Below are 400581 nucleotides of genomic sequence, written 5' to 3'. Positions count from 1 at the left end.
GAGATCTTGCGCGGATCCTTGTCGATGCACGTCACCACGTGACCGAAGTCCGCAAAGCACGCCCCGGACACCAGGCCCACATAGCCCGTGCCAATCATCGCTACGCGCATGTCATCCCCTGCTCAACAAGAGCCCCGCCCAGCCGGCGGCACAAAAACATCGAGTGATTTTAATTCGACATTCCTTGTCGAAGCGCAATCACGAACTGATGACTATTCAAAAGAAATTTTTATGTGGCCAAAGTTTGCACTTCACGACGACATCGCCACGAAAAATCGCGATCGACCGTCCGGGATCGGAATTCCCGACAAACTTGACCATAAGGCGCGTTAATCAACCTGATGACAAAAAGAGCACGGTTCGGGCAAGAATTATACTTACCTTGACCGTAGAGGCGACGTTCTATGCGGAAAATGCCGCCCGGCTTATCAAACACGCATTCGAACCGCCCACGGAACATGCTTAACAGGCCCGCCCCATGAGCTCCCTCGCCGCCTATCTGCGCGACCTGAAACGCTCGCGGTTCTTCCTTCCCGGGGTCGGCGTGGGCGCGCTTCTGGGCTTTGGCCTGTCGGCCGCCTGGTTCCAGACCACCCTGCCGCAGTGGCGGCCGACCGGCAGCGCCGCCGCCCGCACCGCCGTGAAGCTCGAGACCGCGCCCGGCGCGCCCCTCGTCCTGAAGCGCGGCGCCGTCATCGTCTGCGAGGGCGACAGCCTGACCTACGGCTTCAAGCGCTGGGGAGAATCGATTCCCGGCATCAACGGCTCGCCCTCGCCGCGCAGCCCCACGCCCTACCCGGAGACCCTGCGCGGCCTGCTGGGCGGCCAGGTGACGGTGGTCAATCACGGCAAGCCCGGCGACCAGACGCTGGACGGCCTGACCCGCTGGGCCCGCGCGCCGACCGGCGACCTGACCATCATCATGTACGGGGCCAACGACGCCAAGGTGCGCGGCAAGCCCGGCGCCCTGGACGTCAAGGTCTATGCCAGCCTGCTTGAGGCCCTGGTGCGCCGGCGGCTCGACGACGGCGGCCAGGTCATCGTGCTGCTGCCCCCGCCGGCCTCGGCCCGCGACACGCAAGCAAGGCTCGACCCGTTCCGCGAGGCCGCCGTCCAGGTGGCCGCCCGCACCGGGGTCAAGGCCGTGGACGCCGCGCAGGCCCTGACCGGGATCGGCGCGCCGCTGCAATATGACGGCCTGCACCTCAGCGACCAGGCCAACCTGGCCATCGCCCGCGCCCTGGCCGCGCAGATCCGCGTCGAATAGCCCCGCCCGCCGGCCGGCGATGCATCCTGAGGATGCTTGCGCGGGGAAAGGCGCGGACCCAGTCTCGCATGGCGAAGCTGGACGTTTTGCGATGGATGCCCTGCCGACGCCGCTTCACGCGACCGACGGCGCCGCCCGCCTGCAAAGGCTGAACCGGCGGTTGGAAAGGCTGCGCGAACTGGCCGAGATCCAGGCCCTGCTGGCGGGCGCCGAGGTGGACGGCGAAGCCTTCATGCAGATCGTCGTCGACCGCGTGCAGCACCTGCTGGGCGGCCACGGCGCGGTCGTCGAACTGGTCGACGGCGAGGACATGGTCTACCGCGCCGTCAGCGCCGGCTCCGAGGCGCACCTTGGCCTGCGCATCCCGCGCGCCGGCAGCTTGTCGGGCCTGTGCGTCGAGCAGGCCCGCATCCTGGTCTGCGAGGACAGCGAGCACGACGAACGGGTCGATCGCGAGGCCTGCCGCAAGGTGGGCCTGCGCTCGATGCTGTGCGCGCCGCTGTTCGACGGCGACCACGCCATCGGCGTGCTCAAGGCCATGGCCGGCCAGACCCGCGCCTTCGGCTACGAGGACGTCGAGCTGCTGCGCCACATGAGCCAGACCCTTGGCGCGGCGATCGCCAAGCGCGCCAGCTTCGGCGCCCTGCGCCGGTTGCTGCAGGAGCGCACCGCCGCCTTCGAGCGCGTGGAGCGGCGCAATCACAGGCTGGCCCTCCTGACCGAGCAGCTGCGCGAGGCCAAGGCCGAGGCCGAAGCCGCCAACCGCGCCAAGTCCGACTTCCTGGCGGCCATGAGCCACGAACTGCGCACGCCGCTGAACGGCCTGGTGGGTTTCGCCGAGATGCTGGCCCGCGACGACCTGGCGCCGGAGCAGCGAGGCGCCTATCGCGACTTCGTCCACGACGCCGCCCGCTCGCTGCTGACCATCGTCGACGACATCCTCGACCTGTCGCGGGTGGAGGCCGGCAAGCTCGACCTTCACGCCGGCGAGGTCGACCCCGCCCGCCTGGTGGAAAGCTGCGTGGCCATGGTCCGCCCGCAGGCGCAGGCCAAGGGGCTGGCGGTGACCACCAGGATCGCGGACGGGGCCGAGCGCCGCATCGCCGGCGACGCCAACCGCCTGCGCCAGGTGCTGCTGAACCTCCTGAACAACGCCGTGAAGTTCACCGGCGCCGGCGGCGTGACGGTGACGCTGGAGCCGGTGGGCCCGCCAGAGGCGCCGGCCTTGCGCTTCCTGGTCGCCGACACCGGCATGGGCGTGGCCGACGAAGCCCGCGAGCGACTGTTCCAGGCCTTCGGCCAGGCCGACGCCTCGATCCATCCGCGCTATGGCGGCGCCGGCCTTGGCCTGGCGATCTGCAAGCGGCTGGTCGAGGCCATGGGCGGGACGATCGGCTTCGACAGCGTCGAGGGCGAGGGCTCGACCTTCCGGTTCGAGATCCCCGCGACGTCCGCCGATCCCGAGAGCGCGCCCGAGCACGCGGCGGCCGAGACCCCTCCCCTACGCGTCCTGGTGGTCGACGACAGCCGGGTGAACCGCGCCCTGGCCGAGGCCGTGCTGGGCTCGGCCGGACACCTGGTGACCGGCGTCGGCGACGGCCCCTCCGGCGTGGCGGCCGTTCGCGACGGGGCCTTCGACGTCGTGCTGATGGACGTGCGCATGCCGGGCATGGACGGCCTTGCGGCCACGCGCGCGATCCGCGCCCTGCCCCCACCGGCCGGCGCCGTGCCGATCCTGGCCCTGACCGCCAACGCCCTGCCCTCGGAGATCGCCGCCTGCCTCGCCGCCGGCATGGACGGCCACGTGGCCAAGCCCATCGACATCGCCGCCCTGCTGGCGAAGGTCAGCGCGGCGGCGACGGGCTCTCGAAAGCAGACAGGCTAGGCGCCCACTAAGGGTGGGGAACTGACATAAAATCCCTCTCTCATGGAGAGAGGGAGGGGCCCGCGCCGCAAGGCGTGGGAGGGTGAGTGGGTAGCGAAGCCCTTGGGAAATCTCGGCTCTGTTGCGGGCGATGCGCCGGCACGCCGGTTGAGGGTGTAACCACTCACCCTCCCATCGCTACGCGATGGGCCCCTCCCTCTCTCTAAGAGAGAGGGATTCCGGACGACGGCGAGACTGCCAGAAGCCTAAGAGCCCCCTCAGTCCCCGATGAAGCGATACCCCACGCCCGGCTCGGTCAGCAGGATCTTGGGATGGGCCGGATCGGCTTCCAGCTTCTGGCGCAACTGGCCGACGAACACCCGCAGGTACTGGGTGTCGTGCATGTGGGCGGGGCCCCAGACCGAGGTCAGCAGCTCCTTGTGGGTCAGCACCTTGCCGCGCCCCATGGCCAGCCTTGCCAGCACCTCGTATTCGCGCGGCGAGACCTTCACCACCGCCCCGTCGCGGGTGACCAGGCGCTTTTCGAGATCCAGCTCCACCGCCCCGGCCCGGATCGGCCCGACCGGCGCCTGGGTGGCCGCCTTCTGGCGCAGCGCCACGCGAAGGCGCGCCAGCAGCTCGCCGACCCCGAACGGCTTTTCGACATAGTCGTTGGCGCCCCGGTCCAGGGCCTCGATCTTCTCGATCTCGCGGTCGCGGGCCGACAGGATTAGGATCGGGCCGTCATAGAAGGCGCGGGCCTTCTCCAGCACCTCCTTGCCGTCCATGTCGGGCAGACCAAGGTCGAGGACGACGGCGTCGGGCGACCACAGAGCGATGCCGCGTAGGCCCTCCTGGCCGCCGTCGGCGCGCAGCGGGTCGTAGCCGGCCGCGTCGAGCGCGGGGCCGAGGAACCGGTGGATCTGCGGCTCGTCGTCGATGACCAGGATGCGGGGGCGAAGCGCGCTCATGGACGGCTCATAGCAGATGGTGGGGCGTGGCGACGCCCTTGGGCAGGCTGATCAGCATCCGCGTGCCCTTGCCGTCGTGGATCGGGCTGGCGGCGGCGATGCGGCCGCCCATGGCCTCGACGAACCCCTTGGCGATGGCGAGACCCAGCCCGACGCCCTGGCTGGCGTTCGGCGAGCGGTCGCTGGGGTCCTGCAGGCGGCGGAACTTCTCGAACACGCGCTCCAGGTCGGCCGGTGGAATGCCCCGCCCCTCGTCCTCGATGCTGATGACCACATGGGCGCGGTCCTCGTAGGCGGCGACCTCGATGCGCGCGCCAGCCGGACTATAGGCGATGGCGTTCTCCAGGATGTTGACCGCCACCTGCTCCAGCAGGTTCGGATCGGCCTGGACGAGGCTCAGGGTTTCGGGAAAGTCGCGCACCAGCACACGGCCCTCCAGGCGACGCGCCACCCGATCGGCGGCGGCCGCCAGCACGTCGCGGGCGTCGATCCAGTCGGTGCGCAGCTTCAGGCCGCCGCCCTCGATGCGGGTCATGTCCAGCAGGTTGGCGACGTAGCCGTTCAGGCGCTCGGCCTCTTCCTTGATCCCCAGGGCGAGATCGGCGCGCCCCGGCGGCGACAGCTTGTCGCCATAGTCGATCAGGGTGGTGGCCGCGCCCAGCACCGTGGTCAGCGGCGTGCGCAGGTCGTGGCTGATGGAGTTCAGCAGGGCGTTGCGGAAGCGGTCGGAGCGGCGCAGGGCCTCGGCCTCGACCGCGCCCGCGGCCAGTTCGGCGCGTTGCAGGGCCACCGCGCCCTGGTCGAGCAGGGCCAGCAGCAGCCGCTCCTCGTCCGATCCCGAGGCCAGGGCGCCGGCCTCGATCCCGGCCACGCCGGCGCGGGCGCCCAGCCCCTCCAGCGGCCAGAAGGTCCAGGCGGCCTGCGGCAGGGTGCCGGTGCCGGCCCCGGCCGGCTCGCCCTTCTCCCAGGCCCAGCGGGCGGCGGCCATGGGTCCGGTTCCGAGATCGACGAGGTCCGGCGCGCCGGCCGCCGGCGCCAGCTCTCCGTCGACCGGCAGGAACACTACCGCCCGCGCGCCGGAAGCGGCGGCGGCCTGCTCGGCCAGGGCCTGGGCGACGGCGGTCTTGCCCGAGGCGGCCGACAGGGTGCGGCTGGCGGCCAGCAGGCTGGTCACGCTGGCCGCCCGACGCTGCGAGCCCAGGGCCTGGTCGCGCACGCGGCCCGCAAGCCCGCCGGTGGCCAGGGCCACGGCCCAGAACACGATCAGGGTCAGCACGTCGGTGGGCGAGCCGATGGCCAGGCTGTAGCGCGGCGCCAGGAAGAAGTAGTTGTAGACGACAAAGGCAGCCGTCGCCGCCGCCAGGGCCGGGCGCAGGCCGTGCATCACCCCCGCCGCCAGCACGGCGGCCAGGTAGATCATCCCCAGTTCCACCCGGTCGAAGGCGGTGTCCAGCGCCCAGGCCACCAGGCTGGCGGCCGCCACGAAGCCGCCGCCGGTGAGGTAGGCTGGCCAGTCGAAGCGTCGCGGCTTGGGCGCGGACGGCTCGGAAGCCCCCTCCCCGCCGGCGCCGGCGCCGGTGACCACGTGGATCGCCTGACCCCGGGCCTCGCGCAGCAGCGCCGCCGCCAGCGAGCGGCCGGTCAGCTCGCGCCAGCGGGAATCCTTCGATTTGCCGATGACGATCTGGGTGACGTTGTTGCGCCGGGCCCAGGCCATGACCGTGGCCACCACGTCGGTCCCGGTCAGCACGACGGTCGAGCCGCCCAGCTGCTCGGCCAGCTTCAGGGCCTCGCGGGTGCGGGCGGCGGCGGCCTCGGGCGGCGGCGGACGGTCGGGCCGCTCGACGTGGGCCACGGTCCACGGCGCGTCCATCATCATGTCCGACAGCCGCCGGCCGGCGCGCACCAGGCCCGCGGCCATGCCGTCGCCGCCGGCCAGCACCAGGATCCGCTCGCCCGCCGCCCACGGCCCCTCGACGCCCTTCTCGCGCATGGCCGCGACCAACTGGTCGTCGACCGTCTGGGCCGCCCGCCGCAAGGCCAGCTCGCGCAGGGCGGTCAGGTTCTCGACCTTGAAGAAGTTCTCCGAGGCCAGGCGGGCTGTCTCGGGCACATAGACCTTGCCCGCCGCCATGCGCTCGCGCAGTTCGTCGGGGGTGATGTCGATCAGTTCGATGTCGTCGGCCCGGGCGAGCGCGCTGTCGGGCACCGTCTCGCGCTGGCGGGCGCCGGTGATGCGTAGGACGACGTCGACCAGGCTTTCCAGGTGCTGGACGTTCAGCGTGGTCCAGACATCGATGCCCGCCGCCAGGATCTCCTCGACGTCCTGCCAGCGCTTGGGATGGCGCGAGCCGGGCGCGTTGGAGTGGGCGTACTCGTCGACCAGCAGCAGTTTCGGCCGCCGCTCCAGCGCCGCGTCGAGGTCGAACTCCAGATAGCTGCGGCCCCGGTTCTCGACCGGGCGGCGCGGCAGCACGTCCAGGCCGCGCAGCAGGCTCTCGGTCTCGCGGCGGCCGTGGGTCTCGACCACGCCGACCAGCACGTCCAGGCCTTCCGCCTTGCGGCGGCGGGCGGCGCGCAGCATCTCGTAGGTCTTGCCCACGCCCGGCGCCATGCCCAGGAACACCTTGAGGCGCCCCCGGCGGGCCTTGTTGGCGGCCGCCAGAAGCGCCTCGGGGTCGGGGCGGCCCCTCTCGGGGTATGCGGAGGGGTCGCCCGCCAACGGCTAGCCGACCATCGGGAAGCGTGCGTCGAGCGCCCGGTTGACGTCCAGCACATTGACCCGCGGCTGGCCGATGAAGCCCAGCAGCGGCGGTTTCACGGCCGCGTCGATCATGGCCAGCACCTCGCCGCGCGGCGCGTTGCGGGCGGTCGCGATGCGTCCGGCCTGCAGGCGGGCATAGGCCGGCGAGATGTCCGGATCCAGGCCCGAGCCGGACGTCGTGACCGCGTCGGCCGGAATGACCGCGCCGGGAAACTCCGCCCTCAGGGCGTCGGCGTCGGTCTTCTCGCGCTCGATCAGCTTGTCGTTCAGCGGGCCCATGTTCGAGCCGCTGGAGGCCGAAGCGTCATAGCCGTTCCCCGCCGCCGACGGACGGCCGTGCAGGTAGCCCGGCTTGGCGAAGACCTGGCCGATCAGCGCCGAGCCGACGACCTGGCCGTGGGCGTCGCGGACCAGCGAGCCGTTGGCCTGCGCCGGAAACGCGGCCTGGGCCACGCCGGTGATGGCCAGCGGATAGGCCAGGCCCAGGAGGATGGTGAAGAGGCCCATCGAAACGAGGGCCGGGCGAAGGTGCGAGATCATGACCTTCCAGCTCCTTTCCTAGAACCGCTTCGAGACGCCGACGTACAGTTGCGCGTCGGGAGTGTCGCGGTTCAATCCGAAATTGGCGCCGGCGTCCAGTTGCAGGGTCGGCGCGACGAGATAGGCGGCGGCGACGTCGGCCGAGACCTGGGTCACCGTGTCGGCGGGGTCGAAGTTCGTGCTGGTCCACAGCTCGCCGATCAGGCTGAGCTTGTCGGTGACCGGGCGGGCCAGGTTGACGACATTGGTCACCGCCGCGTGGCGGCCGTCGCCGTCGGCGTCGAGCAGCAGGTCCACCTGAGGCCCGAAGGTCAGGGTGGCGCCCGAAAGCGCGATGCTGATCGGCACGGCCACGCCGCCCTCCACCTCGTCATTGCCCAGGCCCTTGGCCGCCGTCGGGATCTTCACGTAGGGCAGCAGGGCGACGCTGACCTTGTCGCCGGAATGGACGCGGGTCTTGTACCGGATCCACACGTCGCCGACGCCGTCGGTCTTGTCGTCGACGCCCGGTCCCTTCACGCGGGCCTGAAGGTAGGGCGTCCAGGTCACCTGCAGGTCGCTGCTGTCGGTCAGGCCGTACTTCAGCGTCGTGGCGGCGACGGCGGTCGTCTCGGCCTTGACGCCCGAGGCCTTCACCTGGGTCCAGTTCACCCCGTCGGCCTCGACCTGCCAGGCGCCCTTGGGGACCGAGCAGGTGCTGTTGGCCTTGGTCGGGCGGTCGGTGCAGATCGGGGCCTCGTCCGCCCAGGCGGCGGTGGCGGCGAGGGTCGAGGCGGTGATCACGAGAAACGCGAACTTGCGCATTGGAATTCTTCGTCTTTCAGGAAGAGAGAAATCACTGGCCGCCGAGATTGGCCGCCAGGCAGACGATCCCGATCGCCACGAGGCCGAAGACCAGGTCCCTGAGGATCGAGCCTGGGGCGATCGGGCGTTTCATCAGGCCAGCCCCAGGGCGGAGACGGCCATGTCGATGAGCTTGATGCCGACGAAGGGGGCGACGAGGCCGCCGACGCCGTAGATCAGGAGGTTGCGCGACAAGAGCTTGCCGGCGCCGATGGCGCGGTACTTCACGCCCTTCAGGGCCAGCGGGATCAGGGCCACGATCACCAGGGCGTTGAAGATCACCGCCGATAGGATCGCGCTTTGCGGGCTCGCCAGCTTCATGATGTTCAGCCCGCCCAGGGCCGGCAGGGCGACCACGAACATCGCCGGGATGATGGCGAAATACTTGGCCACGTCGTTGGCGATCGAGAAGGTGGTCAGCGCGCCGCGGGTGATCAGCATCTGCTTGCCGACCTCGACGATCTCGATGACCTTGGTCGGGTCGCTGTCGAGATCGACCATGTTGCCGGCCTCGCGGGCGGCCTGGGCGCCGGTCTGCATGGCCACGCCGACGTCGGCTTGAGCCAGGGCCGGAGCGTCGTTAGCGCCGTCGCCGCACATGGCCACCAGCCGTCCCTTGGCCTGCTCGGCCCGGATCAGGCGCAGCTTGTCCTCCGGAGTGGCCTCGGCCAGGAAGTCGTCGACGCCGGCTTCCGAAGCGATGGCCGCGGCGGTCACGGGGTTGTCGCCGGTGATCATCACCGTGCGCAGGCCCATGCGGCGCAGGTCGGCGAAGCGGGCCTTAACGCCGGGCTTGACCACGTCCTTCAGGTGGATGACGCCGACCAGGGCGCCGTCCTCGCTTACCGCCAGCGGCGTGCCGCCCGAGCGGGCGATGCGGTCAACGGCGGCCATCACCTCGGCCGGGATGCGCTTGGGATCGATGGCCAGGCTGCGATAGACCGCGTCCACCGCGCCCTTGCGCCACGAGCGGCCGTCGACATCCAGGCCCGACTGGCGCGTCGTGGCGCTGAAAGGGATGGCGGTCGCGCCGGCCGGCGCCTCCAGGGCCAGGCCCTGCTGGCGGCCCAGCTCGACGATCGAGCGGCCTTCCGGCGTCTCGTCGGCCAGCGAGGCCATGACGGCCGCGCGCAGGGCGGCGTCCGGACGCACGCCGGGGGTGGCGATGACTTCCGTCGCCATGCGGTTGCCGAAGGTGATGGTGCCGGTCTTGTCGAGCAGCAGGGTGTCGACGTCGCCTGCCGCTTCCACGGCCCGACCCGAAGTGGCCAGGACGTTGACCTTCAGCAGGCGGTCCATGCCGGCGATGCCGACCGCCGAGAGCAGGCCGCCAATCGTCGTCGGAATGAGCGTGATGAACAGCGCGCCCAGCACCAGCGGGTCGAGCACGACGCCCGAGAACTTGCCCAGGCCCAGCAGGGTGACCACCGCGATCAGGAAGATCAGGGTCAGGCCGGCCAGCAGCACGGCGAGCGCGATTTCGTTGGGCGTCTTGCGGCGGTCGGCGCCCTCGACCATGGCGATCATGCGGTCGAGGAAGGTCGAGCCCGGCGCGGCCGTGACCCGCACCTTGATCCAGTCGGAGACCACGGTGGTGCCGCCGGTCACCGCCGAGCGGTCGCCGCCGCTTTCGCGGATCACCGGCGCGCTTTCGCCGGTGATGGCGGCCTCGTTGACGCTGGCCATGCCCTCGACGATCTCGCCGTCGGTGGGGACCACGTCGCCGGCCTCGACCAGTACGAGCTCGCCGGGAACCAGCTTGTGGGCCGGGGTCGGGATGATCGTGCCGGCCTGCTCGTCGATGATCAGCTTGGCCTTGGTGGTGACGCGGGCGGCCCGCAGGCTGTCGGCGGCGGCCTTGCCGCGGCCCTCGGCCACGCTCTCGGCCAGGTTGGCGAAGAGCACGGTGGCCCAGAGCCACAGCGAGACCTGTACGGCGAAGCCGGCCGACTGCTGGGCGGCGATGGCCGCGACGGCCGAGACCGTCGACAGCAGCGCCACGATCCAGGTCGCGAAGATCACCGGATTGCCGGTCAGCTTGCGCGGGTCGAGCTTGAGGAAGGCGTCCTTGGCCGCGCGGGCCAGGATCGGGGCGGAGAGGCCGCCGGCGAGGCTGGGGGCTTTGCGCCGCCCGCCCTCGCCCGCCTCGATGTCATAGGTTGTCATGGAAGTGCGCTTTCAGTCAGCGTTGGGCGACGAAGGCGAGCGCCTGGAAGTGCTCGACGATCGGTCCCAGCGCCAGAGCGGGGAAGAACTGCAGGCCGCCGAGGATCAGGATCACCCCGATCAGCAGGCCGACGAAGAGACCGCCGTGGGTCGGCATGGCGCCGGCCGTGGGGGCGAGCTTGGGCTTGGCCGCCAGGGCGCCGGCGATGGCCAGCACCGCGACGATGGGGGCAAAGCGCCCGAACATCATCGCCAGGCCCAGGGTGGTGTTCCACCAGGGGGCGTTGGCCGTCAGGCCGCCGAAGGCCGAGCCGTTGTTGGCCGTGGTCGAGACGTAGGCGTAGAGGATCTCAGACAGGCCGTGGGGACCTGCGTGCATCAGTCCTTTCAGCGCCTCGGGCAGGATCGCGGCCAGGGCGGCGAAGCCCAGCATGAACAGCGGGATCACCAGCACGGCCAGCATCGAGAACTGGATCTCGCGGGCCTCGATCTTCTTGCCCAGATACTCGGGCGTACGCCCCACCATCAGGCCGGCGACGAACACCGCCAAGAGGGCCATGACGACCATGATGGCGACGCCCGAGCCGATGCCGCCGGGCAGGATCTCGCCCAGCTGCATCAGGAACATGGTGATGCCGCCGCCAAGGGGCATCAGGCTGGAATGCATGCCGTTGACCGAGCCGTTGGAGGCGCCGGTGGTCATGGCCGCCCAGGCGGCGGTCGAGGGAGCGCCGAAGCGGACCTCCTTGCCTTCCATGTTCACCGAGGCGTCGACATGGGCCGCGACCTGGGCCGGAGGGGCCTGGGTTTCGGTGACGTAGATGCCCGCCGCGCCGGCGCTCAGCAGCACCGCGGCGGCGATGACCAGGGCGCGCACGTCCTTTTTCGCCAGCACGCTGCGGCCGAAGGCGAAGAAGGCCGCCCAGCCCAGCACGTTGATCGACACCGCCGTGATCAGGTTGGTCAGCGGCGTGGGGTTCTCGAACGGGTGGGCCGAATTGACGTTGAAGATGCCGCCGCCGTTGATGCCCAGCTGCTTGACGGCCAGCTGGCTGGCGGTGGCGAAGAGGGAAATCTTCTGCTCGCCGCCCTCGAGGGTGTGGGCGGTGACGCCGGCGGCCAGGGTCTGGGGCACGCCCAGGGCCGCGAGCACGAGGGCGACGACCACGCAAAGCGGCAGCAGCACCCACAGCGTCGTGCGGATCACGTCGCTCCAGAAGTTGCCGACGTCCTGGCCCTTGTTGGCGATGAAGCCCCGCGCCAGGGCCGCGGCGATCGCCGCGCCGGTGGCGGCCGAGACGAAGTTCTGCACCGTCAGCACCAGCATCTGGCTGAGCGTCGACATGGTGGTCTCGCCGCCATAGCTCTGCCAGTTGGTGTTGGTCACGAAGCTGACGGCGGTATTGAACGCCAGGTGCGGCGACAGCCCCGAAAAGCCTTGCGGGTTCAGAGGCAGCACGCCCTGCAGGCGCAGCACGCCATAGACCAGGAAGAAGCCCACGGCGTTGAAGGCCAGCAGCGCGCCGGCATAGCCGATCCAGCTCTGGCCCTTGCGCGGGTCGATGCCGCCGGCGGCGTAGAAGAGCCGCTCGACCGGGGCCAGCACCGGGTCGAGCCAGGTGCGCTCGCCGTTCCAGACGCGCGACATGTAGACGCCCAGCGGCCAGCCGATGCCGACCGCCAGGCCAAGCGTCAGGGCGATCTCCGCCCATCCTTGCCAGTTCATTTGAGGTTATCCGAGGATCGTCAGAACCGGTCCGGCCGCATCAGGGCCGTGACCATGTAGGCCGCGACGACGATCGCCCCGGCCCCCCAAAGCGCGTTCACGAACAGGGTCATGCGCGCCTCAATGCGACGGCGAACAGGCCAAAGAGCACGAACAGCCCTCCGCCCAGCGCCAGGAATGCGATGTCAGCCATGTCGGCCTCCTTCCAGGTTGGCGCGGAAGGGACCACGAAGCCGCGTAAGGGCTCCATTCGGGAGATGTATGGGCGGCATAAGGGCCGCATAAAGATCGTGGATGGGCCAGCGATGCTGCAATGCAGCGAGAGACTAGACGCCCATCACCACCATCAAGCTTCACCGCTAACTGAGCCGCCAGCCTTGTGAACAAGGCGCTTTCGTGACGACGCGGAGGCTTTGCGAGGATTATCGCCGCGCCGAAACTTTGTCCTTGTTTGCAGCGCAAAATCGCGAAACGGTGGAAGCCTTCGCACCTCGAACGCGTTCTTGGGTCATGTCGCCGCTGTTTCCCACCTTGATCATCCTGGGCCTGCTGGCGCTGCTGGCCTGGCCCAGCATCGAACCCCGCCTGCGCCGCCGCCTGCGCGGCCGCGGCAAGCGTCGTGGGTATTTCCGGGACTGAACCGGTCCTTCCGGACAAGAAAAAAGCCCGCTGCTCCGAGAGCCGCGGGCTTTTCCTTTTGTTCGCCGCGACCGACCTCAGGTCGTCGGCGTCGCCGCGATCGGCAGCTGGATCGACGCGTCGGCGTCGATATAGGCCGGGACGCGCTGGCCAGCTTTGATCTCCACGTCCTTGCCGTGCTTGATCAGGCCCAGCGGACCGAACAGGACGGTGAGGGTGACGGTCGTGCCGTAGCGCGCATCGCCTTCCGCGCCCTTCTGGCCGCGCAGCTTGATCTTGGCCGGACCGGCCCGCAGGTATTCCAGGCGAATGTTCAACTCGCCCGGCTTGCCCATCATCCCCTTCTTCTTGGCGTGGGTGACTTCGCCCGCGCCCTTCAGGCCGGCCGGCAGCACCGTGCCGTCAGGCAGGGTGACGGCCTCGGCCAGGCTGATGGTGAAGCGGTCGCCCGTCTTGGCGGTCTCCGACGACAAGCCGTCTTCGACCTGAATGGCCAGTTCGGTGCCTTCCGGCGCGACCACGGTCTTGGTCACAGCCGCCGCGGCGGCTTCGGCCTCGGGCGTGGCCGTCTGGGCCTGGACCGCCGGAGCGGCAAGCATCATCGCCGCCACGACGGCGGACATCCTCATGAGTTTCAAATCGATTCCCCCCGCGGGAGCCTCCCGCAGGTGGAGCTATACCGCCAAACTCGCGCCCGTAAACAGCGTTCTTCGAGCGACGTTCAGCCCTACGACTCCAGCTCGATGTCCCAGTAGAGATAGTCGAGCCAGCTGGCGTGCAGGTGCCCGGGCGGGAACTTGCGGCCGCGGTCCTGGAGCTCGTGCATCGAGGGCCGGCGGGCGGTGTGGAAGGGGTGCATGCCCGCCTCGCGCGGGGTGCGCCCGCCCTTGGTCAGGTTGCAGGGCGCGCAGGCGGTGACGATGTTCTCCCACGTCGTGCGGCCGCCGCGCGAGCGTGGAATCACATGGTCGAAGGTCAATTCGTCGGGCGAGCCGCAGTATTGGCAGCTGAAGCTGTCACGCAGGAACAGGTTGAAGCGGGTGAAGGCCGGCGGCCGCTCCTGCGGCACGTACTGCTTCAGCGACACCACGCTGGGCAGCTTCATCTCGAAGGATGGCGAATGCACCACGTGGTCGTAGGTCGAGACGACGTCGACGCGGTCGAGAAACACCGCCTTAATCACCTCCTGCCACGGCCAGAGGGACAGCGGATAATAGCTCAAGGGCCGATAGTCGGCGTTGAGCACGAGCGCCGGCATGCCGGACGGGGGTCGGGTCAGCACCTGCATGAGGGCCTCCCGCTCACGGGACCGACAAGGTCCCCATGGGGCTGGTACGCGGTCGGACTGAAGACGGGCCTCCTTCCTACGCAAATCAGGGAATCGCCATTCACTCCCGGACGCACAGAAAGGATGATCCCAATCGGCGACAGAACCAAGACGAAGCTTGCGAAAGTTCAGCCTGCGGGCCGGAGCTCGATCTCCCCGCGCCGAACGCCGCCGTAGCAAGCCCAGAGAAGATGCGCCGCCACGCCGCGATAGGGCTTCCAGGCCTCGGCGCGGATGTAGGCCGCCTTCTCGGTCGGACGAACGTCGTGGCCGTCTGCCCAGCGCATGGCCTCCTGCAGGGCGATGTCTCCGCCGGGGAAGACGTCGATGCGCCCCTCGCAGAACATCAGGAAGGTCTCGGCCGTCCATCGCCCGATCCCCTTGATCGCCACGAGGGCGGCGACGGCCTCGGTGTCGGGCATGGCCTTCAGGGCGTCGAAGTCGCAGGCGCCCGACAGGTGCGCGCCGGCGATCTCGCGCAGGTAGCGCACCTTGGGCCGCGACAGGCCAAGGCCCTGCAGGGCCGGATCGTCCAGGGCCATGACGGCGTGCGGCGTCAGGTCCGGCAGTCCCGCCTGCACCCGCGCCCAGATCGCCGCGGCGGCGGCCACCGAGATCTGCTGCTCGACGATCATCCGGGCCAGGCCCGGAAAGCCGCCGGGGCGCAGACGCCATTCGAAGACCGGCGTCACCGCCTCGAGGCGGGCGAACATCGGGTCGGCTGCGGCCAGGTGGGCGCGGGCCGCGGCGATCAGATCGGGAGTCGGAGCAGAGATCACGTCGGCGAGGAAGCCCTCGCCGGGGATCGCGGGCAACCCGAAACTTGCGGTGAGCGCGGTGCGTCCTTCGAGGCTCCCCTCGGGTCGCTCCTCAGGATGAGGACGCTGGTCGCACTGACTTCCTCATCCTGAGGCGCGAGGCGCAGCCGAGCCTCGAAGGACGCATGGCCTCAGCCGATGGCGACGATCTCGACCTCGCCGCCGGCCACCATCGCCGTATCCCCCACGCCCTTGCCCATCAGGGCGCGGGCCAGGGGCGAGACATAGGACACCGAGCCCTTGGCCGGGTCGGCCTCGTCCTCGCCCACGATACGGAAGGTCTGGGTGCGGCCGTCCTCGCGGTCGAAGGTCACCGCGTCGCCGAACTGCACGCTGGTGCGGCCCTCGTCGCGCTCGACCGGCTGGGCGGTGGAGCGGCGGGCCGACCAGTAGCGCAGGTCGCGGGTGGCGCGGGCCATGGCCGTGCGGTCGTCGGCCACGCCGCCGGCGGCCTGAGCGGCGGCATAGGCGGCGCGGGCGGCGGCGAACTCGGCCTCGATCATCGCCAAGCCTTCGGGCGTGACGAGATTGGGGTGCTGCGAGATCGGACGGTCGGGAAGATCGGCGGCGAACGCTTCGGCGTCGCCTTCCTTGGTGAAGGCCACGCTCATCGGGGCGCTCGCGAAGACTGGAACAGGAGGATCATCGGACGGAAACCCGGCATGTCGCGGGTCGTTCCGCCACCCCCGCTATGGCCGAGCCAGGCGCCGAGATCAAGATTTGGGAGGGCAGGATGGGGCGGCGCACCCCGGCGGCCGTCCCCGATCAGGTCGGGACGGCCGCATCGGACATCTTCGTCCTTACAGCGCGATGGCCAGCACGGCGCCGGCGACGCCGATGGCGGCCACCAGGAAGTAACCGATGGCGACGCGGTCGAAGAGGCCTTCGAAGGCTTCGAAGCTACGGTTGGTCATGACACACATCCTTGCAGTTGGTGCGCGCCGACCCCCTCGGCCGGCGTGGCTCAGTGGCGGTCTCTTGATGGCCGATCCATCTGAACAACGCTTAGATAACATGGATCTTAGCAACGTCAAGATATCTTGACGCTGTTTGGATGGATTTTCGCTACGTAAGGGATAGAGTGCGCCTCGATGACTCTCGCCCAGCCCGAAGCCCGCCCCTATCACCATGGCGATCTCAGCCGCGCCCTCGTCGAGGCCGCCCGCAGGATCCTGGAGACCGAAGGCCCCGCCGCCCTGTCGCTGCGGGCCGTGGCGCGCGAGGCCGGCGTCAGCCCGGCCGCGCCCTACCACCACTTCAAGGACAAGGGCCAACTGCTCGACGCGGTCGCCCACGAGGGCTGGGTGGCGCTCGACGCGGCCCTGATGAAGGCCCGCCAGGACAGCGACGACGACCGCCGGCGGATGACCAACCTCGGCGTGGCCTACGTGACCTTCGCCCGCGACAACCCCGCGCTCTATCGCGTGATGTACGACTGCTCGCGCGACAAGGACGCCCTTCCCGACCAGATGAAGGAGGAAGGCGCCTACTGCCAGGTGCGCAACACCATCGCCCACGCCGCCGGCGACGGCGTCTCCGAGATCGACTTGGAGCTGGCCACGATCGCCGCCTGGTGCGCCGGTCACGGCCTGGCCGAAATGAGCGGCTTCAAGCAGTTCGAGAGCCTCAAGACCCTGCTCGGCGGCGAGGAGGCCTTCCTCAAGGCCGTGTTCGACCACCTGGGCATGTTCGCCAAGTTCGACAGGGGATGAGCTTCGCCCCCGTGAAACGGGGGCGCTGTCGCGGATGACCTTCGCCACCCGGTTCGCCCCCTCCCCCACCGGCTACCTGCATCGCGGCCACGCCTACTCGGCGCTGACGGCCTTCGACGCCGCGCGGCGGGCCGGCGGCCGCTTCGTGCTGCGCATCGAGGACATCGACGCCACCCGCAGCCGCCCGGAATACGAAGCGGCGATCCTCAAGGACCTGGCCTGGCTGGGCCTGGAATGGGAACAGCCTGTCCGTCGGCAGTCGCGGCACCTGGCCGACTACCACGCCGCCATCGAGGCCCTGCGCGAGCGCGGCCTCGTCTACCGCTGCTTCAAGACCCGCAAGGAGCTGGACATCGGCCGCGCTCCGCACGAGCCGGCCGTCCCCTATCGCGGCGCGCCTCTGTCGCCCGACGAGGAAGCCGAGCGCCTCTCGCGCGGCGAGGCCTTCGCCTGGCGGCTGTCGCTCGACGCGGCCGAGGGGGCGCTTGGCGGCTTCGGCGATCTCGCCTTCGTCGAGGAAGGCGCCGGGCCCGACGGCGAGACCGGCCGGATCCCCGCACGCCCCGAAACCGCCGGCGACATCGTCCTGGCCCGCAAGGACGTCGGCGTCGCCTACCACCTGGCCGTGGTGCTGGACGACGCCCTGCAGGGGATCACCCACGTGATCCGGGGCGAGGACCTGTTCGAGGCGGCCCACATCCAGCGCCTGCTTCAAGCGCTGCTCGGGCTGCCGACACCGACCTATCGCCACCACGGCCTGCTGGTCGGTCCCGACGGCAGGCGCTACGCCAAGCGCGACAAGGCCCAGACCCTGCGCGAGCTGCGCGCCGCCGGCGTGACGCCGGACGCCCTGCGGGCCGAGATGGGCCTCTAGCCGGGGCCGCCGGCCTGCTCGACCAGCTGGCCCATGGCTTTCAGATAGCCGGCGAAGGCCGCCCGCCCCGTCTCGGTCAGCCTCACGCGGGTCAGCGGCTTGCGACCCACGAAGCTCTTGTCGATCGACACGTAGCCGGCCTCCTCCAGCTTGCGCAGGTGGATCGAGAGGTTGCCCTGCGTGACCTCCAGCAGGGTCTTCAGCTCGGTGAAATCTGCGACTTCTGCGCTGGCCAGGTAGGCGACGACGCCCAGCCGCACGCGGCCGTGGATGACGTCGTCGAGCCCGCTGATGTCGAACCTTGCCGTCACGATCGTCTCAGGCGCCCAGGTCCACGGTCCGGCTCATGGCCTGGCGCATCATGAAGAAGCCGGGCGCGGCCATGAAGGCGAAGAGGCCGAAGGTCGCGACCAGCAGATAGAGGCCGGCGCGGTCGACCAGCAGGCCCATGGCGACTCCCACGGCCAGCCAGCCCAGCGAGACCACCAGCATCCAGGCGCGCTTGCGCAGGGCGAAGACCGCGTACCAGACCGCCCCCTGAAGCACGAACACCACCGCCGGGTGATACAGCCAGTAGCGGAAGTCCTGGTTCTTCACGGCCGCCACCGCGAAGACGATGATCAGCGCCAGATTGGCCAGGCCCGCGCCGGCGAAGGCGGCGTTGATGGCCCTGTGGGTCACCCCGCCCTTGGGCTTGCGGCGCTCGACCACGATGACGATCGTCATGAGGATCAGGAAGATCACCGTCGGCAGCCAGGCCAGGATCAGGTTGCCCAGACCGCCCAGCCTCACCAGGCCGTGCTCCTGGGCGACATAGACCAGGCACTGGACCCCGTAGAGCAGGCCCGCCGAGCCGTAGAGCGCGCCGCCGGCGACGCCCAGGCCGGCCCGCTCGGTCCCGCCCTCGGCCAGGCCGCGCAGGAAGGCCAGGTCGTCCTGCACCGTCTTCAGCTTGTCGTTCATGGGCGCGGCTCCGTCGGCGACATCATGCAGGCTCACAGGATTCGTCCCAACAGCGGCATGCGGCGCAGGACCATGGTCGACAGCCAGCTCAGCGCCGTCGCCCCGACGAACACCGCGGTCGCCTTGGCCAACCCGCTCCAGTCCTGCGGCAGCAGCATCCAGGCCAGCCACGAGGTGAAGACGTAGTGCAGCAGGTACATGCCGTAGGCGTTGGCCTGCAGGCTCGCGCCGACCGGGCCCGTCCGGCGCGCGAAGCGCAGGAACGTGGCCAGGGCGGCGAAGGACAGCGTGGCGCAGGCCAGGGTGAACATCAGCCCGCCAAAGACGTCGAGGAACGGCCGCGGCGGCGGGTTGGGCGAGAAGGCCAGGATCAAGGTCGCCACCCCGCCGACGATCGGCAGGACCGGCGCCAGCTGCCAGGCCCACCAGCGCCTGGCCAGCTTGCCGTCCGGGTCGGTCAGGCCAAGGCCGACACCCGCCGCGCCGACGGCGATCCCGGCCAGGAAGTAGACGAGGTAGTGGCCGATACGGGCGGTCTGCACAGTGAACGGCCCGATCATGGTCCAGTGACCGAACGGCGTGGTCATCGACAGCGGCAGGTAGGCCAGGGTGCTGACCAGCACGAGGGCCCAGAAGAACCGGGCGGGCTTGCGCTCGGCGCCCTCGCCCAGCCGCGCCAGACGATCGAGAAGGCCAGGCGCGACGGCGTAGGTCCCCGCCGCGATCACCCCGAAGGCCAGCAGCACCCACAGGAACCAGGCCGGGCCGGCCGGCCAGAACGGCAGCTTCGTCCAGGCCGCGGCGAAGGCCGCCACGGACGGAACGCCGCCCGACTGCAACCAGGCCGGATAATAGGCCAGCGGCGCCAGCAGGGCCGCGGCGACCACGAACGGGATCCCCAGGCGCAGGGCGCGGCCCTTCAGGAACCCGCCCGCGCCCTTGGCCCGCAGGCCGTCGGCGACGAACAGGCCGGAGATGAAGAACATCAGCGACATGAAGAACATGTCGTTGACCAGGGTCAGGATCCCGAACGCCCCTACCCTCTGCGGATCCACGACCGGGAAGGCCGTCCACAGGATCGGCTGGGCGTCGAACGCCTTCGGGGCCGGCGCGTAAGGATGATAGGTCATCGCCGTGTGGTGGAAGATCACCAGCAGGGTGACGAAGGCGCGCAGGGCGCCGACCGGAGCGTTGCGGCCGCCGGATACGGCTGTCTTCTCTGAAGCGCTGAGCGGCGCGTGCATGGGTTGCCTCCCCCTCGTGTCGAGGTTGGAGGCGACCATGGATCAACTAGTTTGTTTTGTAAACTTGTTAGATAACGACGTTTGATTTTCGAGCGTGAAAGCTGGGATCTCCTGAGTTCGCCATCCCGGCCGGAGGGCCGCGCAGCGGACCGCAGAGCTGGGACCCAGGCGACTGGGCGCGGCGGCGACACGATCCCCCGACGCTTGCCGACACTGTGCGGCGGCCCCTGGGTCCCGGCTCTCCGCTTCGCTCCGGCCGGGATGACGATGAAGGGGTATTGCCCCTAGGCCGCCTGGGCCGCCCTGGCCGCACGGGCCTCGCGCAGCAGGCCGATCGCCCGCAGCGCCATCTCCAGGCGCGAGACGCCGAACAGGCCGACGCCCAGCACGACGAAGCCGTCGGTCAGCAGCACGGCGCTGATGTGCCAGGCCTCCGCTTCCGCCTCGAACACCGTCTTCAGGGCGAAGCGCACGACGAAGATGCCCAGCAGGAACAGGATCGCCGCCGGCGAGGGCTTGGTGTTCAGCTCGTGGGTGTCGGGATCGATGGCGATCGGGATCAGGCGGCCGCGCCACCAGCCGATCGTCGCCCCCACCGCGAAGATCCCCGCCAGCCACAGCCAGTCGGTCCCGTGCGGCGTGAATTGCATGAACAGGAAGACCGTGGCGACGACCATGACGGCCGGCAGGATCCACATGAACTCCAGCTTCAGCCGGCGCTCCTTGCTCATCGAGCGGAAGCGCAAGGCGAAGACGATGGCCACGACCAGCGCCGTGACGCCGTAGCCGATCAGTTTCTGATTGCCGTGATCCACGACCGATTTTCCCCCGAAAACGCGCGGAAATACGCGCCGCGCCCCCGAGGGCGATGAGCAACCGAAAAGCCGGCTCGCGTCAATCGCCGGCCGACCGGCTCCAGTAGCGATAGCGGTAGGCCGTCGAAAAACCGCGCGCCGCGTAGAGGGCGATGGCCGCGGCGTTGGCGTCCTCGACCTGCAGATAGGCCGTCCGCCCGCCCAGCGAGGCCGCCTCGGCCAGCAGGGCGCCCAGCACCCGGCGGGCCAGGCCACGGCGGCGGAAGTCCGGATCGGTGCGCATGCCGAAGATCCCGGCCGCCTCGCCGTCGACGGCGCAGGCGCCGAGCGCGGCGGTGCGGCCGTCCAGGGTCAGCCGGGCGAACCGGGCCGGCGCGGGAATCCGGCCCAGCGCCTGCAGCCGCTCGTTGGCGTCGGCCGCATTGCCTTTCGCGGAGGCGACCAGCAGGGCCTCGAAAGCCGGATCGGGCTTGGCCGAAATCTCGACCTCCGGATCGGCGGCGCCGACGACCGGCCCGGTCATCAGCAGGGTCTCGCCGTGCGGGGCGTAGCCCCGGCGCGCCAGGCGGTCGGCCAGGTCAGCCGGCGCCGTCGCCCCGTCGGTCAGCTTGAAGCGGACCGGCAGGCCACGCTCGCCATAGAAGGCCTCGACGGTGTCGATGGCGCTGTCCGGATCGCGGTCCGGCGCGCCCAGCGGCCAGCAGGCGTTGATCCGCAGCGAGAAGCCGTCCGTGGCGTTCAACCGCCAGCCGCCCAGGCGTTCCCGCTCGCGCGCGGGCCAGGCGGCGTCGGCGATGGGCTCGAGAACCTCGGGGCTCATTTCTCTTTCAGCAGGGCTTCGACCAGGCCGCGGGCCTCGGGGCTGGACCAGTCGGCCTCGCCGGAGATGCGGGCGCGCTCGCGGCCCTGCTTGTCGTAGATCACCGTGGTCGGATAGCCGGCCGCGCGCGGCTGAAGGTCGAACGACATCTTGTAGGACTTGTCGCGGAACGAGACGAGCGGCCGGTTGGCGGCCATCTCGGCCTGGATCAGGTTGACGTCGCTGTCGCGGTCGACGCTGATCGGCAGCACCTTGACCGGCTGGGTCGCGTAGGCGGCCGCCAGCTTGGCCAGGGTGGGCATCTCCTTCTTGCAGGGCGCGCACCAGGTGGCCCACAGGTTCATGACCACCACCTGGCCCTTGAAGTCGGCAAGGGTGTGGGGCTGGTTGTCCATGTCGGTGAAGACGGTGGCCGGCGCGGCGCGCGGCTGGGCCGGCACGTCCAGCTTGGCTAAAGACCCCTTCTTGAATTCCTTGAGGTCGGCGAGCTCTGCGGGTTTGAACGAAGCCTGGGCGATGACGTATAGGACCGCGACGACGCCGACGAGCATGACGGCGCCGATCGCCCACTTCAGACCGTCGCGCTTGCGCGGCCCACCCGACTGGACTTCGCTCATATGACCGACAACGCCTCCAAATCGCCCGCCGCGAACGGCCAGGGCCAAGCCATGTGGGGCGGCAGGTTCTCGGCCAAGCCGGCCGAACTGATGCAGGCGATCAACGTCTCCATCGGTTTCGACAAGCGCCTGTGGGCGCAGGACCTGGCGGGCAGCCGCGCCCACGCGCGGATGTTGATCAGCCAGGGCGTCATTGCAAGCAGCGACGGCGAGGAAATCCTCGAAGGCCTGGCCAAGATCGAGGACGAGCTGGCCACCGGGACCTTCCCGTTCCGTGACGAGTACGAAGACATCCACATGAACATCGAGGCGCGGCTGCGCGAGCTGATCGGCCCGACCGCCGGCCGGCTGCACACCGCCCGCTCGCGCAACGACCAGGTGGCCGTCGACTTCCGCCTGTGGGTGCGCGACGCCGCCGACCGCTCGGCCGCCCAGTTGGTCGAGCTCCAGAAGGCCCTGCTGGCCCAGGCCGAGACCTATGCCGACGCCCTGATGCCGGGCTTCACCCACCTGCAGCCGGCCCAGCCAGTGACCTTCGGCCACCACCTGATGGCCTATGTCGAGATGTTCGGCCGCGACGCCAGCCGCTTCCGCGACGCCCGCGCCCGGATGAACGAGTGCCCGCTGGGCGCCGCCGCCCTGGCCGGCTCGCCCTTCCCGATCGACCGCCACCAGACGGCCGCCTCGCTGGGCTTCGATCGCCCGACCGCCAACTCGCTGGACAGCGTCTCCTCGCGCGACTTCGCCCTGGAAGCCCTGTCGGCCGCCTCGATCACCGCCACGCACCTGTCGCGCCTGGCCGAGGAGATCGTGCTGTGGACGACGCCGATGTTCGGCTTCATCAAGCTGACCGACGCCTTCACGACCGGCAGCTCGATCATGCCGCAGAAGAAGAACCCCGACGCGGCCGAGCTGATCCGCGCCAAGGTCGGCCGGATCCTGGGCAGCCTGACCACCCTGACCGTGGTCATGAAGGGCCTGCCGCTGGCCTATTCGAAGGACATGCAGGAGGACAAGGTCCCGACCTTCGAGGCCTTCGACGCCCTGGAGCTGTCCCTGCTGGCCATGGCCGGCATGATCGCCGACCTGACGCCCAACACCGAGAAGATGGCCGCCGCCGCTGGCGCCGGCTTCTCGACCGCCACCGATCTGGCCGACTGGCTGGTGCGCGAACTGAACATGCCTTTCCGTGACGCCCACCACGTGACAGGCTCGGCCGTGAAGGCTGCCGAGACCAAGGGCGTTGATCTGTCGGACCTGAGCCTGGGCGAATTCCAGGCCATCGAGCCGCGGATCACCGACGGGGTCTACGCCGTCCTCACCCCGGCCGCCTCGGCGGCCAGCCGCATGAGCTATGGCGGGACCGCCCCCGCCCAGGTCCGCGCCCAGATCGCGCGTTGGAAGGAAACCCTGGCATGATCCGTCCCGCCACCCTGATCGCCATCGCCGCCCTGGGCCTGACCGGCGCCGCCCTGTCGGCCTGCGGCAAGCAGGCCGAGCTGGAGCGCCCGGCTCCGTTGTGGGGTCCGGAGAAGAAGGCCGCCGAAGCCTCCAAGCGCCGCGAGGCCTCGGCCCGCGCCAACCAGCCGGCCCGCCCGAACGGCACGCAGGAGAACATCGACCCGGCCTCAAGCAACCGCACGACCCGCGCGGCTCCGCTGCGCGGCGCGCCGTCCGACCCGTTCGGCGGTCCGTCCGCCGCCGGCTTCCCGTCCTCGACGCCGAACTGACAATCCCTGCGTCCTTCGAGGCCCGCTGACGCGGGCGCCTCAGGATGAGGAGGGTCTGTGCTGAGTTCCTCATCCTGAGGTGCGAGGCGCAGCCGAGCCTCGAAGGACGCACGACCGACACCGAAAGCCCCTTAAGTGAACCACTTCGAATACGGCCCCGAGGGCCTGGCCTGCGAAGGCGTCCCCCTGGCCAGGATCGCGGCCGAGGTCGGCACGCCCGTCTATGTCTATTCCCGCGCCACCCTGGAGCGGCACTTCACGGTGTTCCGTGACGCCCTGGTCAATGCCGGGGTTGTCGATCCGCTGGTGGCCTATGCGGTGAAGGCCAACTCGAACGTGGCCGTGCTGAAGGTGCTGGGCGACTTGGGCGCCGGCGCCGACACGGTGTCGGAAGGCGAGGTGCGCCGCGCCCTGGCCGCCGGCATCCCCGGCGAGCGCATCGTGTTCTCGGGCGTGGGCAAGAAGCGCGACGAGATCGCCTTCGCGCTGAAGGCCGGCGTCGCCGAGATCAACGTCGAGTCCGAGCCGGAGATGGAGCTGATCGCCAGCGTCGCCGCCGAACTGGGCGTGCGGGCCAAGATCGCCTTCCGGGTCAACCCGGACGTCGCGGCCGGCGGTCACGCCAAGATCGCCACCGGCAAGTCGGAGAACAAGTTCGGCGTCTCGTTCGCCGAGGCCGCGCGCCTCTATGCCAACGCCAGCAACAACGCCGCGCTGGAGCCCATCGGCGTGGCCTGCCACATCGGCAGCCAGATCACCGACCTGGAGCCGATGCGCGCGGCCTTCACCAAGATGCGGGGCCTGGTCGAGCAGCTGATCGGCGAGGGCCTGTCGGTCGAGCGCCTGGATCTCGGCGGCGGCCTGGGCGTGCCCTATTTCAACCACCCCGAGCCCCCGCCCCCGGCCGCCTTCGCCGCGATGGTGGCCGAGGTCACCAAGGGCCTGCCGGTGAAGCTGGCCTTCGAGCCGGGCCGCGTCATCGCCGCCAACGCCGGCGTGATGGTGTCGGAAGTGATCCACGTCCACGAGCGCCCGGAAGGCCGCAAGTTCCTGGTCATCGACGCGGCCATGAACGACTTGGTGCGCCCGGCCATGTACGACGCCTTCCACGACATCCGCCCCGTGCATCCCAAGAGCGGCGAGAGCGTCTACGACGTCGTCGGCCCGGTCTGCGAGACCGGCGACACCTTCACCCGCGACCGCGCCCTGCCGCCGTTCGGGCCCGGCGACCTGGTCGCCTTCATGTCGGCCGGCGCCTACGGCTCGGCCATGGCCAGCGAATACAACACCCGCCCCCTCGTGCCCGAGGTGCTGGTCGACGGCGACCACTACGCCGTGATCCGCAAGCGCCCGACCTATGACGAGATGCTGGCCCGGGACCTGGTTCCGGACTGGGTCTGAGTTCAGTGCGTGGTCCTCGTCCTTCGACAAGCTCAGGATGAGGACCATTTCAGGCTCGGCGGATCAGTAGAGACCTCATCCTGAGCTTGTCGAAGGACGAGGTTTCGCCGCCCTGCCGGCAAATTCTTGCGCAACAACTGAAGCGCCGCCTTACCACCCGCAAAGTCTCGCCCCCAAACGCCCTTTGGGCTAGAAGCCTCGCCATGTCGCACAACACCTTCGGTCACCTGTTCCGCGTCACCACCTGGGGCGAGAGCCACGGGCCCGCCCTCGGCTGCGTCGTCGACGGCGTGCCGCCGGGCATCCTGCTGACCGCGGAAATGATCCAGGGCTTCCTCGACAAGCGCCGCCCGGGCAACGGCAAGTTCGTCACCCAGCGCCAGGAGCCGGACGCCGTGCGCATCCTGTCGGGCGTGTTCGAGGACGAACGCACCGGCGGCCAGCGTACGACCGGCACGCCGATCAGCCTGATGATCGAGAACACCGACCAGCGGTCCAAGGACTATGGCGAGATCGCCCAGGCCTTCCGCCCCGGTCACGCCGACTATCCCTATTTCGCCAAGTACGGCGTGCGCGACTATCGCGGCGGCGGGCGCAGCTCGGCCCGCGAGACGGCCGCGCGGGTCGCGGCCGGCGCCGTGGCGCGGCTGGTGATCCCGGGCGTCATGGTGCGCGCGGCCCTGGTGCAGATCGGTCCGCACAAGATCGACCGGGCGAACTGGGACTGGGCGCAGACCGAGGAAAATCCCTACTGGTCGCCGGACGCCGCGATCATTCCGGTGTGGGAAGAGCACCTGGAGACGATCCGCAAGGCCGGCTCCTCGACCGGCGCCGTGGTGGAAGTCGAAGCTGTCGGCGTGCCGGCCGGCTGGGGCGCGCCGCTCTACGGCAAGCTCGACGCCGAACTGGCCAGCGCCCTGATGTCGATCAACGCCGCCAAGGGCGTCGAGATCGGCGAGGGCTTCGACAGCGCCGCCCTGACCGGCGAGGACAACGCCGACATGATGCGCCTTGGCCCGAACGGCGAGCCGGAATTCCTGTCCAACCACGCCGGCGGCGTGCTGGGCGGCCTGTCGACCGGCCAGCCGGTCGTGGCGCGCGTGGCCTTCAAGCCGACCTCCTCGATCCTGATCCCCCGCCAGACCCTCAACGAGGCCGGCGAGGAGATCGACCTGCGCACCAAGGGCCGCCACGACCCCTGCGTGGGCATCCGCGGCGTGCCGGTGGTGGAAGCCATGACCGCCTGCGTGCTGGCCGACGCCTTCCTGCGCCACCGCGCCCAGACCGGCGGCGGCGCCTTCCTGCCGGGCGGCGGCGGCGAGCGGGTCTGAGGGCGTTGCTCAAGTAGCTCCCCCTGAAGGGGGAGCTGTCGGCGAAGCCGACTGAAGGGGAAGTCGCTGCTGACTCAGCAACCGCTTCGACCTCATCAGGAACTTCCCCCTCCGGCCTTCGGCCACCTCCCCCTTCGGGGGGAGGATCTTGGTCGGCGAACCTCCCCCTCTGGGGGAGGCGGCCGAAGGCCGGTGGGGGGACGGTTTCAGCTTTCGGAGCGGTGGGTCATTTCGCAATCACTCCCCCCACCGATCGCTGTGCGATCGCCTCCCCCACAGGGGGAGGTTCCTCAGCCTGCTCAGACCTTTCGAGTTCGGCTCAGGTTTGAGCGAGAGAGGCGGGTGGCGCGCGCTCGCTCGCAGGCTTTACCCCCGTCCCCGCCGCTCGCGCCAGTCTTCCGGGCGGGTGATCATCGACGGACGCAGGAAGGGCGACTGGACGCGGTCGTAGCCGGCGATGTCCGCGCCGCCGCAGATCATATCGAGCAGTTCCGAGCCGCTGAGGTCGGGAACGGGCTCACCGTGCAGCTCTCGCCACAGCGCCTGGGCCTCTTGCTTGATCATGTCTTCGCGGCGGGGCATCGGTCAGGTCTCGATCATTCGACAGCTGAACCACCGAACTTTCCAACTCGTTCCTGATTTTTTTCTTTACGAATATTAACACCGGCAAGCCGACGCATTTTCGCCACAAGAACTGTCGTCCTGCCGACAGCGTCTTCTGGTCGCGGAGATCGTAAACCTTTGATCGGCTACAACCCGTGGACCTTCGTTCCACGAGTTCATTTCATGCGCCCTTCCCGCCTGCTTCTCGTTCCCGCCCTGCTGGCCGTCGCCGTCGGCGCCCAGGGCTGCCTGGCCGTCGCCGCCGGCGGCGCCGTCGTTGGCGCGACCGGAGCCGTGGTCGGCACGGCTGGCAAGGTCGCCGTCGGAGCCGGCAAGGCCGTCATCCCGGGCGAGAGCAAGAAGGACCGCGAAAAGCGCGAGTTCCGCGAGTGGAAGAAAGCCCAGCGGGACTGACCTCTACTCCGCCGCCTGCGGAACCTGGTCGCCGACGGCCACGCCTTGCAGATAGAGCGACAGCGGCCGGATCTCGTAGGCGCCGGTCGGATTGGCCTCGCCCAGGGCGCGGGCCACGTCGAGGGCCTCGTCCATCGAGGCGCAGTCGACGATGTAGAAGCCCAGCATGGCTTCCTTGGTCTCGGCGTAGGGTCCGTCCATCACCACCGGCGGCTCCTGACCCTTGACCAGGGTCTTGGCCGAGCCGGTGAAGCCCAGGCGGCCGGCCGGCCCCAGCTTACCCTCGGCATAGAGCCGGTCGTGGACCACCGATAGCTTGGCCATCACCGCCTCGTCCTCGGCCTTGCTCCAGCCGGAGACCAGGTCCTGATCGTTGTAGCAGAGGATGGCGTAGAGCACGGCGGGACCTCCCGGGTCGTTGGTGACGAGAGGGGTATCGCGACCGCCGTTCTGTGGAAAGAGCCCTCAGGCCTGCGGCGGCGGCTCTGCGTCCGTTTCCGACGCAGGCTCCTCGGCCTCCGCCTCGGTCGGCGCGGGACGCGGACGGCCCAGGCGGACGATCTTCTCTTCGGCGGTGCGCACCATGCGGGTCTGGTCGTTGAATTGCAGCAACTGGGCGCAGACCGGGAAGAAGCCGCCCGGCATGCGGGTGTCGATCCCCTCGCTCAGGCTCATCAGATAGACGCCGGCCGCCTGCAGCTTGCCCATGACGTGCAACAGGTCGACGATATGGGCGGCGAAGGCGTGCAGGCTGGGAACCACCAGCAGGTCGCCAGGCCTGGCCGAGGCGATGGCCGCCTCCAGGCCCGGCTTGTGCACGGCCAGCGCGTAGCAGGCGTCGTGGTGCAGCGCCTGGCAGCCGGCGGCCGTCAGCTTGTCCGCCAGGGGTCCGTCGAAGGTCGCGCCCCGAACGGGCGGGACCCGGAAGTAGCCGATCATCCGCATGGCGCGTGTGTGGCGAACTCCGCGCCGCCGCGAAAGAGGCGGCGGCGTCAAAGTCGGGGATAAACGAACCTCCCCCTTTGGGGGAGGTGATCGCGAAGCGATCGGTGGGGGGAGTATTTTCGAAATCGGCCGACGCGGTGGACGCTGAAAACTTCCCCCCACCGGCCTTCGGCCGCCTCCCCCCACAGGGGGAGGTTCCTTAAAGCGTCAGCGCGCAGCTCTCGCCGATGGTCGGGCGCGACAGCACCACGCGCGACAGGCCGGGGAACTGCGGCTTCAGGCGCTCGGCGAAATAGAGGCAGATGCGCTCCAGGGTCGGGCTCTCCAGCCCCGGGCGATCGTTGAGCAGGCCATGGTCGAGCTCGGTGGCCACCGCCTTCAAGGCGACGTCCAGGCTCTCGAGGTCAGCAACCCAGCCGGCCGCCAGCATGGGACCCTTCACGCTGGCCTCGACGCGGAACGAGTGGCCGTGCAGGCGGCGATAGCGGTGATCGCCGGGGCCTTGCTCAATGTAGTGGGCCGCATCGAAATGCGCGGCCTTCGTGATCTCGAAGACGGGTTCGGACATGGACTTCTTTTATGACTAGGCCTGGGAGGCTCTAGCGCGCGGTCCTGTCACCAAACCGAGCGCCCTATCCATCAGGGCAGGCCGAGATACTTGTGTGTCTGGACGCTTAAACGCCATTTGGGGTGGGCAAGGCAATAGGCGACGGCCAATTGCGTGTTCCTGTCGCGGTCCGGGCCGTCCATCGGTTGCAGGTAGAAGCGCTCGAAATCCATGGCCTCGAAGCGCTCGGGCATGGCCTTTTCCTGCGGGAAGACGAGCTTCAGCTCCTGACCCGAGGTCTGGACGACGGGGGCGTCGGCCTTGGGGCTGACGCAGATCCAGTCGATGCCGTCGATGGCCGGCAGGGTGCCGTTGCTTTCCATGGCGATCTGGAAGCCGCGCGCATGCAGGGCCTCGACGATGGCCGCGTCCAGTTGCAGCAGCGGCTCGCCGCCGGTGCAGACCACCAGCCGGTCGTCCAGGCCGCCAGTCCAGGCCGCCTCCACTGCGTTCGCCAGATCGTCGGCGGTGGCGAACTTGCCGCCGCCCTCCCCGTCCGTTCCGACGAAGTCGGTGTCGCAGAAGGTGCAGACGGCCTTGGCGCGGTCCTGCTCGCGGCCGGTCCACAGGTTGCAGCCCGAGAAGCGGCAGAACACGGCCGCCTTGCCCGCCTGGCCGCCTTCGCCTTGCAGGGTCAGGAAGATCTCTTTGACGGAATAGGTCACGGGACCAGCGCCTCGCGCCCGGCCGCGTCCCATTCGGCGTAGCCCTTCTCGCGCAGTTCACAGGCCGGGCATTCGCCGCAGCCGTGGCCCCAAGGGTGAAGCTCGCCCCGTTCGCCCTGGTAGCAGGTATGGCTCTCGACCACGATCAGGTCGACCAGGTCCTCGCCGCCCAGCTGCTTGGCCAGGGCCCAGGTCTGGGCCTTGGTCAGGTGCATCAGCGGCGTCTCGACGCGGAAACTGCGGTCCATGCCCAGGTTCATGGCGCTCTGCATGGCGTCCAGAGTATCGCGCCGGCAGTCGGGATAGCCCGAGAAGTCGGTCTCGCACATGCCGCCGACCAGGGCGTCGATGCCCCGGCGATCGGCCAGGGCCGCGGCGTAGATCAGGAACACCAGGTTGCGGCCGGGCACGAAGGTCGACGGCAGGCCGCGCTCGGTCATCTCGATGGCGCGGTCGGCGGTCAGGGCCGACTGGGCCACGGCGCCGAAGCTCCTGATGTCGAGCACATGGTCCTCGCCCAGGCGGTCGGCCCAGTGCGGAAAGCGGGCGGCGACCTGGTGACGGACGGCCTGGCGGGCCTCCATTTCGATGGAGTGGCGCTGGCCGTAGTCGAAACCCAGGGTCTCGACGCGCTCGTAGCGCTCGAGCGCCCAGGCCAGGCAGACGCTGGAGTCCTGGCCGCCGGAGAACAGCACCAGGGCGGCGCCCGAGGGCGCGGAAGGCCCCGAAGGAGAAGAAGACAGGGAAGATGCGGACATGCCGCTCCTCTACACGACCTTGGCTTCGGCTGGAACGGCGGCGCGCGGCGGGGCCAGGCGCCCGGCATTCAGGGAACGCCGTTTTGCGCTGTACCTTTTACGGGAATGAGACAAGATACCCGGCGTGGGGGAGCGGATTTCCTCGCTGTATTCAGCCTGTCCGCACGCTTGACCCTAGGTCAGGCGATACACCCGTTTTTCTAATTTTTGAGAAAACGCCTAGTTACAACAATTGGGTGACGTTGCGGAAAGTGAAAAGCCGTAACCTATCGCTGTTTACTTACAGCGCCGCCAGTTGACAGCCAAAGAACGCAAGTATGCAATCTCGCAAAGTCGAAGCAGGTCTGCCGGACACCTGCGCGCCGATCTCCGCAAAGGAGATACGACAATGAAAACGTGCGGCGACGAGGAAACAACGGGACGCGGATAGGGGCCGCCGACAAGGCGTCATCGCGTCCAGGGAGGGATTTCGAATGACGCAGACCCCGCGCTTGCGGCGCCTCTTGGCCATGGGCGCTTCCGCCGCCGTACTGACCGCCGTGGCCGCCCCGGCCTTCGCCCAGACTCAGGTTCCGGCCAAGCCGGCCTCCGACAACGTGATCGAGGAACTGGTCGTCACCGCCCAGAAGAAGGAGGAAGCCCTCCAGGACGTGCCGATCGCGGTCTCGGCCTTCAGCCAGGACAGCCTGGAAGCCCAGAAGATCGACGGCGGCCCCAACCTGCAGCAGGCCATCCCGAACGTCAGCTTCGGCAAGAGCAACTTCACCAACAGCTTCAACTTCCAGATCCGCGGCATCGGCTCCAAGGGCGTCGGCGTCTCGGCCGACAGCGGCGTGGGCGTGCACGTCAACAACGCGCCGCTTCAGGCCAGCAACCTGTTCGAGGCCGAGTTCTACGACGTGGAGCGGGTGGAAGTGCTGCGCGGCCCGCAGGGCACGCTCTACGGCCGCAACGCCACCGGCGGCGTCGTCAACATCATCACCGCCAAGCCGTCCGACCGCTTCGAGGCCCTGGGCCGCGTCGAGTACGGCAACTACGACACCAAGAAGGTGCGCGGGATGGTCAACATCCCGATCGTCGAGGAGAAGATGGCCCTGCGCATCGCGGGCGCCCTGGTGCAGCGCGACGGTTTCGTCACCAACACCTTCAACAACCACAAGGTCGACGACCGCGACCTCTATTCCACGCGCGTCAGCCTGGCGGTGAACCCGAACGAGCGCCTGCGCGTCAACCTGATGTGGGAACACTTCAAGGAAGACGACAACCGCGCCCGTATCGGCAAGCAGCTCTGCACCAAGGACGACGGCCCCGCCACGGTCGGCGGCGTCGCCACCGGCACGTCGCGCCGCTACCTCACGCAAGGCTGCGCCTCGGCCAGCCTCTACAGCAACGCCGCCTACGGCACGGTCAACACGTCCGGCACGCTCTACGGCGTTCTGGGCAACCTGGTGGGCTTCACCAGCGGCGATCTCAACGCCGGCGACACGGTGACCCGCGACCTGCGCGAGATCGAGACCCGCTTCGACCCGATCTACCGGTCGACCTCGGACGTCTACCAGTTCAACTTCGCCTACGACATCACCGACCAGCTGACCTTCACGTCGCTGAGCTCGATCAGCACCGGCGACATCTATTCCAAGCAGGACTACTTCCGGAACATCTCGCCGGGCACGTTCAACAACACGGCCCTGACGCCGGGCGGCAACTTCACCGACCCGCAGACCGGCACGGCCAACACCTTCCTGACCTATGACATCTCGAAATCCAACGCCAAGCAGATCAGCCAGGAGTTCCGCCTGCAGTCGGCCTTCGATGGCCCGATCAACTTCAACATCGGCGGCATCTATTTCGACTACCGCGGCGTCACCGACTACTACGTGGTCTCCAACGGCCTGACGATCTCGGCCCTGGCGCTGAACTTCCAGAACACCGGCAACCCGAACTGCAATCCGACCACCACGGCCAACTGCATCGGCATCGACACCTCGCCCAACCCGACCGGCGAGGGCCACAACTACTTCGACAACCGCACGCCCTACCACCTGAAGGCCACGGCGCTGTTCGGCGAGGTCTACTGGCAGGCCAGCGAGGACCTGAAGTTCACCCTGGGCCTGCGCCAGACCCACGACAAGAAGACCTCGGACAACATCTCGACCGCCCTGCTCGCCCCTGGCTACGGCCTGATCACCGGCACGCCGGCGCAGCAGAAGTCGGACTTCAAGGAACTGACCGGGCGCCTGGGCTTCGACTACAAGGCCAACCTGCCGTTCACCGACGAGACCCTGCTCTACGCCTTCTATTCCAAGGGCTACAAGGGCGGCGGCGCCAACCCGCCGGGGGCCATCGGCGTGGCCGGCGTGGCGGCGACCTACCAGCCGGAATTCGTCAACGCCTACGAGATCGGGGCCAAGAACACCCTGCTGGGCGGCAGCCTGCTGCTGAACGCCACCGGCTTCTACTACGACTACCAGGGCTACCAGATCTCGAAGATCGTCAACCGCACCTCGGTCAACGAGAACATCGACGCCAAGGTCTGGGGCGTCGAACTTGAAACCCTGTGGCAGCCGGTCAAGGGCCTGCGCCTCAACGCCAATGTCGGCTACCTGAACACCCAGATCAAGGACGGCGTGTCCTCGATCGACGTGATGAACCGCACCCAGAGCGACGCGGCCCTGACCCTGGTCAAGGCCGCCCGGCCGACCGCGGCGCTGGGCAGCAACTGCGTGCTGACCACCGCCGGCGTGGCCACCATCATCGGCGCGGGCCTGGGCGGCACCCTGCCGCTGGCCTGCGCCGGACCCGGCACCGGCGCCAGCAGCTATTACAGCAACCTGGCCAACACCCTCTACACCCTGCCCACCGCCTCGGGCGGGGCTGGTTTGACCGCGGCCCAGGCCACGGCGGTGCAGACCATCCTGGCGGCGGCCGGCGGCCCCGCGGCCGGGGCCTCGACCCTGGCCGGGGCCCTGATCTCGCAGGGCTTCACCCCGGCCCAGGCCACCGGCCTGGTGACGGTGGCGCTGACGGCCAACACCCTGGCCAACGGCGTGGGCCTCTACAACTACGCCGCCGGGGCCTCGATCGACGGCCGCGCCGCAGACCTGTCGGGCAACGAGCTGCCGAACTCGCCGCACTGGACCCTGTCGCTCGGAGCCCAATACACCTGGGACCTGCCGTCCGGCTGGGCCGCCACCGTGCGCGGCGACTACTACCGCCAGAGCGAGCAGTACGCCCGCATCTACAACACCGAGTACGACCGGCTGAAATCCTGGGAGAACGTCAACCTGACGCTCAAGATCGAAAAGCCGGAACTGGGCCTGTCGATCGACGCCTATGTGAAGAACCTGCTGAACAAGACGCCGATCACCGACGCCTACACCACCGACGACACCTCGGGCCTGTTCACCAATGTCTACACGCTGGAACCGCGCCTCTACGGGGTCAGCCTGACCAAGACCTGGTGAACCTGATCGGGCCGGATCGGCTCGAGACGGGGGCGGCGGAGCCAATCCGCCGCCCCTTTTGCTTTCAGTGCTGTGACTTAACGACTCTGCAAGGCCAAGTCGTCCAAGCTGTGAATTCCCCGACGACCAGCCCCCGGCCGCATGGAAACGCTCGCCCGCCTCATCGATCGCCGCGACCCGGTCGATCCCCGCACGTCCTGCCGGACGGTGCTGGAGATCTTCGCGAGCGAGCCCGCCCTCGCGGCCCTGGCGGTGACGCAGGACGGCGCGCCCATCGGCCTGGTCTATCGCGACGTCTTCGTCGGCCAGATGCTGGTCGCCGCCGAACAGCTGAACGAACGCCCCGTGTCGGAGGTCATGGACCCCGAACCGCGCAGCGTGCGCGTGGCGATGGAGCCCGGCGTCTTCGTCGACGCCCTGGCCCAGAGCGCCACACCCGTCTTCCGCACCGCCTTCGTCGCCACCGACGAGGACGACCTCTATGTCGGCGTCGGGGGCCTGGCCTCGCTGCTCGCCTCGCACCGCCGCAAGCAGCGCGAAGCCCGCGAGGCCATGGGCCTGGTCGAGCGCATGGCGCATGACATCGGCCTGCACCTGGACGGCGTCCAGGCCTTCACCGACCGGCTGGAACAGCAGCGCCTGGCGCCCGACGCGGCCGCCTGCGTGCGCGCCATCAGCGACACCAGCCGCGACATGAGCGACATCCTGGGTCGGGCCATGGACCTGCACCGGGCCGCGACCGGCGGCCTGTCGCTGTCGCCCGCGCCGACCCGCCTGCGCGACCTGGCCGACGCGGTCGAGGCCCGCTGGGCGCCGCGCGCCGCCGAAAGCGGCTCGACCCTGCTGTTCTCCTATGACGGCGACCCCGAGGCCGCCGCCCTGGTCGACCCCTCGCGCCTGCTGCAGGTGTTCGACGCCCTGATCGACGGCGCCCTGGCCCATGGCCGCGGCGTGATCGAGGCCAGCCTGCGGGCCCGTCTCGACGACGGCCGCCTGCGCCTGGAAGGCGACGTGCGCGACAACGCCGCCGCGGTCACCGCCGAGGAACGCCTGGCCCGCGTGTTCGACCCGCTGGGCGAAGGCCGCATGGACGACCGCGCCGAGATGGCCCTGGGCGTGGGCATGGCCCTGGCCCACCGCGTGCTGCGCGAGATGGGCGGCCAGGTGCGCGCCGAACCCAATCGCGGCGCCGGCCTGACCCTGCGCTTCGCCCTCACCGCCCCGGCCGCCCAGGTCGAGACCCACGACGAGGAAGACCTCAGCGTCTCGGCCCGCCCCGCCCATATCCTGATCGTCGACGACAACGCCACCAACCGCATGGTCGCCGAGGCGCTGTGCGAGATGTTCGACTGCACCTCCGAGCAGGTGGCCGACGGCGTGGAGGCGGTCGAGGCCGCCCGCACCGGCCGCTTCGACCTGATCCTGATGGACATCAAGATGCCGCGCATGGACGGGGTGGCCGCCACCCGCGCCATCCGCGAGCTGCCCGGCCCGGCCGGCGCCGCCCCGATCGTCGCCCTGACCGCCAACGCCGGCCCCGAGGACGTCGCCGTCTATCTGGCCGCCGGCATGCAGGACGTGGTCGAAAAGCCGATCAAGCCCGAGCGCCTGGCCATCGTGCTGAGCGCCCTGCTGGCCGGCGAGGACGAGCAGGAAGCCGCCTGAGCCCTTCGAGGCCAGTATACGAAACCTCAACCAGCGCGAAAGCCGGACGACCAAAAGTTGTCCCAAGTGTTAGCTTGAGTAAAGTCCGCGACACATCGACGCCGCTACTGGCGCCGCCGCTTCACCACCTCTAAGTTGATGAAGGAGCGGGAGACGATAGCGTCGTGTTGAATTCGGCCGAACAGCAGGCTTGGGAGTTCCTGAGCAAGGCGCCGCATTACGGCGCGCCAGCCGAAGTCGAAGCCCATTTCGGGCGCGCCCTGGCCGCCTTCGGCTACGACCGCTTCGCCGCCACCCTGGTCAACGCCGAGCGCTACGGCAAGGAGCCGCCGGCCCTGTCGCGCCAGGACTTCGAGGCCTGGGACTCCCGCTACTGGGGCGAGCGCTACGTGGTGCACGATCCCTGCGTGAAGCTGCTGCTGAAATCCTCCAAGTCGTTCGCCTGGACCGACGCCAAGCCCCTGGGCGACCAACGCGCCCACGCCATGTGGGGCGAGGCCTCCGAGTTCGGCATGAACGACGGCTATGTCGTGCGCGTATTCGGCCCCGCCGGCCACGAGGTGCTGATCCGCATGGCCACGGCCGCGCCCGACACCGACCCGGCCAGCCGCGCCGTGGTCGAAAGCCTGGCCACGGTGTTCGGCACCATCATGCTCAAGCACTGGGAACTGCAGGACGACAATCCCGAGTACGGGGTGATCTCCGAGCGCCAGGCCCAATGCCTCTACTGGGCCAGCCGCGGCAAGACCGACTGGGAGATCGGGGCGATCCTCGAGTTGTCGCCCCGCACCGTCCACCACCACATCGAAGCGGCCAAGAAGCGCCTGGGCGTGGTCAAGCGGCAGGAGGCTGTGATGAAGGCCGGCGAGTTGGGCCTGCTGAAAGCCGAGTGACCGCCCGCGAAACGCGCAACCAGAATGCGCGCGTAACGCTGGAATATGAAATTTCACAACCTTGAATGTGCGTCGATCATCTGTTAGATATTCGACATAGCGTTTCGCATGCGCCTTGCTTTGCCTTGCGAAGCCCTTTTGCGCCAAGGTGTGCGTCAGCGCACAGAAGCGCCCTCCCCGATCATTGGTAATGGCTGCACGGACTGGGGCGGCACGTCGCATAGGCCGTTTGGCCTATCGGCGATTGGGCGGATCATGCCGCCTAATGCGGGCTGTCCAGAACGGGGGACAGTCATGATCCACATCATCACCTGCGAAAACCGCCACCTCTACGGGCCCCAGCTGTGGGCCATGCACGAGGAACGCCGCAAGCAGTGCGTCGAGAAGAACGGCTGGGTCGACCTGGTCGTGCTCGATGGCGGCGAGGTCGACGACTACGACGACTCCCGCGCCATCTACCTGCTGGGTTTCGACGACGACATGCAGCTGGAGGTCGGCCTGCGCCTGCGGCCCACCGACGACCGCTGCATGCTGGCCGACAAGTTCGCCCACCTGATCGCGCCGGACGAGACCCCCAAGAAGGGTCACGACGTGTGGGAGGCCAGCCGCCTGTTCACCACCGAGGCCTATCGCGCCAAGAAGGGCCCGGGTCGGGGGACCCGGGTGTTCGAGGCCTGGGCCGCGGCCATGGAACTGGCGCTGGTCAACAACGTCGCCCGCTTCGTCGGCATGATCGACATGGCGCTGTACCCCGGCATCATGAACTCGCCGATCGACACGCGCCTCGTCGGACTGCCGCGCCCCTACGAGTTCGGAATCGTCGCCGGCTCGGAAATTCCCCTGTCGCAAGAACTGTTGCAGCGGGTGCGCGAATCGATCGCCATCGAATCGACGGTCGGCTATCACGTCGACGAACTCGACCTGCGGGCCTTCGGCGATCTCGCCGCCGTTCAGCGTCAGGTGCTGCGGGCGATGACGCCCCAGATTCTTCCGGGTTCGGAGCGTGACGAAACCCTTTCCGCAGAAGCGCTTTACCGCTTGCACGATGCGAGCGGCCAGGCTCGGCGGATCTGGAACGATCGCGGTCGGAAATCGGAGTTTCAGCTTAACGCTTAGGCGGAGCCCAAGCTCCACCTCAGCGACGTAGCGCCGCACCTGTCCTAGCTCGGCTTTCGCCAACGCCCCGGTCGTGTCATTTTACACAAACAACCGTTGGAGGCGAAAAAGTTGAGTGAAGAAACCGAAGGCCGGCGACCCAACCCGGTCGATCTGCACGTCGGCGGTCGAGTCCGTATGCGTCGCAAGCTGTTGGGCGTGAGCCAGGAACAACTGGCCGATTCCCTGGGCCTGACGTTCCAGCAGGTCCAAAAGTACGAGCGCGGCGCCAACCGCGTCAGCGCTTCGAAACTGTATGAGATCGCCCGCACCCTGCAAGTGCCGGTGTCCTTCTTCTTCGACGGTCTCGCCGATCCTATGAGCGGCGCCGAAGAGGACGAAGTCGGTCACCACGCCGAACGCGTCGTTCAGGAGTTCCTGACCACGCCGGAAGGCCTGGAACTGGCCGAGGTGTTCCCGAAGATCAATCGCGGCCGCGTCCGCCGCCAGGTCCTGGACCTCGTCCGCGCCATGGCCGAGGAAGCCGCCCGCGCCGACGCCTGATCCTCGCGATCATCGAGTAAAAGCTTAGAAGAGCCTCGCCTCCCCCCAGGCGAGGCTTTTTCTTTGGGGCCTGCTTCTCTGGAGCCTGTCAGCCAGTGCTGGCCCGGCTCTGGGCCGCCAGCCAGATCCGCTTGGCCGTCTGCAGGCTGGCGGGCGCCAGGCCCCGCAGGTCGTGGCTGCGCAGGAAGGTCAGGCCCAGCTCGCGGTCCTTGCGCCAGGCCACCTTCACGTCGTGCGCGAAGCCGCCGACCAGGTCCACCAGCTGCACGTTGGCCGGCGGGGTCGAGCCCGACAGCATCAGGATGCGCGCGCCGCCGTCCGAGACGTCCTTGATCACGCAGTCCCAGGCGAAGGCCCCGCACAGCACCTTGCCCGACCTGTTGGTGTTCAGGCGCGGCGCAGCGCGACGATCGGCCCCCGTGCCTGAATCAAACTTCGACATGACCTCAACAACGCACGGCGCGGTTAATCGGTCGTCGTTTTAGAAGGTTTTTCCGCCGTTTACCCAAGCTTGGCCGTGGATGGTTCGGTGGACGGCTCAGGCCGCGTCCCGCCCCGGCTCGGGCCGCCAGCCGTTGTTCAGCAGGTCCAGCGCCATCAGGTGCGCCAGCTCCAGCACCTGGCCCTCGAGGCTGTCGAGCAGCTCCAGGCGGCGCGAGGGCGACGGCGTGTGGGCGTAGAGCGCGCACAGCACGTGCAGGCGGGCGCGGATGCTGGGCGGCTGGAAGGTCGAATGCAGCACCGACGGCGTCGACAGCTCGGCGTCGGAAACCCCGCGGCGGCCGAACGGCCCCGACGGCGCGTCCTCGGGCGCGTCCCCGAGCCCCGGCCACGACGAGCTGCCGCGCCCCGCGCCTCCTTGCGCCGGCGCCTGAACCTGACCCTGCTGCTGCGACGACTTCCTGGACATCACGGAACTACGCTTTCCTTCCTCGGGGTTAGAACTCATCAGGCCACCAGGGCCGGGGCGCCGCAGCGCATGCCGTTGGTCCGCACGTCGGCCTCGCCCAGGCCCACGCCGACCAGGGCGGTCAGGCGGTTGATCGCCACGTCCAGCGGCGAGGCGGCGGCCGACAGCAGCGGCTTCAGCGCCGCCAGGATCGACGACTCGCCCAGGCCCAGCTGCAGGCCCAGCAGGTTGACGTCCAGCGACAGGTTTCCGATCAGGGTGGCCACCGTGGTCGACACCAGGTCGTTGGTCTTCACGGTCTTGACCGTGCCGGCCGCCACGTCGGCGCTGCTGAACACGACGTTGCGGAACGTCGCGCCGCCCAGGTCGACCTTCGACGAGCCGTCGACGGTGAACAGCGGGGCCTGGACGATGCGGCCCTTGGTGGGGGTCAGGCCGACCTTGAAGTTGTTGAGCTTGCTGGTGTCGACCTGGCCGATGGTCAGCGAGCCGACGCTGGGCTTGACCGCCAGCGTGGTCGTGCGGGCCTTGCAGTCCAGCGCGGCCAGCTTGGCCTCGCCCGAGGCCAGCTCGACCAGCAGGGGAACCTTGATCTGGGCCAGGCCGCCCAGGATGCCCGATCCCAGGAGCTTGGCCTCGACATAGAGGCGCGTCTGGGCGGTGCGGATCACCACCGACTTGTCCTGCGTCACGGTCATGTACGGCGAGTTGTTCATCGGCTCGCCGATGGCCAGCCAGGCGTCGACATCGGCCAGCCCCGGAACGGCCGCGCCCAGGTCCAGCTGCACCTGCCGGGCGCCGTTGCTGAGCATCAGCATGGCGTTGGCCAGCTGCATGGCGTCGGTGCCGATCCCGGCGCTGGATCCGCCGGCCACGTGGTCCTGGCGGCCGTAGGGACCCAGGTCGACCAGGGTGCTGAGCTTGACGCTCTGGCTGGAAGCCGTCGCCGAAGCCAGCACCGTGGCGGCGCTGGCGGCGCGGCTGTCGCCGGCGGCGTTCAGCACGTCGGCCAGCACCGACAGCGCCTTGCCCGTCTTCACGTCGGTGGCCAAAAGGTCGTCATAGCTGGCGGCGTTGATCCCCAGCTTGGTGTCCAGCGCGTCGAGATAGTCGAACAGGTCGACATCGGCGTCGGCCAGGGCGTTGTAGTCCATGACCGACAGGCTGACCTTGCTGCCGGTCAGGCCGGTCAGCAGGGCGTTGGCCACCCCGGCGTCGAGGCTGGCCAGCCGGGTGCCGATCGAGAAGCTGGCGAGGTCGGCGCGGGTGGCCGTGGCCTGGCGGCGGATCGGGATCTTCTTCTTGCCCAGCAGGGCCTGGCCGAAGAACAGGTCGGCCTCGCCGTCGAGCACCACGCGGGCGGCGTCGGGATCGACCTCGCCGGGCTTGAAGCGCTGGCTGGGGCCGCCGGTCGCGCGGGGGTCATAGCGGCCGCGCGCGACCTGCGCGGTGACCGCCCCGCCGACCGGGTTGATCTCGACCGTGGCGTTGGCCGCGGCCTGGGCGCGGGCGATATCGCTCGCGGCGGCCAGGGCCGCCAGGTCGGCCACGCCCTGCAGACGGCGCGACTGCAGGTAGACCGAGCCCACGTCGACGGCCAGGGCCGCCAGGCCGACGCCGCCCGTCAGGGTGGCGGCGGCGATGATCGCCACGCCCCCTTTCTGGTCGCGAAGCCAACGGCGCATCATTCAGTAGCCCCCCAGACGGACCGACGCCTGGCGCGTGATCATGCTCGACGGCATCGGCGCGATCTTGGCGAAGGCGAAGACGACGGTCTTGGAGGCGTCGTAGGAGACCGACACCACGGTGCGGTCGGACCGTTCGGTGACGGTGGTCTTCACCAGGGTCGTGTCGAGGGCGGAATAGTCGGCGATGCCCTCGGTCACGGCGGCCTTGGCCAGCGAGGCCCGCTCGGCCCCGGTCAGCCCGGCCACCGCCGCCCGCGCGGCGTCGTTGGCCACCTGCTGCACCGAGTGGGCCATCCAGAAATAGGCGCCCCAGCCGAGCATGCCCACCACGAGCATGATGAGCATCGGGCACACGAGGGCGAACTCGACCAGGGCGGTCCCGGTCCGGTCCGCGCCGAACTTCTGGAAGAACTGCTGTTTGCGCATCTACGCCTCCGCACATCCCTTCGGTTGCGCCGTAAGCGTAAGTCGACCTTGGCTGTCAGCGAGTTCTCACGGAAAATCCGCGTTATTTGAAGTTCGCGTAGTTGGGAACTTGGCCTTAGTGCGACGTTGTGCCGCTGGGATAACACTGTTGTCCCCAGACTCGCGTGGCGGTAACTTTAAGTCGCAACCAACCAACCATTCCGAGAGTTTGTTTCGGCGATTGCGGAGCGTCCGGATTTTGCGTGGACCTGGAGAGGGTGACATGAAGTCGCGCGACATCGCACCGGCGAGGGTGACCGCCGGGGAAATCAGCAGGAATTTCGGCCAGTGGCAGGACGTAGCCCTGTCTGGACCGGTGATCGTGACTCACCACGGCCGGCCACGGGTGGTGATGATCTCGGCCGAGCACTACGCGGCCGCGGGCCTGGCCGAAGGACCGGCCGGCTTCGATAACGATTCCGCCCTGCAGACCGCCGAGACGGCCCGCTCGGCGATCGTGGGACACTTGAACGAGGCCTTCGTGGCGCTCGACCCCGACCTCAAGATCACCGCGGTCAACCCGGTCTTCGAGGACCTCAAGGGCGCCAGCGCCGCCCAGTTGGTCGGCCTGGCCTGGACCGAGGTGTTCAGCGCCCCGGTGCAGGCCCTGATCGGCGAGCAGTTCCGCCGCGTGCTTCGCACCGGCGAGACGCTGGAGTTCGAGTCGGAGTCGACGGTGCAGTCGGGCCGCTGCTTCGGCGTGCGCGTGTTCCCCTACCCCGGTGGCGTGGCGGCGTTGTTCGTCAATCGCACCGAGGAACGCGACCTGCGCGCCCGCCTGGACCGCGCCGCGGCGCTGGAAACCGCCCTCTCGGTGCTGCCGGGCGTGGCCACCGCCCGCCTCAACATCCGCGGCGTGCTGACCTCGATGGACGCCGACTTCCTGCGGCTGACCGGCTTCTCCGAGGCCGAGCTGCGCGACTGCAGGCTCAGCGACATCGTCCGCCCGGCCGAGCGCCGCGCCCTGACCCAGGCCGTCGAGCACGCGCTGCAGGGCGATGCGCCCGCCCGCCTGCCCGTGACCCTGCTGGTCAAGGACGGGGCCGAGCGCACCATCGAACTGGCCCTGGCAACCGTGCGCCGCGACGGCGTTCCCGAAGGCGTGCTGGCGGTGCTGTCGACCTGACAAGGCCAGCCCCGGGCCGCGATCGAACTTGACCGGACGGAACATTCGCTCGGGCGCGCCGCCCTGCGCGCTTGTATTTTCGACGCCCGCGAGGCAAAGCCAAAACGTTGATTTTCGTATACGGAAATGACGTCATGGCGACGCCGCCTCCCACGCACCCGATCGACCGGCACGTCGGCGCGATGATCCGCGCCCATCGCCGCACGGCGGGCGTCTCGCAGGAGGAACTGGGCAGGGCCCTGGGCCTGACCTTCCAGCAGATCCAGAAGTACGAGACCGGCGAGAACCGCATCAGCGCCTCGAAACTGGTCGAGGTGGCCCGTGCGCTGTCGCTGCCCGTCGGCGCGTTGTTCGAGGGCGTCGACGTCGTCGCCGGCGGCGGCGAAAGCCTGATCGCCCGCTTCATGAGCCTGCGCGAAGCGGGCTCGTTCATGGAAGCCGCCGTCGCCCTGCCCGAACCGGTGCGCAACGAGCTCTTCCGACTGGCGACGGTGTACGTTGCCGAGGAGCAGGCGGCGGGCTGAGCCCGCCTGGCTTACATGATCGTCACGGAGTGCGAGGCGGTGAGCGTGCCGGTGACGCTGCATCCCGGCGATCCCGGGACCGTCGCGCCCGAGAAGGTGACGGTGCTGGGCGCCCCGTTCGTCCAGCTGGCGGTCGTCGCGCCGCCGCAGGTCCAGGGCGACGTGAAGCCCATCCAGATCATCACCGAAGACGTGCTGGTCGGCAGAACGATCCAGGGCGCGCCGCTGGCCGTCAGCAGATAGCCGCATGCCCAGTCGCCGGGCTGGATGGCCACGCTGGAGATCACCGCCGTGGCGCCGCTGGTGTCGATGCTGCCCGTCATCTCGACAGAGCAATCGACGCTCGTGGCCTGCGGGTGCGATACCGTCAGGTTTCCGCTCAGGGTGAAGTTCGCGACGGGACTGGGCGTGAACGTCGCGGCCGAAGCCGAACTGGCGGCGCCCGCGGTCGCGAGGGCAATGGCGGCGGACAGGACGGCGGCGCACTTGATCACGCTTAACTCCCCACGCGTTGTTGTTATCCTCTACCGATACTTACATTACTATAAGTTATTGGCAACAAGCCGCTCAACCCAGGGGGCGCGCGTCGCGGTCCACGATCGGCCAGGGCGGCGAACCGCTCGCGACCGGCGTCTCGGCGTACGCTGGAACGGAGTGGATGGACAGATCGTCCAAGGCTTCAAAAGCCAAGCCGACTTCGCCGCGACCAATCTGGAAGCGAAACGAATACAACGGATTGTCGGTAGGAACCGTTGGTGGCTGGGGGCGGGATCGAACCGCCGACCTGTGGGTTATGAATCCACCGCTCTAACCATCTGAGCTACCCAGCCGCCGAAGCGGAGCGGGCTTATAAGCGCAAACCGGGGCGGGCTTCAAGCCCGGTTTGCGATCTCATCCACAACTGCGCTCAAACGCCTGGCGAGGCTGTCGGGACCGTAGTCGGCCAACACGGCTTCACGGGCCTTTCGGCCGAAAGCGACCGAGGCGACAGGGTCGGCGATCAGGCCCGCCAGGGCGTCGGCCAGGGCCGCCGCGTCGCCGGGCGGCAGCAGGCGGCCGCTGGCGCCCTCGACGATCATCTCGTCGGGACCGGGAATGGCGCTGGCGGCGACCGGCAGGCCGACGGCCATGGCTTCCAGCAGCACCAGCGGGAAACCCTCCTGGTAGGACGGGAAGGCGAAGACGTCGCCGGCGGCCAGGAAGGCCGAGGCGTCGCGCCAGCCCACCAGGCGCACGCGGTCGCCCAGGCCATGCTCAGCGATAAGGCCCTCCAGCTTGCCGCGCTCGTCGCCCTCGCCGGCGATCTCGATCTCGAAGGCCAGGCCCCGGTCGCGCAGCAGCGCGGCGGCGGCGACCAGCACGTCGAAGCCCTTCTTGGGGTGCAGGCGGCCGGCGGCGACGATGCGCGGCGGCCGGCCGGCCTGGGCGAACGGCTGGGCCAGCGTCGTGGGAATCTTCACGGCGTTGGGCACGAAGTGCACGCGCTGCGCCGGGACGCCGCGCTCGACCGCCAGCTCGGCCAGGTGGCGGCCGACGCAGATATAGTCGGTGCGGGTGGTCTCGACGTCGAACACCGGCTTGTGGACGCAGATGGCCAGGCGCGTCTCTTTCGGCGCGGCCTTCTCGAACAGGCGGGCCGGCCGCTGGCCGTGGCTGAGGATGATCGCCGGCTTCACCGCCCGCACGATCCGCCTGGCCGCCGCCAGGGTCAGCGGGTCCCAGTCGGTATGGGCGGGCATGGACAGCAGCGGCGGGGTCCGCCCCGCCTGCGCCCTGGCCACCGCTCCACCGGTCCGGACCACGCCCGCGCAGATCACGCCCCGGCGCGCGGCCCAGGCCTCGAGGATCGGCTGATAGTCGAGGAACACCTGCTCCAGGCCGCCCAGACCCTTGCCCAGCATGGCGTGCAGGATGGCGGTCAAGGGCGGGCTCCGAAACGAATGGGGGAAGGGCCGGAAACTTCCCCGCGCCGCCCGTGGTGTCAATGCGCGGAAAGAGCGGGGCGCGACGGAAAACCGGGCGTCGCGGAAAATGGGCCGCCTCCCCCTCGCCCCTCGGACGAAAAGCCGGTTATGGTCGCCGCATGCGTTCCTCCCTGCTCTTCGCCGCCTCCGCCCTGCTCGCCATCGCCGCCTGCGGCCCCGGCGAGGCCCAAGACAGCAGCGCCCCGGCGGTCACCGCCGACGGCGGCCCGGTCGAGACCCGCGCGGCCAACGCGCCCGACCAGAAACCCGCCTTCGCCGGCCAGACCCGCGCGCCGCTGAAGGCCGCCGGCGTCGAGTACCAGGTGCAGGTCGTGGCCAAGGGGCTGGACCATCCGTGGGCCATCGCCTTCCTGCCCGACGGCTCGGCCCTGGTGACCGAGAAGGGCGCCGGCCGCCTGCGGATCCTGGCCAGGGACGGCAAGCTGTCGCCCGCCGTGGCCGGCCTGCCGGCGGTGGACGTCAACGGCCAGGGCGGCCTGCTGGGCCTGGCGATCGATCCGCACTACGCCGAGAACGGCCTCGTCTACTGGAGCTACGCCGAGCCCCGCGACGGCGGCAACGGCACGGCGGTGGCGCGCGGCAAGCTGGTCCCCGGGGCCGCGCCGAAGCTCGAGAACGTGCAGGTCATCTGGCGCCAGACCCCGACCCTGGCCTCGGCCCTGCACTTTGGCGGACGCCTGGTCTTCGCCCGCGACGGCAACCTGTTCGTCACCACCGGCGAGCGCTCGATCCTCGAAGGCCGTCGCCAAGCCCAGAACCTGGACGGCACGCTGGGGAAGGTGGTGCGGATCAAGCCCGACGGCTCGATCCCCGAAGGCAATCCCTATGCCGCCCAGGCCGGCGCCAAGCCCGAGATCTGGTCGATCGGCCACCGCAACCTGCAGGCCGCCGCCATCAATCCCAAGACCGGCGAGCTGTGGACCGTCGAGCACGGCGCCAAGGGCGGCGACGAGCTGAACATTCCCCGGGCCGGCAAGAACTACGGCTGGCCGTCGATCACCTATGGCGAGGAGTATTCCGGCAAGCCGATCGGCGACGGGATCACCGCCAAGGAAGGCCTGGAACAGCCGATCTACTACTGGGATCCGGTGATCGCCCCCTCGGGCATGGCCTTCTACGAGGGCGCCCTGTTCCCGGCCTGGAAGGGCAGCCTGCTGGTCGGTTCGCTGAAGGAGCACCATATCGCCCGCCTGACGCTGGACGGCGACAAGGTGGTCGGCGAGGAGCGCATCGCCGTCGAGTTCGGCGAACGCATCCGCGATGTCGTCGTCGGCCCCGACGGCGCCGTCTGGGCGGTGACCGACGAGGACGACGGCAAGGTCATCCGGATCGTCCCGAAGGGCTGAGCCCCTAGTCGACCTCGCGGCGGGCGCGCCAGGCCTTGCGGGCCTCGGACGGCTTGCCCTTGACGAGAGCCCCCGCGGCCAGGCCGGCCAGGAACGAGGCGGTCGGGTGGGCCAGGATGATGTCGGCCACCCGCTCCTCGATGGGGGCCTTGCGCTCCTTGGCCTGCTGGTTGGACTGGGCCAGCGCCCAGATCGCCACCACCGCCGCCGCGATCGCCGCGACGATGGCGTGGGCCCAGGCCGCGCCGACCAATGAGGCCAGGAAGGCGAACACCGCCATGGCGCCCGAAATCGCGGCGATCGCCGCCGCCATGACCAGGCCCGCGCCGCGCACCAGGCGCGAAGTCAGCCTGTCGATGAAATCGTCCACCATCGCCCTCTCCGTCGAACAGCCTCTTCGGCTAACGCATGACGCGGGGTTTGGTGTCAGCCAGCCGACTTAAAGCGGTGCGGCGAGCAGGTCGGCCACGGCCTCGCCGATCGCCAGGCTGCTGGTCAGGCCCGGGCTCTCGATGCCGAACAGCGCCACCAGGCCCGCCAGGCCATGGGTGTCGGCGCCGCGCAGCTGGAAGTCGGGCTGGGGCTCGCCTGGGCCATGGATCTTGGGCCGCACGCCGGCGTAGTCGGGGCTGAGCGCGCCGTCGGGCAGGCCCGGCCAGAACTTGCGGATATAGGCGGCGAAGTCCTCGGCGCGGGCCGGATCCACCGAGTAGTCGGGCGCTGACACGTACTCCAGGTCGGGGCCGAACACCGCCTGGCCGCCCATGTCGTTGCGGTAGTGGGTGCCCAGCGCCCCGTGGATCGGCGGCGGATAGACCAGGCGCTGGAACGGCGCCTTGCCCGTCAGGCGGAAATAGACCCCCTTGCCGTAGTGGGCCTTCGGGATCTGGTCCTTCGGAAAGCCCTCGATGGCGGCCGCCACGTCCTGGGCCGACAGGCCCGGCGCGGTGACCAGCAGGCGGCAGGTCAGGGTCGTCGGCTCGGCGCCGCCGGCCCGCACGGAAAAGCCGCCGGCCTCCAGAGGGATCGCGCCCTCGAACGGCGTCGCGATCACCACCGCCCCGCCGGCGGCCTCGATCTCGCCGTGCAGGGCCAGCATGTAGTCATGGCTGGCGAAGACCCCGCTCTCGGGCGACAGCAGGGCGGCATGGGCGTTGAGGCCAGGTTCCAGCGCCTGGGCCTGGGCGCCGGACAACCGCTCCATGCCCTCGACGTCGTTGGCCAGGGCCTGGTCCCAGATGGCGTCGAGCCGGGCGATCTCGTCGTCGCTGGTGGCCACCACCAGCTTGCCGCACTTCTTGTAGGCCACCTTGTGGGCGTCGAGGAACGCATACAGCCGCCGCCGTCCCTGCACGCACAGGCGGGCCTTCAGCGAGCCGGTCGGGTAGTAGAGGCCGCCGTGGATCACCTCGGAATTGCGCGACGACACGCCCTGACCGATGTGCCCCTGCGCCTCCAGCACCGCCACGACCAGTCCCCGCCGCGCCAGGGCGTAGCCGCAGGCCAGTCCCACGGCGCCGGCGCCCACCACGACGGCGTCGAAATCGAAGTCGGTCATTTGAACGCCACCGGCTTACGCGCCCCGTGCCGGACGCCGAGAATGAGAATGTCCCGCTCACGGATGCGGTAGAGGATGATGTAGGGAGGAAGGGTCACGCCCCGAACGTTCGCGCCGAAGGCTGGCTTCAGGCCATACCCTTCCGGTGCATTCGCGAGACTTTGACAGCGCTGCAGCAGGTGAGCGACGAAATCCGAAGCGGCGCGAGGTTTATCCGCCGCGATATCGTCGCCGATGCCCTGGATATCCTTCGCGGCCGAAGCGCTCAGGCGAACAAGCCTCAAGCCCTATCGCCCCGGGCGTCCGCCATCTGTTCGTACCTGCTCTTCAGGGCATGAAGGAACTCGAAGGCGTCGACCTCGCCCATACCCGCGCTCGGATCAGCCTCGACCTCTTCGGCGAGCGCATTGAATGCGGCCTCTCCGCCCAGAAGATCGACCGCACGGAAATGCTCGAGTTCGAGCAACGCCGCCGTCACAGCCTCGTCCAGCGACGCGAACTCCCCGGCCGCGACCCGCGCATCCAGCGCCTCGACGGCGCTGGCGGGCAGGTTCACGGAAACCAGATGGGCTTTCTGCAAAGGCCTGTTCATGGCTGGAAGCCTAGCACGAACCCTAGCCCGCGCCATCCGCTCGCAAGCTTGGCCATTGCCAAAGAGCGCGCAACGTGATCAGCCGGAGATTGTGTCCGGAGCCTCGACGTCCATGCGCATCCTTGTCCTGTCCGCCATCGCCCTGCCCTGCCCTGCGCCCTGCTGGGCGCAACCGCCCAGGCGCAGACGCCGGCCTATCATCGGCTGACCGGCGACCAGGTCATCTGGAACCGCAAGCCCGAAGGCGGAGACATAGCGGCGGCCTATCCCCACGCGGCCAGGGACGCCGAGCGCGGCGGAGCGGCGGTGCTGGAATGCCTGCTCACCCCCAAGGGCGGCGTCGCCGACTGCGTGGTGCTGGCCGAATCCGAGCCCGCCTTCGGCGAGGCGTCGCTGAGGGTCGTGCGCAAGTTCGGTTTCGACCCGCGCAAGGCGCCGCCGGAAGCCCTGACCGGGGCCGTCGTGGCGATACCGATCAGCTGGGGCGCGCCCCAAGCCGTGCCGCCCTCGAACCTGGAGTATGTCGCCGGCCGCCGCGCCTATCTGATGACGCCGACCAAGGCCGGCGGGAAGATCGCCTGCGGGACCAAGGCCGCGCCCGACCAGCGCTGCGACCTGCACGACCTGTCCTGGGACAGGCAGCCCTATCTGGAAGACACCGCGACCGCCGTGCGCAGCGTCAACGGCGGCCCTCCCGTCACCGGACTGTTGTGCACCACGCGCCCGGACCGCCAGCTGGACGGCTGCGAGCCTCTCGGCGAACCGACGGACGCGCAGCTGAACGCCATGGACCAGCTGGCCGGGATGTTCACCGCCAAGGCCGAAGCCGACGACAAGACCCCGCTGGCGCAGGGCCGGGTCATGCTGCGGTTCAATTGGCCGGTGCTGCGGCGGGCGGTCGACGCCAGCCGCCTCAGCCCGCCGACCAAGCCCTGACGCCGCCCGCTCAGGCGGCGCCCTCCCACTGCCCCCACAGCTTGGCCGCGGTCGCCTTGGCCTTCTCGACGGCCGCTTCCTTGACGTGGCCGTAGCCGCGGATCTCGGACGGAACCTGGGCCAGCTTCACCGCCAGGGCCTTGTTCTCGGCCCGCAGGCCGGCGGTAAGCCGATCCAGCGTGACCTCGTAGTCGGCGACCAGGCCGCGCTCCATCCTGCGCTCCTCGGTCTTGCCGAAGATGTCGAAGGCCCCGCCGCGCAGGCCCTTCATCCGGGCGATGGCCGGGAAGGCCAGGTCCAGCATCCAGCCGCCGAAGGCGATCTTCCTGGGCTTGCCGTCCTTGCCCTTGGGGGCGATCAGCGGCGGCGACAGCCAGACCTTGGCCTTGCCGCCCTTGAAGGTTCCGGCCAGTTCCTGGGCGAAGCGGCCATCGGTATAGAGGCGGGCGACCTCGTACTCGTCCTTGTAGGCCATCAGCCTGTAGAGGTTGGTCGCCGCCGCGCGGGTCAGCGGCAGGTCAGCCCCCTCGCCGACCACCGCGACCTCGGCATGCCGCACCTTGGCGATGCGCTCGGCGTAGCGGGCCGCGTAGTGGGCGTCCTGGTAGGCGACCAGGTCCTCGACCCGGCGGGCGATCAGGCCGTCCAGCGGCTCGGTCTCGGGCGCGACGACCGCGACCGGCTTGTCGCCGGCCGCGGCCGGGTCGAAGGCGATCTGGCGGCCCAGCTCGAAGGCCTGCAGGTTGGCCTCGGCGTCCACTCCGTTCAGCTTGATGGCGCGGTAGAGGGCGCGGCTGGAGACCGGGATCACCCCGCGCTGCCAGGCGAAACCGACCATGATCATGTTGGCGTAGATGGCGTCGCCGAACCGGGCCTCGGCCAGGCGCTGGGCCGGGCAGGCGTCGAAGGCCTTGGTGGCGGCCTTCACACGGCGCGCCATGGCCCCGCCGTCGAACTTCACGTCGCGGCTGGTGACGAAGTCGGCCGTCGGCGCGAAGTCGCTGTTGCCGAAGGCGATGGTGCGGTCCTTGGCGTACAGCGCCAGGGCCTCGGGACTGGCGGCGACCAGCAGGTCGCAGGCGATCAGCACGTCGGCGCTAGCGGCGGGCACGCGGCCGCCGACCACGGTGTCCTCCAACTCGCCGATCTTGACGTGGCTGAACACCGAGCCGCCCTTCTGGGCCAGGCCCGTCATGTCGACCACGCTGCCGGCGCGGCCGTCGACATGGGCGGCCATGGCCAGGATGGAGGCCACGGTCGTGACCCCGGTCCCGCCGACGCCGGTGAAGATGATCCGGCGCACGCCGTGGAACTCTTCGAAGGCCGGCAGCGGCGTGGAATCGGCCGATAGCGGCGCGGGCTTGGCCTTCTCCCCGGCCTTCTCGGCCCCTTCCAAGGTTACGAAGGACGGGCAGAAGCCCTCCAGGCACGAATAGTCCTGATTGCAGCTGGACTGGTTGATCTTGCGCTTGCGGCCAAACGCGGTGTCGAGCGGTTCCACCGACACGCAGTTGGACTTCACCGAGCAGTCGCCGCAGCCTTCGCAGACCAGCGGATTGATGAACACCTTCTGGGTCGCCTTGGCCATGGTCCCGCGCTTGCGGCGACGGCGCTTCTCGGTGGCGCAGGTCTGGTCGTAGAGCAGCACCGTCGTCCCGGGGGTGTCGCGCAGCGCCTTCTGCACGGTCATCAGCTCGGACCGCGGGAACACCTCGACCCCGGGGGCCAAGTCGGTGACCCCGGCATAGCGTTCCAGTTCGTCGACGACGATGACCGTCTTGGTCACGCCCTCGCTGGCCAGCTGGCGGGTGATCTGGGCCGGGGTGAAGCCGCTTTCGGCGCGCTGGCCGCCGGTCATGGCCACGGCGTCGTTGAACAAGAGCTTGTAGGTGATGTTGGCCCCGGCCGCGACGGCGGCGCGGATGGCCAGAGAACCCGAGTGGTTGTAGGTGCCGTCGCCCAGGTTCTGGAAGACGTGCTTCTCGGTCGTGAAGGGGGCTGCGCCCACCCAGGTCAGGCCCTCACCGCCCATATGGGTGTTGAGGTCGGTCGAAGGGTCGTTGAAGCCGGCCATGTAGTGGCAGCCGATACCCGCCAGCGCGCGGCTGCCTTCCGGCAGCTTGGTCGAGGTGTTGTGCGGGCAGCCCGAACAGAAGAACGGCTTGCGGGCTTGGTCCGAGGCCAGGCTGACGGCGGCGACGCCGGCGGCCGAGACCCGGTTCAGATAGGCGCGCGCCCGCTCCATGTGCGGCCCGTCGGGCAGGCGGTCATAGATGGCCAGGGCGATCTCGGCCACCGACAGTGAGCCCAGCTCGGACAGCAGCGGATGGCCCTTCTCGTCGGTCTTGCCGATGATGCGCGGGCGGGCCTGGGCGGGCAGGTCGTAGAGCGCGGCCCGGGCCTGGGGCTCGATCAAGGCGCGCTTGTGCTCGATGACCATCAGGGTCTCGAGGCCGGCGGCGAAGGCGCGCAGGCCCAGCGGCTCCAGCGGCCAGGGCATGCCCACCTTGTAGACCGAGACGCCCAGGTCGGCGGCTTCCTGCAGGCTCATGCCCATGGCCGAGAAGGCCTCCAGCACGTCCTTGTAGGCCTGGCCCTGGCAGACGATGCCAAGGCGGGCCTTGCCGACCTTTACATGCGAGGCGCCCAGCACCACGCGGTCGATCTGGTTGGCGCGGGCGAAGGCCAGGGCGGCGGGGATCTTGTGGAGGCGGAGGCGGCGCTCCTTCTCCATCGGCTGGTCCTTCAGCCGGATGCCCAGGCCGCCGGGCGGCATGGCGAATTCGGGAATGACCGCCTGGTGGCGACCCAGCGAGACGTCGATGGTGACGCCCGAGTCCATGGTGTCGGCCAGGGCGATCAGGCCGGTCCACAGCCCTGAAAAGCGCGACATGGCGATGCCGAGGATGCCGTAGTCCAGCACCTCCTGCACGTCGGCCGGCGACAGCACGGGGATCTCGAAGTCCTGGAAGGCGAACTCCGACTGCGACGGCAGGGTCGAGCTCTTGCAGGCGTGGTCGTCGCCGGCCACGGCCAGGACGCCGCCGGTCGGGAAGGTCCCGGCGAAATTGGCGTGCTTGAAGACGTCGCCGGTGCGGTCGACGCCCGGCGCCTTGCCGTACCACATGCCAAAGACGCCATCGTGCGTCGCGCCGGGGAAGAGGTTGGCCTGCTGGCTGCCCCAGACGGCGGTGGCGGCAAGGTCTTCGTTCAGGCCTTCCTTGAAGACCACGTCGTGCGCGGTGAGCAGCTTGTTGATGCGCGCGGCCTGCTGGTCGAGGCCCCCGAGGGGCGAGCCGCGATAGCCCGACACGAAGCCGGCGGTGTTCAGCCCAGCGAGTCGGTCCAGGCGCTTTCTATCGAGCAGCACACGGAGCAGCGCCTGCACGCCAGTGATGAAGGCGCGACCATCTTCGAGCACATATTTGTCGTCGAGCGTGACTTCCGAGTGCCGCATGGCAAAAATTTTCCTCCCGGGTCTTTTCGCCCGTAAGGCAATATCTTATAGAAGCGCGGAAATTGTTTGCCCAAGGCGTGCCCGACTCGGGCGGGCTTTGCGCAAGATCGACGCGTCAAACACCCTCTGGGGGGAGGAATTCTTGTCCGAACAACTCGACGCCGTGGATGCCAAGATCCTGGATCTCATCCAACACGACGCCGGACTGTCCGTCGCCGAGATCGCCGAGCGAGTCGGGCTGTCCTCCAGCCCGTGCTGGCGGCGCATCAAGCGGCTGGAAGACGCCGGCGTCATCCAGCGCCGCGTGACCATCCTGGACCGCGAAAAGCTGGGCCTGGGCTTCGAGGTCTATTGCACCGTGAAGCTGTCGCTGCCGACCAAGGAAAACCTCGAGACCTTCGAGCACGCGGTCGCCAAGTGGGCGGAGGTGGTGCAGTGCGCCACCGTGACCGGCGCGGCCGACTACGAGATGCGCATCGTCACCCGCGACATGCACGCCTTCGACGAGTTCCTGCGCGACAAGATCCTGTCGCTGGGCCTGGTGTCGAACATCGAAAGCCGCATCGTCATCCGCGGCGTCAAGAACTCGACCGCCGTGCCGCTGGGCCTGGTCAGCCCCTACGTCAGCCCGCTGAGCTGAGGCGCATTCGTTCGAGGGCGGTGGGGGCCGCCCTCGAGACCTCTTGCATCCGAAGACGGACCGTCCTCTCCTAGGCGCAAGGTCGAGCCACATCGACCGGGAGGACACGCCCCATGGGCCAGAACGCCGACCAAGCCGGCGAGCACCGCGCCGCGGGCGAGGAGCGCTATCGCACCTTCGCCGACTTCTATCCCTTCTATCTCTCCGAACACCTCAACCACACCAGCCGCCGGCTGCATGTCGTCGGCACGGGACTGGTCATCGTCAGCCTGGTGATGGGCTTCACGGTCAGCCCGTGGTTCTTCCTGGCCGCGCCGCTGGTCGGCTACGGCTTCGCCTGGGTCGGCCACTTCGTGTTCGAGAAGAACCGCCCGGCCACCTTCTCCTATCCGCTCTACAGCCTGATGGGCGATTTCCGGCTGTTCTTCGAGACCGTGGCGGCCCGCCGCCCCTGGTGACGACAGAAACCGAGACGGGGCTTTCCGACTGGCGCCGCGCTTGCTGCTCAAGCTGGCAAGCGACCCAATTCGAGAAAGCCGCCGCCTCATGTTCCAGAAGAAGAAAGACGCCCCCGCCCCGCTGGCCCTGGAGCCGCTGGCGGCCGCTCCGACGCCCGCGCCGCCGGCCCAGGCCGCTCCGGCCCCGCCGCCGCGCCCCAAGCCCGCCTCGCTGATCGCCCAGGGCCTGACCATCCGCGGCGACGTGTCGGGCGACGGCGAACTGCATCTGGACTGCGTGGTCCAGGGCGACATCAAGGTCGGCAAGCTGGTCCTGGGCCCCAACGGCCGCGTGGAGGGTTCGATCGCCGCCCAGGCCGTCGAGATCCACGGCAAGGTGATCGGGGCCGTCGCCGCCCGCCAGGTGCGCCTCTACGGCACGGCCAAGGTCGAGGGCGACATCGCCCACGAGCAGTTGGCCATGGAAAGCGGCGCCGACTTCCAGGGTCGCAGCGTCAAGTTCACGCGCCCCGCGCCGCAGCCGGCCCCTGCCCCCGCGGCCCAGGCTCCGGTCGCGCCCGCGACTTACGCGCCCGCCGTCGGCTGACCCCCTGGCAACCGGGCGGCGCGTCCGCGTATTGTTCGGACCGAGGCGCCTGACCGCGCCCCGCTTCTCGGGACAGTAGCCGATGACCACCGCCGCCCGCCTCGCCCTGTTCCTGGCCGTCCTCGCGGCGGCAGGCTGTTCGCGCAACGACGACAAGGCCGCCGCCCCGGCGGCCGGCGCCAGCACGCCCTCGGCCCAAAGCGAGGCCGCGCCCACGGCCGGCGGTCCCAGGCCGCTGCGCGCCGGTCTCTGGAAGACCACCGCCGGCACGCCCAGCGGCGAGCAGAGCACCACCCAATGCATCGGCGAGGGCCATGACCCCACCGCCGAGGCCGCCAAGGCCGCGCCGTGCGGCCAGCCGCAGGTCACCCCGGTCATCGACGGCTTCACCCTGGAGCTGACCTGCCGCAAGGACGCCATCACCTACAGCCTGGCCGGCGTGGTGAAGGGCGACTTCCAGACCCGCACCACCACCGACCTGGAAATGAAGGTTCAGGCCTACGGCGCGTCCAAGACGATGCGGCTGCACAGCGAGAGCGTCTATGTCGGCCCCTGCGAGGCCAAGGACCATCAGGCGCCGCCGCAGCCCAAGGAATAGGCGCCGAGCTTAGCCAAAATACCTTATGTGGCGCCCGCGCCACAAACTCCGAGCTTCGCGGAGAACGTCGCTTTTTTACAGGAACAGCAAGGCTTGTAGGTTCATTGTCATCGCATGGGGGTTCCGTGAGTTCGAGGAGCCGATGACGATGAGCGGTCCGCATCTGACCGTCGTGCCGGAAGAAACCGCCGGCGCCGAAGTCTACAACCTGACCCGCGGGCCGGAGACGACGGCCCAGCGCCTGCAACGCCTGCAACAAGAAGCCCGCCAACTGGCCCGCGAGGAAATCGAGGCCCTGGAACGGGACCTGATCGCGCTGGGCGAACGCGCCGAGCAGATCGCCCACGGCGGCGAGGCCTATGCCGTAGGCCTTCGGGAGATGGCCTCGCGGCTGTCGTCCGACCTGCCGCAGAAGGCCCAGTCGCTGCGCGCCATCCTGGAACGCACGTCTCGCGACTGACCTCGCAAAGCAAACGGCCCGGAAGCAAAGCCTCCGGGCCGTCGAATATCTTTCAGACTGGTCAGCCCCGGGCCTAGAGGCCCGGCAGCTTGATCTTGCCCTGCTTGTCGCGGGTGATGACGATCGCGCCGCCGCCCGTGAGGGTCTTCAGACGCTCTTCCTCGGCGGCCGCGTCGACCGGCACCGGAGCCGTGGCGCCGGCTTCCGCCGCCGTCACCGCGCCGGCGGTCTTGTCGTCCTTGCGCCAGAACATGACCTTCTTGGCGAAGCTCTCGTCCTTGTGGGCAAGGTCGCCGTTCTCGTCGTCGACGACGAAGCGGATCAGCGGGTCGGCCTTGTCGACGCCGGCCTTGGAGACCAGCAGCTTTTCACCGTCGGTGCGGTTGGCGGCCAGGCTCTGGCCCAGCAGCGCCTGACGCGCGGCGCTCTCCGGCTGCAGCTCCTGCGGACGCGGCTCGCCGGGCGCCGGCGGGCGCAGGCTGTAGTCCGGCGGAACGACGAGCGGAGCCTTGGTGACGACGCGGAACTCGTCGGGGACCACCTTGCTCATGCCCAGGGCCTTCGAGGCCGACTGGCAGCCGGCCAGACCGGTGGCGGCCACGGCGGCCAGCACGCTCAGGGTCGCAACCCGGTTGAACTTCATGAACCCATGCTCCAGCGGCCGCCCCCGGGGCCGAAAATCGGACGCCCTCGATACGACATCCGAAGGCGGGCGCCAATGTCCTTCGAATTTGTGGCCTTGCTTGGGCGCTAAGCCCTGGTTTGGCCCCTATTCCGTCTGGTGCGACAGCTTCTTCTCTTCACCGATGAAACTGTCCAGCAACAGGAACGCCACCCCGACGCTGATGCCCGAGTCGGCGACGTTGAACACCCAGGGGAAATAGAGTCGCGACACGTCGATGAAGTCGACGACGTAGCCATAGATCACCCGGTCGATCAGGTTGTTGCCGATCGCTCCGCCGATGATCATGCCCAGGCCCAGGGCCGTCAGCGGCCGCACCGCCTTGCGCGCCCAGACGCCCAAGCCCACCACCACCGCCGCCGAGAAGATCGTCAGCAGCCAGCGGCCCCACTCGGCGTGGTCGCGCAGCAGGCCAAAGCTCATGCCGTAGTTGTGGACCATGGTCAGCTTGACCGGCCCCAGCAGCGAGGCGCTGGAACCCTGGGCCGAGCCCAGCAGGCCCAGCACCCAGAGCTTGGAGATCTGGTCGAGCACCACCGTGGCGACGGCGACGGCGTAGGCGGTCCAGCCCAGGCGGGTGATCTTCAAAGAGGCCACGTTCGTTCTCTCATCCCCGGTCTTCCTTCTCCCCTTGCGGGAGAAGGTGGCCTGCCCCCGGGTCGCGCAAAGCCCGCCCGAGGATAAACTCCGCAGGTCGGATGAGGGGTCGCGCTGGCGGTGCCGTGGCGGCTGACCGCGCCTTCAACCCCTCATCCGTCGCCTGCGGCGACACCTTCTCCCGCAAGGGGAGAAGGATCAATGCGGCGAGCCTAAGCCCTTTGCGCGTCCCAGAAGGCCACGGCGTCGGCGTCGCGAAGGCTAAGCTCCGGATAGCGGGGGTCGGTTCCCACTTCCGGCAGGATGCGCCACGAGCGGGCGCACTTCCTGCCTTCGGCCTTCACCGGATCCACCGACACGCCCTTGACCTCGTCGATCGTGAACGCGCCGCCCTCGCCGGCGACCAGGGTCGCGGCGCTGGTGCGGAACACTTCGGCGGCATCCAGGCCCTCGAAAGCGGCCAGCAGTTCGGCGTCGGCGATGTAAACCACCGGCGCGGCCTCCAGAGCCGAACCGATGCGCTTTTCGCGGCGCTCGACTTCCAGGGCCCCGGTGACGACGCCGGTGACGGTCTCGACCTTGGCCCAGCGCGCGGCCTCGGCCTGGTTTTCCCACGCCGCCGGGGTCTGCGGGATCACCCGCAGGGTCACCGGGCCGGCCTCGGGGAAGCGGGTGACCCAGGCCTCTTCCATCGTGAAGCTGGCCAGCGGGGCCAGCCAGATGGTCAGGCGGTCGAACACGTAGTCCAGCACGGTGCGATAGGCGCGGCGGCGCAGGGCCGTCGGCGCGTCGCAATAGAGGCTGTCCTTGCGGATGTCGAAGAACAGAGCCGACAGGTCGCCCTGGCAGAAATCGACCAGCGGCCGGATCACGTCGCTGAAGCGATAGGACTCGTAGGCGGCCTTCACCTGGCCATCCAGCTCCCACAGACGATGCAGGATAAACTTCTCCAGCGGCGGGAAGTCGGCATAGTCGGTGACGCGCTCTTCCTCGTCGAAGCCGGCCAGGGCGCCCAGCAGGTAGCGCATGGTGTTGCGCAGCTTGCGATAGGCGTCCGTGGTGGTGGCCAGGATCGTCTTGCCGATCCGCTGGTCTTCCGAATAGTCGACCATGGCCGCCCACAGCCGCAGGATCTCGGCGCCGGACTCCTTGGTGATCGCCTGGGGCTCGATCGTGTTGCCCTTGGACTTGGACATCTTCTCGCCGTTCTCGTCCATGGTGAAGCCATGGGTCAGGACGGCCTTGTAGGGCGCACGGCCCCGGCTGCCGCAGCCTTCGAGAAGCGACGACTGGAACCAGCCGCGGTGCTGGTCGGAGCCTTCCAGATAGAGGTCGGCCGGCCAGGCGCTGTCGTCACGGCCCTCGATGGTGAAGGCGTGGGTGCAGCCGCTGTCGAACCAGACGTCGAGGATGTCGACGACCTTCTCGTACTGGGCCGGATCGTGCGCGCCCAGGAAGTCGGCGTCGGGACGGGTGAACCAGGCGTCGGCCCCGCCTTCGGTGATGGCCGCCCGGATGCGGGCGTTGACCTCGGCGTCGATCAGCGGGTGGCCGGTATGCTTGTCGACGAACATCGCCAGCGGCGTGCCCCAGTTGCGCTGGCGGCTGATCAGCCAGTCGGGACGCGTCTCGACCATCGCGCCGATGCGGTTGCGGCCGGCGTCGGGGTGGAAGGCGGTGTCGGCGATGGCCTGGACGGCCGTCTCGCGCAGGGTCTTGCCGCCGAGGGCCTCGACCTCGTGGTCCATGCGGATGAACCACTGCGGGGTGTTGCGGAAGATCACCGGGGCCTTCGAGCGCCAGCTGTGCGGATAGCTGTGCTCGACACGGCCGCGCGCCAGCAGGTTGCCGGCCTCGATCAGCTTGTCCATCACCGCGCCGTTGGCGGGACCGAACTTGCCGGTCTTCTTGCCCTCGGTCTCGATGACCTTGAGGCCGCCGAACAGGGGCACGTGGGCGTAGTAGGCGCCGTCCGGGTCGACCGTGTCGGGGATCTCGCGATGACCGTGGGCCAGCCACACCTGGTAGTCGTCGGCGCCGTGGCCCGGCGCGGTGTGCACGAAGCCCGTGCCGGCGTCGTCGGTGACGTGGTCGCCGGCCAGCAGCGGCACGGCGAAGCCATAGTGGCTGTCCAGGTCGGCCAGGGGGTGGGCCAGGACCATGCCTTCGCAGTCGACGCTCTCGACCTTCTCGAAGGCGGCGACCTTGGCGGCCTTGAAGACCTCCTCGGCCAGCTTCTCGGCCACGATCAGGCGATCGCCGACCTGGGACCAGGGCGCGAACTCGAGCCCCTCCTCCAGCGCCTTCACCTCGAAGACGGCGTAGGGGATGTCGGGGTTGTAGGAGACCGCGCGGTTGGCCGGGATGGTCCAGGGCGTGGTGGTCCAGATCACCAGCTTGGCGCCGACCGCGGCGTCAGAGCCCTCGACGACCGGGAACTTGACCCAGATCGTGGGCGAGACGTGGTCGTGGTACTCGATCTCGGCGTCGGCCAGGGCCGTGCGCTCGACCGGGCTCCACATCACCGGCTTGGAGCCGCGATAGAGCTGACCGCTCGAGGCGAAGCGGTGGAATTCCTCGACGATCTTGGCTTCCGAGGTGAAGTCCATGGTGGCGTAGCGGTTCCACCAGTCGCCCAGCACGCCCAGGCGCTGGAACTCGACCTTCTGGGCCTCGATCCAGCCGGCGGCGTAGGCGCGGCATTCGCGGCGGAACTCCTCGGCCGGGACCTCGTCCTTGCGGCGGCCCTGGCTGCGGAACTTCTCCTCGATCTTCCACTCGATCGGCAGGCCATGGCAGTCCCAGCCCGGCACGTAGTCGACGTCGTAGCCCAGGGCGAAGCGCGAGCGGACGACGAAGTCCTTGAGGATCTTGTTCAGCGCGTGGCCGATGTGGATCGCGCCATTGGCGTAGGGCGGGCCGTCGTGCAGCACGAACAGCGGCGCGCCGTCGGTCTGGCGCTTGGCGCGGACGGCGCCGTAGAGGCCCTTGTCGGACAGGGCCGCCCAGCCCTCCAGGATCTCGGGCTCCTTCTTGGGCAGGCCCGCGCGCATCGGGAACGGCGTGTCGGGAAGAAAGACGGTTTCGCGGTAGTCGCGGGCGGGCGCGGCGTCGTCGGCCATGGGAAGGCTATCCAGCTCTGGAATGTCGGAAGAAGGCGGGTGGAACCCGGCGCGCGCTGGAGGTCTCGTCCGGCGGCGTCACGCCGGGCGGATAATTCGCACGATCTTCCGAACGAAACTCATGGAGCGAGGGGATAGCAGAGCGGCGCCCGCGCGCAAAGGGGAGCCTGACAAGGAAACGGCCGCTCCAGATGGAGCGGCCGTCTGTTTGGTGCGTGGTCCTAGTCCTTCGACGGGCTCAGGATGAGGACCATTGCAGGCTCGGTCAGCAGAGAACCTCATCCTGAGCTTGTCGAAGGATAAGGTTCCGCCGCGAAGGATCAGCCCAGCTTGGCCAGTTCTTCTTCGCTGATGTCGGCGCTGGAATAGACGTTCTGAACGTCGTCGTCCTCGTCCAGGGCGTCCAGTAGCTTCATCAGGGTGGCGACGCTGTCGCCGGAGACTTCGTTCAGCAGCTTGGGCTTCCAGACGATCTTGGTCGAGGAGGCTTCGCCGAACTTGGCTTCCAGGGCCGAGGACACCTCGTTGAGGTCCTCGAAGGCGGTGTAGACGGTGTGGCCGCCGTCCTCGCCCATGTCGCTCTCGACGTCCTGGGCGCCGGCCTCGATGGCGGCTTCCATCATGGCGTCTTCGCTGGCCTTGGCGGCCGGATACTCGATCTGGCCCAGGCGGTCGAAGTTGAAGGTCACCGAGCCGGTGGCGCCCAGATTGCCGCCGTACTTGGAGAACAGCGAGCGGACGTTGCTGGCGGCGCGGTTTTTGTTGTCGGTCAGCACCTCGACGATCACGCCGACGCCGCCGGGGCCCATGCCCTCGTAGCGGATCTCGGTGTAGTCGGCCGCATCGCCCATCTGCGACTTCTTGATGGCGCGCTCGATGACGTCCTTGGGCAGGCTTTCGGCCTTGGCGTTGTTCACGGCCAGGCGCAGGCGCGGGTTCATGGCCGGGTCGGGCAGGCCGGTCTTGGCCGCCACGGTGATTTCACGCGACAGCTTGGAGAACAGCTTGGAGCGCGCGGCGTCGGCGCGGCCCTTGCGGTGCATGATGTTCTTGAATTTCGAGTGGCCGGCCATTCGGAGGCTCTTCTCTGATCTGACGATGGAATGGGTTGGCGGCGCTTCTACCGCCAGGAGATGCATCTTGTCACCCCAGGGGGCGCTCGCGACCCGCCCATTCCATCGCCGGACGCAGGATCAGGCGACCTTCAGCTCCACCACCACGTTGCCGCGGGTGGCCTTGGAATACGGGCACACCTGGTGGGCCTTGTGCAGCAGATCCTCGGCCACCGCGCGGTCGATCTCGGGGGCATTGAGCGTCAGGCGCACGCCGATGTGGAAGCTGACGTCGTCCTTGATCAGATCCACTTCGCTGTCGAGGCTGTGCTCGCCCAGCTTGACGCTCTGGCTGCGGGCCACCAGCCCGAGCGCGCCGAGGAAGCAGGCCGCATAGCCCGCCGCGAACAGCTGCTCGGGATTGGTCCCCTGCCCGTCGCCGCCCATCGACTTGGGATAGCCCAGCTTGACGTCCAGGTGGCCGTCGTCGGTCTTGGCGGTCCCCTGGCGCCCGCCCACGGCGTGGGCCTTGGCGGTGTAGACGGCGGCGTCGGTCATGGAGGGCTCCTGTGCTTGCCTCGGACGGAGGTTGGGCCCGGGATGATGACGGATGCAAGCGGGAGCGGATTGAAGCTTTTTATCCCTCTCCCGGAGGGGAGAGGGATCGCCAGGTCTCAGACTTCCGGCACGCTCTGCTTCAGCCGCCCGCCGACGCGGATCGGTTCGACGCGGACCGCAAGGCCCGTGCGGTCGTCGGTCTCGACGAACACGCCGCAGACCGTGGCCGGGCCGCTGGCCGGCTGGTAGCGGCCGCCGCTGATCTTGGTGGTGAAGCGCCGCAGGGGCTCTTCCTTCTGGTTGCCGATGACGCTGTCGTAGTCGGCGCAGGCGCCGGCGTCGGTCTGGTAGGCGGTGCCGCCGGTCAGGATCTGGCAGTCGGCGGTCGGCACGTGGGTGTGGGTGCCCACCACCAGGCTGGCGCGGCCGTCGCAATAGTGGCCCATGGCCATCTTCTCGGAGGTGGCCTCGCAGTGCATGTCGACGATCACCGCGTCGGCCACCTGGCCAAGCGGCGCCTTGTCGAGCTCGCGGTCGGCGGCGGCGAACGGGTCGTCCATGGCGTCCATGTGCACCCGGCCCAGCAGGTTGACGACGAAAACCGTCTTTCCTGAGTCCGTCTGGAAGAGGTGGCTGCCGCGCCCCGGGGCGTCGGACAGGATCGGGTAGTTGGCCGGACGGATCAGGCGCGGCTCGCGCACGATGTAGGTCAGCGCCTCGCGCTGGTCCCAGCTGTGATTGCCCAGGGTCAGGCAGTCGGCCCCGGCGTCGAACAGCTCGCGGGCGGTGTTCTCGGTGATGCCGAAGCCCGCGGCGGCGTTCTCGGCGTTGATGATGACGAACTCGAGGCCAAGCTGGCGACGGAGGCCCGGCAGGTGGTCGGCCAGGCCGTCGCGGCCCGACTTGCCGACGACGTCGCCGAAGAAAGCAAAACGCATGATCGATCAGTCCTTTCGGACCTCGATATACTCGTTTTCGGTAAGAATGGCGTCCAATCGTTGATCGTGCCGTTCGTCGGGCAGATTGTGGGTTTCCTGGCCGTGATAGGCCAGCCCCAGGACGAAGGTCTCCTTGCGCCCGCGCAGGGCCTCCAGCGCCCGGTCGTAATAGCCCCCGCCCTGCCCCAGGCGCCGGCCCTCGCGGTCCCAGCCCAGCAGCGGCGCGACCACCAGGTCGGGCTGGACGATGGGGTTTTCGGCGACCGGCGCCACCAGGCCGATGGCGTCGCGCGCCAGCGGCTCGCCCGGCGTCCAGGCGCGGAAGACCATGTGGCCGCCCTTGCCGCGCGGATCGGCGCCCTCGACGCTGGGCAGGGCCAGGCTCCAGCCCTCGCCGGCCAGCCAGTCGGCCAGGGCGCGGGCGGAAACCTCCGAGCCCAGGCCGTGATAGAGCGCGGCGACCTTGCCGTGCGGATCCGGAAAGCGCGCCGACAGCGGCTCGCGCGCCACGTCCACCGCCATCCAGTCGGCTTCGGGATGTTCGAGGGCCAGCTGCTTGCGGCGATTGCGCACGAAGACGCGCAGGGCGGTCTTGGCGGCGGCGGGGTCGGCGATGGTCATCGCGACCTTCTAGCCCGCAAAGGGTGATGAAGGGAAAGGGTGGCGGCGCCGCGAAGAACCGTGAAGACGTTTCAATCCACTCGAACCTGTTAGTTACAGGTGGGCCCCGTGTTCCCGCAGCCACGGCCACGGGAGGGAACAGGTCCCGATAGAGAGATTAAGGTCCCTGGGAATAGAAATCTTCGACGAGAGCCGCAGCACGACCCGCCATGGAGCAATATAGGGTGTCGGGTCGGCCCGCGATAGGGGCTCCGTATCCGGCGCGTTGTCGCGGCTGTTGATACCCCCTCGGTCGCTCCGCGACAGCTCCCCCCAAAAGGAGGGAGGTGGCCCGGAGGGCCGGAGGGGATCAGCCCGCCGCCAGCTTCTCGATGCGCTCGGCGGCGGCGTCGATGGCCTTGATGGCGCGGATTTCGACGCGGGTCTGTTCGTTCTGCAGGCGGGCCAGTTCCGACTGGTTGTGGGCCAGGCGCAGCTTCAGGTCCGACAGCTCGTCGGCCAGCAGCAGAGCGCCCATCAGGAACAGGCGCGTCTCGCCCAGCTGGCCGACTTCCTGGCTGACCTGGCGGACCTGGCGGTCGAACAGGCGCGCGATCTCCAGGAGGTGGGCCTCCTGGCCGTCTTCGCAGCCGACGCTGTAGGGGCGGCCGTTCACGTGGATGGTCAATTGCGCCATGGGCTCAGGCCTTCGCGGGCGGGTCGGGGTCGAACGGCGGGTCGTCCTCGTCGTACAACGCTTCAGGTTCGTCTTCGGTCTCGTCGTCGGCGAACTCGGCGGGCGCGGCGCCCTCCTCGTCGTCATGGACGCCTTCGCCGATCAGGCTCTCGTCGCCCAGGGCGGCGCGGATCTCGGCGATGGCCCGGCCCAGGGCCTCGCTGGCCTGTTCGCCAGCCTCCTCCAGGGCGCGCTCGCGCTGGCGGGCGGCCTCGAGATCGGCGGCCAGCTGGGCGGCCTTCTCGACCACCTCGGCGTCGGCGACGGGCGCCTCGAACAGGTCGCCCGAGACCGGCTGGGCGACGGCGCGCGCGCGCTCGGCCCGTTCGGCGGCGATCTTCTGTTCCAGGTTCGCGACGGCGCGCTCCAGCCGCCGCGCGGCCAGATCGAGAGCGCTTCCTTCGCCCGGTATCATCGGCAAGTTCCCATCATGCGGCGCAACATATAGATCGTCGCCGACTTCGCCAGCCGGCGTGACCACAATTGGGCGATGTAACGAGCGTCACAACAATAGCTAATGTCTTGTGAGCGTTCCTGGGCTTGACTTCGCCGCTTTCGACCGCGAAACCGCCTGCAAAATCAAGGAACGCCGCTCGCTTCCGAGCGGGTCCGATCGTGAGGAGAAAGACCACATGGCCCTTCGCGTCGCCATCAACGGCTTCGGCCGCATCGGCCGCCTCGTGCTGCGCTCCATCGCCGAGCACGGCCGCCGTGACATCGAGGTGGTGGCGATCAACGATCTGGGCCCGGTCGAGACCAACGCCCACCTGCTGCGCTACGACAGCGTGCATGGCCGCTTCCCGGGCGTCGTCACCTCGGGCGAGGACTGGATCGACGTCGGCACGGGCAAGATCAAGGTCACCGCGATCCGCAACCCCGACGAGCTGCCGCACGGCGACCTCGGCGTCGACATCGCCTTCGAGTGCACCGGCATCTTCACCGCCCGCGACAAGGCCGCCCTGCACCTGAAGGCCGGCGCCAAGCGCGTTCTCGTGTCCGCTCCGGCCGACGGCGCCGACAAGACCATCGTCTACAAGGTCAACCACGAGACCCTGACCGCCGACGACATCGTCGTCTCGAACGGCTCGTGCACCACCAACGCCCTGGCCCCGGTGGCGAAGGTCCTGCACGACCTGGTCGGCATCGAGCGTGGCTACATGACCACCATCCACAGCTACACCGGCGACCAGCCGACGCTGGACACCATGCACAAGGACCTCTACCGCGCCCGCGCCGCGGCCCTGAGCATGATCCCGACCTCGACCGGCGCCGCCAAGGCCCTGGGCCTGGTCCTGCCGGAACTGAAGGGCAAGCTGGACGGCTCGTCGATCCGCGTCCCGACCCCGAACGTCTCGGTCATCGACCTGAAGGTCGTCACCGGCCGCGAGACCACGATCGCCGAGATCAACGCCGCGCTGCAGGCCGCCGCCGACGGTCCGATGAAGGGCGTTCTGGCCGTGACCACCGACCCGCTGGTCTCGAGCGACCTCAACCACATCGCCGCCAGCTCGACGGCCGCCCTGCCCCAGACGCAGGTCATTGAAGGCAAGCTGGCCCGCGTGCTCAGCTGGTACGACAACGAGTGGGGCTTCGCGACCCGCATGAGCGACACCGCTCTGGAAATGGCGAAGTTCCTCTAAGGAACGACCAGACCCCCGCCCCGCAAGGAGCGGGGGTTTTCCTTGGCCCAGGACGTCGATGTCGAACGCGCACTCCGCCCCCGAGAGCTCACGCAAGCGCCGCCTGGCGCTGGCGAGCCTGGGCGCCGTCGCCGCGATCGGCCTCTTCGCCGCCCGCGAAGCTTTCGCCCCGGTCTGCTACTGGTCTGGCCGGCTGACGATGTCGCTGACGTCGGGCGGCGGCCACCAGCTGACGCCGGCGGCATGGCTTCCCGAGAACGCCCCGTCTTGGGGAGCTATCGGCGTCGCCATCGGCTGGCTCGGCCTGTGGGCCATGACAGCCTTCCTCGTCCGGCGAGACGCGCGCCCTTGGGCGTTGACCGCGCCGTTGATCCTGTTCCTGACCGTCGCTTGGTTCACCTCGCGTATGGTCTATGCCTGCAACATCATGTGAGTGACCTCGCAATGACCTTCCGCACCCTCGACACCGCCGATCTCGCCGGCAAGCGCGCCCTGGTCCGGGTGGACTTCAACGTGCCCGTCGACGGCGGCCGGATCACGGACGACACCCGCCTGCGCGCGGCGCTGCCGACCATCGCCTTCCTGTCGAAGGCCGGCGCCAAGGTCGTGCTGCTGGCCCACTTCGACCGCCCCAAGGGCAAGGTCGTGCCGGAGATGAGCCTGGGCTTCGTCGCCGAGCCGCTGAGCAAGCTGCTGGAGCAGCCGGTGGCCTTCGCCAGCGACTGCATCGGTCCTGAGGCCGCCAAGGTCGTCGACGCCCTGGAGAACGGCGGCGTGGCTCTGCTGGAGAACGTCCGCTTCCACGCCGGCGAGGAAAAGAACGACGCCGAGTTCGCCGCCGCCCTGGCCGCCAACGGCGACGTCTATGTCAACGACGCCTTCAGCGCCGCCCACCGCGCCCACGCCTCGACCGAAGGCCTGGCCAAGCTGCTGCCGGCCTATCCGGGCCTGGCCATGCAGCGCGAACTCGAGGCGCTCGACGCCGCGCTCGGCAATCCGAAGAAGCCGGTGATCGGCATCGTCGGCGGCTCGAAGGTCTCCACCAAGCTCGACCTGCTCAACAACCTGGTCGCCAAGCTCGACCGCCTGGCCATCGGCGGCGGCATGGCCAACACCTTCCTGTTCGCCCAGGGCCACGACGTCGGCGGCTCGCTCTGCGAGAAGGACCTGGCCGACACCGCCCGCGAGATCATCGCCAAGGCCGACGCCGCCGGCTGCGAGCTGCTGCTGCCGGTCGACGTGGTCGTCGCCAAGAAAGTCGCCCCGGGCGTGGAAACCGCCGTCCGCCAGCTGAACGAAGTGCAGGCCGACGACCTGATCCTCGACGCCGGCCCGCAGAGCGCCAAGAAGCTGCTGGCGGCCATGGACCAGAGCGTCACCTTGATCTGGAACGGCCCGCTGGGTGTGTTCGAGGTGCAACCTTTCGACGAAGCGACCGTTTCGGCGGCGAAACACGCCGCGTCGCTCGCGAAATCGGGTAAGATCGTGGCGGTCGCTGGCGGCGGTGATACCGTCGCGGCGTTGAACCACGCGGGCGTGTCGGCCGACTTCACCTTCGTTTCGACGGCGGGCGGCGCGTTCCTTGAATGGATGGAGGGCAAGACGCTTCCGGGCGTCGCGGCTCTCGAAGCCTAAAGGGAGGATCCCGGCGAGCCGAGAACGGCCGCGGGACCATCAGCCAAGTCGGAGCGCCTGCCCCCGAGCCTTTCGGGGCGCGGGCCTCCGCTCTCGGGACGCCGGACGAGGAACCGGCCCCGGGATATCCGGGCAAAGAGCGCACAAGCGCCGCGCCCCAATAACAAGAACCAATTCAACGACTTCAAAGCTTGCAGGAGAAATACGTGGCGAGGATCACGCTTAGGCAGTTGCTGGACCATGCGGCGGAGCATGAGTACGGGCTGCCCGCCTTCAACATCAACAACATGGAGCAGGGCCTGGCCATCATGGAGGCCGCCGACGCGGTCGACAGCCCGGTCATCATCCAGGCCTCGCGCGGCGCGCGGAACTACGCCAACGACATCATGTTGGCCAAGATGATCGACGCCCTGGTCGACATCTACCCGCACATCCCGGTCTGCATGCACCAGGACCACGGCAACGGCCCGGCGACCTGCGCCACGGCGATCCAGTACGGCTTCACCTCGGTGATGATGGACGGCTCGCTGATGGAGGACGCCAAGACCCCCGCCAGCTACGAATACAACGTCGACGTCACCCGCCGGGTGGTCGAGATGGCCCACGCCTGCGGCGTGTCGGTCGAGGGCGAGCTGGGCGTGCTGGGCTCGCTGGAGACCGGCATGGGCGAGGCCGAGGACGGCCACGGCTTCGAGGGCAAGCTGTCGCATGACGAGCTGCTGACGGATCCGGACCAGGCCGTCGACTTCGTGCAGGCCACCGGCGTCGACGCCCTGGCCATCGCCATGGGCACCAGCCACGGCGCCTACAAGTTCACGCGCAAGCCGGACGGCGACGTCCTGGCCATGAACGTGATCGAGGAAATCCACCGCCGCCTGCCCAACACCCACCTGGTGATGCACGGCTCGTCGTCGGTGCCGCAGGACCTGCAGGACATCATCAACGCCTATGGCGGCGAGATGCCCCAGACCTGGGGCGTGCCGGTCGAAGAGATCCAGCGCGGCATCAAGCATGGCGTGCGCAAGATCAACGTCGACACCGACAACCGCATGGCCATCACCGGCGCCATCCGCAAGCTGCTGATCGAGAAGCCGCAGGAGTTCGACCCGCGCGCCTATCTGAAGCCGGCCAAGGAAGCCATGCGCAAGGTCTGCCAGGCGCGCTTCGAGCAGTTCGGCTCGGCCGGCCACGCCGGCAAGATCCGCGCGATCTCGACCGCGGCCATGGCCAAGCGCTACATCTCGGGCGAGCTGAACGCCAAGTTCGGCGCCCCGGCCGGCAAGGCCGCCGCCGAATAGGCAGCCCCGCCTCGCGCAGGACTGAAGGCCCTCCCGGTTCGCCGGGAGGGCCTTTTTCGTCAGAAGCCGTAGTTGACCCCGACGGTGAGCCGCGAGCTGTAGACGGGCCACATGTAGAGGGCCGAACCGTCCTCGAAGGACTTGGAGGCCCGGGCCAGGGTTCCCGGCGCCGTCAAGACGCTGTTCAGCGACAGGTCCCGACGGCGCTCGACCGCGACGAAGCCGCCCAGCGGACCGCGCACGTAGTCGAGGCGCCCGCCCAGGGACCCGATGACGCCGTCGTTCATGTCCTGGATGATCGAACGGTTGGAGTAGGTCCCATACTGCACGTAGTCCCACGAGGTCGCGGTGATGTCGGCGATCTCATATCCGACCCGCGAGCGGATCGACCAGGACAGCCCATCGATCCACGGCACACGAGCCGACAGGGCGCCGGTCAGGGCCGCGCGCCCGACCGGGCCGTCAGCCGAACGGAACGTATCGATTACAGACGCCTGTTGCTCGCGCTCCTCCATCGTCCACCAGCCCGCGCCCAGTTCACCGCCCACGCTGGCCCGGGCGCCCCGGAACACGCCGCCGAGCGGGAAGTCCCAGGCCGCGCCGAGATCGACATCCACCTTCTTCGAGGTCTGGCTGACGTCGTCGGCTGACAGCCGCGCCGTCGCACCGCCACGCGAGTAATGAATGACATCCAGCGTGACCGGAAAGATGTAGGCCGACCCGCAGCGGGTGCACACCTCGACAAACTGCCCAGGCCCGGTGACGACATAGTCGGACCTGAAGGGATCGATCCGGCTCTTGGTGCGCTCCAGCTGATTGCCGATCCGCGAGGTGAAACGCCACCCCCGGTTCCCCAGCCCCTGCGGCGCGAACTCCGCGCCCAGCGTGAAGCCTGAGGACCAGCTGCGCACGTGCGGCCTGTGTTCGTCGCGCAGGGGAGCGCGTGGGTAATTGTCGTCAAGCCCGATCGAGTTGGGCTGGAACACCGGCGTGCTGCTATAGGCGTAGCCGGTCCGGGTCTGGACGCCAAGGCGTGCGGCCGAAGTGGGCTGGCGGTCGGCCAGGAAGCCGCTGGCCTCGACCCGGAAGCGCGGCGCGGCTCGGTCGTAGGCGCGGGCCAGTTCGACCGGGGCCGGCGTCTCTCGAGGTTGCGCGGCGACCGGGACCGGTTGGGCCCGGCAGGCGATCGCGTCGGCGCGCAGGCGATCGGCCTCGACGCGCAGGCGCTTGTATTCAGCCCATTCGGCGTCGCCCGCCGCTCCCACGGGACCGCTTCGCGCGGCCAGGGCGACCTTTTCGGTGGCCGCCTTCATGGCGGCGAAGGCTTGATCCTCCAGCCGCGCGACTGAAACCTCCACGGCGGCGGCGTCACAGATCTGGGCGGGAACCGCCGACATCAGGAACAGCATGAACTCTCCGGCAAGCTATGATTGCGGCTTCTCGCACATCACAACGACGAGATGAATACCCCCAGGTCGCGGGATCAGGCCGCCAGGCGGTTGAGGGCGGCGCCGGCGAGGCCGCACAGCAGCACGCCGCCCAGGTACCACAGGCCCACGAACACGAAGGTCGAGTGCGGGCAGTGCAGGCCATAGACGCTGGCGGCCAGGCCGCCGGCGAAGATCCCCGCCGCGAAGCCAGCCAGGATCGGCCGCTCGGTCTCGACGCCGCGCAGCACCGTCAGGGCCAGCAGCAGGGTCGGCAGGGCCAGCGCGACGATGTTGAAGAAGCACGCGCCCACCGAGGCCGGCGAGAACAGCCGCGCCAGCTTGGCGGGCTCCAGTTGCATCGCTTCCGTCACGCCGCCGACGGCGAACACCAGCAGCGCGATGACCGCCACGACGATCGCCGTCGGGGCGGGCGGACCGCGCCGGATCAGGCGGGCCAGACCGTCAAAACCCGCGGCGGCCAGGGCGGCGGTATAGGCCATCTTCAGCCAGAAGAACGGTTGCTGGTGCGCGGTGGCGATGTCGGGGCGCAGGTCCAGCCAGAAGAACACCAGCAGCAGCGCCGCCAGCCCCCCGGCGACGCCGATCTCGGCCAGCCGCCAGGCCGGTCGCGTGGCTTTCGGCCGCCAGCCCGCCCCACCGGGCGTCCGGACAGCGAGCACGCCATCGTCATAGGTCGCGTCGTCGAAGGCCAATCGCTTCCCCCCGCAACAGGCTTGTTCTGGGCCGCCCGTCCCCTGGCGGCGCGTGCTCGTGAGAGGCGCTCTCAAAAGCCGGGGCGAATGCGTAAAGGTTAGGCAGCGGAAGTCAATACCGGCGTTCTCCGAGCCCTGTGGAGCGGCTGTGGACATCGCCTCAATGCTCGGTTGAGCGGCGCCGGGACCCGTGAGCGGCGATCGCGGCGCCTCATCCGGCGGCGGACGAACAGCTTCGCCAATGCCGGTCGATCAGCACCGCCAGGCCGACGCCGACGGCGTAGCAGGCCAGATCCTTGAGGTCGAACACGCCCCCGAACACCACCCGCGCGACGCGACTGCCGCCGAGGCCCGCGTGGTCGAGGACGTTCAGGGCCTGTCCCAGTTCGATGACGACGCCCAGGGCCAGGGCGCAGGCGGCCGCTCCCGCGCGGCCCAGGGGCGTGGCGCCCCTCACCGCGCAATAGACCATGGCCGTGGCCAGCACGTCGCCCAGATAGGGGCGCACGAAGCCGTCGCGCACGAACAGCGCGATGACCACTTCGACCACGAACAGCATCGCGGCCGCCGCCAGGTGTCCAAGCCGAATCCGCATGCGCCCTCCCCGCTCGAAGGCGGGGAGAAGGCCGTGTCGGACCGCCTAGTGCAAGGTGGGGCGGACGGAAGAGCGTCGCCACAGCTGGGCGGTCAGGGCGTTGGCCACGCCCAGCCAGCCCAGGTCGGGCGCCGAGGCGCCGCCGACCTTGCGAGCTTCCACCGCATAGGCCGCCGAGGCGCCCAGCGAGGCGGTGGCCACGGCCAGCTGCCCGCCGCCGCGCTTCGTGCCGAAGGCCAGCCACAGGGCGTTGAAGCCCTGGGTCAGGCTCCACAGGGTCAGCGCCCGGGTGCGGGCGGGGCTGGACGGCGCGTTCCAGGTGCGCAGGCCCGACAGGGTCATGGCGATGAACAGCGGCGGCAGCAGCAGGCTGGTGAGCGGCTTGGGCTGGTGGGCGACCGGCTCGTGCATCTCGGCATAGCCGACCGCGTACTCCTCGTCGTCGATCACCCGCTCGTGGCGGCGGCCCAGCAGCGTCGCGGCCAGGATCGCGCCGCCGGCCAGGGCCAGGCCTATGGCCAGCTGGGCGCCGGCGCTGTTGCCGCTGGTGTCCGGCTGGAACGCTTCGCGGCCAGGCAGGGCGCGGGGGGCGTACGGCTTGCCGGGGGTGATGCGCATTGACGGACTCCTCGTTAACTCGGAACCCTAAACCGTCCAGTTTCCGGCTTGGTTCCAGATGAACAGCGCCCCCGCGCCCATCCTGCTACGTCCCGCGCGCGTCGTCGAGGTCGAGGCGATCCGCGCGCTCGAACGCGCCTCGGCCCAGCGTTTCCTGGGCCTGATGGACGCCATCGCCGCCGACGAGCCTACCCCCGCCCCGCTGCTGGCCCGGCGAATCGTCGAGGGCGGCCTGCTGGTCGCCGAGATCGGCGAGGCGATCGCGGGCTTCGTGATGTTCAGGCCGCTGGAGGGCGGGCTCTATGTCGAACAGCTGGACGTGCTGCCGGCCTTCGCCGGACGCCGGATCGGCGCGGCCTTGCTGGACGCGGTCGGCGCGCGCGCCGGCGCTGGCGGCCTGATGCTGTCGACCTTCCGCGACGTGCCTTGGAACGCGCCCTACTACGCCCGCCTGGGGTTCGAGACGGTCTGGGAGTTGACCCCGGGCATGGCCGCCATCCGCGCCGAACACCTGGCGCGCGGCCTGGACGAGGACGCGCGGGTGTTCATGAGACGTACGCCCTAGCGCGGCAGCAGCGAGATCGCGGTGCTGGCCACGGTGCTGACCGGCAGGGCCTTGAGGTCCGGCGACTTGATCACCGCCACGTGGCCGCGCGGACCGCACAGGGCCGGGTCCGAGGCGTCGGAGAACAGCGCGATGGTCGGCGCGCCGGCCGCGGCCAGCAGGTGCGTGGGGCCCGTGTCGTTGCCGACCACCAGGGCGGCCTTGGCCCCGAGCACCGCAAGCTGGGCGAAGTCGGTGCGGCCGGTGAGGTCGCGGGCCTGGCCGGCGGCCTTCTGGATCTGGCGCGCCATGGCGCTTTCCTGCGGGCCGCCGATGATGACGATGTCCAGCCCCTTGGACTTCAGGAGGGCCGCCAGCTGGGCGTAGCTCTCGACCGGCCAGCGCTTTTCGGGCCGGTGGGCCGAGCCGCCGGGCACCAGCAGCACATAGGGCTTGGGCGTCACCGCGCCGGCGACAGGACGGGCGTCCTTGTGCTTGCGCAGGATCCACGACAGGTCCGGCGGCGGGGCGCTGCCCGGCTCGGTGGGCGCGTCGGGCCAGATGCCGGCCTGGCGCAGCTGGTCGGCGTGCCGCTCCAGCGTGTGCATGTGATAGCGGGCGCGGCCGCGCTGAGGCAGGCTGGCGCCCTTGGCGATCCCCGACCACTGCGGCGGGAACGGCCGCAGGGCCTGGAAGTACCAGCCGGTGCGGTTGTTGGTCTGAAGGTCGTAGACGCGGTCGTACTTGGCCTTGCGGATCCGGCCCAGCATCTTGAAGAGATCGCCGGCGTCGCTGGGACGTCCATCCACCTCGACGGCGTTGAAGTAGGGCGACAGGCGGGCCAGGGCCTCGAACGGAGGAGTGGTCAGAAGGGTGATCCGGGCGCGCGGATGCGCCTCGCGGATCTTCTTCATCGCCGCCAGGGCCAGGACGAAGTCGCCCAGCGCGCCCAGCTTGATGACCAGGACCTTCTTGATCTCCTTGCTCAACCCTTCGACTCCAAAACGCCCGCCCCAGTCTTCCGGGCGGCCATGACGCGCGCATAGACCTTAAGGGTCGCCTCGACCATCGCGTCCACAGAATACAACCGCCGCGCTCGCGCGCGCGCCGCCATGCCCATCGCCTGACGCCCGGCCGCGCCCGCCTCGCAGGCGTCGTTCAGGGCCTGGGCCCAGGCCTCGGCGTCGCCCGGCGCGGCCAGCCAGCCGGTCTCGCCGGGAACCACCGTCTCGCGCGTGGCGCCGTGGTCGGCGGCGATCACCGGGCGGCCCATGACCTGCGGCTCCACCGCCGTGCGGCCGAAGGCCTCCGGCTCCAGCGACGGGGCGATGGCCAGGTCGGCCAGCAGGTAGGCGGCCGGCATGTCGTCGCAGTGGCCCACCAGCTTGACGCTGTCCTGCAGGCCGGCCTGGGCGATCATGTGCTCAAGCTCGGCGCGGTAGCCCTTGCGGCCCTGGTCGTCGCCGGCCAGCAGCAGCAGCACTCGCGTGTCGCTGAGCGCCTTCAGCCGCGCGACGGCCTCGATGGCCAGGCCCTGTCCCTTCCAGCGGGTCAGGCGGCCGGCCAGCAGCACCTTCAGCCGGCGCTCGTCGCTGGCCACGCCCCAGGCCTTGCGCAAGGCCTCGACGCGGTCGGCCGAGACGAAGCCGGGCTCGAAGCGCGACAGGTCCACCCCGCGCGGGATGGCCACCACCCTGTCGGGATGGATGCCGTGCTCGGCGATGACATGGGCGCGGGTGTATTCGGAATTGGCGATCACCAGGTCGCCCTTGGTCATCACCGCATTGTACCAGCGCTTGAGGCTGGACTTGGCGTTGTAGACGCCGTGATAGGTGGCCACGAACGGCGTTCGGGTGGCGTGCGCCGCCCACAGGGCCGAGAAGGCCGGCGCGCGCGAGCGGGCGTGCACCAGGGTCACCTTCTCGCGGCGGATCAGGTCGATCAGGCGGGCGGCGTTGCCAAGCATGATCAGCGGGTTCTTCGATTGGGCCGGCATCTGGGCCAGGCGGCCGCCGTCGGCCTCCAGCCGCGCGGCCATGCGCCCGCCGCGCGTCGCCACCAGGGCCTTGCCGCCCTGGGCCACCACGCCGTGCGCGACGTCGATCGTGGTCTGCTCGGCGCCGCCGGTTTCCAGTTCCGGAGTCACCTGCAGCAGGGTGAATTCATCGGGAAGGATGGACACGCCGCGCTCTGAAGAGGTTAGGAGGGGTTAGTTAGCGAAACGAACAAGGCCGCGCCATGACCGAAGTCCGCGATTTCCACCCGCGCGAGGAAAATCAGCGTCTCGCGTACCGCAAGATCGACGGCGCGGGCCCCACGGTGGTGTGGCTGGGCGGCTTTCACTCCGACATGACCGGAACCAAGGCCCAGGTCCTGGCCGACCAGGCCCTGGCCACGGGCGGCGCCTATGTCCGCTTCGACTATTTCGGCCACGGCGAATCGTCGGGCGACTTCAGGGACGGCACGATCAGCCGCTGGCGCGCCGACGCCCTGGCCGTCATCGACGAACTGACCGAGGGGCCGCTGGTGCTGGTCGGCTCGTCGATGGGCGGCTGGCTGGCCTGCCTAGCCGCCATCGCCCGGCCCGAGCGGGTGAAGGCCCTGGTGCTGATCGCCCCCGCCCCCGACTTCACCGACAAGCTGATGGAGCCCGACCTGTCCGACGAGGCCAGGACGGCGATCGCCCGCGACGGCTTCTGGATCCGGCCGTCAGAGTACGACGACGGCGGCTACGCCATCACCCGCGACCTGCTGGAGGACGGCGCCCGCTGGTCGATCCTGCCCGGCCCCGTGCCGATCGACGCGCCCGTGCGCGTGCTGCAAGGCGGGGCCGACGCCGACGTGCCCTGGACCCACGCCCTGGAGCTGGCCAACGGCCTGACCAGCCAGGACGTCGTCTTCTCGCTGATCAAGGACGGCGACCACCGCCTGTCTCGCCCGCAGGACCTGGAGCGCCTGGCAGCCGCCGTGGCCGAGGCCCGCGTGCTGGCCACGCCCGTCGAAGACGACCCGGTCGCCCGCCGCCTGGCCCGCGCAGCGGCGGCCCGTTCGGCCGGCCAGGCCCCGGCCGCGGCCTGGGCTGCGGCGGATCTGGGCGACGACGAGGACTGACCGCGCAAGGCCATTGCCCAGGGTCGCGCCGCATGGCCAAGCTCGCGCCCAGGTCGATTCGGCCTTGAGTTTGAGCGGGGGTTTCATGCGTCTTCAGAAGTTTTCCATCGCGGCCGCCCTGGGGGGCGCGCTGTCAATCGCGTCCAGCGCGCAGGCTCAGGCCCCCGCGACGTCCTCGCCCAGCGAAGACCTTCGCTGCTTCGTGGCCACCTCGCTGCTGGCCGCCAGCGACGACGAGAGCGCCAAGCAGATCGGCCAGATGGGCGCGCTCTACTTCATGGGCCGCATCGACGCGAAGCTGTCGGACAAGGAGATCGAGGACCAGATGGTCGCCCTCAGCGCGGGCCTGACCGAGGCCGACACCCGCGCCATGCTGGTGCGCTGCGGCGGCGAATTGGAGAAACGCGGCGCGACGATGCAGGAGATCAGCAAGCGCGTGCAGGTCCGCGAGGAAGCCGCCGCCGCGGCCAAGAAGGGCTCCTAGCCGTCCGCGGCCAGGATGGCGGCCAGCCCTTCCCGATAGGTCGGATAGGCCGGTCGCCAGTCCAGCTCGGCCTTGGCCAGGGCGTTCGAGACGCGCTTGTTCTCGGCATAGAAGCGGCGGGTGGCCGGCGACAGGCCCAGCGCGTTGAACGGCAGGTCGGGCGGAACCGGAACGCCCAGCAGGCGGGCGGCGTGCTCCATGACGTCCTGCGGCGGGGCCGGCTCGTCGTCGCACAGATTGTAGACCGCCCCGGCTCGGGGCCGCTCCAGCGAGGCCAGCAGCCCCGAGACGATGTCGTCGCGGTGGATGCGGCTGAACACCTGGCCCGGCTTGACGATCCGACGGCCTTCGCCGGCCCTCAGCCGGTCGAAGGCGCTGCGGCCGGGGCCGTAGATGCCCGGCAGGCGGAAGGTGGCGATGGTCAGGCCCATGCCCCGGCACACCTGGCGCCAGTCGCGCTCGGCGCCGACCCGGCGCGCGCCCTCGACCGACTGGGCCTTCAGCGGGCTTGATTCGAATACCCAGCCCCCGTCGAAGTCGCCATAGACGCCGGTGGTCGACAGATAGCCGATCCAGTCGGGGAAGGCCTCGGCGGCGGCCAGGGCGGGAATCACCGCCTCCAGGGCCGGACAGCCCTCGCCGGTGGGAGGCGAGGTCACCAGCACCGCGTTCACGCCGCGCATGGCCAGGGCCATGGCGGCCTTGTCGTCGGGATCGACGGCGGAAAAGCCCAGGGCCTCGACGGCGGCCCGCGCCTGCGGCGTGCGGCCCGTGGCGCTGACCGCCCAGCCTCGCGCGGCCAGAGATTCGGCGAAGGCGGCGCCGACATAGCCCAATCCGAACACGAACAGACGCAAACCCAGAGCCCCGCCCTCAAATCCAAGGGACCAATGAGCCGTCGAAACGGGGCTTTCCGCAAGTGCGGCATTCATCCCCAATGAAGTTGCGCGACAGTGCTTGCCAAGCGCGGAACGCTCTGCCATAAGCCGCCTCCTCGTCGCGGGGCGCTGTTTTCAGCCTCTTCGATGCGGGCGTAGCTCAGTGGTAGAGCGCCACCTTGCCAAGGTGGATGTCGAGAGTTCGAATCTCTTCGCCCGCTCCATTCCCTCCCTTGCGGAGACGGATGGACGAGACAAGAAAATCGGTGCGCGGGCGTAGCTCAGTGGTAGAGCGCCACCTTGCCAAGGTGGATGTCGAGAGTTCGAATCTCTTCGCCCGCTCCATTTTCTTCCCTCTCCTCACATTCTGATCCGGATGCGAAGCGGGGCCGTTTGGCCCGGCGGCAAATCCTGCTCTAACCTCCCCCTCGTTCATTCCGGGGAGCGTCCATGCGTCATCACCTTCTCCGCCTCGCCGCCGGCGCGGCCCTGTCGGCCGTCCTGCTGACGAGCGGCGCGCATGCGGCCGCCCCGACCGCTTCGGCTCGCCTGACCGAGGCCGTGAAGGCCTATGAGTCGGTCTCGGCCATCGACGACGAGGAAAGCGGCTCGGACGCCGCCCGTTGGCGCCTGCCGCCGGTCGGCCCCAAGGCCGACGCCGACCGCAAGGCCAAGTACGAAAAGGCCAAGGCCCTGCTGGGCGAGGTCGACGCGGCCGGCCTGTCCGACGACGAGAAGCTGACCCGCCAGATCCTGGCCTGGAGCCTCGACGACAAGCTCGCCGGGCTGTCGTTCGACGAGAGCCGCATGCCGTTCAGCAGCGACGGCGGCTTCGACGTCGCCCTGCTCTATCGCGCCAGCAGCGCCCGCCTGAAGGACGAGGCCGAGGCCAGGAAGTGGATCGCCCTGCTGGCCCAGGCGCCCGACTGGTACGCCGCCAACATCGCCGAGGCCCGGCGCGGGATCGCCACCGGCTTCGTCCATACCAGAATGACCGCCCAGTCGGTGCTGGAACGCGCCCAGCGCACGGCCGCCACGCCGCCCTCCGAGGATCCGCTGCTGGCTCCGCTGCGCGCCCTGCCCGCCAGCGTGCCGGCCGATCGCAAGGCCGCCCTGATCGCTGAGGGCGAGGCGGTGCTGAAGGCCAGGGTCGCCCCGGCCCGAGCAAGCTTCGTCGCCTTCATGCAGGACGAATATCTGCCCAAGGCCGCCAAGAGCCTGGCGGCCGGCGACCTGCCCGACGGCAAGCGCTACTACGCCTTCCTGGTCAAGCGCTACACCACCACCGACATGACCCCCGACCAGGTGCACGAGATCGGCCAAGCCGAGGTGGCCCGCATCCGCGCGCGGATGGAGACGGTGATGAAGGAGGCCGGCTTCAAGGGCGACCTGCCGGCCTTCCTGACCTTCCTGCGCACCGACCCGCGCTTCTACGCCACCAGCCGCCAGCAGCTGCTGGAAAAGGCCAGCGAGATCGCCAAGCGCGCCGACGACCAGCTGCCGGCCCACTTCGGGACCTTGCCGCGCCTGACCTACGGCGTGCGTCCGGTGCCGGCCAGCATCGAGAAGGGCTACACCACGGGCCGCTATTTCGGCGGCGATCCCAAGGCCGGCCGCGCCGGCGGGCTGATGATCAACACCTCCGACCTCGACCAGCGCGGCCTCTACGAGCTGCCGGCCCTGGTGCTGCACGAGGGCGCGCCGGGCCACCACGTCCAGACCTCGCTGGCCCAGGAGCAGGCCGGCCCCGAGTTCCGCAAGAACCTCTATTTCAGCGCCTTCGGCGAAGGCTGGGGGCTCTATTCGGAATGGCTGGGCGAGGAGATGGGGATCTATCGCGACCCCTACGAGCTGTTCGGCCGCCTGTCCTACGAGATGTGGCGCGCCTGCCGGCTGGTGGCCGACACCGGCATGCACTGGAAGGGCTGGAGCCTGGAACAGGCTCGCGCCTGCTTCACCGAAAACAGCGCCCTCTCCTCGACCAATATCGAGGTCGAGCTGAAGCGCTATGTCTCCTGGCCCGGCCAGGCCCTGTCCTACAAGATCGGCGAGCTGAAGATCCTGGAGCTGCGCAAGCGCGCCGAGACCGCCCTGGGCCCGAAGTTCGACGAGCGCGCCTTCCATGACCTGGTGCTGCTCGGCGGCTCGACGCCCCTGGCGGTGCTGGAAGCGCGGACCGACGCCTGGATCGCCGCGCGGAAAAAGTAATGGCAAGCTGAGCCACGGCCTGGGGTTGACCCAATGCTCGCCCCGGGCCGAACCTCCCCGCCTGCATAAAAGGGAGGTTTCATGTCCTACGCCTCGAAGCTCGCGATCGGCGGCGCCCTGCTGCTGGCGCTCTCGGCCTGCTCCGACCCGAAGGCGGCCAAGAGCGACGCACCGGCCAAGCCGGCCGGCGAGACCGCCGCCGCGCCCGCCGCGGCCAAGCCGCCCGCGGACCTGCCGGCCGGCGACTACACGCTGGACAAGACCCACGCCGACCTCAGCTTCAAGGTCAATCACCTGGGCTTCTCCTGGTACACGGCCCGCTTTTCCGACTTCGACGCCAAGCTGACCCTCGACCCGAAAGCGATCGAGAGCGCCCATATCGAGGCCAGCATCAAGACCGCCTCGCTGCAACTGCCGGCCCCGCCCAAGGGCTTCACCGAGGAACTGCTGGGTCCGCAGTGGCTGGACGCGGCCAAGTATCCGGCCATCACCTTCCGCTCGACCAAGGTCGCCAAGACCGGCGACGACACCGCCGACGTCACCGGCGACCTCACCCTGCACGGCGTGACCAAGCCCGTGACGCTGAAGGCCAGGTTCAACGGCGGCTACACCGGCTATCCGCCGATGGACCCCAACGCCCGCATAGGCTTCTCGCTGACCGGCAGCTTCAAGCGCTCGGACTTCGGCGTCGCCTACGGCGTGCCGCAGCCCGGATCGACCATGGGCGTGGGCGACGAGGTGCAGGTGGCCATCGAGGCCGAGCTGCTCAAGCCCAACCCGCCGGCCGCCAACGCGCCGCCCGCGCCCGGCCAGCCCTGATCAAGGCGCCAGTCCCCGTCGCCGGACGGGGACTGGCGACCATGGCGCGTAATACAATCAGTGGTTTAGATTTTCACTGGACGCGCGAAATAGGAAAGTTATCCTACAAGAGGAATATCAGCCTAGGCTGATGCTCATGGGCGTCATTGGGGGCGCCGCTCTTGAGGGACCATCATGCTCGCTCAAATCCTGGAGGAGGCCTGGGCGATCTCGCCCGACCCGCGTCGCGACCGGCTGGCCGCCGCCTTCGTCACCCACGCCGTGGCCCTGGCCACCGGCGTCGCGCCGATCGACATCACGTCGGACAAGCGCACCCACAAGTCGGCCGCCCGCGCCCGGCAGATCTCGATCTACCTGGCGCACGTGATCTTTCACTGGCCGCTGACCCGCGTGGCCTTCGCCTTCGGCCGCGACCGCACCACCTGCGCCCACGCCTGCCATCGCATAGAGGACCTGCGCGAGGACAGGGTGTTCGACGCCCGGATGACCGCGCTGGAGGCCTGCGTGCGCCAGGCGCCCGAGACCATTCCGGATCTCGCCGGCATCGAGTTCCAGCGCGCGGGGCTGGGCCGATGAGCGCCGCCGGCATTCTCGAGGGCGAGCTGGAGGCCGAGCACCTGGCCGACCGCGCCGCCCGCCTGCTGGCCCGCGCCGGCTCGGTGATCGAGGCCAGGGGCCTGGCCTACGCCGTACGCTTCGCCCGCGGCCGCCGCCCGATGCTGGTCATCAATGAGGCCGCCTTCCGCAAGCTGTTCGCTCGGCTGGTCCCGCGCGGCGACGGCGGCTGGCGGCTGTCGCCCCAGGCCCCTTCCCCGCCGCCTGGGCGCCCCGGCTTCGTCGAGGGCGAGAAGACGGTGGTCGAGCCCGACGGCCGCGCCACGACGCACCGCGCCAATCTGGGCGAGGCGCCGCTGGACTGGCTGCTGCGCCGCAAGCACATCACCCGGGCCGAACACGCCGCCGGCGAGAAGCTGTCGGCAGACGCCCACGCCTCGGGGATCATCGGACGCCTGACCATGCGCTGGGATCCGACGCCGCGCTCGGGCGGCGGTTCGCGCCTGGAGCCCATGGAGCGCGCCTACGCCGCCCGCCAGCGCCTGGGGCGAGCCATGGAGGCGGTGGGCGCCGAGGCCATGCCGATCCTGACCCTGATCTGCCTCACCGGCACGTCTCTGCAGGGAACCGAGGTCGCCCTGGGCATGAGGCCCAGAACGGGCAAGGCCGCCCTCAAGGCGGCCTTGCAGCGCCTCGCGGCGCATTACGGGATGGCCTGAGCCGTCCCGCCTGTCCTGAAGCGACCTACGACGCCTGCTGGGCGTGCTTGATGTCGCGCATCTGGTCGTGGCCGGCCTTGACCTTGGCGTAGGCCTCTTCGATGGCGCGGCGGGTCTCCGGCTGGATATCCACGTCGCCCAGGGCCTTTTCGTACTTGGCCTTGATGTGGTCTTCGCCGTCCTCGACGGTCTTGACCACCGCCTCGTCGCCCTTGGTCAGGGCGTCGCGGACATTGAGGAACACGCGGTGGGCGGCGGCCAGGATGCTGCCGTCGTCGTCGGGCGTGCCGCCCAGGCGGCGGACCTCGGCCTGCAGGTCCGAAACGATGCCGCGACGCTCTTGGGCGCGGGCCTGGAACAGGGTCTTGAAGCGGCTGCTTTCCGCGTCCTTGGCGGCTTCCTCGTAGCCGTCGGCGCTGTCGATGGTGATCTCGACCAGGCCGTTGACGAGCTTGATGTGGTCTTCGTTCGTATGGGCCATGCTTGGGCTCCCTGAGCTTCGAATGGAGAGACCGCAGCAACGCGGCCTCTCCGAAAAAGGTTCGAAGCGGAGCCTTACGGTTTCTTCGATTGCAGGAAGGTCCAGGCCGTGCCGGCCGCGGTGATCGCCGCGCCGCGCGTGCGCTTGTTGATCAGCAGGCCGGCCAGCACCGCCCCGCCCAGAACGGCGACGGCCAGCGGCACGGTGCGGCCGCCGATGTGGACTTCACGGCCGGCGATGGTCAGCGGCTTCTTCGCCGGCGAACCGACGGCGTAGTCGGCGATCGGGGCCTGCGGATCGGCGGGTTTGGACTGATGGTCCAGGAAGTTCGAGACCTTGTCCGACAGGGTGTCGATCAGGCTCTGGCGGGCGCGGGCCGGGCCCGCGCCGTTGGTCTGGGTGGGGTCGTAGGCGACCATGGCGTCTGTCTCCATGTCCTTGGGAAGGGGTCGTGGAGATAACGCCGTGCGGGCGAGGGCGATCCGTCAGGCCTCGCGTGGAGGTTTCGGCGGCAGGCTCGCGCCCACATGGTCGATGCCCAGCTCCAGGGCCCGCGCCGCCTGGCGCTGGCGCTCGGCGTAGCGGGCCTTCTGGTCGTCGCTGCGGCTATCGTGGCAGCGCGGGCAGGCCACGCCCTCGACATACAGCGGCGAGGCCCGGTCGGCTTCCGACACCGGCATCCGGCAGCCCCGGCACAGGGCGTGCGTGCCCTGCGACAGGCCATGGCCGACGGCCACCCGCTCGTCGAACACGAAGCACTCGCCGCGCCACAGGCTCTCGTCCTGCGGCACCGTCTCCAGGTAGTTCAGGATCCCGCCCTTGAGGTGGAACACCTCCTCGACGCCGCGCGCCTTCAGGAGGGCCGTGGACTTCTCGCAGCGGATGCCGCCGGTGCAGAACATCGCCACCTTCGGGGCCGGCGCGGTCGGGTCCCAGGTCTGGCGGAAGGCGTCGAACCAGGCGGGGAAGTCGGCGAAGCTGGGCGTCTTCGGATCGATCGCCCCCTCGAACGTGCCGCAGTCGACCTCGTAGCCGTTGCGGGTGTCGATGACGATGACGTCGTCCCGCGCGATCAGGGCGTTCCAGTCGGCCGGATCGACATGGACGCCGTGATTGTGGGCTGGATCCAGGTCCGGCTCGCCAAGCGTGACGATCTCGGCCTTGACCTTGACCTTCAGGCGGTGGAACGGCGCATGGTCGGCGTCGGCGAACTTCAGCTCCAGCGTCTCGCAGCCCGGCAGGGTGCGGATATGGGCGATGACCGCGTCGATGGCTTGCGGCGTTCCGGCGATGGTGCCGTTGATCCCCTCGCGGGCCAGCAGCAGCGTGCCCTTGACCTTCAGCCCGCAGCACAGCTTGGCCAGGTCGGCCTGGATCGCCTCCGGGTCGTCGAAGGTCGCGAAGCGGTAGAGGGCGGCGATGCGCCAGGTCGAGGTCATGGGCGGGCCATAGAAGATCGGACGGGTCTGCTCAAGCACGGCCGGAACCAAGCGCGCATAACGCGGGTTACCGGGCCATGAGCATCCTGATCACCGTCATCATCGCCCTCGTGCTGCTTGGCCTGGCGCTCTACGCCGTCCAGCGCTCGCCGATCCCCTCGCCCGTGAACTGGCTGATCCAGCTTCTGCTGATCGTCGTGGCCATCGTGTTCATCGGCAACCGGGCCGGGTTCTTCTAGGGGTTTGGGGGCTCCCATCCCCCTTCCCCACCGTCATTCCCGCCCTTGTGGCGGGAACCCCTGGGTCAGCTTGCACGTGAGGCGCAAGCGAACCGCCAGCGGTTCGCCCCATCCGCCCTTGCGGCCGACAGAGGGTTTCTCGCCACAAGGGCGAGAATGACGGGAAGTGGAGGGTGCGAACTAGCCCGCCAGGGCCGCCGCGTCGCGCTGAATGCGGGCGACCATGGACTTGAGGCCGTTGGACCGCTGCGACGACAGCGCTTCCGAAAGCCCCAGGCGCGCCATGGCCGCCGAGGCGTCGAAGGCGGCGATGTCTCCGGCCTGGGCGCCCGAATAGAGCCGCAGCACCACGGCGATCAACCCGCTGACGATATGGGCGTCGCTGTCGCCCCGGAAGCGCACGGTTCCGTCGGCCTGCGGCTCGGTCACCAGCCAAACCTGGCTGGCGCAGCCGCGCACCTTGTTCTCCTCGGAGTGCTCCTCGGGCGTCAGCGGCTCGAGGTCCTTGCCCAGCTCGATCACGTAGCGATAGCGCTCTTCCCAGTCGCCGAGCATTTCGAACTCGTCGGCGAGGTCGTTGAGGGCGGCGTCGATGGGGCTGGTGCTCATGGCGCGGCATCTAGGCGGGCCGCGCCCCTGATGCAAGCGGTCAAGCCCCCGGCAGGCTCACGATCGCGGTCAACCCCTGCCCCGGCGCCGACTTCAGGCGCAGCGAACCGTTCATCGCCCGGGTCAGCAGGTCGACAATCGGCAGGCCCAGGCCCACCCCCTCGCCGGTGCGCGTCAGCGACGCCCCGCCCTGCTCGAACGGGCGCAACAGGCGCGGCAGGTCTGCGGCTTCGACGCCCTCGCCCTGGTCGCGGATGGAGATCTCGACCATGCCGCCGGCCACGCGCTCGGCCTCGATGGTCACCACCCCGTCGCGCGGCGAATGGGCGACGGCGTTCTGCATCAGGTTGGAGAGAATGGTGCGCAGGCCCCGCCGGTCGGCCAGCACGCCCGGCATGCCCACCAGGTCCGGCGCGCTCAGGACCACGCCCCGCGCCTCGCACTCGGCCCGCAGCTGGGCCATCACGTCCTCGACCGCCTCGTCCAGCGGCTCGGCGGCGACGTCGAGGTCGGTGACATGGCCTTCCAGGCGGGCGATCTCGACGATCTGGTTGACGAGCTTCAGCAGCTTTAGGCCGCTCTCGTGCACCAGCTTGGCGTATTCCTTGTATTGCGGCGAGCCGAGCGGGCCGTAGAGCTCGCTGGCCAGAATCTCCGAGAAACCGATGACCGCGTTCAGGGGCGTGCGCAGCTCGTGGCTGACCATGCGCAGGAACGAACGCTTCTGATCGTCGAGGGCGGCCTTGCGGCGGGCGCGGGCGGCGGCGCGGCGAAACGTCGCGGTGGGGCCTTCGGCGCCCCGCTGCGCACCGCGCGAATCAGCCCCAGCCACGCTTTCGGCGGGCTCTTCGGCTGTGAACGAAGCGTCCGCGGACGCCGTCTGAGACATATGAAACTCCCGGACCTTCTGTCCGCAAAGGCATTCTGTGCCACCCTGAACCAACCCGCTTACGAAACCGTTTCCGTCCACAAGAAGCTGGACTCGGCCGGTCGCCCCACAATTGTGCGTGCTTGGGGGATCGGCCGAAGCGGGGTTAGGATTCACCAATAACGAACCTTTTGAGGCGGACGCGTCCCCTTGGACATCGACCCGGTGCAGCCGCGGCAGGATGAAGCCGCCTTTCGCCCCGCGCTCGGCGCGGGCGAGACGGCGCGCGCCTGGCGTCTGGGCTGGCTGGCCGCGGCCCTGCTGGCCGGCGGGGCGGTGGCCTTCACGCCGGGCTCGACGGGCTGGCCGATCTGGACGGCCCTGCTGGCCGGCGCCCTGCCCGCCATCGCCGCCCTCTTGCTGGGCGACAGCGAGGACGAGCGCACCCAATCGATGCTGCTGGTCGGCTGGGCCGCCGGCGGCGCGATCGCCGCGGCCCTGACCGGCGGCGTCTCGGGCGCCATGAGCGCCTGGTGCCTGGCCCCCGTGGCCGCCGCCTCGACCCTGGCCGCCCCGCGCCGCTTGGCCGAGGGTGCGGCCCTGGCCCTGATCGGCGGCGCCATGGCCGCCCTGACCCAGCTGTCGGGCCTGGCCCCGCCGCCGCCCACGGGGCCTACCGCCTTCATCCTCGGCTTCCTGGCCGTGGCCACCACCGGCCTTGGCCTCGCCGCCGGCCTGATGCTGACCCACCGCCGGGCCGGCGAACGCGACGTGCGCAACCTGTCGGAGCTGACGGCCCTTTCGACCCTGCTGGACGGCCTGCCGTTCCTGGCCTTCGTCGTCACCCTGCAAGGCCGCGTGCGCACCGTGCGCGGCGTCGCCCCCGAGGGCGCGGCGCTGGACCGGATCATGATCGACGGCCTGTCGCACGCCGCCGTCGTGGGCGAGCGCGCCCGCGTCGACTTCGCCCTGGGCCAGGCCCTGCGCGAGCACCAGGCCGTGCTCACCTTCCCGGCCGCCGAGGCCCCGGAAAAGACCCTGTCCCTGACTCTGCGCCGCGTCGGCCCCGGCATGCTGGTCGGCGTGCTGCGCGACGTCACCGCCGAGACCCGCCACCTGCAGCAGCTGGACCAGGCCCGCAACGACGCCGAACAGCTGGCCGCCGGCCGCGCCCGCTTCCTGGCCAATATGAGCCACGAGCTGCGCACGCCGCTGAACGCCATCATGGGCTTCTCCGACATCATGCGCGCCCGCATGTTCGGCCCCCTGACCGACCGCTACGGCGAATATGCCGAGTTGATCCACGAGAGCGGCCGCCACCTGCTGGACCTGATCAACGACGTGCTCGACATGTCGAAGATCGAGGCCGAGCGCTTCGAGCTGTCGCGCGGCGAGTTCGACGCCCGCGAGGCCGTCAACGCCGCCATGCGCCTGCTGCGCGTGCAGGCCGACAGCGTGGGCGTGCAGCTGCGCGGCGTGCTGCCGCCCGGCGAGCTGGACGTCGACGCCGACCGCCGGGCCCTCAAGCAGATCGTGCTGAACCTGGTCTCCAACGCCCTGAAATTCACGCCGCGCGGCGGCCAGGTGACGGTCACGGCCGACGGTCACGACGGCATGCTGGAGATCGTGGTGGCCGACACTGGCGTCGGCATCAGCCCCGAGGATCTCGAGCGCCTGGGCCGCCCCTACGAGCAGGCCGGCGGCGTCGACCAGCGCGCCAGGGGCACTGGCCTTGGCCTTTCGCTGGTGCGGGCCTTCGCCCAGCTGCACGGCGGCGAGATGCATGTCGAAAGCCGCCTGGGCGCGGGCACCAGCGTCTCGGTGCGCATGCCCATCCTGCTGGCCGCCCCCAAGCCCGCCGAGAAGCCCGAAAGCCCCACGGCCACCGCCGACGCCATGGAACCGCTGTTCGCGCCGCCGTCCGAGGCGACCGAAGAGCCTTTCCTGGGCGAGAACGTCATCCGCTTCGCCCCGCCGCGCTGAAGCGGCAGATGCTCCCGCTGAAGGGGGAGCTGTCGGCGAAGCCGACTGAGGGGGAAGGGACTGCTGCCGTTCGGCGCGCACCGACCTCATCAGGAACTTCCCCCTCCGGCCCTCCGGGCCACCTCCCCCTTCAGGGGGAGGATCTTGGGCGGCGAACCTCCCCCTTTGGGGGAGGCGGCCGAAGGCCGGTGGGGGGACGGTTTCAGCTTTCGGGGTGGTGGACGATTTCGTGAAAAACTCCCCCCACCGATCGCTGCGCGATCACCTCCCCCACAGGGGGAGGCTCCTCGTCAGCCTGCCCTACACCGCCACGCTGAGCGAGGGATCGGCCCGCAGGCGCGCCATGTCGCGGCCCGGCGGGCGGCCGTAGAGGCGCGCGTATTCCCGGCTGAACTGCGAGGGGCTGTCGTAGCCGACGGAAAAGCCCACGCCCGCCACGTCGCGGCCCTGGACCATCAGGAGGTTGCGCGCCTCCTGCAGCCGGATCTGCTTCTGGTACTGCAACGGGCTCATGGCGGTCACCGCCTTGAAGTGGCGGTGCAGCGAGGTCTCGCTCATGCCCGCCACCCGCGCCAGCTCTTCGATCCGCATGGGCTCGGCATAGTGCGCGCGCAGCCAGCGGATCGCCCGGCGCACCTGGTCCGGCCGGCCGCCCGCCGAGGCGATCTGGCGCATCATGCCGCCCCGCTCGCCGTTCAGCAGCCGCCACATCAGCTCGCGCCGGACCATCGACCCCAGCACCGCCGCCTCGCGCGGACGGTCCAGCAGGCGCACCAGCCGCATCACCGTCTCGATCAGCTCCTCGTCCATCCGGCTGACCGCCAGGGCCCGGGTCGGCGTGATCTCGGGCAGGACTTCGCCGGCCTCGACCAGCAGGTCGGCGATCATGGCCGGATCCAGCGGGATTCCCACCGCCAGGTACGGCGCGGCGATCACCCGTCCGCTGACCGGCAGGTCGGCCGACACCACCAGGTACTCGCCGGCGCGGTAGGGATAGCTCTCGGCCCCCAGCGTCGTGGTCTTGGACCCGTCGAGGATCAGGCACAGCATCGGCTCGTAGACCAGTTGCTGGGACTCGGTGACGGTCGTGCTGGCGATCAGGTGCAGGCCTGGCGGGACCAGCGGACCGACGCCGTCCGTCGAGGCCGCTCCCAGATGGCCGCGCACCAGGTCGACGAGTTCGGGCAACTTGCTCATGGCGACATTCAACCGTTTAAGGCCCGCTCGAGCAATGGCGATCGCCACAATGGCAGGATCGTGCAAGAGGCTGGCGGCATCCGTCTACGACCTCCGCCCGATCCCGGCCCATGCTGCAAGCTCCTCAGAAGGAGCTTCCCCATGACTTCCCCCGCCCCCCGCACCTGGTTCGTCACCGGCGCCTCGCGCGGTCTCGGCGCCGACATCGTCCGCGCCGTCCTGGCCGCCGGCGACCGCGTCGTGGCCACCGCCCGCAACCGCCAGAGCCTGGTCGAGACCCTCGGCCCCGACGCCGACAACCTGCTGTCGCTGGCCCTCGACGTGACCCGCCCCGACCAGGTGCAGGCCGCCGTCGACGCCGCGCTGGCGCGCTTTGGCCGCCTCGATGTGCTGGTCAACAACGCCGGCTACGGCCACCTGTCGGTTTTCGAGGAATCGACCGCGGCGGACGCCCAGGCCCAGTACGACACCAACGTCTTTGGCCTGATGCACGTCACCCGCGCCGTGCTGCCGGCCATGCGCGCCCAGCGCTCGGGCCGGATCTTCAACGTCTCGTCGGTGGGCGGCATCGTCGGCGGCGAGAGCGGCACGCTCTACTGCGCCTCGAAGTTCGCCGTGGAGGGCTTCTCGGAATCCCTGGCCGGCGAGGTCCGCCGCTTCGGCATCCATGTGACGGTGGTCGAACCGGGCTTCTTCCGCACCGACTTCCTGGAGCCGACCTCGGTGCGCCACGCCTCGCACGCCATCGACGACTACGCCCAGGTCGCCGCCGACCTGAAGGCCTTCTACGACGCCCGCAGCCGCAACCAGGCCGGCGATCCCCTGCGCCTGGGCCAGGCGCTGGTGACGCTGGCCAATGCCGAGCGTCCGCCCGTCCGCTGGTGCGCCGGCACGGACGCGCTCGCCATGGTGCAGGCCAAGATCGACAGCCTGCAGGGCGAGCTCGACGCCTGGCGCGACCTGTCGGCCTCGACCGACGGCGAATTCGACTTCAAGCCGGAAGCCGAAACCACCACCGCCTGGCGCTGACGCCAGAAGCCGCGCCGGACCCCGGCGCGGCTTTTTTCTTTTCAGAGCCCAGATACAGAAAAAGCCGGCCCGCGAACGCGGAGCCGGCTTTTCGTCGCCCTTACGGCGAGACTTGGAGGCTTTAGGCCTTCTTCGCGGTGAAACCGGCGAACTTGGCGTTGAAGCGCGAGACGCGGCCGCCACGGTCCATCAGCTGAGCGTTGCCGCCCGTCCACGCCGGGTGGGTGCGCGGGTCGATGTCGAGCGCCAGGTTCGCGCCTTCCTTGCCGTAGGTCGAGCGGGTCTGGTAGCTCGAGCCGTCGGTCAGGGTGACGGTGATGAAGTGGTAGTCGGGGTGAATGTTCTGTTTCATCGGACGGTCCAACCGACTAGAGCGCGGCGTGAAATGTGGGTGAGCGCCACCTGCGGGGTGGCCCTCGAAGACGCGCGGCTATAAAGAACCCGCGCGATTTTGGCAAGGACCCAGTTGATGACCGACGTTAACGGCGGCGAGATTCAGGCCGACGGCCGACCCGGCGCCGGCGCCGAACTGGCCCAGAGCCTGAGCGAGGCGGCCGCCCGCCGCCCGCGCCGCAAGGACATCCGGCCCCTCGCCCACCTTCTGCCGTTCGTCCGCCGCCACATCGGCGACGCACTGGCGGCGGGGTTCTTCCTGCTGTTCTCGACCAGCGCCACCCTGGGCCTGACCGCCGCCTTCAAGGAGGTGATCGACAAGGGATTCGCCAAGGGCTCGCACGGCTCGGTCAACAGCGCCTTCCTGCTGCTGGGCGGCGTGGCTTTGGTGCTGGCCGTGGCCACGGCCGCGCGCTTCTTCTTCGTCACGCGCCTGGGCGAGCGGGTCGTGGCCGACCTGCGCCGCGCGCTCTATGGCCACGTGCTGTCGCTGGACCCGGCCTATTTCCTCAAGACCCGCACCGGCGAGGTGCTGTCGCGGATGACCACCGACGTCACCCTGATCGACCAGTTGGTCGGCGCCTCGGCCTCGATCGCCATCCGCAACACCCTCAGCCTGGTCGGGGGCCTCGGCTACATGGCCGTGGTCAGCCCCAAGCTGGCGGGCTTCATCGTGCTGATGGTGCCGGTGGTGCTGGCCCCGATGTTCCTGATGGGCCGCAACGTCCGCAAACTCTCCGCGACGGCCCAGGACCGCTTCGCCGACGCCGTCGGCTATGCGGGTGAAAGCCTGGATGCGCTCGACACCGTCCAGGCCTTCGTGCGCGAGCGCGAGGCCGACCGCCGGTTCGGTTCGGCGGTCGAGACGGCCTTCGACGCCTCGGTGCGCCGCATCCGCGCGCGGGCCATGATGACCTCGGTGGTCATCACCCTGGCCTTCGGCGGCGTCACCCTCTTGCTATGGTTCGGCGCCCAGCTCGTCCTGAAGGGCGAGATGACGCCGGGCACCCTGGCCCAGTTCGCCCTGCTGGCGATCATGGCCGCCGGCTCGGTCGGCGCCCTGGGCGAGGTGTGGGGCGACGTCCAGAAGGCCTCCGGGGCCATGGACCGCATCGCCGAGCTGCTGAACGCCAAGCCGGGCATCGCCCCGCCAGAGGCGCCCAAGGCCCTGCCCTCGCCCGTGCGCGGCGAGATCGCCTTCCAGGACGTGGCCTTCGCCTATCCCGGCCGCCCCGACCTTCCGGCCCTCAACGGCTTTACCCTGACCGTGAAGCCGGGCGAGACCGTCGCGCTGGTCGGCCCCTCGGGCGCGGGCAAGAGCACCGTGCTGCGCCTCCTGCTGCGCTTCTATGACCCGCAGGGCGGCGCGATCCGCCTGGACGGCGTCGACCTGCGCGAGGCGACGCCCGCCGAGGTGCGCGGGACGATGGCCCTGGTGGCCCAGGACTCGCCGCTGTTCTCCGGTTCGGCCATGGACAACATCCGCTTTGGCCGCGCCGACGCCACCGAGGAAGAAGCCCGCGCCGCCGCCGACGCAGCCCAGGCCACCGGCTTCATCACCGCCCTGCCCGAGGGCTTCGACACACCCGTCGGCGAGCGCGCCAAGACCCTGTCGGGCGGCCAGCGCCAGCGCCTGGCCATCGCCCGCGCCCTGGTCCGCCAGGCCCCGATCCTGCTGCTCGACGAAGCCACCAGCGCGCTGGACGCCGAGAACGAGCGCCTGGTCCAGCAGGCCCTGGACGCGGCTATGAGCGGCCGCACCACCCTGGTCATCGCCCACCGCCTGGCCACCGTGCTGCAGGCCGACCGCATCGTGGTCATGGAGGACGGCCGCGTGGTCGAGGAAGGCACGCACGCCGACCTGGTGGCCAGGGGCGGCCTCTATGCGCGCCTGGCCCGCCTGCAGTTCGGCGTCGAGGCGGCCTGACCGAGCCCCTCGGTTGACGAAGCAGGCGCGGGCGTCGGAAGCTCGCGCCCTTCGTCCCGGGGGTGCGTATCGTGATCGACAAGCTGGCCGTCCTTAATCCGTTCGCCAAGTTGCCGGACGAGGAGACCGCCACGCGCGCCGCCCGCGCCGGGGCCGTCGGCGCCTGGCTGGCGGCCGTGAGCAGCGCGTTCGGCGCGGCGATGATCTTCCTCAAGCTCGACGTCTATGTCGACGAGATGCGCCGCCAGGTGCAGGCCAACGCGGCCATGCAGGATCCGGCCATGGCCGAGGCGATGATGGCCAACGCCGCGCCGTCCATCGTCTGGACCACCATCGGCTTCAGCGGCCTGGTCGGCCTCGTCTACGTGCTGCTGGGCGTCGTGCAGTGGCGGCGCAAGACGCGCCTGATCCCGCTGCTGCTCCTGCTGTTCGCCGTCTACGGTCTGGGCGTCTCCGTGCTGGCCATCGTCGGCCACAAGGCGAGCAGCCCCTATTCTTCGCTGGGGCAGCTGTCGGTGGGCCTGCTGCTCTCCATCGCCACCCTGCTGTGCTTCATCGCCGGCACGCGCGGCGGCTTCCGCCTGCACGCGTTGCGCAAGGCGGGCTAGCCGGCCGCCTCGGCCTCGACAGCCTTCTTGATCAGGGCCACGTGGGCCACCTGGTCGCGCAGCGCCTGGAAAGCGGGGCTGGACGGACCGTCAGGCTGGTTCTGCGCCCAGTCGACCAGCGCCAGCAGCGCCTCGCTGATGCGGCCGATCTGGCGGCCGTAGCTGCCCACCTCGTCCAGCACGCGCGCCTCCACTTCAGGACTGCGCGACTGGCCCAGATTGACGGTGAACAGCGAAAAGTCGCCAAAGCTCCACGACCACGGATTGATGGTCTGGGTCAGCTGGCGCGGGGCCAGGGAAAGCTGGAACGGCTGGGTCATGCGGGCCTCCCGATCTGGAGAGGCCAGCATGGCGCCTTTGCAACGCCCGCGTGTGACGTTCCGGCGGGCGGGCGTCAGGAAACACCCGTCTCGCCCAAGCCGTGATCAGCCGCGCGCCGCCACCGCCAGCCCCGGGAAATCGCTGAACACCCCGTCGACGCCGGCGGCGTACAGCGCCTTCAGCACCGCCGTCACGTCACCGCGCTGGGCCAGGTAGTCGGCGGCGCCCGCATTGCCGCGCCGCAGGGTCGCCGGCAGGAAGTAGTTCTCGGCCCGCACCGTCCAGGGATGCACCACCAGTCCCGCCGCATGGGCGTCCTTCACTAGCGAGGTCGCCGGCAGCAGGGTCTGCTTGTCCTGCGGCACGATCATCGTCTTTTCCGGGCCCAGGCCGTCAGCATAGGCCGCCACGCCCTTCAGGCCCTCGGGCGTGACCAGGTCGGCGTACTTGACGCTGGGCAGGTCGGCCGGACCGCCCTCGCCCGCCACCAGCAAAACGAGGCGCGCGGGCGTCTTCAGGCGCAGGGTCTTCAGCGGCCCGACTTCGAAGCACTGCACGAACACCGGCGCGGTCTTGGAATTGAGGTCGTTGCGCTTGAGCGCCTCGACCATCCGGCCTTCGATCGGCAGGCCGATCGAGGCGAAATAGGCCGGGTGCTTCATCTCCGGATAGACGCCGATCGTCCGGCCCACGCGCTTGCTCTCGGCCCGGGCGAAGGCGACCACCTCGTCGAAGGTGAGGACCTGCGCCTGACCGTCGAAGGCGGCGCTGGCCGGGCGCAGCTGCGGCAGCCGCTCGCGGGCCCGCAGGCTCTTGATCTCGGCCAGGGTGAAGTCCTCGGTAAACCAGCCCGTCAGGCTTTCGCCGTCGATGGTCTTGGTCGCCTTGCGGGCGGCGAATTCCGGGCGCTGGGCCACGTCGGTCGTGCCGCCGATCTCGTTCTCGTGGCGCACCACCAGATGGCCGTCCTTGGTGACCACGAGGTCGGGCTCGATGAAGTCGCAGCCCTGATCGACCGCCAGGCCGTAGGCCAGCAGCGTGTGCTCGGGGCGCTCCCCGGAAGCGCCGCGATGGGCGATGACCACCGGCTTGCGCACCCCGGCGCGGACCATGGTCGGGATCATGCTGGCGCCCATGGTGCCAGCGAGGGCGGCGGTCGTCATGGCGCGGCGGGTTAGTAGGGTCATGGCCGCTGATTAGCGCGCGGGTGTGACGGTTTGGCGAGGGGCCGATGGCGGTTTGGCCATGCTCTCATCCGCAAACGAAAAGGGCCCCGGAAATTCCGGAGCCCCTTCCAATCCAGTCTTGCGAAAGACCTCAGCCGGCGGCTTGCAGGGCCTTCAGAACCTGCGGGTGCAGCTCGGGGTTCGAGGCCAGGATCGAGGCGCCCTGCACCGGGTCGCCGTGCTCCTCGATGGTGGTGACCTTGCCGCCCGATTCCTGGACCATCAGCACGCCGGCGGCGACGTCCCAGGGCTTGAGGTTGCGTTCCCAGTAGGCGTCGAAGCGGCCGGCGGCCACCCAGGCCAGGTCGAGCGAGGCGGCGCCGAAGCGACGAACGCCGGCGACCTTCTGGCTGACCTGGTGCAGCTCCTTCAGGAACTGGCCGTGGCCCGGCTTGCCGACGAACGGCACGCCGGTGGCCAGCACCGACTCGTCCAGGTGCTTGCGGGCGGCGACGCGCAGGCGCTTCTCGGCGCCGAGGAACGCGCCGCGGCCCTTCTCGACCCAGAACAGGTCGTGGGTGATCGGGTTGTAGGTGACGCCGGCGACGACCTCGCCCTCGCGCTGCAGGGCGATGTTGACCGCGAAGTGCGGGATGGCGTGCATGAAGTTGGTGGTGCCGTCCAGCGGGTCGACGATCCAGGTGTGGGTCTTGTCGGTGCCCTCGACCATGCCGCGCTCCTCGCCGAGGAAGCTGTAGCCCGGACGCGCCTTGCTGAGGATCTCGAACAGGGTCTGCTCGGCCTTGAGGTCGGCGTTGGTCACGAAGTCGCCCGCGCCCTTCTTGGAAACCTGCAGCTCGGTGACTTCGCCGAAGTCACGGGCCAGGCCGCGAGCCGCCTTGCGCGCGGCGTCGATCATCACGTTGAGAAGGGCGGAAGGCGTGGGCACGGGCGGATATCCTATGGAATTCCCTGCACCGGCGCGCGGACGCGCGGCGGCGGGAGACGGACGATGGCAGTGGGAAAGAGCGGGCGCGGAACCTAGACGCGGGGCCGCCGGAAGGCAAGGCGGGGCAGATTGTCGCGGTTTCGACCTCCCCCTTGCAAAAGGGGACCGATCGGTCAATTTTATAGGTGGCGGTTGATCCAGCGCAAAGCGAGGGGTCGCGCCACGCGCAAACTCCCCTTTAGCGCAAACAAGGAACGACCCCATGACCAAGTTCTCCCTGATCACCGCCGCCGTCGCCCTGCTGGCCGTGGCCCAACCCGTCGCCGCCGAAACCCTGCTGAGCGGCGCCTCGCAGCGCGTCTCGGTGACCGGCAAATCCTCGGCCGCCGTCAGCGACGAGCTGACCCGCGCCGCCCGCCAGGTGTGCGTCAAGGCGCTGAAGACCAGCCGCCACCCCAACTACGCCTCGTGCGTGACCGAAACGCTGGGCCAGGCCCGCGCCGACTACGCCGCCCTGCGCTCGGCCGCCGCCAACGCCGCCGAATAGGATCGCCGACTAAAGCCTGGATAGGGCCCGTCGTTCCCCACGACGGGTCCGGTCAGCCGGCCTTGCGGTGCTTCCGGACGATCCGACGCGCCAGCAGGCCGGCCACGACGACCACCAACAGGCCGAAGGCCGTCGGGAGCCACCAGAAGATCCACTGCGCGGCCTCGCCGACCGGATCGGCGCTATCCGCGTAGCCCATGTCCGGCGGCGCGAGGATCTCGATGCGGACCGGGCACATCGGCGCCAGCACCGCCAGAACGATCGCCGTCACCCCGCCGATCAGCGCCAGCCTCCACCACATGATCTCGCCCCCGCGGATGAATTCGCTTTTCTGTGGCCCGCCGTGTCACATGGGCCAAGAACTAATTCGTCCTGAGTTCGCAAAGCGACGCGAGGCGCCATGACCCAGGCCGACCAGATCTTCGAAAACCGCCGCCACGCCATGACCGGCCTGGCCTATCGGATGCTCGGCTCGCGGGCCGAGGCCGAGGACGTGGTGCAGGACGCCTGGCTGCGCTGGCGCGAGGTCGACGAGGCCCGCGTCGACAATCCCGGCGCCTTCCTCAACCGCGTGGTCTCGCGCCTGTGCCTGGACCGGCTGAAGTCGGCCCGCGCCCGGCGCGAGCTCTATGTCGGCGAATGGCTGCCCGAGCCCGTGGTCGACGTCGACGAGACCTTCGGCCTGGGCGAGAACCTGACCGTGGCCTTCCTGCTGGCGCTGGAGCGCCTGACCCCGCTCGAACGCGCGGCCTTCCTGCTGCACGACGTGTTCGACACGCCCTTTTCCGAGATCGCCGCCACCCTGGACCGCTCCGAGGCGGCCGTGCGCCAGCTGGCCGCCCGGGCCCGCGACCACGTCAAGGCCGGCAAGCCGCGCTACAAGCCCAGCGCCGACGAGGAGCGCCGCCTGACCCAGGCCTTCATCGCCGCGGCGCTCAGCGGCGACGCGGGAACCCTGCGGGGGCTCCTGGCGCAGGACGTGGTCATGCACGCCGACGGCGGCGGCAAGGCCTCGGCGACGATGAACCCGGTGTTCGGCCTCGAAAACGCCGTGCGCCTGCTGGAGGGCATCGCCCGCAAGTGGCCCCAGCCCGACGACGTGGCCGTGCGCCTGGCGCGCATCAACGGTCAGCCGGGCGTGGTGCTGTCGCACGCCGGCGTCGTCATCCAGACCATGGGCCTGGACATCGTCGATGGCCGCATCGCCGCCGTCTACACCATGCGCAATCCCGACAAGCTGGCGCGGGTGGCGCCGTAGAAGACTCCCTCCGGCGCTAAGGCAACGGCGTCTTGGGCAGGCTGTCCTTTGTCTCGCAGGCCAGCTTGCCGGCCTTGCCCGCCGCGCCGGAGATGTCGTCGACCTTGGCTTCCTGCCGCCAGTTCTTGGGCAGGCCCTTGTCGCCGGCGAAGTCCATGCCGAGGTCCATCCACTTGTCCGCGGCGCAGTCGAGGGCGAACAGCATGATCGGGCCCTTGCCGGCCGGCCAGGCCTTGTACGGCCCGCCGCCCTTGCCCTCGGCGATGCGCAGCACCACCAGGCCGGTCTTCTCGTCCACTCTCAGGAAATCGGCGTCATAGAAGGTCTTGGCCTCGCCGGGGGCCGGCTTCCAGGTCTCGGCGGCCGTCGGAACGTCGGCCATGACCAGCATGGGTACGCTGAGCAAACACGCTACGAGCCGCTTCTGCATGGCGGTCCCTCCCCGTTATCGTTCGCGGGGAGGACGCTATGCCTCTCCCACAACCACGGCAAGAGAACGTCGTTATGCGCGTTCGGCGGTGTGTCAGCCGCGCGCGGCGAGCCCCTGGGCGATGGCCGCGTTCAGCGCCGCCACGGCCGCGTCGGGCCCTTCCGGATGGGCCCATACCCCGCCCGAGACGGCCAGGAAGTCGGCGCCGGCGGTGGCCAGGCCCGCGGCGTTGTCGGCGGTGATGCCGCCGATGGCCACGCACGGAACCTCCATCGTCTCCTGCCAGATCGACAGGATGTCGGGCTCGGCGACGATCGGCGCATCCTTGGTCGTGGTCGGGAAGAAGGCCCCGAAGGCCACGTAGTCAGCCCCGGCCTCGGCGGCCTCCATGGCCAGGTGGCGGCTGTCGTGGCAGGTGACGCCGACCATGCGGTCCTTGCCCATCAGCTTGCGGGCCGCGGCGTAGGGCGTATCGCCCTGCCCCACGTGCACGCCGTCGCAGTCGAGGCGGGCGGCCAGGTCGGGACGGTCGTTGAGGACCACCGCCACGTCGCGGGCGCGGGCGATCGGCGACAGGGCCTGCACGGCGGCGGCCACGACGTCGTCGGGCACGTCCTTGAGGCGGATCTGCACGGCCGCCACGTCGCCGCCCTCCAGGGCGCGGGCCAGTTGGCGACCGAAGGCGGCCAGGTCCGGCAGGGACGGCGGGGTGATCAGATAGAGGCGGCAGTCGAGCGTCATGCGCCGCCTTTACGCCGATTTGACGCCGAGCGCGACTTTGGCGGCCCGCCATCCTCGCCCGCGACGACGGGTCGCTGCGAACTCGACTGAGAGTCAGTTGCAAACCGGTGGAAAACTGCTAGATGAGAATGACAATCATTCGGTAGGGCGTTCCTTCCTTGTACGTCTGCAATTGTAACGGCATCCGCCAGCGTGAAGTCCGCGCCGCGATCGACGCGGGGGCGACTCGTCCGGCCGAGATCTTCCGCCACAAGGGCTGCCAGGCCCAGTGCGCCAAGTGCGTCTGCGAGATGCGCCAGATGATTCAGGAAGCCCAGGAAGCTCTGGCTTACGCCGCCGAGTAAGGCTTCCTGCGACGCAAAGTCGACGATTTCAGGTTACCGCGAAGCACTCTCACGCTTTTCTGTGAGGCTGCGAAACACTTGCACACATTACTGTTGAAGCGCTGAAAAAGCCGACTAAGGGTGCGGGCGAACTCGAACCTTAGGAGGCCGCCATGCAAGGCGATCCCGGCGTTATCCGCGTCCTGAACGCTGTGCTCACCAACGAGCTGACGGCCGTCAACCAGTACTTCCTGCACGCCCGCATGCACGACAACTGGGGCTTCAAGCGCCTCGGCCAGATCGTCTACCAGGAATCGATCGGCGAGATGAAACACGCCGACAAGCTGATCAACCGCATCCTCTTCCTCGAGGGCCTGCCCAACCTGCAGGACCTGCACAAGCTGAAGATCGGCGAGACCGTGCCGGAATGCCTGGCCGCCGACCTGTCGATCGAGCTGTTCAACCGCGAACTGCTGGTGCCGGGCATCGTCCAGTGCGAGCAGGCCCGCGACTACATCAGCCGCGAGCTGCTGCGCGAGATCCTCAACGACACCGAGGAGCACATCGACTACCTCGAAACCCAGCTGTCGCTGATAAAGTCGCTGGGCGAGCAGAACTACCTGCAGAGCGCCATGGGCGAGCTGCCGGCGGCCTGATGCTTGGTCCCCGCCCTTCGACAAGCTCAGGGTGAGGACCAAGGCAGAACTCGGCGCCAGAAGACCCTCATCCTGAGCCCGTCGAAGGACGAGGGTTTCGCCACAGATGTTCGAACGGCCTTCCCGCCCCCGCGGGGAGGCCGTTCTGCTATTCGCAGAGCGCTTCCAGCGCGTCGCGGTCCAGCAGCTCGACGTGGCGCACGGTCGGCAGGGCGATCAGGCCTTCCTGCAGGAAGCCGGTCAGGGTGCGCGACACCGTCTCGATGGTCAGGCCGAGATAGTCGGCCATGTCCTGGCGGCTCATCGGCAGGTCGAAGGCCGCCTCGCCGGTGCGGTCGGCCAGCAGCAGCAGAAGGCCCGCCACCCGCTCGCAGGCGCTGCGGCGGCCCAGCATCAGCACGTGGTCCTGGCTGCGCTGCAACCCCGATATGGTCAGTTGATAGAGCTGGCGGGCGACCTGCCCGTCGCGGGCGGCCAGGTCGCTGAGCGCCCGGCGGCGCACGATGCGGACCGTCACCTCGCAGACCGCCTCGGCCGTGGTGCGGCGCACCTCCCCGGCCTCGAAGCCGAAAGCCTCGCCGGCGAAGTGGAAGGCGTCGATCTGGCGACGGCCGTCGCGCAGCAGCCGGCCCGTGCGCACCGTGCCCTCGACCAGCTCGTAGACGTGGTCGGCGCTGTCGCCCTCGGCGAAGATCTCCTCGCCGGCGGCGTAGCGGATGACGCTGGCGGCGGCGACCGGCAGGGCCGGCTGGGCGTAGGCGGGCTCGAAGCGAAGGGGCGACAGCATCAGACGGCTCCCGAAGGAATGGGGGCGAAAGACGCCGCCCCGACGCCGGCACATTCCCCCTACTCTTCGTGCGGGTAAATTCGGGAACGCCGCATAAGGGGTTCTGCGTAGGCGCCGCGATGGAACCTCCCCCTGTGGGGGAGGCGGCCGAAGGCCGGTGGGGGGCCGGCTTCAGCTTTCTAGGCGGACAGAAGCCTGCAACACCTTCCCCCACCGATCGCTACGCGATCGCCTCCCCCACAGGGGGAGGTTCCTGGTCAGCGCTTCTTCGCCATCCGCTCCAGCTCCACAGCCCGGATCGTCGTCATGCTGAGATGGCAGCCGCCGATGTTGAGCATGTCGATGGTGCCGCCGGTCAGGTCTTCCTGGCATTCGGCGTCGCGACGCTTGATCCAGGCCCGCTGGACGGTTCGCAGCTTGGCCTGCTCGGCCTTCGAGCGCTTTGCCATCACCGCCTTGTAGGCGCGGTTCAGGCGGGCGTCCTGTTTCTGGAGTTCTTCGTTGGTACAGCCGGCCATGGCCACGGTGACGCCCTTGATGGCGTCGCCGCTGTTCAGGCAGCGGTCGTAGGCCGGCGAGTATTCCTTCTGGGGATCGATCGGGTCCGAAGCGGCGAAGGCCGGCGGCGCGGCCATGGCCAGCAGCGTCAGGCCGAGCGTAAGGCGTCGAAGCAGCATGAAGATTCTCGCTTTCGACAGCCAGGATGGCCCGCCGATCACGACGCCTTCAAGGCGCGGCGCTGCTCAGAGGTTCCGGGCGATGCGGTCGGCCAATGGAGACAGGTCGCCGCCGGGCTCGTCGAACACGCCGATGTCCTGGGCCGTCACTTGCGCGAACAGGTCCTGCGCCGCCTCCGAGGTCGTCAGCAGGTGGAGCGCGGCCTCCGCCTCGTCTTCGGGCCAGCGGTCAAGCGCCGCGCCCAGCGCCTTCAGGCGCGCTTCGAACAGTTTCAGGTCCATAGCCACAGATCTTCTTCTGCCTCTGGAGTCTCGTCTTCAAGGTCTGCCGGCCCCGTTTCAGGAGCGAGCGGACCGCCTGTTCCGAACAGCCCATGGCGTCGGCGATTCTACCGACCTCGAGCTCTTCGAAATAGAACAAAGTCAAAGCCTGGCGCTGGGTGTCCGGCAGCTTGCCCAGGGCCTGCTGCAGGGTCACGGCGACTTCCGAGCGTTCGAGGCTGGCCAGGGCGTCGGCTTGCGCCGGCCCCTGGACCTCGGCGTCGGCCAGGCGGGTGATGACCTCCTGGCTCTCCGGCACGGCCTTGCGGACGCGGCGACGGTCGATGGCCTTGTTGACCGCGATGCGGTGCAGCCAGGTCGAGAACCGCGCCTCCGGAGTCCAGCGTTCGCGGGCGCGCCAGGCGGCAATAAATGCCTCCTGGGCCGCGTCCTCGGCCTCCTGCACGTCGCCCAGGACGTTCAGGGCCAGCCGCCGCACCATCCGCAGATGCCGGTCGACCAGCACCCGGAACGCCACCTGGTCGCCCTCGCGGCAGGCCAGGAACAGGTCTTCGTCAGACCGTGCATCCGCCAGCCCGAACTCGCCCGTCACAGTCATCGCTGAATTCGCCATGGCGATTACTCGCCTCCATCGCTGTATCGCAATGAGATTGGCAAACAGCGTGCCACATATCAGATAAATACATTGCTGAATTTATCCGACACGATGACGATACGCGAGAACATTTCTATTTTTCAGAACGGAGTTCTTTACAGAACGGGCGCAACAAGTCGAGTACGATTTGATACGAATTCGACACATCTTTGCGACGACTGGCGCGAACCATGCTGTCGAGCACGTACTGGTAGAAGCTGCGCAACGTCTTGCCGTCCGGTCCGGCGGCCGAAAAATCCAGGCTCGTCGACAGCACGGTGAGGATCTGGGTGGCGCGCATGGCGTGGCGGCACATTTGATCCAGCCGCCCCTGCTCGTGGGCGAATTTTGCCGAGCCGATGGCCCGGTAGAGCTCCTCGTGCACCGAGGCCAGCACGTCGCGCGGGCTGGCGGTCAGGCGGCTCGAGGCCGCATAGGCGCTGAACGCCTGGCTGTTAGTCGTCGTCATCGCTGCTGGCTCCGAGGATGGCCTTGATCTGCTCTTGAAGGATCTGGGCGGCGTAGAGCTCTGTCTCCATCGCCGAGTATTTCGCGATCAGCTTGGTGCGGTACGTCTCCGCGTTGTCGCGGATGGTCTCCGACTGTTCGGTCAGGTCGCTGTTGACCGTGTCGAGGGTGTTGATGCGCTGCTGGATCACGCCGGTCGTGGTGTTGGCGTAGTCGCCCATCAGGCTGGTGATCAGGTTGGCGAAGCCCTGGGTGATCTGCACCGAGATCGTGCCGCTGGTCGGGCTGGCCAGGGCGAAGGACAGGCCGTCGTAGATCGACCCCGTCGCGCCGATGATCCGGCTGCCCGAGATCGTGAACAGGCTGCTATCGCCGTTCACCGACACGCTGGAGATCGCCCCGTCGGTGACCGTGACCTCCAGGTCGAAGTCGTAGGACAGGGTGGTGTCGTTCTTCAGAAGCTTGAGGTTGCTGTCGCTGGCCTCGAACCTGGTCTCGAAGAAGGCCGCGACGCTGGACAGGTCGGTCAGCAGCAGATTGTCGAGCGAGGTCTCGTCCGACAGCTCCAGCTGGTTGGCGCTGTTGAGCGTGATGCCCAGGGCCGACAGGTCGGTCAGTTCGTCATCCGAACCCGACTTGCCACCCAGCAGCGCGTTCAGCTGGCGATTGACGTCGCGCAGTATGCCGTCGGCGAACAGCACCGCGTCGTCGGCCACCACCCCGCCCGAGCCCACCGTCTGGTTGGTCACCACGAAGGCGCGCAGGGCGTTGTAGGCGTCGATGAAGTCGGTGATCGCCGTCTTGATGTCGTCGTAGTTGGCCTCGATGTCGAGGGTGATGGTCTGGCCGCTGGTGGCTTGCAGCAGCGAGATCGACAGGCCGGGAATGACGTCGGTCAGCTCGTTGCCGTCGCTCTCGATCTCGACCCCGTCGATGGTGACGATCGAGGGCTGGGCGGCCTGCAGCACGTTGGCGAAGGCGCCCGAGCTATCGGTCAGGCCCAGCGACAGCCCAACGTCGTCGCCCGACACCGACGACAGGGCGATCTGCTGGTTGGTGTCGCTGGTCGACATCACCAGGCGCGTGCCGGTCGAGCTGGTGATCAGGGTGGCGGTGACGCCGGTCGTGCTGGTCTTGGCGTTGATCGCCGCGGCGATGTCGCTGACCGTCATGGTCGAGGTGACGGTGATCTCGGCGGCGGTCCCGCCGTCGACGCCCACCGACATCACGCCCGACAGGCCCAGCGCCGTGCCCGAGGTCTGGGCGGTGGAGGCTGCTTTCATGGCCTTGGCCAGCTGGGTGACGGTGATCTCGTAGGAAGCGGCCACCGCGTCGCTGTCGGCGTCGACGGCGATCACCGAGGTGGCGTCCGTGCCGTCCGAGGCGGTCAGATAGGCGCTCTTCTCGTCGAAGGCGTTGGTGGTCGTCGTGACCGAGCTGTAGGTCGTGCCCGCCAGCGCGGTCATCGAATCCGAGATCGCCTGCAGCAGGGTCTGCAGCGACTGGTACGAGGCGATCTTGGTCTCGTTGGCCGTGACCTTGGCGTCGATGGTGTCGGCGCGGGCGGTCTTCTGGGCGACGGCCGCCTCGATCAGGGAGTCGGTGTCGAGCCCCGAGATCGTGCCGGTCAGATAGGTCGTCGAGCCCGAGGTCGAGACGCTGCTGGTGGTCGTCATGGCAATGTCCGGAAAGTCGGCGGGAGAGCCTTAGAGGCTCCCCCGCCAGTCTGCAGGACGACGGGAGCCAGGCCCCCGCCATCGCGACACGAGCGACTACTGCAGCAACTTCAGAAGCGACTGGCTCATCGAGTTGGCCTGGCTGAGGGCCGAAATCGCTGCGCTGGTCAGGGTCTGGGCGTTGGTGAAGTTGGTCTGCTCGGCGGCGATGTCCACGTCGGTGATCGCCGACGCCGCCGACTCCAGGTTCTCGAGCGACGTGGAGATCACGTCGCCGCGGAACTCGAAGCGCGACAGGGTGGCGCCGACGTCGGCGCGCATTTTCGAGACCGCCGTGATCGCCGAGTCGATCTCGTCCATGGCAGCGACGGCGTCGCTGGTGGAGGTGATCGAGGTGACGGTCAGGTTCAGCCCCGTGGTGTTGGCCTCACCCAGTTCGACCTTGATGACATCGGTGCTGGACGTGCCGACCATGAAATCGACGCCGGTGCCTTCGGTGTAGTTGCTGTCACCGTTGAGCAGAGTGACGCCGTTGAAGGTCGTCGTCTCGGCGATGTCGTTGATTTCCTCGGTCAGTTGCTCGTACTCGGCGCTGATGTACGACAGGTCGGCAGTGCTCGACGTCCCCGACTGGGCCTGGGCCGTCAGGGAGTTCATGCGCTGCAGGATGTCGGCGATGTTCGACAGGGCGCCGTCCGCGGTGTTCAGCACCGAAGTGCCGCTGGTCACGTTGGTGGCGGCCTGGTTGAGCACGGTGATGTCGGCGTTCATGGACGTCGCGATGGCGAGGCCGGAGGCGTCGTCCTTCGCGCTGACGATCCGCGAGCCGCTCGACAGCTTCGCCAGGGATTCGCTCTGCGCGGCCGAATTGTTGTTCAGGTAGCGCAGGGCGGTGTTGGCGGCCGTGTTGGTGGAGATAACTGGCATGTTCTAGTCCGGTTCTCTGTCTGGAGTCCGCCCGGGGGAGAGTCCGGTCGGGAAGCTGTCCGCCGTTCTGACGGCCTGGCTTCGACGGGTTGAACGGGACGTCCGCCGACGATGGGGCGGATTATTTTTTCACCGCCCTGCCCCCTCTCTCTTTGAGAGAGGGAGGGGCCCGCCGCGAAGCGGTGGGAGGGTGAGAGGTTTCATCGCTTGCCGGCAAACCCACCCACGCTCGCGCCAGCGCTCCAAGTCTTAAGGAACGCGCGCAACGACCGCACCCATCGTAACCTCTCACCCTCCCATGGCTGCGCCATGGGCCCCTCCCTCTCTCGATGAGAGAGGGGTCAGGCCAACTAAAAATAATCCGCCCCATCCGGCGCGGAGCCTCCGTTGAACACGTCGATCGGCGCCCAGAGCGACCGGACCGACTTCACCGGAGGGCTTTCTCCATGACCACCGTCTCCTCGGCGACGAGCACCAGCACGACGAGCTCGAGCAGTTCGTCCGGCACGCTGCAGCTTGGCACCACCGACTTCCTGAAGCTGCTGATGACGCAGCTGACCAACCAGAACCCGCTGGATCCCACCGATCCGACCGAGTTCACCAGCCAGCTGGCGACCTACTCGTCGCTCGAGCAGCAGATCAACATGAACGACACGCTGACGACGATGTCGGACAACATGTCGTCGCTGCTGACCCAGGTTCAGTTGCTCGCCTCGGCCTCGGAATAGGGACCGCGAGCATGAGCCTGTCCTCCGCCCTCTCGACCGCCGTCTCGGGCCTTTCGGCCCAGAGCATCGCCCTGTCGGCGATCTCCGAGAACATCGCCAACGCCTCGACCACCGCCTACAAGACGACGGAAGTGTCGTTCCAGTCGCTGGTCAGCGGCGCCATGGGCACCAACACCTCGACCAGCTCAGTGGTGGCCAAGACCAACCAGGCGCTGAACGTCACCGGCGCCATCTCCTCGACCAGCGTGGCGACCAACATCGCCATCGACGGCTCGGGCTATTTCGTGGTCGCGGCCAACGCCGGCGACAGCGGCAGCGACCTCGTCTACAGCCGCAACGGCAGCTTCTCGACGGACGCCAACGGCTATCTGGTCAATAGCGAAGGCTATTACCTGATGGGCTACCCGACGGACTCCGACGGCAACGTCCTGGCGTCCAACACCAGCGACCTGACCAGCCTGTCGGCGATCAACCTCGACTCGATCAGCGGCACGGCCAAGGCCACCTCGACGGTGAGCATGGCCGCCAACCTGCCGGCCGACGCAACGACGGGCCAGAGCTTCGACACCAGCATGGAGGTCATCGACTCCCTGGGCGTCAGCCACACCGTCGGCCAGACCTGGACCAAGACCGGCGACAACACCTGGTCGCTGAGCCTGTCGGACCCGACCCTGACCAAGGACAGCACGACCACCTCGGGCACGATCAGCCCGAGCACGGTGACGGTGACCTTCAACTCCGACGGCAGCTTGGCCACCACCGACCCGTCGCCGGTCAACATCAGCATCACCGGCCTGTCGACCGGCGCGGCCGACAGCGCCATCGTGCTCGACCTCGGCTCGACGGGCGGCACCGACGGCCTGACCCAGTACGCCTCGACCTCCTCGACCCTGTCGATCAGCCCGACCTTCGAGCAGGACGGCGCCAACTACGGCGAGCTGTCGGGGATCAGCATCGACGAAAGCGGCCTGGTCACGGCCAATTTCGACAACGGGGTCAGCCTGGCGATCTACCAGATCCCGGTCGCCACCTTCAGCAACCCCAACGGCCTGACCCACGTCTCGGGCACGGTCTATGACGAGAACACCGCCGCCGGCCAGGTGCACCTGAACCTGCCCGGCGAAGGCAACGCCGGCAGCCTGGTGGCCAGCGCGCTGGAGGGCTCGACCACCGACACAGCGACCGAGTTCAACAAGATGATCATCGCCCAGCAGGCCTATTCGGCCGCCTCGCAGGTGATCAGCGCCACCAGCGACATGTTCGACACCCTGATCCAGGCGGTCCGGTGAGCGTCATGGGCACGATCGAACGCCTGCACACCCGCGCCCAGAAGGCCCGCCGCGATCCCAAGACGCCCGTGGTCTCGTCGGTCGAGGAGGCCCGCGCCCTGGCCCGCAGCATCGCCGACGGCCTCTCGGCCCTTTCGGACGACCAGCGCCTGCTCATGCTGTCGAACCTGCACGAGGTGCAGGCGACGCTGGAAGACCGTATGGCGACCCTGGAGACCGAGATGGCCCAGGAGCGCGTGCGCATCCAGGCGGTGAACCGCGGCCTCAACGCCCAGGCCGGCTATCGCGGCGGGGTGGCGTCGCTGCGCGACCACCGTCGCCGCAAGGACTGACGCCGATGTCGCTGTCGTCGATCATCAGCTCGGCCTCGTCGGCCCTGTCGACCGCCCAGATGCAGATCGCGGTGGCCAACGCCAACGTGGCCAACGCCGACGACCTGACCTACAGCAAGAAGACGGTCAGCACGACGGCGACCACGGCCCTCAACTCGGCCTCCAGCGCCACCGTGCAGCGGGCGGCCGACACCTATCTGGCCAAGACCGTGGTCAAGACGGCGGCCGTCTCGGGCTATGCCTCCACGATCGACATCTACATGCAGTCCTACGACGCCGCCCTCGGCTCGGTGGACAGCGGCGATGATCTCTCCAGCCTGCTCGACGCCTTTTCCAGCGCCCTGACCGCCCTGTCGGCCAGCGCCGACAGCGACACGGCCAAGGCCGCGACGGTCTCGGCCGCGTCCGACCTGGCCGCGGGGATCAGCAGCCTGTCGGCCTCGATCCAGGACCTGCGCACCCAGGCCAACGCCGAGATCGCCATCACGGTCGACACCATCAACTCGACGCTCTCGACCCTGGCCTCGCTGAACGACCAGATCGTCTCGGTCACCGCCCAGGGCGGCGACGTCACCGCCCTGCAGGACCAGCGCGACGCGGCCCTGACCACCCTGTCGGGCCTGATCGGGGTCAGCAGCTACACCACCTCGGACAACCGGCTGGTGGTCTACACCACAGGCGGCGACCAGCTCTTGGGCACGACGGCCGCCAAGCTTTCGTACACCGCCTCCAGCGCGCTTTCCTCGACCAGCGTCTATCCGACCTCGATCTCGGGGATCACGCTGAACGGCAAGGACGTCACCGCAAGCCTCGACTCCGGCCAGCTGGGCGCGCTGGTCAGCCTGCGCGACAAGACGCTGGTGGACGAGCAGGCCGAGCTTGACGCCCTGGCCTCGACCCTGATCGCCCAGGTCAACGCCATCAGCAACGCCGGCTCGGCCACGCCCGCGCCCAACGCCCTGACCAGCGCCCAGGCCGTCTCCGGCTCCGACGCCTTCTCGGCGACCGGCGCGCTGCGGGTGGCCGTGGTCGATTCCAGCGGCTCGACGGTCTCGACCCAGGACATCGACCTGTCGGCCTATTCGACCCTGGCCGATCTCGTCAGCGCGCTCGACGCCGTCGACGGCCTGTCGGCCAGCATCGGCTCGGACGGCAAGCTGTCGATCACCGCCGACGACAGCGCCAACGGCGTCGCCCTGGGCGACATCGGCGCGGCGGTGGGCGCATCGGCGCAGGGCTTCTCGGACTATTTCGGCTTCAACGACCTGTTCTCGGGGTCGACCGCCGCCGACATCGCCGTCTCGTCCAAGCTGTCGGGCGACTACAGCCTGCTGGCCACGGCCGCCCTCGACACCTCCGTCACCCTGGCCGTGGGCGACCGCGCCCTGTCGACCTCCGACAGCGCCACGATCGACAAGCTGTCGTCGATGCTGTCGGGAACGCTGAGCTTCGCCGCCGCCGGCGACCAGGCCGCCAAGACCGTCAGCCTGTCGTCCTATGCCTCAAGCTTCGTTTCCGGCGCGGCCACCCTCGTCTCCAACGCCTCGTCCAGCGCCGCCAGCGCCCTGTCGACCTACGAGGCGGCGACCACGCGGCTGCAGAACACCACCGCCGTCAATGTCGACGAGGAACTGGCCCTGCTGACCACCTACCAGTCGCAGTACGAGGCCAACGCCCAGCTCGTCTCGATGGTGCAGGAGCTGTTCGACACCCTGATCCAGATGGTGAACTGACCATGATCAGCCGCATCGCCACCTTCGGTCACTCCACGACCATGCTGGCCGCCAGCCTCAAGGTGCAGGCCAAGCTCGCCGACCAGCAGGCCCAGACCGCCTCTGGCCTGAAATCCACCACCTACGGGGGCCTGGGCAGCAACACCGGCAGCCTGCTGCGCCTGTCCAGCCAGAGCACGGCCCTCACGGCCGAGAACGCCGCCGCCCAGACCGCCACCGCCTATGTCAACGCCGCCTACTCGGCCCTGGGCGACATCGCCGACCTCGCCACCACCATCAAGACCCAGCTGGCCTCGATGATCTCGAGCACCACGATCGACTCGGCCACCACCGCCCAGTACGCCACCAACTGGCTCACTGACCTGCAGGCGCTGATGAACAGCACCTCGGGCGGGACCTACCTGTTCTCGGGCACGGCGGGCGACACGGCCGCCGCCGACTTCAGCGACGTCGACTGGGATCCCTCCGCCGGCGTCGACGCCGACTATTACCAGGGCTCGTCTGCCACGCGGACCTTCACCACCACCGACGGCCAGACCATCGGCCTGTCGGTCTCCGGCGGCTCGGCGGCGTTCGAGAAGCTGGCCCGCGCCCTTTCGATGATCATCGCCTCGCCCGACGACAGCGACGTGGTCTCGGCCGCCTACGACCTGGCCGGCGAGGCCCTGACCGGCATCGGCTCGTTGCAGGAGCAGGTCTCGATCCAGGCCTCCACCCTCGACCGCCTGATCGAGCGCAACGAGGCCAAGATCGAGAGCATCGACACCCTGGCCTCCAACCTGAAAGACGCCGACCTAGCCGAGACGGCGGTTCTGGCCACCCAGTACGAGACCCAGCTGGAGGCCATGTACTCGATGATCAGCACGCTCTCGTCGCTGAGTCTGACGAAGTATCTGTAGTCCGCCAATAGGAACCTCCCCCTGTGGGGGAGGCGGCCGAAGGCCGGTGGGGGGCCGTTTTCAGCTTCCGAGACACCGGCCGGCTTCCCACCGACTTCCCCCCACCGATCGCTTCGCGATCGCCTCCCCCACGGGGGGAGGTTCCGCGCAGTCGCCGCCCCACATGCGGCGCCCACCATTGCAAACCCGCAAGACCTCGACATACGCCGGCAGGATCGCCCGGCCACAAGGGCGGCTCACGTTTCGGAGTCCCGATGCCCTCGCCCGTTTCCCCCAGCCGTCGAGGCCTGCTGGCCCTGGCCGGCGCCGCGCCGTTCGCCGCCATCGCCGCCTCGGCGCGCCCGGTCGCCGCCGCCGAAAACGTCTGCGCCCTGACGCCCCAGGTCACCCAGGGGCCCTACTGGTTCGACCCCAAGCTCGATCGCGCCGACATCACCGAAGGCAAGAAAGGCGCCCCCGTCACCGTGGCCCTGACCGTCGTCGACGGCGCCTGCCGGCCGCTGAAGGGGGCGCGGGTCGACATCTGGCATTGCGACGCGCAAGGCATCTATTCCGGCTACGAGGGCCAGGGCGACGACCACCAGGCGGCCGCCAAGGGAGCGACCTTCCTGCGCGGCGCCCAGACCACCGACGCCGCCGGCAAGGTCGCCTTCAGGACCATCTGGCCAGGCTGGTACGAGGGCCGCACCCCGCACATCCACATCAAGGTGCACCTGAACGAGCGCACCGCCCTGACCGCCCAGCTGTTCGTGCCAGACGCCCTGTCGGAGTTCCTCTACGAGAACCTCCCGGCCTACAAACGCCCCCGGGCGCGCGACATGTTCAACCGCCAGGACGGCATCGCCCTGCAGGGCGGCGAGGCCATGGTCGCCAGTGTCAGGGAAGCCAAGGATGGCTATGTGCTGGCCCTGATCCTGGGCGTCGATCCCGCCGCCGACTGGAAGGACGACGCGGGGATGGGTCCTGGCGGTACGCCGCCTGGAGGGATGGGACCCCCGCCCAGCGGCATGGGTCCGCCTCCTCAAGGCATGCCCAATGGCGGCATGAACGGCCGCCCGCCCGGCCCGCCGCCCGGCGGCTTCCCCAATGGCGGCCCGCCGCATCACGACGCCCCAACCGGCGAGGCGCGGTTGAAGGCGATCGTGCCGGGGCTCTGATCTGACGGGCTGGCCTCCTGCTCCTCCCCCGTAAAACGGGGGAGGTGGCGCGGCGCTATCAGCGCCGTGACGGAGGGGGCGACAGCCGGCACAGAGCCCAGTCTCGCCCCCTCCACCGCTTCGCGGTCCCCCTCCCCCGTTTCACGGGGGAGGAGAGAACTTCGACTTCCCCTTCTCCTCCTCCCAAGCCATCCTCCCGGCCAAACGGCCGTTCGGCCCGTGAGGGGATGGAAATGCACAAGACGATCTGGGCCGCGCTGGCGGTCTCGATGGGGCTGGCCGGAACGGCTTGCGCCCAGCCGGCGCCGACGGGTCCTCAGCCCAGGAACGACTACACGCAGGACTCCTCCTGGCTGTGTCGTCCGGGCCGCCAGGACGCCTGCGCCCAGGACCAGACCGCCACGATCGTCGCCGCCGACGGCGCGACCAGGGTCGAGCCCTTCAAAGCCGATCCGAAGGCCCCGATCGACTGCTTCTACGTCTATCCGACGGTGTCGACCGATCCCGGCGGCAACAGCGACATGACCATCGACCCGGCCGAGACCATCGTCGCCGAGCAGCAGTTCGCGCGCTTCGGCCAGGTCTGTCGCACCTTCGCGCCGATGTACCGGCAGGTGACCCTGGCGGCCCTGCGCCAGGTGATGCAGGGCAAGGCCTCCCCGGGCGACGAGGCCCTGGCCTACAATGACGTGCTGGACGCCTGGAAGGACTACCTGGCCCGCGACAACGGCGGGCGCGGCGTCGTGCTGATCGGCCACTCGCAGGGCTCGCGCGTGCTGCTGCGCCTGCTGGCCGAGGAGATCGACGGCAAGCCGGTCCAGAAGCAGCTGGTCTCGGCCCTGATCATCGGCATGAACACGCCCATCGATCCGGCGACCGACGCCTATGGCGGGATCAAGATGTGCCGCAAGCCGGGCCAAGTGGGCTGCATCGTCTCCTACGTGTCGTTCCGCGCCTCCAGCCCGCCGGCCGAGCCGGCCTTCTTCGGCAAGGCGGAGGGCGCCAAGCGCGCGGCCTGCGTCAACCCGGCCGCCCTGGCCGGCGGCGAAGCGCCGCTGCACAGCTATTTCAGCGACAGGACCATCGCCGGCGCGCCGCGCAAGACGCCCTGGATCAAGGGCAAGGACGTGACCACTACCTTCGTCTCGACGCCGGGCCTGGTGACCGCCGAATGCGCCGCGAGCGGCCCCTACGACTACCTGGCCATCAAGGTCCACGGCGTTCCGGCCGACCCGCGCGTCGACGACATCCCCGGCGACCTGATGGTGCTGGGCTCGCCGCTGAAGGCCTGGGGCCTGCACCTGGCCGACGTCAACCTGGCGATGGGGGACCTGGTGGCGCTGGTCGAGGCGCAGGGGAAGGGCTGGAAGTAGGCCGGAGGAGAACCTCCCCCTCTGGGGGAGGCGGCCGCAGGCCGGTGGGGGGGACGGTTTCAACCGCCGAGAAGACGGACGACTAAGCAATCACTCCCCCCACCGATCGCTTCGCGATCACCTCCCCCACAGGGGGAGGTTCCTTGTGGCCAGGATCATTTCCCCGTCACGCCCTTGAAGACGCCCAGGCCGAGCACCAGCACGACCACGAACACCACCAGGAACAGGAAGAACAGGATCTTGGCCACGCCGGCCGCGGCGCCCGCGATGCCGGTGAAACCGAGCGCGCCGGCGATGATGGCCACCACGGCGAAGATCAGAGCCCATTTCAGCATGGGTAAGCTCCTTGCACAGGGCCCGCGTGATGCAGGCTTCATCGGATCAACGTCGCCTTGGCGCGCGTCGTTCCTTGTGTTCGCCGGCCCGCGCCGCTAACTCCAAAGCCATGGCCGCCAAGCCCGAGAACCCGACCGAACCCTTCAAGCGCGCCCTGGCGCACGCCGCCCGCTCGCTCGCCGAGACGCCGGACCTCGAGATCGTGTTCTCCGGCGAGTCGCCGGGCCTCGTAGGCAACCGCGCGGTGCTGCCGCATCCGCCGCGCGACCTGTCCGGCCCGGACGCCGCCCGCCTGCGCGGCATGGCCGACCAGATCGCCCTGCGCCTGGCCCACCACGACCCGTCGACCCATGCCCGCTCTCGTCCGGCCGCGCCCGACGCCCAGGCGATCTACGAGTCGCTGGAGCAGGCCCGCATCGAAGCCATAGGCGCCAATGCGCTGGGCGGGGTGCGCGCCAACCTGACCACGGTGCTGGAGACCCGGCTGGAAAAGCAGGGCCTGACCCGCGCCGTCGCCTTCGACCGCAACAACGCCCCCATGGCCGAGATCCTGGGCCTGATGGTGCGCGAACGCCTGACCGGCGACGCCCCGCCCGATGGCGCGAAAGCCCTGGTCGAGATCCTGCGCGCCGACATCGAGAGCAAGGCCGGCAAGGACCTCGACCGCCTGGCCGCCGCCGTCGACGACCAGGCCGCCTTCGCCAAGGTCACCCGCCAGATCCTGCGCGACCTCGACCTAGGGGACGACGTCAACGACGCCACCGAAAGCTCGGACGAAGACGAGGGCGACGACGAAAACCCCACCGACACCGCCGACGACGATCAGGGCGACGGCGAGGGCGAGCAGACCGACGGCTCTTCGCCGCAGGAAAGCGAGGCCTCCGACCGCGAGAGCCAGGCCGGCGACGAGGAGATCGTCCAGTCCGACCAGGAAGGCGAGGCCCAGGACAGCGAAGAGACGCCCGACATGGGCGACGGCGCCAAGCCCGCCCGTCCCGATCCGTCGGCCGACAAGGGCGGCGAGCCGGCCTACAAGGTGTTCACCACGGCCTATGACGAGGTGGTCTCGGCCGAGGAGCTCTGCGATCCGGACGAGCTGACCCGCCTGCGCGCCTATCTCGACCAGCAGCTGTCGGCCCTCTCCAGCGTCGTCTCGCGCCTGGCCAACAAGCTGCAACGCCGCCTGCTGGCCCAGCAGAACCGCGCCTGGACCTTCGACCTCGAGGAAGGGATGCTCGATGTGGCCCGCCTGACGCGGGTGATCATCGACCCCACCGCGCCGCTGTCCTTCAAGCAGGAGGAGGACCAGGAGTTCCGCGACACGGTCGTGACCCTGCTGATCGACAATTCCGGCTCGATGCGCGGCCGCCCGATCATGGTCGCCGCCGTCTGCGCCGACATCCTGGCGCGCACGCTGGAACGCTGCGGCGTCAAGACCGAGGTGCTGGGCTTCACGACCCGCGCCTGGAAGGGCGGAACCAGCCGCGACGAGTGGATCAAGGCCGGCAAGCCGCCCTCGCCCGGCCGCCTGAACGACCTGCGCCACATCGTCTACAAGGCCGCCGATGCGCCCTGGCGCCGGGCTCGCAAGAACCTGGGCCTGATGATGCGCGAGGGTCTCCTGAAGGAGAACATCGACGGCGAGGCCCTGATGTGGGCGCACCAGCGGATCATCGGCCGGCCCGAAGCCCGCCGCATTCTGATGGTGATTTCCGACGGCGCCCCGGTGGACGACTCCACCCTGAGCGTCAATTCGGGCCACTATCTGGAGCGGCATTTGCGGCAGGTCATCGCCGAGATCGAGGGCAAGAGCCCGGTCGAGCTGATCGCCATCGGCATCGGCCACGACGTGACCCGCTACTACCGCCGCGCCGTCACCATCGTCGACGTCGAGCAGCTGGGCGGGGTGCTGGTCGAGCAGTTGGCCGCACTGTTCGACGAGGAGCCGCGCACCGCCGTGCGCGCCCGCGGCCTGCTGCCGCCGCCGCCCACCGTCGTGCCCCAGGCTCCCAAGGCCGCGCGCAAGGTTCCGGCGTGATCGGACTGCGCAGCCTGCTCGTCCTTGGCCTGGCCGGCGGCATGCTGGCCCAGTGCGGGCCCAAGCCGGCCCCGCCGCCGCCCGTCGTGCTGCCCGCCGCGCCGGTCAAGGTCGGGCCGGAGATCGGCCTGACGGTCGCGCCCGTGCCGCTGAACGCCTCGGACGCCAGCCAGACGGCCGTCGGCCGCTTCGTCTATGCCGGCGGCATCCACGTCACCAGCGCCGACACCAGCCGCCTGCACGGCCTGTCGGACCTGATCCTCACCGACGACAACGGCCTGGAAGCGATCACCGACGACGGCGACCGCTTCTCGGCCAAGCTCCAGCTCGACGCCAACGGACGCCTGGTCGGCCTGACGAATGGAAAGCTGTCGCCCCTGCTGGGCGTCGACGGCGAGGGCCTGCGCGGCAAGACCGAAGGCGACGCCGAGGGGCTGACCCGCCTGCCGAACGGCGAACGCCTGGTCAGCTTCGAGCGCGATCATCGCATCTGGCGCTACGCCGTCGGCGCCGACGGCCAGTGGAGCCGGCCGGCGGTCGCGCCCAAGCCCGCCACCGTCTTCCCCGACAACGAGGGCATGGAGGCGATCACCGCCTATCCGGCCGCCGGCCCCGACGCCTATCTCGTCGGCGGCGAGGAGGGCGAGGCCTGGTTGTGCCGGCTGTCGGCCAGCTGCCAGTCGATCGCCCCGCAGACGCCCAACGACTTCACCTGGGGCCTGTCGGGCTTCGCCGCCTTCCAGGGCAAGGCGCTGGCCACCCTGCACCGGGCCTACGACCCCGTGCGCGGCTGGCGCGCTCAGGTGCGGTTCCTGCCCGACCCGCTGCTGCCGGCGGCCAAGCAATACCCGCTGGCCACCTTGATGCTGGACGGCCAGGTCACGCGCGACAATTTCGAGGGGATCGCCCTGGCCGCCGGCCCCAACGGCGCCACGCGGATCTATCTGCTGTCGGACGACAACGGCGGTTCGATGAACCAGCGCACCCTGCTGCTGGCCTTCGACTGGACCCCGCCGCCGCCCCAGCCCGCGCCGCCGCCCGCGCCGCCAAAGAAGAAGCGCCGCTGACCCCGCGCGCCGCCGCCTCTTGCCAGGGTTGTGGCGCGCGCTAGGGTGGTCCCATGCGCTGGAACCTGTCGAACTATCCGCTTCTGGCCCTGCCGATCCTAGGCGGACAATTCCTGTTCGACGTCACCGACGACGGCTTCGTCGAGGCCCTCCGTCACTTCCCGACCCGCCTGCTGATCATGAGCGTGCTGGTGGCCGTCATCTGCCTGGCGACCTGGGCCTGGCGCCGCCGGAAGCGCACCTTCCGCTAGCCATAGCGCCGCGCAAGGCCGGGCTGCGCTCCCTTCCCCCGGAATCATCGCCGAAACCGACTGGTCGCTGTGGCGCGATGGCAACAGCGGCTGATCGCGCCTTCCGTCCGATGGCCTCGGATCGCCCGTTGGGCGGCCCTGCCGCTCAGCGCCGCCATCGGGGCCAGGACCTTCCCGCCGATCGCCCGAAGTCGGGTCCAGCGTCGCGCACTCAAACCTTAGACTGGGATAATTTCACCTGAAACTAATGGGTTTCGAGGCGCTTATTTGCTGCACAGACTGCCTTTTGCGCACGCAACGTTCGCCGGCGTCGTAAAAAATTGACACCGGGAGCCAAAAAGGCGCTTGATATGACAACGCTGTCAGCACTATCTAGTTCGTGACGGCGACGAACTGGCGAGATCCGGTCGGCCGTCAGAGGAACGCATCGGGAGGAGGTTGATCCCAACCCCCTTTCCGGAATGACTGAAATGCAACGTGTGTTTGTTCTGGCCGCTTCGGCCATCGCTCTCCTGAGCGCCCCCGCCGCTTTCGCCGGTGAAGTCACCGTGAAGGTCGCCGGCCGCACCACCGCCGCCGTGCACGCCGACATCGTCAAGGCCGCCACCTCGGTGTGCCAGGAAGACAACGGCTCGACCACCTACGGCGCCGACGTGCTGCCCTACTGCATCCGCGACGTGGCCCGCGCCGCCGTCGAAAAGGTCGGCAGCCCGACCCTGACCGCCTACGACAAGACCCAATGGCGCCCGAACGGTCTGATCAAGACCGCCTCGGCCCGCTAAGCGCTTCTACGCCTTAGCCCATCGGGACCAGAGCCCGCGGAGCCCCCGCTCCGCGGGCTTTTGCTTGCCTGGAGCGCAGATCATGACACCGGTAACAAGCGCGTGAAATCAATGACTTCGCCCGAAAGTTGCGACAACATGACTGTTGATAACTGATCAGCGATGAGCTAAGGCTGTTCTCCGGCGACAGAGCGGGCGAGATCCTGGACCAGTCGCCGGAGGAACGCGTCGGGAAGCGGTCGATCTGAACCGTGCGCTTAAGGCGCCGCCCGACCCGGAATCCCATCCATGATCCGCTCCGCCGCTCTCGCTCTCTCCGCCCTGGCCCTGCTGGCCGCCGCTCCGGCCGGCGCCGCCGAAGTCCGCGTCAAGGTCGCCGGCCGCGCCGCCGCCGACGTCCGCGCCGACATCGTCAAGGCCGCCTCGACCGTCTGCTGGCAGGACGTCCGCGGCGAGTCGCTGGCCATGTACCTGTACCCGGCCTGCGTCCGCTCGTCGGTCAACGACGCCGTGACCAAGCTCGGCAACGCCGACCTGATCGCCTACAACGCCGCCAACCCGGCCAAGCCTCTGGAAATGGCCGCCCGCTAAGGCGCCCAGCCCTTCCAAGGCTTCAAGAGCCGCCGTCGCCCCGCGACGGCGGCTTTTTGCTTCCCTCTCTCCTTGAGAGAGGGAGGGGCCCGCGCCGAAGGCGTGGGAGGGTGAGAGGTTTCACCGCTGGCCGGCAGACCTCGAAACCTCCAGCTGCACCCCCTCCGCAGAAGCGACGCCCTGGAGACAAGGCAGGGGGAAAGCCCACCCTCCCAGACGCCCTATCCGGAGAGTTTGTTACCTCTCACCCTCCCACCGCTTCGCGGCGGGCCCCTCCCTCTCTCTTTGAGAGAGGGCCCAGGAGTGAAACGCGAAAAAGCCCGCCAGGCGAACCTGGCGGGCTTTTCGTGTTCGACCGCCAATCCTGAGGACTGGAGGGTCGAAAGGCTTAGGCGGCCTGCGCGGCGGCCTTGGCCTTGGCCTTCACCTGGGCCTTGATCTTCAGGGCGCGCGGCGACAGCTGCTCGTCCTTGGCGCCCAGCAGGAACACGTCCAGGCCGCCCTTGAAGTCCAGGGTGCGCAGAGCGGCGTTGCTGATACGCAGCTTGAAGGATTGACCCAGCGATTCCGACTGCAGCGTGGCAGGCGACAGAGCCGGCAGGAACCGGCGCTTGGTCTTGATGTTCGAGTGGCTCACGTTGTGGCCGATCATCGGACCGACGCCCGTGAGTTCGCAACGGCGCGACATGACGAGTACCTTGGGCTAGGCGAAGCCGAAGGCCCCGCGAACATAATGTCAGGCGCGCTTCCGGACAGGTCCGCCGCGCGAGAGGGGGCGATATAGGCGATGGAGCCCGCCGGAGTCAAGGCGCATGGGCTTGAACGCCCGCCATCTCCCCGCCTTCAATCGCGGTTCATCTGCGGCTCCTTATATACGCGGCCATGAAGGAGTTCGACCGCATGCGTTCCATCGCCCTCGCCGCCCCCGCCCTCGCCGCTTCCCTGGCCGCCCTGGCCGTGGGATTCGCCGTGACCGCGCCGGCGACGGCCGCCGCCCCGAAGGCGACGATTCTGCCCGGCCACTGGGAATACAGCTACCGGATCGGCATCATCCCCGCCGGCAGCGAGGACAAGTGCATCAAGCCGGCCGACGCCGCCCAGTTCTCCAAGGGCATCTGCACCCGCCGCTACAAGTGCGACTACACCACCAACCAGGTCGACGACGGCAAGATCGCCCTGAAGGGCACGTGGACCGACAAGAAGGGCCGCGTGGCCCCGGTCAGCGCCAAGGGCAGCTACACCCCCGAGAGCTTCAAGCTCGACGTGAAGATGAAGACCATCAACGGCCTGCCCATCGCCGGCGTGATGAGCGCCAAGCGCCTGGCCGCCACCTGCCCCGCCGACGTCGACTGACCGCGCTCGCCAAACGCCGCTCGGGGAACGCCATTGTGGTTAACCGGCGTTAAGCTACAATAGCTTGTAGGGAACAAATCCCGAATCGGACCGTGTCAGCGATTCGGTCCTGATTCGTTTCGCGCGCGTTCCGGCGCTTCAAGCCTTGCCGTTAACTTGGCTGTGGACGCCCGCCGATTACCCCCAGGCAACCGCACGCCGCGCGCAACCTGACGGCGCGCACCACGCAAGCTCCACCTGCGCGATTGACAGCGACCCTCGCTACGACCAAGCCTCGCGCCTCATCCAATGCATGCAAGGCGGGGACGATGTACGAAGGCGACGAAGACAACACGCTCTACACCGTGGTCGTGAACCACGAGGAGCAGTATTCCATCTGGCCGGCCGGCCGCGATCTGCCGCTGGGCTGGCAGAGCGCCGGCTTCAGCGGGACCAAGAGCCAGTGCCTCGAGTTCATCCAGAACGTCTGGACCGACATGCGCCCCAAGAGCCTGCGCGAGGCGGAGGGCGCCTAGGCCCTATTCCGCCGCCACCTTCACCGCGACGGCCTCGAGCGCCTGCGCCACCGTGGGGCCGGGGTCGTCGTGGATCACCCGGGACAGGTCGCGGCCGTCGACCACCTGGCCGCAAGCCTCGCAGGCCAGCTTGGGGTGGAAGTCGCAGCCGCAGGCCTTGTGCACGAAGTGCACCGGGCCATTGCCCACGCCATAGACATGGCGGTCGCCCCACTCGGCCATGGTCAGCAGCACGTTCGACAGGTCGCGCCCCTTGGCGGTCAGCACATACTCGTGGCGCGGCGGGCGCTCCGAATAGCGGCGCGTCTCCATCACCCCGTAACCGACCAGGCTCTTGAGCCGCGCGGCCAGCACGTTGCGCGCCACGCCCAGGCGTTCCTGCCACTGCTCGAAGCGCCGCACGCCCTGGAAGGCGTCGCGCAGGATCAGCAGGGTCCAGGGATCGCCGACGACCTCGAGGGTGGCGGCGATGGCGCAGCGTTGCTGGCTATAGTCGGCGGTGCGGCCCATAGGGCGAAGGTGCGGCGTTCCGCGAGGGAATGCAAGGGCCGTTGCTTTTCAGTACGAACTCGAGTAAGTTTTTTATCGCAATTGACTCTCTCGGTTCATTGCTCGACTTTCCGGCCGACGACGGGAGCCGCCCTTCCGCCGCCGGCCGCTTCTTGCGTCGAACGCATACGCAAGACACTTGCGCAAGCGGGCCGATAGAGGGCCTATTCCACCGCAAAATAAACGTATCGGGAGTTCGTCCATGTCCAATCGCGCCGATCCTGTGGTGATCGTCAGCTTCGCCCGCACGCCGATGGGCGGCTTCCAGGGCGCGCTGGGCGGGGTGAAGGCCACCGAACTGGGCGCGACGGCCGTCAAGGCCGCCCTGGAGCGCGCGGGCCTGGCCGGCGACAAGGTCGACCAGATCATCATGGGCTGCGTTCTGCCGGCTGGTCTTGGCCAGGCGCCGGCCCGCCAGGCCGCCCTGGGCGCGGGCCTGCCCAAGTCGGTCGAGGCCACGACCGTCAACAAGATGTGCGGCAGCGGCATGCAGGCCGCCATCATGGCCCACGACGCCCTGCTGGCCGGCAGCGCCGACGTCATCGTCGCCGGCGGCATGGAGAGCATGACGCTCGCGCCCTACCTGATGGCCAAGCATCGCGGCGGGGCCCGCATCGGCCACGACCAGATCTGGGATTCGATGTACCTCGACGGCCTGGAGGACGCCTACAGCCCCGGCAAGCTGATGGGCGCCTTCGCCGAGGACACCGCCGCCGACTACCAGTTCACCCGCGAGGCCATGGACGACTACGCGACCAAGGGCCTTCTCAAGGCCAAGGCCGCCGTCGAGAGCGGCGCCTTCGCCGCCGAGATCGCGCCGGTGACGGTCACCACCCGCAAGGGTACGGAGACCATCGACAAGGACGAGCAGCCGCTGAAGGCCGATCCGGCCAAGATCCCCACCCTGCGCCCGGCCTTCTCGCGCGACGGGGCGATCACGGCCGCCAACTCCAGCTCGATCAGCGACGGCGCCGCCGCCCTGGTCATGACCCGCAAGAGCGTCGCCCAGGCCCTGGGCCTGCCGGTGGTCGCCACCGTCGTCAGCCACGCCGCCCACGCCCACGAGCCGGGCCTCTTCACCACCGCCCCGGTGCCGGCGATGCGGAAGGCGCTGGACCGCGCCGGCTGGAGCGTCGCCGACGTCGACCTCTTCGAGGTCAACGAGGCCTTCGCCGTGGTGGCCATGATCGCCCGGAAGGAGCTGAGCATTCCGGACGACAAGCTGAACGTCAACGGCGGCGCCTGCGCCTTGGGCCACCCGATCGGCGCGTCCGGCGCCCGCATTCTGTGCACGCTGATCTCGGCGCTTCAGGCCCGCAAGGCCAAGCGCGGCCTGGCTTCCCTGTGCATCGGCGGCGGCGAGGCCACGGCCATGGCGATCGAACTCGCCTAATTCTTGCCCAAGATGAGGCATTTTGGCCCGCCGCGCGGCAAGAGCTTGCGCGGCGGGTCGGCAAGCGTTACCTGTTGACCTGCAAGCCTACCTGGACCCATTCCGACTCCATGCCCTCGCACCTGATTACCATCGCGCTCTTTACGACTGGCCTCTCGGCCGGCGTCGCGATGTGGTGCGCCATGATGTCGAAGATGAACCAGATTAAAACCGTGCCTGTCAGGACGGGGCAAAGACGGCGCGCAGACTAGGGACCTCCCTGGAAAACCAAGCCGAAGGATCACGAGATCCGAAAAAGCCCCGCCTCCGAAAGGAGCGGGGCTTTTTCGTTGCGCGGTCCGACGGTCCTCAAACTCAAAAGGATCTTCGAACATGAGCTACCTGCCTTCCCCACCCGCCTTCCACAGCGACGACGACGGCGTCACCGTCCACCAGCTGTTCCTGTCGGCCCAGGACGCGCCCAGCGCGCTGGACGCCGTCCGCCAGAGCCTGGCCGACTGCGGCGCCGAGCTGTGCAACCTGTCCCTCAAGCCCGTCGGCCAGCTGGTCGAGGCTTCCTTGCGCGTCCGTCGCCTCGGCGACCAGGCCGCCCGCCTGCTCGCCCGCGACCTGGCCGCCTGGCCCGGCGTCAACTCGGCCAGCGTGGAACACCAGTGGGTGCGCCCGTGAGCCTTGGCGACGTAGGCGAGCTCAAATCGGAAGACGACAAACTTCGCGAGGATCGGCGCCGCCTGTTTCTCGTGACCGCCGAGGACACGCCCGACGCCCTGATGCGGGTGCTGGGCGTGGCCAGCGTGCAGCAGGTGCGCCTGCGCGCCCTGACCGCCCAGCCCGAGGGCGCGGCCATCTCCATTCGCCTGGAGATCGACGACCAGGGCGACGACCGCGCCCAGGTGCTGGCCGCGCGCCTGGCGTCGGTTCCGGTGGTGCGGGGCGTCGGCCACGGCTGGCGCTGATCGCCTCCATCCTTTCGCCGGCTCGATCCGTACCTATCTCGAGCTTCTGAAAGGACCGCCCATGATCCGTCGCCTCCTCGTCGCCCTGGCCCTGCTGGCCGCGCCCCTGGCCGCCCTGCCGGCCTCGGCCCTCGCCGCGACCAAGACCGCCGTCTTCGCCGGCGGCTGCTTCTGGTGCATGGAGAACGACATGCGCGGCATCCCCGGCGTCGTGAAGGTCGAGAGCGGCTATACCGGCGGCCACGTCAAGAACCCGACCTACCGCGACGTGACCAGCGAGCGCAGCGGCCACTACGAGGCCGTCCGCGTCACCTACGACCCGGCCAGGATCGAGTACGCCTACCTGCTGTCGCGCTACTGGAAGCTCGTGGATCCCACCGACGACGGCGGCCAGTTCTGCGACCGCGGCCCCTCCTATCGCCCCGCCGTCTTCGTCGACGCCGACCAACGCCCCGCCGCCGAGCGCTCGCGCGCCCTGGCCGCCCAGCGCCTGAAGACCGGCGCGATGAAGGCCCAGATCCTGCCGCTGCAGACCTTCTGGCCGGCCGAGGCCTATCACCGCGACTACGCCAAGAACAACGCCGTCGAGTACCACCTCTATCGCACCGGCTGCGGGCGCGATCGCCGGCTGGCGCAGGTGTGGGGGAAATAATCCGATCCTCCCCTGAAGGGGGAGGCGGCCCGGAGGGCCGGAGGGGGGAAGTGTCTGACAGGGTCAACGCGACCCGAAGTCAGCAATCCCTCCCCCTCAGTCGCTACGCGACAGCTCCCCCTTCAGGGGGAGCATTTAAATTTACAAACCTAATCTCTCGACATTCCATCGCGCGCATGAAAACGTGGCTGCAACGATAGAGGGAGACGCCGCGCCGATGCTTCGCGCCGCTTTGTTCGCCACCGCCTGCGTGGCCGCCGCTTCCGCCGCCCCCTTCCAGATGGCCCACGCCCAGACCGCCCCCAAGGTCTCGGTCACCATCTACAACAGCAACCTGGCGCTCGTTCAGGACCAGCGGACGATCGACGTCGCCGCCGGCCGCCAGCGGCTCGAGTTCAAGGACGTCTCGGCCGCGATCCGACCCGAGACCGTCAGCCTGTCCTCGCCCACCCTGGCCGTGGTCGAGCAGAACTTCGACTACGACCTCCTGACCCCCGACAAGCTTATGGAAAAGGCGGTCGGGCGGCAGATCAAGATCGTCCGCACCAACCCCGGCGACGGCAAGGAGACCACCGAGACCGCGACGGTGCTGGCCGCCAACGAGGGCGTGGTGCTGAAGATCGGCGACCGCATCGAGGTGCTGCGCGACGACGGCGTGCCCACCCGGGTGATCTTCGACAAGGTGCCCGAGACCCTGCGCGCCCGCCCCACCCTGTCGGTGACGGTCAACGCCGAGAAGGCCGGCCCCACGCCGGTGACGCTCAGCTATCTGACCTCGGGCCTGTCGTGGGCGGCCGACTATGTCGCCCTGTTCGACGAGAAGAAGGGCGCGCTGGACCTGCAAGGCTGGATCACCCTGCAGAACAACTCCGGCACCGCCTTCGAGAACGCCCAGACCCAGCTGGTGGCCGGTAACGTCAACCAGTTCAACGGCGGCGGCTACAACGGCGGCGCCACCTCGGCCGGGACCGAGGGCAGCGACCGCGAGCGCATCGCCGACTACTACATCTATCCCCTGCCCGAGCGGACCACGATCGCTTCCAACCAGAGCAAGCAGGTCGGCTTCCTCAGCGCCCAGGGCGTCGCGGCCAAGAAGGTCTACGAGGTGCGCGAGTACGGCTTCTCCAGCGACGCCAATCCGCAGAAGGCCATCACCGCCATCCAGTTCAGCAATTCGAAGCTGAAGGGCCTGGGCGACCAGCTGCCGGCCGGGACCATGCGCGTCTACATGCGCGACCAGGCGGGCGATCCCAAGTTCATCGGCGAGAACAACATCGGCCACACCTCGGCCGGCTCGGAACTGTCGATCAAGACCGGCGAGGCCTTCGACGTCTCCAGCCAGGCGACCCTGGTCTCGCAGGAGAAGATCTCCAAGACCCGCTCGCGCTACGTCATGAAATACCTGGTGCGCAACGCCCGCCCCGAGGCGGTGACGGTCGAGCTGCGCCAGGCCGGCCTGTGGCGCGACGGCAAGGTCACCGACGAAAGCCTGCCCAGCCGCCGTATCGACGCCCGCACCCTGGCCTGGAGCGTGCCCGTCCCCGCCAACGGCGAGACCGTCCTGACCTTCACGGTGGACAACGGCTGGTGAGGATCGGGCTGAGGCTCAGGAAACCTCCCCCTGTGGGGGAGGTGTCGCCGAAGGCGACGGTGGGGGGAATGACCGCTGGCCTTGCCACGCCCCCCTCCGGTCGCTGCGCGACCGCCTCCCCCACAGGGGGAGGTACCTTGCTGCTGCGCTCCGCCCTCGCCGCCCTTGCCCTGCTCTGCGCGCCAGCCATGGCCCGCGCGGAAGTCATCGCCTCGCCCGCCGCCGAGGCCGTGGCCGTCACCCTCTATCGCGACGGCCAGGGACCGGTGCAGACGCTGTCGCCGTGGCAGAAGCAGCAGGCCTTCGAGAAGGGCCTGATCCTGGTCGGCGAGACCCGCACGGTCGAGCTCCCGGCCGGCCGCCACACCTTGCGTTTCGACGGCGTCGCCGAAGGCCTGATCCCGCAGAGCGCGGCCATCGAGGGCCTGCCCTCCGGCGCGGTCGAGCGCAATTACGACTACGCCCTGCTCAGCCCCGGAACCCTGGTCGAGCGCTCGCTGGGCAAGCCGGTGAAGGTGGTGCGCACCAACCGCGAGACCGGTCGCCAGTCCAGCGTCGACGCCACACTGCTCCAGGGCCCGTCCGGCCTGATGGTCCAGACCGCCGAGGGCGTCGAGGTGCTGGGCTGCTCGGGCGGGGCCGAGCGCCTGGTGTTCGACCGCGCGCCCGAGGGCCTGTCCAGCAAGCCCAGCCTCTCGGCCGAGATCGACGTCCCGATGGCCGGGCGATACGCGCTGACCCTGACCTACCTGGCGATCGGCGTGAACTGGCAGGCCGACTACGTCGCCACCCTCAACCCGGATGGTCGGACGCTGGACCTGCTGGGCTGGCTGACCCTGATGAACAGCTCGGGCACGAGCTTCGCCGACGCGCCTACCCAGCTGGTGGCCGGCAAGCTGCAACGCGTGCCGGTCAATATCATCCGCCCGCGCGTGGTCCCCGTGCGCCGCGACTGCTGGCCGATGGACACCACCACCCACGGCCAGCCGGGCATGGCGGGCGCCTACGATGTCGGCGCCATGCCCGCGATGGCGCCGCCCCCTCCGCCCCCGCCGCCGCCTCCCCCACCCGCGGAATTGAGCGTCACCGCCATGCGCCGCGCGCCGCTGGCCGCACAGTCCGACCTGGGCGACTACAAGCTCTACACCCTGCCCGAACCGGTCACGGTGGCCGCCCGCCAGACCAAGCAGATGGCCTTCCTCGACGAGAAGGGCGTGCGCTACCAGCGCCTGTACGTCGCGTTGGTCAGCCCCTGGAACGACTACCGCGAGGATCAGCCCGCGCGGCCGCCGCAGGTGGTGCTGCGCCTCGACAACAAGGCCGCCCAAGGCCTCGGCAAGCCCCTGCCCTCGGGCGCCCTGTCGGTGATGGAGACCATCGGCGACGTCCCCGCCTTCGCCGGCGAACAGGCCGTGCGCGACGTGGCGGTCGGCGAACCGGTCGACCTGGCGATCGGCTGGGGCATGGACGTCCGCACCCGCCCCCGCCTGGTCGAGGACAAGCGGGCCAACAAGACGACGGTGCGGCGGACCTACGAGATCGACCTGGTCAACAGCAAGTCGATCCCCGTCACCTTCGAGATCCGCCACGATCCGAACGTCCAGTTCTTCAAGGTGGTGTCGGAGCCTTCCAAGCACGACATCCGCCAGGGCCAGGTCGCCTGGCGCGTGACGCTGAAGCCTGGCGAAAGCCGCGTCTTCCGCTACGCCGTCCGGCACGCGGGCTGACCCGCCGCCGGGCAAGCCGAGCGTGTCCCAAGCGCCACAGCAACCTTGCGATGCGCCAGATCGTCGAACGTCGGTCTTGCCGCGAGCCGCGACGCATGAGATCAGCCCGCTCCCGATCAGATCTCCGGAGCCGAACCGCCGCATGACCTTTCTCGTCGCACAGCTGAAGCCGCCGATGACGGCGGAATGGCGCGCGTCGACCAAGGCGCGCCCGGCCCTTCGCCCCACCGTTTCCAACCGCTGATCGCGACCGCTCCGGCCGCGTCCGGAGCTCTTCGATGTCCATCCTGCCCTTGGCCGGGCCGTCCACGACGGCTTCGCCGCTGCTGCGCCTGATCGCGCCCGACTACGCCGACACGCTGGCCACCCTGTGGCCCGCGCCCCATACGCCGTTCCTGACCGCGCCCGCCGCGCGCCGCCACCTGGTCTGCCTGATGCTGGCCGTCGAACCCGCCGGCTCCGCGCCGCTGGAGGTCGCCCGCCTGCTGGAGGAGCCGCTGCGCAAGGCCGTGCGCCTGGTGCTCGATCCCGCTCCCGAGGGCCTGCGCCGGGCGCTGGAGCGCCTGGGCGAGATCGCCTGGAGCCCGGCCGACTACCGCGTGCTGCTGGTGCTGCTGACCGAACCGGCCGCCGCCAAGCGGCTGCGCCACGCCCCGGCGATCACGCCCGACGAGGTGCGCACGCTCGACGCCCTGCCGCCGGCCGTGCGCATCCACGGCGGAGGGCCGATGCGGATGGGTCCAGCCCAGGCGGTGCTGCTGGCCGAGGCGCATGCGGCCCTGTCGCGTCGCCTGTCGCCGGCGGTGCTGACCGAGCGCATCGCCGCCTGGAGTCGCGCGCCCGACACCAAGGCGCTGTTCGCCCTGGTGGCCGAGGACTTCCGCCTCGACCCGCCGGCGCCGCCGCACCCGGGCACCGAGCGGCTGCGGCCGCTGGCGGACGCGGCGGCCATCCGCGACGCGGCCCGCCGCTATCGCAACTGCCTGGAGAACTACATCGACGATGCGCTCGACCGGCGCAGCGCCATCTACGAGTGGCTGCCCGAGCCGGGCGCGGTGATCGAGCTGACGCCCGACGGCATCTTCGGCTGGCGGCTGGACCAGGCGCGCCTGCGCAGCAACAAGGCCGTGGACGAGGCCACGCGCGAGGCCATCGTCGGAGAACTTCGGGGCATGGGGCTGCACGTCGGCCGCAGCGCCTGGCAGATCCGCAACGCGCTCGACCGCGCCGCCGCGCCGGACTTCAAGCTCGAGCCCGTCGACGCGGCGATCGCCGAATACTTCACCGGCTTCTGACGAAGCCGGTGAAGACCGGCCGCCGTATCAGAACGGCAGGATGTTGCGCTGGCGGCTGTAGGCCAGGTAGCCGATGTTGGCGCCCAGGCGCAGGCCGACGCCGGCGCGGATCGGGGCCAGGACGATGGTGTCGGCCTTCTGGTAGTTCACGCCCAGGCCGCCCACGAGATAGGCGCTGCCCTCGACGCCGGGGAAGCGGCGGAAGATGGCGTCCGGGTATTGCAGGTTATAGCAGAGGGTGAAGACGCGGCTGGCGTTGCCGCCCCAGTCCCAGCCCACCGACGGGCCCTGCCAGAACACTTCCTGGGTGGGACGGTTCTTCATGTAGAGCAGGCCGCGGCCGTAGCGCAGGCCCACCGCGATGGCGGCCGAGCCTTCTTCGCCGGCCACGTAGCCCGTGGGCTGGCCGCGCTCGCGGAAGATCCGCTCGATCGCGGCGCCGGCGCTCTCGGCCGTGACGCCGAGGAAGTCCGACGTGGCGCGGACCATCTCGTCGGCCGAATAGGTCGCCGCCGCGCCGGTGTCGTAGGCCGGTCCGTTCGGATCGGGATTGCGCGGCTGCGAGGTGCTGGCGCAGGCGCCGAGGCCGACGGAGGTCAGGCCCGAGGCCATGCCGGAGAGGATCAGCGAGCGGCGGTCCATGTGTCTTTCCCGCAAATAGAACGTGTCTGCACTGTCACAGGTCTTCTTGTCCGGTTTGGGGCGCGTTGCTTAACGGGCGGTTAAGCATGTTTCGCGCCCCAGCCTTGCCAGACCTAACGCGCGGTGCGCTCCACCAGGTCCGCCAGATGCTCGGCCGCGTCGGGCACGGCCACCGACCGGGCGCCCTTGGCCATGCGGGCCAGGCGCTCGGGGCTCTTGAGCAGGGCGTTCAGCGCCCCGGCCAGGGCGTCGACCGTCAGTTCGTCCTCGAGGCACACGGCCGCGCCGCCGGCCTCTTCCAGCAGCTTGGCGTTGAAGCGCTGGTGGTCGTCGGCGGCGATCTTCAGCGGCACCAGGATCGACGGGCGGCCGGCCACGGCCAGCTCGCAGCAGGTCGACGAGCCGGCGCGGCCGACGACGATGTGGCTCTGGCGCAGGCGGCCGGCCATGTCGCGGAAGAACGGCGCGACCTCGCAGTCGACCATGGCGTTGCGATAGATCTTGCGGGCGTGCTCCATGCTCTCGGCGCGGGCCTGCTGGAACACCTTCATGCGGCCGCGCATCTCTTCGGGCAGCTTGGCGATGGCTTCGGGCACCAGCTCCGACAGCAGGCGCGCGCCCTGGCTGCCGCCGGTGACGAGGATGCGCAGCTGCACCTCGGGCGGCAGGTAGGCGACCTGCGCCAGGTCGCGGATCTCCGGGCGCACCGGGCTGCCGACCACGTGGGCGCGGGCCTTCACGGCCGGCTTGGCCATCTGCAGGGTCGGGAAGGCGCAGGCCACTTCGGTGACATAAGGCGCCAGGAAGCGGTTCACGCGGCCCAGCACCGCGTTCTGCTCGTGAATGACGGTCGGGCGCTTTTCCAGCAGCGCGGCCAGCAGCGCCGGCAGGGCCGGATAGCCGCCGAAGCCGACCACCACCGACGGGTTCAGGCGCGCGAAGGCCTGCTTGGCCTGCATCACGCCCTGGAACACGGCGACGCCGGCCTTGACCATGCCGACGGGGTCGTTGGCCTTGGCGGTGGCGGCCGACAGGGCCAGCCGCTCCTGGGCCGGGAACTTGTCGGCGTAGAACGCGCCGCGCTCGTCGGTGGCCAGCACCACGCGCCAGCCGCGGCCGATCAGGGCCTCCGACAGCGCCTGGGCGGGGAACATGTGGCCGCCGGTGCCCCCGGCGGCGACGATCGCCAGCTTGCCGCTCATCAGGCCAGATCCGCCGCACGCATGGCGGAAACCAGGAAGGTGTTACGCAACTGCAGTCTCCCTAACCCGAGAGCCTTCAGTCGAAGGCGCCGGTCTGGCCGAACGGTCCGCCGCCGCCATAGGACCCGGGCCGCTTGCGCGTCAGCGCCAGCGCCATACCCAGGGTGAGCCCCATGGCCAGCATCGACGAGCCGCCGTAGCTGATGAACGGTAGGGTCATGCCCTTGGTCGGGATCATGTTCAAGTTCACAGCGACATTGATGAACGTCTGCTGGCCCAGGAGGACGAAAAGCCCGGCCGAAGCGACCTGCTCGAAGGGGTCGGCCAGCTTCATCGACTTGTAGAGCCCGCGCACCACGATGAAGGCGAACAGGCTGATCAGGGCCAGCGAAAAGACCAGGCCGTACTCCTCGGCGGCGACCGAATAGATGAAGTCGGTGTGCAGGTCGGGCACGTGGCGCTTCATGACGCCCTCGCCCGGACCGCGCCCGAACAGGCCGCCGGCGTGGATGGCCTCGGCGGCGCGGGTCACCTGGTGGGTGTCGGCCTGGTCGGGGCTGAGGAACTTCTGCACGCGGGCGTGCACGTGGTCGAACAGGAAATAGGTCGAGGCAAGGCCCCCGAGCGCCACCGCGCCCAGGCCCATGATCCACGAGATCGGCACCCCGGCCATCCAGAACGCGGCCCCGAAGGCGATGGTGATCAGCACGGTCTGGCCGACGTCGGGCTGCATCAGCAGCAGCGCCACGGCGATGAAATAGAGGCCGAAGGCGATCGACACGCCGGGTACGCCCTCGCCCTTCTGGCCCTCGGCGAACATCCACGACACCAGGATGATCAGGGCCGGCTTCATGAATTCCGAGGGCTGGAAGGTGAAGCCGCCGATCATCAGCCAGCGGGCCGCGCCCTTGGCGCTGTGGCCGATGAACGGCAGGGCCGCCATGACGCCGATGGCGACGATGTAGATAAAGAAGGCCGCCCGCCGGATGCCCTTGGGGCTGAGCATCGACACGGCCAGGACGATGGTCGCTGCGCCCACGCCGAACACCAGCTGGCGGATGGCGAAGTGGAACTGGTCGTCGATGCCGATCCGCTGGGCCGCCGCCGGGCTGGAGGCGAACGACAGCAGGACGCCCAGGGTGACCAGGATCGCCGTCGCGCCCAGCAGCCAGCGATCGGTCGTCCACCACCACACCCCTAGGGGCGAGCGGTCGGTCCGGGCGAAGGCGTGGGCGGTCTGCTGGCGCATGGGGGCAAGAGTCGGGCGTTACGGTTAATCGAGTCTTGCCGCCGGCCGCGACCAAATCACGGCCGGCGCGATTTTCCTCGCTATTCCACAGGCTTGACCTCGGGCTGGGGCGTCGGAGCGTCGGCCGGACGACCGTACTCCCAGGCTCTGGCCAGCGGCAGCACGTGATCATGCAGGGCCTGGCCGAAGCGGACCGACTGCATCTGGATGGCGGCATGGCCCGTACCCGGCAGAACCACCAGCGCCTTGCCCGGCGCGCGCAGGCCGTCGAACCAGGGGCGCACGAAGTCGGGATGGTCGTACTCGCCCTGGATCAGCACCATCGGCATGGCGAAGTCCTGGCCCAGGGGCGCGGCCTTCCAGGCGTGGTTGGCGTTGTAGACGGCCAGCGAGCGCTGGCGGCGGATGGTCCTGCCGGCGTCCTTGTGGGTGAGGAGGTCCTTGAGGCTCCAGTCGGGCATGGCCAGCGCCTGGCGATAGAGCTCGCCCTCGCTCTTCTTCGGGCCTTCGGTCTTCAGATAGACCGGCTCGAGCGCGTCGACCTCCTTCCAGCGGCTGGGAGGGTCGTAGGGCGGCGGCCCCAGGGCGGTCAGCTTGGCCAGCAGCTGCGGATGCTTGCCGGTCTTGGCCACGGCCAGCATGTGGTCGTAGATGTGCCGGTCGCGGGCGCTGTTATCCACGGCCTGGCCCGTTCCGACATAGACCGAGAACAGGTCGGGCCGCTGGTGGGCCATGGTCAGGGCCACGCGCGATCCCCACGACCAGCCCAGCAGGGCGATGCGCGGCTTGTGCAGCTTGTTTCGCAGATGGTCGGTCAGGGCCAGACCGTCGGCGACGAAGCTGTCCACGCCCTGGTTCGGATCGATGCGGCCGCCCGCGCGCGCCAGGCTCTTGGCGTGGTCGCGGCGGTCCCAGTGGACGACCGTGAAGTCCTTCTCCCAGCTCTTGTAGTCCTCGGCGAACAGCGAGGTCGGCATGCCGCCGCCGTGCACGACCAGCAGCACCGGATTGGCGAGGTTCTCGCCCCGGATCACGACCCACTGCTCGCCGCTGGGCAGCTTGACGAAGGCGCTCTCCTGGATGCCGTCCTTGGCGTCGATCCGCAGCCGCTCGGCCGTCTGGTGCTGGAAGAACGCCCGCGTCGCCGCCGCGCCCCCGCCGACCGCGATCGCTGCCGCCACAACGCCGATCGCGCCGCGGCGCAGCCATGTCTTGAGAGTGCCCATGCATTGCCCCTGCAGGTTGATTTACGGGTGTAGACTGCATGGCGGGGTAATTTTTACAAGCGTAGTTTTAATGACGCCTGTAGCCGTCTGGCGGCCGCCCCTCCCCCAGAGCGGGGATCTTCGCGCCCAGACGCTCCCCCTGAAGGGGGAGCTGTCGGCGAAGCCGACTGAGGGGGAAGTGATTGCTGACGCTGGGGATGTGCTGACCTCATCAGACACTTCCCCCTCCGGCCCTTCGGGCCACCTCCCCCTTCAGGGGGAGGATCTTGAGATACCAACGATCTGCGATTGCTGGACGGATCGCTGAAACCGGCGGATGCTGTCGGCTTAACGGTCCAGCTTGGGAGGGCTTGATGACCGCTGTGAACAGCTTGGGCGGTGGAACCGCCAAGACCCCGTGGCACGTCTGGCTGGTCGGCGTGGTCGCCGTCCTGTTCAACGCCATCGGCGTCTTCGACTTCGTGATGAGCATGACCCAGGGCGAGGCCTACATGGCCAGCGCCGGCATGACGGCCGAGCAGATCGCGCACTATCGGCAGATGCCCGCCTGGATGACCGGCGTGTGGGCCATCGGTGTGTTCGGAGCCTTCGGGGCCTCGGTGCTGGTGCTGCTGCGCCGGAAGCTGGCCTTCCCGGTGTTCGCCGTCTCGCTGGCGGCGTTCCTGGTCAGCCTGCTCTACACCTACGCCCTGACCGACGGCGGCAAGGTGATGGGCCAGCAGATGGCGATCACCAGCGCCGTCATCGCCGCCCTGCTGGCGTTCTTCACCTGGTACGCCTGGGCGATGGGGAAACGCGGGGTGCTGAAGTAGGCGTTCGCCTCGACAGGGCCGAGCACTAGTCCGAGAAGTGATGGAGCCGCGCGTCGGCGATGTAAGGCTTCAGCGCGTCCATCGCGCCGTCGTTCCTGTGCCAGATGACGTAGGTGTAGTCCCACGCCTCGGTGATCAGGCAATGCAGTTGCGGGATCACGAACGTAGAGAACTGCGACTCGTCCTTCTCCATCGCCTCTTCATAGCGGCTCAGGACGGATTGGATTTTCGCCGGAAACTCGACGACGCCGGGATCGCGCCTCGCTATTCCGACACGGAAATCCGTCGAGATGGCCGCGATCAGCGCGTTGAACCTCGACCATTCCTCCTCGCCGACGCCGTCCAGCAGGTGAAGGTTGTCCTTTCCGAGCCAACCGGACCACAGCGAAACATACGCTTTGCTGAATTCCGGCCGGACTTCACCGCCATCGAAATAGTCGTCGAACATCAGGCCCCTACGTTCCAGCTTGAGATCGCGCACGTCAACGAAGTCCGCCGGCCGCGTCGAGATGGATGTCCCGGCGCGTTCGAGCCCCTCCGCCATGAGGGCGGGACCGACCGGCGGACAGGTTAGGCCCGCTTGGCCTTGGGCTTCACCAGGCCGTTGACCGCCGCCCGAAACGCCTCGCCGCGGGCCTCGAAGTCGCTGAACTGGTCGAACGAGGCGCAGGCCGGCGAGAGCAGGACGATGGCGTCCTGGCCGGTGGCGGCGGCGTCGGCATGGGCGGCGGCGACGGCGGTCTCGATGTCGCCGCACTGCTTGACCGGGGCCTTGCCGTCCAGGGTCTTGCCGAACTCATCCGCCGCCTGGCCGATCAGGTAGGCGCAGGCGACGCGCGGGAACAGGTCGACCAGGTCCTCGATGCCGCCGGCCTTGGGCACGCCGCCGGCGATCCAGTAGAACTTGGGATAGCTCGACATCGCCTGACGGGCGGCGTCGGCGTTGGTGGCCTTGCTGTCGTTGACGAAGGCGACCTTGCCGATCTTGCCGACGGTCTCCATGCGGTGGGCGAGACCCGGGAAGGTCATCAGCCCCTCGACCGCCTGGACCGGCGGGATGCCGATGGCGATGGCGGCGGCGTAGGCGGCGGCGGCGTTCTGCCAGTTATGGCGGCCCGGCAAGCTTCTTGCGCGAAGAAGATCGGCCATCTCGGTCACGCGCTCGCCGGTGGCGTCGTACAGCACGCCTTGCAGGGCATAGACGCCCCGGCCCATGGCCTTGCCGGCGCTGATCGGCCAGATGGTGCGGCGGTTGGCGGCGGTGATCTCGGTGCAGATCTGCTGGCACCAGGGATCGTCGACCCCGATGATCGCCGTGTCGCCCTTGCCCTGGTTCAGGAAGATGCGGCGCTTGGCGGCGATATAGCCTTCCATCGAGCCGTGGCGGTCGATGTGGTCGGGCGACAGGTTGAGCAGCACCGTGGCGTCGGCGTGCAGGCTGGAGGTCAGGTCCAGCTGGTAGCTCGACAGCTCCAGCACGTAGACCGCGCCGCCGTGCATGTCTTCCAGGCCCAGGATCCCGGCGCCGATGTTGCCGCCGACGCGGGTGTCGCGGCCCGCCTGCTGGCACAGGTGGCCGATCAGGGCCGTGGTGGTCGACTTGCCGTTGGTGCCGGTGATGGCGATGATCTTCGGCTTCTTGTGCTCGGGCGCGGCGTTGACCGTGCGCGCGAAGAGCTCGACGTCGCCCAGGATCTCGACGCCGGCTTCCTTGGCCTTGTCGACGGTCCAGTGGGGCTTGGGATGGGTCAGCGGAACGCCCGGCGACAGCATCAGGGCTGCGAACTGGCTCCAGTCCGCGGTCGAGAGGTCGACGACCGGCAGGCCCTCGGCGCGCGCGGCCTCGCGGCCGGCTTCCTTCTCGTCCCACAGCGCCACCTTGGCGCCGCCGGCGATCAGGGCGCGCGCGGCCGTCAGGCCGGTGCGGCCCAGGCCGAACACCGCGACCGTCTTGTCCTCGAACCCACGGACCGGGATCATCCTACGCCCTCCCCTTACCGTAGCTTCAGCGTGGCCAGACCGACGAACGACAGCATCATGGCGACGATCCAGAAACGGACGACGACGGTGCTCTCGGCCCAGCCCAGCTTTTCGAAATGGTGATGGATCGGCGCCATCAGGAAGATGCGCTTGCCGGTCTTCTTGAAGTAGGCGACCTGGATCATCACGGAGAGCGCCTCGGCCACGAACAGGCCGCCGACGATGCCCAGAACCAGCTCGTGCTTGGCGCAGACGGCGATCGAGCCCAGCGCGCCGCCCAGGGCCAGCGAGCCGGTGTCGCCCATGAAGATCTTGGCGGGGGGCGCGTTGTACCAGAGGAAGCCCATGCCGCCGCCGATGATGGCGCCGCACAGCACCGCCAGCTCGCCGACGCTCGGCACGAAGTGCAGGTTCAGATAGTCGGCGAACTTGTAGTTGCCGACGAGGTAGGCGATCAGGCCGAAGGTCGAGGCGGCGAACATCACCGGCACGATGGCCAGGCCGTCCAGGCCGTCGGTCAGGTTCACGGCGTTGGAGAAGCCGGCGATCGTGATCGCGGCGAAGGCCACGTAGAACCAGCCGAGATTGATCACCAGGTTCTTGAGGATCGGGAAGACCAGCGAGGTCTCCAGGCCCGGCGTCATCTGCGACTTCGGGGCGAAGACGATCAGGGCGACGGCCGCCAGGATCGAGACGATGAACTGGGCGACCAGCTTCTGGCCGCTGGAGAGGCCGGCGGTCGTCTGCTTGGTGACCTTGGCGTAGTCGTCCATGAAGCCCAGCACGCCGAAGGCGGCGGTGATGCCCAGCACGACCCAGACGTGGACGTTGCGCAGGTCGGCGAACAGCAGCGAGCCGACGAACAGGCCGGCCAGGATCATGAAGCCGCCCATGGTGGGCGTGCCGGATTTCTCGAGAACGTGGCGCTCGATGCCGTCGGTGCGGATCGGCTGGCCCTTGCCCTGCTTGGCCTTCATCCAGCGGATGAAGCGCGAGCCCATGGCCACGGCCACGATGTAGGCCGTCAGCATCGACATGCCGGTGCGGAAGGTCAGGTACTTGAGCAGGTTCAGGACCGGCACGTGCTCGTGCCCGCCGCGCGAGAGCCATTCGTAGAGGAAATACAGCATCAGACTTGTTCCCGCCGGCCGAGCGCGGACAGGGCGGCGGCGATAGCGCCGGCCCGTGACCCGTTCGACCCCTTCACCATCACCACGTCGCCCGGCTGCATGGCCGAGGCGATCTGCTGCGCCAACGCGGGCGCGGCGTCCGCATAGCCGCCCCGGCGCTCCTGCGGAAGCGCGTTCCACAGCGACATCATTAACGGCCCGGCGCAGAACACCAGATCGATGCCCGCCTGGGCGATCGGGCCTGCAAGCTCTGCATGGAAGCGCGGGCTGTCGGGACCCAGCTCCAGCATGTCGGTCAGGGCCACGATCCGGCGGCCGGCGACCTTGCGCGCGCCCAGGGTGGCCAGGGCCGCCTGCATCGACACCGGATTGGCGTTGTAGCTCTCGTCGACCAGGGTGAAGACGCCGCCGTCGATGGCGACCGTCTGCTCGGCGCCGCGGCCCTCGATCGGCGCGAACTCGGCCAGGGCCGCCAGGGCCGTGGCGCGGTCGACGCCCAGGGCTTCCAGCATCAGCAGCACGCACAGGCTGTTGGGGCCCCAGTGCACGCCGGTCTGGCGGATCGGGAACGACAGCGGCTGGCCGTCCAGCTCGGCGACGACGGTCGCGCCGGCGCCCTCGACCACGAAGTCGACGAGGCGGGCGCTGGATCCGTCACGGCCGAAGCTGCGCACGGTCGCGCCGGCCTTCTCGGCCTCGCCCTTCAGCAGGTCGAACCATTGATTGTCGGCGTTCAGCACGGCGACGCCGCCGGGCTCCAGCCCGTCGAAGATCTCGGCTTTCGCGCGGGCCACGCCGATCTCGCCGTCGGCGAAGTTCTCCAGATGCACCGGGCCGACCGTGGTGATCGCCACCGCGTGCGGGCGGATGAACTTCGACAGCGGGGTGATCTCGTCCGCATGGTTCATGCCGACCTCGAACACCGCCCGCTGCGTATCGCGCGGCATGCGGGCCAGGGTCAGCGGCACGCCCAGGTGGTTGTTGTACGACTTCACCGAGGCGTGGGCCTTGCCGGCGCGGCGCAGGCCGGCCTCGACGGCGCGGGTGACGCTGGTCTTGCCGACCGAGCCCGTGACGGCGCCGCGGCGAGCCTGGGGCGCGCGTTCGCGGGCGGCGACGCCCAGGGCTTCCAGCGCCTTGAAGGTGTCGGGCACGACGACGGCGGGGGTCGGGACGGCTTGCGAGACCAGCGCGCCGGCCGCGCCCTTCTGCGCCGTCTGGGCGACGAACTCGTGGCCGTCGCGCACGCCGGCCAGGGCGACGAACAGGTCGCCCGGCTCGATGCTGCGGCTGTCGATCGAGACGCCGGTGGCGGAAAAGTCGCCGGCGACCGTGCCGCCGGTCGCGGCGGCGATCTCTTCGGCGGTCCAGAGGGCGTCAGCCATGGACGGCCTCCAGCGCGCTCAGGGTCTCGGCCACGTCGTCGAAGGGGTGGTTGACGCCGGCCACCAGCTGGCCCTGCTCGTGGCCCTTGCCGGCCACGACCAGCACGTCGCCGTCTTCCAGCAGGGCGACGCCGGCGCGGATGGCCTCGCGGCGGTCGCCGATCTCGCGCGCGCCGGGGGCGGCGGCAAGGATGGCGGCGCGGATGCTGGCGGGATCTTCCGAACGCGGATTGTCGTCGGTGACGATGGCGACGTCGGCCAGGCGGGCGGCGATCTCGCCCATCTGCGGACGCTTGGTGCGGTCACGGTCGCCGCCGGCGCCGAACACGGCCACCAGCTTGCCACGGACATGCGGGCGCAGGGCCTTCAGCACCGTCTCCAGGCCGTCGGGGGTGTGGGCGTAGTCGACATAGGCCTCGCCCTTGCCGGTTCCCTTGCCCACGCGCTGCAGCCGGCCGGCCGCGCCTTCCAGCTTTTCCAGGGCGGCGAGCACGGCGTCCAGATCCTCGCCGGTGGCCAGCACCAGGCCGGCCGCGACCAGCACGTTGGAGGCCTGGAAGTCGCCGGCCAGCGGCAAGCGGACTTCGAACTCACGGTCCTGGGCGGCGATCTTCAGCAGCTGGCCCCAGGGGGTCGGCTCGCGGGAAATGAGCTTCAGGCCCTGGCCCTGCTCGCCCACCGACAGGATGGTCTCGCCCGAGGTCACGGCGGCGGCGGCGAAGGCGGGGAAGGCGTCGCTGTCGGCGTTCAGCACGGCGGTCGCGCCGCGCGGCAGCAGGGCCTCGAACAGGCGCAGCTTGGCGGCCCGATAGCAGCCCATGGTGCCGTGATAGTCGAGGTGGTCCTGGGTGAAGTTGGTGAAGCCGGCGGCGCTGATCTTCAGGCCGTCCAGGCGGCGCTGGTCGATGCCGTGCGACGAGGCCTCGACGGCCAGGTGGGTCACGCCCATGCCAGCCAGCTTGGCGGCCATCTCGGCGACGTCGGCGGCGTCCGGCGTGGTCAGGCCCGGCGGGGTCAGCTGCTCGTCGGGAACGCCCGGGGCGCTGACGACGACGCCCAGGGTGCCCATGCTGGCGGCCTTCTTGCCCAGCAGGGCCAGGATCTGGCGGGCGAAGCCGGCGACCGAGGTCTTGCCGTTGGTGCCGGTGACCGCGATCACCGTGGCCGGCTGCTGCGCCCAGAACTCGGCGGCGGCCAGGGCGTAGGCGCGGCGGATGTCGGTCGCATGAGCGGTCGGCACCGAAAGATCGGTCACGTCGTCGGGCGCCAGGACGGCGGCCGCGCCCGAGGCGATCGCGCCCGGAATGAAGCCGCGGCCGTCGACCTTGCTGCCCGGCAGGGCGGCGAACAGGAAGCCTTCACGCACCTTGCGGCTGTCGGCGGTGACCCCGGCGATGGCCGGGTCAGCGTCGAACGGACGGTGCAGGATCTGTGAAAGCGTCTTGGTCAAAGTCCCGCCCCTGGCGTGGTGGCTTTCGGCTGGGCGCCGGCGATGATGAGTTCGTTCCGGCGCTGGACGCCGAGGAACGGAGCGATGCGGTCGATGACGCGGCCGGCGGCCGGCGTGGCCACCCAGCCGCCCGTCGAGAAGCCGAAGGTCTTGGCCGTGCCGTGCGGCTCGTCCATCAGGATCAGGACGAAATAACGGTCGGCCTCCAGCGGTCCCTCGGTGGGGAACACCGCGGCGAAGGACGAGACCTGGCGCTGGTGGTTGTAGCCGCGGATCGTGGGATCGTACTTCTCGCCGGTGCCGGTCTTGCCGCCGACCGACAGGCCCTTGACGTCGGCGGTCTTGCCGCTGCCGCCGGTGACGTTGGCGCGCATGATCTGCAGCATCTGCTGCGAGGTCTCTTCGGACAGCACGCGCGGGCCTTCCGGACGCACGCCTGGCGGCAGCTTGCGGATGGTCAGCGGCGGCATGGTGCCGCCGTTCAGCAGCGGACCGAAGGCGCGGGCCAGCGCCAGCGGGCTGACGTTCATGCCGTGGCCGAACGAGGTGGAGGCCACCGCGTCGGTGTCCCACTTCTTCGGGGTCAACGGGCGGGCGGACTCGCGCAGCTCCACCTTGGCCGGCTTGGTCAGGCCCAGGTTGCCGTAGTACTGGCTCAGGCGCTGGGCGCCGACGCCCTCGGCCAGGCGCGCGGTGCCGATGTTGGACGAGTGCTGAAACACCTCGACCAGGGTCAGGATCTTCCGCGAGGCGTGGTAGTCGTGGATCGTGCGGTAGCCCAGCTTGTAGGGCTCGCGCGCGTCGAAGGTCGAGCTGGGCGTGGCCACGCCCGTATCCAGGCCGATGGCGACGGTGAAGGCCTTGAAGGTCGAGCCCATCTCGTAGACCGAGGCGGCCGCGCGGTTCAGCTTGGCGTCGTCGCTGGCCTTGCCCGGATCGTTCGGATCGAAGTCCGGATAGCTGGCCAGACCCAGGATCTCGCCGGTGTGGACGTTGGTGACGATGCCGACCGCGCCCTTGGGGCCAAATTCGAGGGCGGCCTTGCGCAACTCGTCCTCGAGGGCGGCCTGGACGCGCAGGTCGATCGACAGGGCGATCGGGGCCGCGCCCTCGCCCTTGGCGGCGGCCGCGTGGATGTCGTCGTTCAGCGCGCCCTCGGCGCCGGCCAGCCCCTTGCCGCCGCCGTCGACGAAGCCGACGAAGTGCGCGGCCGAGACGCCCAGCGGATAGACCCGGCGGGCCTGTTCCTCGAACTCCACGCCCGGCAGGCCCAGGTTGAAGATGGCGTCCTTCTGGGCCGGGTCCAGGCCGCCCAGCAGGAAGGTGCGGCGGTCGCCGAAGATGGCCTTGTCCAGGCGCTTAGCCGGCACCTGCGGCAGGGCCTTGCCCAGGGCGGCGCGCGTGGCCTTGGCGTCCCAGACTTCCTTGGGATCGATGTAGAGCGCGTAGTGGGTCAGGTCGACGGCCAGCAGCTTGCCCTCGCGGTCGACGAGATCGCCGCGCGCGCCTTCCATGGCCGCCAGGAAGCCGCCGTTCTTGCCGGCGCTGGAGAACACCGCCGCCCAGGTGGCGCCGACGGCCAGCACCATGAAGGCGCAGGCGAACAGGGCCAGGACGAAGAAGATGCGGATGCTGGTGTCGTCTTCAGGCTTGGCCGCGGCGCGCGAGCGCTCGAAGGCGTGCTCAAGGCGCCAGACGCGTTCGATCAGCCAGCGCCAGGCCGGACCGCCGCCATGGGGAACGAGGTTGGCCAGGCTCATCGCGGAGCCTCCTCGGCGCCGGCGCTGACCCCGTCGGGCGCGTCGGCGGCGGCCAGGGCCGGATCGGCCGCGGCGGCGACCGGCGGGGCGAGCGGCTTGGAAGCCGGGATCGGCTTGCGGGCGACGTCGATCAGCGCGTCCTCGCTGGTCTCGCGGTCGGGCGCGATCGGGGCCAGCTGGGCGGCCTGGGCCAGGGATTCGATGCGGCGCGGCTGCTCGAGGTGCGCGACCTCGGCCTTCAGCAGGCGGACCTTGATCCGCTCTTCCTCGATCTGGCGCTCGACCGAGGCGATCTCGGCGCGCTCGCGGCCGGCGAAGGCTTTCGCCATATAGACGCCCAGCACCAGGGTCAGCAGCACGCCCACGCCGACGATGTCGACGACGCGGAAGCCGCGCACGCGGCGATGGAAGACCTCCGAGATCCTCACGCCGAGGCCTCCCAGACGGGGGCCTCGGTGCGGACGGCGGCGCGCAGCTTGGACGAGCGGGCCCGCGGATTGACGGCCAGCTCTTCCTCGCCCGGCGCGATGGCCTTGGTCGAGATCAGCTTGAAGCTGGGCGGCGCGCCAGCGGCGGTCGGCGGCGCGTGGCGCGAGCCGCCCGGCGTGCGGCCGGCGCGTTCGGCCAGGAAATTCTTGACGATGCGGTCTTCCAGCGAATGGAAGGTGACCACGGCCAGGCGACCGCCCGGCTTCAGCACGGCCTCGGCGGCGGCCAGACCCGCCTCCAGCTCGCCAAGCTCGTCATTGACGGCGATGCGCAAGCCTTGGAACGAGCGGGTGGCCGGATGCACCTTGGCGCCCTTGCGACCGCCCAGCGCGCGCTCGATCACGGCCGCCAGGTCCAGCGTACGGGTGAACGGCTCTTCGGCGCGGCGCTTGACGATGAAGCTGGCCACGCGGCGCGAGGCGTGCTCCTCGCCGTAGACATAGAGGATGCGGGCAAGCTCGACCTGGTCGAGGGTGTTGACCAGATCGGCCGCCGTGGGGCCGTCGTCGCCCATGCGCATGTCCAGCGGACCGTCGCGCATGAAGGAGAAGCCGCGCTCGGCTTCGTCGAGCTGCATGGAAGACACGCCAAGATCCAGGGTTACGCCGTCCACCGACGCAGGCCCAAAATAGGCGGTGATTTGCGAGAAACGGTCCTGAATCAGCCGAAAGCGACCATCCGTCGCGGGAAGGTCGGACGTGAAGCGCTGCACCGTCGGATCGCGGTCGAAGGCCGTCACCGAGGCGCCGCTTCCCAGGATCGCGCGGGTGTAGCCGCCGGCGCCGAAGGTGCCGTCGAGGATCATGTCGCCGGGCTTGGCGTCGAGCGCGGCGACGACTTCGCTCAGCAGGACCGAGATGTGCGGGGCGGCGCTCATGCGGCGCCCCCCAGGCGGGCGACGCGCTGCTGGGCGCGCAGGGCGGCCAGGCCGTCGCGGGCCAGTTCGCGCTGGGTCGCGCGGTGGGCCTGGAAGGCGTCGCGCGACCAGATCTGGAAGCGTTCGCCCAGCCCCACGATGGTGACCTCGTCGGTCAGGCCGAACATGTCGCACAGCACGTCGGGCAGGGTGATGCGGCCGGCGGTGTCGAACGACAGGCGAGCCATGCCGCCCAGGACGCTGGTCTCCAGCGCCGAGCGCACCGGGTCGCCGAAGGGCAGCTCGTCGATCACCGCCTGGTAGCGGTCGAACAGGGCCTTGCCGCCGGCTTCCAGGCAGTCGGCCTCGATCGAGGGGAAGCAGAAGATGCCGTCGAAGGGGCCCGAGACGGCGGCGCGGAACTCCTGCGGCACCACGAGGCGCCGCTTGCTGTCCAGCTGCTTCTCGAACGTCGAGAGGAACACCCCGCCAACCCTTGCCCAAACCACGGTCGCCCCAGCACGAGTCCGACCAGCCCGAATGGGTTAACATGGGATGAAGTGGGAAACAATGACACCAGGGGCCATTTCACCAGGAATTCAAAGGCGCTAGCGGTAATATCGCACCGTTCAAAAAGGTTAATTCAGGAACATACAGACAACTGTATTTCTATCCACAGACTCGCGCACAGACGCATCCCATCGCGGCCCATTTCGGAGGGCCTTGGGACGCTTGGGGTTGCGGAAAATGTGATGGACCAGACGGCCTGTAAGCCGGGTTCTGTGCCGCCCCTGTGAACAGGGACGCGACGATCATTCCTCTTGGCCGCCCATTGCTGGACGACTCTCGCGACCAACCCGGATCCTCTCGGCCAGTGACGACCTAGCCGGTAAACCGGCGCGGGATCCCTATTCGGTCTTGCTCCAGGCGGGGCTTGCCATGCCGTCCCTGTCGCCAGGTCCGCGGTGGGCTCTTACCCCACCCTTTCACCCTTCCCGCCCCGTAGGGAGGAGGTTTGCTTTCTGTGGCGCTTTCCCTGGGATTGCTCCCGGTGGGCGTTACCCACCGCCTTGTCACCGTGGAGCCCGGACTTTCCTCGACTCCCTTACGGGATACCGCGATCGCCCGGCCATCTGGTCCGCGCGCTGTTTGCGGCGCCAAGGCGACGAGGTCAATCAGGGATCGCTTCCCCAACCTCCCGTCATTCCCGCCCTTGTGGCGGGAACCCCTCTGTCAGCCGCAAGGGCGGATGGGGCGGCGGGCTCAGCACGCCGCTCGCACATCCCGTGAAAGCGGAACCAGGGGTTCCCGCCACAAGGGCGGGAATGACGGGAGAAATGGGAAAGGCCGAGCCCTAACCCTCGTCCCGCATCCAGCCCGCCACCGGGTGATCGCCCAGCGCCGCGATCACGCCCGCCCGCTCGGCCTCACGCTTGTTCTGGCCAAGCTTGAACGTGCCCTCCAGGCGCTCGACGTGCAGCCGGGCGCCGACGATGCCGCGCAGCAAGGCGTCGAACCTGGCGGGCGTCATCTTGTCCCGCGTCCAGACCGGCTTGGGCGCGAGGCGCGCCTCCTCCTGGGCCGACAGGTCGTCGAGCAGCTGGATCGTCTCGGCGTCCGACAGTGGCGTGACGAAGCCCTCGGCCTCGACGCCGACATAGTTCCAGGTCGGGACCTGGTCATCGGTCCTGTACCAGTCGGGGCTGACATAGGCATGCGGGCCGCTGGCCAGGGCGATGGCGGAAAAGCCCGTCACCACAGCCCTGGCCACGGCGTTCATCCGCGACAGATGGAAGTCGAGGAAAAGGCCGTCGGCGCCCAGGTCGCGCACCACCACGGGGGCCTGGACCACGAACGGCCGGCCACCGACGCTGGCGCACAGGGTCACGAACGAATGCTCGGCGAGGAAGGCGAGCAGGCGCGCGCGGTCCTCGACGTGGAAAGCCCCCGCCGGGTGCATCAGGCGCCCGCCGCGGCCCGCAGCAGGCCCACCAGGCGCGCGCGGGTCTCGCCGTCGGCGACGCCGTCGAAGCGGGCTTGCAGCCAGTGGCGCTGGAAGGCGGCGACCACGGTCTCGGTCCACTCGTCGTACTGGCCCGACGGGGCGCAGTCGAAGCCCAGGCGGGTCAGGCCGGCCTGCAGCGCGAAGACGCCGGTCCCCTCCTCGCCCCGGCCCAGCGGCGCGCCGGGCGAAGACGGCGGCTCGACCCACAGGCCGTGGCCGCTTTCGGCCAGGCGCTTCCAGGGGAAGAGCTCACCGGGATCGATCTTGCGGGCCGGCGCCACGTCGGAATGGCCGATGATGCGGTCGTCGTCGATGGTCCAGCGCGAGCGGATGTCGGCCAGGAGGTTGATCACCGCGGCGATCTGGGCGTCGGGAAAGGCGCGATAGCCGAACTCGTGGCCCGGATTGACGATCTCGATGCCGATCGAGGACGAGTTGATGTCGCGCACGCCCTTCCAGAAGGCCGCGCCGGCGTGCCAGGCCCGCCGCTCCTCGGCCACCAGGCGAAACACCCGGCCGTCTTCCTCGACCAGATAGTGGGCGCTGACCTTGGCTTCGGGATCGCGCAGGCGCTCGAGAGCCGCCTCGCCGCTCTCCATGCCGGTGTAGTGCAGCACGACGGTGTCGGGCACGGCCTTGCGGGCGTCGAAGTTCGGCGACGGGGCCTCGACGATGGTCATTGCGAGCGGTCCTTGAGAAACATCAGAAGCGGCGTCACCTGGTTGCGGCGCAGAGCCACGATCAGCACGCCGGCCAGAGCCAGGGCCGCGCCCAGGCCCATGCGCAGGTCGAAATGGTCATGGGTGATGGCCACGCCAAGACCGATGGTCATCAGCGGCGTCATCAGGGTGAGCGGAGCGATCAGGTTGGCCTCGTAGCGCTGGATCAGGCCGTAATAGCCGGTGTGGGCGATCACCGACACCACCAGCGCCGAATAGGCCACCGCCGCCACGAAGGGCCAGCCGGCCTCGAAGGCCTTGTTGCTGGCGCCGGGCTCCAAAGCGAAACTGGCCGCCGCCAGCAGCCAGACCGAGGTGAAGCCCACCCAGGCCTGCAACTGCAACGGCTTCACGCGCTGGATCTGCTTCATCATCACCGCGCCCAGCGAGCCGGCCAGGGCCGAGGCCACCACCAGCCACAGGCCGACCGATAGCGAGAAGCCGTGCGGGTTCCAGATCACGATCAGCGCCCCGGCCAGGGTCAGGGCGATGCCGACGCCGCGCCGCCAGTGGATCTTCTCGCCCAGCATCAGCACTGACAGCAGTGTGGTGAAGGGCACGCCCGCCTGCACCACCACCGCCGCGGCCGAGGGCGAGGCAGTCTTGAAGCCCATGAACAGCAGGGCAAAGCCCCCCGCCCCCATCAACACGCCGACCACCAGCATCCGCCAGGTCGGCCGGGGCGCGGGCAGCAGCCACGGCAGGGTCACCGCCGCGACCAACGCAAAGCGCACCGCCGCGTAGAACAGCGGCGGCACGCCCCAGTGGGCGACCACGATCTTGGAGACGATGTTGTTGCTGGCCCAGATCAGGCAGATCAGCACCAACAGGCCGAAGTCGCGTAGGGACATGGCCTTCCGCATACGCGGGCACGAGGACCATGCGCAATGAAAACCGACGCCATCGCACGCGCCGCAATTGACGTCGGGTCCAAACGGTCGTTTGCTGGTGAACATCGTTCACTTAAAACAGGATCCGGGCTCACCGGACCACGGGGACGGAGACGGCCATGAGCACGGAATATTTCGACGTCCTGATCGTCGGGGCGGGCCTGTCGGGCGTCGGCGCGGCCCATCACCTGACGCGGCGCTGCCCGGGCAAGACCTACGCCATTCTCGAGGCCCGCGACGCCATCGGCGGCACCTGGGACCTGTTCCGCTATCCGGGCATCCGCTCCGACAGCGACATGTACACCCTGGGCTACGCCTTCAAGCCATGGCGGCAGGCCAAAGCCATCGCCGACGGCCCGTCGATCCTGAACTATGTGCGCGAGACCGCGACCGAGGCCGGCGTCGACGAGCACATTCGCTTCCGCCACAAGGTGCGCCGCGCCGAATGGAACAGCGAGACCGCCAGCTGGACGGTGCAGGCCGAGCGGGTCGACACCGGTGAGACGGTCGAGATCGCCTGCGGCTTCCTCTACATGTGCGCCGGCTACTACGCCTATGACGCCGGCTACACCCCCGACTTCGAGGGGACCGAGCGCTTCAAGGGGACCATCGTCCACCCGCAGCACTGGCCCGAGACCCTCGACTACGCCGGCAAGAAGGTCGTGGTGATCGGCAGCGGCGCGACGGCGGTGACCATCGTGCCGGAGATGGCCAGGACCGCCGCCCACGTCACCATGCTGCAGCGCTCGCCGACCTATGTGGTCTCGCGCCCGGCGGAAGACGGCCTGGCCAACTGGATGCGGGCCAAGCTCCCGGCCATGACCGCCTACGGGATCACCCGCTGGAAGAACGTGCTGATCACCATGCTGTTCTTCAACCTGGCCCGGAAGAAGCCGGAGAAGACCAAGGAGCGGCTGATCAACCTCGTGCGCGACCAGCTGCCCAAGGACTACGACGTCGAGACCCACTTCACGCCGCGCTACAATCCCTGGGACCAGCGGCTGTGCCTGGTGCCCGACGCCGACCTGTTCGACTCCATCAAGAACGGCTCGGCCTCGGTGGTCACCGACCACATCGACAGCTTCACCGAACAGGGCCTGCTGCTGAAATCGGGCAAGACGCTGGAGGCCGACATCGTCGTCACCGCCACCGGCCTGCGGATGCAGCTCCTGAGCGGCATGGAGGTCGTCGTCGACGGGCGCTCCGTCGATCTGGCCAAGGGCTTCAGCTACAAGGGCATGATGTTCAGCGACGTGCCGAACCTGGCCTCGGCCTTCGGCTACACCAACGCCTCGTGGACGCTGAAGGCCGACCTGACCAGCGAGTATGTCTGCCGGCTGATCAACCACATGGACCGGGCGGGCATGGACATCTGCGTCCCCCACCTGGACCAGCCCGACATGGCCGCCACGCCCTGGCTCGACTTCTCGTCGGGCTATGTGCAGCGGGCGATGGACAAGTTTCCCAAGCAGGGAACCAAGGCGCCGTGGAAGGTGCACCAGAACTACGCCCTGGACCTGGCGGCCCTGCGCCTGGGCAAGCTGGACGACGGCGTCATGCGGTTCTGGCGCAAGCGGGCCAAGGCGGCGGCCTGACATGCTTTATGAACAACCCGGGACGCAATTGGCATCAATGTAAATCGCTGCGCACGCAGCGCAGCGCGTCATGGAACCCAAGGTCCAGCTTGCCGTTCCTGATCGGCGTTCATCACCCTATGATGGACGCGAAGCAGTGGAGCGGGGTGTCATGCGGGCGGTTCTGACGAAGATTGCGATCCTGGGCGCGGCGGCGTCCCTGGCCACGGGCTGCGCCACGGCCCAGCCAGCCTATCCCGCCAAGCCGGCCCAGTCGGCCACGGCCAGCAAGCCTCCTCCGCCGCCCGCCAAGGACTCGGACGGCGACGGCCGGCCTGACGGCTGGCGCGAGAAGTCCATGGAGATCGGCACGCAGCCGGCCCGCGACGTCGGCCTGTCGAAGAAGAAGATCCCGCCGGTGCTGGAAGAGGCCCTGGCCGATCCCTACAGCCTCAAGGGCCTGAAGACCTGCGCCAAGCTCGTGGCCGAGATCCAGCGCCTGAACGACGTGCTGGGCCCCGACTACCAGACCGGCAACGAATACACGGAAAACCGCACCGGCAAGCTGGCCGAGGCCGGCGGCAAGGCGATCGTCAACTCGATCATCCCGTTCCGCAGCCTGGTGCGCGAGATCTCGGGCGCGGCCCCGGCCGACCGCCACCTGGAGGCCCTGGGCGACGCCGGCCTGGCCCGTCGCGGCTTCCTGCGCGGCGTGCACCAGAAGCAGGGCTGCAAGCAGCGGTTCTAGGCAGCAGGCCCTCCCCCTGAAGGGGGAGGTGTCGGCGAAGCCGACGGAGGGGGGAGTGGTTGATGAACTTCCAACTCACCGGCAGCTGAAAACGCCCCCCCCTCCGGCCCTCCGGGCCACCTCCCCCAGAGGGGGAGGATCTATTGGCGCCGGCTCCAAGATGCTCCCCCTCTGGGGGGAGCTGTCGCGGAGCGACTGAGGGGGGACCTCCCCCGGCCTCTACGTCAGCCGGTACCCCTTGGCCTCGATCACCGGCGGCAGGTCCTCGCGGCCCAGCGAGAACAGCAGGTCGCGCTCGATCGTGCGGACCATGGCGTCCAGCGGCAGGTCGTTGTCCTCCAGGCCGAACGGGTCCTCCAGCTGGTCGCCCAGGGCGTCGAGACCAAAGAAGGTGTAGCCGATCAGCAGCACCAGGGCCGGCGTCCACCAGCCCAGCGCGTGGGCCAGGGCGAACGGCAGCAGCAGGCAGAAGACGTGCGCCGTCCGGTGCAGCATCAGAGAATAGGAGAATGGCGGCGGCGTGGCCTTGATCCGCTCGCACGCGGCCTGGACGTGGCTGAGCTCCGTCAGCCGGGCCTCCAGCACCGACAGGTGGATCGCGGTCACGGCGCCCTCTCCTTCCAGCCGGGCGCAGTCGGCGCCGACGGCGGCCAGCACCGCGTCGGTCGGGTTGGGCGCGGCCGCCAGGCTCGGAACCTCGCGCCAGCGCATGATCGCCGCCCGCTCGTCCTGCCCCCGCAGGCGCGCCGCCAGCCCGCCGGCGAAGCCCGCCAGGCCCAGCAGCAGCGGCCCGCGCGCCTCGGGAGACAGCCCTTGCGTCTGCCGCGCGAAGCTGCGCGCGGCGATGATCAGGCCGCCCCAGAGCTTTCGCGCCTCCCACCAGCGATCGTAGCAGGCGTTGTTCCGAAAGCTCATGAAGATCGACAGGGACAGGCCGATCAGCGTGAAGGGCAAGGCGTTCAGCCGCTCCAGCGCCGCGGGCCAGCGCTGGGCCGTCAGCACCGCGACCATCGACACCAGCAGCAGCACCGCCAGCCGCCCGGCGATGCTGGGCAGGATCGAGCCGCGCAGGGCGAAGGCGATTTCGAAGAGGCCGGCGCGACGCCCAACGATCATGATCCCGCTCCGTCAGTCGGCGTCCGCTTCCAGGATCGCTGGCCAAAACATCCAACGCCTCGCCCCACCATCTCCTCTTCTCCCGTCATTCCCGCCCTCGTGGCGGGAATGACGGGAGGATGTAAGGGCGGCGCCCAATCCTCAGCCCTTGCGCCGCACGAACCGCAGAGCCGTGTGGGTCTTGGAGAAGGCGCAGACCTTGGTGTCGGAGAGACCGACGCCACGCGCGGCCGCCAGCACGTCGACATCCTTCAGCGGCGCGGTCTTGCCCTTCTGCGAGACGACCCAGATGGCGCCCTTCTCGGCCAGCGCCCCTTGCAGGTCCTCCAGCCGATCCAATTGCCCCAGGTCGTCGGCGGCCAGGAACAGCAGGTCGACGTCCTCGAAATCCTCGCCCGTTCCGACCTCGGCGTCGACGCGGGTCGAGAGCTCTTCGAGGAAGGCCTCGTCGTCGACGCCGTCGACCACCACGCTCATGCCCGGCTTGACGCCCAGCTTGTCCAGCCGCGTGGGCGGATTGAGGATGGCGTGCACCCACTTGTCGGCCTGGCCGGGATCGAGGGTGAAGCGCGTGCCGTCGGACAGGACGATGTCGTTGCCCTCGGCGCGGATATCCCGCAGGGCGTGGCCCTGGTAGATGCCGCGCACGGCCCCGCGGAAGATCAGCTTGGGCGGCTCCCACAGGAGCTTGCCGTCGCTTTCGCCGTCGCTGAGCTGGCCCCAGGCGCGCGCTTCCTTGCCCATGCCTCAGGCGCCCCGGAACGTGGGTTGGCGCTTTTCGAGAATGGCGTCGACGCCTTCCATGTGATCCTCGGTGTGGTGGGCGATGGCCTGAGCGGCGGCGCTCATCTCCATCAGGGTGTCGTAGCTCGCCGTCTGGCCGTGCTTGAGCAGACTCTTGGCCATGCGCAAGGCGTGAGGCGGCTGAAGGGCGATCCGCTCGGCCAGGGCCAGCGCCTCGCCCATCAGGTCGGCCGAGGGCACGGCGCGGCTGATCAGGCCCCACTCGGCCGCCTTGGCCGCGTCGATGACGTCGCCGGTGAACAGAAGCTCGGCCGCGCGGCTCATGCCCACGGTGCGCGGCATCAGCCAGGCGCCGCCGTCGCCGGGGATGAGGCCCAGCTTGAGGAAGGTCACGCCGAACCTGGCCGTATCGGCGGCGATGCGGATGTCGGTCATGCAGGCCACGTCGCAGCCCAGGCCGATCGCCGCGCCGTTCACGGCCGCGATCGACGGGACCTCCAGGCCGTAGATGGCCCGCACGATGCGATGGATGTTCTTGCGGTAGCCGTCGCGCACGGCCACGCCGTTGCCGCCGAAGGCGCCCTCGCGGGCCTTCATCGCCTTGACGTCGCCGCCCGCCGAAAAGGCCTTGCCGGCCCCGGTCAGGATCACGCAGCGGATATCCTGGTCGTCGTTGATCGCCTCGCAGGCGGCCGCCACCTGGTCGCCGTCGCCGGGCGCGCCCAGGGCGTTCATCGCCTCGGGGCGGTTGAGGGTGAGGATGGCGACATGGCCGCGTTTCTCGGTGAGGACCAGCGGTTGGGTCATGGGTACGGGGCGCTCCTGCTCGTCTTGTTTTTCCCACTGCATAAAGGCTTTCGGCCAGGGAGGGAAACAGCCCCTCGGCGCTCTCGCGGGGCGGGCGGCGCCATCACGGCGGCGTGACCGTCCGTGCGTGCAGCAACACATTTCTGATGACCAACACGGAAAATCGATTGGCGAGGACTGAAAGTTCGGGTTGTAGTCTTGTAAGGGACGACAGCGGATTGGCGTTAAGTGCAGTGAAACGGTCCCAAGGCCACGCGCTCATCATCGAGGACGAGATCCTCATCGCGCTCGAGGTCGAGGCCCTTCTGGCCGCCCAGGGCTATTCAAGCTTCGACATCGCCGACAGTCCGCAGGAAGCGCTGATCTGCGCCCTGGCCCGCGCCCCCGACCTGATCACCGCCGATTTCCGCATCATCGGCGGCACGGGGCTGGAGGCGGTCGAGGCCATCGAGGCCAAGCTGGGGCGCATCCCGACGGTGTTCGTCACCGGCAACGCCAACCAGCTGGCCGACGCCCGCCGCACCATCGTCGACAAGCCGATCTCGCCGCGCCGCCTGGCCGAGGCCTGCCAGCAGGCCCTGGACCGCCGGGCCTGACAGCCGCCGCCCGCCGCTGCTAGGCTTCCGCCGAACGGGAGACGGCGCATGGCGATCATCGACACCCTCGAAGCGCTGGAAGCGATCTACAGCCCGACGCCGGCGGCGGCCTCCACCGCCAAGGTCAGCGACCGGCTGACCTCCGACTATCGCCGCCTGGTCGAGGCCTCGCCGTTCCTGGCCCTGGCCACGGTCGGTCCCGAGGGCCTGGATTGCAGCCCGCGCGGCGACGCCCACGGCCTGGTGACCATCGCCGACGACCGCACGCTGATCCTGCCCGACCGGCGCGGCAACAACCGCATCGACTCCTTACGCAACATCGTCCGCGACCCGCGCGTGGCGCTGCTGTTCCTGATCCCCGGCTCGGGAACCACCTTCCGGGTCAACGGCCGCGCGGTGATCAGCGCCGATGCGGACCTGCTGGCGGGCCTGGCGGTCGACGGCAAGGCGCCGCGCACGGCGCTGATCGTCACCATCGAGGAATGCTATTTCCAATGCGCCCGGGCGGTGATGCGGGCCGGGCTGTGGAACGCCGAGGCCCGGGTCGACGCCAAGAGCCTGCCCAGCGCCGGGGCGATGCTGGCGGCGATCACCGCCGGCGAGGTCGGCGGGCCGGCCTATGACGAGACCTGGCCGGCGCGAGCGGCCGCGTCGATGTGGTGATCCACCGGATGCTCCCCCTGAAGGGGGAGCTGTCGCGGAGCGACTGAGGGGGAAGTAACTGCTGACTTCGAGGGCGCACTGACTTCATCAGAAACTTCCCCCTCCGGTCCTTCGGACCACCTCCCCCTTCAGGGGGAGGATTTCGCGTGCAAAATGGATTGTCACCGGTGTCATGGTTCGTGCTAGCCATGGCGCAAGCTCGTCAGAAGCGCCGGAGGAAGACCCCATGGATCGTCGCAGCCTGCTGCTGGCCGCCGGCGCGGCCGCCGCCGCCGGTGCCCTGCCCGCCCACGCCGCCAGGCCCGCAGGCCCCGCCCGCTCGCCGATCGTGACCACCGCCGCCGGCAAGGTGCGGGGCGCGACCACCGTCGACGGCGTCCATGTGTTCAAGGGCCTGCGCTATGGCGCCGACACCGGCGGCGAGGGTCGCTTCGCCCCACCCCGCAAGCCCCAGCCCTGGACCGGCGTCGCCGACGCCCTGGCCTATGGCGCGGCCTCGATGCAGACCGGCAAGGGCGAGGAGGGCGAGACCCTCTCGGAAGACTGCCTGTTCCTTAACGTCTGGACCCCCGCCAAGACCGGCAAGTCGGGCCTGGCCGACGGCGGCAAGCGGCCGGTGATGGTCTACATCCACGGCGGCGCCTACAACGGCGGCTCGGGGGGCAGCCCCTGGTACGACGGGACCCGCCTGGCCAAGCGCGGCGACGTCGTGGTGGTCACCGTCAATCACCGCCTGAACGCCTTCGGCTATCTCTATCTGGCCCGCCTGTTCGACGACCCCAGCGTCGCCGACAGCGGCAATGTCGGCCAGCTGGACCTCGCCCTGGCCCTGCAATGGGTGCGCGACAACATCGAGGCCTTCGGCGGCGATCCCTCACGGGTCATGCTGTTTGGCCAATCGGGCGGCGGGGCCAAGATCGCCACCCTGCTGGCCATGCCCAGCGCCAAGGGCCTCTTCCACCGCGCCGTCACCATGAGCGGCCAGCAGGTGACCGCCGGCGGGCCGTTCAACGCCACCAAGCGCGCCAGGCTGTTCCTCGACAAGCTGGGGATCAGCGACCTGGCGGCCCTGCGCGCCCTGCCCGCCGAGCAGCTGCTGAACGGCCTCAAGGCCGTCGATCCCGTGGCCGGCTCCGGCGGGGTCTATATGGGCCCGGTGCTGGACGAGCGATCGCTGACCCGCCACCCGTTCTTCCCCGACGCCTCGCCCCTGGGCCTGGACGTGCCGCTGATCTGCGGCAACACCCACGACGAGACCCGCGGCTTCGTCGGCTCCGATCCCAAGGTGTTCGACATGACCTGGGCGCAGGTGGTCGAGAAGCTGCCGTCCCAGTTCAACGCCCGCATCGACATCGACCCGGCCACGGTGGTGGCGGCCTATCGCAAGCTGTACCCGCACTATTCGCCGTCGGACGTCTATTTCGCCGCCTCGACGGCCGGGCGCTCGTGGAAGGCGGCGATCCTGCAGGCCGAGGCCCGCGCTCCGACCCGGGCGCCGGCCTGGGTGTATCAACTGGACTGGAAGTCGCCCAAGGACGGCGGGATCTGGGGCGCGCCGCACACGCTCGACATCTGCCTGGTGTTCGGCACGCTGGACGCCAAGGGCGCGATCGTCGGGACCGACGCCCGCAGCCAGGCGATGTCCGACACCATGATGGACGCCTTCGTCGCCTTCGCCCGCACCGGCGATCCCAACTGCGCGGCCATCCCGAAGTGGGAGCCCTACACCCTGCCCCGCCGTCAGACCCTGGTGTTCGACGAGGGCTCCCGCATGCAGGACGACCCGCGCGGGGCCGAGCGGGAGCTGTTCAACAAGGTCCCGTTCACGCAGTTCGGGACTTAGGGGGAGGCCGCACAACCTCTCCCATAGGGAGAGGGAGGGGCCCATGCGCGGCATGGGAGGGTGAGGGGGCTACGCCCTCACCGCATCGCCCTGGATCGTGCCGGCACGCGGGCCGACCTCGTAACCCCTCATCCTCCCGCGCCTTCGGCGCGGGCCCCTCCTTCTCCCTATGGGAGAAGGTGAAATTCAGGCCGCCACCTCGCCTTCCTCGTCTTCATCCTCGTCGTCGAAGTCTTCCTCGTCCGGGCCCAGGGCCAGGTCTCGGAGAAGTTCGATCTGGTCGGCGACGTCGGCGGTGATCTCGTCGTCGATTCCGGCGGCTTCGAGGGCGGCGGCCAGGTGGCCGATGATCAGGTCGAGCTCGTCGTCCTCCAGCGCGTTGGCGCCGAACCACACCTGGGCCAGCTCCAGGTCGCCACGGGCCTCGCCGGCCTCGGGGTCGAGGGCGCCGGCCACCACGGCGCGGGCGCCGGGCGGGATCTCGCCGCCGAACAGGCCCGAAAGGCGCGCATCGCCCTGGGCGCGCTGGAAGAAGTCGTCGATCACCGACTGGGCGGCGGCCTCGCCGCCGATGCGTTCATAGGCGCTCATGCCGTCCTCGCGAGATTGGGGAACGGCGAAAACGCTAGCATGGGTCGCCGAGGCGGTGCGTGAACCCTGGGCGATGGTTTCGTGACAGGGCCCGAAACGAAAAACGCCCCGCTTCTCAGCGGGGCGTTTCGTCTTACTTCGACTTGTCCATCAGGCCGGCGAAGCGCTCGAAGATATAGAGGCTGTCGGTCGGGCCGGGCGAGGCTTCCGGGTGGTGCTGGACGCTGAACACCGGCTTGTCCTTCAGGGCGATGCCGGCGTTGGTGCCGTCGAACAGCGAGACGTGGGTCTCCTGCACCGGCTCGGGCAGGCTTTCGCTGTCCACGGTGAAGCCGTGGTTCATCGACACGATCTCGACCTTGCCGGTGGTCAGGTCCTTGACCGGGTGGTTGGCGCCGTGGTGGCCCTGTTCCATCTTCACGGTCTTGGCGCCGAGAGCCAGGGCCAGCATCTGGTGGCCAAGGCAGATGCCGAACACCGGCTTGCCGCTGGCGACCAGCTTCTGGATTTCCGGCACGGCGTATTCGCCGGTGGCGGCCGGGTCGCCCGGGCCGTTGGACAGCAGCACGCCGTCGGGGTTGCGGGCCAGGATGTCCTCGGCCGAGGTGCTGGCCGGCACGACGGTGGCGCGGGCGCCCACGTGAGCCAGGGCGCGCAGGATGTTGCGCTTCACGCCGTAGTCGATGACCACCACTTCGTACTTGGGGGTCTCGAGCTTGGCGTAGCCTTCCGGCCACGACCACAGGCCCTCGTCCCAGGTGAAGGTCTGGGTGGTGGAGGCGTCCTTGGCGAGATCCAGGCCCACGACGCCCGACCAGTCGCGGGCCTTGGCCTTGAGGGCGTCGAGGTCGAACTTGCCGTCCGGCGCATGGGCGATGACGCCGTGCGGCATGCCGGTCTCGCGGATCTTGCGGGTCAGGGCGCGGGTGTCGACGCCGGCCAGGCCGACGACGCCGCGACGCTGCATCCAGCCGTCGAAGTCGCTGTTGGCGCGCCAGTTGGCCGGATCGGTCGGGACGTCGCGGAAGATCGCGCCGCGGGCGGCCGTCTCGGCCACGCCGGTGACCTGCTCGACGTCTTCGCTGTTGGTGCCGACATTGCCGACGTGCGGGAAGGTGAAGGCCACGATCTGGGCCATGTAGGACGGGTCGGTCAGGATTTCCTGGTAACCGGTCATGGCGGTGTTGAAGCACACCTCGCCGACCGCGTCGCCGACCGCGCCGCAGCCCACGCCCTGCAGCACCGTGCCGTCGGCCAGGACCAGAACGCCGGTGACGCCGGGGAGAAGGTCTTGGGACATCTCGAAAAGCGCCTCCAGAACGCGTGGAAAGCCCGGAACGGGCGGATCATTTTCGCAAAAAGGCGGGCCGGGGAGAACCCCGCCCGCCTGCGCAAACGGCGGCGTGTTTAGGGGGGCGCCGAAGGGGGGTCAACCCCCGTCTTGCGTTCGTCGCGCCCCATGCCATGCTGCGCTCAACCTTAGAGGGATCGCGCATGCACAAGAGTAGCGGAACGGCCTTCATTCTCTGGCTTCCCTGCCTCCTGGGCGTGTGCGGCCTGCACCGCTTCTACATGGGCAAGTACGTCACCGGCACGCTCTGGCTGCTCACCTTCGGTCTGATCGGGATCGGACAATTCATCGACCTGTTCCTGATCAACGGCATGGTCAGGAGCGCAAACGAGGACGACGCCCTGTCGCGCGCCTACAACGCTGTCCTGCGCAACGCCGCGTCCCGCCAGCAGGCCTGAGGCTCTTCCCACAATCCCGTGATCCGCGAACGCGCCCCCTCGCGCGAAGGGCCCTCCGGCCCTTATGGTGCGGGGCTTCAACGCATAAGAACACGGGAGGACGGCCCTTGCTCGAACTGCGCCCCAACTGCGAGTGCTGCGACCGCGACCTGCCGCCCCACAGCGGCGAGGCCCGCATCTGCACCTTCGAATGCACCTTCTGCGCCGACTGCGCCGACAATCGATTCCAGGGGGTCTGCCCCAACTGCGAGGGCGACCTGGTGGCGCGGCCGATCCGCCCCGACAGCAAGCTTCACCGCTTTCCCGCCTCGCTGCGGCGGGTCACCAAGGCCCATACGGCCTGCGCCAGGCCCCCGCCTCCGGTCGCCCCGGGCAGCGGTCGCGACGGCTGGAGTGTGACCCTTTAGGCGCACCCTGGATCAATCGGTCGCACGCCTGCATCCGCCGGCGGTTCACGCCCGTTAACTCGTCAGGCCCCAGAAGCTTGGGCTTAAACGAGGAGATGGAATCATGACCGCCGCCGTCCACGATCGAGCCGCCCCGAAGCGCGCGCCGAAGATCGCCTGGGCGCGCCTTCCGGGTCAGTCCCGGGCCGGCCAGGCGCTCGGCCTGATGCTGAGCGCGGGCGTGGTGGTCAGCGGCGTGGTCTTCGTCGTCCTCAGCTTCTGAACCTTATCGCGAGCCGCCGATTGCCTTCGGCGTCAGGTCGTGCACCGTGCGGGCGCCTCTGTTCAGCAAGGAGCCCGCGCGATGTGCGACGACGACATCCACCCCGGCCTAGTTCATGACCCCCGCGTCTCGCGCCGCGCCTTCGGCCTGATGACCGCCGCCGTCGGCGGGCTGGCCGCCACCGCCGCCCATGCCGACGACAAGGTCGTCGAGACCGACGTCGTCATCAAGACGCCCGACGGCGAGGCCGACGCGGCCCTGTTCAAGCCGGTCGGCAAGGGCAAGTGGCCCGCCGTGCTGATCTGGCCCGACGTCATGAGCCTGCGCCCCGTCTTCCGCGACATGGGCCGCCGCCTGGCCGCCGCCGGCTACGTGGTGCTGGTCCCCAACCTCTATTACCGCGTCAAGAAGGCGCCGGTGATCGACGGGACATTCAACTTCGCCAACCCGGAAGACCGCGCCAAGATCACGCCGCTGCGGGCCACGGTCACGCCCGAGGGCACCGACCGCGACGCCCTGGCCTATGTGGCCTTCCTCGACGCCCAGAAGGAAACCGACAAGGGCCGCAAGATCGGCGTGCAGGGCTACTGCATGGGCGGGCCGCTGTCGTTCCGCACCGCCGCCGCCGCGCCGGGCCGCATCGCCGCCGTCGCCAGCTTCCACGGCGGGGGCCTGGTCACGGCCGATCCCTCGAGCCCGCACCTGCTGATCCCCAAGACCCACGCCGAGTACCTGATCGAGGTCGCCGACAACGACGACAAGAAGGAGCCCGACGTGAAGGACAAGCTGAAGGCCGCCTTTGCCGAGGCCAAACGCCCGGCCAAGGTCGAGGTCTTCGCCGGCGCCGCCCACGGTTGGACGGTCAAGGGCAGCCAAGTCTACAACGAGGCCGCCGCCGAACAGGCCTGGACCAACCTTCTGGACCTCTACAAGCGCGCCCTGCGCTGATGTAGACGGAGGGGATGAGCCTCATCACCACGGTCGGCGTCGACGCCGACGACACCCTCTGGCACTGCGAGAGCCTGTTTCGCCTGACCCATCGGCGGTTCGTCCAGCTGCTGGCCGACTTCGGCGACGAAGAGCGGATCAACAGCCAGCTGGCCGCCGCCGAGAAGCGGAACCTGAGGGTCTACGGCTACGGGGCCAAGGGCTTCACCCTGTCGATGATCGAGACCGCGCTGGACCTGACGGACGGCGCGGTCTCCACCCGCGTCATCCGCGAGATCCTGGCCGTGGGCCGCGAGATGCTGACCGAGCCGGTCGAGCCCCTGCCGGGCGTCGAGCGGGCCCTGGCCGAGCTTTCCAAGCGCTATCGCCTGATCCTGATCACCAAGGGTGATTTGCTGCACCAGGAGCAGAAACTGGCCGCCTCGGGCCTGGGCGACCTGTTCGCCGCCGTCGAGATCGTCTCGGAGAAGGACGCGGACACCTATCGCCGGGTGTTCGAACGCTACGGTACCGGCGCAGAGCAGGGTCTGATGGCCGGCAACTCGATGCGCTCGGACATCCTGCCGGCGCTGGAGGCCGGCGCCTGGGGCGCGCTGATCCCCTACCCGCTGGTCTGGGCCCACGAGGCGGCGGAAGCGCCGCAGAACCACCCGCGCTATGTCGAGCTGGCCTCGATCGCCGAACTGCCTGCGTTCGTGGATCACGTTTCGAGACGCTAGCCCTTCTCCCACACCTCGCACCTTCTCCCATAGGGAGAAGGAGGGGCCCGCGCCGTCAGGCGTGGGAGGATGAGGGGTTAAAGCGGTCGAAGGCGTACGCCCTCACCCTCCCACCGCTACGCGGCGGGCCCCTCCCTCTCCCCACGGGAGAGGTTTTTCTTGGGCTTCTTCCCCCAGCCCGCGATCGCATCGCGCGCCGGTTTCTCGAAATACATCAGCGACGCATAGCTGACCGGGATCAGCACGAGCCCCCAGAAGAGGCACCACAGGCGCATGACGTCGCCATCCAGGTGCAGCATGCCAAGACCCACCCAGTTCAGGGCGATCTTCAGCACGATCGGGTGGAGCATGTAGATCGAGTAGGACAGCTGCCCCCAGGGCGCCAGCCAGCGCACCACGGGGCCGGGCTTCACCGGCGCGTTATCGGCCGCCACGCCCAGCAGGCCGACGGCGTAGCAGGCGAACAGGAGCAGGTCGCGGTCCAACTGCACGGCGCAGCCGGCGACGAAGGCGAGGCACGAGGCGAAGAACCACCAGCGCGCGCCCGGCAGGCGGCCCAGGGCCCCGCGGACCTTGTAGGCGATCATGCCCACCAGGAAGCCGGGCGCGGCCCGGGCGACGCCGAAGTCGGCGGTCCACATGTGGAAGGGCTGCTCGGACGGGATCGCGAACAGCGCCGCCAGGATCACGGCGGTGACCAGGATCAGCCAGGCCGTCCCCCGCATCGCCAGCCAGAAGAGCAGAGGCAGAGCCAAATACATCGCCCACTCGGCGCTGATCGACCAGCTGACGAAATTGAAGGTCTGGGCCCGGCAGATGCCGAACGCCTGCAGGTTCAGGAGGTTGGGCACGACGCAGGCGGGGTCGTAGCGGCTGGGGTCGCGGTCATTGACCAGGCCCATGACCCCGGCGATCGCGATGACGACGAAGACGCCCAGCGTCAGCCAGTGCAGCGGCATCAGCCGCGCCACCCGCTTCTGCAGGAACCAGCGGAAGTCCGAGAGCGTGCGGATCCGTCCCGTATAGACGGCGCTGATCACATAGCCGGAGATCACGAAGAACAGGTCGACGAGCAGGCTGAAGCTCTTGACCGTGTCGTCCACCGCCTGCCAGCGGCCGTCGATATTGATGAACCGGTTGAAGTGGAAGACGACGATCAGCACCGCGCCCAGCGCCCGCAGGGCGTCCAGGTGCAGCATGTCGTCGGAATCGGTCTTGAGCGGCGGGAACTTCTTCACGCGCCAGTGGTGAGCGCGCCGCCGGAAACGGTCAAGCTCAGCCGGCGGGCAGCTTGCGGCGGATCGCCCCGACCAGGCTGTAGGCGTAGGCCGCCGCCACGCCGCAGAAGTCGGCGACAAGGTCGCCCCACGACATGTCGCGCCCCGTGAAATGCTGCACGATCTCGATCAGGCCGCCGAAGACCACCAAGGCCAGGCCGATCCGCCACAGCCGGCTCTTGGGCAGGGCCAGGCAGCCCAGCACGGCCAGGACGTAGAAGACGATGAAGTGCTTGGCCTTGTCCCACGGGATCAGGCCGACGCTGTCGTCGCCCGGCGTGATCGCCTTCCAGAACGCATAGCCGGCGGCCGCCGCGAAGACGGCGAAGGCCAGCCAGTTGATCTTGCGCTTGAAGCTGCGGGACATTCGGGCTCCTGGACGAGGCGAGCCCCTGCCCTAGCCGCTCACCTGGGGCGTGAAAATGGCGCGCGAGCCGGAGCGGCCATTCTTGTCGGGCTCTGCACGGGAACTGCAATCGCGCGGCGGAAACCTCGCCCTTCGACAGGCTCAGGTGAGGTTTCTCTGTCGTCGAGGCCAAGCATGATCCTCATCCTGAGCTTGTCGAAGGACGAGGATCACGCAGGGTCGTTCAGTCCTTAGAAGGTCAGCGCGCGGGCTTCCTTCACGTGCGGCAGGGCCTGGATCTTGGCCAGCAGCTCTTCGCTCGGGGCCTGGTCGACGCCGACCAGGGCGATGGCGTCTTCGTCAGCCGAGACGCGGCCCAGGTTGAAGGTGGCGATGTTGACGCCCGCTTCGCCCAGCAGCATGCCCAGGGCGCCGATGAAGCCCGGCTTGTCCAGGTTGTTGATGTAGAGCATGGCCGGCGAGAAGCCCGCGTCCAGCTCCATGCCCTTGACCTCGATGACGCGCGGGGCGCCGGCGATCACCGTGCCGGCGAAGGCGCGCTTGCCCTTTTCGGTGGTGATGGTCACGCGCAGCAGCGAGTCGTAGGTCGGGCTCTTTTCCTGGCGGCTTTCCGAGACGGTCACGCCGCGTTCCTTGGCCACGGCCGGGGCCGAGACCATGTTGATCTCGGCCAGCATCGGCTTGAGCACGCCGGCGAGAGCGGCCGAGGTCAGCGGCTTGACGTTGAGGTTGGAGACCTCGCCCTCGAAGGCGATGTCGATGGCCTTGATGCCGAAGTCGACCATCTGACCGGCCAGGGCGCCGATCTTCTCGGCCAGGGCCACGAACGGCTTCAGCTTCGGGGCTTCCTCGGCGCTGACCGAGGGGCTGTTGAGCGCGTTGGTCACGGCGCCGGTCAGCAGGTAGTCGCTGACCTGCTCGGCGACCTGCAGGGCCACGTTCTCCTGGGCTTCCGAGGTCGAGGCGCCCAGGTGCGGGGTGGCCACCACCTTGTCCGACCCGAACAGCGGGTTTTCCTTGGCCGGTTCGGTGACGAACACGTCGAAGCCGGCGCCGGCCACGTGACCTTCGTCGAGCAGCTTGCGCAGGGCGGCTTCGTCGACCAGGCCGCCGCGGGCGCAGTTGACGATCAGCACGCCCTTCTTGGTCTTGGCCAGGTTCTCGGCCGACAGGATGTTGCGGGTCTTGTCGGTCAGCGGGGTGTGCAGGGTGATGACGTCGGCGCGGGCCAGCAGCTCTTCCAGCTCGACCTTCTCGACGCCCATCTCGATGGCGCGCTCGGGCGACAGGAAGGGGTCGTAGGCCACGACCTTCATCTTCAGGCCCAGGGCGCGGTCGGCGACGATGCCGCCGATGTTGCCGGCGCCGATCAGGCCCAGGGTCTTGGCGTAGAGCTCCACGCCCATGAAGCGGTTCTTTTCCCACTTGCCGGCTTGCGTGGAGACGTCGGCGGCCGGGATCTGGCGGGCCAGGGCGAACATCATGGCGATGGCGTGCTCGGCCGTGGTGATCGAGTTGCCGAACGGGGTGTTCATCACCACGATGCCCTTGGCGGTGGCGGCCGGGATGTCGACGTTGTCGACGCCGATGCCGGCGCGGGCGATGACCTGCAGCTTGTGGGCGGCGGCGATCACGTCCTTGTCGAGCTTGGCGCCCGAGCGGATGGCGATGCCGTCATAGTCGCCGATGACGGCGATAAGTTCGTCCTTCGACAGGCCGACCTTGATGTCGAAGTCGAGGCCGCGGTTCTTGAAGATGTCGACGGCGGCGGGGGAAAGCTTGTCGGCGATGAGGACGCGAGGAGCCATGGTCAGGTGTTCCTTGTCGGCGGTCGGACCGCGATGTGTCTTTGTTTCGAAAGCCGCGCTCAGCGAAGCCAGCGCAGCATGTGCGGGAAGGGAGCGACCCCGCGCTCGGCCGCCAGGCGCGGCTCGAGGGCAAGGCCGTAGAACTGAAGCAGAGGCACGCCGATGGCGCCGCCGGACGTGAAGGTCTCGACCAGCCACCCGGCGTCGCCCTTGTAGCCTTCCGGATGGAAGACGACGCTCGGGTCGAGCTCCAGGTGGGTCAGGGCGGCCCAGGACCACGCCAGGGCGGCCATCTCCTCGCCGTCGGTGGGTTCGAGCCGTTCGGCCTTGCGGCCTTGCGGTTCGGTGACGGCGATGTGGCCGGCCTCGTGCAGGATGTCGCCGGGATGGGCGAGACGCTGCTCGTCGATCACCAGCCCCCCGAAGCGGATGTCCACTCCGGGAAGGAAGGTGTCGTCGGGCAAATCGCCCGCCGTGACGTCGATGCCGATGCCGACGACGAAGTCGGCCAGGCGCTGCGTCAGGGGATCGGCGAACACCGGCTTCAGGCCGCCTGGAGCGTGGCCGCCTTGGTCTCGGCGAAGGCCCAGTCGAGCCACGGCGTCAGGGCCTCGAGATCCGAAGCCTCCACCGTCGCGCCGCACCAGATGCGCAGGCCGGCCGGAGCGTCGCGATAGCCGCCGATATCGAGGGCCGCGCCCTCCTTCTCGAGCAGGCTGGCCAGCTTCTTGGCGAAGTCGGCCTGGGCGTCGGCCGGCAGGGCGGCGATCTGGGCGTCCACCACCTTCAGGCAGACCGAGGTGTTGGAGCGGATTTCCGGCGAGGCGGCCAGGAAGTCGACCCACTCGGTCTTCTCGACCCAGTCGGCCAGGACCTTGAGGTTCTGGTCGGCGCGGCCCTGCATGGCCTGCAGGCCGCCGATCGAGGCGCCCCATTGCAGGGCGTCCAGGGCGTCTTCCACGCACAGCATCGAGGGGGTGTTGATCGTCGCGCCCTCGAACAGGTCGAGCGTGACCTTGCCGTTCTTGGTCATGCGGAAGAGCTTGGGCATCGGCCAGGCCGGGACGTAGCTTTCCAGGCGGGCCACGGCGCGCGGCGACAGGATCAGGATCCCGTGCGCGCCCTCGCCGCCCAGCGCCTTCTGCCAGGAGAAGGTCACGACATCGAGCTTGGTCCAGTCCAGGTCCTGGGCGAAGGCGGCGCTGGTGGCGTCGCAGATGGTGATTCCTTCACGGTCGGCCGAGATGAAGTCGGCGTTGGGCACGCGCACGCCCGAGGTCGTGCCGTTCCAGGTGAAGACCAGGTCCTTGGTAGGATCGACCTTGGCGGTGTCAGGCAGCTCGCCGTACGGGGCGCTCAGCACCTCGACGTCGGGCAGCTTCAGTTGCTTGGTGACGTCCGTGACCCAGTCCTTGCCGAAGGACTCGAAGGCCATCAGCTGCACGGGGCGGGCGCCCAGCATCGACCACATCGCCATCTCGACGGCGCCGGTGTCCGAACCGGGGACGATGCCGATCAGGAACTCGGCGGGCACTTCCAGCACGTCGCGCGTCTGGTCGATGGCGGCCTTCAGGCGCGCCTTGCCCAGCTTGGAGCGGTGCGAGCGGCCCAGGACCGCGTTCCTCAGATTTTCGGGGGACCAGCCGGGGCGCTTGGCGCAGGGGCCGGAAGAGAACTCGGGGCGAGCCGGACGGATTGCCGGCTTGGCGAGGGTAGTCATGGCGATGTCTCCCATCCTTACAGATGGACTGCGCCCCGTTGGGGGGGCGTGGCCCGCCGGCGAAAAACCGCGTTTTCGCTCGGAAGGCAAGACCGAAATTTTGAAATTTTATTCCACGGGCCGCGACCGATCGTCCGGCCAGGGCAATTATTTTGCGGCGCGGGCGTTGCGGCGCCAGGCCAGCAGCGTGCCCACCAGCACCGCCAGCAGCACGCCGATGGTGTTGATGTTGTTGACGCTTCTGTAGAGGTAGTCGTGCGGCTTCTCGACCACGAGATAGTAGGCGTGCAGGCTGAACTGCACCGCCTGCAGGATCATCGCCACGCCCAGCCACTGGCTGACGAAGCGCATGGCCAGCATCAGGAAGGCGACGGCCAGGGCCGCGTCGATGACCAGCAGCACGACCGCCTGCACGCCTTCCGGCAGCAGCTTGTGGGTGATCATCACGGCCAGGGCGCCCAGCAGCACGGCCAGGGATCCCATGCGTTCGGGACGACTTCCCTTCAGCCATGCGAAGGCCACCAGCGAGACGATCGCAATCCAGATCGCGGCGGAGATGGCGCTAGCAAGCATGCGAAAGGCCCCTAACGCAAATTAGGGGCCCTGCTAAGTTAAAGTCTTGCAACTTTGCCGTCAGGCGACGGTGCGAAGACCTTCGGCGTGACCGGTCGTGCCACCGAGGTCGCCCGACTTGTCTTCGACGCCCGCCAGCTTGGTGCGGATGCCCATGCGCAGCTTCACTTCGTTCAGCTGGCCATGCATGTCGACCATGGCGCTGCGGGCTTCTCCCAGCGCGGCCAGGGCCTCGACCAGCTTGGCGCTGGCCTTGTCGCCGACGACCGCAGACAGGCCGAGGTCCTTACGGGCCTTCAGCATGTCCGCCATCAGTTCGGCGGCTTCCATCATCGCCGTATCAACGGCGTTCTCGGTCGCGAAAAGCTTATTGGCGACACGTTGAGCTACGAAAACTTTTTCCACACCCGACTCCTCCAGAGAACCGAGTGAATAGGTAAACGAATCATTAACGCGGCCGCAATCGAAAATGCGCCCTAGCGTTGTTTTGTCGCGACTGCACCTGGGACTGGAAGCGAGTCGTTAGGAACCTTGCGGCAAAATGGCCATGTTTGACCTGCGGAAGGGCCATGGACGACACGCGCCGCAATTCGGAAGCCGCCGCTCACGCGCCCTTGCAGGCGCGAATCGCCGGCGTGGCGCTGGGCACCACGGTCGCCGCGCTCACCGCCGCATGCCTGTGCTTCATGCTCCAGCAGTGGAGCGTGGCGCGGCAGGAAGCGCGCGAGAACCACCGCGTCCTGGCCGAGATGGTGGCCGCCGGCGCCGCCCCGTCCCTGGCCGACCACAACGCCGTCGGCGCCAGCCGCGCCCTCGACGCCGTCATCCGCGCCCCGCACGTGGCCGGCGCGCGCCTCACCGATCTTTCCGGCCAGACCGTCGCGCGCATCGGCGTCGACAACGAGGCCAATGTCGAGACCCTGACCCGCCCCGTGGTGCTGCAAGGCCGCAAGGTCGGCGAGTTGGCCCTGGTGGCTCGCCAGCCCAGCCTGGTCGAGATCTTGGCCCGCGACCTGGCCCTGACCGGCGCCCTGTTCTTCGGCGCGGCGGGCCTGGCCATCCTTCTGGCCAACAGCCTGGCCCGGCGCATGACCAAGCCGATGCAGCGCCTGTCGGACGCCATGCACGACATGGCCCAGGGCGGCCGCTACAGCCCCGTGCAGCAGGCCAGCGACGACGACGTCTTCCACAGCCTGACCGACAGCTTCAACCACCTGGTCTCGCGCCTGGAAGCCAACGACCACGACCTGCGCTCGGCCATGGGCGAGCTGGTCAAGGCCCGCGACGACGCCAACGCCGCCAACGTGCTGAAGTCGCACTTCCTGGCCAATATGAGCCACGAGATCCGCACGCCGCTGAACGGCGTGCTGGCCATGACCGAAGTGATGGCCATGGACGACCTGTCGCCCAAGCAGCGCGAGCGCCTGTCGGTGATCCGCGAGTCCGGCGGCCTGCTGCTGGCCGTGCTGAACGACGTGCTCGACCTGTCGAAGATCGAGGCCGGCCGCCTGGAGCTGGTCGAGCGCGACTTCGACCTTTCCGCCCTCGCCGCCTCGCTACGCGAGACCTTCGTCGGCCAGGCCCGCGACAAGGGCCTGGAGTTCGGCGTCATGGTCGCCCCCGAGGCGCTTGGCGGCTGGCATGGCGACGTCGACCGCCTGCGCCAGATCCTGACCAACCTGGTCTCGAACGCCCTGAAGTTCACGCTGGAGGGCGCGGTCTCGGTGCGCTTCGCCTCGGCCGAGGACGGCTCGGGCCTGCGCATCGACGTCACCGACACCGGCATCGGCATCGCCGCCGACATCGTGCCGCGCCTGTTCGACAAGTTCGTCCAGGCCGACAGCTCGACCACCCGCCGCTTCGGCGGTTCGGGCCTTGGCCTGTCGATCTGCCGCGAGCTGGCCGCCGTCATGGGCGGGGGCATCCACGTCCAGAGCCGCGAAGGCCAGGGCTCGACCTTCACCGTCGTCGTGGCCATGCCGCGCGGCAAGGGCGAGATCCAGGTCCCCGCGCCGGTCGCGGTCGAACCGCTCGACGACAGCGCCCCGCGCCGCCTGCGCGTGCTGGCCGCCGACGACAACCTGACCAACCAGAAGGTCATCGCCGCCGTGCTCGCGCCCCTGGGCGCCGAGGTGGCGCTGGTCGCCGACGGCGCGGCCTGCGTCGAGGCCTGGCGCGCCGGCGGTCACGACGTGATCCTGATGGACATCCACATGCCGGTGATGGACGGCGTCGAAGCCGCCCGCACCATCCGCTCGCTGGAGAAGGCCGAGGGCCGTCCCCGCACCCCGATCGTGGCGGTCACCGCCAACGCCCTGGTCCATCAGGTCGAAGGCTACCTGGCCGCCGGCATGGACGGCCACGTGGCCAAGCCCATCGAGGTCACCAAGCTCTACACCGCCATCGAGGACGCCGTGGCTTCGGCCGCGCGCCTGGCCGCGGCCGAGGCGGCCTAGCCGCAGCGCGCGGCCCTCGCCCTTCGACAAGCTCAGGGTGAGGACCAGATGCAGGCAAGGCGACAGAGAAGCCTCTTCCTGAGCCCGTCGAAGGACGAGGCTTCCGCCCCCCCAACGCTCGCTCCGCGACATGACAACGACTTCAGGTAGATGAACTCAACATAACGACGGGCTCAGAACCGCTTCAGGCGGGACGTGGTTTCTTGTCTTCAACGTCGTCGCGACCGGCGACGGACCAGTTGAAAGGAACCGAACCGATGAAGAAGATCATTCTGCCGATCGTTGCGGTCTCGGCCCTGGCGGCCGCCACCGTCCCCGCCGCGGCCATGGCCCAGCCCATCAACCAGCGCCAGGCGCAGCTCGAGCAGCGGATCGACCGCGGCGTGCGCACCGGCGACCTGAACCGTCACGAAGCCCGCCGCCTGCATGGCGAGCTGCGCGAAGTGGCCCGTCTCGAATACCGCTACCGCGCCGGCGGCCTGAACGGCTGGGAACGCGCCGACCTCGACCGTCGCCTGGACCGCGTCAGCGCCCAGATCCGCTACGAGCGCAACGACCGCGACTACGGCCACGGCTACGGCCGCGGCGACCGTAACGACCACCGCGGTCGTTGGTAACCACTAGGCCGGCTCCACCCGGAGCCGGCTCTCCACCACGGTGAGGCCGCGGCCGCGCAGGATCACGCGCGCGCCGCGGCTTTCGCATGACAGGTCCCCGCCCCGGCCCGGATAGGCCTGGTGGAACTCCAGCGCATCCTTGGCCAGCTTGTCGCCGTACAGCGGCATCAGGATGCAGTGGGCCGAGCCGGTGGTCGGATCCTCGGGAATGCCGGCCGCCGGCGCGAAGAAGCGGCTGACCACCGCATAGGGCCGCCCCGCGTCGGCCAGGGCGACGGCGATGACCTGGCCCTTGCCGTCGGTCGCGCTGCTTTCGACGCGGTTGAGGGCGGCGAAATCGGGCTCCAGCCGCCGGACCGCCGCCTCGTCCTCCAGCACCGCCACCAGATAGGCCCCGGCCCAGGCCTCGACCACCGGCGCGCCCAGGGCGTCGGCGAGTCCCGCCGGGATCTCGACCCGGCCCGGCGGATTGGCTGGAAAGTCCATCTCCAGCCGCTCGCCGTCACGCCGAACCCGCAGCTCGCCCGACAGGGTGTCGAAGGCCAGCACCTCGACATCGACGCCCAGCTCGGCGAACAGGGCGTGGGCCGACGCCAGGGTGGCGTGGCCGCACAGCGGCGCTTCGCGCGCCGGCGTGAACCAGCGCAGGCCAAAGCGCGCCGGGTCGGCGGTCTTCAGCAGGAAGGCCGTCTCGGCCTGGTTGTTCTCGGCCGCCAGGGCCTGCATCCAGGCGTCGCTCGGCCAGACGTCGAACGGCTCGACCACGCAGGCCGGATTGCCCTTGAAGGGGGCGGACGCGAAGGCGTCGATGGTCCACTGGCGCATGAAGGCTCCTTCAGTCAGGCGGCGTCGGCGACGGGCAGATGGGGCGTGATCGCGGCCAGGGCGCGGGCGACATAGGCCTGCTTCTCCCCCACCGGCGCGACGTAATGGATGGCGGCCTCGGCTTCGGCCAGGCCCGCCAGGCGGGCGATGGTCCAGGCGGCCAGGTATTGCGAGGCCAGGCAGCCTCCGGCGGTGGCGACATTGCCATGGGCGACGAACGGCGCGTCCAGCACCTTCACCCCGGCCTCGACCACCCACGGCCTGGTCGTCAGGTCGGTGCAGGCCGGCAGGTCGCCGACGAGGCCGAGCTTCGCCAGCAGCAGCGTCCCCGAACACTGGGCGCCGATCAGCTGGCGCGACGGATCGAGACGGATCCGCGATAGCAGGCCTTCGTCGGCAGCGATCTGCCGGGTCTTCGAACCGCTGCCGATCAGCACGGCGTCAGCCTCGGCGGCGAACTCCAGGGGCTGCTGCCGCTGCACGGTCACCCCGTTCAGCGAGGTCACCTGCGGCGTCGGCGAGGTGATGTAGGCCGCCCAGCCGCGGGTCTTCATCCGGTTGAGGATCGCCGAGGCGATGAACGAGTCCAGCTCGTTGTAACCATCGAACGTCAGGACCGCGATCCGCACCATGGCCTCCTCATCAGGGCGAGGACACAGCGGTAACGGGCAATGATCCATGAGGCAAAAGGAGTATTGCCACTATGACAATACTCCTGGAGCGATCCGTCAGGCGCTCTCGACCACCTTCGGCGGATTGGCCCGGTAGACGAAGTCACGCAGCCGCACCTGTCCGCTTCCGGCGGCGTAGATCCCCAGCTTCAAACTGATGAAGCCGCCGAACACGTTGTGGTGCATGCCCGACACCTCCATCCGCGTGCCGTGGCGGGTCCAGCTCGCGCCGTCGTCGTAGGAATACCAGTAGGTGACGACGTGCTCGTCGTTGCGGATCTTCAGGCGCAGGCGGCGGGCGTCGTGCTTGATCCGCGCCCAGGCCAGCTCCTCGGCGTACTGGAAAGTCTTCAGGGCGGTCGGCGTGAAGCCCAGGCCCACGAAGGCCTTGTGATTGTAGAACAGCAGGATCCCCGCCTCGGCCTCGCCGGTCAGTTCCAGCGAGATCTCCGCCTCGTACGACCGGTCGCCGACGATGCAGGTCAGCGGCGAGCTGTCGATCGGCGAGCCTCCCCTGCCCTTCAGCGTCAGGGCCTTGCCGCCATAGGCCGCGCGCGACGCCTCGTCGGGCCCCGGCTCATGGAAGGCCCACTGCACGCCCATGCGGTCGACCGCGAAGTCGTCGCTCAGCGACATGCCCGACGGCCCGGCCTTGCCGCCGCGCGGCTTGCGGATCGGCTTGGAGAGATCCCCGCCGAGCGGCTTGAACCAGCCGTCGGCGGTCCACTCGATCGGCTCCAGCAGGGTCTGGCGGCCCAGCGTCCAGTAGCCGTTCTCGTAGCCGTGATAGACCATCCACCAGTCGCCGGCCGGCCCCTCGACCAGGCTGGCGTGGCCGCGCGACCACCAGGGCTCGTCCTTGCTGCGAGTGCGCACCAGCGGATTGTGCGGGCAGTGCTCCCAGGGACCGTGGACCGAGCGCGAGCGGGCGGCGATGACCATGTGGCCGGTCACCGGGCCCGCCGTGCCGCCGACCGCCGTGATCAGGTAGAACCAGCCGTTGTGGCGCAGCAGCGTGGGGCCCTCGGGCGCGAAGTTCTCGACGATCCAGTCGTCGGGATAGCGCCAGGGGTCGTAGGCCTTCTCCAGTTGGCCGTCGGTGGCCAGGCCATCGTCGGTCAGGCGGATCTTGCGTACGCCGTTGACGAACAGATAGCGCTTGCCGTCCTCGCCGACGACGTGGCCCGGATCGATGCAGCCGCTGATCTTCAGGTCGACCGGGTCGCTCCACGGCCCCTCGATGCTGTCGGCCCAGATCGCGAAGATCGACCAGCCCTGCCCCGTCGGATCGGCCGGGATGTAGATGAAATAGCGGCCCTCGTGCCGGACCAGGTCGACGGCCCAGATCGTGCCCAGCGGCTTGCGCAGGGCCGGGCCGACCGGGGTCCAGTTCACGAGATCCGTCGACTTCCAGATCACCAGGCCCGGATAGGCCAGGAACGACGAGAACGTCATGTAATAGACGTCGCCGTCCTTGAGGATCGTGGGATCGGGGTGATCGCCGCTGATGATCGGGTTCAGGTACGTCCCGTCGCCCCGGTCGGCGACACGGCGGCCGTCAGGCCCCTTGCCCCAGGTCGACGCGGGCTTATCCGCCGGCTTGGCCTCGGCGGCTTGCGCGGCCAGGGCGGGCGCGGCGGCGGCGCCCACCAGAAGGCCTTTGAACAGGGTGCGGCGCGGCAGGGCCATGGGGTCGCTCACGAAAATGATAGCGCTATCAAATCCCGTAGAGGGCGGCGACCGCCGCGTCCAGAGCGCTCACCCCTCGACGCTGATCTCCGGCCAGCGGGCCTTGGCCGAGCCGGTGGTGCGTTCCCAGCCGCCCGCGCCCTTAACCCGCAACGGATTGGGCCGCAGGCGCATGGCGAAGAGGTCGTCCAGGCCGAACGGCGCCCAGACGCGCAAGGTCTCGTCTGCCTCCAGCCGCACCCCGACGCAGAAGGCCGTGGCCACGAACCGCTCCAGGGCGTCGGCGCTGGAACGCAGGGCCGGATAGGGTTCGTCGGCGCCGAACTTCTTCTCGAACCACAGATGCACCCGGGCCTGGTTGCGCACCTCGACCAGCTCGCGCAGCGGCGGCTCGAAGGCGGCGGCCACGCGCCGGATCACCACGTCCTCGGCCTCGTAGGAGGTGTCGCTGTCGTCGTGATAAGCGACGTCGTAGTCCTTGATGCCGTAGTCCAGCGGCCGCCCGGTGAGGGAATTGAACACCGGCTGGTAGACCGCCCCGGAAAAGATCATCCAGTCAGGCAGGTCGAGATCACGGACGGTGCGCAGCACCTGCATGGTCGTCGGCGTGGCGCGGACGATCTCAACGAGGCGTTCTTCCAACGGCATCGGGTCTTCTCTGGGTGTCGATCAGGACGGTTTGGGTCGGCGACCAGGCGGGGCGGATGGCGGCCAGGCGATCTGGCCTGGTGCAGAACTCGTCGGGGGCGCCGTCGATCGGATACGAGCCCTCGACGGTCACCCTGCGCACGCCGATCACCTTGCAGTCCCGGATCCGCAGCACCAGCGTTTCGTACGGAGCGACCCAGCGGCCCCGCCACCAGAGGCCGCCCAGGCGTGAACAATAGGGCTTCAGTTCGGCCGCCAGGTTCGAGCGCCGCAGCGAGCCCGCGAGGTCGACGGCTGGCTCCACGTCCAGCAGCCAAGGCGGGGCGGGATCGTGCACGCAGACCACGTCGGCGTCGTCGCCGAACACCTTGGCCAGCGACACCTCGCCCGAGGCCTTGGTGATGTCCACGCCGTCGACCCGGATGCAGCCGCAAAGGCCCAGGCTCGCGACGACGGAAAGGATCGCGAGCCCGGCCCGCCCCATCAGCGCACCGGCCAGGCGTGGTCGAGCGGGCCGTGGCCCTGCCCCAGGCCCGGGGCGCGCAGCATGGCCTCGTGGACGTAGTTCCAGGCCCGGGCGACGGCCTGGGTCAGCGGCAGGCCCTGCGACAGGCCCGTGGCGACGGCGCTGGCCAGGGTGCAGCCGGTGCCGTGGGTGTGGCGGGTGTCGATCCGCTCGCCCTCGAAGCTGGTCTCGCCCTGCGGGGTGATCAAGAGGTCGACGACCCGTTCCCCCGCGACGTGGCCGCCCTTCATCAGCACGGCCTTGGCGCCCAGGGCCAGCAGGGCCTCGCCGGCGCGGCGCTGGTCGTCGAGGGTCTCGACCGGCAGGCCGGTCAGCGCCGAGGCTTCGGGGGCGTTGGGGGTCAGCAGGGCCGCGCGCGGGATCATCAGCGACTTGACCGCATCGATCGCCTGCTCGGCCAGCAGCGACGCGCCGCCCTTGGCGATCATCACCGGATCGACGACGGCCGGAACGTCCGGCGCGCTGGCCAGCACCCGGGCCACGGTCTCGACCACGCCCACGTCGCCCAGCATGCCGGTCTTGAAGGCGTCGGCGCCGATGTCGTCGAGCACGGCGCGGGCCTGGGCCTCGATCACCTCGAGCGGGATCGGATGCACGCCGGTGACGCCCAGGGTGTTCTGCACGGTGACGGCGGTGATCGCCGTGGCCGCGTAGCCGCCGAGCGCGGTGATGGTCTTGATGTCGGCCTGGATGCCCGCGCCGCCGCCGGAATCGGATCCGGCCAGGACGAGCACGCGGCCCAGAAATTGTGAATCGGAGGAAGGCGCTTGGGTCACGCGCCTCTCCTAACCCGCTTTCGGATGGAGTTGAACGGGCTGACTTTTAAGCGGCGCCGAAGGCGGCGGTCAGGCGGTCGAACTGGGCCTGGACGGGACGCGGAGCCTCGTCGACGGTTGCGGCCTCGACATACATGCGCTGGTCGAGGTGACGGACACGCTCGTACAGGCGCTCGGAACGTTGCAGCAGGCTGACCAGGCCGAAGGGCAGGTCCTCGACGGCGGCCTGCTGTTCGCCGGCCTCCAAGGCCAGGCGGTAGTTCTCGGCGCAGGCGGCCTCGGGGGCCATCTCGCCCTCCTTCACCGCGCGCTGCACCAGGAGCCACGAGGCCACCTGCATCAGGCGGGTGGTCAGGCGCATGCTCTCGCTCGCATAGGCCAGGGCGGCGTTACGCGAGAGGATCTTGCTGTCGTGCCGGCCGGCCCCGTCGAGATAGGCCGCGGTCTCCTCGACCAGCAGCATGCCCTCGTCGAAGGTGCGGTCGAACAATTCCGAGCGGGCGAAGTCCTGGATGACTCCCGCCCGCCAGGGGGCCGTGGACGCGTTCGGATCGGTCATGTCTACTCAATGCCCCTAAGGCCGCGAGGACGTCTCGCTTGAAGGGGAAGACTGCAACCCCCGTGCCAAGTCTTAACGTCCCGTTTCGCGACCGCCCGACTCGGTGCGACCGGCAGGCGCACGTTCAGCGTCCACTGCTAGCGTAAACCTTTCGTTAGTCTAGGCGACCAAACAGCGCATCGGCCGCCGCGCGTCCCGCTTTCTTCTTGCTGAGCTGGGCCTTGGTGCGGGCGACCTCGGCTTCCAGGGCCTCGATCCGCTCTTCCAGTTCGCGCACGCCGTAGCTCTCGAGATTCTCGTGCGTGGCCGTGTTCAGCGCGTCGCCGCGGAACGCGCGCGGCTCGACCGGCTCTTCGATCATGGGTGACCTCCCTTTCCGACCGACCATGAGACGCCTACCTAGGGCGCAACGCAAGCGCGACGGAGCGACAGGCCGATGTCCCAGACCATGACCGCGATCGAGATCGAGGGCGGAAAAGGGGCGGCCGACGCCCTGCGCCCGGTAGAGGTCGAACGCCCCACGCCTGGCCCCGGCGAGATCCTGATCCGGGTACGCGCGGCGGGCGTCAACCGCCCGGATCTCTTGCAGCGCCTGGGTTTCTACCCCCCTCCGCCTGGCGCGCCGAGCACGCTGGGGCTTGAGGTCGCCGGCGAGGTCGAGGTCGCCGCGGGACGCTGGAAGGTCGGCGACAAGGTCTGCGCCCTGCTGGGCGGCGGCGGCTACGCGCAGTACGCCGTGGTCGACGCCCGCCAGGCCCTGCCGATCCCCGAAGGCTTCGATTTCATCCAGGCCGCGGCCCTGCCCGAGACGGTCTTCACCGTCTTCGCCAACGTGTTCGAACATGGCGCGCTGAAGCCTGGCGAGACCATTTTGATTCATGGTGGCACGTCCGGTATCGGGACAACGGCGATCGCCATGGCCAAGGCGGCCGGCGCGACCGTCATCGCCACCGGCCGCGGCGCCGACAAGAAGGCCAAGGCGCTGGAATTGGGCGCGGATCTCGCCGTCGACGCCAAGACCGAGGACTTCGCCGAAGTCGCCAAGGCGGCCGGCGGCGTCGACGTGGTGCTCGACATGGTCGGGGCGGCCTATTTCGACAAGAACCTAGACGCCCTGAAGACCGGCGGTCGCATCGTCTATATCGCCGCCCTGGCCGGCGGGACGCTGGAAGTGCCGGTGATGAAGGTGATGCAGAAGCGCGCGGTGATCACCGGCTCGACCCTGCGCCCCCGCCCCGCCGACGAAAAGGCGCGCCTGGCGGCCGAGGTCGAACGCACCGTCTGGCCGTGGATCGCGGCCGGCAAGCTGACGCCGATCGTCGACGCCACCTTCCCCCTGGCCGAGGCGGCCAAGGCCCATGCGCACCTGGAAGCGGGCGAGCACGTGGGCAAGGTGGTGCTGGTGGTGCTGGTGGCGTGAGTATGTTCATCATCCGCGAGGTGTGAGCTCGCGCCTCAAGATGCTCCCCCTGAAGGGGGAGCTGTCGCGGAGCGACTGAGGGGGAGGTTGTTGCGGCGGCTCAGAGGCCGCTTCCCCCTCCGGCCCTTCGGGCCGCCTCCCCCTTCAGGGGGAGGATCGCGAGACGGACGACAGATGATCGATCCCCGTTCCCTTTCGCTTAGAACCGCATTATAGCTCGGTGTTGAACAACCCCGCCCGGCCGAAAGGTCGGGCGCCGTCATTTCTGGAGGACCGCATGTCCGACATCCTGATGCCCAAGGCGACCGCCGTCTGGCTCGTGGACAACACCTCGCTGAGCTTCGAGCAGATCGCCGACTTCTGCGGCCTGCACCCGCTGGAAGTCCGCGGCATCGCCGACGGCGAAGTGGCGCGCGACATCCGCGGCGCCGATCCCATCGGCAACGGCCAGCTGACCCGCGAAGAGCTGGATAAGGCCCAGGGCAACCCGAACTACCGCATGAAGGCGCAGGTCAGCCGTCACGCCGAGCTGCTGAAGCCGGCCAAGAAGGCCCCGCGCTATACCCCGGTGTCGCGTCGCCAGGACCGTCCGGACGCCATCGCCTGGTTCATTCGCCACCACCCGGAAGTGACCGACGCCCAGATCTCCAAGATCCTCGGCACGACCAAGGCCACCATCGAGCAGGTGCGCAACCGCACCCACTGGAACGCGGCCAACATCAAGCCGGTCGACCCGGTGACCCTGGGCCTCGTCGGCCAGCTGGAACTCGACGCCCTCGTCAAGAAGGCGGCCGAGAAGAAGGCCAAGGACGACGCCAAGAAGGGCATCGTCGCCGAAGACCCCACCCTGCGCCCGGCGGCCGAGACCGCCTACCTCACCGAGGAAGAGCAGGAAGAGCGCGACATCCGCGCCTCGCGCGCCGAACCCAAGGCCGAGGACGTGTTCGGCTCGTTCTCGGGCAATGTCGACGACGAGGACGACGAGGACTGATCCTCGTCCGAAACGGACAGCAAAAAGGCCCATCCGACGCTCGGATGGGCCTTTTCTATGCCTTTCGGCCGGAGCGTGCTCGCCACGCTCCAAATGTTCTTTGGGGGCGCCTGCTTATCCGTTTCCGACCTCCATCGGAAACGGGCAGGCTCTAATGGAGCCGGGCTCGAAGTCCCTCTATCTCCTCCTTGAGCCTGAGCTTCTGCCGCTTGAGCTCTCGGAGCCTGGTGGCGTCGCTACCCGGACGGTTGGTCTCCTCCTGAATCGTGCGGTCGAGGTTCTCGTGACGGGACCCCAGCTCGCGGATACGGGATTCGATGGCCATCGGTGAGGCCTCCTTTTGGGCTGTTGACCGAGGGAGTGAACACCCGCTGGCCCGGACTGTCAGATCACATATGATTGCAACCAGCAGCGCTTGACGTGGCGCCGCTTAATCCCGTGACGGACGAAAATTCACCATGACGGACGCCGCAGCCCCCGTTTCCAAGCCGCGCCTGGTCGTCGGCGTCTCCGGCGCCTCGGGGGCCCTTTACGGCCTAAGGGCCCTGGCCGCCTGCCGCGAGCTGGGCGTCGAGAGCCACCTCGTCATGAGCAAGTCGGCGGCCCTGACCCTGACCCAGGAGACCGGCCTTGCGGTCGGCGACGTCGCCGCCATGGCCGACGTCGTGCACCGCGTCGGCGACGTCGGCGCCTCGATCGCCTCGGGCTCGTTCCGCACCCTGGGCATGATCGTCGCCCCCTGCTCGGTGCGGACCATGAGCGAGATCGCCACCGGCGTGACCTCGTCCCTGCTGACCCGCGCCGCCGACGTGGTGCTGAAGGAGCGCCGGCCGCTGGTGCTGATGGTGCGCGAAAGCCCGCTGCATCTGGGCCACCTGCGCACCCTGACGCGCCTGGCCGAGATGGGCGCGGTGATCGCCCCGCCGGTTCCCGCGTTCTATGCCAGGCCCGCCTCTATCGAGGAGATGGTCGACCAGTCGGTCGGCCGCGCCCTCGATCTCTTCGGCCTCACCTGGGGGCCGGTGAAGCGCTGGGGCGAGGATCTGCCAACCGTCAATCAAGCGGACGAAAATTAACGGCCATGCGGTTCTGGGACTGGGCTCTTTCCGTCTATGCGCGACAGCCTGTCGCAGCCGCGTGCCTGCACCTGCAGGACGCCCACGGCCAGAACGTGCCGTTCCTGCTGTGGGCCGCCTGGGCGGCGCTGGAGGGACGCCCCGTCGACCTGCCGCGCGCCGCCGCCCTGGTGCGCGCCTGGGACGCCGAGGTCGGCGCGCCGTTGCGCGGCGTGCGGCGGGCGCTGAAGCCCACGCGTCGCGACGTGGACGACACCGCCCGCGACGCCTTCCGCGAGCAGATCAAGGCGGCCGAGCTGGCCGGCGAGAAGGTGCTGATGGAAAGCCTGGAGGCGACCTGCGGCCCGGTCGACGCCACGCGCGACGTCTACGGCGCCCTGCTGGCGGCGGCCCGCGCCACCGGCGACCCGCCGCGCGAGGCGGCCCTGGCGCGACTTGCCGACGCCCTCGGCTGAAGAACCAGACGGACCTTTACCGGCCGTCAGGCTTTGCTATCTATCACCGCCTTCGGACAGGGGCCCACGGGAGGAACGTCCATGAATGACGACGATCCTTCGGAAGACACCATCATCGCGGTGGAGCGTCGCCTGGCGACGCTGCGCGAGGAACACCAGGACCTGTCCGACGCCGTCTCGGCCCTGGAGGAACGCCCCCAGCCCGACATGCTGCAGATCGCCCGCCTCAAGCGCCGCAAGCTGGCCTTGAAGGACGAGATCGTGAGCCTGGAAGACCAGGTGACGCCGGACATTATTGCTTGATCCAAATGCTCTCCCTGAAGGGGGAGCTGTCGCGGAGCGACTGAGGGGGAAGGCACTGCCGACGAGCAGCCACCTCCACCTCATTGGAAACTTCCCCCTCCGGCCCTCCGGGCCACCTCCCCCTTCAGGGGGGAGGATCTTGTTGCCCCCTACTCCAGATCCCCCGGTCCGAACGCTTCGGGCAGCAGGCTCCAGAACGGCGTGCGCACGGTGGCCGCGCCGCCCTGCACCGAAACGATCTCGCAGGTCTTGGCGGCGAACTCGCCGATGCGCTGGCGGCAGGCGCCGCAGGGCTGGACCACGGCGTCGGAGCCGGCGGCGATGTAGACGCGCTCGATCCTGCGGCCGCCGGCGGTGATCATCGCCCCGATGGCGGTCTGCTCGGCGCAGGTGCCCGACGGATAGGCGGCGTTCTCGACATTGACGCCGAAATGCACGCCGCCCTGGTCGTCGACCACGGCGCTGGCGACGGTGAAGTTCGAATAGCGGGCGTAGGACCGCGCCAGATAAGCCGGCAGCCGCGCGGCGATGGCGGCCTCGTCGGAGCCTGGAATATCGGAAAAAGAACGTGCGGCGCTCATGCCATCCCTCGGGTCCCGGCAGGATCGCGCCGGGAACCGAGGCAATCAGTCGCGGGGCGGTTATGCAAGCGCAAACCGCACCTCCTGGTTCAGCTTTCGCCCGGCGCCAGGGCGACGATCGACAGGGCGTGCACGGGGCCGGCCATCTCCTCGCGCAGGGCCTGGAAAATCAACCGCTGGCGGGCCACGCGCGGCTTGCCGGCAAAGGCCTGCGCCTCGATCGTCAGGTTGAAGTGGCTCTCCCCGCCTTCCCGGTGCCCGGCATGGCCGTTGTGGCGATCGCTGTCGTCGACCAATTCCAGCCGAGTCGGCGAAAAGGCGGCGGTGAGCTTGGCTTCGATGGTGTCCGCAACGGCGCCCATGGCGATCTCCGGCATGTCAATCCTTGAACGGAAATAGCCTGCGCTTACTCTAAGCGCCATGAGCCGCGCGTTCGAGTACCGCCCCAAGTTCTTCGACATCCGAGTCCGCCCGCCCAAGCCGGGCGAGGAGGAGGGTCCGCGCGCGGACGACGTCTACAAACTCAAGCCCGGCCAGAAGCGCTGCGAGCATCCCGACTGCCTGCGCCCCGCGGAGGCCAAGGCGCCCAAGAGCCGCGACCTGCCCGGCCAATACTACAACTTCTGCCAGCAGCACGCGGCCGAATACAACAAGAACTGGAACTTCTACGCCGGCATGAACGAGGGTCAGATTCGCGCCGAGCAGGAGCGCGAGAAGATGACCGGCGGCCGGCCGACCTGGAGCATGAAGGCCGACGCCGGCTCGCGCGAGGCCGCCGCCGCCGCCGCCCGCGACGCCCGAAACATGGCCGACCCCTTCGGACTGTTCCGCGCCCAGCAGCGCCGCGCGGAATCAGCGGCCTCGGGCCGCGCCCTGGGCAAGCTGGAACGCCAGGCCCTGGCCGACATGGACCTGGACGTCGACGCCGACGCCGCGGCCATCCGCACGCGCTACAAGGAACTGCTCAAGCGCTGCCACCCCGACATGAACGGCGGCGACCGCAGCGCCGAGCACAAGCTCCAGCGCGTCATCAAGGCCTACAAGACCCTGCAGAAGTCGGGACTGGCGAAGTAGGCGCTCAGCGCGCCAGCCGGCGATAACCCTTGCCTTCGAAGTAGCCGGGCTCGTCGTCGGCCTCGGGCTTCACCGCCGGCACGGGCCGCGGGGCGTCGGGCGGGGCTTCCAGTCGCCAGCCCCGGTCGTGGACGAGCATGGCGCGGGTCGATTCGCCGGCCCGGAACTCGCAGACCATCTCCAGCCGATCGCGCTCCAGCCAGCGCGCCGGCTGGCAGGCCTCCTGGCTGTCGGCGACGAACTTCAGTCCATCGGGCCCGACCGCGAACACCGACAGGTTGGAGCCGTAGTCGTCATGGCCGGCGATCACCAGCCAACGCCCGTCAGGCGAGGCGCTGGGCAGGCCCTGACCGAAGGCGACGAGCTCGCCCCGGGCGTCCACCAGCATGGTGATCTCGTCGCCCTCGCCATGGAAGAAGCTGAGATAGGGATAGCGGCGCGGCCCCAGGACCAGCTCGCCCAGGAAACGCCAGCGGCTGCAATTGTCGAAACCCTCGCAGAGGTTGGCGTCGTCGGCGAACGAGGCCACGTCGCGCCCGTCGTGGCGAATGAAGAGGACGTCGCCCTCGCGACGCGCCAGACGCGGCGTCGCGGCGATGTGGCGAGCCTCCGCCTCCCTGCCCTCGCCCAGGCTTTCGCGCAGCAGGCGCTTCTCGTCGATCGCCATCTCGGCGAAGACCAGCGCGAACTCTTCGGAGGGCGTGGGGACATAGGCCGGCGCTTCCGCCGCCAGCGCGCGCTCGCGCCGAACGGCCAGGCCGCCGGCGACGGCGAGGCTTCCCGCCACCACGGCGAGCGCGATCAACCAGCCGGCGCGGTGCTCGGAAGCCATGGTCCAGCTTTAGGCGGAACCGGAGATGAAGGCGAGCCCGGAAGCGCGCTCGCCCTGCGATTTAGCGAATGCGGATGCGGATCGGCACGTCGATGAACGAACCGGCGCGGCTCTTGCCGTCCGGGCCCAGCAGCTCGACCTGGATCTGCGAGGCCATCTGCAGGGCCGCGTCGCCGACGCCCAGGTCGGTGGGGCTTTCGGCCTGGACGCTGCAATCGGTCAGGCCGCCGTTCGACTTGACCATGCAGCTGAGCAGGGCGACGGCTTCGCGCGGTTGCGCCACCTGGACCACGCGGGCCTGCGGCTCGGCTTGCAGGGCCGGAGCGGCGGTGGTGACGGCGGCGGCGAGAACGAACGAAGCGATCACTGTATCTTCCCTATGGTCTTGTCGGATGTCCCGTCAGGGCGTCCGCGTTTCATTTCGGGTCAGGCGGCGTTCGCCTGCTTGATCCGCTGCAACCCCTGGGCCGCCATGTCGGTCAGCGACCGCAGGCCAAGCTCGGCGAAGACGTCGAACGCCACGGCCAGGGCGGTGGCCGCGCGGTCCAGGCGCCCGTCGTCGCGGCCGGTGATCTCGACCCGGGCCTCGTAGAGGCGGGCCAGGTTCATCTGGGCCACGGCCCAGCCGGCCGGATCGCGCGCGCCCGGCTGCTCGGCCAGTTCGGCCTTGAAGGCCATCTCGGCGGCGTCGAGCACGGCCAGGTCCGCGGTCAGCTCGGCGCAGCGCGCCAGGCTGAGGGCGCGGTTGTTGGCGACGGCGGCGCGCAGGGTCAGCGCCGGCTGCACCTTCACGATGTGGGTGGCGCGGTCGAAACAGGTGACGGCCTGCTCGAAGCAGCGCTCGGAGGTCGTCGCCTCGCCCATGGCCTGCAGGGTCTCGCCCAGCGAGGCCTGGGCGCGGGCCCAGTCCAGCGGGCTGTGGCCGGGATCCAGCGGCTCCAGGGCCTGGGTCGCGGCCTCGACGGCGTCGGCGATCAGCGACAGCTCGCCGTCGAAATCGCCAAGCCGCGCCAGGGCCTCGGCCCGCATCAGTTCGAGGCGCGACCAGGTCAGGGGCTCGAAGTCGGGGTCCAAGGCGGCCAGCGCCGTCCGCGATTCGGACAGGGCGACCTCGACCAGGGCGCGGTCCTTCAGGCGCACGGCGCAAGCCAGCAGCAGGTCGATGCGGGCCGCGCGCTGTTCGGCCAGTTGCAGGCGCGCGCCGCCGGACTTGGCGCCGCGCTCGCCGGCCAGGATCGCCAGCGGCGCCTCGAAGGCCTGGGCCGCGGCCAGGGCGCGGTCGATGTCGTTGTCGGACAGGGCCATGCGGCCGTCGACGGCGGCCAGCAGGCTGGCGGCCAGGGCGGCGTGCGGGCCGTGGGCCGTCCTGGCCAGGGAAAGCGTGGCGCCGGCGGCGGCGTGCAGGCCCTCGTCGCCGAAAAGTTCGGCGCCCAGCATGGCCAGCACCGCCTGCTCGCAGCGGGCGGCGCAGACGAGGTCGGTCTTGCGTTCGGTGTCGGCCAGCCGGGCGGCGGCCTCGGCCTGGGCCGCGCCCTTGCGCAGGGCCGCGGCGTCGCCGGTGCGACGGGCCACTTCGCGCCAGACCACGGCGGCCTCCAGCAGACGCACCGCGCGGTCCTTGCAGCCGATCCGGCCGGCGGCGACGTCGGCGGCGCGGGCTTCGTTGGTCAGCAGGCGCAGGTCCATCAGTTCCAGCAGCGCGGTGTCGCCGCCGGTCAGGCCTTCCCGGTGCGCCGCGGCATGGGACATCCGTCCCTGGCCCTCGACGCCCAGAAGCCTCATCAGATCGCGCCCCACGAATTCGAACATCGCTCGCGTACTCCGCACCGGGATCGTCCCACCTCGGCACGGCCGGGATGGATTTGACGCGAGATCAGCAAAACCGGAGCCAACGCTCTTAACAAGGGGTTAACAGGTCTGAATCTGTCGTTAACCACGAATATTTAGATCACATTAACTTTGATCGCCGTCGCGGCCGGGAAATCGGGGATTTTGACCCATTTTGGCACGCTTTTTGCTTGATCGGCGCACAACCAGTGGATGGTGCGATCGCACAATTTATAACGGCGTTCACTAGTATAAAAATGACGTTAACTCTAAGATTTAGCACCTTGTTTACATTTCGTTCACGTTCGTGAACAGGCGGGATGGCGGATCGGCGCGCCAGGCGCTAGGAAACGGCCATGACCAGCCCTGCCTTGACCCTCTGGACCGCCGCCCTCTGCAAGCAGGATCCTGGCTATGGCGGCTGGGCGTTCGTACGGAAGATGGACGGCGAGTCGGGCGCGGCCGCGATCAAGGGCGCCGCCGGCGGCGAGCGACGGACCAGCCTGGCCAAGATGAGCCTGTCGGCCCTGATCGAGGCGCTGACCAGCCTGTCGGACCTGCCGGCCGACACGGCCGTGACGCTGCACTTCGCCGATCCGGCCCTGGCCGGCGAACTGGTCAGCAGCGACGGCGCCTACGCCACGGCCGAGCCGGAAGCCTGGGCCGCCGCCCGCGCCCTGGTCGCCGCGCGTCCGGTGCTGAACCTGGCTCCGCTGGCGACCAGCGCGCCGCAGACCGGCTTCCTGGCCGCCTGGGCCGAGTTCGGCCTGGACACGTCCAAGAGCCGCGGCAGCTTCAAGGCCGCGATCCCCAAGCCGAACCTGATGAAGTTTCCGGGGTGAACCGGAAGGGACCTCCCCCCGGGGGGGAGGCGATCGCGTAGCGATCGGTGGGGGGCGTGGCTACGGGGCCAACCAGCGCCCTGCCAGCTGAAAACTCCCCCCTCCGGCCTTCGGCCGCCTCCCCCACAGGGGGAGGTTCGTTACCCCAACCCCTTCACCACCAGCGTCGCCGTCGCCGGGTTGCAGGCGAACGGGATGTCGGCCAGCGTCGCCAGGCGGATCAGCGCCTTGACGTCGACGTCGTGCGGCTGGGGCGACAGCGGGTCGACGAAGAAGATCAGGATATCCAGCCGCCCCTCGGCGATCATCGCGCCCAGTTGCTGGTCGCCGCCCAGGGGACCGCTCTTGAGGCGGGTCAGTTGCAGCTGCGGCAAGGCCTCGAGCACCCGGCCGCCGGTGGTGCCGGTGCCGTAGAGGATGCTCTTCTCCAGGAAGGCCGCGTTCGCCTTGGCCCAGGCCACGAGGTCGGCCTTCTTGTCGTCGTGGGCCACGAGGCCGATGGCGAGCTGGCGGGTCATGCGGGGACGGCTCCGGTTGCGAACGTTCCTCCCTATAGCGGCTGGCGAGGCCGCCGCCAGCCCGACTGCGCCCTTCCCTTTTGGCGCGCATTGCCCTTAGGATACATATTGAAACGATATCTCAAATAATGAGACCGCGCACACAGGCGGTCCCTGGAGGAAGCCGCCGATGACCCTCGACCGCCGCGCCTTCGCCGCGGGCCTGACCGCCCTGCCCCTGCTCTCGGCCGCGCCCGTGGCCCTGGCCGCCACGCCGGGCGCCCGCCCCGGCCCGTTCCTGCTGGGCGCCGACATCACCTGGATCCCGCAGGACGAGGCCGACGGCGCGCAGTTCTTCGCCAATGGCCGCCGGCAGGACATTCTGGCGATCCTGGACGAGGCCGGCTTCAACGCCATCAAGATCCGCGTCTTCGTCAATCCCGAGAACGGCTACTCGGCCCAGCGCAAGACCGACCCGTGGGCGGGCCTGGGCCAGACCGTCGCCATGGCCAGGCGGATCAAGGCCGCCGGCATGCACCTGACGATCAGCTTCCACTACAGCGACACCTGGGCCGACCCGCAGAAGCAGGGCAAGCCAGCCGCCTGGAAGGACCTTTCGTTCGACGCCCTGGTCAAGGCGGTCGGCGACCATACCCGCCAGGTGCTGGGCGCGCTGGTCAAGGCCGGCGCCAGGCCCGACATGGTGGTGATCGGCAACGAGATCACCTTCGGCACGCTGTGGCCCGACGGCCGCGTGCCCCTGCCCGTTCCCACCGGCAACCCGGCCACCGACGCGGTGCACCTGAACGTTCCCGACGCCGGCGGCTTCGACAAGCTGGCCAGGCTGCTGAGCGCCGGGCTGGACGCCTCGCGCGAGACGGTTCCGGGCGTCAAGACCAGCCTGCACAACCACCTGGGCCGTCACTGGACGATCGTCAGCCACTGGATGGACAGCCTCTTGGCGCGCGGCGTGCGCTTCGACGCCACCGGCTTCTCCTGCTACCAGCAGGCGGCCGAGGGCGATTGGGCCAATACCTTCGCGCGCTTTGGCGAGCGCTACCGCGACCACGGCTTCTACGTGGCCGAATACTCCAGCCGGAAGCGCTACGTGAACGACCTGGTGTTCGATGCGCCGGGCCAGCGCGGCTGGGGCACGTTCATCTGGGAGCCGACCCGCCACCAGGAGGCGATCTTCGACCAGGACGGCAAGAACGCCGGCGAGGGCCCGCGCCCCAACCTGCTGTCGCAGGGCATCAACGCCGCCGAGGCCCCCGGCGCCCAGATCGCCGGCGCCCCGCCGCCGCATCCCGAAAAGACCGAGCACGGCGGCCGCTACGACGCCAACGCCTTCATGGAGCTCTACCGCCAGATGGCGCGGGACTACGGGCTGAAGAAGGGGTGATCCAGCGCGCTTGACCTTGCGCATTTTACACCCGTAACCTTCCCACTCTATCGAGCGGGGGAGGCCTGGCCGTGCGGCTATTGCGGGGGATGGTGCTGGCGGTCGCGCTGGCCGTGGCGTCGCCGGCCGCGGCGATGCTCGTCAGCGAGCCGCCGAGCCTGGAGCAGGTGCTGACCCCGGCAGGCGTCGCCGAATATCGCCAGGCGACGGCGGTGGCGCTGGTCCGCCCCAAGGCCGCATGGAACCCGCCCTGCTGGCTGGTCTCGCTGCTGTCGTGGGGCTCGTTCGGACGGGAAGGATCGGGCGACTACTGCGGCGAGCGCGAACGCTCCCGCCGCTATCGCCTCGAGGTAGTCGAGACGCTGAAGGGCGCCCCGCCCCGAACCATGCCCGCCAGGTTCCGGCACGACTATCCGCTGGATCCGGCTTTCATGCAGCGCGAGCGACCCGATCTGTGGATCCACGCCTACGACCTCGACGCCAAGCGGGCGGCGGGACGCCACGCCGGCTTCCTGTTCCTGCACCGCGGCCGCATCAATGATCGCCAGCTGGATGTCGAGGGCGTGTTCGACAGGCCGCGCGTCAGCGACGGGACCATCTCGCGTCCGATCCTCGACCCAGCTCTGGACTACCTCGTGTTCCTGAACGAACGGAGCGAGATCGATCATTGGGAGCCCGTCAATCGCGGCGGCGGCGATAGCGACCTGCTGGTCCAGCGCCTGCGGAAACTGCGCGCCGGGGTCCGCGACGCGGACGTGCGCCTGAGCGTCTCGCCAGCCGAGCTCTTCGGCCGCTTCTCGGACGGGGCGATCTACGAGGTTTCGGCCCCGTCCTGCCGCCCGCGTCTGGTCGGCGGTCACAGGATCGCATCGATGGACCTGCCGCTCGACCTGTTCGGCTCGGAACTGGTGGGCCCAGCCCTGCCCTGCCGCCCTGGCGATCCGCCGCGCCGCTACCTGGCCCTGAAGGCCGTGCCCGGCGACTGGTCGCCGTTCGGCTGGGACTGGTACGGCGCCGACGCTCGCATCCTGCCGATCGTCGACGGCAAGGTGCGCCCCGGCGATCTCGTCAGCCAGCTGCGCCTGACGCCTGCCGACCCGATCCCGGTGGACCGGGTGCTGGCCTGGCTCGGCAAGGGCCTCGGCGATACGGATCGGTGGACGGGGCGGCGCGACGAAGACCCGCCGCTGAGGGTCGACGCCGCCCGCGACAGGCCATATCTGCACGGACGAAATCCCGTCTCGTGACGCCTGGAGACCATAGCGTGAGTGAAGTGGAGATCGACGGGCGCCTGCTGCAACGCTGGCTGAAAAGCGACGCGGCCGACCCAGGCCTGCTGGCCGGCTGCGCGCTGGACGACGGCGAGGCCGACGAGCCCCTGCCGATCCTGGAAGTCGATCTCGCCCGCCAGACGCTGGTGTGCGGCGGGCCGAAGGGGCGCGTGCGGTTTCCGTTCGGGCGGCTGCTCGACGGCCTGCTGGTGGCGCCGAAGCCCGATCATCCCGCCGTCGCGGCGGTCAGGGCCGCCGTCTCGCCGCAGGAACGCGTTCACCAGAAGATGCGCGACGAACTCGGCCCCGAATATCCCAGGCCCTTCGCCTCGGTCGCCGACCTGGAGGCCGTCCACGCCGCCGAGATGGCCCGTCGCGACGGCAAGCTGCCCGAGCGCGCCCTGCGCGGTCCGTGGGTGCGGGCGCTGAAGCGGAATGAACTGCACCGCCAGGGCGCACAGCTGGCCCAGTCGTGGCGCGAACTGGCCAATTCCTGCGGCGCGCCGTGGTCGGACATCGCCCTGCACCTGGCCTGGTTCCAGCGCCAGGGCGGCCACCCCAACCGGGCGATCGAGACGGCGCGGGACTTCTGGCGCTCCAAGGCGCCCGCCTCCCAGACCGAGATCGCCATGCTGGCGACGGTGGAGGCGGCCGCCTGGATCGACCGCTTCGAGCGCAAGGGCGGCGCCCCGCCCGACCTGGTCGAGGCGCGCCGCGCGGCGGCCAAGGCCTACGCCATCTCGCCGACCGACCCGGAAATCCAGACCGTCTATCAGCGCCTGAAGGCGGCCGAGGCCGGTCCGGGCTAGCCCCGTTCCCTGGTCCGCTCGAAGCGCACCTTCGGATAGCGCTCGGCGACATAGCCGATCTCCCAGGCGCTCTTGCCCAGGAACACCGGCTGGTCGTCGATGTCGCGGCCCATGGCCGACTTGTGCTTGTTCTCGAAGTCCTCGACGTCGGCGCGCTCGCCGACCAGCCAGCGAGCCTCGGCATACGGGCTGGCCTCGAAGATCACGTCCAGCTGGTACTCGTTGCCCAGGCGGTCGGCCATGACCTCGAACTGCAGCTGGCCGACGGCGCCGACGATGAAGTCCGAACCGATCATCGGGCGGAACAGCTGGGTGACGCCTTCCTCGGCCAGGCCCTCCAGGGCCTTCTTCAGGTGCTTGGCCTTCAGCGGATCCTTGACGCGCACGCGGCGCAGGATTTCCGGGGCGAAGTTGGGCAGGCCGGCGAAGCGCAGGCTGCCGGTCTCCGACAGGCTGTCGCCCACCCGCAGGACGCCGTGGTTCGGAATGCCGATCACGTCGCCGGCGAAGGCGTCTTCCGCCAGCTCGCGGTCGCTGGCGAAGAACATGATCGGCGCGTTGACGCTCATGGCCTTGCCGGTGTTCTGGGCCTTCAGCTTCATGCCGCGCGTGAAGCGGCCGCTGGTCAGGCGCAGGAAGGCGATCCGGTCGCGGTGATTGGGGTCCATGTTGGCCTGGACCTTGAAGACGAAGCCGGAAACCTCGTTGTCGCCCGGGGCGACGTGGGTCTCGGCCCCGGCCTTGCTGGCCTTGGCGGGCTTGGGCGCGGGCGCGTAGGCGCCGATGCCGGCCAGCAGCTGGTCGACGCCGAAGTGGCGCAGGGCCGAGCCGAAGAACACCGGCGTCATGTGGCCTTCGAGGAAGCTCTGCACGTCGAACGGCTTGCCGGCCTCGGTGACCAGCATGGCGTTGTCTTCCAGCTCCGAGCGCTCCTCGGGGTCGAGGTACTGGACGATGGCGTTGCCGTTGAAGGCGACGGGGTCGGGGTGGCCCTCCTCGTCGGTCGAGCTCTTCTTGGCGTAGGGGATGAACTGCTGGCTGCGCAGGTCGAGCATGCCCTTGAAGCGCCCGCCCGAACCGGCCGGCCAGTAGAGCGGCGCGGGGTCCAGGGCCAGCTTGGAGGACACCTCGTCGAGCAGCTCGAACGGATCCTGGGCCTCGCGGTCCATCTTGTTGATGAAGGTGATGATCGGGATGTCGCGCAGGCGGCACACCTCGAACAGCTTCAGGGTCTGGGGCTCGATGCCCTTGGCGGCGTCCAGCACCATGACGGCCGCGTCCGCGGCGGTCAGGGTCCGGTAGGTGTCTTCCGAGAAATCCTCGTGGCCCGGGGTGTCCAGCAGGTTGAACATCAGGCCGTCGTGGTCGAACGTCATCACCGAGGCCGACACCGAGATCCCGCGCTCGCGCTCGATCTTCATCCAGTCCGACTGGGTGCGGCGCGCCTGGCCGCGCGCGCGCACGGCCCCGGCCGCGCGGATCGCCCCGCCGGCCAGCAGCAGGTTTTCCGTCAGCGTCGTCTTGCCGGCGTCGGGGTGGCTGATGATGGCGAAGGTGCGCCGACGGGCGGCTTCAGCGGCGGGAGAGGTGCTCATCCCGCGCAACTACCCCCCCGGCGCGTCCTTGTCACCTTCCCCCGAGGCCGCGGCGGCCGTCGAGGGCTTCAGCGCCTCGCCGTCGGCCTTGCCCTCGAGCGTCGACAGCAGCTGGGCCGCGCGCCTGGCCTGGGGCCCGCCGTGCGGATTGCCGGCCACCGGCTCCAGCAGCTCGCGGGCGAGCGCGTATTGCTTGGCGCGGATGAACAGGCGGGCGGCGTTGGTGCGGATGGCCGGGTTCTGCGGCGCGATCGTCGCCGCCCGGAAGACGACGTTGAGGGTGTTCTGCGACGGCTCGCGGTCCATCGACTTGGTCTCGGCGTAGCCATAGAGCGTCAGGTAGTTGTCGTCGTCGATCTTGTGGGCGCGGCCCAGATAGGTCGCGGCGTCGGCATAGACGGCCTTGGCCTTGTCGCGGTCGGCCGGGGTGCGGGCCATCCGCCGGGCGGTCTCCAGCCGGCTGTAGGCCATGACCTGCAAGGCTTCCAGGTCGCTGGGCCGCTCGTCCAGCAGGGTCTTGAGGATCGCCTCGCCCTTGGCGCGGTCGCCGAGATCGATCTCGGCCCGGGCCAGGGCCAAGCGGCTGTAGAACTCGCTGGGGCGCTTGGCCGCGATCTCCTGGAACTTGGCCAGCAGAGCCGGCGCCTCGGCCCTTGCCACGCCGCTCTTCAGGCGCTGGATCTCCAGGATCAGGTCGTCGGCGCCGGCCGGCAGGCGGGTGAAGGCGATCTGCGGCTTGGGCGGCTCGCGCGGGATGTCGAGCACCGGCAGCGACTTCATGTAGCCGCGCAGCGCCTTTTCCAGGGCCGCCGAGTCCTGGCCGTAGAGCTTGGTCCAGCTGGCCATGGGGTCCTGGTGATCGCGCACCAGCTCCAGATAGTCCTGCAGCTTCTTGCGGCGCTCCCGGTCACTCCAGATGTAGTGGGTCAGGAGCCAGGATTGGGCGTAGAAGGTCAGGGCGTCGTCGCGGTCGAACTGCGTGGCGCGCTTGGACAGGATGTCCGACATCGGCAGCCACTTGTCGTCCAGCAGCGAGCGGGCCCGCCCGCGGCTGAAATCGCCGATCCGCGCCCGCTTCATCTGCAGGTCGATGGTCTTGTAATACTCGGCCAGCCCCTCGACCATCCAGCCCGGATAGGCGTCGGGGAAATACTGCATCATGAAGTGGTGCGTATACTCGTGCAGCACCGTGTCATCGCCGTTGTTGCGGTCGTACTGGTTGCTGTCGTCGCGGATGGCCAGGACGAAGATGTCCTCGACGCTCGTCATGTAGAGGCCCTGCAGGCGCTCGTCGGCGTTCGGGATCACCCGCCGCAGCTCGCGCGAGCTGGACAGCAGATAGAGCGGCAGCTTGCGCGGGGTCTCGGCGTCGGTCTTGCCGTGCAGCCGCCGCAGGATGGCGTCGAAGTCCTCGAGCATCGTCACGTAGCGGCGGACCAAGGCCTCGCTGCGGTCGGAATAGACGATGAAGTGCTCGCTCTCGCCACGGATCCAGCGGCCGGGCGCGTCGGCCTGGACCACGGGCGGCGCGCCCGGCGCGGGCGGCGCGCCTGGGCCCTGCCCCCAGGCCGGGGCCAAGGCGCCCAAGGCCGCCGCCATGACCAGACCGACCCCAAAAGCCCGCGACACCACGCTCGCCCCCACGCAATTTAACGTTGAGCCTTGCCGCACATCGCGATGCGGGGCAAGGCCCAGCTTCAGGCCGCCGTCTTCTTCGCGGCCGCCTTGGCCTCCAGCTCCTGGAGGAACTGCGCAGCCCGCTCATTGCGACGGCCGTGCGGGTCGTTGACCAGCGGCTTCAGCAGGAAGGCCGCATGGCCGTACTCCCCGCGCATGGCCAGCGCCTGGACGGTCTCCAGCGTCACCTCCGAGACCTGCGGCGCCAGCTCGTTGGCCAGCAGCAGCGCCTCCATGACGTTGTCGCTGGGATAGCCGGGAGCGGTCTTGCGGCTGCGGGCGTAGGCCAGCAGGATCTGGTAGCGGTTGGAGTCGACCTGGAAGGCCTTGGCCAGCACCGCGCCGGCCGCCTTGTTGAGAGCCGCGGCGTCGTCGGGGTTCTTGTCGGCCTTGGCCAGCAGGCCCAGCGCCTTGTACTCCAGCGCCAGCAGGTCGGCCGGATCGGCGGCCAGGCGGCGGTCGAGGATCGCCATGCCGGCCTCCGGATCACCGGCCAGCTGCTCGGCCCGCGCCAGGGTCAGGTCGGCATAGGCGTCGCCCGGATAGCGGGCGGCGATCTTGCGGATCTCGCCGACGAAGGCCGGGCCGTCCTGCTCGAAGTCGTCCCGCGCCATGCGCACGCGGCGCAGGACGAGATCGTCGGCCGAGGCCGGCAGGCGCGTCACCGTGATCGGAACCTCGCGCTTGCGCTTGCGGTTGTAGCCCTGCAGCGGCAGCTGACCCCGGGTGTATTCGCGCAGGGCCTTGGTCAGCCCGTCCAGGGTCATGCCCGTGGCCTTCTCCATAGCTTCGACCGAGCCCTGCCCATCGCCGACCGCTCGGATATAGACCTCCAGCTGCGCCTTCCGCTTCTTGTCGCTCATGAAGTAGTGGGTCAGCAGCCAGGCCTGGGGATAGTAGTTCTTGCCCCGCTCCGTCGGCAGTTCGCTCGAGCGCTTGGTCAGCAGGTCTTCCAGCGGCAGCCAGGCCGCGTTCATCAGCCACTCGCCGCGGTTGGCGTTGATCTTGCCGACGATGATCTGGTCGCCGTCGAACAGCGTGGTGGCGACATATTCGGCGTAGCCCTCCACCAGCCACGGGGCGTAGGCGAAGGTGAGGTTGCGGCGCATGAAGTGGTGCGCGTACTCGTGCATCGTGATGTCGTTGCCGTCCTCGTCCTGGCTGGCCACCCGGCGCGGCCTCAAGGCGATGCAGACCACGTCGAGCGGCGTGGCCACGTAGTAGCCGGCCCAGTTCTCGTCGGCGCCGGGATAGGTGATCCGCAGCTCGGCCTTGCTGTCGATCAGGTGGACGTCGAGCTTGCGGTCGGCGGCCTTGTCCAGCGGCAGGCCGTGCATGAAGCGCAGCGTCATGTCGAAGTCTTCGAGCATCAGCGCGTAGGCGCGCAGCTGGCGCTCGTCGCCGGCGCTGTAGACGTTGAAATTGGCCGACGAGGCGACCATCCATCGCCCTTCGGCCGGCGCCGCGCGGCCCTGTCCCGCGCCCGCCGCCCACAGCAGGGGCGAAAGCGCCGCCCCCAGCACCATGGCCCGCCGCGTCGGCGCCCCCGCCGATCGCCCGTCCCGTTCACTCATCTGATCAAGCCCCCGATACTGGCTCCGAGCCTAGCGAGAGCGGTCGAGCCCTGGCAACCCAGGGAGGTCGCCCCGACGGGCGAAAATGCTCCGACGCCCGACGAACAGGCGTTCGAAAAGACCCTATTCAACTTGGGGAATTGGAGTCATGCTCACCTTGTCGCCGACGTTCGGCCCCCGAGAGCCGTCGGGGCGACGGAGGAAACGACATGGCTCTGGCCGAAGACCCTCGCGATCACATCCGTCGTCGTCCCCTGGGACAGAGCGCGCTCTGCCTGGGCACGGTGCTGGCCGGATTGGTGGTGATAGCCCTCGTCCTGAACATCGTGGCCGGCCTGCTGATGTAGCGGGCCGCCGTCGACGTCAGGCCGCCAGCCGACGCCAGACCTGGCGATCGGCCTCGAGATTGGTCAGTTGGCCGGCCTTCTGACGCTGATGCAGCGCGCCCATGACCTCCAGGCCGATCTGGGCGTAGCGCACCTGCACCTGCTCGATCAGGCAGCCGCGCGCCGGCGCGACGAACAGCGCCGCGTTGATCTCCGGGGCCTTGGCGATGATCAGGGCCGCCAGGCGCTTGGCCTTTTCCAGCTGCTTGTGGTGCAGCAGCGGCTCCTCGGCATAGAGCTCCTTGCCCAGCTCGGCGACGAAGTTCAGCGACAGGGCCGCGAAACGGTCGCGCGTCATCGGCGGCGACAGTTCGGCGGCGTCCAGGCTGAGCACGACGTCGTTCATCAAAAAGAGCATGGGCGGATGACGGGGGCTGCTTTGGAGACCTGCGACATCCTGACGCGCTCTACTTTCGGTCTGGTTTAGCGGCAGGGTTAATGCTGTGGATCGTTGCAGGAACGCCGTGCGGCCTGTCGTCCCGCCCCGTATTCAGCCCTCGACCGCCTCGGTCAGGAAATGGCGGCCCTCGCGATCCTCGATCTCCACCACCCAGACGTCGGGATCGATGCGGGCGGCGCGCTCGGCATAGGCGTCGAGATCCGGCTCGAAGTCCGACTTGGTCGGCTGCATCCACACCCGCTCGCCGTCGCCGCGCGTGGCTTCGCTGTAGAGCCGCACGGTTCCGGCCCTGCGGTCGACCACCTTGACCAGCACCGCGCCCGCCCGGGCGTCGCCCTTGCGCACGACCATGGCGAAGGCTCCGCCCAGCTCGGCGCGGCGGATCAGCGCGCCCACCCAAAGATCCGTCGAAAGAAGCATCGCTAACCGAACCGCAACCAGGAGCGGCTAAGGTCCGCTCGAATATCCTCTCTCGCAGAATACGAGAAAATGGCCACCGTGAAGACCTCCGCCCCGCGAAAGCGGCGCCTGGCGGCGACGTTCGTCGCCACAGCCATGTTCGGCGCGGCCCAGGCGGCGATGGCCACCCCCTCCGACGTCTTCTACGAACGCAGCCTGATGAGCGCCGCCGGCGCGCGCTGCGGCCTGTTCACCCCATCGCTTTCGGGCGCCCTCGACGCCGGCCGGGCCCAGGCGCGGGGCGCGGCCCTGCGCGCCGGCGCCAGCGTCGAGCAACTGGACGGCGTGCAGCAGCGCGCCCACGCCAAGGCCGCCTCCGTGCCCTGCGGCTCCAAGGACCTGACCACCGCCGCCGGCCGCGTGCGCAAGGCCTTCGAGGGCTACGCCCTGCTGCAGCGGATGAACTATCCGGGCGACCGCGCCAGCTGGCAGGCCGACCGCGCCAGCTCGGCGACCATTCCGTTCTGGCGGCTGTCGCAGACGGCCAGCTTCGGCGGCGACCGGCTGCTGTTCGGCCTGGCCGGCCGCAACACCGAACTGCTGGCCGTGGCGACCTTCGCCGACGGGGCGCGCCCCTACACCGCACGGCTGGTCATGCGTGATCCGGCCCGCACCCAAGGTCCCTATCTGAAGGCCCGCAACGGCGGGGGCCTGGCCGACAACGCCGCCCCGCGCGCGGCCAGCCGGGTGTTCGGGGCCGAGACCCGCGACGCCGTTCCCGCCCCCACCCTGCTGCCGACCGGCGCCAAGACCGGCATGAGCTTTCGCTTCCCGCGCGAGGCCGGCGACGTCATCGCCCGGCTCGACCCGCGCGAGGCCATGACGGTGGAGTTCGTCTTCCAGGGCCGCGACGGCCGCGAGACCGTGCGTCGGGCCTATGTCGAGGTCGGCGACTTCGCCGCCGGCCGCGCCTTCCTGCGAGTCAGCTGACAGGTTTGGGCGCCGGGCCGTTTGGCCTCGACGCGGGCTGGGCCCATATTCTTTCGATGACACGCATCCGCGTCATCGACCTCGAGACCGCCGGCAATGGACCGCAGGACGTCTGCGAGATCGGCTGGCAGGACGTCGTCCAGGACCCCGGCGGCCTCTGGCGCGTCGACGACGACCGCGGCGCCCTGCTGGTCAATCCCGGCCGCCCGATCTCGCCGGAAACCATGGCCGTTCACCACATCCTCGACGCCGAGGTGGCCGGCGCGCCGTTCTGGAAGGACGCCGCGCCCGGCGTGCTGAAACCCGAAGGCGGCGTCGCGGCGCTGGCGGCGCATCGGGCCTCGTTCGAGCAGCGCTACTGCACGCCGGCCCTGGCGGGCGGGGCGGCCTGGATCTGCACCTGGAAATGCGCCCTGCGGCTGTGGCCGCACCTGACCAGCTTCTCCAACCAGATGCTGCGCTACCAGCGGATGCCGCTGGGCCTGGTCCACGCGCTGGGCCTGCCGGCCCACCGCGCCCTGCCCGACGCCTATGTCACCGCCCATCACCTGCGCGACATGCTGAGCGAGGCCTCGCTGGAGCAACTGCTGGCCTGGAGCGCCGAGCCGGGCCTGCTGCCCCGCGCGCCCAGGGGCCCCGAGCGCGGCAAGGCCTGGCCCCTGGTCGGCGACGAGGCGCTGCGCCTCCTGGCCCAGGACCGCGACCCCGACGTGCGCTTCAGCGCCGAGACCGAGTTGCGGCGTCGGGGGGAGGCGTCGCCGGCGGAGACGGTGGAACCCGCGCAGCGAACGTTGCTCTAGGGTGGGCGCAGCCGAGGCGAAGGGCCTTTCCCACTTCCCTCCCCCTTGATGGGGGAGGGGAGAGAGAACCGTCCCTACTTTCCCGCATCCGACGGGGCCATGCATTCGACCGGCTTGGCGCTGGCGACGTCTTCGCCGTCCTTGAGCGGCGCGACCATCCCTTCGGTCATGCCCTTGGTCCACCATTGCAGGCCCTCGCCCACATAGCGCGCGCCGCTGGCCGACATGGCCACGCTTAGGGTGCGGGTCTTGTCGCCGTATTCGACCACGGCGGTCTTGTCGTCGGGATAGGTCGCCTTCAGCACGCTGCCGTCGGCGCAGGCATAGACGATCTGCTTGGGCTCCGCGGCGGCGGGCGCGGCCGGCGGCGCCGGGCTCTGGGCCAGGTTGTCTGGCGTCGGCGCGGGCTTGGGCGCCTCGGTCTTCTTCTCGCAGGCGGCCAGGGCCAGGACGGCCAGGCCGGCGACGAACAACGGACGGATCATTGGCGGACTCCCCGAAAGCGAAGGTTCAAGGAGCCTATAACGTCGGCTGGCCGACGTCGTTGCCGATCACTCGCCGTCGCGCTCGGTCTTAAGGCGCGCGCTCTCGGCCTTCAGCGGCCGGGAGACGGGGCAGACCTCCTGCACGAACTCGGTCAGCGTGTTGACCAGGCTGTCGCGCACCAGGCTGTAGTGCACGAACTGTCCGCGCTTATCGCTGCTGACCAGGCCCGCCGCCTCCAGGATCGACAGGTGCTGCGAGACCGCCGGCTTGGAGATCTCGAAGCGCGAGGCGATCTCACCCGCCGTCAGGTCGGCATGGGCCAGATAGGCCAGGATCTTGCGCCGGACCGTCGACGACAGGGCTTCGAACACGCGTTGCATGGGAGGGTATTTAAGCCGTTCGCTAACCACTTGCAAATTAGTGATGAGGTATTTAAGGAACAACTTATCAACAAAGGGACCCGTCATGCGGCGTTTCGAAACTCATCCCGGCCGGATCATCAGCGCCCTGTTCGTTGGCGGCCTGGTGGGCGCGATGCTGACCAGCGCGGCCGTGGCCTTGATCGGCGCCATCCCAATCCTGGCCGAGGGCCAGTTCTCCGCCATCGGCCTGGCCTTGGGCTTCGGACTGATGATCGCACCGTGCAGCCTCCTGATCTGGATGGTGGGGCTTCTCGCGGTCGGCGGACCGTTCTGGGCGGTGTTGCACTTTCTCGACGTCCGTTCGCCTCTGGCCGGAGCCGCCCTCGGCGCGACGCTGACCTTCGCCGCCGTGGCCGCTCTGTCGCTGTACGTGACAGGGGTCGATGGGCGTTCCTCGTCCCTGCCCTGGCTCATCGCCGCCGGCATGGCGGCCATCGGCGCCGTGGTGGGCAGGCTCGTGGCGCGCGCCGCCTATGAAGGCGTGCGATGAGGCGCATCCTCATAGTCGCCGCCCTGTTGTTCACTTCGGCCTGCGTCCCCGTCGAGCAGCCCGCCAAGCCTCGAACGGTCGTCGCGATCGAAGTCCCGCTGAAGAGCCGGCAGGACCACGACGACCTCCTGGCCATGCTCCACCGTCATGCGGCCGCCGACGGGCAGGACGGCATACATGTCGATGATGCGACCAAAGCATGGGTCGACTTCCTGCCCCACACCGAAGCCATTGCGCCGGAGGATCGGGGCACGATCTTTGTCGGCGTCTGGCGCGGTTCGAACGACGACATGCAGGAGATCGGTGTCAGCGACCTGTTTCATCCCGGTCGCGCCTGGCTGACTTTCGCCCGCGGCGAACCGGCGGAGCGCTCGACCCGCCTGCGCGAGGGATTGCTGGCCGAAATTCGCGTTCGCTGGCCCGAGGCCAAGACCCTTCCCGTCATGGAGGGCGTGATCCCGCCGCCCGAACGCCTCGAGGTCGTGGACGGCGCCTACCGGATCATCCCGTCCAGGGCCGCCAACTACGGGCGGTGAATACCGAGGGTCACCCCGCCGCCCCGATCGCCTTCCACACCGCCAGCGCCTGGCTCATCTCACGCACGTCGTGGACGCGCACGGCCTCCACGCCGCAGGCCGCGCCGTGCAGGTGGACGGCCAGCGAGCCGCCCAGGCGGTCGCGGGCGTCCTGGGCGCGCGGGTCGATGGCGGCGATGAAGCGCTTGCGGCTGGCGCCCAGCAGGACGCGATAACCCAGGGCGTTGAAGCGCGGCAGGGCGGCCAGCAGGGCGAGGTTGTGCTCCAGCGTCTTGCCAAAGCCGATGCCGGGATCCAGCCAGATCTTCTCGCGCTCGACGCCCGCGGCCATGGCGGTCAGGGCGCGGGCCAGCAGGAAGGCCTCGACCTCGGCGACCACGTCGTCGTAGCGCGGCTCGTCCTGCATGGTCCCCGGCTCGCCGCGCATGTGCATGAGGATGACCTCGCAGCCCAGCTCGGCGGCGACCTCGGGGGCGTCGGGCGCGAAGCGCAGGGCCGCGACGTCGTTCCAGATGTCGGCCCCGGCCGCGACGGCGGCGCGGGCCACGCCCGGTTTCATGGTGTCGATCGAGATGGCGACGTCGCTCTCGGCGCGGATAGCGCGGATCAGCGGGACGACGCGAGCGATCTCTTCGGTCTCGGAGACCGGATCCGAGCCCGGCCGCGTGCTCTCGCCGCCGATGTCGAGAATAGCCGCGCCGTCGTCGATCAGTTGGCGGGCGTGAGACAGGGCGGCGGCCGGATCGAAGAACCGGCCGCCGTCCGAGAAGCTGTCGGGCGTGACATTGACCACGCCCATGACGCTTGGAACGGCATGGATCATGGGGGCGGGTTTACCCCCGTGATCCGCGGCCGTCACCAGCCGATGAAGGTGGTGAAGTCGTCGATCATCGAGGTCCAGACGCCGAAATCGTCGTCCAGGACGTCGGTGGTGCGGCCGGCGTTGAGGTTGACGTCGTACTGGACGTAGGGGTCGCCATCGTCGTCGATATAGGCCTTCAGGTATCGGTTATCGCGGTTCCACTCGTTGATCTTGCCGGCCGACAGCGGCGTCTTCAGGTCGAAGCCGGCCGAGAACTGGATCGCCTTGCAGCGCGGCTTGGCCGTGCAGTCGTAGAAGTAGATGTCGAAGTTGACCCCGTTGGCGGCGCTCTTGATGTGCGGGTCGCCGGTCTTGTCGGTCAGCAGCTCTGCCTTGTAGCCGGCGTCCTGCAGCCACTTGACCACCTCGGGGCCGGTCATGCCGTCGGCATGGATCGGCTTGGGCGCGGCCAGAGCGACGGCTGGCGACAGCATCACGGCGGCGGCCAGGAGGCCTGGAATCGACGTCTTCATCGATCTTCCCTTTCGTTCAACTTCGAAGGGAAGCTCTACCGGCCTTCGCTCAGGAAGGCCAGGACGGCGGCGTTGAACCGCTCGGTGCGCTCCAGGTGCAGCAGGTGGCCGGCGTCGAAGGCCTCGACCCGGGCGCTCTTCATCGTCGGCGCCAGGGCCTGGGCGCGGGCCAGCACATGGCCGAACTTTGGCTTGTCCTCGGGCCTGGCGTAGCCCTTGCCCGGCGCCGTGCCGTCGCGCTCGCCGGCCAGGATCAGCACAGGAACCGACACCTTCGGCAGGTCCTGCAGATAGGGCTGGTCGCGGATGGCGACGGCGCTGGCGGCGAAGCTGCGGACGTAGCGCGGCCAGTCGCCCGAGCGCTTGAGACCCTCGCGCAGCTCGACATAGGGGGCCATGGCCTCGCGCGGCAGGGTCAGGCCGTAGCTGGTCATCAGCTCGTTCAGATAAGCCTCCGGCCCCTTGGCCTCGTCGTCGGCGACCAGCTTCTCCAGCGGCGTGGACGGCGTATAGAGGCGGTAGTCCTCCAGCCCGACGGGGCCGTACATGACCAGGCGCCCGGTGCGGTCCGGATGAGCCAGGGACCAGCGCACGCCCACATGGTTGCCCATCGAGTGGGCGACGACGTCGACCTTGTCGATCTTCAGGTGGTCCAGCAGGGCGGCGGTGTCCTGCACCATGCGGTCGAAGCGGACGGGCTCGTCGTCGAGCTTGGACGACTTGCCGAACTGGATCTGGTCGGGGGCCACGACCCGGTAGCCGGCGGCGCTCAGCGCCTGGATGGTCGGCGCCCAGTAGCCAGCGGGGAAGTTGCGGCCGTGCAGCAGCAGCACGGTGCGCCCGTTGGCCGGGCCGGTCGGCGCGACGTCCATATAGGCCATGCGCACGGCGTGGCCCCCGTGCTCCAGCGGCAGGAACCCCACGGGATAGGGATAGGCGTAGTTCTCCAGCGCGATCCCGACGGCGACGGGCTCGGCCGCCTTGGCCATGACGGGAAGCGACAGCGCCAGAACGGCGGCGACGAGAGCGGTCTTCATGAGGCCTCCTAACGCGCAAAACAAAAGCCGGACCCGAGGACGGATCCGGCTTTCGCATTATTCGAGTAGGTGATCGACCTTTAAGCGGTGACGCCCGAGGGCGAGACCGGAACCGAGGCGACCGGGCCGGTCGGCTTCTTTTCTTCCGGCTCGTCGCGCTTGGGGGCCACGCCCTTGGTCACGCCGATGATCTCCTCGCCGCTGAGGGTCTCGAACTCCAGCAGGGCTTTCGCCACCGAGTGCAGGTCTTCCAGCTTCTCGGTGAGGATCCGGCGGGCGTCGTCCTCGCCGCCCTTCACCAGGCGACGGACCTCGGCGTCGATCTTGACCATGGTGTCGGGCGAGACGTTCTGGGTGCGCGCGACCGAGTGACCCAGGAACACCTCTTCCTGGTTGTCGCCGTAGGCCACGGTGCCCAGGTCGTCGGAGAAGCCCCAGCGGGTGACCATGTTGCGAGCCAGGTTGGTGGCCGCGCTGATGTCGCTCGACGCGCCCGAGGTGATCTTCTCCTTGCCGAAGATCAGCTCCTCGGCAACGCGGCCGGCCATCATGATGGCCAGACGCGAGGTCATCATGTCGTAGCTCATCGAGTAGCGGTCGCCTTCCGGCAGCTGCATGACCATGCCGAGAGCGCGGCCGCGCGGCACGATGGTGGCCTTGTGCACGGGGTCGGCGACCGGGACGTTGAGGGCCACCAGGGCGTGGCCGCCCTCGTGATAGGCCGTCAGCTTCTTCTCGTCCTCGCTCATGGCCATCGAGCGACGCTCGGCGCCCATCATGACCTTGTCCTTGGCGTACTCGAAGTCGTGCATGGTGACCATGCGACGGTTCTTGCGCGCGGCGGTCAGGGCCGCCTCGTTGACGAGGTTGGCCAGGTCCGCGCCCGAGAAGCCGGGGGTGCCGCGGGCCAGGGTCTTGACGTCGACGTCGGCGGCCAGCGGCACGTTCTTCATGTGCACGCGCAGGATCTTCTCGCGGCCGGCGACGTCGGGGTTGGGCACCACGACCTGGCGGTCGAAGCGGCCCGGACGCAGCAGCGCGGGGTCCAGCACGTCGGGACGGTTGGTGGCGGCGATCAGGATGATGCCTTCGTTGGCCTCGAAGCCGTCCATCTCGACCAGCAGCTGGTTGAGGGTCTGCTCGCGTTCGTCGTTGCCGCCGCCCAGGCCGGCGCCGCGGTGGCGACCGACGGCGTCGATTTCGTCGATGAAGATGATGCAGGGGGCGTTCTTCTTGGCCTGCTCGAACATGTCGCGCACGCGGCTGGCGCCGACGCCGACGAACATCTCGACGAAGTCCGAACCGGAGATGGTGAAGAACGGCACGCCGGCCTCACCCGCCACGGCGCGGGCGATCAGGGTCTTACCCGTACCGGGAGGACCGACCAGCAGGGCGCCCTTGGGGATCTTGCCGCCCAGGCGCTGGAACTTGGCCGGGTCCTTCAGGAAGTCGACGACCTCCTGCAGTTCTTCCTTGGCCTCGTCCACGCCGGCGACGTCGTCGAACAGCACGCGGTTCTTGTTCTCGGTCAGCAGGCGGGCCTTGGACTTGCCAAAGCCCATCGCGCCCTTCGTGCCGCCCTGCATCTGGCGCATGAAGAAGATCCACACGCCGATCAGCAGCAGGATCGGCAGCATGTTCAGGAACAGGTTGACCAGGCTGAAGCGGCCGCCGTCCTGGATCTTGATCTCGGCGTTGCGCGCTTCCAGGCGCTTGATCAGGTCTTCGCTGTTGGGCGGGGCGTTGACGGTGTAGGTCGTCTTGCCGTCGGGCGAGGCGATCTTGACCTGCTGCCCGTTGATCTCGGCGGACTTCACCTGCCCGGCGTCGATGTTCTTGAGCAGCTGCGAGTAGCTGACCTCGCCGGCGCGCCCCGTGGGACCGCCGCGCTGCAAGACGCTGTAGGCCATGATGAGGACGAAAACGACCCCAAGCCAGATGGCGACATTCCTCAGATTCATACGCGTCGTCTTCCCAAAGATAGCGCTCGTCGACCCAAGATAGGACGGCGGACGGCTTTTCGCCACGCGCGCGATGTCATGTAGCGGGTTCTTGATCGATCAGGCCGGTCGCGGCCTCGAACCTTTCCCGGATCAGCACGCGCGCGCCGATTGTCCCGGCCCCTGCAAGGATCGGGCTAGAAACCATGCCGACGGCGTCGACGGCGGCCGGCAGGACGGGGCGGACGGCGGCGGGAAACCCTTTCAGGGCCTGGCTTTCATCCGCCGGCAGACGGCTCGCCAGGCCGCCGAGCGGCCGGATCGTCGTTGATGCGGAAGGCGTGGTGATCTCGTACCGGCCGTCCCAGACGCCGGTCTCGCCGGCGGCCAGGACCAGCGGCGAAAGGCCGCTGCGGCCGCCCTCCCCCGCCTCGCGCACGAACAGCGCGCCGGCCGCGTCGGCCATGATCCGGGCGCCGGCCAGGGTGGCGACGAAAGTCTCGCCCGAGCGCAGCCGCGCGACCAGCCGCTCCAGCCGCTCGCCGCGCGGCGGGGTGACGGTGCCGGCCGCGCACAGGCAGGCGGCGGCGACCTGGGCGGCCGAGGCGTCGCGCGGCAGGCGCAGGGCGTGCTCGCCCTCGATCGCGGCCGGCGGGACGGGATCCGGCGAAAGCGGCGGGATGACCGGATGCTCCCCGGACAAGGCGGCGCGGGCCCGGGCGCGGGCGAAGCGGGCGTCGGCGTTGGCGGGATCCTCCAGCCAGGTCTCGCCTCGCTCGGACAGCCAGTCGCGCAGGGCCTGGCGTCGGGCCTCCAGCAGCGGCCGCAGGACGAAGACGCCGCGCCCGTCCGGCCAGGCCGGCGACGGGGCCCATTGCCGGGGATCGGAGGTGGTCGAACCCTCGCCCCGCATCCGCGCGGCCTCCAGGCGATCGTCTGCTGTGTGGCCCAGCAGCAGGACGCGGGCGCCGGCCTGCCGGGCCGCATTGGCCAGCAGGGCGTGGCGGGCGGCGCGGGCGGCGGCCTGCACGCCCGTGGACGGCTTGTCGCCGATCCAGTGCAGCGCCTGGGCTTGCGCGCCGAGAGCGCGGGCCTTGGCCACGGCGTCGGCGGTCCAGCCGGCGCTGGCGGGGTTGAGGCCGTGGTCAACGGTCAGGGCCAGGACCGGCCGCCCGCGGGACGCGGCCCAGTCCAGGGTCAGGCGCAGCAGGGCCAGGCTGTCGCCGCCGCCGGAAAAGCCGACGGCCAGGGGCGTGGTCGCCCCTGGCCGCAGTCGCCGTTTCAGGACGGCCTGGACGTCTTGCGTCAGGCCGCGCACTTGGCCTGGGTGCGCGTGCTCTTGGCCTTGCTGACCACGTCGGCGGGCGCCTTCGGGTAACGCTTGGCCAGTTCGTCGAGCGTGCGGCAGGCGTCGGCGGGCTTCTTCAGCGCCACCAGCGACCGCGACAGCTTCAGCACCGCGTTGGGGGCCCAGCTGGTCTGCGGCCAGCCGCGCACCGCGCCCAGATAGGAGCCCGCCGCGTCGCCATAGGCCTCACGGACGAACTGGGTCTCGCCCAGCCAGTAGCGGGCCTCGGGCGCCTTGGCGTCGTCGGGATAGGCGTCGACGAAGCCGCCGAAGGCGTTCTCGGCGCCGGCATAGTCGCCGTCCAGCAGCAGCTGGCGGGCCTGCTTGAAGGCCGTGGCCGGATCGGCGGCGGCGGCCGGCGGCGCGGCGACCTGCGCGGCGGCGGCGTTGGCGGCGGCCGTCTCCAGCGTCGTGATCTTGCCCTCGAGCGCGGCCAGGCGCTGCTCCAGCTGGTCGGCGCGGGCCTTCTGGGCCTCACCGCCGCGACGGGCCTGGTCGATGTCGTGGGTCAGGACCTCGTTCTGGCCGTTCATCTTCTGGATGGTCTGCTCCAGGTCGGAGATCCGCTCGTTGAGGGCGGCGATCTGGGCGTCGGTCTCGGCGGTCTGGACCACGACCGGCTTACCGGTGTCGCGTCCCTGGAAGACGATCGCCCGCAGCTCGCGCACGACCTTCTCCATCTTTTCGATGCGCTTGGCCGAACGGTCGTCCAGCGGATCGGGCATCGGCGTCTGGGCCAGGGCCGGCGCGGCGGCGGCGAGGGCCAAGGCGACCGGCAGAACGGAGGCGAGGAGCGCGGTTTTCAGCTTCATGTCGACGATTATGCCCCGGTTGCGGACAAAAGTGCGGCCAGAAACGCGGCCAGAAAAAAGGCCCCCCTCCGCTAGGAGGAGGGCCTTCGTTCAGATCAGGCGATGAGCCTTAGCGCGCGCCCTCGGTGATGGCGGTGCGGGCGTTACGGTTCTTGGCCCACGCGTCTTCGGTGGTGCCCGGATCCAGCGGACGCTCCTTGCCGAACGAGATCGTCTCGATGCGCGAGGCGGCGACGCCTTGGCCGATCAGGAACTCACGGACGGCGTTGGCGCGGCGGGCGCCCAGGGCCAGGTTGTATTCGCGGGTGCCGCGTTCGTCGGCGTTGCCTTCGATGCGGACGCGGACGGCCGAGTAGCGGGCCAGCCACTGGGCCTGGCCGGCCAGCACCGGCTGGGCGTCGGCGCGGACCGAATACTCGTCGGTGTCGAAGTAGACGCGGTCGCCGACGTTGACGACGAAGTCCTGCACGGTGCCCGGCAGCGGGCCCGTCGGCTGGGCGTCCGGGGTCGGCGGCGGGGTGTAGGGGCGGGTCGGTTCGGCCGGTTGCTGCGGAGCCGGCGGGGTTTCGACCGGGCCAGCGGGCTTCGGGCGCGTACAGGCGGCCACCGAAGCGACGGCCAGACCGATCAGCGCCAGTCGGGCGGCGCTCTTGATGTCGAAGCTCATCCAGTATCTCCTCAAGTCTAGGTACGGCCTGGGTTCAAAACTCTTACCGGCGCTGCTCTTGCTCCGCCCCGCAAAAACGTTCCCTGGACCTCACAATGGCGTCAGTTGGACGCTGCTCCACCTCGTTTCACCTGTCGGGTGAACGACGGATGAACAGCCACGCTCCAACGCGCCGAGCCTGTGGAAAGTTGCGAAACCTTCTTGTTCCGCGGCTTTCCACGCCCGGAAATCAGTCCAGCAGCGGCGACCAGGCCGGATCCGAGGCCGCGCCAGGATAGGCGGCGGGACGCAGGATTCGACCGGTGATGTCGACGGTCCAGAGGCGCGGATTGCCCGCCGAGCTCTCGCGGAAGAACATCAGCACCCGCCCGTTGGGGGCCCAGGTCGGGCCCTCGTCGAGATAGCTGGTGGTGAGCAGGCGCTCGTCGCCGCCGTCGGTGCGCATGACGCCGATGTGGAACTGGCCGCCGGTCTGCTTGGTGAAGGCGATGTAGTCGCCGCGCGGGCTCCAGACAGGCGTCGTGTAGCGGCCGCCGCCGTAGGAGATGCGGCGCACGCCCGAACCGTCGGCGTTCATGACGTAGAGCTGGGCCTGGCCGCCGCGGTCGGAGTTGAAGACGATCTTGCTGCCGTCCGGCGAGAACGACGGCGAGGTGTCGATGGCCGGGTCGGTGGTGATGCGGGTCGACTGGCGGGTGCGCAGGTCGAGCACGTAGATGTCGCTGTTGCCGCCCTTCTCGACCGAGAAGGCCACCTTCTTGCCGTCGGGCGAGAAGCGCGGGGCGAACACCATGCCGGGGAAGCGGCCGACCGTTTCCTGGCGGTTGGTCTGCAGGTTCAGCAGGTAGATGCTCGACCCCGTCGGCCGCAGGGCCATGTAGGTCAGCTCCTGGCTGGTGGCCGAGAAGCGCGGGGTCATCACGATCGACGAGCCGTCGGTGATGAACTGCGGGTTGGCGCCGTCCTGGTCCATGATGCCCAGGCGCTTGACGCGATTGAGCTTGGGGCCGCTCTCGGCGACGAAGGCCACGCGGGTGTCGAAATAGCCCTTTTCGCCGGTCAGGCGCTCATAGACCGCGTCGCTGATCTTGTGGGCCACGCGGCGCCAGTTCTCGGCCGTCGAGGTGAACTGCAGGCCCAGCAGCTGCTGCTGGCTGAAGGTGTCCCACAGGCGGAAGTCGACGCGCAGCGAGCCGTCGGCGCCGACCGTCACCTGGCCGTTGATCAGCGCCTGGGCGCCGGTGCCCTGCCAGTCGGGAAAGCGCGGCTGGATGTTCACGTCGGTCAGCTTGTCGGGAACGCCGGCCACGTTCAGCGGCTGGAACAAGCCCGAGCGCTCGAGATTGCCGCTGATGACCTGGGCGATGTCGGCGCCGCGCTGGGCGCCGGCGAAGGCCGGGATCGCCACGGGCATCGGCTTGACCGCGCCCTTGTCGATGTCGATCTCGATCTGGGCCGCGGCCACGCCCGGCAGGGCCGCCGCGAACGCGCCGCCCGTCAGGGCGAGGGTCACGGCGAGGAGCGGCGTGGCGAGGGTCCGCTTGGCGCGGGCGCTCTTGGCGATCATCGTCGGGCTTCCTTCCATTCTTCTCTTTGCGGCGTCCCTGGAACGCCTAACGCGCGGCGCAGGCGTCGCGCGCCTTGAAGTTCAGATTGAGCTGAGTGTTGTAGTAGTCGGGCGGCAGGCCTTCGAACGGCGCGGACTGGAAGACGGCGCGGATCGCGCGCTCGGCCTCGGTCTTGACAATCGCGTCGCTCGAATTCTCGGCCCCGCCGGCCGTGACCTGGCCGGAGACCCGGCCGTTGCTGGCCAGCTTGAAGCTGAGCTTGATCTGCATCGAACCGCCGCCCACGACCTCGCAGTTGGGGTTCCAGCGCCGCTGGATCTCGTCCTTCATGCCGCTGATCGCCGCCGCTTGCATGGCCGTCATCTGGCCCGCGCCAGGACGGGCCTGGGTGGCGGTCTCGGGACGGTTCGTCTGACCCTTGGGCGCCGACGAAGCGGGCTTGCCGGCCGGCTTGGCGGTCTTCGACAGCGTCTTTTCCAGCGACGAGAAGAAGTCGGGCTCGGGCTTGGCCGGGGTCGGCTTCGGCGTCGGCTTGGGCTGCGGCTGCTGCGGCTTGGGCGTCGGGGTCGACGCCGGCTTGGGCGGCGGCGTCGGCTGCGGCCTGGGCGTCGGCGCGGGCTGCGGCTTGGGCGGCGCGGGCTGAGGCTGCGGCGCGGGCGTCGGGGCCGGCGGCTCGGGCGTGGCGTCGGGAACCGGCTCGATGGTCTCGGCCGGTTGCTCGACAGGATCCTCGATGGCCGGACGCACGTTGGTCGGCCCCTCGGTGACGATGGTCACCGGCACGCTCTCGCCGATGACGATCTTCTTGGACGTCTTCCACGGCCAACCGATCATCACCGCCGCCACCACCGCGGCGTGGAGGGCGACCGAGCCCAGAAGGGCCGGAGACAGCTTGTTGCGTTCTTCCCGCATCAGGCTTGGCTATTCCCTACTGGGCCGGACGCAGGTCGCCGCCGCCGCCGACCGGCTGGGCGTCCTGCGGGGCGGCGCCCGACGACGGGCCGCCGGTGTCGGTCAGCAGGTTGATCTTGGTGAAGCCGGCCTTCGACAGGGCCGCCATGACCTGGGCGACCACCTCGTAGGGGGCCTTGCCGTCGGCGCGCACGTAGATCGGCTTGTCGGCGGCGTCGCCGGCCTTGGCCGAGACGATCGAGGCGAACTCGGTGAACGGCGCCTGGTCCTCGCCGATGAACACCGCGCCGTCGTGGCGGACCGACACGGTGATCGGCTCCTGCTCGTTCTTCAGCGCGCCGGCCTCGGTCTTGGGCAGTTCCAGTTCCACGCCCGAGGTCAGCAGCGGGGCGCTGATCATGAAGATGATCAGCAGCACCAGCATGACGTCGACCAGCGGAGTGACGTTGATCTCGGACAGGGCCCCCTTGCCGCGCCGGCGGCGACGGCGGCCGCGACCGCCGCCCGAGGTGGCGAAGGCGTCGTTTGCGGACATCGCCATGGGGTCAGACCCGCTCGCTCAGGCGACGCTGGATGGCGGTCGACAGGTCGTCGGCGAAGTTCTCCAGGCGGCCGGCGTACTTCGACGCGTCGGTCGAGAACTTGTTGTAGGCGATGTAGGCCGGGATGGCCGCGATCAGGCCGACGGCGGTGGCGAACAGCGCCTCGGCGATGGCCGGAGCCACGACGGTCAGCGAGGTGTTCTTGGCCGCGGCGATGCTCTGGAAGGCGTGCATGATGCCCCAGACGGTGCCGAACAGGCCGATGAACGGCGAGGCGGTGGCGACGATCGCCAGGCTGCCCAGGCCCTCTTCGGCCTTGGCGCTCTCGCGGGCGATCTGGGTGTCGAGCACGCGGTCGATGCGCTGGGACAGCAGGGCCACCTGGCCCTCGCTCTGCACGCCCTTGGTCTTGGCCTCGCGCCATTCCTTCAGGGCGGCTTGCAGCATGCGCGGCAGGGCGTGGCGCGGGTTCGAGCCGGCCTCGCCGGCGACATCCTCAAGCGAACGGCCCGAACCGACCTGCTCCTCGAAGCGATCTGCGGCGCGGTTCAGCGCGGAAAAGCGGAACAGCTTGTCGAGAATGACCGCCCACGAGCCCAGCGAGGCGAGGATCAGACCGATCATCACCAGCTTGACCACCCAGTCGGCGTTCAGGAACAGCGTGATGAAGGAGAAGCTTTCGGGGCTGGCGGCGGCGTCCATGCGGGGTCCTGTTCCGTTCGGGCGTCAGTCTAAAGGTATCGACTCTGCGCCTTACTGCATGAAGCGGCGCAATGTTGAAACTATGACATTGGTTGCAACGGGCCCATTTTTCACGGACCGGCGATTTTTCACTGTGCGACGGGCGATCAGCCCTCTTCAGGCGCCAGCCAGGGAGTCACCTTGGCGGCCATCTCGACCGACGGCTTGCGCGGACGGCCGTCCAGGCTGATGCAGACGGCCTCGACATTGGCCGCGCAAACCAGTTCCTCGCCGCGCGTGATCCACTGGCGGGCCAAGAGGCGCACGCCCTTGATGCGGTTCCAGACCGTGTGCACCACCAGGGCGTCGTCGACTCTTGCGGCGCGCTTGAAGTCCAGCTCCATGCGGGTGATGGCGAAGGCCGTGTCGATCGCCGCCAGCTCGGTGTGCGACACCCCGATCATCCGGAAGAAGTCGCTGCGCCCCCGCTCGAAATAGCGCAGGTAGTTGGCGTGATAGACGATCCCCGAGAAGTCGGTGTCCTCGTAATAGATGCGCACGGGCAGCTGATGCTCGCGGTCGACGAAGACGCCGGCGGTGGGCTGGGGAAGATCGGTCATGACGCGCCTTTGCTCCCCTCTCCCGGGGGGAGAGGGAGGGGCCCATGCGAAGCATGGGAAGGTGAGGGGTTAGGGCGGTCGAGGGCGAAACCCCTCATCCTCCCACGCCCTGCGGGCGCGGGCCCCTCCTTCTCCCTCTGGGAGAAGGGTTTCAAACGTCATCCCCGAACAGCCCGCCCTGAGCGCCCTGTGACGCGCCAGGCGGGGTGGCGGGCGGGGTCAGGCCCAGGTGCAGATAGGCCTTGCCGCAGGCCATGCGGCCGCGCGGCGTGCGCTGGATGAAGCCCTGCTGCATCAGGTAGGGCTCGATCACGTCCTCGACCGCGTCGCGAGCCTCGGCGATGGCGTAGGCGATGGTCTCCACGCCCACCGGCCCGCCGCCATAGTGCTCGATCATGGCCCGCAGATAGCGGCGGTCCAGGCTGTCCAGGCCGCTCTCGTCGACCTCGAGACGCGCCAGCGCCATGGCCGCGGCCTTGCGGTCGATGATCTCGGCCCCGTCGGCGGTGGCGAAGTCGCGCACCCGGCGCAGCAGGCGGCCGGCGACGCGCGGCGTGCCGCGGGCCCGCTTGGCGATCTCGTCGGCGCCGTCGTCCGAAAGCGGCGCGCCCATCTTGCGCGCGCCGTGCAGCAGCACGTGGCGCAGCTCGCGCGGCGTATAGAACTCCAGCCGCACCGGGATACCGAAGCGATCCCGCAGCGGCGTCGCCAGCATCCCCGCCCGCGTGGTCGCGGCGACCAGCGTGAACGGCGCCAGGTCGATGCGGATCGAGCGGGCTGACGGCCCCTCCCCGATCACCAGGTCGAGCACGTGGTCCTCCATCGCCGGATAGAGGATCTCCTCGACGTTGGACGACAGCCGGTGGATCTCGTCGATGAACAGGACGTCGTTGGGCTCGAGATTGGTCAGGATGGCCGCCAGGTCGCCGGGCTTGTTCAGCACCGGCCCGGAGGTGGCGCGGAAGTTCACGCCCAGTTCGCGGGCGACGATCTGGGCCAGGGTGGTCTTGCCCAGGCCCGGCGGGCCAAACAGCAGCACGTGGTCGAGCGACTCGCCCCGCCCTTTCGCCGCCTCGATGAAGATCCGCAGGTTGGCCTTGGCCTGCTCCTGGCCGACGAACTCGGCCAGGGTCTGGGGTCGCAGGGCGCGGTCGGTGGATGGAACCTGGTCGCCCATCTGGGCTTCGCCGGAGATGATGCGGGTCATGACGGCAATCTCTCCCTTCCCCCTTGATGGGGGAAGGGCCGGGGATGGGGGTGACTAGGGCGGTTCGGCTGGCGATGACGAAGACGGCCAACGCCGAACCAGCCCCATCCCAACCCTTCCCCCATCAAGGGGGAAGGGCTTTTAAGCGCCCTCATCGCCCCAGCTCCTGCAGACCGGCCTTGATCAGCGCCTGCACGCTGGCCTCGTCGCCCAGCTTCGCCGCGGCGGCCTCAACGACGCGGCGGGCGTTCACCTCGGCCACGCCCAGGCCCATCAGGGCGGCGACGGCGTCGCCGGTGGCGGCTGGCTTGGCGGGAGCGGACGGCGCCGAAGCGGCCGAGGGCGCGGCGGTCATCACCGGCCCGTCGGTGATCGGCTTGCCCTTCAGCTCGGTGACGATGCGCAAGGCGAGCTTGGGCCCCACGCCGTTGGCGCGGCCGACGGCGGCCTTGTCCTCGCGCGCCACCGCCGAGGCCAGCTCGGCCGGCGACAGCACGTCGAGCACGGCCATGGCGGCCTTGGGCCCCACGCCCTGGATCGCCTGCAGCAGCACGAAGGCGCGGCGGTCGTCGCGGGTGGAGAAACCATAGAGCCGCAGGCCCTGGTTCTCGCTCCACTGGCTCTCGACATGGACGAGGGTCTCCTCGCCCAGGGCCGGCAGGCGCTGAAGGGTGCGCTGGCCGCAGCGGACGATGTAGCCGACGCCCATGACGTCGATCAGGGCCTCTTCCTCGCCGACCTCGGCGACGGCCCCTCTCAGGCGCCCAATCATGCGACTCTCCTCGCCGTGCGGACGTGGGCGTGGGCGATGGCGACGGCAAGCGCGTCGGCGGCGTCGGCGGTGGGCGAGCCGGCGGTCGGCAGCAGGCGGGCGATCATGAAGGCGACCTGGGCCTTGTCGGCCGCGCCGGTGCCCACCACCGCCTTCTTGACCACGGGCGCGGAATATTCGGCGACGATCAGGCCGGCGCGGGCCGGAGCGATCATCGAGGCGGCGCGGGCGTGGCCCAGCTTCAGCGTCGACTGGGCGTTGGTGTTGACGAAGGTCTCCTCAACCGCCGCCTCGTCGGGCGCGTGCTGTTCGATCACCGCGCAGACGCCCTCGAACAGGGTCAGCAGGCGATCGGAGAAGGCGGCCTTCTCGTCGGGCGCGATGACGCCATGGGCGATATGGGTGATGCGCGAGCCGGCCACGCCGATCACGCCCCAGCCGGTGCGGCGGAGGCCCGGATCGAGGCCGAGGATGCGCAGGGGACGATTCGCGTTCATCATGTGTTCTCGCAGTCTCGCCCTTTCCTGTCGCCAGGAAAAGCCGCGTCATGCTTAAGCACGAGTTAACGCGGGGCCTTGGTTTTCAAGCATGTGGCTTGCGCAGCGAGGCGAAGCCCGCTCCTGTTCCGGCCACGTTTCGCGACACTTGAAGGTCGGACCATGCGCCTGAAGGCCCTTTTCGCCACCACCGCGGCCCTCGCCGCCCTTCCCGTTCTGGCCCATGCCCAGCCGACGCCCGGCCCGCAGGTCACGCCGCGCGCCGACCAGACGGCCTTCCGCGCGCTCTACAAGGAGCTGGTCGAGATCGACACCACGCTGTCGAAGGGCAGCTGCACCGCCGCCGCCGAGGCGATGGGCGCGCGCCTGAAGGCGGCCGGCTATCCGGAAGGCGACGTCAAGGTCGTGGTCGATCCGAAGTATCCGCGCGAGGGCAGCCTGGTGGCCGTGCTGCGCGGAAACGACGCCAAGTCCAAGCCCATGCTGCTCTTGGCCCACATCGACGTGGTCGAGGCCAAGCGCGAGGACTGGACGCGCGACCCGTTCAAGCTGGTCGAGGAGAACGGCTACTTCTACGGACGCGGCACCTCGGACGACAAGGCCCAGGCCGCCATCTGGGCCGACACCCTGGTCCGCCTCAAGCAGAGCGGCTTCAAGCCCAAGCGCGACATCAAGATGGCGCTGACCTGCGGCGAGGAGAGCGAGGGCTACAACGGCATCGAGGACCTGGTGAAGAACCACCGCCCCCTCGTGGACGCCGAATTCGCCCTGAACGAAGGCGCCGACGGCCTGCTGGACGAGACCGGCAAGGAGATCGTGCTCGAGGTCCAGGCCGGCGAGAAGGTCTATCAGGACTTCACCCTGACGGCGACGAACCCTGGCGGCCACTCCAGCCGCCCCGTGGCCGACAACGCCATCTACCACCTGACCGCCGCCGTCGGCCGCATCGGCGCCTACCAGTTCCCGACCCGCTTCATCGACGCCACGCGCGGCTACTTCACCCAGATGCAGGCCCGTGTGCCGGCCGAGCAGGCCGCGGCCATGAAGGCCCTGGTCGCCAATGTCGAAGATCCCGAGGCCCTGAAGGTGCTGACCAGGGACGCCGGCTGGAACTCGATCCTGCGCACCACCTGCGTGGCCACCATGGTCAACGCCGGCCACGCGCCCAACGCCCTGCCCCAGCGCGCCAGCGCCAACATCAACTGCCGCATCCTGCCCGGCACGCCGGTCGAGGAGGTGAAGGCCAAGCTGACCGAGCTGGTCGCTGATCCGGCCGTCATCGTCACCCTGGCCCACGAGGCCAAGCCGGTCTCGCCGCCTCCGGCCCTGACGCCCGCGATCATGGGTCCGATCCAAAAGAACGCCGCCAAGCAGTGGCCCGGCGTACCGATCGTGCCGATCCTGCTGACCGGCGCCACCGACGGCGTGCACACCAACGCCGCCGGCATCCCGACCTATGGCGTCAGCGGCCTGTTCGGCAATGCGGACGGCGACGGCGTGCACGGCCTCAACGAGCGCATGCGCGTCAAATCGCTCTATGACGGGCGGGATTTCCTGTACGCGCTGGTCAAGGACTACGCGGGCGGGAAGTAAGCAGTGCGTGGTCCTCGCCCTTCGACTGGCTCAGGGTGAGGACCACTCTTGAGGCCGAGGCAGCAGTGAAACCTCATCCTGAGCTTGTCGAAGGACGAGGTTTCCGCCCCCCCTTACGCCCCCGCCATCTCCACCCAGCCGAACAGGGCCTTGAGGATCAGGGCCCGCACGGCCGGCGCATCCACCGACACGCAGACCTCGGCGTTGGGCTCGCCGTCGACGCGCTCGATGCGGCCCTGGCGCTCGCCGTCCAGCACCACGCGCAGGCGGGCCGGTTCGAAGGCGAAGGCCTCGGGCGCCACCAGGCTGGCGGCGGCGACGGCGTCGTGAGGATGGCAGCCTTCGGCGCCCCAGGCCTTCTGGTGGAAGCTGATGTAGGGGGCGGCCGCGCGGCTCAGCCGCGCCGACAGCGGGCTGCCGCAGCAGCGCGCGCCGCTGTCGAGGTCGGCGGCGGTGATGGTCACCAGGCTGGTGACGTCCAGCGGCACGAGGCGCGGCTTGACACCCGCCTCGAGGATCCGGGCCAGGGCCTCGGGATCGCTCCAGCTGTTGAAGTCGGCCCCGCCGGCGGCCTTGCCCTGCACGGAGAAGGCGCCGGCCATGATCGTCGGCGACCAGCCGCGGAAGGCGGCCGGATCGTCCAGCAGGCCCAGCGCCAGGTTGGTCAGCGGCCCCAGGAACAGGCCCTTCACCCGCCGCCGCGCCAGGAAGGCCAGCAGGCTGACCCCGTGGCCGCGATCCAGCTCGGGCAGCTTCCAGCGCTGGGAAAAGCCCGCGCCGTTCAAGCCGTCGGGACCGTGGGCTGGCCGCATCCGCTCGACCCGACGGCGGGCCAGGCCCGCGCCGGCGCCGATATAGACCTCGGCCGCGCAACCGGCGAGGCGCAGCACGCCGCGGGCGTTGGCGGCGGCCTGGTCGACATAGGTGTTGCCGAACACGGCCGAGACCGAGCCCACCTCGACGGCCTCCCTCGCCCGCGCCAGCAGGGCCAGGGCCAGGGCGTCGTCCACGCCGCAGTCGGTGTCGATGTGCAGACGAAGCGCCATGACGTCGATCATAGCCGATCAGCGGGCGCGCCCGGAAGCCGTCGGCGACCGCCGTTCAGTCCTTTCTGGGCAGGATGTCGAACTCGACCACCCGCTGGTCTTCCTCCAGGCGCCGTGCCAGCTCGCCCAGCCGCAGGGTTCCCTTGCCCGAGAACGAGCCGGCCAGCTCGAACAGCGTTCCGCCGCCGATCAGGCGCTGGTTGATGCGCCCGCCCTCCAGCTCGAAGGTCGCCAGCAGGCCGCGCAACTCGGCTTCGTCGACCAGGGCCTCGCGCCGGAAGCGCACGGCGATCTCGGCGTAGTTCTTCTGCGGCATGTGGCGGTCGAGCCAGCGGGCGGCGCTGAGCACCACGACGCTGAGCACCGTGCCGGCGATCGCCAGGTCATAAAGCGCCATGCCGAACAGCATGCCCAGCGCGGCGGTGATCCATAGCGACGCGGCCGTCGTCAGGCCGTGCACCGACACGCCCTGCTGGAAGATGACGCCGCCGCACAGGAAGCCGACGCCGGTCAGCACCCCGTGGGCCATGCGGACGGGGTCGATGCGCACCGTCTCCAGCGGCGTGTCGCCCATCCACTTCAGCTGGTGCACGGCCGCCAGCATCAGCAGGGCCGAGGCCAGCGAGACCAGCATGTGGGTGCGCAGGCCCGCCGGCCGCGAGCGGTACTCGCGCTCGAACCCGACCACCGCCCCGGCCATCAGGGCGCCCAGCACGGGCAGCACGTATTGCAGCGAGACGCCGTCCATGGCGGTGAAACGGCCAAGCGGGGCAAGAGGCTCCCGTCGTCGCGATGGGAGACCTACCCCAGCCCGTTGACCATCTTGCGAAGGCGGCGGGCGACGTCCTCGGGGCGGTCGGCGATCTGGAGGAACAGGGCCTGGACCTCGGCCTCCTCCAGGCCGGCGGCGCGCAGGGTGCGCCAGGCGCCCAGCAGAGCGGCCATGGCCACTTCATGGCGGTCGGGAACGACGACGGCGGCGGACATGGGGCTGGCCTCTTCAAGAACCGGAGACGCCACAATGTTCATTTTTTGTTCTCGCTGGCAAGCCCCGGCGCCGAGGGTTCGGCGCCGGGGCTGCGAGGCCTTAGCGGCAGACGGTGCGTTCGTAGACAGAGCCGCTGTAGCGGTCGTAGTCGCGCGTGGTCCAGCAGTCGCTGCGGTGACGGCGCGGACCGTAGTCGTAGCCGTAGTAGCGCGGCGGCGGAGCTCGATAGCCGTAGTCGTAGCCATAGGCCGGACGGCCGTAGTAGCGACGGTCGTAGTAGCGGTCGCCGCGACGGTCGTTGTTCAGCGACGAGCCGATGGCCAGGCCCACGATGCCGCCGACGATGGCGGCGGCGGCGGCGTCGTTGCCGCGGTCACGGTGGCGGTGGCGGCGCCAGTCGTCGGCCGAGGCCTGGGTGCTGGCGGCGATCATGGTCAGGGCGGCGAGGCCGGCGGCGACGCCCCCGAAGGTCTTGAGCGGTTTGAAAGCCATGGCGGCCTCCCTGGAAAAGCTTGCCTCAAGCCTGCGCGTCCGCGCCTGAACCCCGTGTGAACGGGCCTGTCAGGTGGAAAGCCGCGCCAAGGCGCCTTTTTTGTTCACCTTTCTGGGCGATGCTTTTTCTCGAACGTGGCCAGAAGGCCATCGACGCGACGAAGGCGGACGAAAGCGATGTCGAGCAACAACACGGCCTATACCCCCGGCGAAGCCCTGCAGGTTCTGTCGTTCGAGGTCGGCGCCCAGACCTACTGCGTGCCAGTCGGCACGGTGCGCGAGATCCGCGGCGTCACGCCCCCCACCCCGCTGCCCGACGCCCCGCCGCACGTGCGCGGCGTCATCAACCTGCGCGGCCAGGTGATGCCGGTCATCGACCTGTCGGCCCGCCTCGGCAAGGGTCCGGCCCAGGACGGTCCGCGCCAGGTGATCATCGTCGTCGAGAACGGCCGCGACGTGGCCGGCCTGCTGGTCGACGCCGTGTGCGACAGCTTCATCGTCGAAGCCAGCCAGATCAGCCCGCCGCCGTCGGTCGGCGACGAGGCCTCGGCCCTGGTCTCGGCCGTGGTCACCACCGAGGCGGCCATGGTCGTGCTGCTGACGGTCGACGCCATCCTGCCCGAGCGCCCGATCGCCATCGCCGCCTAAGGGCGACTTCAAACAAATGTTTCGATAGCCTCTTCCGCTCGCCCCTCCGCCGGGGCTAGGGTCTGCCGCACAACCATAAAGCGGGAGACGAGCGGATGAAGGCGGCGGTGCTGCGCGAGGTGGGCAAGCCCCTCGTCATCGAGAACGTGGCCATCGGCAAGCCGGGCCCGCGCGAGGTGCTGATCCGCACCAAGGCCGCCGGCGTCTGCCACTCCGATCTGCACTTCGTCGAAGGCTCCTACCCCCATCCGCTGCCCGCCGTGCTGGGCCACGAGAGCGCCGGTATCGTCGAGGCGGTCGGCGACGAGGTGCGGACGGTCAAGGTCGGCGACCACGTCATCACCTGCCTGTCGGTCTATTGCGGCCACTGCGAGGTCTGCCTCACCGGCCACATGAGCCTGTGCACCAGCTCGGAGACCAAGCGCCCGAAGGGCTCGGAGCCGCGCCTCTTCAAGGAAGACCTGAACGCCGCCGGCGGTCGCGGGCCTATGGCCCAGTTCCTGAACCTGTCGTCCTTCGCCGAGCTGATGCTGGTGCACGAGCATGCCTGCGTGGCCATCCGCAAGGACATGCCGTTCGACCGCGCCGCCCTGATCGGCTGCTCGGTGACCACCGGCATCGGAGCGGTGATCCATACGTCCAAGGTCCAGCCCGGCGAGACCGTGGCCGTCATCGGCTGCGGCGGGGTGGGCCTGGCCACGATCAACGGCGCGGCCATCGCCGGCGCCGGCCGCATCATCGCCATCGACCGCCAGCCCTCGAAGCTGGCCCTGGCCAGGACCTTTGGCGCGACGGACGTGATCGACGCCAATGACGGCGACGTGGTCAAGCAGGTGCAGGAACTGACCAGCGGCGGCGTGCACCACAGCTTCGAGGCCATCGGCCTGAAAGCCACCGCCGAGCAGTCGTTCAAGATGCTGCGCCGGGGCGGCACGGCCAACATCATCGGCATGATCCCGGTCGGCACGATGATCGAGCTGCACGGCCCCGACTTCCTCGGCGAGAAGAAGATCCAGGGCAGCTACATGGGCTCCAACCGCTTCCCGGTGGACATGCCGCGCTTCGTCGACTTCTACATGAACGGCAAGCTGAAGCTCGACGAACTGATCGCCCGCCGCATCAAGCTGGAGGACGTCAACGACGCCTTCGAGGAGCTCAAGCGCGGCGAGCTGGCGCGCTCGGTGATCGTGTTCGACTAAAATTCCCTCTCTCTGAGAGAGAGGGAGGGGCCCATGGCGGAGCCATGGGAGGGTGAGAGGTTACAGCCTCTCCGATTAGCGCGGTGATCGGGCTCGCAGTCCGAGGCGCATGTTCGAGACGTGTGGGCCAGAGGTTCGAGGTTTCCCGGCCAACGGTGAAACCTCTCACCCTCCCACCGCTTCGCGGCGGGTCCCTCCCTCTCTCAAAGAGAGAGGGTTTTACGCCTTACGCCGCCCCTTGCGCGTCACCAGCCAGATCCCACCGCAGACCAGCGCCAGGGCGGCGGCGTTCTTCCAGGCCAGCACCGGCTCGTGCAGGAACAGCGCCGACAGCAGCACCCCGAACACCGGGATCAGGAAGTTGAACACCGCCAGCATGCCCACCGGGTTGTGCTTGAGCAGCAGGCTCCACAGGGCGAAGGCGGCCGCCGACAGGCCGGCCATGTAGGCCAACAGGGCCAGCGAGCGAATGTCGAAGCCCTCCAGCCGGCCGCCGAAGGCGAAGCCGATCCCCAGCAGGGCCGCGCCGCCGATGGCCAGCTGCCAGCCGGTCATGACCATGGCGTCCATCTTCTGCGAGATGGTCTTGCCCCAGATGCCGGCGGCGGCCAGCACGAAGGCGGCGATGACCACGAAGCCCTCTCCCAGCAGGCTGAACTCGAAATCCAGCCCCTTGCCGCCGAGGTTCACCGCCAGAACGCCCAGGAAGCCGAGCAGGCAGCCCAGCGCCTTGCGCGGGGTCAGGCGGTCGTTGGCGTAGAGGAAGTGGGCCAGGATCACCCCGAAGAAAGCGCCGGTCGAGTTCATGATCGACGACTTCACGCCGGTGGCGTGGGCCAGGCCGATATAGAAGAAGACGTACTGCACCGTGGTCTGGACGATCCCCAGGGCCACGACCTTGGGCGCCTGGTCGCGCGGCGGGACCAGCGACTTGCCGGTCAGGGCCGCCAGCACCAGCAGGATCGCGCCGGCCGCCAGGAACCGCCAGCCGGCGAACAGCATCTGGGCGGCCGTGTCGGTCTTGGCCACGTGCAGCATGGCGTAGCCGGCCTTCACCGCGGGAAAGGCGCTGCCCCACAGCAGACAGCACAGCACCGCCATGCCGATGACGAAACGGCGGTCACGGTAGAGGTCGACGCGGGGCGAGGTCACGCTAGGCGAGGTCACGGGGGCGGGCCTTGTCGAAAAAAGCATCGCCGCCCCACGGCAAGCGGGACGGCGATCATGTCTGCGCCCCGCTTCTAGGCTTCTGGCCGCCGGGCTTCAACCGCAGGGCCGCCCTTGTGCGCGCTGTCACGAGATCGCCAGGCCCGCCATGCTACCGGCAGTGTCCCAGAAGGGGGAGATTCGCCTTGTCCGACATCGATCGCCGCGGCCTGCTGCTGGGCGGAGCCGCCGCCGGCGCCCTGCCCGCCTTCCTCGCCTCGACCCTGGCCCGCGCCGCCGCGATCGACGCCGACGACCGCACGGGCACGATCGCGGACGTGGAGCACGTGGTGATCCTGATGCAGGAGAACCGCAGCTTCGACCACTATTTCGGGGCCATGGCCGGGGTGCGCGGCTTTGGCGACCGCTTCCCCGTCCCGGTGCGCGACGCAGCCGGCCGCAAGGACGGCACGGCGTTCCTCCAGGCCTATGGCCAGCAAGGCGGCCCGGACGTCATCGCGCCCTTCGCGCTGAACAGCGGCCCGCTGGGCGACCTGATCCGCGTCGAGGGCACGCCGCATGGCTGGGCCGACGCCCAGGACGCCTGGGACGAAGGGCGCATGGACCGCTGGCCGGTCGCCAAGCGGCCCCACTCCATGGGCTACTACACCAAGGCCGACATCCCCTTCCAATACGCCCTGGCCCACGAATTCACCCTTTGCGACGCCTATCACTGCTCGACCCAGACCGGCACCAACACCAACCGCCTGTTCCTGTGGAGCGGAACCAACGACGGCGCGGGCCAGGCCGGCGGCCCGTCGATCTCGAACTCGCACGACGATTTTCCGGACAAGGGCGGCGCGGCCGAGTCCTACCGCTGGACCACCTATCCCGAACGGCTGCTGGAGGCCGGCGTCAGCTGGCGCATCTACCAGGACATGGCCGACAACTTCACCGACAACCCGCTGGCGGGTTTCGCGGCCTATCGCGCCGCCCATGCCGGCGCCCCCGGCTCGGACCAGCGGCTCAAGGACCTGGCCCTGTCGACCTGGCATCTCGACGGGCTGCGCCAGGACGTGCTGTCCGGACGCCTGCCGCAAGTCTCATGGATCATCGCCCCGGCCGCCGACTCCGAGCATCCGGGCCCGTCCAGCCCCGCCCAGGGCGCCTTCTATCTGGCCCGGGTGCTCGACGCCCTGACCTTGAACAGCAAGGTCTGGGCGAAAACGGCGCTGCTGGTGATGTTCGACGAGAACGACGGCTTCTTCGACCACGCGCCGCCGCCGGCCCCCCCCTCGCGCGACGCCGCCGGCAAGGACCTGGGCGGCTCGACCGTGGATACGACCGGCGAGTATCACCTCGTGCGCAATCCGACCGAGGCCAAGGCCGAGCGCGACGACCTGATGGGCCGCCCCTACGGCCTGGGCCCGCGCGTGCCGATGTACGTCATCTCGCCCTGGAGCCGCGGCGGCTGGGTCAACAGCGAGGTCTTCGACCACACCTCGGTGATCCGCTTCCTGGAAGCCCGCTTCGGCGTGGCCGAGCCCAACATCTCGCCCTGGCGGCGGTCGGTGTGCGGCGACCTGACCTCGTGCTTCAACTTCGCGACGCCGAACGCCGACCCGCCCGCCGCGATGCAGGACATGCAGACCCTGGCCAGGGCGGCGCGCTTCGCCGCCCGCAAGAAGCAGACGACGACCCCGCCGACGCCGACGACGGTTCGGGCGCCCTTCCAGGAAACGGGCATGCGCAAGTCGCGCGCGCTGCCCTACCGGCTGGAGGTGTACGCCAGGATCGGCGACGAGGCGGCGAGCCTGACCCTGAACAATCCCGGCGCAGCCGGGGCCGTGCTGCACGTCTATGACCGCCTGCGCCTGGACCAGGCGCCGCGCCGCTACACCCTGGGCGCTGGGGGGCGTCTTGAGGACGCCTGGCCGGCCGGCGCCTACGACCTGTGGCTGCTGGGCCCCAACAGCTTCCACCGACACTATGCGGGCGAGCCATCCGACGGGCTGGAATGGCTGATCGTCCCCAACCTCAACGGCAAGACGGTGGCGATGACCCTCTACAACACCAGTTCGCAGGCGCGCACGGTGATCGTCGAGCCGGCCGGCTTCCTGCGGCCCAAGCCTTGGACGGTGACGCTGGCGGCGGGCGAGACGCAGGGCCGCGAATGGCAGACGGGCGTCGACTGGTACGACCTGTCGGCCCGCTGCGAAGAGGTCCCGTCCTGGCGCCGCCGCGCTGCCGGACGCGCGGAATCGGGCCGCCACTCGCACAGCGATCCGTTGATGGGCGAACTGGCTAGGCTGTCTCGCTAGCGCAGCCGGCTGGTGTTGGGCGACTTCAGCTCGGCGAGGGCCAGGCGCGGGGTGTCCTGGCTGGTCCCGTTGGAGGCCTGGGCGTAGTTGGCGTCTTCGCGGCCGGCCTGGGCCAGCAGGGTGTCGACGCGGGCCTTCTTGGCCTTGAAGGCCGCCAGCTCGCCGCCCGACAGCACGGTGCCCTGCGGCACCTTGGCGCCGATCGGGTTGACGCGCTGGCCGTTCAGCCAGACTTCATAGTGCAGGTGCGGGCCGGTCGACATGCCGGTCGAGCCGACATAGGCCACGACCTGGCCCTGCGAGACGCGCATGCCCGGGCGAATGCCTTTGGCGTAGCGCGAGATGTGGGCGTAGCCGGTGTCCCAGTTGCCGGCGTGGCGGATGCGCAGCCAGTTGCCGTAGCCGGCCCAGCGCTTGGCCTCCAGCACCACGCCGTCGCCGGCGGCGAGGATCGGCGTGCCGGTGCCGGCGCCGAAGTCGACGCCCTTGTGGCCGCGCGCATAGCCCAGGATCGGGTGGCGGCGCATGCCGAAGGTCGAGGTGATGCGAGCCCCGTCGACCGGGGTGCGCAGCAGGAAGCCTTTGATGTTCTTGCCGCTCTCGTCGAAGAACTGGGTCTTGCCGTCGCGCTCGAAGGCGTAGAAGCGCTGGCCCTTGACCTCGGCGTACTCCAGGTCGCCGGCCTCGATGGTGCGGCCGCTCTCGGTGACCTTGCGGTCGAACACCAGGCAGAACTGGTCGCCGTCCTTGATGTCGCGCGAGAAGTCGATCTTGTGCGAGAACAGCTTCGCCGCCTGGCTGATCACGGCCGGGCTGCCGCCGACGGCCGCCACGCTCTCGTAGAACGACCCGTTCATGGCCCCGCACGAGACCTTGGTCTCGTCGCGGACCTGTTCTTCGATCTCGCGCAGCTTCAGCGCGCCGTCGAAGGTGCGCGACACGGTCACGGTCGAGGACGGGCTGGTGCGCATCGACAGGCCGACCAGCCGGGCCGGGCCGCGGTCGTTGTCGCGGCGGCGCGCGATGGCGGCCTCGAAGGCCATGCCGGCCTTGATGTTGACCGTGTCCATGGCGCTTTGCAGCGTGCTGACCACCTGGCTGGCCTCGTCGGCGCCGACGCCCGAACGCTGCACGGCGCCCTGCAGGGTCTCGCCGGGGCGAACCTTGACGGAAACGGTTTCGGGACGATCGAAGCCAGGCTGGGCCTCGGCCTGGGCGAAGGCGACGTGCTGCAGGGCCACCATGGCGGCCGCGTCCAGCGGCGCATGGGCGGCCACGACGGTCGACGGGGCGTCGCCCGCCGTCAGCTTCCAGCCCAGGGCCAGGGCGGCCAGGCCGGCGACGGCGGTGAAGAGCCGCGGCGCGAGACGCCACGTCGGGCGTCGCGGATCAAATTCCTGCATCGGTCCCCCGTTCGGTAGCGATGCCGTTTTCGTACAGAAACAGCACGGCCGGGAAGCCCCCCAGCAATCGTCGGGCCGGAACATGACGGCGCAGGGGCCGCCGATCAAGGACTATCCGGTGCTTTGGACGTTTTGTCACGGATATGGTTAACCCGTTGTCCTGGCTCGGAAAACGCGAGCAGACAAAGAAAAACGCCCGCTGCGAGCAGCGGGCGTCTTCTGTCGAATTTCGGGTTTCGCGCTGGCGAAAAATCAGGCGGCGCTGACCTGCTCGTTCGGGTCGCGCAGCACGTAGCCGCGGCCCCAGACGGTTTCGATGTGGTGCTTGCCCTGGGCCGAGGCCGCCAGCTTCTTGCGCAGCTTGCAGATGAAGACGTCGATGATCTTCAGTTCCGGCTCGTCCATGCCGCCGTACAGGTGGTTGAGGAACATCTCCTTGGTCAGGGTCGTGCCCTTGCGCAGGGAGAGCAGCTCCAGCATCTGGTATTCCTTGCCGGTCAGGTGAACGCGGTTGCCGTTCACTTCCACCGTCTTGGCGTCCAGGTTGACGATGATGTCGCCGGTCTTGATGACCGACTGGGCGTGACCCTTCGAACGACGGACCACCGCATGGATGCGGGCGATCATCTCGTCCTTGTGGAAGGGCTTGGTCATGTAGTCGTCGGCGCCGCCGGCGAAGGTCTTCACCTTCGTGTCGATTTCGGCCGTGCCCGACAGGATCATGATCGGCGTGTTGACCTTGGCCACGCGCAGGGTGCGCAGCACGTCGATGCCGCTCATGTCGGGAAGGTTCAGGTCGAGCAGGATCAGGTCGTAGTCATAGATCTTGCCCAGGTCGACGCCTTCTTCGCCCAGGTCGGTCGTGTAGACGTTGAAGCCTTCCGACTTCAGCATCAGCTCGATCGTCTGCGCGGTGGCGCTGTCATCCTCGATCAACAGTACCCGCATGAAACCCTCCCCGCCCTGAGGCGGCGCTTATTCGACAGCTAGGCGGACAACCGCCGGTGAAACCCGTCCACCAGTCTGGCGGACAGTTAATTTAAGACTGGTTAATGGTGAACGCGTCGTCTGGCGAAATGGTTAATATGATTTGCGAATCGGGTGCAAGCGCCCAGAAAACCGTTGCGCACATTGGCCGCAGGCGGTTTTCAAGCTGCGCCTTGGCATGGTGAAAAGCCAGCAAACCCAAGGGTTAACAGGGGATCGGACGCCGTTACCGCGTTAAGAAGCCTCAAGGCTCCGTTCGTCTTTAGGGCGAGATTGCGGCGTTCTGTCGCGAGAATTTCCCACCCATTTTTTCGCCTTCCGCGTGCGGGCCGCGTGCGGTCGAAAGCTGGACAGGCGCTTTCCCGCGTCACCCGGTCGCGGCCGATTCCCCATCGGTCAGCCAGCCGGCCGCCCGCAGGCGCGCCACCGAGGCCCGCGAGATGGGCGCGGCCTCGCCATCGAGCAACCGCAGACGCAGGTTGCGGCCGTCGCGCTCGACCCCGACGACGGCCCGCCGCGCCACCCACCACGAGCGGTGGACCTGCAAACCGTCCAGGCCCGACAGTCCCGCCATCACCCGCGCCAGCGGCCCGGCCTCCAGGCGCGAGCCGCTTTCGGTGCGGACCCGGACATAGTGATCCTCCATCTTCAGATAGAGGACGCTGGAGGGCGCCAGGGCCGGCTCGGCCGGCGCCCCAGGGATCACCGGGACCACCCGCGCCGCCTGCAGCCGCGCGCGCAGCCAGGTGAAGCCCGCGGCGATCGGCGCCGAGATCGCCAGGCATTGCCCGTACCAGTCCAGCGGCGACAAGCGCTTGAGGAACGGCCACAGGGTCGAGGCCAGCGGCGCCACGATCGCCGTCTGCAGGCCGCAGCCAACCAGGATGGCCGCCCCGACCATGGCCCAGGCCGGAACCTTCAGCCGCTCGGCGGCGGCGATCGCCAGGCGGATCAGCAGGCCGAAGATCACCACCCCGGCCCAGAAGCAGCCCGTCCAATAGAACGCGCGCACGAGGACGGGACCGTTGAAGTAGCTGCCGAACGGCCCGACCACGCCCAGGAACACCCCCACCGCCGTGGCGACGGAAAGGTCGATCGCCCATTCGCGGGCGGTTCCCAGGACGGGCGTTCTGGCGGTCATGGCCGATCTATAGCGCCGTTCGCCGCTTGGCGAACCCATTCGCCCGTTCGCGCATGGGGCGTGGCGGCGCAAGGGCCGGGGCCGCATCGAGGGGGCCTCGCCAACCGGAGCCCTCCATGCGTTCCCCTCGCCTTCTCGCCCTGCTCGCCACCCTCGCCTTCGCGGGCGTCGCTCACGCTGACCCCCATGTCGGCTTCATGCGCCTGTCCACGCCCGATCCCAGCGGCGCGCCGATCGAGGTCGGGGTCTGGTACCCCACCGACACGCCCGAGACCGGCCCGGCCGGCGGCATGGAAAGCCTGCCCGTAGCGACCGGCGCGCCGGTGTCCGGCGATCATCTGCCGCTGGTGGTCATGTCGCACGGCAACGGCGGCTGGTTCGGCGGCCACTACGACACCGCCGCCGCCCTGGTGAGGAGGGGCTTCGTGGTCGCGGCCCTGACCCACACCGGCGACAACTACCGCGACCAGAGCCGGGCGCTGGAGATGACCGATCGGCCTCGCCAGCTTTCCGTGCTGATCGGCTACATGCTGAACGCCTCGCCGATGCACGCGCGGATCGATCCGGCCAAGGTCGGCGCCTTCGGCTTTTCGTCGGGCGGCTTCACGGTGCTGGCGGCGGCCGGCGGCGAGCCGAACCTGGCCGCGACCTTCCCCGCCCACTGCCTGAAGCATCCGGGGAACTACGACTGCCGCCTCAGCGCCGGCAAGCCGCTGCCGGCCGGCGTCCTGGCCCCGACCTGGACCCACGATGCGCGGATCAAGGCCGTGGTCTCGGCCGCGCCGGCGCTGGGCTTCTCGTTCGGCCGCGAGGGCCTGAAGGGCGTCACCCAGCCGCTGCAACTGTGGAAGGCCGGCGACGACGAGATCCTGCCGGATCCCGACTATGCCGAAGCGGTTCACCGCGCCCTGCCCCGCGCCCACGACTACAGGGTCGTGCCAGGGGCGCGACATTTCGACTTCCTGGCGCCGTGCGGTCCGCAGGCGGCAAGGCAACTGCCTGGCCCCTTGTGCGCAAGCGCTCCGGGCTTCGACCGGGCCGCTTTCCACGCCGATTTCAACAGGCAGGTTGCGACATTCTTCGCCACCCATCTGGGCGTCGGCGAACGCTGAATTTCATGCCCGATTAACCATGATGGCCGAGTCTGCGCGGGTCGCTTCCAGGAGCCGTCTTGCGCAGTCTCATCGCCGCCGTCGAACGTCTTGACCCGCTGACCGTCTTCGGACGCGTGGCGGCCGTCAACGGCCTCCTGATCGAGGCTCGCGGCGGCCTGACGCGCCTGGCGGTCGGGGCCCGGGTCGAGATCGAGCGCATCGGCGCCCCGGTGCTGCCGGCCGAGGTCGTCGGCTTCCGCGAGACCCGCGCCCTGCTCATGCCCTTCGGCCCGGTCGAGGGCGTGGCCCCCGGCGCCGAGATTCGCATCATGCCCGAAGGCGCCACCGTGCGTCCGACCAAGGCGTGGCTTGGCCGCATCATCAACGCCTTCGGCGAGCCGATCGATGGCCTGGGCCCGCTGCCGCAGGGCGAGGTTCCCTATCCGTTGAAGACCCCGCCGCCGCCGGCCCACGCCCGCGGCCGGGTTGGCGAGCGCCTGGACCTGGGCGTGCGGTCGATGAACGTCTTCACCACCACCTGCCGCGGCCAGCGCCTGGGCATCTTCGCCGGTTCGGGCGTCGGCAAGTCGGTGCTGCTGTCGATGCTGGCCAAGGAAGCCACCTGCGACGCCGTCGTCGTCGGCCTGATCGGCGAACGCGGCCGCGAGGTGCGCGAGTTCATCGAGGAGACCCTGGGCGAGGAAGGCCTGCGCCGCGCCATCGTCGTGGTCGCCACCTCGGACGAGCCGGCCCTGACCCGTCGCCAGGCCGCCTACATGACCCTGGCCATCGCCGAGTTCCTGCGCGACCAGGACCAGGAGGTCCTCTGCCTGATGGACTCGGTGACCCGCTTCGCCATGGCCCAGCGCGAGATCGGCCTGGCCGCCGGCGAGCCGCCGACCACCAAGGGCTATACGCCCACCGTCTTCACCGAGCTGCCCAAGCTGCTCGAGCGCGCCGGCCCCGGGCCCATCCGCGCCGACGGCACCACCGCCGCCCCGATCACCGCCCTGTTCACGGTCCTCGTCGACGGCGACGACCACAACGAGCCGATCGCCGACGCCGCGCGCGGTATCCTGGACGGCCACATCGTCATGGAGCGCTCGATCGCCGAGCGCGGCCGCTTCCCGGCCATCAACGTGCTCAAATCGATCAGCCGGACCATGCCGGGCTGCCAGATGCCGCACGAGCGCGACATCGTCAAATCCGCCCGCCAGGTGCTGTCGGCCTATTCCAACATGGAAGAGCTGATCCGCATCGGCGCCTATCGCGCCGGCGCCGATCCCACCGTCGACCGGGCCATCCAGCTCAATCCGGCGGTCGAGGCCTTTCTCAGCCAGAACCCCGACGAAGCCACGAGTCTTGACGATTCGTTCAACTTCCTCGGCCAGATTCTCCAAAGCGCCGCCTGAAGCGCCCGTACCGAGTAAGCCAGCATGACCAAGTGGGCCGCCTCCCTGATCCGCATCTCGAACCACGAGGTCGAGACGCTGCAGAAGCGCCTCGCCGAGGTGGTCGACCGCCGCGAAACCGCGCAGATGAAGCTGGCCACGATGGAGGCCGAAGCCGAGATCGAGATCCGCAACGCCGAGGGCGACGTTTCGGCCGGCTGGTACATGATCGGCTACCGCAAGGGCCTGGAAGTGCGCCGCGCCGAGACCCTGCTGGAAATCGACCAGATCAGCATCGAGGAGATCGGCGCCCGCGACGCCCTGTCGATGGCCTTCGAGAACCTGAAGAAATACGAGCACGTCGCCGAGACCGCCAAGGTCGCCCTGGCCAAGAAGGTCGGCAAACTTGAAATGGCCGCGCTCGACGAACTTGGCCTGCGCCGCGCGGCGATGGGCGGTCGCTAGCAACGAACCTCCCCCTGTGGGGGAGGCGATCGCGCAGCGATCGGTGGGGGGCGTAGCTGCTAGATCGGCCACCACCTCGAAAGCTGAGAACTTCCCCCCACCGGCCTTCGGCCGCCTTCCCCAGAGGGGGAGGTTCCCTTCACCCTTCCCCAACCTCCCCGTGCTTTCCTCGCGACAGATCGCCGCGAGGGTTTCATGTCCGACGTCTCACGCCGCGCCGTGCTCGGCTCCAGCCTGGCTCTGGCCGCCTGCGGCCAGAAGGCGCAAAGCCAGCCCGTCCCAGCCAACCTAGCCCCGCTGAAGACGATCGCGCCGTTCCGGATCGGATCCTCGGTCCAGGCCCTGCATCTGGACGATCCGGTGCTGGCGGCCCTGCTGCGCCGGCAGGTCAATCAGCTGACGCCCGAGTGGCAGATGAAGATGGAATACATCGTCCAGCCGGACGGCTCTTTCCGCTTCGACGCCCCCGACAGGATCGCCGCCTTCGCCGCCGCCAATGGCATGGCCCTGCTGGGCCACGTGCTGGTCTGGTACGCCCAGGCGCCCGAGGCCTTCGAGCGACTGGACGAGAACCGGGTCAGCTTCGAGCAGGCCTATCGCAACTACATCCTGGCCGTGGCCGGGCGCTATCGCGGCAAGGTGGTCGGCTGGGACGTGGTTAACGAGGCGGTCGCGGAAGACGGCGACGGCTGGCGCACGAGCCTATGGTCCAGGCGCCTGGGCGACTTCGAGCACATCGCCCTGGCCTTCCGCACGGCGCGCGAGGCCGATCCCGGCGCGACCCTGCTGCTCAACGACTACAATCTCGAATACATGCCCCGGAAGCGGGCGACCTTCCTGAAGCTGGCCGAGCGCCTCCTGGCCTCCGGCGCGCCGCTGACGGGGATCGGGACCCAGATGCACGTCGCCGCCGACATCCGCCCGGGCGAGATCGCCACCATGATGAAGGACCTGGCGAGCCTTGGCCTGCCGATCCACCTGTCGGAACTCGACGTGTCGCTGGTGCGCTCGGACAACAAGCTGCTGGGCCGCGCCGAACTGGAGCGCCGCCAGGCCCGCACCTACGGCGAGGCGGCCGAGGCCTTCATGGCCCTGCCGCAACGTCAGCGTTTCGCCTTCACCCTGTGGGGCCTGCGCGACAAGGATTCGTGGCTGAAGAAGGAGAACGCGTCGGACGCTCCCGCGCCGTTCGACGACGCCGGCCGGCCCAAGGCGGGCGCGGCGGCGCTGGTCGAGGCGTTCAGGCGGGGCTAGGCCCCCGGGCCGCGGACGCTGGTGGCCACCGCGTGATCGGCGTCGTTGGCCTGGCGCAGGGCGCGCAGGTCTTCGCTGATGCGGAAGACGGCGACGTAGAACTCGCAGAAGGCGCGCCACAGCAGCACCATGCCCGCGGCGACCAGCAGGCCGGCGATCAGCACGGGGAAGGCCAGCAGCAGCGAGGCGACGCCGCGTTCCTTCAGCGCCAGGCCAACGGCCGCGCCGACGACGGAAAAGGCGAACAGCGCCACGACGCCCAGGCCCGCCCAGTAGATCAGGTGGATGACCGGCCCGGTCACCAGTCGGTCGAAGGTCAACAGATCCCAGAACAACGCGCCGGAACCACGCGCCTTGGATTTCCTGGCCGGAGCCATCCGACACACCTCATGTCAGCGGACTGGCGGAGACCGCCGAAGTTTACGCTGCATCGCTAGCAGCGTGAGGCCCGCTCGGCAATGCCGGGCGGGCCTCGTGCGTGTTCGGAAGAAGGGACGCTGTTACTTGGGAGCCGCCGCGCCGGCCAGGGCCGCGTCGATCTGGGCCTTGGTGGCCGTGGTGCTCACGCTGCCGTCGGCGCCCGTGCTGAGGCTGGCCTTGGGCAGGGCGAACTTCTTGTCGCCGCTGCTGACCACGACGTTGGCCGAGCCATCGGCGCCGGTCGAGGTCCCGCTGACGGTGCCGACCACGGCGCCGGCCGGGTCCTTGATCTCGGCGCCGACGGCGACGTCGGCCGAGACGTTGGCGGACGACGGCGTGCCCGCCGAACTGGCGGCCGCGGCGCTGCTGTCAGCCGGCGGAGTGGTCGAGGTGGTGTCGGCCGGCGGTTGCGTGCTGGTGGCCGGCGGTTGCGCGGCGGCCGGATCGGCCGGCGGCTGGGTGGCGTCTTGAGCGTAAGCGGCGCCGGCCATCGAAAGGGTCGCGGCGGCGGCGAGGTAAGCAAACTTGGTCTTCATAATGCGCTCCGTCGGAGGGCCCCTGCCCGATCACCCAACGCAGCCCGGTTTGTAACGGTTCCGAAACAGCGCGTGATCGCGCGCCTCACGGCGTCGTGGCGACAAGCTTGGGCGCTTCCTGCACCGGGCCTTCGTCGTCCTTCAGGCTGGCGGCCTTCATGGCCGACTTCAGCGTGTAGATCGACGGATCCTTGCTGGTCGAGAAAGCCAGCTCGGCGGTCAGGGCCGGGTTCTCGGCCTCGTTGGCGAAGCCGCCTTCGCGCACGCCGTTGAAGGCGACCGCGTAGCTCTTGCCCGGCTTGGTGCTGCACAGCAGGACGAAGGTCTTGCCGTCGTTCAGCAGGCGCGGCGCGCGGACGCATTCGGGCTTTTCGCCGCCGGCCCCGGCCGCGTAGTTCCAGGCGCCAGGCAGCATCTTCTGGTCGAAACTGACCTTCAGCACCAGGATTCCCGGGGCAACGGCCTGTCCGGCCGCGGGCCAGGTGGCGGTCACCTTCGGCGGCTGGGTCGGCGGCATCACCGTGACCGGCGAGACGGGGGTCGGCTCCGGCCGCGACTGCTGGGCAAGCGCGCCGCCCGCGACAGCAAGGGCGGCCAGGAGAGGAAGGGCGAGGACGGCGATGCGCATGGCCAGACAATGGCGATCAAGCGCGGCCTTCTCAAGGCGCCGTTCGGCGAAGCGGACCGGCCTTTCGTTACAAGGTTTTCATTCAGGTCATGTTCACGCCGCGCGATACTAGCTTGGCCGCATCAACCGGCCTCGACGCCGGCCTTTCGGGAGACCTTCGCCATGCGCACCGCCATTGCCTTGATCGCCGCGACGAGCGCCCTCGCCGCCACGGCGGCCCCCGCCCTCGCCCAAGGCCCCGGCCGCGGCGACCGCTATGAGGAACGCCCCCGCGGCTCCTACGAGCAGAGCTGCCGCAACATCAATGTCCGCCGCGGCGAGATCACCGCCGAATGTCGCGACCGTCGCGGCCGCTGGCAGTGGTCGAGCGCCAGCGCCGATTGCCGCGAGATGGAGAACCAGGACGGCCGCCTGGTCTGCATCCGGGGCGGCGGACGCCCCGGCGGTCCGGGCGGTTCGGGCGGCCCCGGCTGGGGCGGCGGCCGCGGCGCCGACGCGGTGATCTTCGAGCACGCCGGCTATGGCGGCCGCGCCTACGAGGTGCGCGGCGACATGCCCGACTTCACGCAGATCGGCTTCAACGACAAGGCCTCGTCGATCCAGATCCGTCGGGGCGAATGGGAGCTGTGCGACGACATCTACTACCGCGGCCGCTGCTGGCGGGTGTCGGCCGACATGGGCCTGTTCCCGCGCGACATGAACGACCGCGTCAGCTCGATCCGCCGGATCCGCTGATCGGCCCTCAATATTGCCCGCCCTAATTTGGTCGAGAACTCGACCTTGAAGCGGCGCGCGGGGCGGCTAAGCTCCGCGCGCCTTTTCATTCGGGGAACGCCCATGCGCAAGATCATCGTCCTCGCCGCCGCCGCGGCCGCCCTGCTGGTCTCAGCCTGCAACACCATCGAAGGCGTGGGCCGCGACGTCTCGGCCGCCGGCCGCGCGGTCGCCGACACCGCCCGCGACGCCAAGTAGGACGCGACCCGGAACGGCGCGCCTCCGTCGGGAACGGGCGCGCCGCCTCCCCCATGCTGGCCGGCGCATACTGGTCGCCCAATACTGGCCGCAATGCTGCGCCAGAAACGCCCTCATCGCGGCAAGTAAGTCGCATGACGCCGTTCTGTATCGAAAGCTTAACCGGAAGCCGCCCGGCATTAACCTTGCCGGCAAATTCATTCGCGCGCGATGATCGCAGAGGATGAATTCTTTCAGTCATCGCCCAATTGCGGGCTGAATATCCGCTTCCAAAGCGCACATGCGACCGAAAGCGCCATTTGCGCCGGGCGTCGCCGGAGCCATATGGACGCCATGACCGACCGACCCGTACCCAGCGTCCTGACCGGCATGAAGAGAGGCGTCCGCCATCGCTGCCCCAACTGCGGCGAGGGCAAGCTGTATTCGCGCTACCTGAAGGTCGAGTTCGACTGCGAGGCCTGCGGCCATCACCTGGCCGCCTACCCCGCCGACGACGGTCCCGCCTACTTCACGATCCTGATCGTCGGCCACCTGTTCGTGGCCCCGCTGCTGCTGTTCCCGTTCATCTGGCAGGCCTCGCCGTGGCTGGTCGCGCCGCTGACCATCCTGCCGCTGGCGGCCCTGACCCTGATGCTGCTGCCGCGCGTCAAGGGCGCGGTGATCGGGGCCCTGTGGGCCAACGGCCTGCGCAAGGCCGAGGACGCTCCGGGCGGCTGACCGGACAAGCGACGGCGGAACCGTCGCCGCACAGGCCGCATTCCCTCCCCGAAGTCCAGGCGCGCCGAACGCGGTTCGCCGGCACATATGGGAGACCCGAATGCTCGGCACGATCCTCATCATCATCCTGATCCTGGCGCTGATCGGCGCCCTGCCCACCTGGGGCCACAGCCGCTCGTGGGGCTACTTCCCCAGCGGCGGTCTCGGCCTCGTCCTGGTGATCATCATCATCCTGGTCCTCATCGGCAGGATCTGACGCCCCTCTTGGAGCGCGGCGGCGAACGCGCATAAGGTTCTTCCAACGGCCCATGGCCGACCAGGGGAGCCCGCATGACCGACGCCGCCGCGCCGCCGCCCGCCGCCGTGACCCTGACCCCGGCGCAACGGGCCCGGGCGATCCTCGGCGGCTCGGCCGGCAACCTGGTCGAATGGTACGACTGGTTCGCCTACGCCGCCTTCACCCTCTATTTCGCCCCGCACTTCTTCCCCAAGGGCGACCAGACCGTGCAGCTGCTGCAGGCCGCGGCGGTGTTCTTCCTGGGGTTCGTGGCCCGCCCGGTGGGCGCCTGGCTGATGGGCCACTACGCCGACCGTTCGGGACGCCGCGCGGCGCTGAGCGTCTCGGTGTCGCTGATGTGCGCCGGCGCCCTGATCATCGCCCTGACCCCCGACTACAAGACCATCGGCCTGTTCGCCCCCGCCGTGCTGCTGATCGCCCGCGTGCTGCAAGGCCTGTCGGTGGGCGGCGAGTACGGCGCCAGCGCCACCTACATGAGCGAGATGGCCGGCAAGAGCCGCCGCGGCTTCTGGTCCAGCTTCCACTACGTGACCCTGATCGCCGGCCAGCTGATCGCGCTCGCCGTGCTGATCATCCTGCAACGCCTGCTGCACAAGGACGACCTGGCCGCCTGGGGCTGGCGCATTCCGTTCGTCATCGGCGCCCTGCTGGCCGTGGTGGTGTTCTGGATCCGCCGGGGCCTGGACGAGAGCGCCTCGTTCAAGGCCGCCGACAAGCCGGCCGAGGGCATCGGCAAGTCGCAGCGCAACCTCGCCAGCCTGTTCTTCGTGCTGACCTTGGCGGCCGGCGGCTGGGTGCTGGCGCGGCCCGGCCTCCTGCCCCAGGTGCTGGCCGGCGCCTTCCTGGTGGCCTTCTTCGCCACGCTCATCTCGCCGCTGCTGCGCCGTCACCCGCGCGAGACCCTGATGATCATGGGCCTGACCGCCGGCGGCTCGCTGACCTTCTATGTCTACACCACCTACATGCAGAAGTTCCTGGTCAACACGGCCGGGTTCGACAAGGCCGCCGCCTCCGAGATCAGCGCGATCAGCATGATCGTCTTCATGCTGATGCAGCCGCTCGCCGGCTGGCTGTCGGACAAGGTGGGCCGCAAGCCGCTGCTGATCACCGCCTATGCCGGCGGGGCGCTGACCATCTGGCCGATCATGAGCGGCATCGCCGCCACCGACTCCATCGGCGTGGCCCTGGCCCTGATCATCGTCGGCATGACCTTCCAGTCGGGCTACACCTCGATCAGCGCCGTGGTGAAGGCCGAGCTGTTCCCGGCCCACGTGCGCGCCCTGGGCGTGGCCCTGCCCTACGCGGTCGCCAACGTGCTGTTCGGCGGCACCGCCGAGATGGTCGGCCTGGCCTTCAAGCACGGCGGGATCGAGAGCGGCTTCTACCTCTATGTCGCCGCGATCATGACGGTGGGCCTGGTCGTCTCGGTCCTGCTGCGTGACACCGCCAGACACAGCCTGATCGCCGAGGATTGACCGGCGCGCCCCGCCGGATATCCCCTGTCGTCGACTCTTGTTCCTGCGCAGCGCCCTTCATGCCGATTCTCGACATCCTGGCCATCAGCCTCTTCGTCTTCGCCTGGCTGTTCTACGAGCCGCTGCTGCGGCGCCTGGGCCAGGGCAAGAACCTGATCAACACCGACATGACGGTGATCCGTCGCCGGTGGATGACCGAGATGGCGGTGCGCGAGGTCGCCCTGCTGGACGGCCAGCTTCTGGGCCACGCCATCAACTCGGCCAGCTTCTTCGCCTCGTCGAACCTGATCCTGATCGCCGCGGCGGCCGGCGTGCTGTTTGGCGGCGACGCGGCGCTCAAGAGCGTCGAGGGCCTCAAGGTGCTGGCCGAGACGACGCCGGTGATGTTCCAGATCAAGCTGGGCCTGGTGCTGCTGACACTGGCCCGGGGGCTGCTCGACTTCATCTGGGCGTTGCGCCAGATGAACTACTGCCTGGCCGCCATCGGCGCGACGCCGATGTGGGCCCCGCCGGCCGTGCTGGCCGAATACGCCGAGGCCGCCGGCGGCATCCTCAACCCGGCCCTGTCGGCCTTCAACGCCGGGGTGCGCGGCTACTACTTCGCCCTGGCGGCGGCGGCCTGGCTGCTGGGCCCCATCGCCTTCCTGACGGCCAGCATCGGGGCGCTGGTCCTGCTGGTCTGGCGCCAGCGCCGCAGCCGCGCCTCGGTGGCCGTACGCAAGGTCCGCCAGATCCTCGAGCGCCAGCCGGTGGTGCACGGCCCGCACATGCGGAACGGTGCGCAGGAGCCGCCGGAGGATCGGATTTAGTCCTTGCGTACTTCGAGGCTCCCCTTCGGGTCGCACCTCAGGATAAGGACCGCATTGCTCTGAATTCCTCATCCTTCGGCGCCCGCGCAGCGGGCCTCGAAGGACGCACGGCCTTAAAGCCCCAGCTGCGCCCGCGCCTTCTTCGTCAGCTTGGCCGCGACCAGCGCGTGGGCCGTCTTCAGCCAGTCGGCGACCTCGGCGTCGTCGAAGGACGCCAGGTCGTCGAGCTTCACCCATTTGGCGCGAGCCAGGTACGGGGCGGGAATCGCCCGCCCCGTTTCCGTCAGCACCTCGAAGGCGACGTCCGAGGCCTTGAACGACACCCCGCCCTGGGCGGCGCCCGGTCCCATGACGGCGAACATCTTGTCGCCGACCTTATAGACCTGGTCGTCGCCCCACTGGACGGTCATGGTGGCGCCGGGCAGCGCCATGGCGGCGGCGTGGAAGGCCTCGGGGCTCATCAGGCCTCGACGCCCACGCCGATCGGGCAGGTCACGCCGGTGCCGCCGATGCCGCAATAGCCGCCCGGGTTCTTGGCCAGGTACTGCTGGTGATAGTCCTCGGCGAAGTAGAACGGACCGGCGACCGAGATCTCGGTGGTGATGTCGCCCAGGCCCTTGTCGGACAGAGCGACCTGATAGGCCTCCTTCGAGGCGGCGGCGGCGGCGGCCTGGGCGTCGTTGGTGGCGTAGATGCCCGAACGATACTGGGTGCCGATGTCGTTGCCCTGGCGCATGCCCTGGGTCGGGTCGTGATTCTCCCAGAACACCTTCAGCAGGGCCTCGTAGGTGACGACCTTGGGGTCGAACACCACCAGCACGACCTCGGTGTGGCCGGTGCGGCCCGAGCAGACTTCCTCATAGGTCGGGTTGGGCGTGATGCCCGCGGCGTAGCCGGCGGCGGTGACCAGCACGCCCGGGACCTTCCAGAACACGCGCTCGACGCCCCAGAAGCAGCCCATGGCGAACACGGCCGTCTCCAGGCCGTCGGCATAGGGGCCCTTCAGCTGGGCGCCGTTGACGAAGTGGGTCTGCGCGGTCGGGATAGCCGCCTCGCGCCCGGGCAGGGCGGTGTCGACGGTCGGCATCTCGAGGGACTTCTTGAACAGCATGGCGGGGCCTTTCGGAGGCGGGAGTTCCTTGCCCGCCGATATAAGTCGTCGCAGCGTCGTTTTCATCCCGTAACGGCGCTTGCTACGAGTCGCTGCCTGAGTATATTGCGCCCCTTCCCGCGCCGGGGGTCTCAACCGCCCCCGACCCGAGTGCGCTGGTGAGGTGGCCGAGTGGTTGAAGGCGCACGCCTGGAACGCGTGTATAGGGGAAACTCTATCGAGGGTTCGAATCCCTCTCTCACCGCCACTACTCCCTCCTGAAATCAGCGTTCCGCCGAGTTTCGTGGCCGCCCGCGTGCGCCCGGCGTAGAACCGCGCCATGATCCGCGCCGCCGTCCTCACCGCCGCCCTGAGTCTCGCCATGACGACCGCCGCCCTGGCCGCCCCCACCGTGGTGACCTCGCCCGAGCCGCTGCCCGCCGCGCACGACAAGCCGCGCGTGTTCCTGGGCGGCAGCATCGACATGGGCAAGGCCGTCGACTGGCAGGCCCAGATGATCGCCGCCCTGGCCGACCAGGACGTGGTGATCCTCAACCCGCGCCGTCCGGACTGGAACCCGGCCTGGAAGCCGGTCGCCGACGAGCCCGAATTCCGTCGCCAGGTGGAATGGGAGCTGGCCGCGCTGGAAAGCGCCGACGTGATCGTCCTCTACCTGACGCCCGGCTCGCAGGCCCCGATCAGCCTGCTGGAGATGGGCCTGCACGCCCGTACCGGAAAGCTGGTGGTGCTGTGTCCCGAGGGCTTCTGGCGCAAGGGCAATGTCGACATCACCGCGCAGAAGTATGGGGTCAAGCAGGTGGAGAGCCTGGACGCCCTGATCGCCGAGGTGAAGGCGCGGGTTGGGAAATAGCCCTCCCCCTGAAGGGGGAGGTGTTGGCGAAGCCGACGGAGGGGGATGTGGCCTGCGAGCCAGAAACCGCCTTAACGTCAGCAGCGACTTCCCCCTCCGGCCCTCCGGGCCACCTCCCCCTTTAGGGGGAGGATCTTAGAGCCCCACCGCCCGCTCCACGCCGATCCCGTCCAGGAAATCCTCGTCGTGGCTGACGACCAGCAGCGCGCCGTCGTAGCCGGCCAGCGCCGCCTCGACGGCCGCCACCGAGTCCAGATCCAGGTGGTTGGTCGGCTCGTCCAGGATCAGCAGCTGCGGCGGGGTCGGGCCGGCCAGCACGCAGGCCAGGGCCGCGCGCAGGCGCTCGCCGCCGCTCAAGGCGCCGGCCAGCCGGTCGGCGGCGCTGTTGCGGAACAGGAAGCGGGCAAGAGCCGCCTGGGCCAGATTGCGATCGGCGCTGGGGTGCAGGCGCAGGAAGGCCTGCAATAGCGTCTCGTCGTCGCCCAGGATCGCCAGCGACTGGTCGAGCATCACCGCCGGGACGCCGCGCGTCACCGTCCCCGCCGTCGGCGTCAGCACGCCGGCGGCCAGGTTCAGCAACGTCGACTTGCCGGCGCCGTTGGGGCCGCGCACGGCCACGCGCTCGGGTCCGGCGATACGAAGGGCGACGCCCGCCAACGCCGGCGGCCCGCCGGGCCAGGCAAAGGCGACATCCTCCATGGCCAGCACCAGCTTGCCCGCCGGCAGGCCGGTGGGCGGCAGGTCGAAGCCCAGGGTCCGGGCGCGCTCGACGCGGGCCTGCGCCGTCTCCACCGCCCCGCGGGCGCTGGTCTGGAGGCGCTCGGCCAGCCGCCGCTCCTTGCCGCCGGTGTTCTCGGCCCGCTCGGCCCGGGCCCCGAGCAGGATCTTCGGCTCGCTGCCCTTGGCCGCGAAGCGCTTGCCGGCGGCGTCGCGGCGGGCCTTGCGCTCGACGGCGGCCTGAGCTTCGCGGGCGGCGCGGCGCTCGTCGCGCTCGGCGCTCTCCAGGGCGCGGCCGGCCGCCTCGACCTCGGCCGCCTTGCGCTCGGCATAGAGGTCGTAGCCGCCGCCGTAGCTGGCAGCGCCCAGGCTGGAGATCTCGACGATGCGGTCCATGCCCCGCAGCAGGGACCGGTCGTGGCTGGCGACGATCGCCCCGCCCTTCCACCGCGCCAGCACCTGCGCGACCAGCTCACGCGCCCCAGCGTCCAGGTGGTTGGTCGGCTCGTCGAGCAGGATCAGGTCGGGCGCGGCCAGCAGCAGGGCGGCGAGGCCCGCGCGGGTCTGCTGGCCGCCGCTGAGCGCCGCGGCCGGCCGGTCGGGATCCAGGCCCGCAAGGCCGACCTCGGCCAGCGCCTCGTCCAGTCGCGACGGCAGGGTCCAGTCGGCCTCGGCGAAGTCGGCGTCGTCGCCCTGCCCCGCCTCGATACGCGACAGCCGCCGCCAGGCTTCACCCACGCCCAGGCGGTCGGCCAGGATCGCGCCGTCCGGCAGATCAGGCGTCTGGTCGAGCACGCTGATCGTTCCCGTGCGCGCGACCGCGCCGGCCAGGGGCGCTCGCAGCCCCGCGATCAGCGCCAGCAGGGTCGACTTGCCCGCGCCGTTGCGACCGACCAGGCCGACGCGCTCGGCGCCGACCGACAGGTTCAGGTTTTCGAAGAGGACGCGGCCGTCAGGCGCCGCGGCGGAAACGCAGTCCAGAGTGACGTAGGACGAATTGGGGGCAGGCATGGGAAACCACGAACAGGGAAACGGGAAGGACGAAGCGGTCTTCCGTCTGGCTGATCATGGCGGCCTCCATCATGGGTAGAACGGCGGATGTAGAGGCTGCGAGGTCGCTGGGCAAGCGTCAGCACAGGCCGTCGCGCAGACGCGGCTGGCTGGCCCGGCCGTCACGATAGGCCCGGCAGCGCGACTGCTTGCGGGCCTCCTCGGCATAGGGAGGGGGCGGCGGGGGAAGACCGCGCGGCACGAACTTCGGCGGCTTGCGAGGGCCAGGCTCGGCGTTCTCCTTCGGAATCTTGTCAGCGAAACCGCCCCAGCACTTGTCCTTCTCCTCGTCGGTCAGGTGCTCGCTCGACAACCCCTTGCAGGCGCGATGATAGCGGCCCCAGCGGAAGTCCGGATTGCCCTCGGTCAGCTTCCAGCGGTCGACGGCCTTGGGATCGACCTTCCACGCCGGGTCGATGACCTGAGCGGAGGGCCCGACGGCGGGAGCGGCCTCGCCATCTCCGGATACGCCGACCGGGCCAGGCGCGGTCATGACTTGCGACGAAGACGCCTCGCGCGACAGGGCGGAAGACGACGCCTTGGCCGGCGCGCGCTTTTCGGCGGGAGGCGGCTCGTCCTCCAGCCTGTCGATCTCGAACAGCATGGGCGGGATCTCGGCCGGTGGCGAAGTGCGCTCGACCAGCGACAGCAGGCCGATCAGCAGCAGGTTCGCGGCCACACCCGCAGGGACCGCGATCGCCCATCGTCCAGCGCCCGTCCGCACCCGCCCCATCGCCCGCCATCTAAGATTGCCCGACGGCGAATGCTCACGCTTCGATGGCGTCCGAAATTCGACCGCGCGGCGCCCGTTTTGGGTCCTTGGCGGCCTCGCATGCTGACATCTGGTGTCAGCAGGATTGGCAGCAGGATGGCTGCGGCATTTGTTCGCATCTTGTTCTTGTGTTAATGCCGCGCCAGAACCCTACATATAGCCGCTGCGCCGCGCTCCCCACGCGGCTCCCAATCCGACCTTCGAGCGTTCCGGACACCATGGCCGAGCAACTGAACTTCATCCGCGTCCGCGGCGCCCGCGAGCACAATCTCAAGGACGTCAGCGTCGACATCCCGCGCGGCGAGCTGGTCGTGCTGACCGGCCTGTCGGGCTCGGGCAAGAGCTCGCTGGCCTTCGACACCATCTACGCCGAGGGCCAGCGACGCTATGTCGAGAGCCTGTCGGCCTACGCCCGCCAGTTCCTGGAGCTGATGAGCAAGCCGGACGTCGACCTGATCGAAGGCCTGTCGCCGGCCATCTCGATCGAGCAGAAGACCACGTCGCGCAACCCGCGCTCGACCGTCGGCACGGTGACCGAGATCCACGACTACATGCGCCTGCTGTGGGCGCGGGTCGGGGTCCCCTACTCGCCCGCCACCGGCCTGCCGATCGAGAGCCAGACCATCAGCCAGATGGTCGACAAGATCACCGTCCTGCCCGAAGGCACGCGCCTCTATCTGCTCGCCCCCGTCGTTCGCGACCGCAAGGGCGAGTACAAGAAGGAGATCGCCGAGTGGCAGAAGGCCGGCTTCCAGCGGCTGAAGATCGACGGCGAATACTACCCGATCGAGGACGCCCCGGCCCTCGACAAGAAGTTCAAGCACGACATCGACGTGGTCGTGGACCGCGTGGTGACCAAGGCCGGCATGGAGCAGCGCCTCGCTGACTCCCTGGAGCAGGCCCTGCGCTTGGCCGATGGCCTGGCCGTGGCCGAATGGGCGACCATCGAAGAAGGCGAGAAGGAGCCCCGGCGCCTGCTGTTCTCCGAGCGCTTCGCCTGCCCGGTCAGCGGCTTCACCATCGCGGAGATCGAACCGCGCCTCTTTTCGTTCAACAATCCGGCGGGCGCCTGCCCCACCTGCGACGGCCTGGGCGCCAAGCTGGCCTTCGACGCCGACCTGATCATTCCGGACAAGGACAAGAGCCTGCACAAGGGCGCGGTCGCGCCCTGGGCCAAGGGGCCCTCGCCGCTCTACACCCAGACCCTGCAGGCCCTGGCCCGCCACTACGGCTTCTCGATGGACGAGCCCTGGTACAAGCTGCCGGAAAAGGCCCGGACCGTGGTGCTGAACGGCTCCAAGGGCGAGAAGATCAAGTTCACCTACGACGACAACGCCCGCAAGTACGAGGTCGACAAGCCCTTCGAGGGCGTGCTGCCGAACCTGGAGCGCCGCTGGCGCGAGACGGACAGCTCGTGGGTGCGTGAAGAACTCGGCCGCTACCAGTCCGACACCCCCTGCGAGGCCTGTGGCGGCAAGCGCCTGAAGCCCGAGGCCCTGGCCGTGAAGGTCCATGGCCTCGACATCGCCGCCGTCTCGAACCTGGCCATCCGCCCGGCCCGCGACTGGTTCAGCGCCCTGGAAGGCCACCTCTCCGACAAGCAGCTGGAGATCGCCCGCCGGATCCTGAAGGAGATCAACGACCGCCTGCGGTTCCTGGTCGACGTGGGCCTCGACTATCTCAACCTGTCGCGCGGCTCGGGCACCCTGTCGGGCGGCGAGAGCCAGCGCATCCGCCTGGCCAGCCAGATCGGCAGCGGCCTGACGGGCGTGCTGTACGTGCTGGACGAGCCGTCGATCGGCCTGCACCAGCGCGACAACACCCGCCTGCTGCAATCGCTGCAAGGCCTGCGCGACCTTGGCAACTCGGTGCTGGTGGTCGAGCACGACGAGGAGGCCATCCTCACCGCCGACTACGTGATCGACATGGGCCCGGCCGCCGGCGTCCACGGCGGCGAGATCGTCGCCCAGGGCACGCCCGACCAGATCATGGCCAACCCGGCCAGCGTCACCGGCCAGTACCTGACCGGCGATCGCGAGATCGCCGTGCCCGAAGAGCGCCGTCCGATCAACAAGAAGAAGACGCTCAAGGTCATCGGCGCCAAGGGCAACAACCTCAAGGACGTCACCGGCGAGATCCCCGTAGGCACCTTCACCTGCATCACCGGCGTCTCGGGCGGCGGCAAGTCGACCTTCACGATCGAGACCCTCTACAAGGCCGCCGCGCGCCGCCTGAACAACGCCAGCGACGCCCCGGCGGCGCACGAGCGGATCGAGGGCCTGGAGAACTTCGACAAGGTCATCGACATCGACCAGAGCCCGATCGGCCGCACCCCGCGCTCGAACCCGGCGACCTATACCGGCGCCTTCGGCCCGATCCGCGACTGGTTCGCCCAGCTGCCGGAGAGCAAGGCGCGCGGCTACGGCCCGGGGCGGTTCTCGTTCAACGTCAAGGGCGGTCGCTGCGAGGCCTGCCAGGGCGACGGCGTCATCAAGATCGAGATGCACTTCCTGCCCGACGTCTACGTCACCTGCGATATCTGCAAGGGCAAGCGCTACAACCGCGAGACCTTGGACGTGCTGTTCAAGGGCAAGACCATCGCCGACGTGCTGGACATGACCGTCGAGGAGGCCGCCGACTTCTTCAAGGCCGTGCCGCCGATCCGCGACAAGATGGAGACCCTCAAGCGCGTGGGCCTCAGCTACATCAAGGTCGGCCAGCAGGCGACGACCCTGTCGGGCGGCGAGGCCCAGCGGGTGAAGCTGTCCAAGGAGCTGTCGCGCCGGGCCACCGGCCGCACGCTCTACATCCTCGACGAGCCGACCACCGGCCTGCACTTCGAGGACACCAAGAAGCTGCTCGAGGTGCTGCACGAGCTGGCCGACCAGGGCAACACGGTGGTGGTGATCGAGCACAATCTCGACGTCATCAAGACCGCCGACTGGCTGCTGGACTTTGGCCCCGAGGGCGGCGACGGCGGCGGCCAGATCGTCGCCGTGGGCTCGCCCCAGGACGTGGCCAAGGTCGAGGCCAGCTGGACCGGCAAGTACCTGAAGGAACTGCTGGCCAAGCACGAGGAGCGCCGACTGGCCCGCGTGGCCGACCTCAAGACCTCCAAGCGCGCCTGACGCGCCGGCGGCTCGGAAACAAGAAAGGCCGGCGGATCGCTCCGCCGGCCTTTTTCGTTGCGCTGTTCCGGATGGCTCAGGCGAAGGTGTCGCTGGCGCTTTCCACGTCGACGGCGATCTGGCGATAGATAAAGGCCGAGGGCGTGTAGATCGTCACGCTGGTCAGCACGGCGATCAGGCCGCCGACGGCGAGGCTGAGGATGCCCGTGGGCGTCATCAGGCTTTCCAGCGACGTGGTCTGCGACTGCATCAGCGTGCCCAGGGTCTCCATGTTGAAACCGCTGAGCGCCCCGCCCAGCAGGGTCACGATCAGGAACAGCAGCAGGTAGACCACGACGGCCAGGATGGTCGCCACGACATAGGCGCCGAACATCGGCCAGAAGCGCCCCTTGGTCAGGGCCATGGAGCCGAAGATGTCGATCTTGCCCTTGGCGAAGGTCAGCACGTTGGCCAGCGACAGGCGGACGGCGAAATAGATCAGCGCGCCCAGGCCGACGGGAACGAGCACGATGGCCGCCAGGCCGCCGACCGGCTTGGACACCGCCGCCAGGATGCCGATGACCACGGCCACGCCCAGGACGATGCCGATATAGCCGGCGAAGAACAGCAGGACCATCAGGATGGACACGCCGGCCTGGCGCAGCTCGTCGGCGCCGAAGCGCAGATAGGCCTTGTCGTTGTCGGCCGGGCGCAGCGTCGCGCGATAGATGGCCGCCATCAGCACCGAATAGAAGGCGATGCTGTAGACCATCGAGCACGCCATGGCCGGGACCAGCCCGCCCATCATCCGCAGGGTTTCGGCCGGGTCGGGCTGGGCGTTGGTCTGGCTGAGATTGGCGAAGGCTTCCAACTGCGGGCCGAACAGGCCCACGGTGATCACCGCCACCACGGCCGACACGATGGTCGAGATCAGCACCCAGGCCCCCACGGCCTTGGGATGCTCGCGCACGATACCGAAGCCGGAAATGGCCGCGTCCGTCGCCGAGAAGGTCTTCATCTTAGCCCCTTGCAAACCCTAGTGACGCCAGGGGTAACAAGCTTCGGGCGAGAACGACAGACCCGGGTTCAAATATCAGGATGCAGCTGCCGGTAGGCGCGGGCCGGGCCGGCCGTCAGGATCACCGTCTGGACGGTGACGATCAGCGGCGCGATCAGCAGGTTGACCAGCAGGCCCAGGATCACGAACAGCTTGGTCCCGCCGCCGATCAGGGCGATCACGCCCGTCAGCAGGCCGCCGACCAGCGACATGGCCATGGTCGCGCCCAGCGCCATCAGCAGGTTCAGCACGAACATGCCCAGCAGGCCCCAGAAGTGGCCATGGGTCAGCACCCACGACTCGCGGACATTGATGCGGCCCTCGGCGAAGGTCTGGGGCGAAAGCAGCGACAGGCGCACGCCCACCCACATCGACAGGCCGATCACCGCCAGGCCGCCAAGGAAGGCGATCCAGGCCGAAAGGCCGCGCGCGCCGGCGCCGGCGACCGTGGCGGTCAGCAGGGTCACGGCGCCGCTGGGAATGGCGGTGACGAACAGAGCCGTGGCCCAGGCGATCAGGGCGACGACGAACAGCCGGACCTCGTCGGCGCCCAGGCGCAGATAAGCGCCCTGGCTCTGCTCGGGATGCATGACCGAGCGCAGGATCGCCCCGGCCAGCACCGCGCTCATGGCGGCGGCCAGCAGGATGATCAGCGCCATCGCCCCGCCCAGGTGCGAGATCAGCTGCAGCACCTCGCGCGGGTCGGCCGTGAACCGGGTCTGGGCCAGGTCGCGCCGCACCTCGTCGCCGAACACGGCGACCAGCAGCACCGACAGCAGGATCAGCGAGCCGAGATACAGCCCGCCCCAGATCAGCAGGGAGACGGGGTGGCGGCGCATGGTGCGCGGCCCTTCGAGGGCGGCGGCGACGGGCGACAAGACGATCATGATCAGGCTTCTGACGGCTCGGCGACGGCCAAGCTCGGAGCGTGTCTGTAGACGTGGACGCAGGCCGCCGTCCAGGCGGGAGCGACACAGAAATAGTAGAGGCCGACCGCGACCGCCTGCACCAGGAACGCGCCGGCGCCGTCGAAGGCCGCCTTGCCGCTGGCGGCGATCAGCACGCTGGGCAGGTAGAAGACGAGGCCCAGGGCCACCAGCAGGCCGGCCCGGCCCTTGGTCAAGTCGAAGGCGCTGAGCACCCGCAGGCGGCCGGCGGCGATCGAGGCGGCCGGCGCCAGGGCCAGGCGCGCGGCCAGCCAGGCCAGGACCGCCAGGCTGGCCAGCGGCGCGAGGCTGGCGGCGAAGGCGGCCAGCGGTCCCGACAGCGCCGCCCGCCAGGCCTCCGACGAGGTGGCGTCGAAGCCGGGGGCGGCCGCGCGGGCGACGCCCAGGGCCACGGCTCCGACCACGACCAGCAGCACGGCGATGACCACCAGGAACACCACGCCCAGCAGCAGCTGGACGGCGGCGATCAGCGCCTCCTCGCGGCCGCAGCGCAGGCCGGCCAGGCCCGCCGGGCCGTCGAAGGCGGCGCGATAGAGGGCCCCGTAGGCCAGGGCGGCGGCGACGAAGTCGGCCAGCAGGACGAAGGCCCCGCCCAGATAGCGGCCCAGCAGGCCCACGAGGCAGGCGGCGGCCAGCGCCGCCCAGGTGCGCGGCGCGAGGTGGGTCACGCCGGCGATGCCGGCTCGCGCCGTCGCGCCGATCGCGATCGATGCCTCGCCCATGTGCTTCCAGATCCTTCAGAACAGCCGACGCCACCCTAGCGCGCGCGGCGTCATGAAACGACGAGTCGCGGGCCGGTTCGCGCGGATTTTGCCCGGCCGTGGCGGGAAGGCCGCTGTCAGTCGGCCGCCTGCGCCTCGTCGGCGGGCTTCAGCGACCGGTAGACGCTGGCCAGCGGCGTCACGCAGACCACCTGGACCACCGCCTGAAGGATCGCCACCAGGGGAAGCGCCACGGCCAGGACCGGCCAGATCAGGCGCAGCACCTCGGCCACCGAGCGCGCCGCCGGCAGGGTCTTGGTCAGGCCCGGGGCGACCAGCGCGGCGGCGACGATGACAACCACGCCCACGACGATCTGCACCACCAGCAGGGTCAGCCCGATCAGCAGCAGCATGCCCAGCAGGCGCAGGCTCTGCCCCTTGGTCAGGGCCCAGGATTCGAACAGCATGAAGCGCCGCTCGGCGAAGGTCATCGGCAGGGCCATCGACAGCCGCAGGAAGGCCCACAGCAGCGCCAATTCGCCGACGATCACGCCGATCACGCCGACCACCACCCCGACGACGGCGCCGCCCTCGGTGTCGCCGCCGATCGCCATGACCACGAAACCGATCAGTCCCAGCAGCGCCCCCGGGACCATGGCCGCGAAGATGGCGATGTTGCCGCCGAAGGTGAGCACCAGGGTGACCAGCATCATCCAGCCCTCGGTCGCGCCGACGCGCAGGAAGAAACCCCGCTGTTCCTCCGGGCGCAGCACGACGCGGAAAGCCGCGGCCGTGACGATGGTGGGCGCGACCACCTGCACGGCCATCATGCCGATGTTCATCAGGCTGATCTGGCCCTGCATCGCCATGATCCGCGCCGTCAGCTCCGGATCCTGCGCCTCGGGCGCCTGCGGCAGGGCCCGGACCATCTCGACGAACGGATCGATGACCGGCAGAAAGAGCAGCAGCGCCGGCAGGAACAGGCCCAGCAGGATCACCGCGCTCCACACGACGACCGACAGCGGCCGCCGGCCGATCAGCGCCCAGCCCGACACCGCGGCCGACGCCGCCGAAAACTTCTTCGCCACCCTGAAGACCCCCAGAACCTGATACCCGCCCAAGATGAGCTTACACGGCGGTTCCGTCTTGGCGAGGGCGGAGGTATGAGGACGCCATGACCACCTCCCCCATTCACGTGATCGGCGGCGGCCTCGCCGGTTCCGAGGCCGCCTGGCAGATCGCCCAGGCCGGCGTTCCCGTCATCCTGCACGAGATGCGTCGCGACGACGCCGCCGGCAAAGTCACCACCGACGCCCACCAGACCGACGGCCTGGCGGAAATGGTGTGCTCCAACTCGTTCCGCTCGGACGACTGGCAGTTCAACGCCGTCGGCTTGCTGCACGCCGAGATGCGCCGCTGCGACTCGATCATCATGTCGGCGGCCGACCAGCACCAGGTGCCGGCCGGCGGCGCCCTGGCGGTCGACCGCGACGGCTTTTCGGAAGAAGTCACCCGCCGCCTGGAAGCCCACCCGCTGGTCACCATCGTCCGCGAGGAGATCGCGGGCCTGCCGCCGGAAGAATGGGACAACGTCATCGTCGCCACCGGCCCGCTGACCTCGCCGGCCCTGGCCCAGGCGGTGCTCGACCTGTCGGGCGAAGGCCAGCTGTCGTTCTTCGACGCCATCGCGCCGATCATCCACCTCGAATCCATCGACATGGACAAGGCCTGGCGCCAGTCGCGCTACGACAAGGAAGGCCCCGGCGGCGACGCGGCCGCCTACATCAACTGCCCCATGAACAAGGAGCAGTACGAGGCCTTCATCGACGCCCTGCTCGAAGGCCCCAAGGCCGAGTTCAAGGAGTGGGAGCACGTCCCGTATTTCGACGGCTGCCTGCCGATCGAGGTGATGGCCGAGCGCGGCCGCGAGACCCTGCGCCATGGTCCGATGAAGCCCGTCGGCCTGACCAACCCGCGCGACCCGACCGTGAAGTCCTACGCCATCGTCCAGCTGCGCCAGGACAACGCGCTGGGCACGCTGTGGAACATGGTCGGCTTCCAGACCAAGCTGAAGCACGGCGTCCAGGCCGAGACCTTCCGCATGATCCCGGGCCTGGAAAACGCCCAGTTCGCGCGCCTGGGCGGCCTGCACCGCAACACCTTCATCAACTCGCCCAAGCTGCTGGACAAGGGCCTGCGCCTGAAGGCCTCGCCGCGCATGCGCTTCGCCGGCCAGGTGACGGGCGTCGAGGGCTATGTGGAAAGCGCCGCCATCGGCCTCCTGGCCGGCCGCTTCGCCGCCGCCGAGCGCAACGGCGGCTCGCTGGACGCCCCGCCCCCGACCACCGCCCTGGGCGCCCTCGTCGAGCACATCACCGGCGGGCACCTGGAAGGCGCGCAAGACGGCTCCCGGGGCGGCAGCTTCCAGCCGATGAACATCAACTACGGCCTGCTGCCGCCCCTGGAGACCCCCAAGGTCGACGAGGACGGCAAGAAGATCCCGCTGAAGGAACGCGGTCGCGCCAAGAAGCGGCTGATGAGCATCCGGGCCCTGAAGGACCTGGACGCCTGGCTGGCGAACTGATCGTCTGATTTGAAGAAATAGGCCTCCGCCCGATCCAAGGCGGAAAAGCGCGGCCGTGGAACCCTGGCGTTCCCGGCCGCGCCCTCGTCGCGGCGTCTCGATCGAGATCGCCCATGCTCCGCACGCTCAGCCTCGCCGTCGCCGCGACGGCCCTCCTCGCCGCCCCCGCCCTCGCCCAGGACGTGGTCTCGCCGACCAAGGACGCGATCATGGCGTCCTTCGACATCGTCCGCACCCAGGTCAAAAGCGTCGGACCGGACGTGGTCTTCCGCGTGCAGGTGCGCGGCAAGGCCGGCGAGCTGAAGCCCAAGGCCGTCGGCCAGTTCGCCGGCAGCGCGGTGTGGAGCTATGTCTGGCCCACCTCGCTCAACAGCAGCAGCGTCGGCTTCGAGGGCGACCAGGGCATACTGGCCCTGGCGGTGACCTTTCACCCCGATTTCGACGACGCGGCCTATGGCGGGGTCAACCGCCACGTCTGGCATCCGCACTGGGTGGTGCTGGTTCCCGACGACGCCTGCGGCAAGGGCGCGCTGAAGGTCCGCGACATCCCCGAGGGGGCCAAGCCCAAGGTGCCGGCCACCTGGCCCGGCGTGCCGCTGCTGATCGACAGCCCGACCTATCCCACAACCCTGGCCACCGACACCGTCGAGGTCAGCGTCCCCGCCGGCGTGATCGGCGCGGTCGAGGGGGTGAAGTTCGACGGCGTCACCTCGGCCCTGAAGGTCAACGCCAACCTGCACGCGCCCCTGCTGTGCATCTCCGACATCTTCGACGTGGCCTCGGGCGACCTCAGCCTGCCCGGCAAGATCACCCGCTGAGCGGCGGATGTGCGCCTACGATCCCGAACCGGGCGGCCTCGCGCCGCCCGGCGCCTTCGTGGGCGGAAAGCCGGCCGGCCTGGCGCCATGGCAGGCCAGCCGCGCGGCCGCCTATGTCGAGCACCGGCTGGAGACGACGATCCGCGTCGTCGACCTGGCCCGCGCCGCGCGGCTCAGCCCGTCCTATTTCTCGCGCGCCTTCAAGACGACCTTCGGCCTGTCGCCGCAGAAGTACGTCGTCGAGCGCCGCCTGACCCGCGCCAAGCGGATCATGCTGACCACCGACGAGCCGCTGTGCGGCATCGCAGTCACCTGCGGCTTCAGCGACCAGGCCCACCTGTCGCGCCTGTTCCGGCGGCGGGAAGGCGCGCCGCCCAACGCCTGGCGCCGCGAACGGCGCCAGGCGTCCCTCTGAACCTCTAGCTGGTCGAGCGCACGAAGCTGGCGATGTGCTCGGCCGAGGCGCGCGGGTACTGGTGCTGGGGCCCGTGCCCGGCCGAGGGGTAGGTGATCAGGTGCAGGGTCGGCAGCACCTGGTTCAGGGCGTACCAGTTCTCGACCGGGAAGATGATGTCGTGGTCGCCGCCCAGGTGCAGGATCGGCTTGGTCGTCGTCTTCAGCACCTCCAGCACCGCGTCGGCGGGGAAGATCGGGTTCTTGGGCCCGTCCCCGATATTGGCGCGGGCGAAGGCGATCGGCACCACCGGCGAGCGCCCCTCGGTGCGGCCGGCGATCCGGGCCGAGGACTCGGCGGCGGCCTTGCGGCTGGCCTCCGACTTCGGCTCGAAGAACAGGATCTCCTCTTCCTTCAGCGCATAGTCCTCGATCACCGCGGTGTCGAAGAACAGCTGCTCGGCCGGCTTGACCAGAGGCCCGGGCGGGGTCGTGCCGATCAGCAGCAGGTGGCTGATCCGCGCGCCGGCCACGGCGAAGGCCACCTGGGCCGCCATGCCGCCCAGCGACCAGCCGCCGAGCACGACGTCGTCGAGGCCGAGGGCCGCCATCAGGTCGATCGGATCGCGGGCCATCTCGGCCGGATTGTAGGTGGCCTCGCCGGTCGACAGGCCAAGGCCCGAATAGTCGAAGGTGATGACCCGGAAGCCCTCGTCGGCCAGGCCGTCGAGAAAGGCGGGGTCCCAGACGTCCATGTTGCCCCGGAAGCGGGTGCACAGCACGAGCGGCCGGCCCTCGCCGATCGAGCGATAGGCCAGGGTGCGGCCGCCGATCTCGACGAACTGGTTGGGCGCCGAGACGGCGTTATGGATGGAAGCGACGGCGTTCATGAAAGACCTCGAAGGCAGCAAGAGGAACGGGTCGGAAGCCTAGGCCTGAGCGCGAAGGTCGAGTTGGACGCAGCCGCCGCGATCGTCGCCCGGCGCATGAAACACCGGCGTCGCATGCAGCCGCCGCCACGCCGCCGGCGTCATGCCCGCCAACCTGTGGAAGCGGTTGGTCAGGTGCGACTGGTCGGAGAAGCCGCAGGCCAGGGCGATGTCCTTCAGCGGATCCTCGCCCTGGGCGATCAGGATCTTGGCCCGCGCCACGCGCCGCTGCAGGACCATGGCGTGCGGGCTGACGCCGAAGCTGCTCTTGAAGGCCTTGCCGAAATAGCCGGGGCGCACGCCGCCCACCGCCGCCAGCTCGGCCACGGTCAGGGCTCGTTCGAGGTTCTCGTCGATGTAGCGGGCCACCCGCCGGGCCTGCCAGGGCGCCAGGCCGCCGGTGCGCGCCGGGCTGGCCGCGGACGGCGCCTGCAACACCTGGATCGCCTGGTCGATCAGCCGTCGCGCCCCCTCGACGTCGTCGAACAGTCGCTGCTGGATCTCCTCCAGCAGGGCGCCCACCCTGGCCGACGCCCGCTCGCTGCAGATCTGCTGTTCCATCGCCTCGTCCCCTGGGCGGGAGCACGCCCGGCTCCCGGGGGAGAACACGCAGCGCCAGGCAAAACCCACACCGGCGTTATTCCAATTCGTTCAGTCGGCGCGCACGATCCGGTAGCGGCCCGGCCCCGCCGCCTCGCCGCGCACCGGCAGCACCTGGGCCAGGGTGCGCAGGAAGCGCTGCGGATCGCCGGTGCGGAACCGGCCCGTCACCCGCAAGGCCGCCACCTTCGGATCGTCGATGACCAGCTTGGTGGCGCTGTGGCGGTTCAGTTCGGCCACCACCTCCGACAGCGGCCTGTCCTCGAAGGTGATCGAGGTCTCGCGCCACGCCGAGGCGCCCGTTTCCGCCGGCGCGACGACGTCCCGGCCGGGGGCGGCGGTCAACTGCTCGCCCGCCGCCAGCACCACCGGTCGGCCCGGGCCGTCGGTCGCATCGATCGTGCGAGCGACCGAGACCTGACCCTCGACCAGCGTCACCCGCAGCGGCCCCTCGTCGAGACGCACGTCGAAGCGCGTGCCCAAAGCGGTGATCCGCCGACCGCCGGCCTCGACCGTGAACGGCAGCGCCCGGTCTGGAACCACGTCGAAGAACGCCCGCCCCTTCACCAGCCGCATGGCGCGGCCGCCGTGGTCGTAGGCCAGGTCCAGGGCGCTGCCGGGGGCCAGGCTGGCCTTGCTGCCGTCCGGCAGGTCGAAGGTCTTCGCCTCCGCCGCCGTGACCAGGTCGGGCTGGCCGAACACCGCCGAGGCCTGCACCACCGGCGGCGGCAAGGCCGGGGCCGGCCGCTCGGCCAGCCACAGGCCAAGGCCGATGGCGACGACGAACACGGCCGCCGCCGCCATCCAGCGCGAAGCCAGCGGGCGCGAGGCCTTCGCCGCACGGCGCCGCAGAACCCGCAGCGTCGCCTCGTCGCCGGCCTGGTCGAAGCCGCTCCAGATCGCCTGGGCCCGCAGCCAGGCCGCGCGGTTCTCAGGATCCTTGTCCAGCCAGGCATCGAGCACGGCCGCCTGGGCCGGGTCGGACTCGTCGATGTTCAGCCAGAGCAGCGCCGCCGCCTCGTCGCGCGGCAGCTGCGCCATCTCGGCGAACTCGAGGGGATAGGCGCTCATCGCAGGTCCCCCGTCTGGGCCAGCAGACGCTCCAGCGCCTTGGCCACGTGTTTCTCCACCGCGCTGCCGGAAATGCCCAGGCGGCCGGCGACCTCGCGCACGGTCATCCCCTCGATCCGCCGCAGCACGAAGATCGTCCGCGTCCGCTCGGGCAGGCTCAGCAGGACGGCGGTCGCCGCGCGCAGGGTCTCGCGGGCGTCCAGGCGGCCGGCCGGATCGTTGTCGGTCTCGCCGTGGCGCTCGGGATCGAAGGGCACGTGCTGGTCGGCCCGCCGCGCCAGCCGCCGCCTGTGCCGGTCGGCCCAGACGCTGGCGGCGGTGCGGAAGACATAGGCTCGGGCGTACGCCTCGTCGGCGAGCCCCACCTGGTCGGCGGCGCGCACGAACACCTCCTGGACAAGGTCCTCGACCTCGGCGTCGGCGCCCAGGCGGCGGCGGAAGAAGGCGGTCACATCGGTCTGCAGGGCGAGCGCGCGCGCAGGATCGGCCTGCGCCGCCCTCGAACCGTCCGCCGACTGAGGATGGACAGCCGCCACCTTACGCTCCACGCACCCCACGCCGCGCCTCGGCTGGACGGCCGAGCAGCGGGTCTTTCCTAGAATACGTAGCCGAAGGCGAAATCCTCATCGCTTCCATCGAAATTTCACCGAGACCCGGATCTCGGCTTGCGCCGTCAGATAACGACGTTACCTAGCGTCGCAATACGGGTCGTGTCGATCCGGAGACCTTGAGGGAGGCGAAGGGCGAATGCGGGGACGGCTCGGACTGACGGGCATGCTGGCCGCGGCGATCGCCGGGCCCGCCGTCGGCGCGCCCGCGATCGACGTCGACCGCCAGGACCTGTCGTCGGCCCTTCGCCTGCTGGCCCGGCAGTCGGGCGCCGAGCTGCTGTTCGCCTCCAGCCTGACCGCGGGCAAGCGCTCGGGCCAGGCGCGCGGCCGGATGTCGGTCGAGGCGGCGCTCGACCGGCTGCTCGAAGACACGGGCCTGGTGGCGCGTCGCACGGCCGACGGCGTCTACGTCCTGGCCCCCGCCCCTTCGGCGACCGCCCCGCCGGCCTCCGACGCGGTCACCACCGTCCCGGAGATCCTGGTGCTGGGCCGGCGCGCCCTCAACGGCGACCTGCAAAGGCTGGAGAACGGCGTCCAGCCCTATGTCGTGCACACCGCCGACGAGATCGCCCTGTCCCAGGCCGGCGAGATCGGAAGCTTCCTGCGCGACCGGGTGCTGGCCGACGTCGCGGCCGTCTCGCCCGCCCAGGCTCGGCCCGGCGCGGCCCGCTCCGAACTCGACCTGCTGGGCCTTGGCCCAAGCCAGACCCTGGTGCTGGTCGACGGCCGCCGGCTGCCGCGCCTGCCGGGGCTGGACGGCTCGTTCTTCCGGCAGCCCGACATCAACGCCCTGCCTCTCAGCGCCATCGAGCGCATCGAGACCATCCCCGCCTCGGCCGGCGGCATCTACGGCCTCGGCGCGCTGGGCGGCGTGGTCAATATCGTGCTGAGGCGCGACCACGACGGCGGCGAGGTCACCGCGATCGGCGGCCTGTCCTCGCGCGGCGACGCCGGCCAGGGCCGGCTGGAGGCGCGCCTGGGCTTCTCGCCCGACGGCGGCCGCACCCAGGTCTCCGCCGGCTTCTCGGCCTCGACGCGCGAGCCGCTGCGGATCATCCAGCGCGACTTCACCACTCGCTATCGCGCCAAGTCGGACGCGCGCACGACCTATGAAGTGCTGTCGGCCGCCTCGGACGGCCGCAACGTCATGAGCTACACCGGCCAGCCGCTGGTCACCGACGCCGGCGTAAGCCTCGGCTCGAACGTCACTACCCTGCCCCTGCGCTATGCGGCCGGCGACTTCCAGCGCCTGGCGCTGCAAGGGGCCGGCGCCCTGTCGCGCGGCCTTGGCCCCGACGCCAGCAGCGGCGACGCCAGCCTGCTGAACGGCGCGCGCGCGACCGCCATCACCGCCAGCGTCCGCCGGGCGCTGTTCGGCGTGGAGACCTATCTCGACATCCTGCACCTGGAGAACGAGGGCGAGGGCCTGACCAGTCCCAACTCCCGCGCCTATTTCGTCAGCGCCGCCGCGCCGACCAACCCGTTCCAGCAGGATATCCTGGTCTCGGTGCCGTTCGCCTCCTACGACCAGAAGAACCAGGAGCGCACCCTCGCCCAGCGCCTGACCGCCGGGGCGATCATCGAGGCGCCGCTTGGATGGCGGGTGAACATCGACGCCTCGACCGGCGTCGGCCGGGTTCGGGTCAAGCAGCATCAGCGCCAGCCCCAGCCGGACCTGAACTACAGCTTCGTGTGGGGCGAGGAGGGCCTGAACCGGCCGGTGATCGACCCGTTCGGCGACTATGACGCCCTGCAGTCGGTGCTCGACCTCTATCGCAGCGACTCGGTCAAACGCATCCGGCAGTCCAACCGCTTCGCGAACCTCGCCCTGCGCGCCGCGGGCCCGGTGATCCAGCTGCCGGCGGGACCGGCCAACCTGACCATCGCGGCCGACCTGCGCGACGAGCGTATCGGCGACGTGGTCGAGACCACGACCCAGGGCGATCAGACCAGCTCGACCCACACCCTGATCGGGGCCCGCCAGAAGGTCGCCTCCCTGTACGCCGAGGCCAACGCGCCGATCTTCCGCCGCGACCGCGCCCCGCCGGGCCTTGCGGGCCTTGAGCTGCAAGCCTCAGTGCGGCTGGACGACAGCAAGGCCTGGGCGCCGGCCCTGGCCATGACCAGCGATCCGCCGCTGGTCCGTTCGCGCCACGAGGTCTGGACCTGGACCGCCGGCGCGCGGGTGTTTCCGGCCAGGGCCGTCATGCTGCGCTTCAGCGCCGCCACCGGAGCCCTGGCGCCGACGGCCAGCGAGCTGATCACCTCGCGCCTGACCATTCCCGGCATCTTCTACGCCGACCCCAGTCGGCCGGGCGACACCGTCGGCAGCGGCCGCCCCTTCGTCTACATGTTCGGCAGCTCGCCCGCCCTCAAGCCCGAGCGCGCCGAAAGCGTCTCGGTGGGCATGGTCGTCCAGCCGCCGGGATCGAACCTGCGGGCCTCGCTCGACTACACCCGCGTGCTCAAGCGCGACGGCTTCCACGGCCTGCACGGCGAGCTGTCGATGGGCTACCTGCTGGCCAATCCGCAGCTTGGCCGGGTGTCGCGCGCGCCGCTGACCGCCGCCGACATCGCTCGCGGCTACACGGTCGGGCGGGTGCTGGAGATCGACGGCCGGGCCATGAACAGCGCCAAGCTGGAAACCCAGCTGGTCAGCGGCGAGCTGCGCCACGGCTTCGCCGCGGCCGGCGGTCGGCTCGACCTGCGCGGCTCGGTGGTCTGGCAGCCCAGCTTCCGCCGCAAGCTCTTGCCCGGCGAGGCCTGGACAGCGCTGACAGGCGACTACCAGGCGCCGCTGGAATGGCGGGGCTACGGCGGCGCGACCTGGCGGCGGGGGAGCTGGACCCTGGCGGCCAGCGCCCAGTTCGACGGCGCCTTCCGCACCCCGACGGGCTATGGCGAGATCCGCACCGTGCCGGCCCAGGTCTATTTCGATCTCGCCGGAGCCTGGCGAACCGGCGCCAGCGAGGTCCGCCTGGGCGTGCGCAACCTGTTCGACAAGAGCCCCAGCATCTTCGAGAACGGCGTCGGCGACTACAACACCTATGCCGACCCGCGACGCCGCCGGTTCGAGCTGGCGCTCTCCCGCCGCTTCTGAAAGCCCCGAACGGCCCTCGTGCGGCGTTTGGCCCCAGGCTCGCAAACCGGCGTTTTGTTGCTCCGCCGCTACGCCCCGCCGCATATTTGCCGTCCGCGCCACCGAGCGGCCATTTTTCGGTTTGCTCCCGAGCCGCCATTTCGGCTTAATGACACCGGTAGCTATTTTAATGACACCGGTGGCGGATACCGCTACCAACAAGAACAGAGATCACGGGTCGGCCGCTCAAGAGCCTGCCCGTCGGGAAGAACTGGGAGGGAATATGTTGCAAGTCACTTCGCGGCGGAGCCGCGCCCGCGTGCTGTGCGATCGTGCGTCGCTCGGCGCCCTGACCGTCGCCGGCAGCCTGCTGCTCGCCGGAACCGCCTTCGCCCAAGACGCCGCCCCCGCCGCCCAGGCTGCGGGCCAGACCGAGGAAACCGCGGTCGAGGAAGTGGTCGTCACCGGCTACCGCGCCGCCCTGCAGAGCGCCCTCAGCCTCAAGCGCAGCTCGAACGTGATGGTCGACGCCATCAATGCCGAGGACATCGCCGACTTCCCCGACGCCAACCTCGCCGAGTCGCTGCAGCGCCTGCCGGGCGTGTCGGTCGACCGCGAGAATGGCGAAGGCCGCACCATCACCGTCCGCGGCCTGGGCAGCGACTTCACCCGCGTTCGCCTGAACGGCCTGGAAGCCCTGTCGACGGCCGGCCCGTCGATCGCCGGCGACGCCGCCAACCGCTCGCGCGGCTTCGACTTCAACACCTTCGCCTCGGAACTGTTCAGCGCCCTCAAGGTGCAGAAGACCGCCTCGGCCGAGACCGACGAGGGCTCGCTGGGCGCCACAGTCGACCTGGAGACCGGCAAGCCGCTGAACTTCAAGGATCGTCGCCTGGCCCTGTCGGTGCAGGACGCCTACTACAAGAACGGCGGCACCCACTCGCCGCGCTTCGCCGGCCTCGTCTCCGATCGCTGGGAAACCAACTGGGGCGACTTCGGCGCGCTGTTCTCGGTCGCCTACAACAAGCGCAACCAGATCATCGACAGCTACCAGCGCCAGGCCGGCCAGTCGGACTACACCTATCGCCAGTCGACCTTCCTGGCGACCAACTCGACCGCCACCTCGCCGCGCCGGCAGGGCTTCGCGACTCCGATCGGCACCTCGTGCAACGGCGGCGTGATCCCGGGGATCAACATCACCAACACGGCGATCTGCTCGATGCTGGTCGGCTCGAACGCGGCCGCCTACAACCTGATCAACAATCCCTCGAGCGCGGCGACCAACGCCACCAGCCTGACCGGCACCGGCTCGATCACCGCGCCCGGCCCGCTGACCCGCATTCCCGCCCTGGCCACGCTGAACCAGCAGGACCTGGAACAGGAACGCCTGGGCCTGACCGGCGCCCTGCAATGGCGCCCGACCAGCCGCACGACGATCTCGTACGACTGGGTCTATTCGGAGCTGCAGCAGTCGTCGATCAACTACCAGGTCCAGACCGTCGGCCTGAACCGCAACAACACCAACAACAGCACCGGCAACCCGTTCTACACGCTGAGCCCGACCACCACGCCCGCCCAGAAGCGGGCGTTCTACGCGTCGTGCACCGCGCAGGCCGCCAACGAAGTCCGCGACGCCATCGACTGCGGCCAGCAGCTGAACGGCGGCGGCCTGGTCGCCGGTACGACCAACAGCTACAACCCGTTCAACCTCGATCCGTACGACTACTACAACTCCCTCTCGTCGGTGGGTTACGTGCCGAGCGCGAACGGCACCGCGATGGTCGACAAGTTCATCGGCCGTCCCAGCGTGCGCCTGATCGATGCGGCCCTGTCCTCGACCGGGGCCAACGCCGACTATCTGAAGCTCGGCAATGTCGACCTGCGCTCGGCGGCCGACGCGGCGTTCTTCACGACCTACTTCCGTCAGTCGTCGCTGAAGCTGGACCATGAGTTCAGCGACAACTTCACGATGAGCGCCGTCTGGGGCAAGTCGTCGTCGAAGAACAAGACGCAAGGCCTGCTGGCCGACTTCATCCGCCTGGACTCGGGCCAGGGCGTGGCGGGCGACGACTACCTCGTCTACGACGCGCGCGGCGGCGGCGACATGCCGTTGCTGAACCTGGGCTTCGACGCGACCCAGGCCTCGGCCTGGGACTTCGTGAAGGGCTACTCGGCCCTGCGCCACTTCCAGCGCTTCACCAACAACGACTACGAGACCCTGCGCGTCGACTTCAAGTACGACCTGGACGACAACTACGCGATCCGGTTCGGCGTCAGCCAGCGCAAGTACGGCTTCGACACCGCCGAGTATCGCCGCCTGAGCGGCGAGACCCTGAACCCCAGCCTGAAGGAAGCCGGCTCCAACATCGCTTCGGTCAGCAAGGTCATCAACTGGGGCACCGGCCTGGATGTCCCTTCGGGCGGCACCACCGCGTTCCTGGCGCCCGACCTGCAGAAGATGGTCAGCCTGTTCGACTTCGACTGCAACTGCGTCAACAAGTGGGGCGACTGGCGCCTGTCGTACCTCAGCAGCGCCGCCAACCGCTACTCGGTCGAGGAGAAGGACACCGGCGCCTTCGTCCAGTTCGACTACAACACCGAGCTGTTCGGTCGCGAACTGCGTGGCAACGTCGGCACCCGCTACGCCATCACCGAGCTGGACTCCTCGGGCCTGACCAACGGCTCGCGTCCGATCTCGGGCGAGAACAAGTACACCGACGTCCTGCCGTCCCTGAACGCCGCCTACGAGGTGGCCGACAACATGTACGTCCGCTTCGGCGCGGCCAAGGTCATGGCCCGCCCGATGCTGGGCAACCTGTCGCCCTCCGTGACGGCGATCAGCGTGCCGACCGCGGCGGGCGCCACCGTCGGCGGCTCGATGACCGTCGGCAACCCGAAGCTCGATCCGTTCCGGGCGGTCAACTACGACCTGAGCTTCGAGTGGTACTTCACCTCGGGCGCGCTGGTGTCGGTGGCGATCTTCGACAAGAAGATCAACAACTTCCCTCAAACGCTGATCAACAACGCCCCGCTGAGCCAGATCCTCGACGCCGACGGCATCGCCGCCCTGCGGGCCGCCCAGACCAACGTCAACGCCCTGGCCTATATCGACCAGGACAACACCTTCGACATCCGCCAGTTCGGCAATGCGCCGGGCGGCTACATCCGCGGCATCGAGTTCAACTACCAGCAGAACCTGACCTTCCTGCCCTGGTACTTCAAGAACCTGGGCGTCCAGTTCAACGCCACTCACCTGGAGTCGGAACTGGAGTACATCGTCACCCCGGCCAACACCCGCACCGGCGCGGCGGCGATCACCGCCAAGGCCCCGTTCACCGGCGCCTCGCCGGACGCCTTCAACTTCACGGTCTTCTATGAAGTCGAGAAGTTCTCGGCCCGCCTGTCGTCGTCCTACCGCAAGGGCTACAGCCAGACCTATCCGGTCGCCGCCGGCACCTGCGACCCGGGCTACTGCGACAGCCCGCTGGTCAACGACTTCGCGGGCAGCAAGAAGACCTTCAACCTCGACGGTTCGGCCACCTACAAGCTGACCAAGAACATCACCCTGTCGCTCGAAGCCCTGAACCTGACCGACCAGAAGGAAGAGCGCTGGGCCTACCAGGACGATCCGGTCGTGTCGCGCTACGCCGCCACCGGCCGCTCGATCTTCATGGGCGCGCGCTTCGTCTACTGACGCCGATCGCGCCTTTCTCCCCGGAACGACTGGCGGCGCGGACTTAGGTCCGCGCCGCTTTTTCTTTGTTATGCGAGGAAGGGCGGACTTAGGTCCGCGCCGCTTTTTCTTTGTTAAGCAAAGAGGGGCGGACTTTCGTCCGCGCCGCCTTTTCTTTGCCAAGGCGAGGATTGGCGAAGAACCGGAAGCCCTTGAGCAGGATCTTGACCGCTTCCCAGTGAATGGCCGCCAGCACGCCGGCGACCTGCCAGGGATGGCTCAGCGCCGCGCGCAGCAGCGCCCCGTCGCTCAAGGGCTCGCGCCGCCCCGAAAAGCCGGCCGACAGGACCCGCCCGGCGTCGTCATGCACGTCGATCCCCACCCGCACGCCCTCGCCCGGCGGCGCGACCTGGAAGGCGTAGCGCAGGTCCATCGGCAGGAACGGCGAGACGTAGAAGGTCTTGTCGCAGCCTTGCACCACCAGCCCGTCGTCGCGCGCCGTCGCCGGCAGCACGTAGTCGTGGCGCTCGCCGAAGGTGTTGCTGACCGCATAGACCACCGCGGCCAGGCGCTCGTCGCGGTCATGGCAGAAATAGACCGTCAGCGGGTTGAAGCCGTGGCCCAGCACGCGCGGCATGCACAGGGCCAGGATGGGGCCGCCCGGCGCGTCCAGCCCGCGCGCCGCCAGCAGCGCCTCGACCTGCGGCTTGACCGGCGCGGACAGGCGGCCGGCATGATCGCGGTCGTGATAGCTCAGCAGGTTCAGCGCGTTGTGCGAGAACAGCCGCAGGGCCCGTCCCGCCGTGTCCAGCTCGTCCAGATCGAGCAGCAGCATGAACACCCGGTAGCGCAGGCGATGGCGCCGGGGCCGGCCGCGCTCGTGGACCACGACGCCGCGATAGAGGGCCGAGCGCAGGCTCACGCGACCAGCTCCGCGTCGCGCTCTTCAGCGGGCGCGTCGAGAAAGATCCGGCCGGACGGGTTCGGGGTCAGCCAGGGCCGGCGCACGCCGCCCAGTTGCTCGGCCACCGCCAGGCCCGCCTGCAGGCCGTCCTCGTGGAAGCCCGAGCCGAAATAGGCGCCGGCGAACCAGGTGCGGCGCACGCCCTGCAGCGACCAGAGCCGGGCCTGCGCCGCCATGGCCGGGCCGTCGAACAGCGGGTGCTCGTAGATCTGGTCGTGCAGCACCGCCCCCGGCGCGCGGTCGGGATTGAGCGACAGGAAGCAGGGAGCGGCCTCGCCCAGCGGCTGCAGGCGGTTCATCCAGTAGGTCACGCCGCCCTCGCCCCGCACGCCCCGGCGGCCGACATGGTTCCAGCTGGCCCAGGCGGCGGGCCGGCGCGGCATCAGGCCGGCGTCGCGGTGCAGCACCGCGCGGTTGCGGCTGTAGCGGAAGGCGCCCAGCAGCGCCACCTCCTTCGGGGTCGGCTGGGCCAACATGGCCAGGGCCTGGTCGGCATGGGCCGCGATCACCACCTGGTCGAAGCTCCGCGCCTGCCCCGTCCCGTCCTCGACCACCACGTGGTCGGGGTGCCGCGTGATCCGCCGCACCGGCCGCGACAGCAGGATCTCGCCGTCGAGATCGGCCGCCAGGGCGGCGACGTAGCGGGCGCTGCCGCCGACCACGGTCCGCCAGATCGGCCGCTTGTCGATCGGCAGCATCAGGCCGTGATTGTCGAAGAAGCGCAGGAAGGCGCCGGCTGGAAACTCACGGATGTCGCGCAGCGAGGCCGACCAGATCGCCGCCGCCTGCGGCAGCAGGTGATCCTCCTGAAAGGCCCGACCAAAGCCCTGCGCGTCCAGATAATCGGCCAGCCGGCAGAAGCCGCCATCGGCCTCCAGGGTCCGGGCGTCGCGCGTTCCGGCCCGATAGAAGCGCATGACGTCGATCAGCATCCCCAGGAACCGCGGGTTCACCAGGTTGCGCTTCTGGGCCAGGAGCCTGTTGGAGGAGTATTCCAGGGCCCCGTCGTCCAGCGACACCCCGAACGACATGTCGCTGGCGGCGGTCTCGACGCCCAGGTGACGGAACAGCGCCGTAAGGTTGGGATAGTTCGGCTCGTTGTAGACGATGAAGCCGGTGTCCACCGCCATGCCGCCGGCCTGCACCGTGTGGGCGTGGCCGCCCAGGCGATCGTCGGCCTCGTACAGCACAACCTCGTGGCGCCGGGACAGCAGCCAGGCCGCCGACAGGCCGGAGATTCCGGAACCGACCACGGCGATGCGCTGGCGCGGGCTTGGGCTGGAGGTCGGCAAGGCTTGTGCTCCTGTCGGCGAGGCTTCGCCTGGAGCTACGGAGCGCGACCGGATCCGGACGCATGCATCCGAAAGACAATGTTCCGCGTAGCTCCCCTCGAAGACCGCCAGGCGACGTACGGGCGGCCGCCAGGGACGGAGGACCGATGACCGATGTGACGAACCTGCCCGATGCGGCGCTCGATCAGGATCGCGGCCGCGGCGGCGGCGGGCCCGTCCAGGCCCTGGTGCGGCTGGCCCAGGACGCCCCGGTTCCGGATTTCGTCTCGCGGTTCGCCATCGACCAGCTGGTGTCCGGGGCCCGGCGCTCGCTGGAGCACGCGCCGCCCGACGCCGCCGTCCAATTCGCCCAGGCCATGGCCGACCGCCCGATCGCCACCCACACCGCCGACGCCAACGCCCAGCACTACGAACTGCCGGCGGCCTTCTTCGAGACGGTGCTGGGCCCGCACCTGAAGTACTCCAGCGGCCTTTATCCACCGGGGGCGCTGACCCTGGCCGACGGCGAGATCGCCGCCCTGCGCGAGACCGAAAGCCACGCCGACCTGCGCGACGGCCAGGCCGTGCTGGAACTCGGCTGCGGCTGGGGGTCGCTGTCGCTGTGGATGGCCGAACGCTTTCCCGCCTCGACGATCACGGCGGTGTCGAACTCGGCCTCGCAGCGGACCTTCATCCAGGCCCGCGCCGCCGAGCGCGGCCTTGGCAACCTGACCGTCGTAACCGCCGACATGAACGTCTTCGACACCGACCGCCGCTTCGACCGCGTGGTCTCGGTCGAGATGTTCGAGCACATGAGCAACTGGCGGGCCCTGCTGGCCAAAGTACGGACCTGGCTGAAGCCCGACGGCCTGCTGTTCCTGCACGTCTTCTCCCACGCCACGACGCCCTATCGCTTCGAGACCGAAGACCCGGACGACTGGATCGCCCGCCACTTCTTCAGCGGCGGGATCATGCCCAGCCACGACCTGGCCTGGCAGTTCCCGGACCTGTTCGAGGTGGCCATGGACTGGCGCTGGAGCGGCGCGCACTACGCCCGCACCGCCCTGCAATGGCTGGAGCGGTTCGACGCCGCGCGCGAGGTGATCGATCCGCTGCTGGCCGAGGTCTATGGCGCCGACGCGCGGATCTGGCGGCGGCGCTGGCGGCTGTTCTTCCTGGCCACCGCCGGACTGTTCGGCCATCGCGGCGGATCCGAGTGGGGCGTCAGCCACTACCGCCTGCGGCCCGTCGCTTGAAGGAGACCCCGGAAATGCTGCGTTACGTCTTGGGCTACCTGGCGACCGCCGTCGTCTTCCTGGCGCTGGACGCCGTCTGGCTGACCCAGATGGCCGACCGCCTCTATCGGCCGCGCATCGGCGCCCTGATGGCCGACACGCCCAGCCTGCCGCCGGCCGTGGCCTTCTACCTGATCTATATCGGCGCGGTGACCTGGTTCGCGCTAGCTCCGGCCCTGCGCCCCGACGGCGGCTGGCCGCGCCTGCTGATCAACGCCGCGCTGTTCGGCCTGGCCGCCTACGCCACATACGACCTGACCAACCAGGCGACGCTGAAGACCTGGTCGACCGCCGTCACCCTGGCCGACATGGCCTGGGGCGCGTTCGTCACCACCGCGGCGGCCAGCGCCGGCTATTTCGTCGCCAGTCGGTTCGGCGCGCGGTAGGCCGTTGCCAGCCTTGGAGGAGCATGCGAGCGTCCCCGCCAGGCATCATGCCGGAGGGGACGTCGCTTGGACGCTGACAGCAGCCGCGCCTTGCTTTCGCGGGCCATCGCCCGCGTCGCCAACCGCGACCAGGACGCCCTCAAATACGTCTATCGACACACCTCCGCGAAGCTATTGGGCGTCGCCTTGCGTATCTTGAATGATCGCGAGGAGGCCGAGGACGTGTTGCAGGACGTCTATCTGACGGTGTGGAACAAGGCCGACCGGTTCGACCCGGAGAAGGCCAGCCCGATCACCTGGCTGGTCAGCCTGGCCCGCAACCGCGCCATCGACCGGCTGCGCTCGCGCGGGACGCGGGTGATGACCGGCGTCGAGGAAGCCGAGGCCCTGCCCGACGCCGCGCCGCTGGCGTCGGCCCGGATCGAGGCCGACGAGGATCGCCAGCGCCTCGACGGCTGCCTCGACCAGCTCGATCCCAAGCATTCCGGCGCCGTGCGCAAGGCCTTCTTCGAGGGCCTGACCTACGACGCCCTGGCCCAGGCGGTCGGCGTGCCGCTGGGCACCATGAAAAGCTGGATCCGGCGCAGCCTGATCAGCCTGCGGGCCTGTCTCGAAGCATGACCGACGCGACCGACATTCCGCCGGAAGGTGAAGAACGCCCCCTGGCCGGCGAGTACGTGCTGGGCGTGCTGGACGCGACCGAGCGCGCGGAAGCAGAGCGTCGCCTGGCCGCCGACCCGGCCTTCGCCCGCTCCGTGGCCTGGTGGGAGGAGCGCCTGACGCCGCTGGCCGCCGACATCGCCGCCGCGCAACCGTCCGAGGGCCTGTGGCCGCGCATCCAGGCCATGGTCGCCGAGCCGCTGAAGCCTTCGGCCTGGAGCAACATCGCCCTGTGGCGCGGCCTCACCGCCGGCGCCATGGCCCTGGCGGCCGCCTGCGTGGTCATCGCCATCCTGCCGCGCCCGGCCCTGCCCCCGGCCAGGCCGCAGGCGGCCGAGGTGGCGCTGATCGCCGACCCGGCCACCAACAAGCCGATGATCATCGCCACCCTCGACCACGGCATGGACCAGGTGATGCTGACGCCGATGGGCATGAAGATGCCGGAAGGGCGCGACGCCGAACTCTGGATCATCCCCGAGGGCCAGAAGGCCATCTCGCTGGGCGTGATCCCGATGGACAAGCCGATGCGCATTCCGATGCCGCCGGACCTGCGCGGCGAGGGAACCTACACCGCCCTGCTGGCCGTCACCGACGAGCCGATCGGCGGCTCGCCCACGGGCGTGGCCACCGGCTCGGTGCGCGCGGCGGGCAAGTTCGCCAAGGCCTGAACGGCGTTTTTCGGGGAGCCATGAGGGCCCGGGCGCGTTGGCCCCGGTCATGAAGGATCTTCCCGCCTGGCTGCCTGACTGGCTGAACGACTCCGTGTGGCTGATCGCCTGGGCCCCGCCCTGGATCATCAGCCTGGCCCTGATCGTCGCCGCCATCGCCCTGGCCCTGGCCGTCCACGCCGTCGCCGTGCGGATCGTCCGCCACGGCTTCGCCAAGCGCGACGCCTTCTGGCAGGCGATGATCGCCCGCACCCGCCGTCCTACCCGCATGGCCTTCATCGTCGCCGCTCTTGGCGCGGCCGTCTCGATCGCGCCGCTCGACGTCGCCCAGGCCGCCACCGCCAAGCACCTGCTGCTGGTGATGTTCATCATCCTGCTGGGCTGGATGGCCATGACCGCGCTCGACATCGGGGCGGCGCTCTACATGCGCGGCTTCAAGGTCGACGTCGAAGACAACCTGCTGGCCCGCAAGCACATCACCCAGATCCGCATCCTGCGCCGGGCGATGGCCATACTGATCGGCATCTTCACCCTGGCCCTGGCGCTGATGACCATTCCCGGCGTGCGCCAATGGGGCGTCAGCCTGCTGGCCGCCGGCGGCGCGGCCTCGCTGATCGTGGGCCTGGCGCTGCAACCGCTGCTGACCAACCTGATCGCCGGCATCCAGATCGCCGTCACCCAGCCGATCCGCATCGACGACGCCGTCATCGTCGAGAAGGAGTGGGGCAATATCGAGGAGATCAACGCCACCTACGTGGTGGTGCGCCTGTGGGACTGGCGGCGGATGGTGCTGCCGCTCAGCTACTTCATCCAGACCCCGTTCCAGAACTGGACCCGCGAGAGCGCGGCCCTGATCGGCACGGCCATGCTGTATGTCGACCCGTCCGCGCCCGTCGACCGCCTGCGCGAGAAGCTGGAGGAGATCGCCAAGGCCTCGCCCCGCTGGGACGGCAAGGTGGTCAACCTGGCCGTCACCGACATCACGCCCGAGGTCATGGAGGTGCGCTGCCTGGTCAGCGCCCGCAACGCCCCCACCACCTTCGACCTGCGCTGCGAGGTGCGCGAGAAGATGATGGCCTTCCTGCGCGAGGAACTGCCCGACGCCTTCCCGAAGAAGCGCCTGGCGCTGGCGGCGGAGGGCGGCGCCTAGGCGGCCGCCCGCAGGGTCCGGGCGAGGCGCAGCGAGTCTCCGCGGGTCGACAGCCAGATCAGCGCCTCGACGGCGATGCAGATGGTTGCATCCAGCAACGCGGTCAGCCCATTCGGCGCCCCACGCTCCTTCTCGGCGTAGCGCAGATGCCCGAGCTCCTGCTGCTGGATGTCGTGGATCGTCGCGGCCATCTCGGCGTCGCGCTCGCCCAGCCAGGCCAGCTGGTCGTCGAGATGCCGATGCACCGTACGCTCCACCGCCTCGGTGCAGACCAGGATCGCCTTGCGGCCGAGGACGCCCGTCACCCCGCCGAGCGCCACACCGCCGACCGACCAGATCCACATCAAGCGGCAGGGTTTGGCCGCGCGCGTCGGCATCAGGGCCCGGAAGCGTTCCAGGTGCTCGCGCTCGTGGGCGAGAGTCCGCGTCAGGAACGGCAGCAGGTCAGGCGCGCGCAGTCGGGCCAGCGCGATCTGGGCCCGATAGATCCGGATCGCCCCATGCTCGCCGCCGTGGTTCACGCGCAGGATGCGAGCTTCGACGGTGCGGTTCTTCGGGGTCGACATGAGCGCAACATGCAACCTGCACAGCGACAGGACAAGGACAGGCCAAGCCGGCGCTCGACGCCGCCAAAGTAAGTGATTTATGACTTACAAGCAGGCGCCCGCGGATGCGGTTGGCGCTTGCGCGGGCAATCGGCGGAGACTTCGCCGTCGAGGCGCTTGCCGGGGAAGACCGGCGGGCGCAGCCTGCTATCGGGTGGGGCGACGAAACGGCGGGGAGCGGAGTGACTCAAGCGTTCGAGATCGGCGTCAGGGCCAAGGCCCGCTGCGACCTGATGGGCGCGGCGCCGTTCAGCGAGGCCGACGACATGCTGGTGCGCCGGTTCCTGACCCCCGCCCACAAGGCCGCCCTCGACACCCTGAAGTTCTGGATGGAGGAGGCCGGCATGGCCGTCCGCCTCGATCCGGCCGGCAATCTGGTCGGCCGCTACGAGGGCGAGGCGCCCGGCGCCCCGGCCCTCTTGATCGGCTCGCACATCGACAGCGTGCGCAACGGCGGGCGCTATGACGGCGCCCTGGGCGTGATGCTGGCCGTCGACCTGATCGAGACCTTCCATCGCCAGGGCCGCCGCCTGCCCTTCGCGCTGGAGGCCATCGCCTTCGGCGACGAGGAAGGCTCGCGCTTCCCCGCCTCGATGGCGTGCAGCCGCGCCGTCGCCGGCACGGTCGATCCCCAGGTGATGGAGATGACCGACGCGGAGGGTACGAGCCTTGCCGAGGCCTTCGCCGCCTTCGGCCTGGATCCCACCCGCCTCGTCGAGGCCGCCCGCAAGCCCGGCGAGGTCTTCGCCTTCCTCGAAGCCCATATCGAGCAGGGTCCGGTGCTTGAGGCCGAGGGCCTGGCCCTGGGCGTCGTCACCGCCATCGCCGCCCAGAAGCGCATACTCGTCCGCTTCAAGGGCCAGGCCGGCCACGCCGGCACCACGCCCATGGGTCTGCGCAAGGACCCCGGTCCCGCCGCCGCCGAGGCGGTTCTGGCCCTCGAACACATCTGCCGCGAAGGTCCGCTGGGCGGAATCGACGGCCTGGTCGGCACGGTCGGTCGCATGACCGCCCTGCCCGGCGCCTTCAACGTCATTCCCGGCGCCGTCGAGTTCTCGATGGACATCCGCGCCGAGACCTCGGCCACCCGCGACGCCGCCGTCGCCGCGATCACGGCGGAGATCGAGGCCATCGCCGAGCGGCGCGGCCTGAAGGTCAGCGTCACCCTGATGCAGCAGCTGGCCGAGAGCCCCTGCGATACGGGCCTGGCCGACCTGCTGGCGGCCGCCGTCGGCGACTTGGACGATTTGGGGGCGCAACCCGCCCGCCGCCTGCCCAGCGGCGCCGGCCACGACGCCATGGTCATCGCCGACCTCTGCCCCACCGCCATGCTGTTCATCCGCTGCGAGGGCGGGATCAGCCACAACCCCGCCGAAGCCGTCACCGACGCCGACTGCGCCCTGGCCGCCCAGGCCATGGTCGGGTTCGTGGAAAAACTCTCGACTGAATTCTCATCGTCATCCCGGCCGGATCGCCCCTGCGGGGCGCCCGGGATGACGACTTGATGGATAGGCGTATGGACACCTTCAAAGAACTCGACCACCCCGCCCGCCTGCTGATGGGTCCCGGTCCCATCAACGTGCACCCGCGCGTGCTGCGGGCGATGTCGGTGCAGCTGCTGGGCCAGTTCGACCCCGAGTTCACCGGCTACATGAACGAGGTCATGGCGCTGTATCGTGGCGTCTTCCAGACCACGAACCGCTGGACCTTCGTGGTCGACGGCACCTCGCGCGCAGGCATTGAGGCGGCGCTGGTCTCGACCCTGCAACCGGGCGACGACGTGGTGGTGGTCAACGCCGGGCGCTTTGGCCTGCTGCTGGCCGAGATCGCCGAGCGCTGCGATGCGCAGGTCACCTTCGTCGAGGGCGAGTGGGGCCAGGTCGTCGATCCGCAGGCGGTCGAGGATGCGGTGGCCCGCGTGAAGCCGCGCCTGGTGGCCTGCGTGCACGGCGACACCTCGACCACCATCGCCCAGCCGATCGAGGCGATCGGCGAGATCTGCCAGCGGCACGGGGCGCTGCTCTATGTCGACGCCACCGCCACGCTGGGCGGCATGAGCGTTCCGGTCGACGCCTGGAAGGCCGACATCGTCACCGCCGGCCTGCAGAAGTGCATGGGCGGTCCGTCCGGCTCGGCCCCGATCACCATCAGCGACAAGGCCGCCGACCACATCTTCTCCCGCCGCCATGTGGAGAAGGGCCTGGCCACGCCCGGCAGCGCGGGGAACGGCCGGCGCATCGCCTCCAACTATTTCGACCTGGCCATGATCATGGACTACTGGTCGGACAAGCGGCTGAACCACCACACCGAGGCGGCCAGCATGCTGTTCGCCGCCCGCGAATGCGCCCGCATCGTGCTGGAGGAAGGGCTGGAGGCCCGCTTCGCCCGCCACAAGCAGGCCGGCGCGGCCATGACCGCCGGCGTCGAGGCCCTGGGCCTGCAAGTCTACGGCGACCAGGCCCACAAGATGACCAACGTCACCGGCGTGATCGCCCCGGCCGGCGTCGACTACGACCGGGTGAAGGCCCGCATGCGCACCGAGTTCGAGATCGAGATCGGCGCGGCCTTCGGCCCTCTCGCCGGCAAGATCTGGCGCATCGGGACCATGGGCGTGAACGCCCGCAAGCACGCGGTGCTGCAAACCCTGGCGGCGCTGGAGGCGGTGCTGCGCTGGGAGGGTTTCGTGGCGCCGGCCGGGGCGGGCGTGGACGCGGCGCTGGGGGTGTTCGCATGATGGTGACGGCGCTCAAGATCCTCCCCCTGAAGGGGGAGGTGTCGCCGAAGGCGACGGAGGGGGAAGTCCGGCAGGCGTGGGAAACAACTCCCCTCTCCGACCGCTTCGCGGCCACCTCCCCCTTCAGGGGGAGGATCTGATGGACTACCCCCGCGACCTCATAGGCTATGGCGAGCACCCGCCGCACGCCCAATGGCCGGACGGCGCGCGCGTGGCCGTGCAGTTCGTGCTGAACTACGAGGAAGGCGCCGAGCGCAGCGTGCTGCACGGCGACAAGGTCAGCGAATACTTCCTGTCGGAGATGGTCGGCGCCCAGCCCATCGAGGGCATGCGCCACATGTCGATGGAGAGCCTCTACGAATACGGCTCGCGCGCCGGCTTCTGGCGCATCCGGCGCCTGTTCGAGGAATTCGACCTGCCGCTGACCGTCTACGGCGTCGCCCAGGCCATGGAGCGCGCGCCTGACGTCGTCGAGGCGATGATGAAGTCCGGCTGGGAGATCGCCAGCCACGGCTATCGCTGGATCGACTACCAGCACTTTCCCGAGGATCTCGAACGCGAGCACATCGAAAAGGCCATCGAGGTCCACAAGCGGCTGACCGGCGAGCGCCCGCTGGGCTGGTACCAGGGCCGCACCAGCCCCAACACCGCCCGCCTGGTCGCCCAGGAAGGCGGCTTCGTCTACGACGCCGACAGCTATAGCGACGACCTGCCCTACTGGGACGACCAGCACGGCCGGCCCCAGCTGATCGTGCCCTACACGCTCGACACCAACGACATGCGCTTCGCCGCCCCCCAGGGCTTCAACAGCGGCGACCAGTTCTTCGCCTATCTGCGCGACGCCTTCGACGCGCTCTGGCTGGAGGGCGAGACCGCGCCGAAGATGATGAGTATCGGCCTGCACTGTCGCATCGTCGGCAAGCCGGCCCGGATCATGGCCCTTCGCCGGTTCCTCGAGCATGTGACCCGCCACGACAAGGTCTGGGTGGCCAAGCGCATCGACATCGCCCGCCACTGGATCGCCACCCATCCGTACTCAAAGCCCTTCCCCCTTGATGGGGGAAGGGTTGGGATGGGGGTGGATACGGCGCTTGCCGGGTCAAACACCGCTTCCGGCTCGACCTCAGCATTCACCCCCATCCCCGGCCCTTCCCCCATCAAGGGGGAAGGGAGATGAGACTTTTCGATCTCAATCAGATGGACCGCGAAGCCTTCGTCACCGCCCTGGGCTTCGCCTTCGAGCTGTCGCCCTGGGTGGTCGAACGCGCCTGGGACGCCCGCCCCTTCGACAGCATCGAGGCCATGCACGGCGCGATGATGCAGGTGCTGAACGCCGCCCCTCTCGACGACAGGCTGGCCCTGATCCGCGCCCACCCTGAACTGGCCGGCAAGGCCGCGATCGCCAGGCAGCTTACCGCCGAGAGCACGGCCGAGCAGGCCGGCGCGGGCCTCGACCGGCTGACGCCCGAGGAGTTCGCGCGCTTCCACGACCTCAACGCCGCCTACGGCAAGCGCTTCGGCTTTCCGTTCATCATCGCCGTGCGGCTGAACGACAAGGCCTCGATCCTGCGGGCCATGCAGGCGCGCCTGGCCAACGACCCCGAGGCCGAGATCGCCGAGGCGATCGCCCAGATCGGCCTGATCTCAAAGCTCCGCATCCAGGACGCGGTGACGCAGTAGATGGACTATGATCTCGCCGCCTGGCTGAACCTGGCGCTTCGCTGGCTGCACGTGATCGCGGGCGTCGCCTGGATCGGCGCCTCGTTCTACTTTGTCTGGCTCGACAATAACCTGCGGGCGCCAGAGTCCTTGGATGGAAGGCCGCCCAAGGACGGGGTGAAGGGCGAGCTGTGGGCCGTGCACGGCGGCGGCTTCTACCACTCGCAGAAGTACATGACCGCGCCGGCCCACATGCCCGGCCACCTGCACTGGTTCAAGTGGGAGGCCTACACCACCTGGCTGTCGGGCTTCGCCCTGCTCTTCGTGCTCTACTACTGGAGCGCGCCCGTTTATCTGATCGACCCGGCCAAGCACGCCTTCAGCCACTGGCAGGCGGTGGGCGTGGGCCTTGCCTTCATCTTCGGCGGCCTCGCCGTCTACGAGGGCCTGTGCCGCTCGCCGCTGGTGGAGCGCCCGCGCCTGTTCGGCATCGTCTGGTTCTGCGCCCTGATCGGCGCGGCGTACGCCCTGCAACACCTCTTCACCGACCGCGGGGCGTTCATCCATGTCGGCGCCATCATCGGCACGGCGATGGCGGCCAACGTCTTCCTGACCATCATCCCCAACCAGCGCAAGATCGTCGCCGACATGCTGGCCGGCCGCGAGGTCGACCCCCGCCTGGGCGCGGCGGGCAAGCAGCGGTCGATGCACAACAACTACATGACCCTGCCGATCCTGTTCATCATGATCAGCAACCACTATCCGGCGATCACCGGCCATCCGCTGGCCTGGCTGCTGCTGGCGCTGGTGGGCGCTGCGGGGATCTCGATCCGCCACTTCTTCAACCTGCGCCACCACGGGATCATCCGGCACGACTTCCTGTTCTACGGCGCCATGCTGATGTTCGCCGTCAGCGTGATCGCCAGCCAGAAGCCCAAGGCGCCCGCCGTGCTGGGTCCGGTCAGCTTCTTCGAGGCCCAGGCGATCGTGCAGAAGCACTGCGTGACCTGCCACGCCGCCAAGCCCACGCACCGCGGCTTCGGCGCCCCGCCAAACGGCGTGACTTTCGACAGTCCCGAGCACATCGCCCGCTATGCGCCCAAGATCAAGGAACGGGCGGTGGTCAGCACGAGCATGCCGCTTGGCAACGAGACCCATATGACCGATGAGGAGCGCGCCAAGCTTGGCGCCTGGATCGAATCCGGGGCCAAACTGCCCTGAGCACGCTGGAGGCCGCCCCCTTGTCCGACGCCGATCACGAGGTCGCCCCCGACGCCCCGGCGCCGCGCAAGCGCAACGCCGAGCGGACGCGCAAGGCGATCATGTCGGCGGCGCTGAAGGAGTTCTCGCAGGCCGGCTTCGCGGGTGCACGCATCGAGCGGATCGTCAAGGCCGCCAAGTGCAACATCCGCATGCTCTACCACTACTTCGGCGACAAGAAGGGCCTCTACGTCGCCGTGCTGGAAGCCGCCTATGAAGACCTGCGCAACCGCGAGGCCGAGCTGAAGATCGACTTCGAAAAGCCGCTGGAAGGCTTCCTCGAACTGCAGCGCTTCACCTTCGAATATTTCGAGAAGAACCCCCGCTTCGAGGGCCTGCTGCGCAACGAGAACCTGATGCAGGGCAAGTTCGTCGCCCAGAGCCGGAAGGTGACCGAGACGGCCTTCCCCCTACGCCGCACCATCGAGCGCCTGATCGAAAGCGGCCAGGAACAGGGCCTGTTCCGCGACAACCTCGACCCGATCCAGATCTACGTCACCATCGCGGCCATGAGCCGTTTCCACCTGGCCAACGGCTGGTCGCTGTCGGTCACGCTCGACACCGACATGAGCACCGCCGAATGGCGGCGCGCCAGGCTCCAGCATGCTCTGGACGTGCTGGAGGGGTACCTGACGGCGGCTTGAGGCGTCGCGCCTATTTCGTGCTAAGCTGCGCGAACGATGAAAGCCGAACCGTCCATTTTCGAGGATGATGACGTCGCCGCCGAAGCGGCGGCCGACGCTGAAGGCTTGGCGGATCTGGATGCAGGCCGTGTGATCTCGCACGAGCGCATGAAGGCGTGGCTTCTTTCCTGGGGTACGCCCGAGGAAACCCCGCCCCCGAAAGTCGACTAACTCAGCGACATGCCCGATCGCGACACGTCCGTTTTCAATGTCGTCTGGTCGGTCAGATCCCGCCGAGATCTAGAGGGCATCCGAGCCTACGTCGGCCAAGTCAGGCCGATCGCCGCCCAGAGACTAGCTTTGCGTTTGATCGCCGCCGTGGAGGCGCTCGCCGAGCATCCCCATCGCGGAAGACCGGTCGGCGAGGCCCGAGAATTGGTGGTGATCGCGCCATACGTGGTGCGCTACCGCGTAAAGGGCGCGATCGTTGAGATCATCCGTATCAAGCACGGGGCCGAACGCCCCGACTGATCCTACTTCGCCATCACGTTCATGACCGCCAGGGTCATCGCCTCCACACCCGTGCGGATCGACGGCTCGGGAACCGGAGCGAAGAACGGCGAGTGGTTGACCGGCATGGGCTTGCCGGCCGCCTTCGCATCGGCCATCGCCTTTGGATCCAGGCCCCCGATCGAGAAATAGACCGACGGCACGCCGGCGATGATGAACTCCGAATAGTCCTCGCTGGCCGAGCCGGGCGAGGTCACGGCGATCGCGTCCTTGCCGAAGGCGGTCTTGAAGACGGCGGCGGTCCTGTCGGTCAGGGCCGCGTCGTTGACCACCGCCTTGCCGCCCGGAACGATCTCGAGATCCGGGGCCGGAGCGCCCGACATCTCGGCCACGGCCTTGGCGGTGCGGGTGACGCCGTCCAGGATCCGGGTGCGCACGCCGTCGTCCTGGGTGCGGATGGTGCCGCGCACCTTGGCCTTGTCGGGGATGATATTGCCGGCGCTGCCGGCCTGGATCGAACCGACGGTGACGACGCCGAACGCCGCCGGATCCTTCTCGCGGCTGATCACGCTCTGCACGTCGACGGTGAAGCGGGCGGCCATCATCACCGGGTCGATCGAGGCGGCCGGCATCGAGCCGTGGGCGCCGCGGCCGTTGAAGGTCAGCTCCAGGGCGTCCGAGGTCGAGGTCAGGACGCCGGGCTTGTAATAGACCTGCCCCGCCGGGCCGGGACCGACGTGCAAGGCGAAGCCGTAGTCGGGCTTGCCGAACTTCTGGAAGAAGCCGTCGTCGATCATCGCCTTGGCGCCGCTGACCGTCTCTTCCGAGGGCTGGGCGACGAAGACCAGCGTACCCTTCCACTTGGCCTTCTGCGCCACCAGCTGGCGGGCCGCGCCGATCCAGGCGGCCATGTGAATGTCGTGACCGCACGAGTGGGCGACGAACACGTCGGCGCCGTTCCAGGTGGTCTTTGCGCGGCTGGCGTAGGGCAGGCCGGTCTTCTCTTCCATCGGCAGGGCGTCGAGCTCGGTGCGCACGAGTACGCTGGGCCCCTCCCCGTTTTTGAGCACCGCCACCACGCCGGTCTTGCCGACGCCTTCGGTGACGGTGAAGCCCAGCGCGCGCATCTGCTCGGCCAGCTTCTTGGCGGTCTCGACCTCCTGGAAGCCCAGTTCCGGATGGGCGTGCAGGTCCTTGTAGAGCGCGTCGAGCTGCGGGTAGTCGCGGTCGAGCTGGGCCTTGATGACGGCCTTGGTCGCCGGAACGTTCAACGGGGCGGCCATCGCGGGCGCGGCCAGAAGGGCCATGGCGGCGGCGAGGGTGAGCTTCGGGGTCAAGGTCATGCGGTTCGCGGACAGATCCGCGCCTCCTCGTGAAGATACGCAAAGGGCTCCGTGGGAGGAGCCGCCCTCGCCCTTCGACAAGCTCAGGGTGAGGGCTACTGGCAAGGCGATGGGCAGTCGGGAACCTCATCCTGAGCTTGTCGAAGGACGAGGTTCCCGGAAGCGCCCTATCAGAACTTCCTGCGGGCGTTCACCCCGACGGTGCGCGGGGTCAATCCATAAAGCAGGTCCTGGTACCCGACGTTGCTGTTCTTGTTCATGATCCCCTCGGCGTCGGTGAGGTTGGTCACGAAGCCGTAGACGCCCCAGTCCTCGCCCTCGACGCCGGCCCGCAGGTTCACGGTCGAGAAGCTGCCGAACTTGTCGAAATAGACGTAGGTCGGCCGGAAGGTGGAGACCATCTCGCCGGTATAGGCGTAGTCGGCGCGCAGCAGGCCGTTGAGGCCGGCGACCGGCAGCGGCCAGACGTACTGGGCCGAGGCCGAGGCCGTCCAGTCGGGCACGTTGGCGATGCGATCGCCCTTCCTGCCGGTCGAGCCGTCGACCAGGATGTTGGCGTTGGCTTGATCCTCGGTCAGCTCGGCCTTGGTGTAGCCGATCGAGCCGTTGAGCGAGAGGCCGGTGATCGGCCGGGCGGCGATCTCCAGCTCCAGGCCCTCGATCCGCGCCGCGCCGGCGTTGGTGATGAAGGAATAGAGGCCGTCGGCCGTGATGGCGCTGGTCTGGCGGTCCTTCCAGTCGATGCGGTAGGCCGCCGCGTTGGCCGTCAGCTTGCCGCCCAGCCAGGTGGTCTTCACGCCGGCCTCGTAGTTCCACAGGCTGTCGGGATTGTAGACCACCAGCGCGCTGTTGAGGCCCGGCACGTTGTTGGCCCCGCCCGGCCGGAAGCCCTCGGCCGCCGTGGCGTAGACCATGACGTCGGAAGTGACCTTGTAGCTGGCGTTGAACTTGTAGACCCAGCCCGAGGCCTCGGCGGTCTGCTCGGTATAGGGCGCCGGCGCGGCGCCGGTCAGCACGTTGCGCTGGGTGCCGGCGCTGCCGGTGGCCTTGGTGTAGTCGTAGTGGCGCGCCCCCACCGTCAGCGAAAGGCCCTCGACCTGCGGCGGCGTCCAGGTCGCCTCGCCGAACTGGGCGGTCTGCTTGACGCCGGTGTTGACATAGCGGCCTTGCAGGTACTGCATCGGGCTGTAGGGCTGGCCCGTGGTCAGGCTGGTCAGCACCGTATTGCTGTCGATGTGGTCCTTGCGCAGCTCCATGTAGCCGCCGACCGTCCACTGAACCTGGCCCTCGCCCTTCGACGACAGCCGCAGCTCGTGGTTCCAGGCGCCCAGATACGCCGGCTGGTAGCCGATCACGCCGTTGGCGCCGCCGATGTAGGGCCGGTACTGCGGGGTGAAGTCGATCGTCCGCAGCATGTCGTGCTTGTAGTAGGCGCTCGACGCGGTGACCTCGCCGACCGGGCTCGACCATTTGCCGGTGACGCTGGTCATGTCCATCTCGGTGTCGAGGGGCAGCTTCACGGCGCTGTCGGTGTTGTAGCCGCCCAGGCGGTCGTACCAGCCTTCCAGGTCGTCGGCCGACGAGTTCTGGTGAACCTTGGTGACGACCAGCGAGATGTCGTCGGTGGGGGTGAAGCCCAGCATGGCGCGATAGCCGTCGGCGTGGCTGTCGTTGATGTTCTTGGCGCCGGTGCGGACATTGTCGACGAAGCCCGGGCGGTCCTCGGTATAGGCCACGATGCGGGCGGCCAGCTTGCCCTCGATCAGCGGGATGTTGCCCATCGCCTTCAGGTACGAGCCGCGCGAGCCGCCCTTGGTGGCGCTGGCCTGGCCCTCGATCGAGGCGCCGAACTGGCTGCTGTCGGGCTTGGCGTAGATCACCCGGATCGTGCCGCCCATCGAGCCGCCGCCGTACAGCGTGCCTTGCGGGCCGCGCAGCACCTCCACCCGCTCGACGTCGAACAGGTTGAGGTCGGCGGCGTTGTTGGCCGGATCCTGGGTCGTGCCCGAGGGCCCCGTGACCGAGGTCTCGTCGTAATAGAGGCCGGTGGTGGCCTCGCCCGAGCCCTGGACGCCGCGGATGGTCACGCGGCTCTGGCCCAGCTGGCCCTGCGTCAGGTTCACGCCCGGCACCGAGCGGAAATAGTCCTGCAGGCCGGTGGCGCCGATCTTCTGAAGGCTGTCGCCGGTCACGGCGCTGATGCTCATCGGCGTGGTCTGGAGCGTGGTCGAGCGCTTGAGCGCGGTGACGACGATCTCCTCGACGGTCTCGTCGGCCGCAGGCTTGGAGCTGGTCTGGGCGGCCGCCCCCAGCGGCGCGGCCAGGGCGGCCAGGGCCGCGGTGGAAAGCAGGATCTTGAGATCGGTACGCATAACATTCCCCAGTGCATGCATGAGAGCGCCCGCTCTGAAGGCGGGTCGGTCCCCAGGCTGGGGTACGCGGCGAAAATATGTCAACGCTTTTGTATCGATATTATTTGAATCGATATCGGCGCCCGCGGAATGGGCGCCGACCTCTCCATCGTCATCCCGGCCGAAGCGCAGCGAAGAGCCGGGACCCAGGGGCCAAGCCCAGAGCCGTTCAGCAGTTCAGCGTTTCATACAGATCGAGCCAAAGCGGGTTCATCCGCTCGATCAGCTCCAGCTTCCACACACGCCGCCAGCGCTTGATCAGCTTTTCGCGCTGGATGGCCGCGCCGATCTCGTCGTGAACTTCGTACCAGACCAGCATCGTCACGCCGTACTTGCGCGTGAAGCCGGGCATGAGCTTCTCGCGGTGCTCCCAAGTGCGGCGCGAAAGGTCGTTGGTGACGCCGACATAGAGCGTTCCGTTACGCGCGCTCGCCAGGATGTAGACGTAGGAAACGCGCTCCATTTCGCCCTCCCGAAATGAGAACAAAATGGAAACATGAAAAGGCCGCCGATGCAATGCCGGCGGCCCCTGGGTCCCGGCTCTACGCTGCGCTTCGGCCGGGATGACGACGATGGGGGTGAGACGCCTCCCCCTCAGATCCCCGGCGCGTACGGGAACGCCATCGCCTCGTAGGCCTCCAGGCTCAGCGGCGGCGGCGTCTCGCCCTTGGGCAGGGGCAGGCCGTTGATCGACTGGAAATAGGCGACCGAGGCGTCGCGCCACCACTGGGCTTCGCGGCGCTGGATGGCCAGGTAGGTCGCCACCTCGCCGTGGCGTTCGGCGTCGACATAGGGCGCCAGACCCGCCCAGGTCGCCTGCATGCCGTCAACCGCCTTCACCCCGCGCGAATAGCGGGTCACCAGCTCGTCCCACAGCGGCCGGCCGGACCTGGTGCGGTAGTCCCACGGCAGGTGGTGGAACCACAGCAGGTCCTTCTCGTCGATTTTCGAGAGATCCGAGAAGGCGGCCGCCACCGGCGGGGCGTACTGCGCGACGGCGTCGCTGCCCTTGGTCGTGCGGTCGAAGCCGATCCCGGCCTTGTCGGCCTTGTGGTAGTAGACGCTGGTCCAGTCGGCGCGCTCGCCGCCGGCCACCCATGGCCCCGGCCCGTAGTGGTGGCTGCGGCCCATCAGGTGGTGCAGGCCCATCGGGGTCATGTAGTCGACCACCGCCTCGCGCGAGCCCATCATCATCTTCACGGCAGGCCCGGTGAAGCGCCTGTCGGGCGTGAATGTCATGGCCGCCCAGTCGCGAGCGATGGCTTCGGAAGAGGCTTCCGGATCCCAGGCCAGGCGGCCGAAGGCGTACCAGTTGGCCTGGTCGAACTGCGAGCCGCTCCAGTTGCGGTCGGTCCCGATATTGGCGACCCCCGCCATCAGGGTGCGCGAATAGCCGTGCAGCTTGCCGTCCACGACCTTGGCCACGGTCGAGCCCGGCCCGGCGGCAAAGGTGTCGGCCTTCAGCACCTCTTCCCACATGGTCCCCAGGTAGGCCAGGTGGGTGGAGAAGCCGAGATACTCCTTGGTGATCTGGAACTCCATGCCGAGGTTGGTCTTCGGCATGGCCCCGAACAGCGGGTGGAACGGCTCGCGCGGCTGGAAATCGATCGCCCCGTTCTTGACCTGGACGATGACGTTCTGCGCGAACTGGCCGTCGAACGGCTTGAACTCCGAATAGCCCTGCTTGGCGCGATCGTCGGGCTGCTCGTGCGAATAGACGAAGGCTCGCCACATCACGATGCCGCCGTGCGGGCCCACGGCCTGAGCCAGCATGTTGGCGCCGTCGGCGTGGGTGCGGCCATAGTCCTGCGGACCGGGCTGGCCTTCGGAATTGGCCTTCACCAGGAAGCCGCCGAAGTCGGGAATGGCCTTGTAGATTTCGTCGGCCTTGGCCTTCCAGAAGGCCCGCACGGCCGGGTCCAGCGGGTCGGCGGTCTTCAGCCCGCCGATCTCGATCGGCGAGGAAAACCTCGCCGACAGATAGACCTTGATCCCGTACGGCCGGAACGTATCGGCCAGGGCCGCGGCCTTGGCGATATAGGGCGCCGTCAGGCTGTCGGACTTGGCGTTGACGTTGTTGAGCACCGCCCCGTTGATCCCGATCGAGGCGTTGGCGCGGGCGTAGTCGGCGTAGCGGGGATCCTTGACGTCGGGCAGCCGCCACCAGTCCCAGATCGACTGGCCCGCATAGCCGCGCTCGACGCTGCGATCCAGGTTGTCCCAGTGGTTCAGCAGCCGGTAGCGGACCTTGGGGGCGTCGAGCAGGTCCAGCCGGTCGACCGCTTGCCTGGTCTGGATCAGCGCCAGATAGCGATAGACGCCATGCAGCACGCCGATGTCCGTGTTGGCGGCGATCACCGTGAGCGGTCGTCCGCCGTCGGTCAGGGTGCGGATGCGGAAGCCCTCGTCCCCGGCGGCGTCGAGCGGCAGCTTCAGCGCGGCGATCCGGGGCGAGGATCCCGGCGTTCCCAGCAGAATCTCGCCGCCGCCGTCGCGGCGCTCGCCCAGCAGGCCGGCCAGGCCCTGTTCGAGCTCGGCGCGGGCGACCTTCAGGGTGGGCGTGTCGGCGACCGGCGCAACCGCTCCGACCGAAGCGCGATAGGCGGCCGCCTCGCCCGCCGCCGCCGGCCGATAGCGGAGCCACAGGTCATGGCCGTCCTCGGCCCAGGCGGCCAGCGGCGCCAGCAGCAGGCCGGCGGCCAGGCAGAGCCCGTAAAGCAGGTGGCTGGGTCGCATCGCATCTCCCCGTCGATCATCTGGGTCGGCCGTCTTCGCGGCCTGAAGCTGTCGCCGCATGTCCGGCGAGGTGGTCGAGTCTCCAGCACCTTATTGGTCTGACCAATGGATTGACAACCTCCCTGCCGCGTTTAAACGAAAGGAGGAAGATCGCTCGCGGGCCAAGCGCCCGCCAAGACCTCGTCGCCGGCCCAACCGGCGCCGCCGCAGAAAGACGCCGATGCTCAAGATCACCGCCGCCAGGGTCATCGTCACCTGTCCGGGCCGCAACTTCGTCACCCTGAAGATCGAGACCAGCGACGGCGTGTACGGGATCGGCGACGCCACCCTGAACGGGCGCGAACTGGCCGTGGCCAGCTACCTGAACGACCACGTCATTCCCTGCCTGATCGGCCGCGACGCCCACCAGATCGAGGACATCTGGCAGTACCTCTACAAGGGCGCCTACTGGCGGCGCGGCCCGGTGACGATGTCCGCCATCGCCGCCGTCGACATGGCCCTGTGGGACATCAAGGCCAAGGTCGCGAACCTGCCGCTCTACCAGCTGCTGGGCGGCGCCTGCCGCACCGGCGTCATGGTCTACGGCCACGCCAACGGCGCCAGCATCGAGGAGACCCTCGACAACGCCGCCGTCTATGCCGAGCAGGGCTACAAGGCCATCCGCCTGCAGTCGGGCGTGCCGGGGCTGAAGACCGTCTACGGCGTCTCCAAGGACCGCTTCTTCTACGAGCCGGCCGACGCGGCCCTGCCCAGCGAAAGCCTGTGGTCGACCGAGAAGTACCTGCGCAGCGTGCCGCCGCTGTTCGAGGCGGCGCGCGAGAAGCTGGGCTGGGACATCCACCTGCTGCACGACGTGCACCATCGCCTCACGCCCATCGAGGCCGGACGCCTGGGCAAGGACATCGAGCCCTACCGCCCGTTCTGGATGGAGGACGCCACCCCGGCCGAGAACCAGGCCAACTTCCGCCTGATCCGCCAGCACACCACCACGCCGCTGGCCGTGGGCGAGGTGTTCAACTCGATCTGGGACTGCAAACAGCTGATCGAGGAACAGCTGATCGACTATATCCGAGCCACCGTGGTCCATGCCGGCGGCATCACCCACCTGCGCCGCGTCGCCGCCTTCGCCGACATGCACGGCGTGCGCACCGGCTGCCACGGCGCCACCGACCTGTCGCCGGTCTGCATGGCCGCGGCCCTGCACTTCGACCTGTCGATCCCCAATTTCGGCATCCAGGAATACATGCGCCACACGGCCGAGACAGACGCCGTTTTCCCCCACGCCTACACCTTCGACGACGGCATGCTGCATCCGGGCGAGGCGCCGGGCCTTGGGGTCGACATCGACGAGGACCTGGCCGCCAAGTATCCCTACAGCCGCGCCTACCTGCCGGTGGCCCGCCGCGAGGACGGGTCGATGCACGACTGGTGATCGGGCACGACTGGTGAGATCCCGCGAGGGGTCTTGTCAGACCAAATAGCGGCGGCGTCCGACAAGGGTTATGCTATCGATGAGGGACCATCGGTTCCGCGCGTCGATTCCAGGAAGCCATGTCGGACAACGTCAAGCTCTACCGCAAGATCGCGGACACCGTCGCCGACGCCATCGAGGCGGGCCAGTACAAGCTGGGCGACCGCCTGCCGACCGAGCGCGAACTGGCCGAGCAGTTCGGCGTCTCTCGCCCCACCCTGCGCGAGGCGATGATCGCCCTGGAAATGCTGGGCATGATCGAGGCCCGCCACGGCCTGGGCATCTATGTCACCGGCGACGTCCGCCCCGTGGCCCCGCAGGCGGCCGAGCGCGAGACCGAGATCGGCGCCTTCGAACTTATCGAGGCCCGCCGCCTGTTCGAGGGCGAGGCCGCCGCCCTGGCCGCCACCTCGATCACCGAGGAGCAGATCGCCCAGCTGGAAAGCCTGCTCGAGCGCATGCACGAGGAAGAGGAGATCCGGGGCGAGGACGCCGACCGCGAGTTCCACCTCGTCATCGCCGCGGCCACCGGCAACGGCGCGATCATCGCCACGATCGAGAACCTGTGGGACTGGCGCAACCGCTCGGCCCTGGCCCGCAATATCCTGACCCGCGCCCGCGGCATGGGGCTGGAGCCCCGCATCGCCGAGCACCGCCGGGTGGTCGAGGCCCTCAAGGCCCGCGATCCCGCCGCCGCCCGCCAGGCCATGCGCGACCACCTTGAGCGGGTCATCGAACACCTGCTGCACGCCACCGAGACCGAGGCCGTCGAGCGCGCCCAGCAGGAAACCAACGCCCGCCGCGACGCCATCGCCAAGCGCGTGGCCATCTAGAACGCAAAACGCCCCGGCGGAGACCGCCGGGGCGCGATTGCGAGCTTGCCCGCGATCCTAGGTCGGCGTGCGCACGGACATGCCGCGGAGCCAGAAGTAGGTCGTGCCGGTGCTGGCGACCTGCAGGCTGAAGGTGTTGGCGCCGGCCTTCACCAGCTGCGGCGGGACCACGAAATAGTTGGCCTGGTAGCCGAAGCCGCCGCCGGGCACGACGTAGTTGGCGATGATCTGCGTGCCGTTGACGCTGAGGCTGACCGGGGCGTTGCCTTCCTGGTTGCCATTGCGCGACACCAGCCCGTCGAACTCGAACATCAGCGCCGCCGAGGCCGAGGCCGCCTGGTAGGTCACCGCCACCACGCCGTTCTGGGCGATCTTCACGTGGTCGCCGGCGAAGCTGCCGTCGTTCTGCGAGACCGTCAGCTGGTTGGTCTTCGGCGGCGAGACCGAGAAGTCGGCCGTGGCGACCGGCGTGTAGAACTGGCCCTTGGAGACGGCGAAGTCATAGAGCCAGAAGAAGGTGGTGGCGTTGGGCGACACCGTCAGGACGATGGTGTTGGCGCCGGACACGCAGAGCTCGGCGGGCACCGCCACTTCCACCCACTGCGGCCCGAAGCCGCCGCCCGGCACGGTGTAGTCGGCCAGGATCGGCTTGCCGTTGAAGATCAGCGAGATCGGCGAATAGCCGTCCTGGTTGCCGTTGCGCGACACCAGGCCGTACAGCGCGACGCTGACCTGCGCGGCTGGACCCAGGTCGGTCAGCGAGAACTGCAGGCCGAAGCTCGTGTTCTGGGCGTACTTGTAGTGATCGCCCGCGAACGTGCCGCCGTTGGTGGTGATCGACAGGCCGGGGCTCAGGGCGACGGGCGAGACCCGCAGATTGGCGGCCAGGGCCTTGCCGACATAGGGACCGGAGACGAAGTCGATCTCCAGGCCATAGAGCCAGAAGAAGGTCTGGGCGTTGCCGTCCACCTGCAGCTGCAGGGCGTTGGCGCCGGCCTTCAGCAGGGCCGCGGGGATCGGGAAGATCGCGTCCTGCGGGCCGAAGCCGCCGCCCGGAATGGTGAAGCCCGAGACGATCTGGCCGCCGTTGACCTGCACCGAGATCGGCGAGAAGCCTTCCTGGTTGCCGTTGCGCGACACCAGGCCGTTCACCCGCACCGCCAGGGTCTTGGTGAAGGCGTCGGCGTCCAGGTTGAACTGCACGGTGACGGCCTGGTTGTTGCCCAGGCGCTGGTGATCGCCGGCGGGCGTGCCGCCCAGGGCCGAGATCGACAGCCCCTGGGTGGTCGGCGGCGAGGTGTTGAAGACGGCGGCGCCGAGCACGAGGCCGATGGCGGCGGTGTCGGTCGAGACGATGGCGTTCATGATGTTTCCTCCTTGATTTGAACTCGGTTTCGCACTCGCACTCAGGACAGGTTTTCGGAGATCTCGGCGCACCACGCGGCGGTCTGGTCCGTGGGTGGCGCGTTGAGGTTCCAGAGCATGATCCCGGCCTTGGACGCCCCGGGCGGGTTCCAGCTGGCCAGGGGGGCCAGGTCGGCGAAGGCGGTGTTCTGGCCGGCGTTGGCGGCGTCGGCGACGCCGATGGCGACCTTCCCGGGCCCGACGAGCCCGGCGTACTGGTCGAACATTTCGGTCTGGCCCTGAACGTCGTTCCAGTAGGCCATGGTGGCGACGAACGAGATCTGGTCCTTGACCTGCGCCAGGTAGGCGTCTCGCGTCACGCCCAGATAGACCGGCAGGGTCAGCAACGCGTCCGGCCCCAGCGCCGCGCGCAGCGCCTTTATCACTTCGACGAAGTTTTCGTCGGGCGTGTAGGAGACGTCCTCGTTGTCGAGATCCACCCCGTCCAGGCCCCAGTCGTCGACGACGATCGCCTTGACGTTGGCGGCGTAGACTGTCGGATCGAGATTGCCCCAGCCGCCGGGATGGCCGTCCCAGTTCGGCTTGCCGTTGATCGACATCAGCACCTTGACGCCCCGCGCCTGCAGGGCCTTGGCGCCGGCCCGGATCTCCTGCGCGCTGTGCTTGCTGGTCAGGAAGTCGAGCGTGATGGTGTCGCCCTGGTCGCTGGGCGCGTTCACCGCGAAGGCCAGAGCCACGACCCCTACCGAGTCCGGCGTCTCCTCCAGCGACGGCCCGCCCTCGTTGTAGCCAAGCCAATAGGCCATGAAAGTCTGACTGGTCACGGGAGCCCCCTCGATCGCAGAAATGCAACCTGAGGAAGTTAGTGAAGAAATGACTCCTTTAAGATGTGCGATTCCGCACACCCAACCTCAGGGCGCGAAAATTCGAAAATCCAACAACTAGACGACCGGTCTATTATTCCCTACATAGCTGATCATGACTGCCCGCAAGAAGTCCGAGATCACCCGCGAACACATCCTGGCCAGTGGCCGCGAACTGGTGCTGCGCCAGGGTTTCGGCGGCATGGGCCTGAAGGAGCTGCTGGACGCCAGCGGCGTGCCCAAGGGCTCGTTCTATTACTACTTCGCCTCCAAGGAGGCCTTCGGCTGCGCCCTGCTGGAGGACTACTGCGCCGAATACGGGGCCAAGCTGGCCGGCCTGTTCGACGCGCCCGGCAGCGGCCGCCAGCGCCTGATGGCCTATTGGAAGGTCTGGCTGGACGGCGACACCGCCTGCGGCATGGCCGACCGCTGCCTGGTGGTGAAGCTGGGCGCCGAGATTTCCGACCTGTCGGAGGATATGCGGCGGATCCTCGACACCGGGGTCGAGCGCCTGGTGCGCCGCATCGCCGCCGTCATCGTCGAGGGCCGCGACGACGGCTCCCTGCCCGGCTCGGGCGATCCGGTCGCCACCGCCCGGGCGATGTACGCCCTGTGGCTGGGGGCGGCCATCCTGGCCAAGCTTTCCAAGGACCAGACGCCCCTGCGCGAGGCGCTGGCCACCACCGAGATCCTGCTCGCGGCCGCCTGAGCCGCTCCCTCATAACAACAAGGAGACCACCCATGCGCAGCGCGATCCACGAGACCTTCGGCGATCCGGCCGAAGTCCTGATCCTGGCCGACAGCCCGATCCCCGAGCCCGGCCCCGGCAAGGTGCGGGTGCGCACCCTGCTGTCGCCGATCCACAACCACGACCTTTGGACCGTGCGCGGCAACTACGGCTACAAGCCCGCCCTGCCCGCCATCGGCGGCAGCGAGGCGGTCGGCATCGTCGACGCCGTGGGTGAAGGCGTCGACGCAGGCCTCATTGGCCAGCGCTTCGCCGTGGCCGGCGTGCACGGCAGCTGGGCCGAGTTCTTCATCGCCTCGGCCGCCGGCCTCGTGCCCGTGCCCGACGCCATCCCCGACGAGGCCGCCGCCCAGCTGATCGCCATGCCGTTCAGCGCCATCACCCTGCTCGAGACCCTGAATGTCGAGGCCGGCGACTGGGTCGCCCAGAACACCGCCAACGGCGCGGTCGGCAAGACCCTGGCCATGCTGGCCAAGGCCCGCGGCGTCAACGTGATCAACCTGGTGCGCCGCGACGCGGGCGTGGCCGAACTGGCCGAGCTTGGCATCGACAACGCCGTCTCCACCGCCGACGCCGACTGGAAGAAGAAGGTCGCCGAACTGACCGGCGGCGCGCCGATCAAGGCCGCCGTCGACTCCATCGGCGGAACCGCCTCGGGCGACATGGCCGACCTGCTGGGCGAGAACGGCCTGCTGGTGTCGTTCGGCTCGATGACCGGCGAGCCGATGCAGATCTCGTCGGGCGCGGTGATCTTCAAGCAGCTGACCGTGAAGGGCTTCTGGGGCTCGACCGTCTCGGCCAACATGGCCCCGGACCTGCGCCGCAAGCTGATCGGCGAGCTCCTGACCCAGGTCGCCACCGGCAAGCTGAAGCTGCCGGCCGACGGCGTCTACGGCCTCGACCAGGCAGCCGACGCCGTGAAGGCCTCGCTGACCCCCGGCAAGACCGGGAAGGTGCTGCTGCGGCCTTGATTTAGCGACGGAAACCTCGCCCTTCGACAAGCTCAGGGTGAGGTTTCTCCCGCGCCGCGAGCTATGAGTGGTCCTCACCCTGAGCCCGTCCCCCGGGTCCGACCTTTGGTCGGCCCGAGGATGAACTCCGGGCGAGGACCACGCACTACCCTTTCAGCAGCGCCTTCAGCTGCGCCAACCCTCGCTCGGGCGGGCTGCCGTAACCGATCGGCTCGACGAAATTGCCCTTGGCGTCGAACAGGTAGACCGCCGACGAGTGGTCGACCGTGTATTCCCCGCCCTCGATCGCCACCTTGCGGTGATAGACGCGGTAGGCCTTGGCCGCCGCGTCGGTCTGGGCCGTCGTGCCGGTCAGGCCCCGGATGCGGTGGTCGAAGTTCGACAGATAGAGCTTCAGTTGCTCGGGCGTGTCGCGCTCGGGGTCGACCGAGACGAACACCACGTTCAGCTTGTCGGCGTCCGGGCCCAGGTCCTTCAGCCAGCCGGTCATCTCGGTCAGGGTCGTCGGGCACACCTCCGGACAGAAGGTGAAGCCGAAGAAGATCGCCGTGGGCTTGCCCAGCAGGTCCTTCTCGGTGACGGCCTTGCCGTTCTGGTCGACCAGCTGGAACGGCCCCCCCACCTTGGCCGAGGCGTTGGCCTTGGCGTGCTCGGCCGTGCGGTCGCAGGCGGCCAGGGGCGCGGCGCAGATCAGCGCCGCCAGGACGAGTTTGGACAGGATACGCACGTCTACTTGCCTCCCACGGCCTTGACCGGCGCGTTGATCGCCACCGGCGGCGCGAACTTGAACCGCAGGGTCAGCGGCACGCTGGCCCCCGCCACCAGATCGATCTTCGGCCCGATCACCATCAGGTGCTCGGCGCCGGGCTTCAGCGCCACGGCCTGGCCGGCGGGCAACGCCAGGCCGTCGGAGAGCTTGCGCATGCGCATCACCCCGCCGTCCATAGACATGGTGTGGATCTCGGCCCGGGCCGCGGCGGGGGTTTCCACCGACACCAGCTGGTCGGCGGCCGAGGCGGTCAGGGTCAGGTAGCAGCCGCCGGCCGGCGCGCCCTTGGGCGCGGCGCGGCACCAGGCGCCCTCGACGGCGACCTTGGGCGCCACCCGGGCCGGCGGCGCGGCCTGTGCGGCGCTCGCCAACGCGGCGACGGCCAGGATCGGGAGATGGAGAGTCTTCATGGTCAGGCTCCAGCCTCGAGGCGCCGCCGGGGGGACAGGCGACGCAGGATGAGATCAAGCGACAGGACCGCCGCCAGCGAGGCGCCGACGAGCGGGTAGAAAGCAGCCAGGGGCAGCACGACGGCCGCCAGGCCCAGATAGGCGCGGCGGTCGGCCGGCGGGACAGGCGCGGCCAGCCGTCCCTTCGGCCGGCGCTTCCACCACATGACCACGGCCGAGACGCCCAGCAGCCAGACGGCGATGCAGCCAGCCAGCATCAGCAGCTTGTTGAAGAGGCCGAACTGCTGGCCCTGGTGGACGGCGATGCCCCACTCGATGACCTTGGCCGCCGGTCCGAAGTCGCGATAGCGCAGGTCGGCGATCACGCGGCCGTCGCCGCCGTCGAGATAGAGGGTGCGGGTGCGTTCGACCTGGTCGGGCATGTAGGCCGCCGTCCAGGTCCCGCCGTGGGTCTTGGGCAGGGTCAGGGTGAAGCCGTCGGTCAGGCCGGCGGCCTTCACCCGCTCCACCACGGCGTCGACGCCCAGGCTCATGTGGCCGTGGCCCGAAGCAGGCGCGGCATGGGTTTGCAGCGCCCACGGCACGCCTTCGCTCGGGGCCTCGCCGGCATGGTGCGGCTGGGCGACCGGCGGACGCGGACGCCCCCAGCCGGCCTGGGTGGTCAGCTGGCGTACCTCCTTGCCCCAGACGGCCGACCACGGCATGCCGGTGGCCGCCAGGAACACGATGACCAGCCCCGCGAAGATGCCGGTCACCGCGTGCAGGTCGCGCCAGAAGACGCGCCTGGACGGCGCGCCGCGCACGGTCACCACGCCGCCGCCTCGCCCGCGCGGCCACCACAGGAAGACGCCCGTGGCCACCAGCACGATGGCCCAGCCGGCGACGATCTCGACCAGCAGGTTGGCGACCGGTCCGGCGATGTCCAGGCTGTGCAGCCGCTTGACCACACCCATGACGCCGCCGGGCGCGCCGACGCCCAGCACCTGGCCGCTGTGCGGATCGACATAGGCCGTCCGCGCGCCGTCGTCGGTGTCGAGCGCCAGCTGCACGGCGCGGTCGCCGCGCGCCGGTATCACCAGCTGCCGGACCTTGCCGCCCGCCGCCACCTCGGCGGCGGCGATCCAGGCCGACGGCCGGGTCGTGCCCGGCCCATCGGCCACCACCGCCAGAGGCCGCTGCACGATCGCGGTCAGCTCGTCCTTGAACAGGTAGAGCCCGCCGGTCAGGGCCAGCAGCATCAGGACCGGCAGCACCAGCAGGCCGGCATAGAAGTGCCAGCGCCAGAAGGCGCGGTAGACCTCGCCGGCCGGGGTTTCACTCGCCGTCGCCATGGTCAGAACGACACCGTCACGCCGCCGAACACCGAGCGGCCGTCGCCCGGCCAGACGGCCGCGGTCGCGGCGGTCCAGGTGGTGGCCGCCTGGACGTTGGACACATAGGCCTCGTCCGTCAAATTGCGGGCGTCGAGGAACAGCGAGACCTTGTCGGTCGCCTTCCAGCCGGCGTTGAGGTTGAGGATCGCGTAGGACGGCGCGGTCCTGGTGTTCTTGTAGTCGATCCACTGGTCGCTGGCGGACCACTCCACCGACGGGGCCAGGAACCAGCCGGCGGCCGCGTCGTAACGCAGCTCGGCCCGGTAGAAGTGCTTGGGCACGATGGGCAGGCGGTTGTCGCCGTACTGGGCGTCGCCGTCGAAGCGGAAGTCCGACAGGGTGTAGGTCTGGCGCAGGCGCCAGCGCGGCGCGAAGGCCCAGTCCAGCGCCGCCTCGATCCCCTGGTGGATGGTGTCGTCGGCGTTGAAGGTGGCGGCCGGATGCTGGCTGTCGACCGCGAACTGCAACAGCTCGTGCTTCAGCTTGGCGCGATAGGCGGTCAGGTCGTAGGTGAAGGCTCCGCGATGGCCGCGCGCACCCGCTTCGGCGGTCCAGGCCTCCTGCGCCTGGATCGGCGCGAAGCCCACATTGCTCGGCGACAGCGAGCTGAAGTTCGGCGGCTCGACCGAGCGGGTGACGTTGGCGAACAGCTGCGAGCCGTCGTCGCCCTGCCACAGCACGCCCACCCGCGGCGACACCCACTCATAGTCCTTGTCGGCCGTCAGGTTGAAGGTCGAGGCCGCGGCCGGAACCTTGAAGCTCTGGTAGTCGCGCTCGGCCCGGCCCCAGGTCAGGCCCCCGACCAGGATCACGTGGTCGGTGACGAACAGGCGCCCTTCGCCGAACACGTCGGCGGCCTTGGCGTTCTGCAGCGACAGCGACTGGAGCGCGCCGCGCCCGCCCCGGACGTTGGTGTAGAAGGCCGAGTCCAGGTCGCCCTGGCGATACCAGGCGCCCAGATAGGCGTCGGCCTTCAGCCCGCCGACCTCGCCGTCCCAGTCCAGCCGCCCGAAGGCGCCGTAGTTGCGGCTCTGCTGGTCGATGACCTGGAAGATCGGGTGGTCCAGATCCTTCCACACCGCATAGACCGCGCCCTGGAACACCGTGTGCTCGTCGAGGCGCCAGGTGGTGCGCAGCGAGCCGCGCAGGCCGCGCTGGTTGCGGCCCTGGTCGTTGGCGAGGCTGGCGGCCGCGCTCTGGCGCGGATTGGCCTGGAACTGCGCCAGGGTCAGGGCGCCCGGGATCTCCTGGGCGATGTTGGAGCCGTTGAGGATGAAACGCACCTCGCGGTCCTGCCCGAAGCTGCGCCCCAGGTTCAGGGTGGCGAACTGGATGTTCTGCTGGCTCTGCGAGCGCCAGCCCTGGCTGGTCTGGTTGGTGGCGGCGGCATAGAGGTCCCAGTCGCCCGACTGGCCGGCCACGGCGGCGTGCTCGCGGATCAGCCCGAACGAGCCGCCGTCGACGCGCAGGCGAGCGTTGAAGCCGGCGTCCTTGCCCGTGGGCGTGACCATGTTGATCGCCCCGCCCAGCAAGGCGCCGCCGAAGCGCAGGGCGTTGCCGCCGCGATAGACCTCGGCGTAGCGGGTGTTCAGCGGATCGGCGATCTGGCTGTCGCCATAGCCGTCGGCCTCGTTCAGCGGCACGCCGTCCTGGGCCAGCAAAAGACCACGGTTGTGGCTGGCGTTGCCGATCCCCGAGCCGCGGATCGAGATGCGCACGTCGCCGCCCCACTTGCGCTGGGCGTAGACCCCGGGAGCATCGCGCAGCATGTCATCCAGCGCCAGGGCCTGGCGGCTGGCATAGGCCTCCTGCGAGATCACCGACACCGCGCCGGGGGTTTCGGACAGGCGCTTGCGGGCGTCGGCGACGACGGAGGGATCTTCGGCGTTGCGACGGGCGGTGACGATCACCGACGAGACGGCGGCCTCGGCGTCGTCGGGGGTCTCGGCGAAGGCGGCGGCCGGGACGAGCGCGGACAGGGCGCAGGCGGCCAGGAGAACGGATTTCATCTTCGGGTCCTTGGGCCGCGCCTCGCACGGCCATCAGCAGGCGGATCTTGGCCGGGCGCGGTCTCGCGCGCGGCGTTACGGGCCCGGCGCGCGGCCGGGCGCTCCGCCGGTCGCGCGACCGGCGGTCAGATCAGCAGGCTGGGAGGACCTCTGGCCGGCAGCGGCGGCGCGGCCAGGCCCCGGCCGGGGGCCAGGTGGACGACGCGGGCCGGCTGCGGCTGGGTGGCATAGGCGACGAACTCGACCGGCGCGACGGCTAGGTCAGCCGGCGGCGCGCCCATGGCCGCACCCAGGGCCGCGAAGGCGCAGGGGGCGTCGGCGGGCTTCTCGTCGGAGCCCTTCTTGTGATCCAGGCGCTCGCCGGGCGCGACGACCATGGCCCCCTGGCCGGTGCAGAGCACCAGGGCGAAGGGCAGGCCGTTGCGCGGTTCCGGCGCGGTCATGAAGCCGGCCGGGATCAGCACCTTCAAGGCGACCGCCAGCGCCGCGAGCGTCATGAAGACGGCGCGGGCGTTGGTCCAGCGATGGAAGGTCGGCCGGGTCACGCTTCAGGCTTTAGCTCAAGCGGCGCGGATTGTCCTTGGTCATTCCGTCCCAGCCACATCATCCCTGGCGCGAAACGCGGCGCAGGGTACAACCGAGCCCATGATCGACCGCCGTTCTTTCCTTGCGTCCGCCGCCGCCCTGGCCGCGCCCGTCCCCGCCCTGGCCCGCGAGACCGAGGGCGAGCGCCTGACCGCCGTGCTGGAGGGCCTGATCGGCAAGGCGATGCTCGACTCGCCGCAGCTGATGACCCTGACGGGCATGGACGCCGGCCCCAACGCCGCCGCGCGCGGCAGGCTGGACGACCGCTCGCCGGCCGGGATCGCCCGCACCCGCCAGCTGTTCGTCGACCTGCAGGCCCAGCTTGCGACCTTCGACGCCAAGGCCCTGACCGGCATGGACCGGGTCAACCATCGCTCGGCCGCCTATCTGGCCGACACCACCTTGCAGAGCTACGCCATGCCGTTCGGCGATCCGAACGTCGGCGTCGCCGTGCCCTACATCGTCTCGCAGCTGTCGGGCGCCTATCGCGCCGTGCCCAGCTTCCTGGCCGACACCCATCCGGTGAAGACGAAGGAAGACGCCGAGGCCTACCTCTCGCGCCTGTCGGCCTTCGCCGGGCTGCTCGACCAGGAAACCGCCCGGGCTCGCGCCGACTTCGCCAAGGGCGCCACCCCGCCCGACTTCGTGCTGCGCACCACCCTGGCCCAGTTCTCGGCCCTGCTGGCGCCGGCCCCGGCCAGGTCCGAGCTGGTGACGGGCCTCACCCGCCGCACTGCCGCCATCCCCGGCGAGTGGGAAGCCCGCGCATCGAAGATCGTCGAGGCCGAGGTCTATCCGGCCCTACGCCGCCAGGCCGACCTGCTGACCGCCGCCCTGCCCACCGCGACCCACGACGCCGGCGTCTGGCGCCTGCCGGACGGCGAGGCCTACTACCGCTACGCCGTGCGCTCGGCCACGACCACCGACCTGGCCGGCGAGGAGATCCACCGCCTGGGCCTGGAGCTGGTTGCTCGGTTCAGCGCCCGCGCCGACGCCATCCTCAGGGCCCGCGGCCTGACGCAGGGCCCGGTCGGCGCCCGCATCGCCGCCCTGCGTCGCGACCCGGCCAATCTCTATCCCAACGACGACGCCGGCCGCCGCCCTGCTGGCCGACCTGGAGGCCAAGACCCAGGCCATGCGCGAGCGCCTGCCCGGCTATTTCGGCCGCCTGCCCAAGGCCGGGGTGAAGATCCAGCGCATCCCGCCGTCGATCGAGAGCGGCGCGCCCGGCGCCTACTACACCCCGCCCAGCTTGGACGGCTCGCGCCCTGGCCTGTTCTCGATCAACCTGCGCGACACGGCCGAGCAGCCGCGTTTCGACCTGCCGACCCTGGTGTTCCACGAGGCCATCCCCGGCCACCACCTGCAGAACGCCCTGATGATGGAGGCGCCGGGCATCCCCACCCTGCGCCGCCTGCCGATCTTCTCGGGCTATTCGGAAGGCTGGGCGCTCTATGCCGAGGAGCTGGCCGACGAGATGGGGGCCTACAAGGACGATCCATTGGGCCAGCTCGGCTACATCGCCTCGATGCTGTTCCGCGCCTCGCGGCTGGTGCTCGACTCCGGCATCCACGCCAAGCGCTGGAGCCGCGAGCGGGCCATCGCCTACATGTCGGAGACGCTGGGCGACGCCGAAAGCTCGGTCACCCGCGAGATCGAGCGCTACTGCGTCCAGCCGGGCCAGGCGTCCAGCTACATGCTCGGCTGGCGCACCTGGACGGAAAGCCGGGCCCGCGCCCAAAAGCGCCTGGGCGACAGGTTCAGCCTCAAGGGCTTCCACGACACAGGCCTGACCGCCGGCACCATGCCGCTCGACGTGCTGGCCTCGGTGATCGACGAGTGGAAGGGGATTTGAGGGTCGGCGCTCCCCAGGGCGCCTTCTCACCCAAACGGCTCGTCATCCCGGAAAGCCCGCAGGGCTTATCCTGGACCCAGGGGCCGGCGCACCGCAGGCGGCCTCTGGGTCCCGGCTCTACGGTCCGCTACGCGGTCCTCCGGCCGGGATGACGAGTGAAGTATCCGCGCCATCAAATACGAAACAGATCCGCCCCTTCCCCGCTACGCAGGCACGTAGGTCAGCCTGACGACCTCGTTGCCGATCCGGGTGCTGTCCACTAGGCGCAGCTTGGGCTTGGAGCCCGCGAAGAACGGCGCCCCCTCGCCCAGCACCACGGGGTGCAAATAGATCTTGTACTCGTCGATCAGGCCAAGCTTGGTCAGGCTTCGGGCCAAGTCCGGTCCGCCGACCTCGATCACCCCGTCGTGGCGATCCTTCAGCGCGCGGACGGCCGTCGCAAGATCGCCCTCGAGCAACGACGCGTTCGGCCCGACGGACGTCAGCGAGCGCGACACCACCCATTTGGGGCAACCGCGCCAGGCCGCCGCGAAGTCGCGCCTGGCCTCGTCCCACTCCGGGTGCTCGTCGTCCCAGTAGCTCATGATCTCGTAGAGGCGGCGGCCATACAGGCTGCCCGTCAGGCTCCGCGCCTGGTCGACGAAGTATTGGAACAGCACGGGATCCGGACCAAAGCCCATGTGGTCGACATAGCCGTCGAGGGACTGGTTCATGCCGAAGACGAGCTTGGCCATGCCGTGATCTCCACCCGGGCCTCTCGAACGACCCCGGCGCAAGGTGCGCGCAAACGCGACAGGACACAAAGGCCGCCGCCCCTGTCCGCCCACTTTTGCACCCTCGCATCAACTCGCTATTAAGAGTCACTTGCATTAAGGCGGAAAGGCGACCAAAAGCGTCGCCGTTCGGCGAGGCGCTCTGTCGGGAGTCGCTCGCCCAGATAGTGCGAATGATTCTTATTCGCTTATATACGGGGATATTCGTATGCGCATTTCCAACCGGACGCGCGGCCTGTTGCTGGCCGGCGTCGCCAACCTCGTTCTCGCCGGCCTCGCCCACGCCCAGACCGCCGATGCGCCCGAAGAGGCCGTCACCACCAGCAAGCTGTCGCTGGGCAAGGTCGTCGTCTCGGCCGGCCAGGAGAAGGTGGCGATCGACACGCCCCAGGCCGTCACCACGCTCGACCAGGACGCCATCGACCAGGCCCAGGCCTCGACCATCGGCGACCTCCTGGCCGGCATCCCCGGCGTCAACACCATGGGCGGCGTCGGCGCCCTGGGTCAGGGCTTCAACATCCGCGGCATGGGCACCGGCCTGGCCGACAGCGACAGCCGCATCCTGATGCAGATCGACGGCGTCACGAAATTCTTCGAGCAGTACCGGATGGGCGCGTTCTTCAGCGACCCCGAGTTCTACAAGCGCGTCGAGGTGCTGCGTGGCCCGGCCTCGTCCACCCTCTACGGCGCGGGCGCCCTGGCCGGCGTGGTCAGCTTCACCAGCAAGGACGCCTCGGACTTCCTGCAAGGCGACGACCGCTTAGCCGTGCGCCTGCGCGGCGGCGTCGAGAGCAACGCCGAGGCCCGCTTCGGCTCGGGCATCCTGGCCTTCAAGCCGACCGAAAAGCTGGAAGTGCTGGGCATGTACACCAGCCGCCGCAGCGACGAGTACGAGAACGGCAACGGCCAGGTCGTGCCGGCCTCCAACGCCACCTCCGACAGCTACCTGCTGAAGGGCCGCTACACCTTCGGCAAGGACCACAGCCTCTGGGCCTCGTACCAGAACTGGAAGAACGACAGCGTCCAGATCTACGACCAGTCCGAGGCCATGGCCACGACGCCGGTGCGCCGCAAGACCACCGACGACACGGCCGTGATCGGCTACCAGAACGCCTTCGAGGGTAACGACCTGCTCGATTTCGAGGCCCAGGTCTCCTACGCCAACAGCAAGGTCAACCAGACCGACACCACCTTCCTGTCGGGGGTGCTGGAGTCGGAGTTCTCGTACAAGACCCTGCAGGGTCGCGCCCAGAACACCTCGGAGTTCCAGTTCGCCGGCGACGGCGTCGCCTTCCTGACCGTCGGCGCCCAGGCCTACAAGCAGGAGCGCCGCAACCCGCGCCGCACCGCCACCGGCACCAACCACGGGGCGGCCACCCACCCCGAAGGCGACATGGAGAAGTACGGCCTGTTCGCCCAGGGCGAGGTCACCTACGGCAAGCTGACCGTCATCCCCGGCGTCCGCGTCGACTGGACCAAGCTGCAGCCGGGCCTGGGCGTGACCACCAGCCGCGAGATCAAGGACAACGGTGTCTCGCCGAAGATCGCCGCCCTCTACAGCCTGACCGAATGGGCTTCGGTGTTCGGCTCGATCGCCCACACCGTGCGCATGCCGGTGCTGGACGAGATCTACAGCCGCACCTCGGCGACGGCTAGCAACTACAGCCTCAACCTCAAGCCCGAGGAGTCGGACAACTACGAGGTCGGCGGCACGCTGCAGTTCCGCAACCTGTTCGGCCAGGGCGACCAGGCGCGGATCAAGACCACCCTCTTCCGCAACGACGTCAGCAACCTGATCGCCCGCGGCACGGCGACCTCCAGCTACTTCGTCAACATCGGCGAGGCCCGCTATTCGGGCGTCGAGGTCGAGGCCGAGTACGGCGCCAAGCAGCTGTTCGTGCGTGGCGCGGTGTCGGTGATCGACGGCGAGAACCGCACGAGCGGCGCGCCGCTGAACACCATCCCGGCCGACACCCTGAACCTGACGGTCGGCTACGTCTTCCCGAGCCACAACCTGACGGCCGGCTGGCGCGGCGAGTTCGCCGACGACCAGAACGAGACCACCACCGCCTCGCTGCGCACGCCGGGCTATTCGGTGCACAACCTGTTCCTGACCTGGAAGCCGCAGGACGGCGCGCTGAAGGGCCTGGAGGTGCAGGCCGGGGTCGACAACCTGTTCGACAAGAACTTCCGCCGCCACCTGTCGTCGCTGGACGCCGAGGGCCGGACGGTCAAGCTCACGCTCGGCAAGACGTTCTGAAGCATTTTCGAGCGAAGTGGACTCCGGTTCGCGTGAAGAAAATGCGTCCAAGCATAAACTGGAGCCCCGGCCTGACATCGTCAGGTCGGGACGGGCTCCAGCCATGAAGACGCCCTGGCATGTTCGAGCCTGGGCGACGGGGGCGTCGTTGGTCATCAACGGCGCCCTCGGGCTGGCCGTCGTCCAGTGGGAGCAGAGGCCCGTCCTCGCGCCCATGGACGACGCGGCCATGCTGATCTCTCTTGGCGACCCGGCGCTCGACACCCTCGACAACGCCACCTCGCCCGACGCCGCGCCGGCCCCGACGCCGGAAAGCGAGCCTACGCCGCCGCAGCCCTCGCAGCCGGAAAAGCCCGCGCCCAAGCCGCTGCCGCCGCGTCCCGACGGCTGGCTGACCCAACCCGCGCCGCCCTCCCCCGCTCCCCCCTCGGAAGCGCCTCCGCGCCCGACGCCGCCCGCCGCGGCCCAGGCCGCCGTGCCGGCCGCCGCCCGGGCCATGGACGCCTCCGCCGCCAAGCCTCCCGCCGGCCGGCGCGACGCCGACAGCGTGCAGGCCCACGCCGGAACCAGCACCGCTTATGCCGCGAGGGTCCGCGCCTGGCTGGAAGCCCACAAGACCTATCCCAAGGCCGCTCGCATGCGGAAACAGCAGGGCGTGGCGCAGGTGACCTTCGTCCTCGACCGCGCCGGCCACGTGCTGGACTGCCGCCTGACCGGCCCGACGGGCCACGCCCTGCTCGACGCCGAGGTCCGGGCCATGGTCGCCCGCGCCGATCCCTTCCCCGCCCCGCCGCACACGATCAAGGGCGAGCGGATCGAGATGGACGCGCCGGTGGAGTTTTCGCTGAAGAATTAGGCCCTCCCCCTCTGGGGGAGGCGGCCGAAGGCCGGTGGGGGGCCGTTCTCAGTTGCCGAGGCTTCGGCCAACCTCGCAACTACTCCCCCCACCGATCGCTTCGCGATCACCTCCCCCACAGGGGGAGGTACCTGTTTAGCGCACCCGCATCCCCTCCGGCGGCCCGAGATAACTCCCCGCCACCGCGCCGCGCGAGATCACCAGCCGTTGGAACACCACGCCCGGATCCACCCGCCACAGCCGCACGCGATGCGCGCCCGCCGAGGGGACCGGCAGCGATATCGTCAGCAAACGGACATTATCCGCCACCGCCTTGCCCCAGGCCTTCTCCGAAGGGTCGGGGATGGTGTTGACCACCACCGGCGGCGCATCGCCGATCGACACCGCGAAACGCGGCCCCGTCCCGCCAGTGACGTCCAGGCCCGGTGAGACCAGCACGGTCAGGTCGACCGGCCCGGCCTTCTCGAAATCGACCAGGTATTCGAGCATCGCCCCCTTCCCCGGCGCGCTGGGCGCGGTCGTGGTCGGATAGCCGGCTACGCCCGACAGCGTGCGGCCGAGATTGGGGATGGTCTTCCACGCAACGCCATCCACCGAGGTCGCCCGGACGTAGTGCTCGGCCTCGATGGCCAGCGGCCCGCCGGCCTCGACGAAGGCGCCCCTGGCCGGCTTGCGGGCCGTGTTGTCGACCACCGCCGTCACCACGGCCTGCTGCCCGCCCGGCCCCTTGAGGGTGATCGGGACGCGGTGCACGCCCCTGGGCGCCCTGGCCCAGTCGACCGAGACTTCCAGCCGCGTATCGCCCCAGTCGCCGGCCGGGCCGCGCGACAGCTTCAGCCACGGCGCGCCGGCGCTGACCTCGAACGTCATCTGCGACGGCCCGCGATTGAACACGTCGATCCAGCGCGACGTTGGGCCCCAACGCGTCAGCGGCGGCAGGTCGGCGCCCTGCTCGGCGTCGACCCGCGCCTCGCGCCCCTCGACGGCGACGCCCATCAGCACGCCGCGATAAAGGACGTTGCGGGCCAGGGCGGGCAAGGTGTTCCGTTCGGGCTGCTGCCAGCCGGTGTAGCCGATGTGGGTCTGGTCCATCATGTGGACCCACTTGCCGCCGCCGATCGCGTGGTACTGGCCGGTCAGCTCGGCGTCGCGGGCGAACAGCCGCTCGGCCAAGTCGGCCTGGGCCAGCGAGGCGGCACGCCCCTGCGCGTCGTAGAGCCGGTTGCGGCCGACGGCGAGATAGAGCCGGGTATGGTTGGCGCTGGCCATGATCGGGAACCAGACCAGCTGGAAGAAGGCGTCGTCCTGGGCCTTGGGCAGCAGCGCGCGCACCACGTCGGCGCGGGCCTCCAGCGCGGCCCACTCGGCTTCGACCCGCTCGGCCTCGCGATCATTGACCAGGCTGAAGGTCGCCGCGTCGATCAGCTCGGGCTTCCGCCGCGCGTTGAGCTTGGTGTAGCCGTCCAGCAGTCCCGCGATCTCGTCCGCATTCCCGGGGCCGAACTGCGCCGCCGCCCAGTCGCGGCTGTAGGTCGCAAGCTTGTCGACCGACATGGCGTCCGGATCCCAGGCCAGGTCGAGGAAGAACTCGGTCGGCAGCTCCATGGGCTTGAGGTCGCCGACATTGACGATCCAGAGGCGGTCGGCGCCGTGGTCGTCGGCGCGCTTCATCTGCTCCCAGGTGCGTTCGATCTGGTTGGTATTGAGCCACTTGTAGTTCCGCGGCCCGCCCACATAGTCGAAGTGGTAGTAGACGCCGTAGCCGCCCGGCCGGGTCTCTCCGGGCTTCGGCAGCCTGCGGATGTTGCCCCAGTTGTCGTCGGCGAACAGCAGGGTCACGTCGCCCGGAACCCGCATCCCGGCGTCGTAATAGTCCTGCACCTCCTTGTAGAGCGCCCAGACCTGCGGGGTCGCCGAGGGATCCTTGCCGGTGACCTCGCCGATGATCGCGCGCTGGTCGGCGACGATGCTCTCCAGCAGCCTGGTGGCCGTGCCTTGCGTCATCGGCTCGTCGCCGTCGCCGCGCATGCCGACCGTGACCAGGCTCTCATTGGCGCCCATCCGCTCGACGCCCTCGCGCCAGAAGCGGCGCAGGGCGTCGGGGTTCTTCGAATAGTCCCACGGCCCCTGGCCGTAGCGCTCCCACTCGACGTGGGCCCGCATCATCGGCTCGTGGTGCGAGGTTCCGATAACCACGCCCATCTCGTCGGCCAGCACCGCGTTCAGCGGGTCGTCGTCATAGAGCGCCTTGCCCCACATGGCCGGCCACAGATAGTCGCCCTTCAGCCGCAGCACGAGTTCGTAGACCCGCTCGTAGAAGGCGTGGTTGAAGCCGCCGAACGTGGCGTTGGCCCAGCCGTAGAGGGCCGGGTTCTCGTCATTCAGAAAGATGCCCCGGTACTTCACCTTCGGCGCCTGCAACCGCGCGCCCGGCGCCACCGTCAGGTCGCGTCGCACCGGAATCGGCACGTCGGCCCACCAGGTCCAGGGCGAGACGCCGGCCCGTTCGGACAGGTCATAGGCCCCGAAGATCGTCCCGCGCTTGTCGGCGCCGACGATGACCAGGGCGCGGGCGAGCCCCGGACGCGGGTTGTCGACCACTTGCTGGACGAAGCCTTCCCAGCGCCCCTTCAGCGCCGAGACGTCCAGCTTGCCGGCCGCGATCAGGGCGTCGATCTGCGCGCTTTTGCCCAGCGTGCCGACGATGACGACCGGTGCGTCCTTGGCCGGCTGGGCCCCGCCCGAGAGCTTGGAGAGATCGCCGCGCAAGCCCTGCACCGCGCGCAGCACGCCGGGCCAGTCGGTGACGTCGGCCTCGACCCGCGCGAGCTTGCCGCCCTCGATCAGCCCAAAGCCGCCGGCGACCGGCTTCTCGGACACCGCGCCAGCTTCGGCCGAACGCGCGGCGGTCGGCGCCGCCAGCGCCGCCGCGGCCGCCACGGCGGCGGCCAGGGCCAAAGCCGAGACGGCGGTGCGCAGGCCCGTGACGCCCTTGCTCACGGGGCGACCGCGATCTCGAACGGACCCAGCGGCAGGCCGGCCATGTCGAAGACGTTGAAGGTCGGCGCATCGGCCCAGGCGAACCGCAGTTTGGTCGGGGTCAGGCCCGCGGGGATGGCGACCACGGCCCGGTCGCCCTCGACCCGGGCGTCGGCGAACCGGCAGCCGGCCGCGTCGCACAGCTCGAAACCGATGGCCCTGTCCGAGCCGCGCGTCGCCAGGCGCTCGGCAACCTGCTCGAAGCGCACCTCGACCGTGTCGCCCACGCGGCGGGCCGAGACCGGCGACGGTCCGGTCGTGACCGCCTGTCCCGCCAGGCGCCTCGCGCCCCGGGCCAGGCGCTTGCCGACGTCCTGCTTGTTGGTCGGGTGGATGTCGGACGCATCGCCGATGTCGGTGATCACCGCCAGGGCCGCGTGACCGTCCTTGGCCACGGCCAGGCGCTGGGCCTCGCGCACCTGGGCCCACCAGGACTCCTCCGGCGCCAGCTGCGGCTTGCCGTAGTTGGCCAGCTGCACCACCAGGGCCGGCATGTCGGCGGCCTGGCCGACGCGACGCTCGGCCAGAAGTTCGCGCAGCAGCGGCTCGTAAGTCTGCGGCCGGCCGGTGTTGCTCTCGCCCTGGTACCAGGCGAAGCCCTTGAAGGCGTAGGGGCCCATCGGCGCCAGCATGCCGTTGTAGAGGGTCGAGACCCCCGACAGCGTGTCCCACGGCGCGCGCGGCGGCTCGCCGGTCTCTTTGGGTTCGACCTGATAGCGCCAGGTCGTCAGCGGGATCCGCGTCCCGTCGGCCAGCACCAGGGCGCGGGCGGCGTCGCCGTACATCCCGCCGTTGGCGTAGGTGTCCAGCGCCGAAACGACGATGCGGTTGGCGCCGGCCTTCAGCGTCCCGGCCGCCACCGGATAGACCCGCACCGTGCCCGCGCCGGAGGTCGAGCCGACCCCCACGCCATTGACATAGGTGGTGTCGACCTCGTCGACCATGCCGATCTCGAGGCTGGCGGCGCCTTTCGCCTGCGCCGCCGTCAGCGTCGCCGTGGCCTCGAACCAGACCATGCCGTTGAAGTCGGCCAGGGCCGGCACGCCCCAGCTTTCCCAGACGCCCAGGCCCTGCGGCGCGGGCGTCCAGGCGCCGTCGCCGGCCCATGGCCCACCGGCCGCGCCTTTGTGGCGCAAACTCCACCAGGCCTTGATCGTCTCGCCCCAGCGGCGGTCGGCGGCCGGACGGTCCTTCAGCGACAGCTCCAGGGTGGCGATGTCGTTGTCGTAGTCGCCGGCCTTGCGCAGGGCGGCCGGGCTGAGCCAGGCCTCGATGGCCGAGCCGCCCCACGAGGCGTGCACCAGGCCCAGCGGCGTCTTGTCGGTCTTCCGCAGTTCGCGGGCCATGTAGTAGCAGGCGGCCGAGAACGACCCGACGGCCTCGGGCTTGGCCGCCTTCCAGGCCGGCGGCTTGGCGAAGGTCGTGCGCGGCGAGCGGCTGTCGGCGTGGTCGACATAGGCCATGCGCAGGCCGTCGTCGTTGGCCGAACGGATCTCGGACCACGAGTTGTTGCCGCGCTCGACCGGCAGCTCCATGTTCGACTGGCCCGAGCACAGCCAGACGTCGCCGACCAGCACGTCGCCGACCGTCTGGCTCGCGCCCGAGGCGGTCTTGGCCTCCAGGGTGTAGGGCCCGCCCGCCGTCATCGCCGGCAGGTCGACCCGCCAGGCGCCGTTCGCGCCGGCCTTCGCCGTGGCCATCTTGTCGCCGAGGGTGACGGTCACAGCCTCGCCAGGCCTCGCCTCGCCGAACACCGGCAACGGCCGGCCGCGCTGCACCACCGCATGGTCGGCGAACAGCCCGTTCAGCAACGGCCCCTGGGCGGCGGCGGGCGTAGCCATCAGCACGGCCAGCAGGATCGGCGCGACGCGGCGCATGTGACTCACTCCCTCGGCCGTCTGTGACGGCTCTTACTTATAAATCCTCCCCTCCTGGGGGAGGTGGCCCAGAGGGCCGGAGGGGGGCCGTTTTCAGCTTCCGCAGCGCTAGCCGCTTCAGCAACGACTTCCCCCTCAGTCGGCTTCGCCGACAGCTCCCCCTTCAGGGGGAGCGTCTTCAAGCCACCGTCAGCTTAGCCGACTTCAGGTCAACCGAGTTCGGTCCCACCAGGATCGAGAAATCGCCCGGCTCGACAACCCGCTTCATGGCCAGGTTCCACATCCAAAGATCCGACGGCTTGACCTCGAAGCTGACCGTCTTCTTCTCGCCGGGCGCCAACGTCACCCGCTTGAAGTGCTTCAGCTCCAGCACCGGACGGGTGACCGAGGCCGCCTCGTCGTGGACGTAGAGCTGCACCACCTCGTCGCCGGCGACCTTGCCGGTGTTGGTCACCTCGACCGACACCGTCGTGCTCTCGCCCTGGCCGATGCGGGCCTTCGACAAGCGCGGCGCGGCGATGTCGAAGCTGGTGTAGGACAGCCCGAAACCGAACGGATAGAGCGGGCTGGTGGCGCGATCGAACAGGTAGCCGCGGCGGGCCGTGGGCTTGCGGTTGTAGTAGATCGGCAGCTGGCCGACGTCACGGGCGATGCTGACCGGCAGCTTGCCGCCCGGATTGGCCCGGCCGAACAGCACGTCGGCGGCGGCGCTGCCGGTCTCCTGGCCCAGGTACCAGCCCTCGACCAGGGCGTCGGCCTTTTCCGCCAGCAGGTTCACCGACAGCGGACGGCCGTTCAGCAGCAGCACCACGGTCGGCTTGCCCAGGGCGAAGATGGCGCGGGCCAGGTCGTTCTGCTGACCCACCAGGTCGAGGCTGTCGCGGTCGCCCAGGTGGTTGTCGGCCCAGGCCTCGCGGCTGGTCTGCTCGTTGTCGCCCAGCACCATGACCACGACGTCGGCCTTTTTCGCCACCTCGACGGCTTCGGCGATGAGCTTGGCGTTCACGGCCGGATCGACCAGCTTGACCTCGTCGGCGGCCCAGACGCGCTTTTCGGTGATCCGCACGGCCTCGGCGTAGTCGAGGGCGAACCCTTGCGCCTTGGCCTCGGCGGAGAGGCCCTCCAGCACCGAGACCACGTGGCGCGGCTCGTCGGAATAGCCGCCGATCGGGGTGTCCTTGGCGTGCGTGCCCAGGAGCGCCAGGCGCTTGATCTTCCTGCCGTCCAGCGGCAGCAGGCCCTTGTCGTTCTTCAGCAGCACCACCGCCTTGCGGGCCGCCTCGCGGGCCAGGGCGACGGCTTGCGGCGTGGCGGTCTTGGCGTCGGCGGTCTTTTCATCCGCATACGGATTTTCGAACAGACCGCCTTCGAACTTGATCCTCAGCACCCGCGCCACAGCCGCGTCGACGGCGGCCTCGGGGATGCGGCCCGACCTCACCAGCTGCGGCAGCAGCACATAGGCCTCGCCGTCGGGCAGCTCGACGTCGACGCCGGCGTTCATCGCCATCACCGCCGTGTCGGCCAGCTGGTCGGTCAGCTTGTGGCGGGTGATGATCTCCTTGATGGCGAAGTAGTCGCTCATCGTCGCGCCTTCGAAGCCCCACTCGCCGCGCAGGATGTCGGTCAGCAGCCAGCGGTTGGCGTGCGAGGGCACCCCGTCGATCTCGTTGTAGCTGGGCATGACCGAGCGAACGGGCAGTTCCTTCACCGCCCGCTCGAACGGCGGGAAGAAGTTCTCGCGCAGGGTGCGCTCGGCGATCTGGGCCGGGCCGACATTGGTGCCGTTCTCCGGCTGGCCGTGGCCGGTCATGTGCTTGAGGGTGACGAACACCTTGTCGGGCGCCAGCGGCAGGGTCTTGCCCTGGAAGCCGCGGATGGCGGCCAGGCCCATCTCGGCGCAGACGTGCGGGTCCTCGCCGTAGGTCTCTTCGATGCGCCCCCAGCGCGGGTCGCGGGCCACGTCGACCACTGGGGCCAAGGCGATGTTGGAGCCGCGAGCGCGCATCTCCTTGGCGGCCACCGAGAACACCTGCTCGACCAGCTCCGGATCGAAGGTCGAGGCCAGGGCGATCGATTGCGGGAAGCTGGTCGCATCGCGCGCGACATAGCCGTGCAGGGCCTCGTCGTGCATCAGCATCGGGATGCCCAGGCGGGTGCTTTCCATCGCCCACTTCTGGGCGGCGTTGACGTATTTGGCCGTCTGCGGGGCGTTGCGCCCCACCGAGCCGTCCTCGGCCCCGGCGGCGGCGTTGACCTCGGTCGTCGGCTTCAGGCCCCGGCGGTCGGTCGGACGCGAGATCTGGCCCAGGCCATTGGGGAAGTTCTTGCTGGCCGTCTCGGGCGAGAAGTCGCCGGTCGGCGTCTGGATCGCGGCCTTGGTCAGCCAGATGCCGATCAGCTGGGCGGCCTTCTCCTCCAGCGTCATCCGCGAGAGCAGGTCCTTGACCCGGGCGTCGACCGGCTGGGCGGGATCCTTGTAGAGCGGCTTGTCGCCCGTCGCTTTCGGAGCCGCCCGCACCACGGGCGCCATGGCTGCGCCCAGAGCGGCCAGGCTGACGCCCAGCGTGCGGCGAGTAAGGGTGGTGGTCATCCTTGCGTTTCCCCAGCGTCTGTCACGGCGGCTTCGCGCCGTCTTGCCTGACACTATGGGAGAGCTTGTCTGACCACTCAAGCCCAAATGTTACCGGTCACTTCAATCGGCGATCGGAACGGTCGAAAGGCGCAATCCCAGCGCCCCCAACACCTTCAGCACGGTGTCGAAACGCGGATTGCCGTCCGTCGCCAGGGCCTTGTAGAGGCTCTGGCGCCCCAGCCCCGCCGCCTCGGCGATCCCGCTCATGCCCTTGGCCCGCGCCAGGACGCCCAGCGCATCGGCGATGAAGGCCGCGTCATTGGTCGCCAGGGCCTCGTCGAGATAGGCGGCGGCGGCCTCCGGCGTCTCCACATAGACGGCGGGATCGAAGGGCCGGGTCTCGACGCTCATGCTCCGTCTCCATCCTGCTCAAGATCGCGCGCCATCGCCTTCGCCCTGGCGATGTCGCGCGCCTGCGAGCCCTTATCTCCGGCGCATAGGACCACGATCAAAATCGCGCCCCGCTGGACCACGTAGACCCGATAGCCTGGACCCACATGGATGCGTAGTTCACTAACCCCTTCTCCCACTGGGCTGATATCGCCGAGCAAGCCGAAGGCGAGTTGCCGGAGACGGGCAGCGATCCTGGCCTTGGCCACGAGGTCGCGCAGATCCGTCATCCAGCGCCGAAAGACCTCGGTCTCGCGCACCTCGATCATAACATGTCTCCCATGGGAGACAATCAACGGCGAACCTAAAGTTCTGCCATCCGATCGTCCGAAAGAGAAAGGCGCTCCGATCGGTGACCGAAGCGCCTTCAACTTTATCGGAACAAATCAGGAACTCAATGCAAAGACCTCACCCCGACCAGGCGTCGACCACGCTCTCCAGCACGGTCAGAGGGGTCGGGCCGACCAGCAGGGCGGTGTCGTGATATTTGCGGATGTCGAACCTGGCGCCGAGGCGCTGCCTGGTCCGCTCGCGCAGCGCCGCCCAGACGGTGTGCCCCACCTTGTACGAGCAGGCCTGGGCGGGGTTGGCGCAATAGCGTTCGACCTCGCGGGTGATGCGGCCCTCGTCGTCGCCGCCGGTCTCGACCATGTAGGCGATGGCCTTTTCGCGGCTCCAGCCCTTGGCGTGGAGGCCGGTGTCGACGACGCAGCGCGAGGCGCGGAACAGGCGCGCCTGGTACATGCCCAGAAGGCCCAGGTCGTCGGTCTCGTAGAGCCCCATCTCCATGGCCACCTGCTCGGCATAGAGCGCCCAGCCCTCGGTGTTGGCCGAGAAGAACATGTTCTGGCGAAGGCGCGGCAGGCTGCCCTCGGCGGTCAGGGCCAGCTGGAAGTGATGGCCCGGCGCGGCCTCGTGATAGGTCAGGGTCGGCAGGGCGTAGCGGGGACGCTCGGCCGTGTCGCGCAGGTTGATGTAGAAGGCGCCCGGGCGCGAGCCGTCCAGCGGCGGGCGCTCGTAATAGCCGCCCGACGAGCCGGCCTCGGTATAGGGCGGAATGCGGCGCACCTCGACCGGGATCTTCGGCGTGATCCCGAACCATTGCGGCAGCTTGGGCTGCATCTCGGCGATCAGGCGATTGCAGTAGGCGAGGATCTGGGCGCGGCCCTCGTCGGTGTTGGGATAGCTCTCGCCCGGCAGGTCCTTCAGGGCCGCCATGCGCTGGCCGACCGAGCCTTGCGTGAAGCCGCGCTTCCTGAGGATCTCGTCCATCCGCGCCTGGATCTGCGCGCCCTCCTCCAGGCCCAGGCGGTGGACCTCGTCGGGGGTCTTCTCGGTGGTGGTGTAGATGCGCAGCAGGGCCGCGTAGAAGGCCTCGCCGTCCTTGAAGCGGTTCATGCCCGCCTCGTGCACGGCCTTGGCGCGCACGGCGGTCAGGGCCTCGATCTGGCGGTCCAGCGCCGGGTGGATAGCGCTGGTCAGCAGGGCGGCGGCCTTGGCGTCGTAGTCGCCATAGGCCTTGGCCCGGCGGGCCATCGAGGCGACCAGCACGTTCTTTTCCGGGGCCAGGCCGCGGAACTGCTTCAGCTGGCCGATGGCCTTGTCGAGGATGAAGTCCGACGGGATCACGCCCTTGGCCGCATCGGCCGCCACCCGCTCACTCTCCTGGTCGAGCACGGTGGCGAAGCCGGCCATGCGCTCCAGGTAGCTGTCGGCGTCGGCGGCCGACTTCACCTCGTGCTTGTTGTCCAGGAAGCTGGGAACCGACGAATAGCCGCCGTAGAACTGGGTCACCACGAACGGCCGCGACACCGCGCCGTAGTCGAAGCCCGAGGCCTTGTCGCGCGCGCCGTAATAGTAGGCGGCGGTGTCGAAGTTGACGGCGTCCTCGCCCGACAGCGCCTTGCGGTCGATGGCCTTCAGGCGCTTGAGCCGCTGCGCGGGCTCGTGGCGCTCCTTGATCCAGGCGGCGATCGAGCGGTCGCCCAGCTTCGTGCGCGCGCCGGCGTGGGCGCCGGTGTCGAGGCCCAGATTGGTCGCCTGTTCGGGGCTCTCGGTCAGGTCCTCGTCGAAGAAGGCGTCGAACAGGGCGTAGAGCTTGGCCGCCTCGCCCTTCCCAACCGTTTTCTGGGGGGCGGCCATGGCCGGCAGGGCCGTGGAGACGGCGGCGGCGGTCGCGCCGACCAGCAGCTGACGGCGATCGAACTTCGTGGAATCGGACATGCGGCCCCCAAGGCAGACTTGGCCGCATGTCGAGAACAAAGCCGTCCGGCGCCTCGCGGCCCCGGGCGCCGGACGGCTCTTTAAGGCTTACTTGCGAGGCGCCAGGATGTCGTCCAGGCGCGCCGGCGTGCCGGCGATGCGCTCCAGGCGCGGGTAGCGCGGGCCGCCGCTGTAGTCGAGCTTCACCGTGCGGTAGCGCGAGCCTTCCTTGACCAGCAGCTCGACCGGAACGCCCTTGGCGGTGGCCTTCACGGCCGCCTTCAGCTTGTCGGCGTCATAGGTGTCGCCGTTGACGGCCACCACGGTCAGGCCCTGGGTCAGGCCGGCCTTGAAGGCGGGACCATCCCACTGCACGTCGGTCAGCACCGCGTCCGAGCCCACCGTCAGGCCCAGCGAGTAGGACAGGTTGGTGTTCTTGGCCCGGGTCTCCGACGCCTTGAAATATTCGGTCGGGGTGTCGGTATAGACCAGCTTGTAGCCGCCCCGGGTCAGGCCATCGAGCGGCGCCTTGGGGTTCACGCCCTCGATGCGGTCCTTCAGGAAGGTCGCCCAGTCATTGGCCACCACGCCGTTCAGCGCCGCGACCACGTCGTCGAAGGTGTAGGTGTGCGACACGTACGAGCCGTCGGCGACGCCGAAGAAGGCCTTGGCGAAGTCGTCGAGCGACTTCTTGCCGCCGGTCTTCTCGCGGATCAGCGTGTCGGCGTCGAGCCAGACCAGCTGGCCTTCGGAGTAGTAGTCCTCGCTGCGCTGGTAGGAGAGCCACGACAGCGGCTTGCGGCTGGCGATGATCGGGTCGTTGGTGGTGTCCTGCACCGGGCGCCAGTCGCGGCCGCGACGGTTGTCGTAGGTCGCCGCCGTCATGGCGATGGCGTCCAGCGTCTGCTCCTTGGAGAGCAGGGTCGAGCGCGACGACAGCACAAAGCCCCAGTATTGGGTCTGGCCCTCGTAGACCCACATCAGGCTGTCGCGCATCGGGGTGTTGAGGGTCGGGGTCCACAGGTCGGCCCCGCGACGGAACTTGCCGTTCCACGAGTGGGTGAACTCGTGGGGCAGCAGGTCGCGACCGACATAGGTCTTGTCCCACTCGGTGAAATACTTGGGCGCGACGCGGTTCTCGCTCGACCGGTGGTGCTCAAGGCCGATGCCGCCCAGCTGGTCCGACAGGGCCACCAGGAAGTCGTAGTGGTCGTAGTGGTGCGAGCCGTACAGCTTGTAGGCCTGCTGCACGAGGTTCTTGTGGGCCTGGATCTGCTCGGGCTTGAACTCCAGCAGCTCAGGCTTGTCGGCGATCATGTTCAGGCGCACCGGGACCTTGGCCCCCGGATCAAGCTCGACCGACTTGAAGTAGCGGCCGGCGAACATCGGCGAGTCGACCAGGGTCTCGACCGTGGTCGGCTTGAAGCTGGTGACCTGGCCTTGCGTCTTCTCGATCTCCAGGGCCGAGGCGAACTGGAAGCCTTCCGGCAGCTTGACGGTCGGCTCGACCGTGATGCGGCGGGTGAAATGGCCGGCCGGGTACATGGTCATCTGCAGCCATTGCAGGTTCAGCATGTCCGGGGTCATGACCATGCGGCCGACCTTGGTCTCGACCGGCGACAGGAACTTGTAGGCGACGGAAAGCTCGGTCACGCCGGCCGGCACGTCGATGTGGAAGGCGTTGACCTCGACCACGTCGCGCTTCCACGGGATCGTCTGGCCACCCGCCGTGATCACCAGGCCCGCCAGCTTGTCGATGTCGTTGCGCGGCGAGTGGCCGCCCGGAACCCACTGCGGATAGTAGAGGGTCATCGGGCCGGGCTTGGCGACCGGCAGGGTCAGCTTGATGTCGAAGATCTTGCGCTCGAGGTCGGTGGCGTCGACGTACAGCTTCAGCACGCCCGGATAGGCCACGTCCTGCGGGGCGACGATCGGCGCCGTCGGGGCGGCCGGTTGCGGCAGGTAGTCCTGGGCGAGAGCGGCGCCGCCCACCAGCGACAGAAGCGAGACCGAGAAGAAAAGCGCTTTCAAGAAACGACCCCAATGCAGCCCGCGAACGTCCCCTCGCGGTAAGATGCCTGGATATTTCTTTTGTTAGGGGCCGCTTGTCGAGACGAACTTGGCCGGACGGCGTTACGGCGACGCTGGTCGTTCAGCCCTTCGGTCGCCGCCAGATCAACCCCAGGAGAAGATAGGCGATCCCCGCAACCGCAAGCGCCGGCAGGGTGGCGCCCAGCTGCGGCGCCAGGCGGCTGAAGCCCTGATAGGCCGCGATCCCGGCCGCCCAGGCCAAAAGGCCCGGCAGGTTCAGGCCCCAGGCGAAGGCGGCGGCGGCCTCGGGCCCGCGGCGGCGTACGACGAAGTGGTCGGTCAGCAGCACGCCGAACAGCGGCGCGAACACCGAGCCGATCAGCAGCAGGAAGCCTTCATAGCGGGCAAGCGGCGCCAGGAGGGCGATCAGGGTGCACAGCGCGCCGAAGGCCAGGGCCAGGCGCGCGGGCCGCACTGGCGCAAGGGTGGCCGTCGAGACGGCGGCCGAATGGATGTCGGCGAAGGCGTTGTCGGTCTCGTCGACGACGATCAGCAAGAGGGCGATCCCGCCGCCCGCCGCGGCCAGGGCGGTCAGCAGCAGCCCCTCCCCGCTCCCGGCGGCCAGGGCGTAGCAGGCGCCCAGGCCCATGAACCAGATGTTGGCGAGCAGGTAGCCGGCGGCGCTGCCACGGAACATCCGCCCGCTGGAGCGGCCAAAACGCGTGTAGTCGGCGATCAGCGGCAGCCACGACAGCGGCATGGCCACGACCAGGTCGACGCCCGCGCCGAAGCTCATCTCGCCCGTGCCGGCCTTGGCGAACAATGCGGCCAGATCGTGCTGGGCCAGCAGCCGCCAGGTCAGCCAGCCGGCCCCGCCCAGCAGCAGCCACAGCCCCCAGGCGCGCAGGAACCGCCGCACGAACGACACCGGCCCCATGAAGGCCAGCCAGGTCGCCAGGGCGCCGAACAGCACCGTCCAGGCCAGCGGGTTGGACAGGCCGAAGGTCTGCCTGGCCAAGGCGTCGGCGGCGTCGCGCATGGCGATGATCTCGAACGCGCCCCAGCCGACCAGCTGCACCGCGTTCAGCACCGCCGGAACCGCCGCGCCCCGCGCGCCCAGGGCCAGCCGCAGCGTGCCCATGGCTGAGAGGCCCGTATCGGCCCCGACCACGCCGGCCGCCGCCAGCAGCAGCGCGCCCAGCGCCGAGCCGGCGACGATCGCCGCCAGCGCCATGCCGAGACTCAGGCCCGGAACCAGGAACGCGCCGGCCTGCAGCACCAGGAGGCCGATGCCCAGGCTGAACCACAGCGAGAAGGCGTCACGCGTCCCGAACACCCGACGCTCGGCCGGAACGGGGATCAGCGGATCATAGGTGTCGTCGAGCTTGGCCATGGTAGGCAGGCATAGCCCGCCTCTCTCCTTCCGTAAAATCCCCGCGAAAGCGGGGACCCAGGTGTTTTATCGTCGAGCGCCGAGGGTTTCAGAAAAAGCCTGGGTCCCCGCTTTCGCGGGGATTGGGCGGTTCTAAGGGCGATCCGCCGGACCGATCCGTGAGCAAATGTTTCCAATCGTGGCCGGAAGGCGATCGGGTCTTGTAATTGCAAGTCGCTCTCAAGTATGGACGGCGGCATTGAAGCTCGTCCGTTCCGGAATCCCGTGAAAGCCGCCGCCGAACAGAACCGCCGCTCCTTCTGGCTGAAGCAGTTGCACCAGTGGCACTGGATCAGCGCGGCGATCAGCCTCGTGGGCATGCTGCTGTTCGCCATCACCGGCTTCACCCTGAACCACGCCGGCTCGATCGAGGCCGAGCCCAAGGTCGTCAGCAAGAAGGCGACCCTGCCGCCCGAACTGATCGCGCAGCTGGCCTCGGGCCCTACCGAGGGCAAGCGCCCGCTGCCGATCAAGGTCGAGACCTGGCTCGACAAGGCCGTCGACGCCGATATCGCCCGCCGCGTCGGCGAATGGTCCGACGCCGAGGTCTATCTGGCCCTGGCCCGCCCCGGCGGCGACGCCTGGATCGCCATCGACCGCGAAACCGGCGCCGTCGAGCACGAGAAGACCACCCGCGGCGGGGTCAGCCTGCTCAACGACCTGCACAAGGGCCGCAACACCGGCAAGGCCTGGAGTTGGTTCATCGACATCTTCGCCGGCGCCTGCGTGATCTTCACCGTCACCGGCCTGATCCTGCTTCAGTTCCACGCCCGCGGGCGGCCGATGACCTGGCCGCTGACCGCCGCCGGGCTGGCCATTCCGCTCCTGATCATCATCTTGTTCGTCCACCTCTAGAGAAAGGCCGCCTTCCGTGAAGCGCACCGTCTCCCTGCTGACCTTCGCCGGCGCCGCCGTCGGCGCTCCGGCGATGGCCGCCGACCTCAACGTCACCGTCGAGATCCCGCGCCTTTCGGTGGCCGAGTACCACAAGCCCTACGTCGCCATCTGGGTCGAGGGCCCGGACGCCACGGCCGCCGCCACCCTGGCCGTCTGGTACGACCCGGACTCCAAGGAGGACAAGGGCGAGAAGTGGCTGAAGGACATGCGCCAGTGGTGGCGCAAGGCCGGCCGCACCATGAGCTTCCCGGCCGACGGCATCTCCTCGGCCACCCGCGCGCCGGGTCCGCAGAAGGTGACCTTCAGCGGCGCCAAGAGCCAGCTGTCGAAGCTGAAGCCGGGCGCCTACACCCTGGTGGTCGAAGCCGCCCGCGAAGTCGGCGGCCACGAGGCCGTCCGCGTGCCGTTCACCTGGGGCAAGCCCGGCAAGACCGCCTCCGCCAAGGGGACGGCCGAGCTCGGCGCCGTCTCGGTCACCGTCAAATAAGCAAGAGAGAAACGCCATGACCCTTCGCAAGCGCCTTCTCGCCCTCACGGCGGCGACCGTCGCCCTGACCCTGCCCCTGGCGGCCCACGCCCACCGCGCCTGGTTCGTGCCCTCGGCCACCGTGCTGTCGGGCGACGGCGCCTGGGTGACCATCGACGCGGCCATCTCCAACGAGCTGTTCTACCCCGACCACCGCGCCATGCGCGTGGACGGCGTGGTCATCACCACCCCGGACGGTTCGACCGAGCCGCTGAAGAACGCCTCGACCGGCCAGTACCGCTCGGTGTTCGACGTCGAGCTGGCCAAGGCCGGCACCTACAAGATCGGCACCGCCTCCAACAGCGTGATGGCCAGCTGGACCGAGAACGGCGAGGTCAAGCGCTTCCGCGGCAGCGCCGACGACTTCGCCAAGCAGGTTCCGGCCGGCGCCGCCGACCTGAAGACGATCAAGAGCTTCAACCGCAACGAAACCTTCGTCACCCGCGGCGCGCCGACCGACACCGTCCTGAAGCCGACCGGCAAGGGCCTGGAGCTGGTTCCCGTCACCCACCCCAACGACCTGGTGGCCACCGAAGCGGCGACCTTCAAGTTCCTGATCGACGGCAAGCCCGCCGCCGACCTGGAAGTGACGATCGTGCCGGGCAACTCGCGCTATCGCGCCACCCCGGGCGAGATCAAGGTCAAGACCGGCGCCGACGGCGCCTTCAAGGTCACCCTGCCGGAAGCCGGCATGTATTGGCTGAACGCCAGCGTTCGCACCGGCGAGACCGGCCGCGGCGGCATGGGCGGCCCTCCGGGCGGTCCCGGCGGCCCTGGTGGTCAAGGCGGTCCGGGCGGCGGCGCTCCCGGCGGTCAGCCCCAGGCCCCGACGGCCCTGGCCGGCAACGGCTTCTCGGCCAGCTACACCGCGACCCTGGAAGCCCAGCGTCCTTGATCCGCATATCTCCCTTCCCCCTTCGATGGGGGAAGGGTCGGGGATGGGGGTGACACCGGTTCAGGACCTTGCTCCGCCGGGGTGACGTCCACCGCCGCTCCACCCCCAACCCTGCCCTTCCCCCATCAAGGGGGAAGGGAAGAGGTTTCCTCCCCATGACCCGCGTCCTCGTCCCCATGCTCAGCGAACCGCCGGCCCGGCCGGTGGGCGGGGTCGTGCGCGCGTTCGACGGAGCAAGCATGGGCACGACCTGGTCGGTCAAGGCCGTGCTGCCCGTCACCACCGACCTTGCGGCCATGACCGCCATGGTCCAGCGCGCGCTGGACAAGGTGGTCTCCGAGATGAGCGCCTGGGACCCGATGTCGGCCCTGTCGCGCTTCAACCGCTCGGCCGCCGGAACCTGGACCGCCCTGCCCGCCGGCTTCGCGGTCGTACTGCGCCGCGCCCTCGAAGTGGCCGAAGACAGCGACGGCGCCTTCGATCCGACCCTGGGCGCGGTCACCGATCTCTGGGGCTTCGGCCCCCGCCCCTTCTCCGGTCAGCCGCCCAGCGCCGAGGCCCTGGAGACCGCCCGCGCCCCGATGGGCTGGCGGCGCGTGGCGCTGGACGGCGACGCGCTCTTTCAGCCCGGGGGGCTCCAGATCGATCTCAACGGCATCGCCAAGGGCTTCGGCGTCGACGAGGCCGCCCGCGCCCTCGACCGGGCCGGCGTGCGCTCCTACCTCGTCGAGGTCGGCGGCGAGCTGCGCGGCACGGGCGCCAAGCCCGACGGCCAGCCCTGGTGGGTCGAGCTGGAGCGCCCCCCGCTTGCCGGCGCCAACGACGAGGCCTCGCCCCGCACCCTGCTGGCCCTGCACGGCCTGTCGGTGGCGACCTCGGGCGACTATCGCCGGTTCTTCGACCATGCGGGCAAGCGCTACGCCCACACGCTGGACCCCGCCTCGGGCGCGCCGTGCGACGCCGGGGTGGTCAGCGTCACCGTCATCCATCCCGAGTGCATGACCGCCGACGCCCTGGCCACGGCGCTCACCGTCATGGGCGCCGACCCCGCCATCGCCTTCGCCACGGCCCGCAGCCTGCCGGCCCTGGTGGTGACGCGCGGCCCGAACGGCCTGTCCGAGCGCCTGTCGCCGGCCCTGCAGGCGATGCTCGACGAATGACCGAACTGCTTTCCAGCCTGCCGCCGGACGCGCGCCGCCTGGCCCTGGCCGCCATCGTGGTCGGCCTCTACCTGCTGCTGTGCGCCGGGATCGCCCTGAAGGTCGCCCTGCGCAAGCGGAAGGCCCGCCGCGAGGAGGCCGCGCTGGCGTCCGGCGCCGGCGAGCCCGTGCTGGTCGCCTTCGCCAGCCAGACCGGTTTCGCCGAAGAACTGGCCATGGCGACGGCCAAGGCGCTGCAGGCGGCCAACCTGCCGGTGCGCCTGCGCGAATTGGCCGCCGTCGAGCCCGCCGACCTCTCCGGCGGTCGCGCGCTCTTCATCGTCAGCACCACCGGCGAGGGCGACGCGCCCGACAACGCCCGCCGCTTCATCCGCGACGTGATGGCCACCGAGCCGGACCTGGCGAAACTGTCCTACGCCGTTCTGGCCCTGGGCGACTCCACCTACGCCCAATACTGCGCCTTCGGCCGCAGCCTCGACGCCTGGCTGGCCCGCAACGGCGGCGCGCGCCTGTTCGACACGGTCGAGGTCGACGACGGCGAAGCCGCCGCCCTGCGCCACTGGCAGTCGCAGCTTTCCGTGCTCACGGGCTCCACCGACGCCCCCGACTGGAGCCGCCCGGCCTACGGCCGCTGGAAACTGGCCGACCGTCGCCTGCTCAACCCTGGCTCGGCCGGCGAAGGCGCCTTCCACGTGCGCCTTGAGCCGCTCGATGGCGATGCGGCCTGGCAGGCCGGCGACATCGTCGAGATCGGCCCGCGCAACGCCCCGGCCGAGGTCGCCGACCTGCTGGCCCGCCTGTCGCTGCCCGCCGAGACGCCGGTAAAGGCCGACGAGGCCGCCACGCTCGGTGAGGCGCTGTCCTGGCGACGCCTCCCGCACGAGGACGCGGCGATCAAGGCCCTGGCCGGCGCGTCCGCCCAGGCCCTGGTCGACGCCCTGCCGGCCCTGCCCCACCGCGAATACTCCATCGCCTCCCTGCCGGCCGACGGCGGTGTCGAACTGGTCGTGCGCCTGATGCGCCGCGCCGACGGCAAGCCGGGCCTGGGCTCGGGCTGGCTGGTCGCGCACGCCGCCGTCGGTTCCGAGATCGCCGGCCGCGTGCGCTCCAACCGCAGCTTCCACGCCCCGCAAGACGACCGACCGATGATCCTGATCGGCGCCGGCACGGGCCTGGCCGGCCTGCGCAGCCACCTGAAGGCGCGCGCGGCCCTGGGCCGCAAGCGCAACTGGCTGCTGTTCGGCGAGCGCTCGTCGGCCCACGACTTCTTCCATCGCGAGGAGATCGAGGCCTGGACGGCGTCGGGCGTGCTCGAACGCCTGGATCTCGCCTTCTCCCGCGACCAGGCCGACAAGGTCTACGTCCAGCACCGCCTGCGCGCGGCCGCCGACGAGGTACGGGCCTGGGCGGCGCGGGGCGCGGCGATCTATGTCTGCGGCTCGCTGGAAGGCATGTCGCGCGAGGTCCATGCAGCATTGGCCGAAATCCTGGGCGCAGGCGCCCTGGAGGACCTGGCGGATCAGGGCCGGTATCGCCGGGACGTCTACTGAGGGGTTACGGCCTAAGCCGATCGCGCTCCTGCGGCGTATTGGCGCCCAGCAACCGCGCCTTCGCCTCTTCGGGACATTCCAGCACCGCAAGCCCCGCCCGCTCCACCAGCCGTCGCAGCGGCCAGCCCGCCTGCGCCCCCTCCGGCAGGGCGTCCAGCGGCAGCACCATCGGCACCGGCGAAACCTCGAACGTCCCGCCTCGCTCCGTCGCCAGCAGCGGCGCGAGATCGTCCACCGTCAGGGTCGGCGCATCGACCGCCAGCACCAGGGCCCGATCGCAGCCGCGCGCCCGCAGCGCCGCCGCGCCGGCCAGCACGCCGCCGACCGGGCCCGCGCCTTCCTGCGGATCGGGGACCCAATCCAGGCCGTAGTCGCGCCCGGCCGTAAGCACCGTCTCGGCGCCGGCGGCCCGCGCCAGGGCCGCCACGCGATCGACGGCCCGCACGCCGCCCCAGTCGATCAGGGCCTTGTCTCGCCCCATCCGAACCGAGCCGCCGCCGCAGAGAATGATGGCGCCCAGGCGGGCTTCACGCGTGTTCATGCCCCCTTCCCTACGCCTTGCCGGGAGGCTCGACCAAGGCCCCGCTTCCCCCTGGCGCGAGAAACGGTCTAGACTCGCCCAAAAGGGACGGACTTTTCAGTATGAACGAACGCACCGAGCGCACCCGGCGGCGCAGCAGCCAGAGCGCGACGATCCGCGACGTCGCGGCCCGCGCCGGCGTGTCGCCGATGACCGTCTCGCGGGTCATCAACCGCGAGGCCACCGTCAAGGAAGAGACGCGGGCGCTGGTCGAGCAGGCCATCGCCGAGCTGAATTACGCCCCCAACCCGGCCGCCCGCAGCCTGGCGGGCAGCGCCCCGTTCCGCATCGGCCTGCTCTACGACAACCCCTCGACCGGCTACCTGTCGGAGTTCCTGGTCGGCGCCCTCGACGAGAGCAGCCGCACCGGCTCGCAGATCGTCATCGAGAAATGCGCCGAGCCGGAGCTGGCCGGCGCCACCCTGGCCCGCCTGCTGAAGACCGGCGTCGACGGCCTGATCCTGCCGCCGCCGCTGTGCGAATCCCAGACCGTGCTGGCCGAGGTGAAGGCCGCCGGCGCCGCCGCCGTGGCCGTCGCGCCGGGCACGGCCAGCAGCGACATGGCCACCATCCGCATCGATAACGAGGCGGCCGCCTTCGAGCTGACCCAGCACCTGCTGGCCCTGGGCCACAAGCGCTTCGGCTTCATCAAGGGCCACCCCAACCAGACGGTCAGCCAGCAGCGGATGGACGGCTTCATGACCGCCCTGAAGGCGGCCGGGATCCCGCAGGAGGACGTCCGCGTCGAGCAGGGCTACTTCACCTACCGCTCGGGCCTGGAGGCGGCCGAACGGCTGCTGAACGTCAAGGAGCGCCCGACGGCGATCTTCGCCGCCAACGACGACATGGCCGCCGCCACCGCCGGTCTGGCGCACCGCCTGGGCCTCGACGTGCCCGGCGACGTCTCGATCGTCGGCTTCGACGACACCTCGATCGCCGCCAACATCTGGCCGGCCCTGACCACCGTCCACCAGCCCATCGCCGCCATGGCCCGCGCCGCCGTCGACCTGGTGCTGGAAGAGATCCGCCGCCACCGCGACGGCACGGGCGAGCCGCGGCAGTTGATGCATCCCCACACCCTGATCGTGCGGGACTCGGCGGGTCCGGCGCCGACCTAGATCCCCTCTCCCAGAGGGAGAGGTGGGCTCGTTGCGGCGCGACCGCGTGTCGGCAGGCATGAGTTTTGAGTTGTCAGACAACTCCCTTGCGCCCCCGCACATGTTAGCGCTAACAAGTCATGGAGTTACGAAGCGTGGCGGCGGGGCGACGATCCCTGCCCGCGCGAAAGGGAGAAAACGCGGTGGGCGTGACACAATACCTTCCCGAGGACTGGCGGGAAGCGACCCTTCTGGGCCGCATCGACTTTGGCCAGGGCCCGACCCCCGTCCTGATCCGCGGCGGCCACGTCGAGGACGTCAGCAAGATCGCCCCCACCGTCGCCGACCTGATGAACGCCTACGCCCCGGGTGACGCCATCCCGCGCGGCCTGGACAAGGGTCCGCTGGAGAAGCTGGACCTGCGCCCCGTCTGGGACGACCCGCAGGGCAATGCGCCGGCCAAGCTGCTGGCCCCCGTCGACTTGCAATGCCTGAAGGCCGCCGGCGTCACCTTCGCCGTCTCGACCCTGGAACGGGTGATCGAGGAGCGCGCCCGCGGCGACGCCGCCAAGGCCCTGGAAATCCGCCAGCAGCTGTCCGATCGCATGGGCGGCGACCTCAAGAGCGTCGAGCCGGGCTCGGAAGGCGCCGCGCGCCTCAAGGAGGCGCTCGTCGCCGACGGCCTGTGGTCGCAGTACCTGGAAGTGGCCATCGGCCCCGACGCCGAAATCTTCACCAAGGGCCCGACGCTGTCGTCGATGGGCTGGGGCGACCAGGTCGGCGTCCGCAAGGACAGCCACTGGAACAACCCCGAGCCGGAAGTCGTGCTGCTGGTCGACGGCTCGGGCGAGATCCGCGGCGCGTCGCTGGGCAACGACGTCAACCTGCGCGACTTCGAGGGCCGCTCGGCCCTGCTGCTCAGCAAGGCCAAGGACAACAACGCCTCCTGCTCGATCGGTCCGTTCTTCCGCCTGTTCGACGCCTCGTTCAGCCTCGACGAAGTGCGCAGCGCCGAGGTCGAGCTGAAGATCACCGGCCGCGACGACTTCGTGCTCGACGGCAAGTCGAACATGAGCCTGATCAGCCGCGATCCGGCCGTGCTGGCCGGTCAGGCCTATGGCAAGCAGCACCAGTATCCGGACGGCTTCGTGCTGTTCCTGGGCACCATGTTCGCCCCGATCCAGGACCGCGACGCTCCCGGCCAGGGCTTCACCCATAAGATCGGCGACCGCGTCCGCGTCTCGACCCCCAAGCTGGGCGTGCTCGAGAACGAGGTGACCACCTGCGACCAGGCCAAGCCCTGGACCTTCGGCATCTCGGCCCTGATCCGCAACCTGGCCGGCCGCGGCCTGCTGTGACCCTCGTTTCCTCTTTCCAGGCGTAAGCGCATGTCCTCTGCCATCTATCCCAGCCTCCAGGGCAAGCGCGTCGTCATCACCGGCGGCGGCTCCGGCATCGGCGCGGGCATCACCACCGCTTTCGCGCGCCAAGGGGCGGAAGTGATCTTCGTCGATATCGCCGTCGAGGACTCGCAAGCCCTGGTCGCCGAGCTTGCGGACGCCGCCATCAAGCCGGTGTTCAAGCCGGTCGACCTGACCGACCTCGAAGCCGTGAAGGCGTTCTTCGCCGAGACCGGCCCGATCGACGTGCTGGTCAACAACGCCGGCAACGACGACCGTCACAGCCTGGCCGACGTGACCCCGGCCTACTGGGACAACCGCATCAACGTGAACCTGCGTCACATGCTGTTCTGCGCCCAGGCCGCGGCCCCCGGCATGAAGGCCCGCGGCGGCGGCGCGATCATCAACTTCGGCTCGATCAGCTGGCACCTGGGCCTGGAGGACCTCGTCCTCTACGAAACCGCCAAGGCCGGCATCGAGGGCATGACCCGCGCCCTGGCCCGCGAGCTGGGCCCCGACGACATCCGCGTCACCTGCGTGGTGCCGGGCAACGTCAAGACCAAGCGCCAGGAGAAGTGGTACACGCCCGAGGGCGAGGCCGAGATCGTCAAGGCCCAGGCCGTCAAGGGCCGCATCCTGCCGGCCAACGTCGCCTCGCTGGTTCTGTTCCTGGCCTCGGACGACGGCAGCCTGTGCACCGGCCACGAATACTGGATCGACGCCGGCTGGCGATAAGCTGAGCGGGACCGAAACCCTCGTCCTTCGACAAGCTCAGGATGAGGGTTTCTACTGCGAAGACTGAAATAGCCCTCATCCTGAGCTTGTCGAAGGACGAGGGCGGGCCCACGGGAAGACCAAAATGTCCGCTGCCCCCACCTGCGTCTGGGACCTGAAGGCCACGCTCGGCGAAGGGCCGATCTGGCATGGCGACGCCGTCTGGTTCGTCGACATCAAGGGCCACAGGGTCCACCGCTACACCCCGGCCACCGGCGAGACCGCCAGCTGGGACTCGCCCGGCCAGGTGACCTTCGTCGCGCCGCGCGTCGGCGGCGGCTTCGTCGCCGGCCTCAAGAGCGGCCTGCACCACTTCACGCCGGAACTGGGCTTCACCTTCATCTCGGAAATCGAGGACGCCAGCCTCGACAACCGTCCCAACGACTCCACGGTCGACGCGGAAGGCCGCCTGTGGTTCGGCACCATGCATGACGCGGAAGAAGCCGACAGCGGCGCGCTGTACCGGCTGGAAGCCGACGGCTCGCTGACCCGGCACGACGCCGGCATCTGCATCACCAACGGCCCGGCCGTCTCGCCGGACGGGGCGACCTTCTACCACACCGACACCCTCGGAAAGGTAATCTGGGCCTTCGACGTCGGCGAAGACGGCGGCCTGTCGAACAAGCGCGAGTTCTTCCGCCTGACGATCGACGACGCCTGGCCCGACGGCTCGGTGGTCGACGCCGAAGGCTTCGTCTGGACGGCCCTGTGGGGCGGTCGCGGCGCCATCCGCATCTCGCCGGAAGGCCAGGTCGTGCGGCGCGTCGAGCTGCCGGCCATCAACGTCACCAAGCCGTGTTTTGGCGGACCGGACCTGAAGACCCTCTACTTCACCACCGCCCGCAAAGGCCTGAGCGACGAGCAGCTCGCCGCCGCCCCGCTCTGCGGGGGCCTGTTCGCCCTGCCCGTCGACGTCGCCGGGCAGCCCCAATACGAGGTGCGCCTTGACCTCCGCCAATAACGTTTCGAGCCGTACGCCGCGCCGGTTCCGCTCGCGCGACTGGTTCGACAACCCCGACCACATCGACATGACCGCGCTCTACCTGGAGCGCTTCATGAACTACGGGATCACCCCGGAAGAGCTGCGCAGCGGCAAGCCGATCATCGGCATCGCCCAGACCGGCAGCGACATCTCGCCGTGCAACCGCATCCACCTGGACCTGGTGACCCGGGTGCGCGACGGCATCCGCGACGCTGGCGGCATTCCGATGGAGTTCCCGGTCCACCCGATCTTCGAGAACTGCCGCCGCCCGACGGCGGCGCTGGACCGGAACCTGTCGTACCTGGGCCTCGTCGAGACCCTGCACGGCTATCCGATCGACGCCGTGGTGCTGACCACCGGCTGCGACAAGACCACGCCGGCCGGCATCATGGCCGCCACCACGGTCAACATCCCGGCCATCGTCCTGTCTGGCGGCCCGATGCTGGACGGCTGGCACGAGGGCGAGCTGGTCGGTTCGGGCACAGTGATCTGGCGCTCGCGCCGCAAGCTGGCGGCCGGCGAGATCGACGAGAACGAGTTCATCGAGCGCGCGGCCTCCTCGGCCTCCTCGGCGGGCCACTGCAACACCATGGGCACGGCCTCGACCATGAACGCCGTGGCCGAGGCGCTTGGCCTGTCGCTGACCGGCTGCGCGGCGATCCCCGCCCCGTACCGCGAGCGCGGCCAGATGGCCTATCGCACCGGCCAGCGGATCGTCGACCTGGCCTATGACGACGTCAAACCGCTCGACATCCTGACCAGGAAGGCCTTCGAGAACGCCATCGCCCTGGTGGCGGCGGCCGGCGGCTCGACCAACGCCCAGCCCCATATCGCCGCCATGGCGCGGCATGCTGGGCTCGAGATCACCGCCGACGACTGGCGGGCGGCCTACGACATCCCGCTGATCGTCAACATGCAGCCGGCCGGCAAGTACCTGGGCGAGCGCTTCCACCGGGCCGGCGGCGCACCGGCGGTGCTGTGGGAGCTGTTGCAGCAGGGCCGCCTGCATGGCGACGTGCTGACCGTCACCGGCAAGACCATGGGCGAGAACCTGCAAGGGCGTGAGACCAACGACCGCGAGGTGATCTTCCCCTATGCCGAGCCCTTGGCGGAAAAGGCGGGTTTCCTCGTTCTGCGCGGCAACCTGTTCGACTTCGCGATCATGAAGGCCAGCGTCATCGGCGCCGACTTCCGCGAGCGCTACCTGTCCAAGCCGGGCCAGGAAGGCGTTTTCGAGGCCCGCGCCATCGTCTTCGACGGTTCGGACGACTACCACGCCCGCATCAACGACCCGGCCCTGAACATCGACGAAAGCTGCATCCTCGTCATCCGCGGCGCGGGGCCGATCGGCTGGCCCGGTTCGGCCGAGGTCGTGAACATGCAGCCGCCGGATCACCTGCTGAAGAAGGGGATCATGAGCCTGCCCACCCTGGGCGACGGGCGCCAGTCGGGCACCGCCGACAGCCCCTCGATCCTCAACGCCTCGCCCGAGAGCGCGGTGGGCGGGGGCCTGTCGTGGCTGCGGACCGGCGATGTGATCCGTATCGACATCAACACCGGCCGCTGCGACGCGCTGGTGGACGAGGCCGTGATCGCCGAACGCCGCAAGGAGGGAATCCCGGCCGTGCCGGCGACCATGACCCCCTGGCAGGAGATCTACCGCGCCCACGCCAGCCAGCTCGACACCGGCGGGGTGCTTGAATTCGCCGTGAAGTACCAGGACCTGGCGTCCAAGCTGCCCAGGCACAATCACTGACCCAAGAGACACCCCACGCGCGTCATCCCGGAAAGCCCGAAGGGCTTATCCGGGACCCAGGGGCCGCCGCACTGCCGCTCGCCCCTGGGTCCCGGCTCTCCGCTTCGCTGCGGCCGGGATGACGAACTGAATGGGTCAAAAAGGAAGGAAGACGCCCATGTTCTCGCGCCGCCGACTGATGGCCACCATCGCCAGCCTGACAGCGCTGCCTTCCCTGCCCGCCTTCGCAGGCGCGGCCAAGCGGACCATCGCGCTGGACCTGGCCAAGGCCACCCAGCCCGTCGACCGCTTCTTCGATCTGTCGATCGGCTCGGACTATCCGGGCACCCTGCTGCGCGAAGACAGCCTGGCCCAGCTGAAGACGGCGTCCGACGAGCTGAAGTTCCGCTACATCCGCTTCCACGCCATCTTCCACGACGTGCTGGGCACGGTGAAGAAAGGCGCCGACGGCAAGATCGTCTATGACTGGACCAAGATCGACCAGCTGTACGACCGCCTGCTGGCCATGGGCCTCAAGCCCTTCATCGAGCTGGGCTTCACGCCCGAGGCCATGAAGACCTCGGACCTGACGATCTTCTGGTGGAAGGGCAACACCTCCCACCCGCAGTTCGAGCCCTGGGCCCACCTGATCGACGCGTTCGTCAAACACCTGCGCGGCCGCTACGGCGAGGCCGAGGTTCGCACCTGGTTCTTCGAGGTCTGGAACGAGCCCAATCTCGACGGCTTCTGGGAGAAGGCCGACCAGAAGGTCTATTTCGACCTCTATGCCCTGACCGCCAAGACCATCAAGGCGATCGACCCGACCTTGCGTGTCGGCGGTCCGTCGACGGCGGGCGCGGCCTGGGTTCCGGAGTTCCTGGCCTACTGCAAGGCCAATGGCGCGGCGGTCGACTTCGTCACCACCCACACCTATGGCGTCGAGGGCGGCTTCCTCGACGAAAACGGCAAGGACGACACCAAGCTGTCGGCCAATCCCGACGCCGTCATCGGCGACGTACGCAAGGTGCGCGCCGAGATCGAGGCCTCGGCCTATCCGGGCCTGCCGCTCTACTTCACCGAATGGAGCACCAGCTACACGCCGCGCGACCCGGTGCACGACAGCTATCACAGCGCCGCCTACATCCTGGCCAAGCTGAAGGGCGTCAAAGGGATCGTCCAGGGCATGAGCTACTGGACCTACAGCGACCTCTTCGAAGAGCCCGGCCCGCCCACCGCGCCGTTCCAGGGCGGCTTTGGCCTGATGAATCCGGAGGGCGTCCGCAAGCCCTCGTGGTTCGCCTACAAGTACCTGGCGGCCCTGCGCGGCAAGGAAGTTCCGTCTACGGACAATAGCGTTCTCGCCTCGGTGGACGGCGGCAAGGTCGCCGCCCTGGTCTGGGACTTCAGCCAGCCGGTGCAGCCGACCAGCAACCGCTCCTACTTCACCAAGGTTCAGCCGGCCGCCGAGGCGCCTGGCGCGGCGCTGAGCGTCGCCGGCCTGAAGCCCGGCCGCTACCGCCTGCGGGCCCAGCGCACCGGCTTCCGCGCCAACGACGCCTACACCGCCTATATCGAGCTGGGCATGCCCAAGAGCCTGACGCCGGACCAGATCGGCAAGCTGCAGGCCCTGACCGCCGACAAGCCCGAGATCGATCGCACGGTCACCGTCGGCAAGGACGGCCTCGCCACGCTCGATTTCGCCCTGCGCCAGAACGACCTGGTGCTGGTGACGCTGGAGCCGGTTTGAAGATGCTCCCCCTGAAGGGGGAGCTGTCGCGAAGCGACTGAGGGGGAAGTGACTTCGGCGGAAGTGATTGCCGTAACCTCACCGGGCACTTCCCCCTCCGGCCCTCCGGGCCACCTCCCCCTTCAGGGGGAGGATCTGGCCCTTGCCCCCGCGCGCCGTTCACGCCATCTGCGAACCTGCAACGCAGGAGCCCTCATGAGCGTCGTCGCCGCCTACGCCTATGTCGACGGAAAGCGGGTCCGGGATATCCGGCTCGACGATCCAGGCAGCCTGGCGCCGCGTGACGGCGAATTCGTGTGGATCGGCCTGGTCGATCCCACCGAGGACGAACTGCGCATCCTGCAGGAGCGCTTCGACCTGCACCCGCTGGCCGTCGAGGACGCCCTGCACGCGCGGCAGATGCCCAAGGTCGACATCTACGGCAACCAGCTGTTCGTGGTCGCCAAGACCGCCCAGATGGTCGAAAGCCGCATCGTCTTCGGCGAGACCGACATCTTCGTCGGCCCGCATTTCCTGATCAGCGTCCGCCACGGCTCGGCCCGCGCCCACCTGGAGCTGCGCGCCCACCTGGAGGCCATGCCCGCCCTGCTGGCCCATGGCGGCGACTATGTGCTGCACGCCGTGCTCGACTTCATCGTCGACGGCTACCTGCCGGTGGTCGACGCCATCGAGGACGAGCTGGCCGAGATGGAACGGCGGGCGCTGGACGCCTTCCTCAGCCGGGCCGAGATCACCCGCCTGTTCACCCTGCGCCGCGAGCTGACCAAGTTCCTGCGGCTGCTGGGGCCCATGGCCCAGGTCGCCGGCTATCTCGAGCATCACGAGACGCCGTGCATCGATCCCGAGGTGAAGCCCTATTTCCGCGACATCCGCGACCACGTCGCGCGCGTGGACCTGCTGATCGCCGGCCTGGGCGAGGTGCTCAATTCGGTGTTCGAGGTCAGTTCGCTGCTGGAGCAGCAGCGCCAGGGCGTCATCACCCGCCAACTGGCCGCCTGGGCCGCCATGCTGGCCGTGCCCACCGCCGTCGCTGGCGTCTACGGCATGAACTTCGAACACATGCCGGAACTGAAATGGACCTTCGGCTATCCGCTGGTCCTGGGCGTCATCGGCGTGGTCTGCGCCCTGCTCTATCGGCGCTTCAAGAAGGCAAGGTGGCTGTAAGGCCAGATGCTCCCCCTGAAGGGGGAGCTGTCGGCGAAGCCGGCTGAGGGGGGAGTTGTCGCGCAACCGGCTAACACACCGAAAGCTGAAAACGTCCCCCCTCCGGCCCTACGGGCCACCTCCCCCAGAGGGGGGAGGATCTACTCTCAGCCCCCGACCGCGCCAGAGCCGAAGTCGAACTGTTCCGGCCGCGGCTTGCCGCCGCCGAAGTTCCAGGTGAAGCCGAAGAAGATCGCCCGCACATTGGCCGTGCGCAGGGTGACGTCCTTCAGGGTCGGCGCGTCGGTGACGGCCTTGTCCTCGAAGCTGTCCAGCGCGTCCTGCACGGTCACCACGAACGACAGCTTGTCGTTGACCTTCCGGCGGTAGCCCAGATTGACCATCTGGAACGGCTCGCGGTGGCCCTGCGGGGTCAGGCGCTTGCCCGAGGTGAAGGCGTTGATCTGGAAGAAGTCCTTCGGGGTCGCCTGCCAGTTGACGTTGGCGCGGCCCGACAGCGTGGTGGCCGAGCGCGTGCCGGAGAAGCCGAGGTTGCCCGCGTCGATCTCGTTCCAGAAGGCGTTGGCGCTGACGTTGTAGGTGATCTTCGGCGTCAGGCGGCCGTTGGCCACCAGCTCGAGACCGCCGTTGCGGCTCTTGTTGAGGTTCTCGCGCGTGGTCAGCAGCACGCCGTCGCCCAGATCGCGGACCACGTCGGTGACCACGCCCTCGCTGCTGCGGTAGTAGGCCGTCGCCAGATAGTAGGCCGGGCCCTTGCGGTACTGCCAGCCCAGCTCGAACGAGTCGGTGACCTGCGGCTTCAGGTAGGGGTTGCCCGCCCGGTAGTTCTGCGGGTCCTGGTAGATACGATAGGGGTTCAGGTCCTGCACCTGCGGGCGCTGGACGCGGCGGCTATAGCTGCCCTTGAAGGTGTTGTTCTCGTTGACCGTGTAGCCCAGGTGCAGGCTGGGATAGACCTTGAAGTAGTCGTTCTCGAAGGTCTGGCCGCCGGTCACCTGGTTACCGTTGATCTGCACCTGCTCGGCGCGCAGGCCGCCCTGGGCGGTGAAGTCGCCGAACGCCTTCTCGTAGGTCACGTAACCGGCATAGACGTCCTGGTCGAACAGGAAGCGGTTGGTGCGGGCCGGGTCGAGCGTCTGGGCGCCCAGCGACGGCCCGGTGGAGCCGTGGTTGTCGTAGTCGTTCTTGACCCATTCGAAGTCGAGACCGGTCTTCAGCGTGCCGCCGCCGACATTGGGCCGGGCGTAGTCGGTCTTGAAGTTGGTCCGCTCCTGGTCAGCGCCGAAGCCGAACAGCTCGTAGGCGTCGGCGCCCGCGCTGTAGTCGGTGAAGGCCGTGGAATTGCGCGAGAAGTCGGTCTTCTCGTACTCCAGGTGCGCCGTCAGCTGGTGCTCGGAGCCCTTGAACTGGTGACGCCAGTCGGCGCTGACGGCCTTGTTGTCGCGCTTCATCGCCGCGTCGGTGGCGCGCGTGTAGTCGGGGAAGGCGCCCGTGGTCTCGTAGGTCTCGTCGCCGGTGGTGTCGAACTGCATGCGGCGATAGCGGACCTCGCCGCTCAGGCGGTCTTTCGGGGTCAGGTCGTAGTCGATCCCGCCGCGCAGGTTGACCATGTCGCCGTCGTTCTCGAAGACGCCGTCCTGGCTGCTGGTCCCGGCCGCCGTGGTGCGGTCGATGGTCTGCCAGGCCTTCTGCTGTTCGTGGCGGAAGCCGGCGTCGCCCGACAGGGTCAGCTTGCCGTTGACGTAGTTGCCGCTGACGCCGCCGTTGTAGCGGCCGTCGGTGCTGGCGTTGGCCCGCAGCGTGCCGGTGGCGCCCGGCTTGCGGGTTTGCTTGGTGACCAGGTTGATGATCCCGGCCGTGCCGTCAGGGCGGAAGGCGGCCGATGGATTGGTCATCACCTCGACGCGGTCGATCTGGTCGGCCGGCATGGCCTGCAAGGCGTCGCCGCGGCCGTCGCCGTTGAACATGCCCGACGGCTTGCCGTCGATCAGGATGGTGACGTTGCTGTCGCCGCGCAGGCTGACATTGCCCTGCACGTCGACCTCGACCGAGGGAATGTTGCGCAGGGCGTCGGCGATCGAGCCGGTGCGGGCCGAAAGATCGTTGGAGACGCTGTAGCTGCGGCGGTCGATCGAGCTGCGCATGGCCGCGCCGTCGCCGGTGACGGTGACGCCTTCGACGGCGGCGGGCGCGCTCTTCGGAGCCGCGCTCGGCCCCCCCTGGGCGGCGGCCGGGGCCGCCGTCTGGGCCAAGGCCAGGCAAGGCGTCGCGACGATGGCGGCGGCGGAGAAAAGGATGGTCTTCAGGCGCAAGGCGCGTCCCCCGAGGCAGGCTCGTCGAGGCGCCGCGAGCGGACGGTCCGCGCTGGTCTCGACCTCCAGCGGTAAAGCGCGGCCGGCTTTCCGGGGCAAATTTCTTTTCGGCAATGTTGCATTGGCGCCGCCCGGCGTGGCGCCGGCGCAACGGCTGGAGCCCACCTCCTCGTCCCGCGGACGAGTCCGAAAATGACAACGTTGCCATCGCCCCTTGCGACCGCCGCCGGACCTGACACTATCGCCCGGCGAAGCGGCGGCGGTCGCGGCGGGAATCCCGCAAAAACCGCCGCTTGCGCGCTGATACCGGTAACACTAAGGTCGCCGGCAACTAAGGTCCCTGCGGGGGCGCGTTAGGGATCAAAGCAGGCCCCTTAAGGGCCAGTTCGGGGAGGACTCCAGTGGCATCAGTTTCCAGCGCCGGGCCAAGCGCCGGCATGAGCGCCGACGGCGCGAAGGTGAACATGGCCTTCGTCGCCGCCATCGTGGCCGTGGCCACCATCGGCGGCTTCATGTTCGGCTACGACAGCGGCGTCATCAACGGCACGCAGGAAGGCCTCAACAGCGCCTTCAAGCTGACCGAGTTCGGCACCGGCCTGAACGTCGCCGCCATCCTGATCGGCTGCGCCATCGGCGCTTTCGCCGCCGGCCGCCTGGCCGACGTGTGGGGCCGCCGCACGGTGATGATCATCTCGGCCCTGCTGTTCGTGATCAGCGCCCTGGGCACGGGCGCCGCCCACACCTCGACCATCTTCGTGATCTTCCGCCTGATCGGCGGCCTGGGCGTCGGCGCGGCCTCCGTGCTGTGCCCGGTCTACATCTCGGAAGTGACCCCGGCCAACATCCGCGGCCGCCTGTCGTCGGTGCAGCAGATCATGATCATCACCGGCCTCACCGGCGCGTTCGTGGCCAACTACGTGCTGGCCCACACCGCCGGCAGCTCGACCGCCGACTTCTGGCTGGGCCTGCCCGCCTGGCGCTGGATGTTCTGGATGCAGGTGATCCCGGCCGGCGTGTTCTTCTTCGCCCTGCTGACCATCCCGGAAAGCCCGCGCTACCTGGTCGCCAAGGGCCAGGACGCCAAGGCCGAAGCCATTCTCTCGCGCCTGTTCGGCCCGGGCACGGGCGCGGCCAAGGTCGCCGAGATCCGCGCCTCGCTGAGCGCCGACCACAAGCCGAAGTTCTCCGACCTGCTCGACCCGGTGACCAGGAAGATCCGTCCGATCCTGTGGGCCGGCCTGGTCCTGGCGATCTTCCAGCAGTTCGTCGGCATCAACATCGTCTTCTACTACGGCTCGGTGCTGTGGCAGTCGGTGGGCTTCACCGAGGACGACAGCCTGAAGATCAACATCCTGTCGGGCGCCCTGTCGATCCTGGCCTGCCTGGCCGCCATCGCCCTGATCGACCGCATCGGCCGCAAGCCGCTGCTGCTGATCGGCTCGGCCGGCATGGCCGTGACCCTGGGCGTCCTGACCTGGTGCTTCTCGACCGCCACCACGGTCAACGGCGCCCTGCACCTGGACGGCAGCGTCGGCCCGATCGCCCTGGTCGCCGCCAACCTCTACGTGATCTTCTTCAACCTCTCCTGGGGCCCGGTCATGTGGGTCATGCTGGGCGAGATGTTCCCCAACCAGATGCGCGGTTCGGCCCTGGCCGTCGCCGGCTTCGCCCAATGGATCGCCAACTTCGCCATCTCGTTCAGCTTCCCGGCCATGGCCAAGATGAGCCTGGCGGCGACCTACGGCTTCTATGCCGTCAGCGCCGTGGTCTCGTTCTTCCTGGTCCAGAAGCTGATCCACGAGACCCGCGGCAAGGAGCTGGAAGCGATGGAGGGGTAGGGTCGAAAAGAACCTCCCCATGTGGGGGAGGCGACCGCGAAGCGGTCGGTGGGGGGAAGCAGGCCAGCGCCTCGGCGGCTGAAAACCTCCCCCCACCGTCGCCTTCGGCGACACCTCCCCCATAGGGGGAGGATCCGGGACAGACAAACGCCCGGGAGCCCCGCTCCCGGGCGTTTTCTTTTGCCCGCGCCTCTGACAGCGTTATCGTATGAAAATGGGCAATGACACCGGTAGACAAAGCGGCGATCCGCCGCTTAAGTGACCGGTAACAAGCCGACGCGGCGTCAGTTCGCGCGGCCAGTACCCGGGAAGGAATATCGATGGCCGACCTCAGCCGACGCGGAGCCCTGTTGCTGACTGGGGGCTCGCTTCTGACTGGAGCGGCCGCCGCCGCCCTGCCCTCAGCCGCCACGGCGCAAGGCGTCGGATCCCTGCCCGCCAAGCCCAAGACAGGCCCCACCTGGACCAAGGGCGTCGAAGGCCAGCGCAAGGCCGACCTGGGCGACGGGACTTTCCTCAATCCGATCCTGGCCGGCGACCGGCCCGACCCGTCGATCCTCAAGGACGGCGACGACTACTACATGACCCACTCGTCGTTCGACGCCTATCCGGGCCTGTTGATCTGGCACAGCAAGGACCTGGTGAACTGGGCGCCGGTGGGTCCGGCCCTGAAGACCAACATCGGTTCGGTCTGGGCGCCGGAGCTGTGCAAGCACGAGGGCCGCTACTACCTCTACATCCCGGCCAAGTTCCCCAAGAACAACACCAGCTACGTGATCTGGGCCGACAGGATCGAGGGTCCGTGGTCCGAGCCGATCGACCTGAAGCTGCTCGGCTACATCGACCCCGGCCACATCGTCGACGAGAACGGCGAGCGCTGGCTGTTCCTGTCGGGCGGCGACCGCATCAAGCTGGCGCCCGACGGCCTGTCGACAGTGGGCAAGCCCGAGCACGTCTACAATCCCTGGCGCTATCCCGACGACTGGGACGTCGAGGGCTTCTCGCCCGAGGGCCCCAAGGTCATGAAGAAGGGCGACTGGTTCTACATGATCACCGCCGTGGGCGGCACGGCCGGCCCGCCGACCGGCCACATGGTCATCGCCGCGCGGGCGAAATCGCTGGGCGGCCCGTGGGAGAACCATCCGAAGAACCCGCTGGTGCGCACCGTCGACAACGCCGAGAAGTGGTGGTCGCGCGGCCACGCCACCCTGGTCGAGGGCTCGGGCGGCGAGTGGTGGAGCGTCTATCACGGCTACGAGAACGGCTTCTGGACCCTGGGCCGCCAGACGCTGCTGGCCCCGGTCACCTGGACCAGGGACGGCTGGTTCGACATCGGCGGCGGCGATCTCGCCAAGCCGATCCGCAAGCCCAAAGGCGGCAAGGTCGTGCCGCACGGCATGGCGCTGTCGGACGACTTCTCGACCGACAAGTACGGCGTGCAGTGGAACTTCTTCGATCCCAAGCCGGGCGAGCAGGACCGCATCAGCCGCGCGAACGGCGTGCTGACCCTGAAGGGCGCGGGCGAGGCCCCGTCGACGGGCTCGCCGCTGATCTTCGTCAACGGCGACCAGGCCTATGAGATCGAGTGCGAGGTCGAGATCGATCCGGAGACCCGCGCCGGCCTGATCCTGTTCTACGACCGCCAGCTCTATTGCGGCCTGGGCTTCGACGCCAAGAACTTCGTCACCCACCAGTACGGCATCGAGCGCGGGCGGCCGGCAAACCCGCACGGCTCGCGGATGCTCATGCGCCTGCGCAACAACCGCCACATCGTCGCCTTCCACACGTCGGGCGACGGCGGCAAGACCTGGAAGCGGTTCGACCGCGGCATGGAGGTCAGCGGCTACCACCACAATGTGCGCGGCGGCTTCCTGATGCTGAAGCCAGGGATCTACGCCGCCGGCAAGGGCTCGGCTCGGTTCCGGAACTTCAAGTACCGCGCGCTGGACTGAGGCCAGCAAGATCCTCCCCCTCTGGGGGAGGTGGCCCGAAGGGCCGGAGGGGGGCCGTTTTCAGCCGCCGCTGGCAGAGCCGGCTTCGCAGCCACTCCCCCCTCAGTCGCTCCGCGACAGCTCCCCCACAGGGGGAGCATCCTCATTGCCTGGAGCTTTGATCATGCTCAACCCCCTCCTCCTCGCCGCCGCCCTGGCGACCGCCCCCATGGCCGCCCACGCCCAGGCGCCCGCGCCCGAAGCCGAGCCGCCGATGTTCCGCGCGGTGAAGGTCGTGCTGATCGGCGACTCGACCACCGCCGTGATCGGCGGCTGGGGGCCCAGCTTCTGCGGCCAGCACGTCACCTCGTTCGCCGCCTGCATCAACCTGGCGCGCGGCGGCCGCTCCAGCGGCAACTACCGCACCGAGGGCTCGTGGCGGCTGGCCATGAAGGAGATCGGCGCCGGCGGCTTCCAGGACACCTATGTGCTGATCCAGTTCGGCCACAACGACCAGCCGGGCAAGCCGGGCCGCTCGACCGACCTCGTCACCGAGTACCCCGCCAACCTCAAGCGCTATGTGGAAGAGGTCCGCGCCGCCGGCGGCAAGCCGGTGCTTGTCACGCCGCTGACCCGCCGGCAGTTCAAGGACGGCAAGCTGATCGACGACCTGGGTCCCTGGGCCGAGGCCACCCGCAAGGTGGCGGCCGATACCAGGACCCCGCTGGTCGACCTGCACGCCAAGTCCTACGCCGCCGTCCAGGCCATGGGCGCGGCGGAAGCCACCCGGTTCGCCCAGCAGCCGCCCCCGCCGGAGGTTCTGGCCGCCGCGAAGACCGGCACCACGATCAGCGCCCAGCAGGCGGTCCTCGCCACGCCGGGCGCTGCGCCCGCTCCGGCCGCCCAGGCCCAGAACAACGCCGCCGTCGAGCCGATGGGCCAGGCCAAGCTGTCGTTCGACTACACCCACCTGGGCCGCGACGGCGCCGACTACTTCTCCAAGATCGTCACCGACGAGCTTGCCGTCGCGGTACCGGCGCTGCGGCGCTACCTGGTGCCGTAAGGCGCCCTGCGTCCTTCGAGGCTCCCCTTCGGATCGCACCTCAGGATGAGGACGCTATCGCACCGACTTCCTCATCCTGAGGCGCCCGCGCAAGCGGGCCTCGAAGGACGCACGAAGGAAACCGCTTACCCCAGAAGGCAGGCCAGGACCGACTTCATGACCGTGGCCATGGCCTGGCGGTCCTGCTCGGGGTGATTGACGCTGCGGATCACCAGGCCGTCGAACATCGCGCCGATCAGCTCGGTGCGGGCGGCGAACTCCGCGTCGCTCCATTCGGGCTTGCGGCTGCGCTCCAGCATCTGGCTGGCCAGGGCGCGTTCCTGGTCGTCGGCGGCGCGGACGATCGCGGCGACCTTGGGATTGCGCGAGGCCTCGGCCATCACCTCCAGCACCAGCGGCGCGCGGCGCGGGTCGTAGCACTTGCTGACCGCCTCATCGATGTGGTCGAGCATGGCGTCGAGCAGCGTGCCCGGCCGGCTTTCCAGCTCGGCGAACTTCTCGCGCATCTCGGCCAGGTCCTGGGCGACGATCGCCGCGACCATGGCTTCCTTGTTCTCGAAGTAGCGATAGATCTGGCCCACGCTCAGGCCCGCGGCCTTGGCGATCTCGGCCATGCTGGCGCCATGGAAGCCGGCCTGGCGCACCACGTCGCAGGCCGCATCCAGAATCTGTTGCCGCCGCGCCTCGGGCGTCGGCTTGGCGTTTGAACTCACGTCGACCATCGAGCGGTCCCGTTCTCCATTACATTTCCGTCAGGTCAACTGGGCCGACAGGACGGGGTGTTGACTTCGCCTTACCCCGGGCCTATGTCCAGCGCAATTGAGAATGAACGTTCATTCTCAAATTGTTCATCATAGGCGCGTCGTCAAGGGGACCTCCCCCCCTGCGGCAGCCTGTCGCTCCGGGGATATCCATGGCTATCAAACGTCCGCTCGCCGCTTCGGCGGTTCTTCTGGCGGCTGTCTCGCTCACCCTCGCCGCCTGCGGGCAAGGCAAGGGCGGAGCCGCGGGCGGCATGGGCGCGGGCGGCCCCACGCCCGTCGGCGTGGTGGTCGTGAAGACCGAGCCGGTGACCCTGACCAGCGAACTGCAAGGCCGCACCTCGGCCTACCTGGTCTCGGAAGTGCGTCCGCAGGTCGGCGGCATCGTCAAGGCCCGCCTGTTCCAGGAAGGCTCCTACGTCCGCGCCGGCCAGCCGCTCTACCAGATCGAGCCGGCGACCTTCCAGGCCCAGGTCAACAGCGCCCAGGCTGGCCTGGCCCAGGCCCAGGCGACCTACACCGCCGCCAAGCTGAAGGCCGACCGCTACAAGGAACTGGTCGCGGTCAACGCCGTCTCCAAGCAGGACAACGACGACGCTCAGGCCGCCGCCCAGCAGGCCGCCGCCAACGTCGCCGCCCAGAAGGCCGCGGTCGAGACCGCCCGCATCAACCTGGGCTGGACCCGCGTGGTCGCCCCGATCTCGGGCCGCATCGGCAAGAGTTCGGTGACCCCCGGCGCCCTGGTCACGGCCACCCAGACCACGGCCCTGGCCACCATCCAGAACCTCGACAAGGTCTATGTCGACCTGACCCAGTCGTCGGCCGAGCTGCTGCAGCTGCAGCGCGACTTGGCCGGCGGCCAGCTGGGCCGCTCGGGCTCGACCCAGGTCAGCCTGAAGCTGGAAGACGGCTCGACCTACCCGGTCCAGGGCCGCCTGGAGTTCGCCGACGTCACCGTCGACCAGACCACCGGCTCGTTCGGCCTGCGCGCCACCTTCGACAACCCCAACGGCGCCCTGCTGCCGGGCATGTACGTCCGCGCCACCCTGGGCAAGGGCGTGGCCTCCAACGGCGTGCTGATCCCGCAGGCCGGCGTCAGCCGCGACCCCAAGGGCAACGCCACGGTCACCGTGGTCGGCGCCAAGGGCGTGGCCGAGATCCGTCCGATCACCGTCGGCCAGACCGTCGGCGACAAGTGGCTGGTCACCTCCGGCCTGAAGGTCGGCGACCAGGTCATCGTCGAAGGCCTGCAGAAGGTCCGTCCTGGCGCGCCCGTGAAGGCCGCCGTCATCACCGCTCAACGCTAAGGCCGGCCCACAATGCTGTCCCGTTTCTTCATCGACAGACCCATCTTCGCATGGGTGGTCGCGATCGTGATCATGCTGGCGGGGGCGCTCGCCATCCGCACGCTGCCGATCGCGCAATATCCCGAGATCGCCCTGCCGCAGGTCTCGGTCTCCGCCAACTATCCGGGCGCCTCGGCCAAGACGGTCGAGGACAGCGTCACCCAGGTCATCGAACAGAAGATGAAGGGCCTCGACGGCCTGGATTACATGTCGTCGACCAGCGACAGCTCGGGTTCGGCCACGGTCACCCTGACCTTCAAGGCCGGCACCGACATCGACATCGCCCAGGTGCAGGTCCAGAACAAGCTGCAGACCGCCACCGCCCTGCTGCCGCAGGAAGTGCAGCAGCAAGGCCTGACGGTCGCCAAGTCGGCCCGTAACTTCATGATGGTCGTCGGCCTCTATTCGGAGAACGACGCCACCACCAACACCGACCTGGCCGACTACATCGCGTCCAACATCCAGGACCCGCTGAGCCGCGTCGACGGCGTCGGCGAAGTGCAGCTGTTCGGCGCCCAGTACGCCATGCGCATCTGGCTCGCCCCGAACAAGCTGTCGTCCTACAGCCTGACGCCTTCGGACGTGTCGACGGCCATCCAGGCCCAGAACGCGCAGGTCTCGGCCGGCCAGCTGGGCGGCACGCCCAACCTGCCGGGCACGGGCCTGAACGCCACGATCACGGCCCAGTCGCGCCTGCAGACGCCCGAAGAGTTCGAGAACATCATCGTCAAGAACAGCACGGGCGGGGCCCTGGTCCGCCTGCGCGACGTCGCCCGCGTCGAGCTGGGCGCCGAAAGCTACGTCTCGACCGCGAAGTTCAACGGCCGTCCGGCCGCGGGCCTGGCCATCCGCCTGGCCCCGGGCGCCAACGCTCTGGACACCGCCAAGGCGGTTAAGGAGCAGATGGCCACGCTCGAGAAGACCTTCCCGGCCGGCTACAAGTACGTCGTTCCCTACGACTCCACGCCGTTCGTGGAACTGTCGATCCACGAAGTGATCAAGACGCTGGTCGAAGCCATCATCCTGGTCTTCATCGTCATGTTCCTGTTCCTGCAGAACTGGCGCGCCACCCTGATCCCGACCATCGCCGTCCCGGTCGTCCTTCTGGGCACCTTCGGCATCCTCGCGGCCTTCGGCTACTCCATCAACACCCTGACCATGTTCGGCCTCGTGCTGGCCATCGGCCTGCTCGTCGACGACGCCATCGTCGTGGTCGAGAACGTCGAGCGGGTGATGAGCGAGGAGGGCCTCTCCCCCGTCGAGGCCACCCGCAAGTCGATGGGCGAGATCACCGGCGCCCTGATCGGCATCGCGCTGGTGCTGTCGGCGGTGTTCGTGCCGATGGCCTTCTTCAGCGGTTCGCAAGGCGTCATCTACCGCCAGTTCTCGATCACCATCGTCTCGGCGATGATGCTGTCGGTGGTGGTGGCCCTGGTGCTGACGCCGGCGCTCTGCGCCACCATGCTGAAGCCGCATGACCGCGCCCACGGCGAGGCTCTGCGCACCGATCATCCGGGCGCGCTCGGTGCGGTGATCAACTTCTTCAACCGCTTCTTCAACTGGTTCAACCGCAGCTTCAACGACGTCTCGGGACGCTATCAGGGCGGGGTTCGCAAGATCCTCGGCCGCAGTGTCCGCTGGATGGCCATCTACGGCGTGATCATCCTGGTCATGGGCCTGCTGTTCGTCCGCCTGCCCAGCGCCTTCCTGCCGGAAGAAGACCAGGGGATCATGATCACCCTCGTCCAGCTGCCGCCGGGCGCCACCGAGGAACGCACCCTGAGCGTCCTCGACCAGGTCCGCAGCCACTTCATGGACGACGAGAAGGACGCCGTGCAGTCGGTGTTCACCGTCTCGGGCTTCAGCTTCAGCGGCGCTGGCCAGAACGCCGGTCTGGCCTTCGTCCGCCTGAAGGACTTCGACGAGCGCAAGGCCGCCAACCTCAAGGCCCCGGCCGTCGCCGGCCGGGCCATGGGCAAGTTCCTGCAAATCCGCGATGCGATGGTGTTCGCCGTCGTGCCGCCGGCCGTGCCGGAACTGGGCACCTCGTCGGGCTTCGACTTCCAGCTGCAGGACATCGGCGGCGTGGGCCATGACGCCCTCACCGCGGCCCGCAACCAGGTCCTGGGCATGGCTGGCCAGGATCCCAACCTGGTAGGCGTGCGTCCCAACGGCCAGGAAGACACCCCGCAGCTGAAGATCGACATCGACCAGGCCAAGGCCGGCTCGATGGGCCTGACCACGGCCGACATCAACGCGGCGCTCAGCGCGGCGTGGGGCGGTTCGTACGTCAACGACTTCATCGACCGCGGCCGGGTCAAGAAGGTCTACATGCAGGCCGACGCGCCCTACCGCATGAAGCCCGAAGACCTGAACAACTGGTACGTCCGCAACAGCAGCGGCCAGATGGTGCCCTTCTCGGCCTTCGCCACGACCCGCTGGGTCTACGGCTCGCCGCGTCTGGAGCGCTACAACGGCCTGTCGTCGATGAACATCCAGGGCGCTCCGGCCCCGGGCAAGAGCTCGGGCGACGCGATGGCGGCCATGGAGAAGATCGCCGCCCAGCTGCCGGCCGGCATCGGCTTCGAATGGACCGGTCTGTCGGCCCAGGAACGTGAAGCGGGCAACCAGGCTCCGGCCCTGTACGCGATCTCGATCCTGGTGGTGTTCCTGCTGCTGGCGGCCCTCTACGAGAGCTGGTCGATCCCGCTGTCGGTCATCATGGTCATCCCGCTCGGCATCGTCGGCGCCCTGCTGGCGACCACCCTGCGCGGCCTGTCCAACGACATCTACTTCCAGGTGGGCCTGCTCACGACCATGGGCCTGGCGGCCAAGAACGCCATCCTGATCGTCGAGTTCGCCAAGGAGATCTACGAGCGCACCGGCAACCTGGTGGAAGCCACGCTGGAAGCCGTCCGCATCCGTCTGCGTCCGATCATCATGACCTCGCTGGCCTTCGTCTTCGGCGTTCTGCCGCTGGCGATCTCCAACGGGGCCGGTTCGGGCAGCCAGCACGCGATCGGCACGGGCGTCATCGGCGGCATGCTGTCGGCGACCATCCTGGCGATCTTCTTCGTCCCGCTGTTCTTCGTGATCGTCGAACGGATCTTCAAGCCCAAGCCCCGTCACCACGACGAGGCCCCCGCCGCTCCGGTGGAAAGCCCCAACAATGCTTAAACCGATGATGCTTCGTAACCTCACCCTCACCCTGCTGGCGGCCAGCGCGCTGACCGCCTGCACCATGGCCCCCAAGTACGAGCGACCGGCCCTGCCGGTCGCCACGACCTGGCCCACGGCTTCGGCCAACGGCCAGACGGCCTCGGCCGGCGACCTCGCCTGGAAGCAGGTGTTCGAGGATCCCCGCCTGGCGGGGACCATCGACCTGGCCCTGGCCAACAACCGCGACCTGCGGGTCGCGGTGCTCAACATCGAGCAGGCCCGCGCCACCTACCGCATCCAGCGCGCGGCCCTGCTGCCGACCGTCAACGGCACGCTCTCGGGCACCAAGAGCGAGACCCCGACGGCGGCCTCGGGCTTCGGCTCGGCGATCGGCGGCTCGGGCTCGCTGGAGATCGAGAACTACAACGCCACCGTCGGCGTCACCTCGTACGAGCTCGACATCTTCGGGCGCGTGCGCAGCCTCAAGGACCAGGCGCTGCACAGCTACCTGGCCACCGAGGAGACCGCCCGCGCGACGCAGATCAGCCTGATCGCCGAGACGGCCAACGCCTGGCTGACCCTGGCGGCCGACCAGGACCTGCTGGCCCTGGCCAAGGACACGCTGAAGAGCCGTGAAGACAGCCTCGGCCTGGCCCAGCGCCAGTTCGACGTCGGCGCGGCATCGCAGCTGGACCTGCGCACTTCGCAGACCCTGGCCGAGACCGCCCGCGCCGACGTGGCCACCTACACGGCCCAGGTCGAGCGCGACAGGAACGCCCTGCGCCTGTTGGTCGGTACGGAAGTTCCGGCCGACCTGCAGCCGGCCGGCGGCCTGATCACCGCCCAGATCCTTCCCGATCTGCCGGCGGGCGTGGCCTCGGACGTGCTGACCCGTCGTCCCGACGTGCTGGCCGCCGAGCACAGCCTGATGGGCGCCAACGCCAACATCGGCGCGGCGCGCGCGGCCTTCTTCCCGCGCATCAGCCTGACCGGCTCGTACGGCAGCGCCAGCGCCGACCTCGACGGCCTGTTCAAGAGCGGCACCAAGAGCTGGAGCTTCGCCCCCAGCATCAGCGTGCCGATCTTCGCCGGCGGGGCCAACAAGGCCGGGCTCGACAGCGCCAAGGCCGGCCAGAAGATCGCCGTGGCGACCTATGAGAAGACCGTCCAGACGGCCTTCCGCGAGGTCTCCGACGCCCTGGCCACCCAGGCCACGATCGGCGACCGCCTGGCCGCCCAGGAACGGGTGGCCGCCGCCGCCGCCGACACCGCGCGCCTGACCAAGCTGCGCTACGACCGCGGCGTCGACAGCTCGCTCGTCCTGCTCGACGCCCAGCGCACGCAGTATTCGGCCCAGCAGGGCCTGATCAACGCGCGCCTGGCCCGGGCCAGCAACCTGGTCACGCTCTACAAGGTCCTCGGCGGCGGCGCTCCCGCCGGCAAGGGGTCCTGACCTGATCGGGGAGGGTAAGGCCCCTCCCCCCACCGATCCCCGCGCGACGGTGCGGGGCTGATCGCGGCGGCATCCCCCCGGACACGCCGCGACCGGAAGGGGCGCATCACCCCCCCAATCCCAGATGCGCCCCTTCCACCCTTATCTTCCTGACAATCTGTCCCACGCCCTGCGCGGTCCTCGTCCTTCGACAAGCTCAGGATGAGGACCAAGGCCAAGGCCGCTCGTTCAGCGACCTCACCCTGAGCTTGTCGAAGGGCCGCCCGACGCCGCCTCCAGCCGCGCGTGCAGGTCGTCGAGCCTGGCCGCGCAGGCCGCCCGGACCGCCGGGTCGACCTCGGCCCGCTTGGCCGCCCCGTCCGGCCTGAACGCCCGCTCGGGCGCCTTGGCGTCGATCGCCGCCGCCGCCGTCATCGCATCGCTCTCCACCGCCTCGGGCGTCCAGCCGAAATGCGGCAACACGCGACCCGCCACCGCGCCCGGCAGCGTCTCGTAGTTCACCAGCATCCCCGCCCCGTCGGCCGCGAAGGCCGCCAGCGCCGCCTCGCCGATCGCCGCCAGCACGGCGGCCTGGTAATCGGCGTCCGGCGTCGCCGGCTGCGCCAGGCCGAACACGGCCGGCGCCACCACCTGCGGAACCATCTGCATGCCCGGCGAACGGGCGTGCGAGACCATCACCTCGGCCGGCGTGCGGTAGAGGTGCAGCCAGGGCGTTTCCGGAAAAGCCTCGCGGAACAGGTCGAAGGCCAGGGCGTGCCAGCAGTCGAGCTTGAGGAACAATCGCTCGTCCCCCGCCCCGCGCGCCCGGCCCAGCGCCGCCACCACGCCGCGCAGCAGAGCGACCTTGCGGTCCCTTGGCAGGTCGCCGCGCACGACATGGTCGATCGGCGCGGCCTCCGACAGCACGGTCGCCCCCGCCGGCGCGCCCAGCATCCGGCCAAGCAAGGTCGAGCCGCAGCGCGACATGTGGAAGACGAGGCCGTCGGGCGCGGGTCCGGCCAGCCCTTCCAGCGCCGCCAGCGGCGTGCGCAGCCGCAGCAGCCGGTTCAGCGGCGCCGACCAGACCTTGGGAACGCTCTCGCCGAAGAACGATTCCTCCAGCCGCCGCGCGCCGAAGAAGGCCCAGTCGACGGCGTCCTCGTCCGGCGAGACGGCGACCGGCAGCCAGCCGGCCGGCGGGGCGAGCGCGCGCGAGACGACGCTCCGCTTGGCCAGCCGCTCGGCCACTCCCGGCGCGGCCTGCCCCCAGCCGGCGGCGAGCGCCTGCGCCTCGCGGGCGAAGTCCTCGTCGCGGAACAGGTCGGCCAGCCTGGCGCAGGCGGCGACGTCCTCGGCCAGCCGCGCCATGAAGTCTTCCAGATCCCGCGTCGCGTCCGCCGTAAGTTGCATGCCCGCCCCTGGCCCTTGTCGGTTGAAGGGCGGCACAATAGGCTCGGGCGATGGGATTTCCAGACCGCCTGAAGCTGCCGCTCGCCTTCGATCCGATCCGCCTGCGCGCCGACCTCGAGGCGCTGACCGCCGACGCCGACTGGATCGCCCACTTCGTCACCCAGAACTACGACGGCGACTGGAGCGTCATTCCCCTGCGCTGCCAGGCCGGCGCCAGCCACCCGGTGATGATGATCTATTCGGATCCCGGCGCAACGGCGTTCGAGGACACGCCGTTCCTGGCCCCCTGCCCCTATTTCCGCGAGGTGATCGCCGCCTTCCCGTTCCAGTCCACCAGCGTGCGGCTGATGAAGCTGGCCCCCGGCTCGGTGATCAAGACCCACCACGACGAGGACCTCGACGCCGGCTCGCTGCTGGTGCGCTTCCACGTGCCGGTGGTCACCAACCCGGACGTCGACTTCCGCCTCAACGGTCGCCGCGTGGTGATGGAGGCCGGCAGCGCCTGGTACCTCAAGCTCACCGACCCTCACAGCGTCGCCAACCACGGGACGGAAGACCGCGTGCACCTGGTGATCGACGGCTACGTCAACGACTGGGTGCGGGGGTTGGTCGCCGAAGAGGCTACGCCCCCAGCAGCGTGAACTGCGCGTTCAGCCCATCCACCGCGCTGCTGGCCACCCAGACGTCGAACACGCCCGGCTCGGCGACCCAGCGGTCGCCCTCGCCGAAGAAGGTCAGGCTGCCGCGCTCCAGCTCGAAGGTGATGTCGCGGCTCTCGCCCGGCTTCAGGGTCACCCGCAGGAAACGCTTGAGCTCGCGCACCGGCCGCGTGCGGCTGGCCACGCGGTCGCGGGTGTAGAGCTGCACCACGTGCACCCCCTCGCGCTTGCCGGTGTTGGTCACCCGGGCGCTGACTTGCAGCTTGCCGTTCCAGGCCAGGGTCGGCGACGACAGCTTCAGGTTCGACAGGGAAAAGGTGGTGTAGGCCAGGCCGTAGCCGAACGGGTACAGCGCCTCGTTCTTCACCGTGCGCCAGCGGGCCTTGTATTCCTGGATCTCGCTGTCGGCCGGGGCCGGACGGCCCGTCGAGCGGTGATTGTAGGCATAGGGCTGCTGGCCGCTCTCGTAGGGAAAGCTGACCGGCAGGCGGCCCGAGGGATTCACCGACCCGAACACCACGTCGGCCACCGCGTGGCCGGTCTCGGTGCCCAGGAACCAGGTGGCCAGGATGGCCGGGGCGTTCTTCGCCGCGCCGTCCAGAACCAGCGCCCGGCCGTGGCGCAGCAGCACGACGGTGGGACGGCCGACGGCGGCGACCGCCTCGGCCAGCATCATCTGGGGCTTCGGAATGCCGATCTCGGTGCGCGACTGGGCCTCGCCCGACATGTTCTGGCCCTCGCCGATGGCCAGCACCACGATGTCGGCGGCCCGGGCGGCGGCCACGGCGGCCTCGATGCCGCCGGGGATCGAGCTCTCGACATCGCTGCCCTTGACGGTCTGCAAGAGGTTCGGGTCGGCCATGGCCTGGCGAAAGCCCGTGGCGAGATCCACGCCCAGGCTCTTGTCGCCGAAGAAGGCCCACGGTCCCAGGATGTTGTCGCGGTCGTCGGCGAACGGCCCGATCAGGGCGATGCGCTTGCCCGAGCGCGGCAGCGGCAGCAGGTTTCCATCGTTCTTCAGCAGCACGATCGAGGCCGCGCCGGCCTCGCGGGAGAGCGCGCGCATGGCCGGCGTCGCCGTGCGGGCGGCCTGGGCCTTGGCGTCGATCGAGCGGAACGGCTGGTCGAACAGGCCGATGGCCTCCTTCAGCATCAGCACCCGGCGCACGGCCTGGTCGACCACCGCCATCGGCACCGCGCCGCTCTTGACCAGTTCGGGCAGGTATCGGCTGTAGAGCCCGCTCTGCATGCTGATGTCGACGCCCGCCAGGATCGCCAGGCGCGCGGCGTCGCGATCGTCGGCGGCATAGCCGTGGGCCACCAGCTCCTGGTCGGCGGTGTAGTCGGAGATGACCACGCCCCTGAAGCCCCACTCGGTGCGCAGCAGGTCGGTCAGCAGGCGCTTGTTGGCCGTGGCCGGCACGCCGTTGATGTCGTTGAAGGCCGACATGGCGGTCAGGCACCCGGCCTCGAAGGCGGCCTGGAACGGCGGCAGGTGCACCTCGCGCAGCGTGGCTTCCGACAGCTCGACGGTGTTGTAGTCCATGCCCGCGGCCACGGCGCCATAGGCGGCGAAGTGCTTGGCGCAGGCCAGCATCGAGTCGGGGGCCTTCAAGTCCGGCCCTTGGAAGCCGCGCACCCGGGCCTGGGCCAGCGCCTCGCCCAAGAACACGTCCTCGCCCGAGCCCTCGGCCACCCGGCCCCAGCGCTCGTCGCGGGCCACGTCGACCATCGGCGCGAAGGTCCAGTGCAGGCCGTGGGCCGTGGCCTCCTGCGCGGCGGCCCGGGCGGTGCGGTAGGCCAGCGGCGGGTCGAAGCTGGCGGCCTCGGCCAGCGGGATCGGATAGACGGTCTTGAAGCCGTGGATGACGTCGGCGGCCAGCAGCAGCGGAATGCCCAGGCGCGAATGCTCCACGGCCGCGGTCTGGGCCAGCAGGGCGCCCTCGACGCCGACGCCGTTCATCAGCGTGCCGATCTTGCCCGCCCGGGTCTCGGCCAGCAGCTGCTGGGTGTTGCGCAGGTTGATGGCGGGGTTCATGTCGCCCACCGGCGGGCGGATCATGTCGGCGTAGCACGACAGCTGGCCGGCCTTCTCGTCGATGGTCATCTGCGCGATCAGCGCCTCGACCCGCTGGGAGCCCCGACCTTGCGCCGCCGCCCGACCGGCCACCGCCAGCCCGGCCAGGCCCGCCGCCCCGGCCATCAGTCCGCGACGGCTGATCCCTTCAAGCGAAGCTTCGCGCCGATCCATAGAATCCCTTCCAGCAGTGTCGCGGCCGGCAACCTCGCCGACCGGGGCGCATCGCGCAACGCCTCGCCCCTCATCGGGCGAACCTGTGACGGCCGCTTGCGTTATCAGTCTGGCTGAAGGGAGACCCGACCATGTCCGCTCAATGGCGCATCGAGATCCGGCTGGGCGACGGCCACGCCCCGCTGCGCAGCGTGCTCGTCGAAGCCGACACCGAGGTCGACGCCCTGCGGCAGGTGCTGGCCGAGGCCGAACGCGACCATGTCGCCGCCGAGGAACTGCTGCTGGACGGCCAGGAAGAGGTGTTCTCGCGCACCGAGGTCCAGGATGGCCACGTGGAGCACCAGGCCCAGCCCTGACCGCCCGCTCGCCCGCTGCCTGGGCCTGTGCTAGGCCCGGTGCATGGCTGGAGAACGCATCCTCTTCGTCGTCAACGCCGGCCCCAGCGTCGGCGGCGGCCATTTCATGCGCGGCCTCAACCTGGCCCGCGCGCTCGAAGCCGCCGGCGCGGTCTGCGCCTTCGCAGGGCCGCCGGCCGTGGCCGGCCTGGCCGCGACCTTCGCCTCGCCCGCCCTATGCGCCGGAACCTTCGCCGACGGCGACCTCGTGGCCGGCGCCGCCGACCTGGCGATGGGATATGACGCCGTCGTCTTCGATCACTACGACCTGGACGCAGGCGACCACCAACGCATCGCCGCCCACCGCCCGACCCTGGTGGTCGACGACCTGGCCGACCGCCCGCTGGCCGCCGACCTGCTGCTCGACGCCGGAGTGACGCGACGGGCCGAGGACTATGCCGGCCTCGTCCCCGCCCACGTCCAGCTGCTGCTCGGCCCCAACCATGCCGCCCTGTCGCCGGCCTTCGCGGCCCTGCGCGAGGAGGCCCTGGCCCGCCGCGCCGCCACGGCGCGGGTCGAGCGCGTGCTGGTCTCGCTGGGCCTGACCGACGTCGGCGGGATCACGGCCCGCACCGTCGAGGCGCTGCTGCCCGTGCTCGGCGAACGCGCCCTCGACGTCGTGGTCGGCGGCCAGGCGACCAGCCTGCCGGCGCTGCGTGACCTGGCCGCCGCCGATCCGCGCCTTGCCCTGCACGTCGACAGCCGCGACATGCCGCGACTGACCGCCCAGGCCGACCTCGCCATCGGCGCCTCGGGCTCCAGCAGCTGGGAGCGTTGCGTGCTCGCGCTGCCGACCCTCTCCCTGGTGCTGGCCGACAACCAGCGCGAGGCGGCCCAGGCGCTGTCGGATCTCGGCGCGCACCGGTCGCTGGACGCCGGCGCCGGCGACGATCTCCAGCACGCCTTCGCCGCCCTCGCCGATGACCTGGACGCCTGGCGCGCCATGGCGGCCGCCGCCGCCAGGGTCTGCGACGGCCTGGGCGCCCGGCGCACGGCCGAAAGGTTCATCGCCCTGATTTCGCCCCGTTTCGGAAACAATCACGCGACGCCCCTCTGACACTTACCCGCGCGTAAGCCCGTAAGCGTCGAGACCCCCGTCATGCCCAAAGTCACTCTGCGCGCCGTCGCGGCGCACGACCAGGAGCGGCTGCTGGAATGGCGCAACTCCGACGCCGTCGCTCCCTACATGTACAGCGACCACCTGATCTCCGAAGGCGAGCACGCGGCCTGGTTCTCCCGCCTGGGGACCAACCCCGCCGTCCGCTACTGGATCATCGAGCTGGACGGCCATCCGGTAGGCCTGGCCAATCTCGCCGACATCGACCTGCACAACAGCCGCTGCGCCTGGGCCTACTATCTGGCCGACCCGTCGGTGCGCGGCCTGGGCGTCGGCAGCTTCGTCGAATACTGGGTGATCGAATATGTGTTCGGCCAGCTGGGCCTGGCCAAGCTGTGGTGCGAGGTCATCGAGAGCAACAAGGCCGTCTGGCGCCTGCACGAAGGCTTCGGCTTCACGCGCGAGGCGGTGCTGCGCAACCACGTGGTCAAGGGCGGTCAGGCTATGGACGTCATCGGCCTGGGCCTCCTGGAAAGCGAATGGCGCGGCGCCGCCCGCGACGCCGCCCGCGAGCGGCTGATCGCCAAGGGCTTCGACCTGTCGGCCGTTCCCGCCATGGCCTAGAGGCGCGGCAGGTCGCCCAGGCTGGCGAGGTCGGGCCGCCCGCGCACCAGCGCCCGGATGTCGTCCGAGGTGAAGGCGGGCTTGGCCGGATAGAGCGCCTCGTAGACCGCGCGCACGAAATCGAGGTCCGACGGCAGGTCGACCGTCCAGCGCACCTGGCTCTCGTCGACCGCCTGGGTCAGCCCGCCCAATCGGAAGCGCTCGGGCCGGCGATAGACGAACGGGGTGACGTGCTCGCGCTCGTACGGATCGCTCGCCTCCGCCGCCGTCAGCCGCAGCAGGCCGACGCTCAGGATCTCGGCGTCCAGCCCGATCGGATAGGTCCGATGCGGCAGGGTGGTGGCCGAATAGTCGGCGCCATTGGCCAGGTGCTCGCCGATCAGCGCCTCGATCAGCACCGGGTCTGCGAGCGGGCAGTCGGCGGTCAGCCGCAGCATCAGGTCATTGTCACCCAGGCCCGCCACCGCCCCGGCGAACCGGCCCAGCACGTCGTCCAGCGAGCCGCGGAACACCTCCACCCCCGCCGCGTCCAGCGCCTGGGCCAGGGGATCGTCGCTGGCCTGGTCAGAGGTCGCCGCGATCAGCCGGTCGATGGAGGCCACGCGGCGCAGGCGCTCGACCTGGCGCAGCACCATCGGCGCCCCGGCGACATCGGCCAGCACCTTGCCCGGCAGGCGGGTCGAACTCATCCGGGCCTGCAGCACCGCCACGATCACCGCGCGCACTCCCGCAACACTGCTTGTCTCAAGGTCATGGTCCGCACCCTCGGCCCGGCTGATTAAAGAGAACTTTCGCTCGTGAACCCGGTTCGGACAACCAAGCATTGACAGCGTTGTCAAACCATAGTGGTCTCCAGCCCAACGACCGCGACCGACGATCGAAGGGAGAAGACCATGGGCCAGGGACCGCTGATCGACCGCCGCGCGCTGCTTGCCGCCGGGACCGCCCTGGGCCTGGCGCCCGCCCTGCCCGCGCTCGCCTCTTCTGCTTTGGCCGCCGACCAGGACGCCAAGATCCGCGCCCTTCTGGCGCAGATGACCCTGGACGAGAAGATCGGCCAGACCCACCAGCCGGCCGGCGGTCGCCAGAAGGCGCTGAACTCCAAGATCGACGCGGCCGCTCTCGACCTGGTGCGCAAGGGCGGCGTCGGCTCGTACCTGCACGTGGCCGGCGCGGCCTTCCTGCGCGAGCTGCAACGCACGGCCGTCGAGGAGTCGCGGCTGAAGATCCCGCTGCTGTTCGCCATCGACGTGGTGCACGGCTTCCGCACGCTCTACCCCGTGCCACTGGCCATGGCCGCGACCTTCGATCCCGAGATCGTGCGCGCCACCGCCCGCATGGCCGCCGTCGAGACCGCCGTCAGCGGCCTGCACTGGACCTTCGCGCCGATGGTCGACATCGCCCGCGACCCGCGCTGGGGCCGCATCGTCGAGGGGGCCGGCGAGGATCCGTATCTCGGCTCGGTGATGGCCGCCGCCCAGGTGCGCGGCTTCCAGGGCGACGGGCTCGCCGGAAAAGACTCCATCCTGGCCTGCGCCAAGCACTTCGGGGCCTATGGCGCGGCGACCGGCGGCCGCGATTACGACAGCGCCGAACTGTCGGACCGCACGCTGAACGAGGTCTACCTCCCGCCCTTCCATGCGGCCGCGAAAGCCGGAGCGGGCTCGATGATGACCGCCTTCAACGACCTGAACGGCGAGCCCACCACCGCCAACGCCGCCCTGGTGCGCGGCGTGCTCAAGACCCAGTGGACATGGCCGGGCCTGGTGGTCAGCGACTGGAACGCCATCCTTGAACTGATCAACCACGGCATCGCCGAGACCCCGGTGCAGGCCGCCGCCCTGGCGCTGAAGGCCGGGGTCGACATGGACATGGCCAGCGGCGTCTACGCCGCCCACCTGAAGACCGCGATCGGGCAGGATCCGTCCCTCCTGCCACTGCTCGACCAGGCGGTGACCCGGATCCTCACCGCCAAGATGCGGCTTGGCCTGTTCGACGATCCCTACCGCTTCGGCGACGTCGAGCGCGAGAAGACCATCTTCGTCGGCCCCGAGCATCGCGCCATCGCCCGCGAGGCCGCGCGCAAGGCCGTGGTGCTGCTGAAGAACGACGGCGGCCTGCTGCCGATCGCGCCCTCGGCCAGGAAGATCGCCGTCATCGGCGCCCTGGCGACCGACAACCTCTCCCAGCTCGGCTCGTGGAAGGCGCGCGGCCAGGTCGCCGACGTCGCCCCGCTGCTACCGGCCCTGAAGGCGGCCGCTCCGGCGGGAACCGAGATCGTCCACGTCGCCGGCGCTTCCCCCCGCAGCGACGACGAGGCGGGCATCCCCGCCGCCGTCGAGGCCGCCAAGGTCGCCGACCTCGTCTTGCTGATGGTCGGCGAGGACTTCGACCACAGCGGCGAGTCCCGCAGCCGCTCCGATCTTTCCCTGCCCGGCGCCCAGAGCGCCCTGGCCCGCGCCGTGCTGGCGACCGGCAAGCCGGTGGTCGTGCTGCTGCCGTCGGGCCGGCCCATCGTCGCGCCCGAGCTGCTGGAGAAGGCGCCAGCGGTGCTGGCCACTTGGTTCCTCGGCGTCGAGGCCGGGCCGGCCCTGGCCGACATCCTGTTCGGCAAGGCGTCGCCGGGCGGCCGCCTGCCCGTCGGTTTCCCCCGCGCCACCGGACAGTCGCCGACCTACTACGCCCACGTCCCCACCGGCCGCCCGGCCGATCCGGACCTGGCCAAGGACACCGTCCGCTACCACGACGTCGACATCGGCCCGCTGTTCCCGTTCGGCCATGGCCTGAGCTACGCGGCTTTCGCCTATTCCGACCTAGCCCTCGATCGCGACAGCATCGCCCCGACCGGAACGGTGAAGGTGTCGCTGACGCTGGCCAACACCGGCGCCGTCGCCGTCGCCGCGGACGAGGTGGTGCAGCTCTATGTCCGCGACCCGGTCGCCAGCGTCGCCCGGCCGGTCAAGGAACTGCGCGGCTTCGTCCGCGTGACCCTCAAGCCCGGCGAGCGTCAGCGCGTAACCTTCACCCTGGCCGCCGCCCAGCTGGCGATCTGGAGTCCGGAAGGCTGGCAGGTCGAGGCGGGCAAGATCGAGGTCATGGTCGGCTCGTCCTCAGCCGACATCCGCCTGCGCGGCGCCTTCACGATCACCGCCCCCGGCAAGGGCCGCGAACCGGCGACCGCCATCGCCACGCCGGTCAGCGTGGCTTAACTCCCCCGCACAGTCATCCCGGCCGAAGGCTTGCCTCGCAAGCCGTAGAGCCGGGACCCAGGGGCCGTCGCAATGCGTTGGTCACCGCCGGGGTGAGGAACTATCACCTGAGTCCGGTCCCCTGGGTCCCGGCTCTTCGCTGCGCTACGGCCGGGATGACGATTGGTTTAACGGCCGAATTCAAACCTCCCCCGCCCAGTCGGCCCGCCGCTTCAACTCCGCCCCGCTCGGCTCCTGCGTCATGAACGAGCCCGTGCGCACAGGCCCGTCACGACGGTAGCGGTTCACCACGACGCCGGTGTCGGCCAGGATCGAGCCAGTCAGCGCCCAGGCGCCCGGCGCGGCGGCCTCGTCGAACAGCCGCCGGCCCGGTCCGAGCAGCAGCGGGAAGACCATCAGCTGCATCTCGTCGACCAGGTCGGCCGCCAGCAGCGCATGGACCAGCTGGGTCGAGCCCTGGGTCAGGAGATCGGGTCCGTCCTGCGCCTTCAGCCGGCGCACGCCCTCCACGGCGTCAGGCCCGACGCGGCGGCTGTTCTCCCACGGCAGGGCCAGGCCCGGATCGTGGGAGGCGACGTGCTTGGTCGTGGCGTTGAAGCGCTCGGCGATAGGGTTCTTCGGATCCTGGTAGGGCCAGTGGGCGGCGAAGATCTCATAGGTCCGGCGGCCCAGCAGCAGCTCGAACGGCGCCTCGAACAGCGACATCACCGCCTGGCCCGTCACGGGGTCCGAATAGGGCGCGACCCAGCCGCCATGGGCGAAGCCGCCGCGACGGTCCTCGTCCGGCCCGCCCGGCCCCTGCATCACCCCGTCCAGGCTGACGAAGGCGGCGACGATCAGCTTTCTCATGACCCTGCTCCTCGTGGTTTCCCCAAGGACGAGTGAAGATGGCGCGATCCTACATTTCGCCCCTCTTCTCCCTTCCCCCTTTGATGGGGGAAGGGTCGGGGATGGGGGTGACAACGGGTCAGGACCAGACGCGACGGAAAAGCCGCCCCCCCCCTGCCCCTCCCCCATCAAGGGGGAGGGGTTATGCGATCCGCCGCCGATAGAGGTAATCCTCCGGCAGGCCCATGCGCCGCGAGGATTCCACCGCCGGCGAACCCTTGATCGGCACCTTGTCGGCGCTCGTACCCGCCAGGCGCACCAGCCGCCGCTCGACGCCGTTCAGGTCGAAGGCCTCGCCCAGGCCCAGCCGCGCGCGCACCTCCACCGGCGTGATCGCCACCGCCGCCCGCACCAGCGGCTTCTGGATCAGCCGCAGCGGCCCCGGCAGCAGCGGGGTGCTGGTCATGATGTCCAGGAACTCGAAGACGATCTCCGAGGGTTCAAGATTGGGCAGCATCAGCGCCAGCTGCTGCTTCCACTGGCCTTCCGAGGTCGGCGCGCCGGTCGCGCCGTAGAGCCGCGCGCCGGGCGCGGCCTCGGCGAAGGCCGCGTCGCGCTCGACCTGGCTCAGCGTGCGGGCATAGGCGTGATAGGCCTCGATGAAGCCGAAGCTGGCGGTGGCCTGCACCCAGTCCAGCAGCGCCGGGTCATTGGCCTGGTAGGCGACGCCGGCCGGGGTCTGGCCGGCGACATGGCCGTGCATGCGCACCACGCCGGCGATCATCTTCTCGGCTGTCTCGCGCGGGCCATAGACCGTGACCATCGCCGCCAGGCCCGTGCGCTTGAGGCGTTTCAGCGGCTGGGCCTTGAAGCTGGAATGGTCCCAGACGCCCGAGCGCACCCGCGGCTCGGCCAGTTCCAGAATCACCGCCGTGATGCCGCCGACGAACAGCGACACCGGGTTCTTGAACACCCGCCACGACACCGAGTCCGGCGAGGTCAAAGCCGGCGCCCCCGGCGGGTTGGAAAAGTCGATCGCCGGTCCCTCGTCGGGCGTCAGCAGTCGCGCCGCGGCGCGGGACAGCGGATCGGCCATCAGTTCACCCGTCGCTCCCGCCCCGCCCAGTACGGTTCGCGCAGCTGGCGGCGCAGGATCTTGCCCGAGGCGTTGCGTGGCAAGGCCTCGACGAAATCCACGCTCTTGGGGGCCTTGAAGTGCGCGATCCGCGTGCGGGCGAAGGCGATGATGTCGTCGGGATCGGGCGTGACGCCGGGCTTGGGCGCAACCACCGCCTTGACCGCCTCGCCCCACTTGTCGTCGGGCACGCCGATCACAGCCACCTCGGCCACGTGCGGATGGCCGTAGACGGCGCTCTCCACCTCGGCCGGATAGATGTTCTCGCCGCCGGAGACGATCATGTCCTTCACCCGGTCGTGGATGAACAGATAGCCGTCCTCGTCCAGGTAGCCGGCGTCGCCGGTGCGCAGCCAGCCGTCGGCGTCGATGGTCGCGGCGGTGGCCGCGTCCAGCTTCCAGTAGCCGGCCATGTTCGACGATGAGCGCACGGCGATCTCTCCGACGGTGTCGGCGGGTAGAACGCCTCCGGCCTCGTCGAGGATGCGAAGCTCGACGCCCGGCATCGGCAGGCCGGCCGAGCGCATGCGCTTGTTGCCGGCCGGGTCGTGATCCTCGGGCGGCAGATAGACCACCGTGCCGGTGGTCTCGGTCATGCCGTACTGCTGGACGAAGCCGCAGCCGAACACCTCGATGCACTCGCGCAGCAGGTCCAGCGGAATGGGGGCCGCGCCATAGAGGATGTGGCTCAGCCGCGAATAGTCGATCTGGCGGGCCCTCGGCAGCCGCACGACGATCTGCAACGCGGCGGGCACCATGAACATCTTCGACACCCGGTCGTGCTCGATGAAGTCGAGCACCTTGGTCGGATCGAACTCGCGCGCCACCACGCCCTTGGCCCCATTGAACAGGCCAACCAGCCCCCAGCCGGTGCCGCCGATATGGGCCACGGGCATGGCCACCAGGCTGACGTCGTCGGGCCCCCAGGTGTTCCAGTCCATCGGCGCGCGCTCGGCGGCGGCCTTGCGCATGGCCAGCAGGTTGTCGTGGGTCAGCATCGCGCCCTTGGGCCTGCCCGTCGTGCCAGAGGTATAGAGTTGCAGCACCACGTCCGACGACTTCAGCGGCGTGGCCGGATCGGCGTCGCTCTGCGCGTCGCGCCAGGCGGTGAACAGCGGCAGGTCGGCCGGGCCGCCCGGCTCCATGGCCACCACCGGCGGCGGCGGCCCGTCCAGCAGCCTGGCCACCTCGCCCACGTGATCGACCAGTTCGGGGCCGACGAACACCATCCTGGCCTCGGTGTCGGCGACGATGTAGGCGATCTCGGCGGGCGCCAGGCGCCAGCCGATCGGGGCGGTGACGATCCCCGCCTTGGCCGCGCCCAGCAGCATCTCGAAATAGAGGTCGCTGTTCTTGCCGACATAGGCGATGCGGTCGCCCGGCTTCAGCCCCTGCGCGACCAGGGCCCGGGCCACCTGGTTGGTGTGCCGGTCGAGGTCGGAGAAGCGGGTGTCGCGTCCCTCGAACGAGAAGGCCACGGCGTCCGGCCGCTCCTGCGCGTGATAGCGGGCGACGTCTCCCAGCGTAGGCATGCGGGCGAAGTCGACGGCGGCGGCCTCAGTCATCCGAACCTCCCTGCGCGCCGTCTGTCGCGGCCGCTCGGATAACATGGTTTTCGCCGTGACCCCGGGTAAGTCAACGGTAGCGGGAAACCCGTGTTTGGTCGCGCCGCCGACCGGCCCTAAGCTGTCGACTCGAACGCCCCCGAGGAACCCCCAGTCCATGACCAGCTTCCTCCTGCGCCGCGAGCAACGCGGACTGCTGATCTCGGTGATCCTCGGCCTGGTGGTCGCCCCGCTGCTGCTGCTGCTGACCACCTGGGAGATCCAGCGCGAGTTCACCCGCGGGCGCGTGCTGCGCGAGGCGGTGAACCACTCCTACGAACAGCGCATGCAGCTGCAGACGGTGTTCTCGCTGATGCAGGACGCCGAGACCGGCCAGCGCGGCTTCGTCATCACCGGCCAGCAGCGGTTCCTGGAGCCCTACGACGCGGCCCTGCGCCGCCTGCCCAGCCAGCTGGCGGCCCTGCGGGCGATCCGCGAGCGCGACACCGGCGACCTGATCGAGACCGACGATCCGACCTTCGACCGGCTCGAGGCCCTGATCGCCCGCAAGCAGGGAACCATGGCCGAAGGCATCCGCCTGCGCCGCGAGAACGGCGAGGACGCCGCCCGCACCCTGGTCTCCAGCGGCCAGGGCAAGGTGATCATGGACGAGATCCGCGCCGTGGTCGGCGAGCTGCAGGCCGCCGACAAGGCCGCCCTCGACCGCCGCGTCGCCGCCGACGAGGCCATGACCCAGCGCACCGAGCGGCTGACCCAGACCCTGTTCGTGGTGCTGGTGGTGTTCCTGCTGGCCGCGTTCCTGCTGCTGTCGCGCCAGATCCGCGCCCGCCAGCAGCTGTTCACCGTCGCCCAGGCCACGGCCGGACGCCTGGACGCCATCCTCGACAACGCCCAGGACGCCATCATCACCCTCAATCCCAGCGGCACGATCGAGACGGTCAACAAGGCCGCCGAGGCGATGTTCGGCCTGCCGCGCGAGGGCCTGCTGCGCAAGGCCCTGGCCCAGTTCATCGACCTGCCCGACCGGGGCGAGCTGTTCATCCGCCAGCTGTCGGGCGCCGACGACCTGTCCAAGGGCGTGCTGCGCGAACTGACCGGCCATCGCGTCGACGGCTCCACCTTCCCGATCGAGGCCTCCATCGGCCTCGTCCGCCTGCCCGAGGGCGAGCGCATCACCGCCTCGATCCGCGACATCTCCGAGCGCCGCCGGGTCGAGAAGCTGAAGGCCGAGTTCGTCTCCACCGTCAGCCATGAACTGCGCACGCCGCTGACCTCGATCGCCGGCTCCCTGGGCCTGCTGGTCGGCGGGGCGGCCGGCTCCCTGCCCGAGCGCGCCGCGCGCCTGCTGGGCATCGCCCATTCCAACTGCCAGCGCCTGGTGCGGCTGATCAACGACATCCTCGACATCGAGAAGATCGAGTCCGGCCAGATGGAGTTCGACCTCCGGCCGCTGGACCTGGGCGAACTGGCCCGGCGGGCGGTGGACGGCATGGGCGGCCTCGGCGGCCAGATGAACGTCGCCTTCAAGCTCGACGTCGCCCCCGGCCTGCCCCTGGTGCGCGGCGACTCCGACCGCCTGACCCAGGTGGCGGCCAACCTGCTGTCGAACGCCGCCAAGTTCTCGCCGCCCGGCGGCGCGGTCGAGGTCAAGGTCAGCGCGCCGCGCCCCGACGTGCTGCGCTTCTGCGTCCGCGACCACGGCCCCGGCGTGCCGGAAGCCTTCCGCGACCGCATCTTCTCCAAGTTCGCCCAGGCCGACGCCTCCGACACCCGGGCCAAGGGCGGCACCGGGCTTGGCCTGGCGATCTCGCGCGAGATCGTCCAGCGGCACGGCGGCCGACTGTGGTTCGAGTCCGAGCCGGGCCAGGGCGCGACCTTCCTGTTCGAGCTGGCGACGATCGAGACCCGCGCCCGCCAGCCCGAACCGTCCGACGGCGCGGCCCGCGTGCTGCTGTGCGAGGACGATCCCGACATCGCCGAGATCCTGTCGCAGGCCCTGCGCGAGGCCGGGGTGCGGGTGCACACGGTCGGCGACGTCGCCTCGGCCAGCGCGGTGATCGAGATCGGCGGCTTCGACGCCTTCGTCACCGACGTGCGCCTGCCCGACGGCAGCGGCCTGGACCTGCTGCGCCGCCTGCGCGCCGACGCCGCCACCCGCGACATCCCGGCCCTGGTGATCTCGGCCGAGGCCGCCGAGGGCCGCGGCGAGGCGCTGGACGTCGTCGACTGGCTGCAGAAGCCCATCGACCTGGACCGCCTGCGCACCGCCGTGCACCGCGCCGTCAACGGCCACGCCGACACCCGCCGCATCGAGGTGCTGCACGTCGAGGACGACCTCGACGTCCACGCCGTGGTCCGCGACGCCCTGCAGGAACGCTGCGCCGTCCGCCACGCCGACAGCGTCCGGTCCGGCCGCGCCGCCCTGCAGGCCGCTCGCCCCGACGTCGTCATCCTCGATCTGGGCCTTGGCGACGGCAACGGCGTCGAGCTGCTGGGCGACCTGCACGACGGCGGCGAGGAGCCCGTGCCGGTGATCGTCTTTTCGGCCCAGCCGCTGGAGGACAAGGCGCTGGCGGCCTCGGTCGACGCGGTGCTGACCAAGTCCAAGACCACGCTGGACCAGCTGGCCCGAACTGTGCGCAAGCTCGCCGCGGACGCCGATTCCAAGAGACGCCGATGACCGACCTGAAGCTCCTGTACGTCGACGACGAGGCCGACATCCGCGAGGTGGCGACCTTCTCGCTGGAGCTCGATCCCGGCATCGAAGTGCGCTCGGCCGGGGGCGGGATCGAGGCTTTCGCCATGCTCGACGGCGACGGCTGGCGCCCCGACGTGGTGCTGCTCGACGTGATGATGCCCGACATGGACGGCCCGGCCGTGCTGGCGCGCCTGCGCGAGCGCGGCGACATCGACGGGACGCCGGTGATCTTCATCACCGCCCGCGCCCAGGCCGAGGAGCGCGCCCGCCTGATGGGCTTCGGCGCCGCCGACGTCATCACCAAGCCCTTCGACCCGATGACCCTGGCACAGGACGTGCGCGCGATCCTCGCCCGATGACCATGGCCGATCCCCTCGCTCCGCTGCGGGCCAAGTTCCTGGTCCGCGTCGCCGACGACCTTGCCGCCCTGCGCGCGCCCGAGACCTCGATGAAGGACCGGCACTACATCGTCCACCGCCTGGCCGGGGCGGCCGGCGTCTTCGGCTACGCCCAGATCACCGACCTGGCCCGCGACCTCGACGACCTGCTGATCGACCAGGGCGAAGCCCCGCCCGAAGCCTTCGCCGAGTTGATCGCGGCCCTGGAGGGGCTGGCCGGCTAGAACAGCCGGACCGGCTTGGCCACGGGGGGAGCTTCCAGGACCGGCTTGGCGGGCGCGGCTTCGGTGGGCACGGCTTTGTTGGGCGCGGGCAGCTGATCGGCGAGCGGCTTTTTCAACTTCTTGGCTTCGACGGCCGCCGCCTTGCTCGCCTCGTAGTCCTTCTCGACCTGATCGACGAGCAGCCCGAACTCCGGGTTCGAGGACTCGATCAGGCTCAGCAGACCGGTGATGCCCGCCTTGAGCGTCTTGGCGGTTGGATCATTGTCCAGCTTGATCGGCTTGCGGCCCGGCGCCAGCTGCTCCTGGATACCCGACGGCAGCTCCTGCAGCAGAAGGACCGAGGCCTCCGGCGCCGCGGCCGGATCGGGCAGTTCATTGACGTAATACTGGAGGATCGCCAGCTGGCGATCGGAAAGCGACCCCGCGTCCACCTTCAGCAGAGCTTCGATGCCGCCGGCCGCCGCGACCTGCGCCCCGTTCAGCATGGTCGAGGGCGGATTGGTCACGGCCGGGGTCGGCGCGCGCGAAAGCGCCAGCTTGGCGAAGCGGGTGATCCCCGAATAGGTGCAGATCTCCGCGTATCGTTCGACGACGAGCGCCGCCTGCGCACCGGTCCGGACGTCCGAGAGCGGGTTCTCCTGGCGGAACTTGTACAGGGCTTCGACAATCAGCGTCTTGGTCTCGGACGGATAGGGCGTCATCAACGCCCTGCGGTCGTAGGCCCCGACCACCGCGTTGGCCAGGGCGCCCCCGGCCGCGATCCGCGCCAGCTGACGGGCCGCCAGGGCCGAGTTCTTCCGCAGGGCCTCGACCGACGCCCCCGCCGCGCCTGCCGCGGTGATCGCGTCACTGCTGAAGCCAGCGATGTTCTGCGCCTGGATGAGGTTGTCGAAATAGGCGTTGCAGGCCTTGTCGACCCCGTAATAGCCGGCCTCGACATAGCGCACCGGCCCGCCCGCCAAGCCCACCTGCGTGGATATGCCGTCGGCCGTCGTCTTGACGTCCTCGAGCGTGGGCGAGTTCGGGGCCTTCGGTCCGAACGAGATCGTCTCGCATCCCCCCAGGCCCAGCGACAACACGCCCATGGCCAGCGCCACGCCGCGCCCCGCAAGAGCGCCGAACCGATATGCGGACGCGCCGACGTCCTCGCATGCGTAACGCATGACCCCCCCGATGTTCACCAGGCGCCGAAACATCGGATCGCCCCCCGAAAACGACGTTATTCGACCTGGCGTTGAAGTCCAGCTTCAAGCGTCGTCATCCGACGCCGACGTCATATTGGCCCCTGCCCGCCGCAGTCCGTCCCAGGCCGCTGTCGCCACCATGGCGCGCGGGCCACCACGGCGGCCATGGAAAAGCTCTTCGCCCCCACCCTCGTCCTGCACATAGCCTGCGGCCTGGCCGCCGCCGTCGTCGGGCTCGCGCCGATCCTGACCCGCAAGGGCTCGCGCCTGCACCGGCTGTCGGGACGGGCGTTCGTCGTCCTGATGGGGGTGATGCTGGCGGCCGCCTGGGTGATGACGGCGCTGCATTTCAACGCCTATTTCACCGCCCTGTCGGCGACGGCCAGCCTTGGCCTGTTCTCAGGCTATCGGGTGCTGCGCCGCAAGCGGCCCGACCGCGATCCGGCCCAACGGGCGACCGTTCTCGACTGGGCCGCCACCCTGGCCGTGGTGGCGATCGGCGCGTGGGTGCTGACGCTGCTGCTGGCCGGCGACAGCGACGCGCCCCGCGCGCCGGCCGTAGCCCTGGTCTGGGGCGCCTTCCTGATGGGCGGCTGGGATCTCTGGCGGTTCGCGCGGCCAAGGGACTGGCCGTTCTCGCCCGACCTCTGGACCTACGAGCATCTTATGAAGATGCTGGGCGCCTATGGCGCCGTGCTCAGCGCCTTCTCGGGCAACTTCCTGACCTTCCTGCCGACGCCGTGGAGCCAGCTCTGGCCGACCTTGCTGTTCCAACCGATGGCCGTGATCTGGATCGCGGCCCTGGCCGTCCGGCGGCGGCGCGCATGGTCGCTCGCCTGAGGGCCGCGCCGACCGCCGCCTGGGTCTGGGCCTTCGCCGCCTACAGCTGGACGGTCACCAGCGTCAGCGCCGCCTGGTTCGCGCGCCGGCTGGCGGCGGGACGAGGCGAGAGCCTGTCCGTGGCCGCATCGCTGCTCTGGCAGGGCGGAATCTACGCCGCCTGGCTGCCGACGGCGGGGATCGTCTGGCTGGTGCTGCGCCGGTTGGGGGCCGGGGCGCGCGGGATCGCGGCGAGCTTCGCGGCCGGCCTCGCCATCGTGCCGCTGGAGGCCCTGGCCGCCAGCCTGATCGACCGCGCCTTCATCGGCGGTGGCGGCGGCCCTGCGACACGGATGCTGGAGCGGACGCCGGTCTGCCTGCTGCTCTATTCGGCCATCGTCGCCGTCGGCCTGGCCGCCGTCCACCACCGCCGCGCCCGCGAGGCCCGGGCCCGCAACACCCTGCTCGAAGCCGCCCTGGCGCAGGCCCGCGCCGTCGCCGCGCCGCCGCCGGGCGTCGAACGGCTGATGGTGATGTCGGGCGCGCGCCGCATCCCGGTCGAGATCTCGGCCGTCGAGTGGTTCGGCGCGGCCGACAACTACGTCGTCGTCCACTGGGCCGGCCGCGAAGGCCTGCTGCGCGCCACGCTGCAGAGCCTGGAGGCGCGGCTGGATCCCCGCCTCTTCGCCCGCGCCCATCGCTCGTCCCTGGTCAACCTCGCCCACGTGCGCGAGGCCCGGCCGCTGTCGGACGGCTCCTGGCGGCTGACCCTGGCCAGCGGCGACGAGGTGGTCACCAGCCGGACCTATCGCGACGCGCTGCTGGAGCGGCTGGGCGGACGCGCGGGCTGACGCCCCCTCCCCTTTTCTCCCATCATTCCCGCCCTTGTGGCGGGAACCTCTCTTTCAGCCGCAAGGGCGGATGAGGCGGCGTGCTTGGCACGCCGCCAGCGTCTCGCCTGCGAACGGAACCAGGGGTTCTCGCCACAAGGGCGGGAATGACGGGAGGATGGGGAAGCCCTGGACTACTGCCCCGGGCAGCTCACATGCGCCTCGGTCGGCTCCAGGCGGATCTCGCGGAAGGCCAGCTTGAAACCGGCCTGCGCCGACAGCACCACCGGCGAGGAGATCCGGCTCATGTCGGCGCCGGCGGCCTTCAGGCACGACAGCTTGATCTGGGTCTTGCGCCACTCGCCCACCGGGGCCTCGGCGAAGATCTTGGTGACGTCCACGCCCCCGGCGCAGCCCTCGCCGCACGAGATCGAGAAGCCCACCGGCCCCGGCGCCCGCTCGTCGACGCGGTAGGTGAAGGCGATCGACAGGTCGCCGGTGGTCTGGCCGGTCAGGTCGGCCGGCGGGCCGTTGACCAGCAGGGCGCCCGGCCCGGTCCAGGTCGCCAGGCGCGCGTCTTCCTGGGCGGCGGCGTCGATGGCGGTCAGCTTCACCCCACCGGCGGTCGACAGCAGCCACGGCGCCGGCGTGCGGCCCGAGACGAAGTATTTGTCGACATTGACGCTGGCGCCGGACACGCCCGACACCTCGCCCAACTTCGCCACCTTGCCGGGCTTGGCGTAGCTGAGGCCATAGCCGTAGGCGAACTGCGGATCGTAGCCGGCGTCACCCTTGTTCAGAGGACCCTGGTCGGCGGTCTTGGGCCAGCTGAACGACAGCTTGCCGGTGAAGTCGCGCCTGGACTTGCCGTCCTTGCCGGCGACCAGGACGTCGGCGACGCCGCCGCCTTCCGAGCCCGGCAGCCAGGCGGCCACGAAGGCGTCCGAGGCGTTGATCTCGGGGTTCACCCACAGCGGACGGCCCGACAGGAACACCGCCACCACCGGCACGCCTTGGGCCTTGAGCTTCTTGAGCAGGGCCAGATCGGTCTTGTCGCCCGGCTGGTACTCCAGGTGCTGCAGGTCGCCCTGGAACTCGGCATAGGGCGTCTCGCCGAACACCACCACGGCCACGTCCGGCTTGTCGGTGAAGGCGCCGTCCTTGGCCAGCGTCGCCTTGCCGCCCGAGGCCTCGACCGCCTCCTTCAGGCCGCTCCAGATCGACTGGGCGCCGGGGAAGTCGGCATTGGTGTTGCCCGTGCCCTGCCACGACAGGGTCCAGCCGCCGGCCGCCTTGCCGATGTCGTCGGCGTCGCCGGCCACCAGCACCTTCGCGCCCGCCTTGATCGGCAGTACGCCGTCGTTCTTCAGCAGCACCAGCGACTTGGCCACCGCCTCGCGGGCCAGGGCGCGGTGATCGGGCGCGCCGACCCGCTCGTAGCGGCCCTGCACCGGCGGGGCGACGCGGTCGAACAGGCCCGACTTGATCTTCACCCGCAGGATCCGGCGCACGGCGTCGTCCAGCCGCGCCATGCTGATCTCGCCGCTCTGCACCTGCTTCAGGGTATTGTCGAACAGGCCCTGCCAGCTGTCGGGAGCCATGTACATGTCCAGGCCCGCGTTCAGGGCCTGCGGACACGAGACGTTGGAGCAGCCGTCGACCTGGCCATGGGCGTTCCAGTCGCCGACCACGAAGCCGGTAAAGCCCATGCGGTCCTTCAGCACGTTCGTCAGCAGCGTCTTGTTGCCGGTGTGCTTGACGCCGTTCCAGCTGGAGAACGAGGCCATCACCGTCAGGATGCCGGCTTCGATGCTGGGCGGGTAGCCCTGGGCGTGCAGGCGCACCAGGTCGGCCTCCGACACCGGCGCGTCGCCCTGGTCCTTGCCGTTCAGCGTGCCGCCGTCGGCGAGAAAGTGCTTGGCGCTGCCGGCGATGCGGCCGGCCTCCAGCGCCTTGCCGGCGGCGAGCTTGCCTTGCAGGCCCAGCGTCATGCGGCCGGCATAGCTTTTGACGATCTCCGGATCCTCGCCATAGCCCTCGTAGGCGCGGCCCCAGCGGTCGTCGCGCGGCACGGCCACCGTGGGCCCGAAGGTCCAGTCGCCGCCGGCCACGGCCACCTCTTCGGCGGTCGCCTTGCCGATGCGCTCGATCAGGTCCGGATCGCGGGTCGCGCCCAGGCCGACATTGTGTGGAAACAGCGTGGCGCCGACCACGTTGTTGTGGCCGTGCACGGCGTCGATGCCGAACATCAGCGGGATCGGCACGTGGCCGTCGCGGCTCTCCAGCGACACCGCGCGGAACAGGTCGACAAACTGCGCCCACTCTTTCGGACCGGCCTTGTCGTTGCCGTTGGGGCCCGAGCTGCCGCCGGCCAGGATCGAGCCCAGCGGATACTCGCGCAGCTGTTCGGGACGGATCGAGCCGATGTCGGCCTGGATCGTCTGGCCGACCTTTTCCCGCACCGACATCCTGGCCATCAGCGCGGTGATCTTCGCCTCGGTCGCCGCGTCGGTCAGGGCCGCCGGGCTCTTGACCACGGGCCAGGCGGCGACGTTGGCCGTCGCCTTGCCGGCGGGGGTCAGCACCTGCGCGCTCGCGACGCTCGTCAGGCTGGAGGCGGCCAGAAGGGCCAGGGCGGAAAGGCGGAACGGCGTCACGGGCGGCCTCGATCGAAAAAGGAGCGCGACGGCCAAGGGGAAAGAGGCCGCCGCGCCCGAACACGCCACGGAAGCAGCGTAGGGTTTCGAGGCGGCGGCTGGCCGACGGGCGCGCGGCGGCTCCCGGGCCATGCGCACGCGCATGGATCTGGCCTCCCGCTCGCGGGGTCGTCTGCTCGCGACCGCCTCACAACGACACGAGACAACGTTGTCTTACTTGGTGTCAACACGCTTATATTTGTCCACTTGAGGACAAATTGACCACAACCCTTTCCACAATAAGCGATTTTCGCGACGCACGGAGCAGTGCGAATTTCTGACAACGATGTCTTACTTGCATCCAGAAGACATCCACTGATGACTTACCCGCAGGAAGCCGCTCGACTCGGCCGCCATGGCCGCGCTATCGCTAACACCGCGCCGAAAGCCGGCGGCGGGAGCCCGATGCGCAACGTCACCATCGTCCATGTGGCCGAAAGGGCCCGGGTCTCGGTCAAGACCGTCTCGCGCGTGGTCAACAACGAGCCGACGGTCACGCCGGACCTGCGCGAGCGCGTGCAGGCGGCCATCGACCAGCTGGGCTACGCCCCCAACATCGCCGCACGCAGGCTCGGCGGATCGCGCTCGTTCCTGATCGTGGCCTTCAACGACCGCAAGCTGACCCTGGAGAACTGGGCCAGCGACCGGGGCAACAACTGGATCGACCGCATGCAGTACGGGGCCATGCTCCGCTGCGACGTCCACGGCTATCACCTGCTGTGCGAACTGATCGACCTGGAGAGCGACCAGCTGGCCCGGCGGGTGCAGCACGTGCTGTCGTCCCTGCGGCCCGACGGGGTGATCCTGACCCCGCCCAACTGCGAGGACCCGACGGTGCTGGAGGCGCTGAAGCGGGCCCAGGTCCCGTTCGTGCGCATGGGCTCGGCGGCGGCGGGTCCCGGCGCCCGGGTGCGGATGGACGACCAGGCGGCCGCCCTGCGCCTGACCGAGCACCTGGTCGAACAGGGTCACCGCCGCATCGGCTTCGTCACCGGCAGCGCCCGCTTCCTGGCCAGCCACGCCCGCGAGGACGGCTATCGCAAGGCCCTGGCCGCCGCCGGCCTGCCGGTCGACGAGAGCCTGCTGGTCCCCGGCGACTTCACCTTCGAGGGCGGGGTCGCGGCCGCCGAGGCCCTGCTGTCGCGCCCCGACCGCCCCACCGCCATCCTGGCCGGCAACGACGAGACCGCGCTGGCGGTGATGCACGTCGCCCGCCGGCTGGACATCGCCATTCCCGGCGACCTGTCGCTGGCCACCTTCGACGACACGCCCAGCGTGCGGCTGTCGCTGCCGCCGCTGACCACCGTGCGCCAGCCCGTGGCCGAGATGGCCGCCCAGGCCGTCGACCTGCTGGTCGCCGCGGCCGCCAAGGACGGCAAGCTGTCGCGCGCCGACCACCTGCTGCCTTTCGAACTGGCCCTGCGCGCCTCGACCGCGCCGCCGCCATAAAGAAGCCTTGCCCACCCGCGACGGGATGTCGCGGGGAGCTTGACCAGCCTGCCGGCGCGCCCTTTCCTCTTGCGACTTCGAATTTGGAGCCGGCAGCGTTTGGCCAGAGACATGACCCAGGTCGACGCCGCCTCAGCCGCCGCCGGACCGCCCACCGTCCGAAGGCGACTGCTGATCATGGCCCTGTGCCTGGTCGCGCCGGCCATCGTGTTCATGGCCCTGCTGGCCCGCGCCGAATACGGCCAGAGCCAGGGCCGCTACGAACAGCAGCTGATCGCCACCACCCGCGCCCTGGGCCTGGCTGTCGATCGCCAGCTGGCCCTGGGCCAGAGCACCCTTCAGGCCCTGGCCGTCTCGCCCGCCCTGGCCGCCGGCGACCTTCCGAGCTTCGAGCGCCAGGCGCGCGCCGCCGTCCGCTCCAAGGACGCCTGGATCGTGCTGATCTCGCCGCGCGGCCAGGTGATCAACACCCGCATGCCGCCCGGCCAGGTCCCGCCGCGCACCGCCGGCCTGCCGCCCGAGCGCTGGGCCGCCGTCCGCTCGGGCCGCACCACCGTGTCGAACCTCACCCAGGGCAAGGTGGCGGGCCAGCCGATCGTGGCCATCGACATGCCGGTGATCGTCGACGGCGAGCTCTACGACCTGGCCTACATCCAGACCCCCGCCGCCTTCGCCCCGCTGTTCGCCGCCCAGGGCGTGCCGCAGAGCTGGACCGCCAGCATCGTCGACCGCAACGCCCGCCTCGTGGCCCGCTCGCGCGACCAGGAAAAGATGCTGGGCCGCTCGGCCAGCAAGCCGATGCTCGACGCCATGGCCAAGGACAACGACGGCGTGCTCGAGACCTACACCCTCGACGGCACCCCCACCCTGTCGGCCTTCAGCCGCTCGCCGACCTACGGCTGGAGCTTCATCGTCGGCGTGCCGCGCACCGAGCTCGAGCGCGCAAACCTCTCGTCCCTGGCCCTGCTGGTGGTGGCTGGCCTGGCCCTGCTGGCCATCGGCGCCGGGGCGGCCATGCTGTTCTCGCGCGGCATCTCCGGCGAGGTCCGCGCCCTGGTGGCCGACGCCCGGATCATGGCCTCGGGCGGCGAAATGCCGGCCCAGACCACCGGCGGCCTGCGCGAGATCGGCGAGGTGCGCGAGGCGCTGCACGCCACCTCCCGCCAGCTGCGCGCCCGCGAGGCCGAGGAAAAGCGCGCGCAAGGCCGCCAGCAGCTGATGATCAACGAGCTGAATCATCGGGTGAAGAACACCCTGGCCACGGTCCAGTCCCTGGCCCTGCAGAGCCTGGGCAAGGGCGAGGCCGTGCCCGGCTTCGACGCCTTCAACGAGCGACTCTACGCCCTGGCCCGAGCCCACGACCTCCTGACCCGCACCGTGTGGGAGAGCGCCGACCTGACCGACCTGCTGCGCCAGACCCTGGAGCCCTACGGCGACCGCGCCCATATCGAGGGCCCCCCGGCCGCCCTGCCGCCCAGCGCGGCGCTGGCCCTGTCGATGGTGTTCCACGAGCTGGCCACCAACGCCTCCAAATACGGCGGCCTGTCCACGCCCGCCGGCCGGGTCGAGGTCACCTGGCGACGCGACCCGCTGGATCCCCACCGCCTGGCCCTGCGCTGGGTCGAGAGCGGCGGCCCCAAGCTCACGGGCCCGCCCAGCCGCAAGGGCTTCGGCTCGCGCCTGATCGCCGCCAGCCTGCGCAACGAACTGAAGGGCGAGGCCCAGTTCGACTACGTGGCCACCGGACTCGTCTGTTCCCTGACGGTCCGCACGACCGGCGCCCAAGCTTTGGGCGAAGACGCCCCCGCGGCCGACGCCTGAACGGGCAGCCGCGCGCGCCCGCGCCAGGCGCCGGCCGGGCGCTTGACCGATGTTCTCCGCCTCATCGTGATGGTCGATCCGCTCAGCACCCATCCTGGGGCGCCGTCGGATCGATCATATTGCCTCGTCGCGTAGATTGATCTTCCATGACGCCCGGGATGCGGCCGCAGAGCCGTGACCGAGGGAAGAGAGCGTCCATGATCGTAACCGACGACTCCGTCATGCTGCCGGCCCGGCCCGAGCCGATCCCGCTGGATCCGGCCCGCACGGCGGTGATCGTCATCGACATGCAGAACGCCTACGCCTCCAAAGGCGGCTATCTGGATCTGGCCGGCTTCGACATCGGCGGCGCGGCCGGGGTGATCGACAAGATCAGCGACGTTCTGGATGTCGCCCGCGACGCCGGCATGACCGTGATCTACTTCCAGAACGGCTGGGACGACCAGTACGTCGAGGCCGGCGGCGAGGGCTCGCCCAACTGGTGGAAGTCCAACGCGCTGAAGACCATGCGCGCCCGGCCCGAGCTTCAGGGCAAGCTCCTGGCGCGCGGCCAGTGGGATTACGAGCTGGTCGATGCGCTGAAGCCCAAGCCCGGCGACATCCAGCTGCACAAGACCCGCTATTCCGGCTTCTTCAACAGCCAGCTCGACAGCGTTCTGCGCAGCCGCAACATCAGGAACCTGGTCTTCGTCGGCATCGCCACCAACGTCTGCGTGGAATCGACCCTGCGCGACGGCTTCTTCCTCGAATATTTCGGCACGGTGCTGGAGGACGCCACCCATCAGGCGGGCCCCGACTTCGTCCAGAAGGCCGCCCTCTACAACATCGAGACCTTCTTCGGCTGGGTCTCGACCGTGGCCGACTTCAAGGGGGCGTTCGGGCAGCTGGCGCCGAAATGAGCCACCGTGCGTCCTTCGAGGCGCGCCGGACGCGCACCTCAGGATGAGGGCGTCACTGCACCGAATTCCTCATCCTGAGGCGCCCGCGTAGCGGGCCTCGAAGGACGCACCACCGCCCCTTTCTCCGCCCCCGGACGGAATGAAGAACTTAATTACAGAAGGACAGGACGAGATGCCCAAGACCGTCATCACCCCGCCCGGCACGGGCACGCCGATCGCGCCGTTCTCGCCCGGCACGCTGGCCGACGGGATCGTCTACGTCTCTGGCACCCTGGCCTTCGACAAGGACAACAACGTCGCCCACGTCGGCGATGCCGAGGGCCAGACGCGGCAGGTGCTGGAGACCATCAAGTCGGTGATCGAGACCGCCGGCGGCACTATGGACGACGTGACCATGAACCACATCTTCCTGACCGACTGGGCCAACTACCAGACCATCAACAAGGTCTATGCCGAGTATTTCCCCGGCGACAAGCCGGCCCGCTACTGCATCCAGTGCGGCCTGGTGAAGCCCGACTTCCTGGTCGAGATCGCCAGCGTCGCCCACATCGGCAAGAAGTGACGATGGTCGTTACCGGAACCGTCGACGGCCTTCATTACGAACTCCATGGCGGTCCCATCGCCGGCCGCGAGGCCGTGCTGATGTCGTCTGGCCTGGGCGGTTCCGGCAGCTTCTGGGGACCGCAGATGGCGGCCCTGACCGCGCGCTGGCCGGTGGTGCTGTACGACCACCGCGGCACGGGCCGCAGCGTGCGCGAACTGCCGGCCGACAAACCCTACGCGGTCGACGACATGGCCGAAGACATGGTCAGGGTCATGGACGCCTTGGGGATCGCCAAGGCCCACGTTGTCGGCCACGCGGCCGGCGGCAATGCGGGCCTGGCCCTGGCCCTCTCCCACCCCGACCGGCTGGGCAAGCTGGTCGTCGTCAACGGCTGGTCGCGGCCCGACCCGCACATCAGGCGCTGCTTCGACACGCGCCTGCACCTGCTCAACGACACCGGCCCGGCCGCTTACGTCCATGCCCAGGCCCTGTTCCTCTATCCGGCGACATGGATCTCGCAGAACAGCGAACGCCTGGCCGCCGAGGAGCCGCACCACGTGGCCGGCTTCCCGCCCAAGGCCGTGATGCTGGCCCGCATCGGCGCCCTGCTCGCCTTCGACATCGACGAGCGCCTGCCGCAGATCACCCACCCGGTGCTGGTCAGCGCCACGGCCGACGACATGCTGGTGCCGGTCACCTGCGCCCATCGCCTGGCCGATCGCCTGCCCAACGCCGTGCTCGACGTGCTGCCCTGGGGCGGACACGCCTCGACGGTCACGGATCCGGACGGCTTCAACGCCTCGCTGGTGAAGTTCCTGGAGGGGGCGTGACGGACATCGCCAATCAGATCCTCCCCCTATGGGGGAGGTGGCCCAGAGGGCCGGAGGGGGGACGTTTTCAGCCTCCGCGGACTTGGCCGGCTTCGCAGCCACTCCCCCCTCAGTCGCTTCGCGACAGCTCCCCCACAGGGGGAGCATTTTTCTCATCGCACCCACCACCGCTCATAAGGGGGCACTAACACCATGCAGGTCGGCGTCTTCATCCCCATCGGCAACAACGGCTGGCTCATCTCCGAGACCGCGCCGCAGTACATGCCGAGCTTCGAGCTCAACAAGACCATCGTCCAGAAGGCCGAAAGCTACGGCCTGGACTTCGCGCTCTCGATGATCAAGCTGCGCGGCTTCGGCGGCAAGACCGAGTTCTGGGAGCACAATCTCGAGAGCTTCACCCTGATGGCCGGCCTGGCGGCCGTGACGCAGAAGATCAAGGTCTTCGCCACCGTCGCCACCCTGACCATCCCGCCGGCGATCGTCGCGCGCATGGCCTCGACCATCGATTCCATCGCCCCCGGCCGCTTCGGCATCAACCTGGTCACCGGCTGGCAGAAGGCCGAATACAGCCAGATGGGCCTGTGGCCCGGCGAGCAGCACTACACCGACCGCTACAACTACCTGGCCGAATACGCGACCGTGCTGAAGGACCTGCTGGAGACCGGCGTCTCGGACTTCAAGGGCAAGTATTTCACGATGGACGACTGCCGGGTCAGCCCGCACCCGCAGGAGACCAAGCTGATCTGCGCCGGCTCGTCGGACGAGGGCCTGGCCTTCACCGCCCAGTACGCCGACTACAGCTTCGCCCTGGGCAAGGGGACCAACACCCCGACCGCCTTCGCCTCGGTCAACAAGCGCCTGGAAGCGGCCGCCGCCAAGACCGGTCGCGACGTCGCCTCGTTCATCCTGTTCATGGTCATCGCCGACGAGACCGACGAGAAGGCCCTGGCCAAGTGGCAGAAATACCGTGACGGGGCCGACCAGCAGGCCCTGGCCTGGCTGACCAACCAGGCCGCGCCCAACGCCGCGGCCGGAGCCACCACCAACACCGCCCAGCTGGCCGCGCCGGAATCGGCGGTGAACCTCAACATGGGCACCCTGGTGGGCAGCTATGAGAGCATCGCACGCATGCTCGACGAGATCGCGCAGGTTCCCGGCACCGGCGGCGTGCTGCTGACTTTCGACGACTTCGTCCAGGGCATCGACGACTTCGGGACCAGGATCCAGCCGCTGATGAAGAGCCGGAAGTAGAGCCAGGAACCTCCCCCTCTGGGGGAGGCGGCCAAAGGCCGGTGGGGGGACGTTTTCAGCTGCCGCGGCGCCTGGCCGCTTCGGCAACGACGCCCCCCACCGATCGCTTCGCGATCCCCTCCCCCACGGGGGGGAGGTTTCATGCCTAGTCCAGCGTCATCATGTCGATCAGCTTGACCCGGAAGATCATCACGCTGTTGGGCGGGATCTCGCCGGCGGCGCGCTCGCCGTAGCCGAGCGACGGCGGCACGAACAGCGTCCATTCGTCGCCGACCTTCATCTTCGGCAGGGCCTCCATCCAGGCCGGCACCAGGCCGCCCAGCGGCGCGATCAACGGCTTGCCGCGCGCGAACGAGCTGTCGAACACCGTGCCGTCGACCAGCTTGCCCTCGTAGTGGACCTTGATGATCTCGCCTTCCTTCGGCGAGGGCGCGTCCTTCGCGCCCGCGGTCGTGACCTTGTATTGCAGGCCCGACGGCAGGGTGATCACGCCCGGCTGCTTGGCGTTGGCCGCCAGCCAGGCGGTGGACTTGGCCAGGTTCTCGGCGGCCGGATTGGCCGTGACGTTCGGAGCCGGGGCCGGCGTCGGCGCGGTCTGGGCCAGGGCCGGAGCGGTCAGGGCGAAGGACAACCCCAGGGCGATGAGAGCGGTGCGCATGTTTGAGCGACTCGTGTTATCTATGCGACGAAATGTCAGAATAGACATTCGGCTGTACGAGAGCACACTAAAAACCGAGGGCTCGTGTTCAGCCAGAAGAAGAATGGCCATTTTCTACTTGGACCGTTCTTCGCTCGTCGGGAAGGAAACGTCATGGCCAGGGCTACTGGCGGCTCATTGAGCGGAGCGCATTGGTGGCAGCGCCACCCGATGTTCGCGCTCTTCGTCGGCTGGGTGGTGATCGGCTCGCTGGGCCTCGCCGTCGCCGTTCAGCTGTGGCCTATCCTCGCGCGCCTTACGCCGCTCGCCTGAAGGCGTGCTCGGCGAACTCCAGGAAATACAGCCCGTTAGGACCGGACATGCGCCCGCTCACCGGTCAGGGCCACGCCCGCCGGCAGGTCGCGGCGTCTCACCGCTCGTCCGCCCGGGCGTAGAGGCCCAGCATCGTACCGACGAAGCCGCCGGCGACCTTGGTCGACAGGATGGTCCCGTCCTGGTCCCGGGCCAGGCTCGTCCAGGCGCCGTCACGGGTTGCGTAGGCGAAGTCGTAGAGCCCACCGCGCGCCTCGATCCGCAGCCGCACCGGCGCGCCGGCCGCGACATCCAGCGGCGCGCGGGCCACGACCACGCCGTCGACCGGATCCTTCGGCCCCGCCCGCTTCTCCAGGCGCACCTCGGGCCGACCATCCGCGCCGCCGGCCACGGTCAGGGCGTAGAAGAATTCGTCGTTCTGCAACGCCACGATCCCGGCCCGGTCGCCGTCGCCCTTCGGCGCAAAGCGCACCGTCGTCTCGGCGCTGGCGTTGAGGTGCTGCTGGCGGCGCGCCCAGATCGACGGCTGCTCGAACCCGCCCAGGCGATCGAGACGCGCCTTTAGCACCAGCGATCCATCCTTCAGCTCCCACCACCGCCCCGTCGGGATGCGCATGGTCATCCAGTCCAGGCCCAGGGCCTGGCCGTCGAAGGTCTCGCGTACGGTGAAGGCCCCGGAGGTCGGCGTCCTCGGCGCCGGTCCCGCCGGCAGGTTCGGGCGGGCGGCCGCGTAGGGGATGGCCGTCCTAGGCGGCAGGATCACCGGCCAGCCGTCCTTCCACTCCACCGGCAGCAGGAAGGTCTCGCGGCCGGTGTTGTACGCATCGTCGCCATAGGGCCGCACCGCCAGGAAGGTCGCCCACCACTGGCCGTCCCCAGTCTGCACGAGGTCGGCATGGCCGGCCGAGGTGATCGGATGGGCGCGGTCCCTGGGCAGGTCGCGCTGGGTCAGGATCGGGTTGCCGGCATAGGGCGCGTAGGGTCCGGTCACCGTGTCGGCGCGCAGCACCACCTGCGAGTGGCCCTCGGCCGTGCCGCCCTCGGCGGCGGTCAGGTAGTAGCGGCCGTCGACCTTCTGGATATGCGGGCCTTCGATCCAGATCGGCTTGGTGGACGGATCCACGCCCCCGTCGACCAGCACCGAGCGCGGCCCGACCATCTTGCCGGCCTTGGGATCGTATTCCTGGATCCAGATCGCCCGGTGGCCGTCATAGCGCGACGCCCCCTGCGGCGGGCCGTTGTTGACGATCCATGCCCGCCCGTCGTCGTCGAAGAACAGCGAGGTGTCGATGCCGTCGATCTGCGGCAACCACACAGGATCCGACCACGGCCCCTTCGGATCCCTGGCCGTGACCAGGAAGTTGCCGCCGCAGTCGACGCAGGTGTTGAGGATGTAGAACACGCCTGCGTGCTCGGTGATGGCCGGCGCGAACACCGCCCGCGACATGGCCAGCCGCTTGAAGTCCAGCTGGCCGGGCCGGTCGATCGCGTTGCCGATCTGGGTCCAGTTCACCAGATCCTTGCTGTGGAACACCGGGATGCCGGGGAACCAGGCGAAGGTCGAGTTGACCAGGTAATAGTCATCGCCCACCTGCGTGACGCTGGGGTCGGGATAGAAACCCTTGAGGATCGGGTTGGCGTACTGGCCAGGCGCCAGCGGCGCGTCGGTCGGGTCCTCGCCGCTGTAGGTGAACGCGTCGAAGGCGGCCGTTCCGGGGGCCAGGGGCGCGGCCTGGGCGGCGCCGGCCAGCAGCGACAAGGTCAGGGCGGGGGCCAGGGCGAGACGCAGCAGCATGACCGCTCTCCCCTAGCGCGCCGGCGCGTCGCGCAGGGCCTGGGCCACCGCCTGGCGCAGGGGCTTGGGCGCATAGGCGTCGTCATAGAGCGTCGGCCGCTTGGGGGCCTTGTCCTGGCGCAGCCACTGGTTCTGAAGCCACGAATACTTGTCGACCATGCCCCAGGCCAGAATCTCCTTGGTCTGGCGATAGCTCAGCATCAGGTCGAGATAGGCCTTGCCATAGGCCGCCACGGCCGCGTCGCGCTGCGCGAAGTCGACCGGCAGGCCCTTGTCGTGGACGTCGAACTCGGTGAGCGCCAGGTCATAGCCCATACCGACGGCCTCATCGACCAAGGCCCGCCATTCCTTTTCCTGCGGCCGGCCAAAGCCCGTGAAGCTGTCGGCGTTCTCGGCCCCGATGTGGCTCTGGATCCCAAGGGCGTCGACCGGCACGTTTCGCTTGCGGAAGCCCTCCAGCAGCTTGAGCACGCCAAGGCGGTGCTTCTCGTTGCCGGCCTCCCAGCTCATATAGTCGTTGTAGACGAGCCGGGCCTTGGGGGCTGCCTTGCGGGCCAGGTGGAACGAAGCGTCCAGCACCGGCTCGACCCCGCCCATGGCGTCGGAGAAGACCGTGCGGCGCAGGGCCCCGTCGGCGGGATCGACGGTCTCGTTGACCACGTCCCACGAATAGATCTGCGGATAGTGGGCGCACACCTTGTCGATGTGCTGGGCCAGCATGGCCTCGACCCTGGCGGCGGGCCTGGACCCGAAGTCATAGTCCTTCAGCCAGGCCGGGAACCACTGCGGGTGATGCCACAGCAGGGTGTGGCCGCGCAGGCCCGCGCCGTGCTCGGCGGCGAAGGCGGCGATGCGGTCGGCGCGCTCGAAGGCGAAGGCCTGCTCCGCCGGGCGCAGCACGTACCACTTCAGCTCGTTCTCGGGGACCAGCACCCCGCACTCGTCGGCCAGGATGGCGCGGTAGCGGGCGTCTTCGAACGAGCCGGTCAGCGATCCCGGCGGACCCGCGCCGACGGCGCTGCCGAAGACGAGCCCCTTCTGGGCGGCGAGGGACTTGAGCGGCTGGATCTTGCTCTCGGCCAGGGCCGGCGACGCGGCCAGGGCGGCGCTGGCGCCGAGCAGCGCGTGACGACGGGTAATCATACGAAACCCCACTCAAAGAAACCGCGCACCGCGGGAGCGCGATGCGCGGATGAAGTCGGCAGGAGAAACAGGCGCGCGGCGAAGAGCGAGGGCCGCGCGCCCGGGTACGCGGTACTAGAAGCTGGCGCGCAGCACGAAGGTGTAGCGCCGGTCGTTCATGAACCACGAGCGGCCCGTCTTCAGCAGGTTGCTGTTGAGCACCTGGGTCGTGCGGGTGGTCTCGTTCAGCAGGTTCACCGCCTGCACCCCGACCTTCACCTTCGGATTGACGGTGTAGAAGAACGAGCCGTCCAGCTGGCCGGTGGCCTCGTTCATGATCGGGGCGTAGGGCACGATCACGTCGCGGACGGTGAGCAGGAAGTCCGAGCGCCAGTTGTAGGCCAGGCGCGCCGAGATCGGCCCCTTCTCGTAGATCGCCGCGAAGTTGACGTTGTGCTTGGACAGGCCCTGCAGCGGCAGCTTGCTGGTGTCGACCGTGGTGACGCGGCCGGCGGCCACGTCGGGGTCGGTGGCCGACAGGGTGCTCTGCGGGACGCCGTTGCTCTCGATGTAGCTGTAGTTGGCGTTGATGCCGAACCCATCCAGCGGCTTGGGCAGGAAGTCGTAGAACTGCTGGTAGCCGATCTCGAAGCCCTTGACCGTCGCCTTCTTGTCGGAGTTGCCCGGCGTGGTCACCAGCACGTCGAACGTCGCCCCATTGTTGGTGAAGGGCACGCGCGCGGTGGTGTTGGTGGCGACGTCGGACAGCTCCTTCCAGAAGGCCGCGAAGGTCAGCGAGCCGACCGGCGCGAAGTACCATTCCACCGAGGCGTCGACATTGGTCGACTGGGTCGGCTTCAGGAAGGGATTGCCGACGGTGACGTTGCCGGTGGGCTGGCCGCTGGTGATGCCGTCGTTGTTCGTGTTGAGGGCCAGGTTGTAGTAGTTGCGGGTCAGGCCGATGTCGGGCGGCGTCATCGTCTTGGAGACGCCCAGACGGTACTGCAGGCCGTGCGGGGCCATGATCTTCACGTTCAGGCTGGGCAGCCAGTAGTCGAATGAGGCCTTGGCGGTGCTCGGCGTCAGGGCGCCGTTCGACCAGGCCCGGGCCGCGGCCCGCACCTGCGGCGTCAGCGAGCAGAACGACGAGGCGACGAAGGGCTGCTTGGGTTCGGGCAGCGCCAGCCAGTTGTTGAAGGCCAGGGTGCAGTCGGCGTCCGTGGCCAGGCTGGTCGAGATCGGGAACGCCAGGTAGCCGGTCGCCTCGCGGTCGGTCTTGGTGTAGCGCAGGCCGATGTTGCCGCTGATCTTGTAGTCGCCGACATCGCCCTTGAAGCGGGCCATCAGGTAGGCGGCCTTGGTCACCTCGTTGACCGGGTTGATCTCCTGCGGACGGAACGGCGTGCCGGCGGTGACGCCGCAGCGCTGCGCCAGCGGCACCCAGTTCTGCGGGCAGCCGCCGGCCAGACGGTCACGCCACTCGTCGCCGACCGACAGCAGGAACTGCGAGACCGAGCCGTAGTTGTCGACCAGGTTCTGCGAGAAGAACAGGCGCGGATCCGAACCCGTCGGCACGCCGGTCTTGCCGCGCAGGAAGTTGTCGAAGGCGTAGGCCTAGACGAAGCGGGTGCTGTTGGCGCCGCCGGCGGTGGTCGGGCTGCCATTGATGGGATCATCCATCCACACCGGGCCGCCGCTGCCCCAGATCTCGCTGACCACGCCCCAGTTGTAGGCCGAGAAGCGGGTGGTCTGGTCGCGTTCCGACCAGCGGGCGCCGCCCTTGATCGAGTCCAGCCAGCTGTCGTTGTTGAGCTTGTATTCGACGTCGATCTTGACCGCGTCCTCGGTGCCTTCCGACTGCTCGATGTGGTCCATCGCCGAGCGCCAGAAGTTGTTGTACGGGTCGCTGAGGCTGGCGTGGGTCCCACGGGCGTAGGACGGGCAGTTGTTGTTGAACGGCGCGCAGTTCGACACCGCCGTGCCGCTGGACGGAGCGGTGAACTTCACGTCCGGCAGGTCGTTGCCGTTGAGGGTGATCGAGGCGTTCTGGAACGTCGAGCCCCACATGCCCATGCTGATCGCGTCGACCGTCGAGTCCACGTGCTGGGCGTCGAACAGCACGCCCCAGTGCTCGTTCGGCGTCCACTTGAAGTTGAAGCCGTAGTCGGTGGTGATGTTGGTCGTGTTCTCGTCGCGACGGACGTTGTTCGACTGCAGGCCGTTGATCGGCGTGCGCGGGTCGGACCCGTTCTGGTCGGCGCGCCAGCCGGTGACGCCGGTGATGATCCCGTTGGTGAAGACGCCGTCCTCGTCGAACGAGAAGGTGGTGCCGTCGGCCGGGCGCGAGTCGCCGTTGCCGGCCACGTTGTCGGTGGCGATCTCGACGGCGTGCTCGGTCCACTTCACCGTCGACTTCGAGCGCAGGTACTGCAGCGAGGCCTGCATCGTGCCGTCGTTGCTCTTCCACTGGATCGCGCCGGCCTGGCCCTGGCGTTCACGGTCGTTGGTGGTCGAACGGAACGCGGCCCCGCGCGGGAACCACACGCCCTTCGCGCCATTGCCGCAGTCGGCGCTGGCGACGCCCAGGTTGGTGCGGCAGCCGAAGTTCGACACCTGGATGGCGTCGCTGCGGCTGGCCAGTTGCGAATTGACGAAGCTGGCCAGGACGCCGACCTCGCCGAAGCTGGTGTCGAAGCGGTCGCTGTAGAGGAATGAGTAGGTCGGCTTCCACTCCTTGACCATGTCGCCATAGCTGGCCTCGGCCGACATCGACAGGATGCGCTTGTTGCTGTCGAACGGCAGGCGCGTGCGCAGGTTCACCGTGCCCGAGATGCCGCCTTCGATCAGGTCGGCCGAGGGGCTCTTGAACACGTCGACGCCGCCCATCAGTTCCGACGGCACGTCGGCGAAGCTGAGGATGCGGCCGTTGTTGGCGGTGAAGGTGTCGCGGCCGTTCAGCTCCGAGCGCACGAAGTTCAGGCCGCGGACCACGACGCCCGAGCCTTCCACCGAGAAGTGGTCGGGGTCGACGCCGGCGGCGAAGCGGTTGATCGACACGCCGGGCACGCGCTGCAGGGCTTCGGTCACCGAGCGGTCCGGCAGGGCCCCGATGTCCTCGGCGGTGATCGAGTCGCCGATGATCTCGGACGACTGCTTCAGCTGCTGGCTGCTCTTGAGGCTCTGGCGGATGCTGGTGACGACCACCTCGTCGACCGTGTCCTCGGTAGTCTTGCCGCTGGCCGGAGCGGTCGTCTGGGCCAGGGCCGACGCCCCGAACACCAGGCTCAGCGCCAGGGCCGACGCCCCGCACTTCAGGCCGAATTTCAGGTTGTCGCCGAGAGTCTGGCGCCCACGCGTCGCGGACGCTCCGTTGACGGAGCTCATTCTTTTATTCCTCCCCAGTCCCGGTAGCTCGGTAGCGCTACCATTGGTCATATGTCGAGACCATTATTGGTCTGATGATATGGCAAAGGTCGACCACGTCAAGGGCGTTGACATAACCCCGTAACGCCACTCAACACGCCACTCATCCTTTTGTTCTGAAACGACTTTTTCGGCAGAAAAGGCGCTTCGGCGATTTTTCGCCTGCGGGAAACGTGACAAATGCGGACAGCGCAGTCAATTTACGACCCGCTTGAAACGGCGTTCAAAGCCGTGCGGACATAAGATCTTCTGGGGCGGGAAAGCGTATCATGTCAGACCAACGCGTGAGGTCCGTCGTCGTCGTGGGCGGCGGCACGGCCGGGTGGATGACGGCGGCGGCGCTGGCCAAGACGCTCAGCGCCCAGGGGCTGAAGATCACCCTCGTCGAATCCGAAGCCATCGGCACGGTCGGCGTCGGCGAGGCCACCATCCCGCCGATCCTGACCTTCAACGCCATGCTCGGCGTCGACGAGCGCGAGTTCATGCGCGCCACCAAGGCCAGCTTCAAGCTGGGCATCGAGTTCGTCGACTGGGGCGCGATCGGCGAGATGTATCACCACCCGTTCGGGACCTTCGGCCTGGACCTGGAGGGCATCAAGTTCCACCAGGTGTGGCGCAAGTTCGCGGGCCTCGCCGGCCCGATCGGCGACTACAACCTCACCGAGGCCGCGGCCCGCCGCTGGCGCTTCTCCCTGCCCGATCCCGACCCGTCCAAGGTCATGTCGAGCCTGCGCTACGCCTACCACTTCGACGCCGGACTCTATGCCCGCTTCCTGCGCGGCTTTTCCGAGCAGCGCGGCGTCGTCCGCATCGAGGGCCGCATAGGCAAGGTGGACCAGAACGGCGAGACCGGCTTCGTCGAGGCCGTGGTGCTGGAGGACGGCCGCCGCGTCGAGGGCGACTTCTTCGTCGACTGCACGGGCTTTCGCGGCCTGGTCATCGGCCAGGCTCTGAAGGTCCCTTACCAGGACTGGGGCCGCTGGCTGCCCAACAACCGCGCCGTGGCCATCGGCTGCGAGCTGGGCGGCGACGGCCTCACCCCGTTCACCCGCGCCACCGCCCGCGAGGGCGGCTGGCAGTGGCGCATCCCGCTGCAGCACCGCATCGGCAACGGCTACGTCTATTCCAGCCATCACGTCGACGACCAGCGGGCGCTCGACACCCTGCTGGCCAACCTCGACGGCGCCCCGACCGACGAGCCCAACTTCCTGCGCTTCACGCCGGGCCGGCGCGAGCGCGCCTGGGAGAAGAACGTCTGCTCGATCGGCCTGTCGGCCGGCTTCATCGAGCCGCTGGAAAGCACCAGCATCCACATGATCCAGGCCGGGATCACCAAGCTCTTGGCCCTGTTCCCCGGCAACGGCGTCGATCCGCTGGAGATCGACGAATACAACCGCCTGACCGCCGAGCAGGTCGACCGCATCCGCGACTTCGTCATCCTGCACTTCCACGCCACCCGCCGCGACGACACCGACTACTGGCGCTACCTGTCGTCGATGACCGTGCCCGACAGCCTGGCCCGGCGCATGGAGCTGTTCGCCCATCGCGGCCGCTGGTTCCCGTCGGAATACGACCTGTTCCACGAGCCCAACTGGCTGGCCGTGCTGCTGGGCCAGGGGATCGTGCCGGAGGAGTGGGACCCGCTGGTCGACAGCCTGCCCGACGACCAGGTTCGCCAGCGCCTCTCCCACCTGTCCGCCCTGATCGCCCGCACCGCCGAGGCGATGCCGGACCACGCCCAGTTCGTCGCCCGCTACTGCGGCGCGGCCCAAGGAGTCGCCGCATGAGCAACGACCGCATCCGCCACGTCGTCATCGTCGGCGGCGGCACCGCCGGCTGGATGACCGCCGCCGCCCTGGGCCGCTTCCTCAAGGACGGGGTGACCAAGGTCACGGTGATCGAGAGCGAGGCCATCGGCACGGTCGGGGTCGGCGAGTCGACCATCCCCCAGATCAACATGTTCAACCGCATGCTGGGCCTGGACGAGGACGACTTCCTGCGCCGCACCAAGGCCACCTACAAGCTGGCCATCGAGTTCCGCGACTGGAAAGAGATCGGCCACACCTACCACCACCCCTTCGGCCCCTACGGCGTCGACATGGAGGGGGTGTCGTTCCACGCCTATTGGCTGCGCTACCAGGCCATGGGCGAGGCGGCCGACCTTTCCGAATATTCGCTGCAATCGCTGGCGGCGGCCCAGGCGAAGTTCCAGCGGCCGACGGGGCAGAAGAACTCGCCGCTGGGCGACATCGCCTACGCCTTCCACTTCGACGCCGGCCTCTACGCCCGCTTCCTGCGCGACTACGCCGAGGCCCGCAGCGTGCGCCGCATCGAGGGCCGGATCGTCGACGTCGCCCTACGCGGAACCGACGGCTTCGTGGAATCGGTGACGCTGGAGAACGGAACCGTCGTCGCGGGCGACCTCTTCATCGACTGCTCGGGCTTCCGGGGCCTCCTGATCGAGGGCGCGATGAAGAGCGGCTTCGAGGACTGGTCGCACTGGCTGCTCAACGACCGCGCCGTGGCCGTGCCGTGCGCCTCGGGCGGCTCGACCGATCCGGTCACCCGCGCCACCGCCCGCCCGGCCGGCTGGCAATGGCGCATCCCGCTGCAACACCGGATCGGCAACGGCTACGCCTTCTCCAGCGAGCACATCAGCGAAGACGAGGCGACGGCCTACCTGCTGGCCAATCTCGACGGCGAGCCCCTGGCCACACCCTGGACGCTGAAGTTCAAGGCCGGCCGCCGCAAGAAGAGCTGGAACAAGAACGTCGTGGCCATCGGCCTGTCGGCCGGCTTCATGGAGCCGCTGGAAAGCCAGAGCATCCACCTGATCCAGGTAGGCATCTCGCGCCTCCTGGCCATGTTCCCCGACCGCCGGTTCCAGCAGCCCGACATCGACCGCTACAACCGGGTGATGACCTTCGAGTACGAGAAGATCCGCGACTTTCTGATCCTGCACTACAAGGCCACGGAGCGCTCGGACACGCCCTACTGGGACTATCTGCGCGAGATGGAGATCCCCGACTACCTGGCCGACAAGATCGCCGTCTTCGAAAGCCACGGCCGGATCTTCCGCGAGAACGAGGAGCTGTTCAACGACACCTCCTGGTTCGCCGTCATGGTCGGCCAGGGCCTGAAACCCAAGGGCTGGGACCCGATGGCCGACGTCATGAGCGACGATCTGCTGCGCGCCCGCATGAGAGAGATCCAGGCGGTCATCGCCCGCTCGGCCGAGGCCATGCCTGACCACATGAGCTTCGTGGCGGATCGGGTGGCGCGGGCGCAGGCGGCTTAATTCGCAGCGTGGTCCTCGTCCTTCGACAAGCTCAGGATGAGGACCATTTCAGGCTCGGCGACAACATCGAAAACCTCACCCTGAGCTTGTCGAAGGGCGTGGTTTTCGCCCCCCTACCCCGCGAAGAAGCGCGCGAAGCCCTTGTCGGTGACCCTGGCCAGGGCGGCGCGGTACTCGTCATAGGCGGCCGCGTCCGGTCCGACGCGACCGAAGGCCGGCTGCTCCACGCGGCGCAGCGGCACGAAGGCGATGGGCGCGGCGGCCGGCGTCAGGTGGCTGCCCTGCCCCACCTGTAAGGTGGTCAGCATGCCGTACATCTCGCCGCCGATCGCCGGACGGCCCAGGATGATCAGCCGGAACTGACCCAACTCGTTGGTGATCAGGTAGGTGTGGCCCGACTGGTTCGACAGCGACACCGCCCCGCGCTGGGTGAACTCGGCGTCCTGGCGGGCGGCCTCGCGGAACACCAGGCTCGAGGCCGCGTCGTCCCAGACGATCTCGGTGCGATAGGCGTAGACGGCGGCCGGATCCTCGAACGACGGCCGCAGGGTCAGATACTCGCCCTCCAGCCAGGTCACGGCCGGACGCGAATAGGCGCCCAGGGCTTCGGGGGCCAGGCCGGTCACGGCGACGGGAGAGGCGGGCGCGGACGCGCGCAGCGGCTGCTCCAGGGCCTCCTCCAGCCGGATGGTCGTGGCCAGGGTGAACGGACGGCGGCCGCTCAGCGCCTTTTCCAGGGTCGAGATGCTGATCCGGGCCTTGTCCGCCAGTTGCTGGCGCGACATCCGGCGACGCGCCAGCGCCTCGCGCACGCACGCGGCGATGGCCAGGCTCTGCTCGTCCGGCAGCTCGGCTTCCGGCGCCAGGGTCATCGGCAAGGCCTCACGAATCCGCACATTTCCGCACAATGCGGCGCCGCTCCGGGCACGGCAAGCCCGCCTCCGGACAAGCTGCACGGATAGCTCACGAAGATTGCAAATCCCGCCGCTCGCGGCGGCGCCGGCGTGTGACGACAAGGGAGATCACCTGCTTTCGAGCCCCAAGGAGATCCCCCATGTCCGCTCAAGACGTCGGCGCGCCCAAGCCCCGCGTCGCCTCCGGCGCCCGTCCCGCCCGGTGGTTCCTCATCCTCTGCGAAGCCTTCGCCCTGGGGCTGCTGCTCCTGCTGGCCCTGGCCGGGACCGGCCGCGCCGAGGTCTCCGAGCCAGCTTCTGGCGGCCTCATCATGCGCGCCAAGGGCGGCGACCAGGTGGTCGAGGCCGTGCGCCTGGGAACCGACATCGACATGACCGTCAGCGGCCTGACCGTGCGCGGCCGCGTCACCCAGGCCTTTCGCAACGACACCGGCCGCTGGGTCGAGGCCGTCTACGTCTATCCCCTGCCCCAGGACGGCGCGGTCGACACCCTGAAGATGGTGGTCGGCAAGAAGGTGATCGTCGGCGAGATCAAGAAGCGCGCCGAGGCCCAGGCCATCTACGACGCCGCCAAGGCGCAGGGAAAGAAGGCGGCCCTGGTTGAGCAGAACCGCCCCAACATGTTCACCAACGCCGTCGCCAACGTCGCCCCCGGCGAGACGGTGCTGGTGCAGATCGAATACCAGGCCCCCATCGCCGTCTCGGCCGGCGAGTACTCGCTGCGCATGCCGCTGGTCGTGGCCCCGCGCTACGTCTCGCCCGGCACGGCGGCCACGCCCGAGAGCCGCGCGCCGATCGTCGACCCGAAGGTGGCCGGCGCGATCAACCCGGTCACCGTGACCGTGCACCTGCGCGCCGGCTTCCCGCTGGGCCAAGTGGCCAGCGCCACCCACGCCGTCGACGTCCGCGACGAGAAGGGCGGCAAGACCATCACCCTGTCCAAGGGCCAGACGCCGGCCGACCGCGACTTCGTCCTGACCTGGAAGCCCGTGCCGCTGGCCGCGCCCAGCGTCGCCCTGTTCCGCGAGAAGACCGCCGGCGCCCACTACGTGCTGGCCCAGGTCACTCCGCCGATCGCCGCCCGCGCCGGTCCGCCGCCGGCCCGCGACATCATCTTCGTCATCGACAATTCCGGCTCGATGGGCGGGGAATCGATGCGCCAGGCCAAGGCCGGCCTGCTGTACGGCCTGTCCAATCTCAAGAGTGGCGACCGCTTCAACGTCGTGCGCTTCGACGACACCCTGACCGTGCTGTTCGAGGGCGCGGTCGCGGCCGACGCCGCCAACCTTGGCCGCGCCCGCAAGTTCGTCTCGGCCCTGGAAGCCACCGGCGGCACCGAGATGGTCCCGGCCATGGCCGCGGCCCTGCGCGACGAAAGCGAACGTGACGACGGCCGCGTGCGCCAGGTGGTGTTCATGACCGACGGCGCCATCGGCGACGAGCAGGGCCTGTTCGACGCCATCACCGCCGGCCGCGGCCGCTCGAAGGTGTTCATGGTCGGCATCGGCTCGGCCCCCAACAGCCACCTGATGAGCCGCGCCGCCGAACTGGGCCGCGGGACCTTCACCCACATCGGCTCGACCGACGGGGTCGAGGAGGCCATGCGCGCCCTGTTCGACAAGCTGGAAAGCCCCGTGGCCACCAACCTCGTGGCCCGCTTCGAGGGCACGACCTCCGACGCCGCCCCGGCCGTGCTGCCCGACCTCTATCGCGGCGAGCCGGTCACCCTGGCCGCCCGGGTGGAGGACCTGGACGGCGTGCTGACGATCAGCGGCGTCATCGACGGCCGCCCCTGGCAGACCAGGATCCGCCTGCGCGACGCCCAGGCCGGCAAGGGAATCTCCAAGCTCTGGGCGCGCCGCAAGATCACCGACGCCGAGGTCGCCCGCAGCCTGGCCCAGATCACCGAGGACGAGGCCGACGCGCGGGTGCTGAAGCTGGGCCTCGACCATGGCTTGGTGACCAGCCAGACCAGCCTGGTGGCGGTCGACAAGAGCCCGCCCCGCCCCGCCGACGCCCCGCTGCTGCGCAGCGACCTGCCGCTGAACCTGCCGGCCGGCTGGGATTTCGACGCCCTGTTCAACCGCAAGGCCGCCGCCAGCGGGAACGGCGACGCTCCGACCGATCCCGAGCAGCAGATCGCCCAGCTGGACCTGCCGCAGACGGCCACCGAAGCGCCGATGCTGATCCTGACGGGCCTTGGCCTGATGAGCCTGGCGCTCGCCCTGGGCGCAGGCGGCTGGGTCCTGGGCCGGCGGAGGAACGCGGCGTGAGCCGGCTCGCGACCGTCATGGGAGCCGCCCGCCGGCGGCTCCCCTTCCTGCTTCCGGCCCTGGCGGCCGGGAGCCTTGGCCTGGTTCTTTGCGGTCAGGGCCTGTGGATCCACGCCAAGGCGGCCCTGGCCCAGGTGCTGCTGGAGCGGGCCTTCGACCAGAGCCTCCGCCAGGGCGGCGCCCCGGTTCGCCCTTGGAGTTGGGCCGACACCTGGCCAACGGCCCGCATCGTCTTCCCACGCCAGGGCGAGCGGGTCATCGCGCTCGACGGCGCCAGCGGCCAGGCCCTGGCCTTTGGTCCCGGCCATGTGGCGGGCACGCCCCAGGCCGGCGACCGGGGCACGGCCGTCTATGCCGCCCACCGCGACACCCACTTCGCGGTGCTGGCCAAGGTCAGGCCGGGCGACCCGATCCTGGTCGAGCGCGCCGACGGCAAGCTCGCCCGCTTCGAGGTGGTCGGCGCCCGGGTCGTGCGCTGGGACGCCTCGGGCGTGGATCCCCGCGCGCCTGGACGCGGCCTGGCCCTCGCCACCTGCTGGCCGCTGGACGCCAAGGCCCGCGGACCGATGCGCTACGTGGTGATGGCCAGGCCCGTGGAGACAAGCTTGACCTTGTCCGACCTACACGATCGCAAAGGTATGACCACCTTGACACGATAGGCCTTACCTCGTAGCCGTTCATTCCTGTGACCGCTACCAGTCGTATCGCCGCGCAACGGCGGACGGCGGCGGTCGAGACGAAAAGCGCGAAAAGCCACAAGCGCCAGGGGAGTGAATGATGTCGTCCAGCCACCGCACGCGCGGAATCCGCCAGGTCCTGATCGGGGCCACTTGCCTGACCACCGCCCTCGTCGCCCTGCCGGCCCTGGCCCAGACGGCGCCCGCGCCGCAGGCCGCCGAGCCCGACGCGGTCGAGGAGGTCGTCGTCACCGGCTATCGCAAGAGCCTGGCCGACGCGACCAACGCGAAACGGGAAAGCGTCGCCTTCACCGACTCCGTCTTCGCCGAGGACATCGGCAAGTTCCCCGACCTCAACATCGCCGAGTCCCTCAACCGCATCCCCGGCGTCCAGCTGACCCGCGAGATCAACGGCGAGGGGCTGAACGTCACCATCCGGGGCCTGGGCACCAACTTCACCAAGATCCTGCTGAACGGCTCGCAGATCGCGGTGGCCTCGTCGGGCCGCACCGACAGCCAGAACCAGAACCGCGAGGTCGACCTCGACCTCTTCCCCACCGAGCTCTTCACCCGGCTGGACGTGCACAAGACCCCGACGGCCGGCATGGTCGAGGGCGGCGTCGCCGGCGTGGTCAACATGCGCAGCGCCCGCCCCTTCGACTATAAGGGAGGCGGCCAGCTGATCTATTCGCTGCAGGCCGGCAAGAACAACCAGGCCGACGACATCAGCCCGCGCGGCTCGCTGATCGCCTCGAAGACCTGGGAGACCCCGATCGGCGACTTCGGCCTGCTGGGCGGCGTCGCCATCGCCCGCACCAAGAGCACCACCACCGGCTTCGAGAGCGTCGGCTGGTCGAACGCCAACATGACCTGCACCGGCTGCAACGTCACCGGCGGCAACAACTTCAACTGGGCCTCCACCGTGCCGGCCGGCGTCGCCTCCAACGGCCTGACGCCCGGCCAGACCATCGACAACGCCCTGCTGGCCGCGCTGAACCCCGGCACGACCCTGCAACAGCTGTCGGACGCCCAGCTGCCGCGCCTTGGCCGAGACTCCTGGTCGTCGGGCGAGCGCGACCGCGACTCCTACGTGCTGTCGGCCGAATGGCGCCCCAACGACCAGTTGAACGTCTATTTCGACACCCTCTATTCCAAGGGCAGCCGATCGTTCGAGCGCATCGACATGAACTGGGTGGTGCGCAACTCCAACTTCATGGTCCCGGTGGGCGTGAAGGTGAACGGCGAGGGCGTGGTCACCGAGGGCACGTTCCTGAACTCGCAGTTCTTCCTCGAGTACCGCCCCTACGAGGAGGACGTCGAGGTCCTGAACCTCAATCCCGGCTTCACCTGGCGACCCAACGACTGGATCAAGCTGGACGGCCAGGTGAACTGGAGCCGCAGCGTCTTCTTCCGCGAGGCGCCGACCGTGCTGTTCAACACCCCGTTGAACTCGGGCCTGAACGTCACCTACGCCAACGGCGGCGGCGACTATCCGTCGATCAAGGCCAACAAGGACCTCAACGATCCGGCGCTAGGCTGGGTGTGGGCCGGCGGCCGCGTCAACGTGCAGGCCGAAAAGCGCGTCACCCAGACCAAGGGCGCCCACTTCGACCTGACCCTGGGCGACGACAAGGGGACCAACTTCAAGTTCGGCGTGGCCTATGACGACGTCGGCCGCACGATCACCGCGCTCGACAACTCCGCCCGCTGGCAGGCCTTCACCTGCGGCGGCGGCGGGGTGACGCCGCAGAGCCCGGTTCCCGCCCCGGTCCCGGCCTGCGACGGCCGCGCCGGCTCGGCCATCCCGCAGGCCAACCTGGCCAGCTACATCAAGCAGGGTCCGCTGGGGTTCATCACCTTGGACAAGGACCGGTTCTTCGCCGACAGCAACTACCAGGCCTTCCTCGACAGCGCCCCGTTCTCGGCGGCGGCCGCCACCGGCGCGGCCTCGGGCCTGATCCGCGAGAAGACCACCGGCGCCTATGTCGAGGTCAACGGCGCGACCCAGGTGCTGGACCGCGACCTGCGCTTCAACCTGGGGGCCCGCTACTACTCGACCGACCAGACGATCGAGGGGCCGCAGACCGTCAACGGCGTGCTGTCGTTCCTGTCGCGGACCAGCAACTACGACGGCCTGCTGCCGTCGTTCAACGTCGCCTGGAACCTGCGCGAGGACCTGATCCTGCGCGCCTCGGCCTCGCGCACCGTCACCCGCCCCAACCCCAGCGCCATGCTGCCGGGCACCACCTTCGCCGATCCCTCGGCCCAGCAGGCCAACCAGGGCAATCCGAACCTGCAACCCTACACGTCCAACAACTTCGACATCGGCGGCGAGTGGTACACCGGCGGCGCCGGCTATATCGGCGTGGCCCTGTTCCGCAAGGAACTTACCGGCTTCACCGTCAACGGGACCAACACCATCCCGTTCAGCCAGCTGGGCGTGCCCTTCGACCAGCTGACCAACCTTCAGCAGCAGGCGATCAACAACCGCGGCGGCCCGGCCGCGGCGACGGTCACCGTGCAGCAGCAGATCAACGCCGACGGCGTGCTGACCATCCTGGGCCAGGAAGTCACCTGGGTGCAGCCGCTGGACTTCCTGATCGACGGCGCCGGCTTCACCGCCAACGCCACCCATGTGGAGCAGAACGCGCGCGGCAATGGCGCCCCGGCCCAGGCCGTAGGCATCTCGCCGTGGACCTACAACGTCACCGGCTACTACGAGAAGCACGGGGCCACGGTGCGGCTGTCCTACGTCTGGAACGACGCCCAGATCTCGTCGGGCCCCGGCCAGAACGGCATTCCGGTCGCCACCATCAACACCGACGCCCGCGGCCAGTGGGACCTGTCGGCCAGCTACCAGTTCGACAAGCTGCCGACCCAGCCGCGCGTCAGCCTCGACGTCATCAACATCACCGAGGAGGCCCAGCGCAGCCCGTTCCAGTGGGACAGCGCCGCCTACACCTACTACCAGCCCGGCCGCCAGATCATGCTCGGGATCCGCGGCAAGTTCTGACCACCTTCATACGTTTCGCGTGGCCGACCTTCCCAGCGCCATGCGGTTTTGGCGGCGCATCCTCCCCGGATGCGCCGCTTTTTTTGACCATCGTTCGCAAATACGCTCTAGGTTGCGGCCATGGACTTCGAGCCCGGCCCGCCCTCGGCAACGCCCACCGAACCGCCCGCCAAGCGCCGGGGCCCCGGCCGCCCGCGCGACCCCGAGGTGGAAAAGCGCCTCAAGCGCGCGGCGCTGGAGGTGCTGGCCCAGCACGGCATGTCGGGCCTGACCCTGGAGAAGATCTGCGACAAGGCCGGCGCCCCGCGCGCCACCTTCTATCGCCGCTGGGCCACGCCGATGCAGGCCGTGGGCGAGGCCTTCAACGAGGCCTTCCTGTTCGAGACCCTGCCCGACACCGGCGACGTCGTCGCCGACCTCGTGGCGCTGGGCCAGGCCATGCTCGACCTCTACAACGACCCCGTCGTCGGGCCGTGCATGAGCTTCCTGATCGCCGAGAGCCGCGTGCGGCCCGAGCTGTTCCAGAACGGCCAGGAGGACTTCCTGCGCCGCCGGGCCTACAACCGCCAGGTCGTCGAACGCGCCATCGCCCGCGGCGAGATCCCCGCCGACACCGACGCCGACCTGGTGATCGACACCCTCAGCGGCCTGGCCCTCAACAACCAGGCCACCCGCCGCCCGCTGACGCCGACCATGCTGGAGTTCGTGGTGAGGCGGCTGCTGGGGCTGTAGCCAAGACCCTCCCCCTGAAGGGGGAGGTGGCCCGAAGGGCCGGAGGGGGAAGTCCCTGCTGAATTCAGCAGCCCTATCCGCACCCGCAGTCACATCCCCCTCCGTCGGCTTCGCCGACACCTCCCCCTTCGGGGAGAGGGTCTCTACGCACGCTTGAAAACAAACCAACCAGACGGTATCTTACAAACCTCCCAGTCCGAGGTCCCCGCGTGTCCGTCCCCGCTTCCGCCTACGCCTTCCTCGCCGGCGCCATCGCCGCCGAGGTGGCCGGCACCACCTTCCTGCAGAAGTCCGAGCAGTTCACGAAACTGCTGCCCAGCCTGGCCACCGCCGGCCTCTACGCCCTGGCCTTCTTCCTGCTGTCGATCGCGCTCAAGCACATGCCGCTGGCCGTCGCCTACGCCATCTGGAGCGGGGTCGGGATCGTGCTGACCGCGATCATCGGCGCGGTGCTCTTCCGCCAGATGCTCGACCTGCCGGCGATGATCGGCATCGGCCTGATCGTCAGCGGCGTGGTCGTCGCCCAACTGTTCTCGCGCACCCTGGGGCACGGATGAACACCACCGCCTACAACCGCCCCAAGCAGCCCGAGCAGGTGCGCCGCGCCCTGCTGGACGCCGCCGTCGCCCTGGCCGAGGAGCAGGGCCTGGGCGGCATCACCGTCCAGGCGGTGGCCGACCGCGCCGGCGTCACCAAGGGCGGGCTGTTCCATCACTTCGGGAACAAGCAGGCCCTGATCGACGCCGTCTTCGACTTCATGCTCGAGCAGATGGAAGAGGCCCTGGACCGCCTGATGGCGCAGGACGAGGGCGGCCACGGATCGTTCACCCGCGCCTATGTGGTCTCGACCTTCGAGTGCTGCGACCAGGCGCTGAGCGGCCAGGCCCTGACCATCTCGATGGTCACCGACCCGGCCCTGCGCCGCCGCTGGCGCACCTGGATCGACGCGCGCCTCGTGCGCCACGCCGACACCGATTCCGACCCGCGCCTGCACGTCGTGCGCCTGGCCGCCGACGGCTACTGGTTCGCCCGCGTGCTGCACGACGGCGATCCTGGGACCGAGTCTCCCGACGCCTTGCAGACCCGCCTCATCGCCATGACCCGGGAGGCTTGAGGATGGGCTTCTTCCGCACCCACTGGGCGCTGCTGGCGAGCGAACCAGACGAGATGGCGCGATCCGCCCCTCTCCCAGAGGGAGAGGGAGGGGCCCAGGCGCCAGCCTGGGAGGGTGAGGGGTTAGGAGCCGAGGACGGCGCGCCGGAACACCGGCCGGCGGCGTAACCCCTCATCCTCCCACGCCTGCGCCCCCCCTTCTCCCTCTGGGAGAAGGCCGATCCGCATCAGAACAGCACGCCCTTCTCCAGCATGCCGTGCACGCCCTTCTCGCCGTTCACCGTCTGGGTCACCCGGAAGTCCACCGCCAGCGAGCAGAACTGGTAGGCCTGCACGCGGGTCAGGGCCGAGCGGGCGCAGATGAAGTCGATCATGCCGCGCAGGGCCTGCTTCATGGCCAGGTCCAGGTCCTCGTTGAAACCCATGACGATGTAGTGGGTCGGCGTCTCGGCCCGCGGCCAGGTCGCGACGCCGATGTCGGCCGCCTTGTGCAGGATGAAGCCGAAGGTCCCGGTCAGGCCCATCTCCAGGGCGTTGACGCAGACCTCGCCGTCGCCCTGGCGGCCGTGGCCGTCGCCGGCCGAGAAGTTGGCGCCCGGAACCCAGACCGGCAGGAACAGGGTCGCGCCGGCGCCCAGCTCCTTATTGTCCATGTTGCCGCCGTGCTCGCGCGGCTCGCGGCTGGACAGGCGCCCATACCTGGCCGGCGGGGCCACGCCCATGGTGCCGAAGAACGGGCGCAGCGGCAGCTGCGGCCCCCACTCCGGCTTGCAGACGCCGCGCGCCTTGTCGACGGCGATGTGGCTGACATAGCGGTCGGGGAAGTCCTCCGGGATCGTGCCGGCCAGCGGCCGCACCGCGCAGTAGCCCCAGTCGTTGTTGGGCTCCACCGCCTCGATGCGCACCTCCAGTGTGTCGCCCGGCTCGGCCCCGGCGATGGCCACGGGTCCGGTGAGAATGTGCGGCCCGATCCGGTCGATCCTGGCGTCGTGGATCGCCTGCAAGGCCGGCGGGATGGTCAGCCACGACTCCGGCCCCGGCATCACCTCGGGTCCGCCGGACACGCAGTCGAAGGTGACGCTGTCGCCCGGCTGGACGGTCAGGACCGGATCGAAGGCCGCGTCGAAGATGCCGAAGCGGACGGTTTGCGGGGTGGAGGCGAGGTGGTGGTGCATGGCGAAGCGGGGACCGAAGGCTTGAAACGGCCTCCAGTCTCCGGCCGCGCCGCCGCTGGAACGAAGCGCAGGCCTCCGCTCGCGCCCTGCTTTGCGAAACCTGCCTCCCGCCTGGGCGCCAACTGCACCAGCGTCGCGCATTCGGCAGGCGATCGGCTCAGCTTAAGCGCTTGAAAAACCCGTGCTGGCGGCGTTATCGTCAGCTGGCTATGAAGTATTCAATTACTTCCTAGCGTGAGTGACTTCCCATGTCGGGCGGCGATCTGTCGGCCTTCCAAAACCTCACCGACGCCAAGGTCGCCGCCTATCTGGATCGCCGCAGCGCCGAGCTTGGCCTGCCCGTTCCCGAAAGCTGCCGCGCCGGCGTCGCCGAGAACCTCGCCCTGCTGCGCGACCAGACCGCGCTGTTCGCGGGCCTGACCGATCCGGCCTCTCCGGTCGAGGCGTTCGAGCCATGAGCTTCGACACCATCCAGGACCTGGGCCGGGCCCAGCGCGAAGGCGAGGCCACCGCCCGCCAGATCGCGCAGCGCGCGCTCGCCGCCGCCCGGGCCGAACCGTTCAACGCCTTCACCGCCGTGTTCGAGGCCGAGGCCCTGGCCCAGGCCGACGCCGTGGACGCCGCCTTCGCCGCCGGCGTCGACCTGGGCCCGCTGGCCGGCGTGCCCTTCGCGGTCAAGAACCTGTTCGACGTGGCCGGCCACGTCACCCTGGCCGGCAGCAAGATCCGCCGCGACGCGAGCCCCGCTGTCGCCGACGCCACCGCCGTCGCCCGGCTGAAGGCGGCCGGCGCGGTGCTGGTCGGGGCGCTGAACATGGACGAGTTCGCCTACGGCTTCGTCACCGAGAACGCCCACGACGGCCCCACCCGCAATCCGCACGACCCGGCCCGCATCGCCGGCGGCTCGTCGGGCGGATCGGCCGCCGCCGTCTCCGGCGGCATCGTTCCCCTGACCCTGGGCTCGGACACCAACGGCTCGATCCGCATTCCCGCCGGCCTGTGCGGCGTGTTCGGCATGAAGCCCACCCTGGGCAGGCTGTCGCGGGCCGGGACCTTCCCCTTCGTCCATAGCCTGGACCATATCGGCCCGTTCGCGCGCACGGCCGCCGACCTCGCCGTCGCCTACGACGCCCTGCAGGGGCCCGACCCGCGCGACGAGCTGTCGCCGCCGGTCGCCGATCCGCTGTCGGGGCGCCTCGACGCCCTGGCCGATCGTCCCTTGCGCGTCGGCGTGCTAGGCGGCTGGTTCCAGCAAGGCGCCTTCCCCGAGGTGGTCGAGGCGCTGGAGATCGTCGCCGACGCCCTGCAGGCCCGCCGCGACGTCGAACTGCCCGGCGCCCAGGCCGCCCGCGCCGCCGCCTTCGCCATGAGCGCCTTGGAGGGCGGCCACCTGCACTTCGATGATCTGGCCGCCCGCGCCCTCGACTACGATCCGGCCGTTCGCGACCGCCTGCTGGCCGGCGCCCTGCTGCCGGGCGAAGTCGCCGACGCCGCCCGCCGCTATCGCCCCGTCTTCCGCGACGCGGCCCGCAGGCTGTTCGAAGACTTCGACCTGCTGCTCGCCCCCGTCGCGCCCTGCCCGGCCCCGCCGATCGGCCAGGCGACCATGGAACTGGCCGGCGCGCAGGTCTCGGTGCGCAAGACGCTGGGCGCCTACACCCAGCCGATCAGCTGTATCGGCCTGCCGGTGATCGCCGCGCCCGTGAACCGCCCCGGCAAGCCGCCTGTCGGCGTGCAGCTGATCGCGCCGACCTGGCGCGAGGACCTGGCCTTCGCCGCCGCCCTGCGCCTGGAGCGCGCCGGGGTGATCGCCGCCCATCGCCCTGCGGAGTTCAAGGCATGATCATCAACGACCCCGAGGCGCTGGCCGAAGTCACCGCCGCCGTCGACGCCTACGAGACCGCCCTGATGACCAACGACGTCGAGGCGCTGGACGGCTTCTTCCGTGACGCGCCGCAAACCGTCCGCTACGGCGTCGCCGAGAACCTCTACGGCTTCGAAGAGATCGCCGCCTTTCGAATCGGACGGACCGGCGGCTCGCCGCTGCGCGAGCGCCTGCGGACCGAAATCACCACTTTTGGGCGCGATTTCGCGATCGCCAACGTCGAATTCCTCAGAACCGGGGCAAAACAGCCCGGCCGCCAGAGCCAGACCTGGCTGCGCACCGAAAACGGCTGGAAAATCGTGTCCGCGCACGTCTCGCTGCTTCAGGGCGGCGCCGACCAACGCCTTGCACAGTAAGCGCCAGACGTTCCGACCAAGGACAATAAGTAAGTATGTCCTGACTTATGACCTAGTTTTGGGCGCCCTTGTCGCAGCGTGGTCAAATAGTGACAGCCCCAGAACAAACTTCACGGAGTCGATACCGAGTCGTCATCAAGCCTTTTGATTTCGGCGACGCCATTGTGCATTGCACCCCGCAACCGGCTCCTCCACCGGTGTTCGAAGGGGATTTCGACATGACCAATCAAGCCAAGCTGCGCTCGGGCGCCGCGTTCGGCGCTCTCCTGCTGGCCGCCGCCGTCGCGGCCCCGGCCTTCGCCCAGGACGCGGCCGTCGCCCTCGACGACGTGATCGTCACCGCACAGAAGCGCTCGGAAAACATCCAGGACGTGCCGGTCTCCGTCGCCGCCGTCTCGGGCGAGAAGCTGGCCTCGATCTTCGCCGCCGGCGAGGACGTGCTGGCCCTGTCGAGCCGCGTCCCCGGCCTCTACATCGAAAGCTCCAACGGCCGCGCCGCCCCGCGCTTCTACATCCGGGGCCTGGGCAACGCCGACTTCGACCTGGCCGCCTCGCAGCCGGTGTCGGTGATCATGGACGACGTCGTCCTCGAGAACGTCGTGCTCAAGAGCTCGCCGGTCTATGACGTCGAGCAGGTCGAAGTCCTGCGCGGCCCGCAAGGCACGCTGTTTGGCCGCAACACCACCGCCGGCATCGTCAAGTTCGACACGGTAAAGCCCAGCGAAGACTTCCGCGCCAACGGCGCGGCCACCTACGGCTCGTACGGCTCGGCCACCTTCGAAGGCGGCGTCGGCGGCGCCATCGTCCCGGGCAAGCTGGCCGTCCGCGCCTCGGCCCTGTACCAGCACCGCGACGACTACATCGACAACGCCTTCACCGGCGTGAAGGACGCGCTCGGCGGCTATGACGAAAAGGCCGCCCGCCTGCAGATCCTGGCCACCCCGACCGAGGACACCTCGATCCTGGCCATCGCCCACACCCGTTCGCTGGACGGCACCGCGGCGGTCTTCCGCGCCAACATCCTCACGGCCGGCAGCAACAAGATCAATTCGAACTTCGACCGCGACAAGGTCAGCTACAACGGCGGCGCCAACAACCCGCAGGAGTATGACTCGACCGGCGTCTCGCTGAAGATCGACCACGACTTCGGCGGCGTGAAGCTGACCTCGATCAGCGCCTACGAAACCGCCAAGGGCCGCAGCCGCGGCGACATCGACGGCGGCGTGGCCGGCGTCGGCCCGGGCTTCATCCCGTTCGACTCCGACACCCAGGACTCCATCGGCGACCTCGACCAGGTCACCCAGGAAATCCGCCTGGCCAGCGACACCGACGGCAAGCTGGCCTGGCAGGTCGGCGCCTACTACTTCAAGTCGGCCTTCACCGTCTCGACCAACCCGTTCTTCGTCGCCCCCAGCACCCTGGAGCACAAGAACACCTCGTGGGCCGTGTTCGGCCAAGGGACCTATCAGGTCACCGACGCCCTGAAGGTCACCGCCGGCGTGCGCTGGACCGACGACGACAAGGACATGGAAGTCCTGTCCTCGCCGTTCGGCGCCTCGGCCCCGGTGTCGGTCTCCGACAGCCAGGCCAGCTGGGACCTGTCGGCCTTCTACGCCGTCAACGACGACGTCAGCGTCTACGGCAAGGTGGCCCGCGGCTTCCGCGGCCCGTCGATCCAGGGCCGCGACATCGCCTTCGGCAGCCCGGCCTCGGTCGCGCAGTCGGAAACCATCCTGTCGTGGGAAGCCGGCGTCAAAAGCGAGCTGTTCGAACGTCGCGTCCGCCTGAACGGCGCGGTGTTCACCTACACCATCGACGACCCGCAGTTCAGCGCGGTCGGCGGCGGCAGCAACTCCAACCGCCTGATCAACGCCAAGAAGGGCGAGGCCTACGGCGTCGAACTCGACGGCGAGTGGAAGGTGACCTCGAACCTGCTGGTCACCGCCGGCTACAGCTACAGCCACACCAAGATCAAGGACTCGGGCCTGGCCGTGGCCGTCTGCGCCCAGTGCACCGTGACCGATCCGCTGAACACCGCCGGTCAGGCCCTGGTCAATGGCAACCCGTTCCCGAACGCGCCGGAATACATTCTGAACTTCGGCGCCCGCTACAACGTGCCGGTCGGCGCGAACGGCGAACTCTTCGCCGAAACCGACTGGTTCCGTCAGGGCTACACGAACCTCTTCCTCTACGAGAGCAAGGAGTTCAACAGCAAGGACACCTTCGAAGGCGGCCTGAAGCTGGGCTACGCCCGCACCGACGGCGCGTACGAAGTGGCCGTGTTCGCCCGCAACATCACCAACGAGGTGAACCTGCGCGGCGGCATCGACTTCAACAACCTGACCGGCTTCGTCAACGAGCCGCGCGTGGTCGGCATCTCGCTGAGCGCCCGCCGCTAAGCGAACGAAAGCTTGAAGCAAACGGCGGCCCGGGCGTTGAAAAACGCCCGGGCCGTTGTCGTTTTGACATGCCCGCGCCGCGTCGGGCGGCTAAGGTCGTCGGCTTTCCCGGCCTTCCGCCGGGCTCGCAGACAAGAAGACCGATGACGACCAAGATCATCTTCGACACCGATCCCGGCATCGACGACGCCATGGCCCTGCTGTTCATCGAGGCCAGCCCGGCGCTCGACCTGGTGGCCGTGACGACCGTGTTCGGCAACGCCGACATCGACACCACCACCCGCAACGCCCTCTATCTGAAGCAGCGCTTCGGCCTGACCGCCCCGATCTACAAGGGCACGGACAAGCCGCTCGTCCGCCCGCGCAACCCCTCGCCCACCTTCGTGCACGGCGAGAACGGCCTGGGCGACGTCGAGCTGACCGGCCTGGTCGCCGCCGAGCCGGAAGCCAAGCCGGCCCACCAGGCGATCATCGACCTGGCCCGCGCCAATCCCGGCGAAATCACCCTGGTGGCCGTCGGTCCGCTGACCAACCTGGCCCTGGCGCTGGAAGCCGATCCGGAAGTGGCGACCCTGCTCAAGGGCGTGGTGATCATGGGCGGCGCCTTCGCCGTCGCCGGCAAGCCGGGCAACGTCACGCCGGTGGCCGAAGCCAACATCTGGAACGACCCGGAAGCGGCCGACCGCGTCTTCACCGCCCCCTGGCACGTCGCCGTCATCGGCCTGGACGTCACCACCCAGGTGATCATGACGCCGGACTTCATGGAGGCCCTGGAAGCCTCGGCCGGTCCGGCGGGTGCGTTCCTCAACGCCATCTCCAAGCCCTATGCGGCCTTCTACGGCGGCCGCGACGGCATCGTCGGCTGCTGCGTCCACGACGCCGCCGCCGTGGCCTATGTCATCGACGAGACCCTGTTCGAAGTCCGCCGCGGCTCGGTCCGCGTGGTCACCGAAGGCATCGCGCTGGGCCAGACCCTGCAGAAGGTCGAAGGCGAACTCTTCGGCCCCTCGGCCTGGGACGATCAGCCGATCCACAGCGCCGCCATCGCCGTGGACGCCGAACGCCTGCTGGCGCTCTATGCGCGGACGATGAACGGGGTGGTGGGGTCGTAAGAAAAGAACCTCCCCCTCTGGGGGAGGCGACCGCGCAGCGGTCGGGGGGGAGTTCTTGGCGAGCTCGGCCAAGTCCGCGGAAGTTGACAACGTCCCCCCACCGTCGCCTTCGGCGACACCTCCCCCAGGGGGGGGAGGTTCCTTGAGACTGAAACATCCTGCGTCCTTCGAGGCTGGGCTTCGCCTCGCACCTCAGGATGAGGACATTCTCGAGCCTGCATCCTCATCGTGAGGCGCCCGCGCGAGCGGGCCTCGAAGGACGCATGGCCTCACCGCCGCCACCGCTCCACGCCCGCCAAGTACGTCCGCGCCACCACCCGGTCGTCGCCCAGCACGGTCAGCGCGAACAGCCTGTCCTCCAGCCCCTTCGCCGCCTTCAGCCGGCGCTCCAACAGCGGCGTCGCGGCCAGGTCCAGCACCAGGAAGTCGGCCTCCTTGCCGGGCGCCAGGTTGCCGATGCGGTCGTCGAGATCCAGCGCCCGCGCCCCACCCAGCGTGGCCAGGTACAGCGCGTGGAACGGATCCAGCGCCTGGCCGCGCAGCTGGCCCACCTTGTAGGCCTCGCCCAGGGTGTGGAGGATCGAGAAGGTCGTGCCGGCCCCGACATCGGTGCCGATGCCTACCTTCACCCCGTGCTGGCAGGCGGTCGGCAGCGGGAAGAGGCCCGAGCCCAGGAACAGGTTCGAGGTCGGGCAGAACGACACCGCCGCGTCCTTGGCCGCCAGCCGCTGGAACGCCTCGCCCTGCAAATGGACGCAGTGAGCGAACACCGAACGCTTCTGCACCAGGCCGAACCGTTCGTAGACGTCGAGGTAATCGCTCGCGCCGGGAAACAACTCGGCGGTCTCGACGATCTCGCGCGGGTTCTCCGACAGGTGGGTCTGCATCCAGACGCCGGGATTTTCCGCCAGCACCTGCCCGGCCATCTCCAGCTGAGCGTCGGTGCAGCTGATGGCGAAGCGCGGCGTGACCGCGTAGCCCAGCCGTCCCTTGCCGTGCCAGTCGGCGATCAGCGCCCGCATGTCGGCCCGCGCCCCCTCGACCGTGTCGGTCAGGCCCGGCGGGGCGTTGCGGTCCATCAGCGCCTTGCCGGCGATCAGCCGCATGTCGCGCGACAGCGCCTCGGCGAACAGGGCGTCGACCGATCCCTTGTGCACCGAGCCGAACACCAGGGCCGTAGTGGTGCCGTTGCGCAGCAGTTCGTCGACGAAGAAGCTCGCCGTCTCGCGGGCGTGGACAGGATCGGCGAAGGCCGCCTCGGCCGGGAAGGTGTGCTGCTCCAGCCAGTCGAGCAGCTGCGCGCCATGGGCGGCGATGATGTCGACCTGCGGGAAGTGGATGTGGGTGTCGATGAAGCCCGGCGTGATCCAGTGGCCGGTCAGGTCCTCGACCGGAACATCGGCATGGTCGGCCGCCAACGCCGCGTGGTCGCCGCACGCGACCACCCGTCCGTCGTCGACGACCAGCAGGCCGTCCTCGTGGAAGGCCACGGCCTTCCCGTTCTCCGTCGGATCCCCGGTCAGGTGGAGGATCGACGCCCTATACGCTTGCACGAAACCCCTCGTCGTTACTGGCCTGGGCGGCTTCCAGCCGCATCAAGAGGTCGGCGGCCACCGAGACGGCGATCACCTCGGGCGCCTTGCTCTTCAGCCCCGGCAGGCCGATCGGGCAGGTCAGGCGGTTCAGCGCCAATTCGGAAAAGCCGTCGTCGCGCAGCCGATGCATGAACCGCGCCCGCTTGGTCTTCGACCCGATCAGGCCGAGATAGGAAAAGCCGCCGCCGGCCAGCCCGGCCGAGGCCAGGGCGTAGTCCAGAGCATGGTCGTGGGTCAGGACCAGGCCGTAAGCCTGCGGCGTCGCGCCCATCGCCAGGGCGGCCAGCTCGGCCGGCTCGCGCACGACGACGCCGGGAATCTCCGCCGCCTCGGGCCGGCTGTCGTACCAGAACAGCTTGAACGGCAGCGGCGCGAAGGCCCGGGCGATCGCCTGGCCCACATGGCCGGCGCCGAACAGCAGCAGCGGCCGGCGGGGCGCCTCGCTGCGCTCGACCAGTTCATCGCCGAGGTCCGGGCGCGCGCCACGCGCGGCGGCCGGCGCCCCGCCCAGGCGGACGGCCGGCGGATCGGCGTCCAGGGCCGCGATCGGGGCGATGGTCTTGGTCAAGAGGCCCGGGTCGAAACGGGTGCGCAGCTCGAACGGCTGGTCGGCGTCCATCCGCCGCGCGGCCTCGGTCAGCCAGTCGCGGCTGGCGGCCTCGACCCGCTCGATCATCAGCCGCACCCGGCCGCCGCAGCACTGGGCCAGCAGCGGGCCCAGCGGATAGTCCTGGATCGCGAAGGCCGCCTGCGAGCCGGTCAGCATCCGCCGCGCCTGGCTGGTCGCCTGGTGCTCCAGATTGCCGCCGCCGATCGTGCCCGACTGGCCGCCCTCCCAGACCACCATCTTGGTCCCCGCCTCGCGCGGCGCCGAGCCTTCGGTGGCGAGCACTGTGACCAGGGCGGCATGGTCGTCGGCGTCGAGCCGCGACAGGGCCGCGCGGGCCCAGTTCTTGTGGGTGGCCAACAATTCAACCTCTCCCACAGGGAGAGGGAGGGGCCCACGCCGTCAGGCGTGGGAGGGTGAGGGGTTTCGACGGCGAGCGGTTTACCCCCTCACCCTCCCACCGCTGCGCGGCGGGCCCCTCCCTCTCCCCTTGGGAGAGGTTTGAAGAAGCGAAAGCGACCTCACCCACCAGCCCGCCTCCGCACGTCTTCCACCGCCATCAGCACCGCCTCCGGCGTCGCCGGCGCGTCGAGGTTCGGCATCACCCGATGATCCCCCACCGACGCCACCGCCCGGGTGATGGCGCTGAACACCGAGATCGCCAGCATCAGCGGCGGCTCGCCCACGGCCTTGGAGCGGTGGACGGTCGGCTCGGCGTTGCGGCCGGGCTCCCACAGCTTGACGTTCAGCACGCGCGGCCGGTCGCCCGCCGTCGGGATCTTGTAGGTCGAGGGGGCGTGGGTCTTCAGCACGCCCTTGGCGTCGTAGACCAGTTCTTCCGTCGTCAGCCAGCCCATGCCCTGGATGAAGCCGCCCTCGACCTGGCCAAGGTCGATGGCCGGGTTCAGCGAGCGGCCCACGTCGTGCAGGATGTCGGCGCGCAGCACCTTGGTCTCGCCGGTCAGGGTGTCGATGACCACCTCGCTGCAGGCCGCGCCATAGGCGAAATAGTAGAACGGCCGTCCGCGATGGGTCTTGCGGTCGTAGGCGATCTTGGGCGTGGCGTAGAAGCCGGTGGCCGACAGCGAGATTCGCGCCAGATAGGCCTGCCTGCAGAAGTCCGGGAAGCTCACCGTCTCGCCGCCGATCTTCACCCCCTCGGGCGTGAAGGCCACCTGCGAGGGATCCACGCCCCACTTCTCGGCGGCGAAGGCCGTCAGGCGCCCCTTCAACTTGCCCGCCGCGTCCAGCACCGCCATGCCGTTGAGGTCGGCCCCCGACGAGGCGGCCGTGGCCGAGGTGTTGGGCACCTTGTCGGTGGTGGTCGAGGTGATCTTCACGCGGTCGAGCGGAACCTGGAACGCCTCCGCCGCCACCTGGGCGACCTTGATATAGAGCCCCTGCCCCATCTCGGCGCCGCCGTGGTTCAGCATGATCGAACCGTCGGCATAGATGTGGATCAGCGCGCCGGCCTGGTTCAGGTGCGTGGTCGTGAACGACACCCCGAACTTCACCGGCGTCAGGGCCAGGCCCTTCTTGAGGATCGGATTGGCCGCGTTGAAGGCGTCCACCGCCTTCTGGCGGGCCTCGTAGTCGCAGGACCTGGCCAGTTCCTCGATCAGCTGCGGCGCGACGTTGTCTTCCACCACCTGGTAGTAGGGCGTCAGGTTATGGCTGCCGCCATAGAGGTTGCGGCGGCGCACCTCCAGCGGGTCGAGCCCGGCCGCCTGCGCCACCGCATCCATCACCCGTTCGATCGCCGCCATGCCCTGCGGACCGCCAAAGCCCCGGAAGGCGGTATTGGAGACGGTGTGGGTGCGCCAGCGGTGCGAGACGATCTCGACCGCCGGCAGGTAGTAGGCGTTGTCGGCGTGGAACATCGCCCGGTCGTTGATGGCCGGCGACAGATCCGTCGTCGCCCCGCAGCGCGAGGCCAGCTCCAGCCGGATCCCTTCCAGCCGCCCCTGATCGTCGAAGCCGACGTCGTAGCCGACCTCGAAGTCATGCCGCTTGCCGGTCATGACCATGTCCTCGTCGCGATCCGGGCGGCACTTGGCCGGACGGCCGGTCTTGACCGCGACCAGGGCGGCGGCCGCCGCGAACAGCGAGGCCTGGGTCTCCTTGCCGCCGAAGCCGCCGCCCATGCGGCGCACCTCCACCGTCACGGCGTGGTCGGGCCGGCCCAGCACGCGGGCGATCAGGTGCTGCACCTCGGTCGGATGCTGGGTGGAGCACCAGACGTGGACGTCGCCCTCCTCGCGTGGCGTGGCCAGCGAGGCCTGCCCCTCCAGATAGAAGTGGTCCTGGCCGCCGATCGCGAACTTGCCCTGGATACGGTTGGGCGCGGCCTCCAGCGCGGCGGCCGCATCGCCGCGCGCCATGCGCTGGCTGGCCTCAATCCTCAGGTCCAGCGCCTGGGCCTGTTCGATGGTGATCGCCGCCGGCAGGTCCTCGTATGCGACCACGGCCTTGGCCGCGGCGGCGCGGGCCGCGGCGATCGAGGTGGCGGCCACCGCGAACAGGCTCTGGCCCACGCAATAGACCTCGCCCGTCGCGAACAGCCGGTCGTCGTGGATCACGGGGCTGACGTCGTTCTCGCCGGGAATGTCATCGGCGGTCAGCACCCGCACCACGCCGGGCGAGGCGCGCACGGCCGACAGGTCCATCGACACGATCCGCGCATGGGCCCGGGTGCTCATGCCCAGGTGCACGTGCAGCATGCCGGCCGGCTCGGGCAGGTCGTCGACATAGATCGCCGTGCCCGTCACGTGGCGCAGGGCGCTGTCGTGCGGAACCGAGGCGTGCACGCCCTGGAACGGAGTGACTTTGACCGAAGCGCCTGAGTCAGCCATGGGCCGCCTCCGCCAGCACGCTGGTCGCCACGCCGGGCTCAGCGCTTTCGATGAAGGCGCGGAGCAGCAGGTTGCGCGCCGTCGTGGCGCGATAGGCGGCCGAGGCCCGCATGTCCGACAGCGGCGTATAGTCCTCGTCCAGCCTGGCGGCCGCCGCCTCGACGCTCTCGCGCGTCCAGGGCGAACCGATCAGCGCCGCCTCGCAGGCGTCGGCCCGCTTGGGGGTGCCGGCCATGCCGCCGAACGCCACGCGCGCCTCGATCACCACCCCGTCGACCACGGTGACGGCGAAGGCGGCGCAGACGGCCGAGATGTCCTGGTCGAAGCGCTTGGACAGCTTGTAGACCTTGAAGATCTGGCCCGCCGGACCGCGCGGCACGATCACCGCCTCGACGAACTCGCCCGGCTGGCGGTCCTGCTTGCCGTAGGCGATGAAGAAGTCCTCCAGCGGGATTTCGCGGACCTGCTCGCCCCGGCGCAGCACCAGCCGCGCGCCCAGCGCGATCAGGGCCGGGGGCATGTCGCCGATCGGCGAGCCGTTGGCGATGTTGCCGCCGATCGTGCCGCTGTTGCGCACCTGGGTCGAACCCAGCCGCCGCATCATGTCGGACAGGCCCGGATAGCGGGCGCTCAGGGTCTCGATGGCCTCGACATAGCGCACGCCCGCGCCGATCCGCAAAGCATCGCCCACCCGGCCGATGGTCTTCAGTTCCGGCACGCGGCCGATGTCGATCAGGGTCTGCGGCGGCTTTCTCAGCTTGGTGACCCACAGGCCGACGTCCGTGGCCCCGGCCACGAAGGCCGCGTCGGGATTGGCCTCGGCGGCGGCGGCCAGCTCGGCCAGGCTGCGCGGCGCCAGCCAGCGGCGGGTGACGCCGCGCACCGGATCCTCGTGGGCCAGGGTCAGCATGGCCTGGCGCTGGATCGCCTTCAGCGGCGCGGCCACGTCCGGCGCGGGCTCGCGCACCACCTCGCGGGCGGCGTCCAGGATCGGCCCATAGCCGGTGCAGCGGCAGAGGTTGCCCGCCAGCACGTCCTCGACCGGCGCCCCCGCCCCGCAGGCGCCGACGGCCCGGCCGTACAGCGACATGACGATGCCCGGCGTGCAGAAGCCGCATTGCGAGCCGTGCTTGTCGATCATCGCCTGCTGCACGGGATGCGGTCTGCCCGCGCATCCCGCCACGGTCTGGGTCGCCAGGCTCTCGACGGTCATCACCGCCTTGCCGTCCAGCATCGGCAGCAGCTGGATGCAGGCGTTGACGGCCCGCCAGTTCACCGGATCCAGGTCGTCGCCGGTGGTCAGTTCGCCCACCAGTACGCTGCACGAGCCGCAGTCGCCCTCGGCGCAGCCTTCCTTGGTCCCGGTCCGCCGCAGCGGTCCGCGCAGGTGCTCCAGCAGCGTGGTCGTCGGATCGACACCCGCCGCCTCCCGCACCTCGCCGTCCAGCAGAAAACGGATGGTCCCGCCCATCTCAGCTGCCTCGATAGGTGGAATAGCCGAACGGCGACATCAGCAGCGGCACGTGGTGGTGCTGGCCCGCGTCGGCCACGGAAAAGTCGATGGTCACCACGTCGAGGAACGGCGGGTCCGAGACCTTGGCCCCGCTGGCGGCGAAATAGGCGGCGACCTCGAATTCCAGGCGATAGCCGCCGACCTCCAGGGCCTCGCCCTCGACCAGCCGCGCACGGCCGTCGGCATCGGTGGTTGTCGCCAGCAGCAGCACCGGCGGCCCTTCGATCCGGCGCAAGACGCGCACCGCCACCCCTGCGGCCGGGCGGCCGGCGGCGGTGTCGAGGATATGGGTCGTCAGGCCGCTCATCGCTCTTGCTTCCTCGCGCCCTGCGGTGTGGTGGTCATCATACGCTCTTTCGCCTTCCCCCGAAGGCTGGAACCGCCCGCGCCGGCTGTCCAGCGTCGCCGACTTTCCGGCGCCGTCACCCGGCCGCTTCGCCCAGCCAAGCGGCGCCCCGCGCCCGCCGATTGAGCGTATATAAGTCTTTTATTACTTACCAGCGCTCGACCGCAGGTCGTCCACACGCCGCCCGACCGCAGCGCCAAGGCCGCAGAATCGCAAAAAATGGGCCCTGGACGCTGCGTAAGGTTGGAAATGCACGGCCAACCCCGGTAGCTACACGCCCAGACGGACCGCGAGCGCTCCCTCCCCCGAGACGAGCGCGAAAAGACGGCCCGCTTTCACAGCGCTGCGCAGAACACCCGCGAAGGATCGACGATGGACGAGGATTTCCGTAAAGCCGCCCTGGACTATCACCGGCTGCCGCGGCCCGGAAAACTGCAGATCGAGGCCACCAAGCGGATGGCCACCCAGCGCGACCTCGCCCTGGCCTATTCCCCCGGCGTCGCCGCCCCCTGCGTGGCCATCGCCGAGGATCCGGACCTGGCCCGCGACTACACCGCCCGCGGCAACCTGGTGGCCGTGATCTCCAACGGCACCGCCGTTCTGGGCCTGGGCGACATCGGTCCGCTGGCCTCCAAGCCGGTGATGGAAGGCAAGGCCGTCCTCTTCAAGAAGTTCGCCGGCATCGACGTCTTCGACATCGAGGTCGACGCCAAGGATCCCGACCGCTTCATCGAGGTGGTGGCCGCGCTCGAGCCCACCTTCGGCGGCATCAACCTGGAAGACATCAAGGCCCCGGAGTGCTTCGTCATCGAGCGCGCCCTGCGCGAGCGGATGAACATCCCGGTCTTCCACGACGACCAGCACGGCACCGCCATCGTCTGCGCCGCTGCCGTCCGCAACGCCCTGCTCGTCCAGGGCAAGCAGCTGAAGGACGTCAAGCTGGTCACCTCGGGCGCCGGCGCCGCCGCGCTGGCCTGCGTCGACCTGCTGGTGTCGATGGGCCTGCCGGTCGAGAACGTCACCCTCACCGACATCAAGGGCGTGGTCCACGCCGGCCGTGATCCGGACATGCCCGAGAACATGGCCCGCTACGCCCGTCCGACCGACGCGCGCACCCTGCCCGACGTGCTGCCGGGCGCCGACATCTTCCTGGGCCTGTCGGCCCCGCGCGTCTTCAAGCCCGAATGGCTGCCGCTGCTGGCCGAAAAGCCGCTGATCCTGGCCATGGCCAACCCGGACCCGGAGATCCTGCCCGAACTGGTGCAGGCCGCGCGGCCCGACGCCATCATGGCCACCGGCCGCAGCGACTATCCCAACCAGGTCAACAACGTCCTGTGCTTCCCGTTCATCTTCCGCGGCGCGCTCGACGTCGGCGCCTCGGAGATCAACGAGGCCATGAAGGTGGCGGCCGTCGAGGCCATCGCCGAGCTCGCCCGCGCGGAAGCCAGTGAAGTCGTCGCATCGGCCTATGGCGGCGCGGCGCCGATGTTCGGCGCCCAGTACATCATACCCAAGCCCTTCGACCCGCGCCTGATCCTGCAGATCGCCCCGGCCGTGGCCCGCGCGGCCATGGACAGCGGCGTCGCCACCCGGCCGATCGAGGACTTCGACGCCTACCGCGCCGAGCTGGAGCTGTTCGTCTACCGCTCGGGCCAGCTGATGCGTCCGGTGTTCGAGCGCGCCCGCAAGGCCACCAAGGCCGCCAAGGTCCGCGTCGCCTACGCCGAGGCCGAGGACGAGCGCGTCCTGCGCGCCGTGCAGACCGTGGTCGACGACGGCCTGGCCGCGCCAGTGCTGATCGGCCGCCGTGACGTCATCAAGGCCAAGGTCGCCGAGATGGGCCTACGCCTGGACCTGGGCGGCTCGGTCGAGATCCTCGACCCGCTGGCCGACCACGCGGTGTTCGAGCCGATCGTCGGCCAGTACCAGAACCTCGTCGGCCGCCGCGGCGTGCCGCCCCTGGCCGCCAAGCGCCGCGTCGAGGGCCGTCGCACGGTGGCCGCCTCGATGCTGCTGCAGACCGGCCAGGTCGACGCGGCCCTGGTGGGCGGCAGCGGCGACTGGTGGCAGCACATGACCTACGTGCTGCCGATCATCCCCAAGCGCGAGAACGTCGGCCGGGTCTACGCCATGTCGTCGCTGATCCTCGACAACGGCACGCTGTTCTTCTGCGACACCCACGTCAATGTCGAGCCGACCGCCGAGCAGATCGCCGAGATGACCATGCTCGCCGCCGAGTCGGTGCGTCGCTTCGGCCTGACGCCGAAAGCCGCGCTGCTGTCGCACTCCTCGTTCGGGGCCAGCAACTCGCCGACCGCCCGCAAGATGCGCGAGGCCCTGTCGATGGTGCGCGCCGCCGCGCCGGAGCTCGAGGTCGACGGCGAGATGCACGCCGACGCCGCCCTCTCCCAGGCTCTGCGCGACCGCCTGGTCGGCGACAGCACCCTGAAGGGCTCGGCCAACCTCCTGGTCATGCCGACCCTGGACGCGGCCAATATCAGCCTGACCCTGCTGACGGCCGCCACCGAGGCCCTGCTGGTCGGCCCGATCCTGCTGGGCATGAGCCGGCCGGTGCACGTGCTGACGCCCAGCGTCACCGCCCGCGGCATCGTCAACATGACGGCTCTCGCCGTGAACCAGGCCGCCGCCGAGCGCGCCGCGGCGCAAGGGCTCTGATCCCCTCCCCCGGCGGCCTTGGTCGCCGGGGGACTTCGGAACGCGAAAAGGCCCCGCCGGAGCCTCCAGCCATCGCGAGATGACGGAGGCCCCAGCGGGGCCTTCTTGCATTCAGGCTTCAGGCGTCGACCGCGTGGATCGATGCCGATCGAAGCTTAGAGGATGCGCAGGTTGCCGGCCGAGGTCTTGCCCGAGCGGCGGTCCTGCTCGAGCTCGTAGCCGACTTGCTGGCCTTCGTTCAGGCCGCGCAGGCCGGCGCGCTCGACGGCCGAGATGTGCACGAAGATGTCGCCGCCGCCGTTGTCCGGCTGGATGAAGCCGAAGCCCTTGGTGCTGTTGAACCACTTCACGACGCCCGTACCGGCTTCGCCGGTGCCGCCACCGCCGCCGCCACCGTAGCCGCCGCCACGCGGGGCGTCGAAGCTGCGTTGCGGACGACGCGGAGCGCCGCCGGCCGGAGCGGCCCCGTGGCCGGTCACACGCAGGTTGCCGGCCGAGGTCTTGCCCGAGCGGCGGTCCTCTTCCAGCTCATAAGCCACTTGATCGCCTTCGTTCAGGCCCGACAGGCCCGAACGTTCAACCGCGGCGATGTGGACGAACACGTCCTGGCCGCCGTCCTCGGGCTGAATGAAGCCAAAGCCCTTGGCCGGGTTGAACCACTTAACGACACCGTTCGCCATCTTATCCTCAAAACCTCAATCGACGGGCCAATTGCCGGCCCGCGTCCTTCCACAGCAACTCATGACGCAAAACTGCGGCACGCGCTATGGCCTTTGCACGGAGAATATCGACGGGAAGCGGCTGCTGGCCATAAAAATTCGCGCGCGGAGGCCCGCCTGTCGCCAAAATACCACTATGAGTGGTAAATGCGGGCGTGAAAAAAGGCCGATACGGACCGTATCGACCTTGCGTGCGCCTGCGGAAGATTTGGGTGCGGGGACAGGATTTGAACCTGTGACCTTCAGGTTATGAGCCTGACGAGCTACCGGGCTGCTCCACCCCGCGGCAGGGGTATAATCGTGAGTAGGGTTCTGGACTTTGCTATCTTTGCTGGATGCATCCTTTTAGCGGACCTGGCGGCGACCTACTCTCCCGCGCCTTGAGACGAAGTACCATTGGCCCAGGGGGACTTAACGACCGAGTTCGGAATGGGATCGGGTGGG

387 protein-coding genes, 5 tRNA genes, 1 rRNA gene, 2 other RNA genes and 10 pseudogenes are annotated in these 400581 nt (G+C 69.4%); 187 read left to right on the top strand and 218 right to left on the bottom strand.

Going from position 1 to position 400581, the window contains the following annotated elements; genetic code table 11:
- Positions 1-110: hypothetical protein (locus tag DDF62_RS19745; RefSeq protein WP_133149190.1), on the bottom strand; the 110-nt coding region annotated here is incomplete at its 3' end.
- 368 nt (positions 111-478) lie between these two features.
- On the opposite strand from DDF62_RS19745, the gene DDF62_RS19740 reads away from it, so the two are divergent.
- Both DDF62_RS19740 and DDF62_RS19735 read left to right on the top strand, forming a co-directional pair.
- Positions 479-1267 (top strand): SGNH/GDSL hydrolase family protein, encoded by a 789-nt coding sequence (locus DDF62_RS19740; protein ID WP_116490650.1) that lies wholly within the window; start codon positions 479-481, stop codon positions 1265-1267.
- Positions 1268-1358: 91 nt separating this feature from the next.
- The gene (locus DDF62_RS19735) at positions 1359-3152 is read left to right on the top strand and encodes an ATP-binding protein (RefSeq protein ID WP_208866900.1); all 1794 of its coding nucleotides are present in this window, start codon (positions 1359-1361) and stop codon (positions 3150-3152) included.
- A gap of 257 nt (positions 3153-3409) precedes the next feature.
- Here the strand turns inward: DDF62_RS19735 and DDF62_RS19730 are convergent, their stop codons facing one another.
- From DDF62_RS19730 to kdpA, 6 genes are all read right to left on the bottom strand, one after another.
- Positions 3410-4102 (bottom strand): response regulator, encoded by a 693-nt coding sequence (locus DDF62_RS19730; RefSeq protein ID WP_116490648.1) that lies wholly within the window; start codon positions 4100-4102, stop codon positions 3410-3412.
- 7 nt (positions 4103-4109) lie between these two features.
- Entirely contained in the window at positions 4110-6824 is a 2715-nt protein-coding gene (locus tag DDF62_RS19725; protein WP_116490647.1) for a sensor histidine kinase, read from the bottom strand.
- A 3-nt stretch (positions 6825-6827) separates the two neighbouring features.
- The gene (kdpC, locus tag DDF62_RS19720; protein WP_116490646.1) at positions 6828-7406 is read right to left on the bottom strand and encodes a potassium-transporting ATPase subunit KdpC; all 579 of its coding nucleotides are present in this window, start codon (positions 7404-7406) and stop codon (positions 6828-6830) included.
- An 18-nt stretch (positions 7407-7424) separates the two neighbouring features.
- Entirely contained in the window at positions 7425-8210 is a 786-nt protein-coding gene (locus tag DDF62_RS19715) for a transporter (protein WP_116490645.1), read from the bottom strand.
- Positions 8211-8342: 132 nt separating this feature from the next.
- The gene (gene kdpB / locus DDF62_RS19710; protein ID WP_116490644.1) at positions 8343-10415 is read right to left on the bottom strand and encodes a potassium-transporting ATPase subunit KdpB; all 2073 of its coding nucleotides are present in this window, start codon (positions 10413-10415) and stop codon (positions 8343-8345) included.
- A 16-nt stretch (positions 10416-10431) separates the two neighbouring features.
- Complete coding sequence (gene kdpA / locus DDF62_RS19705; protein WP_116490643.1) at positions 10432-12141, bottom strand: potassium-transporting ATPase subunit KdpA; 1710 nt, start codon at positions 12139-12141, stop codon at positions 10432-10434.
- A gap of 510 nt (positions 12142-12651) precedes the next feature.
- On the opposite strand from kdpA, the gene DDF62_RS26505 reads away from it, so the two are divergent.
- Positions 12652-12780: a hypothetical protein gene (locus tag DDF62_RS26505; RefSeq protein ID WP_279325493.1), complete on the top strand. Its 129-nt coding sequence runs from the start codon at positions 12652-12654 to the stop codon at positions 12778-12780.
- Positions 12781-12857: 77 nt separating this feature from the next.
- Here DDF62_RS26505 and DDF62_RS19695 read toward each other — a convergent pair whose 3' ends face one another.
- The 4 genes from DDF62_RS19695 to greA all read right to left on the bottom strand — a co-directional run bounded on the left by DDF62_RS19695 (position 12858) and on the right by greA (position 15536).
- Positions 12858-13403 (bottom strand): hypothetical protein, encoded by a 546-nt coding sequence (locus DDF62_RS19695; RefSeq protein WP_208866899.1) that lies wholly within the window; start codon positions 13401-13403, stop codon positions 12858-12860.
- Between the two features lie 104 nt (positions 13404-13507).
- Positions 13508-14068: an HNH endonuclease gene (locus DDF62_RS19690; RefSeq protein WP_116490642.1), complete on the bottom strand. Its 561-nt coding sequence runs from the start codon at positions 14066-14068 to the stop codon at positions 13508-13510.
- Positions 14069-14235: 167 nt separating this feature from the next.
- Complete coding sequence (locus DDF62_RS19685; protein ID WP_425267066.1) at positions 14236-14820, bottom strand: DNA-3-methyladenine glycosylase family protein; 585 nt, start codon at positions 14818-14820, stop codon at positions 14236-14238.
- Positions 14821-15056: 236 nt separating this feature from the next.
- Positions 15057-15536: a transcription elongation factor GreA gene (gene greA, locus DDF62_RS19680; protein WP_116490641.1), complete on the bottom strand. Its 480-nt coding sequence runs from the start codon at positions 15534-15536 to the stop codon at positions 15057-15059.
- Positions 15537-16016: 480 nt separating this feature from the next.
- Between greA and DDF62_RS19675 the strand changes: the two genes are divergently transcribed.
- Together DDF62_RS19675 and gluQRS are read left to right on the top strand one after the other, a co-directional pair.
- Positions 16017-16637 carry a TetR/AcrR family transcriptional regulator gene (locus DDF62_RS19675; RefSeq protein ID WP_116490640.1) on the top strand — a complete coding sequence of 207 codons (621 nt, stop codon included), beginning with the start codon at positions 16017-16019 and terminating at the stop codon, positions 16635-16637.
- A gap of 34 nt (positions 16638-16671) precedes the next feature.
- Entirely contained in the window at positions 16672-17511 is an 840-nt protein-coding gene (gluQRS, locus tag DDF62_RS19670; RefSeq protein ID WP_116490639.1) for a tRNA glutamyl-Q(34) synthetase GluQRS, read from the top strand.
- Here the strand turns inward: gluQRS and DDF62_RS19665 are convergent.
- The 6 genes from DDF62_RS19665 to DDF62_RS19640 form a co-directional block, all read right to left on the bottom strand.
- Positions 17508-17822, bottom strand: coding sequence for a winged helix-turn-helix domain-containing protein (locus DDF62_RS19665; RefSeq protein ID WP_101719375.1), 315 nt, complete (start codon positions 17820-17822; stop codon positions 17508-17510). The genes gluQRS and DDF62_RS19665 overlap by 4 nt on opposite strands.
- 7 nt (positions 17823-17829) lie before the next feature.
- Entirely contained in the window at positions 17830-18474 is a 645-nt protein-coding gene (locus DDF62_RS19660; protein WP_116490688.1) for a hypothetical protein, read from the bottom strand.
- 32 nt (positions 18475-18506) lie between these two features.
- Positions 18507-19718: an acyltransferase family protein gene (locus DDF62_RS19655; protein WP_116490638.1), complete on the bottom strand. Its 1212-nt coding sequence runs from the start codon at positions 19716-19718 to the stop codon at positions 18507-18509.
- Between the two features lie 284 nt (positions 19719-20002).
- Entirely contained in the window at positions 20003-20533 is a 531-nt protein-coding gene (locus DDF62_RS19650; RefSeq protein ID WP_165832303.1) for a CcdC protein domain-containing protein, read from the bottom strand.
- Between the two features lie 79 nt (positions 20534-20612).
- Positions 20613-21353, bottom strand: a complete 741-nt coding sequence (locus DDF62_RS19645; RefSeq protein ID WP_116490636.1) for a GNAT family N-acetyltransferase — start codon at positions 21351-21353, stop codon at positions 20613-20615.
- Positions 21350-21970, bottom strand: coding sequence for a TlpA family protein disulfide reductase (locus DDF62_RS19640; RefSeq protein ID WP_116490635.1), 621 nt, complete (start codon positions 21968-21970; stop codon positions 21350-21352). Before DDF62_RS19640 ends, DDF62_RS19645 begins: the two co-directional genes overlap by 4 nt.
- On the opposite strand from DDF62_RS19640, the gene argH reads away from it, so the two are divergent.
- Complete coding sequence (gene argH, locus DDF62_RS19635) at positions 21971-23389, top strand: argininosuccinate lyase (protein WP_116490634.1); 1419 nt, start codon at positions 21971-21973, stop codon at positions 23387-23389. It abuts the gene before it with no gap.
- Positions 23386-23700, top strand: coding sequence for a hypothetical protein (locus DDF62_RS19630; RefSeq protein WP_165828845.1), 315 nt, complete (start codon positions 23386-23388; stop codon positions 23698-23700). Before argH ends, DDF62_RS19630 begins: the two co-directional genes overlap by 4 nt.
- 4 nt (positions 23701-23704) lie before the next feature.
- Here DDF62_RS19630 and DDF62_RS26320 read toward each other — a convergent pair.
- A pseudogene (locus DDF62_RS26320) lies at positions 23705-23792 on the bottom strand (hypothetical protein); the annotation flags it as partial.
- A 43-nt stretch (positions 23793-23835) separates the two neighbouring features.
- On the opposite strand from DDF62_RS26320, the gene lysA reads away from it, so the two are divergent.
- Positions 23836-25101 carry a diaminopimelate decarboxylase gene (gene lysA, locus DDF62_RS19625; protein WP_116490632.1) on the top strand — a complete coding sequence of 422 codons (1266 nt, stop codon included), beginning with the start codon at positions 23836-23838 and terminating at the stop codon, positions 25099-25101.
- A 203-nt stretch (positions 25102-25304) separates the two neighbouring features.
- Positions 25305-26432 carry a chorismate synthase gene (gene aroC / locus DDF62_RS19620; protein ID WP_116490631.1) on the top strand — a complete coding sequence of 376 codons (1128 nt, stop codon included), beginning with the start codon at positions 25305-25307 and terminating at the stop codon, positions 26430-26432.
- A 366-nt stretch (positions 26433-26798) separates the two neighbouring features.
- Here the strand turns inward: aroC and DDF62_RS19615 are convergent, their stop codons facing one another.
- Positions 26799-27014, bottom strand: coding sequence for a hypothetical protein (locus DDF62_RS19615; RefSeq protein ID WP_116490630.1), 216 nt, complete (start codon positions 27012-27014; stop codon positions 26799-26801).
- Positions 27015-27218: 204 nt separating this feature from the next.
- Between DDF62_RS19615 and DDF62_RS19610 the strand changes: the two genes are divergently transcribed.
- On the top strand, positions 27219-27449 hold the full coding sequence (locus tag DDF62_RS19610; RefSeq protein WP_116490629.1) for a hypothetical protein: 231 nt from the start codon (positions 27219-27221) through the stop codon (positions 27447-27449).
- Between the two features lie 3 nt (positions 27450-27452).
- Here the strand turns inward: DDF62_RS19610 and DDF62_RS19605 are convergent, their stop codons facing one another.
- The 5 genes from DDF62_RS19605 to queC all read right to left on the bottom strand — a co-directional run bounded on the left by DDF62_RS19605 (position 27453) and on the right by queC (position 30424).
- On the bottom strand, positions 27453-27848 hold the full coding sequence (locus DDF62_RS19605; protein ID WP_116490628.1) for a YciI family protein: 396 nt from the start codon (positions 27846-27848) through the stop codon (positions 27453-27455).
- 66 nt (positions 27849-27914) lie between these two features.
- Positions 27915-28388 carry a recombinase family protein gene (locus tag DDF62_RS19600; RefSeq protein WP_165832302.1) on the bottom strand — a complete coding sequence of 158 codons (474 nt, stop codon included), beginning with the start codon at positions 28386-28388 and terminating at the stop codon, positions 27915-27917.
- A gap of 205 nt (positions 28389-28593) precedes the next feature.
- Complete coding sequence (locus DDF62_RS19595) at positions 28594-28962, bottom strand: 6-pyruvoyl trahydropterin synthase family protein (protein WP_116490626.1); 369 nt, start codon at positions 28960-28962, stop codon at positions 28594-28596.
- Between the two features lie 71 nt (positions 28963-29033).
- Positions 29034-29666: a 7-carboxy-7-deazaguanine synthase gene (queE, locus tag DDF62_RS19590; RefSeq protein WP_116490687.1), complete on the bottom strand. Its 633-nt coding sequence runs from the start codon at positions 29664-29666 to the stop codon at positions 29034-29036.
- Positions 29663-30424 carry a 7-cyano-7-deazaguanine synthase QueC gene (gene queC / locus DDF62_RS19585; RefSeq protein WP_116490625.1) on the bottom strand — a complete coding sequence of 254 codons (762 nt, stop codon included), beginning with the start codon at positions 30422-30424 and terminating at the stop codon, positions 29663-29665. The genes queE and queC overlap by 4 nt, the downstream gene beginning before the upstream one ends.
- A 473-nt stretch (positions 30425-30897) precedes the next feature.
- Here queC and DDF62_RS19580 point away from each other — a divergent pair, with 473 nt between their 5' ends.
- The 5 genes from DDF62_RS19580 to DDF62_RS19560 all read left to right on the top strand — a co-directional run bounded on the left by DDF62_RS19580 (position 30898) and on the right by DDF62_RS19560 (position 38105).
- Positions 30898-33888 (top strand): TonB-dependent receptor, encoded by a 2991-nt coding sequence (locus DDF62_RS19580; RefSeq protein WP_116490624.1) that lies wholly within the window; start codon positions 30898-30900, stop codon positions 33886-33888.
- 141 nt (positions 33889-34029) lie between these two features.
- Positions 34030-35553 (top strand): response regulator, encoded by a 1524-nt coding sequence (locus DDF62_RS19575; protein ID WP_116490623.1) that lies wholly within the window; start codon positions 34030-34032, stop codon positions 35551-35553.
- 164 nt (positions 35554-35717) lie between these two features.
- On the top strand, positions 35718-36446 hold the full coding sequence (locus tag DDF62_RS19570; RefSeq protein WP_116490622.1) for a helix-turn-helix transcriptional regulator: 729 nt from the start codon (positions 35718-35720) through the stop codon (positions 36444-36446).
- A 294-nt stretch (positions 36447-36740) separates the two neighbouring features.
- Positions 36741-37562, top strand: coding sequence for an acyl-homoserine-lactone synthase (locus tag DDF62_RS19565; protein ID WP_116490621.1), 822 nt, complete (start codon positions 36741-36743; stop codon positions 37560-37562).
- Between the two features lie 111 nt (positions 37563-37673).
- On the top strand, positions 37674-38105 hold the full coding sequence (locus tag DDF62_RS19560) for a helix-turn-helix domain-containing protein (RefSeq protein WP_058348070.1): 432 nt from the start codon (positions 37674-37676) through the stop codon (positions 38103-38105).
- Between the two features lie 88 nt (positions 38106-38193).
- On the opposite strand, the gene DDF62_RS19555 is transcribed toward DDF62_RS19560, so the two are convergent.
- The 4 genes from DDF62_RS19555 to DDF62_RS19540 all read right to left on the bottom strand — a co-directional run bounded on the left by DDF62_RS19555 (position 38194) and on the right by DDF62_RS19540 (position 41129).
- Positions 38194-38547, bottom strand: a complete 354-nt coding sequence (locus DDF62_RS19555; protein ID WP_116490620.1) for a PilZ domain-containing protein — start codon at positions 38545-38547, stop codon at positions 38194-38196.
- 96 nt (positions 38548-38643) lie between these two features.
- A complete protein-coding gene (locus DDF62_RS19550; protein ID WP_208866898.1) occupies positions 38644-39015 on the bottom strand; it encodes a hypothetical protein in 372 nt (123 codons plus the stop codon).
- Between the two features lie 38 nt (positions 39016-39053).
- Positions 39054-40703 carry a pilus assembly protein TadG-related protein gene (locus tag DDF62_RS19545; protein ID WP_244286871.1) on the bottom strand — a complete coding sequence of 550 codons (1650 nt, stop codon included), beginning with the start codon at positions 40701-40703 and terminating at the stop codon, positions 39054-39056.
- Positions 40704-41129: a TadE family protein gene (locus tag DDF62_RS19540; protein ID WP_116490619.1), complete on the bottom strand. Its 426-nt coding sequence runs from the start codon at positions 41127-41129 to the stop codon at positions 40704-40706.
- Between the two features lie 262 nt (positions 41130-41391).
- On the opposite strand from DDF62_RS19540, the gene DDF62_RS19535 reads away from it, so the two are divergent.
- Both DDF62_RS19535 and DDF62_RS19530 read left to right on the top strand, forming a co-directional pair.
- Positions 41392-42294 (top strand): PAS domain-containing protein, encoded by a 903-nt coding sequence (locus DDF62_RS19535; RefSeq protein ID WP_116490618.1) that lies wholly within the window; start codon positions 41392-41394, stop codon positions 42292-42294.
- A 134-nt stretch (positions 42295-42428) separates the two neighbouring features.
- On the top strand, positions 42429-42818 hold the full coding sequence (locus tag DDF62_RS19530; RefSeq protein ID WP_116490617.1) for a helix-turn-helix domain-containing protein: 390 nt from the start codon (positions 42429-42431) through the stop codon (positions 42816-42818).
- Between the two features lie 11 nt (positions 42819-42829).
- Here DDF62_RS19530 and DDF62_RS25425 read toward each other — a convergent pair whose 3' ends face one another.
- From DDF62_RS25425 to DDF62_RS19515, 3 genes are all read right to left on the bottom strand, one after another.
- The gene (locus DDF62_RS25425; protein ID WP_133244958.1) at positions 42830-43312 is read right to left on the bottom strand and encodes a protein activator of alkane oxidation PraB; all 483 of its coding nucleotides are present in this window, start codon (positions 43310-43312) and stop codon (positions 42830-42832) included.
- A gap of 259 nt (positions 43313-43571) precedes the next feature.
- A tRNA-Met gene (locus DDF62_RS19520) sits at positions 43572-43648 on the bottom strand.
- 42 nt (positions 43649-43690) lie between these two features.
- Positions 43691-44740 carry a glycosyltransferase gene (locus DDF62_RS19515; RefSeq protein ID WP_116490615.1) on the bottom strand — a complete coding sequence of 350 codons (1050 nt, stop codon included), beginning with the start codon at positions 44738-44740 and terminating at the stop codon, positions 43691-43693.
- 161 nt (positions 44741-44901) lie between these two features.
- Here DDF62_RS19515 and DDF62_RS19510 point away from each other — a divergent pair, with 161 nt between their 5' ends.
- Positions 44902-46149, top strand: coding sequence for a PQQ-dependent sugar dehydrogenase (locus tag DDF62_RS19510; protein WP_116490614.1), 1248 nt, complete (start codon positions 44902-44904; stop codon positions 46147-46149).
- Between the two features lie 4 nt (positions 46150-46153).
- Here the strand turns inward: DDF62_RS19510 and DDF62_RS19505 are convergent, their stop codons facing one another.
- The 4 genes from DDF62_RS19505 to DDF62_RS19490 form a co-directional block, all read right to left on the bottom strand.
- On the bottom strand, positions 46154-46522 hold the full coding sequence (locus tag DDF62_RS19505; RefSeq protein ID WP_101719401.1) for a hypothetical protein: 369 nt from the start codon (positions 46520-46522) through the stop codon (positions 46154-46156).
- 66 nt (positions 46523-46588) lie between these two features.
- On the bottom strand, positions 46589-47707 hold the full coding sequence (locus DDF62_RS19500; RefSeq protein ID WP_116490613.1) for an NAD(P)/FAD-dependent oxidoreductase: 1119 nt from the start codon (positions 47705-47707) through the stop codon (positions 46589-46591).
- The gene (locus DDF62_RS19495; RefSeq protein WP_116490612.1) at positions 47704-47991 is read right to left on the bottom strand and encodes a type II toxin-antitoxin system RelE/ParE family toxin; all 288 of its coding nucleotides are present in this window, start codon (positions 47989-47991) and stop codon (positions 47704-47706) included. Before DDF62_RS19495 ends, DDF62_RS19500 begins: the two co-directional genes overlap by 4 nt.
- Positions 47988-48299, bottom strand: coding sequence for a hypothetical protein (locus DDF62_RS19490; protein WP_116490611.1), 312 nt, complete (start codon positions 48297-48299; stop codon positions 47988-47990). The genes DDF62_RS19495 and DDF62_RS19490 overlap by 4 nt, the downstream gene beginning before the upstream one ends.
- 147 nt (positions 48300-48446) lie before the next feature.
- Between DDF62_RS19490 and DDF62_RS19485 the strand changes: the two genes are divergently transcribed.
- Positions 48447-49235, top strand: a complete 789-nt coding sequence (locus DDF62_RS19485; protein WP_116490610.1) for a TonB family protein — start codon at positions 48447-48449, stop codon at positions 49233-49235.
- A 10-nt stretch (positions 49236-49245) separates the two neighbouring features.
- Here the strand turns inward: DDF62_RS19485 and DDF62_RS19480 are convergent, their stop codons facing one another.
- Positions 49246-52692 (bottom strand): indolepyruvate ferredoxin oxidoreductase family protein, encoded by a 3447-nt coding sequence (locus tag DDF62_RS19480; protein WP_116490609.1) that lies wholly within the window; start codon positions 52690-52692, stop codon positions 49246-49248.
- A 142-nt stretch (positions 52693-52834) separates the two neighbouring features.
- On the opposite strand from DDF62_RS19480, the gene DDF62_RS19475 reads away from it, so the two are divergent.
- The 5 genes from DDF62_RS19475 (at position 52835) to DDF62_RS19455 (ending at position 55434) form a co-directional block, all read left to right on the top strand.
- Positions 52835-53332 (top strand): Lrp/AsnC family transcriptional regulator, encoded by a 498-nt coding sequence (locus DDF62_RS19475; RefSeq protein ID WP_116490685.1) that lies wholly within the window; start codon positions 52835-52837, stop codon positions 53330-53332.
- A 113-nt stretch (positions 53333-53445) separates the two neighbouring features.
- A complete protein-coding gene (locus DDF62_RS19470; RefSeq protein WP_116490608.1) occupies positions 53446-53790 on the top strand; it encodes an Mpo1-like protein in 345 nt (114 codons plus the stop codon).
- Positions 53791-53878: 88 nt separating this feature from the next.
- Complete coding sequence (locus tag DDF62_RS19465; protein WP_116490607.1) at positions 53879-54376, top strand: bactofilin family protein; 498 nt, start codon at positions 53879-53881, stop codon at positions 54374-54376.
- An 82-nt stretch (positions 54377-54458) separates the two neighbouring features.
- Positions 54459-54974 (top strand): DUF3617 family protein, encoded by a 516-nt coding sequence (locus DDF62_RS19460; RefSeq protein WP_116490606.1) that lies wholly within the window; start codon positions 54459-54461, stop codon positions 54972-54974.
- A gap of 148 nt (positions 54975-55122) precedes the next feature.
- Positions 55123-55434 carry a hypothetical protein gene (locus DDF62_RS19455; RefSeq protein WP_116490684.1) on the top strand — a complete coding sequence of 104 codons (312 nt, stop codon included), beginning with the start codon at positions 55123-55125 and terminating at the stop codon, positions 55432-55434.
- Positions 55435-55507: 73 nt separating this feature from the next.
- Here DDF62_RS19455 and DDF62_RS19450 read toward each other — a convergent pair whose 3' ends face one another.
- From DDF62_RS19450 to DDF62_RS19405, 10 genes are all read right to left on the bottom strand, one after another.
- Positions 55508-56077 (bottom strand): DUF3035 domain-containing protein, encoded by a 570-nt coding sequence (locus DDF62_RS19450; RefSeq protein ID WP_101719410.1) that lies wholly within the window; start codon positions 56075-56077, stop codon positions 55508-55510.
- 126 nt (positions 56078-56203) lie between these two features.
- On the bottom strand, positions 56204-56713 hold the full coding sequence (gene lspA / locus DDF62_RS19445) for a signal peptidase II (protein WP_116490605.1): 510 nt from the start codon (positions 56711-56713) through the stop codon (positions 56204-56206).
- A gap of 212 nt (positions 56714-56925) precedes the next feature.
- Complete coding sequence (ileS, locus tag DDF62_RS19440; protein WP_116490604.1) at positions 56926-59835, bottom strand: isoleucine--tRNA ligase; 2910 nt, start codon at positions 59833-59835, stop codon at positions 56926-56928.
- A 320-nt stretch (positions 59836-60155) separates the two neighbouring features.
- Positions 60156-60908: a YebC/PmpR family DNA-binding transcriptional regulator gene (locus DDF62_RS19435; protein ID WP_116490603.1), complete on the bottom strand. Its 753-nt coding sequence runs from the start codon at positions 60906-60908 to the stop codon at positions 60156-60158.
- 120 nt (positions 60909-61028) lie between these two features.
- On the bottom strand, positions 61029-61445 hold the full coding sequence (locus DDF62_RS19430) for an organic hydroperoxide resistance protein (RefSeq protein WP_116490602.1): 417 nt from the start codon (positions 61443-61445) through the stop codon (positions 61029-61031).
- Between the two features lie 116 nt (positions 61446-61561).
- Positions 61562-62383 (bottom strand): TIGR00282 family metallophosphoesterase, encoded by an 822-nt coding sequence (locus DDF62_RS19425; RefSeq protein WP_101719415.1) that lies wholly within the window; start codon positions 62381-62383, stop codon positions 61562-61564.
- A gap of 6 nt (positions 62384-62389) precedes the next feature.
- Positions 62390-63004, bottom strand: coding sequence for a 5-formyltetrahydrofolate cyclo-ligase (locus DDF62_RS19420; RefSeq protein WP_116490601.1), 615 nt, complete (start codon positions 63002-63004; stop codon positions 62390-62392).
- 41 nt (positions 63005-63045) lie between these two features.
- Positions 63046-63208: non-coding RNA, 6S RNA (gene ssrS, locus DDF62_RS19415), on the bottom strand.
- A 145-nt stretch (positions 63209-63353) separates the two neighbouring features.
- Positions 63354-63680 (bottom strand): cell division protein ZapA, encoded by a 327-nt coding sequence (locus DDF62_RS19410; RefSeq protein ID WP_058348093.1) that lies wholly within the window; start codon positions 63678-63680, stop codon positions 63354-63356.
- A gap of 4 nt (positions 63681-63684) precedes the next feature.
- On the bottom strand, positions 63685-64134 hold the full coding sequence (locus DDF62_RS19405; RefSeq protein ID WP_116490600.1) for a DUF4164 family protein: 450 nt from the start codon (positions 64132-64134) through the stop codon (positions 63685-63687).
- 217 nt (positions 64135-64351) lie between these two features.
- On the opposite strand from DDF62_RS19405, the gene gap reads away from it, so the two are divergent.
- The 4 genes from gap (at position 64352) to fba (ending at position 68292) form a co-directional block, all read left to right on the top strand.
- Positions 64352-65359, top strand: a complete 1008-nt coding sequence (gap, locus tag DDF62_RS19400) for a type I glyceraldehyde-3-phosphate dehydrogenase (RefSeq protein WP_116490599.1) — start codon at positions 64352-64354, stop codon at positions 65357-65359.
- A gap of 58 nt (positions 65360-65417) precedes the next feature.
- Positions 65418-65792 carry a hypothetical protein gene (locus DDF62_RS19395; RefSeq protein WP_116490598.1) on the top strand — a complete coding sequence of 125 codons (375 nt, stop codon included), beginning with the start codon at positions 65418-65420 and terminating at the stop codon, positions 65790-65792.
- A gap of 11 nt (positions 65793-65803) precedes the next feature.
- Positions 65804-66994, top strand: a complete 1191-nt coding sequence (locus DDF62_RS19390; RefSeq protein ID WP_116490597.1) for a phosphoglycerate kinase — start codon at positions 65804-65806, stop codon at positions 66992-66994.
- Between the two features lie 206 nt (positions 66995-67200).
- The gene (fba, locus tag DDF62_RS19385) at positions 67201-68292 is read left to right on the top strand and encodes a class II fructose-bisphosphate aldolase (protein ID WP_101719458.1); all 1092 of its coding nucleotides are present in this window, start codon (positions 67201-67203) and stop codon (positions 68290-68292) included.
- A 59-nt stretch (positions 68293-68351) separates the two neighbouring features.
- On the opposite strand, the gene DDF62_RS19380 is transcribed toward fba, so the two are convergent.
- The 4 genes from DDF62_RS19380 to DDF62_RS19365 all read right to left on the bottom strand — a co-directional run bounded on the left by DDF62_RS19380 (position 68352) and on the right by DDF62_RS19365 (position 71648).
- Complete coding sequence (locus tag DDF62_RS19380) at positions 68352-69701, bottom strand: hypothetical protein (protein WP_116490596.1); 1350 nt, start codon at positions 69699-69701, stop codon at positions 68352-68354.
- Between the two features lie 74 nt (positions 69702-69775).
- Positions 69776-70435: a DUF1109 domain-containing protein gene (locus DDF62_RS19375; RefSeq protein ID WP_165832301.1), complete on the bottom strand. Its 660-nt coding sequence runs from the start codon at positions 70433-70435 to the stop codon at positions 69776-69778.
- Positions 70436-70646: 211 nt separating this feature from the next.
- Complete coding sequence (locus DDF62_RS19370) at positions 70647-71030, bottom strand: ribosomal maturation YjgA family protein (RefSeq protein WP_116490594.1); 384 nt, start codon at positions 71028-71030, stop codon at positions 70647-70649.
- Positions 71031-71075: 45 nt separating this feature from the next.
- Positions 71076-71648, bottom strand: coding sequence for a TspO/MBR family protein (locus tag DDF62_RS19365; protein ID WP_116490593.1), 573 nt, complete (start codon positions 71646-71648; stop codon positions 71076-71078).
- Between the two features lie 58 nt (positions 71649-71706).
- Between DDF62_RS19365 and DDF62_RS19360 the strand changes: the two genes are divergently transcribed.
- Positions 71707-72213, top strand: coding sequence for a GNAT family N-acetyltransferase (locus tag DDF62_RS19360; protein ID WP_116490592.1), 507 nt, complete (start codon positions 71707-71709; stop codon positions 72211-72213).
- Here the strand turns inward: DDF62_RS19360 and DDF62_RS19355 are convergent.
- Positions 72210-73181, bottom strand: coding sequence for a glycosyltransferase family 9 protein (locus DDF62_RS19355; protein ID WP_101719426.1), 972 nt, complete (start codon positions 73179-73181; stop codon positions 72210-72212). The two genes, DDF62_RS19360 and DDF62_RS19355, sit on opposite strands and share 4 nt — an antisense overlap.
- Positions 73178-74374: a glycosyltransferase family 4 protein gene (locus DDF62_RS19350; RefSeq protein WP_116490591.1), complete on the bottom strand. Its 1197-nt coding sequence runs from the start codon at positions 74372-74374 to the stop codon at positions 73178-73180. Before DDF62_RS19350 ends, DDF62_RS19355 begins: the two co-directional genes overlap by 4 nt.
- A gap of 56 nt (positions 74375-74430) precedes the next feature.
- On the opposite strand from DDF62_RS19350, the gene DDF62_RS19345 reads away from it, so the two are divergent.
- Together DDF62_RS19345 and DDF62_RS19340 are read left to right on the top strand one after the other, a co-directional pair.
- Complete coding sequence (locus DDF62_RS19345; RefSeq protein WP_116490590.1) at positions 74431-75303, top strand: alpha/beta hydrolase; 873 nt, start codon at positions 74431-74433, stop codon at positions 75301-75303.
- Between the two features lie 85 nt (positions 75304-75388).
- Positions 75389-75787 carry a hypothetical protein gene (locus DDF62_RS19340; protein WP_116490589.1) on the top strand — a complete coding sequence of 133 codons (399 nt, stop codon included), beginning with the start codon at positions 75389-75391 and terminating at the stop codon, positions 75785-75787.
- Here the strand turns inward: DDF62_RS19340 and DDF62_RS19335 are convergent.
- The gene (locus DDF62_RS19335; RefSeq protein WP_116490588.1) at positions 75784-76644 is read right to left on the bottom strand and encodes an SDR family oxidoreductase; all 861 of its coding nucleotides are present in this window, start codon (positions 76642-76644) and stop codon (positions 75784-75786) included. The two genes, DDF62_RS19340 and DDF62_RS19335, sit on opposite strands and share 4 nt — an antisense overlap.
- Before the next feature lie 170 nt (positions 76645-76814).
- On the opposite strand from DDF62_RS19335, the gene DDF62_RS19330 reads away from it, so the two are divergent.
- From DDF62_RS19330 to DDF62_RS19305, 6 genes are all read left to right on the top strand, one after another.
- Positions 76815-76889 (top strand) — tRNA-Gly (locus DDF62_RS19330).
- 46 nt (positions 76890-76935) lie between these two features.
- A tRNA-Gly gene (locus DDF62_RS19325) sits at positions 76936-77010 on the top strand.
- Positions 77011-77115: 105 nt separating this feature from the next.
- On the top strand, positions 77116-78873 hold the full coding sequence (locus DDF62_RS19320; protein WP_116490587.1) for a DUF885 domain-containing protein: 1758 nt from the start codon (positions 77116-77118) through the stop codon (positions 78871-78873).
- 81 nt (positions 78874-78954) lie between these two features.
- Positions 78955-79692 carry a YceI family protein gene (locus DDF62_RS19315; protein WP_116490586.1) on the top strand — a complete coding sequence of 246 codons (738 nt, stop codon included), beginning with the start codon at positions 78955-78957 and terminating at the stop codon, positions 79690-79692.
- A gap of 174 nt (positions 79693-79866) precedes the next feature.
- Positions 79867-80268, top strand: coding sequence for a helix-turn-helix domain-containing protein (locus DDF62_RS19310; protein WP_116490585.1), 402 nt, complete (start codon positions 79867-79869; stop codon positions 80266-80268).
- Positions 80265-80966, top strand: a complete 702-nt coding sequence (locus tag DDF62_RS19305; RefSeq protein ID WP_116490584.1) for a DUF6456 domain-containing protein — start codon at positions 80265-80267, stop codon at positions 80964-80966. Before DDF62_RS19310 ends, DDF62_RS19305 begins: the two co-directional genes overlap by 4 nt.
- A 25-nt stretch (positions 80967-80991) precedes the next feature.
- Here DDF62_RS19305 and DDF62_RS19300 read toward each other — a convergent pair whose 3' ends face one another.
- The 3 genes from DDF62_RS19300 to trhO form a co-directional block, all read right to left on the bottom strand.
- Positions 80992-81447, bottom strand: coding sequence for a PA2169 family four-helix-bundle protein (locus DDF62_RS19300; protein ID WP_116490583.1), 456 nt, complete (start codon positions 81445-81447; stop codon positions 80992-80994).
- Between the two features lie 74 nt (positions 81448-81521).
- Positions 81522-81866 (bottom strand): hypothetical protein, encoded by a 345-nt coding sequence (locus DDF62_RS19295; RefSeq protein ID WP_116490582.1) that lies wholly within the window; start codon positions 81864-81866, stop codon positions 81522-81524.
- Positions 81867-81932: 66 nt separating this feature from the next.
- A complete protein-coding gene (gene trhO, locus DDF62_RS19290; protein ID WP_116490683.1) occupies positions 81933-82886 on the bottom strand; it encodes an oxygen-dependent tRNA uridine(34) hydroxylase TrhO in 954 nt (317 codons plus the stop codon).
- 77 nt (positions 82887-82963) lie between these two features.
- On the opposite strand from trhO, the gene DDF62_RS25730 reads away from it, so the two are divergent.
- Positions 82964-83125 (top strand): hypothetical protein, encoded by a 162-nt coding sequence (locus tag DDF62_RS25730; RefSeq protein WP_165799372.1) that lies wholly within the window; start codon positions 82964-82966, stop codon positions 83123-83125.
- Positions 83126-83305: 180 nt separating this feature from the next.
- Here DDF62_RS25730 and DDF62_RS19285 read toward each other — a convergent pair whose 3' ends face one another.
- Together DDF62_RS19285 and DDF62_RS19280 are read right to left on the bottom strand one after the other, a co-directional pair.
- Positions 83306-83734, bottom strand: a complete 429-nt coding sequence (locus tag DDF62_RS19285; RefSeq protein WP_116490581.1) for a SufE family protein — start codon at positions 83732-83734, stop codon at positions 83306-83308.
- Between the two features lie 40 nt (positions 83735-83774).
- On the bottom strand, positions 83775-84623 hold the full coding sequence (locus DDF62_RS19280; protein WP_116490580.1) for a sensor histidine kinase: 849 nt from the start codon (positions 84621-84623) through the stop codon (positions 83775-83777).
- 189 nt (positions 84624-84812) lie between these two features.
- On the opposite strand from DDF62_RS19280, the gene divJ reads away from it, so the two are divergent.
- A complete protein-coding gene (gene divJ, locus DDF62_RS19275) occupies positions 84813-86585 on the top strand; it encodes a cell cycle sensor histidine kinase DivJ (protein WP_165832300.1) in 1773 nt (590 codons plus the stop codon).
- A gap of 300 nt (positions 86586-86885) precedes the next feature.
- Here the strand turns inward: divJ and DDF62_RS19270 are convergent, their stop codons facing one another.
- Entirely contained in the window at positions 86886-87782 is an 897-nt protein-coding gene (locus tag DDF62_RS19270; protein ID WP_116490579.1) for an AraC family transcriptional regulator, read from the bottom strand.
- A 141-nt stretch (positions 87783-87923) separates the two neighbouring features.
- Between DDF62_RS19270 and DDF62_RS19265 the strand changes: the two genes are divergently transcribed.
- The gene (locus DDF62_RS19265; protein ID WP_116490578.1) at positions 87924-88811 is read left to right on the top strand and encodes an oxidoreductase; all 888 of its coding nucleotides are present in this window, start codon (positions 87924-87926) and stop codon (positions 88809-88811) included.
- Between the two features lie 121 nt (positions 88812-88932).
- Here DDF62_RS19265 and rpmE read toward each other — a convergent pair whose 3' ends face one another.
- Positions 88933-89163, bottom strand: coding sequence for a 50S ribosomal protein L31 (gene rpmE, locus DDF62_RS19260; protein WP_058349579.1), 231 nt, complete (start codon positions 89161-89163; stop codon positions 88933-88935).
- A gap of 114 nt (positions 89164-89277) precedes the next feature.
- On the opposite strand from rpmE, the gene DDF62_RS19255 reads away from it, so the two are divergent.
- Together DDF62_RS19255 and DDF62_RS19250 are read left to right on the top strand one after the other, a co-directional pair.
- Positions 89278-91131, top strand: coding sequence for an ABC transporter transmembrane domain-containing protein (locus DDF62_RS19255; protein WP_165832299.1), 1854 nt, complete (start codon positions 89278-89280; stop codon positions 91129-91131).
- Between the two features lie 71 nt (positions 91132-91202).
- The gene (locus DDF62_RS19250; RefSeq protein ID WP_133244957.1) at positions 91203-91739 is read left to right on the top strand and encodes a hypothetical protein; all 537 of its coding nucleotides are present in this window, start codon (positions 91203-91205) and stop codon (positions 91737-91739) included.
- Here the strand turns inward: DDF62_RS19250 and DDF62_RS19245 are convergent.
- From DDF62_RS19245 to DDF62_RS19235, 3 genes are all read right to left on the bottom strand, one after another.
- Positions 91736-92059: a hypothetical protein gene (locus tag DDF62_RS19245; RefSeq protein ID WP_116490575.1), complete on the bottom strand. Its 324-nt coding sequence runs from the start codon at positions 92057-92059 to the stop codon at positions 91736-91738. The genes DDF62_RS19250 and DDF62_RS19245 overlap by 4 nt on opposite strands.
- Positions 92060-92164: 105 nt before the next feature.
- On the bottom strand, positions 92165-93247 hold the full coding sequence (locus DDF62_RS19240; protein ID WP_116490574.1) for a glycerophosphodiester phosphodiesterase: 1083 nt from the start codon (positions 93245-93247) through the stop codon (positions 92165-92167).
- 130 nt (positions 93248-93377) lie between these two features.
- Positions 93378-94175 (bottom strand): inositol monophosphatase family protein, encoded by a 798-nt coding sequence (locus DDF62_RS19235; protein WP_165799375.1) that lies wholly within the window; start codon positions 94173-94175, stop codon positions 93378-93380.
- Between the two features lie 262 nt (positions 94176-94437).
- Here DDF62_RS19235 and DDF62_RS19230 point away from each other — a divergent pair, with 262 nt between their 5' ends.
- Positions 94438-94722: a hypothetical protein gene (locus tag DDF62_RS19230; protein WP_116490573.1), complete on the top strand. Its 285-nt coding sequence runs from the start codon at positions 94438-94440 to the stop codon at positions 94720-94722.
- A 52-nt stretch (positions 94723-94774) separates the two neighbouring features.
- Here the strand turns inward: DDF62_RS19230 and DDF62_RS19225 are convergent, their stop codons facing one another.
- Complete coding sequence (locus DDF62_RS19225) at positions 94775-95023, bottom strand: hypothetical protein (protein WP_116490572.1); 249 nt, start codon at positions 95021-95023, stop codon at positions 94775-94777.
- Between the two features lie 99 nt (positions 95024-95122).
- On the opposite strand from DDF62_RS19225, the gene DDF62_RS19220 reads away from it, so the two are divergent.
- Complete coding sequence (locus DDF62_RS19220; protein ID WP_116490571.1) at positions 95123-95980, top strand: sigma-70 family RNA polymerase sigma factor; 858 nt, start codon at positions 95123-95125, stop codon at positions 95978-95980.
- A 16-nt stretch (positions 95981-95996) separates the two neighbouring features.
- Here the strand turns inward: DDF62_RS19220 and DDF62_RS19215 are convergent, their stop codons facing one another.
- Positions 95997-96410 (bottom strand): hypothetical protein, encoded by a 414-nt coding sequence (locus DDF62_RS19215; protein WP_116490570.1) that lies wholly within the window; start codon positions 96408-96410, stop codon positions 95997-95999.
- Between the two features lie 93 nt (positions 96411-96503).
- Positions 96504-97151, bottom strand: coding sequence for a thiamine phosphate synthase (thiE, locus tag DDF62_RS19210; RefSeq protein WP_116490569.1), 648 nt, complete (start codon positions 97149-97151; stop codon positions 96504-96506).
- Positions 97152-97309: 158 nt separating this feature from the next.
- On the opposite strand from thiE, the gene DDF62_RS19205 reads away from it, so the two are divergent.
- Both DDF62_RS19205 and bfr read left to right on the top strand, forming a co-directional pair.
- Complete coding sequence (locus tag DDF62_RS19205; RefSeq protein ID WP_058349592.1) at positions 97310-97495, top strand: (2Fe-2S)-binding protein; 186 nt, start codon at positions 97310-97312, stop codon at positions 97493-97495.
- Between the two features lie 152 nt (positions 97496-97647).
- A complete protein-coding gene (gene bfr, locus DDF62_RS19200; RefSeq protein WP_058349593.1) occupies positions 97648-98130 on the top strand; it encodes a bacterioferritin in 483 nt (160 codons plus the stop codon).
- A gap of 148 nt (positions 98131-98278) precedes the next feature.
- On the opposite strand, the gene fixK is transcribed toward bfr, so the two are convergent.
- The 7 genes from fixK to DDF62_RS19165 form a co-directional block, all read right to left on the bottom strand.
- On the bottom strand, positions 98279-98917 hold the full coding sequence (gene fixK, locus DDF62_RS19195; protein WP_116490568.1) for a transcriptional regulator FixK: 639 nt from the start codon (positions 98915-98917) through the stop codon (positions 98279-98281).
- 257 nt (positions 98918-99174) lie between these two features.
- Positions 99175-99594 (bottom strand): lysozyme inhibitor LprI family protein, encoded by a 420-nt coding sequence (locus tag DDF62_RS19190; RefSeq protein ID WP_116490567.1) that lies wholly within the window; start codon positions 99592-99594, stop codon positions 99175-99177.
- A gap of 66 nt (positions 99595-99660) precedes the next feature.
- A complete protein-coding gene (locus DDF62_RS19185) occupies positions 99661-99876 on the bottom strand; it encodes a hypothetical protein (RefSeq protein ID WP_116490566.1) in 216 nt (71 codons plus the stop codon).
- Complete coding sequence (locus DDF62_RS19180; RefSeq protein ID WP_116490565.1) at positions 99824-100474, bottom strand: RNA polymerase sigma factor; 651 nt, start codon at positions 100472-100474, stop codon at positions 99824-99826. The genes DDF62_RS19185 and DDF62_RS19180 overlap by 53 nt, the downstream gene beginning before the upstream one ends.
- 130 nt (positions 100475-100604) lie before the next feature.
- Entirely contained in the window at positions 100605-100979 is a 375-nt protein-coding gene (locus DDF62_RS19175; RefSeq protein WP_058349598.1) for a flagellar protein FliS, read from the bottom strand.
- On the bottom strand, positions 100966-102654 hold the full coding sequence (fliD, locus tag DDF62_RS19170) for a flagellar filament capping protein FliD (RefSeq protein WP_116490564.1): 1689 nt from the start codon (positions 102652-102654) through the stop codon (positions 100966-100968). The genes DDF62_RS19175 and fliD overlap by 14 nt, the downstream gene beginning before the upstream one ends.
- Positions 102655-102750: 96 nt before the next feature.
- The gene (locus DDF62_RS19165) at positions 102751-103581 is read right to left on the bottom strand and encodes a flagellin (RefSeq protein WP_101720057.1); all 831 of its coding nucleotides are present in this window, start codon (positions 103579-103581) and stop codon (positions 102751-102753) included.
- A gap of 446 nt (positions 103582-104027) precedes the next feature.
- Here DDF62_RS19165 and DDF62_RS19160 point away from each other — a divergent pair, with 446 nt between their 5' ends.
- The 7 genes from DDF62_RS19160 (at position 104028) to DDF62_RS19130 (ending at position 111092) form a co-directional block, all read left to right on the top strand.
- A complete protein-coding gene (locus DDF62_RS19160; protein ID WP_101720058.1) occupies positions 104028-104309 on the top strand; it encodes a flagellar hook capping FlgD N-terminal domain-containing protein in 282 nt (93 codons plus the stop codon).
- A gap of 11 nt (positions 104310-104320) precedes the next feature.
- On the top strand, positions 104321-105598 hold the full coding sequence (gene flgE, locus DDF62_RS19155) for a flagellar hook protein FlgE (protein WP_116490563.1): 1278 nt from the start codon (positions 104321-104323) through the stop codon (positions 105596-105598).
- A 5-nt stretch (positions 105599-105603) separates the two neighbouring features.
- Positions 105604-105930 (top strand): hypothetical protein, encoded by a 327-nt coding sequence (locus DDF62_RS19150; protein WP_133244956.1) that lies wholly within the window; start codon positions 105604-105606, stop codon positions 105928-105930.
- A 5-nt stretch (positions 105931-105935) separates the two neighbouring features.
- The gene (gene flgK / locus DDF62_RS19145) at positions 105936-107663 is read left to right on the top strand and encodes a flagellar hook-associated protein FlgK (RefSeq protein ID WP_116490561.1); all 1728 of its coding nucleotides are present in this window, start codon (positions 105936-105938) and stop codon (positions 107661-107663) included.
- Positions 107664-107665: 2 nt separating this feature from the next.
- Positions 107666-108562 carry a flagellin gene (locus tag DDF62_RS19140; protein ID WP_116490560.1) on the top strand — a complete coding sequence of 299 codons (897 nt, stop codon included), beginning with the start codon at positions 107666-107668 and terminating at the stop codon, positions 108560-108562.
- A gap of 254 nt (positions 108563-108816) precedes the next feature.
- Positions 108817-109719 carry an intradiol ring-cleavage dioxygenase gene (locus DDF62_RS19135; RefSeq protein ID WP_116490559.1) on the top strand — a complete coding sequence of 301 codons (903 nt, stop codon included), beginning with the start codon at positions 108817-108819 and terminating at the stop codon, positions 109717-109719.
- Positions 109720-109952: 233 nt separating this feature from the next.
- Complete coding sequence (locus DDF62_RS19130) at positions 109953-111092, top strand: DUF3089 domain-containing protein (RefSeq protein ID WP_116490558.1); 1140 nt, start codon at positions 109953-109955, stop codon at positions 111090-111092.
- A gap of 155 nt (positions 111093-111247) precedes the next feature.
- Here the strand turns inward: DDF62_RS19130 and DDF62_RS19125 are convergent, their stop codons facing one another.
- A complete protein-coding gene (locus DDF62_RS19125; RefSeq protein WP_116490557.1) occupies positions 111248-111427 on the bottom strand; it encodes a DUF1328 family protein in 180 nt (59 codons plus the stop codon).
- A gap of 110 nt (positions 111428-111537) precedes the next feature.
- Here DDF62_RS19125 and cobT point away from each other — a divergent pair, with 110 nt between their 5' ends.
- The 5 genes from cobT (at position 111538) to DDF62_RS19100 (ending at position 116157) form a co-directional block, all read left to right on the top strand.
- On the top strand, positions 111538-113466 hold the full coding sequence (cobT, locus tag DDF62_RS19120; RefSeq protein ID WP_116490556.1) for a cobaltochelatase subunit CobT: 1929 nt from the start codon (positions 111538-111540) through the stop codon (positions 113464-113466).
- Positions 113463-114533, top strand: coding sequence for an esterase-like activity of phytase family protein (locus DDF62_RS19115; protein ID WP_116490555.1), 1071 nt, complete (start codon positions 113463-113465; stop codon positions 114531-114533). The genes cobT and DDF62_RS19115 overlap by 4 nt, the downstream gene beginning before the upstream one ends.
- Before the next feature lie 53 nt (positions 114534-114586).
- On the top strand, positions 114587-114784 hold the full coding sequence (locus DDF62_RS19110) for a hypothetical protein (RefSeq protein ID WP_116490554.1): 198 nt from the start codon (positions 114587-114589) through the stop codon (positions 114782-114784).
- Positions 114785-115254: 470 nt separating this feature from the next.
- Entirely contained in the window at positions 115255-115566 is a 312-nt protein-coding gene (locus DDF62_RS19105; protein ID WP_058346490.1) for a hypothetical protein, read from the top strand.
- Positions 115567-115854: 288 nt separating this feature from the next.
- Positions 115855-116157, top strand: a complete 303-nt coding sequence (locus tag DDF62_RS19100) for a hypothetical protein (RefSeq protein WP_116490553.1) — start codon at positions 115855-115857, stop codon at positions 116155-116157.
- Between the two features lie 388 nt (positions 116158-116545).
- Here DDF62_RS19100 and rpmB read toward each other — a convergent pair whose 3' ends face one another.
- Complete coding sequence (rpmB, locus tag DDF62_RS19095; RefSeq protein ID WP_101715328.1) at positions 116546-116845, bottom strand: 50S ribosomal protein L28; 300 nt, start codon at positions 116843-116845, stop codon at positions 116546-116548.
- Positions 116846-117057: 212 nt separating this feature from the next.
- On the opposite strand from rpmB, the gene DDF62_RS19090 reads away from it, so the two are divergent.
- The gene (locus tag DDF62_RS19090; RefSeq protein ID WP_116490681.1) at positions 117058-117510 is read left to right on the top strand and encodes a DUF3617 domain-containing protein; all 453 of its coding nucleotides are present in this window, start codon (positions 117058-117060) and stop codon (positions 117508-117510) included.
- 308 nt (positions 117511-117818) lie between these two features.
- A complete protein-coding gene (locus tag DDF62_RS19085) occupies positions 117819-118025 on the top strand; it encodes an MbtH family protein (protein ID WP_116490552.1) in 207 nt (68 codons plus the stop codon).
- Positions 118026-118028: 3 nt separating this feature from the next.
- On the opposite strand, the gene DDF62_RS19080 is transcribed toward DDF62_RS19085, so the two are convergent.
- Positions 118029-118535, bottom strand: coding sequence for a winged helix-turn-helix transcriptional regulator (locus tag DDF62_RS19080; protein ID WP_116490551.1), 507 nt, complete (start codon positions 118533-118535; stop codon positions 118029-118031).
- Between the two features lie 241 nt (positions 118536-118776).
- Here DDF62_RS19080 and DDF62_RS19075 point away from each other — a divergent pair, with 241 nt between their 5' ends.
- From DDF62_RS19075 to DDF62_RS19045, 7 genes are all read left to right on the top strand, one after another.
- On the top strand, positions 118777-119967 hold the full coding sequence (locus DDF62_RS19075; protein WP_116490550.1) for an acetyl-CoA C-acyltransferase: 1191 nt from the start codon (positions 118777-118779) through the stop codon (positions 119965-119967).
- 372 nt (positions 119968-120339) lie between these two features.
- Entirely contained in the window at positions 120340-120636 is a 297-nt protein-coding gene (locus DDF62_RS19070) for a hypothetical protein (protein WP_101715332.1), read from the top strand.
- A complete protein-coding gene (locus tag DDF62_RS19065; RefSeq protein WP_116490549.1) occupies positions 120633-120923 on the top strand; it encodes a hypothetical protein in 291 nt (96 codons plus the stop codon). The genes DDF62_RS19070 and DDF62_RS19065 overlap by 4 nt, the downstream gene beginning before the upstream one ends.
- Positions 120924-120987: 64 nt before the next feature.
- Entirely contained in the window at positions 120988-121575 is a 588-nt protein-coding gene (gene msrA, locus DDF62_RS19060; RefSeq protein ID WP_244286878.1) for a peptide-methionine (S)-S-oxide reductase MsrA, read from the top strand.
- 217 nt (positions 121576-121792) lie between these two features.
- Positions 121793-123166: a DUF4139 domain-containing protein gene (locus DDF62_RS19055; RefSeq protein WP_116490547.1), complete on the top strand. Its 1374-nt coding sequence runs from the start codon at positions 121793-121795 to the stop codon at positions 123164-123166.
- Positions 123167-123303: 137 nt separating this feature from the next.
- A complete protein-coding gene (locus tag DDF62_RS19050; protein ID WP_244286869.1) occupies positions 123304-124893 on the top strand; it encodes a DUF4139 domain-containing protein in 1590 nt (529 codons plus the stop codon).
- Between the two features lie 278 nt (positions 124894-125171).
- Positions 125172-126188, top strand: a complete 1017-nt coding sequence (locus DDF62_RS19045; RefSeq protein ID WP_116490546.1) for a hypothetical protein — start codon at positions 125172-125174, stop codon at positions 126186-126188.
- A 27-nt stretch (positions 126189-126215) separates the two neighbouring features.
- On the opposite strand, the gene DDF62_RS19040 is transcribed toward DDF62_RS19045, so the two are convergent.
- From DDF62_RS19040 to DDF62_RS19025, 4 genes are all read right to left on the bottom strand, one after another.
- Positions 126216-126830 carry a DUF1134 domain-containing protein gene (locus DDF62_RS19040; RefSeq protein ID WP_116490545.1) on the bottom strand — a complete coding sequence of 205 codons (615 nt, stop codon included), beginning with the start codon at positions 126828-126830 and terminating at the stop codon, positions 126216-126218.
- Positions 126831-126943: 113 nt separating this feature from the next.
- The gene (murG, locus tag DDF62_RS19035; RefSeq protein WP_116490544.1) at positions 126944-128032 is read right to left on the bottom strand and encodes an undecaprenyldiphospho-muramoylpentapeptide beta-N-acetylglucosaminyltransferase; all 1089 of its coding nucleotides are present in this window, start codon (positions 128030-128032) and stop codon (positions 126944-126946) included.
- A gap of 76 nt (positions 128033-128108) precedes the next feature.
- Complete coding sequence (gene ftsW / locus DDF62_RS19030; RefSeq protein ID WP_101720078.1) at positions 128109-129281, bottom strand: putative lipid II flippase FtsW; 1173 nt, start codon at positions 129279-129281, stop codon at positions 128109-128111.
- Positions 129282-129361: 80 nt separating this feature from the next.
- Positions 129362-130507 (bottom strand): alpha/beta fold hydrolase, encoded by a 1146-nt coding sequence (locus tag DDF62_RS19025; RefSeq protein ID WP_116490543.1) that lies wholly within the window; start codon positions 130505-130507, stop codon positions 129362-129364.
- Between the two features lie 353 nt (positions 130508-130860).
- Between DDF62_RS19025 and DDF62_RS19020 the strand changes: the two genes are divergently transcribed.
- The gene (locus DDF62_RS19020; protein ID WP_244286868.1) at positions 130861-131319 is read left to right on the top strand and encodes a hypothetical protein; all 459 of its coding nucleotides are present in this window, start codon (positions 130861-130863) and stop codon (positions 131317-131319) included.
- A 25-nt stretch (positions 131320-131344) separates the two neighbouring features.
- On the opposite strand, the gene DDF62_RS19015 is transcribed toward DDF62_RS19020, so the two are convergent.
- The 13 genes from DDF62_RS19015 to DDF62_RS18955 all read right to left on the bottom strand — a co-directional run bounded on the left by DDF62_RS19015 (position 131345) and on the right by DDF62_RS18955 (position 143944).
- Positions 131345-131863 (bottom strand): hypothetical protein, encoded by a 519-nt coding sequence (locus tag DDF62_RS19015; RefSeq protein WP_208866897.1) that lies wholly within the window; start codon positions 131861-131863, stop codon positions 131345-131347.
- 26 nt (positions 131864-131889) lie between these two features.
- The gene (gene murD, locus DDF62_RS19010) at positions 131890-133299 is read right to left on the bottom strand and encodes a UDP-N-acetylmuramoyl-L-alanine--D-glutamate ligase (RefSeq protein WP_116490542.1); all 1410 of its coding nucleotides are present in this window, start codon (positions 133297-133299) and stop codon (positions 131890-131892) included.
- A gap of 14 nt (positions 133300-133313) precedes the next feature.
- Positions 133314-134429 carry a phospho-N-acetylmuramoyl-pentapeptide-transferase gene (mraY, locus tag DDF62_RS19005; RefSeq protein WP_116490541.1) on the bottom strand — a complete coding sequence of 372 codons (1116 nt, stop codon included), beginning with the start codon at positions 134427-134429 and terminating at the stop codon, positions 133314-133316.
- Positions 134429-135814 (bottom strand): UDP-N-acetylmuramoyl-tripeptide--D-alanyl-D-alanine ligase, encoded by a 1386-nt coding sequence (locus tag DDF62_RS19000; RefSeq protein WP_116490540.1) that lies wholly within the window; start codon positions 135812-135814, stop codon positions 134429-134431. The genes mraY and DDF62_RS19000 overlap by 1 nt, the downstream gene beginning before the upstream one ends.
- Positions 135807-137264 (bottom strand): UDP-N-acetylmuramoyl-L-alanyl-D-glutamate--2,6-diaminopimelate ligase, encoded by a 1458-nt coding sequence (locus DDF62_RS18995; RefSeq protein ID WP_116490539.1) that lies wholly within the window; start codon positions 137262-137264, stop codon positions 135807-135809. The genes DDF62_RS19000 and DDF62_RS18995 overlap by 8 nt, the downstream gene beginning before the upstream one ends.
- The gene (locus DDF62_RS18990) at positions 137261-139024 is read right to left on the bottom strand and encodes a peptidoglycan D,D-transpeptidase FtsI family protein (RefSeq protein WP_116490538.1); all 1764 of its coding nucleotides are present in this window, start codon (positions 139022-139024) and stop codon (positions 137261-137263) included. The genes DDF62_RS18995 and DDF62_RS18990 overlap by 4 nt, the downstream gene beginning before the upstream one ends.
- The gene (gene ftsL / locus DDF62_RS18985) at positions 139021-139452 is read right to left on the bottom strand and encodes a cell division protein FtsL (RefSeq protein WP_116490537.1); all 432 of its coding nucleotides are present in this window, start codon (positions 139450-139452) and stop codon (positions 139021-139023) included. The genes DDF62_RS18990 and ftsL overlap by 4 nt, the downstream gene beginning before the upstream one ends.
- Positions 139449-140390, bottom strand: coding sequence for a 16S rRNA (cytosine(1402)-N(4))-methyltransferase RsmH (gene rsmH / locus DDF62_RS18980; RefSeq protein ID WP_116490536.1), 942 nt, complete (start codon positions 140388-140390; stop codon positions 139449-139451). The genes ftsL and rsmH overlap by 4 nt, the downstream gene beginning before the upstream one ends.
- The gene (locus DDF62_RS18975; RefSeq protein ID WP_116490535.1) at positions 140387-140854 is read right to left on the bottom strand and encodes a division/cell wall cluster transcriptional repressor MraZ; all 468 of its coding nucleotides are present in this window, start codon (positions 140852-140854) and stop codon (positions 140387-140389) included. Before DDF62_RS18975 ends, rsmH begins: the two co-directional genes overlap by 4 nt.
- Before the next feature lie 268 nt (positions 140855-141122).
- Positions 141123-141506, bottom strand: an RNA gene (gene rnpB / locus DDF62_RS18970) — RNase P RNA component class A.
- A 217-nt stretch (positions 141507-141723) separates the two neighbouring features.
- Complete coding sequence (locus tag DDF62_RS18965) at positions 141724-142329, bottom strand: FMN-binding negative transcriptional regulator (protein WP_116490534.1); 606 nt, start codon at positions 142327-142329, stop codon at positions 141724-141726.
- Positions 142329-143054, bottom strand: a complete 726-nt coding sequence (locus DDF62_RS18960; protein ID WP_116490533.1) for an N-acetylmuramoyl-L-alanine amidase — start codon at positions 143052-143054, stop codon at positions 142329-142331. Before DDF62_RS18960 ends, DDF62_RS18965 begins: the two co-directional genes overlap by 1 nt.
- Complete coding sequence (locus tag DDF62_RS18955; protein WP_116490532.1) at positions 143051-143944, bottom strand: DMT family transporter; 894 nt, start codon at positions 143942-143944, stop codon at positions 143051-143053. The genes DDF62_RS18960 and DDF62_RS18955 overlap by 4 nt, the downstream gene beginning before the upstream one ends.
- Before the next feature lie 158 nt (positions 143945-144102).
- Here DDF62_RS18955 and DDF62_RS18950 point away from each other — a divergent pair, with 158 nt between their 5' ends.
- Together DDF62_RS18950 and DDF62_RS18945 are read left to right on the top strand one after the other, a co-directional pair.
- Complete coding sequence (locus tag DDF62_RS18950; protein ID WP_116490531.1) at positions 144103-145578, top strand: flavin-containing monooxygenase; 1476 nt, start codon at positions 144103-144105, stop codon at positions 145576-145578.
- Positions 145579-145729: 151 nt separating this feature from the next.
- Positions 145730-146305: a hypothetical protein gene (locus DDF62_RS18945; protein ID WP_243410558.1), complete on the top strand. Its 576-nt coding sequence runs from the start codon at positions 145730-145732 to the stop codon at positions 146303-146305.
- Between the two features lie 219 nt (positions 146306-146524).
- Here DDF62_RS18945 and DDF62_RS18940 read toward each other — a convergent pair whose 3' ends face one another.
- The 3 genes from DDF62_RS18940 to DDF62_RS18930 form a co-directional block, all read right to left on the bottom strand.
- Positions 146525-147421 (bottom strand): bestrophin family protein, encoded by an 897-nt coding sequence (locus DDF62_RS18940; protein WP_116490530.1) that lies wholly within the window; start codon positions 147419-147421, stop codon positions 146525-146527.
- Between the two features lie 141 nt (positions 147422-147562).
- The gene (locus DDF62_RS18935) at positions 147563-148165 is read right to left on the bottom strand and encodes a DUF3052 family protein (protein WP_116490529.1); all 603 of its coding nucleotides are present in this window, start codon (positions 148163-148165) and stop codon (positions 147563-147565) included.
- A 3-nt stretch (positions 148166-148168) separates the two neighbouring features.
- A complete protein-coding gene (locus DDF62_RS18930) occupies positions 148169-148972 on the bottom strand; it encodes a crotonase/enoyl-CoA hydratase family protein (protein ID WP_116490528.1) in 804 nt (267 codons plus the stop codon).
- A gap of 233 nt (positions 148973-149205) precedes the next feature.
- Here DDF62_RS18930 and DDF62_RS18925 point away from each other — a divergent pair, with 233 nt between their 5' ends.
- The 3 genes from DDF62_RS18925 to DDF62_RS18915 all read left to right on the top strand — a co-directional run bounded on the left by DDF62_RS18925 (position 149206) and on the right by DDF62_RS18915 (position 152074).
- Positions 149206-149568, top strand: a complete 363-nt coding sequence (locus DDF62_RS18925; RefSeq protein ID WP_243410559.1) for a response regulator — start codon at positions 149206-149208, stop codon at positions 149566-149568.
- A gap of 48 nt (positions 149569-149616) precedes the next feature.
- The gene (locus tag DDF62_RS18920) at positions 149617-150231 is read left to right on the top strand and encodes a pyridoxamine 5'-phosphate oxidase family protein (protein ID WP_116490526.1); all 615 of its coding nucleotides are present in this window, start codon (positions 149617-149619) and stop codon (positions 150229-150231) included.
- Between the two features lie 226 nt (positions 150232-150457).
- Entirely contained in the window at positions 150458-152074 is a 1617-nt protein-coding gene (locus DDF62_RS18915) for a carboxylesterase/lipase family protein (RefSeq protein ID WP_116490525.1), read from the top strand.
- A gap of 186 nt (positions 152075-152260) precedes the next feature.
- Here DDF62_RS18915 and DDF62_RS18910 read toward each other — a convergent pair whose 3' ends face one another.
- Together DDF62_RS18910 and carA are read right to left on the bottom strand one after the other, a co-directional pair.
- Positions 152261-152665, bottom strand: a complete 405-nt coding sequence (locus tag DDF62_RS18910; RefSeq protein WP_058350106.1) for a globin family protein — start codon at positions 152663-152665, stop codon at positions 152261-152263.
- Positions 152666-152798: 133 nt separating this feature from the next.
- The gene (carA, locus tag DDF62_RS18905; RefSeq protein WP_116490524.1) at positions 152799-153965 is read right to left on the bottom strand and encodes a glutamine-hydrolyzing carbamoyl-phosphate synthase small subunit; all 1167 of its coding nucleotides are present in this window, start codon (positions 153963-153965) and stop codon (positions 152799-152801) included.
- Between the two features lie 194 nt (positions 153966-154159).
- On the opposite strand from carA, the gene DDF62_RS18900 reads away from it, so the two are divergent.
- From DDF62_RS18900 to DDF62_RS18885, 5 genes are all read left to right on the top strand, one after another.
- Positions 154160-154414: an NINE protein gene (locus DDF62_RS18900; RefSeq protein ID WP_116490523.1), complete on the top strand. Its 255-nt coding sequence runs from the start codon at positions 154160-154162 to the stop codon at positions 154412-154414.
- 107 nt (positions 154415-154521) lie between these two features.
- On the top strand, positions 154522-154821 hold the full coding sequence (locus DDF62_RS18895) for a DUF1272 domain-containing protein (protein WP_116490522.1): 300 nt from the start codon (positions 154522-154524) through the stop codon (positions 154819-154821).
- A gap of 103 nt (positions 154822-154924) precedes the next feature.
- Positions 154925-155083 carry a hypothetical protein gene (locus DDF62_RS25725; protein WP_165832298.1) on the top strand — a complete coding sequence of 53 codons (159 nt, stop codon included), beginning with the start codon at positions 154925-154927 and terminating at the stop codon, positions 155081-155083.
- Positions 155084-155164: 81 nt separating this feature from the next.
- Entirely contained in the window at positions 155165-156031 is an 867-nt protein-coding gene (locus DDF62_RS18890) for a dienelactone hydrolase family protein (protein ID WP_116490521.1), read from the top strand.
- Positions 156032-156045: 14 nt separating this feature from the next.
- A complete protein-coding gene (locus DDF62_RS18885; protein ID WP_116490520.1) occupies positions 156046-156750 on the top strand; it encodes an HAD family hydrolase in 705 nt (234 codons plus the stop codon).
- A gap of 116 nt (positions 156751-156866) precedes the next feature.
- On the opposite strand, the gene DDF62_RS18880 is transcribed toward DDF62_RS18885, so the two are convergent.
- The 7 genes from DDF62_RS18880 to DDF62_RS18850 form a co-directional block, all read right to left on the bottom strand.
- Positions 156867-157988 carry an acyltransferase family protein gene (locus DDF62_RS18880; RefSeq protein WP_116490519.1) on the bottom strand — a complete coding sequence of 374 codons (1122 nt, stop codon included), beginning with the start codon at positions 157986-157988 and terminating at the stop codon, positions 156867-156869.
- A 37-nt stretch (positions 157989-158025) separates the two neighbouring features.
- On the bottom strand, positions 158026-158394 hold the full coding sequence (locus DDF62_RS18875; protein ID WP_116490518.1) for a VanZ family protein: 369 nt from the start codon (positions 158392-158394) through the stop codon (positions 158026-158028).
- A gap of 230 nt (positions 158395-158624) precedes the next feature.
- Positions 158625-160202, bottom strand: coding sequence for a phosphoglycerate dehydrogenase (serA, locus tag DDF62_RS18870; RefSeq protein WP_116490517.1), 1578 nt, complete (start codon positions 160200-160202; stop codon positions 158625-158627).
- 59 nt (positions 160203-160261) lie between these two features.
- Complete coding sequence (locus DDF62_RS18865) at positions 160262-160741, bottom strand: hypothetical protein (protein ID WP_116490516.1); 480 nt, start codon at positions 160739-160741, stop codon at positions 160262-160264.
- Between the two features lie 5 nt (positions 160742-160746).
- A complete protein-coding gene (locus DDF62_RS18860) occupies positions 160747-161922 on the bottom strand; it encodes a phosphoserine transaminase (protein ID WP_116490515.1) in 1176 nt (391 codons plus the stop codon).
- Between the two features lie 147 nt (positions 161923-162069).
- Positions 162070-162495, bottom strand: coding sequence for a hypothetical protein (locus DDF62_RS18855; protein WP_116490514.1), 426 nt, complete (start codon positions 162493-162495; stop codon positions 162070-162072).
- A 60-nt stretch (positions 162496-162555) separates the two neighbouring features.
- The gene (locus DDF62_RS18850; RefSeq protein ID WP_334348458.1) at positions 162556-162828 is read right to left on the bottom strand and encodes a hypothetical protein; all 273 of its coding nucleotides are present in this window, start codon (positions 162826-162828) and stop codon (positions 162556-162558) included.
- Between the two features lie 236 nt (positions 162829-163064).
- On the opposite strand from DDF62_RS18850, the gene DDF62_RS18845 reads away from it, so the two are divergent.
- Both DDF62_RS18845 and DDF62_RS18840 read left to right on the top strand, forming a co-directional pair.
- Positions 163065-164951, top strand: coding sequence for an ATP-binding protein (locus DDF62_RS18845; protein WP_116490513.1), 1887 nt, complete (start codon positions 163065-163067; stop codon positions 164949-164951).
- A 257-nt stretch (positions 164952-165208) separates the two neighbouring features.
- Entirely contained in the window at positions 165209-165568 is a 360-nt protein-coding gene (locus DDF62_RS18840; RefSeq protein ID WP_116490512.1) for a hypothetical protein, read from the top strand.
- Between the two features lie 3 nt (positions 165569-165571).
- On the opposite strand, the gene DDF62_RS18835 is transcribed toward DDF62_RS18840, so the two are convergent.
- From DDF62_RS18835 to DDF62_RS18800, 8 genes are all read right to left on the bottom strand, one after another.
- Positions 165572-166393 (bottom strand): PhzF family phenazine biosynthesis protein, encoded by an 822-nt coding sequence (locus DDF62_RS18835; protein ID WP_116490511.1) that lies wholly within the window; start codon positions 166391-166393, stop codon positions 165572-165574.
- A gap of 14 nt (positions 166394-166407) precedes the next feature.
- Entirely contained in the window at positions 166408-167025 is a 618-nt protein-coding gene (locus DDF62_RS18830; protein WP_244286867.1) for a DJ-1/PfpI family protein, read from the bottom strand.
- Positions 167026-167121: 96 nt separating this feature from the next.
- Positions 167122-168753 (bottom strand): family 43 glycosylhydrolase, encoded by a 1632-nt coding sequence (locus tag DDF62_RS18825; protein WP_116490510.1) that lies wholly within the window; start codon positions 168751-168753, stop codon positions 167122-167124.
- A gap of 69 nt (positions 168754-168822) precedes the next feature.
- Complete coding sequence (locus tag DDF62_RS18820) at positions 168823-169401, bottom strand: nucleotidyltransferase family protein (RefSeq protein ID WP_116490509.1); 579 nt, start codon at positions 169399-169401, stop codon at positions 168823-168825.
- Positions 169376-169885 carry a hypothetical protein gene (locus DDF62_RS18815; RefSeq protein WP_116490508.1) on the bottom strand — a complete coding sequence of 170 codons (510 nt, stop codon included), beginning with the start codon at positions 169883-169885 and terminating at the stop codon, positions 169376-169378. The genes DDF62_RS18820 and DDF62_RS18815 overlap by 26 nt, the downstream gene beginning before the upstream one ends.
- Positions 169885-170670, bottom strand: coding sequence for a bifunctional hydroxymethylpyrimidine kinase/phosphomethylpyrimidine kinase (thiD, locus tag DDF62_RS18810; RefSeq protein WP_116490675.1), 786 nt, complete (start codon positions 170668-170670; stop codon positions 169885-169887). Before thiD ends, DDF62_RS18815 begins: the two co-directional genes overlap by 1 nt.
- A 79-nt stretch (positions 170671-170749) precedes the next feature.
- Positions 170750-171262 carry a protease adaptor protein RcdA gene (gene rcdA, locus DDF62_RS18805; RefSeq protein ID WP_116490507.1) on the bottom strand — a complete coding sequence of 171 codons (513 nt, stop codon included), beginning with the start codon at positions 171260-171262 and terminating at the stop codon, positions 170750-170752.
- Positions 171263-171416: 154 nt separating this feature from the next.
- Positions 171417-171623: a DUF1192 family protein gene (locus tag DDF62_RS18800; RefSeq protein ID WP_116490506.1), complete on the bottom strand. Its 207-nt coding sequence runs from the start codon at positions 171621-171623 to the stop codon at positions 171417-171419.
- Positions 171624-171698: 75 nt separating this feature from the next.
- Between DDF62_RS18800 and DDF62_RS18795 the strand changes: the two genes are divergently transcribed.
- Together DDF62_RS18795 and DDF62_RS18790 are read left to right on the top strand one after the other, a co-directional pair.
- Positions 171699-172682 (top strand): NAD(P)H-quinone oxidoreductase, encoded by a 984-nt coding sequence (locus DDF62_RS18795; RefSeq protein WP_116490505.1) that lies wholly within the window; start codon positions 171699-171701, stop codon positions 172680-172682.
- A 277-nt stretch (positions 172683-172959) separates the two neighbouring features.
- Entirely contained in the window at positions 172960-173673 is a 714-nt protein-coding gene (locus tag DDF62_RS18790) for a DUF1013 domain-containing protein (RefSeq protein ID WP_116490504.1), read from the top strand.
- 151 nt (positions 173674-173824) lie between these two features.
- On the opposite strand, the gene DDF62_RS18785 is transcribed toward DDF62_RS18790, so the two are convergent.
- Positions 173825-173998, bottom strand: coding sequence for a YdcH family protein (locus DDF62_RS18785; protein WP_058346543.1), 174 nt, complete (start codon positions 173996-173998; stop codon positions 173825-173827).
- 133 nt (positions 173999-174131) lie between these two features.
- Between DDF62_RS18785 and DDF62_RS18780 the strand changes: the two genes are divergently transcribed.
- The 3 genes from DDF62_RS18780 to DDF62_RS18770 all read left to right on the top strand — a co-directional run bounded on the left by DDF62_RS18780 (position 174132) and on the right by DDF62_RS18770 (position 175507).
- On the top strand, positions 174132-174749 hold the full coding sequence (locus DDF62_RS18780; protein WP_116490503.1) for a UbiX family flavin prenyltransferase: 618 nt from the start codon (positions 174132-174134) through the stop codon (positions 174747-174749).
- A gap of 5 nt (positions 174750-174754) precedes the next feature.
- The gene (locus DDF62_RS18775) at positions 174755-175204 is read left to right on the top strand and encodes a TIGR02444 family protein (RefSeq protein ID WP_116490502.1); all 450 of its coding nucleotides are present in this window, start codon (positions 174755-174757) and stop codon (positions 175202-175204) included.
- A gap of 81 nt (positions 175205-175285) precedes the next feature.
- Positions 175286-175507: a YdcH family protein gene (locus tag DDF62_RS18770; protein WP_116490501.1), complete on the top strand. Its 222-nt coding sequence runs from the start codon at positions 175286-175288 to the stop codon at positions 175505-175507.
- A gap of 149 nt (positions 175508-175656) precedes the next feature.
- On the opposite strand, the gene cdd is transcribed toward DDF62_RS18770, so the two are convergent.
- Positions 175657-176088, bottom strand: coding sequence for a cytidine deaminase (gene cdd, locus DDF62_RS18765; RefSeq protein ID WP_116490500.1), 432 nt, complete (start codon positions 176086-176088; stop codon positions 175657-175659).
- An 89-nt stretch (positions 176089-176177) separates the two neighbouring features.
- Complete coding sequence (locus tag DDF62_RS18760) at positions 176178-176450, bottom strand: BolA family protein (protein WP_116490674.1); 273 nt, start codon at positions 176448-176450, stop codon at positions 176178-176180.
- A 58-nt stretch (positions 176451-176508) separates the two neighbouring features.
- Between DDF62_RS18760 and DDF62_RS18755 the strand changes: the two genes are divergently transcribed.
- Complete coding sequence (locus tag DDF62_RS18755; RefSeq protein WP_116490499.1) at positions 176509-177162, top strand: J domain-containing protein; 654 nt, start codon at positions 176509-176511, stop codon at positions 177160-177162.
- Between the two features lie 4 nt (positions 177163-177166).
- On the opposite strand, the gene DDF62_RS18750 is transcribed toward DDF62_RS18755, so the two are convergent.
- The 3 genes from DDF62_RS18750 to DDF62_RS18740 form a co-directional block, all read right to left on the bottom strand.
- Positions 177167-177994, bottom strand: coding sequence for a hypothetical protein (locus DDF62_RS18750; protein WP_116490498.1), 828 nt, complete (start codon positions 177992-177994; stop codon positions 177167-177169).
- Positions 177995-178055: 61 nt separating this feature from the next.
- A complete protein-coding gene (locus tag DDF62_RS18745; RefSeq protein WP_116490497.1) occupies positions 178056-178361 on the bottom strand; it encodes a TonB family protein in 306 nt (101 codons plus the stop codon).
- Between the two features lie 59 nt (positions 178362-178420).
- Entirely contained in the window at positions 178421-179776 is a 1356-nt protein-coding gene (locus DDF62_RS18740) for a tetratricopeptide repeat protein (RefSeq protein ID WP_165832297.1), read from the bottom strand.
- A 401-nt stretch (positions 179777-180177) separates the two neighbouring features.
- Between DDF62_RS18740 and DDF62_RS18735 the strand changes: the two genes are divergently transcribed.
- Positions 180178-180663 carry a ribonuclease H gene (locus tag DDF62_RS18735; RefSeq protein WP_116490495.1) on the top strand — a complete coding sequence of 162 codons (486 nt, stop codon included), beginning with the start codon at positions 180178-180180 and terminating at the stop codon, positions 180661-180663.
- Between the two features lie 140 nt (positions 180664-180803).
- Here DDF62_RS18735 and DDF62_RS18730 read toward each other — a convergent pair whose 3' ends face one another.
- Entirely contained in the window at positions 180804-181181 is a 378-nt protein-coding gene (locus DDF62_RS18730) for a methylglyoxal synthase (RefSeq protein ID WP_101720132.1), read from the bottom strand.
- Positions 181182-181350: 169 nt separating this feature from the next.
- Here DDF62_RS18730 and DDF62_RS18725 point away from each other — a divergent pair, with 169 nt between their 5' ends.
- The 3 genes from DDF62_RS18725 (at position 181351) to DDF62_RS18715 (ending at position 184642) form a co-directional block, all read left to right on the top strand.
- A complete protein-coding gene (locus tag DDF62_RS18725) occupies positions 181351-182562 on the top strand; it encodes a glycosyl hydrolase 53 family protein (protein WP_116490494.1) in 1212 nt (403 codons plus the stop codon).
- A 71-nt stretch (positions 182563-182633) separates the two neighbouring features.
- The gene (locus DDF62_RS18720; RefSeq protein WP_133244955.1) at positions 182634-183809 is read left to right on the top strand and encodes a hypothetical protein; all 1176 of its coding nucleotides are present in this window, start codon (positions 182634-182636) and stop codon (positions 183807-183809) included.
- A 17-nt stretch (positions 183810-183826) separates the two neighbouring features.
- Positions 183827-184642 (top strand): hypothetical protein, encoded by an 816-nt coding sequence (locus tag DDF62_RS18715; RefSeq protein WP_133244954.1) that lies wholly within the window; start codon positions 183827-183829, stop codon positions 184640-184642.
- Here the strand turns inward: DDF62_RS18715 and DDF62_RS18710 are convergent.
- The 3 genes from DDF62_RS18710 to DDF62_RS18700 form a co-directional block, all read right to left on the bottom strand.
- Positions 184639-186237, bottom strand: a complete 1599-nt coding sequence (locus tag DDF62_RS18710; protein ID WP_116490491.1) for a peptide chain release factor 3 — start codon at positions 186235-186237, stop codon at positions 184639-184641. The two genes, DDF62_RS18715 and DDF62_RS18710, sit on opposite strands and share 4 nt — an antisense overlap.
- A 9-nt stretch (positions 186238-186246) precedes the next feature.
- On the bottom strand, positions 186247-187836 hold the full coding sequence (locus DDF62_RS18705; protein WP_116490490.1) for a hypothetical protein: 1590 nt from the start codon (positions 187834-187836) through the stop codon (positions 186247-186249).
- A gap of 98 nt (positions 187837-187934) precedes the next feature.
- The gene (locus tag DDF62_RS18700) at positions 187935-189488 is read right to left on the bottom strand and encodes a hypothetical protein (RefSeq protein ID WP_133244953.1); all 1554 of its coding nucleotides are present in this window, start codon (positions 189486-189488) and stop codon (positions 187935-187937) included.
- A 209-nt stretch (positions 189489-189697) separates the two neighbouring features.
- Between DDF62_RS18700 and DDF62_RS25720 the strand changes: the two genes are divergently transcribed.
- Positions 189698-189835: a hypothetical protein gene (locus DDF62_RS25720; protein ID WP_165256844.1), complete on the top strand. Its 138-nt coding sequence runs from the start codon at positions 189698-189700 to the stop codon at positions 189833-189835.
- A gap of 16 nt (positions 189836-189851) precedes the next feature.
- On the opposite strand, the gene DDF62_RS18695 is transcribed toward DDF62_RS25720, so the two are convergent.
- Together DDF62_RS18695 and DDF62_RS18690 are read right to left on the bottom strand one after the other, a co-directional pair.
- Positions 189852-190232: a hypothetical protein gene (locus DDF62_RS18695; RefSeq protein ID WP_116490488.1), complete on the bottom strand. Its 381-nt coding sequence runs from the start codon at positions 190230-190232 to the stop codon at positions 189852-189854.
- A gap of 132 nt (positions 190233-190364) precedes the next feature.
- Positions 190365-190694, bottom strand: a complete 330-nt coding sequence (locus DDF62_RS18690; protein ID WP_116490487.1) for a DUF1491 family protein — start codon at positions 190692-190694, stop codon at positions 190365-190367.
- A gap of 69 nt (positions 190695-190763) precedes the next feature.
- On the opposite strand from DDF62_RS18690, the gene DDF62_RS18685 reads away from it, so the two are divergent.
- Entirely contained in the window at positions 190764-191663 is a 900-nt protein-coding gene (locus tag DDF62_RS18685; protein ID WP_341871579.1) for a hypothetical protein, read from the top strand.
- 56 nt (positions 191664-191719) lie between these two features.
- Positions 191720-192463: a DNA polymerase III subunit epsilon gene (locus DDF62_RS18680; RefSeq protein WP_116490486.1), complete on the top strand. Its 744-nt coding sequence runs from the start codon at positions 191720-191722 to the stop codon at positions 192461-192463.
- Between the two features lie 74 nt (positions 192464-192537).
- On the opposite strand, the gene DDF62_RS18675 is transcribed toward DDF62_RS18680, so the two are convergent.
- Positions 192538-192948 (bottom strand): MliC family protein, encoded by a 411-nt coding sequence (locus DDF62_RS18675; protein WP_116490485.1) that lies wholly within the window; start codon positions 192946-192948, stop codon positions 192538-192540.
- 66 nt (positions 192949-193014) lie between these two features.
- Positions 193015-193329: a metalloregulator ArsR/SmtB family transcription factor gene (locus tag DDF62_RS18670; protein WP_116490484.1), complete on the bottom strand. Its 315-nt coding sequence runs from the start codon at positions 193327-193329 to the stop codon at positions 193015-193017.
- An 85-nt stretch (positions 193330-193414) separates the two neighbouring features.
- Between DDF62_RS18670 and DDF62_RS18665 the strand changes: the two genes are divergently transcribed.
- Both DDF62_RS18665 and DDF62_RS18660 read left to right on the top strand, forming a co-directional pair.
- On the top strand, positions 193415-193861 hold the full coding sequence (locus DDF62_RS18665; protein ID WP_116490483.1) for a hypothetical protein: 447 nt from the start codon (positions 193415-193417) through the stop codon (positions 193859-193861).
- Entirely contained in the window at positions 193858-194397 is a 540-nt protein-coding gene (locus tag DDF62_RS18660; RefSeq protein ID WP_116490482.1) for a hypothetical protein, read from the top strand. The genes DDF62_RS18665 and DDF62_RS18660 overlap by 4 nt, the downstream gene beginning before the upstream one ends.
- 10 nt (positions 194398-194407) lie before the next feature.
- Here the strand turns inward: DDF62_RS18660 and folP are convergent, their stop codons facing one another.
- From folP to ruvC, 15 genes are all read right to left on the bottom strand, one after another.
- Positions 194408-195220, bottom strand: coding sequence for a dihydropteroate synthase (gene folP / locus DDF62_RS18655; RefSeq protein WP_116490481.1), 813 nt, complete (start codon positions 195218-195220; stop codon positions 194408-194410).
- A gap of 32 nt (positions 195221-195252) precedes the next feature.
- On the bottom strand, positions 195253-195732 hold the full coding sequence (locus DDF62_RS18650; protein ID WP_101720144.1) for a YbjN domain-containing protein: 480 nt from the start codon (positions 195730-195732) through the stop codon (positions 195253-195255).
- 35 nt (positions 195733-195767) lie between these two features.
- Positions 195768-196769: an alpha/beta fold hydrolase gene (locus DDF62_RS18645; protein WP_116490480.1), complete on the bottom strand. Its 1002-nt coding sequence runs from the start codon at positions 196767-196769 to the stop codon at positions 195768-195770.
- 80 nt (positions 196770-196849) lie between these two features.
- Positions 196850-198730, bottom strand: coding sequence for an ATP-dependent zinc metalloprotease FtsH (ftsH, locus tag DDF62_RS18640; protein WP_101720146.1), 1881 nt, complete (start codon positions 198728-198730; stop codon positions 196850-196852).
- Between the two features lie 76 nt (positions 198731-198806).
- A complete protein-coding gene (tilS, locus tag DDF62_RS18635; protein ID WP_116490672.1) occupies positions 198807-200018 on the bottom strand; it encodes a tRNA lysidine(34) synthetase TilS in 1212 nt (403 codons plus the stop codon).
- The gene (gene ybgF, locus DDF62_RS18630; protein ID WP_116490479.1) at positions 200015-200869 is read right to left on the bottom strand and encodes a tol-pal system protein YbgF; all 855 of its coding nucleotides are present in this window, start codon (positions 200867-200869) and stop codon (positions 200015-200017) included. Before ybgF ends, tilS begins: the two co-directional genes overlap by 4 nt.
- Before the next feature lie 109 nt (positions 200870-200978).
- The gene (gene pal / locus DDF62_RS18625; RefSeq protein ID WP_116490478.1) at positions 200979-201551 is read right to left on the bottom strand and encodes a peptidoglycan-associated lipoprotein Pal; all 573 of its coding nucleotides are present in this window, start codon (positions 201549-201551) and stop codon (positions 200979-200981) included.
- Positions 201552-201765: 214 nt separating this feature from the next.
- Positions 201766-203103, bottom strand: coding sequence for a Tol-Pal system beta propeller repeat protein TolB (tolB, locus tag DDF62_RS18620; RefSeq protein WP_341871578.1), 1338 nt, complete (start codon positions 203101-203103; stop codon positions 201766-201768).
- Between the two features lie 46 nt (positions 203104-203149).
- The gene (locus tag DDF62_RS18615; RefSeq protein ID WP_116490477.1) at positions 203150-204016 is read right to left on the bottom strand and encodes an energy transducer TonB; all 867 of its coding nucleotides are present in this window, start codon (positions 204014-204016) and stop codon (positions 203150-203152) included.
- 16 nt (positions 204017-204032) lie between these two features.
- Complete coding sequence (locus tag DDF62_RS18610) at positions 204033-204557, bottom strand: ExbD/TolR family protein (RefSeq protein WP_116490476.1); 525 nt, start codon at positions 204555-204557, stop codon at positions 204033-204035.
- 4 nt (positions 204558-204561) lie between these two features.
- A complete protein-coding gene (gene tolQ / locus DDF62_RS18605) occupies positions 204562-205260 on the bottom strand; it encodes a protein TolQ (RefSeq protein ID WP_101720150.1) in 699 nt (232 codons plus the stop codon).
- 146 nt (positions 205261-205406) lie between these two features.
- Entirely contained in the window at positions 205407-205859 is a 453-nt protein-coding gene (locus DDF62_RS18600; protein WP_116490475.1) for a YbgC/FadM family acyl-CoA thioesterase, read from the bottom strand.
- Positions 205860-206010: 151 nt separating this feature from the next.
- Positions 206011-207066, bottom strand: a complete 1056-nt coding sequence (gene ruvB, locus DDF62_RS18595) for a Holliday junction branch migration DNA helicase RuvB (RefSeq protein WP_116490474.1) — start codon at positions 207064-207066, stop codon at positions 206011-206013.
- A gap of 151 nt (positions 207067-207217) precedes the next feature.
- A complete protein-coding gene (ruvA, locus tag DDF62_RS18585; protein WP_116490473.1) occupies positions 207218-207838 on the bottom strand; it encodes a Holliday junction branch migration protein RuvA in 621 nt (206 codons plus the stop codon).
- The gene (gene ruvC, locus DDF62_RS18580) at positions 207835-208350 is read right to left on the bottom strand and encodes a crossover junction endodeoxyribonuclease RuvC (RefSeq protein WP_208866901.1); all 516 of its coding nucleotides are present in this window, start codon (positions 208348-208350) and stop codon (positions 207835-207837) included. The genes ruvA and ruvC overlap by 4 nt, the downstream gene beginning before the upstream one ends.
- A gap of 147 nt (positions 208351-208497) precedes the next feature.
- On the opposite strand from ruvC, the gene DDF62_RS18575 reads away from it, so the two are divergent.
- Together DDF62_RS18575 and DDF62_RS26750 are read left to right on the top strand one after the other, a co-directional pair.
- A complete protein-coding gene (locus DDF62_RS18575; protein WP_425267064.1) occupies positions 208498-209928 on the top strand; it encodes a M20/M25/M40 family metallo-hydrolase in 1431 nt (476 codons plus the stop codon).
- 11 nt (positions 209929-209939) lie between these two features.
- Positions 209940-210027: pseudogene (locus DDF62_RS26750) on the top strand (hypothetical protein); the annotation flags it as partial.
- 14 nt (positions 210028-210041) lie between these two features.
- Here the strand turns inward: DDF62_RS26750 and DDF62_RS18570 are convergent.
- The 4 genes and pseudogenes from DDF62_RS18570 to DDF62_RS18555 form a co-directional block, all read right to left on the bottom strand.
- Complete coding sequence (locus DDF62_RS18570) at positions 210042-210974, bottom strand: nucleoside hydrolase (RefSeq protein ID WP_116490669.1); 933 nt, start codon at positions 210972-210974, stop codon at positions 210042-210044.
- A 55-nt stretch (positions 210975-211029) separates the two neighbouring features.
- On the bottom strand, positions 211030-211722 hold the full coding sequence (locus tag DDF62_RS18565) for an MgtC/SapB family protein (RefSeq protein ID WP_116490471.1): 693 nt from the start codon (positions 211720-211722) through the stop codon (positions 211030-211032).
- A gap of 53 nt (positions 211723-211775) precedes the next feature.
- A pseudogene (locus DDF62_RS18560) lies at positions 211776-211922 on the bottom strand (hypothetical protein); the annotation flags it as partial.
- 139 nt (positions 211923-212061) lie between these two features.
- Positions 212062-212454: a hypothetical protein gene (locus DDF62_RS18555; RefSeq protein WP_116490469.1), complete on the bottom strand. Its 393-nt coding sequence runs from the start codon at positions 212452-212454 to the stop codon at positions 212062-212064.
- Positions 212455-212631: 177 nt separating this feature from the next.
- Here DDF62_RS18555 and DDF62_RS18550 point away from each other — a divergent pair, with 177 nt between their 5' ends.
- Positions 212632-213102: a chemotaxis protein CheW gene (locus DDF62_RS18550; RefSeq protein WP_116490468.1), complete on the top strand. Its 471-nt coding sequence runs from the start codon at positions 212632-212634 to the stop codon at positions 213100-213102.
- Between the two features lie 95 nt (positions 213103-213197).
- Complete coding sequence (locus tag DDF62_RS18545; RefSeq protein WP_116490467.1) at positions 213198-214301, top strand: Zn-dependent alcohol dehydrogenase; 1104 nt, start codon at positions 213198-213200, stop codon at positions 214299-214301.
- 219 nt (positions 214302-214520) lie between these two features.
- On the opposite strand, the gene DDF62_RS18540 is transcribed toward DDF62_RS18545, so the two are convergent.
- A complete protein-coding gene (locus DDF62_RS18540) occupies positions 214521-215402 on the bottom strand; it encodes a DMT family transporter (RefSeq protein WP_244286875.1) in 882 nt (293 codons plus the stop codon).
- A 251-nt stretch (positions 215403-215653) separates the two neighbouring features.
- Here DDF62_RS18540 and DDF62_RS18535 point away from each other — a divergent pair, with 251 nt between their 5' ends.
- Complete coding sequence (locus DDF62_RS18535) at positions 215654-217768, top strand: phosphocholine-specific phospholipase C (protein ID WP_116490465.1); 2115 nt, start codon at positions 215654-215656, stop codon at positions 217766-217768.
- On the opposite strand, the gene DDF62_RS18530 is transcribed toward DDF62_RS18535, so the two are convergent.
- The 3 genes from DDF62_RS18530 to DDF62_RS18520 form a co-directional block, all read right to left on the bottom strand.
- A complete protein-coding gene (locus tag DDF62_RS18530) occupies positions 217765-219171 on the bottom strand; it encodes a M23 family metallopeptidase (RefSeq protein WP_116490464.1) in 1407 nt (468 codons plus the stop codon). The two genes, DDF62_RS18535 and DDF62_RS18530, sit on opposite strands and share 4 nt — an antisense overlap.
- 252 nt (positions 219172-219423) lie before the next feature.
- Complete coding sequence (gene ctrA / locus DDF62_RS18525) at positions 219424-220119, bottom strand: response regulator transcription factor CtrA (RefSeq protein WP_058347205.1); 696 nt, start codon at positions 220117-220119, stop codon at positions 219424-219426.
- 406 nt (positions 220120-220525) lie between these two features.
- Positions 220526-221299: a LytTR family DNA-binding domain-containing protein gene (locus DDF62_RS18520; RefSeq protein WP_116490463.1), complete on the bottom strand. Its 774-nt coding sequence runs from the start codon at positions 221297-221299 to the stop codon at positions 220526-220528.
- Positions 221300-221415: 116 nt separating this feature from the next.
- Between DDF62_RS18520 and DDF62_RS18515 the strand changes: the two genes are divergently transcribed.
- The 4 genes from DDF62_RS18515 (at position 221416) to DDF62_RS18500 (ending at position 225503) form a co-directional block, all read left to right on the top strand.
- Positions 221416-222411, top strand: a complete 996-nt coding sequence (locus DDF62_RS18515) for an alpha/beta hydrolase family protein (protein ID WP_244286866.1) — start codon at positions 221416-221418, stop codon at positions 222409-222411.
- 59 nt (positions 222412-222470) lie between these two features.
- Positions 222471-223805 carry a flagellar protein export ATPase FliI gene (fliI, locus tag DDF62_RS18510; RefSeq protein ID WP_116490461.1) on the top strand — a complete coding sequence of 445 codons (1335 nt, stop codon included), beginning with the start codon at positions 222471-222473 and terminating at the stop codon, positions 223803-223805.
- Positions 223806-223829: 24 nt separating this feature from the next.
- Entirely contained in the window at positions 223830-224249 is a 420-nt protein-coding gene (locus DDF62_RS18505) for a flagellar export protein FliJ (RefSeq protein WP_116490460.1), read from the top strand.
- 195 nt (positions 224250-224444) lie between these two features.
- Entirely contained in the window at positions 224445-225503 is a 1059-nt protein-coding gene (locus DDF62_RS18500; RefSeq protein WP_116490459.1) for an endo-1,4-beta-xylanase, read from the top strand.
- On the opposite strand, the gene DDF62_RS18495 is transcribed toward DDF62_RS18500, so the two are convergent.
- From DDF62_RS18495 to DDF62_RS18485, 3 genes are all read right to left on the bottom strand, one after another.
- Positions 225500-225880: a DUF4282 domain-containing protein gene (locus tag DDF62_RS18495; protein ID WP_116490458.1), complete on the bottom strand. Its 381-nt coding sequence runs from the start codon at positions 225878-225880 to the stop codon at positions 225500-225502. The two genes, DDF62_RS18500 and DDF62_RS18495, sit on opposite strands and share 4 nt — an antisense overlap.
- A gap of 123 nt (positions 225881-226003) precedes the next feature.
- Complete coding sequence (locus DDF62_RS18490) at positions 226004-226459, bottom strand: hypothetical protein (RefSeq protein ID WP_116490457.1); 456 nt, start codon at positions 226457-226459, stop codon at positions 226004-226006.
- A gap of 85 nt (positions 226460-226544) precedes the next feature.
- Positions 226545-227087, bottom strand: a complete 543-nt coding sequence (locus DDF62_RS18485) for a hypothetical protein (RefSeq protein ID WP_116490456.1) — start codon at positions 227085-227087, stop codon at positions 226545-226547.
- Positions 227088-227249: 162 nt separating this feature from the next.
- On the opposite strand from DDF62_RS18485, the gene DDF62_RS18480 reads away from it, so the two are divergent.
- The 6 genes from DDF62_RS18480 to DDF62_RS18455 all read left to right on the top strand — a co-directional run bounded on the left by DDF62_RS18480 (position 227250) and on the right by DDF62_RS18455 (position 231358).
- Entirely contained in the window at positions 227250-227822 is a 573-nt protein-coding gene (locus tag DDF62_RS18480; RefSeq protein ID WP_116490455.1) for a beta/gamma crystallin-related protein, read from the top strand.
- Between the two features lie 102 nt (positions 227823-227924).
- Complete coding sequence (locus DDF62_RS18475; protein ID WP_101712307.1) at positions 227925-228059, top strand: entericidin A/B family lipoprotein; 135 nt, start codon at positions 227925-227927, stop codon at positions 228057-228059.
- 324 nt (positions 228060-228383) lie between these two features.
- Positions 228384-228776: a DUF983 domain-containing protein gene (locus tag DDF62_RS18470; RefSeq protein WP_109100849.1), complete on the top strand. Its 393-nt coding sequence runs from the start codon at positions 228384-228386 to the stop codon at positions 228774-228776.
- 100 nt (positions 228777-228876) lie between these two features.
- The gene (locus DDF62_RS18465) at positions 228877-229032 is read left to right on the top strand and encodes a DUF3309 family protein (RefSeq protein WP_058347217.1); all 156 of its coding nucleotides are present in this window, start codon (positions 228877-228879) and stop codon (positions 229030-229032) included.
- Positions 229033-229106: 74 nt separating this feature from the next.
- Positions 229107-230549, top strand: coding sequence for an MFS transporter (locus DDF62_RS18460; protein WP_116490454.1), 1443 nt, complete (start codon positions 229107-229109; stop codon positions 230547-230549).
- 59 nt (positions 230550-230608) lie between these two features.
- Complete coding sequence (locus DDF62_RS18455) at positions 230609-231358, top strand: DUF599 domain-containing protein (RefSeq protein ID WP_116490453.1); 750 nt, start codon at positions 230609-230611, stop codon at positions 231356-231358.
- 113 nt (positions 231359-231471) lie between these two features.
- On the opposite strand, the gene DDF62_RS18450 is transcribed toward DDF62_RS18455, so the two are convergent.
- Complete coding sequence (locus DDF62_RS18450) at positions 231472-231819, bottom strand: MmcQ/YjbR family DNA-binding protein (RefSeq protein WP_116490452.1); 348 nt, start codon at positions 231817-231819, stop codon at positions 231472-231474.
- On the bottom strand, positions 231819-232469 hold the full coding sequence (msrA, locus tag DDF62_RS18445; protein ID WP_116490451.1) for a peptide-methionine (S)-S-oxide reductase MsrA: 651 nt from the start codon (positions 232467-232469) through the stop codon (positions 231819-231821). The genes DDF62_RS18450 and msrA (DDF62_RS18445) overlap by 1 nt, the downstream gene beginning before the upstream one ends.
- A gap of 157 nt (positions 232470-232626) precedes the next feature.
- On the opposite strand from msrA (DDF62_RS18445), the gene DDF62_RS18440 reads away from it, so the two are divergent.
- A tRNA-Ser gene (locus DDF62_RS18440) sits at positions 232627-232716 on the top strand.
- 72 nt (positions 232717-232788) lie between these two features.
- Positions 232789-233319, top strand: a complete 531-nt coding sequence (locus tag DDF62_RS18435; protein WP_116490450.1) for a nucleoside 2-deoxyribosyltransferase domain-containing protein — start codon at positions 232789-232791, stop codon at positions 233317-233319.
- Positions 233320-233454: 135 nt separating this feature from the next.
- On the opposite strand, the gene DDF62_RS18430 is transcribed toward DDF62_RS18435, so the two are convergent.
- The gene (locus tag DDF62_RS18430; RefSeq protein ID WP_116490449.1) at positions 233455-235047 is read right to left on the bottom strand and encodes an ABC-F family ATP-binding cassette domain-containing protein; all 1593 of its coding nucleotides are present in this window, start codon (positions 235045-235047) and stop codon (positions 233455-233457) included.
- A 118-nt stretch (positions 235048-235165) separates the two neighbouring features.
- Complete coding sequence (locus DDF62_RS18425; protein ID WP_116490448.1) at positions 235166-235765, bottom strand: hypothetical protein; 600 nt, start codon at positions 235763-235765, stop codon at positions 235166-235168.
- A gap of 311 nt (positions 235766-236076) precedes the next feature.
- Between DDF62_RS18425 and uvrA the strand changes: the two genes are divergently transcribed.
- On the top strand, positions 236077-238986 hold the full coding sequence (gene uvrA / locus DDF62_RS18420) for an excinuclease ABC subunit UvrA (RefSeq protein WP_116490447.1): 2910 nt from the start codon (positions 236077-236079) through the stop codon (positions 238984-238986).
- Positions 238987-239062: 76 nt separating this feature from the next.
- On the opposite strand, the gene DDF62_RS18415 is transcribed toward uvrA, so the two are convergent.
- The 4 genes from DDF62_RS18415 to DDF62_RS18400 all read right to left on the bottom strand — a co-directional run bounded on the left by DDF62_RS18415 (position 239063) and on the right by DDF62_RS18400 (position 242758).
- Positions 239063-239983, bottom strand: coding sequence for a hypothetical protein (locus DDF62_RS18415; protein WP_116490446.1), 921 nt, complete (start codon positions 239981-239983; stop codon positions 239063-239065).
- Positions 239984-240051: 68 nt separating this feature from the next.
- The gene (locus DDF62_RS18410; RefSeq protein ID WP_244286865.1) at positions 240052-240909 is read right to left on the bottom strand and encodes a hypothetical protein; all 858 of its coding nucleotides are present in this window, start codon (positions 240907-240909) and stop codon (positions 240052-240054) included.
- Positions 240910-240911: 2 nt separating this feature from the next.
- Positions 240912-241691, bottom strand: a complete 780-nt coding sequence (locus DDF62_RS18405) for a hypothetical protein (protein ID WP_116490445.1) — start codon at positions 241689-241691, stop codon at positions 240912-240914.
- 116 nt (positions 241692-241807) lie between these two features.
- On the bottom strand, positions 241808-242758 hold the full coding sequence (locus tag DDF62_RS18400; protein WP_133244952.1) for a hypothetical protein: 951 nt from the start codon (positions 242756-242758) through the stop codon (positions 241808-241810).
- An 86-nt stretch (positions 242759-242844) separates the two neighbouring features.
- Between DDF62_RS18400 and trmFO the strand changes: the two genes are divergently transcribed.
- The 3 genes from trmFO to DDF62_RS18385 all read left to right on the top strand — a co-directional run bounded on the left by trmFO (position 242845) and on the right by DDF62_RS18385 (position 245487).
- Positions 242845-244254 (top strand): methylenetetrahydrofolate--tRNA-(uracil(54)-C(5))-methyltransferase (FADH(2)-oxidizing) TrmFO, encoded by a 1410-nt coding sequence (gene trmFO / locus DDF62_RS18395; RefSeq protein ID WP_116490443.1) that lies wholly within the window; start codon positions 242845-242847, stop codon positions 244252-244254.
- Positions 244255-244367: 113 nt separating this feature from the next.
- Positions 244368-245072 (top strand): hypothetical protein, encoded by a 705-nt coding sequence (locus DDF62_RS18390; protein ID WP_208866896.1) that lies wholly within the window; start codon positions 244368-244370, stop codon positions 245070-245072.
- A 7-nt stretch (positions 245073-245079) separates the two neighbouring features.
- The gene (locus tag DDF62_RS18385) at positions 245080-245487 is read left to right on the top strand and encodes a helix-turn-helix domain-containing protein (RefSeq protein WP_116490442.1); all 408 of its coding nucleotides are present in this window, start codon (positions 245080-245082) and stop codon (positions 245485-245487) included.
- 4 nt (positions 245488-245491) lie between these two features.
- On the opposite strand, the gene DDF62_RS18380 is transcribed toward DDF62_RS18385, so the two are convergent.
- From DDF62_RS18380 to DDF62_RS18365, 4 genes are all read right to left on the bottom strand, one after another.
- Positions 245492-246355, bottom strand: a complete 864-nt coding sequence (locus DDF62_RS18380; protein WP_116490441.1) for an alpha/beta fold hydrolase — start codon at positions 246353-246355, stop codon at positions 245492-245494.
- A 39-nt stretch (positions 246356-246394) separates the two neighbouring features.
- A complete protein-coding gene (locus tag DDF62_RS18375; RefSeq protein WP_116490440.1) occupies positions 246395-246955 on the bottom strand; it encodes a helix-turn-helix transcriptional regulator in 561 nt (186 codons plus the stop codon).
- A 90-nt stretch (positions 246956-247045) separates the two neighbouring features.
- Positions 247046-248065: a FecR family protein gene (locus DDF62_RS18370; RefSeq protein WP_116490439.1), complete on the bottom strand. Its 1020-nt coding sequence runs from the start codon at positions 248063-248065 to the stop codon at positions 247046-247048.
- Complete coding sequence (locus DDF62_RS18365) at positions 248062-248601, bottom strand: RNA polymerase sigma factor (RefSeq protein ID WP_165832296.1); 540 nt, start codon at positions 248599-248601, stop codon at positions 248062-248064. The genes DDF62_RS18370 and DDF62_RS18365 overlap by 4 nt, the downstream gene beginning before the upstream one ends.
- A gap of 211 nt (positions 248602-248812) precedes the next feature.
- Here DDF62_RS18365 and DDF62_RS18360 point away from each other — a divergent pair, with 211 nt between their 5' ends.
- On the top strand, positions 248813-251776 hold the full coding sequence (locus tag DDF62_RS18360; protein ID WP_116490437.1) for a TonB-dependent receptor: 2964 nt from the start codon (positions 248813-248815) through the stop codon (positions 251774-251776).
- 262 nt (positions 251777-252038) lie between these two features.
- Positions 252039-255449 carry a TonB-dependent receptor gene (locus DDF62_RS18355; protein WP_116490436.1) on the top strand — a complete coding sequence of 1137 codons (3411 nt, stop codon included), beginning with the start codon at positions 252039-252041 and terminating at the stop codon, positions 255447-255449.
- 88 nt (positions 255450-255537) lie between these two features.
- Here the strand turns inward: DDF62_RS18355 and DDF62_RS18350 are convergent, their stop codons facing one another.
- Both DDF62_RS18350 and DDF62_RS18345 read right to left on the bottom strand, forming a co-directional pair.
- Positions 255538-256350: a DUF1365 domain-containing protein gene (locus DDF62_RS18350; protein ID WP_116490435.1), complete on the bottom strand. Its 813-nt coding sequence runs from the start codon at positions 256348-256350 to the stop codon at positions 255538-255540.
- Positions 256347-257684 carry an NAD(P)/FAD-dependent oxidoreductase gene (locus DDF62_RS18345; RefSeq protein ID WP_116490434.1) on the bottom strand — a complete coding sequence of 446 codons (1338 nt, stop codon included), beginning with the start codon at positions 257682-257684 and terminating at the stop codon, positions 256347-256349. The genes DDF62_RS18350 and DDF62_RS18345 overlap by 4 nt, the downstream gene beginning before the upstream one ends.
- Positions 257685-257830: 146 nt before the next feature.
- Between DDF62_RS18345 and DDF62_RS18340 the strand changes: the two genes are divergently transcribed.
- The 5 genes from DDF62_RS18340 to DDF62_RS18320 all read left to right on the top strand — a co-directional run bounded on the left by DDF62_RS18340 (position 257831) and on the right by DDF62_RS18320 (position 261822).
- Entirely contained in the window at positions 257831-258919 is a 1089-nt protein-coding gene (locus DDF62_RS18340; protein WP_116490433.1) for an SAM-dependent methyltransferase, read from the top strand.
- 14 nt (positions 258920-258933) lie between these two features.
- Positions 258934-259344: a DUF2177 family protein gene (locus DDF62_RS18335; RefSeq protein WP_116490432.1), complete on the top strand. Its 411-nt coding sequence runs from the start codon at positions 258934-258936 to the stop codon at positions 259342-259344.
- Positions 259345-259410: 66 nt separating this feature from the next.
- Positions 259411-259965, top strand: coding sequence for a sigma-70 family RNA polymerase sigma factor (locus tag DDF62_RS18330; protein ID WP_116490431.1), 555 nt, complete (start codon positions 259411-259413; stop codon positions 259963-259965).
- Entirely contained in the window at positions 259962-260672 is a 711-nt protein-coding gene (locus DDF62_RS18325) for an anti-sigma factor (RefSeq protein ID WP_116490430.1), read from the top strand. The genes DDF62_RS18330 and DDF62_RS18325 overlap by 4 nt, the downstream gene beginning before the upstream one ends.
- Positions 260673-260721: 49 nt before the next feature.
- Entirely contained in the window at positions 260722-261822 is a 1101-nt protein-coding gene (locus DDF62_RS18320) for a mechanosensitive ion channel family protein (RefSeq protein WP_116490429.1), read from the top strand.
- Here the strand turns inward: DDF62_RS18320 and DDF62_RS18315 are convergent.
- Complete coding sequence (locus tag DDF62_RS18315; protein WP_101720199.1) at positions 261819-262388, bottom strand: demethoxyubiquinone hydroxylase family protein; 570 nt, start codon at positions 262386-262388, stop codon at positions 261819-261821. The two genes, DDF62_RS18320 and DDF62_RS18315, sit on opposite strands and share 4 nt — an antisense overlap.
- Positions 262389-262660: 272 nt before the next feature.
- On the opposite strand from DDF62_RS18315, the gene DDF62_RS18310 reads away from it, so the two are divergent.
- From DDF62_RS18310 to DDF62_RS18275, 8 genes and pseudogenes are all read left to right on the top strand, one after another.
- On the top strand, positions 262661-263932 hold the full coding sequence (locus tag DDF62_RS18310) for an allantoate amidohydrolase (RefSeq protein WP_244286874.1): 1272 nt from the start codon (positions 262661-262663) through the stop codon (positions 263930-263932).
- Positions 263932-265161: a pyridoxal-phosphate-dependent aminotransferase family protein gene (locus DDF62_RS18305; protein WP_165832295.1), complete on the top strand. Its 1230-nt coding sequence runs from the start codon at positions 263932-263934 to the stop codon at positions 265159-265161. The genes DDF62_RS18310 and DDF62_RS18305 overlap by 1 nt, the downstream gene beginning before the upstream one ends.
- A gap of 139 nt (positions 265162-265300) precedes the next feature.
- A pseudogene (gene puuE, locus DDF62_RS18300) lies at positions 265301-266197 on the top strand (allantoinase PuuE); the annotation flags it as partial.
- A gap of 137 nt (positions 266198-266334) precedes the next feature.
- A complete protein-coding gene (gene uraD, locus DDF62_RS18295; RefSeq protein ID WP_116490426.1) occupies positions 266335-266841 on the top strand; it encodes a 2-oxo-4-hydroxy-4-carboxy-5-ureidoimidazoline decarboxylase in 507 nt (168 codons plus the stop codon).
- Positions 266842-268041 (top strand): urate hydroxylase PuuD, encoded by a 1200-nt coding sequence (locus tag DDF62_RS18290; protein ID WP_116490425.1) that lies wholly within the window; start codon positions 266842-266844, stop codon positions 268039-268041.
- Between the two features lie 20 nt (positions 268042-268061).
- Positions 268062-268724 (top strand): TetR/AcrR family transcriptional regulator, encoded by a 663-nt coding sequence (locus DDF62_RS18285; protein WP_244286863.1) that lies wholly within the window; start codon positions 268062-268064, stop codon positions 268722-268724.
- A 36-nt stretch (positions 268725-268760) separates the two neighbouring features.
- A complete protein-coding gene (locus tag DDF62_RS18280; RefSeq protein ID WP_116490424.1) occupies positions 268761-268934 on the top strand; it encodes a CopG family transcriptional regulator in 174 nt (57 codons plus the stop codon).
- Between the two features lie 9 nt (positions 268935-268943).
- Positions 268944-269234 carry a type II toxin-antitoxin system RelE/ParE family toxin gene (locus tag DDF62_RS18275; protein ID WP_116490423.1) on the top strand — a complete coding sequence of 97 codons (291 nt, stop codon included), beginning with the start codon at positions 268944-268946 and terminating at the stop codon, positions 269232-269234.
- Between the two features lie 2 nt (positions 269235-269236).
- Here DDF62_RS18275 and DDF62_RS18270 read toward each other — a convergent pair whose 3' ends face one another.
- The 5 genes and pseudogenes from DDF62_RS18270 to DDF62_RS18255 form a co-directional block, all read right to left on the bottom strand.
- Complete coding sequence (locus tag DDF62_RS18270; RefSeq protein ID WP_116490422.1) at positions 269237-270556, bottom strand: amidohydrolase; 1320 nt, start codon at positions 270554-270556, stop codon at positions 269237-269239.
- A gap of 55 nt (positions 270557-270611) precedes the next feature.
- Positions 270612-270708: pseudogene (locus DDF62_RS26745) on the bottom strand (hypothetical protein); the annotation flags it as partial.
- A gap of 18 nt (positions 270709-270726) precedes the next feature.
- Positions 270727-272928 carry a TonB-dependent receptor gene (locus DDF62_RS18265; RefSeq protein ID WP_116490421.1) on the bottom strand — a complete coding sequence of 734 codons (2202 nt, stop codon included), beginning with the start codon at positions 272926-272928 and terminating at the stop codon, positions 270727-270729.
- 208 nt (positions 272929-273136) lie between these two features.
- Entirely contained in the window at positions 273137-273430 is a 294-nt protein-coding gene (locus tag DDF62_RS18260; protein ID WP_116490420.1) for a GIY-YIG nuclease family protein, read from the bottom strand.
- Between the two features lie 131 nt (positions 273431-273561).
- Positions 273562-275703, bottom strand: a complete 2142-nt coding sequence (locus DDF62_RS18255) for an alpha-glucuronidase family glycosyl hydrolase (protein ID WP_116490419.1) — start codon at positions 275701-275703, stop codon at positions 273562-273564.
- A gap of 220 nt (positions 275704-275923) precedes the next feature.
- Between DDF62_RS18255 and manD the strand changes: the two genes are divergently transcribed.
- Positions 275924-277135 carry a D-mannonate dehydratase ManD gene (gene manD, locus DDF62_RS18250; protein WP_116490418.1) on the top strand — a complete coding sequence of 404 codons (1212 nt, stop codon included), beginning with the start codon at positions 275924-275926 and terminating at the stop codon, positions 277133-277135.
- Positions 277136-277254: 119 nt separating this feature from the next.
- Entirely contained in the window at positions 277255-278007 is a 753-nt protein-coding gene (locus DDF62_RS18245; RefSeq protein ID WP_109100550.1) for a FadR/GntR family transcriptional regulator, read from the top strand.
- 57 nt (positions 278008-278064) lie between these two features.
- On the opposite strand, the gene DDF62_RS18240 is transcribed toward DDF62_RS18245, so the two are convergent.
- Positions 278065-279372, bottom strand: coding sequence for a hypothetical protein (locus DDF62_RS18240; protein WP_116490417.1), 1308 nt, complete (start codon positions 279370-279372; stop codon positions 278065-278067).
- Positions 279373-279413: 41 nt separating this feature from the next.
- Complete coding sequence (locus DDF62_RS18235; protein ID WP_133244951.1) at positions 279414-280196, bottom strand: EndoS/ChiA family endoglycosidase; 783 nt, start codon at positions 280194-280196, stop codon at positions 279414-279416.
- Between the two features lie 154 nt (positions 280197-280350).
- Between DDF62_RS18235 and DDF62_RS18230 the strand changes: the two genes are divergently transcribed.
- Positions 280351-280944 carry a TetR/AcrR family transcriptional regulator gene (locus DDF62_RS18230; protein ID WP_116490415.1) on the top strand — a complete coding sequence of 198 codons (594 nt, stop codon included), beginning with the start codon at positions 280351-280353 and terminating at the stop codon, positions 280942-280944.
- 32 nt (positions 280945-280976) lie between these two features.
- A complete protein-coding gene (locus DDF62_RS18225; protein ID WP_116490414.1) occupies positions 280977-281954 on the top strand; it encodes a zinc-binding dehydrogenase in 978 nt (325 codons plus the stop codon).
- A gap of 145 nt (positions 281955-282099) precedes the next feature.
- Here the strand turns inward: DDF62_RS18225 and DDF62_RS18220 are convergent, their stop codons facing one another.
- The 6 genes from DDF62_RS18220 to DDF62_RS26305 all read right to left on the bottom strand — a co-directional run bounded on the left by DDF62_RS18220 (position 282100) and on the right by DDF62_RS26305 (position 287472).
- Positions 282100-282681: an SCO family protein gene (locus tag DDF62_RS18220; RefSeq protein WP_244286862.1), complete on the bottom strand. Its 582-nt coding sequence runs from the start codon at positions 282679-282681 to the stop codon at positions 282100-282102.
- 2 nt (positions 282682-282683) lie between these two features.
- Positions 282684-283133 carry a copper chaperone PCu(A)C gene (locus DDF62_RS18215; RefSeq protein ID WP_116490413.1) on the bottom strand — a complete coding sequence of 150 codons (450 nt, stop codon included), beginning with the start codon at positions 283131-283133 and terminating at the stop codon, positions 282684-282686.
- A gap of 2 nt (positions 283134-283135) precedes the next feature.
- Positions 283136-284464, bottom strand: a complete 1329-nt coding sequence (locus DDF62_RS18210) for a PepSY-associated TM helix domain-containing protein (RefSeq protein ID WP_116490412.1) — start codon at positions 284462-284464, stop codon at positions 283136-283138.
- 2 nt (positions 284465-284466) lie between these two features.
- Positions 284467-286515, bottom strand: coding sequence for a TonB-dependent receptor family protein (locus DDF62_RS18205; RefSeq protein ID WP_116490411.1), 2049 nt, complete (start codon positions 286513-286515; stop codon positions 284467-284469).
- A 125-nt stretch (positions 286516-286640) separates the two neighbouring features.
- Positions 286641-287060 carry a DUF2946 family protein gene (locus DDF62_RS18200; protein ID WP_165832294.1) on the bottom strand — a complete coding sequence of 140 codons (420 nt, stop codon included), beginning with the start codon at positions 287058-287060 and terminating at the stop codon, positions 286641-286643.
- Positions 287061-287118: 58 nt separating this feature from the next.
- Positions 287119-287472 (bottom strand): hypothetical protein, encoded by a 354-nt coding sequence (locus DDF62_RS26305; RefSeq protein WP_244286861.1) that lies wholly within the window; start codon positions 287470-287472, stop codon positions 287119-287121.
- Between DDF62_RS26305 and DDF62_RS26740 the strand changes: the two are divergent.
- Positions 287356-288955: pseudogene (locus DDF62_RS26740) on the top strand (DUF885 domain-containing protein). The gene DDF62_RS26305 and the pseudogene DDF62_RS26740 overlap by 117 nt on opposite strands.
- A gap of 203 nt (positions 288956-289158) precedes the next feature.
- Here the strand turns inward: DDF62_RS26740 and DDF62_RS18190 are convergent.
- Positions 289159-289689 (bottom strand): dihydrofolate reductase family protein, encoded by a 531-nt coding sequence (locus DDF62_RS18190; RefSeq protein ID WP_116490410.1) that lies wholly within the window; start codon positions 289687-289689, stop codon positions 289159-289161.
- A gap of 247 nt (positions 289690-289936) precedes the next feature.
- Here DDF62_RS18190 and DDF62_RS18185 point away from each other — a divergent pair, with 247 nt between their 5' ends.
- Positions 289937-291988, top strand: a complete 2052-nt coding sequence (locus DDF62_RS18185) for a TonB-dependent receptor domain-containing protein (RefSeq protein WP_116490409.1) — start codon at positions 289937-289939, stop codon at positions 291986-291988.
- A 103-nt stretch (positions 291989-292091) separates the two neighbouring features.
- Positions 292092-292844, top strand: a complete 753-nt coding sequence (locus DDF62_RS26500) for an energy transducer TonB (protein WP_116490408.1) — start codon at positions 292092-292094, stop codon at positions 292842-292844.
- 135 nt (positions 292845-292979) lie between these two features.
- Here the strand turns inward: DDF62_RS26500 and DDF62_RS18175 are convergent, their stop codons facing one another.
- The 8 genes from DDF62_RS18175 to cytX form a co-directional block, all read right to left on the bottom strand.
- Entirely contained in the window at positions 292980-295844 is a 2865-nt protein-coding gene (locus tag DDF62_RS18175; RefSeq protein ID WP_244286859.1) for a glycosyl hydrolase 115 family protein, read from the bottom strand.
- Positions 295841-297760: a sialate O-acetylesterase gene (locus DDF62_RS18170; protein ID WP_116490407.1), complete on the bottom strand. Its 1920-nt coding sequence runs from the start codon at positions 297758-297760 to the stop codon at positions 295841-295843. The genes DDF62_RS18175 and DDF62_RS18170 overlap by 4 nt, the downstream gene beginning before the upstream one ends.
- Positions 297761-297938: 178 nt before the next feature.
- Complete coding sequence (locus DDF62_RS18165) at positions 297939-300350, bottom strand: glycoside hydrolase family 3 N-terminal domain-containing protein (protein WP_116490406.1); 2412 nt, start codon at positions 300348-300350, stop codon at positions 297939-297941.
- A 102-nt stretch (positions 300351-300452) separates the two neighbouring features.
- Complete coding sequence (locus tag DDF62_RS18160) at positions 300453-300743, bottom strand: addiction module antidote protein (protein WP_116490405.1); 291 nt, start codon at positions 300741-300743, stop codon at positions 300453-300455.
- Positions 300740-301051 (bottom strand): type II toxin-antitoxin system RelE/ParE family toxin, encoded by a 312-nt coding sequence (locus DDF62_RS18155; RefSeq protein WP_116490404.1) that lies wholly within the window; start codon positions 301049-301051, stop codon positions 300740-300742. Before DDF62_RS18155 ends, DDF62_RS18160 begins: the two co-directional genes overlap by 4 nt.
- 139 nt (positions 301052-301190) lie before the next feature.
- Positions 301191-302924 carry a DUF885 domain-containing protein gene (locus DDF62_RS18150; protein ID WP_425267065.1) on the bottom strand — a complete coding sequence of 578 codons (1734 nt, stop codon included), beginning with the start codon at positions 302922-302924 and terminating at the stop codon, positions 301191-301193.
- Between the two features lie 168 nt (positions 302925-303092).
- Positions 303093-305015, bottom strand: a complete 1923-nt coding sequence (locus tag DDF62_RS18145; RefSeq protein ID WP_116490402.1) for a M61 family metallopeptidase — start codon at positions 305013-305015, stop codon at positions 303093-303095.
- 121 nt (positions 305016-305136) lie between these two features.
- The gene (gene cytX, locus DDF62_RS18140; protein WP_116490401.1) at positions 305137-306408 is read right to left on the bottom strand and encodes a putative hydroxymethylpyrimidine transporter CytX; all 1272 of its coding nucleotides are present in this window, start codon (positions 306406-306408) and stop codon (positions 305137-305139) included.
- A 264-nt stretch (positions 306409-306672) separates the two neighbouring features.
- Between cytX and DDF62_RS18135 the strand changes: the two genes are divergently transcribed.
- The 5 genes from DDF62_RS18135 (at position 306673) to DDF62_RS18115 (ending at position 311475) form a co-directional block, all read left to right on the top strand.
- Positions 306673-307302: a PepSY-associated TM helix domain-containing protein gene (locus DDF62_RS18135; protein WP_116490661.1), complete on the top strand. Its 630-nt coding sequence runs from the start codon at positions 306673-306675 to the stop codon at positions 307300-307302.
- 16 nt (positions 307303-307318) lie between these two features.
- Positions 307319-307831: a DUF2271 domain-containing protein gene (locus tag DDF62_RS18130; RefSeq protein WP_116490400.1), complete on the top strand. Its 513-nt coding sequence runs from the start codon at positions 307319-307321 to the stop codon at positions 307829-307831.
- Positions 307832-307847: 16 nt separating this feature from the next.
- Positions 307848-308765, top strand: coding sequence for a DUF4198 domain-containing protein (locus tag DDF62_RS18125; RefSeq protein ID WP_116490399.1), 918 nt, complete (start codon positions 307848-307850; stop codon positions 308763-308765).
- A 155-nt stretch (positions 308766-308920) separates the two neighbouring features.
- A complete protein-coding gene (locus DDF62_RS18120) occupies positions 308921-309925 on the top strand; it encodes an FAD:protein FMN transferase (protein WP_116490398.1) in 1005 nt (334 codons plus the stop codon).
- Positions 309922-311475 (top strand): flavodoxin domain-containing protein, encoded by a 1554-nt coding sequence (locus DDF62_RS18115; protein ID WP_116490397.1) that lies wholly within the window; start codon positions 309922-309924, stop codon positions 311473-311475. The genes DDF62_RS18120 and DDF62_RS18115 overlap by 4 nt, the downstream gene beginning before the upstream one ends.
- A 4-nt stretch (positions 311476-311479) precedes the next feature.
- Here DDF62_RS18115 and mobA read toward each other — a convergent pair whose 3' ends face one another.
- Positions 311480-312016, bottom strand: a complete 537-nt coding sequence (gene mobA, locus DDF62_RS18110; protein ID WP_116490396.1) for a molybdenum cofactor guanylyltransferase — start codon at positions 312014-312016, stop codon at positions 311480-311482.
- Positions 312017-312117: 101 nt separating this feature from the next.
- On the opposite strand from mobA, the gene DDF62_RS18105 reads away from it, so the two are divergent.
- The 5 genes from DDF62_RS18105 (at position 312118) to xylD (ending at position 318064) form a co-directional block, all read left to right on the top strand.
- A complete protein-coding gene (locus tag DDF62_RS18105) occupies positions 312118-313173 on the top strand; it encodes a LacI family DNA-binding transcriptional regulator (protein WP_116490395.1) in 1056 nt (351 codons plus the stop codon).
- A gap of 182 nt (positions 313174-313355) precedes the next feature.
- A complete protein-coding gene (locus tag DDF62_RS18100) occupies positions 313356-314510 on the top strand; it encodes a fumarylacetoacetate hydrolase family protein (RefSeq protein ID WP_116490394.1) in 1155 nt (384 codons plus the stop codon).
- 30 nt (positions 314511-314540) lie between these two features.
- Positions 314541-315287, top strand: a complete 747-nt coding sequence (xylB, locus tag DDF62_RS18095; protein WP_116490393.1) for a D-xylose 1-dehydrogenase — start codon at positions 314541-314543, stop codon at positions 315285-315287.
- Between the two features lie 124 nt (positions 315288-315411).
- Positions 315412-316287, top strand: coding sequence for a D-xylonolactone lactonase (xylC, locus tag DDF62_RS18090; RefSeq protein WP_116490392.1), 876 nt, complete (start codon positions 315412-315414; stop codon positions 316285-316287).
- A complete protein-coding gene (gene xylD / locus DDF62_RS18085) occupies positions 316271-318064 on the top strand; it encodes a xylonate dehydratase XylD (RefSeq protein WP_116490391.1) in 1794 nt (597 codons plus the stop codon). Before xylC ends, xylD begins: the two co-directional genes overlap by 17 nt.
- Positions 318065-318112: 48 nt before the next feature.
- Here the strand turns inward: xylD and DDF62_RS26735 are convergent.
- A pseudogene (locus tag DDF62_RS26735) lies at positions 318113-318203 on the bottom strand (hypothetical protein); the annotation flags it as partial.
- A gap of 18 nt (positions 318204-318221) precedes the next feature.
- Here DDF62_RS26735 and DDF62_RS18080 point away from each other — a divergent pair.
- On the top strand, positions 318222-319790 hold the full coding sequence (locus tag DDF62_RS18080; protein WP_165832292.1) for a GH39 family glycosyl hydrolase: 1569 nt from the start codon (positions 318222-318224) through the stop codon (positions 319788-319790).
- Positions 319791-319985: 195 nt separating this feature from the next.
- Positions 319986-320954 carry a magnesium and cobalt transport protein CorA gene (locus tag DDF62_RS18075; RefSeq protein WP_116490390.1) on the top strand — a complete coding sequence of 323 codons (969 nt, stop codon included), beginning with the start codon at positions 319986-319988 and terminating at the stop codon, positions 320952-320954.
- A 146-nt stretch (positions 320955-321100) separates the two neighbouring features.
- Here DDF62_RS18075 and DDF62_RS18070 read toward each other — a convergent pair whose 3' ends face one another.
- Complete coding sequence (locus DDF62_RS18070; protein ID WP_116490389.1) at positions 321101-323266, bottom strand: outer membrane beta-barrel family protein; 2166 nt, start codon at positions 323264-323266, stop codon at positions 321101-321103.
- A 401-nt stretch (positions 323267-323667) separates the two neighbouring features.
- Between DDF62_RS18070 and DDF62_RS18065 the strand changes: the two genes are divergently transcribed.
- The 3 genes from DDF62_RS18065 (at position 323668) to DDF62_RS18055 (ending at position 328098) form a co-directional block, all read left to right on the top strand.
- Complete coding sequence (locus DDF62_RS18065) at positions 323668-325104, top strand: sugar porter family MFS transporter (protein WP_116490388.1); 1437 nt, start codon at positions 323668-323670, stop codon at positions 325102-325104.
- A 320-nt stretch (positions 325105-325424) separates the two neighbouring features.
- Positions 325425-327056 (top strand): family 43 glycosylhydrolase, encoded by a 1632-nt coding sequence (locus DDF62_RS18060; protein ID WP_116490387.1) that lies wholly within the window; start codon positions 325425-325427, stop codon positions 327054-327056.
- Between the two features lie 163 nt (positions 327057-327219).
- Positions 327220-328098, top strand: coding sequence for a rhamnogalacturonan acetylesterase (locus tag DDF62_RS18055; RefSeq protein ID WP_116490386.1), 879 nt, complete (start codon positions 327220-327222; stop codon positions 328096-328098).
- A 125-nt stretch (positions 328099-328223) separates the two neighbouring features.
- Here DDF62_RS18055 and DDF62_RS18050 read toward each other — a convergent pair whose 3' ends face one another.
- Positions 328224-328820: a TetR/AcrR family transcriptional regulator gene (locus tag DDF62_RS18050; RefSeq protein WP_116490385.1), complete on the bottom strand. Its 597-nt coding sequence runs from the start codon at positions 328818-328820 to the stop codon at positions 328224-328226.
- 191 nt (positions 328821-329011) lie between these two features.
- On the opposite strand from DDF62_RS18050, the gene DDF62_RS18045 reads away from it, so the two are divergent.
- From DDF62_RS18045 to DDF62_RS18035, 3 genes are read left to right on the top strand one after another with little or no spacing between them, the layout of a single operon-like run.
- Positions 329012-330166: an efflux RND transporter periplasmic adaptor subunit gene (locus DDF62_RS18045; RefSeq protein WP_116490384.1), complete on the top strand. Its 1155-nt coding sequence runs from the start codon at positions 329012-329014 to the stop codon at positions 330164-330166.
- Between the two features lie 12 nt (positions 330167-330178).
- Complete coding sequence (locus DDF62_RS18040) at positions 330179-333382, top strand: efflux RND transporter permease subunit (protein WP_116490383.1); 3204 nt, start codon at positions 330179-330181, stop codon at positions 333380-333382.
- Positions 333383-333389: 7 nt separating this feature from the next.
- On the top strand, positions 333390-334817 hold the full coding sequence (locus DDF62_RS18035; RefSeq protein ID WP_116490659.1) for an efflux transporter outer membrane subunit: 1428 nt from the start codon (positions 333390-333392) through the stop codon (positions 334815-334817).
- A 237-nt stretch (positions 334818-335054) separates the two neighbouring features.
- Here the strand turns inward: DDF62_RS18035 and DDF62_RS18030 are convergent, their stop codons facing one another.
- Positions 335055-336206 (bottom strand): aspartyl beta-hydroxylase, encoded by a 1152-nt coding sequence (locus tag DDF62_RS18030; protein WP_133244950.1) that lies wholly within the window; start codon positions 336204-336206, stop codon positions 335055-335057.
- 50 nt (positions 336207-336256) lie between these two features.
- Here DDF62_RS18030 and DDF62_RS18025 point away from each other — a divergent pair, with 50 nt between their 5' ends.
- Entirely contained in the window at positions 336257-336847 is a 591-nt protein-coding gene (locus tag DDF62_RS18025) for an aspartyl/asparaginyl beta-hydroxylase domain-containing protein (protein ID WP_116490381.1), read from the top strand.
- Here the strand turns inward: DDF62_RS18025 and DDF62_RS18020 are convergent.
- Positions 336828-339116 (bottom strand): glycoside hydrolase family 3 N-terminal domain-containing protein, encoded by a 2289-nt coding sequence (locus DDF62_RS18020; RefSeq protein WP_116490380.1) that lies wholly within the window; start codon positions 339114-339116, stop codon positions 336828-336830. The two genes, DDF62_RS18025 and DDF62_RS18020, sit on opposite strands and share 20 nt — an antisense overlap.
- Before the next feature lie 131 nt (positions 339117-339247).
- Between DDF62_RS18020 and DDF62_RS18015 the strand changes: the two genes are divergently transcribed.
- From DDF62_RS18015 to pseH, 3 genes are read left to right on the top strand one after another with little or no spacing between them, the layout of a single operon-like run.
- Positions 339248-339472 (top strand): hypothetical protein, encoded by a 225-nt coding sequence (locus DDF62_RS18015; RefSeq protein WP_116490379.1) that lies wholly within the window; start codon positions 339248-339250, stop codon positions 339470-339472.
- Positions 339473-339515: 43 nt separating this feature from the next.
- Positions 339516-340568 (top strand): UDP-2,4-diacetamido-2,4,6-trideoxy-beta-L-altropyranose hydrolase, encoded by a 1053-nt coding sequence (gene pseG, locus DDF62_RS18010; RefSeq protein ID WP_116490378.1) that lies wholly within the window; start codon positions 339516-339518, stop codon positions 340566-340568.
- A gap of 42 nt (positions 340569-340610) precedes the next feature.
- A complete protein-coding gene (gene pseH / locus DDF62_RS18005; RefSeq protein ID WP_116490377.1) occupies positions 340611-341192 on the top strand; it encodes a UDP-4-amino-4,6-dideoxy-N-acetyl-beta-L-altrosamine N-acetyltransferase in 582 nt (193 codons plus the stop codon).
- Here pseH and DDF62_RS18000 read toward each other — a convergent pair.
- Complete coding sequence (locus DDF62_RS18000; protein ID WP_341871577.1) at positions 341189-341917, bottom strand: cytidylyltransferase domain-containing protein; 729 nt, start codon at positions 341915-341917, stop codon at positions 341189-341191. The genes pseH and DDF62_RS18000 overlap by 4 nt on opposite strands.
- 168 nt (positions 341918-342085) lie before the next feature.
- Here DDF62_RS18000 and DDF62_RS17995 point away from each other — a divergent pair, with 168 nt between their 5' ends.
- Positions 342086-344401: a glycoside hydrolase family 3 N-terminal domain-containing protein gene (locus DDF62_RS17995; RefSeq protein ID WP_116490376.1), complete on the top strand. Its 2316-nt coding sequence runs from the start codon at positions 342086-342088 to the stop codon at positions 344399-344401.
- A 13-nt stretch (positions 344402-344414) separates the two neighbouring features.
- Here DDF62_RS17995 and DDF62_RS26730 read toward each other — a convergent pair.
- From DDF62_RS26730 to DDF62_RS17980, 4 genes and pseudogenes are all read right to left on the bottom strand, one after another.
- Positions 344415-344559: pseudogene (locus DDF62_RS26730) on the bottom strand (hypothetical protein); the annotation flags it as partial.
- Positions 344560-344581: 22 nt separating this feature from the next.
- Positions 344582-345250, bottom strand: a complete 669-nt coding sequence (locus tag DDF62_RS17990; RefSeq protein ID WP_116490375.1) for a dihydrofolate reductase family protein — start codon at positions 345248-345250, stop codon at positions 344582-344584.
- 181 nt (positions 345251-345431) lie between these two features.
- Positions 345432-346325, bottom strand: a complete 894-nt coding sequence (locus DDF62_RS17985) for an oxygenase MpaB family protein (RefSeq protein ID WP_116490374.1) — start codon at positions 346323-346325, stop codon at positions 345432-345434.
- Positions 346325-347929 (bottom strand): fatty acid--CoA ligase, encoded by a 1605-nt coding sequence (locus tag DDF62_RS17980; RefSeq protein WP_116490373.1) that lies wholly within the window; start codon positions 347927-347929, stop codon positions 346325-346327. The genes DDF62_RS17985 and DDF62_RS17980 overlap by 1 nt, the downstream gene beginning before the upstream one ends.
- A gap of 157 nt (positions 347930-348086) precedes the next feature.
- Here DDF62_RS17980 and DDF62_RS17975 point away from each other — a divergent pair, with 157 nt between their 5' ends.
- From DDF62_RS17975 to DDF62_RS17965, 3 genes are read left to right on the top strand one after another with little or no spacing between them, the layout of a single operon-like run.
- Positions 348087-350609 carry a CHASE3 domain-containing protein gene (locus DDF62_RS17975; protein ID WP_165832291.1) on the top strand — a complete coding sequence of 841 codons (2523 nt, stop codon included), beginning with the start codon at positions 348087-348089 and terminating at the stop codon, positions 350607-350609.
- Entirely contained in the window at positions 350606-350986 is a 381-nt protein-coding gene (locus DDF62_RS17970; protein WP_116490371.1) for a response regulator, read from the top strand. Before DDF62_RS17975 ends, DDF62_RS17970 begins: the two co-directional genes overlap by 4 nt.
- Positions 350987-350988: 2 nt before the next feature.
- A complete protein-coding gene (locus DDF62_RS17965) occupies positions 350989-351249 on the top strand; it encodes an Hpt domain-containing protein (RefSeq protein ID WP_165832290.1) in 261 nt (86 codons plus the stop codon).
- Here the strand turns inward: DDF62_RS17965 and DDF62_RS17960 are convergent.
- Positions 351246-352412 (bottom strand): hypothetical protein, encoded by a 1167-nt coding sequence (locus tag DDF62_RS17960; RefSeq protein WP_133244949.1) that lies wholly within the window; start codon positions 352410-352412, stop codon positions 351246-351248. The genes DDF62_RS17965 and DDF62_RS17960 overlap by 4 nt on opposite strands.
- A gap of 186 nt (positions 352413-352598) precedes the next feature.
- Here DDF62_RS17960 and DDF62_RS17955 point away from each other — a divergent pair, with 186 nt between their 5' ends.
- Complete coding sequence (locus DDF62_RS17955; RefSeq protein ID WP_116490368.1) at positions 352599-353273, top strand: DUF2306 domain-containing protein; 675 nt, start codon at positions 352599-352601, stop codon at positions 353271-353273.
- Positions 353258-354103, top strand: a complete 846-nt coding sequence (locus tag DDF62_RS17950; protein WP_244286858.1) for a LytTR family DNA-binding domain-containing protein — start codon at positions 353258-353260, stop codon at positions 354101-354103. The genes DDF62_RS17955 and DDF62_RS17950 overlap by 16 nt, the downstream gene beginning before the upstream one ends.
- A gap of 173 nt (positions 354104-354276) precedes the next feature.
- On the opposite strand, the gene DDF62_RS17945 is transcribed toward DDF62_RS17950, so the two are convergent.
- Complete coding sequence (locus DDF62_RS17945; protein ID WP_425267063.1) at positions 354277-356739, bottom strand: glycoside hydrolase family 3 protein; 2463 nt, start codon at positions 356737-356739, stop codon at positions 354277-354279.
- 444 nt (positions 356740-357183) lie between these two features.
- Between DDF62_RS17945 and DDF62_RS17940 the strand changes: the two genes are divergently transcribed.
- The 6 genes from DDF62_RS17940 to rutA all read left to right on the top strand — a co-directional run bounded on the left by DDF62_RS17940 (position 357184) and on the right by rutA (position 363572).
- Positions 357184-358227: a LacI family DNA-binding transcriptional regulator gene (locus DDF62_RS17940; protein WP_116490367.1), complete on the top strand. Its 1044-nt coding sequence runs from the start codon at positions 357184-357186 to the stop codon at positions 358225-358227.
- 111 nt (positions 358228-358338) lie between these two features.
- Positions 358339-360048, top strand: a complete 1710-nt coding sequence (locus DDF62_RS17935; protein ID WP_244286857.1) for a sensor histidine kinase — start codon at positions 358339-358341, stop codon at positions 360046-360048.
- 197 nt (positions 360049-360245) lie between these two features.
- A complete protein-coding gene (gene rutB / locus DDF62_RS17930; RefSeq protein ID WP_165832289.1) occupies positions 360246-360947 on the top strand; it encodes a pyrimidine utilization protein B in 702 nt (233 codons plus the stop codon).
- 172 nt (positions 360948-361119) lie between these two features.
- The gene (gene rutC / locus DDF62_RS17925; RefSeq protein WP_116490366.1) at positions 361120-361509 is read left to right on the top strand and encodes a pyrimidine utilization protein C; all 390 of its coding nucleotides are present in this window, start codon (positions 361120-361122) and stop codon (positions 361507-361509) included.
- A gap of 2 nt (positions 361510-361511) precedes the next feature.
- Positions 361512-362321 carry a pyrimidine utilization protein D gene (gene rutD, locus DDF62_RS17920; RefSeq protein WP_116490365.1) on the top strand — a complete coding sequence of 270 codons (810 nt, stop codon included), beginning with the start codon at positions 361512-361514 and terminating at the stop codon, positions 362319-362321.
- A 192-nt stretch (positions 362322-362513) separates the two neighbouring features.
- Positions 362514-363572 carry a pyrimidine utilization protein A gene (rutA, locus tag DDF62_RS17915; protein WP_116490364.1) on the top strand — a complete coding sequence of 353 codons (1059 nt, stop codon included), beginning with the start codon at positions 362514-362516 and terminating at the stop codon, positions 363570-363572.
- Between the two features lie 145 nt (positions 363573-363717).
- Here the strand turns inward: rutA and DDF62_RS17910 are convergent, their stop codons facing one another.
- On the bottom strand, positions 363718-364230 hold the full coding sequence (locus tag DDF62_RS17910; protein WP_116490363.1) for an FKBP-type peptidyl-prolyl cis-trans isomerase: 513 nt from the start codon (positions 364228-364230) through the stop codon (positions 363718-363720).
- An 84-nt stretch (positions 364231-364314) separates the two neighbouring features.
- On the opposite strand from DDF62_RS17910, the gene DDF62_RS25420 reads away from it, so the two are divergent.
- A complete protein-coding gene (locus DDF62_RS25420; protein ID WP_133244948.1) occupies positions 364315-364542 on the top strand; it encodes a hypothetical protein in 228 nt (75 codons plus the stop codon).
- Between the two features lie 97 nt (positions 364543-364639).
- On the opposite strand, the gene DDF62_RS17905 is transcribed toward DDF62_RS25420, so the two are convergent.
- From DDF62_RS17905 to DDF62_RS17895, 3 genes and pseudogenes are all read right to left on the bottom strand, one after another.
- On the bottom strand, positions 364640-366337 hold the full coding sequence (locus tag DDF62_RS17905; RefSeq protein WP_116490362.1) for a glycoside hydrolase family 43 protein: 1698 nt from the start codon (positions 366335-366337) through the stop codon (positions 364640-364642).
- A gap of 12 nt (positions 366338-366349) precedes the next feature.
- Positions 366350-367480, bottom strand: a complete 1131-nt coding sequence (locus DDF62_RS17900; protein ID WP_116490361.1) for an endo-1,4-beta-xylanase — start codon at positions 367478-367480, stop codon at positions 366350-366352.
- Between the two features lie 114 nt (positions 367481-367594).
- Positions 367595-370843: pseudogene (locus DDF62_RS17895) on the bottom strand (TonB-dependent receptor).
- 308 nt (positions 370844-371151) lie between these two features.
- Between DDF62_RS17895 and DDF62_RS17890 the strand changes: the two are divergent.
- Complete coding sequence (locus DDF62_RS17890; RefSeq protein ID WP_116490360.1) at positions 371152-372669, top strand: tryptophan halogenase family protein; 1518 nt, start codon at positions 371152-371154, stop codon at positions 372667-372669.
- Complete coding sequence (locus tag DDF62_RS17885) at positions 372666-374180, top strand: tryptophan halogenase family protein (protein WP_116490359.1); 1515 nt, start codon at positions 372666-372668, stop codon at positions 374178-374180. Before DDF62_RS17890 ends, DDF62_RS17885 begins: the two co-directional genes overlap by 4 nt.
- Positions 374181-374293: 113 nt before the next feature.
- Here the strand turns inward: DDF62_RS17885 and DDF62_RS17880 are convergent, their stop codons facing one another.
- Positions 374294-375052, bottom strand: a complete 759-nt coding sequence (locus DDF62_RS17880; protein ID WP_116490358.1) for a transcriptional regulator — start codon at positions 375050-375052, stop codon at positions 374294-374296.
- A gap of 182 nt (positions 375053-375234) precedes the next feature.
- Between DDF62_RS17880 and DDF62_RS17875 the strand changes: the two genes are divergently transcribed.
- The 6 genes from DDF62_RS17875 to DDF62_RS17850 all read left to right on the top strand — a co-directional run bounded on the left by DDF62_RS17875 (position 375235) and on the right by DDF62_RS17850 (position 382903).
- Positions 375235-377367, top strand: a complete 2133-nt coding sequence (locus DDF62_RS17875; RefSeq protein WP_116490357.1) for a marine proteobacterial sortase target protein — start codon at positions 375235-375237, stop codon at positions 377365-377367.
- A complete protein-coding gene (locus DDF62_RS17870; RefSeq protein ID WP_208866895.1) occupies positions 377364-378026 on the top strand; it encodes a class GN sortase in 663 nt (220 codons plus the stop codon). Before DDF62_RS17875 ends, DDF62_RS17870 begins: the two co-directional genes overlap by 4 nt.
- 118 nt (positions 378027-378144) lie before the next feature.
- A complete protein-coding gene (locus tag DDF62_RS17865) occupies positions 378145-381057 on the top strand; it encodes a TonB-dependent receptor (RefSeq protein WP_116490652.1) in 2913 nt (970 codons plus the stop codon).
- Between the two features lie 120 nt (positions 381058-381177).
- Positions 381178-381789 carry a TetR/AcrR family transcriptional regulator gene (locus DDF62_RS17860; RefSeq protein ID WP_116490356.1) on the top strand — a complete coding sequence of 204 codons (612 nt, stop codon included), beginning with the start codon at positions 381178-381180 and terminating at the stop codon, positions 381787-381789.
- A gap of 209 nt (positions 381790-381998) precedes the next feature.
- The gene (locus tag DDF62_RS17855) at positions 381999-382346 is read left to right on the top strand and encodes a DMT family transporter (RefSeq protein ID WP_116490355.1); all 348 of its coding nucleotides are present in this window, start codon (positions 381999-382001) and stop codon (positions 382344-382346) included.
- Positions 382343-382903: a TetR/AcrR family transcriptional regulator gene (locus DDF62_RS17850; protein ID WP_116490354.1), complete on the top strand. Its 561-nt coding sequence runs from the start codon at positions 382343-382345 to the stop codon at positions 382901-382903. The genes DDF62_RS17855 and DDF62_RS17850 overlap by 4 nt, the downstream gene beginning before the upstream one ends.
- Positions 382904-383129: 226 nt before the next feature.
- On the opposite strand, the gene DDF62_RS17845 is transcribed toward DDF62_RS17850, so the two are convergent.
- Entirely contained in the window at positions 383130-384077 is a 948-nt protein-coding gene (locus DDF62_RS17845; protein WP_116490353.1) for an acetamidase/formamidase family protein, read from the bottom strand.
- Positions 384078-384325: 248 nt separating this feature from the next.
- Here DDF62_RS17845 and DDF62_RS17840 point away from each other — a divergent pair, with 248 nt between their 5' ends.
- The 5 genes from DDF62_RS17840 (at position 384326) to DDF62_RS17820 (ending at position 389829) form a co-directional block, all read left to right on the top strand.
- Entirely contained in the window at positions 384326-384535 is a 210-nt protein-coding gene (locus tag DDF62_RS17840) for an AtzG-like protein (protein WP_116490352.1), read from the top strand.
- Positions 384532-385920, top strand: a complete 1389-nt coding sequence (locus DDF62_RS17835; protein ID WP_116490351.1) for an AtzE family amidohydrolase — start codon at positions 384532-384534, stop codon at positions 385918-385920. Before DDF62_RS17840 ends, DDF62_RS17835 begins: the two co-directional genes overlap by 4 nt.
- The gene (gene hpxZ, locus DDF62_RS17830) at positions 385917-386318 is read left to right on the top strand and encodes an oxalurate catabolism protein HpxZ (protein ID WP_116490350.1); all 402 of its coding nucleotides are present in this window, start codon (positions 385917-385919) and stop codon (positions 386316-386318) included. The genes DDF62_RS17835 and hpxZ overlap by 4 nt, the downstream gene beginning before the upstream one ends.
- Positions 386319-386536: 218 nt before the next feature.
- Positions 386537-388717 carry a TonB-dependent receptor gene (locus DDF62_RS17825; RefSeq protein WP_116490349.1) on the top strand — a complete coding sequence of 727 codons (2181 nt, stop codon included), beginning with the start codon at positions 386537-386539 and terminating at the stop codon, positions 388715-388717.
- A 143-nt stretch (positions 388718-388860) separates the two neighbouring features.
- Entirely contained in the window at positions 388861-389829 is a 969-nt protein-coding gene (locus DDF62_RS17820) for a nucleoside hydrolase (RefSeq protein ID WP_116490348.1), read from the top strand.
- A gap of 269 nt (positions 389830-390098) precedes the next feature.
- On the opposite strand, the gene guaD is transcribed toward DDF62_RS17820, so the two are convergent.
- From guaD to uraH, 5 genes are all read right to left on the bottom strand, one after another.
- Positions 390099-391382, bottom strand: coding sequence for a guanine deaminase (guaD, locus tag DDF62_RS17815; protein ID WP_116490347.1), 1284 nt, complete (start codon positions 391380-391382; stop codon positions 390099-390101).
- Positions 391369-392391: a xanthine dehydrogenase accessory protein XdhC gene (gene xdhC, locus DDF62_RS17810; protein ID WP_116490651.1), complete on the bottom strand. Its 1023-nt coding sequence runs from the start codon at positions 392389-392391 to the stop codon at positions 391369-391371. The genes guaD and xdhC overlap by 14 nt, the downstream gene beginning before the upstream one ends.
- Before the next feature lie 161 nt (positions 392392-392552).
- Entirely contained in the window at positions 392553-394883 is a 2331-nt protein-coding gene (gene xdhB, locus DDF62_RS17805) for a xanthine dehydrogenase molybdopterin binding subunit (protein ID WP_116490346.1), read from the bottom strand.
- Positions 394876-396354, bottom strand: coding sequence for a xanthine dehydrogenase small subunit (gene xdhA, locus DDF62_RS17800; protein ID WP_116490345.1), 1479 nt, complete (start codon positions 396352-396354; stop codon positions 394876-394878). Before xdhA ends, xdhB begins: the two co-directional genes overlap by 8 nt.
- A 1-nt stretch (position 396355) precedes the next feature.
- On the bottom strand, positions 396356-396703 hold the full coding sequence (gene uraH, locus DDF62_RS17795) for a hydroxyisourate hydrolase (RefSeq protein WP_116490344.1): 348 nt from the start codon (positions 396701-396703) through the stop codon (positions 396356-396358).
- A 411-nt stretch (positions 396704-397114) separates the two neighbouring features.
- Between uraH and DDF62_RS17790 the strand changes: the two genes are divergently transcribed.
- A complete protein-coding gene (locus DDF62_RS17790) occupies positions 397115-399418 on the top strand; it encodes an NADP-dependent malic enzyme (protein WP_116490343.1) in 2304 nt (767 codons plus the stop codon).
- A gap of 155 nt (positions 399419-399573) precedes the next feature.
- Here the strand turns inward: DDF62_RS17790 and DDF62_RS26285 are convergent, their stop codons facing one another.
- From DDF62_RS26285 to rrf, 4 genes and pseudogenes are all read right to left on the bottom strand, one after another.
- Positions 399574-399768: a cold-shock protein gene (locus tag DDF62_RS26285; RefSeq protein ID WP_233245359.1), complete on the bottom strand. Its 195-nt coding sequence runs from the start codon at positions 399766-399768 to the stop codon at positions 399574-399576.
- 126 nt (positions 399769-399894) lie between these two features.
- Positions 399895-400098, bottom strand: a pseudogene (locus tag DDF62_RS26280) (cold-shock protein); the annotation flags it as partial.
- Between the two features lie 248 nt (positions 400099-400346).
- Positions 400347-400423: transfer RNA gene (locus tag DDF62_RS17780), tRNA-Met, on the bottom strand.
- Between the two features lie 66 nt (positions 400424-400489).
- Positions 400490-400581 (bottom strand): 5S ribosomal RNA (gene rrf / locus DDF62_RS17775); the annotation flags it as partial.

The sequence above is a fragment of the Caulobacter radicis genome, assembly GCF_003094615.1.
Taxonomy (GTDB): Bacteria; Pseudomonadota; Alphaproteobacteria; order Caulobacterales; family Caulobacteraceae; genus Caulobacter; species Caulobacter radicis.
Note: the sequence above shows the minus strand (reverse complement) of the source record. Positions and strands in the feature narration are given on the sequence as shown.

What these genes read in the sequence shown, in the direction of transcription:
- DDF62_RS19740 (WP_116490650.1), top strand. Translation starts at nt 479, where the DNA reads ATGAGCTCCCTCGCCGCCTATCTGCGCGACCTGAAACGCTCGCGGTTC.
- DDF62_RS19735 (WP_208866900.1), top strand. Translation starts at nt 1,359, where the DNA reads ATGGATGCCCTGCCGACGCCGCTTCACGCGACCGACGGCGCCGCCCGC.
- DDF62_RS19730 (WP_116490648.1), bottom strand. Translation starts at nt 4,102, where the DNA reads ATGAGCGCGCTTCGCCCCCGCATCCTGGTCATCGACGACGAGCCGCAG.
- kdpC (WP_116490646.1), bottom strand. Translation starts at nt 7,406, where the DNA reads ATGATCTCGCACCTTCGCCCGGCCCTCGTTTCGATGGGCCTCTTCACC.
- DDF62_RS19715 (WP_116490645.1), bottom strand. Translation starts at nt 8,210, where the DNA reads ATGCGCAAGTTCGCGTTTCTCGTGATCACCGCCTCGACCCTCGCCGCC.
- kdpB (WP_116490644.1), bottom strand. Translation starts at nt 10,415, where the DNA reads ATGACAACCTATGACATCGAGGCGGGCGAGGGCGGGCGGCGCAAAGCC.
- kdpA (WP_116490643.1), bottom strand. Translation starts at nt 12,141, where the DNA reads ATGAACTGGCAAGGATGGGCGGAGATCGCCCTGACGCTTGGCCTGGCG.
- DDF62_RS26505 (WP_279325493.1), top strand. Translation starts at nt 12,652, where the DNA reads ATGTCGCCGCTGTTTCCCACCTTGATCATCCTGGGCCTGCTGGCGCTG.
- DDF62_RS19695 (WP_208866899.1), bottom strand. Translation starts at nt 13,403, where the DNA reads ATGTCCGCCGTCGTGGCGGCGATGATGCTTGCCGCTCCGGCGGTCCAG.
- DDF62_RS19690 (WP_116490642.1), bottom strand. Translation starts at nt 14,068, where the DNA reads ATGCAGGTGCTGACCCGACCCCCGTCCGGCATGCCGGCGCTCGTGCTC.
- DDF62_RS19685 (WP_425267066.1), bottom strand. Translation starts at nt 14,820, where the DNA reads ATGTTCGCCCGCCTCGAGGCGGTGACGCCGGTCTTCGAATGGCGTCTG.
- greA (WP_116490641.1), bottom strand. Translation starts at nt 15,536, where the DNA reads ATGAGCGTGGCCTTCACCAAGGAAGGCGACGCCGAAGCGTTCGCCGCC.
- DDF62_RS19675 (WP_116490640.1), top strand. Translation starts at nt 16,017, where the DNA reads ATGACTCTCGCCCAGCCCGAAGCCCGCCCCTATCACCATGGCGATCTC.
- gluQRS (WP_116490639.1), top strand. Translation starts at nt 16,672, where the DNA reads ATGACCTTCGCCACCCGGTTCGCCCCCTCCCCCACCGGCTACCTGCAT.
- DDF62_RS19660 (WP_116490688.1), bottom strand. Translation starts at nt 18,474, where the DNA reads ATGAACGACAAGCTGAAGACGGTGCAGGACGACCTGGCCTTCCTGCGC.
- DDF62_RS19655 (WP_116490638.1), bottom strand. Translation starts at nt 19,718, where the DNA reads ATGCACGCGCCGCTCAGCGCTTCAGAGAAGACAGCCGTATCCGGCGGC.
- DDF62_RS19645 (WP_116490636.1), bottom strand. Translation starts at nt 21,353, where the DNA reads ATGAGCCCCGAGGTTCTCGAGCCCATCGCCGACGCCGCCTGGCCCGCG.
- DDF62_RS19640 (WP_116490635.1), bottom strand. Translation starts at nt 21,970, where the DNA reads ATGAGCGAAGTCCAGTCGGGTGGGCCGCGCAAGCGCGACGGTCTGAAG.
- argH (WP_116490634.1), top strand. Translation starts at nt 21,971, where the DNA reads ATGACCGACAACGCCTCCAAATCGCCCGCCGCGAACGGCCAGGGCCAA.
- DDF62_RS19630 (WP_165828845.1), top strand. Translation starts at nt 23,386, where the DNA reads ATGATCCGTCCCGCCACCCTGATCGCCATCGCCGCCCTGGGCCTGACC.
- aroC (WP_116490631.1), top strand. Translation starts at nt 25,305, where the DNA reads ATGTCGCACAACACCTTCGGTCACCTGTTCCGCGTCACCACCTGGGGC.
- DDF62_RS19615 (WP_116490630.1), bottom strand. Translation starts at nt 27,014, where the DNA reads ATGCCCCGCCGCGAAGACATGATCAAGCAAGAGGCCCAGGCGCTGTGG.
- DDF62_RS19610 (WP_116490629.1), top strand. Translation starts at nt 27,219, where the DNA reads ATGCGCCCTTCCCGCCTGCTTCTCGTTCCCGCCCTGCTGGCCGTCGCC.
- DDF62_RS19600 (WP_165832302.1), bottom strand. Translation starts at nt 28,388, where the DNA reads ATGATCGGCTACTTCCGGGTCCCGCCCGTTCGGGGCGCGACCTTCGAC.
- DDF62_RS19595 (WP_116490626.1), bottom strand. Translation starts at nt 28,962, where the DNA reads ATGTCCGAACCCGTCTTCGAGATCACGAAGGCCGCGCATTTCGATGCG.
- queC (WP_116490625.1), bottom strand. Translation starts at nt 30,424, where the DNA reads ATGTCCGCATCTTCCCTGTCTTCTTCTCCTTCGGGGCCTTCCGCGCCC.
- DDF62_RS19580 (WP_116490624.1), top strand. Translation starts at nt 30,898, where the DNA reads ATGACGCAGACCCCGCGCTTGCGGCGCCTCTTGGCCATGGGCGCTTCC.
- DDF62_RS19575 (WP_116490623.1), top strand. Translation starts at nt 34,030, where the DNA reads ATGGAAACGCTCGCCCGCCTCATCGATCGCCGCGACCCGGTCGATCCC.
- DDF62_RS19565 (WP_116490621.1), top strand. Translation starts at nt 36,741, where the DNA reads ATGATCCACATCATCACCTGCGAAAACCGCCACCTCTACGGGCCCCAG.
- DDF62_RS19555 (WP_116490620.1), bottom strand. Translation starts at nt 38,547, where the DNA reads ATGTCGAAGTTTGATTCAGGCACGGGGGCCGATCGTCGCGCTGCGCCG.
- DDF62_RS19550 (WP_208866898.1), bottom strand. Translation starts at nt 39,015, where the DNA reads ATGTCCAGGAAGTCGTCGCAGCAGCAGGGTCAGGTTCAGGCGCCGGCG.
- DDF62_RS19545 (WP_244286871.1), bottom strand. Translation starts at nt 40,703, where the DNA reads ATGATGCGCCGTTGGCTTCGCGACCAGAAAGGGGGCGTGGCGATCATC.
- DDF62_RS19540 (WP_116490619.1), bottom strand. Translation starts at nt 41,129, where the DNA reads ATGCGCAAACAGCAGTTCTTCCAGAAGTTCGGCGCGGACCGGACCGGG.
- DDF62_RS19535 (WP_116490618.1), top strand. Translation starts at nt 41,392, where the DNA reads ATGAAGTCGCGCGACATCGCACCGGCGAGGGTGACCGCCGGGGAAATC.
- DDF62_RS19530 (WP_116490617.1), top strand. Translation starts at nt 42,429, where the DNA reads ATGGCGACGCCGCCTCCCACGCACCCGATCGACCGGCACGTCGGCGCG.
- DDF62_RS19510 (WP_116490614.1), top strand. Translation starts at nt 44,902, where the DNA reads ATGCGTTCCTCCCTGCTCTTCGCCGCCTCCGCCCTGCTCGCCATCGCC.
- DDF62_RS19505 (WP_101719401.1), bottom strand. Translation starts at nt 46,522, where the DNA reads ATGGTGGACGATTTCATCGACAGGCTGACTTCGCGCCTGGTGCGCGGC.
- DDF62_RS19500 (WP_116490613.1), bottom strand. Translation starts at nt 47,707, where the DNA reads ATGACCGACTTCGATTTCGACGCCGTCGTGGTGGGCGCCGGCGCCGTG.
- DDF62_RS19490 (WP_116490611.1), bottom strand. Translation starts at nt 48,299, where the DNA reads ATGAACAGGCCTTTGCAGAAAGCCCATCTGGTTTCCGTGAACCTGCCC.
- DDF62_RS19480 (WP_116490609.1), bottom strand. Translation starts at nt 52,692, where the DNA reads ATGCGGCACTCGGAAGTCACGCTCGACGACAAATATGTGCTCGAAGAT.
- DDF62_RS19470 (WP_116490608.1), top strand. Translation starts at nt 53,446, where the DNA reads ATGGGCCAGAACGCCGACCAAGCCGGCGAGCACCGCGCCGCGGGCGAG.
- DDF62_RS19465 (WP_116490607.1), top strand. Translation starts at nt 53,879, where the DNA reads ATGTTCCAGAAGAAGAAAGACGCCCCCGCCCCGCTGGCCCTGGAGCCG.
- DDF62_RS19460 (WP_116490606.1), top strand. Translation starts at nt 54,459, where the DNA reads ATGACCACCGCCGCCCGCCTCGCCCTGTTCCTGGCCGTCCTCGCGGCG.
- DDF62_RS19455 (WP_116490684.1), top strand. Translation starts at nt 55,123, where the DNA reads ATGAGCGGTCCGCATCTGACCGTCGTGCCGGAAGAAACCGCCGGCGCC.
- DDF62_RS19450 (WP_101719410.1), bottom strand. Translation starts at nt 56,077, where the DNA reads ATGAAGTTCAACCGGGTTGCGACCCTGAGCGTGCTGGCCGCCGTGGCC.
- ileS (WP_116490604.1), bottom strand. Translation starts at nt 59,835, where the DNA reads ATGGCCGACGACGCCGCGCCCGCCCGCGACTACCGCGAAACCGTCTTT.
- DDF62_RS19435 (WP_116490603.1), bottom strand. Translation starts at nt 60,908, where the DNA reads ATGGCCGGCCACTCGAAATTCAAGAACATCATGCACCGCAAGGGCCGC.
- DDF62_RS19430 (WP_116490602.1), bottom strand. Translation starts at nt 61,445, where the DNA reads ATGACCGACGCCGCCGTCTACACCGCCAAGGCCCACGCCGTGGGCGGG.
- DDF62_RS19425 (WP_101719415.1), bottom strand. Translation starts at nt 62,383, where the DNA reads ATGCGTTTTGCTTTCTTCGGCGACGTCGTCGGCAAGTCGGGCCGCGAC.
- DDF62_RS19420 (WP_116490601.1), bottom strand. Translation starts at nt 63,004, where the DNA reads ATGACCATCGCCGACCCCGCCGCCGCCAAGACCGCCCTGCGCGTCTTC.
- DDF62_RS19410 (WP_058348093.1), bottom strand. Translation starts at nt 63,680, where the DNA reads ATGGCGCAATTGACCATCCACGTGAACGGCCGCCCCTACAGCGTCGGC.
- DDF62_RS19405 (WP_116490600.1), bottom strand. Translation starts at nt 64,134, where the DNA reads ATGATACCGGGCGAAGGAAGCGCTCTCGATCTGGCCGCGCGGCGGCTG.
- gap (WP_116490599.1), top strand. Translation starts at nt 64,352, where the DNA reads ATGGCCCTTCGCGTCGCCATCAACGGCTTCGGCCGCATCGGCCGCCTC.
- DDF62_RS19395 (WP_116490598.1), top strand. Translation starts at nt 65,418, where the DNA reads ATGTCGAACGCGCACTCCGCCCCCGAGAGCTCACGCAAGCGCCGCCTG.
- DDF62_RS19390 (WP_116490597.1), top strand. Translation starts at nt 65,804, where the DNA reads ATGACCTTCCGCACCCTCGACACCGCCGATCTCGCCGGCAAGCGCGCC.
- DDF62_RS19380 (WP_116490596.1), bottom strand. Translation starts at nt 69,701, where the DNA reads ATGCTGTTCCTGATGTCGGCGGTTCCCGCCCAGATCTGTGACGCCGCC.
- DDF62_RS19370 (WP_116490594.1), bottom strand. Translation starts at nt 71,030, where the DNA reads ATGCGGATTCGGCTTGGACACCTGGCGGCGGCCGCGATGCTGTTCGTG.
- DDF62_RS19365 (WP_116490593.1), bottom strand. Translation starts at nt 71,648, where the DNA reads ATGCGCATCACCCCCGGCAAGCCGTACGCCCCCCGCGCCCTGCCTGGC.
- DDF62_RS19360 (WP_116490592.1), top strand. Translation starts at nt 71,707, where the DNA reads ATGAACAGCGCCCCCGCGCCCATCCTGCTACGTCCCGCGCGCGTCGTC.
- DDF62_RS19345 (WP_116490590.1), top strand. Translation starts at nt 74,431, where the DNA reads ATGACCGAAGTCCGCGATTTCCACCCGCGCGAGGAAAATCAGCGTCTC.
- DDF62_RS19340 (WP_116490589.1), top strand. Translation starts at nt 75,389, where the DNA reads ATGCGTCTTCAGAAGTTTTCCATCGCGGCCGCCCTGGGGGGCGCGCTG.
- DDF62_RS19320 (WP_116490587.1), top strand. Translation starts at nt 77,116, where the DNA reads ATGCGTCATCACCTTCTCCGCCTCGCCGCCGGCGCGGCCCTGTCGGCC.
- DDF62_RS19315 (WP_116490586.1), top strand. Translation starts at nt 78,955, where the DNA reads ATGTCCTACGCCTCGAAGCTCGCGATCGGCGGCGCCCTGCTGCTGGCG.
- DDF62_RS19310 (WP_116490585.1), top strand. Translation starts at nt 79,867, where the DNA reads ATGCTCGCTCAAATCCTGGAGGAGGCCTGGGCGATCTCGCCCGACCCG.
- DDF62_RS19305 (WP_116490584.1), top strand. Translation starts at nt 80,265, where the DNA reads ATGAGCGCCGCCGGCATTCTCGAGGGCGAGCTGGAGGCCGAGCACCTG.
- DDF62_RS19300 (WP_116490583.1), bottom strand. Translation starts at nt 81,447, where the DNA reads ATGGCCCATACGAACGAAGACCACATCAAGCTCGTCAACGGCCTGGTC.
- DDF62_RS19295 (WP_116490582.1), bottom strand. Translation starts at nt 81,866, where the DNA reads ATGGTCGCCTACGACCCCACCCAGACCAACGGCGCGGGCCCGGCCCGC.
- trhO (WP_116490683.1), bottom strand. Translation starts at nt 82,886, where the DNA reads ATGACCTCGACCTGGCGCATCGCCGCCCTCTACCGCTTCGCGACCTTC.
- DDF62_RS25730 (WP_165799372.1), top strand. Translation starts at nt 82,964, where the DNA reads ATGAGCATCCTGATCACCGTCATCATCGCCCTCGTGCTGCTTGGCCTG.
- DDF62_RS19285 (WP_116490581.1), bottom strand. Translation starts at nt 83,734, where the DNA reads ATGAGCACCAGCCCCATCGACGCCGCCCTCAACGACCTCGCCGACGAG.
- DDF62_RS19280 (WP_116490580.1), bottom strand. Translation starts at nt 84,623, where the DNA reads ATGTCTCAGACGGCGTCCGCGGACGCTTCGTTCACAGCCGAAGAGCCC.
- DDF62_RS19270 (WP_116490579.1), bottom strand. Translation starts at nt 87,782, where the DNA reads ATGAGCAAGTTGCCCGAACTCGTCGACCTGGTGCGCGGCCATCTGGGA.
- DDF62_RS19265 (WP_116490578.1), top strand. Translation starts at nt 87,924, where the DNA reads ATGACTTCCCCCGCCCCCCGCACCTGGTTCGTCACCGGCGCCTCGCGC.
- rpmE (WP_058349579.1), bottom strand. Translation starts at nt 89,163, where the DNA reads ATGAAACAGAACATTCACCCCGACTACCACTTCATCACCGTCACCCTG.
- DDF62_RS19245 (WP_116490575.1), bottom strand. Translation starts at nt 92,059, where the DNA reads ATGACCCAGCCGTTCCAGCTTTCCCTGGCCCCGCGCCAGCTGACCCAG.
- DDF62_RS19240 (WP_116490574.1), bottom strand. Translation starts at nt 93,247, where the DNA reads ATGACCCTACTAACCCGCCGCGCCATGACGACCGCCGCCCTCGCTGGC.
- DDF62_RS19230 (WP_116490573.1), top strand. Translation starts at nt 94,438, where the DNA reads ATGACCAAGTTCTCCCTGATCACCGCCGCCGTCGCCCTGCTGGCCGTG.
- DDF62_RS19225 (WP_116490572.1), bottom strand. Translation starts at nt 95,023, where the DNA reads ATGTGGTGGAGGCTGGCGCTGATCGGCGGGGTGACGGCGATCGTTCTG.
- DDF62_RS19220 (WP_116490571.1), top strand. Translation starts at nt 95,123, where the DNA reads ATGACCCAGGCCGACCAGATCTTCGAAAACCGCCGCCACGCCATGACC.
- DDF62_RS19215 (WP_116490570.1), bottom strand. Translation starts at nt 96,410, where the DNA reads ATGCAGAAGCGGCTCGTAGCGTGTTTGCTCAGCGTACCCATGCTGGTC.
- thiE (WP_116490569.1), bottom strand. Translation starts at nt 97,151, where the DNA reads ATGACGCTCGACTGCCGCCTCTATCTGATCACCCCGCCGTCCCTGCCG.
- bfr (WP_058349593.1), top strand. Translation starts at nt 97,648, where the DNA reads ATGCAAGGCGATCCCGGCGTTATCCGCGTCCTGAACGCTGTGCTCACC.
- fixK (WP_116490568.1), bottom strand. Translation starts at nt 98,917, where the DNA reads ATGCTGTCGCCCCTTCGCTTCGAGCCCGCCTACGCCCAGCCGGCCCTG.
- DDF62_RS19190 (WP_116490567.1), bottom strand. Translation starts at nt 99,594, where the DNA reads ATGCTGCTTCGACGCCTTACGCTCGGCCTGACGCTGCTGGCCATGGCC.
- DDF62_RS19185 (WP_116490566.1), bottom strand. Translation starts at nt 99,876, where the DNA reads ATGGACCTGAAACTGTTCGAAGCGCGCCTGAAGGCGCTGGGCGCGGCG.
- DDF62_RS19180 (WP_116490565.1), bottom strand. Translation starts at nt 100,474, where the DNA reads ATGACTGTGACGGGCGAGTTCGGGCTGGCGGATGCACGGTCTGACGAA.
- DDF62_RS19175 (WP_058349598.1), bottom strand. Translation starts at nt 100,979, where the DNA reads ATGACGACGACTAACAGCCAGGCGTTCAGCGCCTATGCGGCCTCGAGC.
- fliD (WP_116490564.1), bottom strand. Translation starts at nt 102,654, where the DNA reads ATGACGACCACCAGCAGCGTCTCGACCTCGGGCTCGACGACCTATCTG.
- DDF62_RS19165 (WP_101720057.1), bottom strand. Translation starts at nt 103,581, where the DNA reads ATGCCAGTTATCTCCACCAACACGGCCGCCAACACCGCCCTGCGCTAC.
- DDF62_RS19160 (WP_101720058.1), top strand. Translation starts at nt 104,028, where the DNA reads ATGACCACCGTCTCCTCGGCGACGAGCACCAGCACGACGAGCTCGAGC.
- flgE (WP_116490563.1), top strand. Translation starts at nt 104,321, where the DNA reads ATGAGCCTGTCCTCCGCCCTCTCGACCGCCGTCTCGGGCCTTTCGGCC.
- DDF62_RS19150 (WP_133244956.1), top strand. Translation starts at nt 105,604, where the DNA reads ATGGGCACGATCGAACGCCTGCACACCCGCGCCCAGAAGGCCCGCCGC.
- flgK (WP_116490561.1), top strand. Translation starts at nt 105,936, where the DNA reads ATGTCGCTGTCGTCGATCATCAGCTCGGCCTCGTCGGCCCTGTCGACC.
- DDF62_RS19140 (WP_116490560.1), top strand. Translation starts at nt 107,666, where the DNA reads ATGATCAGCCGCATCGCCACCTTCGGTCACTCCACGACCATGCTGGCC.
- DDF62_RS19135 (WP_116490559.1), top strand. Translation starts at nt 108,817, where the DNA reads ATGCCCTCGCCCGTTTCCCCCAGCCGTCGAGGCCTGCTGGCCCTGGCC.
- DDF62_RS19130 (WP_116490558.1), top strand. Translation starts at nt 109,953, where the DNA reads ATGCACAAGACGATCTGGGCCGCGCTGGCGGTCTCGATGGGGCTGGCC.
- DDF62_RS19125 (WP_116490557.1), bottom strand. Translation starts at nt 111,427, where the DNA reads ATGCTGAAATGGGCTCTGATCTTCGCCGTGGTGGCCATCATCGCCGGC.
- cobT (WP_116490556.1), top strand. Translation starts at nt 111,538, where the DNA reads ATGGCCGCCAAGCCCGAGAACCCGACCGAACCCTTCAAGCGCGCCCTG.
- DDF62_RS19110 (WP_116490554.1), top strand. Translation starts at nt 114,587, where the DNA reads ATGCGCTGGAACCTGTCGAACTATCCGCTTCTGGCCCTGCCGATCCTA.
- DDF62_RS19105 (WP_058346490.1), top strand. Translation starts at nt 115,255, where the DNA reads ATGCAACGTGTGTTTGTTCTGGCCGCTTCGGCCATCGCTCTCCTGAGC.
- DDF62_RS19100 (WP_116490553.1), top strand. Translation starts at nt 115,855, where the DNA reads ATGATCCGCTCCGCCGCTCTCGCTCTCTCCGCCCTGGCCCTGCTGGCC.
- rpmB (WP_101715328.1), bottom strand. Translation starts at nt 116,845, where the DNA reads ATGTCGCGCCGTTGCGAACTCACGGGCGTCGGTCCGATGATCGGCCAC.
- DDF62_RS19090 (WP_116490681.1), top strand. Translation starts at nt 117,058, where the DNA reads ATGCGTTCCATCGCCCTCGCCGCCCCCGCCCTCGCCGCTTCCCTGGCC.
- DDF62_RS19085 (WP_116490552.1), top strand. Translation starts at nt 117,819, where the DNA reads ATGTACGAAGGCGACGAAGACAACACGCTCTACACCGTGGTCGTGAAC.
- DDF62_RS19080 (WP_116490551.1), bottom strand. Translation starts at nt 118,535, where the DNA reads ATGGGCCGCACCGCCGACTATAGCCAGCAACGCTGCGCCATCGCCGCC.
- DDF62_RS19075 (WP_116490550.1), top strand. Translation starts at nt 118,777, where the DNA reads ATGTCCAATCGCGCCGATCCTGTGGTGATCGTCAGCTTCGCCCGCACG.
- DDF62_RS19070 (WP_101715332.1), top strand. Translation starts at nt 120,340, where the DNA reads ATGAGCTACCTGCCTTCCCCACCCGCCTTCCACAGCGACGACGACGGC.
- DDF62_RS19055 (WP_116490547.1), top strand. Translation starts at nt 121,793, where the DNA reads ATGCTTCGCGCCGCTTTGTTCGCCACCGCCTGCGTGGCCGCCGCTTCC.
- DDF62_RS19045 (WP_116490546.1), top strand. Translation starts at nt 125,172, where the DNA reads ATGTCCATCCTGCCCTTGGCCGGGCCGTCCACGACGGCTTCGCCGCTG.
- DDF62_RS19040 (WP_116490545.1), bottom strand. Translation starts at nt 126,830, where the DNA reads ATGGACCGCCGCTCGCTGATCCTCTCCGGCATGGCCTCGGGCCTGACC.
- murG (WP_116490544.1), bottom strand. Translation starts at nt 128,032, where the DNA reads ATGAGCGGCAAGCTGGCGATCGTCGCCGCCGGGGGCACCGGCGGCCAC.
- ftsW (WP_101720078.1), bottom strand. Translation starts at nt 129,281, where the DNA reads ATGCGCCAGCAGACCGCCCACGCCTTCGCCCGGACCGACCGCTCGCCC.
- DDF62_RS19025 (WP_116490543.1), bottom strand. Translation starts at nt 130,507, where the DNA reads ATGGGCACTCTCAAGACATGGCTGCGCCGCGGCGCGATCGGCGTTGTG.
- DDF62_RS19020 (WP_244286868.1), top strand. Translation starts at nt 130,861, where the DNA reads ATGACCGCTGTGAACAGCTTGGGCGGTGGAACCGCCAAGACCCCGTGG.
- DDF62_RS19015 (WP_208866897.1), bottom strand. Translation starts at nt 131,863, where the DNA reads ATGGCGGAGGGGCTCGAACGCGCCGGGACATCCATCTCGACGCGGCCG.
- murD (WP_116490542.1), bottom strand. Translation starts at nt 133,299, where the DNA reads ATGATCCCGGTCCGTGGGTTCGAGGACAAGACGGTCGCGGTGTTCGGC.
- mraY (WP_116490541.1), bottom strand. Translation starts at nt 134,429, where the DNA reads ATGCTGTATTTCCTCTACGAATGGCTCTCGCGCGGCGGGCACGAGCAC.
- DDF62_RS19000 (WP_116490540.1), bottom strand. Translation starts at nt 135,814, where the DNA reads ATGGCTGACGCCCTCTGGACCGCCGAAGAGATCGCCGCCGCGACCGGC.
- DDF62_RS18990 (WP_116490538.1), bottom strand. Translation starts at nt 139,024, where the DNA reads ATGAGCCTGGCCAACCTCGTTCCCCATGGCGGCGGTCCGGCCTGGCGC.
- rsmH (WP_116490536.1), bottom strand. Translation starts at nt 140,390, where the DNA reads ATGAGCGCCGCCCCGCACATCTCGGTCCTGCTGAGCGAAGTCGTCGCC.
- DDF62_RS18965 (WP_116490534.1), bottom strand. Translation starts at nt 142,329, where the DNA reads ATGCACCCGGCGGGGGCTTTCCACGTCGAGGACCGCGCGCGCCTGCTC.
- DDF62_RS18960 (WP_116490533.1), bottom strand. Translation starts at nt 143,054, where the DNA reads ATGACCATCGTCGAGGCCCCGTCGCCGAACTTCGACGCCCGCAAGGCC.
- DDF62_RS18955 (WP_116490532.1), bottom strand. Translation starts at nt 143,944, where the DNA reads ATGTCCCTACGCGACTTCGGCCTGTTGGTGCTGATCTGCCTGATCTGG.
- DDF62_RS18950 (WP_116490531.1), top strand. Translation starts at nt 144,103, where the DNA reads ATGAGCACGGAATATTTCGACGTCCTGATCGTCGGGGCGGGCCTGTCG.
- DDF62_RS18945 (WP_243410558.1), top strand. Translation starts at nt 145,730, where the DNA reads ATGCGGGCGGTTCTGACGAAGATTGCGATCCTGGGCGCGGCGGCGTCC.
- DDF62_RS18940 (WP_116490530.1), bottom strand. Translation starts at nt 147,421, where the DNA reads ATGATCGTTGGGCGTCGCGCCGGCCTCTTCGAAATCGCCTTCGCCCTG.
- DDF62_RS18935 (WP_116490529.1), bottom strand. Translation starts at nt 148,165, where the DNA reads ATGGGCAAGGAAGCGCGCGCCTGGGGCCAGCTCAGCGACGGCGAAAGC.
- DDF62_RS18930 (WP_116490528.1), bottom strand. Translation starts at nt 148,972, where the DNA reads ATGACCCAACCGCTGGTCCTCACCGAGAAACGCGGCCATGTCGCCATC.
- DDF62_RS18920 (WP_116490526.1), top strand. Translation starts at nt 149,617, where the DNA reads ATGGCGATCATCGACACCCTCGAAGCGCTGGAAGCGATCTACAGCCCG.
- DDF62_RS18915 (WP_116490525.1), top strand. Translation starts at nt 150,458, where the DNA reads ATGGATCGTCGCAGCCTGCTGCTGGCCGCCGGCGCGGCCGCCGCCGCC.
- DDF62_RS18910 (WP_058350106.1), bottom strand. Translation starts at nt 152,665, where the DNA reads ATGAGCGCCTATGAACGCATCGGCGGCGAGGCCGCCGCCCAGTCGGTG.
- carA (WP_116490524.1), bottom strand. Translation starts at nt 153,965, where the DNA reads ATGTCCCAAGACCTTCTCCCCGGCGTCACCGGCGTTCTGGTCCTGGCC.
- DDF62_RS18900 (WP_116490523.1), top strand. Translation starts at nt 154,160, where the DNA reads ATGCACAAGAGTAGCGGAACGGCCTTCATTCTCTGGCTTCCCTGCCTC.
- DDF62_RS25725 (WP_165832298.1), top strand. Translation starts at nt 154,925, where the DNA reads ATGACCGCCGCCGTCCACGATCGAGCCGCCCCGAAGCGCGCGCCGAAG.
- DDF62_RS18890 (WP_116490521.1), top strand. Translation starts at nt 155,165, where the DNA reads ATGTGCGACGACGACATCCACCCCGGCCTAGTTCATGACCCCCGCGTC.
- DDF62_RS18885 (WP_116490520.1), top strand. Translation starts at nt 156,046, where the DNA reads ATGAGCCTCATCACCACGGTCGGCGTCGACGCCGACGACACCCTCTGG.
- DDF62_RS18875 (WP_116490518.1), bottom strand. Translation starts at nt 158,394, where the DNA reads ATGTCCCGCAGCTTCAAGCGCAAGATCAACTGGCTGGCCTTCGCCGTC.
- serA (WP_116490517.1), bottom strand. Translation starts at nt 160,202, where the DNA reads ATGGCTCCTCGCGTCCTCATCGCCGACAAGCTTTCCCCCGCCGCCGTC.
- DDF62_RS18860 (WP_116490515.1), bottom strand. Translation starts at nt 161,922, where the DNA reads ATGACTACCCTCGCCAAGCCGGCAATCCGTCCGGCTCGCCCCGAGTTC.
- DDF62_RS18855 (WP_116490514.1), bottom strand. Translation starts at nt 162,495, where the DNA reads ATGCTTGCTAGCGCCATCTCCGCCGCGATCTGGATTGCGATCGTCTCG.
- DDF62_RS18850 (WP_334348458.1), bottom strand. Translation starts at nt 162,828, where the DNA reads ATGATGGAAGCCGCCGAACTGATGGCGGACATGCTGAAGGCCCGTAAG.
- DDF62_RS18845 (WP_116490513.1), top strand. Translation starts at nt 163,065, where the DNA reads ATGGACGACACGCGCCGCAATTCGGAAGCCGCCGCTCACGCGCCCTTG.
- DDF62_RS18840 (WP_116490512.1), top strand. Translation starts at nt 165,209, where the DNA reads ATGAAGAAGATCATTCTGCCGATCGTTGCGGTCTCGGCCCTGGCGGCC.
- DDF62_RS18835 (WP_116490511.1), bottom strand. Translation starts at nt 166,393, where the DNA reads ATGCGCCAGTGGACCATCGACGCCTTCGCGTCCGCCCCCTTCAAGGGC.
- DDF62_RS18830 (WP_244286867.1), bottom strand. Translation starts at nt 167,025, where the DNA reads ATGGTGCGGATCGCGGTCCTGACGTTCGATGGTTACAACGAGCTGGAC.
- DDF62_RS18825 (WP_116490510.1), bottom strand. Translation starts at nt 168,753, where the DNA reads ATGGCCCTGCCGCGCCGCACCCTGTTCAAAGGCCTTCTGGTGGGCGCC.
- DDF62_RS18820 (WP_116490509.1), bottom strand. Translation starts at nt 169,401, where the DNA reads ATGCCGTTGGAAGAACGCCTCGTTGAGATCGTCCGCGCCACGCCGACG.
- DDF62_RS18815 (WP_116490508.1), bottom strand. Translation starts at nt 169,885, where the DNA reads ATGGGGCGGGCCGGGCTCGCGATCCTTTCCGTCGTCGCGAGCCTGGGC.
- rcdA (WP_116490507.1), bottom strand. Translation starts at nt 171,262, where the DNA reads ATGACCGATCCGAACGCGTCCACGGCCCCCTGGCGGGCGGGAGTCATC.
- DDF62_RS18800 (WP_116490506.1), bottom strand. Translation starts at nt 171,623, where the DNA reads ATGATCGAAGAGCCGGTCGAGCCGCGCGCGTTCCGCGGCGACGCGCTG.
- DDF62_RS18795 (WP_116490505.1), top strand. Translation starts at nt 171,699, where the DNA reads ATGTCCCAGACCATGACCGCGATCGAGATCGAGGGCGGAAAAGGGGCG.
- DDF62_RS18790 (WP_116490504.1), top strand. Translation starts at nt 172,960, where the DNA reads ATGTCCGACATCCTGATGCCCAAGGCGACCGCCGTCTGGCTCGTGGAC.
- DDF62_RS18785 (WP_058346543.1), bottom strand. Translation starts at nt 173,998, where the DNA reads ATGGCCATCGAATCCCGTATCCGCGAGCTGGGGTCCCGTCACGAGAAC.
- DDF62_RS18780 (WP_116490503.1), top strand. Translation starts at nt 174,132, where the DNA reads ATGACGGACGCCGCAGCCCCCGTTTCCAAGCCGCGCCTGGTCGTCGGC.
- DDF62_RS18775 (WP_116490502.1), top strand. Translation starts at nt 174,755, where the DNA reads ATGCGGTTCTGGGACTGGGCTCTTTCCGTCTATGCGCGACAGCCTGTC.
- DDF62_RS18770 (WP_116490501.1), top strand. Translation starts at nt 175,286, where the DNA reads ATGAATGACGACGATCCTTCGGAAGACACCATCATCGCGGTGGAGCGT.
- cdd (WP_116490500.1), bottom strand. Translation starts at nt 176,088, where the DNA reads ATGAGCGCCGCACGTTCTTTTTCCGATATTCCAGGCTCCGACGAGGCC.
- DDF62_RS18760 (WP_116490674.1), bottom strand. Translation starts at nt 176,450, where the DNA reads ATGGGCGCCGTTGCGGACACCATCGAAGCCAAGCTCACCGCCGCCTTT.
- DDF62_RS18755 (WP_116490499.1), top strand. Translation starts at nt 176,509, where the DNA reads ATGAGCCGCGCGTTCGAGTACCGCCCCAAGTTCTTCGACATCCGAGTC.
- DDF62_RS18750 (WP_116490498.1), bottom strand. Translation starts at nt 177,994, where the DNA reads ATGGCTTCCGAGCACCGCGCCGGCTGGTTGATCGCGCTCGCCGTGGTG.
- DDF62_RS18740 (WP_165832297.1), bottom strand. Translation starts at nt 179,776, where the DNA reads ATGAGGCTTCTGGGCGTCGAGGGCCAGGGACGGATGTCCCATGCCGCG.
- DDF62_RS18735 (WP_116490495.1), top strand. Translation starts at nt 180,178, where the DNA reads ATGACCAGCCCTGCCTTGACCCTCTGGACCGCCGCCCTCTGCAAGCAG.
- DDF62_RS18730 (WP_101720132.1), bottom strand. Translation starts at nt 181,181, where the DNA reads ATGACCCGCCAGCTCGCCATCGGCCTCGTGGCCCACGACGACAAGAAG.
- DDF62_RS18725 (WP_116490494.1), top strand. Translation starts at nt 181,351, where the DNA reads ATGACCCTCGACCGCCGCGCCTTCGCCGCGGGCCTGACCGCCCTGCCC.
- DDF62_RS18710 (WP_116490491.1), bottom strand. Translation starts at nt 186,237, where the DNA reads ATGAGCACCTCTCCCGCCGCTGAAGCCGCCCGTCGGCGCACCTTCGCC.
- DDF62_RS18705 (WP_116490490.1), bottom strand. Translation starts at nt 187,836, where the DNA reads ATGGCGGCGGCCTTGGGCGCCTTGGCCCCGGCCTGGGGGCAGGGCCCA.
- DDF62_RS18700 (WP_133244953.1), bottom strand. Translation starts at nt 189,488, where the DNA reads ATGAGTGAACGGGACGGGCGATCGGCGGGGGCGCCGACGCGGCGGGCC.
- DDF62_RS25720 (WP_165256844.1), top strand. Translation starts at nt 189,698, where the DNA reads ATGGCTCTGGCCGAAGACCCTCGCGATCACATCCGTCGTCGTCCCCTG.
- DDF62_RS18695 (WP_116490488.1), bottom strand. Translation starts at nt 190,232, where the DNA reads ATGCTCTTTTTGATGAACGACGTCGTGCTCAGCCTGGACGCCGCCGAA.
- DDF62_RS18690 (WP_116490487.1), bottom strand. Translation starts at nt 190,694, where the DNA reads ATGCTTCTTTCGACGGATCTTTGGGTGGGCGCGCTGATCCGCCGCGCC.
- DDF62_RS18685 (WP_341871579.1), top strand. Translation starts at nt 190,764, where the DNA reads ATGGCCACCGTGAAGACCTCCGCCCCGCGAAAGCGGCGCCTGGCGGCG.
- DDF62_RS18680 (WP_116490486.1), top strand. Translation starts at nt 191,720, where the DNA reads ATGACACGCATCCGCGTCATCGACCTCGAGACCGCCGGCAATGGACCG.
- DDF62_RS18675 (WP_116490485.1), bottom strand. Translation starts at nt 192,948, where the DNA reads ATGATCCGTCCGTTGTTCGTCGCCGGCCTGGCCGTCCTGGCCCTGGCC.
- DDF62_RS18670 (WP_116490484.1), bottom strand. Translation starts at nt 193,329, where the DNA reads ATGCAACGCGTGTTCGAAGCCCTGTCGTCGACGGTCCGGCGCAAGATC.
- DDF62_RS18665 (WP_116490483.1), top strand. Translation starts at nt 193,415, where the DNA reads ATGCGGCGTTTCGAAACTCATCCCGGCCGGATCATCAGCGCCCTGTTC.
- DDF62_RS18660 (WP_116490482.1), top strand. Translation starts at nt 193,858, where the DNA reads ATGAGGCGCATCCTCATAGTCGCCGCCCTGTTGTTCACTTCGGCCTGC.
- folP (WP_116490481.1), bottom strand. Translation starts at nt 195,220, where the DNA reads ATGATCCATGCCGTTCCAAGCGTCATGGGCGTGGTCAATGTCACGCCC.
- DDF62_RS18650 (WP_101720144.1), bottom strand. Translation starts at nt 195,732, where the DNA reads ATGAAGACGTCGATTCCAGGCCTCCTGGCCGCCGCCGTGATGCTGTCG.
- DDF62_RS18645 (WP_116490480.1), bottom strand. Translation starts at nt 196,769, where the DNA reads ATGAAGACCGCTCTCGTCGCCGCCGTTCTGGCGCTGTCGCTTCCCGTC.
- ftsH (WP_101720146.1), bottom strand. Translation starts at nt 198,730, where the DNA reads ATGAATCTGAGGAATGTCGCCATCTGGCTTGGGGTCGTTTTCGTCCTC.
- ybgF (WP_116490479.1), bottom strand. Translation starts at nt 200,869, where the DNA reads ATGAAGCTGAAAACCGCGCTCCTCGCCTCCGTTCTGCCGGTCGCCTTG.
- tolB (WP_341871578.1), bottom strand. Translation starts at nt 203,103, where the DNA reads ATGATCGCCAAGAGCGCCCGCGCCAAGCGGACCCTCGCCACGCCGCTC.
- DDF62_RS18615 (WP_116490477.1), bottom strand. Translation starts at nt 204,016, where the DNA reads ATGCGGGAAGAACGCAACAAGCTGTCTCCGGCCCTTCTGGGCTCGGTC.
- DDF62_RS18610 (WP_116490476.1), bottom strand. Translation starts at nt 204,557, where the DNA reads ATGGCGATGTCCGCAAACGACGCCTTCGCCACCTCGGGCGGCGGTCGC.
- tolQ (WP_101720150.1), bottom strand. Translation starts at nt 205,260, where the DNA reads ATGGACGCCGCCGCCAGCCCCGAAAGCTTCTCCTTCATCACGCTGTTC.
- DDF62_RS18600 (WP_116490475.1), bottom strand. Translation starts at nt 205,859, where the DNA reads ATGACCGATCTTCCCCAGCCCACCGCCGGCGTCTTCGTCGACCGCGAG.
- ruvB (WP_116490474.1), bottom strand. Translation starts at nt 207,066, where the DNA reads ATGACCCGCATCATCTCCGGCGAAGCCCAGATGGGCGACCAGGTTCCA.
- ruvA (WP_116490473.1), bottom strand. Translation starts at nt 207,838, where the DNA reads ATGATTGGGCGCCTGAGAGGGGCCGTCGCCGAGGTCGGCGAGGAAGAG.
- DDF62_RS18575 (WP_425267064.1), top strand. Translation starts at nt 208,498, where the DNA reads ATGCGCCTGAAGGCCCTTTTCGCCACCACCGCGGCCCTCGCCGCCCTT.
- DDF62_RS18570 (WP_116490669.1), bottom strand. Translation starts at nt 210,974, where the DNA reads ATGGCGCTTCGTCTGCACATCGACACCGACTGCGGCGTGGACGACGCC.
- DDF62_RS18565 (WP_116490471.1), bottom strand. Translation starts at nt 211,722, where the DNA reads ATGGACGGCGTCTCGCTGCAATACGTGCTGCCCGTGCTGGGCGCCCTG.
- DDF62_RS18555 (WP_116490469.1), bottom strand. Translation starts at nt 212,454, where the DNA reads ATGGCTTTCAAACCGCTCAAGACCTTCGGGGGCGTCGCCGCCGGCCTC.
- DDF62_RS18550 (WP_116490468.1), top strand. Translation starts at nt 212,632, where the DNA reads ATGTCGAGCAACAACACGGCCTATACCCCCGGCGAAGCCCTGCAGGTT.
- DDF62_RS18545 (WP_116490467.1), top strand. Translation starts at nt 213,198, where the DNA reads ATGAAGGCGGCGGTGCTGCGCGAGGTGGGCAAGCCCCTCGTCATCGAG.
- DDF62_RS18540 (WP_244286875.1), bottom strand. Translation starts at nt 215,402, where the DNA reads ATGGCGGTGCTGTGCTGTCTGCTGTGGGGCAGCGCCTTTCCCGCGGTG.
- DDF62_RS18530 (WP_116490464.1), bottom strand. Translation starts at nt 219,171, where the DNA reads ATGCAGGAATTTGATCCGCGACGCCCGACGTGGCGTCTCGCGCCGCGG.
- ctrA (WP_058347205.1), bottom strand. Translation starts at nt 220,119, where the DNA reads ATGCGGGTACTGTTGATCGAGGATGACAGCGCCACCGCGCAGACGATC.
- DDF62_RS18520 (WP_116490463.1), bottom strand. Translation starts at nt 221,299, where the DNA reads ATGACCGCCAGAACGCCCGTCCTGGGAACCGCCCGCGAATGGGCGATC.
- DDF62_RS18515 (WP_244286866.1), top strand. Translation starts at nt 221,416, where the DNA reads ATGCGTTCCCCTCGCCTTCTCGCCCTGCTCGCCACCCTCGCCTTCGCG.
- DDF62_RS18505 (WP_116490460.1), top strand. Translation starts at nt 223,830, where the DNA reads ATGACCAAGTGGGCCGCCTCCCTGATCCGCATCTCGAACCACGAGGTC.
- DDF62_RS18500 (WP_116490459.1), top strand. Translation starts at nt 224,445, where the DNA reads ATGTCCGACGTCTCACGCCGCGCCGTGCTCGGCTCCAGCCTGGCTCTG.
- DDF62_RS18495 (WP_116490458.1), bottom strand. Translation starts at nt 225,880, where the DNA reads ATGGCTCCGGCCAGGAAATCCAAGGCGCGTGGTTCCGGCGCGTTGTTC.
- DDF62_RS18490 (WP_116490457.1), bottom strand. Translation starts at nt 226,459, where the DNA reads ATGAAGACCAAGTTTGCTTACCTCGCCGCCGCCGCGACCCTTTCGATG.
- DDF62_RS18485 (WP_116490456.1), bottom strand. Translation starts at nt 227,087, where the DNA reads ATGCGCATCGCCGTCCTCGCCCTTCCTCTCCTGGCCGCCCTTGCTGTC.
- DDF62_RS18480 (WP_116490455.1), top strand. Translation starts at nt 227,250, where the DNA reads ATGCGCACCGCCATTGCCTTGATCGCCGCGACGAGCGCCCTCGCCGCC.
- DDF62_RS18475 (WP_101712307.1), top strand. Translation starts at nt 227,925, where the DNA reads ATGCGCAAGATCATCGTCCTCGCCGCCGCCGCGGCCGCCCTGCTGGTC.
- DDF62_RS18470 (WP_109100849.1), top strand. Translation starts at nt 228,384, where the DNA reads ATGGACGCCATGACCGACCGACCCGTACCCAGCGTCCTGACCGGCATG.
- DDF62_RS18465 (WP_058347217.1), top strand. Translation starts at nt 228,877, where the DNA reads ATGCTCGGCACGATCCTCATCATCATCCTGATCCTGGCGCTGATCGGC.
- DDF62_RS18460 (WP_116490454.1), top strand. Translation starts at nt 229,107, where the DNA reads ATGACCGACGCCGCCGCGCCGCCGCCCGCCGCCGTGACCCTGACCCCG.
- DDF62_RS18455 (WP_116490453.1), top strand. Translation starts at nt 230,609, where the DNA reads ATGCCGATTCTCGACATCCTGGCCATCAGCCTCTTCGTCTTCGCCTGG.
- DDF62_RS18450 (WP_116490452.1), bottom strand. Translation starts at nt 231,819, where the DNA reads ATGAGCCCCGAGGCCTTCCACGCCGCCGCCATGGCGCTGCCCGGCGCC.
- msrA (WP_116490451.1), bottom strand. Translation starts at nt 232,469, where the DNA reads ATGCTGTTCAAGAAGTCCCTCGAGATGCCGACCGTCGACACCGCCCTG.
- DDF62_RS18435 (WP_116490450.1), top strand. Translation starts at nt 232,789, where the DNA reads ATGATCCGCGCCGCCGTCCTCACCGCCGCCCTGAGTCTCGCCATGACG.
- DDF62_RS18430 (WP_116490449.1), bottom strand. Translation starts at nt 235,047, where the DNA reads ATGCCTGCCCCCAATTCGTCCTACGTCACTCTGGACTGCGTTTCCGCC.
- uvrA (WP_116490447.1), top strand. Translation starts at nt 236,077, where the DNA reads ATGGCCGAGCAACTGAACTTCATCCGCGTCCGCGGCGCCCGCGAGCAC.
- DDF62_RS18415 (WP_116490446.1), bottom strand. Translation starts at nt 239,983, where the DNA reads ATGAAGACCTTCTCGGCGACGGACGCGGCCATTTCCGGCTTCGGTATC.
- DDF62_RS18410 (WP_244286865.1), bottom strand. Translation starts at nt 240,909, where the DNA reads ATGATCGTCTTGTCGCCCGTCGCCGCCGCCCTCGAAGGGCCGCGCACC.
- DDF62_RS18405 (WP_116490445.1), bottom strand. Translation starts at nt 241,691, where the DNA reads ATGGGCGAGGCATCGATCGCGATCGGCGCGACGGCGCGAGCCGGCATC.
- trmFO (WP_116490443.1), top strand. Translation starts at nt 242,845, where the DNA reads ATGACCACCTCCCCCATTCACGTGATCGGCGGCGGCCTCGCCGGTTCC.
- DDF62_RS18390 (WP_208866896.1), top strand. Translation starts at nt 244,368, where the DNA reads ATGCTCCGCACGCTCAGCCTCGCCGTCGCCGCGACGGCCCTCCTCGCC.
- DDF62_RS18385 (WP_116490442.1), top strand. Translation starts at nt 245,080, where the DNA reads ATGTGCGCCTACGATCCCGAACCGGGCGGCCTCGCGCCGCCCGGCGCC.
- DDF62_RS18380 (WP_116490441.1), bottom strand. Translation starts at nt 246,355, where the DNA reads ATGAACGCCGTCGCTTCCATCCATAACGCCGTCTCGGCGCCCAACCAG.
- DDF62_RS18375 (WP_116490440.1), bottom strand. Translation starts at nt 246,955, where the DNA reads ATGGAACAGCAGATCTGCAGCGAGCGGGCGTCGGCCAGGGTGGGCGCC.
- DDF62_RS18370 (WP_116490439.1), bottom strand. Translation starts at nt 248,065, where the DNA reads ATGAGCGCCTATCCCCTCGAGTTCGCCGAGATGGCGCAGCTGCCGCGC.
- DDF62_RS18360 (WP_116490437.1), top strand. Translation starts at nt 248,813, where the DNA reads ATGCGGGGACGGCTCGGACTGACGGGCATGCTGGCCGCGGCGATCGCC.
- DDF62_RS18355 (WP_116490436.1), top strand. Translation starts at nt 252,039, where the DNA reads ATGTTGCAAGTCACTTCGCGGCGGAGCCGCGCCCGCGTGCTGTGCGAT.
- DDF62_RS18340 (WP_116490433.1), top strand. Translation starts at nt 257,831, where the DNA reads ATGACCGATGTGACGAACCTGCCCGATGCGGCGCTCGATCAGGATCGC.
- DDF62_RS18335 (WP_116490432.1), top strand. Translation starts at nt 258,934, where the DNA reads ATGCTGCGTTACGTCTTGGGCTACCTGGCGACCGCCGTCGTCTTCCTG.
- DDF62_RS18325 (WP_116490430.1), top strand. Translation starts at nt 259,962, where the DNA reads ATGACCGACGCGACCGACATTCCGCCGGAAGGTGAAGAACGCCCCCTG.
- DDF62_RS18320 (WP_116490429.1), top strand. Translation starts at nt 260,722, where the DNA reads ATGAAGGATCTTCCCGCCTGGCTGCCTGACTGGCTGAACGACTCCGTG.
- DDF62_RS18315 (WP_101720199.1), bottom strand. Translation starts at nt 262,388, where the DNA reads ATGTCGACCCCGAAGAACCGCACCGTCGAAGCTCGCATCCTGCGCGTG.
- DDF62_RS18310 (WP_244286874.1), top strand. Translation starts at nt 262,661, where the DNA reads ATGGGCGCGGCGCCGTTCAGCGAGGCCGACGACATGCTGGTGCGCCGG.
- DDF62_RS18305 (WP_165832295.1), top strand. Translation starts at nt 263,932, where the DNA reads ATGGATAGGCGTATGGACACCTTCAAAGAACTCGACCACCCCGCCCGC.
- uraD (WP_116490426.1), top strand. Translation starts at nt 266,335, where the DNA reads ATGAGACTTTTCGATCTCAATCAGATGGACCGCGAAGCCTTCGTCACC.
- DDF62_RS18290 (WP_116490425.1), top strand. Translation starts at nt 266,842, where the DNA reads ATGGACTATGATCTCGCCGCCTGGCTGAACCTGGCGCTTCGCTGGCTG.
- DDF62_RS18280 (WP_116490424.1), top strand. Translation starts at nt 268,761, where the DNA reads ATGAAAGCCGAACCGTCCATTTTCGAGGATGATGACGTCGCCGCCGAA.
- DDF62_RS18275 (WP_116490423.1), top strand. Translation starts at nt 268,944, where the DNA reads ATGCCCGATCGCGACACGTCCGTTTTCAATGTCGTCTGGTCGGTCAGA.
- DDF62_RS18270 (WP_116490422.1), bottom strand. Translation starts at nt 270,556, where the DNA reads ATGACCTTGACCCCGAAGCTCACCCTCGCCGCCGCCATGGCCCTTCTG.
- DDF62_RS18265 (WP_116490421.1), bottom strand. Translation starts at nt 272,928, where the DNA reads ATGCGTACCGATCTCAAGATCCTGCTTTCCACCGCGGCCCTGGCCGCC.
- DDF62_RS18260 (WP_116490420.1), bottom strand. Translation starts at nt 273,430, where the DNA reads ATGGAGCGCGTTTCCTACGTCTACATCCTGGCGAGCGCGCGTAACGGA.
- DDF62_RS18255 (WP_116490419.1), bottom strand. Translation starts at nt 275,703, where the DNA reads ATGCGACCCAGCCACCTGCTTTACGGGCTCTGCCTGGCCGCCGGCCTG.
- manD (WP_116490418.1), top strand. Translation starts at nt 275,924, where the DNA reads ATGCTCAAGATCACCGCCGCCAGGGTCATCGTCACCTGTCCGGGCCGC.
- DDF62_RS18245 (WP_109100550.1), top strand. Translation starts at nt 277,255, where the DNA reads ATGTCGGACAACGTCAAGCTCTACCGCAAGATCGCGGACACCGTCGCC.
- DDF62_RS18240 (WP_116490417.1), bottom strand. Translation starts at nt 279,372, where the DNA reads ATGAACGCCATCGTCTCGACCGACACCGCCGCCATCGGCCTCGTGCTC.
- DDF62_RS18230 (WP_116490415.1), top strand. Translation starts at nt 280,351, where the DNA reads ATGACTGCCCGCAAGAAGTCCGAGATCACCCGCGAACACATCCTGGCC.
- DDF62_RS18225 (WP_116490414.1), top strand. Translation starts at nt 280,977, where the DNA reads ATGCGCAGCGCGATCCACGAGACCTTCGGCGATCCGGCCGAAGTCCTG.
- DDF62_RS18215 (WP_116490413.1), bottom strand. Translation starts at nt 283,133, where the DNA reads ATGAAGACTCTCCATCTCCCGATCCTGGCCGTCGCCGCGTTGGCGAGC.
- DDF62_RS18210 (WP_116490412.1), bottom strand. Translation starts at nt 284,464, where the DNA reads ATGGCGACGGCGAGTGAAACCCCGGCCGGCGAGGTCTACCGCGCCTTC.
- DDF62_RS18205 (WP_116490411.1), bottom strand. Translation starts at nt 286,515, where the DNA reads ATGAAATCCGTTCTCCTGGCCGCCTGCGCCCTGTCCGCGCTCGTCCCG.
- DDF62_RS26305 (WP_244286861.1), bottom strand. Translation starts at nt 287,472, where the DNA reads ATGGTTGACCCGGTCCATGCCGGTCAGGGCCTTGGCGTCGAAGGTCGC.
- DDF62_RS18190 (WP_116490410.1), bottom strand. Translation starts at nt 289,689, where the DNA reads ATGGCCAAGCTCGTCTTCGGCATGAACCAGTCCCTCGACGGCTATGTC.
- DDF62_RS18185 (WP_116490409.1), top strand. Translation starts at nt 289,937, where the DNA reads ATGCGCATTTCCAACCGGACGCGCGGCCTGTTGCTGGCCGGCGTCGCC.
- DDF62_RS26500 (WP_116490408.1), top strand. Translation starts at nt 292,092, where the DNA reads ATGAAGACGCCCTGGCATGTTCGAGCCTGGGCGACGGGGGCGTCGTTG.
- DDF62_RS18170 (WP_116490407.1), bottom strand. Translation starts at nt 297,760, where the DNA reads ATGCGCCGCGTCGCGCCGATCCTGCTGGCCGTGCTGATGGCTACGCCC.
- DDF62_RS18165 (WP_116490406.1), bottom strand. Translation starts at nt 300,350, where the DNA reads ATGACCACCACCCTTACTCGCCGCACGCTGGGCGTCAGCCTGGCCGCT.
- DDF62_RS18160 (WP_116490405.1), bottom strand. Translation starts at nt 300,743, where the DNA reads ATGAGCGTCGAGACCCGGCCCTTCGATCCCGCCGTCTATGTGGAGACG.
- DDF62_RS18155 (WP_116490404.1), bottom strand. Translation starts at nt 301,051, where the DNA reads ATGATCGAGGTGCGCGAGACCGAGGTCTTTCGGCGCTGGATGACGGAT.
- DDF62_RS18150 (WP_425267065.1), bottom strand. Translation starts at nt 302,924, where the DNA reads ATGGCCGCCCCCCAGAAAACGGTTGGGAAGGGCGAGGCGGCCAAGCTC.
- cytX (WP_116490401.1), bottom strand. Translation starts at nt 306,408, where the DNA reads ATGGCCAAGCTCGACGACACCTATGATCCGCTGATCCCCGTTCCGGCC.
- DDF62_RS18125 (WP_116490399.1), top strand. Translation starts at nt 307,848, where the DNA reads ATGACCCTTCGCAAGCGCCTTCTCGCCCTCACGGCGGCGACCGTCGCC.
- DDF62_RS18120 (WP_116490398.1), top strand. Translation starts at nt 308,921, where the DNA reads ATGACCCGCGTCCTCGTCCCCATGCTCAGCGAACCGCCGGCCCGGCCG.
- DDF62_RS18115 (WP_116490397.1), top strand. Translation starts at nt 309,922, where the DNA reads ATGACCGAACTGCTTTCCAGCCTGCCGCCGGACGCGCGCCGCCTGGCC.
- mobA (WP_116490396.1), bottom strand. Translation starts at nt 312,016, where the DNA reads ATGAACACGCGTGAAGCCCGCCTGGGCGCCATCATTCTCTGCGGCGGC.
- DDF62_RS18105 (WP_116490395.1), top strand. Translation starts at nt 312,118, where the DNA reads ATGAACGAACGCACCGAGCGCACCCGGCGGCGCAGCAGCCAGAGCGCG.
- xylB (WP_116490393.1), top strand. Translation starts at nt 314,541, where the DNA reads ATGTCCTCTGCCATCTATCCCAGCCTCCAGGGCAAGCGCGTCGTCATC.
- xylC (WP_116490392.1), top strand. Translation starts at nt 315,412, where the DNA reads ATGTCCGCTGCCCCCACCTGCGTCTGGGACCTGAAGGCCACGCTCGGC.
- DDF62_RS18080 (WP_165832292.1), top strand. Translation starts at nt 318,222, where the DNA reads ATGTTCTCGCGCCGCCGACTGATGGCCACCATCGCCAGCCTGACAGCG.
- DDF62_RS18075 (WP_116490390.1), top strand. Translation starts at nt 319,986, where the DNA reads ATGAGCGTCGTCGCCGCCTACGCCTATGTCGACGGAAAGCGGGTCCGG.
- DDF62_RS18060 (WP_116490387.1), top strand. Translation starts at nt 325,425, where the DNA reads ATGGCCGACCTCAGCCGACGCGGAGCCCTGTTGCTGACTGGGGGCTCG.
- DDF62_RS18055 (WP_116490386.1), top strand. Translation starts at nt 327,220, where the DNA reads ATGCTCAACCCCCTCCTCCTCGCCGCCGCCCTGGCGACCGCCCCCATG.
- DDF62_RS18050 (WP_116490385.1), bottom strand. Translation starts at nt 328,820, where the DNA reads ATGGTCGACGTGAGTTCAAACGCCAAGCCGACGCCCGAGGCGCGGCGG.
- DDF62_RS18045 (WP_116490384.1), top strand. Translation starts at nt 329,012, where the DNA reads ATGGCTATCAAACGTCCGCTCGCCGCTTCGGCGGTTCTTCTGGCGGCT.
- DDF62_RS18040 (WP_116490383.1), top strand. Translation starts at nt 330,179, where the DNA reads ATGCTGTCCCGTTTCTTCATCGACAGACCCATCTTCGCATGGGTGGTC.
- DDF62_RS18035 (WP_116490659.1), top strand. Translation starts at nt 333,390, where the DNA reads ATGCTTCGTAACCTCACCCTCACCCTGCTGGCGGCCAGCGCGCTGACC.
- DDF62_RS18030 (WP_133244950.1), bottom strand. Translation starts at nt 336,206, where the DNA reads ATGCAACTTACGGCGGACGCGACGCGGGATCTGGAAGACTTCATGGCG.
- DDF62_RS18025 (WP_116490381.1), top strand. Translation starts at nt 336,257, where the DNA reads ATGGGATTTCCAGACCGCCTGAAGCTGCCGCTCGCCTTCGATCCGATC.
- DDF62_RS18020 (WP_116490380.1), bottom strand. Translation starts at nt 339,116, where the DNA reads ATGGATCGGCGCGAAGCTTCGCTTGAAGGGATCAGCCGTCGCGGACTG.
- DDF62_RS18015 (WP_116490379.1), top strand. Translation starts at nt 339,248, where the DNA reads ATGTCCGCTCAATGGCGCATCGAGATCCGGCTGGGCGACGGCCACGCC.
- pseG (WP_116490378.1), top strand. Translation starts at nt 339,516, where the DNA reads ATGGCTGGAGAACGCATCCTCTTCGTCGTCAACGCCGGCCCCAGCGTC.
- pseH (WP_116490377.1), top strand. Translation starts at nt 340,611, where the DNA reads ATGCCCAAAGTCACTCTGCGCGCCGTCGCGGCGCACGACCAGGAGCGG.
- DDF62_RS17995 (WP_116490376.1), top strand. Translation starts at nt 342,086, where the DNA reads ATGGGCCAGGGACCGCTGATCGACCGCCGCGCGCTGCTTGCCGCCGGG.
- DDF62_RS17990 (WP_116490375.1), bottom strand. Translation starts at nt 345,250, where the DNA reads ATGAGAAAGCTGATCGTCGCCGCCTTCGTCAGCCTGGACGGGGTGATG.
- DDF62_RS17985 (WP_116490374.1), bottom strand. Translation starts at nt 346,325, where the DNA reads ATGGCCGATCCGCTGTCCCGCGCCGCGGCGCGACTGCTGACGCCCGAC.
- DDF62_RS17980 (WP_116490373.1), bottom strand. Translation starts at nt 347,929, where the DNA reads ATGACTGAGGCCGCCGCCGTCGACTTCGCCCGCATGCCTACGCTGGGA.
- DDF62_RS17975 (WP_165832291.1), top strand. Translation starts at nt 348,087, where the DNA reads ATGACCAGCTTCCTCCTGCGCCGCGAGCAACGCGGACTGCTGATCTCG.
- DDF62_RS17970 (WP_116490371.1), top strand. Translation starts at nt 350,606, where the DNA reads ATGACCGACCTGAAGCTCCTGTACGTCGACGACGAGGCCGACATCCGC.
- DDF62_RS17965 (WP_165832290.1), top strand. Translation starts at nt 350,989, where the DNA reads ATGGCCGATCCCCTCGCTCCGCTGCGGGCCAAGTTCCTGGTCCGCGTC.
- DDF62_RS17960 (WP_133244949.1), bottom strand. Translation starts at nt 352,412, where the DNA reads ATGCGTTACGCATGCGAGGACGTCGGCGCGTCCGCATATCGGTTCGGC.
- DDF62_RS17955 (WP_116490368.1), top strand. Translation starts at nt 352,599, where the DNA reads ATGGAAAAGCTCTTCGCCCCCACCCTCGTCCTGCACATAGCCTGCGGC.
- DDF62_RS17950 (WP_244286858.1), top strand. Translation starts at nt 353,258, where the DNA reads ATGGTCGCTCGCCTGAGGGCCGCGCCGACCGCCGCCTGGGTCTGGGCC.
- DDF62_RS17940 (WP_116490367.1), top strand. Translation starts at nt 357,184, where the DNA reads ATGCGCAACGTCACCATCGTCCATGTGGCCGAAAGGGCCCGGGTCTCG.
- DDF62_RS17935 (WP_244286857.1), top strand. Translation starts at nt 358,339, where the DNA reads ATGACCCAGGTCGACGCCGCCTCAGCCGCCGCCGGACCGCCCACCGTC.
- rutB (WP_165832289.1), top strand. Translation starts at nt 360,246, where the DNA reads ATGATCGTAACCGACGACTCCGTCATGCTGCCGGCCCGGCCCGAGCCG.
- rutC (WP_116490366.1), top strand. Translation starts at nt 361,120, where the DNA reads ATGCCCAAGACCGTCATCACCCCGCCCGGCACGGGCACGCCGATCGCG.
- rutD (WP_116490365.1), top strand. Translation starts at nt 361,512, where the DNA reads ATGGTCGTTACCGGAACCGTCGACGGCCTTCATTACGAACTCCATGGC.
- rutA (WP_116490364.1), top strand. Translation starts at nt 362,514, where the DNA reads ATGCAGGTCGGCGTCTTCATCCCCATCGGCAACAACGGCTGGCTCATC.
- DDF62_RS17910 (WP_116490363.1), bottom strand. Translation starts at nt 364,230, where the DNA reads ATGCGCACCGCTCTCATCGCCCTGGGGTTGTCCTTCGCCCTGACCGCT.
- DDF62_RS17905 (WP_116490362.1), bottom strand. Translation starts at nt 366,337, where the DNA reads ATGCTGCTGCGTCTCGCCCTGGCCCCCGCCCTGACCTTGTCGCTGCTG.
- DDF62_RS17900 (WP_116490361.1), bottom strand. Translation starts at nt 367,480, where the DNA reads ATGATTACCCGTCGTCACGCGCTGCTCGGCGCCAGCGCCGCCCTGGCC.
- DDF62_RS17890 (WP_116490360.1), top strand. Translation starts at nt 371,152, where the DNA reads ATGTCAGACCAACGCGTGAGGTCCGTCGTCGTCGTGGGCGGCGGCACG.
- DDF62_RS17885 (WP_116490359.1), top strand. Translation starts at nt 372,666, where the DNA reads ATGAGCAACGACCGCATCCGCCACGTCGTCATCGTCGGCGGCGGCACC.
- DDF62_RS17880 (WP_116490358.1), bottom strand. Translation starts at nt 375,052, where the DNA reads ATGACCCTGGCGCCGGAAGCCGAGCTGCCGGACGAGCAGAGCCTGGCC.
- DDF62_RS17875 (WP_116490357.1), top strand. Translation starts at nt 375,235, where the DNA reads ATGTCCGCTCAAGACGTCGGCGCGCCCAAGCCCCGCGTCGCCTCCGGC.
- DDF62_RS17865 (WP_116490652.1), top strand. Translation starts at nt 378,145, where the DNA reads ATGTCGTCCAGCCACCGCACGCGCGGAATCCGCCAGGTCCTGATCGGG.
- DDF62_RS17860 (WP_116490356.1), top strand. Translation starts at nt 381,178, where the DNA reads ATGGACTTCGAGCCCGGCCCGCCCTCGGCAACGCCCACCGAACCGCCC.
- DDF62_RS17850 (WP_116490354.1), top strand. Translation starts at nt 382,343, where the DNA reads ATGAACACCACCGCCTACAACCGCCCCAAGCAGCCCGAGCAGGTGCGC.
- DDF62_RS17845 (WP_116490353.1), bottom strand. Translation starts at nt 384,077, where the DNA reads ATGCACCACCACCTCGCCTCCACCCCGCAAACCGTCCGCTTCGGCATC.
- DDF62_RS17840 (WP_116490352.1), top strand. Translation starts at nt 384,326, where the DNA reads ATGTCGGGCGGCGATCTGTCGGCCTTCCAAAACCTCACCGACGCCAAG.
- DDF62_RS17835 (WP_116490351.1), top strand. Translation starts at nt 384,532, where the DNA reads ATGAGCTTCGACACCATCCAGGACCTGGGCCGGGCCCAGCGCGAAGGC.
- hpxZ (WP_116490350.1), top strand. Translation starts at nt 385,917, where the DNA reads ATGATCATCAACGACCCCGAGGCGCTGGCCGAAGTCACCGCCGCCGTC.
- DDF62_RS17825 (WP_116490349.1), top strand. Translation starts at nt 386,537, where the DNA reads ATGACCAATCAAGCCAAGCTGCGCTCGGGCGCCGCGTTCGGCGCTCTC.
- DDF62_RS17820 (WP_116490348.1), top strand. Translation starts at nt 388,861, where the DNA reads ATGACGACCAAGATCATCTTCGACACCGATCCCGGCATCGACGACGCC.
- xdhB (WP_116490346.1), bottom strand. Translation starts at nt 394,883, where the DNA reads ATGGCTGACTCAGGCGCTTCGGTCAAAGTCACTCCGTTCCAGGGCGTG.
- xdhA (WP_116490345.1), bottom strand. Translation starts at nt 396,354, where the DNA reads ATGGGCGGGACCATCCGTTTTCTGCTGGACGGCGAGGTGCGGGAGGCG.
- uraH (WP_116490344.1), bottom strand. Translation starts at nt 396,703, where the DNA reads ATGAGCGGCCTGACGACCCATATCCTCGACACCGCCGCCGGCCGCCCG.
- DDF62_RS17790 (WP_116490343.1), top strand. Translation starts at nt 397,115, where the DNA reads ATGGACGAGGATTTCCGTAAAGCCGCCCTGGACTATCACCGGCTGCCG.